General features: G+C 52.2%; 347 protein-coding genes, 1 tRNA gene, 1 rRNA gene, 2 riboswitches and 2 other annotated features. Of the genes, 213 read left to right on the top strand and 136 right to left on the bottom strand.

All coding sequences use genetic code 11. The annotated features are described in order from the left end of the window. The 8 genes from M467_RS29580 to dnaA all read right to left on the bottom strand — a co-directional run. Positions 1–62: ribosomal RNA gene (locus tag M467_RS29580) — 16S ribosomal RNA — on the bottom strand; the annotation flags it as partial. Between the two features lie 225 nt (positions 63–287). Beyond that, on the bottom strand, positions 288–1277 hold the full coding sequence (locus M467_RS29585) for an HD-GYP domain-containing protein (protein WP_021067841.1): 990 nt from the start codon (positions 1275–1277) through the stop codon (positions 288–290). Positions 1278–1339: 62 nt separating this feature from the next. Next, entirely contained in the window at positions 1340–3910 is a 2571-nt protein-coding gene (gene gyrA / locus M467_RS29590) for a DNA gyrase subunit A (protein ID WP_021067842.1), read from the bottom strand. Positions 3911–3932: 22 nt separating this feature from the next. Beyond that, on the bottom strand, positions 3933–5861 hold the full coding sequence (gyrB, locus tag M467_RS29595) for a DNA topoisomerase (ATP-hydrolyzing) subunit B (RefSeq protein WP_021067843.1): 1929 nt from the start codon (positions 5859–5861) through the stop codon (positions 3933–3935). 54 nt (positions 5862–5915) lie between these two features. Continuing rightward, the gene (gene recF / locus M467_RS29600; RefSeq protein WP_021067844.1) at positions 5916–7034 is read right to left on the bottom strand and encodes a DNA replication/repair protein RecF; all 1119 of its coding nucleotides are present in this window, start codon (positions 7032–7034) and stop codon (positions 5916–5918) included. Between the two features lies 1 nt (position 7035). Then, positions 7036–7251 carry a S4 domain-containing protein YaaA gene (gene yaaA, locus M467_RS29605; RefSeq protein ID WP_021067845.1) on the bottom strand — a complete coding sequence of 72 codons (216 nt, stop codon included), beginning with the start codon at positions 7249–7251 and terminating at the stop codon, positions 7036–7038. Positions 7252–7386: 135 nt separating this feature from the next. Continuing rightward, the gene (gene dnaN / locus M467_RS29610; protein WP_021067846.1) at positions 7387–8526 is read right to left on the bottom strand and encodes a DNA polymerase III subunit beta; all 1140 of its coding nucleotides are present in this window, start codon (positions 8524–8526) and stop codon (positions 7387–7389) included. Between the two features lie 197 nt (positions 8527–8723). Then, a complete protein-coding gene (gene dnaA / locus M467_RS29615; RefSeq protein WP_021067847.1) occupies positions 8724–10097 on the bottom strand; it encodes a chromosomal replication initiator protein DnaA in 1374 nt (457 codons plus the stop codon). A gap of 771 nt (positions 10098–10868) precedes the next feature. Here dnaA and rpmH point away from each other — a divergent pair. From rpmH to M467_RS31850, 5 genes are all read left to right on the top strand, one after another. Beyond that, positions 10869–11003: a 50S ribosomal protein L34 gene (gene rpmH, locus M467_RS29620; protein WP_015880216.1), complete on the top strand. Its 135-nt coding sequence runs from the start codon at positions 10869–10871 to the stop codon at positions 11001–11003. Between the two features lie 167 nt (positions 11004–11170). Then, a complete protein-coding gene (gene rnpA / locus M467_RS29625) occupies positions 11171–11524 on the top strand; it encodes a ribonuclease P protein component (protein ID WP_021067848.1) in 354 nt (117 codons plus the stop codon). Positions 11525–11626: 102 nt separating this feature from the next. Next, positions 11627–12487, top strand: coding sequence for a membrane protein insertase YidC (gene yidC, locus M467_RS29630; RefSeq protein WP_021067849.1), 861 nt, complete (start codon positions 11627–11629; stop codon positions 12485–12487). 120 nt (positions 12488–12607) lie between these two features. Further along, on the top strand, positions 12608–12835 hold the full coding sequence (locus M467_RS31845) for a DUF308 domain-containing protein (protein ID WP_021067850.1): 228 nt from the start codon (positions 12608–12610) through the stop codon (positions 12833–12835). Next, positions 12814–13149, top strand: coding sequence for a DUF308 domain-containing protein (locus M467_RS31850; RefSeq protein WP_021067851.1), 336 nt, complete (start codon positions 12814–12816; stop codon positions 13147–13149). Before M467_RS31845 ends, M467_RS31850 begins: the two co-directional genes overlap by 22 nt. Before the next feature lie 16 nt (positions 13150–13165). Here M467_RS31850 and M467_RS29640 read toward each other — a convergent pair whose 3' ends face one another. Then, positions 13166–13918 (bottom strand): nucleotidyltransferase domain-containing protein, encoded by a 753-nt coding sequence (locus M467_RS29640; protein WP_021067852.1) that lies wholly within the window; start codon positions 13916–13918, stop codon positions 13166–13168. Positions 13919–14088: 170 nt separating this feature from the next. Between M467_RS29640 and mnmE the strand changes: the two genes are divergently transcribed. From mnmE to M467_RS29665, 5 genes are all read left to right on the top strand, one after another. Beyond that, positions 14089–15468 carry a tRNA uridine-5-carboxymethylaminomethyl(34) synthesis GTPase MnmE gene (mnmE, locus tag M467_RS29645; RefSeq protein ID WP_021067853.1) on the top strand — a complete coding sequence of 460 codons (1380 nt, stop codon included), beginning with the start codon at positions 14089–14091 and terminating at the stop codon, positions 15466–15468. Between the two features lie 15 nt (positions 15469–15483). Then, the gene (gene mnmG / locus M467_RS29650) at positions 15484–17370 is read left to right on the top strand and encodes a tRNA uridine-5-carboxymethylaminomethyl(34) synthesis enzyme MnmG (protein ID WP_021067854.1); all 1887 of its coding nucleotides are present in this window, start codon (positions 15484–15486) and stop codon (positions 17368–17370) included. Between the two features lie 4 nt (positions 17371–17374). After that, positions 17375–18091 carry a 16S rRNA (guanine(527)-N(7))-methyltransferase RsmG gene (rsmG, locus tag M467_RS29655; protein WP_021067855.1) on the top strand — a complete coding sequence of 239 codons (717 nt, stop codon included), beginning with the start codon at positions 17375–17377 and terminating at the stop codon, positions 18089–18091. Between the two features lie 79 nt (positions 18092–18170). Beyond that, positions 18171–19049 (top strand): nucleoid occlusion protein, encoded by an 879-nt coding sequence (gene noc, locus M467_RS29660; protein ID WP_021067856.1) that lies wholly within the window; start codon positions 18171–18173, stop codon positions 19047–19049. 49 nt (positions 19050–19098) lie between these two features. Beyond that, positions 19099–19881, top strand: coding sequence for a ParB/RepB/Spo0J family partition protein (locus M467_RS29665; protein WP_021067857.1), 783 nt, complete (start codon positions 19099–19101; stop codon positions 19879–19881). Here the strand turns inward: M467_RS29665 and yyaC are convergent. Continuing rightward, complete coding sequence (gene yyaC, locus M467_RS29670) at positions 19854–20480, bottom strand: spore protease YyaC (RefSeq protein ID WP_021067858.1); 627 nt, start codon at positions 20478–20480, stop codon at positions 19854–19856. The two genes, M467_RS29665 and yyaC, sit on opposite strands and share 28 nt — an antisense overlap. Before the next feature lie 169 nt (positions 20481–20649). Between yyaC and M467_RS29675 the strand changes: the two genes are divergently transcribed. The 23 genes from M467_RS29675 to M467_RS29780 all read left to right on the top strand — a co-directional run bounded on the left by M467_RS29675 (position 20650) and on the right by M467_RS29780 (position 43004). Next, positions 20650–21588, top strand: a complete 939-nt coding sequence (locus M467_RS29675; RefSeq protein WP_021067859.1) for a mechanosensitive ion channel family protein — start codon at positions 20650–20652, stop codon at positions 21586–21588. After that, positions 21578–21781, top strand: a complete 204-nt coding sequence (locus tag M467_RS29680) for a DUF951 domain-containing protein (protein ID WP_016509068.1) — start codon at positions 21578–21580, stop codon at positions 21779–21781. Before M467_RS29675 ends, M467_RS29680 begins: the two co-directional genes overlap by 11 nt. Positions 21782–21933: 152 nt before the next feature. Continuing rightward, positions 21934–23034, top strand: coding sequence for a redox-regulated ATPase YchF (ychF, locus tag M467_RS29685; protein ID WP_021067860.1), 1101 nt, complete (start codon positions 21934–21936; stop codon positions 23032–23034). A gap of 130 nt (positions 23035–23164) precedes the next feature. Next, complete coding sequence (rpsF, locus tag M467_RS29690; RefSeq protein ID WP_021067861.1) at positions 23165–23452, top strand: 30S ribosomal protein S6; 288 nt, start codon at positions 23165–23167, stop codon at positions 23450–23452. A 37-nt stretch (positions 23453–23489) separates the two neighbouring features. Next, a complete protein-coding gene (gene ssb, locus M467_RS29695; RefSeq protein WP_021067862.1) occupies positions 23490–23999 on the top strand; it encodes a single-stranded DNA-binding protein in 510 nt (169 codons plus the stop codon). 41 nt (positions 24000–24040) lie between these two features. Further along, on the top strand, positions 24041–24271 hold the full coding sequence (rpsR, locus tag M467_RS29700; protein WP_015880232.1) for a 30S ribosomal protein S18: 231 nt from the start codon (positions 24041–24043) through the stop codon (positions 24269–24271). Positions 24272–24421: 150 nt separating this feature from the next. Next, entirely contained in the window at positions 24422–26413 is a 1992-nt protein-coding gene (locus tag M467_RS29705) for a DHH family phosphoesterase (RefSeq protein WP_021067863.1), read from the top strand. Further along, positions 26410–26853, top strand: a complete 444-nt coding sequence (gene rplI, locus M467_RS29710) for a 50S ribosomal protein L9 (RefSeq protein WP_021067864.1) — start codon at positions 26410–26412, stop codon at positions 26851–26853. The genes M467_RS29705 and rplI overlap by 4 nt, the downstream gene beginning before the upstream one ends. A gap of 18 nt (positions 26854–26871) precedes the next feature. Then, positions 26872–28224, top strand: a complete 1353-nt coding sequence (gene dnaB / locus M467_RS29715) for a replicative DNA helicase (RefSeq protein WP_021067865.1) — start codon at positions 26872–26874, stop codon at positions 28222–28224. Positions 28225–28460: 236 nt separating this feature from the next. Then, entirely contained in the window at positions 28461–29750 is a 1290-nt protein-coding gene (locus M467_RS29720; RefSeq protein ID WP_021067866.1) for an adenylosuccinate synthase, read from the top strand. A gap of 120 nt (positions 29751–29870) precedes the next feature. Continuing rightward, the gene (gene yycF, locus M467_RS29725) at positions 29871–30581 is read left to right on the top strand and encodes a response regulator YycF (RefSeq protein ID WP_021067867.1); all 711 of its coding nucleotides are present in this window, start codon (positions 29871–29873) and stop codon (positions 30579–30581) included. 3 nt (positions 30582–30584) lie between these two features. Further along, the gene (gene walK / locus M467_RS29730; protein ID WP_021067868.1) at positions 30585–32426 is read left to right on the top strand and encodes a cell wall metabolism sensor histidine kinase WalK; all 1842 of its coding nucleotides are present in this window, start codon (positions 30585–30587) and stop codon (positions 32424–32426) included. Then, complete coding sequence (gene yycH / locus M467_RS29735) at positions 32426–33811, top strand: two-component system activity regulator YycH (protein WP_021067869.1); 1386 nt, start codon at positions 32426–32428, stop codon at positions 33809–33811. The genes walK and yycH overlap by 1 nt, the downstream gene beginning before the upstream one ends. After that, positions 33798–34622, top strand: coding sequence for a two-component system regulatory protein YycI (locus M467_RS29740; RefSeq protein WP_021067870.1), 825 nt, complete (start codon positions 33798–33800; stop codon positions 34620–34622). The genes yycH and M467_RS29740 overlap by 14 nt, the downstream gene beginning before the upstream one ends. 13 nt (positions 34623–34635) lie before the next feature. After that, positions 34636–35427 carry an MBL fold metallo-hydrolase gene (locus M467_RS29745; RefSeq protein WP_021067871.1) on the top strand — a complete coding sequence of 264 codons (792 nt, stop codon included), beginning with the start codon at positions 34636–34638 and terminating at the stop codon, positions 35425–35427. 51 nt (positions 35428–35478) lie between these two features. Beyond that, entirely contained in the window at positions 35479–36747 is a 1269-nt protein-coding gene (locus M467_RS29750) for a S1C family serine protease (RefSeq protein ID WP_021067872.1), read from the top strand. A 37-nt stretch (positions 36748–36784) separates the two neighbouring features. Then, entirely contained in the window at positions 36785–36946 is a 162-nt protein-coding gene (locus M467_RS31650; protein ID WP_021067873.1) for a CxxH/CxxC protein, read from the top strand. Between the two features lie 83 nt (positions 36947–37029). Then, a complete protein-coding gene (rlmH, locus tag M467_RS29755) occupies positions 37030–37509 on the top strand; it encodes a 23S rRNA (pseudouridine(1915)-N(3))-methyltransferase RlmH (protein ID WP_021067874.1) in 480 nt (159 codons plus the stop codon). A 224-nt stretch (positions 37510–37733) separates the two neighbouring features. After that, positions 37734–38675, top strand: coding sequence for a hypothetical protein (locus tag M467_RS29760; protein ID WP_021067875.1), 942 nt, complete (start codon positions 37734–37736; stop codon positions 38673–38675). 239 nt (positions 38676–38914) lie between these two features. Then, positions 38915–39157: an acyl carrier protein gene (locus M467_RS29765; protein WP_021067876.1), complete on the top strand. Its 243-nt coding sequence runs from the start codon at positions 38915–38917 to the stop codon at positions 39155–39157. Beyond that, the gene (locus M467_RS29770) at positions 39157–40563 is read left to right on the top strand and encodes an AMP-binding protein (protein WP_021067877.1); all 1407 of its coding nucleotides are present in this window, start codon (positions 39157–39159) and stop codon (positions 40561–40563) included. Before M467_RS29765 ends, M467_RS29770 begins: the two co-directional genes overlap by 1 nt. A gap of 68 nt (positions 40564–40631) precedes the next feature. Next, the gene (locus tag M467_RS29775) at positions 40632–42083 is read left to right on the top strand and encodes an MBOAT family O-acyltransferase (RefSeq protein WP_021067878.1); all 1452 of its coding nucleotides are present in this window, start codon (positions 40632–40634) and stop codon (positions 42081–42083) included. A gap of 30 nt (positions 42084–42113) precedes the next feature. After that, positions 42114–43004 (top strand): hypothetical protein, encoded by an 891-nt coding sequence (locus M467_RS29780; RefSeq protein WP_021067879.1) that lies wholly within the window; start codon positions 42114–42116, stop codon positions 43002–43004. A gap of 49 nt (positions 43005–43053) precedes the next feature. On the opposite strand, the gene M467_RS29785 is transcribed toward M467_RS29780, so the two are convergent. Beyond that, on the bottom strand, positions 43054–43425 hold the full coding sequence (locus M467_RS29785; protein WP_021067880.1) for a VOC family protein: 372 nt from the start codon (positions 43423–43425) through the stop codon (positions 43054–43056). A 53-nt stretch (positions 43426–43478) separates the two neighbouring features. Continuing rightward, positions 43479–43742, bottom strand: coding sequence for a hypothetical protein (locus M467_RS29790; protein ID WP_021067881.1), 264 nt, complete (start codon positions 43740–43742; stop codon positions 43479–43481). A gap of 84 nt (positions 43743–43826) precedes the next feature. On the opposite strand from M467_RS29790, the gene M467_RS29795 reads away from it, so the two are divergent. Next, on the top strand, positions 43827–44300 hold the full coding sequence (locus tag M467_RS29795) for a peptide-methionine (S)-S-oxide reductase (RefSeq protein ID WP_031200405.1): 474 nt from the start codon (positions 43827–43829) through the stop codon (positions 44298–44300). Positions 44301–44329: 29 nt separating this feature from the next. On the opposite strand, the gene M467_RS29800 is transcribed toward M467_RS29795, so the two are convergent. Together M467_RS29800 and M467_RS29805 are read right to left on the bottom strand one after the other, a co-directional pair. Then, positions 44330–44572: a hypothetical protein gene (locus M467_RS29800; protein WP_021067883.1), complete on the bottom strand. Its 243-nt coding sequence runs from the start codon at positions 44570–44572 to the stop codon at positions 44330–44332. An 18-nt stretch (positions 44573–44590) separates the two neighbouring features. After that, positions 44591–45223 (bottom strand): HNH endonuclease family protein, encoded by a 633-nt coding sequence (locus M467_RS29805; RefSeq protein WP_021067884.1) that lies wholly within the window; start codon positions 45221–45223, stop codon positions 44591–44593. 255 nt (positions 45224–45478) lie between these two features. Between M467_RS29805 and M467_RS29810 the strand changes: the two genes are divergently transcribed. Continuing rightward, complete coding sequence (locus M467_RS29810; protein ID WP_021067885.1) at positions 45479–46672, top strand: DUF4317 domain-containing protein; 1194 nt, start codon at positions 45479–45481, stop codon at positions 46670–46672. A 331-nt stretch (positions 46673–47003) separates the two neighbouring features. Here M467_RS29810 and M467_RS29815 read toward each other — a convergent pair whose 3' ends face one another. Both M467_RS29815 and solA read right to left on the bottom strand, forming a co-directional pair. Further along, positions 47004–48449 (bottom strand): DEAD/DEAH box helicase, encoded by a 1446-nt coding sequence (locus M467_RS29815; protein ID WP_021067886.1) that lies wholly within the window; start codon positions 48447–48449, stop codon positions 47004–47006. 99 nt (positions 48450–48548) lie between these two features. Further along, positions 48549–49688 carry an N-methyl-L-tryptophan oxidase gene (solA, locus tag M467_RS29820; protein ID WP_021067887.1) on the bottom strand — a complete coding sequence of 380 codons (1140 nt, stop codon included), beginning with the start codon at positions 49686–49688 and terminating at the stop codon, positions 48549–48551. A gap of 154 nt (positions 49689–49842) precedes the next feature. On the opposite strand from solA, the gene M467_RS29825 reads away from it, so the two are divergent. The 3 genes from M467_RS29825 to M467_RS29835 all read left to right on the top strand — a co-directional run bounded on the left by M467_RS29825 (position 49843) and on the right by M467_RS29835 (position 55214). Next, positions 49843–50922 (top strand): alpha/beta hydrolase, encoded by a 1080-nt coding sequence (locus M467_RS29825; protein ID WP_021067888.1) that lies wholly within the window; start codon positions 49843–49845, stop codon positions 50920–50922. Continuing rightward, positions 50919–53693, top strand: a complete 2775-nt coding sequence (locus M467_RS29830; RefSeq protein WP_021067889.1) for a glycoside hydrolase family 3 C-terminal domain-containing protein — start codon at positions 50919–50921, stop codon at positions 53691–53693. The genes M467_RS29825 and M467_RS29830 overlap by 4 nt, the downstream gene beginning before the upstream one ends. A 153-nt stretch (positions 53694–53846) precedes the next feature. Further along, on the top strand, positions 53847–55214 hold the full coding sequence (locus tag M467_RS29835; RefSeq protein WP_021067890.1) for an alkaline phosphatase: 1368 nt from the start codon (positions 53847–53849) through the stop codon (positions 55212–55214). Positions 55215–55270: 56 nt separating this feature from the next. Here the strand turns inward: M467_RS29835 and M467_RS29840 are convergent, their stop codons facing one another. Continuing rightward, positions 55271–55714, bottom strand: a complete 444-nt coding sequence (locus tag M467_RS29840; RefSeq protein WP_021067891.1) for a hypothetical protein — start codon at positions 55712–55714, stop codon at positions 55271–55273. Between the two features lie 150 nt (positions 55715–55864). Between M467_RS29840 and M467_RS29845 the strand changes: the two genes are divergently transcribed. The 6 genes from M467_RS29845 (at position 55865) to M467_RS29870 (ending at position 61348) form a co-directional block, all read left to right on the top strand. Then, positions 55865–56530: an HAD family hydrolase gene (locus M467_RS29845; protein ID WP_021067892.1), complete on the top strand. Its 666-nt coding sequence runs from the start codon at positions 55865–55867 to the stop codon at positions 56528–56530. A 67-nt stretch (positions 56531–56597) separates the two neighbouring features. Further along, the gene (locus tag M467_RS29850; RefSeq protein WP_021067893.1) at positions 56598–57092 is read left to right on the top strand and encodes an LURP-one-related/scramblase family protein; all 495 of its coding nucleotides are present in this window, start codon (positions 56598–56600) and stop codon (positions 57090–57092) included. Between the two features lie 13 nt (positions 57093–57105). Beyond that, complete coding sequence (locus M467_RS29855) at positions 57106–57651, top strand: NUDIX hydrolase (protein WP_021067894.1); 546 nt, start codon at positions 57106–57108, stop codon at positions 57649–57651. Continuing rightward, complete coding sequence (locus tag M467_RS29860; protein WP_021067895.1) at positions 57644–58219, top strand: NUDIX hydrolase; 576 nt, start codon at positions 57644–57646, stop codon at positions 58217–58219. The genes M467_RS29855 and M467_RS29860 overlap by 8 nt, the downstream gene beginning before the upstream one ends. Beyond that, positions 58194–58766: a DUF1349 domain-containing protein gene (locus M467_RS29865; protein ID WP_021067896.1), complete on the top strand. Its 573-nt coding sequence runs from the start codon at positions 58194–58196 to the stop codon at positions 58764–58766. The genes M467_RS29860 and M467_RS29865 overlap by 26 nt, the downstream gene beginning before the upstream one ends. A 191-nt stretch (positions 58767–58957) precedes the next feature. Then, positions 58958–61348 (top strand): carbohydrate binding domain-containing protein, encoded by a 2391-nt coding sequence (locus tag M467_RS29870; protein ID WP_021067897.1) that lies wholly within the window; start codon positions 58958–58960, stop codon positions 61346–61348. Between the two features lie 43 nt (positions 61349–61391). On the opposite strand, the gene mprF is transcribed toward M467_RS29870, so the two are convergent. Beyond that, positions 61392–63890, bottom strand: coding sequence for a bifunctional lysylphosphatidylglycerol flippase/synthetase MprF (mprF, locus tag M467_RS29875; protein WP_021067898.1), 2499 nt, complete (start codon positions 63888–63890; stop codon positions 61392–61394). A 207-nt stretch (positions 63891–64097) separates the two neighbouring features. On the opposite strand from mprF, the gene M467_RS29880 reads away from it, so the two are divergent. The 4 genes from M467_RS29880 (at position 64098) to M467_RS29895 (ending at position 66994) form a co-directional block, all read left to right on the top strand. Beyond that, positions 64098–64685 carry a bifunctional transcriptional activator/DNA repair enzyme AdaA gene (locus tag M467_RS29880; RefSeq protein WP_021067899.1) on the top strand — a complete coding sequence of 196 codons (588 nt, stop codon included), beginning with the start codon at positions 64098–64100 and terminating at the stop codon, positions 64683–64685. Beyond that, positions 64642–65541, top strand: a complete 900-nt coding sequence (locus M467_RS29885; RefSeq protein ID WP_021067900.1) for a DNA-3-methyladenine glycosylase family protein — start codon at positions 64642–64644, stop codon at positions 65539–65541. Before M467_RS29880 ends, M467_RS29885 begins: the two co-directional genes overlap by 44 nt. Continuing rightward, entirely contained in the window at positions 65528–66040 is a 513-nt protein-coding gene (locus M467_RS29890) for a methylated-DNA--[protein]-cysteine S-methyltransferase (protein WP_021067901.1), read from the top strand. Before M467_RS29885 ends, M467_RS29890 begins: the two co-directional genes overlap by 14 nt. Positions 66041–66130: 90 nt before the next feature. Continuing rightward, positions 66131–66994 (top strand): DegV family protein, encoded by an 864-nt coding sequence (locus M467_RS29895; RefSeq protein WP_021067902.1) that lies wholly within the window; start codon positions 66131–66133, stop codon positions 66992–66994. A gap of 46 nt (positions 66995–67040) precedes the next feature. Here M467_RS29895 and M467_RS29900 read toward each other — a convergent pair whose 3' ends face one another. Beyond that, positions 67041–67592: a histidine phosphatase family protein gene (locus M467_RS29900; RefSeq protein ID WP_021067903.1), complete on the bottom strand. Its 552-nt coding sequence runs from the start codon at positions 67590–67592 to the stop codon at positions 67041–67043. 111 nt (positions 67593–67703) lie between these two features. Between M467_RS29900 and M467_RS29905 the strand changes: the two genes are divergently transcribed. Next, entirely contained in the window at positions 67704–70583 is a 2880-nt protein-coding gene (locus M467_RS29905) for a DEAD/DEAH box helicase (RefSeq protein WP_021067904.1), read from the top strand. A gap of 20 nt (positions 70584–70603) precedes the next feature. On the opposite strand, the gene M467_RS29910 is transcribed toward M467_RS29905, so the two are convergent. Next, a complete protein-coding gene (locus M467_RS29910; protein WP_021067905.1) occupies positions 70604–71017 on the bottom strand; it encodes a (deoxy)nucleoside triphosphate pyrophosphohydrolase in 414 nt (137 codons plus the stop codon). Between the two features lie 223 nt (positions 71018–71240). Here M467_RS29910 and mqo point away from each other — a divergent pair, with 223 nt between their 5' ends. From mqo to M467_RS29925, 3 genes are all read left to right on the top strand, one after another. After that, positions 71241–72740: a malate dehydrogenase (quinone) gene (gene mqo, locus M467_RS29915; protein WP_021067906.1), complete on the top strand. Its 1500-nt coding sequence runs from the start codon at positions 71241–71243 to the stop codon at positions 72738–72740. A 117-nt stretch (positions 72741–72857) separates the two neighbouring features. Next, entirely contained in the window at positions 72858–73346 is a 489-nt protein-coding gene (locus M467_RS29920) for a hypothetical protein (RefSeq protein WP_021067907.1), read from the top strand. Between the two features lie 14 nt (positions 73347–73360). Next, complete coding sequence (locus M467_RS29925) at positions 73361–74056, top strand: hypothetical protein (protein ID WP_021067908.1); 696 nt, start codon at positions 73361–73363, stop codon at positions 74054–74056. Between the two features lie 31 nt (positions 74057–74087). Here M467_RS29925 and M467_RS29930 read toward each other — a convergent pair whose 3' ends face one another. Both M467_RS29930 and M467_RS29935 read right to left on the bottom strand, forming a co-directional pair. Continuing rightward, positions 74088–74612 carry a CarD family transcriptional regulator gene (locus M467_RS29930; RefSeq protein ID WP_029596405.1) on the bottom strand — a complete coding sequence of 175 codons (525 nt, stop codon included), beginning with the start codon at positions 74610–74612 and terminating at the stop codon, positions 74088–74090. A 106-nt stretch (positions 74613–74718) separates the two neighbouring features. After that, positions 74719–75147, bottom strand: coding sequence for a MarR family winged helix-turn-helix transcriptional regulator (locus M467_RS29935; RefSeq protein WP_021067910.1), 429 nt, complete (start codon positions 75145–75147; stop codon positions 74719–74721). Between the two features lie 137 nt (positions 75148–75284). On the opposite strand from M467_RS29935, the gene M467_RS29940 reads away from it, so the two are divergent. The 4 genes from M467_RS29940 (at position 75285) to M467_RS29955 (ending at position 78391) form a co-directional block, all read left to right on the top strand. Continuing rightward, positions 75285–76031, top strand: coding sequence for a hypothetical protein (locus M467_RS29940; RefSeq protein ID WP_021067911.1), 747 nt, complete (start codon positions 75285–75287; stop codon positions 76029–76031). 114 nt (positions 76032–76145) lie between these two features. Beyond that, on the top strand, positions 76146–76892 hold the full coding sequence (locus M467_RS29945) for a methionine ABC transporter ATP-binding protein (RefSeq protein ID WP_021067912.1): 747 nt from the start codon (positions 76146–76148) through the stop codon (positions 76890–76892). Next, a complete protein-coding gene (locus M467_RS29950) occupies positions 76885–77547 on the top strand; it encodes a methionine ABC transporter permease (protein WP_021067913.1) in 663 nt (220 codons plus the stop codon). Before M467_RS29945 ends, M467_RS29950 begins: the two co-directional genes overlap by 8 nt. Before the next feature lie 25 nt (positions 77548–77572). Beyond that, positions 77573–78391, top strand: a complete 819-nt coding sequence (locus M467_RS29955; protein WP_021067914.1) for a MetQ/NlpA family ABC transporter substrate-binding protein — start codon at positions 77573–77575, stop codon at positions 78389–78391. 35 nt (positions 78392–78426) lie between these two features. Here the strand turns inward: M467_RS29955 and M467_RS29960 are convergent, their stop codons facing one another. After that, positions 78427–79263 carry an aldo/keto reductase gene (locus tag M467_RS29960; protein ID WP_021067915.1) on the bottom strand — a complete coding sequence of 279 codons (837 nt, stop codon included), beginning with the start codon at positions 79261–79263 and terminating at the stop codon, positions 78427–78429. 142 nt (positions 79264–79405) lie between these two features. Between M467_RS29960 and M467_RS29965 the strand changes: the two genes are divergently transcribed. Further along, entirely contained in the window at positions 79406–79819 is a 414-nt protein-coding gene (locus tag M467_RS29965; RefSeq protein WP_144060675.1) for a hypothetical protein, read from the top strand. A gap of 14 nt (positions 79820–79833) precedes the next feature. Here M467_RS29965 and ahpF read toward each other — a convergent pair whose 3' ends face one another. The 4 genes from ahpF to htpG form a co-directional block, all read right to left on the bottom strand. Continuing rightward, entirely contained in the window at positions 79834–81357 is a 1524-nt protein-coding gene (gene ahpF / locus M467_RS29970) for an alkyl hydroperoxide reductase subunit F (RefSeq protein WP_021067917.1), read from the bottom strand. Between the two features lie 12 nt (positions 81358–81369). Next, positions 81370–81933, bottom strand: coding sequence for an alkyl hydroperoxide reductase subunit C (gene ahpC, locus M467_RS29975; RefSeq protein ID WP_021067918.1), 564 nt, complete (start codon positions 81931–81933; stop codon positions 81370–81372). A gap of 333 nt (positions 81934–82266) precedes the next feature. Next, positions 82267–83064 carry an SRA domain-containing endonuclease gene (locus M467_RS29980; RefSeq protein ID WP_021067919.1) on the bottom strand — a complete coding sequence of 266 codons (798 nt, stop codon included), beginning with the start codon at positions 83062–83064 and terminating at the stop codon, positions 82267–82269. Positions 83065–83160: 96 nt separating this feature from the next. Further along, a complete protein-coding gene (htpG, locus tag M467_RS29985) occupies positions 83161–85029 on the bottom strand; it encodes a molecular chaperone HtpG (RefSeq protein WP_021067920.1) in 1869 nt (622 codons plus the stop codon). A gap of 279 nt (positions 85030–85308) precedes the next feature. On the opposite strand from htpG, the gene gloA2 reads away from it, so the two are divergent. Then, positions 85309–85689: an SMU1112c/YaeR family gloxylase I-like metalloprotein gene (gloA2, locus tag M467_RS29990; RefSeq protein ID WP_021067921.1), complete on the top strand. Its 381-nt coding sequence runs from the start codon at positions 85309–85311 to the stop codon at positions 85687–85689. Between the two features lie 26 nt (positions 85690–85715). Here the strand turns inward: gloA2 and M467_RS29995 are convergent, their stop codons facing one another. Then, positions 85716–86342: a TetR/AcrR family transcriptional regulator gene (locus M467_RS29995; RefSeq protein ID WP_021067922.1), complete on the bottom strand. Its 627-nt coding sequence runs from the start codon at positions 86340–86342 to the stop codon at positions 85716–85718. A gap of 122 nt (positions 86343–86464) precedes the next feature. Here M467_RS29995 and M467_RS30000 point away from each other — a divergent pair, with 122 nt between their 5' ends. Further along, positions 86465–87214: an SDR family NAD(P)-dependent oxidoreductase gene (locus M467_RS30000; protein ID WP_021067923.1), complete on the top strand. Its 750-nt coding sequence runs from the start codon at positions 86465–86467 to the stop codon at positions 87212–87214. 222 nt (positions 87215–87436) lie between these two features. Continuing rightward, complete coding sequence (locus M467_RS30005) at positions 87437–90058, top strand: S8 family peptidase (protein WP_021067924.1); 2622 nt, start codon at positions 87437–87439, stop codon at positions 90056–90058. Between the two features lie 49 nt (positions 90059–90107). Here the strand turns inward: M467_RS30005 and M467_RS30010 are convergent, their stop codons facing one another. After that, entirely contained in the window at positions 90108–90434 is a 327-nt protein-coding gene (locus tag M467_RS30010; protein WP_021067925.1) for a hypothetical protein, read from the bottom strand. Between the two features lie 279 nt (positions 90435–90713). Beyond that, positions 90714–91424, bottom strand: coding sequence for a 23S rRNA pseudouridine(2604) synthase RluF (gene rluF, locus M467_RS30015; RefSeq protein ID WP_021067926.1), 711 nt, complete (start codon positions 91422–91424; stop codon positions 90714–90716). Positions 91425–91520: 96 nt separating this feature from the next. Between rluF and M467_RS30020 the strand changes: the two genes are divergently transcribed. After that, positions 91521–92330: a hypothetical protein gene (locus tag M467_RS30020; RefSeq protein WP_021067927.1), complete on the top strand. Its 810-nt coding sequence runs from the start codon at positions 91521–91523 to the stop codon at positions 92328–92330. On the opposite strand, the gene M467_RS30025 is transcribed toward M467_RS30020, so the two are convergent. Together M467_RS30025 and M467_RS30030 are read right to left on the bottom strand one after the other, a co-directional pair. Further along, positions 92318–92977 carry a C39 family peptidase gene (locus M467_RS30025; RefSeq protein WP_021067928.1) on the bottom strand — a complete coding sequence of 220 codons (660 nt, stop codon included), beginning with the start codon at positions 92975–92977 and terminating at the stop codon, positions 92318–92320. The genes M467_RS30020 and M467_RS30025 overlap by 13 nt on opposite strands. A gap of 72 nt (positions 92978–93049) precedes the next feature. Next, positions 93050–94426: a YjiH family protein gene (locus M467_RS30030; protein WP_021067929.1), complete on the bottom strand. Its 1377-nt coding sequence runs from the start codon at positions 94424–94426 to the stop codon at positions 93050–93052. 273 nt (positions 94427–94699) lie between these two features. Here M467_RS30030 and M467_RS30035 point away from each other — a divergent pair, with 273 nt between their 5' ends. Continuing rightward, positions 94700–95692 (top strand): LLM class flavin-dependent oxidoreductase, encoded by a 993-nt coding sequence (locus M467_RS30035; protein ID WP_031200414.1) that lies wholly within the window; start codon positions 94700–94702, stop codon positions 95690–95692. Between the two features lie 43 nt (positions 95693–95735). On the opposite strand, the gene M467_RS30040 is transcribed toward M467_RS30035, so the two are convergent. Further along, the gene (locus tag M467_RS30040) at positions 95736–96047 is read right to left on the bottom strand and encodes a hypothetical protein (protein WP_021067931.1); all 312 of its coding nucleotides are present in this window, start codon (positions 96045–96047) and stop codon (positions 95736–95738) included. A 153-nt stretch (positions 96048–96200) separates the two neighbouring features. On the opposite strand from M467_RS30040, the gene M467_RS30045 reads away from it, so the two are divergent. Genes M467_RS30045 through M467_RS30055 form a run of 4 tightly spaced genes read left to right on the top strand, consistent with a single transcriptional unit; the run spans position 96201 to position 101440 of the window. After that, complete coding sequence (locus M467_RS30045; RefSeq protein ID WP_021067932.1) at positions 96201–99383, top strand: bifunctional diguanylate cyclase/phosphodiesterase; 3183 nt, start codon at positions 96201–96203, stop codon at positions 99381–99383. Positions 99384–99397: 14 nt separating this feature from the next. Beyond that, positions 99398–100156: a P-loop NTPase family protein gene (locus M467_RS31520; protein ID WP_021067933.1), complete on the top strand. Its 759-nt coding sequence runs from the start codon at positions 99398–99400 to the stop codon at positions 100154–100156. Further along, a complete protein-coding gene (locus tag M467_RS30050; RefSeq protein WP_021067934.1) occupies positions 100143–101003 on the top strand; it encodes an MBL fold metallo-hydrolase in 861 nt (286 codons plus the stop codon). The genes M467_RS31520 and M467_RS30050 overlap by 14 nt, the downstream gene beginning before the upstream one ends. Next, positions 101003–101440 carry a GNAT family N-acetyltransferase gene (locus M467_RS30055; RefSeq protein WP_021067935.1) on the top strand — a complete coding sequence of 146 codons (438 nt, stop codon included), beginning with the start codon at positions 101003–101005 and terminating at the stop codon, positions 101438–101440. The genes M467_RS30050 and M467_RS30055 overlap by 1 nt, the downstream gene beginning before the upstream one ends. A gap of 30 nt (positions 101441–101470) precedes the next feature. On the opposite strand, the gene guaC is transcribed toward M467_RS30055, so the two are convergent. The 9 genes from guaC to M467_RS30100 form a co-directional block, all read right to left on the bottom strand. Continuing rightward, positions 101471–102454 (bottom strand): GMP reductase, encoded by a 984-nt coding sequence (gene guaC, locus M467_RS30060; protein ID WP_021067936.1) that lies wholly within the window; start codon positions 102452–102454, stop codon positions 101471–101473. A 200-nt stretch (positions 102455–102654) separates the two neighbouring features. Next, complete coding sequence (locus tag M467_RS30065; RefSeq protein ID WP_021067937.1) at positions 102655–104712, bottom strand: PAS domain S-box protein; 2058 nt, start codon at positions 104710–104712, stop codon at positions 102655–102657. Between the two features lie 110 nt (positions 104713–104822). Further along, the gene (locus tag M467_RS30070) at positions 104823–106007 is read right to left on the bottom strand and encodes an MFS transporter (protein WP_021067938.1); all 1185 of its coding nucleotides are present in this window, start codon (positions 106005–106007) and stop codon (positions 104823–104825) included. A 138-nt stretch (positions 106008–106145) separates the two neighbouring features. Continuing rightward, positions 106146–107399, bottom strand: coding sequence for an MFS transporter (locus M467_RS30075; protein WP_021067939.1), 1254 nt, complete (start codon positions 107397–107399; stop codon positions 106146–106148). Between the two features lie 120 nt (positions 107400–107519). After that, entirely contained in the window at positions 107520–109529 is a 2010-nt protein-coding gene (locus M467_RS30080; protein ID WP_021067940.1) for a catalase, read from the bottom strand. A 109-nt stretch (positions 109530–109638) separates the two neighbouring features. Beyond that, a complete protein-coding gene (locus tag M467_RS30085; RefSeq protein ID WP_021067941.1) occupies positions 109639–111723 on the bottom strand; it encodes a heparinase II/III family protein in 2085 nt (694 codons plus the stop codon). Positions 111724–111833: 110 nt separating this feature from the next. After that, a complete protein-coding gene (locus M467_RS30090; protein ID WP_021067942.1) occupies positions 111834–112496 on the bottom strand; it encodes a hypothetical protein in 663 nt (220 codons plus the stop codon). 50 nt (positions 112497–112546) lie between these two features. Further along, positions 112547–113752: an NAD(P)/FAD-dependent oxidoreductase gene (locus M467_RS30095; RefSeq protein WP_021067943.1), complete on the bottom strand. Its 1206-nt coding sequence runs from the start codon at positions 113750–113752 to the stop codon at positions 112547–112549. A gap of 110 nt (positions 113753–113862) precedes the next feature. Continuing rightward, positions 113863–117369 (bottom strand): chitobiase/beta-hexosaminidase C-terminal domain-containing protein, encoded by a 3507-nt coding sequence (locus tag M467_RS30100; RefSeq protein WP_021067944.1) that lies wholly within the window; start codon positions 117367–117369, stop codon positions 113863–113865. A gap of 388 nt (positions 117370–117757) precedes the next feature. On the opposite strand from M467_RS30100, the gene M467_RS30105 reads away from it, so the two are divergent. From M467_RS30105 to M467_RS30125, 6 genes are all read left to right on the top strand, one after another. After that, positions 117758–118513, top strand: coding sequence for an alpha/beta hydrolase (locus tag M467_RS30105; RefSeq protein WP_021067946.1), 756 nt, complete (start codon positions 117758–117760; stop codon positions 118511–118513). A gap of 141 nt (positions 118514–118654) precedes the next feature. Continuing rightward, a complete protein-coding gene (locus M467_RS30110; RefSeq protein ID WP_021067947.1) occupies positions 118655–120352 on the top strand; it encodes a glycoside hydrolase family 13 protein in 1698 nt (565 codons plus the stop codon). 47 nt (positions 120353–120399) lie between these two features. Then, positions 120400–120735, top strand: coding sequence for a hypothetical protein (locus tag M467_RS30115; RefSeq protein WP_021067948.1), 336 nt, complete (start codon positions 120400–120402; stop codon positions 120733–120735). 64 nt (positions 120736–120799) lie between these two features. Next, complete coding sequence (locus M467_RS30120; RefSeq protein WP_021067949.1) at positions 120800–121003, top strand: YwbE family protein; 204 nt, start codon at positions 120800–120802, stop codon at positions 121001–121003. 1 nt (position 121004) lies between these two features. Beyond that, positions 121005–121172, top strand: a complete 168-nt coding sequence (locus M467_RS31820) for a hypothetical protein (RefSeq protein ID WP_021067950.1) — start codon at positions 121005–121007, stop codon at positions 121170–121172. A 351-nt stretch (positions 121173–121523) separates the two neighbouring features. Continuing rightward, complete coding sequence (locus M467_RS30125; RefSeq protein WP_021067951.1) at positions 121524–122987, top strand: alanine/glycine:cation symporter family protein; 1464 nt, start codon at positions 121524–121526, stop codon at positions 122985–122987. A gap of 51 nt (positions 122988–123038) precedes the next feature. Here M467_RS30125 and M467_RS30130 read toward each other — a convergent pair whose 3' ends face one another. Beyond that, positions 123039–123839, bottom strand: coding sequence for a formate/nitrite transporter family protein (locus M467_RS30130; RefSeq protein ID WP_021067952.1), 801 nt, complete (start codon positions 123837–123839; stop codon positions 123039–123041). A 95-nt stretch (positions 123840–123934) separates the two neighbouring features. Further along, entirely contained in the window at positions 123935–124321 is a 387-nt protein-coding gene (locus M467_RS30135) for a VOC family protein (protein WP_021067953.1), read from the bottom strand. Positions 124322–124402: 81 nt separating this feature from the next. On the opposite strand from M467_RS30135, the gene M467_RS30140 reads away from it, so the two are divergent. The 3 genes from M467_RS30140 to M467_RS30150 are packed head-to-tail and all read left to right on the top strand — an operon-like array spanning position 124403 to position 127689. Continuing rightward, the gene (locus M467_RS30140) at positions 124403–125521 is read left to right on the top strand and encodes a GTPase (protein ID WP_021067954.1); all 1119 of its coding nucleotides are present in this window, start codon (positions 124403–124405) and stop codon (positions 125519–125521) included. Between the two features lie 12 nt (positions 125522–125533). Further along, positions 125534–126676 carry a YcjF family protein gene (locus tag M467_RS30145; RefSeq protein ID WP_021067955.1) on the top strand — a complete coding sequence of 381 codons (1143 nt, stop codon included), beginning with the start codon at positions 125534–125536 and terminating at the stop codon, positions 126674–126676. 50 nt (positions 126677–126726) lie between these two features. After that, positions 126727–127689 (top strand): 2-hydroxyacid dehydrogenase, encoded by a 963-nt coding sequence (locus tag M467_RS30150; protein ID WP_021067956.1) that lies wholly within the window; start codon positions 126727–126729, stop codon positions 127687–127689. A 48-nt stretch (positions 127690–127737) separates the two neighbouring features. Here the strand turns inward: M467_RS30150 and M467_RS31715 are convergent, their stop codons facing one another. From M467_RS31715 to mgsA, 4 genes are all read right to left on the bottom strand, one after another. Then, positions 127738–128517, bottom strand: coding sequence for a YflT domain-containing protein (locus tag M467_RS31715; protein WP_021067957.1), 780 nt, complete (start codon positions 128515–128517; stop codon positions 127738–127740). A gap of 13 nt (positions 128518–128530) precedes the next feature. Then, positions 128531–129046: a YflT domain-containing protein gene (locus tag M467_RS30160; RefSeq protein ID WP_021067958.1), complete on the bottom strand. Its 516-nt coding sequence runs from the start codon at positions 129044–129046 to the stop codon at positions 128531–128533. 113 nt (positions 129047–129159) lie between these two features. Then, positions 129160–129969: a hypothetical protein gene (locus tag M467_RS30165; protein WP_021067959.1), complete on the bottom strand. Its 810-nt coding sequence runs from the start codon at positions 129967–129969 to the stop codon at positions 129160–129162. Between the two features lie 90 nt (positions 129970–130059). Beyond that, entirely contained in the window at positions 130060–130473 is a 414-nt protein-coding gene (mgsA, locus tag M467_RS30170; protein ID WP_021067960.1) for a methylglyoxal synthase, read from the bottom strand. A 224-nt stretch (positions 130474–130697) separates the two neighbouring features. Between mgsA and M467_RS30175 the strand changes: the two genes are divergently transcribed. Then, positions 130698–132485, top strand: coding sequence for a mechanosensitive ion channel (locus M467_RS30175; protein ID WP_021067961.1), 1788 nt, complete (start codon positions 130698–130700; stop codon positions 132483–132485). A gap of 112 nt (positions 132486–132597) precedes the next feature. Continuing rightward, positions 132598–134076 (top strand): HD domain-containing phosphohydrolase, encoded by a 1479-nt coding sequence (locus tag M467_RS30180; RefSeq protein ID WP_021067962.1) that lies wholly within the window; start codon positions 132598–132600, stop codon positions 134074–134076. Between the two features lie 36 nt (positions 134077–134112). On the opposite strand, the gene M467_RS30185 is transcribed toward M467_RS30180, so the two are convergent. Together M467_RS30185 and M467_RS30190 are read right to left on the bottom strand one after the other, a co-directional pair. Beyond that, the gene (locus tag M467_RS30185) at positions 134113–134415 is read right to left on the bottom strand and encodes an AzlD domain-containing protein (protein ID WP_021067963.1); all 303 of its coding nucleotides are present in this window, start codon (positions 134413–134415) and stop codon (positions 134113–134115) included. Further along, positions 134412–135140, bottom strand: coding sequence for an AzlC family ABC transporter permease (locus tag M467_RS30190; protein WP_021067964.1), 729 nt, complete (start codon positions 135138–135140; stop codon positions 134412–134414). Before M467_RS30190 ends, M467_RS30185 begins: the two co-directional genes overlap by 4 nt. Before the next feature lie 112 nt (positions 135141–135252). Here M467_RS30190 and M467_RS30195 point away from each other — a divergent pair, with 112 nt between their 5' ends. Further along, a complete protein-coding gene (locus M467_RS30195) occupies positions 135253–135954 on the top strand; it encodes a CBS domain-containing protein (RefSeq protein WP_021067965.1) in 702 nt (233 codons plus the stop codon). Here M467_RS30195 and M467_RS30200 read toward each other — a convergent pair. Beyond that, complete coding sequence (locus tag M467_RS30200; RefSeq protein ID WP_021067966.1) at positions 135937–136272, bottom strand: antibiotic biosynthesis monooxygenase; 336 nt, start codon at positions 136270–136272, stop codon at positions 135937–135939. The two genes, M467_RS30195 and M467_RS30200, sit on opposite strands and share 18 nt — an antisense overlap. 78 nt (positions 136273–136350) lie before the next feature. Further along, entirely contained in the window at positions 136351–137190 is an 840-nt protein-coding gene (locus M467_RS30205; protein WP_021067967.1) for a M15 family metallopeptidase, read from the bottom strand. Positions 137191–137398: 208 nt separating this feature from the next. On the opposite strand from M467_RS30205, the gene M467_RS30210 reads away from it, so the two are divergent. Further along, on the top strand, positions 137399–137617 hold the full coding sequence (locus tag M467_RS30210; RefSeq protein WP_021067968.1) for a hypothetical protein: 219 nt from the start codon (positions 137399–137401) through the stop codon (positions 137615–137617). Positions 137618–137678: 61 nt separating this feature from the next. After that, positions 137679–138149 carry a hypothetical protein gene (locus M467_RS30215; RefSeq protein ID WP_021067969.1) on the top strand — a complete coding sequence of 157 codons (471 nt, stop codon included), beginning with the start codon at positions 137679–137681 and terminating at the stop codon, positions 138147–138149. 19 nt (positions 138150–138168) lie between these two features. Here M467_RS30215 and M467_RS30220 read toward each other — a convergent pair whose 3' ends face one another. Further along, complete coding sequence (locus M467_RS30220) at positions 138169–139275, bottom strand: glycerol dehydrogenase (protein ID WP_021067970.1); 1107 nt, start codon at positions 139273–139275, stop codon at positions 138169–138171. 371 nt (positions 139276–139646) lie between these two features. Here M467_RS30220 and M467_RS30225 point away from each other — a divergent pair, with 371 nt between their 5' ends. From M467_RS30225 to M467_RS30245, 5 genes are all read left to right on the top strand, one after another. Beyond that, on the top strand, positions 139647–140306 hold the full coding sequence (locus tag M467_RS30225) for a type 1 glutamine amidotransferase domain-containing protein (RefSeq protein ID WP_021067971.1): 660 nt from the start codon (positions 139647–139649) through the stop codon (positions 140304–140306). A gap of 114 nt (positions 140307–140420) precedes the next feature. Beyond that, positions 140421–140846 carry a DMT family transporter gene (locus tag M467_RS30230; protein ID WP_021067972.1) on the top strand — a complete coding sequence of 142 codons (426 nt, stop codon included), beginning with the start codon at positions 140421–140423 and terminating at the stop codon, positions 140844–140846. 11 nt (positions 140847–140857) lie between these two features. Beyond that, entirely contained in the window at positions 140858–141529 is a 672-nt protein-coding gene (locus M467_RS30235) for a Crp/Fnr family transcriptional regulator (protein WP_021067973.1), read from the top strand. Between the two features lie 11 nt (positions 141530–141540). Continuing rightward, on the top strand, positions 141541–142017 hold the full coding sequence (locus tag M467_RS30240) for a DMT family transporter (protein WP_021067974.1): 477 nt from the start codon (positions 141541–141543) through the stop codon (positions 142015–142017). Between the two features lie 92 nt (positions 142018–142109). After that, positions 142110–143435 (top strand): hemolysin family protein, encoded by a 1326-nt coding sequence (locus M467_RS30245; RefSeq protein WP_031200421.1) that lies wholly within the window; start codon positions 142110–142112, stop codon positions 143433–143435. Positions 143436–143445: 10 nt separating this feature from the next. On the opposite strand, the gene M467_RS30250 is transcribed toward M467_RS30245, so the two are convergent. After that, entirely contained in the window at positions 143446–144630 is a 1185-nt protein-coding gene (locus M467_RS30250; RefSeq protein WP_021067976.1) for a M20 metallopeptidase family protein, read from the bottom strand. Between the two features lie 14 nt (positions 144631–144644). Next, positions 144645–145073 (bottom strand): NUDIX hydrolase, encoded by a 429-nt coding sequence (locus M467_RS30255; RefSeq protein WP_021067977.1) that lies wholly within the window; start codon positions 145071–145073, stop codon positions 144645–144647. Between the two features lie 137 nt (positions 145074–145210). Here M467_RS30255 and M467_RS30260 point away from each other — a divergent pair, with 137 nt between their 5' ends. Both M467_RS30260 and htpX read left to right on the top strand, forming a co-directional pair. Continuing rightward, positions 145211–145759 (top strand): LemA family protein, encoded by a 549-nt coding sequence (locus M467_RS30260; protein ID WP_021067978.1) that lies wholly within the window; start codon positions 145211–145213, stop codon positions 145757–145759. Positions 145760–145780: 21 nt separating this feature from the next. Further along, entirely contained in the window at positions 145781–146662 is an 882-nt protein-coding gene (htpX, locus tag M467_RS30265) for a zinc metalloprotease HtpX (protein ID WP_031200423.1), read from the top strand. Positions 146663–146964: 302 nt separating this feature from the next. Here the strand turns inward: htpX and nagE are convergent, their stop codons facing one another. The 3 genes from nagE to M467_RS30280 are packed head-to-tail and all read right to left on the bottom strand — an operon-like array spanning position 146965 to position 149805. Continuing rightward, on the bottom strand, positions 146965–148452 hold the full coding sequence (nagE, locus tag M467_RS30270; RefSeq protein ID WP_021067981.1) for an N-acetylglucosamine-specific PTS transporter subunit IIBC: 1488 nt from the start codon (positions 148450–148452) through the stop codon (positions 146965–146967). Beyond that, positions 148449–149297, bottom strand: coding sequence for a PRD domain-containing protein (locus M467_RS30275; RefSeq protein ID WP_021067982.1), 849 nt, complete (start codon positions 149295–149297; stop codon positions 148449–148451). The genes nagE and M467_RS30275 overlap by 4 nt, the downstream gene beginning before the upstream one ends. A gap of 19 nt (positions 149298–149316) precedes the next feature. Then, the gene (locus tag M467_RS30280; RefSeq protein WP_021067983.1) at positions 149317–149805 is read right to left on the bottom strand and encodes a PTS sugar transporter subunit IIA; all 489 of its coding nucleotides are present in this window, start codon (positions 149803–149805) and stop codon (positions 149317–149319) included. Positions 149806–150265: 460 nt separating this feature from the next. Here M467_RS30280 and M467_RS30285 point away from each other — a divergent pair, with 460 nt between their 5' ends. Then, positions 150266–152176 carry an endonuclease MutS2 gene (locus M467_RS30285; RefSeq protein ID WP_021067984.1) on the top strand — a complete coding sequence of 637 codons (1911 nt, stop codon included), beginning with the start codon at positions 150266–150268 and terminating at the stop codon, positions 152174–152176. A gap of 90 nt (positions 152177–152266) precedes the next feature. Further along, on the top strand, positions 152267–152974 hold the full coding sequence (locus tag M467_RS30290; RefSeq protein WP_021067985.1) for a hypothetical protein: 708 nt from the start codon (positions 152267–152269) through the stop codon (positions 152972–152974). A gap of 28 nt (positions 152975–153002) precedes the next feature. Here M467_RS30290 and M467_RS30295 read toward each other — a convergent pair whose 3' ends face one another. Continuing rightward, a complete protein-coding gene (locus M467_RS30295; RefSeq protein ID WP_021067986.1) occupies positions 153003–153572 on the bottom strand; it encodes a hypothetical protein in 570 nt (189 codons plus the stop codon). Between the two features lie 142 nt (positions 153573–153714). On the opposite strand from M467_RS30295, the gene M467_RS30300 reads away from it, so the two are divergent. The 6 genes from M467_RS30300 (at position 153715) to M467_RS30325 (ending at position 160842) form a co-directional block, all read left to right on the top strand. Further along, positions 153715–154362 carry a response regulator transcription factor gene (locus tag M467_RS30300; protein ID WP_021067987.1) on the top strand — a complete coding sequence of 216 codons (648 nt, stop codon included), beginning with the start codon at positions 153715–153717 and terminating at the stop codon, positions 154360–154362. After that, positions 154362–155633: a HAMP domain-containing sensor histidine kinase gene (locus M467_RS30305; RefSeq protein WP_021067988.1), complete on the top strand. Its 1272-nt coding sequence runs from the start codon at positions 154362–154364 to the stop codon at positions 155631–155633. Before M467_RS30300 ends, M467_RS30305 begins: the two co-directional genes overlap by 1 nt. Next, on the top strand, positions 155624–156364 hold the full coding sequence (locus tag M467_RS30310; RefSeq protein ID WP_021067989.1) for an AAA family ATPase: 741 nt from the start codon (positions 155624–155626) through the stop codon (positions 156362–156364). The genes M467_RS30305 and M467_RS30310 overlap by 10 nt, the downstream gene beginning before the upstream one ends. 212 nt (positions 156365–156576) lie before the next feature. Beyond that, positions 156577–157428: a BglG family transcription antiterminator LicT gene (gene licT / locus M467_RS30315; RefSeq protein ID WP_021067990.1), complete on the top strand. Its 852-nt coding sequence runs from the start codon at positions 156577–156579 to the stop codon at positions 157426–157428. Positions 157429–157527: 99 nt separating this feature from the next. After that, a complete protein-coding gene (locus M467_RS30320; RefSeq protein ID WP_021067991.1) occupies positions 157528–159381 on the top strand; it encodes a beta-glucoside-specific PTS transporter subunit IIABC in 1854 nt (617 codons plus the stop codon). Positions 159382–159390: 9 nt separating this feature from the next. Then, positions 159391–160842, top strand: coding sequence for a glycoside hydrolase family 1 protein (locus tag M467_RS30325; RefSeq protein ID WP_031200425.1), 1452 nt, complete (start codon positions 159391–159393; stop codon positions 160840–160842). Between the two features lie 120 nt (positions 160843–160962). Here the strand turns inward: M467_RS30325 and M467_RS30330 are convergent, their stop codons facing one another. After that, positions 160963–161436: a DUF6188 family protein gene (locus M467_RS30330; RefSeq protein ID WP_125318031.1), complete on the bottom strand. Its 474-nt coding sequence runs from the start codon at positions 161434–161436 to the stop codon at positions 160963–160965. A 200-nt stretch (positions 161437–161636) separates the two neighbouring features. Between M467_RS30330 and M467_RS31525 the strand changes: the two genes are divergently transcribed. Together M467_RS31525 and M467_RS30335 are read left to right on the top strand one after the other, a co-directional pair. Continuing rightward, positions 161637–163154 carry a sensor domain-containing diguanylate cyclase gene (locus tag M467_RS31525; RefSeq protein WP_021067995.1) on the top strand — a complete coding sequence of 506 codons (1518 nt, stop codon included), beginning with the start codon at positions 161637–161639 and terminating at the stop codon, positions 163152–163154. Then, positions 163151–163645 carry a hypothetical protein gene (locus tag M467_RS30335; RefSeq protein WP_021067996.1) on the top strand — a complete coding sequence of 165 codons (495 nt, stop codon included), beginning with the start codon at positions 163151–163153 and terminating at the stop codon, positions 163643–163645. Before M467_RS31525 ends, M467_RS30335 begins: the two co-directional genes overlap by 4 nt. Positions 163646–163684: 39 nt before the next feature. On the opposite strand, the gene M467_RS30340 is transcribed toward M467_RS30335, so the two are convergent. Further along, on the bottom strand, positions 163685–164557 hold the full coding sequence (locus M467_RS30340; RefSeq protein WP_021067997.1) for an ROK family protein: 873 nt from the start codon (positions 164555–164557) through the stop codon (positions 163685–163687). Between the two features lie 16 nt (positions 164558–164573). Next, a complete protein-coding gene (locus M467_RS31530; RefSeq protein ID WP_021067998.1) occupies positions 164574–166358 on the bottom strand; it encodes a type I phosphomannose isomerase catalytic subunit in 1785 nt (594 codons plus the stop codon). Between the two features lie 141 nt (positions 166359–166499). Here M467_RS31530 and M467_RS30345 point away from each other — a divergent pair, with 141 nt between their 5' ends. The 9 genes from M467_RS30345 (at position 166500) to M467_RS30385 (ending at position 173751) form a co-directional block, all read left to right on the top strand. Further along, the gene (locus tag M467_RS30345) at positions 166500–166796 is read left to right on the top strand and encodes a PTS sugar transporter subunit IIB (protein ID WP_021067999.1); all 297 of its coding nucleotides are present in this window, start codon (positions 166500–166502) and stop codon (positions 166794–166796) included. A 4-nt stretch (positions 166797–166800) separates the two neighbouring features. Further along, positions 166801–167145 carry a PTS sugar transporter subunit IIA gene (locus M467_RS30350; RefSeq protein ID WP_021068000.1) on the top strand — a complete coding sequence of 115 codons (345 nt, stop codon included), beginning with the start codon at positions 166801–166803 and terminating at the stop codon, positions 167143–167145. A 23-nt stretch (positions 167146–167168) separates the two neighbouring features. Further along, positions 167169–168479, top strand: coding sequence for a PTS cellobiose transporter subunit IIC (gene celB / locus M467_RS30355; RefSeq protein WP_029596337.1), 1311 nt, complete (start codon positions 167169–167171; stop codon positions 168477–168479). A 32-nt stretch (positions 168480–168511) separates the two neighbouring features. Beyond that, positions 168512–169936, top strand: coding sequence for a glycoside hydrolase family 1 protein (locus M467_RS30360; RefSeq protein ID WP_021068002.1), 1425 nt, complete (start codon positions 168512–168514; stop codon positions 169934–169936). Positions 169937–170016: 80 nt separating this feature from the next. Next, positions 170017–170745 (top strand): GntR family transcriptional regulator, encoded by a 729-nt coding sequence (locus M467_RS30365; RefSeq protein WP_021068003.1) that lies wholly within the window; start codon positions 170017–170019, stop codon positions 170743–170745. A gap of 39 nt (positions 170746–170784) precedes the next feature. Next, entirely contained in the window at positions 170785–171459 is a 675-nt protein-coding gene (locus tag M467_RS30370; RefSeq protein ID WP_021068004.1) for an ABC transporter ATP-binding protein, read from the top strand. Then, positions 171456–172463, top strand: coding sequence for an ABC transporter permease (locus tag M467_RS30375; protein ID WP_021068005.1), 1008 nt, complete (start codon positions 171456–171458; stop codon positions 172461–172463). Before M467_RS30370 ends, M467_RS30375 begins: the two co-directional genes overlap by 4 nt. After that, a complete protein-coding gene (locus M467_RS30380; protein WP_021068006.1) occupies positions 172460–173071 on the top strand; it encodes a class I SAM-dependent methyltransferase in 612 nt (203 codons plus the stop codon). The genes M467_RS30375 and M467_RS30380 overlap by 4 nt, the downstream gene beginning before the upstream one ends. Before the next feature lie 17 nt (positions 173072–173088). After that, a complete protein-coding gene (locus M467_RS30385; RefSeq protein ID WP_031200427.1) occupies positions 173089–173751 on the top strand; it encodes an NAD(P)H-dependent oxidoreductase in 663 nt (220 codons plus the stop codon). 36 nt (positions 173752–173787) lie between these two features. Here the strand turns inward: M467_RS30385 and M467_RS30390 are convergent, their stop codons facing one another. Then, a complete protein-coding gene (locus M467_RS30390; RefSeq protein WP_021068008.1) occupies positions 173788–174423 on the bottom strand; it encodes a nitroreductase family protein in 636 nt (211 codons plus the stop codon). Beyond that, positions 174420–174866, bottom strand: coding sequence for a MarR family winged helix-turn-helix transcriptional regulator (locus M467_RS30395; RefSeq protein WP_021068009.1), 447 nt, complete (start codon positions 174864–174866; stop codon positions 174420–174422). Before M467_RS30395 ends, M467_RS30390 begins: the two co-directional genes overlap by 4 nt. Before the next feature lie 181 nt (positions 174867–175047). Here M467_RS30395 and M467_RS30400 point away from each other — a divergent pair, with 181 nt between their 5' ends. From M467_RS30400 to modB, 6 genes are all read left to right on the top strand, one after another. Then, on the top strand, positions 175048–177231 hold the full coding sequence (locus M467_RS30400) for a malate synthase G (RefSeq protein WP_021068010.1): 2184 nt from the start codon (positions 175048–175050) through the stop codon (positions 177229–177231). Then, positions 177228–177524 carry a hypothetical protein gene (locus M467_RS30405; protein WP_021068011.1) on the top strand — a complete coding sequence of 99 codons (297 nt, stop codon included), beginning with the start codon at positions 177228–177230 and terminating at the stop codon, positions 177522–177524. Before M467_RS30400 ends, M467_RS30405 begins: the two co-directional genes overlap by 4 nt. Positions 177525–177590: 66 nt before the next feature. Beyond that, a complete protein-coding gene (aceA, locus tag M467_RS30410; RefSeq protein WP_021068012.1) occupies positions 177591–178871 on the top strand; it encodes an isocitrate lyase in 1281 nt (426 codons plus the stop codon). Positions 178872–179019: 148 nt separating this feature from the next. Then, positions 179020–179727 (top strand): iron-sulfur cluster repair di-iron protein, encoded by a 708-nt coding sequence (gene ric, locus M467_RS30415; protein WP_021068013.1) that lies wholly within the window; start codon positions 179020–179022, stop codon positions 179725–179727. 106 nt (positions 179728–179833) lie between these two features. Continuing rightward, entirely contained in the window at positions 179834–180565 is a 732-nt protein-coding gene (gene modA / locus M467_RS30420) for a molybdate ABC transporter substrate-binding protein (protein WP_021068014.1), read from the top strand. After that, on the top strand, positions 180562–181203 hold the full coding sequence (gene modB / locus M467_RS30425; protein ID WP_021068015.1) for a molybdate ABC transporter permease subunit: 642 nt from the start codon (positions 180562–180564) through the stop codon (positions 181201–181203). Before modA ends, modB begins: the two co-directional genes overlap by 4 nt. On the opposite strand, the gene M467_RS30430 is transcribed toward modB, so the two are convergent. Continuing rightward, positions 181200–181571 (bottom strand): DUF3221 domain-containing protein, encoded by a 372-nt coding sequence (locus M467_RS30430; protein WP_021068016.1) that lies wholly within the window; start codon positions 181569–181571, stop codon positions 181200–181202. The two genes, modB and M467_RS30430, sit on opposite strands and share 4 nt — an antisense overlap. 134 nt (positions 181572–181705) lie before the next feature. Here M467_RS30430 and M467_RS30435 point away from each other — a divergent pair, with 134 nt between their 5' ends. The 7 genes from M467_RS30435 (at position 181706) to M467_RS30465 (ending at position 187403) form a co-directional block, all read left to right on the top strand. Next, a complete protein-coding gene (locus tag M467_RS30435; protein ID WP_021068017.1) occupies positions 181706–182833 on the top strand; it encodes an MFS transporter in 1128 nt (375 codons plus the stop codon). After that, a complete protein-coding gene (locus tag M467_RS30440) occupies positions 182814–183101 on the top strand; it encodes a hypothetical protein (RefSeq protein ID WP_021068018.1) in 288 nt (95 codons plus the stop codon). The genes M467_RS30435 and M467_RS30440 overlap by 20 nt, the downstream gene beginning before the upstream one ends. Next, positions 183094–185340, top strand: a complete 2247-nt coding sequence (locus M467_RS30445; RefSeq protein WP_021068019.1) for a molybdopterin oxidoreductase family protein — start codon at positions 183094–183096, stop codon at positions 185338–185340. Before M467_RS30440 ends, M467_RS30445 begins: the two co-directional genes overlap by 8 nt. Next, positions 185337–185879, top strand: coding sequence for a 4Fe-4S dicluster domain-containing protein (locus M467_RS30450; protein ID WP_021068020.1), 543 nt, complete (start codon positions 185337–185339; stop codon positions 185877–185879). The genes M467_RS30445 and M467_RS30450 overlap by 4 nt, the downstream gene beginning before the upstream one ends. Positions 185880–185899: 20 nt before the next feature. Then, complete coding sequence (locus M467_RS30455) at positions 185900–186406, top strand: QcrA and Rieske domain-containing protein (protein ID WP_021068021.1); 507 nt, start codon at positions 185900–185902, stop codon at positions 186404–186406. After that, positions 186396–186599, top strand: a complete 204-nt coding sequence (locus tag M467_RS30460) for a hypothetical protein (protein ID WP_021068022.1) — start codon at positions 186396–186398, stop codon at positions 186597–186599. Before M467_RS30455 ends, M467_RS30460 begins: the two co-directional genes overlap by 11 nt. A gap of 111 nt (positions 186600–186710) precedes the next feature. Next, complete coding sequence (locus M467_RS30465; RefSeq protein ID WP_021068023.1) at positions 186711–187403, top strand: Crp/Fnr family transcriptional regulator; 693 nt, start codon at positions 186711–186713, stop codon at positions 187401–187403. Here M467_RS30465 and M467_RS30470 read toward each other — a convergent pair whose 3' ends face one another. Then, complete coding sequence (locus M467_RS30470) at positions 187404–187916, bottom strand: hypothetical protein (protein ID WP_021068024.1); 513 nt, start codon at positions 187914–187916, stop codon at positions 187404–187406. A gap of 222 nt (positions 187917–188138) precedes the next feature. Here M467_RS30470 and M467_RS30475 point away from each other — a divergent pair, with 222 nt between their 5' ends. The 10 genes from M467_RS30475 to M467_RS30520 are packed head-to-tail and all read left to right on the top strand — an operon-like array spanning position 188139 to position 195392. Beyond that, on the top strand, positions 188139–189455 hold the full coding sequence (locus tag M467_RS30475) for an MFS transporter (RefSeq protein WP_021068025.1): 1317 nt from the start codon (positions 188139–188141) through the stop codon (positions 189453–189455). Between the two features lie 57 nt (positions 189456–189512). Further along, the gene (gene moaA, locus M467_RS30480; RefSeq protein WP_021068026.1) at positions 189513–190520 is read left to right on the top strand and encodes a GTP 3',8-cyclase MoaA; all 1008 of its coding nucleotides are present in this window, start codon (positions 189513–189515) and stop codon (positions 190518–190520) included. A gap of 5 nt (positions 190521–190525) precedes the next feature. Beyond that, positions 190526–191029, top strand: coding sequence for a MogA/MoaB family molybdenum cofactor biosynthesis protein (locus tag M467_RS30485; RefSeq protein WP_021068027.1), 504 nt, complete (start codon positions 190526–190528; stop codon positions 191027–191029). After that, entirely contained in the window at positions 191026–191568 is a 543-nt protein-coding gene (locus M467_RS30490) for a molybdenum cofactor guanylyltransferase (protein ID WP_021068028.1), read from the top strand. Before M467_RS30485 ends, M467_RS30490 begins: the two co-directional genes overlap by 4 nt. Before the next feature lie 4 nt (positions 191569–191572). After that, positions 191573–192808, top strand: coding sequence for a molybdopterin molybdotransferase MoeA (locus M467_RS30495; protein WP_021068029.1), 1236 nt, complete (start codon positions 191573–191575; stop codon positions 192806–192808). After that, entirely contained in the window at positions 192784–193260 is a 477-nt protein-coding gene (gene mobB, locus M467_RS30500) for a molybdopterin-guanine dinucleotide biosynthesis protein B (RefSeq protein ID WP_021068030.1), read from the top strand. Before M467_RS30495 ends, mobB begins: the two co-directional genes overlap by 25 nt. Beyond that, positions 193238–193693, top strand: a complete 456-nt coding sequence (locus tag M467_RS30505; RefSeq protein ID WP_021068031.1) for a molybdenum cofactor biosynthesis protein MoaE — start codon at positions 193238–193240, stop codon at positions 193691–193693. The genes mobB and M467_RS30505 overlap by 23 nt, the downstream gene beginning before the upstream one ends. Next, entirely contained in the window at positions 193690–193917 is a 228-nt protein-coding gene (locus M467_RS31535) for a MoaD/ThiS family protein (protein ID WP_021068032.1), read from the top strand. Before M467_RS30505 ends, M467_RS31535 begins: the two co-directional genes overlap by 4 nt. A gap of 3 nt (positions 193918–193920) precedes the next feature. Then, positions 193921–194385: a cyclic pyranopterin monophosphate synthase MoaC gene (gene moaC, locus M467_RS30515; RefSeq protein WP_021068033.1), complete on the top strand. Its 465-nt coding sequence runs from the start codon at positions 193921–193923 to the stop codon at positions 194383–194385. Next, a complete protein-coding gene (locus M467_RS30520; RefSeq protein ID WP_021068034.1) occupies positions 194382–195392 on the top strand; it encodes a ThiF family adenylyltransferase in 1011 nt (336 codons plus the stop codon). Before moaC ends, M467_RS30520 begins: the two co-directional genes overlap by 4 nt. Before the next feature lie 41 nt (positions 195393–195433). On the opposite strand, the gene M467_RS30525 is transcribed toward M467_RS30520, so the two are convergent. Then, positions 195434–196450, bottom strand: coding sequence for a LysM peptidoglycan-binding domain-containing protein (locus M467_RS30525; protein WP_021068035.1), 1017 nt, complete (start codon positions 196448–196450; stop codon positions 195434–195436). A 278-nt stretch (positions 196451–196728) separates the two neighbouring features. Here M467_RS30525 and M467_RS30530 point away from each other — a divergent pair, with 278 nt between their 5' ends. After that, positions 196729–197478: a FixH family protein gene (locus M467_RS30530; protein WP_021068036.1), complete on the top strand. Its 750-nt coding sequence runs from the start codon at positions 196729–196731 to the stop codon at positions 197476–197478. A 30-nt stretch (positions 197479–197508) separates the two neighbouring features. Here the strand turns inward: M467_RS30530 and M467_RS30535 are convergent, their stop codons facing one another. After that, complete coding sequence (locus M467_RS30535; RefSeq protein ID WP_021068037.1) at positions 197509–199134, bottom strand: ABC-F family ATP-binding cassette domain-containing protein; 1626 nt, start codon at positions 199132–199134, stop codon at positions 197509–197511. Positions 199135–199267: 133 nt separating this feature from the next. Between M467_RS30535 and M467_RS30540 the strand changes: the two genes are divergently transcribed. Beyond that, on the top strand, positions 199268–199879 hold the full coding sequence (locus tag M467_RS30540) for a stage II sporulation protein M (protein ID WP_021068038.1): 612 nt from the start codon (positions 199268–199270) through the stop codon (positions 199877–199879). Between the two features lie 23 nt (positions 199880–199902). Here the strand turns inward: M467_RS30540 and M467_RS30545 are convergent, their stop codons facing one another. The 7 genes from M467_RS30545 to M467_RS30575 all read right to left on the bottom strand — a co-directional run bounded on the left by M467_RS30545 (position 199903) and on the right by M467_RS30575 (position 207471). Further along, positions 199903–200700, bottom strand: coding sequence for a DNA/RNA nuclease SfsA (locus tag M467_RS30545; RefSeq protein ID WP_158406030.1), 798 nt, complete (start codon positions 200698–200700; stop codon positions 199903–199905). Next, on the bottom strand, positions 200628–201074 hold the full coding sequence (locus M467_RS30550; protein WP_021068040.1) for an SACOL1771 family peroxiredoxin: 447 nt from the start codon (positions 201072–201074) through the stop codon (positions 200628–200630). The genes M467_RS30545 and M467_RS30550 overlap by 73 nt, the downstream gene beginning before the upstream one ends. Before the next feature lie 55 nt (positions 201075–201129). Next, on the bottom strand, positions 201130–202368 hold the full coding sequence (gene pepT / locus M467_RS30555) for a peptidase T (RefSeq protein ID WP_021068041.1): 1239 nt from the start codon (positions 202366–202368) through the stop codon (positions 201130–201132). Between the two features lie 129 nt (positions 202369–202497). After that, positions 202498–203172 (bottom strand): LrgB family protein, encoded by a 675-nt coding sequence (locus M467_RS30560; protein WP_021068042.1) that lies wholly within the window; start codon positions 203170–203172, stop codon positions 202498–202500. Then, complete coding sequence (locus M467_RS30565) at positions 203169–203525, bottom strand: CidA/LrgA family protein (protein WP_021068043.1); 357 nt, start codon at positions 203523–203525, stop codon at positions 203169–203171. Before M467_RS30565 ends, M467_RS30560 begins: the two co-directional genes overlap by 4 nt. 205 nt (positions 203526–203730) lie before the next feature. Beyond that, entirely contained in the window at positions 203731–206874 is a 3144-nt protein-coding gene (locus M467_RS30570; RefSeq protein ID WP_021068044.1) for an efflux RND transporter permease subunit, read from the bottom strand. A gap of 24 nt (positions 206875–206898) precedes the next feature. Then, on the bottom strand, positions 206899–207471 hold the full coding sequence (locus M467_RS30575; protein ID WP_021068045.1) for a TetR/AcrR family transcriptional regulator: 573 nt from the start codon (positions 207469–207471) through the stop codon (positions 206899–206901). Positions 207472–207699: 228 nt separating this feature from the next. On the opposite strand from M467_RS30575, the gene M467_RS30580 reads away from it, so the two are divergent. From M467_RS30580 to M467_RS30590, 3 genes are all read left to right on the top strand, one after another. Beyond that, positions 207700–208770 (top strand): Fe(3+) ABC transporter substrate-binding protein, encoded by a 1071-nt coding sequence (locus M467_RS30580; RefSeq protein ID WP_021068046.1) that lies wholly within the window; start codon positions 207700–207702, stop codon positions 208768–208770. Between the two features lie 134 nt (positions 208771–208904). After that, the gene (locus M467_RS30585; protein ID WP_021068047.1) at positions 208905–210542 is read left to right on the top strand and encodes an ABC transporter permease; all 1638 of its coding nucleotides are present in this window, start codon (positions 208905–208907) and stop codon (positions 210540–210542) included. After that, positions 210542–211249: an ABC transporter ATP-binding protein gene (locus M467_RS30590; protein WP_021068048.1), complete on the top strand. Its 708-nt coding sequence runs from the start codon at positions 210542–210544 to the stop codon at positions 211247–211249. Before M467_RS30585 ends, M467_RS30590 begins: the two co-directional genes overlap by 1 nt. Positions 211250–211295: 46 nt before the next feature. On the opposite strand, the gene M467_RS30595 is transcribed toward M467_RS30590, so the two are convergent. The 3 genes from M467_RS30595 to M467_RS30605 form a co-directional block, all read right to left on the bottom strand. Continuing rightward, positions 211296–212192, bottom strand: coding sequence for a class F sortase (locus M467_RS30595; RefSeq protein WP_021068049.1), 897 nt, complete (start codon positions 212190–212192; stop codon positions 211296–211298). Between the two features lie 20 nt (positions 212193–212212). After that, entirely contained in the window at positions 212213–213553 is a 1341-nt protein-coding gene (locus M467_RS30600) for a globin family protein (RefSeq protein WP_021068050.1), read from the bottom strand. 82 nt (positions 213554–213635) lie between these two features. Further along, positions 213636–214460 carry a helix-turn-helix domain-containing protein gene (locus M467_RS30605; RefSeq protein ID WP_338041860.1) on the bottom strand — a complete coding sequence of 275 codons (825 nt, stop codon included), beginning with the start codon at positions 214458–214460 and terminating at the stop codon, positions 213636–213638. Positions 214461–214529: 69 nt separating this feature from the next. On the opposite strand from M467_RS30605, the gene M467_RS30610 reads away from it, so the two are divergent. After that, positions 214530–216179: a glycoside hydrolase family 13 protein gene (locus tag M467_RS30610; RefSeq protein ID WP_021068052.1), complete on the top strand. Its 1650-nt coding sequence runs from the start codon at positions 214530–214532 to the stop codon at positions 216177–216179. Positions 216180–216282: 103 nt separating this feature from the next. Continuing rightward, on the top strand, positions 216283–216789 hold the full coding sequence (locus tag M467_RS30615; protein WP_021068053.1) for a flavodoxin domain-containing protein: 507 nt from the start codon (positions 216283–216285) through the stop codon (positions 216787–216789). On the opposite strand, the gene M467_RS30620 is transcribed toward M467_RS30615, so the two are convergent. Continuing rightward, complete coding sequence (locus M467_RS30620; protein ID WP_021068054.1) at positions 216753–218351, bottom strand: glycoside hydrolase family 55 protein; 1599 nt, start codon at positions 218349–218351, stop codon at positions 216753–216755. The genes M467_RS30615 and M467_RS30620 overlap by 37 nt on opposite strands. A 267-nt stretch (positions 218352–218618) precedes the next feature. Between M467_RS30620 and M467_RS30625 the strand changes: the two genes are divergently transcribed. The 4 genes from M467_RS30625 to M467_RS30640 all read left to right on the top strand — a co-directional run bounded on the left by M467_RS30625 (position 218619) and on the right by M467_RS30640 (position 220433). Then, positions 218619–218819, top strand: a complete 201-nt coding sequence (locus M467_RS30625) for a cold-shock protein (RefSeq protein WP_016507985.1) — start codon at positions 218619–218621, stop codon at positions 218817–218819. 126 nt (positions 218820–218945) lie between these two features. Next, positions 218946–219359 (top strand): pyridoxamine 5'-phosphate oxidase family protein, encoded by a 414-nt coding sequence (locus tag M467_RS30630; protein WP_021068055.1) that lies wholly within the window; start codon positions 218946–218948, stop codon positions 219357–219359. Positions 219360–219550: 191 nt separating this feature from the next. Next, positions 219551–220054, top strand: coding sequence for a DoxX family protein (locus M467_RS30635; protein ID WP_021068056.1), 504 nt, complete (start codon positions 219551–219553; stop codon positions 220052–220054). An 82-nt stretch (positions 220055–220136) separates the two neighbouring features. Then, positions 220137–220433: a DUF3817 domain-containing protein gene (locus M467_RS30640; RefSeq protein WP_021068057.1), complete on the top strand. Its 297-nt coding sequence runs from the start codon at positions 220137–220139 to the stop codon at positions 220431–220433. 22 nt (positions 220434–220455) lie between these two features. Here the strand turns inward: M467_RS30640 and M467_RS30645 are convergent, their stop codons facing one another. Beyond that, on the bottom strand, positions 220456–221709 hold the full coding sequence (locus M467_RS30645) for an MFS transporter (protein ID WP_021068058.1): 1254 nt from the start codon (positions 221707–221709) through the stop codon (positions 220456–220458). A 110-nt stretch (positions 221710–221819) separates the two neighbouring features. Between M467_RS30645 and M467_RS30650 the strand changes: the two genes are divergently transcribed. Continuing rightward, positions 221820–223010 (top strand): helix-turn-helix domain-containing protein, encoded by a 1191-nt coding sequence (locus M467_RS30650; protein ID WP_021068059.1) that lies wholly within the window; start codon positions 221820–221822, stop codon positions 223008–223010. 4 nt (positions 223011–223014) lie between these two features. Here M467_RS30650 and M467_RS30655 read toward each other — a convergent pair whose 3' ends face one another. Then, positions 223015–224022: a S66 family peptidase gene (locus M467_RS30655; protein ID WP_021068060.1), complete on the bottom strand. Its 1008-nt coding sequence runs from the start codon at positions 224020–224022 to the stop codon at positions 223015–223017. A 63-nt stretch (positions 224023–224085) separates the two neighbouring features. After that, a complete protein-coding gene (locus tag M467_RS30660; protein ID WP_021068061.1) occupies positions 224086–224412 on the bottom strand; it encodes a winged helix-turn-helix transcriptional regulator in 327 nt (108 codons plus the stop codon). A 106-nt stretch (positions 224413–224518) separates the two neighbouring features. Between M467_RS30660 and M467_RS30665 the strand changes: the two genes are divergently transcribed. Further along, on the top strand, positions 224519–225319 hold the full coding sequence (locus tag M467_RS30665) for a VOC family protein (protein WP_031200453.1): 801 nt from the start codon (positions 224519–224521) through the stop codon (positions 225317–225319). 13 nt (positions 225320–225332) lie between these two features. Here M467_RS30665 and M467_RS30670 read toward each other — a convergent pair whose 3' ends face one another. After that, complete coding sequence (locus M467_RS30670) at positions 225333–226325, bottom strand: 5'-3' exonuclease (protein WP_021068063.1); 993 nt, start codon at positions 226323–226325, stop codon at positions 225333–225335. A gap of 192 nt (positions 226326–226517) precedes the next feature. Further along, on the bottom strand, positions 226518–227840 hold the full coding sequence (locus M467_RS30675; RefSeq protein ID WP_034797473.1) for a hemolysin family protein: 1323 nt from the start codon (positions 227838–227840) through the stop codon (positions 226518–226520). A gap of 192 nt (positions 227841–228032) precedes the next feature. Between M467_RS30675 and M467_RS30680 the strand changes: the two genes are divergently transcribed. Next, a complete protein-coding gene (locus M467_RS30680; protein ID WP_021068065.1) occupies positions 228033–228830 on the top strand; it encodes a glucose 1-dehydrogenase in 798 nt (265 codons plus the stop codon). Positions 228831–228872: 42 nt separating this feature from the next. On the opposite strand, the gene M467_RS30685 is transcribed toward M467_RS30680, so the two are convergent. Next, positions 228873–230828 carry an ATP-binding protein gene (locus M467_RS30685; RefSeq protein WP_021068066.1) on the bottom strand — a complete coding sequence of 652 codons (1956 nt, stop codon included), beginning with the start codon at positions 230826–230828 and terminating at the stop codon, positions 228873–228875. 191 nt (positions 230829–231019) lie between these two features. Here M467_RS30685 and M467_RS30690 point away from each other — a divergent pair, with 191 nt between their 5' ends. Together M467_RS30690 and M467_RS30695 are read left to right on the top strand one after the other, a co-directional pair. Beyond that, entirely contained in the window at positions 231020–231340 is a 321-nt protein-coding gene (locus tag M467_RS30690) for a PadR family transcriptional regulator (RefSeq protein WP_021068067.1), read from the top strand. Next, positions 231337–232362: a DUF4097 family beta strand repeat-containing protein gene (locus M467_RS30695; RefSeq protein WP_021068068.1), complete on the top strand. Its 1026-nt coding sequence runs from the start codon at positions 231337–231339 to the stop codon at positions 232360–232362. Before M467_RS30690 ends, M467_RS30695 begins: the two co-directional genes overlap by 4 nt. 48 nt (positions 232363–232410) lie before the next feature. Here the strand turns inward: M467_RS30695 and M467_RS30700 are convergent, their stop codons facing one another. The 4 genes from M467_RS30700 to M467_RS30715 all read right to left on the bottom strand — a co-directional run bounded on the left by M467_RS30700 (position 232411) and on the right by M467_RS30715 (position 236774). Beyond that, on the bottom strand, positions 232411–233106 hold the full coding sequence (locus M467_RS30700; protein ID WP_021068069.1) for a LutC/YkgG family protein: 696 nt from the start codon (positions 233104–233106) through the stop codon (positions 232411–232413). Further along, on the bottom strand, positions 233103–234506 hold the full coding sequence (locus M467_RS30705) for a LutB/LldF family L-lactate oxidation iron-sulfur protein (RefSeq protein ID WP_031200455.1): 1404 nt from the start codon (positions 234504–234506) through the stop codon (positions 233103–233105). Before M467_RS30705 ends, M467_RS30700 begins: the two co-directional genes overlap by 4 nt. A 2-nt stretch (positions 234507–234508) precedes the next feature. Beyond that, a complete protein-coding gene (locus M467_RS30710; RefSeq protein WP_029596292.1) occupies positions 234509–235246 on the bottom strand; it encodes a (Fe-S)-binding protein in 738 nt (245 codons plus the stop codon). A 238-nt stretch (positions 235247–235484) separates the two neighbouring features. After that, positions 235485–236774, bottom strand: coding sequence for an NCS2 family permease (locus tag M467_RS30715; RefSeq protein WP_021068072.1), 1290 nt, complete (start codon positions 236772–236774; stop codon positions 235485–235487). A gap of 236 nt (positions 236775–237010) precedes the next feature. Here M467_RS30715 and M467_RS30720 point away from each other — a divergent pair, with 236 nt between their 5' ends. The 5 genes from M467_RS30720 to M467_RS30735 all read left to right on the top strand — a co-directional run bounded on the left by M467_RS30720 (position 237011) and on the right by M467_RS30735 (position 239821). Continuing rightward, positions 237011–237244, top strand: coding sequence for a hypothetical protein (locus M467_RS30720; RefSeq protein ID WP_021068073.1), 234 nt, complete (start codon positions 237011–237013; stop codon positions 237242–237244). Positions 237245–237255: 11 nt separating this feature from the next. Continuing rightward, positions 237256–238215, top strand: a complete 960-nt coding sequence (locus tag M467_RS30725) for a LacI family DNA-binding transcriptional regulator (protein WP_021068074.1) — start codon at positions 237256–237258, stop codon at positions 238213–238215. A 67-nt stretch (positions 238216–238282) separates the two neighbouring features. Beyond that, entirely contained in the window at positions 238283–238564 is a 282-nt protein-coding gene (locus M467_RS30730; RefSeq protein WP_021068075.1) for a HesB/YadR/YfhF family protein, read from the top strand. A 94-nt stretch (positions 238565–238658) separates the two neighbouring features. Beyond that, positions 238659–238796: a hypothetical protein gene (locus tag M467_RS31825; protein WP_021068076.1), complete on the top strand. Its 138-nt coding sequence runs from the start codon at positions 238659–238661 to the stop codon at positions 238794–238796. A 95-nt stretch (positions 238797–238891) separates the two neighbouring features. Beyond that, a complete protein-coding gene (locus M467_RS30735; protein ID WP_021068077.1) occupies positions 238892–239821 on the top strand; it encodes a manganese-dependent inorganic pyrophosphatase in 930 nt (309 codons plus the stop codon). Between the two features lie 57 nt (positions 239822–239878). On the opposite strand, the gene M467_RS30740 is transcribed toward M467_RS30735, so the two are convergent. From M467_RS30740 to M467_RS30770, 7 genes are all read right to left on the bottom strand, one after another. Beyond that, positions 239879–240304, bottom strand: a complete 426-nt coding sequence (locus M467_RS30740) for a GNAT family N-acetyltransferase (RefSeq protein ID WP_021068078.1) — start codon at positions 240302–240304, stop codon at positions 239879–239881. Between the two features lie 24 nt (positions 240305–240328). Beyond that, the gene (locus tag M467_RS30745) at positions 240329–241120 is read right to left on the bottom strand and encodes an ABC transporter permease (RefSeq protein ID WP_021068079.1); all 792 of its coding nucleotides are present in this window, start codon (positions 241118–241120) and stop codon (positions 240329–240331) included. Beyond that, on the bottom strand, positions 241117–241911 hold the full coding sequence (locus M467_RS30750) for an ABC transporter permease (protein ID WP_021068080.1): 795 nt from the start codon (positions 241909–241911) through the stop codon (positions 241117–241119). The genes M467_RS30745 and M467_RS30750 overlap by 4 nt, the downstream gene beginning before the upstream one ends. Further along, on the bottom strand, positions 241908–242912 hold the full coding sequence (locus M467_RS30755; RefSeq protein ID WP_021068081.1) for an ABC transporter ATP-binding protein: 1005 nt from the start codon (positions 242910–242912) through the stop codon (positions 241908–241910). Before M467_RS30755 ends, M467_RS30750 begins: the two co-directional genes overlap by 4 nt. 108 nt (positions 242913–243020) lie before the next feature. After that, the gene (locus M467_RS30760) at positions 243021–244139 is read right to left on the bottom strand and encodes a DUF418 domain-containing protein (RefSeq protein ID WP_021068082.1); all 1119 of its coding nucleotides are present in this window, start codon (positions 244137–244139) and stop codon (positions 243021–243023) included. A 21-nt stretch (positions 244140–244160) separates the two neighbouring features. Continuing rightward, positions 244161–245714, bottom strand: coding sequence for an ABC-F family ATP-binding cassette domain-containing protein (locus M467_RS30765; protein ID WP_021068083.1), 1554 nt, complete (start codon positions 245712–245714; stop codon positions 244161–244163). Positions 245715–245774: 60 nt separating this feature from the next. Continuing rightward, positions 245775–246383 (bottom strand): NAD(P)-dependent oxidoreductase, encoded by a 609-nt coding sequence (locus M467_RS30770; protein ID WP_021068084.1) that lies wholly within the window; start codon positions 246381–246383, stop codon positions 245775–245777. A gap of 131 nt (positions 246384–246514) precedes the next feature. Then, positions 246515–246616, top strand: a riboswitch (purine riboswitch). A gap of 77 nt (positions 246617–246693) precedes the next feature. On the opposite strand from M467_RS30770, the gene M467_RS30775 reads away from it, so the two are divergent. From M467_RS30775 to M467_RS30790, 4 genes are read left to right on the top strand one after another with little or no spacing between them, the layout of a single operon-like run. Next, on the top strand, positions 246694–247275 hold the full coding sequence (locus M467_RS30775; protein ID WP_021068085.1) for a xanthine phosphoribosyltransferase: 582 nt from the start codon (positions 246694–246696) through the stop codon (positions 247273–247275). Beyond that, positions 247272–248576 (top strand): nucleobase:cation symporter-2 family protein, encoded by a 1305-nt coding sequence (locus M467_RS30780; RefSeq protein ID WP_021068086.1) that lies wholly within the window; start codon positions 247272–247274, stop codon positions 248574–248576. Before M467_RS30775 ends, M467_RS30780 begins: the two co-directional genes overlap by 4 nt. A gap of 34 nt (positions 248577–248610) precedes the next feature. Beyond that, positions 248611–249258 (top strand): NAD(P)H-binding protein, encoded by a 648-nt coding sequence (locus tag M467_RS30785; RefSeq protein WP_021068087.1) that lies wholly within the window; start codon positions 248611–248613, stop codon positions 249256–249258. Continuing rightward, a complete protein-coding gene (locus tag M467_RS30790; RefSeq protein WP_021068088.1) occupies positions 249255–249647 on the top strand; it encodes an RDD family protein in 393 nt (130 codons plus the stop codon). Before M467_RS30785 ends, M467_RS30790 begins: the two co-directional genes overlap by 4 nt. A 21-nt stretch (positions 249648–249668) precedes the next feature. Here the strand turns inward: M467_RS30790 and M467_RS30795 are convergent, their stop codons facing one another. Then, positions 249669–250934 (bottom strand): purine/pyrimidine permease, encoded by a 1266-nt coding sequence (locus M467_RS30795; RefSeq protein WP_021068089.1) that lies wholly within the window; start codon positions 250932–250934, stop codon positions 249669–249671. Between the two features lie 75 nt (positions 250935–251009). Between M467_RS30795 and M467_RS30800 the strand changes: the two genes are divergently transcribed. Next, positions 251010–251714: an alpha/beta family hydrolase gene (locus M467_RS30800; protein ID WP_021068090.1), complete on the top strand. Its 705-nt coding sequence runs from the start codon at positions 251010–251012 to the stop codon at positions 251712–251714. A gap of 34 nt (positions 251715–251748) precedes the next feature. Here M467_RS30800 and M467_RS30805 read toward each other — a convergent pair whose 3' ends face one another. From M467_RS30805 to M467_RS30815, 3 genes are all read right to left on the bottom strand, one after another. Next, a complete protein-coding gene (locus tag M467_RS30805; protein WP_021068091.1) occupies positions 251749–252930 on the bottom strand; it encodes an MFS transporter in 1182 nt (393 codons plus the stop codon). A gap of 116 nt (positions 252931–253046) precedes the next feature. Further along, the gene (locus tag M467_RS30810; protein WP_021068092.1) at positions 253047–253838 is read right to left on the bottom strand and encodes an endonuclease/exonuclease/phosphatase family protein; all 792 of its coding nucleotides are present in this window, start codon (positions 253836–253838) and stop codon (positions 253047–253049) included. A 52-nt stretch (positions 253839–253890) separates the two neighbouring features. Then, positions 253891–255519 carry a PTS transporter subunit IIBC gene (locus M467_RS30815; protein WP_021068093.1) on the bottom strand — a complete coding sequence of 543 codons (1629 nt, stop codon included), beginning with the start codon at positions 255517–255519 and terminating at the stop codon, positions 253891–253893. 221 nt (positions 255520–255740) lie between these two features. On the opposite strand from M467_RS30815, the gene M467_RS30820 reads away from it, so the two are divergent. The 3 genes from M467_RS30820 to M467_RS30830 all read left to right on the top strand — a co-directional run bounded on the left by M467_RS30820 (position 255741) and on the right by M467_RS30830 (position 257588). After that, the gene (locus M467_RS30820) at positions 255741–256505 is read left to right on the top strand and encodes a TrmH family RNA methyltransferase (protein WP_021068094.1); all 765 of its coding nucleotides are present in this window, start codon (positions 255741–255743) and stop codon (positions 256503–256505) included. Between the two features lie 58 nt (positions 256506–256563). After that, positions 256564–257019 (top strand): GNAT family N-acetyltransferase, encoded by a 456-nt coding sequence (locus M467_RS30825; RefSeq protein ID WP_021068095.1) that lies wholly within the window; start codon positions 256564–256566, stop codon positions 257017–257019. 92 nt (positions 257020–257111) lie between these two features. Then, entirely contained in the window at positions 257112–257588 is a 477-nt protein-coding gene (locus M467_RS30830; RefSeq protein ID WP_021068096.1) for a hypothetical protein, read from the top strand. A 32-nt stretch (positions 257589–257620) separates the two neighbouring features. Here M467_RS30830 and M467_RS30835 read toward each other — a convergent pair whose 3' ends face one another. Next, positions 257621–258130, bottom strand: coding sequence for a hypothetical protein (locus M467_RS30835; RefSeq protein WP_021068097.1), 510 nt, complete (start codon positions 258128–258130; stop codon positions 257621–257623). Between the two features lie 115 nt (positions 258131–258245). Between M467_RS30835 and M467_RS30840 the strand changes: the two genes are divergently transcribed. Continuing rightward, positions 258246–258902 carry a TVP38/TMEM64 family protein gene (locus tag M467_RS30840; RefSeq protein ID WP_021068098.1) on the top strand — a complete coding sequence of 219 codons (657 nt, stop codon included), beginning with the start codon at positions 258246–258248 and terminating at the stop codon, positions 258900–258902. Between the two features lie 30 nt (positions 258903–258932). On the opposite strand, the gene queF is transcribed toward M467_RS30840, so the two are convergent. From queF to queC, 4 genes are read right to left on the bottom strand one after another with little or no spacing between them, the layout of a single operon-like run. Next, the gene (queF, locus tag M467_RS30845) at positions 258933–259421 is read right to left on the bottom strand and encodes a preQ(1) synthase (RefSeq protein WP_021068099.1); all 489 of its coding nucleotides are present in this window, start codon (positions 259419–259421) and stop codon (positions 258933–258935) included. An 11-nt stretch (positions 259422–259432) separates the two neighbouring features. Continuing rightward, positions 259433–260128: a 7-carboxy-7-deazaguanine synthase QueE gene (gene queE, locus M467_RS30850; RefSeq protein WP_021068100.1), complete on the bottom strand. Its 696-nt coding sequence runs from the start codon at positions 260126–260128 to the stop codon at positions 259433–259435. Continuing rightward, the gene (gene queD / locus M467_RS30855; protein WP_021068101.1) at positions 260128–260583 is read right to left on the bottom strand and encodes a 6-carboxytetrahydropterin synthase QueD; all 456 of its coding nucleotides are present in this window, start codon (positions 260581–260583) and stop codon (positions 260128–260130) included. Before queD ends, queE begins: the two co-directional genes overlap by 1 nt. Further along, positions 260580–261224, bottom strand: a complete 645-nt coding sequence (gene queC, locus M467_RS30860; RefSeq protein ID WP_021068102.1) for a 7-cyano-7-deazaguanine synthase QueC — start codon at positions 261222–261224, stop codon at positions 260580–260582. The genes queD and queC overlap by 4 nt, the downstream gene beginning before the upstream one ends. 208 nt (positions 261225–261432) lie before the next feature. Here queC and nhaC point away from each other — a divergent pair, with 208 nt between their 5' ends. Further along, complete coding sequence (nhaC, locus tag M467_RS30865) at positions 261433–262809, top strand: Na+/H+ antiporter NhaC (RefSeq protein ID WP_021068103.1); 1377 nt, start codon at positions 261433–261435, stop codon at positions 262807–262809. Positions 262810–262869: 60 nt separating this feature from the next. Here the strand turns inward: nhaC and M467_RS30870 are convergent, their stop codons facing one another. Beyond that, positions 262870–263343 (bottom strand): NUDIX hydrolase, encoded by a 474-nt coding sequence (locus tag M467_RS30870; protein ID WP_031200465.1) that lies wholly within the window; start codon positions 263341–263343, stop codon positions 262870–262872. Between the two features lie 124 nt (positions 263344–263467). On the opposite strand from M467_RS30870, the gene M467_RS30875 reads away from it, so the two are divergent. The 4 genes from M467_RS30875 to M467_RS30890 all read left to right on the top strand — a co-directional run bounded on the left by M467_RS30875 (position 263468) and on the right by M467_RS30890 (position 266823). After that, the gene (locus tag M467_RS30875) at positions 263468–264058 is read left to right on the top strand and encodes a DNA-3-methyladenine glycosylase (protein WP_031200467.1); all 591 of its coding nucleotides are present in this window, start codon (positions 263468–263470) and stop codon (positions 264056–264058) included. Positions 264059–264126: 68 nt separating this feature from the next. Next, positions 264127–264639, top strand: coding sequence for a type 1 glutamine amidotransferase domain-containing protein (locus M467_RS30880; RefSeq protein ID WP_021068106.1), 513 nt, complete (start codon positions 264127–264129; stop codon positions 264637–264639). Between the two features lie 118 nt (positions 264640–264757). Continuing rightward, positions 264758–265900 carry an MFS transporter gene (locus M467_RS30885; RefSeq protein WP_235045195.1) on the top strand — a complete coding sequence of 381 codons (1143 nt, stop codon included), beginning with the start codon at positions 264758–264760 and terminating at the stop codon, positions 265898–265900. Positions 265901–265989: 89 nt separating this feature from the next. Beyond that, complete coding sequence (locus M467_RS30890) at positions 265990–266823, top strand: undecaprenyl-diphosphate phosphatase (RefSeq protein WP_021068108.1); 834 nt, start codon at positions 265990–265992, stop codon at positions 266821–266823. A 165-nt stretch (positions 266824–266988) separates the two neighbouring features. On the opposite strand, the gene bshB2 is transcribed toward M467_RS30890, so the two are convergent. Genes bshB2 through pdxK form a run of 3 tightly spaced genes read right to left on the bottom strand, consistent with a single transcriptional unit; the run spans position 266989 to position 268888 of the window. After that, on the bottom strand, positions 266989–267642 hold the full coding sequence (bshB2, locus tag M467_RS30895) for a bacillithiol biosynthesis deacetylase BshB2 (protein WP_021068109.1): 654 nt from the start codon (positions 267640–267642) through the stop codon (positions 266989–266991). Then, positions 267639–268010: a YojF family protein gene (locus M467_RS30900; protein WP_029596267.1), complete on the bottom strand. Its 372-nt coding sequence runs from the start codon at positions 268008–268010 to the stop codon at positions 267639–267641. The genes bshB2 and M467_RS30900 overlap by 4 nt, the downstream gene beginning before the upstream one ends. Positions 268011–268063: 53 nt before the next feature. Further along, complete coding sequence (gene pdxK, locus M467_RS30905; RefSeq protein ID WP_021068111.1) at positions 268064–268888, bottom strand: pyridoxine/pyridoxal/pyridoxamine kinase; 825 nt, start codon at positions 268886–268888, stop codon at positions 268064–268066. A gap of 188 nt (positions 268889–269076) precedes the next feature. On the opposite strand from pdxK, the gene cbpA reads away from it, so the two are divergent. Next, entirely contained in the window at positions 269077–269712 is a 636-nt protein-coding gene (cbpA, locus tag M467_RS30910) for a cyclic di-AMP binding protein CbpA (protein ID WP_021068112.1), read from the top strand. Between the two features lie 34 nt (positions 269713–269746). Here the strand turns inward: cbpA and M467_RS30915 are convergent, their stop codons facing one another. The 3 genes from M467_RS30915 to M467_RS30925 form a co-directional block, all read right to left on the bottom strand. After that, positions 269747–270271 carry a GNAT family N-acetyltransferase gene (locus M467_RS30915; RefSeq protein ID WP_021068113.1) on the bottom strand — a complete coding sequence of 175 codons (525 nt, stop codon included), beginning with the start codon at positions 270269–270271 and terminating at the stop codon, positions 269747–269749. A 56-nt stretch (positions 270272–270327) separates the two neighbouring features. Continuing rightward, entirely contained in the window at positions 270328–271215 is an 888-nt protein-coding gene (locus M467_RS30920) for a diacylglycerol/lipid kinase family protein (protein ID WP_021068114.1), read from the bottom strand. Between the two features lie 93 nt (positions 271216–271308). After that, entirely contained in the window at positions 271309–271683 is a 375-nt protein-coding gene (locus tag M467_RS30925) for a hypothetical protein (protein WP_021068115.1), read from the bottom strand. A gap of 159 nt (positions 271684–271842) precedes the next feature. On the opposite strand from M467_RS30925, the gene M467_RS30930 reads away from it, so the two are divergent. The 4 genes from M467_RS30930 (at position 271843) to M467_RS30945 (ending at position 275726) form a co-directional block, all read left to right on the top strand. Next, the gene (locus tag M467_RS30930) at positions 271843–272274 is read left to right on the top strand and encodes a MarR family winged helix-turn-helix transcriptional regulator (protein WP_021068116.1); all 432 of its coding nucleotides are present in this window, start codon (positions 271843–271845) and stop codon (positions 272272–272274) included. Positions 272275–272396: 122 nt separating this feature from the next. Continuing rightward, positions 272397–273032, top strand: a complete 636-nt coding sequence (locus tag M467_RS30935; protein ID WP_021068117.1) for an FMN-dependent NADH-azoreductase — start codon at positions 272397–272399, stop codon at positions 273030–273032. A gap of 81 nt (positions 273033–273113) precedes the next feature. Beyond that, positions 273114–273791, top strand: coding sequence for a uracil-DNA glycosylase (locus M467_RS30940; RefSeq protein ID WP_021068118.1), 678 nt, complete (start codon positions 273114–273116; stop codon positions 273789–273791). Between the two features lie 122 nt (positions 273792–273913). Beyond that, positions 273914–274110 (top strand) — a binding site (T-box leader). Between the two features lie 53 nt (positions 274111–274163). Beyond that, the gene (locus tag M467_RS30945; protein WP_021068119.1) at positions 274164–275726 is read left to right on the top strand and encodes an aromatic amino acid hydroxylase; all 1563 of its coding nucleotides are present in this window, start codon (positions 274164–274166) and stop codon (positions 275724–275726) included. A gap of 40 nt (positions 275727–275766) precedes the next feature. Here the strand turns inward: M467_RS30945 and M467_RS30950 are convergent, their stop codons facing one another. Beyond that, positions 275767–276756, bottom strand: coding sequence for an alpha/beta hydrolase (locus M467_RS30950; RefSeq protein ID WP_021068120.1), 990 nt, complete (start codon positions 276754–276756; stop codon positions 275767–275769). 35 nt (positions 276757–276791) lie between these two features. Beyond that, positions 276792–277613, bottom strand: a complete 822-nt coding sequence (locus M467_RS30955; protein WP_021068121.1) for a Cof-type HAD-IIB family hydrolase — start codon at positions 277611–277613, stop codon at positions 276792–276794. A 125-nt stretch (positions 277614–277738) separates the two neighbouring features. On the opposite strand from M467_RS30955, the gene M467_RS30960 reads away from it, so the two are divergent. The 4 genes from M467_RS30960 to M467_RS30975 all read left to right on the top strand — a co-directional run bounded on the left by M467_RS30960 (position 277739) and on the right by M467_RS30975 (position 281658). After that, entirely contained in the window at positions 277739–278431 is a 693-nt protein-coding gene (locus M467_RS30960; protein WP_021068122.1) for a response regulator transcription factor, read from the top strand. Next, positions 278428–279807: a sensor histidine kinase gene (locus M467_RS30965; protein WP_021068123.1), complete on the top strand. Its 1380-nt coding sequence runs from the start codon at positions 278428–278430 to the stop codon at positions 279805–279807. Before M467_RS30960 ends, M467_RS30965 begins: the two co-directional genes overlap by 4 nt. 64 nt (positions 279808–279871) lie before the next feature. Next, complete coding sequence (locus M467_RS30970) at positions 279872–280237, top strand: DUF1499 domain-containing protein (RefSeq protein ID WP_021068124.1); 366 nt, start codon at positions 279872–279874, stop codon at positions 280235–280237. Further along, positions 280234–281658 (top strand): dihydrolipoyl dehydrogenase family protein, encoded by a 1425-nt coding sequence (locus M467_RS30975; protein WP_021068125.1) that lies wholly within the window; start codon positions 280234–280236, stop codon positions 281656–281658. Before M467_RS30970 ends, M467_RS30975 begins: the two co-directional genes overlap by 4 nt. 33 nt (positions 281659–281691) lie before the next feature. On the opposite strand, the gene M467_RS30980 is transcribed toward M467_RS30975, so the two are convergent. Next, positions 281692–282468, bottom strand: a complete 777-nt coding sequence (locus M467_RS30980; protein ID WP_021068126.1) for a flagellar motor protein MotB — start codon at positions 282466–282468, stop codon at positions 281692–281694. Next, positions 282446–283228, bottom strand: a complete 783-nt coding sequence (gene motA / locus M467_RS30985; protein WP_021068127.1) for a flagellar motor stator protein MotA — start codon at positions 283226–283228, stop codon at positions 282446–282448. Before motA ends, M467_RS30980 begins: the two co-directional genes overlap by 23 nt. A gap of 480 nt (positions 283229–283708) precedes the next feature. On the opposite strand from motA, the gene M467_RS30995 reads away from it, so the two are divergent. Further along, positions 283709–285088 carry a TrkH family potassium uptake protein gene (locus M467_RS30995; protein WP_021068129.1) on the top strand — a complete coding sequence of 460 codons (1380 nt, stop codon included), beginning with the start codon at positions 283709–283711 and terminating at the stop codon, positions 285086–285088. A gap of 17 nt (positions 285089–285105) precedes the next feature. On the opposite strand, the gene M467_RS31000 is transcribed toward M467_RS30995, so the two are convergent. Next, positions 285106–286176, bottom strand: coding sequence for an SDR family oxidoreductase (locus M467_RS31000; RefSeq protein WP_021068130.1), 1071 nt, complete (start codon positions 286174–286176; stop codon positions 285106–285108). Continuing rightward, the gene (locus M467_RS31005; protein ID WP_021068131.1) at positions 286173–288347 is read right to left on the bottom strand and encodes a PAS domain-containing sensor histidine kinase; all 2175 of its coding nucleotides are present in this window, start codon (positions 288345–288347) and stop codon (positions 286173–286175) included. The genes M467_RS31000 and M467_RS31005 overlap by 4 nt, the downstream gene beginning before the upstream one ends. A gap of 134 nt (positions 288348–288481) precedes the next feature. On the opposite strand from M467_RS31005, the gene M467_RS31010 reads away from it, so the two are divergent. Continuing rightward, positions 288482–288967, top strand: coding sequence for a restriction endonuclease (locus M467_RS31010; RefSeq protein ID WP_021068132.1), 486 nt, complete (start codon positions 288482–288484; stop codon positions 288965–288967). Positions 288968–289184: 217 nt separating this feature from the next. Then, on the top strand, positions 289185–289664 hold the full coding sequence (locus M467_RS31015) for an LURP-one-related family protein (RefSeq protein ID WP_021068133.1): 480 nt from the start codon (positions 289185–289187) through the stop codon (positions 289662–289664). 69 nt (positions 289665–289733) lie between these two features. On the opposite strand, the gene M467_RS31020 is transcribed toward M467_RS31015, so the two are convergent. Beyond that, positions 289734–290357 carry a DUF1836 domain-containing protein gene (locus M467_RS31020; RefSeq protein ID WP_021068134.1) on the bottom strand — a complete coding sequence of 208 codons (624 nt, stop codon included), beginning with the start codon at positions 290355–290357 and terminating at the stop codon, positions 289734–289736. Between the two features lie 148 nt (positions 290358–290505). Between M467_RS31020 and M467_RS31025 the strand changes: the two genes are divergently transcribed. Together M467_RS31025 and murB are read left to right on the top strand one after the other, a co-directional pair. Beyond that, positions 290506–291156 (top strand): diacylglycerol/polyprenol kinase family protein, encoded by a 651-nt coding sequence (locus tag M467_RS31025; protein ID WP_021068135.1) that lies wholly within the window; start codon positions 290506–290508, stop codon positions 291154–291156. A gap of 155 nt (positions 291157–291311) precedes the next feature. Further along, on the top strand, positions 291312–292232 hold the full coding sequence (murB, locus tag M467_RS31030; RefSeq protein ID WP_021068136.1) for a UDP-N-acetylmuramate dehydrogenase: 921 nt from the start codon (positions 291312–291314) through the stop codon (positions 292230–292232). 93 nt (positions 292233–292325) lie between these two features. On the opposite strand, the gene ald is transcribed toward murB, so the two are convergent. From ald to trhO, 4 genes are all read right to left on the bottom strand, one after another. Beyond that, complete coding sequence (gene ald, locus M467_RS31035; RefSeq protein ID WP_021068137.1) at positions 292326–293456, bottom strand: alanine dehydrogenase; 1131 nt, start codon at positions 293454–293456, stop codon at positions 292326–292328. 129 nt (positions 293457–293585) lie between these two features. Further along, complete coding sequence (locus tag M467_RS31040) at positions 293586–294809, bottom strand: PucR family transcriptional regulator (protein WP_021068138.1); 1224 nt, start codon at positions 294807–294809, stop codon at positions 293586–293588. A gap of 102 nt (positions 294810–294911) precedes the next feature. Further along, on the bottom strand, positions 294912–295337 hold the full coding sequence (locus M467_RS31045; RefSeq protein WP_031200473.1) for a divergent PAP2 family protein: 426 nt from the start codon (positions 295335–295337) through the stop codon (positions 294912–294914). Between the two features lie 116 nt (positions 295338–295453). Continuing rightward, positions 295454–296395: an oxygen-dependent tRNA uridine(34) hydroxylase TrhO gene (gene trhO / locus M467_RS31050; RefSeq protein ID WP_021068140.1), complete on the bottom strand. Its 942-nt coding sequence runs from the start codon at positions 296393–296395 to the stop codon at positions 295454–295456. A gap of 225 nt (positions 296396–296620) precedes the next feature. Between trhO and M467_RS31055 the strand changes: the two genes are divergently transcribed. Beyond that, positions 296621–297265 (top strand): TVP38/TMEM64 family protein, encoded by a 645-nt coding sequence (locus M467_RS31055; RefSeq protein WP_021068141.1) that lies wholly within the window; start codon positions 296621–296623, stop codon positions 297263–297265. A 27-nt stretch (positions 297266–297292) separates the two neighbouring features. Here the strand turns inward: M467_RS31055 and M467_RS31060 are convergent, their stop codons facing one another. Continuing rightward, positions 297293–298594 (bottom strand): Na+/H+ antiporter NhaC family protein, encoded by a 1302-nt coding sequence (locus tag M467_RS31060; RefSeq protein WP_034797487.1) that lies wholly within the window; start codon positions 298592–298594, stop codon positions 297293–297295. A gap of 52 nt (positions 298595–298646) precedes the next feature. Next, positions 298647–298742, bottom strand: a riboswitch (SAM riboswitch). Between the two features lie 96 nt (positions 298743–298838). Then, a complete protein-coding gene (locus M467_RS31065; RefSeq protein ID WP_021068143.1) occupies positions 298839–300518 on the bottom strand; it encodes a GGDEF domain-containing protein in 1680 nt (559 codons plus the stop codon). Positions 300519–300672: 154 nt separating this feature from the next. Continuing rightward, positions 300673–300885, top strand: a binding site (T-box leader). 52 nt (positions 300886–300937) lie between these two features. On the opposite strand from M467_RS31065, the gene argS reads away from it, so the two are divergent. Beyond that, positions 300938–302620 (top strand): arginine--tRNA ligase, encoded by a 1683-nt coding sequence (gene argS / locus M467_RS31070; protein ID WP_021068144.1) that lies wholly within the window; start codon positions 300938–300940, stop codon positions 302618–302620. 38 nt (positions 302621–302658) lie between these two features. Here argS and M467_RS31075 read toward each other — a convergent pair whose 3' ends face one another. Next, positions 302659–303237: a metallophosphoesterase family protein gene (locus tag M467_RS31075; protein ID WP_021068145.1), complete on the bottom strand. Its 579-nt coding sequence runs from the start codon at positions 303235–303237 to the stop codon at positions 302659–302661. Further along, positions 303234–303725 (bottom strand): YajQ family cyclic di-GMP-binding protein, encoded by a 492-nt coding sequence (locus M467_RS31080; protein WP_021068146.1) that lies wholly within the window; start codon positions 303723–303725, stop codon positions 303234–303236. Before M467_RS31080 ends, M467_RS31075 begins: the two co-directional genes overlap by 4 nt. Before the next feature lie 70 nt (positions 303726–303795). Here M467_RS31080 and pulA point away from each other — a divergent pair, with 70 nt between their 5' ends. After that, positions 303796–305790 carry a type I pullulanase gene (gene pulA, locus M467_RS31085; RefSeq protein ID WP_021068147.1) on the top strand — a complete coding sequence of 665 codons (1995 nt, stop codon included), beginning with the start codon at positions 303796–303798 and terminating at the stop codon, positions 305788–305790. A gap of 18 nt (positions 305791–305808) precedes the next feature. On the opposite strand, the gene M467_RS31660 is transcribed toward pulA, so the two are convergent. Continuing rightward, positions 305809–305973, bottom strand: a complete 165-nt coding sequence (locus M467_RS31660) for a YycC family protein (protein WP_021068148.1) — start codon at positions 305971–305973, stop codon at positions 305809–305811. 140 nt (positions 305974–306113) lie between these two features. Here M467_RS31660 and M467_RS31090 point away from each other — a divergent pair, with 140 nt between their 5' ends. The 4 genes from M467_RS31090 to M467_RS31105 all read left to right on the top strand — a co-directional run bounded on the left by M467_RS31090 (position 306114) and on the right by M467_RS31105 (position 310823). Next, entirely contained in the window at positions 306114–306905 is a 792-nt protein-coding gene (locus tag M467_RS31090; RefSeq protein WP_021068149.1) for a hypothetical protein, read from the top strand. 102 nt (positions 306906–307007) lie between these two features. Next, the gene (locus tag M467_RS31095; protein ID WP_021068150.1) at positions 307008–309131 is read left to right on the top strand and encodes an MMPL family transporter; all 2124 of its coding nucleotides are present in this window, start codon (positions 307008–307010) and stop codon (positions 309129–309131) included. Positions 309132–309384: 253 nt separating this feature from the next. Next, on the top strand, positions 309385–310020 hold the full coding sequence (locus tag M467_RS31100; protein ID WP_034797492.1) for a YitT family protein: 636 nt from the start codon (positions 309385–309387) through the stop codon (positions 310018–310020). Positions 310021–310100: 80 nt separating this feature from the next. Beyond that, the gene (locus tag M467_RS31105; protein ID WP_021068152.1) at positions 310101–310823 is read left to right on the top strand and encodes a YwiC-like family protein; all 723 of its coding nucleotides are present in this window, start codon (positions 310101–310103) and stop codon (positions 310821–310823) included. Positions 310824–310843: 20 nt separating this feature from the next. Here the strand turns inward: M467_RS31105 and M467_RS31110 are convergent, their stop codons facing one another. From M467_RS31110 to M467_RS31120, 3 genes are all read right to left on the bottom strand, one after another. Beyond that, positions 310844–311788, bottom strand: coding sequence for a DUF4003 family protein (locus M467_RS31110; protein WP_021068153.1), 945 nt, complete (start codon positions 311786–311788; stop codon positions 310844–310846). 90 nt (positions 311789–311878) lie between these two features. Then, positions 311879–312310 carry a type III secretion system chaperone family protein gene (locus M467_RS31115; RefSeq protein ID WP_016509669.1) on the bottom strand — a complete coding sequence of 144 codons (432 nt, stop codon included), beginning with the start codon at positions 312308–312310 and terminating at the stop codon, positions 311879–311881. Between the two features lie 66 nt (positions 312311–312376). Next, positions 312377–312643: a metal-sensitive transcriptional regulator gene (locus tag M467_RS31120; RefSeq protein ID WP_021068154.1), complete on the bottom strand. Its 267-nt coding sequence runs from the start codon at positions 312641–312643 to the stop codon at positions 312377–312379. A gap of 286 nt (positions 312644–312929) precedes the next feature. Here M467_RS31120 and M467_RS31125 point away from each other — a divergent pair, with 286 nt between their 5' ends. From M467_RS31125 to M467_RS31145, 5 genes are all read left to right on the top strand, one after another. Next, positions 312930–313235, top strand: coding sequence for a rhodanese-like domain-containing protein (locus M467_RS31125; RefSeq protein WP_021068155.1), 306 nt, complete (start codon positions 312930–312932; stop codon positions 313233–313235). Further along, positions 313232–315700, top strand: coding sequence for a CoA-disulfide reductase (locus M467_RS31130; RefSeq protein ID WP_021068156.1), 2469 nt, complete (start codon positions 313232–313234; stop codon positions 315698–315700). The genes M467_RS31125 and M467_RS31130 overlap by 4 nt, the downstream gene beginning before the upstream one ends. 181 nt (positions 315701–315881) lie before the next feature. Further along, positions 315882–317324 carry an alanine/glycine:cation symporter family protein gene (locus tag M467_RS31135; RefSeq protein ID WP_021068157.1) on the top strand — a complete coding sequence of 481 codons (1443 nt, stop codon included), beginning with the start codon at positions 315882–315884 and terminating at the stop codon, positions 317322–317324. 81 nt (positions 317325–317405) lie between these two features. Next, entirely contained in the window at positions 317406–317864 is a 459-nt protein-coding gene (locus M467_RS31140; RefSeq protein ID WP_021068158.1) for a DUF1877 family protein, read from the top strand. Positions 317865–317929: 65 nt separating this feature from the next. Further along, on the top strand, positions 317930–318382 hold the full coding sequence (locus tag M467_RS31145) for a hypothetical protein (protein WP_021068159.1): 453 nt from the start codon (positions 317930–317932) through the stop codon (positions 318380–318382). A gap of 44 nt (positions 318383–318426) precedes the next feature. Here M467_RS31145 and M467_RS31150 read toward each other — a convergent pair whose 3' ends face one another. Beyond that, complete coding sequence (locus M467_RS31150; RefSeq protein WP_021068160.1) at positions 318427–319449, bottom strand: metal ABC transporter solute-binding protein, Zn/Mn family; 1023 nt, start codon at positions 319447–319449, stop codon at positions 318427–318429. Positions 319450–319622: 173 nt separating this feature from the next. Here M467_RS31150 and M467_RS31155 point away from each other — a divergent pair, with 173 nt between their 5' ends. From M467_RS31155 to M467_RS31165, 3 genes are all read left to right on the top strand, one after another. Next, on the top strand, positions 319623–320558 hold the full coding sequence (locus tag M467_RS31155; RefSeq protein ID WP_021068161.1) for an alpha/beta hydrolase: 936 nt from the start codon (positions 319623–319625) through the stop codon (positions 320556–320558). Between the two features lie 66 nt (positions 320559–320624). Continuing rightward, entirely contained in the window at positions 320625–321224 is a 600-nt protein-coding gene (locus tag M467_RS31160) for a histidine phosphatase family protein (protein WP_021068162.1), read from the top strand. 10 nt (positions 321225–321234) lie between these two features. Then, complete coding sequence (locus M467_RS31165; protein WP_021068163.1) at positions 321235–321711, top strand: DUF456 domain-containing protein; 477 nt, start codon at positions 321235–321237, stop codon at positions 321709–321711. 74 nt (positions 321712–321785) lie between these two features. Here the strand turns inward: M467_RS31165 and M467_RS31170 are convergent, their stop codons facing one another. Then, positions 321786–322259, bottom strand: a complete 474-nt coding sequence (locus M467_RS31170) for a YwpF family protein (protein WP_021068164.1) — start codon at positions 322257–322259, stop codon at positions 321786–321788. 113 nt (positions 322260–322372) lie between these two features. On the opposite strand from M467_RS31170, the gene M467_RS31175 reads away from it, so the two are divergent. Then, positions 322373–322675, top strand: a complete 303-nt coding sequence (locus tag M467_RS31175) for a hypothetical protein (protein ID WP_021068165.1) — start codon at positions 322373–322375, stop codon at positions 322673–322675. 39 nt (positions 322676–322714) lie between these two features. Here the strand turns inward: M467_RS31175 and M467_RS31180 are convergent, their stop codons facing one another. Continuing rightward, entirely contained in the window at positions 322715–324160 is a 1446-nt protein-coding gene (locus tag M467_RS31180; protein ID WP_021068166.1) for a nicotinate phosphoribosyltransferase, read from the bottom strand. A 22-nt stretch (positions 324161–324182) separates the two neighbouring features. Then, the gene (locus M467_RS31185) at positions 324183–324716 is read right to left on the bottom strand and encodes a cysteine hydrolase family protein (protein ID WP_021068167.1); all 534 of its coding nucleotides are present in this window, start codon (positions 324714–324716) and stop codon (positions 324183–324185) included. A gap of 142 nt (positions 324717–324858) precedes the next feature. Between M467_RS31185 and M467_RS31190 the strand changes: the two genes are divergently transcribed. The 10 genes from M467_RS31190 (at position 324859) to argF (ending at position 335227) form a co-directional block, all read left to right on the top strand. Continuing rightward, positions 324859–325134 (top strand): 4a-hydroxytetrahydrobiopterin dehydratase, encoded by a 276-nt coding sequence (locus M467_RS31190; RefSeq protein ID WP_021068168.1) that lies wholly within the window; start codon positions 324859–324861, stop codon positions 325132–325134. Then, a complete protein-coding gene (locus M467_RS31195; protein ID WP_235045196.1) occupies positions 325127–325609 on the top strand; it encodes a hypothetical protein in 483 nt (160 codons plus the stop codon). Before M467_RS31190 ends, M467_RS31195 begins: the two co-directional genes overlap by 8 nt. A 33-nt stretch (positions 325610–325642) precedes the next feature. After that, the gene (locus M467_RS31200; RefSeq protein ID WP_021068170.1) at positions 325643–325960 is read left to right on the top strand and encodes a hypothetical protein; all 318 of its coding nucleotides are present in this window, start codon (positions 325643–325645) and stop codon (positions 325958–325960) included. Positions 325961–326107: 147 nt separating this feature from the next. Further along, entirely contained in the window at positions 326108–327133 is a 1026-nt protein-coding gene (argC, locus tag M467_RS31205; protein WP_021068171.1) for an N-acetyl-gamma-glutamyl-phosphate reductase, read from the top strand. A gap of 13 nt (positions 327134–327146) precedes the next feature. Then, positions 327147–328364: a bifunctional glutamate N-acetyltransferase/amino-acid acetyltransferase ArgJ gene (argJ, locus tag M467_RS31210; RefSeq protein ID WP_021068172.1), complete on the top strand. Its 1218-nt coding sequence runs from the start codon at positions 327147–327149 to the stop codon at positions 328362–328364. Beyond that, positions 328361–329140 carry an acetylglutamate kinase gene (gene argB / locus M467_RS31215; protein ID WP_021068173.1) on the top strand — a complete coding sequence of 260 codons (780 nt, stop codon included), beginning with the start codon at positions 328361–328363 and terminating at the stop codon, positions 329138–329140. The genes argJ and argB overlap by 4 nt, the downstream gene beginning before the upstream one ends. Beyond that, on the top strand, positions 329100–330245 hold the full coding sequence (locus tag M467_RS31220) for an aspartate aminotransferase family protein (RefSeq protein WP_021068174.1): 1146 nt from the start codon (positions 329100–329102) through the stop codon (positions 330243–330245). Before argB ends, M467_RS31220 begins: the two co-directional genes overlap by 41 nt. Beyond that, entirely contained in the window at positions 330242–331291 is a 1050-nt protein-coding gene (locus tag M467_RS31225; protein ID WP_021068175.1) for a carbamoyl phosphate synthase small subunit, read from the top strand. The genes M467_RS31220 and M467_RS31225 overlap by 4 nt, the downstream gene beginning before the upstream one ends. Then, entirely contained in the window at positions 331284–334304 is a 3021-nt protein-coding gene (carB, locus tag M467_RS31230) for a carbamoyl-phosphate synthase (glutamine-hydrolyzing) large subunit (RefSeq protein ID WP_021068176.1), read from the top strand. The genes M467_RS31225 and carB overlap by 8 nt, the downstream gene beginning before the upstream one ends. Continuing rightward, positions 334301–335227 carry an ornithine carbamoyltransferase gene (gene argF, locus M467_RS31235; RefSeq protein ID WP_021068177.1) on the top strand — a complete coding sequence of 309 codons (927 nt, stop codon included), beginning with the start codon at positions 334301–334303 and terminating at the stop codon, positions 335225–335227. The genes carB and argF overlap by 4 nt, the downstream gene beginning before the upstream one ends. A 47-nt stretch (positions 335228–335274) precedes the next feature. On the opposite strand, the gene M467_RS31240 is transcribed toward argF, so the two are convergent. Continuing rightward, entirely contained in the window at positions 335275–336000 is a 726-nt protein-coding gene (locus M467_RS31240) for a rhomboid family intramembrane serine protease (RefSeq protein WP_021068178.1), read from the bottom strand. 63 nt (positions 336001–336063) lie between these two features. Here M467_RS31240 and acpS point away from each other — a divergent pair, with 63 nt between their 5' ends. From acpS to M467_RS31285, 9 genes are all read left to right on the top strand, one after another. Next, entirely contained in the window at positions 336064–336441 is a 378-nt protein-coding gene (gene acpS, locus M467_RS31245) for a holo-ACP synthase (protein WP_021068179.1), read from the top strand. After that, the gene (alr, locus tag M467_RS31250; protein WP_021068180.1) at positions 336419–337495 is read left to right on the top strand and encodes an alanine racemase; all 1077 of its coding nucleotides are present in this window, start codon (positions 336419–336421) and stop codon (positions 337493–337495) included. The genes acpS and alr overlap by 23 nt, the downstream gene beginning before the upstream one ends. A 129-nt stretch (positions 337496–337624) precedes the next feature. Next, positions 337625–337903 (top strand): hypothetical protein, encoded by a 279-nt coding sequence (locus tag M467_RS31255; RefSeq protein WP_021068181.1) that lies wholly within the window; start codon positions 337625–337627, stop codon positions 337901–337903. Between the two features lie 5 nt (positions 337904–337908). Then, a complete protein-coding gene (locus tag M467_RS31260; RefSeq protein WP_029596222.1) occupies positions 337909–338259 on the top strand; it encodes a type II toxin-antitoxin system PemK/MazF family toxin in 351 nt (116 codons plus the stop codon). A gap of 140 nt (positions 338260–338399) precedes the next feature. Then, a complete protein-coding gene (locus M467_RS31265; protein ID WP_021068183.1) occupies positions 338400–338726 on the top strand; it encodes an STAS domain-containing protein in 327 nt (108 codons plus the stop codon). Next, positions 338723–339199, top strand: a complete 477-nt coding sequence (rsbW, locus tag M467_RS31270) for an anti-sigma B factor RsbW (protein ID WP_021068184.1) — start codon at positions 338723–338725, stop codon at positions 339197–339199. Before M467_RS31265 ends, rsbW begins: the two co-directional genes overlap by 4 nt. Further along, entirely contained in the window at positions 339165–339965 is an 801-nt protein-coding gene (gene sigB, locus M467_RS31275; RefSeq protein WP_021068185.1) for an RNA polymerase sigma factor SigB, read from the top strand. Before rsbW ends, sigB begins: the two co-directional genes overlap by 35 nt. A gap of 75 nt (positions 339966–340040) precedes the next feature. Next, positions 340041–342167 carry a Tex family protein gene (locus tag M467_RS31280; protein WP_021068186.1) on the top strand — a complete coding sequence of 709 codons (2127 nt, stop codon included), beginning with the start codon at positions 340041–340043 and terminating at the stop codon, positions 342165–342167. A 209-nt stretch (positions 342168–342376) separates the two neighbouring features. Next, a tRNA-Asn gene (locus M467_RS31285) sits at positions 342377–342451 on the top strand.

The following is a 342451-nucleotide window of genomic DNA, read 5'->3' on the forward strand; positions in this document are numbered from 1 at the left end:
ACTTGCATGTATTAGGCACGCCGCCAGCGTTCGTCCTGAGCCAGGATCAAACTCTCCAAAGAATTTGATATAGCTCTTTAAAAATGACGAAGCTTGCGCTTCATTCAAAAATTGTAAAACTTTTTTTGCCTCATCGTTCAGTTTTCAAAGTTCGTCTGCCGCTCTTAGCGACTCATTTATAATAGCACCTGCATTCTCTTTCGTCAACTATAAAAATAAAATATTTTAAAAGAATAAAAAAACAGAGTGCTCCTTCTTTGCACTATATAGAAGGAACACACTTTCTATTATTGAAATGCGATGATTCGTACTTCGTCTAAACGAGTTAAATCATACGTTTCTTGCGTCGGTTCTGATACGACAATCGGTTGTTCGACACTCGGTGTATAGTGATGAATCTTCCCGCGAACCCCACTACTCAACAAAACGGTTCGACCCACTTCATAAAAGCCGAGTAACGTAGCTAACAGTGTGAGCGCCTCTCCATCGTACGCTTCATTTTGCCACATATAGAAGTAAGCTTCTTCCGGAGTGAGTGCAGCTCGGAATGTTCGCGGTGCCGTCAACTGACAAAAACGATCTGCCACGATAAACAGAGGAGAGGCAGGATGAAGCGCTCGCTCTTCAAGACGATTTGGGAAGCCCGATCCATCGAGCCGCTCATGATGTTCGGCCACTAATTTACCGACACGCTGCCGTAATGTCCGATCTTCAGGTAACATCGCCATCGATACGAGTGGATGTTGATACAGAAGCTCACGCTCCATTTTTGTAAAATAGCGCATATGTGACCATTTGCGGATTTTAGCGTAACTGGCATCGGCGAAATAAGATGCGATTCCATAGTCAAACTGAAGCCGATGTTCGTCCCCCCGATATTTCGATAACGTTTTTGCGACGAGCGCCCGATAAATCGCATGATGAATCACATGATTTTTACGTAACGGTTGGTTCGTGAAAAACTTGACGATTGCTGATAAAGGATAATCTTGGCGAAATAACTGATGAATAAATTCAAGAGCCTCATATGGATTCGGTGATATCCGTTCTTCCCATTGATTGTAGTGACGTTCATACTGAAGAATCTTTTCGCATAAGTCGTGTTCTTCCTCATGTGTAAAGGGACGGCGTTCTACCGGAGCAACTTCAATCGCATCAACTTTCAAAAAGCGGAGCAAACGTAAATGTTCGTTCGTCAGTCTAATCCCGGCCTCTAATGAAGAAACAGATGTTAAGAGCGTCATACCTACGTGCACGTTTGAAATAGCGAGTCGCATGCTCATCCCTCCTGATCGTATGAAAACAGGTCGAACGGAAGCTCCGCTCGACCTGTTTCGCCTTATTCGGTCACTTCAGACGATAGGTCGGTTTCTGGTGCTTCACCATCAAATCCATTCTCCATCTCATCTGCTGATTCCTCTTCTAGCTCATCTTTTTTCAATTTAGCAATTGTAGCCAAACGATCGCCGTCTTCGATGTTCATCACTTTCACACCGCGCGTACTGCGACCCATTTGCGAAATCGTCTGTGAATCGATTCGAATGGCGACACCGAGCTCGGTCATGAGCATGATATCGTCGTCCTCATCCACGACTCGCATACCGACGACGGTACCGCGGTCAGTCTTGATTCCGATAATTCCAGAACCGCCTCGACCTTGCGTGCGGAATTGCTCCATCGGTGTTCGTTTGCCATAGCCTTTTTCCGTGATAATCAATACGTCTTGCGTCGGGCGTACGATTTCCATCGAAACGACTTGATCGTCATCCTTCTTCAGACGAATCGCACGGACACCTCGGGCGGTACGGCCCATCGACCGTACTTCACTCGCAAGCGGGAAGCGAATCGACATCCCTTCACGCGTCACAATCAACATTTCGTCATCGCTCTTCGCAAGACGGACAGTAACCAATTCGTCCGTATCATTCAAGCTGATGGCACGAAGTCCGTTTTTATTGATGCGGGCGTAAGCCGAGAGCGGTGAACGTTTGACGAGTCCTTGCTTCGTGATAAACACGAGCGACAACTGCTCGTCTGCCACTTCAGCTTCCGAATCTTCACTTCCATCCTCAACGATGGCTTTGTCTGCCAAGTAACTATTGAAGTCGACCGGAATCATCGTCTCGACTTTTTCGCCTTTATCGACTTGTAGCAAGTTAATAATCGGCATCCCTTTCGCAGTCCGGCTCATCTCTGGGATTTCATACCCTTTCAAGCGGAAGACGCGACCGAAGTTCGTGAAGAACAGGATCGTATCATGCGTCGAAGCTGACAAGAGACGTAACACGAAGTCCTCGTCATTCGTACCCATCCCTTGCTTGCCTCGTCCGCCTCGTCGTTGTGTACGATACGAGTCGCTTGGGATTGATTTGATATAACCTTCGCTCGTGAGCGTGATCATCATGTCGCGAACTGGAATCAAGTCTTCATCTTCAAGCTCGATGATATCCGTACGGATGACTGTCCGACGTGCATCGCCATAACGCTCTTTGATTTCTGTCAACTCGTTGCGAATGATTTGAAGCAAGAGTTCTTCGTCGCCTAAGATGGCACGCAACTCTTCAATCAAGGCGCGAATCTCGCGATACTCGCCTTCGATTTTCTCACGCTCAAGTCCAGTCAAACGTTGAAGACGCATATCGAGAATCGCTTGCGTCTGCTCGGTCGACAACCCGAAACGGGCAATCAATTTCTCACGGGCCTCGTCACCGGTCCGCGTGCTGCGGATGATGGCGATGACTTCATCCAAGTGATCGAGGGCAACGCGCAATCCTTCAAGGATGTGTGCACGGGCCTCGGCCTTGTCGAGATCGAACTGCGTCCGACGGCGGACGACTTCTTTTTGGTGCTCGATGTAGTAATAAATCGCTTGCTTCAAGTTGAGCGTCTTCGGTCGTCCCCCAACGAGGGCGAGCATGTTGACCCCAAACGTCGTTTGCATTGGCGTTTGTTTATACAAGTTGTTCAAAATGACACTGGCATTCGCATCGCGGCGTACTTCAATGACAACACGCATCCCGTTACGATCCGACTCGTCGCGAAGATCAGTGATGCCTTCGATTTTCTTGTCGCGTACCAAATCGGCAATCTTTTCGACGAGGCGCGCTTTGTTCACTTGATATGGGATTTCATGAACGAGAATCCGTTCACGACCATTTTTCAACACTTCGATTTCAGCTTTGGCCCGCATCGTGATTGATCCACGACCCGTCTCATAGGCGCGGCGAATTCCGCTACGTCCTAAAATTTCGCCGGCTGTCGGGAAGTCAGGCCCCGGGATATACTGCATCAACTCGGAGATGGTGATATCCGGGTTATGCGTCAACGCAAGAACGCCGTCAATGACTTCGTTCAAGTTATGCGGCGGTACGTTCGTGGCCATCCCGACCGCGATTCCACTCGTCCCGTTGACCAAGAAGTTCGGGAACCGGGCTGGCATGACGACCGGTTCTTTCTCTTCTCCGTCAAAGTTCGGTTGGTAATCAATCGTGTTTTTGCCGATATCACGGACGAGTTCCATCGCGATTTTCGACATACGTGCTTCTGTATAACGCATCGCTGCGGCTGAGTCTCCATCGACCGATCCGAAGTTTCCGTGACCATCGACGAGTTCATAACGATAACTGAAATCTTGCGCCATCCGAACCATCGTCTCGTAAACGGCAGAGTCACCGTGCGGGTGATACTTACCGATAACGTCACCGACCACACGGGCCGATTTTTTATGGGGCTTGTCAGCACGAATTCCAAGTTCGTTCATCGCATATAGGATACGACGGTGAACCGGTTTCAGACCGTCTCGTACGTCTGGGAGGGCACGTGACACGATAACGCTCATCGCATAGTCCATGAACGAGGTGCGCATCTCTTGGCTAATATTTATATCCTTGATATTTTCTTGTTCTGCCATTCGTTATTGCCTACCCTTCTTTTTAAATATCGAGGTTTTTCACGTAATGCGCATGTGATTGGATGAAATCACGTCGCGGCTCGACATTGTCACCCATGAGCGTCTCAAAGATCTCATCCGCCTCAATGGCGTCTTGAAGGTCGACACGAAGCATCGAGCGTGTCTCTGGATTCATCGTCGTGCTCCACAGCTGTTCAGGGTCCATCTCACCTAGACCTTTGTAACGCTGTACGCTGTAACGAGCATTCTCCGGAAGCTGTTTAATCGCTTCTTGCAATTCACGGTCGTTCTGCACGTAAGTGACGTCTTTCCCGTGCTTCAAGCCGTAAAGTGGTGGTTGCGCGATATAGACATACCCGCTCTCGACGAGCGGACGCATGTAGCGATAGAAGAACGTCAAAAGCAGTGTGCGAATGTGGGCGCCATCGACGTCGGCATCGGTCATGATAATTAACTTATGATAACGAGCCTTCCCGAGATCGAACTCTTCCGCAATCCCTGTCCCGAGCGCTGTAATAATCGTACGTACTTCTTGGTTGGCTAAAATCTTATCAAGTCTCGCTTTTTCGACGTTGATGATTTTACCTCGGATTGGCAAAATCGCTTGGAAGTGACGATCGCGACCTGATTTCGCTGAACCGCCGGCCGAGTCACCCTCAACGATGTACAGCTCAGACTTCGATGCATCTTTCGATGAACAGTCGGCTAGTTTCCCAGGCAATGAACTGACTTCAAGGATCCCTTTACGGCGTGTCATCTCACGAGCACGTTTCGCTGCGAGACGGGCACGGGCCGCCATCAAGCCTTTGTCGACGATCAATCGACCGACAGATGGATTTTCAAGCAAGAATTGCTCGAACGTGTCTGTGAAGAGCGAGTCTGTGGCTGTACGCGCATCGGCGTTACCAAGTTTCGTCTTCGTCTGCCCTTCGAACTGTGGCGACGGGTGTTTGACCGAGACAATCGCCGTCAATCCTTCACGTACGTCATCTCCTGACAGGCTACCATCAGCCTCTTTCATGAGACCGAAGCGTTTTGCATAGTCGTTGATTGAACGCGTGAGCGCCGTTTTAAATCCAGTCTCGTGCGTTCCGCCCTCATGAGTCGGAATATTGTTCGTGAATGAATAGATGTTGCTCGCAAATCCTTCGTTGTACTGAAGCGCAATCTCGACTTCAATTCCATCCTTCGTGCCATGTACGTAGACAGGCTCGTCGTGGATTGAGGCTTTCGAGCGGTTCAAATGTTCAACGTATGACTTGATTCCACCCTCGTAGTGATAATTGCGTTCAATCGTCTCATCGCTGCGCTCGTCTTTGGCGACGATGCGGAGTCCTTTATTCAGGAAGGCAAGTTCGCGCAAACGTGTGGCGAGTAAATCAAAGTCATATTCGAGCGTCTCTTCGAAGATATCCCCATCCGGGAAGAAACGAACAGTTGTACCAGTCGTATCGGTCGTACCGACGATTTCAAGTTCGCCTTGTGGGACACCGCGTTTGAATGACTGATAGTAGACGTTGCCGTTACGACGGACGAACACTTCAAGCTTCGTCGACAACGCGTTGACGACCGAGGCCCCGACACCGTGTAGACCACCTGAAACTTTGTATCCGCCGCCGCCAAACTTACCTCCGGCGTGAAGGACGGTGAAGATGACTTCGACGGCAGGACGGCCCGTTTTCTTTTGAACATCGACTGGAATCCCGCGTCCGTTATCTTCGACAACAATTGAGTTGCCTGGTTCTACTGTCATCGTGATCGTGTCACAGTGGCCGGCGAGCGCTTCATCAATCGAGTTGTCGACGATTTCCCACACCAAGTGGTGGAGTCCTCGTGAACTCGTTGAACCGATATACATCCCCGGGCGTTTACGAACGGCTTCTAACCCTTCAAGCACTTGAATCTGATCAGCACCATAATCTTGCATTTGTTTTTCGTTTTCGTTACTCATCGGTTTTGTTCACCTACTATACATGAATTGGTGTTCATATGGATTGGTCTTACGTTATACAGATTCCGTTTCAACTTCGCCTTGTTTCACGTGAAACACCTTCGCTTGTTGAATCGTTTCGTGAGCGATGCCATCAATGTTGGTCGTCGTGATAATGGTTTGGACTTTTTGGCCCATCGTGTCGAGCAGATGGGTTTGGCGATGGTCGTCTAATTCAGATAACACGTCATCTAACAAAAGCAATGGATATTCCCCGACCTCTTCGTGGATCAGTTCAATCTCCGCTAACTTTAAAGACAAAGCCGCTGTACGTTGCTGGCCTTGTGAACCGAACGTTTGGACGTTGCGATTGTTGACATACAATTCAAAGTCATCTCGATGCGGACCAAATAACGTCACGCCTCGTCTTCGTTCGTTCTCTCTTATTTTATCAAACTTTTGACGATACGTTTCAAACATCGCCTCTTTTGGGTAACGTTCTTTTTGGAATGTATCCGATACGTATTGAATCGTCAGTGTCTCCAAGTCACGTGTGATGCCGGAATGGATGGGTCCCGCCCATTTTTCAAGCTGATCGATAAAATGATGACGTCGCGAAACGATTTTCACGGCAAGCTCAATCATTTGATCGGTGAGCACCTCTAGTAGCGTCTCGTCTCCGCCTTTGATGGACAGTTGCTTCAACAAGGCGTTCCGTTGCTTCAGTGTCTTCAAATACTGATTCAATTCATGTAAATAGACAGGACTCACTTGCCCGATTTCCATATCTAAAAACCGTCGTCGTCCTTGCGGGCTACCTTTGACGATGGCAAGGTCTTCGGGTGCGAACAGCACGACGTTAAAAGCGCCGACATAATCGCTGAGGCGGCGTTGTTCGAGATGGTTCAATTTCGCTTTCTTCCCTTTCGGTGAAAACGTGAGCGACTGGACCGTCTCCCCGGTCCGTTTATGAATCCGTCCCTCGACCATCGCTGCATCCGCCTCCCAGCCGATCAGTTCACGGTCTTGCGTCGTCCGATGTGACTTTGCGAGCGCAAGTACGTAAATCGATTCGAGCAGATTCGTTTTCCCTTGGGCATTCTCACCAATGAGAACGTTCGTCTGTTCTGAAAAATCTAGCTCGAGGGTTTCGTAGTTGCGGTAGTTTTGCAATCGGATCGACTTTAAATGCACGTTAGTTACCCTCGATTTGGAAGTCTCCGAAACCTTCGACCTCAATCGTGTCCCCATCGCGTAGTTTGCGTCCGCGACGTTGATCAACCTCACCGTTCACTTTCACTTGAATGTCCTCTAAGAAGAACTTCGCTTGGCCTCCGCTTGAAATGATATCAGCCAACTTCAAAAATTGTCCGAGCGTTACATACTCGGTTGTAATCGACACTTTTTTCATGTCGTCACTTCCTTTCTTTCATACTTAGTACAAAAAATCGCCATACTTATTAGTTTATCGAAAAACGTCGAATAAGGCAAAAATGGGGATGACAAGGTGAAACACCTCATCATCCCCGAATCTGCTCAGTCTGACTTAAGACGTGCGGACTGGCAAGATCAACTGTAGGACGCTATCTTGCTCGACCGGACGCAAGATGAACGGACGCATCGAACCCGTGAACTGGATTTCGATCTCTGAAGCATCAAGCGCACGAAGCGCATCCATGACAAATTTCGAGTTGAATGAAATTTTTAACTCTTCTCCTTCAAGCGACAGGATGCTGACGCGCTCTGACACTTTCCCGACTTCTGGAGAATGAGAGGAGACTTCGACCGTCGTCGCTTCTTCAGCGACAAACTTGATGACGTTATTGCGATCAGCGCGTGCAAGCAATGACGCACGATCGATAGCTTGGAGGAAGTCCTTCGCGTTCATGCGGACCGCTGTCCGGTATTCTTCCGGAATCAAGCGTGATGTATCTGGGTATGCTCCGTCGAGTAGACGCGAGAAGAACGAGATGTTTTTCAAGCGGAACAAGATTTGTTGGTCCGTCAACACGATTTCGACTGGCAACTCTTCCCGATCAAGCAATTTTGCGAGTTCGTTCAATGAGCGGCCTGGGACGACGACATTTTGGAACGTCAAATCGTTGTCTGTCTCAAACCGTGCCCGGCGAAGTGCCAGACGGTGGCTATCCGTTGCGACACACGTCAAGAATCCTTTTTCGGCAGAGAAGTTGACCCCTGTCAACACAGGACGTGTCTCTTGTCCAGAAACAGCGAAGCTCGTTTGACGGATAATCGTCTTCAACAAATCGGCCGGCAAGTAGAAACGACGCTCGCTTGATAGTTCAGGCAGGCGCGGGTATTCATCTGGATCGAGTCCGTTCAAATGGAACTCGGCTTGTCCCGATTCAATTCGTGTCATAAAGTTCGGAGACACTTCGAGTGTCACTTCATTCGTCGGCAACTTTTTAACGATCTCACCGAGGAAACGTGCATTGAGCACGACGCTACCTGCTCGTTGAATTTGAATGAGTTCGATTCCGCCTTCTTCAATCGGTATTAAGCGTTCGATTGAAATTTCCGTATCGCTACCTGTGAGCGTCAACCCATCGGCATGGGCTTCAAGCTTTAATCCTGTGAGGATTGGAATCGTCGTTCGGGAAGCAACAGCTTTTGATACATCTTGTACGGCTTGCATGAATACATCTCGCTGAATCGTTAAATGCATGTGGATAATTCCTCCTAAGTGAACTGAGTCATATAGTTAATAATAATAGTATTATTTAAGTCATAATAGTAATAAGGGCTGTGGATACTGGGGATAAGTCACTTTAACCACTGGTGTTGAGCCATTACGCCTGTGAATAACTTGTGGATAACTATGTGGGTTTATCCACAGGATATCCACAATGAAATTGAAGCGTTTTATGACAATGCTTTCTTTAACGTCTGAATCGTCTCTTGCATCTCCGGATCGTGCTTGAGCAACGTACTAATTTTCTCATGGGCGTGAATCACTGTCGTGTGATCGCGTCCACCGAACTCTTCCCCGATTTTAGGAAGCGAGCTTTCCGTCATCTCACGTGATAAGTACATCGCGATTTGACGAGGGAATGCGAGCGTCTTCGTCCGTTTCTTCGCCTTCAGTTCATCGACTTCAATATTAAAGTGACGGCCCACGATTTCTTGAATGTCCCGAATGACAATTTTCTTCGCTTCTTGGACCGGCATGATGTTGTGCAACGCTTCAGCAGCGACATCCGGGTCAATCGGACGACCGACGAGCTTGGCATAGGCCACGACGCGCGTCAACGCCCCTTCGAGTTCACGAATGTTCGTGTCGATTTGGTTGGCAATATACAGCATGACGTCGTTTGCGATATCCAGTCCTTCTGCCGTCGCTTTCTTGCGTAAGATGGCAATCCGTGTTTCAAGGTCAGGCGGTGTGATGTCTGTGATAAGACCCCATTCGAACCGCGAACGAAGACGATCTTCGAGCGTCGGAATCTCTTTAGGCGGTCGATCACTCGAAATCACAATCTGTTTCTGATCGTTATGAAGCGCATTGAACGTGTGGAAAAACTCTTCCTGTGTCTGTTCTTTCCCGGCTAGGAACTGAATGTCATCGATTAAGAGAACATCAATGTTCCGATAGCGGTTGCGGAATTCTTCGGTCTTATTGTCACGAATCGAGTTGATAAACTCATTCGTGAACTTTTCAGATGATACGTAAGCGATCCGTGCGCCAGGCTTCTGCCCTTTCACGTAATGACCAATCGCATGCATCAAATGCGTCTTGCCGAGCCCGACTCCTCCATAAATGAAGAGCGGATTATAGGCGCGCGCCGGCGCTTCTGCGACAGCGAGCGAGGCAGCGTGAGCAAATCGGTTACCCGACCCGATGACAAACGTCTCAAAAATGTACTTGTCATTCAGCTGTCCGAGGTTCCCTTCCTCTTTTGGTAGTACCGGAAGCGGCTGTTCTTTCATTTCTGTGGCAGCAATCGTCTCTTTCGATCCATCCGCAGGTGCATACTTGTGTGCTTGTGATTCCTCGATAAAATGAATCTCAAGCTTGTTGTTCGTTACTTCTTCAATCGTATCTTGTAACAATGACAAGTACTGACGCTCAAGCCAAGTCACAATGAAACTGGCTGGCGCGGACACGACGAGTGTCGTCCCCATCAACGAAATTCCTTCTGTTGATTTCAACCACATATCAAAGCTGGCTTTTGGTGTTCGTTCCTCTTCCTCAATCAGAGATAAAACATTTCTCCAAATCTCGCGAGCATTCTTCAATGAAAGACCTCCTTTACTCACATGTTGGCGAAACTTATTCACACGATATACACATACACTATTCTATAGTAGATAATAGGGTTATCCCCAGAGAACAAAAACTGTGGATAACGTTATCCACATGGTGTTGATGTTGGGGATAACAGTTATCCACAGCCTGTGTATATCTTGGAATTGCTAAAAGTTCATCCACAAGTTTGTGCACATTCAGTTTATCAAAATAAAATAGACGTGGCAACGGTTTTTGATATTTATCCACAGACTGCAAAAAGAATCCACAGGCAGTTATCCACATGCTGTGTATAGTGTGGATAAACTGTGGATATGTTGTGGATAATTAGCAGTGAGATAAGATATAGACAGAAAAGTTATACACAAAAGAGGAAGAAGGAATTGTGGAGAATATTTTTTCAAGAGAAGAAAATGAAAAATTAAAAAATGGAATCGTAAAATTGTTGAAAGAAGAGGAGTTATTCACATATAAGTGTGGATAACTCTTGGGATATGTGGATAAAATGGCTTTAGACAGCTATTTGTAAAAAAGTCACTGGCGGATTGTTAATTCTCCATGTGATTCATTACTTCCGTTTCTTCTAGATCATGCCATCCGGAGGTGATTGTCCCCTTCCCGTCCGAAGGATTTCATCCTAATTGAAAACCTAGCGAAAACTCATTGACAATCTAGACAACAGTTTATATAATCTTAAAGACTGCCTTAAATGAAACTATAACTTGCTAATAGAGCGTTAACCTTGAGGAGGTGCTTTAACAATGAAACCAACTTTCAATCCTAACAACCGTAAGCGTAAGAAAGTCCACGGATTCCGTGCACGCATGGCGACTAAAAACGGCCGCAACATTCTTGCAGCTCGCCGTCGTAAAGGCCGCAAAGCCTTGACTGTCTAATACAGATTATGAGATTGCCCGAGGAATCCTCCTTGGGCAATCTTTTTTTGTATCGTCACAGAACTCACACAAACGGACGGAAAAAGCTGATTCACTCTCGTTGAAACGAATGGGATATGGTATGATGTTAGTTGACGATTTTTGAAGCGAAGGATGGAGTGAGAATTTTGAAAAAAGAATACCGCCTGCAAAAGAATGAAGAGTTCCAAGCGGTGTTTCGTGAAGGACGCTCCGTGGCCAATCGTCAGTTTGTCGTCTACACGCAGAAAGCGGATCAAGCGCACTTCCGGGTTGGACTTTCGGTCAGCAAAAAGCTGGGAAATGCCGTGGAACGAAACCGGATGAAACGATTGATGCGTGAATCGCTTCGCTTGCTCGAACCGAACGTGGCTCCGCACAATTATGTCATCATTGCGCGCAAACCAGCGACGTCGCTTACGCAAGATGAAGTGACAGAAAGCTTGAAACACGCATTCAAACGGGCTAAAGTTTGGAAGCAGAGACAAGTCGATCGATCATAACAATCCGAGCTCGTTCTTTCATATATAACGCGAACTAATTAGGATTGACCGATAGACGTGTGATGAAACAAAAGAATCGATAAAGAAAGCGTAGGGGGAACTATGAGCAAAAAGCTAAAATTAGGATTGTTGGCTGTCATGACCGGCGTCATCATGTTGATGGCTGGCTGTGTCGACCCATCGACGATCCAAGGAGAGCCGATTACGGCTGAGACGGAAGGCTTCTGGTCGCAATACTTTGTTTGGCCACTAGCATGGTTGTTGAAAGAAGCGGCTTACTTAATTGGTGGGACGTGGCAGTACGGTTACTCGATCATCGTCGCGACGATTATCGTCCGCCTCTTGATTTTACCGCTTATGATCAAGCAGACGAAGAGTATGGGTGCGATGCAAGTGTTGCAGCCGGAAATGCTCAAGCTGCGTGAGAAGTACAGCTCGAAAGACCAAGAGACGCAACGTAAACTGCAAGAAGAAATGATGAAAATGTATCAAGAGTACCAAATCAACCCGCTCGCGGGCTGCTTGCCAATCTTGATTCAAATGCCGATTTTGTTCGCGTTCTATGATGCGATCCGTCGGACACCTGAAATCTTTGAAGCACAGTTCCTCTGGTTCGACCTCGGGGCACCAGATCCAACGTTCATCTTGCCGATTCTGGCAGCGATTTTGACGTTTGTACAGCAAAAAATCTCAATGGCGGGCCAAGAACAAAACCCACAATTGAAAATGATGCTCTACATCTTCCCAGTGATGATCTTCGTCATGTCGATCACGCTTCCAGCCGCCCTTTCGATGTACTGGGTCGTCGGTTACATCATCTCGATTATCGTGACGATGGCAATCATGCTCCCGATGCGTGAGAAGATGAAAGTTCAAGCTGAAGCGAAAATCGCTGCGAAAGAAGCAGAACGTGCCGTACTCGCAGAAGAAGAAAAAAAGGCAAAAAAGAAAAAACGTAAATAAACGCTAAGGCTGTGGATAACCAATCCACAGCCTTTTTTGTCGTTCGGGATAGATCAACCTTAAATCCGGGAATAAACAAAGCAGTGGTCGAAATCGTCGAATCAGAAAGGGGTCTTTCATATGGAGACGCTCATCAAACGGTTGGAACGGTCGACGTTCATTCAAGCGGCGCTTTACGTGGTAATCGGGTTACTCATCATCTTGTATCCGCGCATCTTTTTTGATGCGATCGTCTATTTGGTTGCGGCTTACTTTGCCATCATCGGTCTCGTCGCCATCATTCAAGGGTTGCGGCACAAACGGGACGGGCTCCCAGCCGGTTTTTTATGGGAATCATCTATTTATTGATCGCGTTAATCGTCTTTTTCTTCGCTGAAACGTTGGCAAGTCTGCTCCCGATTTTTATCGGCGCCTTATTCTTGTTTGGTGGCATCATCCGGTTGATTCAAGCCGTCGGATTTCGCCGGACCATCGCCAATCGGTGGATGTACTTCATGCTCAGCAGTCTATTGTGGATTGGGATTGGCCTACTCATGTTGGCGAACCCGTTTGACAGCCTGCTCGTTTTGTTCCAATTGTTCGGCGGTTTTCTCATCGCCGTCGGGGTGATCGAATGGGTGCTCTATTTCACACTCCGCTCCTCGAGACGCCAGCAAGCATAAACGAAAGCCGCTCACATTAGGAGCGGCTTTTTTCACGGATGACGAGTCGGTCGAAAAACGGACGAATCACTTCGAACGCAACGGTCGTCTCGAAGAAGGGACGCTCGACTTCGAGACGGGAGATATACCATCGAGCGGCTGTCGCATGATGGTCGGGTGTCAACGCTTCATAAAAGGTCCGGATTTCAATCCGCTGTCGGGCGGCCACGTCTTTCAACCCGAGTGCGGCCCGTTCGGGTTCGTAATGAGCGGCGAGCACATAGGCGAAATGACTCATGCCTTGCCGAAGCATCTCGACGGCCCAGACATCGTTGCCGCGGTCACGGGCTTTCATATATTGGAAAAAGAACCAAATCGCATCAAACACGTGTCCGCTTAAGTCTTCATCCGACAAGGTGAGCGAACTCGAGTGATGTTGCAGTCGATGTTCCGGATCATACAGCACCGTGATTGTGTCTTGATGGTTCAACGTGTCCGCCGTCACCGTGAAGAAGTCGAGATGCAAGAAATCATCATAGACGACGATCAGTTGCGGGGCTACGATATCGATTTCGTCCTCGAGTAGAATCGGGCGATATGTGGCCAGATGGTCGCGGCGGCGCGACAAGAACTCATTCAGGCTGTCAGGGGCGACCATGACGTACAAGTCGACATCGGAATGTTCGTCCGCTTCACCACGCCCGAACGATCCTTTCAAGAAAATGGCCTGCACGTCCGTATCGGAGATGAGGCTGGTAGTCAATGTGGCGATGGCATCTTGCTGTCGCATTTTATCACGTCCTCCATGGAAATATATTCCTTTATTGTACTAAAGTAATTCCTTAAAATGCAACCGTTGCTCGAGAGGTCGGACTCTTTCGTTCGAGACAAATATCGTGTATAGTAGGTGCGTTATGCATAAGATAGAGGAAGTAGTAAGAAGTATGGGAGGGAAAGATGATGCTAGAGTTTGACACGATTACGGCGATTTCGACGCCGATGGGTGAAGGGGCAATCGGAATCGTCCGCTTGTCCGGTGACCGCGCCGTCGAGACGGTGGGCCGTGTGTTTTCTGGAAAAGATTTGACGAAAGTGGAGTCACATACGATCCATTACGGAAAATTGAAACGTCCTGGCACGGACGAGGTCGTCGATGAAGTCATGGTGAGCATCATGCGCGCACCGAAGACGTTCACGCGAGAAGACGTCGTCGAAATCAATTGCCATGGAGGAATCGTCGCGGTCAATCGTGTCCTCGAACTGATTCTTGAACAACCGGACATCCGCTTGGCAGAACCGGGCGAGTTCACGAAACGCGCCTTTTTGAATGGACGGATCGATTTGTCGCAAGCCGAGGCCGTCATGGATTTGATTCGTGCCAAAACGGATCGGGCTATGAACGTCGCCATGTCACAAATGGAAGGACGTTTGTCACGGCTCGTCCGCGAGTTGCGTCAATTGTTGCTTGAGACGATTGCGGCGGTCGAGGTCAATATCGACTATCCGGAATACGACGCCGAAGAGATGACCCAGGCCATCGTCGAAGACAAGGCGGGCGAAGTGAAGCGCGTGCTCGAGCAGCTACTTGAGACGGCGCGACAAGGCAAGATTTTACGAGAAGGGCTCGCGACAGCGATTATCGGTCGACCCAACGTCGGCAAGTCATCGCTCATGAACACGCTCGTACAAGAGACGAAAGCGATCGTCACGGAAATCGCAGGAACGACGCGCGATACGATTGAAGAGTATGTGAACGTCAAAGGCGTTCCGCTCAAATTGATTGATACGGCAGGGATTCGGGAGACGGAAGATATCGTCGAGCGGATCGGTGTCGAGAAATCGCGCAAGGCGCTCGCCGGGGCGGACTTGATTTTGCTCGTCTTGAACGGGCACGAAGGTCTGACTGTCGAGGATGAGGCCTTGTTTGAGGCGATTGCTGGTATGAATGCCATCATCATCATCAATAAGACGGACTTGCCACAAAGTATGGATTCTTCTAAGCTGGAGAAACTAGCGGCAGGTCGCCCGATTGTGGCGACGTCTCTCTTATTAGAAGAGGGAATCGATGCATTGGAGAAGGCGATCTCGAACTTGTTCTTCGCCAAAGGCGTCGAATCACAGGATATGACATATATCTCGAACGCACGACACATTCAGCTCATCAAACGGACGATCGAACAAATCGATGAGGCGCTCGGAAGCGCCGCCATGAATTTGCCGATTGATATGGTCCAAATCGATTTACGACGGGCGTGGGATACGCTCGGCGAAATCAACGGGGACACCGTTCAAGAAAGTTTGATTGATCAACTCTTTTCACAGTTTTGTCTTGGGAAATAATAAGGAGGAACAACTATGGCTTACACGGCAGGCGAGTTTGATGTCATCGTCATCGGAGCTGGTCATGCGGGAATCGAGGCCGCGCTGGCTTCGGCGCGCATGGGCGCGAAAACGGCGATGCTCACGATGAATCCGGATATGGTCGGATTCATGTACTGCAACCCATCGATCGGTGGTCCCGCGAAAGGGATCGTCGTTCGCGAAATCGATGCCCTTGGCGGCGAAATGGCGAAGGCGATCGATGCGACGTACATTCAAATGAAGATGCTCAACACATCAAAAGGTCCAGCAGTGCGCGCATTACGGGCGCAAGCGGACAAATTCCAATACCAAAATCATATGAAGAAAGTGCTTGAAGACGAACCGAACCTATTGCTTCGTCAAGCGCTCGTCGAACGACTTCTCATCGAAGACGGAAAAGTCGCCGGCGTCGTCACGAATACTGGTTCGGAGTACCGCTCGAAAGCGGTCATCGTCACAACGGGTACGTTCATGCGCGGTCAAATCATTATCGGCGAATTGTCGTATGAGAGCGGTCCGAACAACCAGATGCCTTCGGTCGAATTGTCGAAGCATTTAGAAGAGCTCGGGCTCGAACTCGTTCGTTTCAAAACGGGGACACCGCCACGCATCGACGGCAAGACGATTGATTACTCGAAGACGGAGATTCAACCAGGGGACGACAATCCGTCGCTCTTCTCCTACACATCGAAAGACCTCGACCCGATCGAGCAAATCCCGTGCTGGCTCACCTACACGAGCGAGCGGACGCACCAATTGATTGATGAGAACTTGCATCGTTCGCCAATGTACTCAGGTGCCATCAAAGGGACGGGCCCGCGTTACTGCCCATCGATTGAAGATAAAGTCGTCCGGTTCAACGATAAACCGCGTCACCAAATCTTCCTCGAGCCAGAAGGTCGCGACACGGAAGAAATTTACGTGCAAGGCTTCTCGACGAGTATGCCGGAAGACGTTCAGCATCAAATGCTCCGGACGATTCCAGGGCTTGAGAACTCAGAGATGATGCGCCCTGGATACGCGATTGAGTACGATGCAGTCGTACCGACGCAACTTTGGCCGACACTCGAGACGAAGACGGTTGGCGGATTGTTCACGGCAGGTCAAATCAATGGGACGAGCGGCTATGAAGAAGCGGCCGGACAAGGCATCATGGCCGGAATCAACGCCGCATGCCAAGTGCTCGGCAAAGAGCCGGTCATCTTGGACCGCTCACAGGCGTATATCGGCGTCTTGATTGATGATCTCGTGACCAAAGGGACGAACGAGCCATACCGTCTGCTCACATCCCGCGCCGAGTATCGGTTGCTTTTGCGCCACGACAATGCGGACCTTCGTTTGAGCGACATCGGCCACGAGGTCGGTCTATTGTCACCAGAGCGTCATGCCCACCTTGAAGACAAACGAGTCGCCATCGCGGCAGAAGTGAAGCGTCTCAACGGACTCGTCATCAAACCGTCCGCTGACGTGAACGCCGTGCTCGAAGAAGTTGGCGCGAACCCGCTCAAAGAAGCGACGCATGCCAGTATTCTTTTGAAGCGGCCAGAAGTGACGTACGCGACGCTCATGCGCTTTGCACCGGCACCGATCGAAGTGCCGTTTGAAGTGGCGGAGCAAGTCGAGATTCAAGTGAAATACGAAGGCTACATCTCGAAGCAGCTTGAGCAAGTCGAGAAGATGCGTCGGATGGAAGAAAAACGGATTCCGGAGAAACTCGATTACGATGCAATCGGTGGTCTTGCGACGGAAGCGAAACAAAAACTAAAACAAGTTCGTCCGCTCTCGATTGGACAAGCGTCACGTATTTCCGGGGTAAACCCGGCGGACGTTTCGATTCTTCTTGTCTATATCGAGCAAGGACAATACGCGACAGTGGAGTGAAACGATGAACCAATCCCAATTTATTGAGGCGCTGCAGGCAGAAGGGTTTGAATTGAGCGAGAAACAACTCGCTCAGTTCGAACTGTATTTCGAGATGCTCGTCGAGTGGAATGAGAAGATGAATTTGACGGCGATCACGGACAAGGAAGAAGTGTATTTGAAGCATTTCTATGACTCGCTCAGTGCGGCGTTCCATTTCGACTTCGCAAACGTGGATACCGTATGTGATGTCGGTGCCGGGGCTGGATTCCCGAGTTTGCCGCTCAAAATTCTATTCCCGCACCTTCACGTGACGATTATCGACTCGCTTAACAAGCGGATCACGTTCTTGAACGAACTCGCGCTCGCGCTCGGGTTAGAAGGTGTGGCGTTCCATCACGGACGCGCCGAAGAGTTTGGAAAAAATAAAAAATTTCGTGAGCAATTTGATGTCGTAACCGCCCGTGCGGTTGCCCGGATGACGGTGCTCGCCGAGTACTGTTTACCGCTCGCAAAAGTCGGCGGAACGTTCGTAGCGCTCAAAGCAGCGAAGGTTTCCGACGAGCTTGTCGATGCGAAAAACGCCTTGGCCGTGCTCGGTGGGAAAGTAAAAACGACACACCAGTTCCTATTGCCAGGAGAGATGAGTGAGCGTAATATCGTAATTGTAGATAAATTACGAAAAACGCCTGGGAAATATCCACGTAAAGCGGGTACCCCAGCGAAAGAGCCGCTAATCTGAGCAATAGTGTTTCACGTGAAACTAAAAGCAGATTCCGGTAGTGGAATCTGCTTATTTTTTACATAGAGGGGTGCCGACGTTGAAGAAAACATTTGCTAAACTGTTCGGAAGTCGTCCAGAAGTGGCGGTTACAGAAATCGCAGAAGTCAAACCGAATGACGCGGTTCAAGACATCGCGTTATCGTTGCTTCTCCCGAACCGTTATCAACCGCGTAAAGTATTCGAGCCGGCTAAAATCGAAGAGCTCGCTGTCACAATCGATGAACATGGTCTCCTGCAGCCAATCGTCGTCCGAAAAGCAGAAGAGGGACGCTACGAGATTATCGCTGGGGAACGCCGCTTCCGCGCCGTTAAATCGCTCGGCTGGTCGGTCATTCCGGCCATCGTCCGGGAGATGGATGACGATACGACTGCCGCTCTGGCATTGATTGAGAACTTGCAGCGCGAACAGCTCAGTCCGATTGAGGAAGCGGAGGCGTACGATCGTCTGCTCGCCATGAAAGGTCTGACACAAGACGCGCTCGCGAAGAGTCTCGGCAAGAGTCAGTCGACGATTGCCAATAAACTACGCCTGTTGAAATTGCCGAACGACGTCAAGCAATGTTTGCGCGACCGCCAAATCAATGAACGTCACGCTCGGGCGCTTTTGCCGCTCAAAGAGGAAGGACTCCAGCTCCAAGTACTCATGGAGATTATAGAGCAGGACTTTAACGTCAAAGAGACGGAAGAACGCGTCGCCTTCTTGACGACACCGATTGAAGAAGAGAAGCGGAAACCGAAAAAGCAACGCCGTCGGACGAAAAGTTTCGCACGTGACACGCGAATCGCCCTCAATACGATCCGGGACTCGGTCAGTTTGATCGGAAAGACCGGGATTGAAGTCCAGACCGAGGAAGTCGAAGAAGACGAATTTGTTGAAATTCGAATTCGAATCCCGAAAGCACGGCCACAAAAGTGAGCCTGTGCTTTTTTTATAGCTATCAGTCAGAAGGAATGGAGGAATCATGATGGAACGGTTACCGGTTAAACACATTCGTCCCAACCCGAACCAGCCCCGTAAGCAGTTCGAACCAGAAAAGCTAGACGAGCTCAGGCAATCGATTGAACGTTATGGTGTGTTGCAACCAATCGTCGTCCGTAAAGCGAGTGGGTTTTATGAAATCATCGCCGGCGAGCGTCGGTTTCAGGCTGCTCAATTGGCCGGCAAGACGGATATCCCGGCATTGATTGTCACGGCCGACTCGGACCGCGTCATGGAACTCGCCTTGATTGAGAATATTCAACGTGCCGACTTGAACGCGATCGAAGAGGCGCTCGCCTACGAACAGTTGATGCAAACGCTCGGATTGACCCAGCAACAACTGGCCGAACGCGTCGGCAAGAGTCGGAGCCATGTGACGAACAGCCTGAGACTGCTTCGGTTACCGAGTGCGGTCCAGCATGCGGTCATGGTCGGTGAGTTGACGATGGGCCACGCCCGGGCCATCACCGGCATGAAATCGGTTCAGGCGATGGAACAGATTGCCCGTCGCGTCATCGCCGAGCAATGGACGGTCCGCCGACTCGAGCGCTATTTACAAAAAGAGCGCATTGAAAAAAAGACGCTCAAACGCTCGGACGCCGACGTGGAAGCCGTCGAGGCGGTGCTAGCGGAACGTCTTCAAATGGATGTATCGATTCGCCCGCGTCGAAAAGGGGGCGTCCTCGAGCTGAAGTATTTCTCGCAAGACGATTTGGAACATCTATTGACGTTGTTATCGCCTCAAGATTTCGATTCGTCACGAGACTGACGAAGTCGGGTGATGGCCGCCTCTTCTTGATGGAGCCGCCCGATGCGTGAGTCGAACTCGACGAACCCGTCGGTGATGAAACGGGCCAGCTCATAGACGAGGTGGAGGCGCGTGTTTTGCAAAATCATCATTTCCATGAAGCCACTTACGTTGACGACGGCTTTAATGTTGTATTCGCCGACCGAAGGGAGTTCTTTTTGAACACCGGCACCTGGGGCGAGCGGTCCTTCTGAGAAGAAGATATAACCGACACTCGACAAGCGACCGAGGCAAGCGTCGATGGCGATGATGAGGGGGCGATGGAACCGTGTCTGAATCTCATGGAGCGTCTCGACAAGGTTCAGCGCATGGACCGGTTTTGTCAACGTGCCGTACACATGGATATTGCGGACAAAGCGCTCCTCAAGGAACGTGCCGACGAGCGGTCCGAGCGAGTCACCGGTGGAACGGTCGGAGCCGATACAAACGAGGACAATCGGACGATGCGTCTCCTTTGCCAACTGATCATGCAGTTGATCGGCAAAGAGCTTGGATCCACTCCGTTCGGTATGTTCGATGAAAAAAGAGTATGGTTTATGAGGTTTTAGGCGAAACGGCATGAATCTCATCCTCTCTTCTAAGCTGCCTGCGTCTAGTTGCAATTGCGGAATGAAACCGTATTATCCCATTCCCGGAACACCAAAACTTATAACGTCCGGATGTAGGGTTTGAGAAAAGTCGTTAATTATGGTTTGATGGGTTAGAATCTATAACGCTAGAGGTGACAACATGGCTTCACAAAATACAGATACAAACTTAAGCACGGTAGCCGACGAAACGATGGATAGTGTCAATCGGTTCGTCGCCTATTTCCAAGACACGGAGATGTGGATCGGTCTCGGTATCAAATTGACCGGTGTCGCACTCATCATCTTGGCACTTTATGTGGCGTCACGTATTTTGACGTCGATGGTCCAACGCGTGTTCGCACTGCGTAAAATTAAAGAGCACGATATTGTGACGCAACGGCAAAATGAGACGCTATCGAAATTGGCCCAAAACACGATTCGCTATGTGCTCGGCCTGATCATGATTTTGACGGTGCTCGGGCAGTTTGGCGTCAATATCGCCGGTTTAATCGCATCGGCCGGGGTTGCCGGTCTGGCCATCTCGTTCGGTGCGCAAAACTTGGTGAAGGACGTCATCACAGGTGCGTTCATCATCTTCGAGAACCAGTATAAGAACGGGGATTACGTCAATTTAAACCAACAAGTCGACGGCACCGTCATCGAAGTCGGGATTCGAACGACGAAGTTGAAAGGGTTGAACGGACAAGTGACGATCATCCCGAACGGACAAATCATGCAAGTGACGAACTATTCACTCGAAAACAGTGTCGCAGTCGTCGATATCGGTGTCGCGTATGAAGAAGACATGGCTAAAGTTGAGAAGGCGTTGAAAGAAATCGCCCATACGGTCGAGGAGAAGTATCACGACTTGTTCATCGAACCAATTACGCTCGCTGGTGTGCAGTCGCTCGGACCATCGGAAGTCGTCTATCGTCTCATGGCCGAAGTTCCACCGACACAACACTTCGCGGCCGGTCGGATTTTGCATAAAGAGTTGAAGGCCGGGCTAGATGAGCGCGGAATCGAAATCCCGTATCCGCGTACCGTCATGATGCCGCCAACCACAACGACTAAAGGAGCGCCGGAAAATGCAGGCTAAATCGTATGAGTTGAACGATTTTGTAGAAATGAAGAAACCGCATGCGTGTCAGACGAACCGCTGGCAGGTGACTCGGGTCGGAATGGATATTCGCATCAAGTGTCAAGGATGCGGGGCGAGCGTGCTCATGCCGCGTCGCGACTTTGATAAGCGATTGAAAAAAGTGCTTAAACAAGAGAACGCCGCTGAATAAGTGGCGTTCTTCTCTATGTTGCAACCGTGAGTTGCGGTTTAATCGAGGACTAACTATAATTGTGAAGGATGTGACGGTGTGGTGTACTGAACGTACCCACTCCACAGACGGATCAACATTTCCCGGGAAAGCCGGATGAGGAGGACATACAAGTGGGATTAACAGCAGGAATCGTCGGATTACCGAACGTCGGGAAATCGACATTATTTAACGCCATCACGCAAGCCGGTGTAGAAGCAGCCAACTATCCGTTCGCGACAATCGACCCGAACGTTGGGGTCGTCGAAGTGCCGGACGCACGTCTCGATCGGTTGACAGAACTCGTCAAACCGAAGAAGACCGTACCGACCGCATTTGAGTTTACAGATATCGCCGGAATCGTGAAAGGTGCGTCAAAAGGAGAAGGTCTTGGAAACAAATTCCTCGCCAACATCCGTGAAGTCGACGCGATTTGCCAAGTCGTCCGTTGCTTTGAAGACGACAACATCACGCACGTAGCAGGAAAAGTCTCACCGATTGATGACATCACGACCATCAACCTCGAATTGATTTTGGCCGACCTTGAGTTGGTCGAGAAACGCATCACGCGCGTTCAAAAAATGGTCAAGTCGAAAGATAAGGGTGCACCTCAAGAACTCGAGGCACTTAAAATCGTTCAAGCCGTCCTCGAATCGGAGCGCCCGGCTCGCGTTGCCGAGTTGACAGAAGACCAGCTTGCGATCGTCAAACACTTCCAATTGCTCACGATGAAGCCGATGCTTTACGTCGCGAACGTCAGTGAAGACGAAGTGGCGGATGCCGATCAAAACCCATACGTCCAAGCAGTTCGTGAACACGCGGCGACAGAAGAGGCGAAAGTAATCGTCATCTGTGCCCGCATCGAAGAAGAAATCTCAGAGCTCGAACCAGAAGAGCGCCTTGAGTTCTTGCAAGACCTCGGCATCGAAGAATCAGGTCTCGATCAATTGATTCGTGCCGCTTACTCGACGCTCGGTCTCGCGACTTACTTCACGGCCGGTGAGAAAGAAGTACGCGCCTGGACGTTCAAGCAAGGCATGAAAGCCCCACAATGTGCGGGCGCCATCCACTCGGACTTCGAGCGTGGATTCATCCGGGCAGAAGTCGTCTCGTATGAAGACTTGTCAGCTGCCGGCAATATGACGACGGTCAAAGAACAAGGGAAACTTCGCTCAGAAGGAAAAGAATATGTCTTCCAAGATGGCGACGTCGTCACGTTCCGTTTCAACGTTTAAGCCATTTTACGGAAACGTATTGTAAAACGAACAGAAGTTTGATAGTATATTATGACGTGAGTAAAACATTTGTTTGCTCCTTGCTCCTACAACCGGTAGGAGCCGTTAGTCCAAGAGGAGGTGAAAGATAATGCGTAAATACGAACTTCTTTACATTATCCGTCCATCAGTTGATGAGGAAGCTAAGAAAGCTTTAATCGAACGCTTCAACAACGTCATCACTGAAAACGGTGGTACTGTTGATAAAACAACAGACATGGGTAAACGTCGTCTCGCTTACGAAATCAACAAGATGCGCGAAGGACACTACGTTCTTCTCAACATCACTGCTGAGCCTAAAGCGATTCAAGAAACAGAGCGTCTCATGAAGATCTCTGATGACGTTGTCCGTCAAATGACAACTAAAGACGAGCGTTAATTCTTAACGCTTCATATTGCGAAAGGGGAGCTTTGAGATGATTAACCGAGTTGTGTTAGTTGGTCGATTGACACGCGATCCAGAAATGCGTTACACGCAGAGCGGGATTGCCGTAACTCGCTTTACTCTCGCTTGCGATCGTCCATTCACTGGACAAGATGGGAAGCGCGAGGCGGACTTTATTGATTGTGTCGTTTGGCGCAAACAAGCAGAGAACGTGGCACAATATTTGAAAAAAGGCAGCATGGCCGGCGTAGACGGTCGCCTTCAAATCAGTAGTTACGAAGGTCAAGATGGCCAACGTCGTTACCGGGCAGAAGTCGTAGCCGATAGCGTACGCTTCCTTGAACCACGCGGTGCCTCAGGGCAACGTGATACAGCACCGGCTGGAGATGTCTTCGGTGGTGGTGAGTCAAGTGGGTCAGGATGGGGCGCAGCCGCTTCTTCGACTTCATCTCAGTCCTCGAACTCAAACAAAGGTTTTGAAGCTGACCCGTTCTCGGGTGGCGGAAAAATCGACTTATCGGATGACGATCTGCCATTTTGATCGCGTCGATTCGAAAACTAAACTAAAAAGGAGGTCTTCACATGGCACGTCGTCCAGGAGGTCGTCGTCGTCGTAAAGTATGTTTCTTTACGTCGAACAACATCACCCATATCGATTATAAAGACGTAGAATTGCTCAAACGCTTCGTTTCGGAGCGTGGTAAAATTCTTCCACGTCGTGTGACTGGTACTTCAGCGAAATACCAACGTCCACTTACTGTCGCTATCAAGCGCTCACGTCAAATGGCTTTGCTTCCATACGTTGCAGAGTAATTTTTGACACACGGCTTATCCCTCGGGATAGGTCGTTTTTTGTTTTCTGAGCCGATGTAGGAGTGTAAGTGAAACGGGCGGATATGGTATGATAGAGCAGAAACCATTTAGACATCATGGGTGGAACACCACTCATTTTAGGAGGCACACATGCACAGTGGTGAAGCAATAACATCAGTGAAGAACCAGTACGCGCGTCACGCCGTTCCATATGTGATTGGAATGTTGGTCGCGTTAGGATTGGCGTTCTACAGCATTGTGGCGGCAATCACCCTGTTCGTGGGCACGCTGATTTTTTTCATCTATCAGCAAGTGACGATTCGACGAGAGCGCAAGGCATGGGAACAATACGTTCATTCCTTGTCGCATCGGATTGAAGATGTTGGGAAAGAAGCGCTCACCGGCATGCCGATCGGGATTCTCGTCTTTGACGAAGCTCGTCGCATCAGCTGGTTCAATGAACAGTCTCGACTCATCTTTGAGCTCGAGATGGAACTCGGAATCTCGATTGACTCGATTCACTCGGCGTTCACCGAATTGATTGAGGAAGAAGAGGACGAGGCGACCATCGAAGTCGGAGACCGCGTTTATCGGGTCCTCTACAATAGGGAGTATCAGACACTTTACTTGTTCGATATGACGGATGAGGCAGAGATTGAACAAAAATACTCGGAAACACAGACGGTAATCGGCGTCTTATACTTAGACAACTATGACGAGATGTCGACCGCTGTGGATGAACAGGTCCGGAGTGAAATCAATCGACGTGTGACTGTCCTCTTGAACCAATGGGCTCAAAAATACCACATCTATATGCGCCGGACGGCAGCCGACCGCTTCTTTCTCGTCATGAACGAACGGACGCTCTCTGAACTCGAGAACAACCGCTTCTCGATTCTCGATGAGGTCCGTGAGGCGACGAAAGAGCATAAGATTCCGCTCACACTCTCCATCGGGATTGGTTGCGGAGAGACGACGTTGACGGAACTCGGCAACTTGTCGCAATCGAGTCTCGATTTAGGGCTCGGACGCGGCGGTGACCAGGTCGTCGTCAAGCGTCATAACGGGAAAGTCCGCTTTTTCGGCGGCAAGACGAACCCGACCGAGAAACGGACCCGGGTTCGAGCCCGCGTCATCTCGAACTCGATGCGCGATTTGATTCGCGAGTCGAGCCGTGTCCTGATTATGGGGCATAAAAACCCCGATATGGATTCACTTGGGGCTTCGATTGGCATCATGAAACTGGCTGAATTTGTCGGTCGCGAGGCGTACGTCGTCATCCCGGCCGGCGAGACGAGTGTCGGCATCCAACGTCTCGTCAATGAAGTCGAAAACGACGAAGACCTATATAGCCGTTTTTTGACAGAGTTCGAGGCTCAACCGCTCATCGACGAACAGACGCTCCTCGTCGTCGTCGATACGCACCGACCGTCGCTCGTCATCTCACGGGACATTTTGGACCGGGCGGAACGGGTCGTCGTTATCGATCACCATCGCCGCGGCGAAGAGTTCATCGAGGATCCGGTCCTCGTCTATATGGAGCCGTACGCGTCATCGACGTGCGAACTCGTGACGGAGTTGATCGAGTATCAGGCCGGGACGCGCAAGCTATCGATTTTAGAGGCGACGTCGCTCCTCGCAGGTATGGTGGTCGACACGAAAGGATTTACTCTGCGGACGGGATCGCGGACGTTCGACGCCGCTTCCTTCCTTCGGATTCAAGGGGCAGACACCGTGCTTGTCCAACACTTCATGCGTCAAGACCTTGAATCGTATATCGAGCAGTCCCATATACTCGAAAACACGGATATTTATTCCGATGGTATGGCGATCGCCGTCGCTTCGGATGATGAAGTGCATCATCAAGTGTTGATTGCCCAATCCGCTGATCAACTCCTCAATATGGAGGGTGTTAAAGCGTCGTTCGTCATCGCCATCTTGCCAGACGGCCGGACCGGCATCAGTGCTCGTTCGCTCGGCGACGTCAACGTCCAAGTCATCATGGAGATGCTGGACGGAGGCGGCCATTTGACGAATGCGGCGACGCAATTGAACGTGAGCCGGGAACAGGCGAAGACATTATTGCAAGAAGCGATTGATCATTACATGACAGACGAAACAGAGGGAGAGGATTCTGAATGAAAGTCATTTTAAAAGTAGATGTTAAAGGTCAAGGTAAAGCTGGTGACGTCAAAGACGTCGCGGACGCTTACGCAAAGAACGTACTCTTTAAAAAGAACTTGGCGGTCGAAGCGACACCGGGTAACTTGAAGGCGTTCGCCGCGAAAGAGCGACGCGCTGAAGAAGCGGCCGAAGAAGAATTGAAGCAAGCCCAACAGTTGAAGGACAAGCTTGAAAAAGAGACGATCGTCGTCAAGACGAAGTCAGGTGAAGGCGGTCGCGTCTTCGGATCGGTCACGAGCAAACAAATCGGTGAGGCGTTGAAAGGAATGGGCTACAAGATCGACAAGCGTAAAATCGAGCTTGAACACCCAATCAAAGCGCTCGGGTTCACGAAAGTGCCGGTGAAGTTGCATCATGACGTCACGGCTTCGTTAAACGTTCATGTTCAAGAAGCGTGAAGGTGAGGTAGACAACGTATGAGTGATGCGATTCAAGTCAACACCCCGCCACATAGCGTCGAAGCGGAACAAGCTGTCCTTGGGGCCGTCATCCTCGATTCTGACCGGCTGATTACGGCCTCGGAACGGGTCGACCCGGACGACTTTTATCGTGTCAGCCATCAACGGATTTTTGAGGCGATGCTGAAGATTAACGACCGCGGCGAACTCGTCGATTTGGTCACGCTCAGTTCGGAGCTTCAAGCCCAAGGCATTCTCGATGAAATCGGTGGGTTGAACTATTTGGCGGAAATCGCCGAAGCAGTTCCGGCCATCGGCAACATCGGTTATTATTTGAACGTCGTCGACCAAAAGGCGGCGCTTCGCCGCTTGATTCGGACTGCGACGAATATCGTCTCGGACGGGTATGAACGCCAAGACGAGGTCGATGCCGTCCTGTCAGACGCCGAGCGGAACATTCTAAAAGTCTCGCAACGTAAAGGGCAGTCAAGCTTCCATCCGATCGGCTCGGTCTTATCGGACGCCTACTCGACGATTGAAAAACTGCACCAATCGAGCGGCGAAATCACCGGTATCGCGACCGGATTCAGCGATCTCGACAAGATGACGGCCGGTTTCCAACGCAACGACCTCATCATCGTCGCAGCCCGTCCTTCCGTCGGGAAGACGGCCTTCGCCTTGAACATCTCGCAAAACGTGGCCGTCCGTACCGGCGAGAACGTCGCCATCTTCAGTTTGGAGATGGGTGCCGAGCAGCTCGTCATGCGGATGCTCTGTGCGGAAGGCAATATCGATGCCCAGCGTCTACGGACGGGACGGCTCGAGGCCGAGGACTGGGGGCGACTCTCGCTCGCCATGTCGTCGCTGTCACAAGCCGGTATCTATATCGATGATACGCCGGGTCTTCGCGTCAACGAGATTCGGGCCAAGTGCCGCCGCTTGAAACAAGAGCACGGCCTCGGCATGATCATGATTGACTACTTGCAGCTCATCGTCGGGAACGGCAAGCCGGGCGAGAACCGACAACAAGAAGTCTCGGAAATCTCGCGTACGCTCAAAGCGATCGCACGTGAGCTTCAAGTGCCGGTCATCGCCTTGTCACAGCTCTCACGTGGTGTTGAGAGCCGTCAAGACAAGCGGCCGATGATGTCGGATATCCGGGAATCCGGGGCGATTGAGCAAGATGCCGATATCGTCGCGTTCTTGTACCGGGATGACTATTACGACAAAGAGAGTGAAGACGCCAACACGATCGAGATCATCATCGCCAAGCAGCGTAACGGTCCGACGGGGACGGTCAAACTCTCGTTCCGAAAAGAATATAACAAGTTCGTCAACATGGAGACGCAAGCCTTTGCGCCACCGATGTAGGACGAATGATTCTGCCAAAGGCGACGTCTCATGACGTCGCCTTTTTGGTCGGTCTTTAGACCTAAACGTATCTTGATTTTGAAGAATTTCATCATTGAACGAGAAATGACACGTCAATAACGAACGAAAGGTTACAACTTAAAAATATCGTTCGGTATTAGGTTGACTTTCAACAAGAGCAAGTGTACACTTACGGATGGTTTGAATAGAACGTTTATCTACAAGGAGGATTCATTATGTCATCAGTAGTCGTAGTGGGAACGCAGTGGGGCGATGAAGGTAAAGGGAAAATCACGGACTTCTTATCGAAGCAGGCCGAGGTCGTCGCGCGTTATCAAGGGGGAGACAACGCTGGTCATACAATCGTCTTCAACGATACGAAGTATAAACTTCACTTGATTCCATCGGGGATCTTCTACTCGGACAAAACATGTGTCATCGGGAACGGGATGGTCGTCAATCCGAAATCACTCGTCACGGAGCTCGCGTATTTGCACGAGCGCGGTGTGAGCACGGATAACCTCCGCATCTCGAACCGGGCCCACGTCATTTTGCCGTATCATCAGTTGCAAGACAAGCTCGAAGAGGACGCGAAAGGCGACGCCAAAGTTGGGACGACGCTCAAAGGGATCGGTCCTTGCTACATGGACAAAGCGGCGCGTATCGGGATTCGCATCGCTGACCTGCTCGACAAAGAAGTGTTCGCCGAGAAGCTCAAGACCGTCCTCGCGATTAAAAACCGCATGTTCGTGAAGATGTACGAAGTCGATGCGATTGAATTCGATGACATCTTCGAAGAATACTACGCGTACGGCCAACAGTTCGCCAAGTACGTATGTGATACATCGGTCGTGTTGAACAACGCGCTCGACGAAGAACAGAAAGTGCTCTTCGAAGGCGCGCAAGGTGTGTTGCTAGACATCGACCACGGAACGTACCCGTTCGTCACATCATCGAACGCGGCTTCAGGCGGCGTATCGAGCGGTGCCGGTATCGGTCCATCGAAGATCCATCACGTCGTCGGCGTCTGTAAAGCGTACACGTCACGTGTCGGAGACGGCCCGTTCCCGACCCAACTTGACGATGAGATCGGTCACACGATCCGTGAAGTCGGAAAAGAGTACGGTACGACGACAGGACGTCCGCGTCGCGTCGGTTGGTTCGACTCGGTTGTCGTCCGCCACTCGCGCCGCGTCAGCGGCATCACAGACCTTTGCCTCAACTCGATTGACGTGTTGACAGGTCTTGAGACGCTCAAGATTTGTACGGCATATGAGTTCGAAGGCAAGCTCCTCGACGAGTACCCACCGAACTTCCGCGTGCTCGAACAGTGCAAGCCGGTGTTCGAAGAGCTCCCAGGCTGGACAGAAGACATCACAGGCATCCGCAAGTTCGAAGACTTGCCGGTGAACGCGCAGAACTACGTCAAGCGCATCGAAGCGTTGACAGGTATCGAATTGTTGACGTTCTCGGTCGGACCGGCACGTGAGCAGACGGTCATCTTGCGTGATATTTACGAAGCATAAGATAGAGAGCCCTCGTGGCTCTCTTTTCATTTCCACGGAAATGGACCACGCTTTCTAACCTATAGAAAAAGAGTTACAATGTAGACATGTACGTTTAACGATAAGAGGAGGACTCACTGAATGGATCGTACGATTTTAGTGGTAGATGACGAACAACCAATCGCAGATATATTGAAGTTTAAGCTTGAAAAAGAGGGATACCAAGTCCACGTCGCGTATGACGGGGAAGAGGCGCTCGTGAAAGTCGAAGAAGTCAAACCGGATTTGATTTTGCTCGACATCATGTTGCCGCTCAAAGACGGCATGGAAGTGTGCCGGGAAGTCCGTAAGAAGTACGACATGCCGATCATCATGTTGACGGCGAAAGACTCTGAAATCGATAAAGTGCTCGGACTTGAGCTCGGTGCCGACGATTACGTCACGAAGCCGTTCAGCTCACGCGAGCTTTTGGCCCGCGTCAAGGCGAACATGCGCCGTCACGCAACGGCTCCGGCCCCAGAGACGAAAGGTGCCAATGACAACGATATCGTGATCGGTGATTTGACGATTCATCCGGATTCGTACATGGTCACGAAACGGGAAGAGAAAATCGAATTGACACACCGTGAGTTCGAGCTCATCCATTACCTCGCCCAAAACATCGGGCAAGTCATGACGCGGGAGCATTTGCTCCAGACGGTATGGGGCTATGACTACTTTGGCGATGTCCGTACGGTCGACGTGACAGTCCGCCGGTTGCGTGAGAAAGTCGAAGACAATCCATCGACGCCGACGTATATCATCACGCGCCGTGGTGTCGGGTACTATTTAAAAGCAGGAGAAGAAGACTGAACGATGAAACGGACGAACTTCTTTAAATCTATCCAGTGGAAGCTCGTCGTCATCTATGCGCTGCTCATTCTTGTTGCGATGCAAGTCATCGGAGTGTACTTCGTACGCTCCCTCGAACGACAATACATCAACAACTTCTCGCAGTCGCTCGTCGATCGGGCCAACCTTCTGAGCTATAACGTCAGTGAAGGGATCGCATCGAACGGTGGTGACTCGACCTCGGACCAGCAGTTGAACCAGGTACTGGATCAACTGCTGTCTGAGTTTACGGAGAGCACGACGCTAGCTGACGACATTCGCGAAGTCCAGATTATCGACACGAACAGTGTCGTCCGGGCGACGTCGAACCCGAACAACCAGAGTCTCGTCGGACAACGGACGGCGAACTCGTTCATTCAAAAATCATTCGCGACGAGCGGGGCGCAAGAGACGCTCGTCTATGAAGACTCGAACGAACGCATGCGCGTCGTTGCCGTTCCGGTCAAATCAGAAGTCGATGGGACGACGACCGGTATGATTTATATCGAGGCGTCGATGCAGTCCATCTACAATCAGATGGAACAAGTGACCCGGATCCTCGCGACCGGGACGCTCATCGCCCTCATCATCACGTCGATTCTTGGGATTTTGCTGTCACGGACGATTACGCGACCGATTGCGGATATGCGTCGTCAAGCCGTCGAGATGCGAAAAGGGAACTTCTCGCGAAAAGTTAAAGTCTATTCCGACGACGAGGTCGGCCAACTCGCCTATTCGTTCAACGAATTGACCGATGAGCTGATGGAGGCGAATGCCACGACCGAGGCTGAGCGACGCCGCTTGACGAGCGTCCTCGAGAATATGTCGGACGGTGTCGTCGCGACGGACCGCTCGCTTCGGGTCATCTTGATGAACGACCAAGCCCGTGACATGATTGGGCTCGCCGAAGAAGAGGCGATGGGTGCGAACCTACAGAACCTGCTCGAGTTTGACGACGAGATCGTCATCCCGGAAGACGGGACGATGCCGCCGAAACTAATCGACCTCAGTACGGACGAAGAGCTGTTCCTCGTCCGCGCCTACTTCTCGCCGATTCAAAAGCATAGCGGACCGATCACCGGTCTGATCGTCGTCTTGCACGACGTGACCGAGCAAGAACAAGTCGAGCAAGACCGCCGTGAGTTCGTCGCGAACGTCAGCCACGAGCTGCGGACGCCGCTCACGACGATGCGGAGTTACCTCGAAGTGCTCGCGGAAGGCGCATATAAGGACGACGAGCTCGCCCCGCGCTTCCTCGAGACGACACAAAACGAGACGGAGCGGATGATTCGCCTCGTCAACGACTTGTTGCAACTGTCGAAGATGGACAGCAAAGAGTATACGATGCAAAAAGTGAAGTTCGATTTTATCCAGTTCTTCAACGATATCATCGAGCGACATGAGATGACGAAAGGCGAGACGATTCAGTTCCGCCGTAAGCTCATGAAGCGTCGCGTGTACGTCCATGCCGATCAAGACAAGATGACGCAGGTCATCGATAACATCATCACGAACGCCGTCAAGTTCTCGCCGGAAGGCGGGACGATCACGTTCCGGACGATGCTCCGTGCCAAGCGGCTCGTCATCGGCATTAAAGATGAAGGAGTCGGTATCCCGAAATCGAACTTGAAAAAAATCTTTGAACGGTTCTATCGGGTCGACAAGGCCCGGGCCCGCAATATCGGCGGGACCGGACTCGGTCTATCAATCGCCAAAGAAGTCGTTTCTGCCCATGGCGGCGACATCTGGGCCGAGAGTGAGTTCGGGCGTGGGACGACGATTTACTTCACCATCCCGTTCGATACGATCGTGGAGGTGAATGACTGATGGAACGACCACGCTTCTTGGCGAAGCCAGAACTAGTGAAATCGCTCGTCTTGCTCACCTTGATCGTCACGTCCATCGTCCAAACGGTCATCCTCTGGGATTACCATCCGAAGTATCAGTCGGTCCAATCGGAGACGCAAGTCGCGACGGTGGATGAGTCGTTGCAGCGCCAGGCGCGTCAAGTCATCGTGCCGGCCCAAACGGTCGTCCATGAGAACAACGCCGTCTTTGCCACGAAGAACACGCCGAAGCAAATCATGCGCGTCATCCGGGAATCGTTCGAAGCGAGCGAGTTCAAACCACTCGCCGTCAAGAACGTCCCGAGTTTGTATGCGGGCGTCGACGAGGCCGTCGAACTGATTTTACCGGAAGCGTATTATGCGGACACGCTCAGCTACATGCTCCCGGGCTCGTACAGCCTATCCGGGAAAGTGCCGCAACGGGCCCTCATCTTCATGAAGGACGACACGTGGCGCATCCGTACCATCATGAGCGACCAGTCGCTCTGGGAAGGCCGCTTGTCGAAAGTCGGCCAAGGGGACGTCAACAGCCTGTTCTTGAAAGATTCGGACCGGTCGATGCGACGTGTCACGTACACGGATGAACGCGTCAACTATATCCCGGTCGTCGGACCGGAGATGAATGAGCTGTTCGCCTATGACGTGTCTCAAATTCAAATCTCGGCGCGCCTCGACTGGATGCGCGATACGTTCTTCCCGGGTGACCCGAACGTGCAGGAAGTCGATCCGGCCAGCTCCGTCGGCGCCCTCACGAACGGGATTAGCGTCGCCGAATACGATGCGAACCTGAACGCGAGCCGCTACCGTAACTTGTCGCGCAATAGCACGGAACAAGAGTCGGTCATCGGGCTCGACACGATCGTCGAGTTCGTCAACTTCCACGGAGGTTGGGTCGATGAGACGTCGGAGAGCCAAGGGTTGTCGCTTCGCTTCGATGCGATTACCCCGGCCAATCAAGGGTTTGAGACGACCGTGTTCCGGTTTCACGTGAACGGTTTCCCGGTGTTCAGTCAACGGGAGGCGTTCATCAACAACGACGCCGTCGATTTGTCGACGCTGCGTGTCGAGAACGACGGGACGCAAGTCCGGTCGATCACCCGGCACCATCTCGAAATCGATCGTTTGATCTCGGTCGGGACGACGCAGCTCGCGGATGGACAAGATGTGGTCGATACGCTCGTCAACGCAGGACGATTTGAAAACGTGACTGAGATTCGTCTCGGCTATGAGATTGAATACAATGAAGACACGAGCCGTTACGTCACGTTCTCCCCGAACTGGTTCGTTCGGGAAGCCGGAAGATGGATTCCATTCGATCAACCGGAGGACTGGACAGAAAGGATGATGTATCGTGGACTGGAGTAAAGCGAAAACGATTCTCCTCTTCGCCTTCCTCGCGCTGAACATCTACCTGTTGTTCCAGCTCTTGACGGAAACGTGGGCGACGGAGGTCGTGACGAACGACAATACGTCAATCGCGCAAATCTTGGACCAACGCAACGTCGATGCGTCGAAGTTGCCACGGATGGGTCGGGACATCGGCTATTTGACGGGATCGTCGGAACAGATGTCGGCCTCGATGATCACGCAGAATCGGGAAGCACAACTGGCGACGACACTCGACAACATGCAACTCGAAGTCGAGCTCAAACAGCCCGTCCCGCTCGATCAAAACGATTTGCGGACGACCGCGGCGACGTTCGTCTCAGAGTACGTCCCGTTCGGTTCCGAATATGCGTACTGGCGATATGACGCCGAGACGCGTCAAGTCGCTTTCGTACAGACGTATGAAAATAATAAAATTTTCTCGAACCCCGAAATCAACGGGGAGACGGAACAGTACATCGGTCCGTCGCTTTTATTGCTTCAACTGAACGAAGCGTTCGAAGTGACCGACTATAAACAACGTCATTTGACGAACTTGTCCTCGAAGTCGCAAGACGATCTCGTTTTGACGGCGAGCGAGGCGATTTCGCAACTCGCGGCCCGGAAATACTTCCAGCCGAATCAAGAGATGCGAGCCATCAATACAGGCTTCTATAGCCTGCCGCTCGACAGTTCCGGCAGCCTGATTATCATGCCGCCGCTCTGGGCAATCACGATTGACGAGGACGCCTACTTCGTCAATGCGATCGACGGGACCGTCGAACGAGTCGAATTTGATTCAGAAGAATGAAAGGAGTGATCGAGTGACTTTACGCTATAGTGTGCTTGCGAGCGGTTCGACCGGGAACGCCCTCTACATTGAGACGGAACGGGCGAAATTGCTCGTCGACGCCGGATTGACCGGGAAGGCGATGCAACAACGCATCACCGAAATCGGCCGATCGTTTGACGGTATCGATGCACTGCTCGTCACGCATGAGCACTCCGACCATATTAAAGGTGTCGGGATTCTCGCTCGAAAATATAACTTACCGATTTATGCGAACGCGAAGACGTGGGACGCGATGGAATCGTTGATTGGAAAAGTCGACCCGGCCTTGAAGTTTCACTTCGAGGTAGGGGAGATTAAACAGTTCGGGGATATCGAGATCGAGTCGTTCAACGTCAGCCATGACGCAGCCGACCCGATGTTCTACCAGTTCGCGCATGACGGCAGACGCCTCGCCCATATCACCGATACGGGCTATGTGTCCGATCGGATGAAAGGCGTCATCCGCGGGGCCGATGATTTTATTTTCGAATCGAACCATGACGTCTCGATGCTCCAAATGGGACGTTACCCGTGGAGCGTCAAGCGCCGGATACTCGGGGACTACGGTCACGTCTCGAACGAAGACGCGGCCATCGCGATGAGCGAGGTCATCGGGGATCAGACGAAACGGATTTATTTGGCTCACCTCAGTAAAGATAACAACATGAAAGAGCTCGCTCAAATGAGCGTCTCGCAAACACTTGGGACGCGTGATGTCGACCTCGGTCGCATCAAATTGTGCGATACCGACCCATCGACCCCCACTTCGCTCGTTTCTTTATAAGCGAACTTGGGAAAAGACAGATAACACACTGTCTTGAAGGGGGGACGCGTCGTGAATGAAGAGAGACACCATGAGTATGAACCTCAAGACGTCGAACCTTTAGAGCACGAAGCAGATACAATGAACGATGTAAAACCGACGTACCCATCTCGTAGCGAGTGGCGCCCGAAGCAAGAAGAACATGTGCGCCATAAGCCGCGAGTGAACTTAAAACCGTTGTTACTCGGAGGGGTTGGCGGATTCTTAGGAGCGGCTTTGTTCTTTTTGGCGATGATGCTCTGGGATTCCCCAACCTCTCGTTTTGTGACGAATGAACTGATTCGGACGGAACAAGCCGTCACTGTCACGGAATCTGACATCACGAGCGCTGTGACGGGCGCTAAGACGTCCGTCGTCAGCATTACGAACATCCAGCGGGCGTTCACCTCGGACTCGCAGTGGGAGGCCGGAGCGGGCTCTGGTGTCATCTATAAGGTCGACGGCGACACGGCGTATATCGTCACGAACTTCCATGTCATCGAAGAAGCGGATGAGATCAACGTCGCGTTTTCTGATGGACAAGTCGCTTCGGCGACGATTCTCGGAGAAGACCCGCTCAATGATTTGGCTGTCGCATCGGTCAAACTACCGGCCAATATCGACGTCGCCCCGATTGCCCTCGGGGACTCGACCGTGCTCCAGGCAGGCGAGACGGTCATGGCGATTGGGAATCCGCTCGGCGTCTTTTCAAACTCGGTCACCCGTGGTATCGTCAGTGGTGTCGAACGCACCGTGCCGGTCGATACGAACAGTGACGGCCTCATGGATTATAACGCCGAGGTCATCCAGACCGATGCAGCCATCAACCCGGGTAACTCCGGCGGGGCACTCATCAACATCCGCGGCGAGCTCGTCGGCATCAACTCGATGAAAATCGCCGAGGCGAGCGTCGAAGGGGTCGGCTTCTCGATTCCCGTCAACGTCGCGTTGCCGGTCATCGATATGCTCGAGCGTGATGGGGAAGTGACGCGGGCCCAGCTCGGTGTCACGATTCAAGAAGTCATCGCCGTACCGGGTAACGTCAGGGAAGAGTATGGGATTAGTTTTGATAACGAAGACGGGGTGTTCGTCGAGGCAATCACGCCCGGCAGTCCAGCCGAAGAGGCGGGCCTCCGCGTCGGTGACGTCATCGTCAAAATCGGCGACCGTGACATCAAACGTTACGTCGATTTGCGAGACGCCCTGTACCGAGACGCCACGGTTGGGGATAAGGTCACGATTGAATATACACGACGCGGCAAGGCAGGCAAAACCGAGGCCACATTAACTGAAGCAACCTAAAGGAGCGGCGACGCTTCTTTTTTAAGGAGGAAACATTGTGGAAAAAAAAGTATGCAAGGAACATGTTGAAATCGCTTTAGATATCATTGTGGATGAGACGGGGGAATACCCGTTGCTCGAAGAACTATCCACAAGTGGACAAGTGACATGTGAGTTCTGCGATGCCGACGCAACATATGTTGTGTCAAGCAAAAAATGATTATCAACATGTGGATTTGTGGATAACTCTGTGGATAACCCTATGGATAACTCCAAAAAAACTGTGGAAAAAGGAAGAATTGGATGAATATTTCAATTATCACGGTCGGCAAACTAAAAGAGAAGTATTTGAAACTAGGGATTGCCGAGTACACGAAACGCTTGTCATCCTATGCGAAAGTGCAGGAAATCGAGGTCGCAGACGAGAAAGCGCCCGAGCATTTGAGTGAAGCCGACATGATTCTAGTAAAACAAAAAGAAGGCGAGCGAATTTTGGCGAAAATCAGTCCGGACACGCATGTGATCGCCTTGGCCATTGACGCCAAACAACGAACGAGCGAAGAGTTCGCCCGTGAGCTCGATCAACTCGCAACGTACGGCAAGAGCAAAATCGCTTTCGTCATCGGCGGCTCGCTCGGCTTATCGGACGATGTCATGAAACGCTCGGATGATACGATCTCATTCTCGAAGATGACGTTCCCGCATCAATTGATGAAGCTCGTCTTGTGCGAACAGATTTATCGGGCGTATCGGATCAACCGGAATGAGCCTTACCATAAATAAATGAAGTCTAATAAAAGGTTGATGAGCTAATGCTTATCAACCTTTTATTTTGTTCTTAAGACACTTTCAAATAGAGATTAAGATCCTAATACAGTCTTATTTCTTGTATACAATTTAAAAAGGATTGTAGATAATTAGTTTCGAATTTACAATATAGATAAAAATCATCAATAAATGGTATTTTTTATAAAAAATCATCTTTAAACGCAGAGGAGCCTTCCATAATGGAATCAAAACGAGAGCGAACGACACGACGAACATCATTTTTTCAAAGATATTTAATCCCAATCACAATCGTTTCGTCTGTAGTTGTATCTGGTACAGTCGGGTACTTTGTCAGCCACTTCAACACGAAAGAATCGTTTGCTCAAGCGGAGATGCAATCTCGTGTCGACGATATGCAAGAAGAGTCTGTCACTATCATTGAAAAAGAGATATCACAAATTATCGAAGATTTAGATGAATACGATCAGGATTTAGCCCAGCTCGTTCAACAAGTCGATTTATTAAATCAAAATATGGTCCCTGTTCGTAAAGGATTGGACTATATCAATGGGGCGACACTTGTTATTTCGGGAGTCAACAGTGTAGTCAGTAACCCGATGTTAGGTAAAATGAGTTCCTCTTTAAGTTCTGCCAACAGCACGTTGAATGAAGTAGACGCCTTTCTATTCCGGTTAGAGCACTTGTCGAGTGTCAAACAAGAGATGGGTGAGACGCGCAAACAGATCAGTGAATTGTATGAGAAATATCAAACTAAGAATGATCCGGCATTACTATTAGAAATGGAGCACGAATTGGATACGGAACTTGTATATCAAATTGAGGATGTTCGAACGGCAACGATTGAAGCGAGGGAAGTACTAGAATCATCTGCTGGTGTAGTAATGGCGACGAACAATACCATCTCTATTTACCAAAAGGTCAAAAATGCGAGCGGGAAAGCCTTCGAGACACTTCAATTCTGGAAAGAAGAAAAAAACGAAAATAAAATTGATCAAGATGAATTTGATCGAATTGAAAAAGAACTTGCGGATTCGAGGGAGCGTCTGAAAGATCTGCCTGAGGAAATGGCCGAGCGATCAAAAGAAACGATTTCATCCATCAATGAAGTGAAAACGGAGCTTCAAGTCATAAGACTAGCTGAAGTGATTCAAGCAGATTAAAAATGATTGAAGTTGCTAACAGGGGATAAAATTGAACGTGACTGCAGGCGTAATTACACTCCATTCTAATCTAGAGATTCTTATAAAAAAGGACCGGCCATCGAATATCGATAGCCGGTTTTTCTCAATGAGTAGCCCCATTCTTTGATGTCGTATTGCCGTCAAAAAACCGATGTGATAAAATCACAGAGCAAATGATTATCATTATCAATTATCGAAAATGGGGAGAATTTAATCCAATGAACAATATCGAATTATATAAAACAGCCTTTATCAACGGACTCGATGTCGAGCCAGACGCGTCATTCGAAGAAATGAAGCTCGGTGTCACGAAAGAGTGGGATTCGATTGGCCATATGACATTAATCGCAGAACTCGAAGACGCCTTTGACGTCGATCTCGATTCCGATGTGATCACAGATTTCAACACGTATCAGTCTGGTATCGACTTATTGAAACGCTTGGGTGTGGACTTCGGTTAATGAAGCGCTTCGATACGATTGGTCAGTATGGAGAACGCACCGCCATTTATGCGGATCGTGCGTATTCATACGACGAGATGATAGAGGCGGCCGACGCGATTGCGCGTGAGGTCGGCGATCGAACGCTCGTCTTTTGTTTATGTGCCAACACCAAAGAATCAATCTTCGGCTACGTCGGATTTCTCCGCGGGCGCATTGTGCCGCTCCTGTTGGATGCAGCGATTCATTCGGAACAGCTGCAGAACTTAATTGACCGCTACCGACCGACGCACATTTGGGCGAATCGGGAGCATAATCAATTAGCGCAGGAGATGGACACGACTTACGGGTATGGAGACTATGCGCTATTTGAATGTCCTCATGTGATTGAGCATGAACTGCATGACGAGCTCGCACTCCTGTTGACGACGTCCGGCAGTACGGGCAGTCCGAAGCTGGTACGGCTCAGCTACGACAACCTGTTCCACAACGCAGCATCGATCGTGTCGTACTTAAATATCAATGAAGACGACCGTCCGATCACGACGTTGCCGATGAACTATTCGTACGGCCTATCGATTATCAACAGCCACCTCGTGTCCGGGGCGACCATCGTCGTGACGGAAGCGTCCGTCATGCAGAAGGAATTTTGGCAGTTATGTCGCAATCAGCATGTGACGACGTTCGGCGGTGTGCCGTTCGTCTACGAGATGCTGCAACGGCTCAAGTTCGAGACGATGGAGCTGCCGAGTTTGACGAAACTGACGCAAGCCGGCGGAAAATTGAATCCGGATTTAGCGAGTGCGTTTACTGGTATCTGCGAACGAAAAGGCATTCAGTTTTTCACGATGTATGGTCAAACGGAAGCGACGGCACGCATGTCGTATTTGCCTCCTGACCAGAATCGGGAGAAGGCGGGTAGCATCGGTATCGCCATACCAGGCGGTGAATTGACGTTACGCAAGGAAACGGGCGAACTGATCACTGCGCCAAACGTTGTCGGTGAGTTGGTGTATCAGGGAGCAAACGTGTCGCTCGGTTATGCCGAAGCGTTGTCCGATCTCGCGAGCGGAGATGAGAACGAGGGCGTCCTCTACACAGGAGATTTGGCGTATATGGATGAAGACGGCTATTTCTTCATCGTCGGCCGCATCAAGCGGATGATTAAGATGCATGGGAACCGGATTAGCCTCGATGAAGTGGAGGACCTGTTACGAGCACACGGACATGAGTGTGTCTGTACAGGGACGGATGACGAGCTGTACGTGTACACGTTGCACGACGACCGTGCCGCCATCAAACAAGTCATCAAGGACATGATGCATACAAGAGGGGTCACGATTCTACAAATCGATGCCATTCCCCGGAACGAATCCGGAAAAATTCTGTATGCCGCATTACCGAAACGAGAGCTCGTCACCACCTGAACCAATAAGCGGGTGCAAGTGAAGCCTTTGTTGAAAGCTGTATAAGTTTAGAATAATCAGGTGAAGCTATGACGTTTATTTCAATCGAATTTTTACTGTTTCTCGCCATTTTAGTGGCGATATATTATGTGGTGCCACATCGCTTCCGATGGGTACTGTTACTGGCGGCCAGTTATTTGTTTTATGCGACGCTCAGTATCCAGTTCATCCCGTTGTTGCTCGTGAGCACAGCCTTTACGTTCGTCACGGGACTCCTGATTGAACGACAAGACGAGAAGCGACAGAAGAAACGCCTCATGATGATCGGTGTCTCTACCCTGGTGTTGTTCCTCGGCTGGTTCAAATACTTTAACTTCGTGAACGACTCGTTGCGCACCATGGCGATATCGATGGGGTGGAACTACGACATCCCGTATCGAGATGTCGTCTTGCCGCTGGCGATTTCGTTTTATACGTTCCAGGCCATCAGTTATCTCGTTGATCTATATCGCGGAAAGCTGAAAGCCGAGCGCCATTATGGCTATTTCTCGATTTACTTTGCCTTCTTCCCGCAGCTCGTGGCGGGACCGATCGAGCGAGCCAAGAAGTTGCTACCTCAATTTAAAGCGGAGCAACGGTTCGACTATGAACATGTCAGCTATGGAATGAAGCGGATTGCCTGGGGCTTCTTCAAGAAGACGCTCATCGCCGACCGGTTGGCGCCGATGGTCGCGAGCGTGTTTAGTCAGCCAGACCCGACCGGCTCCGAAATCGTGCTCGGGACGATGCTGTTCTCGCTTCAATTATATGCCGACTTTTCAGCCTGCAGCGATATCGCCATCGGGACAGCGAGACTATTTGGCATCAAGTTGACGGAGAATTTCCGACAGCCTCATTTCGCGGTATCAATCGCCGACTTTTGGAACCGATGGCACATCTCGCTCTCCATGTGGCTCCGAGATTATATCTTTATCCCGCTATGCAAAGGGAAAAAGAAACGACATCAAATCTATGTCGCCATCATCATCACATTTTTGGTGAGCGGCATCTGGCACGGGGCCGCCTGGAGTTTCGTCTTATGGGGTCTGATTCATGGCCTGTACCGCGTGTTCGGGGACGCGACGAAACATCAGCGGGAACAGATGGCGTCCTTCGTTCGATTGGACCGGACGCCCGAGCTTCATAAATGGCTGAAGATTGCAGTCACGTTCCAGTTGGTCTGTTTCTCGCGCGTCTTTTTCGTATCTGACTCGGTCGCCCAAGCGTTTCACCATGCCCGGTTGTATGTGACACCTTCGTCATGGGCACCGGTCGACATGCTGCAGGCACTTGAATTATTCTCGTTACTCGATTTACTCGTGTTCCTCTTCTTCTTTACGACCGTTCAGGTGTTTCAGTATATCGAACGGACGAAAGGTTCGGCTTGGGACTGGCTGTCCGAACGTTCAGCCTTCACGAACGTGGCGATTCAACTGTTCGTGATTGTGTCGGTCTTGGTGTTCGGCGTGTCGAGTGAAGGGTTCATTTATGGTGGGTTCTAAGTGAAAGGAATGGCTATGAGAAGTGTATGGATGAAAATTTCAGTGGTGTTGATCATCGTTGCGCTCTTGTTGATTCCGCTCAACGACTTTGTCAAACAGTCGTGGGCGTACAATAACAACCGCGGTGTGTTGGCGTTCCAAGATGACCCGTCCGAGCTAGACATTATCAACTTGGGGACATCGCACGCGATGTTCGGCTATGCGTTCAAACCGCTCGGTCTGTCGCATCTCGATTTAGCGTTGCCGAGCCAAACGATTGAATACGACTTGAAGATGTTGAAGCAGTATGATGATCATCTGCGTCCGGGTGGGGTCGTCATCGTCTCGCTCTCGCAAATCACGTTTAGTAATGCGGAGATTGGCCGGAAAGAAAACTATTATCAGGTGTTGGACCGGGAAGACATCGAACCGGTCAGTACGTTTGATTATTATACGTACACGTCGATTCCTGCATTGAACAGTGGGAGCGTGTATACGGCGCTGTCGCGAGAAATTCGCGATTTCAGATGGGAGTCTCATAAACCGTGGGTGAACAATGGCCAGAATTATTCGGAACGAAAATACGAGATGGTCGAAGCGCAGTATAAACAGGCTGTGGAGAATCGTGACATCGAGCAGAATATGGAACGATTGAAAGACATCATCGCGTATTGTCAGGCGAAAGACTATCGCGTCGTGTTGGCGATGGAGCCGGTCCACGCATCCTACAACGCCTATTTTGATCAAGCGGTCATGGACCGACTCGTTTATCAACATCTGGCCTCGCTCGAGTTGGACGTCCCGTTCTTAAACTATATGGATGACGAACGGTTCATCCATCAGCGTGAGTACTTTCATAATCCAGATCATTTGAATGGGAAGGGGAGAACGCTCCTATCTTCTCTCGTCTATGAGGATTTGAAACGACTCGGCTATCTATAAGAAAAGGAAATCTACAGCAGCGTAGATTTCCTTTTTCGTATTGCTCCTATTACGAAACAATCTCGTTCATCAACGCATGCGTGTTACCCTCGGAGTCTTTGAAAAAAGCCATCCATGTCTCGAGGTTCTCCATTTTCGCGACGAGGTGCGGCTGGTCGATAAACTGAACATCTTTCGCCAAAAGCTGTTCATACGCCTCAGTGAGGTTGTTCACTTGGAGATATAGCACGGAGCTCGCTTTTGCAAAATCTTCATTCTCGGGACGCGACAACATGAGCCGAACGCCGTTGCATTCTAGAAAGGCGAGGCTGCCTGTTTGGAATAAGAGCGGAAGTTGAAGCGTGTCCCGGTAGAAACGTACCGCGCGATCCAAGTCGTGCACCGGTACGTAGATTTGTCTGATTTGCTGAATAAGATTCAAACGATATCCCTCCTAAAGTGGCATCTGTGACCGTGTAACGCATGTATTCTTGGTTAACGCGTTTGGCGAATCCGTTGAGCGGTGAACATCCCAAGCGCCAGAAGGACGGCAAGACCAATCCATGTGAAGACGTAGATCAATGGCGACCCAGTCGTCCCGAGGGTCACCTCGTTTTGAAGCATAGTGACGTTATCCGCCTCGGCGATGATGTCGGGTGTATAATTGAGCGTGCGGATGAAGCCGATTCCGAACGTGGCGACAACATAAATCACATGGAGTGCTGCGGATAGAAGAAGAGCGAGTCTGATTGTTTTCAAAATGGTGCTCCTTTTTGGATATAATCATGTATAACGATAGTATAACTAGAATTGCCTAAACCTGACAGACAAGGAGTGAGACTGATCGAAACCGTTTATTTAGCAGGTGGCTGCCTCTGGGGCGTCCAAGCGTTCATCAAGACGTTACCCGGTGTCATCGAAACAGAGGCCGGACGGGCGAACGGAGCGACGGATACGCTTGACGGAGCATATGACGGCTACGCCGAATGCGTCAAAACGACGTTCGATCCGAGCATCGTCACGATGAAGGAGTTGATGAATTACTTATTTGAAATCATCGATCCGTATAGCGTCAATCGCCAAGGCGAAGATGTCGGCGAAAAGTATCGGACCGGCGTCTATAGTGCAGACCCACGCCATTTGGAAGTCGCACGCACATTGATTGACAACCGAAGCGATGCGGACCGAATCGCGGTCGAGGTATTGCCGCTCACGAACTACGTCCGAAGCGCGGATGAGCATCAAGACCGGCTTGAGCGATGTCCGGACGATTACTGCCATATCCCGAAGACATTATTAGAGAAGTACAAACAATGAGCCGACACGATGCCGTGTCGGCTCATTTGTTATGCGCGCTCGAGGACGTTCACGAGCAAGCGATGCACGACCTCGTGGTCGCGCACGTCATGCAATTTGTAGTCTTTCCCGGGCAATGTGTACCACTCGGCCGCACCGACGTACGTGATGGCGAGCTCGAGCGTGCCGTCTTCCTGGCATGTCGTCCGTAATTCAAGATCTCCACTGATGACGCCGACTTCCTCGGTCATGACGCCGTGAGTGGCTTTAAATACTGAAGATTGCTGGTTCATCGTAGACTCCTTTCTGAATCAATAGACGCAAGCATTGATGGCCGTTTGAAGAGCCGTCTTTTCTGTAGATTGGAGGCTGAGACCCCAGCGGCTCTTCGTCTCGACCCACATCTTCGCATAAGCGCAACGTGCACCGGTGCGTGTCGGTTGCCATGTTGACGGGTCTTGGTCCCCTTTTGAACGGTTCGAGCTGGCCGAGACGGCAATCAGCTGTGGTCCGGTCAAATCGTTGGCGAAGCTTTGACGTTTCGTCGTCGTCCAGCTGTTGGCACCTGAACGCCACGCTTCGGCCAACGGTACGACGTGGTCGATATCCAAATCAGATGGTGACGTGAACGTGATACCGTCATAGTAACTGTACCATGACCCTGATGTGACCGGACAGTCACCGACGTACGAATCGGCGTCGCGTTTCAAGACGACTTGACGCGTGTCGCAGCCGTTCCCTTGTCCGCTCCAATGCGGGAACAAGTCACGGCTATAGCCGGTCATCGTTCCTTCAGTTTTAACGGTCAACGCGTTCAACTTCGTGAGCGCACTCGATTTCGATGGAATATTGGGCGGGAGTGCCGAGGCGGTCGGCGTCGTGAAGTGGAGCGACGTGGCGACCAAGATGATGGCGAATAACGAACTGATGCATTTTTTAAGCATGTGTGTGCCTCCTATTATGTATGACGACTGAACGACGCGCATCGTAAACGCACGATGCACATCGACTATACATGGCAAGGAAGTGAGAAATACGCAAATTTACAAAAAATGAATCCAAAGATTATAAAAGTTGAGGTCAGGGACATGATACATGACATCAGACGTCCCGGCTTTAGCACTACCGGCATACGCGCAGGCACTAACTATTGGTATAATGAAGTCGGTTTGTAGTAAAGGACGAAGGAGTTGGGATGAATGAATCAAAAAGACATCGCGGCGATCCGCAAGCATTTCAAATTGAATGCGGAAGCGGTCAAAATCGCTGACATTTATAATATTTATATTCGCCAAGACAGCAACGAGATTTTTTACGAGGAGTTACGCTCGTTCCCGTTTGTCGAGCAGGAGCACCAAGAGTTGTTCCTCGCCAACTTCAAGAAAGTGCTCGGCGGCAAAATCGATGAGAAGCTATTCGAAGTGAAGTTTCAACATCCGGAGCCGGGCCAGACCGACCATACGCAGACGTTGTTGTATGAGGCGCTTCGGACCGATGAGATCGAAGAGTGGGCCGGTATGATGCAGCGGATCGCGCTCAAGATGGTCCAGGAGGCACCGTTTGAGAAAGATATGGTCGTCACGTTCATTCGCTTCAAATACAATAAGCCGACACGCCGTCACTCGGAGGAGACGGAAATCGATATGCGTGACGAGGTATGGACGTCACGATTCATCCTATGTAGCATCAACCAGACCGAGCTCCCGAAACAGTCGCTCGTGTTCGATTATATCGAGCGGGAGTTCAAGTCGAATATCTTCATCAATCCGGTCATCAAACTCGATGCCCCGATTGGTGGTTTCATGTTCCCGTGCTTCACGGACAACGCCGCCGACGTCAACCATATCTTGTATGCCGCGCAAAAGGCGCATCAACCAGACTTTGGCTTTATCGAGAACGTCTTGAACGGGACCGAGATTGTGACGGCGGTCGAGGAGAAGGCGATGTTCGAGGAAGTCGTCAAGACCGTCATCGGTGAAGAAGTGAACGTCGGGACGCTCGCTACCGTTTACGATGAAATCAACCAGATGATTCTCGCAGAAGCGGAACGCGAGGACGAGGAAGAGAGCGTGCCGATGATTGACGCCCGCACCGTCGAAATCGTGTTGAAAGCGAGCGGGGTCGAGGACGTGACGACGGAGAAGGTCGAGCAGGCGTTCCAACAAGTCGTCGACGACCGCCAATATGAGATGAAGGCGAGTAGCGTCGTCCCGAAATACACATCGAAATCGATTAAAATCAATACGAAAGTCGCCAATATCTCAATCAGCCCGCAAGACTTGAAGTACGTTAGACAAGTTAACGTGAAAGGGAAACGTTGCCTGTTGATTGAACTAGAAGAAGACACGGAAATCGAAGGATTCAAGTTGATCTCGGAAGAACTGCTCGACTGACTCTAAGCGGACGGAGGCGAGCGGGTTCACCCGTTAAAAATCGTTGAGCGGATGACCGCCCTTGCTGTCCTCCTGTCGAGACATCGTTCGATTCGAGAGGACAAGATTGATTTTCTTCATTTGGAAGACTGAGGTTCAGACAATCGTCTGAGCCTTTTTTTGTCAATCACGTGAGGATGGTTGAATTTCGGAACGGTTATCGGTATGATGCTCTTGAAAGCGTTCTCTCGATGAGTCTTATTTTTTTAAAGTTTATCGAAAGCGCTTTCGGTAATGTTGATTAAACACAAAAAAGGCCCGGAGAGATCTTCCTCTCCGAAACCTGGATTGTTTATTTATGGGCTTTACTAACTTTTAGTTTTTTACCTTTAATCGGTGTCGATTCCATCGCCTGAAGGACGAGTGAGCCTTTGCCGTTCAAAATGTCGACGTACGTCATCTGATCATTAATTGTGATGATGCCGATGTCGTCTGCTGTCACACCAGGAATTTTGGCAATCGTACCGACGAAGTCGATGGCGCGGAGTTTTTTCTTCTTCCCGCCGCTGAAGTGAAGCTTCATGATGTCTTGGTTGATCCGGGCCGTCTTGTTGTTGCGAACGACACGTCGACCGCTCAACTTCTCTTCGAATGCGGCTTGGTTGCGCGCGACTTCTCTTTCAGTCGGTGCATCCATCTCCGGGATATCGAACTTGATGAATGCTTCGATGGCGCGAACGAACTTGCCTTCATGCGGCGTCGCGAACGTGATCGCTTTTCCGGCGTTGCCAGCACGGCCTGTGCGTCCGGTCCGGTGCACGTAGCTCTCTTTTTCCATCGGCACGTCATAGTTGATGACGAGGTTGACGTTATCGACGTCGATTCCACGTGCTGCGACGTCGGTCGCGACGAGATAACGGAAATTGCCCATCTTGAACCCTTCCATGACGGCGAAACGGTCTTCTTGCTCGAGGCCACCGTGGAGGCGTTCGCACGAGTAACCGGCTTGATCGAGCTCGGTGTAAACCGTGTCGACATGTTCTTTCGTCCGACAGAAGATGAGGCAGCTGTCCGGATTCTCGACGACGGTCACATCTTTCAGCACGGCGAGCTTGTCTTCTCGGCGCACTTCAATCAAGCCGTGTTCGATCGTCGAAGCGGTGACACCGCTCGATTCGATGGCGACGCGGATTGGTTCGTTCATGTGCTTCTGGCACAGGCGCTCGATATCGTTCGGGAACGTTGCCGAGAACACCATCGTCACACGGTCGCGTGGCAATTCTTGGAGGATCGCCTCGACGTCAGCGAGGAAGCCACGGTTCAACATCTCGTCGGCCTCATCGATAATCAAGTAATCGATTTTATCGAGAACGAGTGTCTCACGTTCGATGTGGTCCATGACGCGTCCCGGTGTCCCGACGACGATGTGCGTCTTCTGCTTCAATTCTTCACGTTGTTTCGAGAACGGTTCTTTCCCGTAGACGGCGGTCGCCTTGATACGTTTGAAACGACCGATGTTTGTCATATCCTCACGGACTTGGACGGCGAGTTCGCGCGTCGGTGTGAGAATCAGCACTTGCGGCTTGTTCTCTTCCCATTCGATGAGTTCTGTGACCGGGATACCGAACGCTGCGGTCTTTCCGCTACCGGTTTGGGCTTTGACGACCAAGTCTTGACGCTCGAGTGCGAGCGGGATGACTTTCTGTTGGACTTCAGTCGGTGATTCGTATTTCATGATGCCGAGCGCGCGTTGGATGTCTTCGCTCAGGCGATAGTCTGAAAAGCGTGGTTGATTCATAGGTTTACCTCTTTTTCGTGTAAGAAACTTCTATTCGAGAAATTTTCATTAGCAATTTGGATTACGCTTCATTATACACGAAACGAAGCGGTTCGTCGTTCATGCACGAAAACGGTCAAGACGAAAGCCGCTCAAATCGAACGGTGTCTGTCCGTCTAGCGTGAGCTGGCTCAACACTTCGCCCATGACACTGCCGAACTTGAAGCCGTGACCGGAGAAGCCGCAGGCGATGAGCACGTTAGAGTGCTCGGGATGAAAATCGACGATGAAATCATGATCATCCGACATCGTGTACAGGCACGTCTTCGCTTGATTTAAGTGGCCGTTCGCCTCTGGCATATAGGTCGCGAGAAACTGGCGCAAGTCGCCTTCATCTGACTCGAAGTGCCCAAAGTTTTGCGTATGTAGGTTCGGGTCGATGGCCTGACCGCCGTCGGTCCGTCCGACTTTGAGCCCGGCCCTGTCAAGACTTGGGAAACCGTAGAACATCCGGTCACCGTCCTCGACGAAGAACGACGGGAGCGTCGCGTCTGAATAGAGTGTCTCGTCCGCATCGAACCAGCCGACGACTTTCCGGGTCGGTGCGAGCGGGAGCGATAGGTCGGGGAGCAGTTGTTTCGCCCAGGCGCCGACTGTGACAATCACTTTCTTGGCGTAAAACGTCGCCTCGGACGTGACGAGGGTGACCCCGTCCGAATTGAAATCGAGCGACTTGACGGGCGTGTTCATCACGAGCTCGGCGCCATTCGCGACGGCTCGTTCGCGATACGCTCGAATCGCGTTCTCGCTGTAGAGCAGTCCTGACTCGGTCTCATAGCAACCGATATAGTCGTCTGGAATCGAGAGTCCGGGCCAACGTGTCTCGATGTCTCGTTTAGACAAACGCTGGAGCGGCAAGTCATACTTTTCGGCCGAGGCAATCGTCTCACCGAGAAACGCCGAATCGCGTGGCCCGATACCGAGGACGCCTGTTTTCTTGAAAATCGGATACTGCGACGTACGGTCGAGATCTTCCCATAGCGCTTGGGCCCGTTTGACGAGTGAGACATAGGCGCGACCTTCCCCGTAAGCGTGGCGAATCATCCGGGTGTCCCCGTGATGGCTACCTTTGTTATGAGGCGGGTCGAACGCATCGATGACGAGCGTATGGGCACCGCGTTCCGTTAAAAACGAGGCAGCTGACATGCCCATCGTGCCGGCGCCGATGACGGCGACGTCATATCGTACTGATTGTGACATATGGACATCGATCCTTTCTACTGGAGCATTAGTAGAATGGTATGGAAAAGCTGGATAATTGTCAATTTTTTCTTGTTGAGTAGGACGAATCAGTAAGGAATCAGGGAATTGAATCTACGTGTCAATTTTGCCTATGGAAAGGGGACTACATATCATGTTGAATTCACGTGAGACGTATCGTGTATTGTCAGAACAACTCGAGACAGCTCGACAAGTCCACACAATAGACCGTGTCGAGACAATCATCAAACCGATTCCCGACTCGGATGTCAGCGGGGATTTGGACCCGCGCGTCCTGGCCGTCATCCAAGGCTATGCCGCATCCGAGCCGGAGACGTCATTCGACTTGGCATCGGCCCGTGCCAGCATGGGTTGGCCGAACCAGGACATGACGACGACGGACATCACGACAAATCATGTTATGATTCCGAGCGCTGACGGTGACATCCCGGCGCGTCTCTATCGACCGCGCACCGAAGAGACGTTACCGGCCATCCTGTTCTTTCACGGTGGCGGTTTCTTTGGAGGGACGCTCGATACGGTCGAGAACCCGTGTAAACTGCTCGCGGAGAAAGCGAACGCTCTCGTCGTCTCGGTCGATTACCGGCTCGCGCCGGAGCATCCGTTTCCAGCCGGATTGAACGACTGCTTCCGAGCCGTTGAATGGGTATACGACCAGGCCGACGAGCTGAATGTACGGAACGAACGAATCGCCGTCGCCGGCGACAGTGCCGGCGGCAACTTGGCGACGGCCTGTTGTCTGCTCGACCGCGCCAAACAGCTGAATCGGATTAACTATCAAGCGCTCGTCTATCCGGTCGTCAATCTAGGCTCGATCCCGACAGACGATTACGAATGGAAACTCGACGATTATGAGATCAAGCACCACCACGACTTGATTCGTGGCGTCGTCATGGCGCTCGGTGATTCGGACGGTTTGCTCAACCATGTGTACTTACAGGGCAAGGCCGAACTGACCGACCCGCTCGTCTCCCCGTTGTTCGCGGATGATGTGACCGGCCTTCCGCCAGCGCTCATCATCACGGCCGAATATGATTACCTTCGTCTCGAAGGCGAGGCGTACGCGCATAAACTCGCACGCGACGGTGTACCGACGCGACTGATTCAATACCGCGGGATGGACCACGCCTTTATGGACAAGCTCGGTGACTACCCGCAAGCCGAAGACTGCATGATTGAAATCGCAAATGGAATGAAGGAGATGACACGATGAAGACTTACACATTGAACTGGGATACATATAAACAATTGGCGCGGACAGCCGTCGCAGAAGGGGCCGTCCTCTTGAAGAACGAGCACGCGACGCTTCCGATTCAAGCAGGGACAACCGTTTCTGTGTTCGGACGCAGCCAATTCAACTACTACAAGAGTGGCACGGGGTCAGGCGGGATGGTCAACGTCTCGCATGTGACGAGTCCGCTCGAGGCGCTTCAGGCGACCGAAGGGGTTCAATTGAATGCATCGCTTCTTGAGACGTATGAGACGTGGGTCGAGGCGAACCCGTTCGACCAAGGTGTCGGCTGGGCCGGAGAACCGTGGTCGCAGCCGGAGATGGAAGTGACGGACGAGCTCGTGACAGCGGCGGCTAAGGCTTCCGACGTGGCACTCATCTTTATCGGACGTACAGCGGGGGAAGACCGTGACAATACGGCTGACCCAGGCAGTTACTTGCTGACGGACATCGAGCAGTCGCTGATTGAAAAGGTATCAAAAACATTCACGAAGACGGCTGTCGTCTTGAACGTCGGCAATATCATCGACATGGACTGGGCGCACCAGCCGAGCGCGATTCTTTATACGTGGCAAGGCGGTATGGAAGGCGGAACTGGACTTGTCGACGTCTTGACGGGTGCCGTCACGCCATCTGGAAAGTTGACCGATACGATTGCGAAATCGATTGAGGACTACCCGTCGACGAAAAACTTCGGACATGCGGACAAAGGCATCTACCAAGAAGACATCTATGTCGGCTACCGTTATTTCGAGACGTTCGCCAAGGACGCGGTGCTCTATCCGTTCGGCTTCGGCTTGTCATACACGACGTTCACGACCGACGTCGCGACGACGGGCGAACAGGACGGCATGATCACGGTGACCGTCGATGTGACGAACACGGGCGCCGTTGACGGAAAAGAGGTCGTCCAACTCTACGTCGAGAAGCCGCAAGGCACGCTCGGCAACCCGGCACGTTCACTCGTCGCCTTCGATAAGACGGACACACTCGCACCGGGGGAACGGGCGACGCTCACACTCAGCATCCCGGCCACGGACTTCGCGAGCTATGACGACAACGGCGCGACAGGGCACGTATCAAGCTTCGTTCTCGAGGCCGGGACATACGAGCTTCACCTCGGGACGGACGTCCGTTCGGCGCGACCTGTATTTACGTATAATGTAGATTCGCTTCAAGTCATTGAGACGCTCAGCGAGAACATGGCCCCGGTCACTCCGTTCGACCGGATCAAGCCGGTCGTCGGCGAGCATGGCTATTTGGTCGAGTACGTGCCGACGCCGCTCCGTGCGGTCGATGTCGAGGCACGTTACCTCGTCGAACGTCCGGTCACGCGCGACTACGTCGGTGACAACGGCTTCACACTGAAGGACGTTTATGCGGGCAAGGTCGAGCTCGATGCGTTCCTCGATCAATTGACGGATGAGGATCTCGCCTGCATCGTCCGGGGACAAGGGATGAACTCGCCGCGCGTGACGCCGGGGACGGCCGCCGCGTTCGGTGGCGTATCGGACCGCTTGACCGACCTCGGTATCCCAGCGGCATGTTGCGCGGACGGCCCGTCCGGCATCCGGATGGACATCGGGACGAAGGCGTTCGCCCTTCCGAACGGGACGCTCCTCGCCTCGACGTTCAACGTCGAATTGGTGGAAGACCTGTTCGAGATGACCGGACTCGAGATGCGGAAAAATCGTGTTGATACGCTCCTCGGACCTGGGATGAACATCCACCGCAACCCGCTCAACGGACGGAACTTCGAGTACTTCTCGGAAGATCCGCACGTGACCGGCAAGATGGCGATCGCTCAATTGAACGGGATGCATCGCGTCGGTGTGACGGGAACGCTCAAACACTTCAGCGCCAACAACCAAGAGGCGCACCGTCACGATATCGACTCGATCGTTTCGGAGCGGGCGCTGCGTGAAATTTACTTGAAAGGGTTTGAGATGGCCGTCAAAGAAGGCAAGGCGACATCAATCATGACGACGTATGGCGCCGTCAACGGCGTCTGGACGGCCGGGCTCTATGACCAGAACACACGTATCCTCCGGGACGAGTGGGGCTTTGACGGTATCGTCATGACCGACTGGTGGGCGAAAGTGAACCATCATGAAGACGAGCCGGCGAACCGTCAGAACACGGCGGCGATGGTCCAGTCGCAGAACGACTTGTATATGGTCGTCGACCGTCCGGACACGAACTCGTTCGATGACAACACGGGCGCGGCGCTCGCGGCCGGGTCGCTCACGCGCGGGGAACTGCTCCGGAGTGCGGCGAACATCTGTCGTTTCGTCTTGCAGTCACCGGCGATGGAGCGCGAGCTCGGCATTCATGACGGCACAGTCGAAGTGATCGGACTCGACGAGGAAGCCGGACAAGCCATCGATTTCGATGTGACGTATCGCCACCTCGAAAACGGGGAGAGCGTCAGTTTGAGTGACGCCGACACATCGACGGGGAACACGCACGTCTTTGCCGTCTCGGTCGATGAGACGGGCACATACGACGTGACGATCACGGCGAAGTCGGACGCAGGCGAACTCGCCCAGATGCCGGTCACGCTGTTCGCCAACAACATCCCGGGCCCGACGTTCACGTTCAACGGGACGGACGGGGAATGGGTGACGCAGACGAAGCAAGTATTTTTCCTGAATCAACATAACTACTTGCAGCTCTACTTCGCCCTCGGCGGTCTCGACGTGAAAGACATCACGTTCACGCTCGTCGACTCGTTCAGTATGAAAAATGGATAACGAAAGAATCGCCGTCTCGTTTTTGAGACGGCGTTTTCTTGTCTTTACAAAACCTATACAGGATTGACTCGGTGTTGAAAAAGCTTCTTAACAAATTTCCTTTAGTCTACAAAAGTCTAGAAACGCAATACATATTCGGGAGGGACTAAGGAAATGAAGAAATCCATGAAAAAAGTGATTCCATTGGCGGTCGTGTCGACACTCGCACTTGGTGGACTAATCGGGATGCAACAACAGGAGACCGAGGTACAAGCGAAAGACGGCAAGAATGGCAAAGCAAAAAACGTCATCTTCATGATTGGGGACGGGATGGGCGTACCATATACGACGGCACTCCGTTACATGAACGACACGGAAGGCGTGGACATGCCACAGACGGCATTCGATCCGCATTTGGTCGGCTTGCAGTCAACGTATCCGGAAGATGAAGAGGAGAACGTGACGGACTCAGCGGCAGCGGCCACGGCGATGAGCGCCGGCGTCAAGACGTATAACAACGCCATCGCAGTCGATAACGATAAGACGGACGTGAAGACCGTGCTCGAGCAGGCGAAAGAGAACGGCATGTCGACCGGAATCGTCGCCACATCTGAAATCACACACGCGACACCGGCTTCATATGGTGCCCATGAAGAAGAGCGCAAGAGTGAGAACGCCATCGCCAACGATTATTATGATGAGTTGATTAACGGTGAACATAAAATCGATGTCATGTTGGGCGGCGGGACCGACTTCTTCGAACGCTCGGACCGCAATATCGCGAAACAGTTCCAACAAGATGGATATAGCTATGTAAAATCGGCAGAAGAGATGAAGCAGGACAAGAATAAACAAGTGCTCGGTCTGTTCGCCGAGGTGGGACTCGACAAGATGATCGACCGGGACGATAGCCAGCCGAGCTTGGCCGATATGACGACGTCGGCGCTCGACCGCTTAGAGGACGACGAAGATGGATTCTTCTTAATGGTCGAGGGCAGTCAAATCGACTGGGCCGGTCATGACAACGATGTCGTCGGTGCGATGAGTGAGATGAAAGACTTCGAGAATGCGTTCAAAGAAGTCGAGGAATTCGCAAAAGAGAACGGAGAGACGTTGGTCATCGTCACAGCCGACCACTCGACAGGTGGCTTCTCGATCGGTTCGGACGGGAACTACAACTGGGATGCGGCTCCAATCCAAGCCGCGAAACGAACGCCGGACTTCATGGCGAAACAAATTGAGTCAGGAAAAGACGTCGAAGCTGTCTTGAACGAATGGATTGACCTTGAGCTGACGGATGCTGAAATCAAATCGGTTCAAACAGCGGCCGAGACGAAAGACGTGACGAAGATTGACAATGCGATTGAAAAAATCTTCGACACACGCTCAGGAACGGGTTGGACGACAGACGGTCATACCGGGGACGATGTGCCGGTCTATGCGTACGGTCCTCAAAAAGAGCAATTCACGGGCATGATTGATAACACGGATCAAGCACAGCGTATTTTTGAGTTGTTGGAGAATCGTGGGAAAATCAAATAATAAAATCGGATTTATAGATGACGCGGACAGTTGCCGCGTCGTCTTTTTAGTTATATTTAGCTTGTATGTAGCACTTTGATTGCGTGTCGCAACGTCTCGACGTCCTCGTTTCTCCAGCCGAGTCGATCCACGGCATTGATGAACTGACGTGTCGCTTTGATGAGGGCATCTTTCAATTCCTCAAGCGATACAGTCCCCATAGGCGTCTTAGCATGACCATCATCTACAAAGGTGAGCTCAACTTCTGTGGCGGTCACCCTTTTAGCGGTTATCCGGATCGGGCCTTCCATGAATTGAAACGAGTATGTCTCATACAACGGTGCGAATAAGAGGGCACGGCAACTGTCGACCCACCATTTCAAGACGATGGCGACGAAATCAGACCATCCTTGTCCCGGGAAATAATTATGAAAGTCCAGAACGAAGGCGATATTACCGACGACGTGGTCGGAACAAGTCAACGAGTCGAGGTCGATGTCGATTGAAAGATGTGGGGGCATCTAGTGCTCACCTCCATAAAAATTGGTCATGCCTAGCATACCAAAGAATCTCTCGACCGATTTGACTGGATAAAAAAGTAAGTGTGTGGTGGGCAAAGAATCGTATGATAGAGAGAAACAATAGTTTCGATTCACGAAGGGGGATTCAGAATGCAGAAAGCGATTATTTTTGATATGGATGGAACGTTATTTCGGACGGAGACGATTTTAGAACGAGCACTCGATGAAGCGTTTGAACGGTTACGGAGCGAGGGACAATGGAAAGGTGCGACACCGATTGATACGTATCGCAACATCATGGGGGTGCCGTTGCCTGTCGTTTGGGAGACGTTACTCCCGCACCATGAGACGGCAGTGCGAGAGGCGACAGATGCCTACTTCCTGACGCGTTTGGTCGAGAACATTAAGAGCGGGAACGGAGCTTTGTATCCGGGCGTGACAGAGCTCTTGGAGCAACTGAGCGCCATGGGGTACACAATATTCATCGCGAGCAACGGCCTCATCCCGTACTTGGAGGCGATTGTATCGCACTATGGCCTGCACGACTGGATTACGTCAACGTACAGCATCGAGCACATCAAAACGTTGGATAAAAGTGATTTGGTCGCTCACATCGTGACAACCTATAACATTCAAGACGGTTTCGTCGTCGGTGATCGTCTTTCAGACATTTTGGCGGCCAAAGCGAATGATCTCGTTGCAATCGGGTGTCGGTTCGATTTTTCTCAAGACGACGAGCTGCGACAAGCCGATCATATCATTGATGGATTGGCAGAGATTCCAGACATTCTTGCCACGCGTCACGTATCTCGGTGAACGAATCTGAATCATTTTCGGGTATTGTCTCGTATAGAAGGAACAATACCTAAGTGGAGGGATGACAATGAACACGCTCTACATGAAACAGAAAGTATTTAGCTTGCGCGGGCGCTTCACCATCAAGGACGCGGATGAGAACGATTTGTATTTCGTCGAAGGGAGCTTTATGAAGCTACCGAAGTCGTTCACGATTTCAGACAAAGAAGGTCACGAGATTACGACAATCACGAAAAAGACGTTCAGTTTCTTGCCGAAGTTCTATGTTGATGTCGAAGGCCAAGAGACGGTCACGATTTCGAAAGAGTTTACGTTATTCAAGCCGCGATATACGATTGATGCGGCCGGAATCGATGTGCAAGGCAACTGGTGGGACATGGACTTCCAAGTGATGCAGAACGGTCAAGTCATCGGCAGCGTCCAAAAGAAATGGCTATCATGGGGCGATAGTTACGAGATTCAAGTGATGGACGAGACAATGGAGCACATGCTCATCTCAATCGTCGTCGCAATCGATTGTGCGAAGGCAGACCAAGCTGCAGGTGCTAGCGCGGCAACATAAAGGGGATGGAACGATGGAGTTTTGGGATGTGTATGATGTGGACCGCAAGAAGACAGGGCGGACGTGGCAACGGGGCACCCGCCTCGAGACAGGTGATTATCACCTCGTCATCCACGTCTGCATTTTCAACAAAGACGGACAGATGTTGATTCAGCAACGCCAGCCGTTCAAGGACGGTTGGGCGAACATGTGGGACATCACCGTCGGGGGAAGCGCTACAGTCGGCGATACGAGCCAACAGGCGGCGATGCGCGAACTTGAAGAAGAGATTGGGCTGAAGCTCGACTTAGCCCAAACACGGCCGCATTTGACGGTCAATTTTGACGAAGGATTCGACGATATCTACCTCGTCGAGACAGAAGTCGATTTGAATCGCCTGACGCTTCAGGAATCGGAAGTGCAGGCCGTGCAGTGGGCAGATGAGGCGACGATTCTTGAGCGAATTCAAGAAGGGACGTTCATCCCGTATTATGAATCGATGATTTCGCTATTATTTTCGATGCGCAAACAGTGGGGCGCCATCTATAGCTATGAAAAGAAGGAATCGAGCCGTGCCTGAACAAGTGGAGTTGTGGGACGTATATACGAAACATCGAGAACGGACGGATCGTGTTTGGCGACGCGGTATGCCACCGAACCAAGATGATTGTCATCTGGTGGTACATGTCTGTTTGTTCAATCGACAAGGCGAGATGTTGATTCAACAACGGACATCGGATAAAGAGAACTGGCCGAACGGATGGGATGTCACGGTGGCGGGCAATGCGCTGTCAGGCGAGACGAGTCGACAAGCAGCGATGCGTGAACTGGAAGAAGAAATCGGGTTCGCGATTGACATGACGAACATGCGCCCGCATTTGACGTTCCATTCAGACGGTGTGTTCGATGATATTTATTTAATTGAGACTGAGGTCGACATCCATGCATTGACGTTGCAACCGAGCGAGGTGCAAGCAGTCCGGTGGGCAGATGAGCAGACCATCTTCGCATTGATGGAGCTGGGACATTTCATTCCATACAAACGGGCGATGCTATCTTTATTGTTCGCGATGCGGCATCGGTACGGATCATTTCGGCAAGTAGATCAAGGAGGACAAGTGAATGTGGAGAGCGTATCAGTGGATTAATGAACCCTTTGATGTGAGCGCCGGTGAGCGTCTGACGTTCCAGACGGCACCCGACACCGACTTTTGGCGGAACACCCATTACGGCTTCAACCGGATGACGGCACACGCTTTGGTGACAGACGTGTCGGCCGAGCGGTTCACATGCCGGGCGACGATTGAGATGGAACCGAGCCATACATACGATCAGGCCGGCATCCTGTTGTACGTCAACGACGACCATTGGCTCAAGACGTCCGTCGAGTATATCCCGGACGGACCATCACACCTCGGGGCCGTCGTCACATCCTTTGGTTATTCGGATTGGTCGACGCGGGATTTCCCGAACAAGGACATTCACGGACGGTTGACGTTCGAACTCGTCTATACAGATGGGGATGTGGAGGTGTTCTTCGAATACGAGGATGGTACGCGTGAGCAGTTGCGGATTGCTCATCTCCATGACGTGTCGACGTTACGCGTCGGACCGTACGCTTGCAGTCCGGATACGGAGGCACCTGGGTTCAAAGTCACGATTTCAGATTGGACCGTTACGGAAGCATCGACTTGAGTCATCGGTCGATGCTTTTTTATGTCATTTTCATTTCACTTCAAGAAAATGGTTGAATCGAGGCATGGGAAAAATTTATAATAAGATTACCGAAAGCGCTTTCGGAAAGCGGTTTCAATTTGTACGTCACTAAAAGAGGCAAGGTCGATTGCATCGTCCCTGCCTTCATTCATGCCAGAGGAGGAAATGTAATGAAGAAATGGGTCGCACTTGCACTCGGGACTGGTCTTGTCTTGTCTGCCGCACAAGGCGCATCTGCCGAAAAGCCGGAGAAAAAAGACAACACGAAATGGAAGCTCGTCTGGTCGGATGAGTTTGACCAACCAGAAATCGACCAAACGAAATGGAACTTTGACACGGGGAACTGGTTGAAGGATCAAGACGGTACGCCGGTCACACCGGGGTGGGGAAACAATGAGAAGCAATTTTACACGGACAAAAACGAAAACGCTTTCGTAGAAGACGGAAACCTCGTCATCCGTGCGAAAAAAGAACAAGTGACAGACGAACTTGGGTCATACGATTACACGTCAGCGAAGTTGACGACCAAAGGTAAGTTCAGTCAAACGTACGGCCGTTATGAGATGCGTGCGAAGCTCCCGACCGGCAAAGGGCTATGGCCGGCGTTCTGGATGTTGCCGGAACAGGACCGTTATGGCGCCTGGGCCGCGTCTGGTGAAATCGACATCATGGAAGCATGGGGCAGTCAGCCTGACAAGGTCGCCGGAACAATCCATTACGGCGAGAACTGGCCGAACAATAAATATACCGGCAAAGACTACCACTTTGAAGAAGGCGACGGCATCGACAAATGGCATACATATGCGGTCGAGTGGGAGCCAGGCGAGTTGCGTTGGTATGTTGACGGGAAATTGTATCAGACACAAAACGATTGGTACTCGAAAGGGTTGAACCAAGCGACGAAATACAGCTATCCGGCACCGTTCGATCAAAACTTCTATTTGATTATGAACTTGGCCGTCGGCGGCTGGTTTGATGGAGACGTCGATGCGACGACACCATTCCCGGCTGATATGAAAGTCGATTACGTTCGCGTCTTCGATTTGAAGAACCGCGACTATCGCGAAGCAGTCGAACCGGTGTATACGGATGAAACGATCGTGCTTCCGGATGGAGCGAAACAACCGTCTGAAGACGGCAACCTCGTCTACGATCAAGACTACACAGAGCCAATCACGACCGTGACAAACGGTTCGCAGGCACTTGACCCTGTGAATTGGAACTATGTGGCGCTACCGGACTTCGGTGGAGCTGGATCCATCGACGTGATTGAGCAAACTGGTTCGCGCTTCGCGGATATCTCGATTACGCAAGCGGGCAGTCAGCCTTACTCGCACCAATTGATTCAAAACGTGTCACTCGGCAAAGGCGGTCACTACAAAGTGTCGTTCGATGCGAGTGCCGACTCGGCCCGCTCAATCGCTGTCAAAGTCGGCGGTGGACCAGACCGTGGTTACGCCAAATATTCGGATGAAGGTTCGTTCGATTTGACGACCGACGTCCAGACGTACTCGATGACGTTCGACATGACAGAAGACACGGACCTCGCGGCACGCCTCGAGTTCAACGTCGGCCTCAGCACGGCAGGCGTTCAAATCGGGAACGTGCGCGTCGAACAGACACCGCGTGAAGCGCTCGACCCGAACGCGACGAAACCGGCGCTCGGAGACGGCAACCATGTCTATAACGGCACGTTCGATCAAGGGGCAATGGACCGCTTGACGTACTGGCAGTTTGACCCAGGCGCAACGAAAGGCACAGGCACAGTTGATGAGGAAGCTCGTCACTTCGAGTTCGTGACGAACGCGAAGAAAGGGCAACCGGCAACGCTCGTCCAAAACGGCATTCAATTGACGGAAGGCCGTGAGTACGTGCTTCGGTTCAACGCGAAGTCGGAACGCATCAAATCGCTTCAAGTCGGCTTGAATGGATTGGACGGACAAGCGTATCTCCCGCTCCAAGACGTGGCGTTGACGCGCGACTTCCAATCAATTGAAATCCCGTTCACGATGGAACAAGAGTCGGATTTGTTGAGCCAACTCCAATTCGTGCTTGGTTCGGCTAAAGGTGAAATCACACTCGACGATGTGCAATTACTGGATGTGACACCGGCCGATGTTGATCCATCACCTCTCAAGAACGGTTCATTCACTGAAGGATTGACGCATTGGGGCTCGTACGTCCACTTTGACGCTCAAGCGGCGGTCGAAGCGGTGAACGAGGCGGCTCAATTGTCAATCACGCAAGAAGGACAAGAGCCGTGGAGCGTGCTCATGGAGCAGGGTGGTCTCGAGTTACATGCAGGTCAAACGTACGTCGTGCGCTTCGATGCTTCGTCGACAGTGGCCCGCAACATGGAAGTGACGATCGAGAACGCAGCCTATACGCGTTACTTGAGCGAAATCGTCCAAGTTACTCCTGAGACGAAGTCGTACGAGTTCGAACTCACGATGGGGCAGACAGACATGACAGCTATGAAATTCTTGCTCGGTCGCACGGAAGGCTCGCCGCTCGGCGCGCACGATGTGACGATCGACAACGTCAGCGTGACCGTAAAATAATCGAAAGCAAGAGCGCCTCGCATGCGAGGCGCTCTTTGACGTTTTAAGATTCTCGTTTCCGGCTGATCAACCGTGCCGTCCTGAGCAAGGACGGGAGCAGTTTCCGACGCTTGCGGATGGCCAAATATCTGGCTTCCCACGTCGGTGTGAACTTTCGTTTGAATTGACGGAGCCCGCTGAACGGATAGATGTAACTGATGTTCTCGAAGATGTCGGCCGCAATCCGCTCTGGCCAGTACGCGAATGTGTGCTCACCGACCGAGGCGAGCGGTGCCATGCCGAGGCCGACGTGGGCATAATCGTTGTCCCGTGCCCACTCGATCACGTGCAGAATCAGCACCTCAATCGATCCGGGCAGGGCGTCACCGTGAGAGCGCATCAAATCGATGGAGACAGTATCACTGCCGCGGAGCAACGTGATGAAGGCGACGACTTGTCCCGTCTCGTCACGAAGGAGGGCGACCGGATAGTGGGACAAGGCCTGCTCGTTGAAAAAGCCGAGCGAGAACCCTTTCTCACTTCGATTACCGAGCCAGTCTTCCGAGATGCCGCGCAATGATGCAGTTAGCTCGAAAGACGGATTCATGACGATGTCAGCCGTATAGCCTCGCTTCGTAAATTGGTTGTGGAGCGAGCGCATGTTGGCACGCTTTTTGCCAGTGAGCGAGAACGTGGCGACATCAACCGTCGCCTCTTCACCGAGCTTGAAGAAGGTGAACCCGGCGTCGTGCAGGCGCGGCATCCAGTCCGGGGTGACTTGATAAAAGAGCGGGATATAGCCGAGCCGGTCCGTTTCTTCGATAAAGGCGAGCAATAGGTGTGACGCGGCGTCTCGCGCTCCTTGCACATCCCCGAGGACGATGGCGTGATTGCCAGATACGGCGAACAAGAGACACGCCTCGTCGTCCGGCCCATAATAGACGAGTTTGTCGTTCATATAGGCCAAGTCGAACGCGCTCGTCGTCGCATGCGTGGCTTGAAACGCCGCGAAGCGGGACGGTTCAAACGACGTGCCGAGCTTTGGACGTTTCAACCGGTTGAACAGCGTGAAGATGCCAATCAACAGCAGTCCGGACAAAACGACGGCGGCGATGCTCAACGCGGCGGCAGCTTCCGGATCGAAGAAAATCGTGTCGGTCTGACTGAACGACTGCAGCAGGAACGCATGCGTACCGACATAGAGGCCGACATAGGCGACGTTGCGGACGAAGCGGCTGACGGTCACGATGGAGCGATAGCGTTTGTGCTGGGTCCGGGTCAACCAGACAAACAAGGCGAACCCACCGACGACGAACGCTTCAAACAGATTGAAGCCGCGCGCGATGACACCGATACTGGCAATGAAAACTGCGACCCCGACGAGCCAGAGCACACGCTTCGTCCGAATGTACATCCCGAACGTGGTCAGTAGCGTCAACAGACCGGCCGTGAACAGCGCGAGCGTGCCAACCCACTGTAACCAGAGGGCGGTCGAATAGAGCGGTGACACGCTCGGTAACAGCGTCTGGAACCACAAGACGAGGCTCGTCATCAATGCGATCAGGCTTCCGGCGAGCCGTCCGGTCTTGGCGAGTGTGCGCGACACGATGCGCCAGACGACGGTTCCGATTTCATAAGACGACCCGATGATCGGCTTATACTCGATCTGTTTGACGACCTGGTCCCCGAAGACGAGAGCCGCCAAGAACAGGCCGATCATGAACGGGACGATGAAGTAGACAAAGCGATAGACGATCAAAGAAGACAAAACAATCTCTTGGTCGATGCCGAGCTGGGTCATCCCGACGAGGTATAATAGATCAAACGAACCAACACCACCCGGGACGAGCGAGACGACCCCGACGATAGTCGCGACGATGAAGACACCCATCATGGCTGTGAGCGGTGCTTCGCCTCCGAGCAAATGCAGGGCATACAAGGCGACGAGTCCGGCCGTCACCCATTCGGCGAGCGACGTCGCGATATAGCCGAGCAATGTCGTCCAATCTAAGTTCGAGCGTTTCCGCGTCACGTATATGTAGAGCGGCAGGACGGCGAGTGTCGCGAGGAGCACGGGCCAAATCCATTGTTTCGTTCCGGTGAGCACGCCGGCCGGGAAAAGTCCGATGAGCACTCCTGCGGCAAGCAGCGACAAGCCGCTGATGAGCGTCGGGGTCATCCAACCGATGGCCCGGAGCAAACGCTTCGTATCCGTATACGGTCGATACAGCGACGTCCGGAGCGCGATGCCGATGACGCCGCCAAACCCGATCATGCCGTTCATCGCGTTAGTGATCCATGCCGCGCGAAGCAGCTTCGAGAGCGGGAGCTGGACGTCGAGCGAGCGCAGTAGAAAGTAGTCGTATCCGGTCATCGTCAAAACGGCGACGAGTCCGAGTCCGATCAAGGCAATCTGTTCGAAGCCCGTCAACGCCTCTAACGTTTGAAACGCCGCGGCGAGCGACAGGTTTTGGAGCTCCTGACCGCTCTGATAAAGAATCAATCCAATCAATAGGAATGGAAGCAACCATTTCAGTTGTTTCCAGGAAAATCGCTTTTGCATCGTATGTGCTCCTTCTGACAAACTATCGAAATCTTGATTAGCTAAAGTGTACTCAATTGAGTCGTGTAATCATAGTACGAGTCAGACGGGAAGACGGATTCAAAATAAATGAGATTCGTGAATCGCGGGAATGTAGACTGTAAACGCAAGAAATAGGACGAGTGAACGAAAATCAATCTGATACAGTGGAACAAAGGGGGTGACGAGATGCTGACGTTTGAAGAGAAGTGGGAGAAAGTGCTCGCCTGTGACGCGACATATGACGGACAGTTTTATACCGCAGTCAAGACGACCGGGATTTACTGTCGGCCCTCGTGCCGCTCGCGGAAGCCGAAGCGGGAGAATGTCGATTTTTATGAGACGAAAGCGGAAGCGGAGTCATCTGGCTTTCGGCCGTGCAAACGATGTCAGCCCGAGGTCGACCGTAGTCCGGCGAGCGCGCTCGTCCATGACGTGACGGCGTTCGTGCTCACGCATTACAAATGGCCGCTCAAGCTTGAGGAGATTGCCGAGCACGTCAGCTTGAGCCCGTTCTACGTCGAGCGGACGTTCACGCAAGCGACGGGCGAAACGCCGCGCCGTCTGCTCGAAAAGGTTCGCATCGACAAGGCGGCCCATCTGTTGCGGACGACGGACATGAGCAATCTCGCCATCTGTTATGAGGTCGGCTTTCAAACCCCATCCAACTTTTATCGCGTCTTCCGACGGCTAAAGGGTTGTTCACCGAGCATGTATCGAAAGGGGGGGGCCGATGAGTCGCTCATCGTTCGAGATTCACGTCACCGCTCCGTTTGATTTTCAACAATGTCTGCAGTTTTTGCGACGCTCCGACGATGAAGTGATGCATGTCGCCCGCGAAACGTCCGTCTCCAAGCTGTTCGACGTCGACGGACGGTTGCTGCTAGGGGATATCATGGAGACGGCTCATGGCCTAGTCATCGCGTTCCCGGAAGACGACATCACGAGCTCGGAACAGGAACACGTGGAACGATACGTCCGCGACTGGTTCGACCTCGACCAAGACGTCGCAGCGTTCGTGCGAATGGCCGAGACGGATGAACTGTTGCGTCCGCTCGTCCGAGAGTACGAGGGGCTACGTCTGATCGGCTTCCCAGACTTGTTCGAGGCGCTCACGTGGGCCGTCATCGGTCAACAGATCACACTGTCGTTCGCCTATACGCTGAAACGACGGTTCGTCGAGCAATACGGACCATCTCGGGAAGTGGACGGCGTGACGTACTGGGCTTTCCCGACCCCAGAGACAATCGCGCTGCTCGACCCGAGTGAACTGAGACCGCTCCAATTCAGTACCCGGAAAGCAGAATATATCATCGGCATCGCCCAGGAAATGACGGACGGACGATTGTCGAAACAGCAGTTGCGCAGCGAGCCACCCGACGTGATGCATGAACGGTTGTTAAGCTTACGTGGTGTCGGGGAGTGGACGGCCGCGTATGTCCGGATGAAGTGTTTCCAAGATCCGACGGCGTTCCCGGCTGCGGATGCTGGTCTGCATCAGGCGTTGAAGCATCATCTTGGGCGAAGCGACAAGTTGACGGCAGACGAAGTGAGGCAGTACGGGGAACGCTTTGCCGGGTGGGAAGCGTACGCCACATTCTATTTATGGAGGTCATTGTATGGAGACGTATAGACTGGACTATGTGAGTCCGATTGGGATTCTGGAGATTGTCGGGACAGAGATGGCCATCCGTTCCATCCTGTTCGTCGAACGTACTGACGTCTGCTATGAAGCGGGTGAGACGACACCGGACGTGTTGAATACGTGTTACCGAGAAATCGAGGAGTATTTCAACGGACGTCGCCAATCGTTCACGTTCCCGTATGAGGTGATGGGGACGGTGTTTCAACAGGACGTGTGGCAGGCGCTGGTCATGATTCCATATGGCGAGACGACCTCGTATCGCGAATTGGCCATGACACTCGGCCGGGACCGCGCTGTGCGTGCCGTCGGTAGCGCCAACGGGCGAAACCGATTGAGCATCGTCCTCCCGTGCCATCGCGTCATCGGATCGAACGGGACGTTGACGGGCTATGCGGGCGGACTCTGGCGAAAGGAATGGTTGCTTCGACACGAGCAAACAAACGCATATTCGGGCCTGGCAAAAAAACATCTACCCCTCCATATCTGATACAATGGAGAAGTCCTATCGTGACGTCTGAATCGACGTAGTGGTCTAGGACGATTCTCGTCATTTAAGGGCGATTATTTGGAGGGTACCATGATAAAATTACTAGCAGATTCAACTTGTGATTTATCCGATGAGATTTTAGCAAAATATGAGATTGGCGTCGCACCGCTCATCATCACGATTGACAATAAATCGTATGAGGACCGTGTCGACATCCAGCCCGATGAGTTTTACGGAATGTTGGAAGCGCTACCGGAATTCCCGACGACGGGGATGCCGAGCCCGGCGACATTTATGAAGCTGATGGAAGAGGCCGTCGAGAGCGGACATGACGAGATTCTTTGCATCTGTATGTCGAGCGGGACGAGCGGGTCGTATCAATCGGCCGTGCTCGGAAAAGAATACTTCGAAGAGGCGCATCCCGATTCGACGGTGAAGATTCATATCGTCGACTCACGTTCGATGAGCCACGGGAGCGGCTGGTTGTTGATGAAGAGCGCCCAGATGCGTGAGGCTGGGGCGACGTTCGAGGAGCTCGTCGACTTCAACGAGAAGTACAAGATGAAAGTGAAGCACTTCTTGTCGGTCGACGACTTGGACCATTTGATTAAAAGCGGTCGTATCTCGAACGCGAGTGCGATCATCGGCAAGCTGTTGATGGTCAAACCGATCATGAGCATGAAGAACGGCAAAGGGGCCATCGTCGCGAAAGAACGGGGAACGCGTAAAGTGCTCAAGCACTATACGGACGAGTTCATCAAACGCTGCGACAAGGACATCACCAATTTCGTCATCATCGGCTATACGTCAGATCAAAAGATTGCAGAGAACTTGAAGGCGAAGATTCAAACCGAATCCGACTTCAAAGGTGAGATTTACCTCATGCAGATGGGCGTCTCGGTCGGGACGCACGTCGGCCTCGGAGCCATCTCAATGTTCTTCGTAGAGAAATAAAACGAAAGCCGTCTCATCTGCGAGACGGCTTTTTCTGTGGATAACGTTATCCACAGGTAGGGACGGACCAGACACGTTCCACGGACCAAGAGTTATCCACAATATCGAGGCGATAGACGTCGGGATTGCTGAGATTGCGCCACGTGTCGAAGTCATAGCGGTTATCCACATGTTGAAGAAGCAACGCGAGCAGGTTTCCGTGCGTCACGAGGACGGTCGTGCCGTTTATGTCGTCGAGTGGTTCGATGACGCTCAAAATCCGGTCCGTCGCATCTTGACCCGACTCGGCGCCCGGCAAACGGAACGAGGTGTCGGTGAACGAATGGCGGAGCAGTTCGAACCAATCGTCGCGCGGTTCAAGCGAGAGGATGCGTTCGCGCAACTTCGGATTCGTCTCGATGGTCAGCTGCTTGGATGTGGCGAGCGGTGCGATCGAGGCAGTAGCTCGCGTATAGTCGCTCGAGATGATGCGGTCGACGGGAATGTCTCGAAAGAAGTCAGCGAGTGCGAGTGCTTGTTGTTCGCCGGCTTCGGTGAGTGGGGCGTCCGGCTCTTGGCCAGTCGCCGAGCAATGACGGATGAGATAGAACGTAGACATGGAGTTCCTCCTTGATCATTTTTATGCAGAAGATAATAATGAAATATATGTAAAATAAAATACTGGTATTGAAATTATTTGAATTTAGTATAAATCATGTTGGAGGTACATATGACTCATTTTACAGAACAACTCAAAAATTCGTTAGAAAAGGGGTTCATTGATAAGCATCATCATCACGTGAGTCCATTTAAACCTGAGTTATTAATGAATGAAAAACATAAACGACAAGATGTACTCACTTCGCTTCTAGACGAACTAAAGGGATGCCAATCTTTCTTATTCTCTGTTGCGTTTATTACGGAAGCTGGCTTAGCTACGTTAAAATCTACGCTTTCCGACTTACATGACAAAGGTATCCGTGGAAAAATCATGACCTCAACGTACCAATACTTTAATCAACCTAAAGTCTTTAAAGAACTATTAAAACTGAAGAATGTAGATATTCGCATTTCAGAAGTTGAGGCATTCCACTCTAAGGGATACATTTTTCAACACGAAGAGTACTACTCATTAATTGTTGGAAGCTCTAATTTGACGTCTGGAGCGTTAAAGACAAATTACGAGTGGAATCTGAAGTTGACCTCTCACGAGAATGGAGAAATTGTCGGACACTTCCTCGATCAGTTTGAAGAAATGTGGAGTGTTTCAGTTCCATTGACACTTGAATGGATTTCAGCTTACGAACGTTCGTATCGTCCAGTCTTTGGAGAACGTGTAGCTGAGTTTCCAGACTCGTATGGAGTAAATCGATTAAAAGAAGCGTTACAAGTAGAACCTAATTCGATGCAACTAGCAGCTTTAAGTGGGATTGAGGCCGTTCGTGCGCATGGAAATACAAGAGCGCTCGTCGTATCAGCGACGGGCACGGGAAAAACATATTTAGCCGCTTTTGATGTTCGTCGCTATCGACCGAAGCGAATGCTATTCGTAGTGCATCGCGAACAGATTTTGCAAAAAGCAAAGAATGATTTTCATCGAGTCATTGGTGGTGATGAAAGTGATTTTGGTATCCTGTCAGGTTCGAGCCGAGCAATGGGGGCCAGGTATGTCTTTGCAACGATCCAAACAATTTCTAAACAAGAAACATTAGATCAGTTTGACCGAGACGCATTTGACTACGTATTGATTGATGAGAGTCACCGAGCAGGAGCGGTTACATATCAACGAATTATAGAACATTTCACACCACAATTTTTATTAGGAATGACAGCAACTCCTGAACGTTCAGATGGATATGATTTATTTAAGTTGTTTGATTACAACATTGCATATGAGATTCGGTTACAAGAAGCGCTTGAAGAGGACATGTTGTGTCCTTTCCACTATTTTGGAGTGACAGATCTTGAAGTGAGTGGAAATCAAGTTGAGTTTGATGTATTCACTCAGCTCGTGTCAGAGGAACGTGTAGAACGGATTATCGAGAAGATTGATTACTATGGTTTTTCTGGAGAGCGTTTATGTGGTTTGATGTTCTGTAGTTCAAAACGAGAAGCGAAACGACTTTCTGAGGAATTGAATCATCGAGGTTTTAGAACATGTGCTTTAACGGGAGATGATTCGCAAGAAAAGAGACGAGTTGAAGTGACTAATTTGGAAGAGGGTCGTCTAGATTACATTTTAACAGTTGATATATTCAACGAAGGTATTGATATTCCAAGCATTAATCAAGTCGTCATGTTGCGACAGACAGAATCAAGTATTATTTTTATTCAACAACTAGGACGGGGATTAAGAAAACACAGCTCAAAACAATACGTGACCGTTATCGATTTCATTGCTAACTACAAAAATAACTATTTGATTCCAATCGCTTTATCCGGAGACCGCTCTCAAAATAAAGATTCGATTCGGAGAAAAGTAATCGATCGTAGCTATATTTCTGGCACGTCGACCATTAATTTTGAAGCCATCGCAAAAGAGCGAATTTACGAATCGATTAATCAAGCAAAACTAACGGACTTAAAAGTGTTAAAAGAGGCTTATCACAATTTGAAAAACCGTTTAGGCCGACCTCCGATGCTAAGTGATTTTGTTGAACATTATTCAATGGATCCAATTGTTATTGGAACAAAGAAGGGTCATTACGGTGCCTTTTTGAATATAGTGGAGCCTGATCTCCCTGATCTTCCTTCCATTCATTCGAAAGTTCTGTTGATGGTGACCCAAGAGTTATTATCAGGAAAACGAGTACATGAGGCATTGTTAATGCAACTTCTGTTGGAGCAGGAAAGTTTGAACAAACAAGATTTTATTCATCGCTTGCGTGAGCAGGGCATACGAAGTGATAAAGCTACCATTCACTCTTTAGAAAACGTATTATCACTAAACTTCTTTAAAGATGCTGATCGATTGAAGTATGGAGGACACGCCTTAATTTCTTGGGAAGGTGAGGTGTATAGATTCTCATCTCATATGCACTCTTTATTAAAAGATGAATGGTTCACTCAGCTGTTTAAAGATGTATTAACAGCTTCCTTAGCTAGAGGTCAACGATACGATCAAACAAAACCATTAACCCGACTTGAAAAGTACACGAGGAAAGATGCTTGCCGCCTATTAAATTGGGATAAAGAAGAACAATCGACGATGTATGGCTACAAAATAAAACATCAAACTTGTCCGATTTTTGTCACATACCATAAGGGTGAAGACGTTGAAGCTAGCGTCAATTATGGAGACTCCTTTATTAATCCAGAAGTGTTTCATTGGTATACGAGAAGCAGAAGAACGACAAAATCGGAAGAAGTACGTAAAATCATTGAAGCACAGGAAAGAGAAATCGATATTCATCTCTTTGTGAAAAAGGATGATGATGAAGGCGGAGATTTCTACTATTTAGGTGAAGTCAAACCGGATCGCGAATCTGTTCAAGATACGACAATGCTGAATCAAGACGGACAGGAATTGTCTGTTGTTACGATGAACTTACTCCTCCAAGAACGTGTCGATCAGCAAATTTACGACTACTTACACGAACAAACGCATTAATAAAAGCCGAGACGTGATTGTTACACGTTCTCGGCTTTTGTCGTTTGATTAATGACGTCGTTGACGGCAGGAATATCTGCTGGGGCCCACACAAGGGAATGTAAGTTATCGCGTTTTAACCAAATTAACGCATCGTGTTCTGTCGCGGTAGGCGTTCCTGATTTTAACTCAGCACGCAATGAAATCAATTGAATGATGAACGTTTCATATTCATGTACATGTTCATTAATCACTTCGTGCGCAGTGATTTCGCAAGCTAACTCTTCAGAAATCTCACGTTCAAGTGCTTCTTGCAAATTCTCACCGTCTTCAACTTTTCCACCAGGAAACTCCCACATGTTTGGAATCATCATATTTGTTGAGCGAAGGGCGCAGAGAATTTCTTGATTTTCATTTTCAATCACTGCTGCAACTACTTTTACTTTCTTTTTCATTATAGCTACCTCATTCTCTTAAGTATTGATTGTATTCATCATAACATCTCTAGTTCCGCGAGATGACTTCGTTAGAATCTCTAAAAGTTTTCCGTACTTAACCCTTATCAAACATCACAAAAGCGTTATAATCAATATAACAATTATAAACGGGGCGATTCGGCGAATGGGGATTTACCGAATCGTCTCATACACAAATCCAGGGGAGAAGGATGGGGTTTTCATGAGCAGTGTTCAAAAGAGAACAGACGTCATTTTGATTGGTGCAGGCATCATGAGTGCGACGCTCGGGTCGCTCTTTAAAGAGCTCGTACCAGAGTGGGAAGTCAAAGTGTTTGAGAAGCTCGAAAGTGCAGGGGAAGAGAGTTCGAACGAATGGAACAACGCCGGGACGGGACATGCCGCCCTCTGCGAGTTGAACTATACGACCGAGAAGCCGGATGGTACGCTCGACATCTCGAAAGCGATCAACGTCAATGAGCAGTTCCAAATCTCGCGTCAGTTTTGGGCGCATCTCGTCAACAAAGGCTTGATTCGAAACCCGGAAGCGTTCATCCGTTCGATTCCACATATGAGTATGGTCCAAGGCGAGAATGATGTCCGCTTCTTGAAGAAACGTTTGGAAGCGCTAACAAATAATCCGTTGTTTGAAGGGATGGTTTTATCGGATGACCCGGAACAACTCCGTGACTGGATGCCGATTGTCATGGAAGGACGTTCCGTCGATGAGCCGATCGCGGCGACGAAAATCGATTCAGGTACCGACGTCAACTTCGGTGCGCTTACACGGATGCTGTTTGACCATTTGACCGGCCAAGGCGTCGAGGTCAATTACAAGCATAGCGTCGAGGACGTGAAACGGTTGGCGAACGGTTTGTGGGAAGTGAAAGTGAAAGACATCGAGGCGAACACGATTGAGACGCACACGGCGCCGTTCCTGTTTATCGGCGGCGGTGGCGGTAGCCTACCGCTCCTTCAAAAGACGGGCATCCCGGAGTCCAAGCACATCGGCGGATTCCCGGTGAGTGGTCTGTTCCTCGTCTGTAAGAACCGTGACGTCATCGAACAGCACAACGCGAAAGTATACGGCAAAGCGAAAGTCGGCGCACCGCCGATGTCGGTGCCGCACCTCGACACGCGCTTCATCGAAGGGCGCAAAGAATTGTTGTTCGGACCGTTCGCCGGCTTTACGCCGAAGTTCTTGAAGACGGGCTCGAACCTCGATCTCATCCAATCGGTCAAACCATACAACGTCGTGACGATGCTCGCGGCTGGGGCGAAAGAGATGCCGCTCACGAAATATTTGATTGAGCAGGTGCTCTTGTCGCACAACAAACGGATGGACGAGCTCCGCGAATTCATTCCGACCGCGAAGAATGAGGACTGGGAAATTGTCGTCGCCGGACAACGCGTCCAAGTCATCAAAGACACGCCAGACGGTAAAGGGACACTCCAGTTTGGAACGGAAGTCGTCAGCGCCGAAGATGGATCGGTCGCAGCACTTCTCGGTGCGTCACCGGGCGCATCGACGGCCGTGCACGTCATGTTAAAAGTACTCGAGCAGTGCTTCCCAAGCCGGATGCCGGAATGGGAACCGAAAATCAAAGAGATGGTGCCGTCTTATGGCGTATCACTCTCCGATCACCCGGAACTGTTCAAGACGATTCACGAATCGACAGCGATGGCGCTCGGCTTGAAAGAGAAAGGCGTCGTCCACAATTGAATGATGTACAGGCGAGGATATGAACATATTCTCGCTTTTTCTTTTGAATTGTAAGACAATTAATCCATATATTGGTTAAAAACAAATGTGAGTCTACATAAAATTAGGAGGTGCTGCATGAATAAAATCATTTTATCTGAATGGGAACGTAAGAAGTACGGTGATTATGTCGACAAACTTCGAAAGTACCCGGATTGCTTCGAGTATTGCGTGCTTCCCAACTACGAAGATCATATGGAGACGGAACAGACGGAATGTATCCAATTGGACGATTGTTTCGCAGTATTGATGAGGCATGCAGGCCACTATATCCTTGTTGCTCTCCTGTTCGATGTCGAATGGGAAACGAGACAAGTGCTAGAATGGCTAGACCGTTGGGACGTCCGTTGCATGAGACAGACAAACGAGACACTTCTGATCTCACATGCAAATGATGTGGTTGAACAAATCAAATTCAAAGACCATCCACTTCTCTTGATTGAAAAAGGATCTAAGACATTACTTTTAGATCCAGAAGAGCTTATTGATGTAGCGGATGTCTATGAGCAGTACAAAAAAATCAATAACACAGGGCTAGCGGAAGATGTCATTGTCGAGAGTGATTAAAGGAGGACATGATTATGCAAACAAATGAACAGCTACATACATGGATTGAAGTCCATTCCCATGACATCTATTTTCGTCCATTCGTCAGTAAATCACCTGATTCAAAAGGGAATGTTTTCATAGTGGGTATCAATCCGGCCACACCAATTTCAAAAGATGCGTTTTCAAGTGTCGAGGACTATATTCAAACACTTTGTAATCGTGAACGCTTCATTGAACAAATAAAGATGATTCGACTATCACAAGGAAAGAGTCCTTTATCCCGTACAAGAGTCGGTTTAAATCAATTTGTGAAAGATTTAGAAGAGAGGTCAGGGGAGAAGATTGGCATCATTGAGACGAATATGAACGCGTATCCGACAAAGCGTGCGAAAGACTTGCTTCAAGTGAAAGATGAGTTAATTCAGCACGGTAGCAGAGTATTTCGTGAGCTACTATCTCTCTATCAACCAAAAGTGATTATTGTACACAGTAAGCAGGCGCTCGGGGAATTGCTTAATTTGTTGGAGGCAGAACAGATGAAACCATCTGAGACGTTCAAAAAGAAAATTGCGTTGAAAGACTGGATTTCTAAAGGTCCGATTACATTTACGTACGATAATGGGACAGTCGGGACGATATTCTGTTCCAAGCATTTTATGTACCACGGACATGTGGGGCAAAGTTTCCAGCCGCTTAAAGAACAAGTGTTGGCACAATTCGAGGCATAAAAAAAAGACCTCTTCGCACGGAAGGGGCCAATCAAGTAGTGGCGACAGGTTCTTCGCTCAAATAAGCAGCAATTTGTTGATCGATAATTTCTTCCGATAATTCAAGCGCGAGCGAAAGTTCTTTCACGAGGATCGTTTTAGCGTTCTCTAGAATCTTACGGTCCTGTTCATATAACTTTTTGTTCAACAAGAGAGCTTCGCTTTGGCGGCGAGCAAGCGTGTTGATGACTTGAGCGATCTCGTGACGGTTACCCGAGTGCACGACGTTCAAGAATTCGCGATTGCGGTTGTTCGGATGGGGATTCCATTCGACACCCGGCGAGCGGAACGATTCGAGGATCTCTTTTGCTTCTTTCGCTTCAAGGAGCGTCAACATCATCACTTTATCACTATCGACGGGGATACTGATTTGCAACTTCTGTGCGTTATTGATGGGATGGAGCGTGTAGTACGACTTCGTCTCACCCGCGACCGTCATGTCGGAAATGTCGTCAATGCGGCAAACTCCGTGGGTCGAATAGATGATTAAATCACCAGTTTTGAACAAATCGATCACCTCTTCCTTTCATCAAGTATAGTAGTTCATGACACGAAATGTCAACTCGGTTGACATTTGAGGTGAGATATGACACAAAAAAATCCCTCCCAATCGTTAGGAGAGATTACAAATTCCAGTCGGCTTTCAACAACATTTTCAGTTGTCGGAACGCGTCATCACCGAGTGAATCGGCTATTTTTTGTTCGAGTTCGGCTTTCAGTGACTCGTTCTGTTCGTAGCAACGGACCCCGAGCTCGGTCAGCTCGATACATTTATCTTTTCGACTCGTCGGATGATCGGTCACCGTGACGAGTTCTTTCGCTTTCAAGTTCTTGATGAGCTTATGGATCGCTTGACGGGAGATGTGGACGTTGCGCGTCACTTCGGCAATGGTCGGTTTTGTTTGATAAATCCGGGCGAGCACGTACCATTCGGAGTTGGAGATGTAGATATCGTGTTGCTCGTTCCAAGCCCGCTCGCTAATGCGACGGATTTGGTCATGTCGCTCACTGAGGAGGTCGAGGAGTCGTGTCGTCGGTTCTGTTGGAGTCAAATTGGTCACTCCTATTCGTTTTGTCGTTCCTAACTATACAAAAGCGGATGTGCCGCGTCAATGCGCGAAATGAGTTCGCCATCCTCTGATAGGATTTGGCGGTTTGGGGAAAGAACAGAAACAGAGGAGGGACAATCATGCCGACACGTACCGATTTATTTCAACGCTATAAACAACATATTCTCGAACTGCCCGACCTGGAGGAGACGACACTGAAGAGTGAACCGTTCCTGCTCGAGGAGGACCCGAACAAGCAACTCACGATTTATTATGCGCCGTTCGAATACATCAACCCGAACGCCAAAGTCGTCATCGCAGGGATTACGCCGGGACTGTATCAAATGCGGCAATCGTTCGAGGCGATTCGTGATTTGGCGGACGCACCCGACGAGGAGGCGCTCCGAGCTGTCAAACAACGAGGCAGCTTCTCCGGACCGATTCGCAAGAACTTGGTGACGATGCTCGACGACTTGGAGTTGCATCACCACCTTGGGATTCCGACGACGCTCGACTTGTTCGGCGAGGCGAACCATCTCGTGCAGAATACGGCGGTGCTGCCGTATCCGGTCTTTTATAAAGGGAAGAACTACAACGGGTCGAGTCCAGACATGTTGAAGACGGATTTATTTCGGTCTTATGTCGAAGGAGGGTTCGCCGACGAGATGGCCGTCCTCGAGGACGCACTCATCTTGCCGATGGGGATTAACGTCCGTCGTGCCGTCGAGACGCTCGTCGACAAGGGCATTATCGCGCCAGAACGCGTCGTGAGCGGATTTCCCCATCCATCAGGGGGGAACGGCCATCGACATCGAATCTTTGCCGAGAATCGTGAATCGATGCGGCGCCACATCGCTGAGCATTTCAAACAGCACCCGTTAAAGTGAACCGCCACGTGCGGTTCTTTTTTTGTGAAGCACCTCACCTGACAAGTCTGCTTTAGTTCGCTAAAATGGGTTACGAGGTTGACCCAGTTTTCCCATGAGAGAAAGGAACCATCTATGATCACGTTAACGAATGTCAGCAAACAGTTCGGCCGCGACGCAGCCGTCCGTGACGTCTCGCTTCAAATCGAGCGTGGCGAGGTATATGGCATCATCGGCGCGAGCGGAGCCGGCAAATCGACGTTGCTCCGACTGATGAACCTGCTCGAGACACCGGATACAGGGCAAGTCACGATTGATGGCGATGAGTTGACGGGCCTGTCGAGTCGACAACTACGCGAGAAGCGTCACGTCATCGGCATGATTTTCCAACAGTTTAATCTCGTCGCGAACAAGACCGTCTTTGACAACGTGGCCGCCTCGTTGAAGCTGGCCGGTCGACCACGGGCGACGCATGAGGCCCGGGTGCTCGAGTGCCTGCGTTTCGTCGGGCTCGAGTCGTTCAAAGACAAATACCCGGCACAACTAAGCGGTGGTCAAAAGCAGCGCGTCGCCATCGCGCGGGCGCTCGCGAACGAACCGCACGTCTTGTTATGTGATGAGCCGACGTCGTCGCTCGACCCGAACACGACGGCCGAAGTGCTCGGCGTGTTGAAGTCGATTAACGAGCGGCTCGGCGTTACCATCGTCATCGTGACGCATGAGATGGACGTCATCAAACAAGTGTGCGACCGCGTGACCGTCATGACGGACGGTTCGGTGTATGAGACGATTGACGTCATTCCGAGCGGGGTCGCAGAGATTGACGACAATCCGTCCTGGTTCGTCAATCAACTGAAGAAGGCGGGTGAACCACATGCCTAATGTGCTCCTGCAATATCAGACTGAGATTTGGCAATCGATCGGGGAGACGTTCATCATGGTCGGCGTCTCGATTCTCGCGGCCGTCCTCCTCGGTCTGCCGCTCGGGACGTGGCTCTACTTGTCACGAAAAGGGCAACTGCTCGAAAATCGGGCCGTCTTCTCCGTGCTCAACTTGATCGTCAATATCGTCCGCTCGTTCCCGTTCCTGTTACTCGTCGTGTTTTTGATTCCATTTACGCGGCTCATCATCGGAACGGCCATCGGGACGGCGGCGGCAACCGTGCCGCTCGCCATCATCGCCATCGCCCATTACTCGCGACTCGTCGAGCAGTCACTCCTTGACGTACCGCGCGGCGTCGTCGAGGCGGCCGTGTCGATGGGGGCGTCCATCAAAGACGTCATCTTCAAGTTCTTGTACGTCGAGGCCCGTTCCGGTCTCGTCCTCGGGCTCACGACGTCAATCATCAGCTTCATCTCGTACTCGACTATCATGGGGGTGGTCGGGGGCGGTGGCATCGGTGATTTTGCCATCCGCTACGGCTATCAACAGTTCAAGACGGAGCTGATGATGTACATGATTCTCATCATGCTCGTCTTCGTTCAGATGATTCAGTTCACCGGTACGACGGTGGCTCGGCTCATCGACAAACGCTAATTACCTACAGAAAGAAGGAGAACTTATGAAAAAATTATTGGCGCTTTTCGCCTCACTCACACTCGTCCTCGCGGCGTGTGGGAACGATTCAGAAACGAACACGACGGAAGCCCCGTCAAACGAGCCGCAGACGCTCAAAGTCGCATCGCTCATCCCACCGATGACGGATATGCTTGAAATCGCGAAAGAGCAACTCGCAGAAGACAACATCGAGCTCGAAATCGTCGTCCTCGGTGACAACGTCCAACCGAACACGGCGCTCGCAGCAAAAGAAGTCGACGCGAACTTCTTCCAACACGTCCCGTACATGGAAGAGTTCAACCGCAGCAATGACGCCAACCTCGTCCCAATCGAACCGATTTACTTCGCCAACTACGGTGTCTACTCGAAAGAGTATGACAACATGGACGATATCCCGGAAGGCGCGACGATTGCCATCGCGAATGACGTCTCAAACATCGATCGCTCGCTCTCGTTGCTCGCACAGCACGACGTGATTGAGCTCGGTGAGAAGAACGGTTCGTATTACACGCAAGCCGATATCACCGAAAACCCGAAGAACCTCAAGTTCGAGGAAGTCGATTTGCTCATGCTCGCGCGTGCGTATGATGACGTCGATGCGGTCCTCATGACGCCGGCTTACGCGGCTCCACTCGGTTTGACGCCGAAGAGCGATGCTCTCTTGACGGAAGGTGTCGAGAACGACTTCGCCATCACGCTTGTTGCTCGTGAAGACAACAAAGATGAAGAAGCGATCCAGAAACTCGGCGAAGCACTCACAAGTGACGAAGTCCGCGCGTTCTTGGAAGAAAATTACGAAGAAACGGCGATTCCGGCGTTTTAACGAGAAAAGATTGAGCCCAGACGGCTCAATCTTTTTTAGTATTCCTCGTATTCTCTCGGGTCTTGGTTGTCGATGCGGCCATCTGGCTTTGTCAGCGCGTTGAGTGTCTCCATCTCGTCCTCGGTCAATTCGAAGTTGAAGACGTCGAGGTTCTCTTTTTGGTGCAACTCGCTCGACGAACGGGGGAGCGGGATGACACCGAGTTGGACGTGCCAACGCAGAATGACTTGAGACACGGTCTTGCCTTTTTGTCTTGCTAGTTCCGCAATCGTCTCGTCATGCGTGACAGTCCGGGCTCGGCTCAACGGACTCCATGCCTCAGTGATGATGCCGCGCTCTTTGTCAGCTTGACGCTGTTCCACTTGGGAGAAGTATGGGTGGAGCTCGATTTGGTTGATGACCGGTGTCTCACCCGTCTCCTCAATCAAACGGTCGAGGTGCTCAGGCATAAAGTTCGAGACGCCGATGGAGCGGATCCACCCGTTCTCTTTCGCTTGGATGAGTGCGCGCCACGCCTCCACGTATTTGTCTTGTTTCGGGTTCGGCCAATGCAACAGGAACAAGTCCCAATAGTCGAGGTTCGCCCGATAGAGTGACTCACGAATCATCTCGAGTGCATCATCATAATTAAAATATTGAGCCCGCAGCTTCGACGTCAAAAACAGCTGCTCGCGCGGGATGCCAGATTGGCGGACGGCTTCGCCGACGGCACCTTCATTGTCATAGCGAATCGCCGAATCGATGAGACGATAGCCGTTGCGGATGGCGCTCGTGATGGCGTCGACGCCCGGTTCACCTCGTAAATAGACGGTGCCGAGCCCGATGGCCGGAATCTCGTAGCCATCATGTAGTTTAATGGTTGGGATGTTCATAAAATGCCTCCTCATTCAAAATCCGTTCTCTTGTCCGATATTCCACTTTCCCGGGGAATCAAACGTTTGAATCGGTTGGAGTAAACCAAAATGAAGTTGCTCATTTTCCTGTTTTTGGGATAATCATAGAGAGGTGATGGGGATGAAGTGGTGGTGGATGTTCGGGATATTGGCCATTGGAGGAATGATGGTCGTCAATGAGGCTTGGTATGGAAACTCGGCGGCGTTTGGAACGGCGACCAGTATGATTATCGTGACGTTGATTGGCTTAAGAAATTTAGAAGGCCGGAATCGTATACGAATGGGAATGATTTTTTCACTATTGATTGCTGGAGCGATTTACTTCGGGTTGCCGAGTTATTCGGTCGCCGAGGCAGAATATAACCTGAAACAAGTACATAAGATTGTGAACTATGTGGACGGTGTCGGAGTGGTGAACGAAGGCTGGAATCCGTTTCAACCAAACCGTGTCTATTTATTTGAAATTGATTCAGGGGACCGAGTCTTGTTTTTACCCGATTCGGGAGACATTATAAAAACGCGTCCTCCAATGTGAGGACGCGTTTCTGATTAGTTGCGAATCATATAATCGAAAGCACCGAGTGCGGCAGTCGCACCAGAACCCATCGAGATGATGATCTGTTTGTAGGCGCTGTTCGTGCAGTCGCCTGCTGCGAACACACCTGGGACGTTCGTCGCGCCATGACGGTCGACGACGATCTCACCGAAGTTGTTGCGTTCGACCGAGTCGAGCCAGTCCGTGTTCGGGACGAGACCGATTTGGACGAAGACGCCTTCGAGTTCGATGTGATGCGTTTCGTTCGTCTCACGTGACATATATGAGATGCCGTTCACTTTGTCCGTACCCGTGATTTCTGTCGTCTGTGCGTTCGTTACGACGGTCACGTTCGGGAGGCTGTGTAGACGGTCTTGAAGCACTTGGTCGGCTTTGAGTTCGGCAGCGAACTCGAGCACCGTCACGTGTTTGACGATTCCAGCGAGGTCGATTGCTGCTTCAATTCCAGAGTTACCGCCACCGATGACCGCGACGCGCTTGCCTTCGAAGAGCGGGCCATCACAGTGCGGGCAATAGGCGACACCTTTGTTTTTGAACTCGGCTTCACCTGGGACGTTGACGTTGCGCCAGCGAGCACCCGTCGACAGGATGACACTTTTACTCTTCAAGACGGCGCCGTTCTCAAGTTCGACTTCGACGAGTTCTTTCTTCTCGAGGCGCTTCGCGCGCTGAAGGTTCATGACGTCGATGCCGTACTCTTTCACGTGCTCTTCTAAGCTCGCGACGAGTTTCGGGCCTTCTGTGTAAGATGTGCCGATGAAGTTTTCGATTCCCATCGTGTCCATCACTTGACCACCGAAGCGTTCTGCGACGATGCCGGTCCGGATGCCTTTACGAGCCGCGTAAACCGCTGCGCTCGAACCGGCCGGGCCGCCACCGATGACGAGGACGTCATACGGGTCTTTGTTGTCGAATGCTGAAGCGTCAGGGCCAGTGCCGAGTTTCGCCAAAATCTCTTCAAGTGACATGCGTCCGTTGCCGAACGCCTCACCGTTCAAGAAGACGGTCGGGACAGCCATGATCTCTTTCGCTTCAACTTCTGCCTTGAACGCACCACCGTCAATCATCGTATGCGAGATGTTCGGGTTGAGCACGCTCATGACGTTGAGTGCCTGGACGACGTCCGGGCAGTTGTGGCAGCTGAGGCTGATATACGATTCAAAGTGGTACGTGCCTTGAATGTTTTGAATCTGTTTGATCGCGTCCGCGTCGACTTTCGGCGCCCGGCCGCTCACTTGGAGCAACGCGAGGACGAGTGACGTGAACTCGTGACCGAGCGGAATGCCCGCGAAGACGATCCCTGTCTCTTCAGACGGACGGCTCACGCTGAAGCTCGGTGTGCGAACGAGCGTGACGTTCTCGACCGAGATGCGTGACGACATGCTCGCGAGTTCGTTCACGAGGTCGAGCATCTCTTTTGAGACCGCGTCGTCTCCAGCGCTGACACGGAGGACGACGTCGCCCTCCATGAGCTGGAGATATTGGTCCAACTGTTGTTTAATATCTGCTTCTAACATGAAATCCGCTCCTTACAACTTGCCGACGAGGTCGAGGCTCGGGCGAAGTGTTGCAGATCCTTCTTCCCATTTAGCCGGGCAAACTTCGCCTGGGTTGTTGCGGACGTATTGTGCCGCTTTGACTTTGTTAACGAGTGTGCTCGCGTCACGGCCGATGCCGCCTGCGTTAATTTCAACTGTTTGGATGACGCCGTCTGGGTCGATGATGAACGTACCGCGGTCAGCAAGGCCATCTTCTTCGTTCAAGACGTCGAAGTTACGTGAGATTGTGTGTGATGGGTCACCAATCATGATGTACTCGATTTTACCGATTTTCTCAGACGTTTCGTGCCATGCTTTGTGCGTGAAGTGTGTGTCAGTCGATACTGAGTAAACTTCGACGCCGAGGTTTTTAAGTGTCGCGTATTCGTTTTGAAGATCTTCAAGTTCAGTCGGGCAGACGAATGTGAAGTCAGCTGGGTAGAAGCAAACGACGCTCCATTGACCTTTGAAGTCGTTGTCTGATACTTCGAGGAATTCACCTGTTTGGAATGCTTGTGCTTTGAAAGGTAAGATTTCTTTGCCGATTAATGACATGGGATATGTCCTCCTTGGTTTTTTACTCTAGTGGACTTTCGTCTCTACTAGAATAATTATAATGTAATACTAACTTCATATAACCCGCCAAAAATGTCAAGGCGTTTGCATGTCTGGTAAAATGTTGATATATCAACGTTAAATGGATAAATCGCTTGATGAAAGGAAAGAAAACGATTACAAAATAAATGTGCTTTTGTTTTCAATAACCTATGCAAAAAAAATAAAACCTAATTCAGAGACATAGGTTCGATGAAGAAATGAATCCTTGATTCTCGTCATAAATCACTAGATTATCAATTACAAATAAAAAAACCTTAATCTGAAGGCAGATCAAGGTTGCTGAATCTTATGGATGATGTCTTGATTAAATTCTACTCGATCTATGCCTTTATGGAGGCGAGCGTGACAGTTCGGACAAACTGCTACAACTTGGTCAGGTTGCGACAAGCCATCATCGGATTCTTTGTAGAGCGAGTGGAGCTCGAGATAAGGTCCGTTTTCCGTTTCAAATGGAGCTGGTTGCTCACAAGCTTCGCAACAGTTATTGGCACGAGCCAGCACATAATAATGAAGCGCTGCTGTTTGTTCGCGAACTTGTAACTTTCGAGCGGACATACTTAAACCAGTTGCTCGTTTTGGGTCGCGAGATGCAATTTCCTCTAACTCTTCAATTGATTTATAACGCATCGTCGATGAGAACTGATGGGCTTCTTCCTGAATTACATGCAGTGGTTCAAACGCAAAGACGATCACTTCTCGTTGATTGTGATATTTATCAATTCCAAATTGAATATCAAAACCAATTAAAATGAGTTGATCGACAAAGCGGTAAGTCCCTCGTCCAAGCGATTCGAATAAATAAACGTCTTCGCCATTTTCTACATGGTTGAGTAGAGCTTTATTTCCGAAAGAAAACGATTGATTCCCTTCCTGTCCTTCTCCGCTGTAATAGTAGAGACCGTCATCTTCATTCCAGCCATTTTTATAGCCAAACTCTTCATCCATTCCACTATCGAATATAAAGATGAGTTTATGTTTGTTTGGGGTACTAATCCCTCGTTGTCGACTTCCACCATAACGATCGTGAAGTTCAGAGCGTTTATACAACTTATTTTTTTCGAACAGCATATGACACCTCAATCCCAAGAATTTCTTCTACGTTAAATTGTATCACGTCTTCATACGAATAAATGAAAAAGACAGAGGTCGCCCTCTGCCTTTCAATTATTCTGCCATCAACGCGCACACCGCGTTCGAATAGGCGACCGGGTCTTCAATCGGTAGCCCTTCGATGAGGAGTGCCTGCTGATAGAGCAAGTCCGTATACTGTTTCGCTTTCGCTTCGTCTTCCTTATAGATGCGCTGTAACGTCTGGAAGATGGCGTGATCGGCGTTCACTTCAAGAACTTTCTCGGCTTTCATGCCGCCGCCGTTCGGCATCGTGTTCAAAATCTTCTCCATCTCGATTGAGACGTCGCCGGCGACCGTCAAGCAGACCGGATGTGACTTGAGACGTGTCGAGGCGCGCACTTCTTTGACGCGGTCGCCCAGTTCTTGTTTCATGAAGGCGAACAAGTCCTTGTTGTCCTCATTGAGGGAATGGGCCGCCTCGTCATCAAGCCCGAGGTCACCGCTCGCGATCGACTTAAACTCTTTGTCGTCATACGACTGGAGCATCTTGATGGCGAACTCGTCGATTTCTTCAGTGAAGTAGAGAATCTCGAATCCTTCTTCTTTCAAGCGTTCCGCCTGTGGTAACAGGTCGATGCGGTGAATCGATTCGCCCGTCGCGTAATAGATGTACTTCTGGTCGTCTTTCATGCGCTCGACGTACTCTTTGAGCGTGACGAGCTTCTTCTCGTTCGACGAGTGGAACAAGAGCAAGTCTTTCAACTCGTCCTTGGCGGCACCGAACTGATCGTAGACGCCGAACTTGAGCTGGCGACCGAACGATTCATAAAATTTCTCGTAGTCCTCGCGCTCGTTTTGGAGCATCTTCTCGAGCATGCCTTTGATTTTCGACTTCACGTTTTTGGCGATGACGCGAAGTTGGCGGTCCTGCTGCAGCATCTCCCGGGAAATGTTGAGCGAAAGGTCTTCCGAGTCGACCATCCCTTTGACGAAACTGAAATAGTCCGGAAGCAGGTCAGGCGACTTCTCCATGATCAAGACGCCGTTCGAATACAGCTCGAGCCCTTTCTCGAACTCTTTCGTGTAATAGTCGAACGGGACCGTCGATGGGATGTAGAGAATCGACTGATACCGGATGGAGCCGTCGACGTTCAAGTGAAGGTGTTTGAGCGGCTCATCGAAGCCGTAGCGCTTCTCGTGATAGAACGCCTTGTAGTCCTCCTCCGAGAGCTCGCTCTTCCGTTTGCGCCAAATCGGCACCATGCTGTTGACCGTCTCTTCTTCAATATAGTCCTCGTACTCTTCTGAATCGTCTTTTTGACGGTGCTTCGTCACGTCGAGCTTAATCGGGTAGCGGATGAAGTCCGAATGCTTCTTGATGAGCGAACGGATCTCGTACTCTTGGAGGAATGATGAGTATGTCTCGTCGTCCGTGTCAGCTTTCACGTGCAACGTGATCTCAGTCCCGATGTCGGTCTTATCCGTCGGCTCGATCGTGTAACCGTCTGTGCCTTCCGACTCCCACAAGTAGCCTTGTTCACTGTCGACCGAGCGGGTGCGGACTGTCACACGGTCTGCCACCATGAACGCCGAGTAGAAGCCGACACCGAATTGGCCGATGAGGCTGTGGTCTTCTTCCATCTTCGTCGCCTGCTTCATCGCGAGCGAGCCGCTCTTGGCGATAATCCCGAGGTTCGATTCGAGTTCGTCGGCCGTCATCCCGATTCCGGTGTCACGGATGGTGATTGTGCGGGCGTCTTTGTCGAGCTCGACTTTAATGAAGTAGTCGTCCTTGTTGAAGTCGATTGCCTCATCTGACAAGGCCCGGTAATACATCTTGTCGATGGCGTCACTCGCGTTCGAGATGAGCTCACGGAGGAAGATGTCCTTATGCGTATAGATTGAGTGGACCATCAACTCTAAAATTCGTTTCGATTCGGCTTGAAACTGTTTCTTTGTCATGATCGTTCTCCTTTTTAATTGTTCGTTTTTGGCACTCTGATGATAAGAGTGCTAACACTATTGATTATCCTAATTTTTAGGAAGATGTCAACCCGATTCAAACAAAACGTTGACGCGGGGCTCAGATTCACCTATAGTTGAGTACATGCGATGAGCTGGTCTATGTAAGACGGCGGACATTCCTTCGGGAGCACGTTGTGGAGCGTGGTTCGACGCGGTAGACTTTTCGAGAGCACCTCTAGTGAGAGGTGCTCATTTTTTTGTATATGGGGGATTATGATGCAACTACATACCATCCATCACGTGGCGATTATCGCTTCAAATTATGACGAGGCGAAACGGTTCTACATCGATATCCTCGGTTTCGACGTCATCCGCGAGCATCAGCGTCCGGACAAAGGCGATCACAAGATCGACCTGCGGCTCGGTGCGTACGAGCTCGAGCTGTTCATCAAACCGGACAGTCCGAAACGGCCGAGCTTCCCGGAGGCGTGTGGACTCCGTCATCTCGCCTTTAAAGTCGACGACATCGAGGCGGTCGTCGCTGAACTGAATACGCACGGTGTCACGACGGAACCAATTCGGTTTGACACGTTCACGGGCGAGAAGATGACGTTCTTCTTCGACCCGGACGGTCTGCCGCTCGAACTGCACGAATAAAGCCCCTTCACGCGAAGGGGCTTTCGTTATGGGCGCACGTAAGACAAGAGCATCTCTCGCAACACCCGCTGTTGGATGAGGGGCTCGATGTCGTCCTCTAAATAACTGATGTGAGACTTCAAAATGATGTTGTTGCCGAACGTACCGAACGCGTTGATGATGGTGACGACGGTTGCTTTCACGTCGAGATTGCTCCGGAGCGAACCGTCCGTCTTCCCGTCCGCGATGAGCGGTTCGAGCGTCTCCATGATTTCGCGCTGCAATTCGATATAGTCGTCAATCCCGGGAAGGGGACTTGCGACGGACGAGGCATAACTCTCGAACGCCTCACGGAAACGAGAGTGGCTTGTACGCTTCACTTGTTGGTCGAGTAAATAGTCGAGAATCGCTTCGAGTCGCGAATAGGCATTTCCCGGCCGGCTCGTCAGTTCTTTGAACGCATCGAGCGTCGGTGCCAAATTGCGCACGGCCGCGGCAACGATCAACTGGTCTTTTTTCGGAAAGTACCGGAACAACGTCGCGACCCCGAGCTCGGACGCGTCAGCGATATCCTGCATTTGCACCCGTTCAAATCCGTCTTGTAAAAAGAGCACCTCGGCTTGCTCGATGATGCGATTCATTCGTTCTTCTTTATTTTGTTGTCGTTTACTCATGAAATCACCTCTTTGTATCTCGTTATTATACCGTGTCGAAGCAGTTTCGTTGAGAATCGAATGTGCATCGACTACTATAATGATAGTTAGACTATCATATTTAAAGAAATGGAGTTGGGATTATGCGGTTAACGGGGAAAGTAGCGGTCATTACGGGGGCAGGCAGTGGTATGGGAGAAGAGACGGCCAAGTTGTTCGCACGAGAAGGGGCGACCGTCGTCGCGACAGACATCAATTTTGAAGCGGTGACGCGCGTCGTGGAAATGATCCGGTCAAACGGAGGAGAAGCGATCGCGCTTCAACACGACGTCACGTCACGCAACGATTGGGAAAACATTTATAACGAAGTCCAGTCCGTGTGCGGCAAGCTCGACGTGCTCGTCAACAATGCGGGCATCGCGCTCGCAAAACCGTTCTTGGATCAGACGGAGGAAGACTGGGCGCGCACGTATCGAATCAATATCGATGGCGTCATGCTCGGAACGCAATATGCGATTCCACTCATGGAGCAAAACGGCGGCGGGTCGATCGTCAACATCTCGTCCATCTCAGCGCTCACAGGTATGGCCGGTGCCGGTGCCTATACGGCCTCGAAAGGAGCCGTCCGGTCGCTCACGAAAGCGGCAGCCGTCGATTACGGCAAGCACAACATTCGCGTCAACTCGGTCCATCCGGGCTATATCGTGACACCGATGAGTGCGCCGCATATGGAGCACCCGGACTATAAACAACATTTCCTGAATCAAATCGCTTTGCCGAATCTCGGTCGGGCTGAAGAAGTGGCGACGGCCGTCCTCTTCCTCGCGTCGGATGAAGCAAATCACATCACGGGAATCGAACTTCCGGTCGATGGGGGCGTCACAGCAAAATAAGCAATACAACACATGCAGGTCGGAGGAATTTTCCTCTGACCCTTTTTTAATTATTTTTCGAAAAAACCATATTAGAGATAGACAAATCGAGAGTTTCCTAAAATAATGAAATTAAGTGATTTTTTGTAGTTAATTGTTGGAACCTTCAAGCCATTATCACGTATACATGAATTGACGGATCCGTCGGTTGAAGCTTTGGACATATAGAAATGAGGAGAACAGATGAAAGCAACATGGAAACAAGTTTTATCATTCGTCACGGTGCTCATGCTCGTATTGGCATTGATTCCACCACAAGCGAGTGCGGACGCTGGAGCGGGGATGCAAGAGGCGAAGACGCTCAGCCCAGGAGTAGAAGTCACATTCGAAACCGGGACAGACGCCACGAATACATACTGGTTCAAAATGGAACGGGGGACTCCATCGGCGATGACGCATATGGAAGTTCAGTTCGATTCGACGAAGCTCGCGAACATCTCGGTCTATCCGAGTGCCGATTTGGCAGCGAAGGACGAAACGTTCGAACAGTATCGTTCGAGCGCGACACAAGAAGACGGACAGCAATCGGCGACGATTCGTTTCCCATATGCATGGGAAGGTCCATACTACATCAAAGTGGAGTATCTCCCGATGATGGAAGAAGAGACGGTGTCGCCTTCAGACATCAAACTCGTCTACAACCCGGTTAAATTGCCGGTCAAGTATGAAAACATCGAGACGGAGGCGGGCATGTGTGCCGTCGAATCGATTTTAAATCCGGCACCAGAGCGCGACTCGATGTTGAAACTCATCCGTCGCATTCAGACGGAAGTGTTGGCACAATCGGAGTCAGGCAACGATTTGGCCGCCTTGTACTATCGGACGTCGCCATACCTCATCAAAGCGATGGTGAAAGACGGCGCGAAACGCCAACAAGCGTACAATGATTTGAAGGCGTTACAGCCACTCATGAACGCGCTCGTTGATCGGAAATCATACACGCTCACGCAAGCGGATGAAGCGGCCATCGAACGGTTACAGACGCTCGTGACGTCAAGTGTGCCGACAGCATTGCAAGCAGAAGTCGACAAGGTAGCAGCTAAGCTTGGAACGGGTACGCTTGCCGGAACACCGCTCCAAGATGTAATGGGTAAATTCGGGGTATCGATTGAAGTCGATGATGCGCCGCGTTATATCGTCAAATACAAATCGTCACCGAGCAAGTCGCTCGGTAAGATGAACGCTTTATCGAACGTCTCAGCAGAGAAAGTCGATCTTGGTCGCCCAGGTGACCACTTCGCGGTCGTCGACGTTGAAGCGGCGAGCACGAAAACGCAAGCGACGGCCAAGTCGACGCTCGAGCGTGACGCGAACGTCGAGTTCATCGAGCCGGTCCAGACGTATCAAGCGTTCATGGCCGACACGAGTTACGACTATCAATGGTCACTCAATTCAAAATCGGTATTGGCGCCGTTCCAAGATGCTGGAATCGGTATTGACGCTTACGAGGCACTCAACTTACCGGCTCGATCGGTCAAAGTGGCCGTGCTCGATACGGGTGTCGATTATCGCCTCCTGGACTTTAAAGGACGTGTCGATATCGCCAACGAGAAGAACTTTGTCGACCCGAACGGGGAAGGCAGTGCCATCGATGACCACGGCCACGGGACACATGTCGCCGGCGTCATTGGTGCGATTCAAAACAACGGGACATCGATGCGCGGCATGATGCCGGCCGTTTCGATTCTCCCGGTCAAAGTGCTTGACGCGAGCGGTTCTGGAGACACAGAACAAATCGCGCTCGGCATCAAGTATGCGGTCGATGCGGGTGCCAAAGTCATCAACATGAGCCTCGGCGGCAGCGAAAGTCGGACAATCGGCTACATGTTGAAGTACGCATATGACCGTGGTGTCGTCGTCGTGGCGGCAACCGGGAACGACGGCGATTCAAGCCTGTCATACCCAGCTTCATCGAAATACACGATCTCGGTCGGTGCGACGAACACGTTCGGCATCGTCTCGGATTACTCGAACCACGGATACGGCGTCGACGTCGTGGCACCGGGAACGAAAGTCGCGAGCCTCGTGCCAAACGGTAACGTCGTCTATATGGACGGAACGAGCATGGCGACACCGCACGTCTCGGCCGTCGTTGGTTTGTTGTTATCGACACGTCCGACACTCAAAGTGGAAGAAGTACGTCAATTGCTCCATCGCACAGCGGAACCAGTCGCCTTCTCAGGCGGCGATGCGACCGAAGGTATGAGCTATGAAGACGGACTTGACTATTTCATGGAAGATTCGGAAGAAGAACTTCCGTTCAACTATGATTACATCAGCGGCTATGGCAAAGTGAACGTGCATTATGCGGCTTCGATGCTGCGTCTCTATGCCAAGCCAGGAATCGTCCGTGACAATTCGACCGTATTTGCCGCTAGCGTGCAAAGCGGGACGACAGTGACGGTCTATAACGGCGAGAAACGTCTTGCGACAGGAACGTCGAAACAGGCTCGGGTCGCCTTGAACATCGGAGCACAAAAAGCAGGCACGACACTCCGTGTCGTCTATAGCAACGGCAAGCTCGTTTCGAGCGAACGTCTCCTTGTCACAACAGGAGCTCGTCCGAAACAGCCGGTCGTCACGACACCGCGTGCGAACGCGAAACAAGTGACGGGTCGCGCCGACGCTGGAATGACGGTCATCGTGCGTGATGCGAAGCGCCGTGTCATCGGGAAAGGGACGACTGGACTCACAGGATCGTTCGTCACGAAGACACGCACGCTCAAAAAAGGAGAGCGTCTCTCGGTTCATATCGAAGATGCGAAAGGCCGCGCCAGCCAGATGAAGCAAGTCATCGTCAAATAAGTGCGCAATCAACAAGGAGTTCGCCGCGGCGAACTCCTTGTTTTGTCTTCTATTCGAGGATGCCGAGGAGCTCCATGACGAGTAGGACGAACAGTCCGGAGCCGAGGACGGCCGCGAAGAAGACGAGCACGGCGTACTCTTTTTGTTTCAAGATGGCCCACCATCCGGTCACGAATGCTCCGAGGCCGAGGACGGAGAACGTGGTCATATAGCTGAGCCGAAGCATGTTCGCGGCGTTGTCGCTCCAAAGCGTCGAATGAAAGGTCGTATCGAAGTTATCGAGCAGGAGGAACGGCACGTACATGGCCAGGAACAAGCCGATGAGGATGATCGACCACTTGCCGACCGAGGTGCGAGGAAACAAGGCGCCATTCATGACGATTCACCTCTTTTCGTTGCGAGATCATCTGTATAGAACTATTCCCGTTTTGGCGAAAAGTTGACGGATTTCGTGGAAACGACATGATATAGTCGAAATGAGAGAGCGAGGGATGGCGATGGTCAAGGCGGGAACGCAGCTTTCAAGTTCAAGACGACGATGGGGCAACTCGATGACTTATGCGCCCAACTCAAATGCTTTATCCGACGAGAGACCGACCATGTCGCATCGCTCTATGAACGATGACAAGCCCAGACAAAAGCGTCTGGGCTTGTTTTAATACCATTCTTTCGGTTCGTAATTCAATTCGCGGAACAACTGCTCGCGCTCTTTCTTCGACAGGTCGCGCCATTGTCCGGGCGGGAGCTTGCCGAGCGTGATGTTCATGACACGTACGCGCTGAAGACGGTACACCTCGTAGCCGAGCGCTTCACACATGCGACGGATTTGGCGGTTGAGTCCTTGCGTCAGCGTGATGTTGAAATCGAACTTCGACAGTTGGTGGACTTTACACGGCAACGTCTTCTGGCCGAGGATTTTGACGCCGGCTTCCATCTGTTCGACGAACTCCGGGGTAATTGGCTTATCGACCGAGACGATGTATTCTTTCTCGTGCTCGCCCTCGGCGCGAAGGATTTCGTTGACGATATCACCGTCGTTCGTCATCAAGATGAGCCCTTCCGAGTCTTTATCGAGACGGCCGATATTGAAGATGCGTAGCGGGTGGTTGACGAGGTCGACCAAGTTGCCCTTGACCTTCTTCTCGGTCGTGCTCGTGATCCCGACCGGTTTATGGACGGCGATATAGACGTTGTTTCGTGCGACGCGGGCGGCCGAACCGTTGACGAGCACTTCGTCTCCTGGGTTCACTTGGTCGCCGATTTTCGCTTTCTTCCCGTTGATGGTGACCCGTCCTTCTTCGACGAGACGGTCGGCTTGGCGGCGGGACGCCTTGCCGGATTCACTGATGAATTTGTTGATACGCATAGATCCACGTCCTTTTTTTGGCTTCGTCCTCTCACTATAACGTATTTTACATGTGCCTGAAAGCGGGAAACGACCGAGTAGAGAGGATGTGGCACGATGGATCAGGCACGTGTGCTATTGCAAGACGCAATTCGATTTCAACAAGCGCTCATGACGTCGTCGTTTCAGGCGGAACTGATTGATGGCGCCTCGCCGGTCTTATGGTATGGACGCCCGACGCAGCAACAGTGGCTCACCGTCGGGACGAACCCGTCGCGCGGCGAATTTTATGAACAGGACGGCACCGTCAGAAGTGGGGAATCGCAAAAGTTCTATTGGCGTGACGAATCACTCGATACCTACTTGCAAGATGAAAGTGCGCTCGAAGCGACGCTTGACTATGCTGCGACTTACTTTGAGGGCGGACGGGCGACGACGAGTTGGTTCGGCAAACCGGGCGGGGCGAAGCTCGAGGCTCTGCTTGAAGGCATGGGACGCTCATTCTACGATGGGTCGGCGCTCCATATCGACTTCTTCAAATATGCGACGTCGCGTCAGATGGGCCAATTGCGGACGGGACGCCAGTGGATGGAGCACCCAACATCGCTCGATTTGCTCGAACGGACGATTCGTTATGTGACCCCGTCCCGTTTGATCGTCCTGGGGCGGGATAACTGTGCGGCATTTACTGGGTTCACGCACAGTGAACGGCTCGACGCGTATCCAAGTGCCTGGTTCGAGCTCGGTTATCATGCGACGCTCCATGTCCCGATGGTCGGACTGCATTTCAAACCATCCGAAGTGTTCGTCGGTCTCGGGAACGGTCGAGACGCGTTCGGGCTCCACCATGGCTCGTATGCGAAACGGGAGCATCTGATGCAAATCGGGGCGGCCATCGAAGCGAGCGCTCGTCGTTATTTTGGCTGAACGTCAAGCTTTGGCGGCTGAACGCGTGTGATACTGCCCCAAAAGTTGAACTCGTTGAAATCGATATAGCGGATGTCGCGGGAGCGGTTATCGAGCACCTCGAGCAAGATGACGTCGGGAAAGCCTGGCTTGTGGAAGATGATGTACCCGATTCCGGTCACGGAGTGATTTTTATAAAATCCGTTCGCCATATTCAAGATGAAGGGGCGGTCGGCCGCGAGTTCGCGCTCGAATGTCGACCATTTCCATAAATAACGTGAGCTGCTGTTCCCTTTGTAGCCGTAATGGGCCCATAGTTTCGTGACGATCGTGCTGATTCGAGTCGGCGGTGTGCCTTTCTCGTCTTTGAACTGATGAGTGAGCGCAATCTCACGCGCGTCTCGTTGAATCTCGATTACGTCCTCTGGGATGCGCTCATAGCCAAGGTCATGGTAATAGCGGAAAATGGCCGTCATCGAGGTGAGTGTACAATTGTTCTTGCCCCCGTTGAACGCTTTTTGAAGCAACACTGGAACCCCGCTGATGCGCTTCTCGCTCTTGACCGTCCAATGGCCGTGATAGCGGTCGTTCACGTAGGCCTCAGGGTCGATGATTCCAGCGTAGCCTTTCTTCGCTACTTCGAGCTGTCCGGCATAATGTTCGTCCATGACGCACCTCCCTTTTTCTTTATTATACAAACAACGCCCGTCCTCTGGAATGAGAGAACGGGCGTGTCGTCGTCAAAAGATGAGATGGGCGATCCCGACGATAATCGGTAACGTGATGATCGTCCGCAACAAGAAGATGAGAACGAGATCGAAGAACGAGATTGGCAATTTTGAGCCGAGCAACAATCCACCGACCTCAGACATGAAGATGAGCTGGGTGACGGACACACAGGCGATGACGAATCGCGTCAACTCGCTCTCGATACCGCTACCGAGCACGGCCGGCAAGAACATATCGGCGAACCCGACGACCATCGTCTGGGCCGCGGCCTCTGCTTCGGGCACTTGCAACAGCATGAGAATCGGTTCGAACGGTTTGCCGAGAATCGTGAACAATGACGTGTGCTCGGCGATGACGAGCGCAATCGTTCCGACGGCCATGACGACCGGCAAAATGCCGAGCCACATGTCGAGCACGTTTTGGAACCCGTCTTTGAACGTGGCGCCGGCGCCTTTACTCGATTTTGATTTGAGCAACGCTTGACGCAGTGCCCAGACGCGCATCGGGACGTTCGCCGGTACCGGCTCTTCCGGTTTCAATTCCGTCTTTTCATATGCCGTGTCGGGCTTACGGGACAACGGATAGATGCGCGGCATGATGAGCGCGGCGACGATACCAGACAAGATAATAGTTCCGTAATAATGCGGGAAGTAGGCGTCGAGTTTCATGTACGACAAGATGACGATTGTGAACGTGATCGAGACGACAGAGAACGTCGTGGCGATAATCGAGGCTTCCCGTTTCGTGTAGTAGCCTTCTTCATATTGTCTTGTCGTTAATAAAATTCCGATTGTGGCGTCCCCGACCCAAGACGCGAGCGCGTCAAGCGAGGCCCGACCCGGTAGACGGAACAGCGGGCGCATCACTTTGATGAGCATCGTACCGACGAACTCGAGCAATCCGAAGTTCAACAGGAGCGGCAATAACATCCCGGCGAACAAGAACGTCGCGAATAAAATCGGAATCAATTGATAAAGCAACAGGCCGCCCGTGAACTCGGACGTGATCGCCTCGGGCCCGATGACGAGTAACGTCATAAAGCCGGCGATGAAGCCGATGACGCGCATCACAAACCAAAACGGTGTGACGTTGAACAACGTGTTCAAATGAGGGCGCTCTAAGATGAACGCCGGTTTGACCGCATACGCGATGAGTGAGCCGACGACCGAGATGCCCATCATGATGACGGCAATCGTCGGTACGATGCCGCCGATCAAATCAATCAGCCAGTTCGATAAAAAGGCGACGGGAATGGTGAACCCGTCACCAGACGGGATTGGGACGATGAAGAATAGAATCCCGATTAACGATGGAATGATGAATTTCATGTAATCTGCTGACGTGAATCTGGGCCCGTCATGACCGGACCGGTTTGGTGTGTGATTCATTCAATTTACCCCTTTTCCCCGAAAGTGTAGTGTGCGCTTCACTGGCACGTCCCCATCGTGCGTTACGTGAATTGCTATGAAGGAATAGCTTCTTCTCGTTCATTATAGAGAAGTGAACATCCAGCAGGCAACAACCCGTTGTAATTTTCTGAAAAAAGAAAGCGTTCTCAAGAGCGAACTATTCGTATTCTCCGGCTCACTTTAGTATGATGACGGCGAGTCTTACAAAATCGAGATATTCACCATATATACTTTAGGAACGGAGCGATACAGATGAGATTAAGTGTATTGGATCAAGCGCCGGTGACATCCGGACATACGTCAGAACATGCGTTACAAAGTGCGGTCGAACTGGCCCAATTGGCAGAAGAGCTCGGCTATTACCGGATGTGGATGGCCGAACATCACGGCGGCATGTCGTTCGCCAGCTCGGCACCGGAAGTCGTCGCGGCTTATATTGCGGCCAAGACAGAACGAATTCGTCTTGGGTCAGGTGGCATCATGATGATGCACTATTCACCGCTCAAAATGGCCGAAGTATTCAAGACGCTCAGTGCGCTCGCACCGGGCCGCATCGACTTTGGAGTCGGGCGGGCACCGGGTGGAGACGCCAACGCCATTTACGCGATGTCGCAAGGGCAAAAACCGATGATGGACGGCCTGTATGAAAAACTCGGGACGACACTCCAACTCATCAACGATGAGGCGCCGGAAGAACGATGGTATAAGAATACGCCGGCAGCGCCGACGGGGGTGAAGCTCCCTGAGGCATGGCTCCTCGGGTCGAGCGGGAACAGCGCCATCCAAGCAGGACGGATGGGGCTCGGCTATTCCTTCGCTCAATTCTTCAATGGGGAACTGAGTGTCGCGGCGCTTGACGCGTATCGTCAGCACTTCACCCCGTCCACTTTCATGGAGAAGCCGGACATCAGCGTCACGTATCTCGTCACGACGGCCGAGACGGAAGAAGAGGCCGAGTATTTGGCACGTCCATCCGATCTATCGCGCCTGTTCTTGATGAAAGGCCAGCTCCGCCAATTGATGAGTCCGGAGGCAGCACACGACTATCCGCTCACCGAAATCGACAAGATTCAAATCGCCAACAACCGAAAAATCCATCTCGTCGGGACACCGAAGCAGATTGCGACGCAACTGCAGGAAGAATCAGCCCATTATGGATTTGATGAGGCGATGATTTGCAGCATCCAGCATACACAAGAGAGCCGCTTGAACGTCTATCGGTTGCTCGCCAAAGAACTTCTATGACGAACACTGCACCGGTCCTAACGGGGACCGGTGCAGTTTTTGATTAGAGGAACAGTTGCATGAGCACGAACAAAGCGACAAGCCCGCCAAGCGAGACGGTAAAGAAAACGGCGACCGAACGTTCGTGATTGCGTAAGATCGTATACACCCCCACGACGAACGCACCGAGTGCGGCGGCGATGGCCAACATCGATACGATAGCCGCCCACGTGTTGTCGAATAACGTGTCGAAGTTGAACGGTTGAGCGGATTGGACGATGAGAGCAGACACGAGTAAGAGCACGAACACCGCAAGCAACAAGAGGACCGACCATTTTCCGGGCCGTGTCTGTGGATAGACGTTTCGACTGAGCATGATGGTTCACCTCACTTTTGCGACTTTTACTTATCTATACCCGATTATTACCCGCTCGTTAAAAACGTCTTCCCCTTTTTTTAAACGGTTTCGTGAACAAGACCGGCTAAAACCACTAAACTAGAAGAAACGGAGATTGCCTGGAGGTACAGTATGCAGCAGATGAAGATCAATCCGCACTATTTGTTTGACGTATTCGTTCAATTATACCGGATGGTGTTTTTGATGGAAGTGACGCCTGAGGGATATCGGTACGCACGCGTCAGTGAACAGGGGAAACTGGCGTCCTCGCTCCCGGACGATGTGAGTGGCTTGTATTTACATGATATGTATGCGGTCGATGTCGCCAACGAGTTAATCGTGCATTATGACGAAGTCGTCGCGACGCGCGCACCGGTCTATTTCATGTCACAAATGAATATCGAGACCAATACGGCCCGTTTCGCGTCCTCCGTTCTCATGCCGCTCGAAGATGAGGCGGGTAACGTGCGCTATGTATTAGGGCTGACGACCGATTTGTCGGAAGAGGCAGAAATGAAGTTATTGAGTAGCATCGAGAACATCGATTATTTGACCGGGATGCCAAACTTGATGAAAGTGAAGCTCGAGCTTGAGAAGCTGTTCACGAAACAAGAAGGAGCGGAAGCGACGAGTGTCATGCGCTTGCACATCAATCGCTTTAAAATCATCTTATCTCTTCAAGGCGTGGAACAGTCCCATCGCCTGATTAAAGAAATGACGCGGCACTTATCGGACCTGTTGCCGAAAGGATCGATTATCGGACGCGTAGACGGGGAAGATTTTATCGCTGTGCTGCCCTACACCTCAATCGAGACGGCGACGATACATGGGGAACGATTGCTTGCGGCCATCGCAGCGTACACGTACCAAGTGGCCGAGACCGAGTTCGCTTTATCCGGTTGTCTCGGAATCAGCGCGGGGAGCGAGGACGCCGACCGGGTCATCATGAATGCGTCAACGGCGCTCCTCGAAGCAAGACAAGCGGGCAAGCAAATCATCAAAGTGTACGAAAAGGACGATTACGTCCAACATTATATCGATGAGATGACGATTGAGATGGAACTCATCAAGGGACTGAAAGCAGGTGAACTGAGCGTCGTCTATCAGCCGAAAGTTGGCTGTCAGGACGGGATGGTTCATTTTGAGGCGCTTGTGCGGTGGCATAGCGCGGCGCTCGGTAACGTCTCACCGGAAACGTTTATTAAGATTGCCGAGACGTCGCTCTTGATTGAAGACATTACCGGGTTCGTTTTCGACCGTGTCTGTCGTGACATGATGGAGCAACCGGAGCTGTTTGCAGGGCGACGTGTCGCGGTCAACGTATCCCCGGTGTTGTTTCGACAAGACTATATCAAACAGTTATTACAGGTGCTCGCGACATACGGGTTGAGACCAGAACAGTTCGAGTTTGAGATCACGGAACATACGCTCATGCAAGAACCGCTCCTTGGCATTCAGACGGTCGACTATTTGAAAACGAAAGGCTTTCGCGTGTTGATTGACGACTTCGGCGTCAGCTACTCTTCCCTCAATTACTTGAAGATGTTTGAGATTGACGGCATTAAAATCGACCGCTCATTCATCAGTCAATTAGATAAAGACAACGGCCTGAAAGAATATGAAATCGTCAAATTGATTGTCTCACTCGCTAAAAAATTGAATTTAGAGGTCACGGCCGAGGGGGTCGAGACGGAAGCACAGTATCGGGTGATGGAACAGCTCGGGTGTGATGAGATTCAGGGGTATTTCTTCAGTCGTCCGCTCCCGCTGAATGATCTCCAACAGGCACTCGATGCGCTCGTCTATCAACATGCGGCGCTACGGCAACTCGAGTTGGCCACGACTTCTCCGTCGACGGTACTTGATGAACAAGAAGCTGAGCGATTGAAGACGATTCTGCGCCTTGAGATTTTAAACACTCCGCGAGAGGAGCGCTATGATCGGATTACGCGACTTGTCGCGCGCACGCTGAACATGCCGGTCGCGCTCATCTCGATTTTGACGACAGACCAACAATGGTTCAAGTCCTGTGCGGGTCCCTTGCTTGAGAGCCCACACGTGGACCGGGAATGGACGCTGTGTGATCGAGTCGTGACTGGCCAATCGTCGGTTGTCATCGAGGATGTGCAGACGTCTGAGGCCGGGACAAACAATCCGTTGCTTGAAAACCTCGGTTTTTATGCCGGTGTTCCGCTCAGGACGCGAAGCGGACATGTCATCGGCACGCTTTGTGTGACGGACGAACGAGCTCGCACGTTTGACGAGGCAGCGTTGCAGTCGCTTGAAGATTTCGCGCGTTGGATCATGGCTGAAATCGAATTGACGGAACAGACACGGGCCCAGGCCCAACGTCAACAGACGCTCGAGTCACTTTATGAGGTGACGGCACTTCATGAACCGTTCGGCAATAAACTAAAACGGATTCAGACGGTGCTCCGCGGCTGGATCGGCTATTCCCATGCCGTCGTCTTCTCGACGGAGTCGAAACATCGCGTCTTATCCGAGGACGGGGAAGGCAAGCTCGACTGGACGAGTGATGCCCTGCAACAACTTCATGCTTTGACGACAATCGGGCACCAAAAATTAGGTCGTGCCGAACTTGTGATCGATGGAATCGAGTTTAGCTCGATGATCAGTCTGCCGTTGTCCAATGATGGCAAGACGTTCGGTTGGGTCGTGTTCTTGGCCGAACAGGGCAGCTTGAACGACGTCGTCGACGCAGCGACGATCAACGAGATGACGGATACGATATTGCTCGTGACCCGGTGGATGGAGAACGAGATTCGGCGCGAACGTAAGCATCAGGAAGTCATCGAACTCATCACCCAAGACAGTTTGACGAAACTGGCGAACCGGCACTCGTTCATGACCGACATGAGACAAAAGATGAATCGGAAGCAGTCGGTCGTGCTGTTGTTCATCGATTTGGATGATTTTAAACAAGTAAACGATTCCTACGGTCATCTGATCGGGGACGAAGTGCTCATCGAGACGGCACGACGGATTCGCTCGTTCAGTCAAACGTATGACGGGAAGGCGTATCGCTTCGCAGGCGACGAGTTTTTAATCGTCATCGATGCGGAACGAGAAATAGTTGGAGCAGACCGATTTGAGGAGTTGAATCTTATCATTTCCCAGGAAATGAACGTCGGAGATGGCTTGTCCTTGCGGTTGTCGGCCAGCATAGGCGTCGCTTGTTCGAAAGACCACGCTTCGCTCGATGCGATGATTCATCACTCGGATGCGGCGATGTACGTCGCTAAAAATTGCGGTGGGGATGGGTATTACGTGTACGACTCCCATCAAGAAAATTGATACGGAGGTATCATATGAGCAAATTATGGCTGATTGAAGGATTACCAGGGAGCGGGAAGACGACGTTCGCGAAAACACTCGCTGCGACACCAGGCTATACGTTTTATTCGGAAATCGATGCGTCACATCCGGTCGATGTTCATGACGTCTATTGGGTCGAAGCAGACGGTATGACGGAAGGCGAGGTCATCGATCAAGATGGGACAGGTCGATTCATACGATACCGTCCGAACGAACGTCGTTCTGGAGTCGACGTCTATGAGCTGCCGTTCGATATACATGTTGAACTGATGGTCGGCCGTTGGCGTCGTTTCGTGGAGCGGGTCAAAGGAGAGGACGGTACGTACGTATTCGAATGTGCCTTCCTGCAAAATCCGTACACAATCGGCATGGTGGCCCAAGACGTCCCGAACGAGCAGATTGAAGCCTACATCGAGACGGTGGCAGATTTACTGGCCCCGCTCGACCCGACCGTCGTCTATTTAGAGACGGTCGACGTTCCGACCGTGTTTCGCGATGTCTATGCGGAACGGCCGACAGAGTGGCAACGTGGTTTCGTCGAGTATTACACGACTCGCGCTTACGCTCAGGCAAACGGATTGGGCGGGATTGAAGGGACGATTCAACTGTTGAAAGACCGGCAACGGCGTGAATTGAGCTTGTTAGAGCGTTTGCCGGTCCGGACGATTCGCCTCGTCAATGACGAACGGGGGGCGTTCGAAGCGTTCGACGCATTACGGAGTAGAGAGGAGGCCGATCATGCAGACACTTAAGCAGCATTCGGACAGATTTTGGTATATGGACCCGGTCGCGGAGACCGACCGTCCCATCTTAGGGGCCGTCGTCGGCGACACCCATACGCTCATGATTGATGCGGGGAACTCTGAGGCGCACACGAATTTGTTTCTAGACGCCTTGACCGAGCGGGGCATCAAACGACCGTCAATCGTCACGTTGACGCATTGGCATTGGGATCATATCTTTGGATTGTCGGCGCTGACCGACATTGTCTCCGTCGCAAGCACGGCGACAAAAGCCGGGATGGAACGGTTGCTGCCCTATGCGTGGGACGATGCTTCCTTAGCCGACCGGGTCGAAGACGGACGCGAGATTGCGTTTTGTGCGGAAGCAATCAAACTCGAATATGGTGCGGAGCGGTCGATGCGCGTCGTCTTACCGACGCTGACGTTCGATGATACGCTCACCCTCGACCTCGGCGGGGTACACGTCATTCTGAAGCACGTTGGTGGAGATCACGCTGCTGATGCGGTCGTAGCTTACGTGCCAGAGGAAAAGGTGCTGTTTTTAGGGGATGCCCTCTATGCGAACTTGTACGCGCCGTCTTGGAGGATGACCCCGACCCGGACATTGCGTCTTTTAGATGTACTCGATCAGTTCGAGGCCGAGGCGTACGTCTGGTCGCATGGCCAAGTCGTGACCCGTCCCGAATATGAGAAAGACCGAGACATTTTACGCCATTTGGCCCGAATCACTCTCGATTTCCCAGGAAATAAAGAGGCGATAACCGCTCAATACGAACGTCTGACAGGTCGGACCGTCGACGAAGAAGCACAAGAGCTGATTTCGTTCTTCGTGAACGGTTCGAGCGAGGAAGCGTGATGGACATCAAACGAATTCATGATGAGGACGAAGCGTTTCAACAATTTTTGACGAGTCGATTGCGGATATTCAATGACGCTCATTCGGTACACCATCGCGAGATCCGCAACGCCGACGTCCCGGTCGTTCAGTTGAAAGTGGAACAGGACGGGGACGTGATCGCTGGGTTGTTCGGGAGCGTCTATTGGGGCTGGTTCGACTTGGACCGACTCTGGGTCGCGTCAGAACATGCGGGGACCGGCCTAGGGAGCCGTCTGCTCGAGGAAGGGGAACGGTTGGCCCACGAACTCGGGGCGACGCGCGTCAAGTTGACGACGTTCTCGTTTCAAGCGAAAACGTTTTACGAGCGCTTCGGCTATCAAGTCGCCGGCGTGCTCCATGATTATCCGCCGGGATCGGACTACTATATGATGACGAAGCAACTGACAACTGATTGAAAAAAGGCGACTCGCGCGAGTCGCCTTTTTTCAATATACTTTATCCCCGTTAAAGATTGAGTTTTTCACCATGACGTAATCGACGGTGCGCAATGCATCGAGATTGTCCCCACCCGAGTAAGAGATGGCCGATTGGAGGTCTTGCTCCATCTCGGTCAACGTGTCCTGGAGCGCCCCTTTATGCTCAACGAACACTTTCTTGCCTTCGACGTTTTTCCGTTCCCCTTTTTGGAATTCAGAAGCCGACCCGAAGTATTCTTTGAGCAACTTCCCGTCCTGTTCGAACGTCTCACCCGGAGACTCGTCGTGTCCGGCAAACAGCGAACCGATCATGACCATCGATGCCCCGAAGCGAATCGATTTGGCGATGTCGCCATGTGTCCGGATGCCCCCATCCGCGATAATCGGTTTTGTCGCCGCCTTGGCACACCAACGGAGCGCGGCGAGTTGCCACCCGCCCGTGCCGAAGCCCGTCTTGATTTTTGTGATACATACTTTCCCTGGCCCGATGCCGACCTTCGTCGCATCTGCCCCGGCATGTTCGAGTTCTCGGACCGCTTCTGGTGTCCCGACGTTACCAGCGATCACGAACGAGCTTGGAAGATGGTGTTTGATATGTTGAATCATCCGGATGACCGCATTCGAGTGGCCATGCGCGATATCAATCGTAATGAATTCCGGCGTATGTCCGGCTTCCGCGAGCATCTCGACGAAACGATATTCGTCCTCTTTCACACCGACGCTAATCGATGCATACAAGCCACGCCCATGCATGTCCTCGATGAATTGGAGTCGCGTCTCTGGGTTGAAGCGATGCATGATATAGAAATAGCCGTTCTCGGCAAGCGACCGAGCGACGTTCTCATCGATGATGGTCTGCATATTGGCTGGAACGACCGGCAGACGGAACGTGAAGCCGCCGAGCGTCACGCTCGCATCACATTCAGATCTGCTGTCGACGACACATTTTGCGGGAATTAATTGAATATCTTCATAATCAAATACTTTATCCATGTTGTCACACCCCTATTTACGAACAATTTGGTTTGTTGAATGATAAATACTTCGCCCATTCGGTAATGTAACGTAAATTAGAGCATATGTCAAAGGGATATGGCGATAAAAGGCAAAAATTCTGGATGATTGCTGGTTAATCATCTCTAATGTTCGTGTTTAGGTGCTTTTTCTATGTTTCACGTGAAAAAAAAGACCGCTTAGGAGCGGTCTTCAAACAAAGCGTATTGATTGCGGCCGTTAGCTTTCGCCTGATATAAGGCCAAGTCGGCTCGTTTGAGCAACAGTTTTGTCGACATGCCCGGTCGGTACGGGGCCACGCCGACGCTAGAGGTCGTAACGAACGAATGGTCTTCAATCTGCCACGGGCGCTGAAGAGCGGTCACGAGTTTTTCGGCCACGCGTTTTGGCGCGTCAGCTTCCGTGTAGCGGATGAGTACCGAGAATTCGTCACCGCCAAAGCGGGCGACCACATCTTGATTTCGCAATACGTCGGTCAAACGAGTGGAGAATTGGCGCAACAACTCGTCGCCAATGTCATGGCCGAGCGTGTCGTTGATTTGTTTGAAACAATCGATATCGAGCGACAGGATGGCGAGTGACTCGTCTTCTTCCTCGAACCGGGCCAACGTCTCTTCTAAATAGGCGAGGAAATAGCGCCGATTCGGTAAGTCGGTCAACGTATCATGGTAAGCCAAATGCTTGAGCTGTTTTTCAAGCACTTTTCGCTTCATGATTTCACGCGTGACGGTCAAATAGTGAAGCAGTTGCCCCGTATCGTCATAAATCGCTTGAATCTTCGTTTCGAGCCAAATCCAACGACCATCTTGATGCAGATGACGGAATTCGAGGGTGAGCGGCTCGCTCGTCGCTGTCATCGTCCGGAGTTGTTGTCTCGCCGGTTCGACGTCATTCGGATGGATGAAGTCGAGCGTGTTCTTGCCCTCGTAGAACGACGGGGCATATCCGAGCACGGTTTGATGGGACGGCGAAGCGTAGCGGACTTGACCGTCACGCTCGAGGATACAGACAAGGTCGCTCATATTCTCTGTGATCAGACGATATTGCGTCTCGCTCTGGTGCAGGGCACGCTCCATCTCACGTTTCTCGGTCACGTCACGCAATAAGGTCATGACGGCGGTCGTTCCTTCGTAATCAATTAACAGGCTGCCGATGTCCATATGCAGTTTTCGACCGGCCGGCGTGACGAGCACGATCTCTGTATCTTGGACCGGATCGCCTTGGCGCAACGCCTGAAGGCGTGCCTTGGTCGTCTCATGATATTCCGTGGCGACGAACGTGAAAATCGATTCGCTCTCGATGTACGTCTCGCCAATCGTTTCTAGCGCCAAGGCGTTGGCGTATAGAATCACGCCGTCTTTATGAACGATGATCCCTTCAGGAATCGTCTCAATCAATTGGCGATACCTTCGCTCGCTCTCCTGAGTCGCCCGTTCGGCATTCTTCTCCGGGGTGTGGTCGATAATGATGGCGAACAGTCCCGTGATATGCCCCCCGACTTCAATCGGAATATTCAAGATGGCCAAATCGAGCCAGTTGCCCGTCTTTTGCGGAGCGGTCATGCCGTATTTGTGCGGCGTGCCAGACAAGGCAGAGCGGAGACCCTCATCGACAAGGGCCCGTTCTGACTCGGGCAACCATGACAAAAAAGACTCCCCCAACAAATCGGCTTCCTCGTAACCGGTAATCTGTGTGACGGCAGGATTGACCGATTGGACGCGAAACGCATCGTCGAGAACGAAGATTCCGTGCGGTGAATAGCGTTGGAGCGATTCGTGCTGATCTTTCAAGATAGACAACTCGAGTTCACGACGTTTCCGTTCCGTCACTTCCCGGACGACCGAGATGACGTGCGTGCAGGCACCCGCCTCATCGAAGACCGGCGTCACCTCGGACTCGTAGTAATAAACGGGTAAGTGAATCTCGTGTGAGACGACTGCTGTCGTATAAGATGGTTCGGCCAGGCGATAGTCCTCGAAGACGAGACTCTTTCGTTCTCGTACCGCCTCGTCATAATGGCGCGTGACGAGAGCGGCCGTCTCGGGTGGTACCATGTCCTCGACACGTTTCCCGATATCGGCCTCTGTCCAGCCGATCGCCTGTCTTCCCGGTTCGTTTACAAATACGTAGCGATAAGTTGAACCGTCCACTTCCATGAAGAAGACAAAATCAGAGATTTTGTCGAACGTACGGAGCAGGACGGAGGAATAGTGTTGGATGGTCTGGTCGGCGTGCATCATGTCCCTCATTTCAATCAAAAACTTTTCGGCGCGTCATTCTCATATTACCGTAAGTTGTGACAAAATGTGTGAACATTCAAAAAAAGACAGGACGATGAAAAGTCCTGTCAGGCAGCTTGTTTCATTTCGGTCCGCTCGCGGCGGCCGTTCATCAAGTAATAGAGGAACACGGTAAAGAAGACGACACCGGCAAGTAACAGATACAGTGTCGAGAAACCGGTCAACGGAATGAGCAAGCCGATAAAGTAAGGGCCGAACCCGAGTCCTGCGTCGAGGGCGATAAAGAACGTCGACGTGGCCATGCCCATCCGATGAGGGTCCGCCGCTTTCACGGCGATTGCCTGCGTACCGGACTGGATATTCCCGAAGCCGAGACCAATCAGCGCCCCGGCGAGTAACAGCATGACGGCGTTGTTCGCCTGGCTCAAGACGAGCATCCCGACGGCAAAGAGAACGATGGCCGGGTACATGACGATATTGGCGCCGCGCGCGTCCATCAGACGACCGGTGATCGGCCGTGAGATGAGGACGGCGATGGAGTAGACGAGGAAGAAAATACTCGCCGCTTCGACGAGGTCAAGCTCGCTTGCGTAAAAATTGATATAGGACAACACGCTCGAGTAGCTGAGAGCGGCGACGCCGATGATGAGCGCGATTGGTAACGCCTTCGGCTCGACGAATGCACTGAGCGAAAGCCCCCGGACGACTTGCGGGTTGTCAGATTCGGGCACCGTCACGAATAAGGCGCTACCGAGACTGATGAGACCGATGACGAAACAGGCGAGAAAGATGACCGAGAAGCTCGTGTATTGGCTCATCATCAAGCCGACGAACGGTCCGATGGCAGTGGCGAGCGTCGAACTCATGCTGTAGTAGCCGATGCCTTCGCCTTTTCGAGAGCCGGGAATGACTTGGGCGACAATCGTTCCGGTCGCCGTGCTCGACAGTCCCATCCCGAGACCGTGGACAAAGCGCGTAAACAGTAAGAAGCCGATGCCAAAGTCGAGGAAATAGAGCAAAATCGTAGCCGTGAAGAACGTCAGGCCGATCAGGAGCGTCTTGCGACGTCCAATCGAGTCGATCAAGCGCCCGATAAAGAGTCTCCCGACGAGGGTCCCGATAATGAAAATACCGGTAACAAGGCCGGCCTCGCTCGTCGAAGCCCCATATGCTGAGACGGCGTGGACGCCAATCGTCACCATCAATAAGAAAAAGATGAGTGTTAAGAAGAAGTTGACGAGAGAGATGATGAGGAAATCTTTCGTCCATAGTTTTTGTGCGGTCAGTTGCATCTGCAGCCCGCCTCCTTATCCGTTTGATTCTAAATAGTTAATAAACATAACTAAAGGAGTATATCAAACGAGAGAAAGTTTGTCAGAGTCAACGCATTTCCAGCAAAAAACCGATGCGCGTGCGCGCATCGGCAATCGTTAAGCGAGCTGACGTCGGTACCAGAGGACGAGAGGGACGAGAATGAGGGAGACGACCCCACCGAGGAGCGACAAGGTCAAATAACTCGACTGGGCAGCGATGACACCGGAAAGCATCCCGCCGGAAGCGCCGGATAGGGCAATCCATACATCGACTGAACCTTGCGTCTTCGCCCGTGTCTCGGTCGTCGTCGCATCGACGAGGATGGCCGTCCCGCTGATGAGCCCGAAATTCCAACCGATCCCGAGTAGGACGAGCCCGACGATTAAGAAGAACAAGGAATCCGCTGGGGCAAAAGCGGCGACGACACCGGCGAGAAACAATGTCACGCCCGAAGCAATCGCCATCACTTCACGGCCAATCCGATCGACGAGAATCCCGGTCACGAGAGAAGGCAAATACATGGCTCCAATGTGAAAGCCAATGACGAGACCGACCGCACCGAGTTCATGGCCGTGGTGGCGTATATGGACAGGAGTCATCGTCATGATGGCGACCATCACGATTTGGCTGAGGACCATGACGAACGCACCGACATACACGCCGCGGTGACTATGCGCAGCTTCGACCGGTTGTGCCGTCGAAGTGGCCTCCTTCCGTTTCGCCTCGATTGCGCGGGCGACGAGGAGCGGGTCAGGATTCAAAAAGACGAGTAAGATGAGACCTGCAAAGAGATAGGCCACACCTGCAAGCAAGAATGGTCCAGAGAGTGTCGGCAACCCGAGTCCGGCGGCAACACGTCCCATCGGTTCGACCAAGTTCGGACCGGCGACGGCCCCGAGCGTCGTTGAGACCATCGCGATGCTGACGGCCGTCGCCCGCTCGGTCGCATTCGCCAAATCTGTGCCGGCATAACGGGCCTGAAGGTTCGTCGCCGTGCCGGCCCCGTAAATCAGGAGCGAGAGAAATAAGAGCGGTACGCTCTCGAACGTCGCGGCAACAATGACACCGAATGCGCCGACCGCACCGGTCAAAAATCCTGTCGCCAGTCCGAAACGGCGTCCGACTCGTTGTGACATCAATCCAATCAAAAACGCAGCGGCAGCAGAGCCGAGCGTGAACAGGGCCGTCGGGACGCCTGCATAGGCATCGGTTCCGAGTAAATCACGTGCCAATAAAGCACCAACCGTAATCCCGGCGGCGAGACCGGCACCACCGAACACTTGCGAGAGCACGACGATGACTAAGGTTCGTTTATATAACTGTCTTTGGTGCTCGAGGCTTTCCACATATGTAGCCATCTCTTTTCGCATCCAGTCATTCCTCCTTTACGCTATATACCCCACCAAGTATATCGCTAGAGAGGAGGAGAGGGGAAGCACGTAAAAAGGATTCGACCCGTCGATTTGGGTCGAATCCTTGAACTGTTCACGTTAGGCGCGGTCCCAGAACCGGCCTTTCGCGATACCGTCGATAAACGTATCGAAGCCATCGAGACTATGTTGTTTGAACGTGTAGACGCCAGGCTGATCTGTCTTCACGCGGCAACGGTCGAGCACTTCATCATGATGCAGATGCAACGCGAGCGGTTTGAAGTGTTTATACGTGTTCTCGATGAACTCGAGCACGTCGTCTTCGACCGAGGTCGCGGTGCTGACGAGGAAAGCCGCATCGAACAGGCTCGAGTCGACCGTGTCGTACGTCTCTTTCACTTTAAGATCGCCGAGCGTATATGATTTCTTGCCGACGAGGCTGTAATTGACCTTATGATCGGCGAGCGCTTGCACCCACGCCTTCACTTGCGCGGCATCGACGTCTCCGGCCAAGAGGACGGCGACGCTCTTCGTGTCCGGCTTCGCAATCGTATTGGCCATGCTGAGCGCCGGTGAGGCCTTGTCCGAGACGACTTCATTGTTCTCGGCCGGGAGGTCGACACCAAGATTGTCGGCGACGACCGAGGCGAGATGACGGTCGATGCGATTCAACAAATCGACGGCGTTCGCTTTGACCATGTCCGATTCACATTTGCCGAGCTCGAAGCTGCAGGCGTCTTGGATGTGCTCTTTTTCAACGTCGGTCATGCTGTTATAAAACATCTTCGCTTGCGAATAGAAGTCGAGGAAGCTATCACTCCGGCCTCGAATCTTATGACCGTCGACTTTTTCTTGATAGTGCTCGAACCCGCCTTGATCGGCCGGGACGGGCTCGGGTTGATTGTTGTTGAGCGCATTTTTATGGTAGCTCGTCTGTCCTTTGTGGACGGCCATCTGATGCATGCCGTCGCGTTGGTTGTTATGGAACGGACAGACCGGCTTGTTGATCGGGATTTGATGGAAGTTCGGTCCCCCGAGACGTGACAGTTGTGTATCCGTGTACGAGAACAGACGACCTTGAAGGAGCGGGTCGTTCGAGAAGTCGATGCCCGGCACGAGGTGACCCGGGTGGAACGCGACTTGCTCGGTCTCGGCGAAGAAGTTGTCGACGTTGCGGTTGAGCATCATCTTCCCTACAAGTTTGACGGGCACATCTTCTTCCGGCCAAAGTTTCGTCGGATCGAGAATGTCGAAGTCGAACTTGAACTCGTCTTCTTCCGCGATGATTTGAAGCCCGAGCTCCCATTCTGGATAATCGCCTTTATCGATGGCCTCGTACAAGTCGACGCGGTGGAAGTCGGCGTTCTTACCGAGCGCTTTCTGCGCCTCGTCCCAAACTTGCGAATGGACGCCGAGTTTTGGTTTCCAATGGAACTTGACGAAATGCGCCTTGCCTTCCTTGTTGACGAGGCGGAACGTGTGTACACCGAACCCTTCCATCATGCGAAGGCTGCGCGGGATGCCCCGGTCGCTCATCGCCCACATGATCATATGGGCCGTCTCATGGTTCTGGCCGACGAAGTCCCAGAACGTGTCGTGGGCACTGCCGCCTTGAGGCACTTCCGTGTGCGGCTCCGGTTTCACGGCGTGGACGAGGTCAGGGAACTTGATGGCGTCTTGAATGAAGAAGACCGGCATGTTGTTCCCGACAAGGTCATAGTTGCCTTCGTCGGTATAGAACTTGGTCGCGAACCCGCGGACGTCGCGCACGGTGTCCCCAGACCCACGCGAACCTTGCACCGTCGAGAAACGAACGAACACCGGCGTCACTTTCGACGGGTCGTTCAAGAAGTCGGCTTTCGTATAGTCGGCGAGCGACTCATACACTTGAAACTCCCCGTGAGCCCCGACGCCGCGTGCGTGCACGATGCGCTCAGGAATCCGCTCGTGGTCGAAGTGCGTCATCTTCTCGCGGAAATGGAAATCCTCGATCAATGTCGGTCCCCGACGTCCGGCTTTGAGCGAGAACTCGTCCTCGGCCATCTTCAGCCCTTGGTTCGTCGTGAGCCCGGCTTGCTGCTCGTTATCAATCGTATGTTGTTTTAACTGCTCTTCTTTCTTGTTCCCCATGTTGTTGCCTCCCCTTTAAGTATGCGCACACGTCGTAAGCCACATTTTGGCCTACTTTACGAATGTTCCCTAACACTTCAAGAAAAAACCCCCATTTTTGAAATGGAGGTTAGCGTAACATCGATAAGGTTTTCGTCTTGCCGTCCGACAGTTTGTAGCGCACGACATAGTGGCGTGACGTCGTCTGGACCGTGACGGACGTGATTTTGGTTGTCTTCTCGCCGATATGAATCAGCGTCAAATACTCGACTTGCTTGCCACGCTTTGTCGTCACGACTTGATTGCGGCGTTGCCAGTCGTAGTCCCGATACGACACATAACTCGCACCGACGGCGACTTTCGGCGTCGTGCCGACCTCGAGTTGTAACAAATGGATCGAGCGGTTCTCGTTGTCTTTATACATGGCATGACGGCTGCCGCTCGAGACGCGATTCAAACCGGTCCCGAGATGGAATCGCTGGACGAACGAGGTCGTGGTCGGGCTGGTGATGTCATCGTATACGAGCACCGTCCCGTCGCGGTCGTAGGCGATACGACGCGTGTGCGTCATCCCGTTACCGAGCAGCCCGCTCGTTCCCGCGGCCGTCCATTGCGTCGACGCGGCACCGACCGATGTGATTTGGCTTCTCTGTAAGTTGTTCGTCGTCAAGTTAAAGCTCTTACCTGCCACATGGACGGTGTTGTGGGCCGCGGCCTGCATGACGACGCTGCGCTCGGGACGGTTCGTATAGGCGTAGCGTCCGCTCTCGACGAGGAAGTCGCGGCCATAGCCGTACAGGTCAATCGACAAATCGTCGGCGTGCTTATGGATGTTGCTATGATAGCCGGCCGTCATCATCACTTGGACTGCGTCCCGGAATGGACCAGAAGCCCCGCCCCAATGTTGACGGAAGAAGGCGTACTGGTTCGATAGCTTACCGACCCGTGTCGACGGTTGGGTTCCCGATTTCCCTTGTGTCATCGCGTAATTCAAGTGCGGATAGCGATTGATATACGGAATCGCGTCCGTGCGGTGCGTGATGGACGGGGTGTCGCCAAACATCGGCAGGGTCCCGTTCGGTTTCAACATATACGTCAGCGCGCTCGGCATATCTTTGACGTCACGCATCCGGCTCGATAGGGCGAAGCGGTTGGCGGCCGCCCAGTCGTTGAACCGGGCGAGCGTGTCGTACAGATAAATTTGATAGAACGGCGAGTGCTCGAGATGGACGCCGTCCGTGCTCAAGCTGTGGTTCAACTGCTGGGTGAGCCGGTTCATCGCGAGAGAGCGCCAGGCCGAGGAACGATAAAAGCTCCGATGTGTCTCTGCGACGGCGGTTAAGGCCATATCTTGGAACATGCCGTGATTGTTGTTCGGTTTATAAAAGCTTGGCGTCGCCAGCAGTGCCGCGTGTTCATACAGTGTCTTGGCGAACAGCTGCGAGAACGCCGGATCGGTGTTCACTGCGGACGAGCGGAATTCATTCCAGAAGTTGAGCAAATGGAACGTCCGGATGGCGGTGCCATGGTCGTGATACGGCCAACGGTAGCGTGTATAGTTCGCAGCCGGGTATTGCTTGGTCCAACTCGTGACGATTCGCTTCCCGTAGCGGAGATAATCGTCTCGTCCGGTGGCGGCATACGCTTGCGTCAACTGGTTCAACGTCGTGAAGTAATGGATTTGAAACTTGAATGACGTCGAATCGACCGCAGGGACGCTGACATCAAAACGGTATGTATCGATGTTCGGGACACGCAACTGATAGGGCGGGGACGGGATATACCAGTTCCCCTTCATGGCGGCGTCGGCCCGGGCGATGGCCGTCTTGGCGGTCAACTCATCGTAATAGTAAGGCGTCTGTCCCCGGGTGAGCGAGCGCATATACTCGTGCGTCAGCCGTGAGTAGGTCGAACCGGAAAACGTCGTCAGCGACAAGTTCGTCGCCACTAGTGTGACGGCTTGCTTTTTTACGTAGTAGATGGTTCTTCCGTCTTGAATCTTATAATAGTGACCGGACGTACTGAGCGCCTTGAACCGCTTTGCCGCGCGCAACGTTCCTTTCGGCTTGAGCGTCTTTCCGACAAATTGATAAAGCGTCGTGCCGGTAGGCGCACTCACCTCATAAGGTGAAATTGATGCGGCGTCGACCTGTCGCGGCGTCAAAGTGGCACCGATCATAACCAGAAGTAGGCATAAAAGCATCCATCGTTTCATAACGTCTTCCTTTCTCCGACCGTTCAACGGTTACATGTATACAATTAGTATACAATTATATATTTAGCCAAAGAAAGGAAAATTCGTACTATCTTTTTGGATGAATCAGGTTATAACGCGGCCCAGACACTCTGCTTCAAGACGATACGTTGGACCGTTTCGGGATTGAGATCATATTTCGTTGAAACGGTTCGGGTCACTTTCGCTTTCAAGTCAGGGTCGTCCGATTGCTCGGCCTCGTAGACGCGATTCCAGACTTGCCAGACGCGCGCTTCCTTGTCCGACAGTTGCGTGTCCCATTCTTTCTCTTTCAATTGCCAGCCGAACGACATCTCCTCATAGGCGCCGGGTTGGACCGTACTCGCCAGGCTCCAATCGCCTTCAGGGGCAAATACGGCTTCGCCGAGTGGTGATTCGGTACCGATATAGGCTTCGTGATCATAAAAACGGAGGAGGGCGGCTTGGAACGTATCACGCGCCGTCACCTCGTCCATGACATCCTGACTGATGGACTGGAGCGTCTCGACGTCAGGTTGTCCGTGGACCACGATGTCATACGTATAGCGGACGGCCTCGTCTTCTGTCACAGCTTGTCTCGTTTCAATCGTGTAGCGTTGCTCGTCGTCTGTTGCCTCTGCTTGCGTGACGGTTTCCTCTGGCGTTTCTTCGGCCGGCTCATGCGGCCAGACGTAGACGGTCAAGGCGATGGCAGGGATGAAGAGAAGACCGCGCCTCAGGCGATACACCCATTTTGGTTTTTGTTTTGTTGTCATTTCACTCACTCCAATGCGTATGTATAAAAAAATCCCCTGATGTCAGGGGATTAACGTGTCCGATCTAATCGTACGATTCGAGCATCTGGATTGTCGATGCCGCGGACCAACTCGCTCAAAATTTTAGAACCTAACATGCTGTAGACCGTGCCGTTGCCCCCATATCCGAGTAAATAGTAGAGGTTCGGACGGTCCGGATGTTCCCCGATAAAGGGTAGCTGGTCGATTGACTCACCGAACAGGGCCACCCAGGCGTATTCAACTGTCAAATCATACATCGGGAACAGAGCTTCGACTTCTTGGCGCAACCGCTCGGCCCGTTTTTGAATGAGTGCCTCGCTATGCGGGGTCTCTGCTTTTTCTTCATCGAGTCCGCCGGCGATGATGCGGCCGTCGACGGTCGTCCGTAAATAGAGGTACGGCCGTTTCGTTTCCCAAATGAGCGCCTGACCTTCCCACTCGTCGAAATCAGGGACGGGATTCGTCGCAATCGCATAAGAACGGTTGAGTTCGATCCGATGCGTGTCGAGGAGCGGGGCCGGACGATAGCCGGTCGCGAAGATGACGTGGCCCGCTTTGAACGTTCCTGTGGGAGTCAAGACGAGCCAGTCGTCTCCGTCGGCGACGACTTCTGTGACGTCCGTCTCTTCGAAGATGGGGACGTTTTGGGTCGACAAGTAGCGGACGACCTGACGGCTGAGCGTGAGCGGATTGACCTCGGCATCGCCGTTCGTAATCAAGCCGGCCGGTTTATCGAACGGATAGCGTTCTTGTAACGCCTCCCGGTCGAGCCATTCGGCCGCGAGTCCGTGTTTCGTCAGCATCTCATACTCTCGTTCCAATTTGGAGACATCCGCTTCGCTGCTGGCGAAGCAAAGACTGTCACGCCGGATATAGACGTCCTTGGCGTCGACTGTCCCGGCGACCTCGTCGAGCGCATCCACCGCCTCGGCACACAGTTGATAGAAGCGGACCGCGTCCTCTTCACCGATTTGTTCGGCCAGTTCGTGCAACATGATGTCGTTCGAGTATTGAATGAGCCCTGTGTTCGCGGCCGTACTCCCGGCTCCGACTTTCCCTTGGTCGATGACGGCGAAATCGACACCGTCCTTGTAAAGCGTATAGGCTGTCAGCGTTCCTGACATTCCCGCGCCGATGACGAGTACGTCGTAGCGCTCTTTCTTGATTGGTTTTTGTAAGACGATCTGTTCCGATTCTGTGGTCGGCCAATATAAGTTCCCGTTGTGCATCTCCATGACGTCATCCTCCGATAATCAGCATCTTCTACTTAATCCCCGAATTTCACGAATGAAAACGCAAAAGGCCGCAGACAATCTGTCTGCGGCTTGCGTATTCGATTCAATCGTTATTTTTTGATGACGACCGTGTTCGCGGATGCGCCTTTCGTGTAGCTGATCTGTTTCACATTCTCTGCGCCACGGATTTCAGCCAAGTTCGTTCCATCAACAATTACTTCTTTGACAGTTGCGCCGTCGAAGTCGATGATGGCACCGGCTTCTTTCGGTTTCACTTGAACGACGATGTTTTTGAGCGGGTCACCTGTCAATTCCGTGTAGGCGCCGCGTACGAAGATGCCGTTCTTGAAGTTTGTGCCTTTGCCGATCGTCACGCCGATGAAGTCATCTTGGAGGACGAGGCGTGCAGCCTTGTTGTTCTCGACCGTGTAACGCGTCAATTCCACTTCTGGCTCCGGAGTGAGGTCGATTTGTGCGAGGACCGGATCGTGGTCACTGGCGCGACCCGACATTTCCGTGAAGTCAGCGTTGACGTGAATCATATCGATTTCGGTCGTCGCCGCTAAACGGTTTGACACGAGGATATGGTCGAGCACTTGCGAGTTCCCTTGATAGACGTACGAGTAACGGTCGACAGCTGGGACTTTCTCGACCATGTTCGTCATCAAGTCGCCTTTGAAGATTTGCATCGCATCCGAGAATTCGAAGTCGTTGAAGTCACCGAGGGCGACGACGTTCGCGTCAGGGTTGTCCGTTTTCACGTCAGCGACGAAGTCATGGACGATTTGAGCGATTTGTTTACGTTGGACTTCACTGCCGAGCACGACCGGCTGTTTCGAGCCGAAGAAACCAGTGTCGCCACCTTTCGAGTTCCAGTGGTTGGCGATGACGACGACGTTCTCGCCTTGGAAGTCGAACTGGGCCGCGAGCGGTTTACGTGAGCTGTTGAACGCCGGGTTGAGCGGGTCGATGCGGCCCGGGTTGTGCGTCAACTTGCCGTTTTCATAACCGACAGCTGTCGTTGCGTCACCGGCAGGGATGCCTTCTGTGAGCGAGACACGTTCCGGGTCATACAAGAAGCCGACACGGATGTTGGCATTTGGTGCGCCGCCGTCTTTATTGTACTCAGGATCGATATTGACGTACTTGTACGATTTGCCGCCAATCGAGACGATATTGTCAATCAAACGTTGGTAGCTTTGGTCGGCCGCAGAATCGCCTGTGCCTTCCCCGTTGTTATCTTGGACTTCGGTCACACCGATGATGTCCGGGCTGTTCAACTCCTCGACGAACGCTTTCGCGAGTTTGAGGGCTTTCTCGTCCGACGTCTCTTTGACGTTGTTCGAGAAGTTCTCGAGGTTGTAAGAGGCGATCGTCAATTTGTCCTCTTCAGCTTCGATGAACGTCGCCTCACGCTTGGCATCACCTTTGACGAAGGCAGCCTTCATCTCATCAAGACCTGCTTGAATCTTATAGTTGCCGTACGAGTATCCAACGACACCGACGATCGGGCCATTGAAGCGGTCACCGGTCGCGACATCGAAATCACGAGCGTCGGCATTCGGTTCGAGACGGAATTGAATCCGTTCCGGGTTGGCATCATCTTTTTTCAACAGAATACCACCGTTGAACGTCTCGGTCGGTGTTGCTTCGAGCACGGTCACGAGGTCGCCGTTCTGTTGCGGTGACACCGATTTGAGGTTGCCCGTCTCGACGCGCATCCCTTCAAGGCTCTCCCAGAAGTCGATGGCGTCTTTGTCCGGGTTGAAGACGGCGAGGGCATCGCTGTCGATGAACTCGGTCGGCAAGTTCGACGCGTCGATTTTCAGCGGCGTCGGGAGTGTGACACCGCTCTTGACGACGTTGACACTTCCGTTGCGTGTATCGATTTGCGTCATCTTCATATCCGTCTGTTGACGGTCGCTGTAGCCTTCGATGGCGTACTCGCTGACGAGACCTTTCACGTTGACAAGGTCACCGACTTGGATGCCCGCGATCGAACGGCCACCATACAAGATGATTCCTTCTGACGTGCGTGCATCTTGGTCGGCTTCCATGTCAGGCGTTTGGATATAGTAATACGTCGTACCCATCGAGACGAACGAGTACGTGACGACGCCTTCGACGCCTTCAACAGTCTGTCCGTTCATCGGTGACGTGTGGCTTGCGCCTTGGATGTCATGGATGCGGATTTTGTCCGTGATTTTATAGTCGAACGTCGTCACGGCGCTGAACGCATCACCCGATTTGACGGCAACTTTGAGCGTTTTCGTCTCCTCGATGCGGACTGGTGACGTATAAAGGGTACCGTTCACTTTCGGGTCCGACCCGTCGAGCGTGTAATAGATGTCAGCGCCCGCTGTCGTCGTCGAAAGTGTCACGTCTTGTGGACCGACGAACGTGCCCGCACCTGGCTTCGCTGTCGCCGGACGGAGTACCGATGCGTCGATGACTGTGTCAGATACGTCGCGCGGAATGATTTGATACGTATTATCGAACTGTTGCACGATACCCGTGATTGACGAGTAGTTGACGTCTGTCTGTAAATCGAGAATGCCGCGCTCATCACGCACGACGAACTCTTTCGTTCCATCCGTCGCCGTCAAGTTTTGCCCGCTACCTGAGAGGGTGACGTTATTGACGGTGACGAGTTCAGACTCGACGTCCTCATTGATTTGTTCGCCAGTGAGGACTTGCGCAGCTGGGACGCTCGCCGCTTGTTTTGACACGACGACGGCGCTGTTCAATTGAAGCAATTCACGATACGAACCGATGGCACCCGTGACGACGACTTCATCACCGACGTTGACGGCAAGTGACGTCGGACGGACCGAGAGTCCGCCTGTCGCATCTTGAATCGAAATCGTGTTGGCCAGTTTCGCCGTGACGACTCCTTTAATCGTGACCGTTTCACCTTCGGCTTTCGTACGGGCGTCACTGATTGAAATCGGAGTGACCGGCGCCGGTGGTTCTACCGTACCGCCATCGCCGTAGTCGACGCCTTGGAACGTGTGTGATCCGAGGTTCGTGAACGTATCGATTGGTTGTGTGTTCCATTCAGTGGCCGGGTCGAACGCATCCGCGCCGTTCGCATCCCCTGTCGTGACCGTATCTTTCCGAACCAACGACTGGTCAGCCGTGGCTACCGTCGTTCCCCATTTCGTACCCGGATCGAATCCGACTTGACCGAAGACGTCGAGCACCGTGTCCCCTTTTTTCAAGACGAGCGTGTCGTCGCCGTTAAAGTTCGTCACACCGCTTGTCGTGTTCGACTTCGCTTTCAAGGCATCACTTGCGCTGGCGTTGACGATGACATACGTGCCACCTGGCTCGAGCGTACCTGTCAAGTTGAGGGTCGTGCCTGGAGCCGTACCGCCGTTTGAATACAGTTCAAGTTTATAGGCCGAGAGGTCGATGGCCGCATTCGTTCCATTGAACAGTTCAATCGCTTTATTGTTGCTCGAGCCTTCAACGTATTCCGAGATGAATAGGTCTGAAGCGTTCAGCGTCTCTGCGTGTACGTTTGCCGCGATCGGCGTCATGCTGCTGACGATGAGTCCGGCTGATAAGGCGAGGCCGGTCATTTGTTTGAATGAACGTGCTTGTGGTTTCCCCATGTGTTAGTCTCCCTTTGATTATGTAGATGGCCGATACGATGTCCCAGTTCGTGTGGTCACTTGCTTGAGCGGATGCCCCCTTTAGGCCAAAACGAAATGATAGCGCTTACATTACTCGACTTAACGTAAGGAAGTTGCGTTCGTACTCCCTCCATCGATTGACGGATTTCACTATCATTTACCAACTTTTCAACTACATGTTAAACATAACCAAGCAGACGTCAGAACTCAATCCACTTATTGCGAAGTTCATATTACAGTTTGATTACAGACTTGAAGAGAACTGAGCAAGTAGGCAATCGGGTTGACGGGACGTCCCCCAACTCTTACAATTCATTAATACAATTAAGTGTATCGGTTAACTGTGGATTAAATGGGGAGGAAACGAATGACGACAATTACTTATCCGGTCATCCCGGGAGCGGGCGCGTTTTATTATGAAGGAAATGATATCGGCATCTTGTTATGCCATGGCTTTAACGGGACGCCTCAAAGTGTGCGTGACGTCGGAATCGCCTTGATGGAGAAAGGATTCACCGTCTTCGCACCACGGCTCAAAGGACATGGGACGGATCCGGAAGAGTTTCGGCAATCGACACGCCGCTGCTGGTATGAGTCGATGGAAGCCGGTATCCGTCTCTTGCGTGAGCGATGTCGACACGTCATCGTTGTCGGGCAGTCAATGGGCGGGACGCTGGCGATGAAGGCCGCTTTGGCCGGGCAGGCCGATGCAATCGTCACCATCAATGCGGCGTTGTCCGTGCCAGGCTATGCCTGTCACGCCACGGACGATGTCTGTCGTTTCATTGATGAAGACGAACCGGATATCTGTGCACCGGGCGTGTACGAGATCGTCTACGACAAAGTGCCGACGTCAGCCATTCGGGAATTACTCGCGCTCATCGAGGAAGTGCGACCGATGGCGGCCGAGGTGACCGTGCCGACGTGCGTCATCCATTCGGCCATCGATAACGTCGTGCCGCCCGAGGACTCGATGTGGTTGTACGAGACCGTTCAAGCCCCAAAACAACGAGAGGTGCTCGAACAGTCGTATCATGTGGCGACGATGGACCATGACCGGGAGCGGTTAGCGGACGTCATCGGCGCATTCTGTGAACAAGTTGCGACAGCCCCAAAAATGTAGTCTCCGGACTACATTTTTTTATATCTCATTATTTGCAAACGCTTGCACAAGTGCTATTGTAGGATTAGATTCAGCCTAAAACAGGTATTGCTGTTCAAGAATATAAAATATAAATGATGAGATGTAGGAGGCAAGCGGCGTATGGAGTCAATGGTCAGCAGAGAACAAGTGGCGAAAAAAACGGTTACCCGCACGTGGTGGAAAGAAGCGATCGCGTATCAGATTTACCCGCGTAGCTTTAAAGATTCGAACGGAGACGGGATTGGTGATCTCCGCGGTATTATCGAGAAGCTCGATTATTTAGAAGACCTTGGCATCGATGTGATTTGGCTATGTCCGATGTACAAATCTCCGAACGATGACAACGGCTATGATATCTCGGACTATCAAGACATCATGCAAGAATTTGGGACGATGGAAGACTTTGACGCCTTGCTCAAGGCCGTCCATGCACGCGGCATGAAGCTGCTCTTGGACCTCGTCGTCAACCACACGTCCGATGAGCACCCGTGGTTCGTCGAATCGAAACGCTCGAAAGACGACCCGAAACGCGACTGGTATATCTGGCGCGATGGGACGGATGGGGGACCCCCGAACAACTGGGCGAGCATCTTTGGTGGTTCGGCGTGGGAGTACGATGAGACGACCGAGCAATACTATTTGCACGTCTTCTCCAAAAAACAGCCGGACTTGAACTGGGAAAATGAAGACGTGCGTGGTGCCGTCTACGATATGATCAACTGGTGGCTCGACAAAGGCATCGACGGATTCCGGGTCGATGCGATCAGCCACATCAAGAAGATGCCAACCGAGACGATGTTGCCGTCTCCAGACGGAAAACCGCACGTCACGGCGTTCTCGATGTATTCGAACATCGATGGCATCCACGACTATCTCCAAGAGATGAAACAAGCGACGTTCGCCAATTACGATATTATGACGGTCGGCGAGACGAACGGGATTGAACCGCAAGCCGCCGATCTATGGATGGGACCGGAAAACGGGGCGATGAACATGGCGTTCCATTTCGATCATGTTGACATCATGCGTCAATCACGTCTAGCGCCGCTCGATGTCGTCGAGCTGAAGCGCATCTTTGACAAGTGGCAACAAGGCTTGCTCGAGACGGGATGGAACGCCCTCTATATCGAGAACCATGACATGGTCCGTGCCGTCTCGCTCGTCGGGGATGAGAACCACTATTGGCGTGAGAGCGCGACCGCCCTCGGCATGATGTATTTCTTCATGCATGGGACACCATTCATCTATCAAGGGCAGGAAATCGGCATGAAGAACGTGCCGCTTCCGTCCATCCATGACTATGACGATGTGGCGACGAAAAATGAATACTTCGAACGGATTGCCAACGGGATGAGCGAAATCGATTCGATGCAGCACGTATGGGGCACATCACGCGACAACGTCCGCACCCCGATTCAATGGGACGCGTCACCGAACGCTGGTTTCTCGACAGCGTCGCCATGGATGCCGATTCATGAAGAGTATGAGACGCTCAACGTCGACGCCCAATCGAAGGATGCCCATTCGATTCTTTCGTTCTATAAGGCGATGATTCGTCTTCGTCGTACGGAAGACACGTTCACGTACGGCAGTTACCGCGATTTGTTGCCGGAACATCTGCAAGTGTTCGCCTATGAGCGCACGTTCGAACAACAGACGTTTTATATCATCGTCAACTTGACGGCAAACCCTGCCGAGACGACGCTGCCTGGTCTCGACAAAGCGACGCTCGTGTTAACGAATGAGATGGATCCTGAGACAATCGAGACGGACACGTTTATGCTGCGTCCGTTCGAAGCAAGACTGTACCGCTTATAATGAGAAGACACCTTCCCGGCGAAGGTGTCTTTTTAGGAGGTAGGAAGATGCAGCATCAAATAGAGATGGGAAACGATGAGACGACATTCGAGTTCGTCATCGCGGAAGCGTCACGCGACACGTTACGACTCGTCCATGCACAAGTCATCGAGACGATCCGGACGGAGGAATATGTCCAATTCGCACGAGACTTGACCCATGCCTTTCATACGCTACAAGGAGTCGCCCGATTACAAAATGAGGCAGGACGAGTGATTTTGACAATCTCGTTCGAACGAGGCCGCGTCGAGGTCGAGACGGCTTGGGGACAGGGGACGAACCGATTCGAGACCGATCAAAGTTATTTGACGAGGACGGTCGGACAAATCGGCATCGTGGAATAGATTGTGACAAACGCGGGAAAAGAGCATATGATAGAGGTTGACTATACGGAAAGGGGTGTCGGGTATGGATGGCACGAAACGCGCGGACATTCGCCCAGGGCTCCACGTCCAGATTGTCCTAAAACAAGATCAGCGGAGTGGGAAGTTGACGTCAGGCGTCGTCAAAGACATTTTGACGAACTCGCCGCGTCACCCGCACGGCATTAAAGTACGCTTAAGCGATGGACAGGTCGGTCGGGTGAAAGTGATCGAAGCTGGAGGTGAATAACATGACTGAAAAGAAATTAAGTTTTCAAGAGGCGATGAAGCAAAAACTCGCTGAAAAGAAACAAAACGAGACGAAAGTGCCGACAGGACTTCGTGGGACGAAGCAGAAACCGTTGACGAACCAGTTGACGAAGAAGCCGAACAACCAGAAGAAACGGACAGGCGTTTAACAAGCAGCCGCTCAATGAGCGTCTGCTTTTTTTATTTCCCAAATGAATAGTGAAAGGAAGCGGTATGTTCTATACATACAAATCTATTCACAAAGCGAATAGTTTGAAACAAGTTGAATGAGGACGTCAAAAAACAGCAGGGAAATAAAGATTTATTATTTCTTTCAAATAACTTTGTAAGCGCTTTAAATAAAGCTATAACTCAACTTTTGTTATATAACATATGAAATAAGTGTGAACTGACCTATAAAAAAATTATTGATAATTGTCAGAATCTTTGTATAATTCAAAACAAGACATTATAAAAAATCTTAACAACTTTAGATTCACACAACAGGGAGGAACTTATTTATGGAAGCCGTGCAAAGCATGTTACAAGGAAGCGTCGATTACATGAACAACATCTTATGGACGTATGTTCTCATCGTCGCGCTCGTCGGAGCAGGGATTTACTTTACAGTGAGGACGCGCTTTATGCAGTTCCGTTACTTAAAAGAGATGTTCCGGGTCGTTACTGAAAAACCAGAAGTCACAGACAGCAAGAGCATCAGTTCGATGAAATCATTCTTCATCGGTGCGGCCACACGCATCGGGACTGGTAACTTGGCCGGTGTCACTGTCGCCGTGACGGTCGGTGGACCAGGAGCGGTATTCTGGATGTGGATCGTCGCGCTTCTCGGTGGAGCGACAGCGATGATTGAGAGCACGCTCGCTCAAGTATATAAAGTAAAAGATGACGTCGCTTACCGTGGCGGTCCAGCATACTACATTGAAAAAGGACTCAACAACCGGGCCCTTGGTATCGTCTTCGCCGTCTTAATCGCGGTGACGTTCGGTCTCATCTTCAACTCAGTGCAATCGAACACGATCGCGGCCGCGTTTGATAACGCGTTCGGCATCGATGCCGTCGTCGGTGGAGCCATCCTCGTCGTCTTGACTGGATTGGTCATCTTCGGTGGTGTACACCGTGTCGCCAACTTCTCGGCAATCGTTGTACCGATTATGGCTGGATTGTACTTGGCAATCGCAGCTTATGTCGTCGTCGTCAACATCACAGAAATCCCAGGCGTGTTCGCGATGATCTTCCAGAGCGCATTCGGTCTTGAGCAAGCGTTCGGTGGATCGGTCGGAGCAGCCATCTCGATGGGTGTACGTCGCGGTCTCTTCTCGAACGAAGCAGGTATGGGTTCGGCACCAAACGCGGCAGCAGCTGCTGAAGTTTCACACCCAGCGAAACAAGGTTTCCTTCAAGCGCTCGGCGTCTTCTTGGACACGTTGATCGTCTGTACGGCAACAGCGGCCATCATCCTCCTCTCAGACAGCTATGCTGCCGGTAACGGAGAAGGAATCGTCATGCTTCAAAATGCATTGAGCGAACAAATCGGATCGTGGGCGCCAGCGTTCGTAGCTGTCAGTGTCTTCTTGTTCGCCTTCAGTTCAATCGCAGGTAGCTACTACTACGGTGAAACAAACATCGAGTTCATCAAGAAGAGCAAAAACGCAGTTCTTGGTTTCCGCCTTGCGACAATGGCGTTCGTCTTCATCGGAGCGGTCGCAAGCCTCGGCTTCGTCTGGAGCTTGGCTGACTTGTTCATGGCAGGGATGACGTTAATCAACATTGCAGCCATCACATTGCTTGGTGGCGTCGCCTTCAAAGTCCTTCGCGACTACGAAGAGCAGCGTGCCCAAGGGCTCAACCCACGCTTCTCGGCCCGTAAACTCGGCATCGAGAACACGGAATGTTGGGACGTCGAAGAAGAAGAAGTCGCACAAGGTGCAGTCCAAGCGGCTGCTGCCGATACGACAAAAGGTTAATTCGTTCAATATGCAACAACAGGGGCCCTGCGCATCGGGGCCCCTGTCTTTTTATGCTTGTTGACGGATGGATTCGATTTTCGTATCGGCTGGCTTGGCGTTCAAATGGACGTACGTCCCGGCGACGAACAAGGCACCGCCCACGATATTGCCGAGCGTGGCGAAGACGAGGTTATGCAACGCTAGACTGACGTTAATCGCCTCGGACGGGACATAATAGAGCACGAGCCCGAAGATGCCCATATTGGCAATCGAGTGCTCGAAGCCGGCGGCGAAAAAGACGACGACCGGTAGCATCGTCAGCATGATTTTGGCGACATCATTCTTCGTTTTCAGTGGCATGAAGATAGCGATACAGACGAGGATGTTACACAAAATCCCTTTTAAGAAAATCGCGAGCGCCTCGCCGCCCATCTTTTTCGCAGCGACGACGGACAAGAGATGATCCGTGTCGACGTCACCCATGCTGTGGGCACCGATGACGAGCCCGACGAGGATCAGTGCACCGACGAGGTTACCGAACCAGCTGATACCCCAGACGGCCGTCAAATCGCACCAGTCGACACGTCCGCGTTTCGCACCCGTATACAGATACATCGTGTTGCTCGTGAACAGCTCGCCGCCCATCCAGACGATGAAGACGAGCGCGACCGAGAAACTCATCCCGGCGAACAACATCGTCCCGGGCACATCGATGAACATGTTACCGACCGAAAAGGCAAAGACGACCCCAATCCCGATTAGAAAACCAGCGACGATGGAGCGGAGTGCGTAGTGACCGAACGCATGACGCAACAGCGTCGCTTTTTTATAGGCGGCTTCTTCCATATACTCGACAGCTTGTTTTTCCATTTGAACACGGCCTCCTTTAGACAACTTAAGTCTAGGAGGTCCAACAAAAGTTTGCAATTGTTTTCACAAACTTTTTTGAAAGCCGTTTCAACTGTTCACATCGTTGCCACGAGTTCGACTTTCATGCGGTCGGGATCCTCGAAATAAAGAGCGATATAGTTCGGACCACCGGCATAAGGGAATCGGTCGGCATAGAGCTCCGTGAATCCGTGCTGAGGCAATTCCGAGCGCAGTCGCTCGAGTTGCTCCAATGAGGCGGCATGAAAGGCGAGGTGGTTCAACCCTGTCTTTTTACGATGATACGGCGGTTCGAGGTGGTCGGCCTCAGTTTGGACGAAGACGAGATACGTGGCGCCGAATCGATAACTTCGCCCTTCGTCCCATTGTTGATAGACGGTATAGCCGAGTTCGGTGAGAAGCCAGTCCCAAGCGTTCAGGCTCTTCGTTAAATCGGAAACGTACAGTTCGACATGGTGCAGCATCGGTCTCATCCTTCCGTCGGACGTTTCAAATGTGTCCGTTTAGTATAATGGTTATTATATAACGAATGCAGGGGGAACCATATGGACAACACGGGGCTTGTCTCGAACATATTGATCGCGGGGAAGACCGGGGTCGGGAAGAGCGCTTTTTTAAATTACATTTATGGGCGTGACGTTGCCGAGTCACGTGCCGGCAGCCCGGTGACAGCCGAAGGACTTCACGAATACGAGTACTACGATCTCGAGCGCGGTATCCTGTTCCGTTTCTTCGATACGTGGGGACTCGAGGCGGACCGATCCGACGAATGGCATGAAGCGGTCCTCTCCATCGTCAACAAGCGAGAAGGTGCGCTCGATATCGCCGACTGGTTCCATACCATCTATTATTTACTCTCGATCAACTCGGGGCGCGTCGAGGCGTACGAACTCGAATCGATTCTCAAACCGCTCTACGCGAAGCGAAGCAATGTCACAATCATCTTGACGAACTATAACCCAGACAGTGCGATGAACGTCGAGAAGGCGGAAGCGATGGAGGACGTGCTCATACGCGAACTCGGAATTTCACGAGATGCGATGATTCGCGTCAACAGTGTCGAAAAGAAATTGCTCGGCGGACAAGTCGTGCCGCATATCGGCTATGAGGCGGTGTGGCAACGTAATCGGACCAACCTCTGGAAAGACGTCGAACGAAAACTACCGCATAACTTGACGCGTCATTTATTGACCGAGTTAGAGGCGTGGCGCGCCCGGAGCTATCGTTCGGCTGAGACGATTCGCATGATCACCCCGCAAGTGATGATCAGCTGGAAAGCCCGCCAAATCGAAAAAGACTTGGAACGAACGCTCGAAGCGGCCGCTGAGACGACAGAGGCGGCGATGGCCCAAGGCGTTCGGCATTATATTCAATTGATGGAACGCTACCCGCTCGTCGGTGCCCCGTCCGACCTTGTCTTTAAAGCGCGTCGGGTCGAGCTCGGGTTTGATTATTCGTTTAACCGGACCGTCCGAAAGATGGTGCTCGGCATGATTCCGGGCGTCCATTTCATTTATTGGGCATTCAAACGGCGAACGGCGGAGCGCGGCATCAAGAAAGCCGTCAATCAACAATACGAGCTGGTCAAACAGACGATTGAACTGGACGTGCACCGCGGATTCGAGGAAGAGATGCGACGGCTCGGCCGGACGCTCAATCAATGAGGAGGAACGGACATGGATAAACAGACCCCATTCAATTTTGATACGTACGATTTGAAGGAAGAGCTCGACCGCTTACGCGGAAAAGTCAAAAAGCCGAATATTTTCATCGCAGGGGCGACCGGATCGGGCAAGAGTTCGGTCGTCAACCACGTGTTCGGTCGCGACTTGACGAAAGTGGCCGCCGGTGAACCGGTGACGCGGGGGATTCATCAGTTCATGAGCGATGAGATTTCCATCGTGCTCTATGACAGTGAAGGGTATGAGATTGGGAGCGACCGGCAGCAAGCGTATGCCGATGAAGTCATCGGTTTCGTTGAGCGGGCCCAGACGAAAGGCGCTGCCGAACAGATTCATCTCGTTTGGTACGTCATCAACGCCTCGATGAAACGGGTCACCCCGCTCGACCGTGCGCTCATCAAGCAGTTAAACGAAGCGACATCGGTCGCCGTCCTGTTGACACAAATCGACCAAGTCGATGTAGATGAGCTCACGGCCCTCCGACAGGAATTAATGGATGTGGTACCGGAAGAGGCCGTGTTCCAAGTCAGCGTCGCCGCCGAGCTGTTGAATGACCCGGAATTACGGGCCCATCTCGATTGGGAACGTCTTGTCACGTGGTCGGTCGAACAGCTCGACCACTCGCTCCAAGAAGGGTTGCTCATGGAGATTCATGCCGAGAGTGAGGCGATGCTCAAATTGAAGCGGAAGAAGGCGAACCGCATCATCTCGGGTTATGTCGCCAGTGCCGGAACGGCGGCCGCCGTGCCGCTTCCGTTCGCTGATGCGATCGCGCTCACACCGATTCAAGTGACGATGAGCGTTCACTTGTTCCGCTACTGGGGCGTGAAAGCGAACGACGATATGCTGAAGACGCTGATCGGCAGCACCATCATCCCGCAAATCGGACGGGCGCTCTCGAAGACGATTTTACTGAACGTCATGAAATTCTTCCCGGGGGCGAACGCGGCGGCGAGCGTCATCAATGCGACTGTCGCATCAGGCATCACGTGGGCGATCGGCCTCGCCATCAACGAAGTCGCGTACCGGAACGCGATGGACTCATCGAAGACGATTGAGCAACTGCTTGACAGTGACTTTGGCTCGTTGTTCGAAAAGTTCATGGAACAAAATCCAGTGACGAAAAAGAAGTCTTGATCGAACCGGTTTGATACACTGGTCGAGACGAGACAAAAGGGGGAAACGATATGAAGAAACGAATTTACATCACGAGACGATTACCGGAAGAGGCTGTGGCACCGCTACGGGACAAGTACGAGGTCCGCATGTGGGAAGAAGAAGCGAAGAGTGTCCCGCGTGACGTGTTAGTGGAAGAAGCGGCGTCGGCACATGCGCTTTGGACGATGCTCAGTGACACGATCGACCGGGAACTGATTGAGCAAGCCCCACAGCTCGAAGTCATATCGAACTTGGCGGTCGGCTATAACAATATCGATATCGAGGCGGCGAAAGAACGTGGCATCATCGTGACGAACACGCCAGACGTGTTGACCGAGACGACGGCCGACCTCGCCTTCGGATTGATGATGATGACGGCACGCCGGCTTGGGGAAGCGGAACGTGATTTACGGGCCGGGGAGTGGAAGTCGTGGACGCCGATGGGGTACGTCGGCATGGACTTGTATCGGGCCAAGCTCGGGATTATTGGAATGGGACGTATCGGCGAGGCGGTCGCACGCCGGGCCCGTGGCTTCGACATGGACGTGTTGTATCATAATCGGACGCGACGGCATGAATCGGAATCGATGTATGGGTTCGTCTACGCGGAACTCGATGAACTGCTCGAACAATCCGATTTCGTCGTCGTCCTTGCGCCCCTCACCGAGGAAACACGTGGGATGTTAGGGGCGGAACAGTTCGCCAAAATGAAACAGACGGCCAGCTTCATCAATGTCGCCCGTGGCGAGATTATCGATGAGGCGGCGTTGTACGAGGCGTTAAAAGAACAGCGGATTTGGGCGGCAGGACTTGATGTGTTCGCCAAAGAGCCGGTGGCGATGGACCATCCGCTCTTGACGCTCCCGAACGTGACGACGCTCCCGCACATCGGCAGCGCATCGATTCAGACCCGACTCGCGATGATGGCGCTCAACCGAGAAGCCATCATGAACGTGCTCGATGGGGAAGAACCGAAGAACCGCTTGACGTAAAACAAGGACCTGACCGGGTTGCGGTCAGGTCCTTGTTGCATCCGTGGATTAGAAACGGCGAATATTATCCGGATCTTCATAGTCGTTACGGAGTGCCCGATCATCGAGTCCGCGCAACTTGTTCTCGCGGTCATTCAAATCGGATTCTTTGTCCAATCGATCCTGTTCAGGGTCGACGGCTCGGTTCGGGTCATCACCGACCGATTCATTGAACGGTTTCGAATCGACCTCTAAGCCATCAGATGACGGGCGGTCAGAACGGCTCGCATCATGTGTGGCATGTTTCGGTTCATTGTATGGAGTCGAATCGATTTCTAAGCCGTCAGACGACGGGCGGTCAGAACGACTCGCATCATGTGTGACATGTTTCGGTTCATTATATGGAGTCGAATCGATTTCAAGACCATCAGCCGTATGGTGGCCTTGATGGCTCGAGTCGTGTCTCGAGTCGTTATAAGGCGTCGAATCGACCGTCAGTCCTTCATTGTGGCGACGTTCGAAATCTTCGTCCACATAAATCAAGATTTTTCCGGCCTCGACATCGCTATAGTGGCGATTTACCTCTTCTTCGCTCAATCCCATATTTCGAAGTCCCGCGTGGACATCCTCATGCCCGCTCAAGAACGCCCGAACTTTATCGAACCATCCGGTATGGTGTGACGCTTCGGTATGGACGTCTGTCTGACGACGCAAAATCGAGACATTGTCCTCATGCTTGGCGACGACATAGATATCTGAATCTTTGTAGCCTTTCGCACGCAACTCCTCGACTTTGCCGAGTGCCGCGTCTTGCGTGTCATACATGCTGATGAATCGTTTCTCACTCATAGTGTCTTCCTCCTTATAATCGGCGATGGTCTTCTAAACCAGAATGTCCGCGGACGATCGGGTCCTCTTTCGTGCCACGTGGTTCTTCGTCGTGATCATTGAACGGTTTCGCATCGAAAGCGATGCCATCCGCTTCTTCCCCTTTATCATGGTCGAGCGCACTATCTTTTTTGTACATGTTCGGATAGCGTTCGTACGAATGCTTATCGACGTAAAGCAGTAATTTGCCGGCGTCGATGGACGTGTAATATTCTTCCGCCTCCGCGTCACTAAGCCCCATATTCCGCAACTCATCGCGAATGCGGTCGCTTCCGTGAAGGAACGCTTTCACACGGTCCAACCAGTTGACATCACGAATCCCCGATTCGGCATTCACATCGGTGTGGTAACGCAAGGCAGAAATTTCCCCGTCCCGCTTGGCTACGACGTGCATGTTTTTCTCTGCTTCCCCAGCTTGCTTGAGTTCATTCACCTTATCCATGACTTCTTGCTCATTATGGAATAACCCAATGATTTTGCGATCCGACATGTTGTGCCTCCTTCGTAATCGTTTATTTGTTAAATTGACGTCACGCTATTAGTAATTTCCGTTCTAACAAAGGTTCAAACAAAAAACGCCATCTCAAGGCGAGAATGGCGTCATCAATAATAAATCATTAATGTTTCGTTTCCGAGATGGCATCGCGTGTTCTTCCAAACGAACTCGACGAGTGTCCACATGGCCATGAACCCACTGATCGCGAGCAGAATGAGCGCATACACAGGCGTCAATTGAATCAAGAATGACCATCCGAGCGAGAACAGGATGGGCTGGGTCAATAAAACGAACCCGACGTATACGGCAATGATGAGCAAGGCGAATAGAATCCGTCGTCCTAACGTCTGAAAGTGATGGCGAAACCGCGTCAAAAGTCCAAACACGGCACCAGTCAACAACACGGGGAGCACGAATCCGAAGTAGTCGAGCGGGTAAGGCGTGGCCGGTGCCGTGAACAAGCGCAAACTGAACACGTCATCCATGACGAGCAACAGATTCGCATAGGCGAACGCTAAAATCATGCCGAGCAACCAACCGAATTGATTCCAGACGCGACGCGATGATTTGATGGCCTCGATTTTTGTATAGGCCAAAAAGGAGACGTCACGCATCTCGACATCTTGAAGCTTGACCTGGACGTCGTTGAGCCGATCGATGGCCCAGTCGAATTCCCGATTGGCTTGAGTTTTCTCATGCGATTTCAATTCTTCTGACGCCTCGATCATCGTATGGTAGCGGCGGCGATACTCTTCGTTCGTCGTCGGTTGTTCGATTAAGAATAAGGCATAATCCTTCGGGTTTTGCTTGGTCAGCCCCTCTAGCGACTGTCCATTCTTTTCCGCCTGTCGAATATAGCCCGCTAAACTGTCGAGCAACCGATCGGCTTTCGTCTCATCATTGAGCAGGTCGTGCAAGTGCGTTCGGACTTGATCGTAAAACTGTTGAACGATTGGATCGTTCGATACGTGTGATTTCAGAAAAATTCCTCTCTTCTCATAGTTGGATTATTCCGGGGGTGGGTCGTTATGCGATAGCGTCAATGATTCGAAGTCACCTTGTTCGATGCTGCGGATGAGAATCTCACTGCCTCCCATATTCGTCGCTAGCGGGATCGAATACACGTCACAGAGACGCATCAAGGCGCTCACATCGGGTTCGTGCGGCTGGGCCGTCAACGGGTCACGGAAGAAAATAATCATGTCCATCTCGCCTCGAGCGACGGCGGCACCGATTTCTTGGTCCCCGCCAAGCGGTCCGGATTGAAAACAATGGACCGGTAAACCGGTCGCCTCAGCGACGCGCTTTCCAGTCGTACCGGTCGCGAATAATTGATGTTGTTTCAAGACGTGGGCATAGGCTTTTACGAGCACAATCAAATCATCTTTTTTCTTATCGTGGGCAATCAGGGCGATGTTCATCTTGATTCCTCCTCAAAAGACTTCTTCTTTTAATTCGTATCACATTTACTGGAGAAAGACACGACTTCTTTCTTATAAGAGCACTTTCTAAAAAACATTTTTCCGAGAATCATTTTATAGAGGAATAGGAAATGGCAAGGTTTAGGCAAATGCAAATGTTGGTATTTATACAAAGAGTCAAATAAAAGAAATCATTTCAAAAAGAGATTGGAGGAAGATGTTAAATGAACGATACTACTTACAACTTCAACACGTTCATGTCATGGCTGCCTGAGCTTTTGCTTGCATTGGTCATTCTTGTCGTCGGATTCATTTTGGCGAAAGTTCTTGAAAACGTGACGCGCAAAGCGCTTCGCAAAGCACGTCTTGACGATCGTGTAGGTGTGAAACAAGAAGGTGAACCTGGAAAACCTGGAAGAGAGGAAAAGCGGTGGACACCTGAACGCATCATCGCGAAAGTCGTCTTCTTTGGCGTACTGCTTCTCGCATTCTTAATTATCTTTGAATTCTTGAACGTACCGGCTGTCGCTCAACCGTTCAGCCAAATCTATACCGGCTTCTCTGGCTTGATCACAGGCGTCATCAAAGCGGGTCTCATCCTGCTCGTCGCATGGATTATCGCCACGCTCTTGAAGAAAGGTATTCAAATGGCAGGTCATCGCCTCAACTTGAACAAGTTGATGGAGAAGACAGGCCAAGAGTCGACAAGCGTCAATCAGACGAAATGGGTCGACACGGTCGCCAATATCGTCTTCTACCTTGTACTATTGTTAGCTCTTCCGGCTGTACTTGATGCACTTGGATTGCAAGGCATCAGTGGACCATTTGAAGACTTGTTGAACAGTTTCCTTGCTTTCATTCCGAAACTTGTCGCTGCGGCTCTCATCTTCGCGATTGGTTATATCGTTGCGAAAATCGTCCGTGACATCTTGACGAAGTTCTTGGAAGCAGCAGGTCTTAACCGCTTCGCCGAGAAACTTCACTTAGCTGACTACGTGAAAGGCTCTAGTCTTGCGAAAGCGGTTGGAACAATCGTCTTCATCTTGATTATGATCCCGGTCACGATTTCAGCGCTTGAAGCACTTGATATTCGTGGAATTTCGGACCCGGCCATCTCAATGCTCAATGACGTCTTGGCGATGATTCCGAACATCATCGTAGCAATCGTCTTGATTCTCGCCGGTGTGTTCATTGCCAAGTGGTTGAAAGGTGTCGTCGTGTCTCTCCTTGAGAACTTGGGCGTCAACTCACTCGCTAGCAAAATGGGTCTCGGTGGCCGCTCAACGTCATCGACATCGATTGCACAAGTCATCGGAACCATCGTTCAAATCATCATCATCTTGTTGTTCGTATCAGAGGCACTTCAAGTCGCGAACCTCGACTTTATGGCTTCGCTCGCAACAGCAATCTTCGCATACTTGCCAATGGTCATCGCAGCCATCGTCATCTTGGCGGTCGGTTTCTGGCTCGCGAACATGGCAGAGCGTCTCGTCGGTAGCGTGCTCGTAGATGGAGCTGGCCAACCGAGCGTCTTGCGCCACGTCGCGAAATACGCGATTCTTGGAATCGCCTTCTTCATGGCAATCAGCCAACTTGGCATCGCGCCAATGATCGTCAATACGGCATTCTTGCTCATCCTTGGTGCAGTTGCTCTCGCCTTCGGCCTTGCCTTCGGTCTTGGTGGACGTGAGACAGCAGCTCGCTACTTGAAGAAAGCTGAGAAGCGAATCGATGAAACAGAAGTATCGAAAGAAGGTCTCGAGCAAGAAAAAGCACAGATGAATCAAGAAGCCGAAGCTGCGAAGCAACAGGCGAAACAAGGTGTGGAACAGTCGAAACGTGAAGCGAATCAAACGAAACAAGAGTTGAAGCGTGAAACGAATCGTCCCCAAGCCCCACAATCTGATGTGACGAACGTAGACGGTCCAGAACCGAACCCGTTCCACGACAACATCACACCAGATCAAGATAACCGTTCACTTGATGACAACGAAGGTCCACTTCGTCCATAACAGTGAATGACGGGTCCCTGTATAGGGGCCCGTTTTGTTTTGCTGTAAAATAGTGTCACTTTTGTCGATATAATAAGAAACAGGTCGGTAAGAAGGCAGGAGTGACATGCATATGTTCAAACAGTTTCAACGTACGCTCATTATGAACTACATATGGGGATCAGGCATCGCCGTGTTCGGGGTCGGGGGACTGTTTATTTTTCAGACGCTCAGTCTGTCCCAGACCGAGATGCTCATCTTGGCCGTCATCATGGGGATGTCGGGCATGACGATGATCGGGCTTGAATTACTCCTCTATCGGCGTCACATTCGTCCTATCTATCACGTGTTCCATACGGATGCACCGACCTATGAGGCGTTACAACAGGCGTTCAATCAGACGAGTCACTTTCCCACGTTGACGGTAAAGCGGATTCTGGGTCCACACTTATTCGGGTTATCCGTTCCGGCGATGAGTTTGACGGCGTTTGCCATTCACCAAGGCTGGATCGACCTCCCGTATCGGTTGATTGGTTTGGCGGCGTTCGGCGCCATCTTGATTGCCATCTTACACGCGCTTATCGAATTCTTTTTGACGTACCGGTCGGTGGAACCGCTCTTGCTCCAATTGCAAGAGATGAGCCATCGTCTACATCAACGTCCGCTGCAAGCGACGTATCGGTCCATCAGCGTCCGAACGAAGTTGTTGATTAGCATGCTCGTCATCGGGGTCTTCCCGGTCGCATTGTTCATTTTAGCGTCAGGAGTGCAGCTGTCGACGGTAGAACAAGCCGATGCGTATTGGCAGTGGGCGGCTTTGATTTTGGTCGTCATCATCGGAGTTGCGACGTTCAGTAGTTTTTTGTTGTATGACAACATCAAGCGTCCAATCGGGGCCTTGACCGAAGGGGTCGCCGCATTGGATGCCGGGCGGTTGAACACAATCGACAACCCTTACTCCGATGAGTTCGCCCAACTCGTCACGGGCTTCAACCAGATGGTGACGAACGTCACGTACCGTGATCAGGAAAACGAGCAACTGTTAAATAGCCTGTTTGTGTTGTTTGCCGCGACACTCGATGCCCGCGATTCGTATACGGCCGGACATTCTGAGCGGGTGGCCGCCTATTCCGTCGAATTGGCGCAGGCGCTTCAATTGCCGAATGAACAGATTGAGCTGCTCCGCAAATCGGCGTTGCTGCACGATATCGGAAAAATCGGGATTCGCGATGATGTGCTGTTGAAAGAAGGGAAGCTGACGGACCACGAGTTCGCTCAGATTCAAGAGCATCCGACGATCGGCATTCATATATTGAATCAAATCGCCTTGCCCGAGTCACTGCAACCGATTATGGCCGGGGTCCGGTCTCACCATGAGCGGATTGACGGGCGCGGATATCCGGACGGATTGGTCGGGGAAGGGATCCCGCTCTTCGGTCGCATCATGGCGATTGCCGATGCGTATGACGCCATGACATCGGACCGTCCGTATCGGAAAGGGATGCCTGTCGAAAAAGCACTCTCGATTCTCGAGAGTGGACGTGGTACCCAGTGGGATGCCGCATTCGTCGACGTGTTCGTTCAATTACGACGTCAGGCCGTCTCTGCCTAAACAAACAAGTCCGCCCGATTTGGGCGGACTTGTTTGTTAGAGGAGCGCATCCACGAGATACACCCCGGCAATGCCACCGATGACGACGAGCATCAAGTTGGCCCGGAGTAATGCGAGCGCTGCGGCGACGACCCCACCCGCTAAAGCGGACGTGAGACTGTTCGTCGCCTGTAGGATGCCCGGAAAAATCAGGCTGGCGAGCACCGCATAAGGCGTGAACAGTAAAAATCGCTTCAAGAACGGCGGCAACTTGACGTCCCTGAGCCAAAGCAACGGAACGAGCCGCGGGATGTATGTGACGAACGCCATTGCCAGGACGAGCAAGAACAGACTGATCATGCCTCATCCTCCTTGTATACCAAAGCGCCGATGCCGGCTGCGACCATCGTGGCCAAGATGATGCTCAAACCGGACGACAGCGGGATGAATGGAGAGACGCCGAAGTAGAGAATGGCTTGAGTCAAGACGGCGATTGCAGCCACGACGATGACCGGTTTGCGGGTAAGGGATGGGACGAGTAGGCCGATGAACATGGCGTACAAGGCGATGCCCATACTCGTTTGGACCGAGGCGGGCAAGCCGAAGGCGAGAAAGACGCCAATCCATGTCCCGACGTTCCAAGCCAAAAAGGCGATTAGGTTTAGTCCGAGCACGAAGTGGCCGCGCGTCGACTCGTCACGCGTCGAGGCGACACTGAACGTCTCATCGGTCACACCGAACGCGATGGCGGCCAGAAATCGATTCGAGGTCGTCTCGAGCCGCTGGGACAACGACGCCGACATCAGGAAATGCCGTAAATTCAGGATGAACGTCGTCAAGATGATTTCCCAATACATCGACCCGGCCATAATCAACTGGACACCGATGAACTGACTGGCGCCGGCAAAGATGAATAATGACATGGCGAGCGTGATGACGTTCGGCATGTCGAATGATTTCGCAAGCAGGCCGAAGGCGATGGCAATCGGGATGTAGCCGACGGCGACGGGAATACCGGCACGCATGCCGGAACGGAAGGCGTCCTTGTTCGGGATCGGTGTCATTTGCGAGACCGGAGTTGCCATGAGACCTCCTCCATTTCATAGATGATTTAATGTGGATTCGAGATTGGGTCACGCTTTCCTGCTCGAAGCTAAAAAAAATAGGGTATATATAGGCGATAAGGAGCGTGAATGTATGAGTCGAGCTGAAGAGTTTATCGCATCGTATCATCGAATTGAGGATTATTTGAGTCGAGAGATGGGAGACGGCCAGCATTTCAGTTTCAGCAACATGGTCAACCGTCTCGCCAAACACAATCCGATTATCGAACGGTATAAGGAAGATTTACATCAAATGAGTCAGTTGCGGAACGCCATCGTCCACGAGCGGCGGGAGCCGGACTTCATCATCGCCGAACCGCATGAATCAATCGTCAATTTGATTCTCGAGGTGGAGAAAGAACTGCTCCATCCACGTCAAGTCATCCCGCTGTTCCGAAAAATCGTGACGACGTTCGACGCCGATGACTCGTTGGTCGCCGTGCTCGGCGAGATTCGAGACAAGAACTATTCGCAGTTCCCCGTCTATAACCAAGACGGGTCGTGGCGTGGGTTGTTGACGAAAAAAGGAGTGACCAGTTGGCTCGCCGAAACGGTCGACGGGCCGCATGTGTCACTCGAAGGCGTTCAAGTCAAGGACGTGCTCCATCACGACCCGCACTTGCGGCGGTACCGGTTTATCGCGCAAGAGACGTCGGTCATCGAGGCGCACCATCACTTCATCAGTATGAAAGGCGGCGTCCGTCTCGATGCCTTGCTGATTACCGAGACGGGTCAAGACGATGAGCCGTTGCTCGGGATCATCCGACCACAAGATATTTTATACGTCATCGGTTGAAGCGCCGTGCTCGATGGCGACCTCATATTGGGTGACCGTGTTTCCGAGGACGATGGGCTTCACTTCAGAAGTGCCGTCGTCCCGTTTTTTATGGGCATGCTTATACGCACCGCTATCGCGCCAATTCTCAAAGCTCGCCGCGTCGCGCCATGTCGTCATGATGACGACTTGATCTTTCGTCTCATCCGATGTATCCGTCAACACCTGCATCCGGACGAACCCGTCCATCGACTCGATGCCTTTCGTCGTCTGGAAACGGGCGGTGACCGCGTCGACCTTTCCTTTTTCAACGTCTAGTTTGTTCATGACAATCCACATGCACATGTCCTCCTCTGCGATATCGTACGCATCCATTATACATGGAACGACAACGATGCTTCGCTCGAGATGCTCGCGTCAACGTGTGGCCCACCACTCCTCGAACGTCCAATTTTTTTGTTTCATCGTCGTCGCTTCTTTCACGCCGACGTAGCGAAGGTGCCACGGCTCGTAGTTGTAGCCGGTGATTTTTTCTTTTCCTTTTGGATAACGAAGGATAAACCCATAACGGTGTGCGTTCTGTAGCATCCATCTGCCTTCCGGGGTCTGGTCGAACGAGGCATAGAGTCCCATCTGCATGCGTGCACTCGTCATATCGACGGCGAGGCCGGTTTGATGCTCACTATATCCAGGACGGGCGACATATTTTGAGGCGTACGCCGTGCCGCGGGCATTGACCCAATACGTGTAGAGTGATTTCTGGCTGGCGTAGGAACGATAGGCACTGAGCGCATAAAGTGTGTGTCCTTCTTTTCGACCGGCGTAATAGAGGCGGGCTAGCGCGTGAGCGGCTTCAGCGGCCATGAGGGTTCGCTCGCTTCCTTTCGTGTAGACGGTCGGAATGGTCAACGTGACGAGTTGCCGCGAACGATATGTGCTCGAGAGGCCGTGTTGTTTATTGACGAGTCGAATCCGTTCCGCAGGCGCAAGTTTCGGGATGCCAGCTTTCAAGTTGCTCGATGGGGTATAGTAGCGCGTGCCATTGAGGTAAACGTTCGACCAGCTGCGATTGTACGTGTTGTATTGGACAGGTGTGTTCGTGGACAGCGTCTTGGCGACCGGAGACGCTTGCATCGCCCGCCAGTACAGTTTCGTCGTTTTAATCGTGTAGCCTGGCTGGGGTGACGGGGTTGCGGCGGAAGTGGACATGACAGGAAAAATGAGCATCAAGACGAGGAGTACGCGGATTAGTTTCATAAGGATGACCTCCTTTTGAGTCGGTGCTCTTCTTTTCCCTTTTTTTCAAATGATGAAAAGATAACGAATCAGGGAATAAGAGAGAAATCGTCTCCGTCTCTTGACCTGAAGCGTGTACTGCCTGAGCCCGATGTGCCGACAGCCCAAAAACGATACACTTATCGTGTAGGGAAGAGATGGATCGAAGTATCGAAAGGAGTGAGCACATATGGAACTCATTTTTGGTTTACCATTGTTATTGCTTGTCCTATTCTTTGCCTTTTTGTATTTCAACATCAAAGGGCTATCGAGTATGTGGAAAGATTACAATCGGACGAAATCGATGATTCCTCTCGGATTTTTCATCATCGGGATTATCGGGATCTTCACCGGCGTCTGGACGTGGCTCGTCATCTTGATTTACTATGCCGTCCGTCCGAAAGCCTGACCGGACACCGTGTGCGAAAGCGCATGGTGTTTTTTTGTTATACTGAGGACGAGGTGTTGTCATGGATAAATTGATTAAAGCGTGGTTCATCATCACGCTCATTACGTTTGTACTCTTTAAGCTCGGTGAGACGATGACCGCCGCCTATACGGAATCGGCGGGCGAGGGGAATCCATACGTGCTCGTCTTGCTGGTCGGTTGGCCGTTCATCCTATTGTTCATTTGGATCACGATTCGGCTCGCGCAGCGCACCGTCGCGTCGGTAAACCGTTTGGCGCGAATCGGTCTCTTGGTGGGGAGTCTCGTCATGGCGGGAGTCGGTTTCTATATTAACGCCGAGCAGGCCGCTTCGCTCCGCGCTGGCATCCGTGCTTCTGAGAACGCGGCCTATGCGTCAGGATGGAATCAGTTCACGAACATCATTTATGCGAACCAATTGACGTTTTTCGTCCTGACGGTCAGTTGTATGGCGCTTGGAGTGGCGTTTTCCTTCGTCACCCGCAAACAAACAAACGAGGAACGGCTCAACTAGCCGTTCCTCGTTTGTTTGTTTAGCGGAGTTTACTTTGATACAGGCGGGCGTAGCGGTCGGCCGCGATGATGGCATCGGCGACTTGTTCTGGGGTGACATCGAATCCGCTATGAATCGTCTCGCCTTCGGCGGTCGCGGCTTGGCCGACTTTTAAGATGTCCTCGCGAGAAGCATCTTTCAATTTCACGTCTTCAAGCGTGACGGGTAACTCGAGCGCCATATACAAGGCGATGTAGCGGTCAAACTCTGCCTGGGTCCGGCCTTCGAGTGCGAGTTGGACGAGTGTGCCGAAGGCGACTTTTTCGCCGTGCGTCAAATGGTGAATGTCGCCATGCAAGGCCGTGAATCCATTATGGATGGCGTGCGCAGCGGCTAATCCACCACTCTCGAACCCGAGACCGCTCAAGAGCGTGTTCGCTTCGACGACGGACTCGAGTGCCGGCGTGACGACTTTGGCTTTTACGGATTCGTAAGCTAGAATCCCGTAATCGAACAGCACTTCTTCACAGCGTTTGGCAATTGCCTCTGCGGCAATGGTCGGGACACCGCCCGCCATCGTTTTTCCGCCAAACGCAAGGACACTTCGAACCTCGACCCATGTCGCGAGCGCGTCGGCAATTCCTGAGGCGAGGAACCGAGCCGGGGCCTCAGCAATCAGTTTCGTGTCGACGAGAACCAAATCTGGATTCTTTTTATAGAACCGATACGTCTCAAAGTTTCCTTCATCCGTATAGATGACAGAGAGGGCACTCGTCGGCGCATCCGTCGAAGCGATGGTCGGCACGATCACGATGCGGGCGTCCAGTTCGTCAGCGACGGCTTTGGCCGTATCGAGCGTTTTCCCGCCGCCCATCCCGATGACGACTGCGGTATGGCTCTCTGCGGCCGCTTTAGCAATCCGTTCAATCTCGTGACGGGAGGCCTCACCGACGAAATCGGCCTTCTCAGCGTTGACGCCGCTCGCTTTAAGTGAATCGGTCACCCGTTCCCCAATCAAGCGCCAGACGATGTCATCGGCGATGAGCAACGCCTGTGACCCGAAGTGACCGACATGGTCCCCGATTCGATCGATTGTATTCTTGCCTTGCACGTACTTGGCTGGACTGATAAATACGCGTTCTGACATATTCAACATCCTTTCTGAAGTAGCGATCACGACAGGACAACAGTAGATTTGTTCCCGATTCAACCCTAGCTTCAAACAGACATCCTTGTGACAGCTCGGTGAATCCGAACCGAACTTCTTTCACAGCCCACTCATCATCACGAGTAATACAATCAAGACGGCGACGGCAAGAAATCCCCAATCGAGTACGTATCTCATCACAATCGTTCCTTTCTGCCAGCATGTAATGAGTATAGACGGTCGGCAAGCGAAAGCCATTTCCAAAATCGGACCAGGTCAAAAAAATAACGACGTCGCAGGTCCGGAGGTTTGAATGGAACCAGAGCGGGAACAACTCTTTCGTATGCTTAATTTAGAAGGAGGAGTTTTCAATGTCTAAACATGTACTGATTGTCACGACGTCTGCCGATCAATTAGAGAACGGTCACGCGACAGGGCTTTGGCTCGAGGAATTCGCTGCACCGTATCTTCAATTCGAGAAGCAAGGTTATAAAGTCACGGTGGCGAGCATCGAAGGTGGAGACGTGCCAATCGATGCGAACAGCTTAGAGGGCGAATTGCCGCAAGAGGTGTTGGATACGCAACATCTATTGAAAGACACGGCCCGACTTGACCAAGTGGCGGATGACACGTATGACGCGGTCTTCCTTCCGGGTGGGCATGGGACGGTCGTCGACTTCCCGAACAGTGAGACGTTACAGCGTGTCATTCGTGACACGTATGAAGGTGGAAACGTCGTCGCAGCCGTCTGTCATGGTCCGATCGGTCTCGTCAACGTCAAGTTGAGCAACGGAGAACCGCTCGTCAAAGACAAGCGCGTGACAGGATTCACGGACGCAGAAGAGCGCGAGATGCAGCTCGACTCAGCGGTGCCGTTCCTACTTGAATCGGCGATGCGCGAGCGTGGCGGGAAGTTCGATAACGCCGACAACTGGGCCGTCAATGTAGCCGTGGACGAGCGCCTTGTCACGGGTCAGAACCCGCAGTCGTCAGAACAAGTTGGCGCTGAAATCGTCAAATTGCTCGGATAATCGTAAAGACAGCTTAGGAATGATTCCTAAGCTGTCTTTTTTTTCGGACATATGTCCTTTTCAAAGCGTTCCATCTCACGTACAGTCAGACGAGGAGATAGGAGGGGAACTTGTTTGGGAATTTTATTTGCCGTGCTCTCGGGCACGTTCATCGCGTTGCAAGGTATTTTTAACGCTAAGCTCGGTTACGCGGTCGGCGCCTGGTTGTCGGTCACAGTCGTCCATCTCGTCGGTCTCGTGCTCGCACTCCTCATTTATGCGTTCAAACGGGATGCAGATTTGACGGCGTTTCGGCGCGTGCCTTGGTATTACAGCCTCGGCGGTTTGTTCGGAGTCTTCGTCGTCTTCGGGGAATTGACAGCCATTCAACAGCTCGGTGTCACATGGGCCATTTGCGTTTTGCTCGTCGCCCAATTGATTGGAGCGTTTTTGATTGATGTGAACGGATGGTTCGGGGTGAAACAGAAACCCGTCAATCAAGGTCAGCTTTTGGGGCTCGCTTTAATGATCATCGGGATTGGGATTTACACGTTCACGTAAGGAGGAGCCAGATGAGAGTAGAAACAGCGTTAGCACGGCTCGGGTGGGCCCATCTGTTTTCAGGACAAACGTTAGAGGCGTCGACAATCATGACCTATCCGTCCGGGGCGATGCTCTGCACGAATGGTAACCCGATTGAGTCACTCTTCGTCGTGTTGTCGGGACGTGTCAAAATCTATACGTTAAGTGAGGAAGGCAAGTTGCGCTTACTGCGTTTAAAGATGGCCCCGACGTTGATTGGAGATATCGAATATGCGAGTGGACGCAACGTGCTCCACACGGTCGAGACGGTCGGCCCGGTGACGTGTTTGCGCATCCCGTTCGATGTGTTGCGCACACATAACCGGACAATCGAATTTACGGAGCACCTTCTCCGTGGCGTGTCTGAGAAGTTGTTTATCGAGGCGAACGCCTCATCGAACCATCTCATGTCGACGCTCGAAGAACGGTTGGCGGGTTATCTCGTCTCGCTCAGCGAGTCAGGGAATGAGTTGTTCCAAGATGAGATGAGCCAGTTGAAGCGAAAAGAAGTCGCGGAATGGCTCGGGACGAGCTATCGCCATTTGAACCGGACGTTACAGGCGTTCGCGGATGAGGGACTCGTCGAGAAAACACGGACGCAAGTGACGATTTTAGATGCGACTCGATTAAAAGAACGTGCCAATGGCATGTTGTACGAATAAGGAGGAAATTCATGATAGTAGGAATCATCTGTTCGGCAGTGGCCGGCGCATTCATAAGTGTCCAAGCGGCGGTCAATGCAAAAATGAACGTCTATTTAGGAGCCTGGGCGACGACGGTGCTCGTCTTTATCGTCGGGTTGCTCGGTTCGCTCGTTCCACTTGTTCTATTTGGCGGTAATCTGCAAGGGCTGTTTGACATCTCGCCGATTTATGCGCTCGGCGGTCTGCTCGGTGTCGGTGTCGTCTTCTGTGTCATGCGAAGCATTCAATTGCTCGGGCCGACTTTATCGGTGTCGATTATCCTCGTCTCTCAATTGATTTGGGCACTCGGTGTCGATTTGACGGGTGCGTTCGGGATGCCTCAGTTGTCACTGTCCCCAGGTCAGGTCATCGGACTGATGGTGTTGCTTCTCGGTGTCATCGTCTTCAAGCAGTCACAAGCAACGGCTCTTCAGCAAGAAAGCTCAAAGGAAGCGACTTCACGTTGAAGTGGCTTTTTTCTTGAGCAAAACGGGTACAGATGGATAACGAATCTCTGATAGGATAGAGAGGGAAGCAGTACGAAATATACGCAGAGGTGATGAAAACGGTGGATTCTTCCATAGTAATCGATTTACTAATTGTTTTATTCTTGATTGTGTTGAACGGGATTTTCGCGATGACGGAGATCGCGCTCATCTCGTCTAAACCGGCCAAACTTGAAGTCGAGGCGAACCGCGGTAAGCGCAGTGCTGAAATCGCACTCAAGTATTCAAAAGATCCGACCGACCTGTTATCGACGGTCCAAGTCGGAATCACGTTAATCGGGATTATTAACGGGGCCTACGGGGGTGCGCGTTTTTCGGCACCGCTCGGCGAATTGTTCGCACAGCTCGGAATGAGTGCCCAATACGCACCGACCGTCGGTTACGTCGTCGTGGTCACGATTATCACATACTTGTCGCTCATCATCGGTGAACTCGTGCCGAAACGGATTGCCCTCGTAGCACCGGAGAAAGTCACGATGGCCATCATTCCAGCGTTGGATGTATTCAGCAAAGTGATGCGACCGTTCATTTGGATTTTATCGAAATCGACGTTGTTCCTCTTCAAACTGCTCGGCTTGAAAGCGGAACAATCGAGTGGCGAGACGGAGCTCGAGATTAAGCAACTCTTATTCGAAGGGGCCCAACAAGGGGCGTTCGCCCACGAAGAAGTGCAACAGGTCGAGCGCGTGTTTGCGTTTCATGACCAGTTGATTTATGAGTTGATGCAGCCGCGGACGACGCTCGAATGGGTCGACCTCGAAGATGATATGGACGATATCAAGAAATCGATTTATGAGAGTAAACACAATAAACTCCCGGTCGGTCGCGATACACTCGATGAGTTTGTAGGTTATATCGATGTCCGTGATATTTTGACGTTACCGACGCTTCGGGAGCCATCGCAAATCTTGAAACGAATCAAACAACCGCTCGTCGTGCCAAAACAGCGAGAAGCGAGCCAAGTTTTGCAGATGATGCAAAAGAATGGCGTCGAGATCGCCTTCGTGCTCGATGAGTATGGTGGGTTCCTTGGAATGGTCACGTTGTTCGATATTTTGGAAGAAATCGTCGGCGAAGTGATGATTGAAGAAGAGACACCGGAAGTCGTGCGCCGTGAAGACGGTTCGTATTTAGCCGACGGTTTGCTCGGCATCGAAGATTTGAAGCGGACGTTTGGGATTCGAGACAATCGTTTCGATGAAGGACGCAATTCCTATCATACGCTTGCCGGTCTCGTCATTTATTCGCTCGGGGACTTCCCGAAACGGGGAGATGTCGTCGAGGCGTACGGACTCCGGTTCGAAGTCGTCGATATGGACGGAAAACGTGTCGACCAAGTGCTCGTGTCGATGCTATCTGATCAAACAGAAGAAGACTGACGCCGCGGCGTCAGTCTTCTTTTTTGTGCATGTTCCACGTCTCGAACGCCGCCTGCATGAGGATGCGGGCGGTATGCAGCATCGCCCGTTCATCCACATCGAACCGAGGGTGATGGTGCGGGAAGACGGCTCCGACTTCCGGGTTGCCGGCCCCTGTGAAAAAGAAACTACCGGGGACGTGTTGCATATAGTAGGCGAAATCTTCTCCGACCATGAGCGGTGCCATCTCGATGACGCCATCCGTCCCGACGACACGCGCGGCACTGCGACGCACATGGTCGGTCTCGGTCGCATGGTTGATGACAGCGGGATAGCCGCGAATGTAATCGAGCTCATAATGTGCCTCACTCGCCGAACAGATGTGGGCGATGGTGCGCTCCATCTCGGTAATGATGCGCGTCTGTGTCTCCGGGGTGAACGTCCGTACCGTGCCGGACAGTTTCGCCTCGTCGGCGATGACGTTGAACGCTTGACCGGCGACGAACGTCCCGACGGTCAAGACGGCCGGTTCGAGCGGGTCGATGCGGCGGCTGATGACTTGTTGCAACTGGCTGACGATATTGGTTCCGACCATGACGGCATCGACCGTGTGTTGCGGGATGGCCCCGTGACCTCCCTTGCCTTTGACGGTCAGTTCGAACCGGTCGGCCGCCGCCATGATCGGTCCGGTCTTCACACCAACCGTGCCGAATGGAAGCGGCGTCCAAATATGAGAACCGTAAATGTAGTCGACCCCGTCGAGGCAGCCATCTTCGATCATCGGTTTGGCCCCGCCTGGTGCGAGCTCTTCCGCGAACTGATGGATGAGGACGACATCTCCGGGAAGATCGATTTCCGTAAGGGCTTTCGCCAAGACGAGCAGCGTCGCCGTATGGGCATCATGGCCGCAGGCGTGCATCGAGCCGTTCACTTTTGAACGATACGGGACATCTTTTAAATCTTGAATCGGTAACGCATCGAAGTCGGCACGAAACGCGATGGTTGGACCGTCACCGCCATGAATCCGTCCGACGACACCGTTGCCGCCGACGTGTTCGCGCACGTCGAGCCCGAGCTCACGTAAATAGGCCGCAATCGTCCGCGGTGTCTCCCGTTCTTCAAAGGAGAGTTCGGGATGTTGGTGGAAGTGGCGTCGAAGCGACACCATCTCTTCGTATAACTCAGTCAATCGGGAATCGAGGTCAGTCACAAGCATAGCAAGCACTCCTGTCAGTTGATTGTTTTTGTTTGAATCAAGGTCCATACGTCATGTGAATCTAAATCATCGAGAATCGGTTGAAGTAACATCTGTCGTACTTCATCAGCCGTCACCCATCTGGCATCGCTATGCTCTTCAGAGAGAGTGATGGTTGTTGCGACGGGATGAGCCCAGTACGTCATCAGGACGACTTGACGATTCGAGTCGGTCAAAAATGTCGTGGCGTACAGTAAGTGTTGAACCGTTACGCGTAGCCCGGTTTCTTCGAATACTTCCCGTTCTAGGGCCTGTTCGAGCGTCTCGCCAAAATCGAGCTTGCCGCCGACAAGCTCCCACGTGCCAGGATAGATTTCATCATCGGTTGCCCGTTTGATGATGAGGAGCCGATCGTCTTGCACAATCACTGCCTTCACAGCGACGACGATGGATGGAATAGACATCGTGACACTCCTTTGTATGAAATCGTGAGAAAGCTCACTGTAGATATGAATCATTTACTATATTTTCCTAAGTTATGCTTATGGTATACGACGAGAGGGAATTAATACAGGAGAAAATCATGAAATGAGGTGTCGAAATGGGTTGGATTATCGCAATTGGGATTATCGTTGTCTTGGCGTTCGTCTATTTCTCGATGTACAACGGACTTGTCAAATATCGAAACTGGGTCGACGAGGCGTGGGCACAGATTGATGTACAGTTGAAACGGCGTTACGATTTGATTCCGAACTTGGTCGAGACGGTGAAGGGCTATGCCAAGCACGAGCAAGAGACGCTGGCGAAAGTCGTCGAGCTCCGGAATCAGCTCGGGTCGAAGACGAGCCGTCAAGAACAGATGGAAGTGAACGATCAATTGAGCGGCGCGCTGAAAAACTTGTTCGCGCTCCGTGAGGCATATCCAGATTTGAAAGCGAACGAGAACTTCAAGATGCTCCAAGAAGAACTGACGCAAACCGAAAATAAGGTCGCCTACTCACGACAGTTGTATAACAATACGGTTATGAAATATAACACGAAAGTCGAATCGGTCCCTACGAACATCATCGCCTCCGTTCACAACTTCGAAAAACGCGACATGCTCGAAGCTCGTGAAGAAGAACGCGAAAACGTGCGTGTTTCATTCTAATGGATTGGAGTGGCGACGATGATTTTATATGAACAGATTCGGAAAAATAAAATCAAGACCGTGTTCATCGTGGCCGGATTCGTCCTTCTCGTCTTAGGGGTCGGAGTGGTCATCTCGTATTTGAATTATGGTGACCCGCTACCGGGCCTCATCTTCACGCCCGTGTTCTCTCTGTTTTATATCGGAATCGTCATCATGTCGAGCACGAATATCGTCATGAAGATGAACCATGCCCAAGAAATCACGTCGGTCGACCAGCACCGGTTTCTTTGGCACACCGTCGAGAATATGGCGATGGTCGCGCGCGTCCCGATGCCGCGCATCTTCATCATCAACGATGCGTCGCCGAACGCGTTCGCGACCGGCCTGAAACCAGAAAAGGCGGCCGTCGCCGTGACGACCGGACTGCTCGACCAGTTGACGCGAGAAGAAATCGAAGGTGTTATCGCCCATGAAGTCGCCCATATTAAAAATTACGATGTGCGACTGGCGACAGTGACGCTCGCCCTCGTCTCGGTGATCGCCATCATGAGCGATATCGGGTCGAGGATGCTGTTCTTCCGGAGCGTCGGCGGCCGCCGTGACAACAACCAAAACCCGATCTTCATGATTGTCGGGCTCGTGTTGTTGATTCTCGCACCGCTCATTGCCACGCTCGTCAATTTGGCCATCTCACGGAATCGTGAGTTTTTGGCGGACGCGAGCGGGGCCGAATTGACGCGTAATCCGGATGCCCTCGCGTCGGCGCTCGAGAAAATCGCCAATATCCAGACACCAGTGAAGGAAGCCTCACGTGCCTCGGCGTCGCTCTACTTTTCAGACCCGCTCAAGAAAAAGCTAAGTGGCCTGTTCTCGACGCACCCCAATCCGGCCGAACGGATTGCGAGACTTCGCAGTATGTAACAACATCGCGAGAGTCCTCTTTTTAGAAAGAGGGCTTTTTCATGTGAGTAGAACTAGATTCATATACACATCCCGTTTGAATCGATTGCGAATGGGAATAATAGGAAGAAGAGAGAATGGAGGGGTCTCATGTTTGAATCGGCACTTGAGTTAGGCATTGTCATCTTCTTATTGATTTACTCGATCACGGTTTCGCTAATGTTGATGTCAGTCAAAAAGAAGAGCTGAGTGAACGACAATTTTATTAACATATGAGCCAAGACAGCAAAAAGCCACCTCGCGCATGAGGTGGCTTTCGTCAGTTACCCGGCGCGGTGGCTCCGGAGTTTTTCAATCTCTTCGAGGACGAATTGGACGTTCGTTCCGACGATGACTTGAATGTGGTTCGGGCTGACAACCTTGATACCAGGGATGCCTGCTTTCTTGATTTGGGCTTGGTCGACCGTATCCATGTCTTTCACATCGACACGGAGACGCGTGACACACGATTCGATGCCCGTGACGTTTTGATCGCCGCCGAGACCATCGTAAATCATCGCTGCCATGGCAGAGTACTGTCCGCCGGCTGCGACTGGAGCCGTGCGTGTTTCACCTTCAGGCGCTGTTTCCGTTGCAACCGCGTCAACCGTTTCGTCTGATTCACGACCTGGTGTCGCCAAGTTGAGCTTGACGATCATGAAGCGGAAGATGACGTAGTAGATGGCACCGAAGACGAGACCTTGAACGAGCAACATGTAAGGCTGGTTCGCAAGTGGTAGACGCGAGCTGAGGACGAAGTCGACGAGACCGGCACTGAAGCCGAACCCGGCCGTCCATTGGAACGTCGCCGCGATGAAGAGGGAAATCCCTGTCAAGACCGCGTGCACGAGGTAAAGAACTGGTGCGAGGAACATGAACGAGAATTCGAGTGGTTCCGTGACACCTGTGAAGAACGATGCGAACGCTGCGGCGAGAAGAAGCGAGGCCGCTTGTTTCTTACGTTTCGTTTTTGCTGTATGGTACATCGCAAGAGCTGCTGCCGGAAGACCGAACATCATGATCGGGAAGAATCCGGCTTGATAGCGACCAGTGATTCCTTTCACGCCTTCGCCTGACCAGAAGTTACCGATATCATTGATGCCGGCAACATCGAACCAGAACACCGAGTTCAAGGCATGGTGAAGACCTGTCGGGATCAACAAGCGGTTGAAGAATCCATAAAGTCCAGCACCGATCGCGCCCATTTTCGAGATTGTTTCTCCGAATCCGACGAGTCCTGTGTAAACGACCGGCCAGACGAAGTAGAGGGCGACCGAGACGAGAATCATCGAGAACGCTGTCATGATTGGGACGAGACGCTTGCCGCTGAAGAAAGCGAGCGCGTCTGGAAGTTTCACATGGCTAAAGCGGTTGTACATTTGAGCGGCGACGATACCTGACAAGATACCGACGAACGCGTTGGCAATCTTACCGAACGCTGGGTTGACGGCTTCGACGTCGACACCTTGGAACAAGGCGACCGTTGCCGAAGACAAGAGTGTCGTGACCGTGAGGAAGGCGACAAGTCCGCTTAGAGCGGCTGAGCCGTCACGGTTTTTCGCCATCCCGAGGGCAACCCCGACTGCGAAGAGAATTGGAATGTTATCGATAATGGCTGCACCGGCTTTGATCAAGAATGCGGCGGCGATGTTTTCAGAACCCCAGCCGACGGGATCAATCCAGTAACCAATCCCCATGAGAATGGCAGCTGCAGGAAGTACGGCAACTGGCAACATGAGGGAACGTCCGAGACGTTGTAAAAAGTTCATCATTGTGAATTTCCTCCTTTTTGATGGTGTTGATCTTGCAGGCGTTGAATGTGGAGCGTAATATAACCAAGCTCTGATTCGGGCAAGACGATGCCGTATAAGTCTTCCATTTCGTTTGCGACGTCAGACGCACATGCATAGGCCGACGAGAACTTCGTTTGAATCATGAGAAGCATATCTTCGTCGATCGTATGGTGATCGTAATGGTTGACCCGATCCATGACGAATCGTAAATGAGTTAATAAGCGTTGATAGGATAAGTCATCTTCTTCTATAGATAGATCGAGTCGTCTCGAAATCGATTGAATCATGTCACGTACGATTGTCGTCTGTTTGACCGTCTTGCGTAAATCACCTCCCTTCACTTTTAGTGTATGGATGTGCAGCGCGATGAAGGCTGCCTCATCTTTCGGCATCTTGACGCCGAGTTTGTCCTCGATGAGGTGAAGCGCCCATAGTCCAATCTCGTACTCGTTTCGATATAAAATCTTAATCTCGTTCAACAGTTTATTTCGGAGCGAAATGCCTTCTTGCTCGCGCTCGATGGCGAACGAGATGTGATCGGTGAGGACGATATGGATGTGTTCGTTGAACGTCGTCTCGAGCCGTTTTTCCGCATGCGAAATGATTTCTTCTGAAATCGTGAAGTGCTCGATTGGAATCCGCGTCAGCAGTTGTTGAAATTTATCGTTCTCCGACATGACGAACAACTTTTCAACTTTATGCGGATTGACGATATCGTTGCGTGCCTTCTTGAATGCGACGCCCGGTCCGATGGCGATTTTCTCTTCACCCTCGTCTGAGACGATGACCGCGTTGTTGTTTAGAATCTTTTTGATTTTTAACATGTGTCCTCCTATCGAGGAGTCATTGTTCCGCTTGAGCGACGACGGTCTTCCCAGGAAGCGATGGGCCGCCTGCATGGAACGAGTATGGCTGTTCCAAAGCGCCTCCGTTCGTGATGACCATTGGGGTGACCGTGTCTTTTCCGGCTTGCCGGATTTGTTCCAAGTCGGCTGTCAACAGTGGCTGTCCGGTCGTGACCGTGTCACCGACTTTGACGTGGACATCGAACGGGCTTCCCGCAAGCTCGACCGTATCGAGTCCGACATGAATCAAAATTTCAGCTCCGTCTCCCGAACGGAGTCCGATGGCATGCTTCGTCGGTGCGACTTGGACGATGGTCCCATCAGCCGGGGCGACGACGGTTCCGTCCGTCGGCATGATGGCGATCCCGTCGCCCATCATCTTCTCGCTGAAGACAGGGTCGGTCACTTCCTCAAGTGGAATGATGTCTCCTTCCATGGGTGCATAAAGTGTGAGTGTATGTCTCTTCATCCACTTATTCAATAACATAATCAAATCATCCTTTCGCTTGAAAAATGATTGTGAAAAAACAAAACAGGCATGGAGTATAGACGGGTGGCCTGAGCCTTTCGTCTTACCCCATGCCTGATCGAATCAGTCACATGTGATCATTATTCGTTTCGTCACCCTCAAGATAGCACGCCGATGTATAGATATCAAGACCTAATTTGAAAGCGTTCTCTAGAAATTTTACTTCTTCGAAAATCTGTTGTATAGTTAGGGCGAAACTGAATGAGAAAGGTGTTGCATGTTAATGAGTGAGGTTGTATCTGCCTAACGAACTGAAAAATGTTGGATGACACGTCTTTTTGTCATGCCTTCATGTTCTGTTACAGATACCGCCCTTCATAAACTGCCAGACACCGGTCTGTCTTTTTGCGTTGGTCGTCATCGGCCGACGCTTTTTGTTTGCGCGGTATCTCCATCCCATTTTTAAGGAGACTCCATCATGAATGAACAAACTTTAGACAAACTACAATATAACGACTTGATTCAACACGTCGAACGCTACTGCATCAGCGGATTCGGACGCAACTTGTTACGAAACCAGCGTCCGACGAGCCATTTGCAAACGGTGAAAAAACGGCTCCAAGAGACATCGGAAGCACGCGCGATTCTCGACGCGACGTCACACGTCCCCTTTATCGGGGTATCCGATATGGAACCACTCATCGGTAAAATCAGCCGGGGCATCCAGCTCGAGGCAAGCGAACTCGAAGCCGTCGCCGAATTTTTCCGGGGTGCCCGGAAACTGAAGCGGTTCATGGCCGAGCAGGCGTTCTTTGCACCGCTCTTGTCCCTTTACGCGGGAGAGATGAGCGAGTGGCGCAGTATCGAGGAAGACATTATCCAGTCGATTCGCGGGGGACGTGTCGTCGACGAGGCGTCCAAAGAATTGAAACGGGTTCGCAAACAAATCGACATTCTCGAAGGACGAATCGAGGAGCGGTTGAGCAAGTTCTTGAAGAGCGCTGCGAACCGGGAAGCGATTCAAGACGGCTTTGTGACGAAGAAACAAGACCGATTCACGATTCCGATCAAAGCGTCGTATAAACATAAAGTCGCTGGGGCGATCATCGACACCTCGAGCCGCGGCACGACTGTGTTCATCGAACCGGAAGCGGTGGCGAAGCTGAACGCGGAACTCGTCGTCAAACGAACGGAGGAAGCGGTCGAAATCTATCAAGTGCTCGCCACGCTCACCGGCATGGTGGCGGAAGCGTTGCCGACCATCGAAGCGACGCTCGACGTCATCGCCCAATACGATATGGTGTTCGCGAAAGGGAAGTATAGCCAAGCCATCGATGGTATCGCTCCGCGTGTGAACGGTGTCGGGAACATTCGATTGAAACAAGTCCGCCACCCACTCCTCGAACGGGCGGTCCCGCTCGACTTCTCGCTCGGGGACACGTACCGCGGTCTGATTATCACCGGACCGAACGCCGGCGGGAAGACGGTCGTCTTGAAGACGATCGGTCTGCTCAGTTTGATGACGATGAGCGGACTTCATATCCCGGCCCATCCGGACACGGACATCTCGACGTTTGACGACGTATTCGTCGACATCGGGGACAACCAGGACATGGGTTCGGCGCTCAGCACGTTCTCGGCCCATATGCATAACGTGGCGAACATCATGCAGAAGGCGGGGAAACGGTCGTTACTGTTATTCGATGAGATCGGAAGCGGAACTGAGCCGAACGAGGGAGCGGCCCTCGCCATCGCGATTTTGGAAGAGGCATACAAACGGGGCTGTCTCGTCGTCGCCTCGACCCATTACGGCGAAATCAAAGCGTACTCCGAGACGCATCCTGACTTCATGAACGCGGCCATGCAGTTCGACCCGGACACGCTCGAACCGAAGTATCGGCTGTTGATTGGGCAGTCCGGCGACAGCAACGCCTTATTCATTGCCCGGAAAATGAAATTGCCCGAATCGATTTTGAGGCAGGCGGCCCGCTATATGCACGACAAGACGTACGACCAGTCGCTCCTTGATGCGACGCGACTGACACAAGAAGTCGTCCGCCCTGTCGTCGAACCTGACCAAATGCTAGTGAAAGGTGACCGGGTCCGCCTGCTCGAGACGGATCAAGTCGGTCTTGTCTATGCGATGGACGAATCGTTGCGCCAAGTCACCGTGTATGTCGATGGTGTCTTCAGTGAGCAACCGCTCCGCCGCGTCCGACGCGAGGCGAAAGCGCTCGACCTGTATCCAGCTGGTTATGACCTGGAAACGTTATTCATCGATTACCGGGACCGGAAAGAAGCCCATGACTTTGCTCGCGGTTCGAAGAAGGCGCTCCGTCGCGTCGAGAAAGAGATTCGGGCGCGGCAACGTGCCGAACGAGGCGAATGAGTGTATCCGGGAGGACACTCGGGTAAGGAACAAGGACCGGGAGTCATCACGTACAGTTCGGCTTTCGGGTAACGTGTCGGAGGTGACTGGATGTTTTGGTTAAGCTTGTTGTTCGCCATCGGATTTGCCTTGATTCACTACTTTTCAGGACAGTTGATTCACGTGCGCGAGACGCCGCGGAGCCGGTTTCTGTCACTCGCCGGCGGAGTCGCCGTCGCCTATGTGTTTCTTCATCTCTTGCCTGAACTGAACGAATATCAACAAGAACTCGAAGGACATCTCGAGAGCGGACTGTTCGCTTCAATCGAGAATCATATCCTCGTCGTCAGCATGCTCGGTCTGGCCGTGTTTTATGGCTTGGAACGGTTGGCCACGCAAATGAAACGGCGTGGCAACGGCAGCGTTTTTTGGATTCACATGGCGTTGTTCATCGTCTACAACTTCAGCATCGGCTACGTGCTCGCGGAGAGCGAGTTCGATACGGCATGGGCGATGACACTCTACTTTGTCGCATTAGGGATTCATTTCATCACGGTCGACCAGGGTCTGAGGCATCACCATCAGGAGTCGTACGACAGGCGAGGCCGATTGTGGTTGTCGTTGGCTGTGCTTGCCGGGTGGGGCGTCGGCGCATTTTCAGTGCTCCATGAAGTGACGCTGTCGATGATTGTCGCGTTCTTGGCCGGGGGGATTATTTTGAACGTCATGAAAGAAGAGCTGCCGGAAGAGCGAGACAGCAGCTTTCGTGCGTTTGCTGTCGGGCTCATCGGATACGCTTTACTGTTATTGGCCATATGAAAAGGCAACCGCGAGGTTGCCTTTTTGCTTACAGTGAATTGGTGCTCTGATTGTCTACGTTATCATTGGCCGCAGGTGTGTCCTCATCTTGGTTCGGTCCACCGAATTGACCACCGTGATGAGGGCCATGCCCACCTCCGTGACGTCCACCGCCAAAGCCGCGCATGTCGCCTAAGTCGTCGTAACTCGTGACGTCAGCAAAACGTTCTTCGTGGTTGGCAAGAATCGCGTCGGCCTCATCTTGCGTCAAGTCACCGGATTCGACGGCTGCCTCAAGTTTCGCTTCATGAGAAGTGATGATCGCCTCGATGAACTGTTCGATGGTGATCCCTTTTTCTTCCGCGAGTTCAGGAAGCGATTGTCCTTCTTCTCGCGCTGCCTCCACCTCGGCTTCGGTCAAACCGAGCGCCTCGAGCAAAGCGGCCTGCCCGGCGGCCCGGTCACCGAACATACCCCGCTCGCCGTGTTCTCCGCGTTCGCATTGGGTCGTCGTTTCCGTTCCGTCGGTTGTTGTCGTATCGTTCGTGGCGGCATAGACGCCGGTTCCTGAGACGGCAAGTAGGCCGGCCAGGGCGATGGCTAATTTAGATGAATTCATGTCAATCTCCTCCTTTACTACTTCAAGTGTAGGACGTGAACGTTCAAAAGTTGTGAGGGAGTTGCAAGGTTTCTGCAAATTGTCTTTGGGAAATGATGGGTTCGTTTCGCGATGCGATATAATGGGGGTGGAGGCGATAAAGATGAACGTACTCGTAGTCGAAGATGAACCGAAATTAGCGGACGGGCTCGCCCGCTTTTTAACGTACGCGGGGTTTCATGTCAGTGTGGCCGGCACGCTCGCCGAGGCGAAACGACAGCTCGAGCAACCGTTCGATGCAGTCTTGCTCGACGTTCGTCTGCCGGACGGGGAAGGATGGACGCTCATTCCAAAACTGAAGGCGCTTAAGCCACGGCCGGCCATCATCTTGGCGACGGCACGAGGAGAGGCAGATGACCGTGTGTTCGGTCTCGAGCTCGGGGCCGACGATTATTTGGTCAAACCGATTGTGTTAAAAGAACTCGAAATTCGTCTGAAGCGTCTCGTCAAACAGACGGACGAGATTTCGTTCGGCGACATGACGGTGGACGCACGTTCGCGCACGGTGACCGACGCCGGGCAAGCGATTCGAATGACCAATAAAGAATATGAGTTGTTACTTTTCTTTTTGAAGCATAGCGGAGAAGCGCTCGATCGCAACCGTCTACTCGACGAGGTGTGGGATTACACGTTCGCCGGGGACACGCGGACGGTCGATACGCACGTCAAACAGTTGCGGGATAAGTCACCGACGATGAAACAGCAATTGAAGACGGTGCACCGCGTCGGTTATCGATTGGAGGAAGTCTGATGAGCCGTTTGATGAAAAAATTGCTTTGGACGGCAATCCTTCCGCTCGTCGTCATGGCGTTGCTCACGTTCGGCCTGACGTCGCTATTGATTGGACGTTTCGCTGAGACAGAGAGCTATGACCAATTAGCGCGTGAGGCGGATATCGTCTACGAGGCTCTCGTGGATGGGCGCGGCATACCCGGACAGCTCGATGTCCTCGTGTTTCAAGGCGGGGAGGCGGTCAATCTTGAACGGGGAGGTAGGATGCGTCGACAGATGACGCCGATGCTCGACCCGGACGGATTGTCCGAACGAGACGAGGTCAGCGTGAACGGGATGCGGCTATTGACGTTCCTTCGGGAAGAAGGAGATGTTCAAATCGTGACGTATGCACCTATCCCGCTGTCGAACCCTCAGTTTCGCCAAATTTATGTCATTCTTGGCAGCGGTTTTTTGCTCGCACTCCTCGTCGCCGTCGGTGTCACGTATTGGATGGGTCGGCGTTTGACGTCCCCGCTCATCGAGCTGAAGCAGGCGACCGCGTCCATCATGTCGGGTCGGCATGATCTCACGTTGCCACCGGTCACCGACGACGAGATTGGGGATTTGACGGAAGCGGTCCGTCAAATGAACACGTCGCTCGAAGAGAAAGAGCGACTGCAAAACACGTTCATCTCCGGAATCACGCACGACGTCCGCACCCCGCTCGCCATCGTCCGAAACGAGGCGGAGATGCTCGAACTCGGTGTCGTTAAACAAGAAGACGTGGCCGCGACGGGACGTAGCATGACCGAAGAAGTCGATCGCATCGACCGGCTCGTCACCCAGATGCTCGAATACTCGAAGCTATCGGCAGGCAAGCTGGCGCTCACGATTGAGACTGTTCACATGAATGAATTGATTGAAGCGACGGTCGCGCGGATGGAGGAATGGTTCCGTCACAAGCAAGTGACGGTCACACTTGAACTCGTCGAGGACGCGGTCGTTCAGGCGGACCGGTTGGCGATGGAGCGCATCCTGTCAAACTTTCTTCAGAACGCGTATCATGCGAGTCCGATTGGCGGAATGATTACAATCAGGCTCACCGAGCGACGGCTTGAAATCGAGGATGACGGTCCGGGCATCACAGCATCGATGCGTGCCAACATCTGGGACATGTATGTGAAAGGCGACCGCTCGAACGGGCACGGGCTTGGTCTGGCTATCAATAAGCTGTTACTCGAGGCACAAGGGCTGTCGTACGGGATTGAGTCGAGAGAGGGGGCACTGTTTTGGATCGAATGGGAATAAACTTATTTTTGCGGGGTGTGCGCTTGGAACGGGACCGGATTGAGACACCTGGCTATCCGTTCTCGCTACCGATTTTTGAGGGGTTTGATGAACTGACGATGACGAAGTCGGTCACGTTCTTGGTCGGCGAGAATGGGAGTGGAAAATCGACGTTGGTCGAAGGGATGGCCATCGCCGCCGGATTCAATCCGGAAGGTGGGGCGACGACGTTCCGTTTTGAGACCGAGGCAACACATAGCCCGTTGTTCGAGGCGCTCCGTCCGATTCGGGGTGCCTATCGACCGAAGGACGGATTTTTCCTCCGGGCCGAGACGGCATATCAATTGTCGAGTTATGTGGATGAGATTGCCCGGACGTCGCCCGACCCGGAACGGTTCTATGCGTCTTACGGCGGTCGATCGCTCCATGAGCAATCGCACGGGGAGGCGTTCTTGTCGCTCATGCTCCATCGTTTCCGGGATGGCGGGCTCTATATATTGGACGAGCCTGAGGCCGCCTTGTCCCCGATGCGGCAGTTGACGATGCTCGCGCGGATGCATGAACTCGTCCAATCGGGCAGTCAATTCATCATCGCGACCCATTCACCAATCCTCATGTCGTATCCTGACGCCGACATACTCCAAGTCGAGACGGGACTCCGGCCGACGACGTTCGACGAACTCGAGCACGTCCGTGTCATGCGTGATTTTCTAGCGGCACCAGAACGGATGCAACGCATCCTGTTCGAGTGAAAACGGTCACGGTGTAAGCGTTTTATTTTTATGTTGACGTCAAGATTTCAAGGGAGTATGCTAGTAGCGAGAAGAAGAAAATCCATTTTGGGATTGTTACTGGTCAAGCAGGCAAAACCTAAATTGATGCCGATCATCCAAATTTGGGCGGACCGGTGTGAATTTAGGTTTTTTTCTTTTCACTCGAACTTGAGCGGAGGTGAATTGATTCCATGCAGATTTCAAAAGTGTTCAACAATAACGTCGTGGCCATTCAAGCGAACGGTCAAGAACAAGTCGTCATGGGACGGGGGATTGCGTTTCAAAAACGTCCGGGTGATGCGATTGATCAAGCGCGGATCGAAAAAGTCTTTACGCTCGAGAGTAAAGAGAGCCACGAACGGTTCGTTCATTTTTTGAATGAGATGCCAGCGGCGGAGATGGATACGGTCAAAGAAATCGTCAAGTTGGCGGAGACGCGGCTTGAGAAGTCGGTCCATGATTCGCTATATGTGACCCTCGCCGACCACATCCATTTCGCCCTCAGTCGGTATCGGGATGGAATCATCATTCGGAACCCGCTCGTTTGGGAAGTGAAACGATTTTACGGACCCGAGTTCACCATCGGGAAAGAAGCGGTCGCCCTCATCAATGAACGGCACGACGTCAAATTAGACGAAGACGAGGCGGTCGCCATCGCGCTCCATCTCGTCAACGCGACGATGTCGGGCGCCAAAGGTGAAAATTTGCATCTCGTCACCGAGATGACACGCGCCACACAAGCAATCCTCACCATCATCACGTACCACTTTCAAATTGATTTGGATGAAGAATCATACGCCTATTCACGATTCTTGACCCACTTGAAGTATTTCGTCCAACGGCTTGCCTCAGGTGAGAAGATTAAGCAGGGGGGCGACGAGACACTGTTCGAGATGGTGAAGCTGCGCTATCCGGATGCTTACGAATGTGTCGAGAAAATCGCCGGTCTAATCGCCACGAAGTACAATTACGAGGTTTCGACCGATGAGCGGTTGTATATGATGATTCATATCGAAAACTTAATGAAAGAACGACGATCCTAAGGATGGTTACTGATGATGCAGGCCAAACCTAAATGACGGCACCTCCCGTGTGCGTTCATTTAGGTTTTTCTTTTTACCCAAATTGAAGGAGTGAACAGTATGAGCCAAACAAAAACGCTCGCCGCGGACATCATTCGTCACGTCGGCGGGAAAGATAACGTCAAAAGCGTGTTCCATTGTGCAACACGGCTACGTTTTAAATTGAAAGATGAACAGAAAGCCAATCCTGAAGCGTTAAAAAATCATGACGGCGTCATCACGGTCGTCCAAAGCGGCGGTCAATTCCAAGTCGTCATCGGCAACAACGTCCCATACGTCTATCAAGACGTGGTCGAGGCGGGTGGATTCCAGACGTCATCGAACGACGATACGGAAAAAACGGGCGTCTTTAACCGTTTGATTGATGTGATTGCGGGGATTTTCACCCCGATTCTCGGTCCGATGGCCGGTAGTGGTCTATTGAAAGGGTTGCTCGCCATTCTCGTCGCCCTCGGCTTACTGACACAAGACATGGGCACATACATCGTCTTGAACGCAGCGGCCGACGCGCTCTTCTACTTCTTACCGGTCATCCTCGGCCATTCGGCAGCGAAGAAGTTTGGCGGCAATCCGTATATTGGGATGATTATCGGGGGTGCGCTCGTCTATCCGGCTATCGTCGCGATACAAGGTGCGGGCGAGTCACTCTCATTCCTCACGGTGCCAGTCGTCTTGATGAGCTACGCGTCCTCGGTCATCCCGATTATCTTGGCGGCGTACGTGTCATCGAAAGTCGAAACGTTCTTCAACAAACACACGCATGAGGCGGTCCGTAACTTCACGACCCCGATGATGGCACTCTTGATTGTCGTCCCGCTCACGTTCCTCGCCATCGGTCCGGTCGCAACATACGCGAGTCAAGGTCTCGCCGGCGGCTACTCGTTCTTATATGAACTCAGTCCAGTCGTCGCCATCGCTTTCATCGGTGCATTTTGGCAAGTGCTCGTCATGTTCGGTCTCCATTGGGGGCTCGTGCCGATTATCATCAACAACTTGGCAGTCGTCGGCATGGACACGATCGTCGTCGGAGTCCTCATGGCGACATTCGGTCAAGTCGGGGCAACGCTCGCCATCACATTGAAGGCGCGTGACCCGAAGACGAAAGGACTTGGTACCTCGTCGACGATCGCTGGTGTGTTCGGTATCACCGAGCCGGCGATTTACGGATTGACGCTCCCGCGTAAAAAACCGTTCGTCTTTGGGATGGTTGGCGGCGCGGCCGGCGGTGTCGTCGGCGGTATGCTCGGGACGGCCGCTTATGCGATGGGTGGTCTCGGCGTGTTCAGTATCCCGGTCATGATTCCGGCAACGGGCCTTGATATGACATTCTATGGTGCGTTGATTGGGATGGCAGTTGCGACGCTCGTCTCGTTCGGACTCACGTTCGCATTCCATAAAGAAGTAGCATCGGAAGAAACGTCGCCGCGTGTCGAATCAGCACCTGTCTTGACTGATCACGTCGGTACACCGGTCTCCTCACCGGTCAAAGGGGAAGTCGTCGCACTTGAGACCGTTCGCGATGAAGTGTTCTCGAGTGGCGCGATGGGGAAAGGAATTGCCATCATGCCAACGGAAGGCGTCGTCTATGCGCCGTTCGACGGGGAAGTCGTCACGGTCTATCAATCGAAGCACGCAATCGGACTCCGGTCGCATAGCGGTGTCGAAGTATTGATTCACGTCGGGCTCGACACGGTCCAGCTCGGGGGACAACATTTCGAATCGTTCGTCACAGACGGACAACAAGTGACCGAAGGCGACGTGTTGGTGAAATTTGATTTAGAAGCCATCGCTCAAGCCGGTTACGACACGATAACTCCGGTAATTGTCACCAATACAGGGAACTACTTAGATGTCTTGCCGACACATAGCGGCATCGTCGAACCAAACCACGGCGTCTTGCGCGTCTTAGCCTAAAAGGAGGAAATGGATATGAAACAAGTAGCGAAAAACTTTTTATGGGGTGGCGCCACAGCGGCGAACCAATTTGAAGGCGGATATCAAGAAGGTGGCAAAGGACTGTCGATCGCGGATGTGATGCCGGGCGGCAAGGACCGGATGAAAATCATCCATGACCCGACGTTCGATTTCGAGCTACATGACGAGTATACGTACCCGAACCACGAAGGCATTGACTTCTATCATCACTACAAGGAAGACATCGCTCTCTTCAAAGAGATGGGCTTCAAGACGTTCCGCATGTCAATCGCTTGGTCGCGCATCTTCCCGAACGGTGACGAACTCGAGCCGAACGAGGAAGGTCTTCAATTCTATGACCGCGTCATCGACGAGCTCGTCGCGCAGGGGATTGAGCCGCTCGTCACAATCTCGCACTATGAGTTGCCGCTCCACTTGGCGACAGCATACGGTGGTTGGCGTGACCGCCGCCTCGTGACATTTTTCGAGCGGTACAGCCGTGTCTTGTTCGAACGTTACCAAGGCAAGGTCAAATATTGGCTCACGTTCAATGAAATCAACGGGGCCCAATTCATGCCGATGCTCAGTCTCGGGATGGCGATCCGTGAAGGGGACGACCAGTTGCAATTGACATATCAAGGGTTGCACCATCAACTCGTGGCAAGTGCGCTCGCGACAAAAGCGGCACGCGAAATCGACCCGTCGATGCAAATCGGCTGCATGCTCATCGCGGCGCCGGTCTATCCGTACAGCTCGAACCCGGAAGACATTTGGTACGCGCATGACGCCGAGCGCATGATGAACTTCTTCTGCGGCGACGTTCACGTTCGCGGTGAATATCCGTCGTTCGCGAAACGATTCTTCCGTGAGAACGGGATTGAACTCGTGATGGAAGATGGCGATCTCGAGACGCTAAAAGCACACACGGTCGACTTCTTCTCACTCAGCTACTATATGTCGCGTACCGAGAAAGCGGAGAAGACAGAAGACGAAGCAGCAGGGAACATCATGAGCGGTGTGAAAAACCCTTACTTGAAAGCAAGCGACTGGGGCTGGGAAATCGATCCGATGGGACTTCGCGTCATTTTGAACAAACTGTATGAGCGTTATGAATTGCCGCTCTTCATCGTCGAGAACGGTCTCGGGGCTTATGATAAGGTCGAAGCGGACGGTTCGGTCCATGACGATTATCGGATTGAGTACTTGCGTGACCATTTGAAAGCGATGGTGGAGGCGATTGAAGACGGTGTCGACGTCATCGGTTATACGAGCTGGGGCTGTATCGACCTTGTCAGCGCATCGACCGGGGAGTACAGCAAACGTTACGGTTTCATCTACGTCGATAAGCACGACGATGGGTCAGGGACACTCGAGCGTTCACGGAAAGACTCGTTCTTCTGGTATCAAGACGTCATCCAGACGAACGGGGCAAGCTTGTTCGAGGACGAGACGGTGAAATAATAAAAGAGCGGCCGCGGCCGCTCTTTTATTATGCTTTCGTGATTTTTCGCAAAACGATTATGGCGAGACTGACGCCGCCGGCAATCAACATATACGTGAGAATCTCCGTCCAGGCTGCCATCAGACGTCATCTTCCGCGAAGACGGCCAAGTCTCCTTGAGGCATGGCGACGAGTAAAAAGTGCTCGCCTCCGAGCGGGCGGGCGTCCCCGGCCTGCCAACTCTCGTACTGCTCATGATAACCGTTCACGAACAGGACTGATCCGGATTCAAATGTAAGTTCAAGGTTGGGGTTGTCTTCTGTTAAACGGACGGAGCGGACGCGTTCACGTCGCAGTCCGACGAGGTGATGGAGTTGTTCGTCTTCGTTGAACGACGGACCCGATGAGTGGACGTACCAGGGTCCTTCGATTGAGAGCCAAGACTCGTTGCCGTCTCGTTTAAAGTAAAGTAGGTGATGGTTTGGGCCGGAACCGAAGTCGATTCCGACGAAGGAAGACGCGTTAAATAGATGTTGTAAAATCCGTGTAGCTTCTAGATGTTCGGTACGGGTCACGCTTCCACCTCGCTTAAATAGGTTAGTTAATTCCATCATTCCACGTTACTCCACTAAAGTAAACGAAAGGATTATGTGAAATCACTCATACGAGAGGTAGATAAAGACGTTCGACATCTTATGGAAAATACTTCAAGGAAGTTAAAAGTTTGGTCAGTGATTGGGCGAATTCGGTCCCGCCTTCAAGGATTCGATTTATAATCAAATGTATAGATGAATCGATGAAACGAGGGGTAACCATGGTTTATGGCTTATTGATTGGCGGCACTGTCCTAATCACCATCGTCCTCAACATCCTCCGGTTGATGACGACCCCCGCCCTGAATCGCTGGCTGCTCGCCGGGACGAGCAGTCTCGTCGTGATTTGGCACGGGGTGTTGTTCGACTTTTATGATTTGCATTGGTCCGTGCTGTTGTTGATTATGACGGGACTCGTCTGTTTTCACTGGAAAGGCATGACTGTTGCAATTATGGTCAGCTGGCTTTTAGTATACAGTCAATCCGGGATACTATCCTTTCCACTGTTGCTCAGTTATGTCTTCTTTGGATTAGGCGCGGCGTTGCTCTTCGGCTACGTCAAACAGTTGAAGCGTGAGCGGTCGGGACGGTTACGGATGTTGACGGCAAGTTCTCGTCAATTGAACGTGTTTCGGGAAGTCAGTTTTACAATGCAAGACACGCTCGATCCGGACCGGTTGCTGCAAACGATTTTGACATCGGTGACGGCGGGGCATGGGCTCGGGTTTAACCGTTCAATCATCTTTTTTGCGGATTTGGAAAAAGATAGCATTTACGGAGTCATGGGGACAGGACCGATGAATCCAGAAGACGGCTTTCAAATTTGGGAAGAAATCACGAGACAACACATTGATCTTCAAGGACTGATTGATGAGAAGGAGACGGACTCGACGCACGATGAACAGTTGAACGAACGAATTCAGAAGATGACGATCCCGTTTCATGGCAACCACCTGTTCAAACAGACGCTCGATTCAGGACGACCGCTCCATGTCTACGCGAGCATCGCCGATGACCCGGTGCTGCGGATGCTACATACCGATTTACAAATGGATGAGTGTACGATTTTCCCACTTCACCATCAAGGAATCCCTTACGGACTCCTCGTCATCGATAACGTTGTCAACAAAAAGCCGATCACCCCTCAAAAGATTGATAGTGTCCGTCCGATTGCGGAACAAGCCTCGCTCGCGCTCCATCAAACGATGCTGTATCAACGTATCGAGACATTGGCGCTTCGTGACGGCTTGACGCGTCTTAAAAACCATCGCTCGTTCGAACAAGATTTGGACGTCTTGTTCCGGGAGTGCGAAACGGACGAGCTGTCACTGATTGTCATGGATATCGATCATTTCAAGCACTTCAACGACACGAATGGGCACTTGGCTGGAAACGAGTTGTTGACGCGACTCGCGAGTGTCATTCGACGAAGCGTGCCGGATGAACAGATGGCTTATCGGTTCGGTGGCGAAGAGTTCGTCGTGCTATTGCCGCAGTATGACGAGGTCGAGGCGGCACAGGTGGCGGAAACGATCCGCAGCGCCGTGCTCGGAACGAACTTTATGAACGGAGAGCGACAACCGGGTGGGCAGTTGACGCTCAGCTTCGGCGTCGCTTCAAAGCATACCCTTCATGAACAGTCCCTCGAACAGTTGATTGAGTGTGCCGATCAAGCCCTCTATGCAGCCAAATCAAAAGGGAAAAACCAAGTTTGTCGTTGGGAAGGGGTAACGTTATGACCGAATTCAGTGTCATGATTATGACCGTCGCCTTTATCGGTTCGATTTTATTGACGAGTCAGCCGTGTTATCGTTTCGTGACAGGCAACCTGGCGCGACGCCACGCTACGGCACTCGGTGTCTCATTGAAAGATGTCTCATTCTCGTTCGATCAAATGGTATATTTCATCGCGTTGCCGACGACGATTCCGGAAGTCCGGGATGCGGCGAAAGCAGAACTGGTCGTCGAACCGTATTATGAATCTTATTTCTTTCCAGAAGTGAACGGCGTGCAAGTCTCTGTGAAATCGGGATCCGCCGTGACTCCTATCGCCTATTTGCCGATTGACGACTTCAGCCTTCCTGTGTTGGATCGATACTTAGAGGCCGGAAAGATTAATGAACGCGTCAACCGGACGATTCGGGAGCATATGATTGTCCATGACCGTACGCTCGAAGCGATTCGAGACGAGGTATATCATCACCTCCATGAAGATCGCCTGGCACAATAAAAGGGTTTCCATCACAGACTCGTGGTGGAAACCCTTTTTTCACTGCGCTAACATGTGAAACCGTGCGGCCCCGATCAAGTTGGCCTCGTTGAAGTGGGCACACGTCTCGAGATCGATGTGGAACGTCCCGAACGCGTCACAGAGCGCATCCAAGTGTCGTTTGATGCCGTCTCGGACTTCCGGACGGCGACTGATGCCGCCACCGATTAAAATCCGCTCCGGGTCGAGTCCGAATTGAAGATTGTACATGCCGATTGCGTTCCAGCGATAGAAGCGCTCTAATTCCGTTTGGATGACCGGATCGGTTTGAAGCGCGAACACGTCTTTTCCGGTGAGCGGGCGACCGAGCTGTTCGCTGCAACGCTTGACGAGGACGGCCGTCGACCCGATGGCGCTCCATGTTCCATCTGGATGCGGCAAGTTCGGGTCCAAAATCCAGTACCCGTACTCACCGCCGTGGAAGTGTGACCCGACCATGAGGACGTCCGAATCGACGAAGGCACCACCGATGCCTGTACCGATGACCACGGTCGCATAACGTTTCACGGATGCGGCCGCACCGTTCCATCCTTCTGCGAGTGCTGCCGCATTGGCATCATTCAAGACGGTGACCGGTAAGTCGTAACGGTCTTCGAACGCCTGTAGAAACGGACGATTGTGGATATACGGCAATGCGCTGATGCCATGAATCACACCGGTCATCGAGTCGACGGAGCCGGGCGCACTGAAGGCGATTCCGTCGAGCGGGGCCTCGAGGGTAGCTTCGTTAAAAATCACATCGACTTGATCAAGCAGGCCGTCCCACGTCGCTGGGGTTGGGACGTGTTTGTTCGACAGGAGGTTGCCGTCGGCTTGGACGACTCCGTATTTGATACTCGTACCACCGATATCGATGGCTAAATAATGTTGCATGTCTTGTTTCCACTCCTTATGGCAAGAACGCGGCCCCGATGACGCCAGCGTCGCCATGCAGTTGCTGCAGGACGAGGGGGGTCGCTCCTCTCAAATGAGGGTATACTCGCATCGCGACCGCGTCTTGTAACTGATTCCAGTATAACGGAGCCGAAGCCGTCACGCCTCCTCCAAGAATAATGACGTCAGGATCGACCGTGTGGATGATATTGGCGAGACCGGTCGCTAAATCCTCGACGAACGTGCTGCGTTCGATTTCGTCTGTCAAAAGCGTCATCGAATCAGTCATTCCTTTAGTGCGGGCACGTTCGTGAAGTGCCGTTCCACTCGCATGCGTCTCAAGCGCTCCGACGTTCAGCGTCGGATGTGCTGGTCCGTCCGTACGAATGATCATATTGCCGACTTCTCCGGCGCTACCATGAGCCCCGCTAATCAAATTTTGCTTATAGACGAAACCGCCGCCAATACCTGTGCTGACCGTGACGTAAAAGACGGAGTCGACATGACGACCAGCCCCGAATTTCGCTTCGGCGAGCGCTGCCGCGTTGGCATCATTCTCTAACGTGACAGGTAGACCGAGCAGAGTGCATAGCGGCTCCACGATCGTCTGATGGTGCCAGTTCGGGAGGTTCGGCGGGGTCAAGAACGCACCTCGTTTTAAGTCGAGCGGACCAGGTGCCGCGATGCCGACGTGCGTGATGTCATATTCGAGTTGGAATCGTTCGACGGCAAGCTTGATTTGGTTCAACAAGGTGTCGAGCGCAAGGTGCGGCTGTGTCTTCAATTTATATTGTTTCTCGAGACGCCCTTCTGTCGACACGACGGCGATTCGTGTGTTTGTGCCGCCCAAATCGATGCCGATGCGGGCTTTTTGTTTCGTTGGAGAGGATACACCGGTGACGAGGCACGTGGCCGTTCCGTCTAACTGAAATGACTGACCCGCTGGCAAAAGCAACGTCGCACCAATATCGAAGGACGAACCGTCAATCTCAAGTGTCCCTTCGACGACCGAGAGCAAACGGAACGTGTCCGTCGAGACGGATTCTTCGCGTTCGATCGTCCATTTTTCGACGAAGAAATACGGATTGCGCGTCAACTGCGTCCGGAAATGATTCAGTGACAGGGCAGGTTCCACATAGTCGAGATGGGGTGCGAAGGAGGCAAGGGTACCTTGATTGACGTGGAGATCACGTGTGCGGCCCGTCGTCGGTTCAGTGCGTCCGTAATCATAGAGACGGTACGTCGTATCCGAACTTTGTTGAATCTCGAGAACAGATACGTCTTTCGTCAAAGCGTGGACAGTCCCGGCCGGCACGTATAAAAAATCGCCGCGGCTAACAGGTCTTCGAATTAAACCGGACATGACATCACCGGCTTCAAGCGCCTGTTGTAACGTCTCTTTCGACTCGAACGTATGCCCGTAGATGATTTCTCCCCCTTCTGGCGCGTCGAGGATGTACCAGCATTCATTCTTTCCATACGGTTGACCCTCGAGCGACTGCGCGAGCTCGTCATCAGGATGCACTTGAATCGATAAATCATCGTTCGGGTCAATCCACTTGATCAATAACGGAAATACAGGTGAGTTAATGCCGAACAGTTCTGGATGCGTGGCATAAAGGTCGTCTAGCGTTGTCCCGATATGCAATCCGGCAGACACGACGGAACTGCCTTGCGGCAACGCCGAGGCGGTCCATGCTTCGCCGATCGAGACTTCATCAAAACAAAAACCAAAACGCTTTAAGCGGTCGCCTCCCCAAAGACGATATTGATAATGCGGCTGTAACGGGATGATTTTCATCGTCAATTCCCTCACTCTCATTTATTATCGTATACACTTTTAAATTTAAAAACTAAACAAACTTTAAATCAAGTATAGACATGAAATAAATCATGTGTATAATAAAACTTGTAAACGATTTCAAAAAAGGAGTGGTCGAACATGAAGAAGGTATTACTTGCTTGTAGTTCAGGAATGTCGACGAGCCTGCTCGTCACGAAAATGCAACAGCACGCGGCGTCAATCGGGGACGAAGCGAAAATTTGGGCAGTCGGTCAAGACCAGGTCGGTAAGGAGATGGAAGAAGCGGACGTCATCCTCATCGGACCGCAAATGCGCTTTTTGCTCGACAAATTGAAAGCGCAAACATCGAAACCGGTCGAAGTCATCGACATGATGGCCTACGGAACGGCGAATGGGAAAGCAGCGTATGAGCAAGCAATCAAATTGATGGGGTGAAGTCATGGAAGGAACGGAAGAGTTAACGTTAGAACAGATGGCGTTCATGATGATTTTGCATAGCGGGAACGCTCGGAGCACGATTCAAGAAGCAATCCAAACGTATAAGAACGGTTCCTACGAAGCGTTTGAAGCGCAGCTAGCGACAGCACGTGAACAGTTAAAAGAAGCGCATCAGACGCACTTCGGTCAAATTCAAAAAGAGGCGAACGGGGAGAAGACGGACATGTCACTGTTGCTCCTTCACGCCGAAGACCATCTCATGTCGACTCAGACGATGCTCGATTTGACGGCAAGCCTGATCGAGATGATGGAGCAAAAGATTGTAAATCCTAATCAAGAAGGGTGAATCCTATGTCACAGGACAACAAAATGTTCTTATTGATCAGCAAGTTGCTCATGCCGATGGCGACTTACTTGAATAACAGTCGGTATTTGCAAGTATTACGGGATGCGTTCATGCTCGCGTTCCCGATTACCATGTTCGGTTCAATCGTCGTCGTTATTGCCAACTTGCCGTTCTTAGACAAGTTCATGTCGGAAGGGACGCTGAATGCGTTCAAATCGTCACTCGGTAACGCCCCATCGGCCACGATGGGAATCATGTCAATCTTCGTCGTTTTCGGTATTGGCTATTATCTTTCGAAAAGTTACAACGTCGAAGCCGTCTTCGGTGGGGCGATTTCGCTCGTATCGTTCCTCTTGTTGACACCGTTCCTCATTGAAGTCGAAGGAATGACAGAAGCGGTCGGTAACGTCCTCCCGCTCGATCGTCTTGGCGCCAAAGGAATGTTCCTCGCCATGATTACAGGTTTCCTCTCAGGTGAGATTTATCGATTCGTCGTTCAAAAGAACTGGACGATCAAAATGCCGGACGGCGTACCGCCGGCGGTTGCGAAGTCGTTCTCGGCGCTCGTACCGGCCTTGTTGACGCTCACGGTCTTCTTGCTCCTCAACATCGGTGTGACGAGCTTGTTCAATACGAACTTACATGACGTCATCTTCAACGTCGTGCAACAGCCGCTCGTCAAATTGGGTAACGGTCTCGTCCCAACGTTGATCGCCATCTTCTTCGTCCAATTGTTCTGGTTCTTCGGGCTGCACGGACAAGTCATCGTCAACTCGGTCATGGATCCGATTTGGAATACGTTGTCGCTTGAAAACTTGAACGCGTACACGGCGACCGGAGAAGTACCGAACATCATCAGTAAGCAGTTCGTCGAAATCTATACGGTCGGCCTTGGTGGATCCGGCTCGACGCTTGCCGTCATCGTAGCGATTTTGTTGTTCTTGAAATCGAAGCAGTTGAAACAAATCGGGAAACTGTCACTCGGACCTGGGATCTTTAACGTCAACGAACCGGTCATTTTCGGTCTGCCGATCGTCATGAACCCGCTCATCATGATTCCGTGGATTGTCGCTCCACTCATCACGGTCACAGTCACTTACTTTGCAATGTCGACAGGGCTCGTCCCGCCGCCGACAGGGGTCGCGGTACCTTGGACCGTCCCGATGTTCATCAGCGGGATGATGGCGACGAACTCACTTGCCGGCGGATTGCTACAACTCGTCAACTTCTTGATCATCTTGGCGGTCTGGTTCCCATTCCTTAAATTTATTGACCGTTTGAACTTGAAGAAAGAACAGGAAGAAGCCGCTAACCATAAAGACGAAGCGGTATGAATGAGAAATAGAGAATAAGGGAGAGAAAGTTTATGACGAACCCGACAGAAACGAAAACATCAGCAGCAGTGACATATCAATTCCCGACCGATTTTTGGTGGGGGACGGCCTCTTCGGCGACGCAAATGGAAGGTGCGGCGTTTGAGGGCGGCAAAGGCTTAAATATTTGGGATTATTGGTATATGCAACAACCGAACCGATTCTTCAATGGCGTCAGCGCGACGGAGGCGTCTAACTTCTATCATTTGTACGAGCAAGATATCACACTCATGAAGGAGCTCGGACATAACACGTTTCGTTTCTCAATCTCGTGGTCACGTCTATTCCCAGACGGCGTCGGTGAGGTGAATGAAGAGGCGATCACGTTCTATAACAATGTGATCAATTGCCTCATCGATCATGACGTCGAGCCGTTCATCAACTTGTATCACTTCGACATGCCGATGGCGCTTCAAGACCAAGGCGGTTGGGAGTCACGTGACGTCGTCAACGCTTACGTACAGTTCGCGAAGACGTGTTTCGAACTTTTCGGAGACCGTGTGACGACATGGTTCACCCATAACGAACCAATCGTACCGGTCGAAGGCGGCTACTTGTACGATTTCCACTATCCGAACGTCGTCGATTTCAAGCGTGCCGTTCAAGTCGCTTACCATTCGATTTTATCGAGCGCGCTCGCTATCCAGGCGTATCGGGAGCAGGGACAATCCGGTCAAATCGGAATCATCCTGAATTTGACACCGTCGTATCCGCGCAGCCAACATCCGGCCGATCTGAAGGCATCGCGCTTGGCCGACGCCATCTTCAACCGCTCGTTCTTGGACCCGTCCGTGCTCGGGACGTTCCCTGAAGAACTCATCGACGTGTTACAGGAACAAGGCGCGATGCCGGAGATGCAGCCGGGCGACTTGGAACTCATTCGGGCGAATACGATCGACCTCCTCGGCATCAATTACTATCAACCGCGTCGGGTCAAGGCAAAGGCGTCGCTACCGAATCCTGATGCGCCGTTCCTGCCCGAGAATCTGTTCGACTTCTATGAGATGCCGGGTCGCAAGATGAACCCGTATCGTGGTTGGGAAATTTATGAGCAGGGCGTCTATGACATCTTGATCAACTTGAAAGACAACTACGGCAACATCCCGTGTTTCATTTCTGAGAACGGGATGGGCGTCGAAGGAGAAGAGCGTTACCGTGACGCCGACGGCAGCGTCCAAGACGACTACCGGATCGACTTCATTCGTGAACATTTGAAATGGACGCATCGGGCGCTCGAAGAAGGTGCGAACGTGAAAGGGTACCATTTATGGACGTTCATGGACAACTGGTCATGGAGCAACGCCTATAAGAACCGCTATGGGTTCGTCGGTGTCGACTTAGCGACCCAAGAGCGGACCGTTAAAAAGTCTGGTCACTGGTTCAAACAAGTGATTACCAATCATGGATTTACAGAATAATAGGAAAAGCTGACAAGGACCTACTCTTTGTCAGCTTTTTTTGATATATTATTTGTATATGTCTATACATGAGGTGGAATATGTCTACAAAGAAAAAACCAAAATATGAATCGATTGCGGATGAGATTCGGCATCGGATCAATGAACAGGCTTATGAACTCGAAACACCGCTCCCAGATGAGATTCAATTGGCAGAAGAATTTGGTGTCAGCCGTATGACGATGAAGCGCGCTCTCGAAATTCTCGTGATGGAAGGCTTGATTTATCGGAAGCGTGGCAAAGGGACGTTCATCTTGCCGGCCAGTTTCCAAAAAGAACGCATCAATATCATCAGTAAAGAGACGAGAGGATTGACGCAAGTCATCGGCGACCGCAGTTTGCGCAGTGAAGTGCTCGATTTTGAAGTGAAGTTCCCGACCCAGGAAGTCGCTGACCATTTGATGATTGAGCTGACGGAACCGGTCTATGAGATTCGTCGTGTCCGCTATGTGGACGAAGAGCCGTACGTCATCGAATTGACGTACATGGTCGCCAATCTAATTACAGGACTGTCGCGTAAAATTTTAGAGAAGTCGGTCTATAGCTACATCCAACAGGAGCTCGGTTACACGATCACGAGTTCACACAAGATGATTCGAGCCGACAAACCTGACGAGTACGATCAACGCTACTTGAAGAATGACATTACCGACCCAATCATCGAAGTCGAACAAGTCGTTTACTTGAGTAACGGGAAGCCGTTCGAATATTCATTCGCCCGGCACCGCTATGACAAGTTCGTTTTCTCTTCGGTCAATATCGTTCGATGATGTCGCCTGAAAAGGCGACTTTTTGCGAAGGAGGTTCGAATGGACGTTCACATTGAACAAGCCGGGTATGAACGCGGTGAGTCGGTCATTGAGAACATCGAATTTGAGGTCCGACCGGGCGAAATCGTTGGGATGATTGGGTCGAACGGGGCCGGGAAGAGCACGACGCTCGCCTGTCTCACCGGAACAATCCCGTGGATGCGTGGAACGGTGAAAATCGACCGCTACGCCTATATCCCCGAGCAACCGGTTTACTATGATTATTTGACGCTCGAGGAACATATCGCTCTCGTATTGGAATTGACGAGTGTTCACACTCGCGAGCGGACAGACGAATTGCTGCGTCTGTTTCGGCTCGAGACGGTCCGGTACGACTATATCGCCTCGTTCTCAAAAGGGATGAAGCAAAAAGCGATGATTCTGTTGGCGCTCATTCAAGAGGCGAAGTTTCTCCTTGTCGATGAGCCGTTCGTCGGACTCGACGCGACGACGACGATTCAGTTGCTTCGTTTACTTGAAGCGGAACGCCGTCAAGGCACCGGGGTGCTTCTCGTCACCCACGTCCTCGACACGGCAGAGCGGTTATGCGACCGCTTCGTCTGGATCGATGACGGACGCATGCTCGCAAGTGGGACGAAAGATGAATTGCGTCTCAGCCTGCAAACCGAAGGCGAGTCGCTGTTCGATATGATGGAAGATGTGGTTATGCGATGAATGAACATCAGCTGTTTGCTAGACGTGTCCGCACCCATGTGACCAAGCAGTGGAAGACGTGGCGGCTCATCTTGGATTGGACAGTCGTTCTGTACGGCGTCATTCCGTTCGCCATCTTTCTCGGGTATCAATACCGATTGCTTTGGCAAGGCGAAATCGAGGGGGTGAGTCAGGTGCCGACGCTCGTTTGGGCGCTTGGAATTGGAATCGTACTCCTTAGAAATCAGTTTTTCGTCTGGGTCGAACGGGCGGACGTGACGCTGGTGGCCAAACGTTCTTTGGTTCGCAGGTTGAAGCACGATTCGTTGCTTTATCACGCCATCAAACTAGGTTCAACGCTCCTCTTTGTCCTATTGATGTTCATCCCCGTGCTTTGGCTTGACGGTTGGCCCGTTGTCTCCATATCCGCATTTGGGATCAGCCTCCTGTTTTTGACCGGGCTTCATACGTGGATCCGTTATCAATTGACGGTCCGGCGCAGCCATTGGATGTTACGAGTTACGGTCACGTGTGTGACGTTCGTTTGTATGTATGCGCTCCTCAGCGATTCGCCTTTAGGGGCGGTCGTTCTCGGCAGCGGCCTCGTGGCGGTTGCGATATATGTGGGAGAGGGGTGGATGACGCGTCATCCATTTCTTAGCCAAGAACTCGAACGTAGTGAGGCGCTGCGTACCGCTTTTGACCGGGCATTATTATCCACGTCGGGCGCAATCGAGAAGCCGAGCCGGCGCAAGCGTCCGCTCTATCGACCGAGACCGAATCGGTTTGGGACCGCCCGGCGTACGTCGGCCATCTTACTCTATATACGGACGCCGCGTCATCGGAACTTATGGCTACGTCTCATCCCGCTTGCCGTCACAGGGATGCTCCTCGTGCCGAGCTGGTTCAAGTTGCTCATCCCGCTCTATGTCGGCTACGTGATGTGGCAAGAACGACAGGCGTTCAAACAAGAGATGGAGCGTCATCCATTTTTCCGCGCCATCCAAGAAAGGACAGATTTATGACTGAACAAGACTATGAACGATTGCTTCAAATCGAGACGGCGAAACCGCAACAAGGGTTCCCGGCCTCGGCCGAATACCACCGCTATGAACCGACTCCTTATGAGGCGCTCGACTTGTTGCGTGACGCCTATCCGCTCGCGGCCACGGACACGGTCGTCGATTTCGGTTCGGGGAAAGGGCGCCTCCCGTTTTATCTCGCCTATACGTTCCGAGTTCGGGCCATTGGCATCGAGATGGATGGCGGCTTCCACGAAGCGGCACTTGAGAATTGGATGAACTACGCCAAGAAACACCGGACGCGTGGCAGTGTTCAGCTCGTCCGCGGCTACGCCGAACAGTTTGAGGTGCCGGCTGAGGCGAACCGCTTTTATTTCTTCAACCCGTTCTCGGTGAACGTGTTCCGGCAGGTCGTCGCGAATATCATCGACTCGGTCGAGCGAACGCCGCGTCCGGTCGATCTCATCCTCTATTATCCGGCCGATGAGTACTTACATTTTCTGAACGATGAGACGCCGTTTCGCTACGTGCAGGACGTCCGATTGCCCTTGAAGAATCTTCATGAGCGCTTTCTCATTTATCGTTTTGATATGATGGAGTCATCTTGGTGAATGGGGAGTGGATCATCGTGAAAAAAGAAGAGATTTTAGACGCGTATCGTTGGCGTCAAGCGACGAAGGAGTTCGACGCGGACCGCAAAATCGATGAGGAAGATTTCGAATTCATCTTGGAGACAGGCCGCCTGTCACCAAGTTCGTTCGGTTTCGAGCCTTGGCAGTTCGTCGTCGTTCGTCGCGAAGACTTGCTCCAAAAGATTAAAGACCATGCTTGGGGAGCGCAAGGACAGGCGTTGACGGCAAGCCATTTCGTGTTGATTTTGGCACGGACGCCTGAAGCGATGCGGCATGACTCGGACTATATCCGTCATATCGTCACGGACGTCCAAGGACGGACGGAAGACGAATACGCCCTTCGGGTAAAACGTGTCCGTGAGTTCCAAGAACAAGATTATCAACTGTTGGACGACGAGCGTGTGTTCCAAGAATGGATTAAACGCCAAACTTATATCCCGCTCGGCAACATGATGACGGCCGCTGCCCAAATCGGCGTCGACTCATGCCCGATCGAAGGATTCAATCAAGCGGAGATTGACGAATTATTGATTTCAGAAGGCGTCATGGAACGAGGCGCCTGGTCGCTCTCGGTCATGGTCGCGTTCGGACATCGGGCCCGTGATTTCGCGCCGAAGACACGCCGTGACTTCAATGAGGTCGTCAAATACATCGGATGAAAAAAAGCTCAAGCGCCTCGGCGCTTGAGCTTTTGCTTATTTCCAGTCTGTGATGCGGTCGATTGGGAAGCGGACCGATTGGTAACCGTCTTCCGCGGCTTTTCCGATTGAGAGGAGCATGACCGGAAGGTAGCGCTCTTTCTCGAGGCCGAACGCTTCCGCGATGTTCGCTTTGTCATAACCACCGATCGGGTTTGTGTCGTAGCCGTGAGCACGGGCGACGAGCATGAGTTGCATCGCGACGAGACCTGAGTCGAGCAAGATGCTGTCTTTGATCGATTCTTTCGGAGCGTCTTTGAAGATGCCTGTAATCATGTCGACTTGGCGGTCACGGACGTCTGGAGGCATGAGGCCACGTTCAACGGCCGTATCGAAAATCTCTTCTGTGTAATCGGCCATTTGATAATCGGCGAAGATGGCGATGACGGCAGATGACGTCTCGACTTGGCGTTTGTTGAAGCTTGCGAGCGGGAGGAGCGTGTCTTTCCCTTCCGCGCTATCGATGACGACGAAGCGCCATGGTTGCAGGTTAAGTGAAGACGGAGCCGTCGTCGCTTCCTCCAAGATTTGTGTCATCTCTTCTTTCGAGATTTTGACGTTCTCATCGTATACGCGAATCGAGCGGCGTCCTTTGACGATCTCCATAAAGTCTTTTTGTGTAGTCGTGTTCATATAAGGGTCTTCCTTTCGTGTTGAATGTTGGTTTGTAATGTATTTAACAATTCGAGTAGCTGTTGTTGATCCTCTACCTTCATGTTTACAAAAAGTCGGTCCGATAAGCACTTCTTTTGCTCGGTCCAATGTGCAATCCGCTCGCGACCGTCATCCGTCAAATCGACAAAGATGACCCGATTGTCTTGAAGACATCGTTCGCGCGTGATTAAGCCTTGTGTCTCGAGTTGTTTTAAGTGACGCGTAATGGCGGCATGGTCGACTCCGACCCGTTGTTGCAGTTCACGTTGACGTAACGGTCCGACGTGATGCAAGTTGCTCAAAATATCGAAGCGGGTCGAACTGAGTCCGTCCATTTCCGTATCGAACAGTTGGGCGAGTTCTTTTTGTACGGTGATGACGTGGTAAAGGATTTCGTCGCTGAGCGAACAGGCGTCGCGCATGAGACATCCTCCTTAAAACTAATTGATAAATCAATCATTGATAGGTCACACAATTCATCCTAATCGGTTTGAAGAGAGAAGGCAAATAAAAAGATTCAAAAAAACTGTTGTCAAACTGTTATATAATAGTCTATATTATATTCAACTGATATATAACAATTATTCGGGAGGATGTGATGGTTTGGAACAATACGTAAGAATCGGCACATACCGTGTCCATCGTACGCTGGTCGACTTGATTGCCGAGCGGGTGTTGCCCGAAGAGGCTTCACGGCAACAGTTTTGGGTTGGGGTCGGTCAAATTTTAGACGACTTCACAGAACGGAACGAGGCATTGTTGCGAGAACGAGAAGCATACGAACGACTGTTACAGAACTGGTACAAGGAACATGGACCAACCTTCGATCAGCACCAATACAAACAATTTTTGCAAGACATCAATTACATCGAGCCAATCGTTCCAGACTTTACGATCGACGTCACGAACGTCGACGCAGAAATCGTCCAGGCCGGTCCGCAACTCGTCGTCCCGCTCGATAATGCGCGCTATGCGTTGAACGCAGCAAATGCTCGCTGGGGCAGCCTATACGATGCTTTGTACGGAACGGACGTCATCGACACGGACGAGGAGCCGACGGCTGGATATAATCCGGAACGGGGGGCGAAGGTCATCGCCTATGCCAAACAGTTTCTCGACGATACGTTTCCGCTCGGGGAAGGCTCACATGAGGAAACGGACGGCTATCTCGTGTCACAGGGCAGGCCGTACGCCATCATCGCAGGGAACCGCATCGCGTTCCAAGACGATTGTCTCGTCGGTTATGTCGGGGAGGCGAGTGATCCGAAGAAGCTCCTGCTCGTCCACAACGGGATTCACGTCGAGCTGAAGTTTGACCGGAACCATCCTATCGGAAAAACAGATCGAGCGGGACTTGTCGATATCGAGCTCGAATCAGCGTTATCGGCCATCATCGACTGTGAGGACTCGGTCGCGGCCGTGTGCGCCGAAGAGAAAGTCCAGCTCTACTCGAACTGGCTCGGTCTCATGGACGGAACACTCGAGGCGACATTCACGAAAGGCGGGAGACGACTCACACGGAAGTTGAACCCGGACCGGCACTATATCGGACCGGAAGGACGTGAAGTCACGCTACCGGGACGGTCGCTCTTGTTCATTCGCAACGTCGGACACTTGATGACGACGGATTTGATGCTTGATGAGGCAGGGCGTGAAGTGCCAGAGGGCATCCTGGACGGGATTTTCACAGCGCTCATCTCGAGCCGTCATCTCGACGCTAGACAAAATTCTCGCGAACGTTCGATCTATATCGTCAAACCGAAAATGCATGGCTCGAAAGAAGTCGCCTTCACGAACGATTTGTTCGACGCGATTGAAGACGCGCTCGAGCTGCCGCGTCACACGATTAAAGTTGGTGTGATGGACGAGGAGCGTCGGACGTCGCTCAATCTAAAGAACTGCATTGAACGAGTGAAAGAGCGCATCGTCTTTATCAACACAGGCTTCCTTGACCGGACCGGGGATGAGATTCATTCCTCGCTCACGCTCGGACCGATGCGCCGAAAAGGTGAGATGAAAGCCTCGGCTTGGCTCGACGCGTATGAACGGTCGAACGTCCGGGTAGGACTCGACGCCGGATTCCACCGAAGCGGACAAATCGGGAAAGGAATGTGGGCCATGCCGGACCGTATGGGCGAGATGATGCGCGAAAAAATCAATCATGTCCGATCCGGGGCGACGACGGCCTGGGTCCCATCACCGACGGCGGCCACGCTTCATGCGCTCCATTACCATCAAGTCGACGCCTTTGACGTCCAACGCGAAGTGGCCGCTCGTTCGTTCGATCATGTGATGGAACGAAGTCGGTTGCTTGAGATTCCACTTGCCACGCGTGACTACACGGACGAAGACGTGAACGAGGAGCTCGAGAATAACTTGCAAGGCTTGCTCGGATATGTCGTACGTTGGGTCGAACAAGGTGTCGGCTGCTCGAAAGTGCCCGATATTCATCATGTCGGCTTAATGGAAGACCGGGCGACGCTCCGCATCTCGAGTCAGCACGTGGCCAACTGGTTGTATCATGGCGTCTGTAGTCGAGAGCAAGTGGAAGCGACGCTCGTCCGGATGGCCGGTGTCGTCGACGCGCAGAACGCGTCGGACCCGCATTATCGTCCGATGACGCCTGACGTGGAGCGTTCGATCGCCTATCAAGCGGCGAAAGATTTAGTGTTCGAAGGCGACGAGTCGCCGAACGGATATACGGAACCGATTTTGCACCGGCGCCGTCGACAGTTTTTACAACAAGTGACATTAGAACCGAATTTAAAAGGAGGAGCATCATTATGACAACGAAAAAAATTGAAAGCGAACAGTTAATTGAACGTTGGGTCGTCCGTCGAATCATCTCAGGGGAATCGACAGCGACGCTCGCGAACACGGCGTTCGTCTATGGGAACGATTTGATGCGTCTCGTCCTCGATCGGGCCGACGGATCGCTCCAAATCATGAGAGAGCCAGTCGAAGAAGTTGTCGTGTTCCGCAAACCGGAAGAACGTGATGAAGAAAACGTCTGTCGCTGCTGCGGCATGGAACACTCGTCCTTCAAGTCGGCGCTTGAGTGCTGCGCATACTTGGATTAAGCACGCACCATCTGTTATATAACAAATAATTAAAATGTGGATTAATATAATACAGGAGGAATGGTTATGAACGAACAACGCGCACAAGTTGAGGAAATGATACAGTCGGAACGATTTACTGGGGTCGAACGTCCATACGGAGTTGAAGACGTGATGCGACTTCGGGGATCGGTGTTGATTGAACATACGCTCGCGACAAAAGGAGCGGAACGGTTATGGGAGTTACTCCACGAGCGGGACTACGTCCACGCGCTCGGGGCGTTGACGGGGAACCAGGCCATCCAGCAAGTAAAGGCTGGTCTTGAGGCCATCTATTTGAGCGGTTGGCAAGTTGCCGCCGACGCGAACTTGTCGGGACATATGTATCCGGATCAAAGCCTATATCCGGCCAATTCGGTGCCGAGCGTCGTCAAACGAATCAATCAGGCGCTTCAACGCGCCGACCAAATCCAAACGGCGGAAGGAAAAGGCGATACGCATTGGTTCGCCCCGATTGTCGCTGACATGGAGGCCGGTTTCGGCGGTGTGCTCAACGTGTTCGAACTGACGAAGGCGATGATTGAGGCGGGGGCAGCCGGTGTCCATCTTGAGGATCAACTGTCGTCGGAGAAGAAGTGCGGACATCTCGGCGGAAAAGTGTTGCTACCGACACAGACGGCCGTGAAAAACTTGATTGCCGCTCGGCTCGCGGCAGACGTCATGGGAGTGTCGACGATTATCGTCGCCCGGACGGATGCTCACGCGGCGAATTTGATTACGAGCGACATCGACCCAATCGACCATCCGTTCATCGTCGGTGACCGGACACCGGAAGGGTTTTACCGCACCGAGGCAGGCATCGAGCAGGCAATCGCGCGTGGTCTTGCCTATGCACCGTACGCCGACCTCGTCTGGTGCGAGACGTCCGAGCCCGATTTGGATGAGGCACGCCAATTCGCAAATGCGATTCACGCGAAATATCCGGGCAAACTGCTTGCTTACAACTGCTCACCTTCGTTCAACTGGAAGAAGAAGCTGTCAGACGAGGAAATCGCAACGTTCCAACAAGAGATCGGTGCGATGGGGTACAAGTTCCAATTCGTCACGCTCGCTGGCTTCCACTCGCTCAACTTCGGAATGTTCGAACTCGCCCGCGGATACAAAGACCGCGGGATGGCTGCCTATTCCGAGTTGCAGCAAGCTGAATTCTCGGCGGAGCAGCATGGTTATACGGCGACACGTCACCAGCGCGAAGTCGGGACCGGGTACTTTGATGAAGTGTCACTTGTCATTTCTGGAGGCCAGTCGTCAACGACGGCACTGGCCGGATCGACAGAGGCGGAGCAGTTTGAAACGCCTTCCCATTAATCGATGCCCCTCACAAAATGAGGGGCTTTTTTGTGTCCAAATTTGGAACGAGGCAATCCCGTTCACCTAAATGTGACGTATTTCACATTTTTGTCGTCAAACTCTTGCTACGCTAAACATGTCAAAACGAATATGGAGGTTATGACAGATGACACAGACATTCACGGGCGATACGCACGTATCTGAAATCGTCAAACAGTGCCCGCAAGCAGCAGACATCTTCAAACGGAACCGAATCGATTTTTGTTGTGGCGGCAACCGACCACTCGCTGAAGCGACTGACAAATCGAAACGGTCGACAGAAGATATTTTAGAAGAAGTCAATGCGCTCTATCAACGCAAGCAAGAGATGAACGAGAAGAGCATCGATTGGGATGCCGCTTCTTCTTCGGAATTGATTGAGCACATCATTTATAAGCACCACCAGTTTTTGACGGACGAATTGCCTCAGCTCACACCATATGTGACAAAAGTGTTCCGGGTTCACGGACAAAATCATCCGCACCTCGGTCGCATTCACCAATTGTTCAATCAATTGAAAGTGGAACTTGAACAACATATCGTCAAAGAAGAGACGGAAGACTTCCCGACGTTGCTTCGTCATGAGACGGCACCGACAGCTGAAACGAGACGGGAGCTTGATGACATTTTGGCTTCGCTCGAGTCAGAACATGCAGCAGCGGGTGACATCTTGAAAGAGCTTCGGCACATCACGAACGACTATACGCCGCCTGAAGGTGCGTGTGGGACGTATCGTCTTGTCTATCAACGGTTAGAAGCGCTCGAATCGGATACGTTCGAACATATTCATCTCGAGAACAACATTTTATTCCCGCGGGCGCGCACGTTCGCTTAATAAGGGCACACCTCTACTGACGTAGGGGTGTATTTTTGTGACGTTTGATACAGATGGGAGGCGAAGCAATCGCTACGATAAAAGAGAAGCAAAGGAGTGATCAATCATGAAACGGGTGAGTGGAGTCATCGTAGGGATGGCAGTCGCCTTATTACTAAGTCAAGTCTGGTCGAGTTCAGATTCGGAGGACACCGTTACCATCCTAGCAGCGGCGAGCTTAGGACCGGCTTTGGAAGAGGTCGAGCGACAACTTGAAGCGGAATTCGATGGGATTGATGTTCGGGTCGTGACGAACGGGAGCGGCGCTTTGCGAGCACAAATCAATCACGGGTCTCCGGCAGATATCTTTTTAGCCGCGAGCGTTGACGATGTCGACCGATTACAAATCCCGATTCTAGAGCGGGATATGTTCTTGCATAACGAATTGTGGCTCGTAACACCGAAAGGGAAACCGTGTGCGGAGACGTGGGACGACTTAAATACATGTGCTCGCATCGTCATCGGTGATCCGATCAATGTCCCGGCCGGTCGTTACGCAAAAGTGGCGCTCGAAGGGGAAGATGTGTGGGAGGAAGTGGAGCCGCGAGTCATGTTCGCCCAAAACGTGAGACAAGTGCTGACGCTCATCGAACAAGGTGACGCCAATGCGGGATTCGTTTATAAAACGGAACTCACGACGGACATCGAGTCGATTCAGTCGGTCCCATTTGAAGCGACGGGTGCGATTTCGTATCCGGCAGTTCGCTTAACGCATGATCCATACGTCCGCGATATCTATGCGCGTTTGTTTGATGATGAGATCCAAGCTCACTTTTTGGCGAAAGGATTTTCCAAATGATGCAATCTCCACTTCAACTCACATTCGAAGTCGGGATGGTGGCGACGGTGAGCGCCTTCGTCCTCGCCTTCGGAGCGGCCTATTTCATGCATCACCGTCAATTTAAAGGAAAGCGGCTGCTGGAGACAGTGTTTTTACTGCCGCTCATCTTGCCACCGACAGTGATCGGACTATACGCCTTGATGGTCCTCGGGAACAACGGGATCGGTGGGCTCTTGCCCGTCACCATCTTGTTCACCAAACAGGCGAACGTCATCGCGTCCGCCTTGGCCGCGTTTCCGCTCATCTACCAAACGATTCGTCTCGGGCTCAAACAACTCGATGCGGAATGGTATGAGGCCGGACGCGTGCTCGGTGGGTCAGAGCGTCAACTGTTCACTTACGTGACGATTCCACTGCTGCTACCTGCGTTGACGAGCGGTTTCGTCCTTGGTTTCGCACGGTCAATCGGCGAGTTCGGGATCACGATGATGATTGCCGGGAACATTCCGGGCGAGACGATGACACTTGCCACTGCGATTTATATGGCGACAATCAACGGCGATATGAAGCAAGCGCTCATCTGGAGTGGATGGTTGGTTGGCCTGGCGTTTTTAGTCCTATGGCTGAGCGAACGTTACGGCAAACGTCAATATTAGTCGATCACAGCGACTTTTTTCACATAAGACCGGTTCGGAGTATTCAAAATACTTGGGCCGGTCTTTTTCCAAATGTGGACGTGGTCCCCGACAGCGATTTGTTCGAACGTCGCCTTCACTTGAAACTTGAACCAACTTACGTCTTCCGGTTCACTTTGCGCGAAAAGAGTGTCAGGAGAGAGAGCGGCTTCTTCTGCAGTGATGCCGCTGATGACGAGAGCGGTGCGGTCAGACTCATTTATTTCAATCACATATCCTTCGACGTCTGGCTCGGTCGTCGCCCGGTTAGCGAAGACAAACCCGATGGAAAAGACGACGAGCATGGCCGCGATGGTGAGGAATAACATGATTTTGAATGATGATTTCATAAGGGAACGCCTCCTTCGTTCATTATTCTGTCACGTCTCGAATCGCTTATCTGTGAAAAAAGTAACAGTTAAGTCGAGATGTCATCTTTATGATGAAACTATGAAGTCGCTCGGAAAGAGAAGGGGGAACACATATGTCCGATCGTTATTTTTATTCGACCGCTGCAAAGCGGTCGTTCGTAGGATTCACCGCCTTGGTGCTCTCGACGTGGGTCGCGTCGGCAGGATTTGAGCACGTGGACATGGCGTTGTTCGGCTACTATATCGCCGCCGTCATTTGCATGATTGGGATGGTCGTTCGTTTGACGTTATTCTTTGCACGGCCGGCCACTTCGCAAGTATTGAAGAGGAGCTTTAAACAAATGAAGGCAGAAAAGAAACGGGCCGGTAAAGCCGTCGCCACGACAACTGTCAATAACATCGTCTTACAGAAGTTCATCTGGGAACGTGGCTGGTACCGCTGGACCCAACATATGTTGATCGCCTGGGGATGCCTCGGGTCGTTCGCCATCACGTTCGGCTTGACGTTCCAATGGATGCGCTTTGATTTGATTGATATTGAGACGTATCAAATCGTCGTCTTCAACATCCCGACCATCAAAATGGCCGCGCATGGGTTGTTCGCCGAGCTTGTCTACAACGGCTTGAACATCACCGCGCTCATGTTGCTCGTCGGCGTGCTCATGGCACTCTATCGCCGGATTAACGACCAGGACGTGAAAGTGACACAGCGGTTCGAATTTGATATTTTACCGCTCCTCATGTTGCTCATCGTCACCGTATCAGGTCTCTTGTTGACCGTGTCGTACGTATTCTTCGGCGGCTTCATTCATCATGAACTCGCCTTGTTCCATCAATTGACCGTCATCATCTTTTTATGCTACTTCCCGTTCGGTAAACTGTTCCACTTGCCAGTCCGACCGATGGCAGCCAGCGTACCGATGAACTACCGGGAAGTCGAAGCGGATGAGACGCGTGTCTGCGCTGGGTGTGGCACACGCTATGCAACGGACAATCAAGTCGAGGACGTCCAAGCGATTTTACAAGCACAGACGATTCAGCTCGGACTCAGTGACGGGACCCAGCTGTCGGATTACTGCCAACCGTGTCGACGTTCGATGCGTGTGAAGATGCAGTTGAACTTGATGAATGGACAGTTGTCGACGCACCCGGTCGATACGAATACCGGCATGTCGATGCCAGGGTTCGGCCGGCCGAAGGAGACGAAAGATGAGGCAAAAGATGAGACACCTGTGCGTTAAATGCGGAGAACCGACCGGGACGCTTGAAGAAATCGAGCAAGTAAAACAAATGCTCGAAGGGTCGGACCAACTCGTGAAAGTCGATGCGGCACATACGGTCCAAGATCTCTGTCACGCCTGTCGTCGTCGGGCCCGGCTCGATTCGGCGCTCGGGCGGCCAGGAAGTGACGGGATGCATTATCCGCTTCAAACGATTAACGGCTATCACGTCAGTGGATTTTCAAAACGAAGAGCGGAGACGTTCTATGGAGGGGAAGACGATGAGTGACTTTTTAACGTCGCCAGAAGTACAGAACTTAATCAAACCTGGTGAGAAACTGATTACGACCCATTGTTGCTACTGCGGGATGCAGTGCGGCATGCATATCCGGGTCGATGAGAAGACCGGGGCCGTCAAAGGCGTCGAACCACGCTACGATTTCCCGGTGAATAAAGGCAAGCTTTGTCCGAAAGGCGTCACGGCCTATCAAACGATTGAGCATCCGGACCGTATCCTCACACCGCTCATCAAGCGGAATGGCAAGTTTGAGAAAGCGACATGGGACGAAGCGCTCGACGTGATCGAAGCGAACTTTAAACGGATTCAACGAGAGCACGGAAAGGATGCGGTGTCTGTCTTCGGCGGCGTCTCGATGACGAATGAGAAATGTTACCTCGTCGGTAAGTATGCGCGGGTCGCACTCGGCACACGATTCATCGACTATAACGGCCGCTTCTGTATGTCATCTGCTGCCGGCGGTTTCTTAAAGACACTCGGGATTGACCGCGGGGCGACGCTCCCGTGGACGGAGTTCGAGCATGTCGACACGTTCTTTGTCGCCGGTTCGAATATCGCCGAATGTCATCCGACGACGACGCAGCATATTTGGAAAGCGAAGGACAAAGGCGCGAAAATCATCGTCGCCGATCCGCGTGAGATTCCGATGGCGCGTGTCGCCGATGTCCACCTCGATTTGAAACCGGGGACGGATGCGGCGCTTGCGATGGGACTGCTCAACTTTTTAGTCGAACACGATTATGTCGATCAAGCGTATGTGGATGAGCGTTGCGATAACTACGAAGAGTTGAAGGCGTCGGTCCGTGACTGGACGCTCGAACGGACGAGTGACGTGACGGGGATTGCTATCGAAAAACTTGAAAAGGCAGGCCACATTTACGGAAAGAGCCCACGGTCGGTCATGTTGTTTGCCCGTGGTGTCGAACAACAGTCAAAAGGCGTCGACAACGTCTCGCTCTACACGTCGATGGCACTTCTGCGCGGCATGGTCGGAAAATTCGCCTCGGGTGTCGCTACGATGACCGGGCAAGGGAATGGCCAAGGCGGACGGGAACATGGACAAAAAGCCGATTTGTTACCGGGCTACCGGAAGTTAACTGACCCGAAAGCCGTCGAATATGTGAGCGGTGTCTGGGGGATTGATCCTTCTGAGATGCCAAAACCAGGTGTGTCTGCATTCGAAATGTTCGATGAGATTCAAGCGGGAACGATTCGGGCGATGCACCTCATGTGTTCGAATCCAGCCGTCTCGGCACCGAACCTACCGTATGTGTGGGACAGTTTCAATAAGCTCGATTTCTTCGTCGTCAGCGACTTCTTCATGTCAGAATCTTGCGAGTTCGCGGACGTCGTTTTGCCGGCTTGTTCGTGGGCCGAAGATGAAGGGACGACGACGAACCTAGAAGGACGCGTCATTCGGATCCGGAAAGTGCGCGAACCGCTCGGAGACTCGCTCCCAGACTGGGAAATCATGAAGCGAATTGCTGAACGGATGGGGCGCGGACGGTACTTCCCGTACGAGACGGCGCGTGACATTTGGGAGGAGTTCCGCATCGCGACAAAAGGTGGAGCGGCCGACTACTCTGGGATCACGTGGGAGCGAATCGACGACGAATATGGTGTCTTCTGGCCGTGTCCGTCTGAAGACCATCCGGGCACACCGACGATGTTCAAAGAACGGTTTGGGACAGCAAACGGGAAAGCGAATTTGCCCGTCGTCACGTATCGACCGGCCGGCGAATATGCGAATGAAGAATATCCGGTCACGCTCACGACGGGCCGTGTCGTCTTCCATTACTTGTCGGGCAACCAGACGCGTCGTGTCGATTTCTTGAGCACGATGTCAAAATTGCCGTTCGTGGAGATTCATCCCGAGCTCGCCTCAAGTTATGGCCTACAAACGGGTGACAAAGTCGAACTGCGGACACGCCGCGGAGCGATGGTCGTCGAGGCGCGTTTGACGAAGGCGATTCGAAACGATACCGTCTTTGTCCCTTACCATTGGGGCAAAGAGCTCGCCATCAATCAATTGACGAATCCGTGTCTCGATCCGATGTCACGCATGCCTGAGTTCAAAGTATGTGCGGTTCAATTGAAGAAGTTACCGGCGAATACGCCGCTGCACATTAACCCGTTGACGGTGCCACTCGGTTCGAGCGTACCGTTCATGGCGGACCATGCGATTGCGACGAGCTGTCACGTCATGGATGAGGAGGTTCATACGAAATGAATAAAGTCATGTATTTAGAATTTGAACGCTGTATCGGCTGTCGAGCTTGCCAGGCCGCTTGCCGGGAATGTGGCGATCATGACGGACTTGAGCGCAACTACGTGGACTATATCGATTTCTCGGAGAATCGTCAGACGTTCCCGATGATCTGTATGCAATGTAAAAATCCAGCTTGTGCTCAAGTGTGTCCGGCCAATGCGATTCAAATCACGCCAGAAGGTGTCGTCTTATCGGCTTCCGAAGAAAAATGTATCGGCTGCCGGAACTGTACGTTCGCCTGTCCTTTCGGAATTCCGAAGTTCGATTTTGAGAAGAACAAGATGTATAAATGCGACATGTGTTACGACCGCTCCAAACATGATATCGCGCCGATGTGTGCGTCAGTTTGTCCGTCAGATGCGATTCGTTTCATTGACCATGACGAGATGATGCAACTGCGTCGTCAGCGCGTCCAAATGAACATGATTGAAGGGAAAAAACCTTCACAAGACGATAAATGGAATTACGTCCCTGAATTCTTTGGCGTCTATTCCGACTGAGACAGAAAGGAAGATGACTTATGTCGAAAGATTCAAAAGAGCGGGAACGGTTATCCGCACTTGTCGATAACTTGAGTCGGGCCGATGATGTGAAACTGAATCGACGGGCCTTCATCAAATCGACGTTTGGGGCCGGCATCGCGCTCGGTCTCGCGACGGTCCCGTTTAATATCGCGACTTTCGTCCGCAGTGCACCGAGAACCGATCGTCAGTTCATCACGACGGTCGCGGCGCTTGAGCGCGGGAAATCACTCGAATTCGAATATCCGGGCACGGAACCATCGTTGCTTGTTCATTTAAAGACCGGTGAGTTCGTCGCCTATAACAACAAATGTACACATCTGCAGTGTCCTGTGTTTTATGTAGAGGAAGAAGATGTGCTCCTCTGCCCATGCCACCGCGGCTACTTCGGTCTGGATGGACAGCCGCAAGCGGGTCCGCCACAACGGGAGCTTCCTAAAATCCTACTGGAGATTGAGAATGGGAAAATCTTTGCGGTCGGAAGAGAGATTCATCATGGGGCGTAACGGTTGGAGTTTAATCGGACTGGTCGTGTTGCTCGCGACGAACATGGTGCTGTTGCAATATACAATTGAGAGCTATATGGTGTATGATCATGCCTCGATGCGACTATATATGGCCATCGCCATCATCAATGTCGGATTGATCGCCTTATTATATCGATATTGGAAAAAAATTGAATATCGTACGAAAGAATAGTCGTCCCCTTGAAACGCTTCCAAATGTTGATTGCGTTTCGAGGGGGTTTGTGTTTAGAATGAAGGCAAGCTTTCATATGGTGCAACGTGTTTTTAAGGAAGGTCGGTGGAAATGGCTCATTCAAGTAAATCGATGGTGCTCGAGGAAACAAAAAAATTGGCACATCGAATCATTCATGTCCCAAAAGGCGGGTTTCTGTTCCGGGAACAAGAAGACGCATCCGAATTTTATATTGTAAAGAGTGGACTAATCCAAATTTCGAAATTGACGGAAAATGGAAAAGAATTGACGTTACGTTGTTTAAGCGCTGAGGCTTGTTGCGGAGAATTGACGTTGTTCGCAATCGATCCGAAATATCTGTTTAACGCGAAAGCGTTAGAAGACAGTGAAATTTATGCGGTCAAAATCGAACGGATTGAAACGATGATTTTGTCATCGAATCCCGAGTTCGTCCGCGAGTTCATGATTATGATTAACGAACATATGCGGAAGCAGCATACGAAATTTAGAGACTTGGTGTTGAACGGGAAGAAAGGGGCGCTTTATTCGACGCTCATTCGCATGGCGAACAGCTATGGGGTGGAAGTCGAAGGTGGCATTCTCATCGACTTGAAACTGAAAAATCAAGAGCTCGCCAACTATTGCGGAACGTCGCGCGAACGCGTGAACCGCATGTTGAACGAGCTCGCCCAAGAGGGGATTTTGTCGCTCCCGTCTCGTCAAATCATCATTCATGACCTCGACCGCTTGAAACAGCTCAACCATTGTGAGGACTGTCCCATTTCAGTCTGTGTCATCGATTGATCACATCACGGCGGCAAGTGATAGCTCGCCCTCGAAATGTTCTAACCCATCGGCCTCGATTGTACAGGCCGATACATAAAAATCGCCATCTTCCATCAACTCGTAAGACCGAAGTACTCCTTCGGCTAGCTTGACCCCGTTAGCACGGACTTCGACGACGACACCTTCCATCGAGCGAACGCGCGCTGCGGACAAAAAGTCCAGCCAACGTTTGAAGTGGCGATAGACGGTGACCACCGTCCCGTCCCCTAGGTAGCCGATGACCGCCTGGGTATCATCGATCGTCACGTCGTGGTTTGTATCGATTCGGACAAGCAAGTCATGCAGGGCTTGCAGTTCTTCCATCGGACTTTCCAGTGGGAACGTGACGGTGATGCCCGTCTCCGTGAACGCCGCTTCGGCAATCGAGACACCGAAGACGCGGAACACATGGGCCCCATCTTGACTGAAGAAATATGGCTGCAGCGCCAAACGAGCCTCGGATGCGCAATGAATTTGAATAAGATGTGACACAGTTATCCCTCCTCTATTCCTTACGATAAGGAATCGGGGAGGGTTTTTCTGTGTTCAATGTCACAGAACCGAAAGAAAGGCGATTTTGTCACAGATTGATGACAAGCCGATAAAAAAACTCAACATGCGAAATAAGTGTGAAAGAAGGCACACTTTTTTAAGGGAGGGGTCGATAGGATGGGATTAGGATACGAATTGAACCGTTTAGAGGAGGAATAGACAATGCAACAATTAGACAAAGGGTCGCATGCACTCGCCGAGTGGAAGCCAGAGGACGTGGGGTTCTGGGAAGGGACGGGGAAACAAGTCGCCAATCGCAACCTACTTGTCTCAGTCCCGGCCCTGACGCTTGCGTTCATCGTTTGGCAGATGTGGTCGGTCGCGGCCGTCCAATTGAATTCGATTGGATTCAGCTTTACTCAAGGCCAATTATTCACGTTGGCCGCACTGCCTGGACTTGTCGGGGCGTCGTTGCGCTTTTTCTACACGTTTGCGAACAGTATATTCGGCGGGCGGAACTGGACGATCTTCTCGACGTCGATTTTGTTGTTGCCGCTCCTTGGTATCGCCTACGCCGTGCAAAACGTCAACACACCGTATTGGGTGTTCATGATTTTGGCCGCTCTTTGCGGACTAGGTGGGGGGAACTTCTCGTCGTCAAACGCCAATATCGGTGCGTTTTATCCGAAAGCGAAAAAAGGGACGGCGCTTGGGATTAACGGAGGCATCGGGAACTTGGGCGTCTCGCTCGTTCAATTGATCACACCGCTTGTCATCACGACGAGTATATTCGGATTCATTGGCGGCAACGCCCTCGTGACTGAGACCGGGCAACAGATTTGGCTCCAAAACGCGGCGCTGCTTTGGGTCGTGCCGACCATCATATTGACAGTCTGTGCCTACTTGTTCATGGATAACTTACCGACGGCACGCCAATCGATTCGAGAACAGGCGAGCGTGTTCAAAGACAAGCACTTTTGGATTCAAACGTTGCTCTACACGGCGGCCTTCGGTTCGTTCATCGGATATGCCGCTGCGTTCCCGATGATTTTGAAATTAAAGTTCCCTGAATCGGACTTGTTGGCACTCGCCTTCCTTGGTGCGTTCCTCGGCGCTTCCTCACGTCCATTCGGAGGTTGGATTAGTGATAAGGTCGGAGCGGCCAAAGTGACATTGGTCGTGTTCGGTGTCATGGCGCTCGGGACGATGAGTGTCATCCTGGCCATCACGAACGACAACTTGACGATGTTTTTCATCTCGTTCGTCGTTCTGTTCATCGCGACCGGACTCAACTCCGGTGCGACGTTTGCGATGATTCCCCACGTGTTTGTGGCAACGAAGACACCGGCCGTCGTCGGATTCTCGGCAGCGTTTGCCGCTTACGGCGCCTTCTTCATTCCGAAAATGTTCGGCTGGTCGCTCGAACTCGTCGGTTCGTTCAATGGCGCGTTGTTCGTCATGCTCGGACTCTACGCGATTTCAATCGTCACTACAATTTATTACTATTTGCGGAACGGTGCTGAAAAGCCGATTCGCTGACTTTTGGGAAGGGACTTAGGAGGTCCCTTCTGTCGTTGATAGAAAGGATGAACCCACATGACACCATGGACCGATCGTCGGAGACGACCGTTGGAAGATTTGCGTATCTCGGTGATTGATAAATGTAACTTCCGATGCCGGTACTGCATGCCTGAAGAAGCGTTTCGCCACCACCAATTTTTAAAGCGAGATGAGTTGTTATCATTCGATGAGATTGAGCGATTCGTTCGGATTATCGCTCCGCATGGCGTGAAAAAAGTACGCTTGACCGGAGGCGAACCGCTACTTCGAGCGAATCTCGATGAGTTGATTCGCCGCCTGCGGGCGGTCACGACCATCGAGACGATCGGGTTGACGACGAACGGCGTCTATTTAGAACGGATGGCGAAGGCGTTGAAGCAAGCCGGGCTTGACCGGGTCAATGTGAGTCTAGACGCTTTATCAGCCGAGACGTTTGGGATGATGAACGGGCGCGGGACGTCGCCCGAGACGGTGTTACGAGGCATCGATGAGGCGAAACGACAAGGGCTCGAGGTGAAAGTGAACATGGTCGTCCGGAAAGGTTGGAACGATCATGAAGTCGCCCCGATGGCCGCTTATTTTAAAGAACGGAACATCACGCTCCGTTATATCGAGTTCATGGACGTCGGCACAGCGAACGAGTGGAACGTTGAACATGTCGTATCGTCTGAATCGATTCTCGGCGTGTTGCGCCAACAGAACGGCTTGCTCGAACCACTTGCTCCCGAGGCGCTCGGGGAGGTGGCCAAACGTTACCGCTACGATGATGGAGCAGAAGTTGGTTTTATCTCTTCGGTCAGTCAACCGTTCTGCGGGACGTGCACACGAGGCCGGCTATCGAGCGATGGCAAATGGTATACGTGCCTGTTCGCGGAAGAAGGGACAGATATTCGCGAGCTGCTTCGCAGCGGAGCGAGTGACGACCTCATCGCGATGACGTTAAAAATGGTATGGGAAGTGCGCGACGATCGCTATTCGGAAGAACGATCACGAAATGGGAACCGGACACGCAACCGGATTGAAATGAGTTACATCGGAGGGTGAAGACCATGCAGACACACAATCACGTACATGAAAATACAAAGCGTGTCCGGGCCGCGATTTTAACAATCTCGGATACACGCACGCTCGATACGGACGTTTCGGGAGAACATATTTGCTCATTGTTAAAAGCAGAGGCCCACACAGTCACATACCGTGAAATCACGAAAGATGATCCGATAGAAATTGAGGCGGCCGTCAGACGAATGGTTGATGAGAAGATGGATGTCATCTTGACGACCGGTGGGACGGGAATTACGAAGCGCGATGTCACCATCGAGACGATTCGACCACTGCTCGACCGGGAGATGGTCGGCTTTGGCGAGTTGTTCCGTCACGTCAGCTTCACGGACGACATCGGACCGGCCGCGATGTTGTCGCGCGCTCTCGCCGGACGTATCGGGGATACAATCATCTTCTCGATGCCAGGGTCACGGGGCGCCGTCGACTTGGCGATGACCCGTTTGATTCTCCCCGAGCTCTCGCACATCGTCTGGGAAGCGACGCGATGATCGGCATCGTTTTGGCGGGCGGCCAATCGCGTCGGTTCGGCTCCCCTAAATGGCAAGCTCGCTACAAAGACGCCTCGTTTGAAGAACGAGCAAGGAACATCCTTGCCACGACGACGGCGACCCAGTGGAGCGTCGTTCCGGCCGGACAGTCGACGACCCCATATCAACTCGAAGACGACACGGAATGGCGAGGCATGGGCCCGATCGCAGGCATCGTCACCGTCATGCGGCACGTTACGAGTGATTGGTACGCCGTCTGTGCGTGCGATACGCCCTTGGTGCCAGCAAGTGTTTATGAACGCCTAGCGATGGAGCGAAGAGATCAACCGGTCGTCGTCTACGCCGACAATCGAATTCATCCGCTCATCGCCCTCTATCCACGGGCGATGGAATCGCAGTTTGTGGCTGCCTTACATCGAGGTGAACGGGCGGTCATGCCTCATTTGACCGAGGCGACCATCGTCTCGTTCGAAGAACGGGATTGGTTTAAAAATGTGAATACGCCAAATGATTATGAAGCACTGCTCGGAAGGAAGTGAAGTGATGGAGAAGGGATCGACCCTATTTCGAAAGCCGCTCGCCGTCGACGAGGCGATTGCACTCGTCGAAGAAACGTCGGGACGAGCCAAGACGGAAACGGTGCCATTGTATCGAGCGCACGGAAGAATTTTAGCGATGGACCTCGTCGCGACGCATGACGTTCCAGCGTTCGATAAATCACCGTATGACGGCTTTGCCGTCCAGTCCGCGGACTTGTTGACTGCGAGTCGCGACGAACCGGTGACCTTGCCTGTTCAATACGTGCAGGGAGCTGGACACGTCGGAGAACCGCTATGTGCTGGCCAAGCGATTCGCATCATGACCGGAGCTAAAATCCCAGACGGGGCGGATGCGATTGTCATGCTCGAGCTCGTGCAAGCAGATGAACGAGTCGTGACGTTCAAACGACCGGCCCGTGATGCCAATATCTCCTATCGCGGAGAAGATGTGGCGATGGGGACGAATATCGTTGACCGAGGTACCCGCATCAATCCGGGCGTGATCGCCTTGCTCGCGACGTTCGGCTACGAACAAGTTGACGTGTACGTGAAACCGCACATCACCGTGTTCGCGACCGGAGACGAGCTCGTCGAACCGGGACGCAAGAAAGGCGACGGTCAAATTTATAATTCGAATGCGTATATGATTCTTGCTCAGATCGAGGAGCTCGGTGGCACAGCGACATATGGCGGCATCTTGCCGGATACGTTCACTTCGACGAAGCGGGCGGTCGAAGAAGCGCTTCAGTCGAGTGATGCCATCGTCACGACAGGCGGGGTATCGGTCGGCGATTTCGATTATTTGCCCGATGTGTACGATGCGCTCGGAGCGACAGTACTGTTCAATAAAGTCGGGATGCGGCCAGGGTCCGTCACGACAGTCGCGCACCTCGAAGGTCGGCTGTTATTCGGATTATCTGGCAATCCGTCGGCCTGCTTCGTCGGCACGGAACTATTTGTCGGGACGTATATGAAGACGTTATTCGGGCAAGCAGAGCGTCCGGTCGTCGAAGCGACGCTTGGTGCTGATTTCCCGAAAGCAAATCCGTTTGACCGATTTGTACGTGGACATATAACAATCGACGCGGTCGGACAGGCGGTCGTTCATCCGAGTGGTAAAGATAAATCGGGAATCGTCTCTTCGCTCGCGACGTGCAATGCATTGATTCATTTGCCGGGCGGGACGAGAGGGTTTCAGAAGGGGGACACGGTGCGATGTCGAATCATCGATCAGCTTTGATTTTACAAGTGGTCGGCTATCAAAATAGCGGCAAGACATCGCTCGTTTCTGATTTGACAGCGCGGTTGTCGGCGAAGGGTCTCCGTGTCGGCGTCATCAAACATCACGGTCATGGAGGAGCAATCGACGTACCGATGTCGGACTCGCATCGTCACGCCTTGGCGGGTGCGGTGTTATCGAGTGTGATTGGTGAAGACAGCACGTTCATCGAATGGCAAGCTGGTGACACGTTCGAACTACTCTTGAACTTGTATGAGGCTCATGTCGACATCTTACTCATTGAAGGTTATAAGCAAAAAGATTATCCGAAAGTGGTGCTCGTGCGAGACGGACAGGAACAACCGATTGGTTTGACGAACGTCATTGCACGCGGAGATGCCATGGCAGACCGGGCACGCTTGCTGGATATGGTAGAAAGGTGGATGGCAGATGAAGTGGTATCAAGTAAATGAACATCCGCTCGAGCCGATGGCACTTTACGAAACGGTCCGACATCGAAATGTCGGGGCGGTCGTGCTCTTTATCGGAACGGTGCGGGAAATGACCGGTTCTAAACAGACTGAGCTTCTCGAGTACGAATCGTACGTACCGATGGCGGAGAAGATGCTCGAGCAAATCGGGCATGAAGTCTCAGAACGATGGCCTGGTGCGTTGACAGCCATCCATCACCGAATTGGACGTCTCGATATCCTAGATGAAGCAGTCGTCATCGCGACGAGCTCTTCCCATCGAGCCGACGCGTATGAAGCAAATCGCTATGCTATCGAACGGATCAAAGAGATTGTCCCGATTTGGAAACGGGAGCACTGGACCGACGGCACGAAATGGATTGGTGACCAAAAAGAACAATTACCCGGACGCCCGGAAGGAGTGACGTACTCATGATAGAAGTATTATGTTTTGCCCATGTGGCAGAGGAGCTCGCGATGCGGTCTTACACGGTATCGGCACCGACGACAATCGCTTCGTTGCGGGAAGGGTTGATGGAACGTGGCGTATCGGGAGCGGAACGTCTCATGTTCGCGGTCAATGAACGTTATGAGACAGATGATTACATGATTGAAGACGGAGACACGGTCGCCGTCATTCCGATGGTGAGCGGAGGGTAAACGATGGAATTAACACATATGAACAATCAAGGACGGGCGCAGATGGTCGATGTATCCGGGAAAGTAGAGACGACACGGACGGCTCGGGCCCGTACGTCGGTTGAACTGAGTCGTGAACTCAAACAGCTCATCACAGACGGCAGTCTTGCAAAAGGAGATGTGCTCGCCGTCGCCCAAGTGGCTGGCATCATGGCCGCTAAAGAGACGAGCCGCATCATCCCAATGTGTCACCCGCTCGCCTTGAAAAAAGTCGACTTGACGTTCGAGTGGGACGGGACGCAGCTCATCATCGAGGCGTTCGTGAAGACGAAAGGTGATACCGGTGTCGAGATGGAGGCGTTGACGGCCGCGTCCGTCGCCGCCTTGACCGTGTACGACATGACAAAAGCCGTCGATAAAGGGATCGTCATCGGACCGACGTATCTGCTCGAGAAACAAGGTGGGAAGTCAGGGGATTACGTCCGATGACACACGTCTCGAAGCGCTATGCGCGGCAGGCCCGGTTCCACGGCATCGGAGCGGAGGGCCAAGAACGTCTGATGGAGAAACGGGTGCTCGTCGTCGGTCTCGGTGCGCTCGGTGCGGCCGTAAGTGATCAGCTTGTGCGGGCCGGTGTCTCGCTTGTCCTCGTCGACCGGGATTATGTCGAGGTGACAAACTTACAGCGACAAACGCTTTACGTAGAACAGGATGCGCTCAGTGAGACGCCAAAAGCGATTGCCGCGCTCGAACGTCTACGGGCCATCAACTCGGACATCGAGTTAGACGCGCAAATCGTCGACGTCTCGTGGGATTGGCTTCGCGCCTTGCCTCACGTCGATCTCGTCTTGGACGCAACAGATAATGTCGAGACACGGCTGTTGTTAAACGATTTCGCACTCGATCGCGGCATTCCGTTCTTGTTCGCCTCGTGCGTCGGGGCGTACGGCATGAACTACACGGTGATGCCGGGAGAGGCCCCATGTCTTCGCTGCCTCATGCGTCACTTACCACTAGCTGGACAGACGTGTGCGACAGCGGGAGTGGTGGCACCGATTGTACAACACGTGGCAAGTCGTCAAGTCGTCGAGGCGTTGAAGTTTTTGACGGGTCGTCCTGAAAAGATGGAACGTCGGCTCTTGATTGAAGACATGTGGGAAAATCAGTCGCAGCGACTCGATGTCGCGCGGCTCATCGACGTGTCTTGCCCGTCTTGTCAGACGCATGACTATCCGAGCCTTGTGTCAAATCGACAGCAGACGTCGCTTCTATGCGGACGTGACGTCGTTCAAGTCCGTCGGTCCATCGAAGGACTGGCCCCAATCGCCAATCTGCTCGAACGTGCTGACATTGCGGTGAAGCGAACACCGTTCACGTTAGAATGGCGCTGGCGGAATCATCGGATGCTCTTATTCAAAGACGGCCGTGTACTCGTCCACGGGGTCAATGACGCGCATGTCGCGGTCGCGATGGTCGATGAATGTCTTGGCACATAAAAGAAGTGTCCGCGGAATGTATGGCGGACACTTCTTTTTGGTTAGCGCGGAATTGTAAGCACTTGTCCGACGTAAATCAAGCTCGTGTTCGTAATATTGTTGGCTGCGGCAATCTTGGCGACGGTCGTGTTATACAGCGTTGCAATCTTATAAAGCGTGTCGCCCGATTTGACGGTGTACTTCACTGTGGTCGGAGTTGTTGTCGTACCAGGGATGACGAGCACTTGTCCGACATAAATCAAATTGTAGTTTGTGATTTTATTGGCGGCGGCGAGGGCAGAGACGGTGACGCCATAGGCGCGAGCGATGCTATAGAGGGTATCACCTGATTTGACGGTATACGTTTTGGCAGTCGAAGTAGAACGATAAGCAAGGAGTTGGGAGACGGTGACGAATTTATAGCCCTTCGCTTTCAATTGCGAAATCATCGTCGGCAAGGCGAGCGGTGTGCCCGGAGCGCCAGCACCGGTGTGCATCAAGACGATTGAGCCAGGTTTGATATTCGCTTGAACTTTCGTATTGATTTGGCTTGCAGTGACGCCTTTCCAGTCTACTGTGTCGATGTTCCATTGAATCGTGTAGCCGTAGCCTGCTGCACCGACCCCGCTCAACACGGCGCTGTTAACGGCGCCGAATGGGGCCCGGAAAATTGGTTTTGTTGTTTTACCGGTAATCGATTTGACTTTTGCTTCTGTCCGATCGAGTTCTGATTTCATTTGCGTGGCGGTCAACTTCGTGAAGTCTGGATGGGTATACGAGTGGTTACCGAGTTGGTGACCTTTAGCGGCGATGTTTTTGATGTATTGAGGATGGTTATTGGCGCCCGATCCAGTCAAAAAGAAAGTGGCTTTGACATTGTTCTTGGCAAGTATGTCCAAAATCTTATTCGTATTCGCACCATCCGCTCCGTCATCGAACGTCAACGCGACGACTTTACTCGTCGTGCTCACGCTCGTAATGAATTTCGAAGCAGCGGCATCGGCCGATTTTGGATAAGCGACTAACGGTGCCAACATGATCAACAAGGCCATCAATACACGTACAAACTTGCTCTTCATTTTGGTTTCGCCTCCATTCTGGGGTGTATGTATCTTGATGTTAAGGCTTTCCATATATTGAGCTGTGTATATATTTTATATACCCCCTTTTGATGGCAAACACCGTCCAATCCTAAAAATAGGCAAAGGATTTTTTGGATAATATCTCTCAAAATTTGTGTTCAATTTATGAGTGACAAACGTGGCAAATCTCACACAATCCTCACACATTTCCTAAAAAAGGGTGCTATCATGAACAATGTGTGAAGAATGTAAGCGATTGAATAGGGGGATTCAACATGAACAACATGATAAAACGGTTTGGCGTGACGTTTGGGCTTGTCGGTCTATTCGTTCTCGGGGCATGCGGGACAGATGAGGCAACAAAAAGTGCCGAGACCGCACCGTCGATGGAGCCAGTAGAGGCAGAATTGAACGTACCGGCGACAGCCGACAAAGACGAGGCAGTCACGTTGGCGGTTCGCGTCACGCAAGACGGGAAAGCGGTCGATGACGCCGACGAGATTAAGTTCGAAGTCTGGAAAAATGGTGCCAAGGAAGCGAGCGAGACGACCGAAGCGGCGCTCACAGAAGACGGAGTGTATGAGGCGGAGACAACGTTCTCCGATGAAGCGGTCTACACGGTACAAGTGCACGTGACTGCTCGATCGATGCACACGATGCCGACGACGAACGTGACGGTCGGTCATCCGGAGACAGCGGCTGAAGCCGAGGCCGAGGAAGATCATCATAACCATGCCGGAGCGGACATCGTCCTTGATCCGACGCAAGCTGTCGCCAAGGAAGTCCAATCGTTTACAGTCAACGTCGAGATTGAGCATGAGGCGTTGACGGGTGCGGACGTTCAGCTCGAAGTGTTCAAAGACGGAGCGGACAAGCACGACTGGGTCAAGCTTGATGAAACGGAAGGCGGAAGCTATGCAGGTGAGCATACGTTCCCTGAGGCCGGTACGTACAATGTCCAAGTCCATGTGACAAAAGGCCACGACATCCATGAACACATCATGGAGACCGTCGAGGTCAAATAAAAAACGATCGGCCGCGGCCGATCGTTTTTCTTATGCGTTCTGGTAGAGTGATTCGACTTGTTGTTGAAGCGATTCGTTCTCGAGGAACTCGTCATACGTCGCTTCTTTGTCGACGATCCCGTTCGGCGTCACTTCGATGATGCGCGTGGCAATCGTCGAGATGAGCTGATGGTCATGCGAGCTGAAGAGGAGTACGCCTTTAAACGTCTCGAGACCGTTGTTGAGCGCCGTAATCGACTCGAGGTCCAAGTGGTTCGTCGGATCGTCAAGAACGAGGACGTTCGAGTTCGAGAGCATCATTTTCGAGAGCATGCAACGCACTTTCTCGCCCCCTGAGAGGACAGACGCTTTCTTCATGACTTCTTCGCCTGAGAAGAGCATACGACCGAGGAAGCCGCGAAGGAACGTATCCGACTCGTCTGCTGGTGAGAACTGGCGTAACCAATCCAAGATGCTCTTATCCGAGCCTTCGAAGTATTCTGAGTTGTCTTTCGGGAAGTAAGACTGTGTCGTCGTGACGCCCCATTTGATTGTACCTGTGTCAGGCTCCATCTCACCCATGATGATTTTGAAGAGTGTCGTGATGGCGACGTCCGAACGGCCGACGAATGCGACTTTGTCCGTCTTGTTCAGTGAGAACGTGACGTTGTCGAGTACTTTGACGCCATCGATTGTTTTCGAGACGTTGTCGACGTAGAGTACGTCATTCCCGATTTCGCGCTCCATCGAGAAGCCGACGAACGGATAACGGCGTGATGATGGACGGATATCGTCGAGCGTGATTTTATCGAGCAACTTCTTACGCGACGTCGCTTGACGCGCCTTCGAGGCGTTCGAGCTGAAACGGGCGATGAAGTTTTGAAGTTCTTTGATTTTCTCTTCTTTTTTCTTGTTCTGGTCGTTGGCCATACGTGAAGCAAGTTGGCTCGACTCGTACCAGAAGTCGTAGTTCCCGACGTACAATTGAATCTTACCGAAGTCGAGATCGGCCATGTGCGTACATACTTTGTTCAAGAAGTGACGGTCATGGGATACGACGATGACGGTGTTCTCGAAGTTGATTAAGAACTCTTCGAGCCATTGAATCGCTTTAAGGTCAAGACCGTTCGTCGGCTCATCGAGGAGAAGAATGTCAGGTTTGCCAAACAATGCTTGCGCAAGGAGAACTTTAACTTTCTCGCCACCTGTGAGCTCACTCATGAGCTTGTGGTGTGACGCGTCCGTGATGCCGAGTCCTTGAAGGACCATGGCAGCTTCTGATTCGGCTTCCCAACCGTTCATCTCAGCGAATTCGCCTTCGAGTTCAGCAGCGCGCATACCATCTTCGTCAGAGAAATCTTCCTTCATATAGATGGCGTCTTTTTCTTTCATGACTTGATACAAGCGCTCGTGGCCCATGATGACCGTCTCGAGTACCGCTTGATCTTCGTACGCATAATGGTCCTGTTTAAGGACAGCGAGGCGTTCGCCAGGCGAGAAGCTGACGTCACCTGTCGTCGTGTCTTGCTCACCGGCAAGAATTTTTAAGAATGTTGACTTCCCGGCGCCGTTCGCACCGATCAAGCCGTAACAGTTGCCTGGTGTGAACTTGATGTTCACGTCTTCGAACAACTTGCGTCCACCGAATTGGAGACTTACGTTATTTACTGTAATCATGTATAGGATCCCTCGTTTTTCTGATTAGTTTACGACGTGTATTGTATCACGTTTTTTGAAAACGCGCAGTCGTGGGTAAAAATGAAACAAACAGCAACCTGATTCGTATAGAGAATAAAAGGGGGAATCAGTCATGAAAACAACGCTCCCGCTGAAAGAAGCGTGGTCGAACTATTATCGTAGAGATTTCTTCCGTCTATGGGTCATTTTCCTCGTGACGGGTATCGGGTCGTATTTCTTGTTTCGATCGTTCATCGCACCCGATCAAATAGACGAGATTTTAGCGCAGCTCGGAGATACGTTTGAATCGAGGGGCTTGACGTTCGATTCGAGCGCCCATGAGACGATGATTGCCTTGTTCGTGAACAATACGCGTGTCACGCTGTTCGCCTTCCTGCTCGGGATGATTCCACTCTTCATCCCGTACGTGTTCGTCGTCATCAACGCCGCGGTCATCGGGCTGGTCGCCATGCTCGTTGGGTTTGCCGGCGAATCCGTGATTCGGGTCATCGTGCTCGGCATTTTACCCCACGGTGTCACGGAGATATCGGCCATCTTACTCGGAGCGGCGATGGGATTATCGCTCAACCGTTACGTGTGGAAGAAACTGCGCGGGAAAGAGACGGACGTCACGTTCAAGGCGCTATTTGTGGCAGGCGTGAAGATGTTTCTCTTCATCGCGGTGCCGCTCCTCGCCATTTCGGCCGTCATCGAGGCATACGTGACCCCACTGTTATTACAGTAAAAAAGCCATCAGCGATGGCTTTTTTACTTGAAATGATTCGTTGTCTCAACACATCGGATCAAACGAATCCCTTCTCTGGACAGTTCGCCGTTCACTTGCCAAATTTCTAATCCATTCGTGATCGCATCGCGAATCAGCTGACGAATCCGCGCGTCTTGTTTCCGGTTCGGGTTGCCGGTGAAGACGGGCGCATCATATAAAAAGACATACAGCAGGACGGCCCGTTTGGTTGCAGGCAACGTCGCAATCAACGTCTCGAGATGGCGAATTAATCGATCGGTCTCGATCGGTCTCGTCACCGCACGGCGTTCAAAGCGGGGGAGAGGCGTCACGAACAACTCGGTGAGTGGTGCCTTCACTTCCATATAGACACCATCAACTTTGAAATCGAGTCGTGACGTGCCAATGACTTGCTCGCGTTCCACATGTTTCGAGTAAGGAAAGACCGGTAATGCGTCCGTGTTCAAACAATACGCGACGAAATCGTTGGCGCGACCTTGATGAATCCCAATCCATTGTCGGTCTGTATCAATCGAGATGGCTTCTACTGTGAAGGCGGTGTTCCGTCGCGGATCGTTCGTTGTCGAGATGAGGCAAGGCACCCCGTCAAAGACGAGGTCACCGATGCGGCCTGTGACCGGACAGTGGCAGGCGACGACGGTGTCGCCGATCAATACATCCATCACGAACCGATTGCGTCGTTTCAATATGATGCCTTCTTGCAGGTCTAGTGCGAAGCGATACATCGTCAGTCGACGCGTGTGACCGTCGTGCTGAGCTCGAACGTGACGTTGCCGGCCAAGGCGCGTGAAATCATGCAACCGTCCTTGGCTTTCTTGGCGATCCGTTCGACGAGCGTGATATCACGGTCTGTGGCATCTGTCGGCACGTTGATGCGGGTCGTGTAGCGAATCGTCTCATACGTGAAGACACCGTTCGTCACGTCGACGATGCCTTCGGCGTCAATCGTGATTCCGCTATGTGGCAGTTCGCTTCGCCCGAGCATAGCCGCGAGCGTGATGATATAGCAGGTCGCCGCAGCACCGAGCAACATCTCATCGGGGTTCGTCCCGATGCCCGGACCATCCATTTCCGGGGGAATCGAGATTTGTGTCTTTAACCGTTCGGCCTCAATCGTTCCGACGTCGTTGCGTCCGCCGGTCCAGTCGAGGTTCATTTGAAACGTATGCTTCATAAAAAATCGCCTCCAATGTCTCTATTCTAGAAGAGAACGATTGGAGGCGCATGTGTTATGCTCGCGCGCGTTCAGCGAACGTGCGGAGCGTCTGGATGATGACGTGGGTCGCTTTTTCCATGTTGTTGACGGAGACGTACTCGAACTTGCCGTGATAGTTCTCGCCGCCCGTGAAGATGTTCGGGGTCGGGAGTCCCATATACGACAGTTGCGAACCGTCCGTCCCACCGCGAATCGGTTCGATTTTCGGTTCGATTCCAAGTTCGCGCATGACGTCGGCGACCGTATCGACAATGTGTTTCACTGGCTCGATTTTCTCGGCCATGTTGTAGTATTGGTCGTCCATTTTTAAGTCAACGCGCGCTTCGCCGTACTTCTGTTTCCATTCGACGACGAGCTTTTCAAGCAACGCTTTGCGCGCCTCGAACTTCGTGCGATCGTGATCGCGGATGATATATTGCAGCGTCGTCGTCTCCACGTCGCCAGAGAAGCCGTTCAGATGGAAGAAGCCTTCGTAGTCGCTCGTATGCTCTGGGGCCTCATCAGCCGGAAGGCGGTTGTGGAATGCCATCGCCAATTTCATCGAGTTGACCATCTTGTTTTTGGCACTGCCCGGGTGCACGTTCGTCCCATGGAACGTGACCGTGGCACCAGCGGCGTTGAAGCTCTCATATTGGAGTTCGCCGAGGGGACCGCCGTCCATCGTATAGGCGAAGTCGGCGTTGAAGCGAGCGACGTCGAACTTGTGAGGGCCGCGTCCGATTTCTTCGTCCGGTGTGAAGGCGATTCGGACCGGTCCGTGCGGAATCTCCGGATGGGCCAATAAGTATTCGACCGCAGTGACGATTTCGGCCATACCGGCTTTGTCATCGGCACCGAGCAAGGTCGTGCCGTCTGTCGTGATGAGCGTATGTCCGACGTAGCCGTCGAGCTCCGGGAAGTCACGCGGCGACAAGATGACTTGGAGCGCCTCGTTCAAGACTATATCGCCACCCTCGTAATGTGCGACGAGTTGCGGGTTGACGTTCGTCCCGGTGAAGTCGGTCGCCGTATCGACGTGGGCAAGTAAGCCGATCGTCGGTACATCATGGTCGACGTTACTCGGAAGTGTCGCGAACAAGTAACCGTACTCATCCGTCTCGACGTCCTCGAGCCCGATTGCTTTCAATTCGGTCTCGAGATGGCGAATCAAATCCCATTGTTTCGCCGTCGACGGAGTCGTCTCACTCGTGAAGTCGGACTGTGTATCAATTTTTGTATACGTGATTAAACGTTCAATCAATTTCGATTGCATGGTCTGCCTCCTCTGATGAATCTGTGCTCATTTAGTTTAGCATGAGAGCCGTTTTGAAAAGTATCGAAATTGTTTGAAAATAAAAAGAGAGGCACGATGGCCTCTCTTCGTGCCCGATTTCTTCCCGAATCAAAACAGAAGAGGAAGTAGAAATGGCAACACAAATGACGTAAAGATGGCAGACAGACCCATCGCGGCCCCACCTGTCGCACCGGATAATGGGTGTTCCGTCGCGGCTTGAGCCGTCCCGATGCCGTGGCTGAGCGTCCCGAGCGCAAGTCCGCGCGTGAACGGGTCGGTCACGTTGAAGCGCGTGAGAATTATCGGACCGAGCATGGCCCCGAGGATCCCACAAGCGACGGCGACCGACGCGGCGAGTGCGGCGTCACCTTGTAGTTGCCGCGCCAATTCTAAGGCAATCGGTGACGTCACTGATTTGACGGACAAGGCGAGCAAGACGTGATCCGTCAATTTGAGCGCGGTCCCTAACCCGACAGCGACGAAAATCGTCGACAGCGTCCCGAGTATAATGGCCCCGAGCGCCCGTTTCGCACGCGCGAGCAAAATGGGCAAGTTGCGATAGAGTGGTAATCCGAGTGCGACCGTTGCTGGTCCAAGCAGCGTCGTGATGGCGTCTCGAGCCGGGACGTACGTGTCGTACGTCTGTCCGGACAAGAGCAAGATGACAATCAATGTCGCTGTACTCAAGAAGACGACGTTTGTGAAGGGGGACGCCCATTTGAACGATAGTTTGCGGCTCAACATGTAGACGCCGATGGTGACGAGCACCCAAAATAATGTCATGATGCCTCACCTCGTCTTCCAGAGATGAGTGCGGTGACGATGAGGCCAACGAATAGACTGATGATCAAGGCGGCAAACAGTGGCACACCTTCCGCCTTCAATAAATCACTGTAAGACATGAGTCCGACCGCAATCGGGATAAAGAAGAAAGCGAGATGCTTTGTCAAAAAACCAGCGCTGTCTTCAATCCATTCGACACGGATCAGTTTGGTCATCAATAAGAGCAGTAAGAGGACCATTCCGATGACGCTTCCAGGAACTTTTAAATCAAGCGCAGCGACGATCCAATTGCCGAGTGCGCTCAAGCCAAACAAGAGCGAAAGGCCGATGATCCATTTGATGAGACGTTGCATATGTGACATCCTTTCGCGAATAAGTTCAAAACGTAAGAATCTTCTCAGACTTTGTGGGACAGGTCAAGGCAGAGCCTACTTCCCAACCGTGTGAGTCTCTTTTAAAGAGATTCGACAAAAGACCAATCATTCATGTTCGATGAAGAAATTTTATAGAATGCAAAAAAAGAGAGTTGACCCCAAATCGGGTCAACTCTCTTTTCCGTTACACTTCTTTATTTTTACGGAACCGTGCGAAGAACTCATACACGATTGGGACGATGAGGAGCGTCAACAGCGTCGAACTTGTCAGTCCGCCGATGACGGTCACACCGAGACCTTTCGAGATCAAGGCGCCGCCTTCAAGGCCGAGGGCGAGCGGTGCGAGGGCACCAATCGTCGCGAGAGCCGTCATGAGGATCGGACGGAGACGCGTACCGGCTGCTTCGAGCAAGGCATCGCGTGTCGAGAGACCGGCCGCTTCTTTATGAATGACGCGGTCAATCAAGACGATGGCGTTCGTGACAACGATCCCGATCAACATGAGCGCACCGATTAAGGCAGATACCGAAATCGTTTCGCCTGTGATGAGGAGAGCGACAAGTCCCCCGATAATCGCGTAAGGGAGCGAGAATAGGACGACGAACGGCGTGACGGCACCACCGAACGTGATGACGAGCACCAAGTAGACGATGGCGACGGCCGCGAGCATGGCGAGACCGAGCTGGGTGAACGATTCTTGAATCTGTTCAGTGACCCCACCGACGTCATACGAGACACCAGTCGGGAGTTCGATGTCAGACACACGTTCCTCGATGGCAGCCGAAGCTTCCGTCGCTTTGTCGGTGCTGAGCTCGACGTTGACGCGAGCAAGGAGCTTCCCGTCACGTTGGACGAGCGTATCCGGTGTCGTGCCTTCCTCGACTTCGATGAAGTCCGAGATTGGGCGAGGGCCGAACGGTGTCGTCACTTCTTGTTCCTGCAAGTCTTCAATGCTGTCGTACGTGACTTGTTCCGTCGGAATGATGACGTCGAGCTGCTTGTCATCGATCGTCACGGTCGAAAGCGGACTTTCTTGCGCTTGGAACTGTCCAATCGTCTGGGCGAGCTGAGCGGCCGAGACACCTGCCTCAGCAGCAGCTTGCTGGTCGACGTTGAACGTGTATTGAACGTACGATTCGCGAAGGTCAGACGTTGCTTGACGGACGTAATCCGTCTCTTCTTCAATCGTCTCAATGAATGTCGGGACGATTGCTTCAAGCTCTTCAAGTGAGTTGGCATAGACGTTATACGTCACACCGCTCGTTCCGGCGCCGCCGGCGAAGTCTTGTTCTTTCCACTCACCGCCTGAGGCGAGTTCATTCAAGCGTTCGACGTCGGCGATTTTGACATCGGCGAAATCTTCCGTGTCCGGATCGTACTGGACGATGAAAATTCCTTGTTTGTTGTTCCCGGGGTTAAGCGGGTTCTCGCCACCGACCGTGAATTGAACGTCGGTCGCGTTCGCTTGCTCTTCCATGAAATACGTCTCGGCGATTTCGGCCGCCGCAATCGAATCATCAAGCGTTTGGCCCGGTTCTGGGTCGAACGTGACGTAAAGCGTCTTCTCAGACTCTTGGTTCAAGAAGTTGACCCCAATGGCTGGGACGAGGGCGAAACTTCCGATTAAGAGAAGCGTCGCTAATCCAAAGACGACGAGTTTATGGTTGAGCGACCAGTTGAGGACGCCGCGATACCATTCGGCGAGCTTCCCTGGTCCTTCTTCCGGTTTCAATTTGTCGCGGTTCTTAAAGAACGAGTCGGCCATCATCGGTACGACCGTGATCGCGACGAGTAGCGACGCGAGCAAGGCGAAGACGACGGTCAAGGCGAACGGTAAGAACAGCTCGCCGACGAATCCTGTGACGAAACCGAGCGGCAAGAAGACGGCGATCGTGACGATTGTCGACGACGCGATCGGAATGAACACTTCCTTCGTCGCAGCGATAATCAGTTCTTTGCCGCGCAATGTCTCGTTCGGACGTGTGAGGCGACGGTAAATGTTCTCAATGACGACGATGGAGTCATCGACGACCCGCCCGATGGCGACGGTCATCGCGCCGAGCGTCATGATGTTGAGCGTGATGTCGAGCTGTTTCAAGACGATCAACGCCATCAAGAGCGAGAGCGGGATGGAGATGACCGCAATAATCGTCGAGCGGAAGTTACGAAGGAACACGAGAATAATCAAGATGGCGAACAGACCACCGAGTAACGCTTTCGACACCATCGTCTCGACCGATTCTTCAATCGGTTGGCCTTGGTCGAGCGTGACTGTGACGTTGGCCGTGTCATAGTCGGCTTCGAAGTCGGCGAGCACATCTTTGACGGCGTTGACGACATCGACGGTGTTCGCGTCTTGCGTTTTCGTCACTTGAATCCCGATGGAACGTTCCCCGTTCGACCGTGAAATCGATTCCTCGACGCCGCGGTCTTCAATCGTCGCGAGTTCGCTCAAGGCGACGGTCGGTACGGTTGTCGGGACGTTGGCAGGTGGGACGGCACCTGGCACTTCAGTCGGGACTTGTGGGGTCTCGCCAGTCGGAAGTTCCGTTGGCGCACCTGGCACCGGCTGTTCCGTTTGTGCGGGTGAATACGGAATTTGGAGGTCGCGGAACGCTTCGAGCGTCTCCGACTTCCCGTCGATGACGACGGCTTGTTCCGTATCACCGAGTTCATATAGGCCGAGCGCGATGCGGGCATCGTTCGCTTGAATCAACTGTTTGACCGTGTCTTCCGTCAAGTTGTATTCGGCGAGTGCCTCCTCATCGAACTGAAGTTCGACACGACGAATCTCTTGTCCGGCGATTTGGACGGTCTGAGCGCCTTCGACCCCTTCAAGGGCCGGTTGCAACTCATCTTCGACCAATTTCGTCAATTCGGCCAAATCGAGACTCTCATCTGAGACGGCTGCCCCGATGACCGGGAATGCGTCAAAGCTGAGACGCGACACTTGCGGGTCTTGGACGGATTCCGGCAACTCGACGTTGCTGAGCGCGTCTTTGACGAGTTGTTCAGCTTCTTCCATATCGGTGCTGAAATCGTAATCGATTTGAATGTTTGAAGCGTTCTGGAACGAAGACGATCGAACTTGTTCGACGCCGTTCAAGCTCTTCAAGCGCTCTTCGAGCACGGTGCTCACTTCATCGAGCACTTGTTCAGGTGAAGCACCTGGGTAAATCGTCGTCACCGAGACGGTCGGTGTCGTGATGTCAGGCAACGTTTCTAGTTTCATCGTCAAGCCGGCGAAAATTCCGGCGGCCGTCAAGATGATCGTCATCAACCAGACTGCGAACTTGTTGTTGACGGAGAAGGACGTGATTTTCTGCATGGGGTTCATTTCTCCTCTGATGGGTTAGTCTGTTTTACCCGAATCGATGTTCCGGGCTCGCTCGATCAAGCGAGCGATAATGTCTTGTTTTAGGGCGGGAGGGGCGATGCCGACGTTAAAGTGCTCGGACATCATCATCCCTTCGAGTGCATAACGGATAATCATCGTCTCGACGGGATCGCTCGTCTGTTGAAACGCTGCGAAGAACGTGTCGAGGTCGTGCTTCCACCGTTCGGCGTATTCCTGGTCGACAGCGAATAGCGTCAAGAAGGCAATCATTTTCTCGGCGTCGATGTGAATCGGTGAACGCTCGGGATGGAGTTTCGTCTCGTCAAACAGGCGAACGAACGCTTCGACAGGACCGTTGCCGTCGGCTTGAAGCGACTCGTACAACTCGTTTTGCTCGGTTTGGAGCCGTTCGACGATTGCGGTCAACAGCGCTTCTTTGGATGGATAATGATATAGGAGACCACCTTTCGAGACGCCAGCCGTCTTGGCGACTTCATCTAATGTAAGATGATGTACACCATGCTCCATGATGATATCCGTCGCGGCATCCAACAATTTCTGTTTCGTGATCATTGATCGGTTTGTCATGTCACGCCTCCTTTCTGTACCGACCAGACGGTTTGTTCTCTTTCACTATAGGGGGCTAGTCATTTTGAAGTCAAGACATGATGATGTTAAAACTGTTAAGTTATGTGTTTATAACTATGGTAAACGATTTCAAAAAAAGGTTGACGTGAGAATGATTATCAGTGATGATAGTAACTGAGAGTAATTATCATTACCAATATTAGAGACGAATAAGTGGGGGATTATGAAATGAACAAAAAGTACATGGCACTTGGCCTTTCGGCTGCGCTCACGACATCACTTCTTGCGGCTTGCGCCAGCACAGAAGAAACGACAACTTCAAGCGACAACGAGACAGCAGAAGAGTCAAAAGTCGTCAATGTTTACTCGAGCCGTCACTATGATGTAGATAAAGAGCTTTACAAGCAGTTCGAAGAAGAGACAGGCGTGAAAGTCAACGTCGTCGAAGGGAAAAGCGATGAGTTGCTCGAGCGTTTGAACACAGAAGGCGACAACACGGAAGCCGATCTCTTCATCACAGCGGATGCAGGGAACTTGTATCAAGCCAAAGAAGCGGGACATCTGCAAGCGGTCGATAGCGATGTGCTTGAGTCAAACGTCCCTGAGAAATACCGTGACACAGACAAAGAATGGTTCGGTCTCACGAAGCGGGCCCGTGTCATCGTCTACGCCAAAGACCGCGTGAAACCAGAAGACTTGTCAACGTATGAAGCACTCACAGAAGAACAGTGGAACGGCAAAGTTCTCGTCCGTCCGTCTGAGAACATGTACAACATCTCGCTCCTCGCCTCGTTCATCGAAGTGAACGGTGTCGACCAGGCAAAAGAGTGGGCGAAAGGTATGGTCAATAACTTTGCACGCGACCCACAAGGAAACGACCGTGACCAAGCGAAAGCAGTCGTGGCCGGTGAAGGTGATGTCGCCATCATGAACACATACTATATGGGTCTCATGTTGAACTCGGAAGACGCGGAAGAGAAGAAAGTGGCTGAGCAACTCGGCGTCTTCTTCCCGAACCAAGACACGACGGGGACACACGTGAACATCTCAGGAATCGCGATGACAAAAGCATCGAAGAACTCAGATAACGCGAAGAAACTCATGGAATTCATGTCTGATCCGTCAGCACAAGAACAGTTCGCTAGCGCGAACTATGAGTATCCGGTCAACGAATCGGTTGAACCGAACGAACTCCTCCAATCATGGGGTGAGTTCAAAGAGCAAGACATCAACCTCTCGGCACTTGGAGAACATCAACAAGAAGCCATCCGTCTCTTCAACGAAGCGGGCTGGAAATAAGAAGACTTCGGCTTGAACAAACGTTCAGGCCGAAGATTTTTGCGTTTCTCGACACGCTAGCGGTACAACGAGAGCGTTGAACCTGATATGATGGGACAGGAAGTGACTGAACGAAAGAACGGGAGTTGTACGACATGAACTGGTACGCGCTGAAACGACAACTGAATGGATGGGCCATCCTCAGCTTTATCGCGCTGGTGTTCATCGTCCTGCCAGGCGTCGTCGTCTTGGTCGAACTGTTCGCACCGGTCAACGACAACTGGCAACACATCCGCGAGTACTTGTTACCGACTTATGTGCGCAATACGCTGTTCATCATGCTCGCGACCGGATTGTTGACGACCATCATCGGGACGAGCTTGGCTTGGTTCGTCACCGTCTATGATTTTCCGTTCCGTCGGTTCTTCAAATGGGCGCTCATCTTACCGCTCGCTATCCCGCCTTATATCGGGGGATACACGTATCACGGAATCTTGAACTATACGGGCGTCATCCAGACGACGCTGCGCAATGAGTTCGGCATCACCGTCGACCAGACGTACTTCAACATCATGACGATTCAAGGGACGGTGTTCATCTTCACGCTGTTCTTGTATCCATACATTTATACGATCACGCGGGCCTTCCTGCACAATCAATCGTCCTCGATGATTGAGAACGCCCGCATCCTCGGCCGCGGCTCATGGGACATCTTCTTCACCGTCGTCATCCCGATCTCGCGCGTCGCCATCATCGGTGGGGTCAGCCTCGTCTTGATGGAAGTATTGAACGACTATGGGGTCGTCAAATACTTCGGGATTCAGACGTTCAGCACGGCCATCTTCAGTACATGGTTCGGGATGAAAGATACGTCCTCGGCGCTCAAACTCGCCGGGACGCTCATGATTCTTGTTATCGCCATCTTGACGATGGAACGGCTCGTCCGGGGGCGGAAGCAGTTCAGCTATGCGACGACAAAAGTGAAGCCGCTCAAACCGAGACAATTGACCGGATGGCACCGCTACGCCGTGTTCGGCTATGTGGCGACCATCTTCGCCGTCGCGTTTCTCATCCCGTTCGTACAACTCGTCGCTTGGACGGTATTGACGTTCGAGCAAGTGTTCACGGCCGAGTTTTTCCGCCTCGTCTGGAACACGGTGAGCGTGGCGTTCATTGCGACCGTGATCATTCTCGTGTTCGCGCTCATCATCGCGAACTACACGCGCCTGTTCCCGTCGAACATGACACGCATCATCTCGAAAGTGACGACGCTCGGCTATTCGATTCCGGGAGCGGCCATCGCCATCGCCGTCATCACGTTGTTCTTGTTGCTCGATGAGTGGGTGCTGAACGTGGCGCTCGCCTTGGACTTAGGCCAGACATTCGTATTCAGAACGACACTCATCATGCTCATCTTCGCCTACGTCATCCGCTTCCTCGCCATCGGCTATAACTCGATCGAGAGTGGATTTGAGAAAGTTGGGAAATCATTCACGGAAGCGTCGCGCATGCTCGGGTGGGGGACGGTACAGACGTTCTTCCGGGTCGATATCCCGATGATTAAAGGGGCGATCATGAGCGCGTTCATCCTCGTCTTTATCGATATTATGAAAGAATTGCCGCTGACGCTGTTTTTACAGCCATTCAATTTTTCGACGCTCGCCACACAGGCGTTCAAATATGTCAGTGACGAGAAGATACATGAGGCCGCGCTCGCCTCAATCGTCATCGTGCTCATGAGCGGACTGTTGATCTTTGTGTTCCATAAGGTGCTTGATAAGGAGGCCGACTAATGTTTGTTCAAATCAACGATTTACACTTCAGCTATAAAGGTGCGCAAGCCGAGACGATTAAAGGATTCTCCATCTCGATCACGAAAGGTGAAATCGTCTCGCTTCTCGGTGACAGTGGTTCTGGGAAGAGTACGATTTTACGTCTCATCGCAGGGCTTGAGATGCCGAATCAAGGCGTCGTCGTCGTCAACGACTGTGTCTGTTGCGACGATTGCCAGTTCATGCCGCCTGAACAGCGTGGTGTCGGGATGGTGTTCCAAGACTATGCGCTCTTCCCACATATGACCGTTGAGAAGAACATCCGCTTCGGTCTGCATAAATTGAGCCGGAAGGAGCGGAACGAGCGTGTCGAAGAGATGCTGACGCTCGTAAACCTGTCCGAGTTCCGTCACCGCTATCCGTATGAGCTCAGTGGTGGTCAGCAACAGCGTGTCGCGCTCGCGCGTGCGTTGGCACCGAAACCATCGCTCCTCATCTTAGATGAGCCGTTCAGCAACTTGGACACGTCGCTCCAACATCGCATTCGGGACGATTTGCGCCGCCTCCTCAAACAGACGGGGACGACGACGATCTTCGTCACCCACGATGAAGAGGACGCGGAGGCGCTCGCTGACCGTATCGTCTATCTCGGAGAAGGCAAAATCAAAAAACAAATCATGACGGAGAACAATAAGACGTTCAACCCGCAGATTCCATGCTTCGTGTAAAACGTAAGAACCCGCAGACATAAATCGTCTGCGGGTTCTTTTGTAGTTACTTCGTCTCTTGAGAAGGACTCGACTCGTTCCCGAGTTGATCGATCGCTGTCACATAATAAGTTGCCTGCTCGTTCGTGACTTCGATGCTCTTCCGGGCGTGCGACGGGATACTTTCGATATGTGTCGCTTCACCGTCGACCATTTCGTAGACACGATAGCCGATGACGGCGTCGTCACGGACGGCGTGCCACGTCAATAAGTTCCCGCGGAGTTCGACGCTCGTTGGTGCGTCGAGTTCGACTTCGGTATTGATTTCGGTATCGACAAGTTCGGTATAGACGACGAACCGCTCGTCGTAACCGCCGTCACCGAACGTACCGGAACACGTGATCAAGTTCAAATGTCGACTCGAGGTCGCTCCGAAGATGTCTTCAATTGGTGCGTTTTTCGTATCATAACTCTCTGTTTTTGTGACACGAAACGTCAACGTGTTGCCGTTCTCGTCGATAATCGTCACGGCATCGCCTTTCTTCAATTGATCAAGGTCATAGAAGACGGCAGGGCCAGTCTTGCTGTCGACGTGTCCTGCGATGACGGCATTTCCTTTACTACCAGGTTTGACGCCCGGCTCGAACCAACCGACTTGGTTCTCGTCTTTTGGGACGCCCATCTGTCCGTTGTCGAGCACACCGACTTGTTCGATTGCGGTGTCGACCTTGATTTTGGGAATTTGAAGTTGGACGGGTGTCGCGGCCTTGGCACTTTCCTCTTCCTCGGCTAATCGGAGCTTCTTCACCTCTTCCTGTAGAAGTGAGAATTCAGCCGATAAATCTGGGCTCTCCTCTATTTGTTTTTCTTCTACAGGTGGTGACGACGATTCTTGGGCGCTCGTCCACGTCCAGAAGCCAAAACAAAAGAGAGAGAGCGCCAGAAACAAATGGCGCTTGTTCATGGGGCTCCCTCCTTATTGAATTATTGTTCAGACACTTTACGGTTGCGAAGCGTTACAAAGGCGAGCAAGATTCCGCCAAGTACAGCAAGGCCAGCGTAGAGCGTGTTCATTGATTGTTCTTGTGCACCACCGAGACCTGTTTCAGGCATCTCTTCAGGCATTGTTGTTTCAGCGAACTTGTCAGGCATTTGTGTCACGATCGCGTTACCGAGTGTCTCACCAACACCGAACATGAACGCGTATCCTTCACGGAATGACATCCAAGCGGCATCCGCGTCACCAGCTACATACTGATCGAACGTTTGAAGCACGAGGGCCTCATGTTGTTTGATGGCTTCTTGGCCAGCTTCTTGTGGCAAGTTACCTTCTGTCGCTGCATCGAGGAATGTGCTGAAATCGACAGCGAACTGGTCGAGCTTCATGCGTGCTTCTTCAATTTTAGCTTCATCGCCTTCGAGTGTAGCGGCAACGATGTCACCTTGGGCTGTGATGTGGTTCCCGTTCCATACTTTTTCGAATTGGGCCGCACCTTCGTCACCGTAGACTGAACCGATGGCTGCTTTGAAATCGAGTGTGTTCTGATCTTCAGCCCAGCTCACGTAGTCGAAGTCTTCTGCTTGATCGTAGCCTTTTTGCATGCCGATTGCTGCGAGGGCGAAGTGTTCACCAGCAAGGCTGTTCAATGTTGAACGAAGCTCGACGGCTGGTGTGTCAGCAGCAGTTTCAAACTTGTCAGGCATCTGTGTGACGATTGCGCCTGAGAGGGCTTTACTGATGTCGAACATGAGCTTGTACCCTTCACGGTACGTCATGTATGCCGACTCGTAGTCACCTGCGACATAGTTGTCGAATACTGAGAGAACTTGGTCTTCGTGAAGCTCAAGTACGTCAGCAGCAGCGTCTTTCGGTAAGTTACCTTCTGTTGCTGCATCAAGGAATGTTGAGAACTCTTCGACGAATTCATCGACTTCAGCTTCTGCGTCAGCGCGAAGCTCTTTGTCTTCTGATTTAGCCGCTTCAACGAAGTCAGCTGAGTAGTCGTTGTGACCAGCGAAGATTTCTTCGAACTGGGCTGCGCCCTCATCTCCATAAATTGAAGCGATGGCCGGTGTCATGTCGAGTGCGTTTTGATCGAGTGCCTTCATCGCGACTTCAGCGTCTGGTGCTCCATCGTAAGCTTTCATCATCGATGTGACAGCTAAGACGTAATGCTCAGACAGTAATTGGTCGAGCGTGGCTCGTAAGTCACCTGCTGGTGTGCTTGCTGTCGGCGCGTGATCCGCTGCCTGTGCATTCAATGGTACGAGTAAGCCGAGTGCGAGTGCCGGTGCTACAATCTTGTTCATTGTTTTCTTCTTCATGGGTAATCGCTCCTTTTTTTGAGTGGTTGTCGTTGTTTACACCCATCTAACGGAGCGGTTCAAAAAATGGATCACTCTTTTTTTATTTTTTTTCGTTTTTTTGTTGAAGTGTGCGATAGACCCCTGGTGCGACGCCATATTTTCGTTTAAAGATACGATGAAAATATGGATAGGAGCGGAATCCGGACAGCTCGGCAATCCGTTCGAGAGAGTGTTGGGTATACTGCATCTGTTCTTCGGCGAGCTGGAGTCGAATCGATTGAGCATAGGCGACAATCGTCATACCGGTCACTTCTTTAAATAAGTGGACGGTCCGCGATACACTGAGCCCGACCGCGTCGGCGACGTCCGCCACTTTGAAGTCGCTTGTAACATTTCCTTCTATATAACGCATCATGCGTGACACGACAGGTGGTCGCACGTTTGCTTGCACTTCTTGGACTGAACGGTCGAGCATGAGGAGCAAGGCTTCAATCAGTGTTTCAATCAAGTCCGGACTTTGTTCAGTCGTCGGGCGTCGCGCCTCTTCGGTGATATGCTGCCAGAGTGACAACAAACGAGGGTCGATCGAGATGGACGTGATGCGAGAACGATCGACCGCCATCCACCATGCATCGAGGGTCGGACCGTCACAGAAAAGATGATAATCCCCGCTTGCCGGGGTATCGACATGCAGTTCGTACTCGTCACCAGGTTTAACGAGCAACAGGTCGCCAGGCCGTGCCGTATACGTCTTCCCATTGACGACGATGCGCGCCGTGCCTTCTGTCTGCAAGCGAATCAAATACGTCTCCAATCGATTGGGAAAAGGAAAAGTATAGGTCGTTGTATGATACGAATAGCCACAAAAGCCAATTTCCATCGAATCATCCTTTCTTAATAGCAAAATCGTGCATATTTTCATCATATCATGGATAGAAATCAAGGCGACGAGCGGGTACGATGAAATCGACAGAACGTATGAGGAGGATGAAACATGAAACAATGGTGGAAAGAAGCGATCGTCTATCAAATTTACCCGCGTAGCTTTAATGACTCGAACGGTGACGGGATTGGGGACATCCCTGGAATCACCGAGAAGATGTCGTATTTGGCGGAACTCGGCATCGATGTCATCTGGCTATCGCCGGTGTACGATTCACCGAACGACGACAACGGATACGACATCCGCGATTACCGGGCCATCATGGATGAGTTCGGAACGATGGACGATTTCGATGCGATGCTCGAAGAAGCACATCGTCACGGCATCAAAATCATGATGGACCTCGTCGTCAACCATTCGTCGGACGAACACCAATGGTTCATGGAGTCGCGCTCCTCAAAAGACAGCCCGTACCGGGACTACTACATTTGGAAAAAAGGCGAGAACGGTCAGCCGCCAACGAACTGGGGCGCTTTCTTCGGAGGGAGTGCGTGGCAATACGATGAGGCAAGCGACGAATACTACTTGCATCTGTTCAGCAAAAAGCAACCAGACTTGAACTGGGAGTCAGAGACGTTGCGCCGTGAAGTATACGATTTGATGACGTACTGGCTCGATAAAGGAGTCGACGGTTTCCGAATGGACGTCATCAACATGATCTCGAAAGATCCGAGCTATCCAGACGGCGAGACGCGTGGGACGGGTTATGGGGACGGCACACCGTTCTTCTTCAACGGGCCGCGCATTCACGAGTTCATGCAGGAGATGAATCGTGAGGTCTTGTCGAAATACGATACGATCACGGTCGGTGAGATGCCGGGCGTCAGCGTCGACGAGGCGAAGCTTTATACGGGAACAGACCGTGACGAGTTGAACATGGTGTTCCATTTCGAACACGTCGACGTCGGCAACGGCAGTTTCGGCAAATGGAATCCGACGGACTGGAAGTTGACGGACTTGAAGACAATCTTCTCGCGTTGGCAAGAAGGTCTTGAAGAAGATGGCTGGAACAGTCTCTACTGGAGCAACCATGATCAACCGCGAGCCATCTCACGGTTCGGGAACGACTCGGACGAATATCGTGTCGTCTCCGGTAAGATGCTGGCGACGCTCCTGCACATGTTGAAAGGGACGCCTTACATTTATCAAGGTGAAGAGTTCGGGATGACGAACGTGGCGTTCGACTCGATCGATGAGTACCGCGATATCGAGACGCTCAACGCGTATCGTGATTACACGACGAACGGACTGTTGACGCATGATGAGATTTTCCGCGGCATTCACGCACGTGGGCGCGACAACTCACGGACGCCGGTCCAGTGGTCGGCCGAGGCGCAAGGCGGATTCACGTCCGGCACGCCTTGGATCGGGGTCAACCCGAACTATGTGACCGTCAACGCGGAAGCGGCACGACGCGATCCGGACTCGCTCTTCCATTACTATCGCCAATTGATTCAGCTCCGGAAACAACATCCGATTGTCGTTTACGGGAAGTATGAGTTGTTGCTGCCGGACGATGAAGCGGTATACGCCTTCACACGTATGTTCGAAGGCGAGACGTGGCTCGTGCTCTGCAACTTCTCAGCTGAAACGGTGACGCGGGAGCTGCCGTATGACGTGACAGAACGCGTCATCGGCAACATGGAACCGATCGAGCCGTTCACGCTTCGTCCGTACGAAGCGCAAGTGTATAAAGTGTGACGAAAAAAACTCGCCTCCGTGGCGAGTTTTTGTTGTGTCGTTAGTAAAGATGACCCGTTTCGGGAATAGGGATAGTAGAGTCTGACCGAAAGGGGGAAACACGATGAATACGTTAATTGCTTATTCGACCCGCTACGGGACGAGTGAGAAAGTCGCCCATCTGTTGGCGGAGCGGCTTCCGGGAGACGTCCACATTCAAAACGTGGTTGAAGCACCGGACGTCGAGTGGGGGACGGTCGACCATGTGATTGTCGGCAGCTCAATCCGGATGGGTAAAATTCAAGACGAGATGACGGCTTGGCTGCACATCAACGAAGCTCAATTGCTCAAACGACCGCTCGGCCTTTATTTATGTGCCGGTACGCCGACCCCAGCCGAACGACAACGGGAGCTCGAGGACGCGTATCGAGAAGTGTTGCGTGCACACGCTTATTTTGTCGAGGTCGTCGGCAACGGCTATGATTTCGAGCGGATGGGCTTTCTCGACAAAGCCATCGTCCGCATGATGGCAAAACAGACGGTGAGTTCGCTCAATTTAGACGAGACGATGCTCGATGAACTCGTCGAGGCGGCTCAAACCTCGTTGCGTACGCGATCTGAGAACCCGTAAGCAAACAAGTCGTGAGCCGCGATTGGACTACTCGTGGAGATGAGCACATCTCCACTTTTTTGTTCGCCTTCGATTCGCTGGAGCGTAATATTCGTCAACTGGCCACCAATTTTCAATGCGACCGGGGCCGAGTTGCGACAGATAACGTCCTCGATCGTGACGTGGTCGGTCCGGTTATCGCCGCCGAACAGTTCAATGTCGGCCCGACCCGATGCAAATCCGCTCGTCGCAATCCGTTTCAAACGTACGTTGCGAGATTTATATTGGACGGCGAGGGCTGGATTGGCGCGATAATCGTAATCCGGATTGCCGATGGCCGTAAATCCATGAATCAATACGTCCTGATACGCCGACACGACGAGGCTGCGTGCCGAAGATTTCGTATACAGCTTTGAGCGGACCGGTTCCATCGACACGAGATTCGTGCCCGACAGGAAGCGGGCCGTCTTCGACTGCGGGTCATCGGCCAAGTGATGGCTGATGTGCCGGAAGTTAAACGAGCGATTGTCGTGATACGAGAAGTGTCCGAATATGTGGACGTCGTGAGCGGCTGAAGACGTCCCATGCGCTTTCACTTCGACGCCCCCGAAACAACCTTCGCTCATATTATTGACGAGTGTGACGTGGCGCGACCCGTCATCAATCTCGATTCCGTTCGAGTTCGAGAAGCCATGGGCGTGGGTCCGTCCGTGTGGATGATGGCAGTAACAGTTCGTGATATAGAGGGCGTCGCTATGATGGGTCGTAATGCCGTCGTCTCCGTAATTCGTTGCTTCGCAATGGTCGAGCCACACGTACCGGCTCCCTTTTTTGGCGCGAAGCCCGTCCCCTAAATAATGATAATGAGGAGATGTGATGTCGAAGGCATGCAGTCCCGCGTTTTTCGCCGTGACATGGTGAATCCAACCGAATTTGACGTGCGCGAACGTCAACGCGCTCGAAGCGGTATCGCCACTCGAGGTCCGGTCGACGTCACCGAGGCGCTCCACGTTCCAGTCGAGCGTCAAATGTGCGACTTCGATATGGTGGTTTCCGGCGAACGGAGTTGCATTTCGAAGCAACCGCCGATGTTTCGGAGCTCGGTCCGAGAGCTTGATGATCGTTTCCTGCTGGCTTGCCCCTTCAAGCACACAGTTCGACGGGATGCGGATGCCGCGGACGACATACACGCCGGCCGGCACGTGGACGTGGCGGTTCGACCGGAGGGCGAGCCGGAAAGCGAGCGTGCAATCCGTCAAACCATCCCCGACGGCCCCGTAGTCGGTGACGTCGACATGTTGGCGTGTCGCTTGTCTCAAGTTCAAGTGCTCGGCATCGAGCCGGCGCATCCACACCGGGCGGACGATTCCATCGACCGTCTCGAGCGGCAAGGAACTTGTCACTGGAACGATGCGTTCAGTCATCGGCAGGTGAGAGAGATAGGTTTTCGCTTGGTCGGGATAGTGGGCCTGTCGTGTCGTCTCATGCCAATCAAGTGTTTCTTTCAATAGATCACCGAGCGCCCAGTTCGAATGGTGGGCGATGGTGGCAGCGATATTCGAGCGATCAATGTATGCGGTCATATGGTTCATCCTCCTAGCGTTCACTACAATTGAATGTACCCGTTTTAAAAGTATTTTTAGCAAACCGAAGTATTTAGTAGACAGAAGCATTTATCCATGGTATATTCTATATGTGCTTAATTAAGAATAGCTGGAAACATAATTCACAAAACGCTTTGGATTATTTTTCGTTTAAGATAATCCTAGAGGTTTGTGATTTTTTATTGGTCAGTTTTTTCTAGTAAGGCACTACTAGAACGCACAGCGTTTATTTCAGGAGGGTTCATTATGAACACAGGTAAAGTAAAATGGTTTAACTCAGAAAAAGGTTACGGCTTCATCGAAATGGAAGGCGGAGACGACGTATTCGTACACTTCTCAGCAATCCAAGGCGACGGCTTCAAGACACTTGAAGAAGGCCAAGCAGTAACTTTCGAAATCACTGACGGAGCTCGTGGACCACAAGCTTCTAACGTTGAAAAAATCTAATCTTCCTTTCTAAGGAATTTTATAACCTGCTCGCTTCGGCGAGCAGGTTTTTTGTTGTCCGCGTGTTTAATCACTTGTCCCAGGGGAATCAATATACGAGTGACTACCACAAGGAGGTTTTTCAGAATGGATGCAATGCAAACGGCAAGACAGATTTTAGATCATAGTAACGTGGGCACGATGGCGACGGTCTATAAAGGCAAGCCGCATAGCCGTTATATGACTTTTTTCCATGATGAGCTGACACTCTACACGGCAACATCGAAAGACACGGATAAAGTCGATGAACTGAAGAACAATCCGTATACGCATATTCTGATTGGCTATGACGGCGATGGCGTCGGGGACACGTATCTCGAGATTTTGGGGGAGACGACGGTATCCGATGACGAATCGATGAAAGAAAAAGTATGGAACGAGAAACTAGAAGGCTGGTTCGACGGTCCAGATGATCCAAAACTCGTCATCTTAAAAATCTCGCCGCAATCGATGCGCGTGATGAATAAAAAAGGACAGCCGCCTCAAGAAGTGAACCTGTAATTCAAACAAAGACGTCCCGAGTGGGCGTCTTTTGTAATTGACCAATTTCCAAAAAGTGACTGACCTGTGACACACATATGAACGAAACGTGAACTGTTGTCCTAACCTATGTGAAAAGATGAACATGGATGGTATATTGTGAATGTAATCACATATAAGTCATCATTCACTCATTCTAAGGAGGAATTATCATGTTCACAAAATTTTGGCAGAACCACAACGTCGCCACCGGTATTTTGACAGTCCTTCGCGTCTGGCTCGGCTATCACTGGCTCACAGCAGGTTGGGGCAAGATCACAGGCGGATTCGGTTCAGAAGGTTTCCTCAATAACGCACTGACACTGGCGACAGGCGATCACCCAGCTGTAGCCGGTTGGTGGGCAGCATTCCTTGAAAACTTCGCCATCCCGAACGCAGCCTTGTTCGATGTGTTGATCCCATACGGGGAGTTCCTAGTCGGTCTTGGACTCTTGGTTGGTGCCCTCACACGTAGCGCAGCCTTCTTCGGTCTCGTCATGAACATGGCGTTCTTGCTCTCAGGTACGGTCAGCACGAACCCGACGATGTTGATTGTCTCAGTCCTTATTCTCGTCGCGGGCTACAATGCTGGGAAACTTGGGGTCGATGGGTTGTTCCTTCGCAAGTTCGTGGAAACAAAAGTCATGCATCGTTCACCAAATCGTCAAATAGCGTAACGACTTTATGACGTTCTCCTGTGACAAACATCACCTCTTTCGGCTACGATGGACGTAGCATCGATTGAAAAGGAGAACGAATATGAACGCGACACGTTTTAAATGGCTCGGATACACAGAGGGGATGTCTTTCTTACTCTTGTTGCTCATCGCGATGCCGCTCAAGTACTTGGCGGGCATGCCGCTTGCCGTCAGCATCGTCGGCGCGGCCCACGGTTTCTTGTTCGTCGCTTATGTGGCGGCAGCCGTCTATATGGCATGGCGTTTCAACTGGGGCTTCAAAGTGTTGGTCCTCGCTGTCATGGCATCCGTTATCCCGTTCGGACCGTTCTTGTTAGAGAAACGAGTCCTTCCATCTACAGAAAAGACATCGAACTGAATCGTTCGATGTCTTTTTGCGTTCACGCACTTTCTGCTTTCGCTGACACAGCGGCTTTTTCGGCAGTTATGTCGTGCCGGATCCGATACATCGCGAACAACGTGATGGTGAGCAGGCAGAGCATGCAAATCGTATAGAGTGAAGCGACCGGCATCCATTCGCTCAATAGGCCAAACACGATGAATCCGAATGGTGTGATGCCCATGGCGAGGGATTCGAGAACACCGATCACGCGACCGAGATAACTTGGTTCCGTGTTCGTCTGTAAATAGAGCTGAATGGGGATATTGATGCGGATGATGAAGAATCCGCTTAATAAGGCGAAACCAGCGAAGAAGACGATAGCTGGTGTGACTGAGAAGTCAAAATAGAGCGGGACGGCCGGTCCGATAAAGAGGCAACTCATAATGATCAGCGCGGTTCGGGTCGTGGCTAGCCGATGCTTGATTTGAAAGACCGGCAACGCATGGGCGAGCGAGGCGACTAAAAATCCGACGGCGAACATGCTTTCTAAAAAGCCGAACTGGAGCGGACTGACGCCGATTTCTTGTAGGGCGGCAATCGGGAATAGTACTTCTGCCGCAACGAAGAAGAAGTTGAGCAATGCTGCTAAAAGGGTCAACGTCCAAAGTACGTGCTGGCGTTTCAAATAGTGGAAGCCAGATCGGACCTCGTTCCAAGTCGATTGGTCGGAAGAAACGCGTTCATGTGTTTGGAATGTGAGGCGCGAGGCGACAAGGGCGGCGATGATAAACAAGAGCGACGAACTGAACAAAAATGCCGAGACGGGCAGCAAAGTGAACAGAGCCCCGGCGAGCAGCGGCGTGCCGATGCTTGAGATGGAAATGGTGCTTTGAATAAGCGAGTTTGCGCGTTGGAGCCCGTCTTCGTCAAACAAGAGCGGAATCGAACTCGACAACGTGACCGATAAGAAAGTCGAGACGACAGAGAGCAGACATGTGATAATCAAGAAAGCAGGGACGCCGAACGTCCAGACGAGACTGGCGATTCCAGCAGCTAAAAATAATAAGGCATTCACCGACTCCATCGTGATAATCACACGTTTGCGATCCAGTTTGTCGGCGAATGCTCCGGCAAACGGTGATAAAAGCACACGCGGCACTGTACCGGCGAGTAAGACGAGGGCGAACTGTAGTCCTGAGCCGGATGTTGTCAGGACGGTCAATCCCGCGACGAACGTGAAAAGACTGGATGCAAACAACGACATGAATTTTCCGAGCAACAATACATACAAGTTTGATGAGGTGGTCGTCATATCGATTCTCCTTTACAGTTAAGTTCAACCTGATTTAACTTTATAATAAGTGATGACGACCGATTTGTACACAATAAGTTCAATTAAATTTAACTTTTAAGAGGTGGCCTATGATTGGACAACGGATTAAAGCGTTACGAAAAGAAAAAAAGTTGACGCAAAGTCAACTCGCAGAAGGCATCATCACAAAATCGATGCTCAGTATGATTGAGAACGGCAAAGCAGAGGCGTCGATGCGCAGCCTTCGTGAAATCGCGAAACGACTGGACGTGTCGGTGCAGTCATTGCTCGTCGATCCGCGCGAGGTGGAACTACAGAAAATTGTTGAGGAGATTGAATATGCGCAATTGACGCTTGATCAGTGGACTGAGAAAGCTACGCATGAAGCACTCACTCCGTACCTAGAGCCTGAGATGAACTCAGTATGGCAAGGTCGTGCCTATATCATTATGGGAGACCAATTGAGATATAGCGACAAACGGGCCGAATTGTTAACGTTTTATGAGCGTGCCATTACCTTATTTGAGCGACTTGGGGAAAGAGATGAGCTAGCGATGGCGCTTGTTGGGAAAGCATTTTATCACATTTTATGGAATGAGTTTGAGGAAGCTAGCGCGCAAATCGATCGGATGGAATGGTTAGATGTGCGAAATATGTCTTCGAGAACCCGAATCGAATATGCGATGCTACTCGTTATGAAAGAGCTGACGTATGAAGGCGATTTGTCAGGAGCAATTCGTCATTTAGATGCTGCCCTCGTTCATATGCACCAGACGAGAACATATTATCGAGCGGACGATGTATATCGGACCATCGCGTTATGTTCGCTGTATTTGAAGGACGAACAACGAATCGATGAAGCATTTGTGAAAGCGAGACAATACATTCAGTTCACTGACGATCACGTCGCAAAAGTAAGACTCGCATTGTCAGAAGCTCTCTATGCCATCCATTATCGTCGTGTCGAACACCTAGGGCGACACATCGAAGAAATGGAACGACTGCTAGCTGAAGATTACCCATTCATCGCCGCGATTGAAATGTCAAAAGGCGTCTACTATGCGATGAAAGGGGACAAAGAAGCAGGGGACAAGGCGTTCGACCGTCTATGGGAAGGAATGGATGATTGGAAGGCACATAGTTTGATTGACCAGGCCGTGTATTTCGAAGGTGTGCTGATTGGGGCGAGCTATGGATGTGGGGAGAAGTTAATCCCGTTTATACGTGAAGCCGTCGAAAAGCTCCCAGAAGGATTCTACCGGACGCATTTGACTGAACTATTACAAAAAATCAAGGGCTGACGCGTCAGCCCTTGAACGTTTGAATAAGTGTCCCTTTGCCGTCCTCAACTTGAATCGAGGCGTGGGCACCGTTGACGAGTGTCATTTGCGGCGGGACGTGCCCGCAATCGATATCGTAAATGACAGGTACGTCGAGCAATTCCTGTAGTTCCGCATACACGTCTTCTGCCGTGTAGCCTTGGACGGGCTGTTGGGCCGCACTGCGCCCGAACAGAATGCCAGACGTATGATCGAACCAACCGGCCCACTTCATTTGAAGCAGGGTCCGTTTGAGTGCGGGAACATCGAGCTCGGCGTTCTCGAAATACCAAAGAATCGGCTCCCCGTCCAAATGGTTCTGTTGGAACGTCGCGACATCTCCATACGGTGTGCCGATCGTATGCAACAAGACATCGATACAGCCGCCGAGCAGTCGCCCGGTCGCCTCTGTCCCGCCGAGTGATTTCCACTCCGTCGGTTCGGTCAAATGATAGACGTGCGGGCTCGGGTTCTCATGCTGCCACTCTTTTTGGAACTGTTCCGAGGCGAGCTGGATGACCGTCTCGCCTTCTTTTGCGGATACGACATCGAGCCAACGCGAGCTTGTCGCGTCCCATTCTTCGCCGCGCAGGTCGACGAGGTTCGTCCCGTGGGCCGAGGCGATGCCGGTCTTGAGCGTATACACGAATAGGAATAAGCTGACGTCCGAATAGCCGAGCACCCATTTCGGTGGGAGCGTGTCCCACTCGATAGCGTCTAGCAACTCAATCAAGAGGACGCCGCCCCATGGCGGGATAATCAAATCGATGGCGTCATCGTGGAACAACCGCGTCAATTCATCGGCCCGCACTTCTGCTGGTGCCGATTTTGCTTTGTCTTGTGTCCAGACCGATGGCTCGAATTGGAGCGTGAACCCGTGGCGGGTGAACGTCGCCTCGGCCTCATGGAGTAGTCCATGTAATTCAGCGGGAACGCCAGACGAAGGGGCCGTCACACCGAAGTGATGTCCGGTCAATTGTGGATAACGAATCATGTGAGCCTCCTGTGGATAAGTGATAGATGGGAATGCGGAAACGGGTTATCCACATGTGGACAATTATTTTTGACGCATACGTTCTGCGTGTTGGATGCCCCAAGCGTTCATCGTCTCGAGCACCGGAATCAACGTCTTCCCATACTCGCTCAAGCGATAGTCCACACGAGGCGGAACTTCGGGATAGACGGTGCGGATGATGATGTCTTGCTCCTCTAAATCGCGAAGCTGTGCCGTCAAAATCTTTTGACTGATATTTGGGAGCGAGCGTTTCAATTCGCTGAACCGTAACGTGTCTCCATTAATGAGCGCGAGTAAAATCGACGGTTTCCATTTCCCCGTGATCAACTCGAGCGCGGTATCGACTTCGCAACTTGAAATCAATGGCATCAGTCTCACTCCTCTCTACAGTATCCTTGAGGTAACTATACCACCTTTTTGTGCCGTCTTCTGTCGATTCTACTTAGCGGGTATACTGAGAAAGAGGTGATCAATGATGAACTTAACAAACATTAAACTCGGCGCCGTCACATTGCGCGTCAACGATTTAGAAACGATGAAAGCATATTATGAGCGCGTCATCGGAATGGATGTACTCGAGACGTCAGAACATCGCGTCACACTCGGAACGAAGGAAATGGCGCTCGTCGTCTTACATGAAGTGAGCGGCGTGCGTCCAAATCCACGAACAGCTGGCTTGTTCCATATGGCGATTCTATTGCCAAACCGCGTCGAACTCGGACGGATTCTCCGTCATTTGATTGAACAACGGATTGAAGTCGGACAAGGAGATCATTTGGTCAGTGAGGCGTTCTATTTGAGCGACCCGGAAGGTAACGGCATCGAGCTCTACGCCGATCGTCCCCGCGAGCAGTGGGAATATGAAGCGAACGGTCATGTGAAGATGTCGACGGACCCAGTTGAATATGAATCGATGCTCGAGGCGGCGGCCGACCGTCCGTTCACGGGCCTTCCGAATGGGACGACGATGGGGCATGTCCACTTCAAAGTACGTTCCCTAGAAGCGGCAAAATTATTCTATCAAAATCGTCTCGGTTTCAAGGTGACGACCGATTCGTATCCGGGCGCCTTATTTTTAGCGGCCGACGGGTATCATCACCACATCGGCGCGAACGTCTGGGCCCGACCAAGCCAGCCGATGGGACAAGAGGCCGGTCTGGAGGCGTGGACGCTCTTGGTCGATACGGCCACGAATCGCGAACTCGGCGGGACGACATCGGAATGGTCGCTCACCGATGACGACGGCATCACGGTCAATATAAAAAGCGTGGACTAATGTCCGCGCTTTTTTAGCGTGCTGAAATTTTCTTTTGACTTGAATCAAACGAGAGGCGAATGCCGCGCTTTTGATACGCTTGTTCGACACGTTTTGAATTGATACTGAGCTCAAGATGAGCGAGTTTCAAGTGTTCAAGTTCTGGCACCGTGACATCGAGACGGACGAGCTCCATGTTGCGCTCGGCCTTTTTACGTGTGCGTCTCAAGTTACGGGGCACTTCTTCTGACGTCAGTGCCGCGATCGTTTCATTGATCAATTGTCGTTTGTCGCCTTTGACGCTGAGCGCCGTATAGAGCTTATCGAGCGAACCGAAGCGTTTGATTAACTGGACCGATTGACTTTCGTCTAATCCGGCCACAGGTGGAATCCCGTCTGAACGGTCTCCTGTCAATGCTTTGACTGCTGAGAGCTGTTTTGGCTTCAATCCCTCGTACAATGCCGCAATCTCCTCAGGGCGAATCTCGAGATGTCGCTTGAGCGGGAGTGGGCGATTGTCTTTGATGTCGCAACGAGCCTGCATTTGTTGCAGCTCTTGCGTTTGAAGCCAGACGGTGATGCGTGGGCTCACGAGCTGAAGCAAGTCCTTGTCTTTCGTCATAATGACGACAGGGGCGCTACAGCTGAACTTCCGAGCGATATGAGCAATCAAATCTTCACCTTCATAGCCTTCGACTTGATATTGCGGAATGCCGCTCTCTTCAAGCAATTGGCGCATGAGTTCCATTTGTGCTTTCAACTCGGGTGGTGTCTGGCGGCGACGGCGTTTATAGCCTGGATAGAGCTCGCGGCGCCATAATGTTTCACGTGAGACGTCCCACACGACGACGAAATGAGTCGGACGATGTCTGCGTAGAATCGTCCGGATGAGGCCGGTCATACCGATGACGGCACTCCGATCGTTTTTAGATACCTCGCGTCCTTTTTTCGTTCGGCTCGCGGCGGCACCATAGTAGGCACTGGCCAGCATGGAGTTTCCGTCAATTAAAAATAGTTTACGTTCCATGCGTAACCTTCTTTCTGTAGTTGTTGGACCGAACATTGATGAACTGTTCGGTGATGTTGTGTCAATGAGTGACACGCACTCAAATTAGCAACATATGTGCAGTATATCACGACAAGACATGAAAATATAGCGACAGTTCGACCGCTCCACGAAAAGCCCTCCCCGAAAAATCGGGGAGGGCGGTCCATTGAGTCAGTCGAGTTCAGGTTGAATCTCGTCTTTATGGGCTAAAATCAAATCGACGAAAACGACGCGGTGATTGTCGATTTCACGGACGATCAGTTCATGTTCGCCCGGTAAGACGAACCGTTCACCGGTGCGGGCATTCGCTTTTTGCGATAAGACGAAGCCGCCGATTGTATCGACGTCATCTTCGATTTCGATGCCGAACCGTTCTTCAATCTCTTGCGTCAAGACGAGACCGGACAAGCGGTAATGACCGGGTGTGACCTCGGTGATTTCAGCCTGTTCGTCACGGTCGAACTCGTCACGAATCTCTCCGACGATTTCCTCGAGGATGTCCTCGATCGTGAGAAGACCGGCCGTACCGCCGTACTCATCGATGACGAGACACATCATCGTCCGCGCGTTCTGCATTTTCACCATCGCTTCTTGGAGCGGTGTGAATTCCGTCACGAGCGGCAGTTGATGAATGAACGTCTCGAACGGGGCGTCACTTTTGACGAGTTGAGCGGTGAATAATTGTTTGGCGTTGATGAAGCCAAGCACGTCATCGCGGTCGCCATCACGTGTGACCGGATAGCGGGTGTATTGATGTTCTTGGACGGTAGCGATAATCGTCTCAATCGAGTCTTCTTCGTCGATGGTCACCATGTTCATTCGTGGGACCATCGCGTCCTTGGCGATTCGTTCGTCAAAGGAGAAGATATTTTGAACGTAGGCGAGCTCATTCTCGTTGATTTCTCCGCTGCGGAAGCTCTCGGTCATGATGATTTTAAGTTCTTCTTCCGAGTGCGCCGTCTCTTGCGCGGTCGTCTGCACGCCGAACAAGCGCAACGTCAACCGGGCTGTCCCGTTCAACACATGGATAAACGGATACAGTAATTTCGTGAAGAAATAGAGCGGTCGGGCGACGAGTAACGTCAAGCGCTCGGCTTCATGCACAGCAAGCGTTTTCGGGACGAGTTCCCCGATGACGACGTGTAAGAAGGCAATCAGCAAGAAGGCAATCAAGAAAGATAGGATGGTCGCGAGCGACGATGAGACGTTCAAGCGGTCGACGAGCGGTTGAATCATCCCTTCGATTTGGTCCGCGCCAATCCAGCCTAGCCCGAGGGCGGCGAGTGTGATGCCAAACTGTGAGGCCGATAGCGAGTCATCGAGATTCTCAATCACTTTCTTGGCGACAGAGGCCCGTCGGTTCCCTTCGAGCACAAGTTGGTCGAGTCGGGCACCGCGCACTTTGACGATGGAGAATTCGGCCGCCACGAAAAAGGCGGTCATAAAAATGAGCAAGGCGACGATCAATAAGCTGAGTAACATGGGACTGTCCAAAAATTCCCCCAAAAATCGGGGAGTCACCTCCATTAACGTTAAGTCGTATGTCGTTCAGAAGAAATCCTGAAAACGAATAGTTTGTTTCAGTATAGTAGATTTACCAAAAATATTCAAAAAACAGTCGGAAAGGTTTCACCAAGAGGGGAATGAGGGAACTACAAATCGAGAAGAGACGAAGGAGGAATTGATATGGCTAACTATCCAGAACTAAAAGGAAAAGTCGCGGTCATTACCGGAAGTTCGAAAGGACTCGGGCGAGCCATCGCGGAACGGTATGCGAAAGAAGGTGTCCATGTCGTCCTGAACTATCGCAGTAGCGAGGACGAGATGAACAAGGTCATTCAAGGCATCGAGGCCGCTGGCGGGAAAGCGGTCGCGGTCAAAGGGGACGTCGCGGAAGAGGATCTCGCCGAGAAGATGATTGAAACGGCCGTGTCTGAGTTCGGGAAGATGGACATCTTCGTCAACAACGCTGGCGTGCAGGTCGAGGCGAAGACGCACGAGATGGAGCTCGATAACTGGAAGAAAATCATCGATACGAATTTGACGGGTACGTTCCTCGGTGTGCGTGCCGCCCTCAAATACTTTGTCGACCACGAGATTCAAGGAAACATCATCAACATGTCATCGGTGCATGAAGTGATTCCACGTTCAGGCTATACGCATTATGCGGCGAGTAAAGGTGGCGTGAAGATGTTCACGAAATCGGTCGCCCTCGAGTACGCACCGAACAAGATTCGTGTCAACGGCATCGCGCCAGGTGCCATCGATACACCAATCAACGAAGAGACGATGCAAGACCCTGAAGAGAAGAAAGGGCTAGAGGCACTTATCCCGACCCATGAAATCGGACGTCCGGAACAGATTGCGGCCGTTGCGGCATGGCTTGCTTCAGATGAGTCATCGTACGTTACCGGTGCAACGATTTTCGCGGACGGGGGCTTGTCGCTCTATCCATCCTTTGGTCCTGAAAATAAAGTGCAATGACAACAGGGAGGCTCCGCGTCAAGCGAAGCCTCCCTTTGTCTATTAACTGCTTAGTTGATTTTCCATACTATATTTCGGCAAGAGGATGGTAAACGTCGAACCATGGCCGATGCTCGAATCGACACGAATCGTTCCGCCGTGCCCTTCGGCAATCTCTTTACAGATGGCGAGGCCGAGGCCCGTGCCACCGATTTTACGACTGGCCGAATTGTCGACGCGATAAAACTTGTCGAACAGTTTCGGCAACGCCGACATCGGGATGCCGATGCCAGTGTCCTGAATCGAAATCTCGATGACGTCTGACTTGTCATTCGTGACACAGACGGCGACTTTGCCGCCTTCCGGTGAATATTTGATCGCATTGTGGAGCAAGTTCGTGAACAGTTGACTCAGGCGATCCCGATCACCGTATACATACAGATTCGTATCACATTCGAGGGAGAGCTGATGATGTTCGCTCGCACCTTGATGGATGGCGATCGTTTCTTTTAAAATCGTATGCAAGCTCTCGGGTCGGCTATGGTACGTCTGTTTGCCGGACTCCATCCGTTGCACGTCGAGCAAGTTGGAAATCAAGTCCTCGAGACGGAGCGTCTCTTGGTGAATCATCCCTAAATATTGATCGATGCGCTCTGCAGGCATCGTCCGATAGCGAAGCAGCTCGGTGAAGCCGATGATGCTCGTGAGCGGTGTGCGCAGTTCGTGCGACACGGTCGACACGAGTTCCGTTTTCAAGCGGTCGACTTCGGTCTCTTGCGTCACATCCCGGAAAACGAGCATCGTGCCATGACGGGTGCCACGCAAGTGGATTTTCTCGGCATACATCTGGATGAAGCGTTCTTCTTGATTCATCGAGAACGTCACGCTTTCTTCCATGCTCTCGCCATCAAACGCACGGCGCATGAATGAGAAGAACGAGTCTTTCTGATCGACTTGAAGACCGAGTTCCTCTAAATCAGCATCCAAGCGGTACAAGTCCATCTCGTTCCGTTTCGTGGCGGCTTGATTGAACATGATGAAGAGGGCCTGGTTGGCGAACTTCTCATGTGTCGTATGCTCGACATAAATGACCGCATCACGAATCGAGTGCAGGAGGCGCGCCGTCTTCTCACGTTCTTCCTCGACTTGGTTGCGTTGTGTCGCGAGCGAAGAGGCCATTTGACGGAATGAGTTCGTCAATTGTCCGACCTCATTTCGCGAAGAGACAGCCGCTGGAATCGGAATGATCCGTTCATCCGCCAGTCGATCACTGTTGATAATCAAGTTCTGCAGTTGACCGGTCAATCGTTTCACATAAGGGCGAGCAGCGATAAAGAGGACGAGCAACACGGCGAGGAGGGAGAGGAGCCAGAGCACTTGCGCCCACTTTGTATGAGTGGCGAGTTGCTCCCGCAACTGATTCTCTTCTTCATTCAACGAGTTGCGGTATTCGGTGAACACCGTCTCCATATCGACGATGCTCGCGCTCATATCTGCGGCACTTTTTGAGTTGATTTTGAATTTGCGGTCGGCAGGCGGTTCCGCTTGCGGCGTCACTTTGCCAAGTGTCGGCATTTTCAAAAACGGTTCGGTGACCGTCCCTTCGCGTTTGGCGATGACATATCGCTCTAGGCTCGGCATGACGCGTTGTTGATAAGCCGAGAATAGCGTCCGTGCGTCGCTGGCATACGTCTTCTCTTTTTCAGTGACCGCGTTCGTCTCGAACCATGCGGTCTGAATCTCAATTAAGTCTTGTTTTTCTTTCACGCGGGCGAGCATCGCCTCGTCGCCGAGGATGACATAGCCACGCATTTCATATTGCATCGACTGCCACGTCTCGAATAGTTCGGTCGCGTTCGTGCGACGTTCACTAATGTTCTCGAGCGATGACGTCGTCTGTTCGATTCGGTTTTCCGTATACATGTACACGGCGAGTGAGGTCAGGAGGATCAGTCCGATGAATAAATAGAAGACGAATAAAAACTGTCTTCCGATCCGCTGGTCAATCCATGCTTTCATAAAGACCGTTCCTTCCTGGAACTGCGTACATTCCTGCTGTGACAAATATCCTACGAGTATCGTTCCTTCATTGTACAGATTTAAACCAGTTGTTTCCACCAATCAAGAAATAAGCGGAAATTTAACTATTATCTATTGAATAATAGTGAATGATGAGCTATTGTTTAATATATAGTAGAGGAGGCGAGGAAATGAATCCTCAGTTCAAGAAAGGTGTGCTCAATTTGTGCGTGCTCGCGCTCGTCGAGACGCATGACCGTTACGGATACGAGCTCGTGCAAGCCATCTCGGCAAAAGTCGCCATCTCGGAAGGGGCCGTCTATCCGCTCCTGCGGCGACTCACCTCGGACGGGTATTTCACAACGTACTTAAAGGAGTCGGCAGAAGGACCACCGCGAAAGTACTACACGATCACAGAGCAGGGGAAAGCTCATTTGGCAGAACTACGTGCGGAATGGGAAGCGTTCACGACCGGTGTCAACGAATTGATTGAAGGGGGAACGGACAAATGACAGAAGAACAGTATTTATTGGAACTCGAACGGTTACTGATGGGCATGAGCGTCATCGAGCGGGTCGATATTTTACGGGATGTGTCGGAATACTTTGCGAGCGGACGGGTTGACGGGAAGACAGATGCGGCGATGATTGAAGAACTCGGGGCGCCAAGCGCGCTCGCGAGCGAGTTGCTCGAATCAAACGAGCTCTCGTCTGAGGTACGCAAAGAACCGGCCGTTGTCAAAAGCCAGAACGTGGCGTTTCGCAACGTCTCGATTAACGTCCTGCAAGCGCACGTCCAAGTCGTGCCGTCTCATGACGGCTTTGCCTACGCCACGCTCGAGACGGAACGAGACCACGGGGTGACGATGGAGATTGTCGGGGACACCCTGGAGATTCGAATCGAATCAGAGCGCCGGTTTGGTCTGTCGAACTTGTTCGCCTGGGCGGTGACCAAGGCACCGGTGTTACACGTCGAGTTACCACGCCATGCATATGAGCAAGTCGTCTTGAAAAATCGTCTCGGCTCCTGTGACGTGCGCAATCTCGAGGCCGCATCGGTCGAAGTTGAGAGTGAGAACGGGAGCATCACGGCCCATACTGTTAGCGCCAAGCGAGGCTCGTTCCGCTCTTCGAACGGGAAAGTCAGTCTCACGTCGATGACAGGGCAGGACCTTGACGCGCAATCGTCGAACGGACGCGTGGAAGTGCTTGGCTCGACTGTGGATCGTCTCGAGGTTCAGTCGTCGAACGGCCGTCTCGATATCCATGACGTGACAGGGGCAGTCGAGGCGAAGACATCGAACGGACGCATCGACTGTGTCATAGATGTGCTCGAGCATCCGGTCCGTCTGAAAACGAACAACGGACGCATCGATGTGCGTCTGAAGCGAGATCCGCGTGACGCCGTCATCCGGGCCAAGACGAGAAACGGCAAAGTCGAACTGTTCGGCGACCGGGCGAACGAGCGGACGTTCGGGGACGGGACGGTCGAACTCAAACTGACGAGCTCGAACGGGAGCATCACCGTCGAATAAGCATGAAAAAGACTCGCGCGTGAGCTATTCACGCGCGAGTCTTTTTGTTTACAGATCGTGGACAAGCAAGTAGGCGACACGGACCGGTCCGTGCACCCCAACAATCAAATTCATCTCGATATCGGCCGAGTTCGATGGACCTGAGATGAAGTTGACCCCGTTCGGCGAGTTGAGCTCACCGGAGCGGTCGAGGTCGGCTAGTTGTTTGGCCGCCTGCGTCATCCGCGGGACGAGCACCGATTTCGGGATGATGGCGATATGGTCGCGCGGCAATAGGCTGATTGTACGTGACTTGCCGGGTGCTGCGTATTGAACGATGGTTGCACTCTCGGCGAGGGCCTGGTCGGCAATCGTGATGCCGATATCGGCTTTTATGGCGAGGGAACGGCTGTCTTCCGGTCGCTCCACATCCCACCAGTCAAACGATTCGCTCGTGTTTGGGGCCCACGCCTGAATCCGGTCGTCATGTTCAGCGATGATGGCTTTCCCTTCATACCGATCAATTAACAGACGGAGCGTATCATCGAGGTTGGCCGACTCGCATTCGACGACGTCGGTGTGGATGCGTGTCGCGACCATCCGGAATGTCTCGAGCAGTTCCTCGTCGGACGCATCTTTCAACACCTCGTCTTGCGGTCGATGCTTATACACTCGTTTCGGCGGCGTCAAATCGACGTCACGTCCGAGTTGCCCTGCGATTCGTTTTAGAAAATCCTCGCGATTGGTGATCGTGCCTGGATTCATTCTGCATTCCCCCGTTTCTTGAACCAATCCCGCACCGTCTGCTTGGCCGGTTGCGGTAAGTCTTTCGAATCCGTCCATGCCGGTAACCCTTTATCGATTTGTCCCGCTTTCGTGAACGGGGACGATGCGAACGGCGCGATGTGTTCGGCCGCTTCAAATAAGAACGGACTCGAGGACGTGACGGCGAAGCCTTTCATGGCGATGCGCTCGACGAACGGTGATTGTTTCTTCTCTTCGACGATGACCCGGCGATGCTCAATCAACAGCTCGTGAAGCGGGATTTTGACCGGACAGGCTTCCGTACAGGCACCGCATAGGCTCGAGGCGTATGGTAATTCTTTGTAATTCTCGTATCCGTCGAGGAGCGGGGCGAGCACGGCACCGATCGGGCCCGGATAAATCGAGCCGTAGGCGTGACCACCAATATGGCGGTAGACTGGGCAGACATTGATACAGGCCGCACAGCGGATGCATTGGAGCACAGACTGGAACTGTGTGCCGAGGATACCAGAGCGTTTGTTGTCGACGATGACGAGATGGAACTCCTCTGGTCCATCGACTTCGCCGTGACCGCGCGTGCCAGCGAACGTCGTGATGTACGAGGTGAGTCGTTGACCGACGGCGCTCCGACATAGCATATTGACGAGCACCTCGAACTCTTCATACGATGGCACGATCCGTTCCATGCCCATGACCGAGATGACCGTGTCCGGAAGCGACGTCACCATGCGACCGTTCCCTTCGTTCGTCACGAGCCCGACGGCACCGCTCTCGGCGATGGCGAAGTTACAGCCCGTGATGCCGACTTCTGCTTTCAAAAAGTCTTTCCGCAACTCACGGCGAGCATAACGCCCGAGCTCGGTCGGGTCGTTCGATCCTTCATAGCCGTGGGCCGTGAACGTCTCGTGGACGGCGTTTCGGTCTTTGTGCAAGGCCGGGGCGACGATGTGCGACGGTGGATCGTTGTCGAGCTGCAGAATCCATTCCCCGAGATCGGACTCGACGACCGTGCATCCTTCCTCATGGAGCGCCTCATTCAACCCGATTTCTTCTGTTACCATCGATTTCGATTTGACGATGTGCTTGGCATTCTTGGCGCGAACGACTTCCCGGATGTAACGGTTCGCTTCTTCCGGCGTCTCGGCGAAAAAGACGTTGCCGCCCCGTTTGGAGATATTCTCGCTCAATTGATACAAGTAATAGTCAAGATGTTCGAGCACATGTTGGCGAATCTCTTCCGAATGGTCCCGAAACGCTTCCCAATCCCCAAGCTCACCTGCCGCGTTCAGCCTTCCGTCACGTAATCGGTTCTGGGCCGAACTTACGGCTTGGCGCATGAATGGATTATCAATCCCGTCTTTGCGTCGATCTTGAAACTTCTCATCTAACCGAATCCCCATGCTCATGCTTGTTTCACCCCTTCGTTCAACACTTCCGCGATATGCATCACTTTGATCGGATGACCTTGTTTATGCAGGCGTCCCCCGATATTCATCAAACACGAGGCGTCCGCCCCGATGAGCACCTCGGCCCCCGAGTTCAAGATCGATTCAACTTTCTCATCGACCATCTGCACCGAGACGTCTGGCATCTTGACGGAGAATGTCCCCCCGAAGCCGCAACAGTTGTGGACATTGTCGAGCGGGAGCATCGTCAAGCCGTCGACATTTTTGAGCAACTGCCCCGGTGCCGCCTCGATGCCGAGCAGGCGCGTCATGTGGCACGAGGCGTGGTACGTCGCCTTGGCGGAGAACTTGGCCCCGACGTCCGTCACTTCGAGCACGTCGACGATGAACTGCGTCAATTCGAACGTCTTCGCCGCATGGGCCTCGGCCCGCATCTTCCAAGCCAGGTCATCTTTGAACAAGTGCGGATAGTCGCGCATCATCATGACACATGAACCGGACGGGCCGACGATATAATCGGCATCGGCCTTCTCGAACGTCTCAATCATATGCTTCGCAATCTTCTTCGTCTCTTCATGGTAGCCGCTGTTATAGGCGGGCTGACCGCAACACGTCTGCTCAAACGGGAAACTGACGTCACAACCTAGATGTTCTAATAGTTCGACCGTCGCTTGTCCTACCGATGGGAACAACGTATCAGAGAGACAAGTGACGAACAGTGCCACTTTAGGCATGTCCATTCCTTCTTTCCTGTTCATAGTTTTATTCGTAAACGGTTTCACAGTTATTATTCCATAACAAATAGCCACAAAACAGAAAAATGGGACGAATCTCTCAAATAAATGTAAAATCCTACCTAATTGAGAACTAAATGATAATGAATCAAGATTCAGGATGGAACTGATATACGACAGTGTTCCCGTGCTGAATAACAGAAAAACCCTCGTCGGTCGACGAGGGTTCGAATCTAACTTATAAGAAAAACATTTCCAAGATGAATAGCGCGCCGAACAAGTAGATGAGCGGGTGGACCGTCTCTTTGTTCATCGCTTTAAAGATTGGGTACAGGATGAATCCGAAGGCGATCCCGCGTTCGATACTGCCTGAGAGCGGCATGATGAGAATCGTCATGAACGCCGGGAAGTATTCGCTGAAGTCCGTCCAGTCGATATAGCGGACGTTCGTCAACATGAGTGCTCCGACGATGATGAGCGCCGGCGCCGTGATGGCGGCGACACCAGAGATGGCACCGATGAGCGGGCTGAAGAACAACGTCAGTCCGAACAAACCGGCTACGACCGCTGTCGTGAGACCGGTCCGTCCGCCTTGGGCGACACCGGCAGCTGATTCAATGTAGGCCGTCGACGGGCTCGTCCCGACGAGCGAGCCACCCATTGTCGCGAGCGAGTCGGCGAACAAAGCGCGGTGACCGTTCTCAATCGTCCCATCCTCTTTCAACAGGTTGGCCTGTTTTCCGACACCGACGAGTGTTCCCGTCGTATCGAATAACGTGACGAGGAAGAATGACAAGACGGCACCGAACAAGCCGTATTGGATGACGTCTGAGAACGCCGTGAGCGGATTGACCATCAGTCCTTCCGGCAATGTCGGCATCGCCGTCACGCCTTCAATCTTCAAGAGACCCATGAAATAGGCGGCGATTCCGGTAAGTACCATCCCGATGAGGAGCGAGCCTGGGACGTTCCGAGAGAACAAGAGCGCCGAGACAATCAAGCCACCGAGGACGAGCAAGACACTCGGCGATGACAAGTCCCCGAGCCGGACAAGGTTCGCCTCATCCGCAACGATGAGACCTGACAACTTCAATCCGAGCGAGGCAATGAACAAACCGATACCGGTCGTGATGGCATGCTTGAGCGACGCCGGGATCGCTTGAATCAGTTTCGTCCGAATCGGTGACAGCGACAAAATCAAGAAGAAGACCGACGAGACGAACACGACGCCGAGCGCGGCTGACGGAGCAATCTGTTGCTGGGCGACGAGTGTATACGCGAAGAATGCGTTCAGTCCCATCCCTGGTGCAACGGCGATTGGGAGGTTGGCGTAGAACGCCATGAGTCCGGTACCAATCAAGATGGCGATGATGGTCGCCGTGAACGCTTGTGCGAACGGGATGCCGGCATCTGACAGAATCGCAGGGTTAACGACGGAGATGTATGCCATCGTCACGAACGTTGTGATGCCGGCCATCACTTCTTGTTTAACGTTCGTCTCATGTTGTTTCAATTGAAAAAAGTTCATGAATAAAACTCCCTATCATTAGTAATTTCCGAACAATAATGTTCGTTAATCTTCGAATTAACGTTATCAACTTGATGACTATACAAAATGAGCTGGCTGTCGTCAATGATTTTGAGTGAAAATACCTAAAATATTCTCATGTAAGCGCTGAATGTTCGGAAATAGACAAAATAAAAATAGTACTTGCTCTGAAACGCGTTTCAGACTGTACGGTTAAGTCAAAGGAGGGAAAACTCATGAATCCGACAACGTGGAAGACATGGTGTAGTGGGATCGTCTACGAACTCGTCATCAATCAGTTGTATACGCCGCTCGGAAGAATGTTGTGCGCCCGTTTCCAAGACGAGTTTCTTCATCTACCCGTCGAAGAACGGTTTCGTCTCGTCCAAGCCATCCGGAAACAAGTGATTGCGAAAGGTGACAGTCAGGAGTCAGAGTGGGTACACTATATGCAAAGACTGACAAATTGAGGTGAGACAGGATGGCGAACATTCGAGATATCGCAAAATATGCGGACGTATCCGTGACGACGGTATCGCGCGTGCTCAATGAGCATCCGTACGTGTCGAAAGAGAAGCGGGAACGGGTGCGACGGGCGATGGCCGAACTTGGCTATTTACGGAATCAGCAGGCGCTGACGTTATCGACCGGTCGCACACAGCGTTTCGTCGTCGTGTTGCCGTATTTGGATCATCCGTATTATGGACTGTTCGTCAACGGGCTCGCGAAAGCTGCCCTCCAAAGAGATTATCGACTCGTCATGTGGCAGACAGAATATCAACTCGACCAAGAGCGGCAAGCGCTTGATCTATTGAAGCACCGTGAAGTCGATGGGGCGATTCTGTTATCCCATACGATGACATTCGATGAGATGGAAACGTATCGACAGTTTGGTCCGATCGCGGTCGCGACCGTCGGAGCGCCGCAGACGATTTCTTCGGTCCACGTCGATCATTACACCGCGTTCGTCGCCGGGTTGCGCGTGTTGGCGCAAGCGGGATATGCCGAAATCGGCATCGTGTTGTCAAGACAAGATAGTCCAAGCTCGATCGCGCGTCAGCAAGCGTACTTCGATGAAGTCGAACTTGCGCGTGAGCGGTGGGTCTGGACCGGTTACTTGACGAGCGAGGACGGAATCGGACTGGCCGATTCGTTTCTGCGTCAACAAGAGCGTCCTCGAGCGCTCTTTTTCTCGTCGGATTATGTGGCGCTCGGTTTTTTAGGGGAATTACGCCGTCGCGGTGTCAGCATCCCCGATGAAATCGCCATCCTGGGCTTCGATGGTCATCCGATCGGTCAGGCATTCGGTCTGTCGACGATGCACTCGCCAAATGAAGACATCGGCCGGACGTTGTTCGACGTGACGTTCGAGGAAATGAACGGTGCAGCTTCGGTCACAAACAGTTTAACGGTCACGTATTTGCCGGGGACGACACTCTAGGCAACTTCCTCGCTCGTCTTTTCTGAAACGATTAGAATGGAGACAGAAGTCGAGAGGAGGATGACAGATGAAGATTAACGTGACAGAAGAAGCACTCCAATTTTTTAAAGATGAGATGGAGGTCGAGGCAGGCCAGACGGTGCGTTTATTCGCTAAATATGGGGGTTCGACCGATTTGACGCACGGTTTCTCAGTGGGGGTCATCACAGAAGATATCGACAACGCGGCGGTCGAAACGGAAGCGGACGGGATTCGCTTCGTCGTGGCTGAACAGGATGAATGGTTGTTCCAAGGACAAGACGTTAACGTCGAGATCCGTGGCGACGAGGTCGTCTTCGTTCAAGCGTGACATCACAGTTTGTTAACAGTAAGAATACATCCGTTTGAAGCCATCCAGCTCGGGGAACAGTCTACGACATGACAAAACCGAAAGGATGAGACAGATGTCAGAACAAGATAAAAAGCGTGAACAAGAAGAACAAGAGAAGTTGAAACGAGACCAACCGGATATTTCGCACGAAGAAGATTCAAAAGGGGATCATTCGGACCTCGAAGAGACGGACGAAGACGAACAAGCGTAAAGAGCCCTAGTGGCTCTTTTTGTTTGGGAATTGAAAGAATGAGTATAGACGTTATAATGGATAAGGGAAAACTATCATAGTGAGGAGAATGTATGATGAGTACAGTACTAGTCTTTGGACATAAAAATCCAGACACAGATACGATTTGTTCGGCGCTCGCTTACGCGGAGCTCAAGAAAAAGTTAGGGATGGACGCTGAGGCAATCCGTCTCGGTGAAGTGAACGGGGAGACGCAATATGCGCTCGACCACTTCCGTGTCAAGGCACCACGCCTCGTGGAACGCGTCTCAGACGAAGTGAACTCGGTCATCTTGGTCGACCATAATGAGTTCCAACAAAGTGCGGAAGACATCGCAGACGTGCGCATCCTTGAAGTCGTCGATCACCACCGTATCGCCAACTTCCAAACAGCAGATGCCCTCTACTATCGGGCAGAGCCGGTCGGATGCACGGCGACGATTTTGCTCAAACTCTATAAAGAGCACGGTGTCGAAATCGCGCCTGACATGGCAGGATTGATGCTATCGGCGATCATCTCGGACTCGCTCTTGTTCAAGTCACCGACATGCACGGACGAGGATATCAAAGCGGCAAAAGAACTCGCAGCTATCTCAGGTACAGACATCGAGACATACGGTCTTGAGATGTTGAAAGCTGGAGCTGACCTTAGCCAAAAAACGATCCCAGAACTCATCTCGCTCGACGCGAAAGAGTTTGCGATGGGTGACTACCGCATTGAGATTGCTCAAGTGAACACGGTCGACGCGAACGATGTGTTGAGCCGTAAAGCTGAAGTCGAAGCGGCAATGGCCGTGAAGATGTTAGACAAAGAACTCGATTTGTTTGTCTTCGCCATCACGAACATCTTGACGAACGATTCAGAAGCACTCGTTGTCGGTAAGAAGACGGATCTATTCGAGCAGGCGTTCAACGTCAAATTGGTCGATGGTCTTGCGACACTCCCTGGTGTCGTCTCACGTAAAAAGCAAATCGTACCGGTGCTCACAGCAGCGGCGACGAACTAAGAAACGAGAAAGGCTCGAAGCAGATCAATCTGCTCCGAGCCTTTTTTTGATAATCGATTAGACAGTTAGCGATTTTTTCAAGTAATACTGCTGGTGCTCCGGTGTCGGATGGCCGTGAATCACACCGACGACCTCATAGCCGAGGGCGATGTAAAATTTCGGTGCCTGAAAACTGAACGTATCGAGTTGAATCAGTCTGCAGGCTTGGTCGATGGCCAATTGTTCGATGTCACGCATCAATTGTTTTCCGTATCCTAACCCGCGAACGCTCGCATCGAGCCATAAAAAGTTGACGTGCAGCGTCTGCCAAAAGATGGTTCCCGTCACACCACCGACGATGTCTTCATCCTCATTTCTCATAATGAAGCTGACTTGTTGGACGGGGTGTTTGATTTCTTCGGGAAGTTGAGCTGAATTGTATTCGATTAATCGCTGCCGAATCCATTCACTATCTTCCTGATTCCACTGTTTCGTGATGTTCATGTCATGATTCCTTTCTCCATGGAGTTATGACCCTGTACTGGCGAACGACCGAAGCCCGAACAGCCAAAATCGATAGGCGAGGATGAGACTGAACGCAGCCACGAACGGTGTTGCCAGTGCGAACAGTGTGAAGCCGCGACCCTCGAAAAAGTACATGGCCGGATAGAACGCGGTGAATCCAAACGGAATCACATACGTCAACACGAACATGATGACTTTCGAGTAAATCGTCATGGGATAGCGGGCGAAATCACTCAAGCTGAAGACAGCGAAGACGACAGGCAAACTGTCAATCATCCAAAACGAGAACGTCGCGAAGAACAGATTGACGGCGATATAAATCATGCCGCTCGCGAGCACCATGACAAGCAAAACGAGATAATCAATGACATTCCACACCATGCCGAGCTCGTTCGAGGCGAGCCAGAGGACGCTTCCGCCAATCAACAGCTGACCAAAGCCGTCTTGTTGCACACGCTCGGCGATGATTTGAAAGAGCGGATTGACCGGGCGCATGAGAATCCGGTCCAAGTTTCCCGTCCGAATGTACTGCCAGCCAATCGTCCATAAGTTATCGAAGAAGATGTGGTGGATGGCCCGGCCTAGAAAGGCGATGCCGTAGATGAATAAGATTTCATAAAAGCCCCAGCCATTCAGTGACTCGATATGACGAAACACGATCGATAAAAAGAAGAGGGCGGCGAACTGTTGACCAAAGACGGACAAGACCCCAATCAAGAAGTCCATCCGATATTCCATCATCACTTTGAAATGATTTTTGGCATATAACCAATATAGTTTTGCGTATCGTTTCATCCTCCGAACACCGTCACTTTCCGAACCGCATAGGCGAACAACAGACGCACGAAGATGAAGAACGCCGCGACCCATCCGAGTTGGATGAGGATGGATGGCCAAATGCCGGATGCAGCGATTTCACCCGTATAGATGGCGACCGGGACATAGACGAGCGATGCGAACGGCAAGTAGAGGCTGACCGTTTGAAACCAGTCCGGGAAGAGCGTCAACGGCACGAGTGCGCCCGACATGATAGTGATGACGGCTTCCTGTAGGACGGACAGCCCCCAAACGTTGACCGTGTAAAATGATAACACCCCGACAAGCAGATCGATTAACGTCGCGAGCAGGACGGCGAGCACGACACTGACGGCGAAAGCGGACGCGGCCTCCATCGATGTCGGCGAATCGACACCGATGAACACCATCGCGATGACGAGGAGCGGCAACGTCGCCCGAAAGAACGTCGATGTCTTGGCACCGAGGTCTTGGGCGAGCAATTTATCGAGCAAGTGATACGGACGCAACAACTCGATGGCGACACCACCATGTTTAATCAGATGGGCGAGCTCACGGCCGGCACTGCCGCGAAATTGGTCTAGCATCGTCGCGAGGATGGCATACGTCAACATCGTCGAGAGCGCAATCCCCGAGACGTCTGTCTTATTCTCATAGACGGCCTGCCAAAAGAAATAAAGGATGAACAAGCGCATCGTCACTGAGAACATACTGGCCCAATACCAAGCGGCATACGCCATGTCGACTTTGATTTGTGATACGGCGAGCGCGATATATTTTCGTAGTCTCATGCGCTCACCCCGGTCTTATACAAGTTCCGGATGAGCGCCTCCATTTTCGGCACGACGACGGACAGGTCTTTCACTTGATTGCAGTTGACGATTTCACGAATCAGTTGTCCGCTCGAGATCTCGTGGTGGTTGAAGGCGAGCTGAATCGTCTCATCCTCTGTCTCGAGTCGCATGACGCTTCCTGTCACAGCCGGAGGCAACTCGAACGTGCTTCCTTCGTCGAGTGTGATTTCGAGCGTACGCTCGTTATTGAACGTCTGCTTGAGGGTCTCGATGCGGTCGTCATAGATGATTCGCCCCTCATCGAGCACGATGACCCGGTCACACACTTCCTCGATGTCTTGCATGTCATGCGTCGTTAAGATGACGGTCGTTCCCCAAGCATCGCTAATCTCACGGATGAACGCCCGAATCGTCTCTTTGATGTCGATATCGAGACCGATTGTCAGTTCGTCCAAATAGACGACGCGCGGGCGATGTAAGAAGGCGGCGGCGAGCTCGCAGCGCATCTTTTGTCCGAGCGATAACTGGCGGACCGGGACGTCGAGCAATGGTTCAAGTTGCAACCGTTCGATGAACCAGGCGACCGTCTCTTGAAATTCGTCACGCGGTACTTCATAAATCTCGCAAAGCAAGTCGAAGGATTCGCGGACCGGGATGTCCCAGAACAGCTGCGTCCGCTGACCGAACACGGCCCCGATTTGCCGAGCGTTTTTGACCCGTTCTTCATGCGGGTCGATTCCATAGACGTGGACCGAGCCGGCATCAGGCCGCAATACACCCGCTAACATTTTAATCGTCGTCGATTTACCGGCGCCGTTGAAGCCGATATAGCCGACGCGTTCACCAGGCGCAATCGAGAGGTCGATGCCTTTGACGGCCTCTTTGATGCGATATTTCCGCGTGAAGAGCGCCTTGATTGCGCCTTTTAGCCCGGCATCGCGTTCCATGATTTTGTATTGTTTGACGAGGCCTTTCACCTCGATGGCTAACTGTGACATACGTTCCTCCTTGTTTATGCAAGCGTTTTCCTCAATTAGGATAGCATGAGTTTCTGGGATTTCCTACCTGCATAAAAAAAGACCGGACAAGAAAGTCCGGTCTGATGATTATTTAGCCTGTGTACCATACGTTCCAATGCGCCATAGTTTCTCGAACGGGCCGTATCGATGCGATTTGAGCCACCACATCGAGAAGAACGCCTGGGCAATCAAAATCGCGATACTTAAGAACAATCCTTCCGTCAACGACAGGCGACCGTAGTAGCCGAGAGCGATGACCGGCAGGACGACGACGAGCGTGTGCGTCAAATAGTTCGTCAGCGCCATACGGCCGAGCGCCTGCAGCGGACGGAATGCACGTCCGTTGCGAACGGCGATCGTGAACAGACAGACGTACACAGTCGCAAGCAGTTTGCCCGAGATGAGGACGGCGGCTGAGTTTGTCGAACCGTATGCCGCGCCGCCTCCGTAGTGATGCCAAATAATGACTGCGAAGAACGGTAGGGCTGCTATCGTACAGATGATGGCCGTCCGTGTCAATCCTCGGATGCTCCACGTGAGGAGTTTCCGTTCCCGTCCGATATAAAGTCCGAACAAGAACAGGCTGAAGATTTCAAAACCGGCGAACAACGAGTTGACGAACATATCGAAGATTTCAGTTTCCAAGCGATAGTCGAACCAAGGTCCGAATCCGGAATTGAATGCAGTCGGGAATGGTCCTGCAATAGACGTATACCCTAATGCCCATTCCAGATAGATTGATGAGCCATAAAACAATACAAAGCTTGTGATCAACAAACCCCATGCCCACGTTAAAATCGCCCGGTTGCTTAATCCATAAAACAACGGGAGCAACAAGCCCCACATCGCATACGTATGTAAGATGTCACCCGACCAAATGGCCAGGTGAGCGAGTCCGAATAGAAACAAGATGACGATGCGGCGGATATAACGGCCGACCGAATCCCCGCGCGCATACGAGCGCTCGAGGAAAATCGAGAAGCCGATTCCGAATAAGAGCGAGAAAATCGTGTAAAACTTCGTCTGGATGAACAAATCGAACAGCGTCCGGACGAAGAGGTCGCTTCCCTCATACATCGGATTACCGAAAATCCAGTCGCTCCCGAGCATGCTTGGGATGTTGACGAGGAAGATGCCGCATAGGGCAAACCCTCGAATGATATCATACAGAACGATGCGTTCGTTTACTTGAATCGGGCCAGCCATACGCCACTTCCTCTACACGGATTAGAATACTTTTGTCGTCCACGATTCACAGTTCCAGACGTCGGTGACGATGTCTTGATAGAACTCCGGTTCGTGACTGATGAGTAGGATACTGCCTTTATATTCTTTCAACGCGCGCTTCAACTCTTCCTTCGCGTCGACGTCCAAGTGATTCGTCGGCTCATCGAGGAGGAGCAAGTTCGATTCGTTGTTTTGGAGCTTACAGAGACGGACTTTCGCCTTCTCTCCACCACTGAGGACCGCGATTTTACTCTCGATATGCTTCGTCATGAGACCGCATTTCGCGAGCATGGCACGGACTTGTTGCTGGTTGAGTGATGGGAACTCGCTCCAAATCTCTTCGATACATGTGTTGTTGCTGACGGCCGCTTCTTGTTCGAAGTACCCGATCTCCAAGAACTCACCGCGTTCGACGGTTCCTTCAAGCGGGTTGATCATGCCGAGAAGACTCTTCAACAGCGTCGTTTTCCCGATCCCGTTCGCACCGACGAGGGCGATCTTCTGACCGCGCTCCATTTGGAGGTCGAGCGGGCGTGAGAGCGGCTCGTCATAACCGATGACGAGATTTTTGGCGTCAAAGATGAGACGACCTGACGTGCGTGCCTGCAAGAACCGGAACTCTGGTTTTGGACGTTCCGCACTCAATTCGATGACGTCCATCTTATCGAGTTTCTTCTGGCGCGACATCGCCATGTTCCGTGTCGAGACGCGTGCCTTGTTGCGGGCGACGAAGTCTTTCAAGTCGGCGATTTCTGCCTGCTGGCGTTTATAAGCCGATTCAAGCTGCGAGCGTTTCATCTCGTACACTTCCATGAACTTGTCGTAGTCCCCGACATAGCGTGACAAGTCTTGATTCTCCATATGGTAGACCAAGTTGATGACGCTGTTTAAGAACGGGATATCGTGCGAAATCAAGATGAAGGCGTTGTCGTAGTTCTGGAGATAACGCTTCAACCACTCGATGTGGGCCTCGTCCAAATAGTTGGTCGGCTCATCGAGGAGAAGGATGTCCGGCTTCTCAAGAAGCAATTTCGCGAGCAATACTTTCGTCCGCTGACCACCTGAGAGGTCCGTGACGTCACGGTCGAGTCCGACATCTAAAATACCGAGACCGCGTGCGACTTCTTCGACTTTCGCGTCGATGATATAGAAGTCGTTCGAATCGAGCATTTCCTGCAGTTCGCCGACTTCGGCGAGCATGTCGTCCATCTGTTCAGGCGTCGCATCGCCCATTTCCATGTAGAGCTCACCGATTCGTGTTTCGGTGTCAATCAAGTATTGGAATGCGCTCTTTAACACGTCCCGAATCGTCATCCCACGCTCGAGGACAGCGTGCTGGTCGAGGTAACCGACACGGACGTTTTTCGCCCACTCGATTTTGCCTTCGTCTGGTTGGAGCTTACGTGTGATGATGTTCATGAACGTTGATTTTCCTTCACCGTTCGCTCCGATGAGGCCGATGTGTTCGCCTTTCAATAGACGGAAAGACACGTCGTTCAAAATGGCGCGGTCACCGAAACCGTGGCTCAAGTTTTGTACTGTTAATATACTCATATTTCTTATTCGTTCCCTTCAAAGTTGACTATCCGATATTGTAGCATGGATTCAAAAAAATTAGTACGCCAGCCCGACTGATTGGCGGACGAAGAGTTGGTCTTCAACGGCGTTCAGCATGAACTGGGCGACATCGGCCCGTGAAATCTGTTTTCCGTTGTCTGGAATGCTGTCGATAGACGTTCGATACACCGAGGTCCGGGGACCGTCCGTCAGTTGCATCGGCCGCACGATCGTGTAATCGAACGACGAGTTGCGCCACAAATCGACCGCGGCCCGGTGATCACGGAGCGGCTTCCGGAGCATGAACGTCACGACCGTACCAGCGATTCCGGGAATCTCTTTGTCGATTCCGGCTGAGGCGAGATAGACGACCCGAGTGACGTCATTTGCTTTCAGCGCCGGGACGAGTGCGTCGGTGACGCGGGCCAAGAAGTCCGAATCGCTCAAGTCGGTCCCGAGACAGCTGATGACGGCGTCATGACCAGCGAGGGCATCTGTCAAAGCGGCGCTGTCTGTGACGTCGCCTTCGATGATTTCAAGTTGCGGGGTCGGAATCAATTTTTTCTGTTCCCGCACGAAGGCGGTCACATGGTGGCCATGCTCGATGGCCTGGTCGACAAACTGATGACCGGTCCGGCCGGTGGCACCTAAAACGAATAGCTTCATAATGGATGTGGCTCCTCTCGTTTTTCCAGTATCTTTAGTATACAGCAGTTTCAGAAAAATCGAACTTTTAGCCGTCTTTTCCAAAACGGGTTGCAATTTATTAAATATCGTCTAGAATAAGTCCTATCTTATATAAATAAAAGATTCGCACTCGTATATCAGCGGGAATATGGCCCGCAAGTCTCTACCGAACCACCGTAAATGGTTCGACTACGGGTGACGCTTGTCGTGTGCATTCGTTTTGTTTCCATGCGGTTCGTCGTCCCCGGGTTGGGGTGACGAATCGCATTTTTTTATTGGAGGGAAAACAATGAAGCAATTAGAAGACAAAATCAGAGATGAAGGACAAGCGTTGTCCGAACACGTATTGAAAGTCGATGCCTTCTTGAACCATCAAGTCGATCCTGTCTTAATGCAAGCCATCGGACGCGAGTTCGCAGACCGGTTCCGTGACGCGGGAATTGACCGCATCGTCACATTGGAATCGAGTGGAATCGCTCCGGCCATGATGACGGCGCTTGAGATGAACATCCCGTTCGTTTTCGCACGTAAACGTAAATCACTCACGCTCCAAGACGATCTCGTTGAAGCGGACGTCTATTCGTTCACGAAACAAGAGACGAACCGCATCAGTTTGAGCCGACGCTTCGTCCAACCCGGGGAGCGCGTGCTCGTCATCGATGACTTCCTTGCCAACGGGGAAGCCGCTCTCGGTTTGACGCAACTCGTCGAATCCGCCGGGGCGGTCGTCGCCGGTGTCGGCATCGTCATCGAGAAGTCGTTCCAACCGGGACGGGACAAGTTGCTCGAACGAGGCTATCAAGTCGAGTCACTCGCCCGGATCGCAAAGCTTGAAGCGGGTGAGATTTCCTTCGTGGAGGTGGTCCGATGAATACGTTTAAAACAGCCAGCCTTGGTTTCCAACACTTACTCGCCATGTACACGGGCGCGGCCATTGTCCCGCTCATCGTCGGTGGCGCCATCGGACTCGGTCCGACGGAACTCGCGTATCTCGTCGCAATCGATTTGTTCATGTGTGGTGTCGCGACGCTGTTACAAGTATGGACGACTTGTTTTACCGGCGTTGGTCTGCCGGTCGTGCTCGGTTGTACGTTCACCGCGGTCGGTCCGATGATTGCCATCGGTAGCTCAAGCGGCATCACCGCCATCTATGGGGCGCTCATCGCGAGCGGGATCATCGTCATCTTAATTTCAGGTTTTGTCGGAAAACTGGCCCGCTTCTTCCCGCCGGTCGTGCTCGGCTCAGTCGTGACGATTATCGGTCTCTCGCTCATCCCGGTCGCCATCAATGACATCGGCGGCGGGATGCCGGGTGAGCCTGGCTTCGCTTCGATGCAAAACTTGGCGCTCGGTGGCTTGACCATCGGCTTGATTCTCGTCTTGAACCGAATCGGTACCGTGTTCACACGGGCGGCCGCCGTCTTGTTTGCGGTCTTGATCGGCACAGGTGTCGCCGCATTCCTCGGTCTCGTCGATTTCAGCCCGGTCCGTGAGGCCGGTTGGTTCCAAATGGTACAACCGTTCTACTTCGGGATGCCGACGTTTGATGTCTCGGCCATCCTCGTCATGACGCTCGTGGCCATCATCTCGATGATTGAATCGACGGGTGTCTTCTTGGCACTGAGCGATATCACGAAAAAACCGATTGGCTCGAACGAGTTGACGAAAGGATATCGGGCCGAGGGTGTGGCAACGATTCTCGGAGGGATTTTCAACAGCTTCCCGTACACGACGTTCAGTCAAAACGTTGGACTCGTCCAATTGTCAGGCGTCAAATCGCGTCGCGTCATCTTCTGGACGAGCGGTCTGTTGATTTTACTGGGCTTCTTGCCGAAAGTCGCGACGTTCACGACATTGATTCCGAAACCGGTTCTCGGTGGGGCGATGCTCGTCATGTTCGGCACGGTCGCCGCGTCAGGGATTCGGATTTTGAGCCAAGTTGATTTTGCGAAAAATGAGAACTTGATTACAATCGCCTTGTCGATCGGTGTCGGGCTTGGCATCACGGCCAACCCGGCCATCGTCGCAAATATGCCGGAAGCGGTGCAGTTGTTCACGGACAGTGCCATCGTCGCCGGATCGTTCACTGCCTTGTTATTGAACGGGTTCTTCCGACTCGTCGACCGGTTCCGTCCGGCCGAGGTCGTTGCCGATAACCGGCAAGTCAGCTAGACTGAAAGGAACTACGTAACTAGGGGGAACAAGCATGGGGAAAACTGCACTTGTCGTTGGCGCTACCGGATTGATTGGACGCGAACTCGTCGAACAGTTGCTCGAACAAGAACGGTATGATCAAGTCTGGATAATCGTCCGCCGCTCGAAACGATGGAGTCATCCGAAACTGCATGAAGTCGTCGGGTTCGAAGGAATGGACGAGGCGTTGCCGCACATTGATGATGTCTACTGCGCACTTGGGACGACGATTGCCGTCGCCGGTTCACGTCAGGCGTTCAAACATGTCGATCTCGACTTGCCGCTTGAAGTGGCACGTGTCGCGAAACGACACGGGGCGACACGTTACGCCGTCGTCTCGGCGCAAGGCGCGTCACTTCGGTCACCTTTCTTCTACAACCGCGTGAAAGGGGAGCTCGAGAACGGGCTCAAAGTGTTTGGCTTCGAACACTTGATTATCGCCCGTCCGTCGCTCTTGCTCGGAGATCGCGAGGAGTTCCGTCTCGGCGAGAAAGCAGCCGAGGTCGTCAGCCGTCCGCTCCAACCGTTATTGCTCGATAAATTACCAGATGCTGCACCGATTCAAGCGCTCCATGTGGCGCGCGCGTTGATTATGGCCGCGGAAGAAGGACAAGGCATCGAAGTATTGACGTCTGGCATGATGCAGAGGATGAGCCAATGAACCCATTAACGAAGAAACGGACCAAAGCCGTCTTGATTGACGGTGTCATTGCCGGATTGCTAAGTTTTGGTGTCGAGCAGCTCATCCGCAAGAAAGTGAAGAGCGAGTTCGTCCATACCGTCATCACGCCGACACTCATCGCCTACGCGCTCGAGGCATGTCAGATGCGCCGTGGCGGACAGACGCTCGGGTATAAGCTGATGGGTCTCGAGTTGAAAAATGACGATGGGACACCGGTGACGGCCGAGCAAGCGTTCAAACGGGCGCTTCACCGCGACACGATCTCGATTGCCGCCTACGTCAAGGACCGCGCACACTTCGAGGCCGAAGACGGTGCCGTCTTGCCGCACGACGCTGCGTTCCATATGCACGTAACCGAAAAAAACTGACCTCACGCGAGGTCAGTTTTTTTAGTCTTTGATACGGCTGAGGATGGCTGTCGTCAAGGCGACGATTGTTCCGAGGACGAGTCCGTTCGAGAACACGGTCGCCAAGAGCGGCGGCAAATCGTTCATCGCCCCAGGTGGGAGCAACATCGCGCCGGCCCCAATCACAAGTGGAAGACCGACAGTGAGTGACGCCGTCTTTTGGTTCAATTCGAACGCTGCCTCGTTAATCCCGATGATAATCATCGTCGCGATGAGCGGGGTGACGATGGCGTATCCGACGGCGGCCGGGATGCTCGCGATGAGCGAGACGAACGGACCGATGAGGGCGAGCAACATCATCACAGCATGGGCCACGAGATGTGGTGAGCGATGAACGCTCTCCGTCGAGGATAAGAAACCAGCCGTTCCAGAGATGGCGACCGGTCCCGGTGTCCCAAACATGCCCGCCACCATTTGACTGATCCCACTGACGACACCAGATGCCGGGACGTTGCCTTCGATTTGACGCTTCTCACGCGAGCTGACGATGCGTTCAATCAATTTGATATTGGCAAGGACGTTCGTCATGAGAAGGAGCGTGATGACGAACGCAGTCGGAAGCAAGTTCCAATCCCACACCCACGTTCCGAACGGGAACAGTTCAGGAACAAGGAAGAATGACTCGGAACGGACAATCGGGTTGCCGAGTCCGAGCAAGTTGAACAACCAAAATCCGGCGATGAGCGTCATGACGAGTCCATACTGTTTGAACCGGCTACGCTCGAGTGTGAGCGCGAACAACACGAGACCGGCCGTCGCGACGGCTTGAACGATGTTAATGCCGTCCTCGGTCACGCCAAAGCCGCCTTTGATGACGGCACCCGACAGTTGCAGGACGAGCAGAATCATATAGACCCCGAGCACTTGTGGGGTGAACAACGACAGCATCCGTCGCAACAGGCCGGTGACAGTCATGACGACACCGAGCACACCACTTAAGAACAACATGAAACCGAGCGCTTGGAGCGTCTCTTGTCCGCTCCCATAAAGTGCTGGACCGATGGAGGCATAGAGTGTGAACACGCCCCACCAAATCCCGGCTGGTCCTTCTAAGATTGGCAGGCGGTGGCCGAGAAGCGTCTGGATGATGCTGAAGAGTGCGAAGACGAACAGTGAACGTGAGATGAACGTCATCGTCTCGCCTGGCGACAGTTCAAATAAGGCAGCGATCGAGAGCGGTGGTACAATGTTTGTAGCTAAAATAAAAATAAACCACTGAATCGTCGTGGTTACAGAACTTTTGGTCATGGTGTCCCCCTGGTATTTCCCTTTTTTAATACTAGTGTACCGTGACGGGGAAGTGGATGCAAATGGAGGTATATAATGAAGAAAAAACTGAAGTGGATTGGCCTTGGTCTATTAGGAGTCATCTTGGTCGCCATCATCGGCTTCCTCGTGTGGACACAACTGACGTACGGACCGACGGAAGAAGCGCGCGGTTACGTGGCTGAGGCGAGGGAAGTGGACAATCGTCTCGAGTTCGGGCAGACGGACAGCGAGGTTGGTTTCATCCTGTATCCTGGAGCGAAAGTCGAGAAAGAGGCGTACGCTTACTATGGCACCAGACTGGCAGAAGAAGGTGTCTTCGTCGCCATCCCATCGTTGCGCTTAAATCTCGGGATAGCAGATATTGATGCTGCGGAGACGATTATCGCCGCCCATCCAGACATCGAACGTTGGGTCGTCGGCGGTCATTCACTCGGCGGTTCGGCGGCGTCCGGTTTTGCGCTCGAACACGAGGAGCAAGTCGAGGGGGTGATCTTCCTTGCCTCGTATCCGATCAGTACGATGGCGGATAGCAATCTGCGTGTTTTGTCCGTCTCCGGGGAGATTGACGGTCTGGCCACACCGGCTGATATCGAGGCGAGCCGTGACAACGTCCCGGATGAAGTCGTCTTCCATCAAATCAAAGACGGCAATCACGCCAACTTCGGGATGTATGGCCCACAGGACGGAGATAACGATAGCCCGCTCAGCGCCAAAGAGCAACTCGACGAGACGATTGACCAAATTATCGAGTGGCTCTAAAAAACAGCGTGCCCACATCATGGGGCACGCTGTTTTAACGTTGGTCGAGCTGATGACTGACCGCGGTCAGTAAGGCTGTCACGAGCGCGACGGCGCCGGCGACGAGGGCGAGCGTCATCACGGGTGCGTTGGCATAGACAAGACCACCGAGCGCCGAACCCATCCCGATGCCGACATTACTTGCGACCGGCATGAGCGATGACGCCAGTCCTTTAGCGTCCGGATTGAACTTCTCGGCCAAGTCGATCAAGTAGATTTGCGTCGATGTCGTCAGTAGAATCGCCATGAACGACATGAGCGCGATATTGATTAGACCGAGAGTCACGTTCGACGTCGTCACATACAAGGCCGCCAAGACGAGCGCTTGGATGAGAAAGACGAACCGGAGACGTCCAATCGGATTATGGCTGGCGATTTTCCCGGCCGCCATATTGCTGAAGATGGAGATGAACCCGTAAGCAAACAGGATTGGGCTAATCCAGGCGACCGGGACGCCGAGTACACCTTTCAAAATCGGGACGAGATACGTATAGACGACGTACGTCGCGCCGAAGCCGAACGCCGGGATGAAGAATGCGATTAAAATCCGCGGGTTCGTCAAGAGGCGCAATTGATCGGCAATCGACGTTTTAACGCTCGTTAATTGACTTGGTACGACGCGGTAGACGGCGAAGAACGCGATGACACCCAAGGTGGTCGTCAACAGGAACGTCGTCTCCCATCCGGTCCGTTGGCCGATGAACGTGCCGAGCGGAACACCGAATACGTTCGCCATCGTAAAGCCACCGAAAATGAACGAGACGGCAATCCCGCGCTTCCCGGTCGGCACCGATTCACTGGCGACGAGCATGGCGAGCGAGATGAGCACACCCGTCACGACGGCGGTCATCATCCGGAGGACGAGCAATATCCCGTACGTTGGAGCGAGGCTACTAAACAAATTGAAGACGATGAACGCAGCGGTGAGTGTGAGCATCAGTTTTCGTTTCGGCAAATGGCTTGTGAACGACATCGTTAGTGGTGTTCCAATAGCGAAGGTGATCGCGAACGCCGAGACGAGCGTTCCGGCCGTGGCAATCGAAATCGATAGGCCATCGGCGATATCGGGTAAAATCCCGACGATGACAAATTCACTCGTCCCCAGCACGAACGTGAGCAAGGCGAGCGATAAGATAAGCGTCCAGTCGGTCCGACTGAGCGATGGGGTAGTCGTCAAAATAAAATCACTTCTTTCGTTCAAGGTTGTTAGACTTCAGTCGTTTTCAACCATACAGGATTTCCACGCAAAGCAAAACCCTTTTCCCTTCCGTGAGGAAAAGAAAAGGGTGCCATTTACCGCCAAAATGCCGTTGCTTCGACACCGGCATGATCCGAGACAATCGGACCGTTCTCGCCGTCAAAGACGACGGCATGGCGTGAGACGTGGATTGGGGCGTTCGTCAGCATCAAGTCGATGCGAAGCGCCTGCTTGTTCTCGTCCCAGCCGGCAATCTTGCCTTGGACGGTCGCATCGCCTTCACGCTCGGTCGCCAAATGGAACAAATCCTGGAGACCGTGCTCAATCAAGTAATCGTACCCTTCGCCACGGATGAAGGCGTCGTTATTGAAGTCACCGAGCAACAAGGCGCGGTCGTCGTCCTCGACGCGGCGCAACAGTTCATCGAGCTGATGGCGCACCGGTTCATCGGCATCATGCCACCAACCGAGGTGACAGGAGTAAATCGCCGTCGGCGCGTCCATGCCGTCCACGACCGCCTTGACGATTTTCCGAGATTTGTAATCGTTCGGGTCGATCGTCTGGGAGACGAAGAACGATTCGGTCGACACGAACGGAGTGCGCGATAAAATCGCGACGCCCTCCTCGTAGATGTCGTATCCATAATGGGCGAAGTCCCACGTCATGTAGTAATCGACGCCTTGCTCTTTCAAACGCTCGACGAGCACATAGGCGAAGTTGTTCTCTCGAATCAAGCCGTCGATGAGTGGGGCCTCTTTATGTTGATTCACTTCTTGGAGTGCGATGATGTCATATTCCTCGCTCGCGATCCGTTCGACGATCGAGTCGATTTTCTCTTGTTGACGGTCCTCTAACCAGGCGTGACAGTTCAGCGTTAAAATATTCACGATAGTCCTCCTTTAGAAAAAACAGGCCAACTCGAGCGAGCTGGCCTGTTAATTATGCACCGATGACGTCTTGAATATCAGACTTCAATACGTCGGCTTTCGGGCCGTAGATTGCTTGAACACCGCGGTCTTTCAAGATAAGACCCATGGCGCCGTTCTTTTTCCATTCGCTCTCTTCTGAAACAAGCGACATGTCTTTGACTGTGACACGGAGACGCGTCATGCAGGCATCGACGTCCTCGATGTTCTCTTCCCCACCGAGTAAAGCGATAATCCCCATGACCTGTTCGTTGCCTGTCACGTTCGATTTCTCTGTCACTTCTTCCATATAGTTCCCGTTACGACCTGGCGTCGGAAGGTTCATCTTCTTGATGAAGAAGTTGAACACACCGAAGTTCAAGAAGAAGAAGGCAGCCGAGACGAGGAAGAAGTTAATCAAGTCTTGCAAGAGTCCCGCTTTGACAATCATCGGGATGCGTGTGAGCAATTCAATCGCACCGAACGCGTGGACACGAAGGTCGATGACATCTGCTAAAGCGAAGGCGGCACCGGCCATGAGCGCGTAGACGACGTAAAGGACTGGAGCGACGAACATGAACATGAATTCGATTGGTTCTGTGACACCCGTCAAGAAGACGGCGAGACCAGCCGACAAGAACATCGGTTTGTATTGTGCTTTCTTGTCTTCGTCGACGTTGCGGTACATCGCGTAAGCAGCACCGATCAAGGCAGCGAATGACAAGATGACTTGACCGACTTTGAAGCGGGCCGGTACGACGTCAGCAAGCAAGGCGTTGTAAGCGGCTGTATCACCAGCGGCGCGAAGGTTAACGAGGTCAGTGACCCAAGCCAACCAGAGCGGATCTTGACCCGCAACGACCGAACCAGCTGTCGCACCTGTCAAAATCGTGTACGTGCCACCGAGCTCCGTGTAGTTCATCGGCACAGTGAGCATGTGGTGAAGACCGAACGGCAAGAGGAGACGCTCGAGCGCACCGTAGATGAACGGCGCAAGGACTGGTGCCGTGTTGCGTGACGTGGCGATCCATTCACCGAAGCTGTTGAGCGCGCCTTGAATCGTCGGCCAAATGATTGACAACGCGATGGCGGCAACGACCGAACCGAGGATGACGACGAAGGGCACGAAGCGCTTCCCGTTGAAGAACGAGAGTGCGTTCGGCAATTTGTTGAAGTTATAGAACTTGTTATAAAGGGCTCCACCAAGGAAACCGGCGATGATCCCGACGAACACACCCATATTGAGTGCTGGTGAACCGAGTACAGATGTGAAGTAGTCGGCGACGACAAGGTCAGCCCCGAAGAGAGACTGGACTGTCGCTTCTGGGTCTTGGAGCATCGCTCCGTTAACGGCAAAGATGGCGCCTGTGACACGGTTGATCAAGATAAAGGCAATCAGTGCAGCGAAGGCACCGCCGGCTTTATCTTTCGCCCATGAGCCACCGATGGCGACTGCGAACAAGATATGTAAGTTGACGATGATTCCCCAACCGAGGTCTTCAATGATGCGGGCCGTCGTGAGCAAGATGCTGACGTCTCCGGCTGACATACCAATCAATTTACCGATCGAGATCATGAGACCTGCGGCCGGCATGACGGCGATGACGACCATTAAGGCCTTGCCGAGTTTCTGCCAAAAGTCGAACGAGATAAGTTGTTTCATGTGATACGCTTCCTTCCTATACGGAACTTTTTATCTGTCTATGGCGACTGTCAATGCAATCGCTTGCATAGATGATTGTAATCGATTGCATAACTTTGTGCAACCGTTTTCCTGATTTTCATAGATTTTCATAATCGAACCCAATTTGACTCGTTCCTCCATTAGCTTGTCAGTCGGAACGAATCTCGCTACAATACTAGAGGTTGAAAGGGGCGAGAACGATGGGATGGAGACAGACGACATCGGCATTATCAAAAGAAGAGCAGACGGCCATGCTTGAGGAGTTGTTGCAGTCGGGCCTGTTATTAGAAGAAGACCGACTGCTATATAGCATGTTGATGCCAGACCGGGTCAAACGGATGCAAGAAGTGTTGGAGTTACGGACGAACCATATCACGATTTTGACAGAAGGGGTCGATGATCCGCACAATCAGTCGGCCGTGCTCCGTTCGGCGGACGCGTTCGGTGTCCAGACGTTGCACGTCGTCGAGGGCCGGGCCAAGTTCAAGCCGAATTCGATTATCGCCAAAAGCGCCGATCGTTGGGTCGACGTGGTCGAACATCCTTCGATCGAGGATGCGATTGATCGGTTGAAGGCGGATGGTTATCAAGTGCTCGCGACGGCACTCAGTGAAGAGGCGGTCCCGCTCGAGGATATCGACGTGTCAAAACCGACCGTGCTCTTGTTCGGGAACGAACATCACGGCGTATCGGAACGAGCGCTCGCCAAGGCGGACGGCAATTACTTGATTCCGATGCAAGGATACGTTCAAAGCTTGAATATCTCGGTCGCTGCTGCCATCTCGTTGTACGATGTGACGACGCGGGCGCGTCATGTCGTGACGGACGGCTATGGACTGAAGGCGAAAGACAAGCAACGCATCTTAAAAAATTGGATGGTGAAGAGCCTTCCGAAGCGGTCGCTCGGCGTGTATAAGCAAAAAGGTTTGACCGCTTTTGCGCGCGAGACAGGAAAAACGGAGTAAACGGCGAAAGGTACAGGCGTACGAACAACTTGTCCATATTCGGAAAGGGGATGGAAAGATGAGTACGACCAGTTCATTTATCGTGAAAGATGTGACGACGAATTTCAAAGACTATGAAGAGGAATTCTTTAACCTGTACCGCACGCTTTACGGGGACATCGATCAACTTCGTTTTAAAGAACGGCTGTATCGCCATGCGAACCCGCTCGTGTTGCTCGCGTTTTCAGACGAGCGTCTCGTCGGGTTCAAAATCGGTTACGAGGCCGAGCCATATCGCTTCTATAGCTGGGCCGGCGGCGTCCACCCTGAGTTTCAAAAGCATGGCATCGGCCGCAAGCTGATGGACACGCAACTCGAGTGGGTGAAAGCGCAAGGGTTCCATTCGATTCGAACGAAAGCCCGTAACACGAACAAAGGGGTCATCATCTTGAACCTGTTGTGTGGCTACGACATCATGGGGGCGTATACAGAGGATAACGAGCCTCGCATCATGATGGAGAAACAATTGAACTGACAGCTGAAGCCGTGGCTTATGCCACGGTTTTTTTGTGGGCATGAAACCAAATGGGGCCGCATCCGTATTATAGAAAAAAAGGGGGATACATCATGGTCCATGCGTTTGCATTTGGAGAAGAAGTATACATCGATTCGACGGGGATGGGGGATTCGTTTTTCGAAGGGATGTTCGGTATCTTCCCGATTGTAATCATTAGTATCATCGGATTGATTGTGTTCGCCGTGATGGCAGGCATCCGTAATCAAGTGAAGACGAATAGTCTCTTGAAAGACATGCAACAGTTCGCGTCAGACTTGGCCGACCATCCGAGTGACGAGTCGGCGAACCGTCTAGCTGACTACTTGCGAGACGTGACGTCGTTCCCGGTCGAGCGGACACAGATGGAGCCGTTCCGGGTCGCGCTCGGCAGTTACCATTTGGTCATGGAGTCGCCGCACGTACACGACGAGACGAAAGAGCGGATTGACCGCCAATATAAACGGCTCGGTATTTTGGATGGGGAGAAGTTCGCCGACGAGCCGGCTCCGCGACGTAGTTCGAGCACGCATCATAATCACCACATGTAAAACGCGTCGGGAACGTTCCCGACGCGTTTTTCTTACATATAGCGGCTTGCATCAAAGTCGATCTCGGTCCGATGGTTGGCCGTCTCGATGGCGCTGGCGATGCGGTTGGCCCGCTTCTCGACGTCACGGGCTTTCAACCGATACAGCTCAGGGTCATAGAGAGCGTGTTTGATGATGCTCGTCCCTTCTCCGTAACCGGTTCGGAATTCGCGCTTCGGACGTTCGGCCAAATCCTGATACATCCGAGCCTGAGCCCGCAATTGAATGGCGAACTCCATCGCTTCGACGAGCGGGAGCGGTCCGTCATTCGTCTCGACGACGGTACGCAAGTTCGCCTCACAGACGAGACGATCGAGGCGGCGCATGTCACAACGAATCGACTCGAGCTCGACTTCGATATCCTCGAGCGACCGGGACTGAATCGTCGGGAGCGGTTCATCTTTCTCGAGTTCGATGAACGCGACGCGTTCGACTTCTTCGAGCAACTTATCAATCTGCTTCAGCAGCAGTTGTTTCAGTTTAATGGCGTCTGCCAAATACATAGGGATTCCTCCTTCTGCTTTTTCTAACCGTACCATAATGTGATTCCTAAAAAAAGGAAGGCGTTACTTTTTTGAGACGAGGCGATATGATGAAAGAAAGAGAGGAGGGCGACCGATGGATAAATGGAAAACCCAATGGATCATTGCCGTCGTCTTGCTCGTATTCGGTACTGTGACGTTCCTTTATCAGTGGATCGACTTGCGTCCGAGTGAGATTCGAGATTATATCGTTCAATTCGGTTGGCTCGCCCCGCTCGTATATATTTTATTGTTCACCGTTCGTCCGTTGATTTTATTTCCGACGTCCGTCTTGTCCGTCGCCGGTGGGTTGGCGTTCGGGACGTTGCCCGGTGTCGTCTATACGGTCATCGGGGCCACGCTCAGTGCGCTCGTCGCCTACTATATCGCGATTCGCTTTGGTGACCGCTTTCTCCATCATTTCGAGACGAGCAGCTATGAGAAGGTGCAGCATAAGATTGAAGAGGACGGGTTCTTCTATGTATTGATTTTACGCTTGATTCCGCTCGTCAACTTTGACTTGGTCAGTTACGCCTCAGGACTCGCGAAAGTGCGCCTCCCAGGTTATATCTTCGCGACCACGGTCGGGATGATTCCAGGAGCGTTCGCCAACAACTTCCTCGGCAGCAGTATCGCGAGTGGAGACTTTAAGATGATCATCCTCGCCCTCGTCGTCTTAGTCGTTCTGACGCTCGTTGCAACCGTGTTCCGCGAACCGATCAAACGACAAATTAATCGCTATAAAAAGAAGTAGGCGCTCAACGGGAGCGCCTACTTCTTCAATTTATCGGTTGTCGACTGTCTCAGGATACAAGTCGTGATTGAACAAACGATGTTCAGCCATTCTTTCGTATTTCGTGCCCGGTTTTCCGTAGTTGTAGTACGGGTCGATCGAGATACCGCCGCGGGGCGTGAACTTGCCCCACACTTCGAGGTAGCGCGGCTCCATCAACTTGACGAGGTCTTTCCCGATGACGTTGATGCAGTTCTCGTGGAAATCGCCGTGGTTACGGAAGCTGAACAAGTACAGCTTGAGCGATTTCGACTCGACGAGCTTCTCGTCCGGGATGTATGAGATGTAAATCGTCGCGAAGTCCGGTTGGTTCGTGATCGGGCAGAGTGACGTGAACTCCGGGGCGTTGAACTTCACGAAGTAGTCGTTCTCCGGGTGACGGTTCGGGAACGCCTCGAGGACGTCCGGTGCGTATTCAAAAATGTATGGGACGCTCTTCTGTCCGAGGAGCGACAAGTCTTGTAAGTCTTCTGGTCTCATAGTTATTCTCCTTAGACGCCACGTTCGTTGGCGTACAGTAATGTGTGCAGCTGCGGCAGGACACGGACGCTTTGCCATGACGGGTCACGGGCGACGTCTTCCCACAGTTCTTTTAAGCGACGGAGCTGGGCGTCGGTGATGTCGCCGTCCGCACCGGGCTCAGGATTGCCGGCCGATAAGTACATGACGTCCGGGGTGTAGCGCATCTGGACCGATTTCGCATAGGCGAGGTCAATCTCGTCGAAGACGGCGACTTTGAACGTTGTTTGTTCGGGGCGCAGCCGTTCGACGATGGCGTCTAGTTTCTCCCAGTCGGTTGTCATGCCGGAAGACGGTGGTTTCGGGCTGAGCGTCACGTCGTCGATGTCAGCGAGCCAATCCTGATAGCGACTGCCTTGCGTCTCGACGGCGAGTTTGACGTCACGCGCCTTCAGTTTCGTCACCAAGTCTTTCATCGCGGCGATGAGGAGCGGGTTGCCGCCCGAGATGGTGACATAGTCGTACACGCCGAGCGCGTCGAGCCGTTCGATCACCTCGTCGGCTGTGAGCATGTCAGGTTTTTCCGAGCCGTCCCAAGTGAAGGCGGAGTCGCACCACGAACAGCGATAATCGCAACCGGCGGTCCGGACGAACATCGTCTTTTGCCCGATGGCGCGGCCTTCCCCTTGAAACGTCGGGCCGAACACTTCGAGGACAGGGATTTTCATCAGTCCACCAACCATTCGCGGCGGAACTCGGCGTACGAGGTCGGCGTCTCGTACAGTTTGACGAATTCGACGCGGACGTCGCGCTCGTCAGGCAAGTGCTTGGCGAGCTGCTCGAAAATCCAGTAGCACATGTTTTCGGCAGTCGTATTCATATAAGGTAACGACTCATTCAAATAACGATGGTCGAGGTATGGTTCGAGTTCTTCTTTAAAGATGGCTTTTAAATCACCAAAGTCGAGCGTCATGCCACGGTTATCGAGAAAACCGCTGATGCCCATTTGCAATTTATACGTATGTCCGTGCAGCGCGCGGCATTTGCCGTCGTAATCGAACAAATGATGGGCGGCATCGAATGTCACTTCTTTGACGATTTGGACGCGGTGCGGACAGTAGATGAGCGAGCCGTCTTGTTTAGCTTCAACACTCGTCGGGGCGAGGAATGGAGCGTTCTTCATACGCGCACCTCCTCATAAGCGGCGAGGCCGTTTTGACGGAGTACGCAAGCCGGGCATTCGCCACAACCTGATCCAAGGATGCCGTTATAGCACGTGAGCGTCCGTTCTTTGACGTAATCGAACGCACCGAGCTGATCCGCGAGTTCCCACGTCTGTTTTTTGTCGAGCCACATGAGCGGTGTATCGATGACGAACGGATAGTCCATCGCCAAGTTGAGCGTCACGTTCAAGGATTTGACGAACTGGTCCCGGCAATCCGGATAACCTGAGAAGTCGGTCTCACATACGCCGGTGACGATGTGATGCATACCGAGCTGTTTGGCCATGACGGCCGCAAAGGATAAGAATAAGTGATTGCGTCCATCGACGAACGTGTTTGGGACGTCCGCATTGTCGATGTCGAGATCATGTCTCGTCAACGCGTTAGAGGTGAGTTGTCCGAGTAAGGACAAGTCGAGGATGTGGTGCGGGACATCGAGTTCGGCCGCAATCTCTTTTGCGACCTCGATTTCCGCGTCATGGCGTTGCCCGTAGGCGAACGTCACCGCTTCCACATGAGAGAATTGTTGTTTTGCCCAAAATAGGCAGGTGGTTGAATCTTGACCGCCACTAAAGACGACCAATGCTTTTTCGTGTTGCAACGTGCACACTTCCTTTTTCGCTAGTTTTGATGTCGGAGGAGGTTACGAACTCCGGAGGTCACCCTCGAGCGTTTACTTTACCATAAAAAGACGTTTGACAGGGAAAAGAGAAGCAGGTATAGTAAAGAACATCACTGAAACACTTTCGCGCATAAAAGCGTTTAAGCGGTTAGGTAGAAAATAATGGAACTGAAAGGAGGGGACGTCGATGCAGATGAAAGGAAAAGAGGCTGTATTCGTCGTGCTGATGAGCGGTATTTCCCTGCTCGCACTGATGTTTTTGGCCAAAGCGACGCCACATATGGCGATCTTTGGCACAATGGTATTAATAGGGGGTTACGCGTATTATCGGACGCGTGATTTCAAACGAATTGAAGCGGCGATGATTAGCGGGATTCGTGAAGCCATCATGCCGGTCTTGATTTTACTGTTGATCGGGATGTTGATTGGCGTATGGCAAATGTCTGGTACGGTGGCGACAATCCTCTCCATCGGTTTAGATACAATTTCAGCACAATGGTTCTTGCCGAGCGTCCTGCTCATCACGATGATCGTCTCGTCGTTCACGGGTAGTGCCTTCACGACAGTCGGTACGGTCGGGGTCGCCTTGTTCGGAATCGGGATGGCGCTCGGGATCTCTCCGGCGCTCGCGGCCGGGGCCATCGTTTCGGGTGCACTCTTCGGTGACAAGATGAGTCCGCTATCGGATACGACGAACTTCGCACCGGCCGTGGCTGGTGTCAAACTGTTCGACCATATCCGCTTTATGATGGGGACGACCGTACCGGCCATCCTCATCACCCTCGTCTTGTTCACGCTTCTCGGTCGGAGCGGTCAAGCGGCGGATACGACGCAAATCGCTGAAGCGCAGGCGGCACTCGCTGGACGATTCAACTTGTCATGGTTGACACTGCTCGCGCCGGTTCTCGTCGCGGTGCTTGCGTTCCGTCGCATGCCGGTCTTGCCGACGATGCTCGTCGGGATGTTCGCCGGAGTGTTGACGGCTGGTTTCGTTCAAGGCAACTGGAACGTCACAAACTGGTTCGGTGTCATGCAGGCCGGGTTCAAGTCGGGTGTCGAGAACGAGACGATTGCAGCTGTGCTCGATCGTGGCGGACTCGAGTCGATGCTCTGGTCGGTCAGTCTCGTCTTGATTGCGCTCGCGTTCGGTGGCTTGCTCCGTGAGCTCGGCGTATTCCAAGCGATTGTCGATGCGTTGCTCGAACGATTGAAATCACCAGGCAGCTCGGTGTTGTCGGTCGTCCTCAGCTCGATTGGCGTCAACTTGCTCGCTGGCGAACAGTACTTGTCAATCTTGCTCCCAGGTCAAGCGTTCAAGCAAGGGTTCATCGATCGCGGCATCGATCCGCGCTACTTGTCACGTGCCCTCGAAGACGGTGGGACGGTCATCAACCCGCTCATCCCATGGGGCGTGTCGGGTGCGTTCTTCGCGGCCACGCTCGGGGTGCCGGTGCTTGAATACGCACCATTCGCCTTCTTCCTCTGGCTCAGCCCGATTTTCTCGATTATTCTCGGATACGTGAAGTTGGGAAAGCAGCGTGAGACGATGCGAATCGCATCTTAATCGAATCACTCAAAAAAACCATCCAGGACAATTAGCTGTCCTGGATGGTTTTTGAGTGTCTCAGATAAAAGAGTTCTCGAGTTGCCATAACGCATCCCCGAACTGGTCGATGAGCGCCTGAGCCCTCGATTCGATGTCCGATGGCAAGTCAGCTCTTGAGAAATACTGCAAGTCCAGACTTTCTCCGTCGTTCATGGCCAACGTCCCTTGCACTCGTTTGGCATGGAAGAGGTTGATGACACTGTGCGTCTCATCCCCGTTCGGATACTTGAAGTAAAACTTCGGCCCCGAACAGACACCGATGAGTTCAAATTGATTCGTTTCAAGCCCAGTCTCTTCATTCAATTCACGAGCGGCCACTTCTTCTAACGTCTCATTCAACTCCATCGATCCCCCGGGCAATCCCCAATCATTCGTATCGGACCGGTGTTGGAACAACAGCTCCCCGTATTCATTCAACACGAGGATGGTCGCCCCGACACTGATGAGCGGCCTGCTCCCGACTGTCTGTCTTAACTCTAATAGATACCCCACCTTGTTTCGCCTCACTTTCTCGTATGTCATATAGTTCGGCTCTCATCATGAAATCCCTTTGATCAGAAAAGGCATCTTCTTTGTGTCACCCCGTCTTCATTTGAGAAAATAAACCGAAGGAGGGATGACGATGAAACGACTCGATCCATCATTTTACGAGCAACCGACGATTGAATTGGCACGCTCATTGCTCGGTCACTATCTCGTCCACGATCATCTAGACGGACAAATCGTCGGAAAGATTGTCGAGACCGAAGCGTATCTTGGTGCCGTCGACCGGGCGGCCCATAGCTTCGGGGGCAGACGGACGAATCGGACCGAGGTCATGTTCGGATTGCCGGGACACGTCTATACGTATCAGATGCACACGCATACGCTCTTGAACGTCGTGAGCGGTCCGGTCGGCACGCCGGAAGCCGTACTCATCCGAGCCATCGAGCCGATTGAAGGACAAACCATCATCGACATGAATCGTCCTGGCATCAAACGGTTCGATCAGACGAACGGTCCCGGCAAGCTGACGAAAGCGCTCGGGATCACGATGGACCTGTATGGGCATTCGCTCCAACATGAACCGCTCTATATCGTCGAAGGGGACGTCATTCCAGACATCGAGGCCGGTCCGCGCATCGGCATTCCTAACACGGGTGAAGCGCGTGACTATCCGTATCGTTTCTTTGAACGCTCGAATCCGTACGTCTCCAAGTTTCGCTGAATGTTTATGCTCCGGTTAGGTGTGGAACACTCCCTATGTGCATAAAAATAATGAGGGAGTGTTTCAATATGGCAAAAGTAGCAACGCTAATCACAGACATGTTTGAAGACGTAGAGTTCACGGGTCCACGCGACGCATTGGTGGAAGCGGGGCACGAAGTTGTCACGATTGAAAAAAAATCTGGGAATACAGTCGAAGGCAAACAAGGGGAGTCGAAGGTCACAATCGACAAAGCCATCGACGACGTCTCACCAGAAGACTTTGACGCACTGCTCTTACCGGGCGGATTCTCACCTGACTTGTTACGCGAAGATGACCGTTTCGTCCAGTTCGCCAAGGCGTTCATGGACGCGAAAAAGCCGGTATTCGCCATCTGCCATGGACCACAGCTGTTGATTACGGCGAAGACGCTCGAAGGCCGCGATGCGACCGGCTACAAGTCGATTAAAGTCGACATGGAATACGCTGGAGCGAAGTATGCGGACAAAGAAGTCGTCGTCTGCCAAGAACAGCTCGTGACGAGCCGACAACCGGATGACATCCCGGCGTTCAATCGCGAGATGCTCAATCTGCTTAAATAATGTGCAGGCCACGGAATTTTTCCGTGGCTTTTTTTGTGCCAGCGGGAATAGACAAATAAGGAGGAGATGCATGATGAAACGAGCACGTTCACCTAGTTAAGTCGGTCGAAACGTTGTGTTGCTCGGCTGGATCCGTTGGTTCGATGCGCTTATCCCAGCCTACACGATTGAACGTCTGTTTTGGGAGTCACGGACGATCACGATTCAAGAGGTCGTCTATCTCGAAATACTTTACGCCGTCCTCGTCGTGATGCTTGAAGTGCCGACAGGTGTGTTGGCCGATCGCTTCGAACATCGACGTCTGATGCAGATCGGGGTCGGGTTGGAATGTCTATCGTTTATCGTTCTACTGTTGTCGTTCTCGTTTGTCGGGTTTGCTGTCGCCATCGCCTTGTCGGGCATTGGAGCGGCGTTTCGAAGCGGGGCCGAGAATGCGTTGCTGTATGAGACGCTTGAACAAACGGGCAAGACAGAGACGTTTGAACGCACGGTCGGTCGATTGAATGTCATTGGAATCGTCGCAGCCGTTCTCGCTGCCATCAGTGGTAGTCTGCTGGCGACACGCTTCCCGTTCGAGCTGAACTACATGCTGTCGATTGTCAGTTTGTTCATCGCGACAGCATGTAGTTTTGGCCTTGTCGAACCGAGACGAGTCGTGTCGGACGAGCGCTTGACGTGGGCGGACATCGCGGCCGGTTTCCGCTTCATCCGGCAGCATCGGCAACTGTTCATCGTGACGTCGTTGTTTGTCGTGACCATTAGTGCGTTCAATTTTATCGATGAGTTCTGGCAACTGTATGCGCGCGACGTCGCGCTTCCGATTTATTGGTTCGGGATGATGTCAACGATCCTACTGCTCATCCAAATACCGGGACAGTTGGTCGCACCGGTGCTGCTACGCTTCGCCACGGCCGAGTGTTGGCTACGCTGGATCGGTTGGGGAATCGGCGTTGGTTTTGTCGTTCTCGGGCTCTATCCGGGGCCGATTGGTCTCGTGATTATGGTCGGAATGGCCTGTCTCATCGGTATTGTTGAACCGCTCTATCTCGGTGTGTTGCATCATCGGGTCCCATCCGGAATCAGGGCGACGACGGAATCGTCCGTCTCGATGTTGTTGCATGGCGGGATCATCCTGTTCGGTCTGTTGTTCACCGCCGGGGCAGGTATGACGCTCTTTGCCGCCTTTTTGTTCATCGGGATCATCGTTTGTCTGCATCAATCGATTGTCACGGTCATAGCGCGGAGAGAGGATGCTTCATGAAGCGTCCTCTTTTTTACGCCTCAAGACCTAGGGCGGGTGAGGTTAAAGTTGTGTATGATAAGAAACAATACTGGAGTAGGAGATAAACAATGGAATGGTATGAATTATTTATTGGCTTTTTGTTAGGCGTCGTCGAAGGACTGACCGAGTTTGCTCCGGTATCGTCAACGGGACATATGATTCTCGTGGACGACCTGTGGCTCAACTCGAGCAGCTTCCTCGGCCAAGAGGTGGCGAACACGTTTAAGATCGTGATTCAGCTCGGTTCGATTTTAGCGGTCATCGTCGTATTTCGAAATCGGTTCAAGGAGTTGTTGAATCCGAAGGAATTGCTCGCGATTCGTAGCAGCGGGCCGACAAAGAAACTGAACTTGCTACATATCTTCATCGGGCTGCTCCCGGCAGGCGTGCTCGGGCTATTGTTTGAAGACTATATCGATGAGAACTTGTTCTCGATTAAGACCGTCTTAATCGGACTCGTCATCGGAGCATTCTTCATGATTGCCGCGGATTTGTCAGGCGTGAAGCGTCAAACGACAGCAACGCTCGATGAGATTTCGTATAAACAAGCGCTCGGTGTCGGCTTGATTCAATGTTTCTCGCTCTGGCCAGGTTTTTCACGCTCAGGGTCGACCATCTCGGGCGGTGTCCTCTTAGGGATGAGTCACCGGGCCGCGGCAGATTTTACATTCATCATGGCCGTACCGATTATGTTCGGTGCTAGTGCGCTGTCGCTCTACAGCAAATGGGAGTACTTTACGATGGCGACCCTCCCGGTCTTCGTTGTCGGATTCATTAGCGCGTTCTTGTTTGCGCTCTTGTCGATTAAGTTCTTCTTGAAGTTGATCAACAAAGTGAAGTTGACGCCGTTCGCGATTTATCGCATCGTGTTGGCGGCTGTGATTTACTTCTTGTACTTCTAAGAAAAAAAGCGCGTGTCAGCACATGCGCTTTGAAACCAATGATCCATCAAGTTCGTATAACCAAGTAGAGGTGAGAACATGGAACATATCGTTGTCGTATTGGGAACGTTAATCGGCTTAGGAGCTGTCGGTACATTATTGTACGTGACATGCCTTGCCTATGAATCATGAGAACGGATAGTGATAGAAGCGCTCACGTTGGAGTAACTCCATGACGTGGGCGTTTTCTGCGTTGTCGATGGCGCGTAACAGGCCTTCCGTCTGTGAACGGTGGGCGAGCAACGCTTCACGCTTCGCCGCGCTCTCTTGACCGACTTCGATGACGACGTGCGGGTTTCCGAGTTCGGCGTCGGTGCGATGGTCGAACGCGACTCCTAAAAATTCAGGACGCTTCGAGGCATCGATGTCTTGCAACGCTCGGACGACCGCACGTGCCGTCGCCTCGTGATCAGGGTGGACGGCGTAACCCGGATAGAAGGAGATAACGCGTGCCGGCTGTACTTCCTCGATTAAGGCGCTGAAACGTGCCGCGAGTTCCGCTTCGTCTTCGAATTCGACGGTTTTGTCGCGAAGGCCCCACATGCGGAGGTCGTCGATGCCCATGACGGCACACGCTTCCTCGAGCTCATGTTTACGAATTTTCGGCAACTCTTCACGTGTCGTGAAAATCGGCGAGCCCATATTGCGGCCCATCTCACCGAGCGTCAGGCAGACGTACGTGACCGGGAATCCGTGTTTATGGTGTTGGATAATCGTCCCGGCCGAGCTGAACGCTTCATCATCGGGATGCGGAAAAATAACGAGTAATGGTCCATTCATTGGCTTTCCACCTCCGAGGCTCCTTGTGGGAGCGGTTTGATGTCTAAGTGTAAGGCGCAGGCGAGACGTCCGAGACGGTCATGGCCGGCGAGCAGGAGCTGGTCTCCGTGCTGTTCGTAGTCGGTCAAACCTTCGACGTAAAGCCAACCGTGATCGAGCTTCAAGCCGACCCGGTATGGTCCATCGCCCTTGATTTGGCCGATGCTATATTCGATGACGACGTTGCGGATAAACATACCGGCGTTATGAAAATCAGGGTCGTTATGCGTCGCATACGCCCCGTTCGTCGTCTCGACATGGACATAGAGCGGCATGGATACATGCGCGTCCAAATAAGTCTGGATGGTTGTAGGTTGTATTGATTTCACGCGGTTCCCTCCAATGGAAACGATGACCCGAGACATGCGTCCCGGGCCACCCGTTATGATTGTGTTGCTAGTTTTTTGCGGTAACCGGTATGGTTCGTTGGCCCAACATATTGGTTGAGGCGGAACGAGTGACGAACCGCTTCCGTGATGAACTCTTTTCCGATTTCGATGGCTTCATCGACTGAATGACCGTTCGCGAGTGACGCCGCGATAGCTGACGAGAACGTGCAGCCGCCGCCGTGTGTGAAGGCAGGATCGATTTTCTCGCTCTCGAGGAGGCGATACTCGTTGCCGTCGTAAAGCACGTCAAATGCTGTGTCGAAGCCGAGCTTGCCACCGACTTTGACGATGACGATTTCAGCGCCGAGCTCATGGATCAAGCGAGCAGCCTCTTTGATTTCTTCCATCGTTGAAGGTGTCTTATCGAGGCCAGCGAGCATACGCGCCTCGAACAAGTTTGGTGTGATGATTTTAGCGACCGGTACGAGGTGCTTGCGCATCGCGACCGCGACGTCCGGGTTGAGAATCTCGTCGGCCCCTTTACATGCCATGACCGGATCGACGACGGCGTTTTGAATGCCGTACTCTTTGATTTTACGGGCAGCGAGTTCGATAATCTCTGGAGTCGGGAGCATCCCTGTCTTGACGGCATCGACACCGATCCCAGCGAGGACCGTATCAATCTGTTTCTCGATCAACGTCGTGTCAATTGGGAACACTTCGTGGTGCCACGCGTTATGTGGGTCTTGAGCCACGATGACCGTGAGGGCGGTCATGCCGTAAACACCGAGCTCTTCCATCGTTTTCAAGTCAGCTTGGATGCCTGCACCGCCACTCGTGTCCGAGCCAGCGATTGTTAAAGCTTTTTTCATCGTCATAGTCGTTCAATCCCCTTTGTCTGTTTGGATAGTTTCACTATAACGACTTTTTGGCGTTACGACAAATCCCGAGGTCGCATCCAGACCGGAATAAGTTTTGAAAATTGATGGCAGGATTTCAATCGTATTTGGGGAATAGTAATGAATAGGGTGTAGACCACTTTCAATTTGGCTAGGAGGAAAACCGCATGTTAGTGCATAGCTTATGCATTCCGAAGAAAGATGTCGTCACAATCAGTGAAAAGGCGACATTGCGCGAGGCGCTCGACACGCTCGAAAAGACAGGCTACCGTTGTGTCCCTGTGCTCGATGAGACGGGAACGTTTTTCCGCGGTAATATTTATAAAATGCATATTTATCGCCACGGGATGAGTGGGGCGAGCCTAGACGATAACGTCATGGAACTCATCAAGAACACGCAAAAGTACGTTCACGAGTCAGACGGCTTTTTCAAAGTCTTCTTCTCAATCAAAGAACTTCCGTATATCGCGGTCTTGAAAGACGAGAGCAACGAATTTTACGGGATTTTGCCACACGGGAAGATGCTCGGCATGCTCGAAGAGGCATGGAGCCGTGACACGGGGAGCTATGTCGTCACGATTGCACTCAGTGAGCAGGCAGGGGCGCTCGAGAAAATCACGAAAGTCATCAGCAAATATTCATCAATCGCCAGCCTCATGACGCTTGATGCCAAGAGCAAGGTGTTGCGTCGCGTGTTAATCACGTTGCCGCCGGACTGTGACGAGAAGACAAAAGACAAGATTGTCGCCAAACTCGAACAAAAAGGGTTCCGCGTCGTCGAAGTCGAGAATTTAAATAACTGACGAAAGGCCTTCCTCGATGCGAGGAAGGCCTTATTCAATCCAATCGTTTTTCCATCCGGATATCCGGCCAAAATTGACCGTCCCAGTACGTGAACGCTTCGATACGGGCAATTTCGTGATAACCGAGCTTTTGATAGAGGCGATGCGCCGCTTCGTTGAATCCGAACACACCGAGCTCGATGCGTGGCACACCTTGGGCACGAAGTCGATCTGCCAGTAACGTGAGGGCTGCGGTGCCGACGCCTTTCCCGCGACCGGTCTGTTCACCGATGACCAGACCAAGCCAAGCGCTGCCGCGTTCTTTGTCATACAAGTGCGGGGCGTCATAGATGACGTTCACCTCGCCGACGAGCCGGTCATCGTCGTAAATCAAGAAAATATCGTGCGTGTCCAGACGTTCCGTCAAGTCTGCGACCGTCATCTGATGCTCCGCAACGAGTTCGGCTTCGGATCGGGCCGGACGAATCAAATGGACGATGGCGGGATCATTATTCCAACGATTGAACGTCTCGACGATGGCGTCGGACGCTTCTCTCAATGGGACGAGAGAGATGGGCATCGAGTCCCCCTCCTTTCAGGCATACTTCTTCGCCCTCGAACTGAAAAGTCCCCATTTTACTGAATCGGCTTCAAGACGTTGAGGTGGCTCGGAAGCACTTCGAACGTGAGCGGGAGTTTACCGCCCGTATCTCCGTCGGCATTGACCGGAAGTGATTCTGGCGAGTCGACATGGACCCGTTTCGTCGTGAACGACGTGACGCTGTCCGTCTCTTTCAACTTGCCGGTGAAGAGGGCCGGCGCGAGTTGGATGGCGTCTTTAAAGCCGAGGTTCTCAAACAGATAGACGTGAAGTAACCCGTCGTTCAGTTCGGCGTCCGGTTCAAAGTTTTCAAACCCGCCGACCGAGTTCGTGAGGGCGATGACGACCAAATAGGCGTCTCCATCGAACGTATGCTCTTCGGCTTGGACCGACAAGGCGTATGGACTATGCTCACGGAACGCTTTGATGCCTTCAATCAAGTAGGCGAACGGGCCCCATTTTGTCTTCTCTTCAACACTGACCTCGTCGACAGCCTCGGCGATGAGGCCGATCGCGATGACGTTCATGAAGTAGCCGTTCTCGTATTTGCCGATATCCATCGGTGTCGGTTGCGCCGTCTTGAGTGCCTCGATGGCATCTGCAGGGTCGCTCGGGACGCCGAGCGCGCGTGCGAGATCGTTGACGGTACCGAGCGGGATGATGCCGAAATCAGGACGATGATCCGCTTCGGCGAGCCCCGTTACGGCCTCGTTCAGTGTTCCGTCGCCACCCATCGCGATGACAGCTTTATATTGTTTCGATGCCGCTTCTTTCGCAAAATGTGTGGCATCGTCTGCTTTCTCCGTGAACCGGACATCGACGTTTCCGTAACGCTCTCGCAAGACTTCCTCTGCTGCCGCGGCGTGTTCTTTCCCTAACTCTTTCCCCGACGACGGGTTGACGATTAACATGACTGTATCCATCAAAGCACATTCCCCTTTTCACATTCAGATATTGTCATCTATTCCCGTCCTGTGGCGAGGCTAGTCATAAAAAAAACAACACAGACGTGTTGTTTAATAATGGCGGAATGCCGACATATCGAGGTGGCTTGCATCTGATTCGTCGACGGCGAGTTCAATCTTCAAATGTTCATGGAACGGCGAGTCGAATGCACCCATGCAGGCGACCGGCTCATGGTCCGGGACGGGGGACTTACGTTTCGTTTTGACGAACAAATAGTCCTCACGCGACAACGTCAATAAAAAGCGTTCGACCGCATGGGGTTCGCGCGTGACGTTCGGCCATGGCAAGTGGTTGAATAGTAAAAAGACCGCGCCTTCTTTTTCGAGCGCATAGTCTGGGGCGATCCCTTCCCGGTTCAACAACTCGATGACCGTACTCAAATAGGCTTGTTTAATCGTCAATGATATCTCGTAATACTCACGCATACCGTCCACCCTTTCTAAAAATCGCAATAATTCCATTCTATACGTTTCAGACAGGGGCGACAACGAAGAAGTTTCTTGACGAAGCGTTTTTCCCACCGTATACTGCTCATGTCCTGCTATACTAAAGGTAAATGATGAACGAATTGAGGTGAAACCGACATGATTGAATCACTCGAATTGAAGGCATGGATCGTCTTGGCACGAGCGATGGACGCGATCAGTGACCGTGTGAAGGACGATTTACGACGCCACCAATTGAATTCAACAGAGTTCGGTGTTTTATCCGTCTTGTATAAACGAGGGGATACCCCGCTCCAGCAAATCGGAGACCAAATTTTGATTACGAGCGGAAGCGTCACGTACGTGATTGATAAGCTTGAAAAACGTGGCTTAATCGAGCGTGTGGCTTGTCCGTCTGACCGACGCGTCACATACGCCTCGTTGACAGAGGAAGGCAAGCGCTTGATGGACGTCGTCTATCCAGAGCACATCGAGATTTTTAAAGACATCTATGGTCCCCTTAGCGACCAAGAGACTGAACAGTTAATCGATTTATTGAAACGAGTCGGTTATAACGCGGCAGGCAAATAACGCCTGCCTGTTTTTTTTGACTATTTATCTTGAAGTTAAACTAATTGACTGCGAGATATACAGATGATATAGTTCTAACTGTTGTTACAAAATAGAGATCACACTTATGGAGGAACCCATTTATGAAAAAGGTATTATACGTATCGGCTAACCCGAAACCAACAGAATTGTCATACAGCAAACAAGTCGCAGAAACGTTCATGACGACACTCACGAATGAGAATGCGTCACTCGAAGTCGAAGCAATCGAATTATACGATGTCGATGTTCAAGAAATCGACGGCGACGTCCTCAGCGCATGGGGTAAATTCGCTTCAGGCGAAGCCCTCACTGACGTCGAAGCGGCTAAAGTCGCGACGATGAACGGCATGCTTGAGAAATTCATGGAAGCTGACATGTACGTGTTCGCAACACCGATGTGGAACTTCTTCTTCCCAGCTCGCATGAAAATGTTCCTCGACAGCGTATTGACTGCTGGTAAAACGTTCCGTTATACAGAACAAGGCCCAGTCGGCCTTCTCGAGAACAAACAAGCGATCCACATCCAAGGTACGGGTGGAATCTACACAGGTACAGCCCTCAACTTCGCAGACGCATACCTTCGTCAAGCACTCGCATTCGTAGGCGTGACAGAAGTGACGACACTTCCAGTTGAAGGAATGAACCAATACCCAGACAAAATCGAAGAAATCGTTGCTGACGCAAAAGCGAAAGCCGAAGCACTTGCGAAAGAAGTCGCAGGCGCGGTCACAGTATAATGATCAAGGGCGAGTCCAATCGGGCTCGCCTTTTTGTGTGCCATCGATTCGGGTATGATAAGACGGAAAGGGGAGAAACACATGGGAGAACAGTTATCAGATCGCCTGCTCGGGGATTGGAGCGACATCATCGCATCCGAGATGGCCGAGCCTTATTTTACTAACTTGAAAGCGTTCGTTGATGAGGCGTATGCGTCATCGACCGTATATCCGGCCCGAGAAGACATTTGGAATGCGTTCGTCTATACGAAGTTCAAGGACGTCAAATGCGTCATTCTCGGACAAGATCCATACCATGGGCCAAACCAAGCGCATGGACTGAGCTTCTCGGTCCAAGACGGTGTACGTTTCCCACCGTCGCTTCGAAATATCTTTCAAGAATTGCATGACGATATCGGCTGTCCCGTACCGACCAGCGGGAATTTAGAAGCATGGGCCCGCCAAGGCGTGTTGCTGCTCAACACCGCGCTCACGGTCGAAGCAGGCAAAGCCGGTTCGCATCGGGGACAGGGATGGGAGCAGTTCACCGACTCCATCATCGAGCGACTTGGGCAGCGGGAAGAGCCGCTCGTGTTCATCTTATGGGGGAACGACGCGAAGAAGAAACAGAAATTTATTGGCCCGCAACACGCCGTCTTGACCTCTGTCCACCCGAGTCCGCTCTCGTCGCATCGCGGCTTTTTCGGATCGAAGCCGTTCTCGCAAGTGAATGCGAAGTTGAGTGAGTGGGGTCAACCTGAAATCGATTGGTGTTTGTGACAGTCTGCAGATGCGGACTGTTTTTTTGTTGACGGCGTCCAAATCGTCTGTTATCGTTACTAGCAACAAGATACTTTAGTACTTAAAAGCGAATGTGCATAGAAGCATAACTGTATAACAGTATAAAAGCGATGACCGAACCGAAGTAGAGACATCTTCCCTGGCCCAGAGAGCGTGTGGTGCTGTGAACACGCCCATAGGATGAATCGAATTACAGTTCGCGAGCTCTCACGTGTTGAGCGGTCCCCCGTTATCGGAGTAGAGTGACTAGACGTCCGTCTAGTAATCAGGGTGGTACCGCGGCATCGTCGTCCCTATCGAGTGAATCGATAGGGATTTTTTTACGTTCAGTCAACTAAAGGAGGAAACATCATGCTCACACAAATCATTCCACGCCATTTGGCCCCTCATATTTCGCCACAGTTCTACGACGAGTACACGCCGACCGATCATGCTGTCTGGCGCTTCGTCTTACGACTGAACTTGCACACGCTTGAAGGGAAGGCCCACCCGTTCTACATCGAAGGGTTGAAAAAGACGGGGATGGGACCGGAGCGTCTCCCGAACGTCGAACAGATGACCGAAGAGATGCGGTCGGCCGGTTGGTCGACGGTCGCAGTCGATGGTCTCATTCCAGGCGTCGCTTTCTTTGATTTCCAAGGCAACGGGATGTTGCCGGTCGCGACCGATATCCGAAAAGTCGAGAATATTTTATACAGTCCGGCACCGGATATCATCCACGAGGCGGCCGGCCATGCACCGATGTTGATGGATCCTGAATTTTCACAGATTGTGAAGCGGTTCGGTCAGCTCGGGGCGAGGGCATTCATGAATCGAGAAGAACATGCCTCGTTCGCAGCACTTAAACGATTGACCGTCGTGAAGGAGAATGCGAACTCGACGGACGAGGAGATTGCAGCCGCCGAAGCGGCTGTTCATGCGGCCAAAGCCCAAGTGACCGGCTTCTCTGAAGCACAACAAGTCGCCCGCATCTTTTGGTGGACGGTTGAGTTCGGTCTCATCGGTGATGTAGACAATCCGCTCATCTACGGGGCAGGCCTGTTATCTTCGGTCGGAGAGAGCCGTCACTGTTTGACAGACGCCGTCACGAAGCATCCATTCAATTTGGAGCACGCCCTTGAGACGAAACAAGACGTGACGAATATGCAACGCGAGTTATTCGTCATTCCAGACTTTGAAGCGTTGAAGGATGCGCTAGACGAACTCGAGTCACGGATGGCGGTCAACCAAGGTGGGATCGCTTCGCTCGAGAAGGCGCTTGCGTCGGGCAGTCAATCGACCGTCCGACTGGAAGACGGGACGGACCGCGTCGGTGTGATTCGTCACGTGACACGCTCCGGGGCCCATGCCCTCATCCAATGGGACGACTGTGTGAACGTCAATCACGGTCAATTGACGAACTTGCATAATCATGGCCTGCTCGTGCTCGATGGACCGCTTCAAGACGTGTTGGCGACAGCGGACATTCGGTTAGACGGTCAAGTCGTCAGCGAGACGACAGAGGCGTTGCATCTCGAAGACGTCGTCGTCACCATCGAAGGACGACAGATTACACTGGAGACACTCGAAGTGAGACAAGATACGCTGCCGTCGATTTTCCCGGGTACCGAGATTGAAGAACTCGTCATCTTGGAGAAGCCGGTCCAGATCGAACGTGACGCCCGAGTATGGACGAACGATGACCCGATGTTCAATCAGGTCCGCAATATGCGGGAGCAAGGCGAGTCGATTGATGAGCTCGTGCCGACGATTCTTACCGATCATCCCGATGCTTGGTTGCTCCACATCGAATGTTTGGAGCTCGTCGAGTCTGATGCGCTTCGACAGGCGTTGACGGAACGGTTGCACGCGTTACGTGAGACGTCACCGTCGCGGCATGAGTTGATTGGCCGCGCGCTCGCATTGCTCAACTGACAAAAATAATCCCCGCCCAATGATGGGCGGGGATTATTTGTTAACGCGTCGTTTCACGCAAGAACGTGATTAAACGGCGATACGTTGCACTGGCTGCCGGCTTATCCATCTCAAAATGGTAGTCGTGGCCGAGTGTGTGCTCGTTTCGGTCATAAAAGACGCTCGTGACGTCCGCACGACCTGAGAGGATCGTCGCAAATTCTTTCGCTTGCGTTTCGAACGAACCGGTGTTGCCATCGGTGATAAACGTCGGAACGAACGTGGCCGGGATATTCACGAGCGGCGACGCTTCCGCGACGACCGGCAAGTCTTCCCAATTGTACGTTCCGAAGTAAGCCCAACCGATCCGTTTGAACAAGAAGCGGTTGACCGCCTTCGATGACTCGATGATGCTTCGTTTCAAGTCATAAGGACCTGACATGAGAATCGTGCCGAGGATCGACGTTTTCGGAACGACTTGATTCACTTCGGCCGATGGTGCGTAGTCGTCGTTCAATTGAATACCGACGAACTGAGCGACGAGTTGGGCCCCGTTCGAATCGCCCGCAAAAAAGACGCGGTCGAGGTCGAGACGGAAGCGGTCATTGTTTTCCGCGATATACGTGTATGCTTCTTCAAGCTGCTGGAGCGGGACGGGATACGTGACGTCAGGGGCAAGGGCGTAGTTGACGCTAACGACGTTATAGCCGTTGCTCGCGATTGACGTCGCATATTTGAAGACGTCGGCCTTGTCGCCACCGACGAACGAACCGCCGTGCACCCAAAAGATGGTCGGAACAATTTGTTTCTCGCCTTCATAGCGAATCAAGTCGAACGTCCCGTTCTCATAGGCTGAATGATAGTCGATATCTTTCCGGACCGATGTTTTTTGAACGACTTCGTCAAACCCTTTGATGGCCACTTCGTTCCCGCCGGCAAATGAGGTCTTAACGAGACGTGAGGTCGGTTTCGGGGACAAAAATACATAGGCGGCACCGGCGACAGCCGTACCGACCAGTCCAAGTCCTGCTCGTTTCAATCCTTTATTCATCGTAATTCCTCCTTGATTCAATCCAGTTTGTTCACTTACCGATCGACGAGGACCGTTCCCATGAACGTCTCAATGACGTGGGCAATCCCGTCTTCGTTGTTTGATTTCGTGATGAAGTCGGCTTTGCCTTTGACCGTCGTGTTGGCGTTGCCCATGGCGACTCCGAGGCCGGCCCATTCAATCATCGTGAGGTCATTGTTCCCGTCGCCACAAGCGATGACGTGGGCTTGCTCAATTCCGACGTGTTCGGCGAGGAAGGCGAGGCTCGTCCCTTTCGTCACACCCGCTTCTGTGAACTCAAGGAAAAACGGTTTTGAACGCGCGACAGCAAGTTTTCCTTCAAGTTCGACTTGCAGTTTCGTTTCGATTGGAGCGAGCGTGTCGCCGTCACCGAGCATGAGACATTTGACGACAGGCGTCGTGACCGCTTCTTTGAAGTCGGCGACATGGATAACCGGCATCCCCGTCAATTCACCTTCGATATCAGTATACGGGTTCGGTTGATCGGTTACGATTTCGTTACCGATGTACGTATGAATCGCGATTTCTTCCCGGACACTGATATCATGGAGATGGGCGACCGTTTCTGGAAGCAACGTACTCGAGAAGATTTCTTCATTCGTCTCACAATTGATGATTGAGGCACCGTTGAATGAGAGAATATAGCTACCATATTTGGCAAGTTCGAGTTCACGGGCGGCATCCCACATCGCGTATGTCGGGCGACCGCTCGCGAGCACGACTTTATGTCCGCGTTCTTGTACATCTAGCAAGGCTGCTTTCGTCTTGGCGGAAATTGTATGGTCGCTCGTGAGGAGCGTATCGTCCATATCTAAAACAATCATCTTGTAACTCATAATGGTAAGGAGTCCTCCTTCAGAATCTAATGACTCCATCCTAATACGATTTGAGGTCAATTGACAACCTTGTCGCAAAAACGTAACTATAATGTAGAGTAGTGAACTTCAGAAGAGGTGGATATATGAATCGAATATTAGTAGCCGAAGATGAGCATGCGATTCGCAGCTTTATCATCGTTAATTTAAAACGAGCCGGATTTGACGTCTTTGAGGCGACGAACGGTCGCGAAGCGGTCACAGCGTTCGACCGTGAGCCGTTCGATGTCGTCTTGCTCGACGTGATGATGCCTGAGATGGATGGATTCGAGGCATGCGCCGCCATCCGCGACTTAGATGAGAACGTCGGCATCATCATGCTGACGGCACGCACGCTTGAAGAAGATAAGATTGAAGGGCTCGGCAGAGGGGCGGACGATTATATCGCCAAGCCGTTTAGCCCAGGTGAGCTTGTGGCACGGATTCAAGCACTCCTGCGCCGTGTCGAGAAAGTGAAGCGTAAAGAAAAGAAACGGTTGAAGTCCGGACCGTTCGCCATCGATTTGGCGGCGAAGCAAGTGACGAAGTATGGGCAGGCGATTGATTTGACCCCGACCGAATACGATTTGATTTGTCACCTCGTCCAAAACGAGGAAGTCGTCTTATCGCGTGACGCGCTGTTAGATGCCGTCTGGGGCATCAATTACTTCGGGGACAGAAAGACGGTCGACGTCAACATCCGTCGTCTACGTCAAAAGATTGAAGACGACCCGAGTCACCCGGCTTATATCGAGACGCTATGGGGGCATGGGTACAAGTGGCGGAGACATGACGGATGAAGCAACAGCTCGTCATTCGGATTATGCTCGTCATGACGCTCGTGCTCGTCTTGCTCGTGAGCGTCCTGTCGTACGGAACGTACCGCTATTACTATGAATATGAATCAGAGGCACTACTCAGCCATGCGACGACGAGCGCCTATCTGTATCCACAGGCGCAAGTCGGATTCGAGACACCGAGCGCGTTCTCGGTGCTCGTTCGGACGTTCGGCTATCCCGGTACCGATTTGACGATTGTCGACCGGACCGGTCAAATCATCAAAACGACGGGACAGCGGGCGCAACAGGCGGCCTTTTCGACCGAACAGTTGCAAGATCTCGCTCGAGGCGAGTCCGTCGTCCAAGACTACGATGCCGATGGGAATCACTATTTGTCGGTGACGAGTCCAATCATCACGGAAGAGACGAGTGAATTCGCCATCAGCTTCACGCGGCCGCTCGCCGACCTTGACACGTTGATTCGCGAGATTTGGATGGCTGTCGTCATGATTGGCGTCTTGATTTGGTTGGTCGCGCTCTATGCTGTCATTCGGATTGCAGACCGCTTCGTGCGACCGATTCGAGACATCATTGAGACGGCCGATGAGATGGCGCAAGGTGATTTCGATGTTGAAGTCTATTCCAATGAAAAACATGAGCTCGGGGCACTGGCCCGGACGCTCACATATTTAGGTGCGAAAGTCCAGCAGCACCAGTCGACGCGGAATGAATTTCTATCCAACGTGTCGCACGAATTGCGGACACCGCTCACTTCGATTAAAGGGTGGACGGAGACGATTCGAGGCGGGGACGAGAAAGTGTCGGACGAGACTGAGCTCGGTTTGAGCATCATCCATTCGGAGACGGAGCGGATGATCGGGCTCGTCGAGCAGCTGCTCGATTACACGAAGATTGAAGAGAGCCGGCTCGTCTTGTATCGGCAAGAACTTGATCTCGTGTCGTTGTTACGGAAAGTGACGATTCAATTGAAACAGTCGCTCGAAGACAAACAGATTACGCTCATTGAGCGATATCCGCAAAAGTCGATCGGATTGTTCGATGAGAACCGGCTGAAGCAAGTGTTTTTAAACTTGCTCGAGAACGCCATCCGCTTCTCGCCAGAAGGTGGGACGTTGACGGTACGGTTCGTGCAATCGGAGCGAGTCGCGTTCATCTCAATTATTGACGAGGGACCTGGTATTTCACGGGAACACTTGCAACGCATCACTGAAATGTTCTATCAGGCGCAAGTGACGAAAGGGAGCAGCGGGCTCGGCCTGGCGATTGCTAAGGAGTTAATCGAGGCCCACGAAGGAAAGCTCGTCATCGAAAGTGAGATCGGTCATGGGACGACGGTGACCGTTCTCTTACCGCTCGACCCGAGCGAACTGCATTAAAAGGGTTAAACCTTCCGAATTCAGGATACATGTAATTGTATGTAGAATGAGGGAGGTTTTTTTCATGGCAACGAAATCATTGAAGCCATTGTCAGGTAGTCCGAACGCCGTCTCGACCGAAACGACAATCGAAGCGCTACGCATGGAGCCGCTCTCATACGGGCGAGACCGCGCCGAGAGCAGCGAGACAATCAAGATGGTGATGGGGCAACTGCCTCGGACCGAGCTCGTCAAGGAGACGGAGGACACGCTCCATTATGTCGTCACGACGAAACTGATGCGCTTTAAGGATGACGTCGAATTTCGATTCGACGATGAGACGAAACAAATTCACTTCCGCTCGGCATCACGACTCGGTCACTCTGACTTTGGGGTGAACCGGAAACGGATGCAAGACGTGAGTGAACGCTATCGGAGGTTGATGAGATGAAGGATTATCAATTGATTGTGATTGGTGGGGGTGCGGCCGGAATGACGGTCGCGGCCGGTGCCGCAAATTTAGGGGCGAAAGTCGCTTTAATCGAAAAGAAAAAACACCTGGGTGGAGACTGTCTTCACGTCGGCTGTGTCCCGTCGAAAGCGCTGATCGCCGCCTCGAAAGAAGCGAGCAGCATGATGCAAGCTGCCCGAGTACTCGGAGCCGAGTTTGACGGCCGCGACCATTACCAGACGACGAAAGCACGCGTCGACCGTGCCCGTGCCATCATTCAAGATCATGATGGGACGGAACGTTTCGAAAAACTTGGGGTCGACGTGTATATCGGCGAGGCCTCGTTCCAAAGCCCATACGAACTCAAAGTCGGTGACGATTTACTGATTGGGAAGAAATTCGTCATCGCGACCGGCTCGCAACCGACCATACCGCCGATTGACGGCTTGGACGACGTGCCATACTTAACGAATGAGCAAGTGTTTGAAGAAGAGACGTTGCCGGAGAGCATCATCGTCATCGGGGCCGGGACGATCGGTCTCGAACTCGCCCAGTCGTTCGCTCGTCTCGGTAGCCAAGTGACCGTGCTCGAGGCACAGGATACGTTTTTACCGCGAGAAGACGAGTCGGTGAGCAAGTTGCTCCGTTCGCAGCTCGAGATGGCGATGCGCCTTAAAATCGGCATCAACATCAATCAAGTCTCGGAAGTCGAGGGACGCGTTCACGTCACCGGCGAAATCGATGGCGAAACGGTCACGTACGAGGCGGACAAGCTGCTCGTGGCGACAGGACGGAAACCGAGAATCGATGAGCTTCGACTCGACCGGGCTCACGTCCACGTCAAAGACGGATTCGTCGACGTCACGTCGACGTACCGCACGTCACAACCTCATATCTTTGCGATTGGCGATACGATTAAGACGTTACCGTTCACGCACGCAGCTGGCGAGGAAGGAAAAGCGGTCGTGGCCAACGCCTTGTTCGGACTTTGGAACAAGGTCGACTACACGAAGATGCCGTGGATCACGTTCACGGAACCGGAAGTGTTCCACGTCGGCATGACCGAAGCTGAGGCACGGGAGCGTCATGGTGACGATGTCGAGGTGTTTGAAGCGAAACTGTCCGAGGTCGACCGCTTCGTCGCCGACCGACAAGAGACAGGTTTCGTCAAAATTATCACGCGCAAGAACGGCAAAATCATCGGCGGTCACGCCATCGGTATGACGGCCGGGGATTGGATGCAAATCGTCGTCTATGCGATGCAACGAGGCGATAAAATCGGCAAGCTGTCCCGCATGATTTATCCGTACCCGTCGCGAAGCGAGGCCGTGAAAAAAGTGGCCGACCTTTACTGGCGGAAACGCTTGTTCAACAGCCCGCTCACGGATTTGTCACGCAAGTACTTCGAATGGACCCGATAACGAAAAATCCCACTCTCAACAGAGTGGGATTTTTTATGGCAAGACGATTGTTTCGAGCATCTTCGGTGAGCCTTCTGATAAATCGACGAGTGGTTTAATCAACACTTCGACGCGGCGGTTTTTCGAGCGCCCTGCTTCGGTGTCGTTCGTCGCAATCGGTTTGTATTCTCCGTAACTGGCAAGCGTGAATTGTCCGGGATTCAAAGCATCGTTCGTCAACAGGCCGCGCATGAAAGCCGTGGCCCGGGCTGAACTGAGTTCCCAGTTCGACGGGAACCGGGCCGTGTTGATCGGGATGTTATCGGTGTGACCCGATACGACAATCTCACGGTTACCGGCTTTTTCCAGGATACCGCTAATCGAGCCGGCCACCGTTCTAGCCTCGGCGTCAAGCGTCGCTTCCCCCATACTGAACAAGGCTCGGTCTTGAATCGTCAAAACGAGACCGCTCGAGTTGATGGTCGCTTCAATCTCTTGTTCGAGCCCGTTCTTTTTGATGTATTGATTGACCTCTTCTTTTAACTCATCCAGTTTGGCGAGCTCATATGTCCGAGGATTCGCTGTCGTATCTGTCTTGTTCGTACGGCTGATGTCACTGTTCGAGGCGGTCGACGCTTGGAACACGCTCGTCCCGCCAGAGAACACTTGATTAAAGGATTGAGACATTTTCTCGAGCTTCGTCTGGTCGATGTTACTCGAGGCGAACAAGACGATGAAGAGGGCGAGTAAGAGCGTCAATAAATCGGCGTAAGGGATTAACCAACCTTCCGGGATATGTTCCTCATGATCATGCTTCTTTTTGCGCTTCATAGTCGGCTCGCTCCTTTGGAGACAAATACACAGACAATTTATCTTCTAACGTCTTCGGAGACTCCCCACTTTGAATCGAGAGAATCCCTTCAATCATCATCTCTTTGATGATGACCTCGCTCTTCGAATACTGCTTTAATTTATTGGCGAACGGGAACCAGAGGACGTATCCTGTGAAAATCCCGAACAACGTCGCGACGAACGCGGCTGAAATCGCGTGACCGAGCTTTTCGATATCAGACAAATCTTTTAGGGCCGCAATCAAACCGATAACGGCTCCAAGAACGCCGAGTGTCGGCGCGTACGTGCCGGCTTGTGTAAAGATGTCCGAGTTCGCTTTATGGCGTTGCTCCATGTTCTCGATATCGCGCGACATGACCTCGGCGATATATTCGGATGGTTGGCCGTCGATGACCATCATCATCCCTTGTTTCAAGAACGGCTCTTCAACTTGTTCGAGCGCTGTCTCAAGCGACAGGAGTCCTTCTTTACGCGCTTGCGTCGACAAGTCGACGAACTGTGTCAACAGCCCGGATTTACTTGGTAACTCCTGCTTTTTGAAGAGAATTCCGAACAACTTCGGTACGTTTTGCAGCTGTTCTTTGGAAACGGCGATACTGACCGCGGCCGCTGTCCCGACAAAAATAATGACGAGTGCTGCCGGGTTGATGAGCGGGGCAATCCCGGCTCCTTTCAATACCATCCCTCCGACGAGGGTGAGGAACCCAAGTATGAGTCCTACTAACGTGACGACATCCATGTCTATGTTTTCCACCTTTCTAAAAAAAATCAGGAGACAAAAAAAGCGAGAGACTTAACTCGTCTCCCGCAAATGCGTTCCCGATGGTTAAGCGCCGTTTTCGTCAATCAGCATTTGGATGCTGATATTTCGTTCTTCACGCTCTATATCGGTTAACACGTCGTATTTTTTTAATAATGCGTACAATTGATTCACAACTTCTTGATCAAGTGACCAATGTAGCAGTTCTTCGAGCTGGAAATAAAGATGGGCGGGCATGCATTGTGACTGACGCTCCAACCTTCGCGAGACATCCGTTAGCGAATGATCTACCGTACTAGGGTCCACGGTTTCATTCAACCTCCTCAACATTCATAAAGTCTATCTCTCATATTACCAAAAAATCTGGCAAACAGTTAGCGATACATTTTTCTAGTTGGCAATTTTATAAGTGAGGAGTAATATGAGCCTTAGAAAACTTGATTTGAAGGAGATAGCGAGATGCGACATCGATTGACCGTACGGGAATTGCGCATAAAACGAATTGAGGCGCTTTACCGGCTCGTGTTTGAAAAGCCGGCCCGTTTTATCGCGACAGGCTTTTTGCTCGCCATTTTTTTAGGGGCGACGTTACTCTATATGCCGTTCGCACAGACACAGCCCGTGTCCTGGATTGATTGTCTGTTTATCGCGACGTCGGCCGGAACGGTGACCGGATTATCGACAATTGATATTGGGACTTCCTTTAATACGTTCGGTGAGCTCGTCATCGTCGCCTTGATTCAAATCGGCGGTTTAGGTTTTATGACGGTCGCGCTCATGCTGCTTAGTGTGCTCGGAAAGAAAATCGGTTTAAAGCAGCGCATCTTGCTCCAAGAATCACTCAACTTGTCGGGACCCGGCGGCACGGTCCGTCTCGTCCGCAACATCGTCTTCACGACGCTCATCGTCCAGTTTCTCGGCATGTTGTTTTTGACGGTCGAACTGTACAGCACCGGTGAGTATCGCTTTGGTGAGGCGCTGTATTATGGCTTTTTCCACGCGGTCTCAGCGTTTAACAACGCCGGGTTCGCCCTATGGCCGGACAATTTGATGCAGTTCGAGCAGAACACGGCCATCGTCATCACGATCGCTGTGCTGCTCATGATTGGGGGTCTCGGCTTCACGACTATCGCGGATGCGACCGAGGTGAAACGTTGGAAACGCCTCGCCCTCCATTCGAAAATCATGATTGCCTCGCTCGTCATCGTCAACGGGATTGCCTGGTTCTCGCTCATGTTGTTTGAGTGGGTATCGAATGAGGGCGGACTGTATGGCCGTCCGTTCGGAGAAGCGATGCACGTCACCTTCTTCCAGGCTGTGACGACACGGACCGCAGGCTTCAATACAATCGACCTCACGACGATGGCGCCGATTTCAATCGGGGTCGTCTTGATTCTCATGTATATCGGTGCTGGAGCCGCCTCGACTGGGTCTGGGATTAAAGTGACGACCGTAGCCGTCATCTTGGCCGATATGTGGGCGTTCATCGTCGGGAAAAAAGAGACGGTCATCCTCGAGCGGACGATTGACGCGTTCCAAATTAAAAAAGCGTACATCGTGGCTATTACGAGTTTCTTCTTCATCTTATTGATTACCGCACTGACTATCTTGACAAACGGTCACATTCCGGCGACGGCACTCTTGTTTGAGACAGTCTCGGCCTTCGGGACGGTCGGGTTATCACTCGGGATCACGGCAGAACTGAACGATGCAGGTAAGAGTTTTATCATGTTCATGATGTTGCTCGGTCGTGTCGGCTCGTTGACGATCCTCTTCACGGTCGCACGCCAGATGGACCGGAAGATTCGCTATCCAAAAGAGAAGTTGTTAATCGGATGACACACAAAAAGCCCTGATCAGGGCTTTTTGTGTGTCTCGTAATAGGCAACGACTTTTGGCAGATAGTCCTTTAAATCCGGACAGACGATCTCAGTGCCGCTCAGTGCGCGGAGCGTCTGTGTCGTATCGAAATGGACTTGATGCTTAAAGTAGGCGAGCAGCTCGCGCGGAACGCCGTAACGTTCCGACAGGTGTAGCGCCGAGAATCCGGTCTCCGCGATCGCATGAGGAATCGTCCCGCGTGGAGGGCGACCGAACATCTCTTCATGAATCATGCGGTACACTTCGCGGGCCCCGTGTGGAAACGGGTCGGTCAAATGGAACGTCCGCTTCAAACCGACCGGAGCGTGGGCGAGGTAAGCAGTCGCCTCGACGACGTAATCATACGGGACGAGGTTCACCTCGATATTCTGTCGTCCAATGTAAGGCAGCGGGGCGCCTTGACGAAGTTGGTCCATCAGCTTCAAGACGAAATAGACCCCGTCAAACTTCTTCGTCTCGCCGGTCTCGCTATGGCCGATGACGATGCCGGGACGAATGATGGTCACCGGCATCGAGCCGAGCTCGCGCGAGACGATGGCCTCGGCCTCATACTTCGTCGCCTCGTAATGGTTTTTAAAACGGACGCGGTGCCATAACTCGTTCTCATAAACGGTCCCTTGACGGCGTCCAGACACATAGGCGGTGCTGAAGTAGACGTACCGCTTTAAATAGGGTGCCCGTTTCGCCAATGAGGTGATGTGTTTCGTCCCGAGCAAGTTGATGCGATACCCGACGTCATACGGGATGCTCAAGTCATAGGCGGCCGCCAAATGGAAGACGTAATTCACTTCGCGCTCGATGACGGAGCGCATGATCGGGTCGAGCACGACTTCAGGTAGCGTGATATCGGCCTCGACGAGCACGAGCTGATCATCTCGTAACGACGTCGCTTCCAACAGCTCTTGTTTTAAAGCGAATGCCCCGGAACGTTCGGTCGGGAGGTGGAGTGCGTAAATCGTCCCGATCTGATTCGGCAATGACGCGAGGTGCGTGATCATCTTTCCGGCTAAAAAGCCGGGGAAACCGGTGAAAGCGTAATGGTTCATAGTGTCTCCTCCGCTAAGTCCAACGTGAACGTGAATGTCGAGCCAACGCCAACGCTCGATTCGACCTCGATACTTCCGCCGTGCGATTCGATGATTTCCTTACAGATAGATAGCCCGAGACCCGTCCCGCCGATTTGGCGTGTATCCGAGTTGTCGACTCGATAAAACTTCTTGAACAGTTCTTCGAACGCATGCTCCGGAATCCCGATACCAAAGTCTTGAATCGAGACGTGGGCTTGATTTCGTTCTTTTCGCACCCGTACCTCGATTTCGTGATGGTTCGGCGAATACTTGATGGCGTTCGATAACAAGTTGATGATGACCTGCTCGATGCGGTCCTGATCGGCGATGAGGTGGAGCACTTCATCGGCATCATCGAAATGGATGGAGTGGTTGCTCGTCTCGCGGAAGCGTTCGACGACGTCACGGACGAGTTCGTTCAAGACGAAATGGTCTTTCTTATACTCTTGATTGCCGTCTTCCATGCGTTGAATGTCGAGAAAATCGTTTAACAGGTCGGTCAAACGCTTCGCTTCTTTCGCCATCGTCTTTAAGTAACGCTCGCGCTTCTCGGGATTCAAGTCGCGGGTAAGCATCAGCTCGATATATCCCGACAGTGACGAGAGCGGGGTGCGAAGTTCGTGTGAGACGGTGCTGACCAGTTCGTTTTTGATTTGGTCCATCCGCTCTTCCTCGGTTCGGTTGCGGAACACGAATAAGAAGCCGCTGTCCATTCCGATTTGGCGTTTTGTATCCATACCGGTCCCGTACATCTCGTAATACTGTTCATCCCGGTCGTTCGGTTGCGGGATGGAGAAACGCATCGACACTTCGCGGGCAGAGCCGTCGAGTAATAAGTCGATTTTTTTCAACATCTCGGTGCGGTCGCGCGTGCGGAACGTCGACAGGAGCGGGATCCGCTCTTGCATCTTGTTCGGGGCGATTCCTGGCAAATCGAGCAGGCGACGGGCGTGCACGTTCATGAACAGGACGCTGCCGTTCGATTCGGTCAAGACGAACGCTTCATTGGAGGCCTGTAAAATCGATTGGATGATATCTCGTTGCCGGGCGATGGCATTCTTCTCCCGCTCGAGCATCCGCTCGACTTTCTTCCGATCGCTAATGTCGCGCATGACGGCGACCCGGAGCGTCTGGCCTTGGAACGTCACTTCTTTTGGATACACTTCCATCTCGAGGAACGTCCCGTCCTCACGACGGCCGATGACCTCGTAAGGTGTCTGGATATGGTTCCGGATCCGGCGCAACACGTCGGCCCGATAGCCTTCTGCGATAAATTCAATCGTTTGGCGACCGACCATCTGTTCGGCCGGGATTCGGAAAATCGATTCGGCCGCCTTGTTCGCATCTAAGATGGTCCCGCCCTCGTGAAACAGGACGGCTTCGATGACCGATTCGGCGAACATGCGATACCGTTGTTCTTTATGCAGCAACTCGCCTTTCAAGGCGATTTCAGGACTGACATCGAAGACGAAAAAGAAAAAGCCGATGACGCGAGCTTGTTCGTAGACCGGATGCATGAACAGTTTTCCAACGAAATGGGTCCGGTCTTTTCGTTGGAACTTCCATTCACGGTCGCCACGGTCTAGTGCCACACGCAGCATCTGTTCGAATGACAACAACCGCTCTGTCTCGTCTTGATAATGGGTCCGTTTCTCGCTCAGCTCGCGCGACTCGAATAGACCGAACGGGGTCATTTCGTAGAGTACTTCATGCGGCTCGTAACCGAACAGCTCGGTCGCTCCTTTATTGAAGCGATTGATTAACAGATTGGCATCGGTCATAACCATCGCCATGTCGAGTTCGGTGTGCATCATCGCTTCGAACGCGTTATGTTGGACGGTCACCCGCGTATCGAGCGGGAGAGGTTCAATCGATAAGATATAGACGTCACCGTTCGGGATGGCGTGGATGCGAATTGTCGGCATCTCGTACGTCCAAGGCAAGCCTTGCTCCATTCGTCTCGATAGCTCCATCGTAATCGGTGATTGGTTGACCATATGAAAGATGTTTGTTCTCGTTTGTAAGTCTTCAGGGAATTGCTCTAAAAACGGCCGGTTCGCTTGGACGATTGTCCCGTCCGTCATGATTAACGCTACACCGTAAGGCAAGGCGTGCAGCAATTCGTTTTGGAGATGTCCTCGGTTCTCCATTAACGATGATCCCTCCTTCTGTATGTCACACGGGTACATCTTCAATACATTCGACAGCTCCCCCTTTGTTTTCCTGCCTCCAAACGGTAAAGTGAAGACAAGAACAGATAGAGAGGACGATAGATGTGAAGGGAATGGGGCTCAGCTTGTTGATCGCCATCGGATTATGGTGGGGAGATGCGCCGATATGGAGTATCGTCGCGTGTTTAGGAATCGGCCTGCTCTGGCTCATCTGGCGCATGCGTCTGTCGACGATTCACCGCATCGATCGGATGGACGGTCGTGAATTTGAATTGTTTTTAGAAGAAGTGTTCACCGCACTCGGTTACACGGTGACGGTGACGCCGGCGTCGCGTGACTTCGGGGCGGATCTGCTCCTTGAAGCGGAGGACGGATGGTCAATCGCGGTCCAAGCGAAGCGCTATGAAAAAGCGGTCGGGCTTGAGGCAGTCCAACAAGTCGCAGCCTCCGTTCCATACTATGGGGTGAACGAAGGTTGGGTCGTGACGAACTCCTCTTATACCGATAGTGCATACGAATTGGCGGAGCCAAATCAAGTTCGTCTGATTGCAAGAACGGAGCTCGAAGAGATGTTGAAACAGGCCGGTTTCAAGCGATAATATCAGGCGTGTTCACAAGTTTGACAGAATGGCGGATTGTGTCGAAGAAAAAGGGGTTGTCTTTTTCACGAATAGGTGCAATAATCATCTTCGTCATATGAAATATGTAGTCGCTGAAACGAGAAAAAGCGACGCGCAGTACCAATTTGGGGGTTTCATAGAAATACCAACCAAACACACACAAATCAACGGTTGGAACGTATTAGGAGGAAAAGCGGTGCGCAAATTAATTTATGTAAAAGGTTGCGTCTTTACGCAAGGAGAAGCGACCATTTATGACGAGACAAATGATGCGATCGGATCTGTTCACCGCGACGCGGAGGGCAGTGTTCAAGTGCACAACTTGTCAGGCCGTCAAATCGCTCACGGGAAGTATATCCCGAACTGTCAGAAGTGGGTCGTCATGAACCACGATGGACAAGCGATTGGTCAGTTGAAGGACAAATTCTCGTTATTCGGGAAAAAGTGTGAGTACAACGTCTACGAACGCGGTCTCTATACGATTCAATACGATGTCGAGCGTTACAAGTTCAGCGTTCGAGACAAAGCAGGTAAGCTTGTGGCGGAACTCCGCAAACAAGACGATGATTGCTTCTGCCTGACGAAAGAGGCCGACCAACTCTCGATGTTCGAGTTGTTGTCTGTCCTTAAAACGCTGACAGTCAAATCACGGATGCCAATCGCGGTATCGGTGTAACGAATATGACGAACACCAGTCACTGCGACTGGTGTTTTTTTCTAAAAAAAAAGCCTCATTCGACGAAGGTCAAATGAAGCGGTTCAAGTAATGTTTCGCCTCGATCTCGAGTGTCGTCACGCGATGGGCGTATAGACAGAGTTTGAGGACGTGCAAGATGTTCGGGTGGGTGACCCCCATCTTTTCGATCGAGCGCTTCGCACGCGTGTCTAGGAGCTCGATCGGGCTCGTCGACTTGGCGTACTCGGCGTAGAGGCGATAAAAGTCGATGGGCGAGATGAGGTCGTCCTCGTCGCGGTCAGGATTGTTGAAGATGAGTGCGAGGAGAGAACTCGTCTCTTCAAGTGAGAACAAGTGCTTCAAATCATCCAGCAAATAAATGATGGCCGCTTGTTGGAGCGAGTATTTCTTTCCGACCCGGGGAACCCCGATGATTTTACGGACTTCTCGCTTCGTCCAGTTCTGAATCGTGGTAGCGGATAAATGCTCTCCGGTCAACGTGTTCGCCAAAGCGACGATTTGATTGATTGACAGTCCGTTCTTTTCAATATGAAACAAGTGGATTTTGCGAAGTTCTTTCGGGAAATGCTCGCGTACGTCCTCAGGGAAGAGTGAGATGGCCCGGTCAACGTCGCCAACCCCCATATAGTGAAGGCAATCAGCCAAAGTTTGAATCGAAATTGCGTCGCGCATACAGGCATCCTTTCTATAGCCGCCTTCGTTCGTTGGCTATACAGTCATTTGACCTCATTCTACCAAATGTTTGAAAAGGAAGCTAGGCTATCGCTTGATTAAGGTATAATGAAAACGTACAAAAAATGTAGATAAAGGTGGTTCAAAGATGAATGAATGGGTCAGTTCCATCCTGTCCATCGTCATTGTCCTGGTGTTTCTCGTCGGTCTTGAACAGATTGGCAAACGCCTCGGCTGGACGGATGAGACAATTCGTAAAAGTGTACATATCGCGGTCGGCCATTGGTCGCTGCTTGCAGTTTGGTTAATGGAAACTTGGTACGTCGCCGCCGTGCCGCTCGTCTTTTTCACGTTCGCGAACGCGTTCCTTCTTTATAAGAGTCCGTCACCGGTTCATCAGACGGAACGTAAATCGCTCGGCACCGTCTATTATCCGATCGCCTTGCTTGTCATCCTGTTCTTCTTCTTTGAATCAGAGCCGCTCGCCTTTTTGGCAGGATCGCTCGTCTTGGCGTGGGGCGATGGCCTGGCCGCGCTCATTGGTCGGAAGTACGGGACAGTGACCTATGATTTATACGGACAGAAGCGCTCGTTTCAAGGTAGCATGGCCATGTTCCTCAGCTCGTATGCCGTCCTCTTTTTATTATTTTTGTGGGATGATATTCCACTTTGGCAAGTGGTAACATATGGATTCATTATTTCAATCGTTGCCACACTCACAGAAGCAATTTCGTATCGAGATTGGGATAACTTTACAATTCCTATCGTCGTGGCCGTTGCTACATCATTATTGTTATAAACCAATTCCTTCATTGTAAAGAAAACGTTGCTTGTCACCCCTGTCAAAGATTTGTATACTGTGTTTCGTACTGAAATCATTCAGTGACGTGCCTGCTTCTCTCTTGACGAACCGAGGCATGCTTTAAAATTGAACGTAAAGGATTGAGGCAACGCATGAGCTTTTTAAATCAACTACTCACTATCATTCCGGCCGATCGCGTGAAGCAAGATGAGCCGCTGTCGGCACACACGTATACAAAATTAGGTGGGCAGGCCGATTATTTCGTGGCCCCGCACACGTATGAAGAAGTTCAAGCCGTGCTTGAGCTCGCCCATCGCGAGAGCGTCCCATTCATGATTCTCGGGTTCGGGTCGAACTTGATTGTCCGTGACGGAGGCCTTCGTGGCATCGTCTTAAACTTGAACGAACTGAAAACGATTCGTCGAGACGGGAATCAACTGATCGCCCAAGCCGGTGCGGCCATCATCGACGTCTCACGTCAAGCGTTGACCGAAGAGTTATCTGGCTTAGAATTCGCCTGTGGCATCCCGGGAACGGTCGGTGGCGCGGTGTATATGAACGCAGGCGCCTACGGTGGAGAAACGAAAGACGTCATCACGAGTGCGGTCGTGTTGTCGCCTGAAGGGCAGCTCATGACACTTACGAAAGACGAGCTCGATCTCGACTACCGGACGAGCCGGATTTCGAAAGACGGGTTGATTGTGCTCGAAGCGACGTTTGAACTCGAGCCGCTCGGCTATGAAGCGATCAAAGACGTCATGGACGACTTGACGTACAAGCGCGAGTCGAAGCAACCGCTCGAGTACCCATCATGCGGTAGCGTCTTCAAACGACCACCGGGCTACTTCGCCGGCAAATTGATTCAAGACTGTGGCCTGCAAGGGAAGCGGATCGGTGGAGCGGAAGTCTCACTCAAACATGCCGGATTCATCGTCAATATCGATGAAGCGACAGCGACTGAGTACATCTCGCTCATCCGTCACGTCCAGGCGACGGTAAAGGAGAAGTTCGAGATTGAGCTTGAACCAGAAGTGAAAATCATCGGTGAGGACATCGCCGTCGAGAACGCATAAGCACACAAACGCTCGAACCGATCGGTTCGAGCGTTTTTTTATAGAGTGCCGACATCAAAAAAGCCGCCAGCAACAATGCCGGCGGCTTTACGTTTACGCTTGTAGTTGCTTCGTGATGGCTTCGGCTGGAGCGACAAACGTGTAGCCGAGGTCGCGGGCGACGGCTTCATACGTGACCGTCCCGTCGATGACGTTCAATCCTTTAAGCAAGGCTGCGTTCTCGCGGAGTGCTGGGAAAATCCCTTTTTGTGCGCACTCGACGATATACGGCATCGTCGCGTTCGTCAAACCGAGTGTCGACGTGCGTGGGACGGCACCTGGCATGTTGGCGACGGCATAGTGTTGAACCCCGTAACGCTCGTACGTCGGCGCGTCATGCGTCGTGATATGGTCGATGGTTTCGCAGATTCCGCCTTGGTCGATGGCGACATCGACGATGACCGAACCTGGTGACATCTGTTGGACCATTTCTTTCGTGACGAGCTTCGGTGCTTTCGCGCCTGGAATGAGGACGGCACCGATGACAAGGTCACTTTCAGCGACTTGTTTGGCGATGTTATAGCTGTTTGAGATGAGTGTGTTGATTGTGTTGCCGAACTGATCATCGATTTGGCGCAGGCGAGCCGGGCTGATATCCATAATCGTGACGTTGGCACCAAGACCAATCGCGATGCGGGCGGCATTCATCCCGACGACACCGCCCCCGATGACGGTGACGTTCGCACGTGGTACGCCTGGCAGGCCAGACAAGAGAATCCCTTTTCCACCGTGCGGTTTTTCAAGGATTTGGGCGCCGATTTGAGCAGCCATCCGTCCGGCCACTTCGCTCATCGGTGTGAGGAGCGGCAATGTGCGGTCAATCTCGACCGTCTCATAGGCGATAGCCGTCACACCAGAATCGACAAGTGCTTTCGTGAGTTCTGGTTCGGCCGCCAAGTGCAAGTAAGTGAAGAGGGTCAAGTCAGGACGGAAATAACGATATTCCGATGGTTGCGGTTCCTTTACTTTCAACGCCAATTCCACGTTTCCCCAAACGTCCGCAGCGGTGTCGACGATGGTTGCCCCCGCATCGACATACTCCATATTTGTGAAGCCGCTACCGACGCCCGCTTCCGTCTCGACGAGGACCTCGTGTCCAAGTTCAGTTAATACGGCTGCACCCATCGGCGTCAAGGCGACGCGGTTTTCGTTGTTTTTAATCTCTTTCAATACCCCGATTTTCATGTAAAGTTCCCCTTTCTCTACTGACACAATTTGTTCACACCTCTAGTATAGACCCATCCGAAAACGCTGTCTTTAGCATGGATTCTAAAAGTGATAACGCCCACTTTGTGAAAAAACACAAAGTAGGCGTCAATCGTCTTGGCGGTATTGACCGGCCTTAATGGCAAGATAAACGGCGGCCCGTTCAGGGAGCGAGACTTGGGTGATGTTCGTCAGTTCTTCAATCCGCCGAATCCGGTAGAGCACGGTATTCGGATGGATGTGAAGATGAGCGGCGACACGCTTGACGTTCCCATCAAAGTAGAAATACCATTCGAGCGTCGTGACGAGCTCGGTATGATGTGTGACATCATACGCCTGTAGGCGCTCGATGGTCGGATGCGTCTCGAGACGAAGCCCGATGCGTCGGGCCAAATCGGGTACGAGCTGATAAATTCCGATCTGTTCGAACGTGCGCGATGTCGCAAGCTCATACGGGAACTTTCGGCGAAGCGACGTGACGCGTCGTGCTTCTTCCATCGCCGCATAGAGCATGTCGCTCTCAAAAAAGCGTCGACTGATGCCAAGGCGCGGCTCCGCTTCAATGAACTTGTCTCGGAGCTGCGTTTCAAAGCGGTCTGCCCACTGCAAGAGCGCCGTTTCTTCCTCGGCCAAGTCCGATTTCATATAATGCCAGACAAGTAACTGCTGGCCATCGATCGCGTGCAGAACGACTTCAATCGCTTGCTGGGTCGCCAATACATAAAACAGTCGTTCCGCCAGTTGCGGGGTGACCGGCTGGGCACATTCAATCACGGTGAGGCGGCTGGCGACGGCAATCGGTGCGAGCTCATTCAAGCGATCGCGGTGGGATGGCGATAAGACGGGAGTGGCCAGCACTTCTAAAAAGAAGCGTTCCAATTCGGCGTCGATGCGCCGTTCGTGCATCGCGATGGTCATCAGCAATTTTTTGGCGATGTTCGCCCCTTCTTGTAGGACGGTGAGTTCTTGTTCTGAGAACGGCGTCGTTCGGGCCAGGCTCCAAATGTAACCGAGCACGTCACCTTGTTGCTTGATGACGACGGCCGCCCGCTCACCGAGACCGACGGCCATTCGGGCCGGGATGACGACCGGTTCGTCGCGGTCGATCACTTCTTGAAGGATTCCACTTTCCCACAAGTCCTCGATGACCGCTTCCGGGACACGGCGGCCGATAATCGTCGCGATTCGTGCCGGGTCGGTCGAGTCGGGGTGGGTGCTATAGGCCAGTAACTGATGGTGTCGATTCTCAATCGTGATGGGGGCCCGAATCGCTTGCCCGATTGCTTCGGCGAGCGTATCGAGCGACTCATAAGATTTCTGCAAAAAAGGCATGTCGATTCCTCCTCTCTTTCACTATACCGTCTCTGTTGTGAAAGTTCACAAAAAGATGGTGAGTTTTTAGAAGGGGGGAACGACATGCCTGCATCATTCACATTAAATTGGGAAAAACAGTCCGACCACGAAACCGAGTAAAGCCCCGACGATGACTTGGAACGGGGTATGACCGACCAGCTCATTTAAGATGGGCGTCTCGTGCTTGATTCCTTTGAAGTAGTCGTTCAACAAGCGGGCCTGGAATCCGACCGCCTGACGAACGCCGGTCGCATCGTACATGACGATCGTCGCAAAAATCAAGGCGAGCGCGAACATGCTGGAATCGAGCCCTTCGATTCGACCGATGACGGTCGCTAAGGCGACGACGGTCGAAGAGTGGGAACTTGGCATCCCACCCGAGGCAAACATGATTTCTAATTCAAAATCTCGTGTTTTAATGAGTTCGGTTACGAGCTTGGCTGCTTGTGCGATGAACCAAGCGAGCAAGGCGGCGAGTAAAGGTTCGTTAAAGAGCAATCGATTCACTTCCTGTCTGACAATGGTATCTACACTATACCCGATTCTGTCATCGGCTAGACGTAAAGTTTCTGTCAAAAAAACACCCCGAGCGTAGGCTCGAAGTGCTTTCTGGTCGATTTTTGTTACCCGACGACGCCTTCAGTCTGCTGAAGTTTGTCCGCGATATTCTCGATGATATAGCGGTTGCGTGGATGCTCCTGGCACTCTTTCGAGCATGAACGCATTTGTTTCGGTTCACACTCTTCACAACAGAAGTGTTGGGCATTACACACCGGGTTGGCACAATTAACGTAGCGGACCGTCTTCGTTCCGCAGTGCATGCACTCCGAAACCACGGACGGGTTGACCGTGTTGACCGGGACGTTGATGCGCTCGTCAAAGACGTAAAGCTCACCTTCCCAGTCTTCGCCTTTCGTGGCTTCGTCTTTGCCGTACATGGCGACGCCGCCTTTAAGGTGGAAAATGTTGTCGTGACCTTGGTCACGCATATATGCGGTAAATTTCTCGCAACGGACGCCTCCGGTACAGTACGTGAGTAACGTTTTCCCTTCGTAGAGGTCCTTGTTCTCTTCGAGCCAATCTGGCATGTAACGAGAAGCCTCTACATCGATTTTGATCGCGTTTTTAAAGTGACCAAGATCGTACTCGTAGTTGTTACGAACGTCGAGGATGACGACATCGTCGCGATTCATCATCTCTTTCCATTCTGCCGGTTCGAGGTATGCACCGTGCTGTTTAGGCACGTCGAACTCACCATCAAAGCGCCACGTCACAAGCTCTTTCTTATGACGGACAAAAATTTTCGAGAACGCATGCTCTTCGACTTCATCGATTTTGAACTCGATGTCGCTGAATAGCGGGTTCGCTTTCAAGTCGTTCATGTACTGCTCGGTCTGTTCCCAAGTTCCAGAGCACGTCCCGTTGATTCCTTCGGAAGAAATCAAGATGCGTCCTTTGATACCGAGGTCCTTGCAATACTTGAGGTGCTCTTGTGTGAGCGTTTCTGGGTCTTCGATATTGACGTACTTATAGTACAGCAAGACCCGCATTGGTTTTGTTTCCATGTGTGTTACTCCCCTGTGTTCAGTTTTTTGCAGGAAAACGAACGTTGGGTTGTGTCGTTCGACGAACGGACTTGCCTGCAACCACAAGTCCATATTATATGATAGATATCACAGCGGAATTTCGCAAATACTTTTTATTTTTTTACGGCGGTGGGCAGGGGGATGCGTCTTCCTGAGCGAAATCGGGTAAAAAGGGAATAACGAAAGTTGAAGGTGGAAACTGATATGCTGACATCACTCCAACAATATATTTTAAACTTGATTGAATGGCTACAAGGACTTCCGGGCGGACCTTGGGCAGGACTCGGGGCACCTTTCCTGGAAGCCATCTTTCCATTTCTCCCGCTCGTCCTCATCATCTCGGCGAACGCAGCAACGTACGGTTTTTGGCTCGGGACGTTATTGTCGTGGGTCGGAAGCTTGCTCGGGACGATTCTTGTGTTTGCAGCTGTTCGCTACGTGTTTCGAAAGCCGATGACGCGATGGCTCGAGAGGCATAAACAAGGCGTCTATTGGCTCGAACGCATCAATCATATGAGTCCGGTCTCGCTCGGGTTTCTTTACTCGCTCCCGTTCATTCCGGTCAGTTTGATTACGTATTTACTCGCCCTCATCCAAATGCCGCTCCGGACGTTCATTATGGCGGCCGGGTTTGGGAAGTTGCTCGTCGTCTTGATTTTCTCAGTCATCGGTGACCAGTGGGAAGAGTTTATTCAAAGCCCGTTCCGATTATCGATGCTCGTCCTGTTGCTGTTCGTCCTATGGGTAATCAGCCGCGGACTTGAAGAACTGCTCAAACGGCGTGCCTTCAGAAAACGTAACGAGCAGCTGAAACGTGAACTTGAAGCGAAACGACAAACGACCTTGTGAAGCGACTGCTTCACAAGGTCGTTTTCGTTAAGCGCGTTTTTTGAAACGCGGGAAGTTAAAGGCGATGGCCAATCCTCCGCAAATGAACAACAAGAACGGATAGAACATATACGGCACGAGCGCCGGCGACGCTGTGTTCGTCAGTTCGGCCGCAATGAGAAGCTGTGCCCCGTAAGGCAACAGACCTTGGACCCCACACGAGAAGATATCGAGTACACTCGCAGACTTTTTACGTTCGATGTCATAATCGTCGGCGATGTTCGCAGCGAGCGGACCAGCCACGAGAATCGAAATCGTGTTGTTCGCCGTCGCGACGTTTGTCGCACTGACGAGCCCGGCGATGCTCCACTCCGCGCCGGCCCGTCTTTTAATTCGGGACGTGAGCGCGTCACGCAAGTACGTGAGTCCGCCGTTATGCGAGATGAGTCCGACGAGCCCACCCATGAGCAATGTCAGGAGTGAAATCTCGGCCATGCCCATCATGCCGTCCGCCATGGCGGTGACGTACGTGGTAACGGCTAGACTGCCATCCAATAGACCGATGATGCCGGTCAGGGCGATGCCGCCGAGCAAGACAAGGATGACGTTCATTCCCGTCAAAGCGAGCACGATAACCGCTAGATACGGAATCAACTTATACCATTCAAACGCCGCCGGCTCGATGGTCGATTCTCCGCTCGATAGGGCAGCGAGTAAAATCGTTGTGATGACGGCTGCCGGCAAGACGATCCAAAAGTTGGTCCGGAACTTGTCGCGCATGTTCGTCCGCTGGGTGCGGACGGCTGCAATCGTCGTGTCCGAAATGAACGACAAGTTATCCCCGAACATGGCACCCCCGACGACGGCTGCCGCCGCGATAGCGATATTGACGCCGCTCTCCTCATGGATGCCGAGAGCGATCGGCGCCAGTGCGGCGATCGTCCCGGTCGACGTACCCATCGCCATCGAGATGAAGGCTGCGATGACGAATAGGCCGCTCAATAGGAGCGAGGGCGGTAGTAACGTCAATGCCGCATTGACGGTCGCGTCAATCGCACCGATTGCTTCGGCGACGCTTGAAAACGCACCGGCGAGCAAGAAGATGAACACCATGATGAGGATGCTCGGGTTCCCGGCACCTTGGGCGACGCGTTCGACCGTCTGGGTGACGCTCCCTTTCGTCATCATCGCCGCGACAATGACGGCAATCAAGGCCGCGATCAAGACGGGAAATTTATAAAAGTCGTCATAATAGATGCCTGCCCCGATAAAGAAGACGAGGAAGACGAGTAAGGGCAAGAGCGCCCATTTGTTAGCTGTTGGTTGTTCCAATCGATTCACCTCATTCATTAAAATAAAAAGAGAGCCTTCTGAAAAAAGGCTCTCTCGACAAGAAACACTTTTTTCATCTTTCGAGCAGACCGCTCGCTGGATTTGGCACAGGTTACCCGCTGCCGAGACGTCATCGGGCCAGTCCCTCAGTCTCTCTTGATAAAAAAGTTGTGATATTTAGTTATAAGACACGTTCCCTAACGTACCTGTTTCAAATCTGCTTGTCAATAGCAAACCCCCACGCGATGAACGTGGGGGCGAGTCAGGTCGTTAAGAAATTATAATGGGCGACGCGGTTGCGACCGGCGTATTTCCCGCCGACGTAGAGCGCGCGGTCGGCGTTACGAATCGTATCGTCAAGACGTTTGTCGCCGAACGACTGAATCGTATCGACACCGATTGAAGCGGTGACGGGTATATCGATTCCGTCGACGTGGAACGGTTTGTTCTCGATTTGTTGGCGGATGCGCTCGGCGATCTCGACGGCGGCCTCAACATCACAACGGTTTAAGAGCAAGATGAACTCTTCACCGCCGTAACGGGCGGCAAAGTCTTCGGTGCGGAGCACTTGACGAATGCGGCGACCGAATTCTTGGAGCACACTGTCTCCGACTTGGTGACCGTGCGTGTCATTGATTTTTTTGAAGAAGTCGATATCGAGCATCGCGACGGAAATCGGATACATCGAGCCGTCCGAGATCTGTTGAATCCCGTATTCATAAAAAGCCCGCGCATTGGCAAGCAGCGTCAAGCTGTCCGTCCGGCTCTCGGTATAGAGGCGGTCGCGTTCATGACAACGACTGATCGTCCGATTGAACGACTTGAGCAGTTTGACAATCTCGCGTTGAATGATGGGCGGATAGCCATAGACGTGCTCGCCCGTCATCACAATCCACGTGCGGATTCCTTCGATTTCCTCGGAACGGACCGAGATGAAGCTATGATAGTCTTCATTAAATTCGTTCGACAGCGGGGCGTCCCATTCGAAGCGCATCTCGTACTCGACCGAGGCTTCGTTCGGATAGGTTGCATCGAGTAATTCAAAGACGACATGGCGATCGATCGGCTGGCGCGTCTTCAAATCAAAGTAAAGTGTGCGATCAAACAGTTTGAACTCGACGTACCCTTCATCGTACTCGTTGAGTCGCTCACATTGACTGAGGAACACTTCGATGGCTTGTGCCTCGCTTTGCGATAGCGATACGGCTTCTTTTGCTTCATCATATTGTTCAATCAACGATTTGAAGGCGTCTTGTCGACCTTTTTGAATGATGAGTCGCTTAATAAAGAACGTGAGTGCGGCGGCGATACTGCTGACGACGAGCAAGTTCGTCTCTCGGAAGAGCGAGGCCGCCAAAATGAAGACGAGACTGACGATATACGTGTAAAACGCGATGCTTAAAAAGTCGCGGACCGGGATGTCGACGCGGAACCACCAGCCGACTTGATACTTTTGGACGACCGTGTTTAAAATGATGGCAATAATCAAACCGGCAAGCGGAAGGAACGAGTCTTGGGAATAGAATCCGAGACCGGTCACACCACCAAGTGCCAAGTAGACACTGGCCGGGATGGCGATTTCCAAAAATGATGTGATGGCATTCCACGGATACGTAAAACGGAACCGTCGAAGCGCGACGCGCGGTTTCAAGTTGACGAACTGGAAGACGAGTAGTCCAATCTGATTGACGAACAGCGCTGTCTCAAAATCAAAGAATAAAAAAATAATTAAGACGATACTTTCTGAAAAGGTAAAGTAGACGCCTTTCCGTTCAATGGAGTCCATTTGAAAAATAATGACGAGCAACGCGATCAAGATGAACGGTAACGGCTCGATGGCCGGCATGTTCAATACGCCTGTAGCGAACAAGATGAGCGTCAAACCGAATAGCATACTCCAAATACTCCAACCAAGGACGGACATCTTGCGGAAATGGTTCATGGTTCCCTCCTATGTGGGAAAAATTCAATTATGTATGGTAGGAGATTCGGCACAATCACGCCTGAGTCCTGCCTATCCATCATAATGGCGGAATTCTAGCATTGAGTCTATATGAAATATCCTCTATAATGAAATTGCTTTTCAACCACATAGACGAAAGTCGATGAAAAAGAGAGTAACGATCGTTCCGTCAACAAAGCGACCTAGGGATTGGTGAGAGCCTAGGCTGACAAACATCGCGAAACGCACTTTTGAGATGCTATCCGAACTTGAGTAGGCGTAGCCGGGGGACCCCCGTTATCACCGATAAAGCGGTCTGCGTCAAGCAGGCAAGAAGAGTGGTACCGCGGGCCATCCCGTCTCTTTGCATCTGTGCAAAGGGCGTTTTTTTTATGAACAAATGATAAGGAGGAATTAGAATGAGTTATGAACGCAAATATGCGGAAGCCTTGTCCCGTGTCATCGGGGACGAGTTGACGCTCGACCAGATTGAAGCATTGATTGAAAAACCGAAACATGAGGCACACGGGGACCTTGCTTTCCCGTGTTTCCAACTTGCGAAAGCCTATCGTAAAGCACCGGTCATGATCGCGACGGATATCGCGAACGACTTGAACGACGAGTTGTTCACGAAAGTCGAGGCGGCCGGCCCGTATGTGAACGTCTTCTTGAGCCGTGACGTCGTCTCACAAGAAATCATCAACACGGTGCTCGATGAACAAGCGGACTATGCGACGCATGCGACACGCAACGAGACAATCGTCACCGATTTCTCGTCACCGAACATCGCCAAACCGTTCTCGATGGGACACCTTCGTTCAACGGTGATCGGGAATGCCATCAACCAAATCGCCCGTAAAAACGGCTATGACGTCGTCGGCATCAACCACCTCGGGGATTGGGGCACACAGTTCGGTAAACTGATGGTCGCCTATAAAAAATGGGGCGACGAGGAAGCGGTCCGGGCACATCCGATTGCTGAGCTCTTGAAGCTTTACGTCCATTTCCACGAAGAAGCGAAGACACAACCGGAACTTGAGGACGAAGGCCGTGCGTGGTTCAAGAAACTCGAAGACGGCAACGAGGAAGCGACTGAGCTTTGGACGTGGTTCCGCGAAGAATCACTCAAAGAGTTCCAAAAAGTATATGACCTCCTCGGTGTCGAATTCGACAGCTTTAACGGGGAAGCGTTCTATAACGACAAGATGGACCGCGTCGTCGCCATGCTCGAAGAGAAAAACCTTCTCGTCGAAAGTGAAGGGGCGATGGTCGTCTCACTCGAGGACGAGAACTTGCCACCATGCTTGATTAAAAAGAAAGACGGCGCGACGCTTTATGCGACACGCGACTTGGCAGCTGCCGTCTATCGTCATGAGACGTACAACTTCGTCCAGGCGAACTACGTCGTCGGCGGCGAGCAGGCGCTTCACTTCAAACAACTGTTCTCAGTCCTGCGCAAGCTCGGCTATGACTTCGTCGATGGCATGCATCACGTGCCGTTCGGCTTGATTTTGCAAGAAGGGAAGAAGATGTCGACACGTAAAGGTCGCATCGTCTTGCTCGAGGAAGTGCTCAAAGAAGCAATCGAGAAAGCACAAGCGAACATCGCTCAGAAGAACCCGGAACTTGCGAACGCGGACGACGTGGCACGCATGGTCGGTGTCGGCGCGGTCATCTTCCACGATTTGAAGAATGAACGCATCAACAACATCGAGTTCGACCTCGATAGCATGCTCAAATTCGAAGGCGAGACGGGCCCGTACGTGCAGTACACGAACGCGCGTGCGAACTCGCTCCTTCGTAAAGGCAACTATGACGGCTCGACGTTCACTGGCGCAAACGACGACCACACGTGGGGCGTCGTGACGATGCTCAACGCGTTCCCACACGTCATCACACGTGCCCACGAACGCCGCGAACCATCGATCATTAGCCGTTACGTGCTCGATTTGGCGCAAGCGTTCAACAAGTATTACGGTCATGTCCGTGTCCTTGAAGAAGATGCAGGCAAACAATCACGTCTCGCCCTCGTCAAAGCGGTGACGATCGTATTGACGGAAGGACTCCGTTTGATCGGTGTTCAAGCTCCAGAAGAAATGTAAGGACGACAAAAGGGACCCGTTTCGTGGGGTCCCTTCTCTTATGCTTTCATCCGCGTGACGGTCCGAGTTTTCGTGTCATACAGACACCACTCCCGGTCGAAGATGACGGCGCCGACGTTGATGACGTAACGTTTTTTCTTTAGGACGAACGGCTGTCCGATTTCCCAGGGAATCGAGCGGCCTTTCCGGTAAATCCCCGGAATATGGCTGTGTCCGATAAAGACGAGCGGATACTTCCCTTTCTCGACAAGCGGTTCCCAGTCCGGACTCCATTTTACTTGGTGTCCATGCAAGAATAGCGCCTCATCGAGCGTCGTCTGCTCCGGTAATAAGGCGATTCGTGTCTTGACCGGATGCGACACCACGAGCACTTCGTCAATCCGCTCTTCTTGATTGCCGCGCAGACTTGGGAAGGTGAGGAGCGCCTCGTAGTCAGGGTCGTACGTCACGACATCGGACACTTCATGGAAGCGCTCGTTGCGCCGTTTCTTACCGATATGACACTCGTACAGATCGCCGAGGCAAAGGATGTGCTCCGTCTCGCGGCGGACCGACTCGAGCACGGCTTTCAAATCATCAAACGAACCATGTGGGTCACTGATGATGGCGAGTTTCATCGGTAGTTTGTGAATTGGGCATCGACGGACAATTCGAGCTCACGGACGAGCTGCATGACGGCTTGAAGGTCATCGCGCGACTTGGCTGTCACACGGATTTGATCGTCTTGAATTTGTGACTTCACTTTCAGTTTTGATTCTTTGATGGCGTTGTTAATTTTTTTCGCATCGTCTTTATCGATACCGCTCTTCAATTTGACGCGTTGACGCACTGTGCCGCCGAGCGCACGTTCCACTTTTTGATAATCAAGGTTTTTCGTCGGTACGCCACGTTTAATCAATTTCGTGATCATGACGTCTTTCAATTGCTCGAGTTTATAGTCGTCATCTGAGACGAGGACGAGGTCGCCGTTATCAAGTGACATCTCACTCTTCGAACCTTTAAAGTCGTAACGGTTCAAAATTTCTTTCTCGGCGATTTGAATCGCGTTCTTCACTTCTTCGAGGTTCATTTCTGACACAATATCAAAAGAATTGTCTTTTGCCATGTTTCATCCATCCTTTACAAGGGTTTTGTTATAATGATAGCAGATTTGAAGTAGTGAAGGAGTGAAAGAGATGGAACATACTATCGATCAACAGACAAATGTAGATTTAGACCATATGGCATATCACGGCAAAGACCTCGGGGTGACGTTTAAAAGTGACCTCATCCGGTTGCGGGTCTGGTCACCGGTTGCCGAAGAGATGACGGTAAAACTATACCGGACACCGCGAGCGCGGAAGTTCGAACGGTTGTCGTTAGAACGGGCCGAGAAAGGGACGTGGGTCATCGAACTCGATCGTGCTTTGTTTGAAGGTCAGTTTTATGTGTTCGAGGCGGTCGTAGCTGGGAAGCGTATCGAATCGCTCGACCCGTATGCAAAAGTCGTCGGGGTCAATGGGAAGCGCGGGTGTCTGCTCGACCCATCTACGCTCAACCCAGACCATTGGGTCAAAGAACGTCCGCTCTTCCACTCGTCACAAGAAGCGGTCATCTATGAAGCGCACGTCCGTGATTTGACGAGTCATCCGGACAGTGGTGTCATGCATCGCGGGAAATTCCTCGGGATGACCGAAGTCGGAACGAAGACACCGACGGGTTATCCGACGGGTCTCGACTATATTACCGGGCTCGGCGTCACGCATCTCCAACTCATGCCGTTCTTCGATTACGGTTCAGTGAATGAGTCACGCGAGAGTGAGGCGAATTATAATTGGGGCTATGACCCGGTCCACTATTTTGCCGTCGAAGGCTCATACGCCTCCTCAGCGGATGATCCGGCCGCTCGCATCATCGAGTTGAAAGCGATGATTCAAGCACTTCACGATCGTGGCATGCGTGTCATCATGGACGTCGTGTTCAACCATACGTATGATGCATTGACGACGCCGCTCGGACAGTTCGTACCGGACTACTATTACCGCTTGAACGAGGACGGTACGCTCGCCGACGGTTCGGCGTGCGGGAACGATACGGCGTCCGAACGGGCGATGATGCGCAAATTGATCGTCGAATGTGTGTCGTATTGGGCGAAAGAGTTCATGATTGATGGCTTCCGCTTCGATTTGATGGGACTCCATGACGTCAAGACGATGAACCAGGTCCGCAGGGCGCTCGATCGCGTCGACCCATCGATTCTCGTGACCGGAGAAGGCTGGGATCTCGACACGCCGCTTCCGGTCCGGAAAAAAGCGAACCAACATAACGCCCACAAGATGCCGCGCATCGCCCAGTTCAACGACGCGATTCGCGACGGTGTCCGTGGGGATGTGTTCATCGAAGACTTGCCAGGTTGGATCAGCGGCAACGCGGATATGACGGCGGACGTCAAACGTGGGATTGCCGGTGCAGTCACGAGCCAAAGCTTTGCTGACGAACCGAACCAAGTCGTGAACTATGTCGAGTGCCATGACAACTTGACGCTTTGGGACAAACTGGCCGTTACGAATCCGGACGACGATGAGACGACACGCCGCCGCCGGCATCGTCTCGCGACATCGATTGTGTTGCTCAGTCAAGGCATCCCGTTCCTGCATAGCGGTCAAGAGTTCTTCCGCACGAAAGATGGGGACGAGAACAGCTTCAATTCGGGGGAGGTCGTCAACCGTTTGGATTGGACGCGGGCCGAGCAAGAGACGCCGAGCGTCGAATATGTGAAGGGCTTGATCAGCCTGCGCAAACAATATCCGTTGTTCCGTCTTGAGAACGCGGAACAGATTCGTAAACATTTACGTTTCTTCGATGAAGAAGAGGGCGTCATCGCCTTTGAACTGAGTCGCCACGTCGAAGGTTACGTCGAACGCCATCTCGTATACCATAACGGACTCGAAGAAGCGGTCGAGGTGAAACTACCGTCCGGCAAGTTCGAGGTCCATGTCGAAGATCACACCGTCAATTTGACGGCACCACGTCTCCTCGAGGAGCGGCATGTCACGGTCGCGCCGTTATCGACACTCGTCGTGACGGAACGCCGTCCGGATTACAGCAAATATGCGGTCGCCGGTGGAGCTGCCTTGGCTATCCTCGGTCTCTGGTATGTTGCGAAAAAACGGAAACCGAAACAAAAGTAAGCGCGAAAAAAGGAGACGTCATTCCGTCTCCTTTTCCTCGTTCGTTTCAGTTTTGGCTGCCTCGAGCTCCATCATCTTTTTGACGATGATGTGTTTTGGCATATGCATGAGTTCCTCGAGTGGGACGTTTAGCTTTTTGGCAAGCTCAACCGCCGTCTCGGGAGAGAGTTGAAGTGGGCGCATGAGGGTTCCTCCTTTCCAATTACGGGTATGCTACTGCCAGTATACAGGAAAAGCGGACAGATGGAGAATGTGTTCTGTGAACACATTCAAAATCGAAAAATGCGTCGTGCGTTGCTAAGCTGAAACTAGGAAGTGATCAAATGTACAAACAAGTAGCAGACTATCAATTTCATCAAACGGTTGAATGGTTAGAGCGCGTTGGTGGAGGATGGATGTTGTATTTGGCGCAAACCGGGTTTCTGTTTTTTGACGAGACGTTCCAAATCCGATGGGAACTCGAGTGGAAATGGGCACCTTGCGCACTATATATTGAACCACATGGTAGAAGAGCCGTCGCGCTATTTCGAGATTTGCAGACATACGGAGTCATGGATTTGACGAACGGGACGATGGAACGTCACCCAATTCCACGGACGTTCCATGACGATTGGTTCAGTAACCTGCACTACTGGTCAGGGGACGATTTGTATTTGTACTCGGCCGAATCAGATATCGTCGCCTTGAACTTGAACGATCACACGTTTCGGTATAGCCGTTACGAGGAGATCCCGGAGTTCGGGAACATCATCGAACTCGCATATCAATCGACCTATGATTTCGAACGATTCACGGCACCTGGCCTCGTGACCTTGTACGATGAACGGAATCAACAGTTCATGGTCGAGGACGTCGAAGCGGGCGCGCGTTGGAAGATTCCATACGGGGGTGACCGTGACTTGGTCATCGTCGATCAAATGGGTGTGACGACCGCCATCACCTCGATGACATCGTTCCAACTGTTTGAGCGCGATTGTGAAGTGTTCTCATCAGAAGTATGTGCCGAGACCGAATTGTTGAAAGTCGTCTTATTGGACGAGCCGGGCGACAGACTTGTCGTCCTATCGACGCCGCGTCGCTTCTGCCATAGTTGGCTGCAAGTGTTCGAGCGTTGACAATCCTGGACCAGGGCATGGTTCAGGATTTTTTTACGAAGGCTTACAGAATCTCGTCTAAAAACGGGAACAGTCTTCTTAGATGGAGAGGAGTGGACAGGGATGGAACGATTAGGACAAGCGTTAGTCCGATGGCGCTACGCTGTCGTGTTGATTTGGACGGTATTGCTCGCGGTATCGGTATATTTCGGATTACAGTTGCCAAGTGAACTGCGCGGCAATGGATTTGCGATTCAAGACGGGCGCTTCGCCCAAGTGGAAGATACGTTGAACGACCGGTTCGACCGGGCCGGGGCCTCGATGATCGTCTTGTTAGAAGGTGGCGACCTTGATACGGTCATCGAGCAGCAACGGGATCGACTGATTGACGTCGATGGGGTCGACGGCGTGATCACGCCAGCCGAGAATCCCGATGCCCGCTCAGGGGACGCAGCTTACTTATTGCTCGAGTTCGAGGATTACGATACGGCCGAGGCGTCAATCGATGACGTTCGCAACGCCTTGATTCGAGATACGGATACAGACGTGCGATTGACCGGAGAGCCGGTCTTCGCGGATGACTTGAATGAAGCGTCGAAGAATGACTTGATTCGGGCCGAGTTGATTGGAATCCCGGTCGCGTTGCTCGTCCTCTTGCTCGTCTTCGGGACGCCGCTCGCCGCGGTCATGCCGTTATTCGTTGGATTGATTACATTCATCGTGGCTGCCGGCTCGTTGTTCTTCTTTGCCCAAACGATGGAACTGTCTATTTTCGTCTTGAATGCGGTCGCGATGATCGCCATCGCGCTCGGCATCGATTTTTCCCTATTGCTCGTCAACCGTTACCGGGAAGAGCTCGCACATGGGAAGTCGCGAGAGGCAGCCATCGTCCGAACGGTCGCGACGGCCGGACGTTCGATTCTGTTCTCAGGGCTTTGCGTGTTCGTCGGACTGGCCGGGTTGTTATTCATCCAAGTCGACGTGTTCCAAGCCATCGCGCTCGGTGCGCTGATTGCGGTGGCGGGCGCGGTCTTATCAGCGCTCACGCTGTTGCCGTCCGCCTTATATATCGTCGGAGATGCGATCAATAAAGGGCGTCTTATCAAAACGAATGAGACGCGTTCTGAAGTACGGTGGCAGAAGTTGGCCCGTTTCGTCATGAGATGCCCCGTCACGATGACGCTCGTCGCACTCTTGCTGCTACTGCCAAGCCTCTGGTTCGTTCGTGACCTCGAACTGAACATCCCGGACGCCGATGCACTCCCGACCTCGTACGAGTCACGGGCCGCCCTTGAGCGGTGGGACGACGTGTTCGGGGAGACGTCGACCGATGCGGTGCTCTTGTTTGAGACGAATGACTTGACCGATTCGATGATTCTCGATGAATTGACTGCACTCACCGATGAGCTATCCGAGGATCCGATTGTCGACAACGTCACGACGTTCTTGACGGCATCCGGTCTCGAACCAGCCGAATTCCAACAACTCGCTGAAGCGGCACCAGAGCAACTCGAGGCGTTCGAACGTCTCGTCACGCTTGAAGGGAATACAGACCTTGCCCTCGTCAACGTTAGTTTCAACGTCCCGCCGAGTGATAAAGACGCGCAAGCATTCGTCCGAGATTGGCGCGAGAGCGGTTTTGACGTCGGGGGACCAGCCGCGTTCAACGAAGAAATTTATGAAGAGATTTATGACAGCATCCCGTATGCGGTCGTGACTGTCATCTTGGCGACGATGGTCATTCTCATGTGGGCGTTCCGCTCAGTCTTGATTCCAATTAAGGCGATCATCATGAACGTGCTCGGTCTCGGGGCGACGTTCGGTCTGCTCGTCATCATCTTCGAATCAGGCTATGTGTACGATGCCGAGACGATCAGTATCTTGACCCCGGTGTTCATCTTCTCGCTCGTGTTCGGCCTATCGATGGACTACGAGGTGTTTCTCGTCTCGCGGATTGAGGAATATTATCGGGAGACCGGGGATAACGATTACGCGACGGAGATGGGACTCGCCAAGACGAGTAAAATCATCACGTCGGCCGCAGTCATCATGATTGTCGTCACGGGGGCGTTCGCTTTTACCGGTGTTAGTCCGATCAAACAGCTCGGTGTCGGCATCGCGCTCGCGATCTTTATCGATGCGACAATCATCCGGATTTTACTTGTCCCGTCCTTGATGAAACTGCTTGGGGACTGGAACTGGTGGTGGTTCGGTAAGAAAGATTTACCGAAACGTAATCTACACTAAATATACATTTAATGAAATAGTCGTGAAAATGTGTTAAAATAGTTTCATTATTACGCGCAATTTGGGAAAGGAAGGTCTTTATGGATACCGAGAGGACATGGCCTCTGTTTCAATTACCGGACTTCTAGCGTTGAGTTTTTACAAGCGACATCAATGTAAAAATCAACAAACGGAAGATCGGAGATGGAACAGATGGAACCGCGGCTACGACTGAGGATCCTCCTCTCCGTTGAAAACGGGGAGGACAATCGGAATGAAACGAGTTGCTACCATAGTGCTCGGAACGCTGATCATGGCGTTCGGTTATTATTATTTGAATGAACAGTTTGGTTTGGCAGAAGGGGGCTTCGTCGGGCTAGCATTGCTCGGCCGCTATTTATTTGATATCGATCCGGCGATCTCGATGATCGTACTCGATATCCCCTTCTTTTTAATCGCCCTTTGGTGGAAAGGCTGGCGCTTCGTCGGGCAAGCCGTGCTTGCCGCGGCGTCACTGTCGCTCAGCTACGCCATGTGGGATCGGTTGGATTTACTCACGTTCGATATTCAAGTGTGGCCGGCGACGTTGTTCGCCGCCATCGCGAGCGGGATTGTGACTGGTTACGGTCTCGGTCTCGTCTTGAAATCGGGCGGGGCGACCGGGGGCGACGATTTATTCGCACTCGGCCTATCAAAATGGACCGGCGTATCGGTCGGGACGATTCTCATCATATTTGATGTCATCGTTTTGGCGATCTCGCTCATCTATTTGCCATTGTCGAATGCGCTTTATACGCTTCTCGCGGTCTCGATTGCAGGTCGTGTCGTCACGAAGATGTTGACGGACGATGTGGTCGAAATCACCGTGCCAAGTGTGACCAAACTAAAAACAAAAAACGATCTCGCGTGAGATCGTTTTTTGTTTTGTAAAATTTATCACAGTTTTACAGTCATCTTTCTTCTACACTACACATAGAAGGAGGGAGTCACATGAAATGGATGATTCCAAAACAGCACGGCGCGTGGTCGATGCTAATCTTACCGTTCTTACTCGGCGGCATTGTCGGAGGGTGGACGCTCGCGCACATCCCGTTCGCCATCGCCTGGTTGTTCGTTTATATGGGTACATTTTTCTTGTTCCAATACATTAAGCAACGGAAGAAGTCACAAGAGCTGTTGCGCACGGTCGTGACGTATTTGACGATTGCGATTGTAGCCGCCATCCCGGTATTTTTGTCCGAGTGGCGTCTTGTCTGGTTTGTCCTTGCTATGATTCCATTCGGTCTCACCAACGCCTACTTCGCCAAAATTAAGGATGAGCGCAACGTCTGGAACGACGTCAGCGCCGTCACCTCATTTTGCATCGGCGGGATGGCGAGCTATTATCTCGGGTCACATGCTTTGGACGGGACGATAGTGTGGATGTTCGCTTTGCCGTACTTATATTTCCTCGGAAGTATCTTTTTCGTCAAAACGATGATTCGGGAGAAGAAGAGCTTGTTTTATCGGAACGTATCATGGGGATATCACTTTTTGCTCGTCGCCATCTTCATCGCGTTTGGCTATCCGGTCTTGGCACTCGCTTACGTGCCGAGTCTCGTCCGGGCGGTCGCATTCTACGGCAAAAAGATCCCCATCATGAAGATCGGGATCGTCGAAATCGCCAACTCGGTGTTCGTGCTCGGTTGTCTCAGTTGGTATTTATTTAGTTGAGAAGGGGAAACCCTTCTTTTTTAGTCGCTCGAAGATGTGCTCGAAATGATAGCCACGGTCGCCGCTGCCGTGGCCGCCTGTTGCATGGCGAGCAGATGGGCGAACGTCCCGTGCAACAGTAAATCGCTCGCATCTTCCTTGATGTTGTTTGCCGCGACGAGTTGCAGGGCGACCGTCAACGCGTGGGTGTGGAACCAGCGATGCTTTTCCTTCTCAGCGTTCGTAATGTCGATCAGGTCGCGCTCGTCGTTGTCGTTCGGAGCCGCGACGATGGCCAAGAGGGCGAGCGCTGGCAGATGCTCATTTTTGACGGCGATTGCTTGTCCTTGGAGCCGCGCGCGCCACTCGAGCAGGCGGTTGATGACCTCGTCTGAAGGCAAGTCGCTAAAAGCAAGCAGATGGGAGACGAGTTGGAGCTCGTTTGAGCGGGGCAACTCGGCTTTCAACGCTTCGTAATACGTCTCAATCCGTTGACTCAACGTATCGTGGTCATCGAACGCTTGAACGAGGACGAGGGCAGACAGAAGGTCTTCTTCGCTCGTCAGCCAAGGATGGTTTCGTTTGAACGTTTGATAGAGTGCGCTCGCCTCGTCAAGCCGGCGCTCGGGCTCATCGACGTTAATCAGTTGGCTCGCGATGAAGGGACGCAACATACTGAAGCGGAAGTGTTTCCGGTCGAGCAACGTATCGAGCCGGAGTGCCTCGTCGATGGCCGGTTCGATGTCTTCATACTTGGCATCGAGAAACGACAGCCAGACGAAATTATTGCTGCCGCGAAACTTGGAGAAGGCTTTCGTTTTCCGTTTGACGGCCGCTTGAGCCTGCTCGAACCGCGTTTCATCGAACGGGGTGTCGTGTATGGCATAATTGATGGCCATCAAGCGTCGGAAATCATCGGTGAACCACTTTGTCGCTCCTCTGATTGCCTCGAGCGCTTCGAGGTAATGCGTATAGCGTGTCATCATCAGCAATTCCTCCTTTTTCTCCTTATACGTGCCCAATCGAAAGAATGATTCAAAAAAAGCCGCCCTGGATTCGTCCGGGGCGGCTGCTTGTTATTGGACTTGCGTATACAACTTCTGCATATACTCGTTCACTTCATCGGCCGCTTGGAACATCATGAATGAATGTTGCAAGATGATCTCTGGCGAGAAGCCGAGGTCGAGGTCGAGCGTCGAGGCGAGCGTGACATCACGGTCGCTGTCGAGCACGCAGCGGAAGTATTTGAACTCTTGGTTGAACTCGTTCAAGGCGTTCAGAATCGGTAGGTCTTCGACGTAATCCGGTACGTGTGTGACCGTCGCGGCATACAGTTCCGCATCTGTCGTCTTTTTATTGAAGGCGATAATCATAACGGGCTGAGCCCCGGATTTAGTCGTTTCACGCGTCAAAAATGTGACATGCGTTTCAGTTTCGCTCTCTTTGAACGTCATATTGCGTTCAGCGACGAGCGCTTTAAATGATTCTACTTTTTCTTCGAAGTTCACAAACAAGTCCCCCTTAAAAGTCGTTACTCTAACTTTCGCCCATTTGCGGAGGGAAAGCAAGGGGAACTAGCGTTTCATCAACATTTTGATGGCTTCTTCGACGGTTTCTGACGTATCTTCGCCATCTTGTTGGGCGGTGATGATGCACTGCTCCAAGTTCTTCGCGACGATGATGGTCGAGGCGCGGTCAAGCGCTGATCGAGCCGCACTCAACTGTGTCACGACGTCACGGCACTCTTTCCCTTCTTCCATCATGCGGATGATGGCCCGGATTTGTCCTTCGACCCGTTTCATCCGGTTCAACACTTTTGCATCGTATTGATACTGTTCCATTAGATTCACCTCTATATTCAAATCGTTCAGTAACCCAACTATTTATTGTGTAGTCTCATCTTAATACGTGGGGGAGTATGTGTCGAGCAACAACGTTTGATGTGAAAATTTTTCAAACGTTTACCGATTCGACAAACAAATCCCTTGCAATCAAATACCACAGGGGGTATATTAATGACGTGGAAGCGATATGTTCAACGAATCACAAACTTTCGTCGAACGCCCGCTACCAAGCTGACGAATAAATAAGTGAAATATTATAGATCAAAAGGATGGGTAAACAAACATGAAAGCATCTGCCTTGAAACGTCAAATGGATTTTGAAGTACCAGTCAACATCGTCGACGTTCGTGAACGTGACGAGTTCCAAGAAGCGCACATTGCTGGCGCGACAAATTATCCGCTCTCCGAAATGTCGGAATGGATTGAGACGCTCAATCCTGAAGAAGAGTACATCGTCCTTTGTCGCTCAGGTGCTCGCAGCACGCAGGCGACTTGGCAAATGGAAGCGAAAGGTTATAAAGTGGTCAATATAGAAGATGGCTTGATGAGCTGGCCAGGTGAAGTCGTCAAAGGAGGAAATGCGCAATGAGTAAAAAAATCGTAATCGTCGGTGGGGTCGCCGGTGGTGCTTCGGCAGCCGCCCGCCTTCGTCGCTTAAATGAAGAGAATCATATCGTCATGTTCGATCGGGGCGAGTATATCTCGTTCGCGAACTGTGGTCTTCCCTATTACATCGGTGACGTGATTCAAGACCGTCAAAAATTGCTCGTTCAAACCGTCGAAGGGATGAACAAGCGTTTCCAACTCGACATCCGTAACTTGACGGAAGTGACGAAAATCAACCGTGCCGAGAAGACGGTGTCGGTGAAAAACGTCAAGACAGGTGAGACGTACGATGAGTCATATGATGTGCTCGTCTTGTCACCAGGGGCGAAACCGATTCGTCCGAACATCCCTGGGATTGAAGAAGCAGAAGACATCTTCACGCTCCGTAACATCCCAGATACGGATAAAATCCGTAGCTACGTCGATGATAAAGCGCCAAAACACGCGACGGTCATCGGTGGCGGCTTCATTGGAATCGAAATGGCTGAAAACTTACGGGAGCGTGGCGTCGACGTCACGCTCGTCGAGATGGCCGATCAAGTCATGACACCGCTCGACCGCGAGATGGTCTCACCGGTTCACGAGCACATGCGCCTTCACGGCGTCGATCTTCAGCTTTCTGACGGTGTCGACTCGTTCTCTGAGAAAGGGAAACGTGTCCACTTGAAGAGCGGTCGCGTCATCGAGACCGATATGGTCGTCTTATCAATCGGTGTCGTGCCCGAATCGTCGATTGCAACGGAAGCAGGTCTTGAGACAGGTATTCGTGGCGCCATCCGCGTCAACGAGAAGATGCTCACGTCAGACCCGAACATCTACGCGATTGGTGACGCCGTCGAAGTGCTCGATTATATCTTTAAAGAGCCGACGGTTGTTCCACTTGCATGGCCGGCCAACCGCCAAGGTCGTCTTGTCGCCGATATCATCAACGGTCGTGACGTTAAATACAACGGAACGATGGGGACTGGGATTGCCAAAGTATTCGATATGACCGTCGCCTCGACAGGTTGGAACGAGAAGCGTTTGACAGCGGCCGGTAAAGAGTTCGAAGCCGTCCACGTGCACCCGGGTTCACATGCGGGTTATTACCCAGGATCGACACCCGTATCACTCAAACTCTTGTTCCATCCGACGACAGGTGAAATCTACGGCGCGCAAGGCGTGGGGATGAACGGCGTCGATAAACGGATCGATGTGATTGCGACAGCGATGAAAGGTGGCTTGACGGTCCTTGACCTTCCAGACCTTGAACTCAGCTACGCACCACCGTTCAGCTCAGCGAAAGATCCGGTCAACATGATCGGTTACGTCGCGTCGAACGTCGTCCTCGGCGATAACGAAGTCGTGCACTGGAACGAGATTGACGAGTTGGTCCAAAACGGCGCGACATTGCTCGACGTCCGTGACGAGTCAGAACATGAACTTGGCAAAATTCCTGGTTCAATCAACGTTCCGCTCAACTCGCTACGCGATCACTTGGACAACTACAGCAAAGACGAAACGATTTATGTGACATGCCAAGTCGGACTTCGCGGATATCTCGCATCCCGCATCTTGCGTCAAAACGGATTCAAGGTTAAAAACTTGAGCGGTGGCTACAAGACGTGGTCACAAGTAAAACGCGATTTCGATGCCATCGAGGCAGACGCATCGGCAGCAAATGAGACTGCCGCAACAGCAACGGAGGAGGCACCACCAGTAATGATGAATGAACCAATCGGGGAACCGATTTTCCTAGATACGTGCGGTCTGCAATGCCCGGGACCAATCTTAGAAGTCAATAAAAAAGTAGCCGAACTCGGCGAAGGCGAGACGCTCCGCGTCCTCGCAAGTGATCCTGGCTTCTTTGCGGACATCGAAGCATGGGCGAAGAAAACGGGCAACAAGCTCGTCTCGAAACAATTTGTGAACGGTCGCGTCGAAGCCGTCCTTCAAAAAGGCCAAGGCCCTGCAGCCGTCCAAGCGGGCGCACCGGCAGGCGACGGCGCATCGATGGTCGTGTTCAGTGGAGACCTCGACCGTGCACTCGCATCGTTCATCATCGCGCAAGGTGCAGCGGCAATGGGTAAAGACGTCACGATGTTCTTCACGTTCTGGGGACTCAACGTCATCCGTAAACCAGATGCACCAGAAGTGAAAAAGCAAGGCCTCGAGAAGATGTTCGGCATGATGATGCCATCTCATGCAGGTGAGCTTCCGCTCTCGAACATGAACTTCGGTGGCGTTGGTCAGAAGATGATGAAGAAAGTGATGAGCGACAAAAATGTCCCGTCACTCGATCAAATGATTAAATCGGCTCAAGAGGCAGGCGTCAAAATGGTCGCTTGTACGATGTCGATGGACGTCATGGGAATTAAAGAAGAAGAGTTAATCGACGGCATCGATCTCGGTGGTGTGGCAGCATACCTCGGGGCAGCCGAAGGTGGTAACTTGAACCTCTTTATCTAATCAAATGAGATAATCTAGTCGACCGGTCACGTGACCGGTCGCTTTTTTGTTGTTCGACACCGAAAATGAAAATTGTCGAAAAAGATTGCATTTTTTTAACGTTTTTCCTATAATTCTACTCATGTAAAGAAAGTTGACATAACTTTTTCTTATAACTTACACATACACGGAGGATTTAAAGATGGAGAAATTCGTAGAAGATCTCGTTACAAACGCCAACGACCTGCTCTGGTCGTCAGTGCTAATCGTTGTCCTTGTCGCCTTAGGTTTGTATTTCACCGTTCGCATGGGGTTCGTCCAGTTCCGGATGTTGCCTGAAATGTTCCGCCTCTTGTTCAAAGACGGCATGAAGCGTGAAAAAGGCCAAGTCTCGTCATTCCAAGCGTTCGCCATCGGGACGGCTGCACGCGTCGGGACCGGGAACATTGCCGGTGTCGCGACTGCCATCGCGCTCGGAGGCCCGGGAGCCGTCTTTTGGATGTGGCTGATCGCGCTCATCGGATCGGCTTCGGCATTCGTCGAAAGTACGCTCGCGCAAGTATATAAAATTCGCGACGGTCGCACATGGCGCGGTGGTCCGGCTTACTATATGGAACGTGCGCTCGGTCAGCGCTGGCTCGGGATTTTATTCGCCATCTTGATCACGTTCTCGTTCGGCTTCGCCTTCAACTCGGTTCAATCGAACACGATTTCGTTGTCAGTCAGCAACCAGTTCGGGATTAGCACGACGACAGTCGGTCTCGTCTTGGCTGTCGTGACAGCCATCGTCATCTTCGGCGGGATTCAATCAATCGCCGTGCTCTCGAGTATCATCGTGCCGATTATGGCTGGCGGTTACATCTTGCTCGCCGGGTGGGTCATGATTTCGAACGCCTCATTGTTGCCGGAAGTCTTCGGCTTGATTTTCTCAGAAGGAATCTTTGGACTTCAACAATTGTTCGGTGGTGCCATCGGAGCGATGGTGCTCCAAGGAATCCGACGCGGTCTCTTCTCGAACGAAGCGGGGATGGGTTCAGCCCCGAACGCAGCGGCGACTGCTGAAGTATCGCATCCGGTCAAACAAGGATTGATTCAATCGTTCAGCGTCTTCGTCGACACGCTTCTCGTCTGTACGTCGACAGCGATGATTATCCTGTTGTCAGGTGTCGCTGGTTCAGAGTCGTTCGCAGGTGTCGAATTGACACAAGCAGCGCTCACAGCAGAGATTGGTCCGATGGCGACATCGTTCCTCACGATCGCGATTTTCTTATTCGCGTTCAGCTCGATTCTTGGAAACTACTACTATGGTGAGACGAACATCCAGTTCATCTCGGATAAAAAGATTTACGTCACACTCTACCGCATCGGTGTCGTCGGCATGGTCCTCTTTGGAGCCGTCCGTTCGGCCGGTCTCGTCTGGTCAATCGCGGACGTGTTCATGGGTCTCATGGCACTCGTCAACTTGTATGCGATTTTCCGTCTCGCAAAAGTTGCCCGTCTCGTCCTCGACGATTACTTGGAGCAACGCCGTCAAGGTGAAGATCCGGTCTTCTACGCCGATTCGATTGAAGATCTGCCAGGTCGCGAGTACATCGAAGCTTGGGAATCAGAAGAAGAAGTCAAAACAGGCACGATCCGTTCATAAACGACAAACCGTCTACGAAAGCGCGTAGACGGTTTTTTTGCGCCCGAAAGATGGGTAAACTGAAGAAAAGGGGGGCGTTCAATGATGGAGACGACACACTATATACGCATTTCCCCGGAAGTATGGGTCTCGTTCGGCCAAGACCCGGAAATGATTTTAGATTGGCTGCTGCACGTGCACAGTCAACAACGTGACACGTATGAGACGTTGACGCTCCCTAGGATTGAACGCTTCCAAAAGATTCTCGGACAAATCGAGATTTATATCGATGGGGATGACACGTATAACTTAGAGATGGCCGTCATCGGGGAAGAGTTGATCGTCAATGAGAAGCAGGCGGTCGTTGTCGGGATTTTGACGCCGCAGCTCCTCCATATCGTCAAAGATGCGATGAACGCGTTCACGAAAGAGGATGTGGCCGATATGGCGTTCGTCGACCATGACGGGTTCGATGACGTTTGGCTCAAATGGACGCTGTTGAAACGATTCTGTGAAGAGGCGAGTGAGCGGGATGAGCTCGTGTTGATTTACTATGAATGAACAGGCTATGAAAACATCTTGAAAATTGGTAAACTATTACAAATGGTTTATCAAGGAGTGGACCTATGCTTGATTTCTTTGCCCAAATGACGTTTGTCATCGGTATCTTAAGCCCAATCTTCGCGTATCGGGCAGATCAGAAAAATGTAGGTCGAATCAATCTCGTCACCGTGTTTGCATTTTTGATTATATGGTTTTACGTCATCTCGACGGGTCCAGCCTATAATCATCCGATTTCGATGCTCTTCTACGCTTTGATTGTAGTGAACTGTGGCTTCGCCATAGGGAATAGTGTGCTCTTCCTACGCGAACGCAATCCATTGCTGAGTTTGAAGAAGCTGCTCGCGACGCTTCTCTGTTTGACGGTGCTCTGTTTCGTGTTCATTGAACTGATGTACCCGACGAACGTGATGAGCGATACGCTTCTTCAAACAGTGATGCTGACGGTGCCGATTTTCGTATGCGGCGTCATTTGGGCGAGGCTTCGACAAATCGACCGGGAACCAGAACACACATAAACAGCTCGACGCCAACGCGCCGAGCTGTTTTTTTTTTGAGACTCTTATTTCAATGCCGTCTCAAGCGCTTTGACGTTCTCGCGCATGAGGTCGAAGTAAGTCTTATCCATTTGCTCTTTCGTGACCGATTCCAAGTTGTAAATCGTCACCGTCTCCGCACCGATCTCGTTTTGAACGACCTGGGCGACTTTTGGTGTCACCGTGTCTTCGAAAGCGATGTGCGTCAAGTCGTGGAGTTGCGCCTCTTCGATGACGCGCTTCAACGCTTGTTGCGACGGTTCTTCTGAAGGTGTGAGACCCGTGATCGGGAGTTGGTCAAAGCCGTAGCGCTCCGCCAAGTAGCCGTAAGCCGCATGTGTCACGAGCAACTCAGACTTCGAGCCGCCATCGACTGCTGCTTGTAGTTCGCCATCTAACGTCGTAGCTTCTTCTTTGAAGGCGCTTAAACGATCCGCGAACTCATCTTTATAGTCCGGTGCCTGTTCGCTGAAGGCTGCTTCGACAGCTTCCGCCATCGAGACGGCATTCATTGGGTCGAGCCAGACGTGTGGGTCGTATTGGCCGTGGTTATGCCCGTCATCTTCGCTATGCCCGGCTTCTTCCTCGGCATGAGCGTCTTCCTCATGTCCGTGCTCGTCTTCACTATGCTCGTCTTCACTATGCTCATCCTCGCCATGGACGTGGACCGTGTCTTCTGCCGAAAGGAGCGTGGCATCTTCGGCCGTTTTCACGAACGTGACGTTCTCATTGGCCAAGCTCTTTTCCATCGACTCGACATATGGCTCGAGATCATGGCCGACCGTCAAGAACAAGTCCGCCTCGGCGATATCGGTCATCTGTTTCGAGGTCGGCTCGTACGTATGAGGATCAGCGCCAGGCGGGATGACCATCTCGACGCGGACACGGTCGCCTCCAATTTCCTCGGCGAACGATTTCAAGGCGAACGTTGACGCATAGACGGTCAACTGGTCACTCGTTTCCTCCGTCGCACCGCTCTCTTGATTACTGGCACATCCACCTAATAAAAGTGTGCCGGCAGCGGCAACACCCAATAACTTCTTATTCATGAACTCTTCCACCTGTCCTCTCTATGTGAATCCTTTAAATCGTAACCGTTACGTTCTGTGACTGCGAGTTATATTATAGGTGGCGAATCCGTGCACGTCAAGTCCGACTTCAGATGGATGGTTTTTCGAGAAAAAGGGAATATGATTAAAAAAAGAACGAGGAGTGGATGTATATGAGAAAGGAGACCGCCTGGTTCGTTGGTGGGGCGGCACTCGCGGCCGCCACGGCAGCTGGAGCCAGCGTATGGAACCAGTATGGATCGCTCGTGCGTTGGCAAGAGCCCGAGTTACCGGTGCGTCCTTCGACCCGGAAACGCCGGACGCACACGTACAAGATTGTCGACGACCGTCCGCTCCAGTTTGACGTGTATTATCCACCAGGGGATGGACCGTTCCCGGTCGCGGTGTATGCCCATGGGGGAGCTTTCGTGCGCGGGAATCGAGGAATGGTGACGTTGTTCCATCCGTTGCTCGACCATTTTCTCGCCAAAGGATTCGCGGTCATCAGCATCGACTATCGGTTGTTCGAGGACGGGGTCTATTTCCCGGACAACATCATCGACGTCTCCGATGCGCTTTGTTATCTGAAACAGCATGACGGTCTGCTCAACTTGGACATCAACCGGTTAATCGTCTGGGGCGACTCGGCGGGTGCGGCCCTCGTTTTAGCGACGGCGCTCGATCGAAGCAAACAGTTCACCGGTGAACTAGGTGATGACGTCCCGCCGATCAAAGGGGTCATCGCCCTCTATCCTCCGACGAATTTCTTGTTGTTCAAGTTCATCCAGACGTGGCTCGCGCATTTGAAATTTTATGAGGGGAGCCGGGAGGCGTGGCGCGAGCTGATGGTGAAGTGTTCCCCGGTCACACATCTTTACGATGATGCGCCGCCGATACTCCTCTTGCACGGAAAGAAAGATCCGATCGTCCCGTTCGGACAGGCGCTCCATTTCGTGGAACATGCGAGCGAAGTCGGTGCGAACGTGCAACTGATTTCCTTCCCGAACGGCACACATTCGTTAGCGAGCTTTCTCCAATCCGACAACCCGATCAAAGAAACGCAACTCATGGCCCGAATCGATCGTTTCATCGATGACGCGATGATGTGACGTTGCGCTTTTTCGCAAAGATGGTACGATGGGGTAGGATTTAGGAATCAAAAAGGAGTGACTCGCGTGACAGAACTTTGCTTGGTCCGACATGGTCAGACCGATTGGAACTTTCAAGAAATCATTCAAGGACGGGAAGACATCCCGCTCAACGCACTCGGACATCGGCAGGCCGAAGAGAGTGCGGCCTTTTTAAGTCAAGAATCATGGGACGTCATTGTGGCGAGCCCGTTGTCGCGGGCCGTCGATACGGCACGTTACATCGCGGAGGCGTGCGGCATCGACGAATCACATATCATTCAAGACGAACGTTTCATCGAGCGTGAATTCGGGGCCGCGTCGGGGAAACCGGTGCCGGGCATCTATGAAGCCGTCCAAGCCGATGACCAAGACCGTGTACCCGGTCTCGAGTCAGAAGACGAGATGCGCGTTCGCGTCTTGAACGGTATGCACGATCTCGTTGAGACGCATGCCGGCAAACGTGTCATCGTCGTCTGTCATTCACATGCGATTAAAGCCGCGCTATCGGCGATTGACGACACGTATACGTTCCGTCATGCCATGCGCAACGCCTGCTCGAACTATATCGAACATCAAGACGGTCAGTTCGTGGTCAAGGCGGTCAATGTCGCCGACCATATTACGAATGTGATCGTCGCAAAGTGAGGAGAAACTCATGACGACATTGCTCTGGATTTTCATCATCGCATCATTTATTGTCGCGTTCGCGGGATTGATTTATCCGGTCATCCCGAGCGTCTTGTTCTTATTCATCGGTTATGTGATTTACGGCTTCGGCTTCTCGTTCGAGCCGCTCACATGGACATTTTGGCTCTGGCAGATTTTGTTCTTGATCTTCCTGTTCGTGGTCGACTATATCGTCACCCGGGCTACGGTCGATAAACGGGGCGGTTCTGAACGGGCGAAATGGGGAGCGACGATCGGTTTGATTGCAGGACCGTTCATTTTCCCGCTCGTCGGGGTGCTCATCTTCCCGTTCATCTTCGCGTTTTTAGCGGAACTCACGCTCGGGAAGTCGACGCGTGAAGCGTGGAGTATCGGTGTCGGGACCGTACTCGCTTTCCTCGGCAGCACGGTGCTCAAAGTTGTGGGGATGACGATGATGGTCATCTTGTTTTTCATCTACATTTGAGGCGAAGAAATTTCTTCGCCTTTTTGGGTTGAGTTATTTATAAAAACGGGGAAAGAAAAACAAGACCGTTCGACTTATTCGAACGATCCTGTCTTGACGAGCTGTGTGAAGGCGGAACGGCTGAACGACTGCTGCTGTTCGACTTGTTTTTCGAAGAAGGACGGTTTGAGTTCGGCGTTCGCCACGCCTTCGGAAATCAACGAATCGAGTACTTGCTTGGTCGGGTCTTGTTTCGGCATCAGCATGAGCCCTTCCGCGACGAACGTGTGGTGGTCGCTGAGCGACCGTTCGCTCGTGAACGTCAGCGCGAGGGCGGCCGGGCGGTTCGCCGGTGACGTGATGACGGCTTCGGCAAGGAGCAGGATTCGCTTATTCAAATAGTGATGAAGCGTGACGGCAAATTCGGTCGGAACGAGCATCTCGAGGAGCCATTCGTTGTCATGCTCTTTCGAGATAATCAACCCATCGAGTAGTTCGACAGGGAGGTTCAACTCGTTACCATACTCGTCTTGGACGAGGCGAACTTGGACTAGGCGGAACGTTTTCATCGTATCGATCCCTTCCACATTTTCTTTAATCCATCTTAACATAGTCTGGTTCGAAGATTGTGTTACGATAGCGGGGAAGCGACGTAAAAAATAGAGGACAAGGAGGCATCAAGATGAGTTGGGTTGTTGGCATAATCGGGTATATCGCGATTCTAGCAATCGGTTATTATGGTGTCCTTTTCTTCAAAGTAAAGCAGGAGCGGAGTCGGGCCGGATATCGAATCTTTCTCTTGCTCGCGGGATTGTTTTTCGTGAGCGGGAGTGATTATATCATCGCGTTGTTCCAAGGGGATACGGAAGCGACGTTTTGGCAACGGACCGTTTACTTCATATTGATTTTGATCTCTCTTTCAATCGCACTTTACTTTCGGAGAAAAGAAGATAAAATCCATGCGAATGAGATGACGACGGCATAAAACAAGAGGCTACGGAAAAAAATCCGCAGCCTCTTGTTTTTATTTTGGAATTCGTGTTTGACGAATCATTTCGAGTTTCAAGTCCCAGAGCGGTTTGCTGAAGGTGACCGAATATACTTCCGGCAAGCGGAGGCGTTTATACTCTTCCCATAAACCGTTCATTTGCTCATGATGATACGCGCGAATGTCTGTCGCGTTCGGTAAGTCATAGACGCGTTCGCCGTCTTGGAAAATCGGGACGAGCAAACGTTTGACACTAAAGTTGCGTGTCTTGATGCGGAACGCTGGGTCACGCACGTCAATCAAGTCGATTTCGTTATACGTCTCGACCGGCTCGTCAGCTAGGGCGATATAATCCCCTTTGAATTTCCCGGTCTCGTTATCGATGATGCGATACAATTCTTTCTTGTGTGGTGTCGTCGTCTTCACTTTCGAAGACGAGACTTTGATGACCGGCTTCAGCTTCCCGTCGGCACCTTCGCGGGCGACGAGCTTGTACACCATGCCGAGCGCGGGTTGTTCGTAGGCCGTGATGCCGCGCGTCCCGACGAGGAATGTGTCGGCTTCAGCGCCCTGCATCCGCAAGTCTTGAATGACGTACTCATCAAGATCGCCCGAGACGACGATTTTGACGTAGTCGAGTCCGGCCGCATTCAATGCTTTTCGGGCCCGTTTCGATAAGTAGGCCAAGTCACCCGAGTCAAGTCGGACGGACTTCAAGCGATAACCTTTCGCCTCGAGTTCCTTGGCGACCGTGATCGCGTTCGGAAGACCGGACTTGAGCGTATCGTACGTGTCAATCAACAGGCTCGTGTTGTCTGGATACATCTCGGCGAACGAGCGGAACGCCTCAAGCTCCTCATCATGGAACTGGATGTCGGCGTGTTCCATCGTTCCGCCGGTAGGGACATCGAAATCGCGTCCGGCCGAAACCAAACTCGTGACGTCGAAACCGGCGATATAGGCGGCCCGAGTCCCGTAATACGCAGCATCGACGCCTTGGGCGCGGCGGGCGCCGCCTTCAAGTAGCGTCTCATTCGGCGCGGCTTGACGGATGCGCGCGTATTTCGTTGCGATGAGTGACTCATGGTTGGCGATGTTCAAGAGCGCCGTCTGGAACAGCTTCGCCTCAAAAATTGTCGATTCGATGCGGACGACTTGTTCATTCGGGAAGATGACTTCTCCTTCACGGACGCTATAGAGCGAGCCGGTGAACTTGAAGTTGCGGAGTACGTCCGCAAACTCGTCCTCGAAGTCGAGTTGTTGTTTCAAGTAACGGATGTCCTCTTCCGTGAACGAGACGTTCTCTAAGTAGTGGACGATGTTTTGCAGGCCGGCGAAGACGACATATCCTCCGCTGAACGGGTTCGAGCGATAATAGAGGTCGAACACGACTCGTTCGTTGTGACGGCCTTGTTTCCAATAGATATACATCCAACGTGGGAGGTATAGGTCGGTGTGAAGCGCTAAGTTGCGATGTAACATAATCGTTCCTTTCTGTTTTACGTCACTTCCCGGTCACAGTGGCCCCGAGTGTCGTGACAAAATGTTCGAGCGCCCAATCGTGGCCGACTGGGTTGAAGCTTTGGACGGCGTCGGCGTGGACGACGATTGTATAGCCGAGGTTGTACGCGTCGACTGCCGTATGGAGCACACAAATATCCGTGCATACACCGACGAGATGGATTTCCGTGATGGCCCGTTCGCGTAAACGCAAATCAAGGTCGGTCCCGGCGAAGGCACTGTAGCGTGTCTTATCGATCCAATGGTCGGCCCGCGCTGCTGCCGCTTTGACGGTTCCATACAGTTCACGGCCTTCCGTGCCGCGGATGTTGTGGGGCGGGAAGAGCGTCGTCTCAGGATGATACGTGTCGCCGGCGTCGTGGACATCGTTCGCGATGACGACATAATCCTCGTCCGCAAACTCCTCGATTAACTGGACGATTCGTTCTTCTATGTCTTGCCCTGGTTTTCCACAAGTCAAACGACCCGTATCTGCGATAAAATCAAACGTGTAGTCGATCACAATCAATGCTCGCATGGCGAGATCTCCTCTCTCATGTGAAGAATAGTTGGCTATCCTTTTTATTCTAAATCATTTTGCGTAAAGCGAAAAAGATTATTTTTGATTGCGGTCGGGTACTAGGTGTAAGAAGAACTGTTTGCGAAAGGGGAATCAGCACATGCTGCTGTCATCAACCGAACTGTCAGAGCAACTGTCCCGCTTAAACGGCTGGGACGTTGTCGAAGGGGAATTGCAAAAGACGTATCGTCTCGAGACGTTTCCAGAGGCGATTCAATTCGTCCATCTCGTCGCCGATTTGGCGGAGTCGCTCGATCACCATCCGAACATCTTAATCGAGTATCGGAACGTCACGTTGACCGTGTCGACGCATGACGAAGGTGGAATCACGGAGAAAGACATCATGCTCGCGAAAGGTTGTGAGGAGCTTGTCTAAGCTATTCATGACATTTGCCTCAGGTACGGTCGCTGAACGATTGCGTCAACAACCGGGTGTGCTCGTCGCAAACGGGACGGAAACGATTTTACTCGCCGAAGGGGACAAGTCTCCGTTCCAGAGCGGAAAGACGTTTCAAATCGAAGAAGCAGAAGGACAATTCGCCCCGAAAGGGAATATTGTCTATGCGAACATTCCGGTCGATTCGAACGCCCGGTCGCTCTTGTTCCATCGTTTGTTGAAAGACAAATCACGTCTTGGGTCTGGCCATAGCGGTTTTGCCGCCTATCGGCTCGGTGTCGACCCAGAAGACAACCACGGGGTTGTTTTCATCCAATTCACCGAAGGCGGGAATCGTTTTCGTGATTCGACCGACTACATCTTGTTCCAAGAATGGCTGAAAGAAGCCGTCGAACAAAAAGGAGCAGGTCCGATCATAAAACACTATGTCGTCGATGCAACAGATGACCTATAATAAACATAACGTCACGTTAGGGGAGGATTTTTTATGAACAAGAACTATTTCTGGTTAGGTATGGCCGCAGGTGCCGTCATCGGAGCCGGGGCATCGCTTCTCCACAGAGAGACGCGCGAGCAACAAGTTAGCCAGCTCAAGCATATGAAATCACGACTCAAGTCACACGATACGTCTACACAAGCTCATTCGGTCGGCCTTCAAGCCTCTTCGAAAGCGAGTTTGAAAGATCGCGTCATGGATTTGAAGGCGCTCTACGAAGAGAACCAAGATACGATTCAAAATCTCGTCGAGGACGTGAAAGACTTGGTCGATGCGCTTCAAGACGCTCGTCATAAAAATCAAATCTAAGTCATCTCCACGGTCCGGTGCTGTTGCACCGGGCCGTTTTTTCATGTTCTGGAAAGACTCTCTTTGTTTATTTTGTATAAAAATACAATTGACAGTATAAATATACGTATGTTTTAATCAATTTATTCTTTTAAGGAGGTTCGGCAGATGATCACTTGTGGAATCGTCGGCGTCACGGGGTACGCCGGGATGGAGCTATTGAAGCTCATCGGGAAACATCCCGAATTCACGCTCGTCCGGGCGATGAGCGATTCGAGCACCGGGTTGACGCTCGCGCAACTGTATCCGTGGTTAGAGATTGAGGATTTGACGCTCGAGCCGTTCCGGGTGGACGCATTGGACGACATCGACGTCATCTTTTTAGCAACGCCAAGCGGAGTGTCGGCGCATTACGTGACGCAGTTGACGGAATATGAAGGGGTCGTCATCGATTTGAGTGGAGACTTACGTCTGCCGGCATCGAGCTACGAGACGTGGTATGGCAAACCGGCCGTACCGGCATCGCTTCAAGCACAGGCGGTATATGGATTGACGGAATGGAATCGAGACGCTGTAAGGTCGGCCAATTGGATTGCCAATCCCGGGTGTTACGCCACGGCGGTCGCGCTCGGCTTATTGCCGTTCGTGAACGGAGGCTGGATCGACCCGAACGAAATCATCGTCTCGGCCTGCTCCGGAATTACGGGAGCCGGGAAGGGACTCAGCGCCAAGACGCACCACGCCCGCTCCAACGAAAACGTGCAACTGTATAAAATCCATACGCATCAACACATCCCGGAGATTGAACAGACGCTTTATGCAGTGAGCGGGACGCAAGCGACCGTGTCACTCTCGACACACCTGTTGCCCATCAATCGAGGCATCATGGCGACGATGAGCGTCGTCCCGACGCTTGAGCAGAGCGAAGCGGATTGGGTGGACGCATTGCGACAGGCTTACGCGGATGAACCATTTATCCGGGTGCAACAAGGCGAACCGGAGATTCGAACTGCCGTCGGGTCGAACTACTGCGACTTGTGGGTGTATCTCGACCAACGAACGAATCGACTGACCATCATCTCGGTCATCGACAATATGCAAAAAGGTGCGGCCGGACAAGCGATTCAAAACGCCAATGTCCGCTTTGGATTAAACGAAACAGCCGGGTTGAATGAACAACCCCAGTACATATAAGGAGGTAGAACGAATGATTGAAACAACGATCAGCCCTGTCGTCCACGTCGTCACGCCGAAAGGGTTTCAAGCGTGCGGGGTTCACGCCGGACTGAAACGAAAGCGTAAGGATTTAGCCCTGCTCGTCTGCGAACAGTTGGCTAGTGCCGCCGCGGTGTATACGACGAACCAATTTCAAGCGGCTCCGATTCAAGTGACGAAAGAAACGCTACATGCGTCGAGCGGGAAGATTCGTGCCGTCTTGATTAACAGTGGAAACGCCAACGCCTGCACCGGTCCGCAAGGGCTCGAGGACGCGTATACGATGCGCGATAAGGCGGCCGAACATATCGGGGTCAAACCGGAAGAAGTGGCGATTGCCTCGACAGGTGTCATCGGTCAACTGTTGCCGATGGAGACGCTCTTGAACGGGATCGATTTGCTTGAACCGATCCATGAGGAGACGGGGGCGGAGTCGTTCGCGGAAGCGATTTTGACGACCGATACGGGAACAAAATGTACGGGCGTCGAGTACACCGAAGGAGGCGCGACCGTGACAATCGCAGGTGTGGCCAAAGGCTCGGGAATGATTCATCCGAACATGGCGACGATGCTCGGCTTCATCACGACCGATGCCGTCATCGCGCCCGACGTGTTACAACGGGCGCTGAAACAGAGCGTGGACGCCTCGTTTAACAGCATCACCGTCGACGGGGACAGTTCGACGAACGATATGGTGCTCGCTTTGGCGAGCGGACTGACCGAGATGGATGAAATCATCGAAGGGACACCAGCCTATGACTGCTTCTGCCAAGCGTTGACGGACGTGTGCACAGATCTCGCCAAGGCGATTGCTCGTGACGGGGAAGGGGCGACGAAATTGATTGAGGTCGAGGTCGTCGGGGCGAAGACGGATGAGGCGGCTCGGATGATTGCGAAACAAGTCGTCGGCTCGTCGCTCGTGAAGACGGCCGTCTATGGACAAGATGCGAACTGGGGACGCATCATCGCCGCCATCGGTGCATCGGAGCAACCGATTGACGTGAACCACGTCGACATCCGCATCGGGTCACAGCATGTGCTGATGGAAAGTGCGCCGGTCTGGTTCGATGAGGCGCTCGCGACAGAAGAGATGGGACAAGACGTCGTCTCGATCCAAATCCGATTGCAGGACGGCACCGGACAAGGTCAGGCGTACGGCTGCGATTTGACTTACGATTACGTCAAAATCAACGCGAGTTACCGGACATGAAACAACGGAAAATCGTCAAACTCGGCGGGAGCGTTTGGGACACGCTCCATCCGGACTATTTCAAAGAATGGCAGGCATGGCTCGAGGCGGGACATGAACTTGTGATCGTTCATGGGGGTGGACCTGCGTTGTCCGCTTATTGCGAGCACCAACAAATCGAACCGGTGTTTCAAGACGGACGTCGTGTCACGACCGCAGACGTGTTAACGGGAGCCGAGCGTGTGCTCGCGGGGGAGATGCAGACCGAAATCGTCGCTGCCCTCGGACGTCATCAGATTCAAGCGGTCGGTCTCTCGGGTGTGGACGGACAGACGCTGACAGGAAAGCAGTTGGTGGAGCTCGGGGCGGTCGGCGAAGTTGACCATGTCGAGACAGACTTGTTCGAGCTGTTGCTCGCGAGTCGGTACGTGCCTGTCGTGACATCACTCTTACAAGGACCGGACGGCACGTTGAACTGTAACGGAGACGATTGTGCGATCGCAGTCGCGATCGCGTTGCAGGCCGACCGTTTTGAAATGATCACTGACGTCCCAGGTATTCGGATTGATGGGACGTTCCGTCAAACGCTGACACGTGAAGACATCCAAACGGCCATCGCCACAGGGGATATCTATGGGGGGATGATCCCGAAAACCGAGGCGCTCTTAGCAGCTCTAGCAGGAGGTATTGCAGTCGCCGTCATCCGTGACGGCAAGGACCCGGTTCATCCCGGGACAACACTACAGGAGGTGCACCATGTATTCACTACTACCGACATACGGACAACGACATATTGAGATTGAGCAGGCGAGCGGGTCCTACGTGACCGATACGGCGGGGAAGCGGTATCTCGATTTCGTCATGGGCATCGCCGTCTGCGGGACGGGTCATCGTCATCCGCACGTGAGCCAAACGCTAGAGGCGCAGCTTCAAAAAGTGTGGCACACCTCGAACCTTTACAACATCAGCGGGCAAGCGCGCGTCGCCGAGACGCTCATGTCAGGGACGCATTTGACGCATGCGTTCTTCTGTAACAGCGGAACCGAGGCGAACGAAGGGGCATTCAAATTGATTCGGAAATGGACGAACAAGACAAAAATCGTGACGTTCACGAAATCGTTCCACGGTCGCTCGTTCGCCATGCTCGGGGCGACCGGACAAGACAAAGTCAAAGCCGGATTCGGCCCGATGGTGTCTGATTTTGTACACGCGCCGTTCAACGACATGGACGCACTCGACATAATCGATGACGAGACGGCTGCGGTCTGGCTCGAAATCGTCCAAGGCGAGGGTGGGGTCGTCGTCGCTGACTCGGCATGGCTCGAAGCGCTTCAAGCGAAAGCGACTGAGCATGGTGTCAAAATCGTCGTCGATGAGGTGCAGACCGGGATTGCCCGCACAGGTACCCGTTTCGCGTTCGAACAGACACCGCTTAAACCGGACGTCGTCACGCTCGCGAAAGGGCTCGGTAGTGGTTTTCCTGTCGGAGCGATTTTGACAGCAGCAGGTGCGGAACACGTCTTCACGGCTGGCAGTCACGGTTCGACGTTCGGCGGCAATCCGCTCGCGATGGCCGCGGCGGAAGCGACGCTCGACATTTTGTTCGAGGCGGACGCACTTGCCCACGTCAATGCGATGGGCGCGCGATTACGAGCGGGCTTGGAACAATTTGTCGACGGAGAGACGTTCACCGAGGTACGTGGACTCGGTTTGATGCTCGGGCTCGTCGCGACGCAATCGGTCGCGGCATGGATCGAACAGTTGCGAGACGCTGGCCTCTTGGTCGTTGCGGCAGGTCCTGACGTGATTCGCTTCTTGCCGTCTTTGTTGCTTACAGAAGCCGAAGTGGATGAGGCGCTCGCAATCATTGGACATGTGATTACAAAGGAGATGGTGTCATGACGGGGACAGTGACGTTACAAAGCGGTCAACAGTTCAATGGGACGTGGGAGACGAGTGCGCGCTCGGCGAAAGGGGAGGTCGTCTTCTTCACAGGGATGACCGGTTATCAAGAAGTGTTGACCGATCCTTCGTACGCCGGTCAAATCGTCGCGTTCACATATCCGCTCATCGGACAATATGGGTTGACCGACGCAGCATCTGAAAGTGCGGACATTCAAGTGGCGGGCGTGCTCGTCCAGACGTTAGCTGGCAACGGGGCGGCGACCGACTTGAAGGATTGGTTGGAGCAGTCCGGAGTGCCGGTACTGTCTGATGTCGACACGCGCTCGCTCGTCCATGCCCTTCGTGAACATGGGGATCAGTGGGGCGTGATGACGTCTGAATCGGATGTGTCGTTCGATGGGGATCTACATCAGATTACGGAGACCGTTTCGACGCCACGTCATGTGCGTCACGGCAACGGGGCGAGCGGACATATCGTCTGTCTTGATTTCGGCGTGAAGGCGTCGATGGTTCAAGCGATGGTGGAGCGAGGGTACGCGGTGACAGTCGTTCCGTTCGATACGACGGCTGTCCAAGTCCATGCGCTCGCGCCGACCGGGATTCTCGTGTCGAACGGTCCGGGAGATCCACGTGATTTGGTCGACTACCTCGATCATGTGCGTGAAGTGGCATTGGCGTATCCGACACTCGGCATTTGTATGGGCCATCAACTGCTCGCGCTCGCGTTCGGGTGTGGAATTGAAAAACAGACGTACGGACACCGCGGATCCAATCATCCGGTCCGGAACGTCCAGACGGGTGAAGTGTGGATGACATCGCAAAATCACGGGTACGTCGTCAAACGGGACAGTTTGGAAGCGACGCCGCTCGAGCTACTATTTGAAAATGTTAACGATTTATCGGTCGAAGGGACGTTGCACCGGACGGCTCCAATCCTCTCGGCCCAGTTCCATCCGGAGGCCAGTCCGGGACCGAAGGAAGCACAAGCCATCTTTGACCGCTTCGACGAAATGATTCAGCAAGGGGTGAACGTCTATGCATAAGAAAGTACTCGTCATCGGTTCAGGTCCGATTATCATCGGACAGGCGGCCGAGTTTGACTATTCGGGCACACAGGCGTGCCAAGCGCTTCGGGAAGCAGGCTGTGAGGTCGTGCTCTTCAACTCGAACCCGGCCACGATCATGACCGATCCCGGTTTGGCCGATCACACGTACATCGAGGCGATGACGTTAGAGAAGGCCGAGTTGATTATCGAGACAGAACGTCCGACCCACTTGCTCGCCACGGTCGGCGGGCAGACCGCCCTCAATTTGGCGCTCGCCTTGGACGAGGCCGGCGTGCTCGAACGATACGGCATCGCTCTCCTTGGGACGTCGCTCGAGACGATTCGCGACGGGGAGGACCGCGAACGGTTCAAACAGAAGATGAACGAACTCGGGGAACCGCTCCCGGTCAGCACGACCATCGAATCGATCGAGGCCCTTGAAGGCTTTATCGCCGAGACAGGCGTCCCGCTCATCGTCCGTCCGGCGTTCACGCTCGGCGGTACCGGCGGCGGGATTGCGGAGACGATTGATGCCGCCTACACGCTTGCGCAACGTGGTCTCGAGGCGAGTCCCATCTCGCAGTGTTTAATCGAGCAGAGTATCGCCGGGTATAAAGAGTTCGAATATGAGGTCATGCGCGACGCCAACGGGACGTGTATCATCGTCTGCAACATGGAAAACATCGACCCGGTCGGCGTCCATACGGGCGATTCGGTCGTGTTCGCCCCGGCCCAGACGCTATCGGATGTCATGCATCAGACGTTACGGAGCGCCGCGTTCCGAATCGTCTCGGCACTTGGTGTCGTCGGCGGGTGTAACATCCAGTTCGCCGTTCATCCGACGGAAGACGCCTATTACGTGATTGAAGTGAACCCGCGTGTCTCACGTAGCTCGGCGCTCGCCTCGAAGGCGACCGGTTATCCGATTGCGAAGATTGCCACCCGTCTTGCCCTCGGGGAACGACTCGACGATTGCATCAATCCCGTCACGAACGGGACGATGGCGAGCTTCGAGCCGGCCCTCGATTATGTGACGGCGAAAGTGCCGACGTTCCCGTTCGATTTGTTCAATGGGACGGACCGGACGCTCGGACCGCAGATGAAAGCGACCGGGGAGAGCATGGCGATGGGCAAAACACTCGAAGAAGCGCTACAGAAAGCGTGGCGCGGTGCCGGTGTTGAGCAGAGTCCGCTCTATCCGAGTTGGATGGCGACAGCTGATCCTGACGCGCTCTACGCTGAAATTTCGGCACCGACCGATCGTCGTCTCCTGGCGTGCCTCGCGTTACTCGATCGGGGAATCGCCACGGCGTCACAGCTTGAAGCGCTGACGGGTATCGCCCCGCACTTCATGATGACGTTCGAGCGACTCGTGACGACAATCCGTCTGGACCTGTCTATGAAAGAAAACTTGTTGCGAGCGAAACGGTTCGGTTTCACTGACGCCCAGATTGCGCAACAGATGAACGTCACGGCCGACGCAGTCGCAGCGATGCGGCTCGAACACGACATCCATCCGGTCTATCAGATGATTGATACGTGTGCCGCCGAGTTCGAGAGCCACACACCGTACTTTTACGGGTCGTGGCACGGGACGTCTGAAGTCGTGCCGAGCGAGCGCCCGAAAGTCGCCATCATCGGGTCAGGGCCGATTCGCATCGGGCAAGGTATCGAGTTCGATTACAGTTCGGTGCACGCTGTCTGGGCCCTTCAAAAGCTCGGGGTCGAGACGATTATGATCAACAACAATCCGGAGACGGTGTCAACCGACTTCACGGTCGCAGACAAACTGTACGTCGAACCGTTGACGTTTGAAGATGTCGTCCACGTATTGGAGGCAGAAGGCTGTCAGGACGTCCTCATCCAGTTCGGCGGCCAGACCGGCATCTCACTCGCCCGTGCGCTAGAAACCAAAGGCTACCACTTGCTCGGGGCGACGGCAGACGTCATCGATCAAATGGAGGACCGGGATCGGTTCTATCAATTCCTTGACGAAATCGGGGTGGCCCACATCCCTGGAGAAGAGGTCGGATCAGTTGACGAGTTGACGTCCGCGATCGATCGTCTCGGGTATCCATGTGTCGTCCGTCCCTCCTACGTCATCGGTGGAAAAGGCATGTATATCATCCGGACTGCGGCGGAGTTGGCTCAAGTCGAACCGCACTTGACTTATCCGCTCCTCGTCGATGCGTATGTCGATGGACGTGAACTCGAAGTCGACTGTGTCACTGACGGGAAAACCGTCTACGTTCCGGCCTTGCTCGAACAGATTGAGGCAGCCGGTGTCCATTCGGGCGATTCGACGATGATTCTGCCGCCGATCAAGACGTCACTCGCGCAACAAGCCGAGATTGAAGCCATCGTTCAAACAATCGGGCGAGCACTCACGTACCGGGGCGCGCTCAATATCCAATTCGTTTTGAAGGGCGACGTCATTTACGTGCTCGAAATCAATCCGCGTGCATCTCGGACGGTCCCAATCGTCAGTAAAGTGACCGGGGAACCACTCATCGAATGGGCGACGCTCGCGGCGTTCGGCCATGAGTTGGCAACCGTCGTCCCAGAGGCACGTCCGGTATGGAGCGGCTATGCCATCAAGACACCGGTGTTCTCGAGTTTGAAATTGCCAGGCGTCGACCCGCTCACCGGACCCGTCATGCGCTCGACCGGAGAGACACTCCAATTCAGCATGACCCCTTACGTGTCCGAACGGTTCTGTTACGATGCGACGACGACGCGCGTCATGAATCGGACTGAGACCGTAGCCGGCCAAGGCTGGTCGTCATATAGTGATCAAACGCTTGATGAGACGACCGAGTTCCAAAACGTGTCGGTCCTATTCTCGAACGCACCAGAAGAGCAAGCGGCACGTGAGACGGCGGTCCGAAATGGCGTCCACGTCATCTCGGAGACACATCTTGCCGAATACTATCAACAAGCGATGCAAGCGGAACCGATGCGGGTCCGTTCACTTCAAACGATGCAGACAGGAGAGGGACTACCATTATGACGACGAAAACCATCAATCATCTACTGACACTCGAGGAACTGACTCCGTCCGCCCTCGACGACTTGCTTGGACTCGCGGCCGAAGTGAAACGACAGCCGGAAGCGTTCCAGTCGGCGCTCGCCGGCAAGAAAGTGGCGCTCTTGTTCGAGAAGGCCTCGACCCGGACCCGGATGTCGTTCGAGGTCGGTGTCGTCGAACTCGGCGGTTATCCGCTGTTCTTGAGCAGCAGTGATTTACAAATCGGGCGTGGGGAACCGCTGACGGATACGATACAAGTCATGAGCCGTTATGTCGATGCGCTCATGATTCGGACGTACGCCCACGCGACGGTCGAGACGCTCGCTTCGGCAGGTTCGATTCCAATCATCAACGGATTGACCGATTCCCATCACCCGTGCCAAGTACTCGCCGACTTGTTGACGGTCGAGGAAGTGTTCGGCACGAGAACAGGGAAGACGTTGACGTACATCGGCGACGGGAACAATATGGCCCACTCGCTCATGATCGGGGGCGCGCTCAGTGGGATGCACATCCGCATCGCCTCGCCAGAAGCATATACGGTCGAGACCGAGATATTCGAACGGGCGAACGAACTCGCAGCGACTACTGGAGGCAGCATCACGCTTTGGCAAGACCCGGTTGCTGCCGCCACGGGTGCGGATGTCATTTACACGGATGTGTTCGCGAGCATGGGGCAAGAAGCGGAAGCGGCGGAACGGTTGACGCAGTTTGCGACGTTCCAAGTCGATGCTTCGCTCATGCAGCAAGCGAAGTCAGAGGCGATTTTCCTACACTGCCTCCCGGCCCATCGCGGCGAAGAAGTGACGGCCGACGTCATCGATGGTCCGCAGTCGGTCGTGTTCAATCAAGCCGAGAATCGCTTACACGCGCAAAAGGCGCTCATGCTCACTTTGCTCGCCTAAACAAAAGAGAGGATTCGCCGCTCGGGCGAATCCTCTCTTTATTACTGTCATAAGAAGCGGGCGAACAAACCGAACACGGCCAGTCCGACGATCACGTAGAAAATCCATTTGCCTTCACCCGTATGAATGATGGGCGGGGAATACTTGCGTGGCTTGTACTTTCCGTAGCGGAGCGGGCGCGAGTATGGGACCGCGAACCGGGAGAGCGGGATTGCGAGCACAAATCCGGCGAGGAAACCATACACATGTCCCCACAGTGATACGTTCGCCCCGATGAGCGTGAACACGGCGCTGATGGCGACGAAGATATAGACGAGTCGCGCGTCCTGGCTATAGATGAGCGTTCGGCGGAACCGACCGATGTACACGTAGAAGCCAAGAATCGCTAAAATCGCACCGGACGCACCGGCTTGCAGATAAAACAGTTCACTCACTGTGAAGAACGTGAGCAGGTTGGCAAGCACACCGGCGACGATATAGAACACGGCGAATTTGATATGGCCGACCATGCGTTCCATGGCAGGTCCGAAGATAATCAAAGCGAACGAGTTGAACAGCAAATGACCGAGCCCTAAGTGGATGAAGTTGGCCGTCAAGAGACGGTACCATTCCCCTTGGGCGAGCGCGAGATGGAACGACCCACCGAGTGCGACGATTCGGAGGTCAGGTACCAAAGAATCGATGACAAACACGAGCAGTTGGATTACAATGAACAGCGTTACGAGCGGATACGCTCGGACGAACGTTTGAACATTCTCAGTACGACTAAACATAGCATCACCTCTTTCCTTAATTGTATAAGGAAACGAGTGAAAAAGGAAAGGAGCGAGTGTCCTGTGATTGTGGGAATCGGAATCGATATCGTCGAGCTCGAGCGGATTGCTCGCTCGCTCAAAAATGACCGTTTCGTCGCGCGTCTGTTGACCGAAGCTGAGCGGGCGCTCGCCGACGCCTATCCAGAACAACGCCGCATCGAATTCGTCGCTGGACGGTTCGCGGCGAAGGAAGCGTATGCCAAAGCGGTCGGGACCGGGATTGCCCGGGGCCTGTCGTGGCAACAAATCGAAATCTTACCGGATGAGGCCGGGCGACCACATATGACGGCGCCTTACTCAGGCCGGATTCATATGAGTATCAGCCACAGCGAGCAATACGCCGTGGCACAAGTCATCATTGAAGAGGGGGATCACGATGTTTCGTCCAAGTTGGATTGAAATTGATCGGGCGGCGATCAAGCATAACGTAATCGAAATCAAAAAACGGATCCCGCAAGCGCTCATGGCCGTCGTCAAAGCGAACGCTTACGGACATGGAGCCGTCGAAGTCGCGAAAATCGCACTCGAGAACGGGGCAACGATGCTCGGAGTGGCCTTGCTTGAAGAAGCCATCGAGCTCCGAGAGGCTGGGATTGAAGCACCGATTCTCGTCATGGAGGCCCAGTTCCCAGAAACTGCGGGCGTCGCGGCCGATCATGATGTGACGTTGTCGGTCTTTTCGGCCGACTGGTTACGTGAGGCGCGCACGCATCTATCTGACCGTCCGCTGACCGTTCATGTGAAAGTCGACACCGGGATGGGACGCCTCGGTTTGCGGACCAGCGCTGAACTTGATGCACTTCTCGAGGCGGCCGATGACCGTTTTATCGTCGAAGGGATCTATACGCACTTTGCGACAGCGGATGAGCCGGACAGTGAGCTTTACTATGAGCAGCAGGAGCGGTTCACTCAGTTGATGGATGGACTCCACTCGCGATTCCGTTACATCCATACATCGAACTCGGCCGGGGCGATCCGCATGGCCGGACAAGATGTGCCGTATAACTTGGTCCGGGTCGGCATCGCGCTCTATGGATTGTATCCGTCGGCTGAGATGGCTTCCTTCTATTCATTTTTACGTCCGGCCTTCACGTTGAAGAGCAAGCTCATGCAAGTGAAGCAACTCGAAGCTGGACAGACGATCAGCTACGGGGCGACGTATACGACGACTGAAGATGAGTGGATTGGTACCGTGCCGGTCGGATATGCCGACGGCTGGATTCGTAAAGCGAGCGGATTCGAAGTCGACGTAAACGGTCACCGTTGTCCGATTGTCGGTCGTGTCTGTATGGACCGCTTCATGGTGAGGCTTCCCGAGTCAGTTCCGGTCGGGACGGTCGTCACGCTCATCGGTGGACCGGTCGCGATTGATGAACTGGCCACGCATCTCGAGACAATCAACTACGAGGTCGTCTGTCAATTGACGAGCCGCCTCCCACGACGTTATGTGTAAAGCGGAAAACGTGTGAAATTATCTGAATTCTTTCGGGAATCCTCTATATTTTCCCAAACTCGCGTGTTATATTGGTAAAGAACGCGGGAAGATTTCCGCCAGTCATTGAAACGATTCTGGAGGTGTAAGATGTTGAAACAGCGAACTGCGGGTGCTTTAGCGTCCGTTCCAGATCGGTTCTCGCAACATGTGGGTCCGATTTCGATGAAAGATCGTGAATCATTGTCATTGAACGATGTAGTGACGTACTTGTCTAAAGAAATTGCTGATCGACAACAAACACTGCGCGAAGAATTGGCGAGGGGCTATCAAGAGATGGCCGCGTTTAATTTGAATATGGCAGAAGAGATGCTGATGATTGAGACGGAAGCCGAACATGCTCTCTTACGTCAAGTAAGCGGGGTGTGAGCGGAGTGATCGTAAAGCGTGGTGACGTGTTTTATGCGAATCTGTCGCCCGTAGTCGGTTCAGAGCAAGGTGGAGTTCGTCCGGTTCTCGTCATTCAAAACGATATCGGCAATCGCTTTAGCCCGACCGTCATTGTCGCTGCGATTACGGCTCAGATCCAGAAAGCAAAACTGCCGACTCATGTAGAGGTATATCAAGTCAAACATGGTCTCGAACGAGATTCCGTGATTTTGCTTGAACAGATTCGAACGATTGATAAGCGTCGTCTGACAGATAAAGTCACTCATCTCGATGATGAGACGATGCACAAAGTTGACCGAGCGCTAGAGATTAGTCTGGGATTAATCCCTCTCTAGCTTACATATAAAGAAACCGATACATGGGTATCGGTTTTTTTTCAAAAAAATCTTCAAAAAATAGTTTAGAATTCTGTAAAACGGGAATTTAGTTTAATCGTACTCAATTTTTCTGTACGCACATTAGGAGGGAATATACGATGGATTTAGCGATTCGCGAGCAAGTCATTGGAGAACAATTACACCTTTACGTATCCGGAGAAGTGGATACATATACCGCACCAAAATTGAAGGAAGTCTTGCACCCGGCTATTACGGAGCAGGATGTTACCGTTCATTTGGATGAAGTGGACTATATGGATTCAACTGGTCTTGGCGTATTTGTCGGTGCCCTTAAAATAGCCAAACGTAACGAGAAAGAGTTGTCGCTCGTCGGCGTCACCGACCGCGTCAACCGTCTCTTTGAATTGACAGGGCTGCACAAGTTGCTTTCGATCAATACAAACGTAAGAGGTGGCACGCAATGAGTAACATCGAACAGACGGTGATGACGTTCCCGGCCAAACCGGAGTATGTCGGTGTGGTCCGTTTAGTCGTCTCAGGAATCGCTAACCGTATGGGATATACGTACGACGAGATCGAGGATATTAAAATCGCGGTCTCGGAAGCCTGTGGCAATGCTGTTCAACATGCCTATGAAGATCAAGAAGGTGAAGTGAAGCTTACGTGTGGCGTCCATCAAGATCGTCTCGAAATGACGATCGAGGACTCGGGCAAAACATTTGCCGACGACGTGAAACGCCAAGCGGCACCAGTCGAAGAGACGGCTGAAATCGAATCGCTTCACGAAGGGGGACTCGGTCTTTTCCTCATTGAAGCCTTAATGGATGACGTCTCGATCAACAAGGACAATGGTGTCAAGGTGACGATGACGAAACTCCTTAACAGGGACGAGGTGGATCAGAGTGCCAGCAAAATCTCAACAACGCCATCACAGTGATGATGAAGTATTAGAGTGGATCGAGCGTTATCAACAGGACGATCAAAATGAAGAAGTCCAAATGCTCCTCATCAACCGATACTCGGACCTCGTTGAGGCGCTTGCACGAAAGTTTTCGCGAGGCCGGGCCATTCATGACGACCTCGTTCAAGTCGGCATGATCGGACTTCTCGCTGCCCTTCGTCGTTTCGACCCTGAGTTTGGACGCAGCTTCGAGTCGTTTGCCGTTCCGACGATTATCGGTGAAATCAAGCGTTTCATCCGTGACAAAACGTGGAGCGTCCACGTTCCGCGCCGGATTAAAGAGCTCGGACCGAAAATCAAGAAGACGGTCGAAGAGTTAACGACCGAATTGCAACGTTCACCACGCATCGATGAGATCGCCGATCACCTTGGTGTTTCCGATGAAGAGATTCTCGAAACGCTCGAGATGGGTAAGAGCTACCAAGCCCTTTCCGTCGACAGCTCAATCGAAGCGGACAACGAAGGTTCGACCGTCACGCTCCTCGACCTCGTCGGGAGTCAAGAACGTGGTTACGAATCGGTTGACCAGCGCCTCATCCTTGAAAAAGCGTTCAGCGTGTTGAATGAACGGGAACAGGCGATTCTGGAATGTGCTTATTATAAAAACATGAGCCAAAAAGAGACGGGTGAGCTCCTTGGGATTTCACAGATGCACGTATCGCGCTTACAGCGTCGTGCGCTCGAGAAATTACGCGAGGCCATCAAAGTCCCGCTCAATGAAGTATTCTCAAACGATGACTAAACGGTCATCGTTTTTTTGTAGTCCACGCGTGAGTTTGCTACACTTCAAGAGAGAAGAGAAAAGGAAGTGATTCGATTGATTACGAAAGTCGCAAAAGATTTGAAGTTGAAGACGAGTCAAGTCGAGACGGTGCAACAACTTGCCGCGGACGGAGCGACGATTCCGTTCATGGCCCGGTACCGTAAAGAAATGACCGGTAATCTCGATGAAGTGGAAATCAAAGCCATTCTCGATGCCTTACAATATGAAGAGAGTTTGCACAAACGTAAGACGGACGTCCTCGCCAAACTCGAGGAACTCGAGAAGGCGACACCAGAGTTGACCCGTGCGCTTGAAACGGCGACGAGCCTGCAACAAGTCGATGACATCTACCTTCCGTATCGTCCGAAGCGACGGACGAAAGCCGAACAAGGTCGAGAGAAAGGGCTCCAACCGCTCGCTGACTGGTATCGTCAACCAACACCATATTCAGTGACCGAAGCGCAGTCGTTAGCAGGGGACCTCTCGCTTGAAGAAGCACTTCCGTTCGTCCAATCGATTATCGGGGAGGAGTGGGGCGAAGTGGCGACGCTTCGACAATCACTCCGTACACGAGTCCGGAAAGAGGCGCTCCTTCGTTCACAGAAGAAAAAGCAGGCGGAAGATGAGAAAGAAGTGTTCGCCCAGTATTATGAATATGAAGAGAAAATCGCAGGAATCGTCCCACACCGAATCCTCGCCTTGAACCGTGGAGAGCGCACGGATGTGTTGCAAGTGAAGATCGTCTTCGACGAGACGGGTTTCATGCGACAAGCGCTCGGTAAGTTTGACCGCTTGCCAACGGAGAAACGCGAACTCGTTACGCTCGCCGTGAAGGATGCCTTCAAGAAGTCGGTGTTCCCGGCCATCGAACGCGAAGTCCGGAGTGAGTTGACCGAGACGGCTGAAGAACAGGCAATCGATGTGTTCTCAAAAAACTTGAAACAGCTCTACATGCAACCACCGCTTCGTGAGGTCGTCGTCCTAGGAATTGACCCGGCCTATCGTACAGGTTGTAAATGGGCCGTCGTCAATGAAATTGGAAAAGTCGAAGAGGTCGGTGTCTTCTATCCGACGGCACCGAAACACGATGTCGCGGGCTCAGAGAAAGTGTTGGCGTCGCTCGTGAAACGTTATCCAATCTCGGTTATCGTCATCGGGAATGGGACCGCATCCCGTGAAACGGAGCAATTCGTATCGAACTGGCTAAAGAAGGCGGAACGCGAGATAGCATATGCCATCGTCAACGAGGCGGGGGCGAGTGTCTATTCGGCTTCAGAAATTGCCCGATCAGAGTTCCCGGAATTGAAAGTGGAAGAACGTTCGGCCGTCTCAATTGCTCGACGCATTCAAGACGCGATGGCGGAACTCGTCAAAGTCGATCCGCAGTCTGTCGGGGTCGGGCAATATCAGCATGACGTCAGTCAGAACAAGTTGAAAGGATCGCTCGAGTTCGTTGTCGAGAGTGTCGTCAACATGGTCGGCGTCGATGTGAACCGGGCTTCGGAGTCACTGCTCACGTATGTATCCGGATTGAATAAGACGACGGCTAAAAACATTGTCGCGTATCGTGACGAGTTCGGCCGCTTTGACACACGGAAAGAAATCAAGAAAGTACCACGTCTTGGAGCGAAGGCGTATGAACAAGCAGCCGGCTTTTTACGGATCACGAACGGGAGTGATGTGCTCGACCAGACGGAGATTCATCCAGAGAGCTATAAACTGACACTCTCTCTATTGAAGGAACTCGGTGTTTCAAAGCAAGCGGTAGGCACGGCCGAACTGCGGGAACGATTAAAGACGGTCGATGCCAAAGTGCTAAGTGAGAAGCTAGATGCCGGATTACCGACAGTCGAAGATATCTTGAAGTCGCTCGCGAAGCCTGGACGTGACCCGCGCGAAGATATTCAGAAACCATTGCTTCGGACCGACGTTATGAACTTGGAGGACCTTCAAGTGGGGATGGAGTTCCAAGGGACGGTGCGAAACGTCATCGACTTTGGGGCGTTCGTTGATATCGGGGTGAAGCAAGATGGACTCGTCCATATTTCGAAATTGTCGAATCGCTACGTCAAGCATCCGCTTGATGTCGTTGCAGTCGGTGATATCGTCACCGTATGGATTGAACAAGTGGACGCCAATCGTGGACGGATCAGTCTCACGATGTTGGAGCCGAAGCGTTAAATAAGAAGGAACTAGTACCGGGCAAAATGTTTTTCATTTTGCTCGGGTTTTTTTATAAAAAAGTGTTGACGGTCTTTTCTGCCCGTGCTATCTTATAGAAGTCGCCGAGAGACGACATGGAATATTAAAGCTTTTCTAAAAAAGTGATTGACAGGTTTCTGGTTTGCGGTTACAATTTAAATCGTTACTTCGATAAATTCAAGCAACGTTCCGCAATAGCTCAGTGGTAGAGCAACCGGCTGTTAACCGGTAGGTCGTAGGTTCAAATCCTACTTGCGGAGCCA

It is taken from the genome of Exiguobacterium chiriqhucha RW-2, from assembly GCF_000416965.1.
GTDB lineage: Bacteria > Bacillota > Bacilli > Exiguobacteriales > Exiguobacteriaceae > Exiguobacterium > Exiguobacterium chiriqhucha.

Excerpts from the sequence above, each read along its gene's own strand:
- M467_RS29585 (WP_021067841.1), bottom strand. The coding sequence starts at position 1,277 with ATGCGACTCGCTATTTCAAACGTGCACGTAGGTATGACGCTCTTAACA.
- gyrA (WP_021067842.1), bottom strand. The coding sequence starts at position 3,910 with ATGGCAGAACAAGAAAATATCAAGGATATAAATATTAGCCAAGAGATG.
- gyrB (WP_021067843.1), bottom strand. The coding sequence starts at position 5,861 with ATGAGTAACGAAAACGAAAAACAAATGCAAGATTATGGTGCTGATCAG.
- yaaA (WP_021067845.1), bottom strand. The coding sequence starts at position 7,251 with ATGAAAAAAGTGTCGATTACAACCGAGTATGTAACGCTCGGACAATTT.
- dnaN (WP_021067846.1), bottom strand. The coding sequence starts at position 8,526 with ATGCATTTAACGATTCAGCGAGATGTATTCATGCAAGCCGTACAAGAT.
- rpmH (WP_015880216.1), top strand. The coding sequence starts at position 10,869 with ATGAAACCAACTTTCAATCCTAACAACCGTAAGCGTAAGAAAGTCCAC.
- yidC (WP_021067849.1), top strand. The coding sequence starts at position 11,627 with ATGAGCAAAAAGCTAAAATTAGGATTGTTGGCTGTCATGACCGGCGTC.
- M467_RS31845 (WP_021067850.1), top strand. The coding sequence starts at position 12,608 with ATGGAGACGCTCATCAAACGGTTGGAACGGTCGACGTTCATTCAAGCG.
- M467_RS31850 (WP_021067851.1), top strand. The coding sequence starts at position 12,814 with ATGGGAATCATCTATTTATTGATCGCGTTAATCGTCTTTTTCTTCGCT.
- M467_RS29640 (WP_021067852.1), bottom strand. The coding sequence starts at position 13,918 with ATGCGACAGCAAGATGCCATCGCCACATTGACTACCAGCCTCATCTCC.
- mnmE (WP_021067853.1), top strand. The coding sequence starts at position 14,089 with ATGCTAGAGTTTGACACGATTACGGCGATTTCGACGCCGATGGGTGAA.
- mnmG (WP_021067854.1), top strand. The coding sequence starts at position 15,484 with ATGGCTTACACGGCAGGCGAGTTTGATGTCATCGTCATCGGAGCTGGT.
- rsmG (WP_021067855.1), top strand. The coding sequence starts at position 17,375 with ATGAACCAATCCCAATTTATTGAGGCGCTGCAGGCAGAAGGGTTTGAA.
- M467_RS29665 (WP_021067857.1), top strand. The coding sequence starts at position 19,099 with ATGGAACGGTTACCGGTTAAACACATTCGTCCCAACCCGAACCAGCCC.
- yyaC (WP_021067858.1), bottom strand. The coding sequence starts at position 20,480 with ATGCCGTTTCGCCTAAAACCTCATAAACCATACTCTTTTTTCATCGAA.
- M467_RS29675 (WP_021067859.1), top strand. The coding sequence starts at position 20,650 with ATGGCTTCACAAAATACAGATACAAACTTAAGCACGGTAGCCGACGAA.
- M467_RS29680 (WP_016509068.1), top strand. The coding sequence starts at position 21,578 with ATGCAGGCTAAATCGTATGAGTTGAACGATTTTGTAGAAATGAAGAAA.
- rpsF (WP_021067861.1), top strand. The coding sequence starts at position 23,165 with ATGCGTAAATACGAACTTCTTTACATTATCCGTCCATCAGTTGATGAG.
- ssb (WP_021067862.1), top strand. The coding sequence starts at position 23,490 with ATGATTAACCGAGTTGTGTTAGTTGGTCGATTGACACGCGATCCAGAA.
- rpsR (WP_015880232.1), top strand. The coding sequence starts at position 24,041 with ATGGCACGTCGTCCAGGAGGTCGTCGTCGTCGTAAAGTATGTTTCTTT.
- M467_RS29705 (WP_021067863.1), top strand. The coding sequence starts at position 24,422 with ATGCACAGTGGTGAAGCAATAACATCAGTGAAGAACCAGTACGCGCGT.
- rplI (WP_021067864.1), top strand. The coding sequence starts at position 26,410 with ATGAAAGTCATTTTAAAAGTAGATGTTAAAGGTCAAGGTAAAGCTGGT.
- dnaB (WP_021067865.1), top strand. The coding sequence starts at position 26,872 with ATGAGTGATGCGATTCAAGTCAACACCCCGCCACATAGCGTCGAAGCG.
- M467_RS29720 (WP_021067866.1), top strand. The coding sequence starts at position 28,461 with ATGTCATCAGTAGTCGTAGTGGGAACGCAGTGGGGCGATGAAGGTAAA.
- yycF (WP_021067867.1), top strand. The coding sequence starts at position 29,871 with ATGGATCGTACGATTTTAGTGGTAGATGACGAACAACCAATCGCAGAT.
- walK (WP_021067868.1), top strand. The coding sequence starts at position 30,585 with ATGAAACGGACGAACTTCTTTAAATCTATCCAGTGGAAGCTCGTCGTC.
- yycH (WP_021067869.1), top strand. The coding sequence starts at position 32,426 with ATGGAACGACCACGCTTCTTGGCGAAGCCAGAACTAGTGAAATCGCTC.
- rlmH (WP_021067874.1), top strand. The coding sequence starts at position 37,030 with ATGAATATTTCAATTATCACGGTCGGCAAACTAAAAGAGAAGTATTTG.
- M467_RS29760 (WP_021067875.1), top strand. The coding sequence starts at position 37,734 with ATGGAATCAAAACGAGAGCGAACGACACGACGAACATCATTTTTTCAA.
- M467_RS29765 (WP_021067876.1), top strand. The coding sequence starts at position 38,915 with ATGAACAATATCGAATTATATAAAACAGCCTTTATCAACGGACTCGAT.
- M467_RS29770 (WP_021067877.1), top strand. The coding sequence starts at position 39,157 with ATGAAGCGCTTCGATACGATTGGTCAGTATGGAGAACGCACCGCCATT.
- M467_RS29775 (WP_021067878.1), top strand. The coding sequence starts at position 40,632 with ATGACGTTTATTTCAATCGAATTTTTACTGTTTCTCGCCATTTTAGTG.
- M467_RS29780 (WP_021067879.1), top strand. The coding sequence starts at position 42,114 with ATGAAAATTTCAGTGGTGTTGATCATCGTTGCGCTCTTGTTGATTCCG.
- M467_RS29800 (WP_021067883.1), bottom strand. The coding sequence starts at position 44,572 with ATGAACCAGCAATCTTCAGTATTTAAAGCCACTCACGGCGTCATGACC.
- M467_RS29805 (WP_021067884.1), bottom strand. The coding sequence starts at position 45,223 with ATGCTTAAAAAATGCATCAGTTCGTTATTCGCCATCATCTTGGTCGCC.
- M467_RS29810 (WP_021067885.1), top strand. The coding sequence starts at position 45,479 with ATGAATCAAAAAGACATCGCGGCGATCCGCAAGCATTTCAAATTGAAT.
- M467_RS29815 (WP_021067886.1), bottom strand. The coding sequence starts at position 48,449 with ATGAATCAACCACGCTTTTCAGACTATCGCCTGAGCGAAGACATCCAA.
- solA (WP_021067887.1), bottom strand. The coding sequence starts at position 49,688 with ATGTCACAATCAGTACGATATGACGTCGCCGTCATCGGCGCCGGCACG.
- M467_RS29825 (WP_021067888.1), top strand. The coding sequence starts at position 49,843 with ATGTTGAATTCACGTGAGACGTATCGTGTATTGTCAGAACAACTCGAG.
- M467_RS29830 (WP_021067889.1), top strand. The coding sequence starts at position 50,919 with ATGAAGACTTACACATTGAACTGGGATACATATAAACAATTGGCGCGG.
- M467_RS29835 (WP_021067890.1), top strand. The coding sequence starts at position 53,847 with ATGAAGAAATCCATGAAAAAAGTGATTCCATTGGCGGTCGTGTCGACA.
- M467_RS29840 (WP_021067891.1), bottom strand. The coding sequence starts at position 55,714 with ATGCCCCCACATCTTTCAATCGACATCGACCTCGACTCGTTGACTTGT.
- M467_RS29845 (WP_021067892.1), top strand. The coding sequence starts at position 55,865 with ATGCAGAAAGCGATTATTTTTGATATGGATGGAACGTTATTTCGGACG.
- M467_RS29850 (WP_021067893.1), top strand. The coding sequence starts at position 56,598 with ATGAACACGCTCTACATGAAACAGAAAGTATTTAGCTTGCGCGGGCGC.
- M467_RS29855 (WP_021067894.1), top strand. The coding sequence starts at position 57,106 with ATGGAGTTTTGGGATGTGTATGATGTGGACCGCAAGAAGACAGGGCGG.
- M467_RS29865 (WP_021067896.1), top strand. The coding sequence starts at position 58,194 with ATGTGGAGAGCGTATCAGTGGATTAATGAACCCTTTGATGTGAGCGCC.
- M467_RS29870 (WP_021067897.1), top strand. The coding sequence starts at position 58,958 with ATGAAGAAATGGGTCGCACTTGCACTCGGGACTGGTCTTGTCTTGTCT.
- mprF (WP_021067898.1), bottom strand. The coding sequence starts at position 63,890 with ATGCAAAAGCGATTTTCCTGGAAACAACTGAAATGGTTGCTTCCATTC.
- M467_RS29880 (WP_021067899.1), top strand. The coding sequence starts at position 64,098 with ATGCTGACGTTTGAAGAGAAGTGGGAGAAAGTGCTCGCCTGTGACGCG.
- M467_RS29885 (WP_021067900.1), top strand. The coding sequence starts at position 64,642 with ATGAGTCGCTCATCGTTCGAGATTCACGTCACCGCTCCGTTTGATTTT.
- M467_RS29890 (WP_021067901.1), top strand. The coding sequence starts at position 65,528 with ATGGAGACGTATAGACTGGACTATGTGAGTCCGATTGGGATTCTGGAG.
- M467_RS29895 (WP_021067902.1), top strand. The coding sequence starts at position 66,131 with ATGATAAAATTACTAGCAGATTCAACTTGTGATTTATCCGATGAGATT.
- M467_RS29900 (WP_021067903.1), bottom strand. The coding sequence starts at position 67,592 with ATGTCTACGTTCTATCTCATCCGTCATTGCTCGGCGACTGGCCAAGAG.
- M467_RS29905 (WP_021067904.1), top strand. The coding sequence starts at position 67,704 with ATGACTCATTTTACAGAACAACTCAAAAATTCGTTAGAAAAGGGGTTC.
- M467_RS29910 (WP_021067905.1), bottom strand. The coding sequence starts at position 71,017 with ATGAAAAAGAAAGTAAAAGTAGTTGCAGCAGTGATTGAAAATGAAAAT.
- mqo (WP_021067906.1), top strand. The coding sequence starts at position 71,241 with ATGAGCAGTGTTCAAAAGAGAACAGACGTCATTTTGATTGGTGCAGGC.
- M467_RS29920 (WP_021067907.1), top strand. The coding sequence starts at position 72,858 with ATGAATAAAATCATTTTATCTGAATGGGAACGTAAGAAGTACGGTGAT.
- M467_RS29925 (WP_021067908.1), top strand. The coding sequence starts at position 73,361 with ATGCAAACAAATGAACAGCTACATACATGGATTGAAGTCCATTCCCAT.
- M467_RS29940 (WP_021067911.1), top strand. The coding sequence starts at position 75,285 with ATGCCGACACGTACCGATTTATTTCAACGCTATAAACAACATATTCTC.
- M467_RS29945 (WP_021067912.1), top strand. The coding sequence starts at position 76,146 with ATGATCACGTTAACGAATGTCAGCAAACAGTTCGGCCGCGACGCAGCC.
- M467_RS29950 (WP_021067913.1), top strand. The coding sequence starts at position 76,885 with ATGCCTAATGTGCTCCTGCAATATCAGACTGAGATTTGGCAATCGATC.
- M467_RS29955 (WP_021067914.1), top strand. The coding sequence starts at position 77,573 with ATGAAAAAATTATTGGCGCTTTTCGCCTCACTCACACTCGTCCTCGCG.
- M467_RS29960 (WP_021067915.1), bottom strand. The coding sequence starts at position 79,263 with ATGAACATCCCAACCATTAAACTACATGATGGCTACGAGATTCCGGCC.
- M467_RS29965 (WP_144060675.1), top strand. The coding sequence starts at position 79,406 with ATGAAGTGGTGGTGGATGTTCGGGATATTGGCCATTGGAGGAATGATG.
- ahpF (WP_021067917.1), bottom strand. The coding sequence starts at position 81,357 with ATGTTAGAAGCAGATATTAAACAACAGTTGGACCAATATCTCCAGCTC.
- ahpC (WP_021067918.1), bottom strand. The coding sequence starts at position 81,933 with ATGTCATTAATCGGCAAAGAAATCTTACCTTTCAAAGCACAAGCATTC.
- M467_RS29980 (WP_021067919.1), bottom strand. The coding sequence starts at position 83,064 with ATGCTGTTCGAAAAAAATAAGTTGTATAAACGCTCTGAACTTCACGAT.
- htpG (WP_021067920.1), bottom strand. The coding sequence starts at position 85,029 with ATGACAAAGAAACAGTTTCAAGCCGAATCGAAACGAATTTTAGAGTTG.
- gloA2 (WP_021067921.1), top strand. The coding sequence starts at position 85,309 with ATGCAACTACATACCATCCATCACGTGGCGATTATCGCTTCAAATTAT.
- M467_RS29995 (WP_021067922.1), bottom strand. The coding sequence starts at position 86,342 with ATGAGTAAACGACAACAAAATAAAGAAGAACGAATGAATCGCATCATC.
- M467_RS30000 (WP_021067923.1), top strand. The coding sequence starts at position 86,465 with ATGCGGTTAACGGGGAAAGTAGCGGTCATTACGGGGGCAGGCAGTGGT.
- M467_RS30005 (WP_021067924.1), top strand. The coding sequence starts at position 87,437 with ATGAAAGCAACATGGAAACAAGTTTTATCATTCGTCACGGTGCTCATG.
- M467_RS30010 (WP_021067925.1), bottom strand. The coding sequence starts at position 90,434 with ATGAATGGCGCCTTGTTTCCTCGCACCTCGGTCGGCAAGTGGTCGATC.
- rluF (WP_021067926.1), bottom strand. The coding sequence starts at position 91,424 with ATGCGTATCAACAAATTCATCAGTGAATCCGGCAAGGCGTCCCGCCGC.
- M467_RS30020 (WP_021067927.1), top strand. The coding sequence starts at position 91,521 with ATGGATCAGGCACGTGTGCTATTGCAAGACGCAATTCGATTTCAACAA.
- M467_RS30025 (WP_021067928.1), bottom strand. The coding sequence starts at position 92,977 with ATGGACGAACATTATGCCGGACAGCTCGAAGTAGCGAAGAAAGGCTAC.
- M467_RS30030 (WP_021067929.1), bottom strand. The coding sequence starts at position 94,426 with ATGAATCACACACCAAACCGGTCCGGTCATGACGGGCCCAGATTCACG.
- M467_RS30035 (WP_031200414.1), top strand. The coding sequence starts at position 94,700 with ATGAGATTAAGTGTATTGGATCAAGCGCCGGTGACATCCGGACATACG.
- M467_RS30040 (WP_021067931.1), bottom strand. The coding sequence starts at position 96,047 with ATGCTCAGTCGAAACGTCTATCCACAGACACGGCCCGGAAAATGGTCG.
- M467_RS30045 (WP_021067932.1), top strand. The coding sequence starts at position 96,201 with ATGCAGCAGATGAAGATCAATCCGCACTATTTGTTTGACGTATTCGTT.
- M467_RS31520 (WP_021067933.1), top strand. The coding sequence starts at position 99,398 with ATGAGCAAATTATGGCTGATTGAAGGATTACCAGGGAGCGGGAAGACG.
- M467_RS30050 (WP_021067934.1), top strand. The coding sequence starts at position 100,143 with ATGCAGACACTTAAGCAGCATTCGGACAGATTTTGGTATATGGACCCG.
- M467_RS30055 (WP_021067935.1), top strand. The coding sequence starts at position 101,003 with ATGGACATCAAACGAATTCATGATGAGGACGAAGCGTTTCAACAATTT.
- guaC (WP_021067936.1), bottom strand. The coding sequence starts at position 102,454 with ATGGATAAAGTATTTGATTATGAAGATATTCAATTAATTCCCGCAAAA.
- M467_RS30065 (WP_021067937.1), bottom strand. The coding sequence starts at position 104,712 with ATGCACGCCGACCAGACCATCCAACACTATTCCTCCGTCCTGCTCCGT.
- M467_RS30070 (WP_021067938.1), bottom strand. The coding sequence starts at position 106,007 with ATGCAACTGACCGCACAAAAACTATGGACGAAAGATTTCCTCATCATC.
- M467_RS30075 (WP_021067939.1), bottom strand. The coding sequence starts at position 107,399 with ATGCGAAAAGAGATGGCTACATATGTGGAAAGCCTCGAGCACCAAAGA.
- M467_RS30080 (WP_021067940.1), bottom strand. The coding sequence starts at position 109,529 with ATGGGGAACAAGAAAGAAGAGCAGTTAAAACAACATACGATTGATAAC.
- M467_RS30085 (WP_021067941.1), bottom strand. The coding sequence starts at position 111,723 with ATGAAACGATGGATGCTTTTATGCCTACTTCTGGTTATGATCGGTGCC.
- M467_RS30090 (WP_021067942.1), bottom strand. The coding sequence starts at position 112,496 with ATGACAACAAAACAAAAACCAAAATGGGTGTATCGCCTGAGGCGCGGT.
- M467_RS30095 (WP_021067943.1), bottom strand. The coding sequence starts at position 113,752 with ATGGAGATGCACAACGGGAACTTATATTGGCCGACCACAGAATCGGAA.
- M467_RS30100 (WP_021067944.1), bottom strand. The coding sequence starts at position 117,369 with ATGGGGAAACCACAAGCACGTTCATTCAAACAAATGACCGGCCTCGCC.
- M467_RS30105 (WP_021067946.1), top strand. The coding sequence starts at position 117,758 with ATGACGACAATTACTTATCCGGTCATCCCGGGAGCGGGCGCGTTTTAT.
- M467_RS30110 (WP_021067947.1), top strand. The coding sequence starts at position 118,655 with ATGGAGTCAATGGTCAGCAGAGAACAAGTGGCGAAAAAAACGGTTACC.
- M467_RS30115 (WP_021067948.1), top strand. The coding sequence starts at position 120,400 with ATGCAGCATCAAATAGAGATGGGAAACGATGAGACGACATTCGAGTTC.
- M467_RS30120 (WP_021067949.1), top strand. The coding sequence starts at position 120,800 with ATGGATGGCACGAAACGCGCGGACATTCGCCCAGGGCTCCACGTCCAG.
- M467_RS31820 (WP_021067950.1), top strand. The coding sequence starts at position 121,005 with ATGACTGAAAAGAAATTAAGTTTTCAAGAGGCGATGAAGCAAAAACTC.
- M467_RS30125 (WP_021067951.1), top strand. The coding sequence starts at position 121,524 with ATGGAAGCCGTGCAAAGCATGTTACAAGGAAGCGTCGATTACATGAAC.
- M467_RS30130 (WP_021067952.1), bottom strand. The coding sequence starts at position 123,839 with ATGGAAAAACAAGCTGTCGAGTATATGGAAGAAGCCGCCTATAAAAAA.
- M467_RS30135 (WP_021067953.1), bottom strand. The coding sequence starts at position 124,321 with ATGCTGCACCATGTCGAACTGTACGTTTCCGATTTAACGAAGAGCCTG.
- M467_RS30140 (WP_021067954.1), top strand. The coding sequence starts at position 124,403 with ATGGACAACACGGGGCTTGTCTCGAACATATTGATCGCGGGGAAGACC.
- M467_RS30145 (WP_021067955.1), top strand. The coding sequence starts at position 125,534 with ATGGATAAACAGACCCCATTCAATTTTGATACGTACGATTTGAAGGAA.
- M467_RS30150 (WP_021067956.1), top strand. The coding sequence starts at position 126,727 with ATGAAGAAACGAATTTACATCACGAGACGATTACCGGAAGAGGCTGTG.
- M467_RS31715 (WP_021067957.1), bottom strand. The coding sequence starts at position 128,517 with ATGAGTGAGAAACGATTCATCAGCATGTATGACACGCAAGACGCGGCA.
- M467_RS30160 (WP_021067958.1), bottom strand. The coding sequence starts at position 129,046 with ATGTCGGATCGCAAAATCATTGGGTTATTCCATAATGAGCAAGAAGTC.
- mgsA (WP_021067960.1), bottom strand. The coding sequence starts at position 130,473 with ATGAACATCGCCCTGATTGCCCACGATAAGAAAAAAGATGATTTGATT.
- M467_RS30175 (WP_021067961.1), top strand. The coding sequence starts at position 130,698 with ATGAACGATACTACTTACAACTTCAACACGTTCATGTCATGGCTGCCT.
- M467_RS30180 (WP_021067962.1), top strand. The coding sequence starts at position 132,598 with ATGTTCAAACAGTTTCAACGTACGCTCATTATGAACTACATATGGGGA.
- M467_RS30185 (WP_021067963.1), bottom strand. The coding sequence starts at position 134,415 with ATGATCAGTCTGTTCTTGCTCGTCCTGGCAATGGCGTTCGTCACATAC.
- M467_RS30190 (WP_021067964.1), bottom strand. The coding sequence starts at position 135,140 with ATGGCAACTCCGGTCTCGCAAATGACACCGATCCCGAACAAGGACGCC.
- M467_RS30195 (WP_021067965.1), top strand. The coding sequence starts at position 135,253 with ATGAGTCGAGCTGAAGAGTTTATCGCATCGTATCATCGAATTGAGGAT.
- M467_RS30200 (WP_021067966.1), bottom strand. The coding sequence starts at position 136,272 with ATGTGGATTGTCATGAACAAACTAGACGTTGAAAAAGGAAAGGTCGAC.
- M467_RS30205 (WP_021067967.1), bottom strand. The coding sequence starts at position 137,190 with ATGAAACTAATCCGCGTACTCCTCGTCTTGATGCTCATTTTTCCTGTC.
- M467_RS30210 (WP_021067968.1), top strand. The coding sequence starts at position 137,399 with ATGGAACTCATTTTTGGTTTACCATTGTTATTGCTTGTCCTATTCTTT.
- M467_RS30215 (WP_021067969.1), top strand. The coding sequence starts at position 137,679 with ATGGATAAATTGATTAAAGCGTGGTTCATCATCACGCTCATTACGTTT.
- M467_RS30220 (WP_021067970.1), bottom strand. The coding sequence starts at position 139,275 with ATGTCAGAACGCGTATTTATCAGTCCAGCCAAGTACGTGCAAGGCAAG.
- M467_RS30225 (WP_021067971.1), top strand. The coding sequence starts at position 139,647 with ATGTCTAAACATGTACTGATTGTCACGACGTCTGCCGATCAATTAGAG.
- M467_RS30235 (WP_021067973.1), top strand. The coding sequence starts at position 140,858 with ATGAGAGTAGAAACAGCGTTAGCACGGCTCGGGTGGGCCCATCTGTTT.
- M467_RS30240 (WP_021067974.1), top strand. The coding sequence starts at position 141,541 with ATGATAGTAGGAATCATCTGTTCGGCAGTGGCCGGCGCATTCATAAGT.
- M467_RS30245 (WP_031200421.1), top strand. The coding sequence starts at position 142,110 with ATGAAAACGGTGGATTCTTCCATAGTAATCGATTTACTAATTGTTTTA.
- M467_RS30250 (WP_021067976.1), bottom strand. The coding sequence starts at position 144,630 with ATGCTTGTGACTGACCTCGATTCCCGATTGACTGAGTTATACGAAGAG.
- M467_RS30255 (WP_021067977.1), bottom strand. The coding sequence starts at position 145,073 with ATGTCTATTCCATCCATCGTCGTCGCTGTGAAGGCAGTGATTGTGCAA.
- M467_RS30260 (WP_021067978.1), top strand. The coding sequence starts at position 145,211 with ATGGGTTGGATTATCGCAATTGGGATTATCGTTGTCTTGGCGTTCGTC.
- nagE (WP_021067981.1), bottom strand. The coding sequence starts at position 148,452 with ATGATGAACTTTTTACAACGTCTCGGACGTTCCCTCATGTTGCCAGTT.
- M467_RS30275 (WP_021067982.1), bottom strand. The coding sequence starts at position 149,297 with ATGTTAAAAATCAAAAAGATTCTAAACAACAACGCGGTCATCGTCTCA.
- M467_RS30280 (WP_021067983.1), bottom strand. The coding sequence starts at position 149,805 with ATGTTATTGAATAAGTGGATGAAGAGACATACACTCACACTTTATGCA.
- M467_RS30285 (WP_021067984.1), top strand. The coding sequence starts at position 150,266 with ATGAATGAACAAACTTTAGACAAACTACAATATAACGACTTGATTCAA.
- M467_RS30290 (WP_021067985.1), top strand. The coding sequence starts at position 152,267 with ATGTTTTGGTTAAGCTTGTTGTTCGCCATCGGATTTGCCTTGATTCAC.
- M467_RS30295 (WP_021067986.1), bottom strand. The coding sequence starts at position 153,572 with ATGAATTCATCTAAATTAGCCATCGCCCTGGCCGGCCTACTTGCCGTC.
- M467_RS30300 (WP_021067987.1), top strand. The coding sequence starts at position 153,715 with ATGAACGTACTCGTAGTCGAAGATGAACCGAAATTAGCGGACGGGCTC.
- M467_RS30305 (WP_021067988.1), top strand. The coding sequence starts at position 154,362 with ATGAGCCGTTTGATGAAAAAATTGCTTTGGACGGCAATCCTTCCGCTC.
- M467_RS30310 (WP_021067989.1), top strand. The coding sequence starts at position 155,624 with ATGGGAATAAACTTATTTTTGCGGGGTGTGCGCTTGGAACGGGACCGG.
- licT (WP_021067990.1), top strand. The coding sequence starts at position 156,577 with ATGCAGATTTCAAAAGTGTTCAACAATAACGTCGTGGCCATTCAAGCG.
- M467_RS30320 (WP_021067991.1), top strand. The coding sequence starts at position 157,528 with ATGAGCCAAACAAAAACGCTCGCCGCGGACATCATTCGTCACGTCGGC.
- M467_RS30325 (WP_031200425.1), top strand. The coding sequence starts at position 159,391 with ATGGATATGAAACAAGTAGCGAAAAACTTTTTATGGGGTGGCGCCACA.
- M467_RS30330 (WP_125318031.1), bottom strand. The coding sequence starts at position 161,436 with ATGATGGAATTAACTAACCTATTTAAGCGAGGTGGAAGCGTGACCCGT.
- M467_RS31525 (WP_021067995.1), top strand. The coding sequence starts at position 161,637 with ATGGTTTATGGCTTATTGATTGGCGGCACTGTCCTAATCACCATCGTC.
- M467_RS30335 (WP_021067996.1), top strand. The coding sequence starts at position 163,151 with ATGACCGAATTCAGTGTCATGATTATGACCGTCGCCTTTATCGGTTCG.
- M467_RS30340 (WP_021067997.1), bottom strand. The coding sequence starts at position 164,557 with ATGCAACATTATTTAGCCATCGATATCGGTGGTACGAGTATCAAATAC.
- M467_RS31530 (WP_021067998.1), bottom strand. The coding sequence starts at position 166,358 with ATGAAAATCATCCCGTTACAGCCGCATTATCAATATCGTCTTTGGGGA.
- M467_RS30345 (WP_021067999.1), top strand. The coding sequence starts at position 166,500 with ATGAAGAAGGTATTACTTGCTTGTAGTTCAGGAATGTCGACGAGCCTG.
- M467_RS30350 (WP_021068000.1), top strand. The coding sequence starts at position 166,801 with ATGGAAGGAACGGAAGAGTTAACGTTAGAACAGATGGCGTTCATGATG.
- celB (WP_029596337.1), top strand. The coding sequence starts at position 167,169 with ATGTTCTTATTGATCAGCAAGTTGCTCATGCCGATGGCGACTTACTTG.
- M467_RS30360 (WP_021068002.1), top strand. The coding sequence starts at position 168,512 with ATGACGAACCCGACAGAAACGAAAACATCAGCAGCAGTGACATATCAA.
- M467_RS30365 (WP_021068003.1), top strand. The coding sequence starts at position 170,017 with ATGTCTACAAAGAAAAAACCAAAATATGAATCGATTGCGGATGAGATT.
- M467_RS30370 (WP_021068004.1), top strand. The coding sequence starts at position 170,785 with ATGGACGTTCACATTGAACAAGCCGGGTATGAACGCGGTGAGTCGGTC.
- M467_RS30375 (WP_021068005.1), top strand. The coding sequence starts at position 171,456 with ATGAATGAACATCAGCTGTTTGCTAGACGTGTCCGCACCCATGTGACC.
- M467_RS30380 (WP_021068006.1), top strand. The coding sequence starts at position 172,460 with ATGACTGAACAAGACTATGAACGATTGCTTCAAATCGAGACGGCGAAA.
- M467_RS30390 (WP_021068008.1), bottom strand. The coding sequence starts at position 174,423 with ATGAACACGACTACACAAAAAGACTTTATGGAGATCGTCAAAGGACGC.
- M467_RS30395 (WP_021068009.1), bottom strand. The coding sequence starts at position 174,866 with ATGCGCGACGCCTGTTCGCTCAGCGACGAAATCCTTTACCACGTCATC.
- M467_RS30405 (WP_021068011.1), top strand. The coding sequence starts at position 177,228 with ATGACAACGAAAAAAATTGAAAGCGAACAGTTAATTGAACGTTGGGTC.
- aceA (WP_021068012.1), top strand. The coding sequence starts at position 177,591 with ATGAACGAACAACGCGCACAAGTTGAGGAAATGATACAGTCGGAACGA.
- ric (WP_021068013.1), top strand. The coding sequence starts at position 179,020 with ATGACACAGACATTCACGGGCGATACGCACGTATCTGAAATCGTCAAA.
- modA (WP_021068014.1), top strand. The coding sequence starts at position 179,834 with ATGAAACGGGTGAGTGGAGTCATCGTAGGGATGGCAGTCGCCTTATTA.
- modB (WP_021068015.1), top strand. The coding sequence starts at position 180,562 with ATGATGCAATCTCCACTTCAACTCACATTCGAAGTCGGGATGGTGGCG.
- M467_RS30430 (WP_021068016.1), bottom strand. The coding sequence starts at position 181,571 with ATGAAATCATCATTCAAAATCATGTTATTCCTCACCATCGCGGCCATG.
- M467_RS30435 (WP_021068017.1), top strand. The coding sequence starts at position 181,706 with ATGTCCGATCGTTATTTTTATTCGACCGCTGCAAAGCGGTCGTTCGTA.
- M467_RS30440 (WP_021068018.1), top strand. The coding sequence starts at position 182,814 with ATGAGACACCTGTGCGTTAAATGCGGAGAACCGACCGGGACGCTTGAA.
- M467_RS30445 (WP_021068019.1), top strand. The coding sequence starts at position 183,094 with ATGAGTGACTTTTTAACGTCGCCAGAAGTACAGAACTTAATCAAACCT.
- M467_RS30450 (WP_021068020.1), top strand. The coding sequence starts at position 185,337 with ATGAATAAAGTCATGTATTTAGAATTTGAACGCTGTATCGGCTGTCGA.
- M467_RS30455 (WP_021068021.1), top strand. The coding sequence starts at position 185,900 with ATGTCGAAAGATTCAAAAGAGCGGGAACGGTTATCCGCACTTGTCGAT.
- M467_RS30460 (WP_021068022.1), top strand. The coding sequence starts at position 186,396 with ATGGGGCGTAACGGTTGGAGTTTAATCGGACTGGTCGTGTTGCTCGCG.
- M467_RS30465 (WP_021068023.1), top strand. The coding sequence starts at position 186,711 with ATGGCTCATTCAAGTAAATCGATGGTGCTCGAGGAAACAAAAAAATTG.
- M467_RS30475 (WP_021068025.1), top strand. The coding sequence starts at position 188,139 with ATGCAACAATTAGACAAAGGGTCGCATGCACTCGCCGAGTGGAAGCCA.
- moaA (WP_021068026.1), top strand. The coding sequence starts at position 189,513 with ATGACACCATGGACCGATCGTCGGAGACGACCGTTGGAAGATTTGCGT.
- M467_RS30485 (WP_021068027.1), top strand. The coding sequence starts at position 190,526 with ATGCAGACACACAATCACGTACATGAAAATACAAAGCGTGTCCGGGCC.
- M467_RS30490 (WP_021068028.1), top strand. The coding sequence starts at position 191,026 with ATGATCGGCATCGTTTTGGCGGGCGGCCAATCGCGTCGGTTCGGCTCC.
- M467_RS30495 (WP_021068029.1), top strand. The coding sequence starts at position 191,573 with ATGGAGAAGGGATCGACCCTATTTCGAAAGCCGCTCGCCGTCGACGAG.
- mobB (WP_021068030.1), top strand. The coding sequence starts at position 192,784 with ATGTCGAATCATCGATCAGCTTTGATTTTACAAGTGGTCGGCTATCAA.
- M467_RS30505 (WP_021068031.1), top strand. The coding sequence starts at position 193,238 with ATGAAGTGGTATCAAGTAAATGAACATCCGCTCGAGCCGATGGCACTT.
- M467_RS31535 (WP_021068032.1), top strand. The coding sequence starts at position 193,690 with ATGATAGAAGTATTATGTTTTGCCCATGTGGCAGAGGAGCTCGCGATG.
- moaC (WP_021068033.1), top strand. The coding sequence starts at position 193,921 with ATGGAATTAACACATATGAACAATCAAGGACGGGCGCAGATGGTCGAT.
- M467_RS30520 (WP_021068034.1), top strand. The coding sequence starts at position 194,382 with ATGACACACGTCTCGAAGCGCTATGCGCGGCAGGCCCGGTTCCACGGC.
- M467_RS30525 (WP_021068035.1), bottom strand. The coding sequence starts at position 196,450 with ATGAAGAGCAAGTTTGTACGTGTATTGATGGCCTTGTTGATCATGTTG.
- M467_RS30530 (WP_021068036.1), top strand. The coding sequence starts at position 196,729 with ATGAACAACATGATAAAACGGTTTGGCGTGACGTTTGGGCTTGTCGGT.
- M467_RS30535 (WP_021068037.1), bottom strand. The coding sequence starts at position 199,134 with ATGATTACAGTAAATAACGTAAGTCTCCAATTCGGTGGACGCAAGTTG.
- M467_RS30540 (WP_021068038.1), top strand. The coding sequence starts at position 199,268 with ATGAAAACAACGCTCCCGCTGAAAGAAGCGTGGTCGAACTATTATCGT.
- M467_RS30550 (WP_021068040.1), bottom strand. The coding sequence starts at position 201,074 with ATGAAGCATACGTTTCAAATGAACCTCGACTGGACCGGCGGACGCAAC.
- pepT (WP_021068041.1), bottom strand. The coding sequence starts at position 202,368 with ATGCAATCGAAATTGATTGAACGTTTAATCACGTATACAAAAATTGAT.
- M467_RS30560 (WP_021068042.1), bottom strand. The coding sequence starts at position 203,172 with ATGACATTATTTTGGGTGCTCGTCACCATCGGCGTCTACATGTTGAGC.
- M467_RS30565 (WP_021068043.1), bottom strand. The coding sequence starts at position 203,525 with ATGCAACGTCTCATCAAATGGATCATCGGCCTTTCGCTCTTGTTTGGC.
- M467_RS30570 (WP_021068044.1), bottom strand. The coding sequence starts at position 206,874 with ATGCAGAAAATCACGTCCTTCTCCGTCAACAACAAGTTCGCAGTCTGG.
- M467_RS30575 (WP_021068045.1), bottom strand. The coding sequence starts at position 207,471 with ATGACAAACCGATCAATGATCACGAAACAGAAATTGTTGGATGCCGCG.
- M467_RS30580 (WP_021068046.1), top strand. The coding sequence starts at position 207,700 with ATGAACAAAAAGTACATGGCACTTGGCCTTTCGGCTGCGCTCACGACA.
- M467_RS30585 (WP_021068047.1), top strand. The coding sequence starts at position 208,905 with ATGAACTGGTACGCGCTGAAACGACAACTGAATGGATGGGCCATCCTC.
- M467_RS30590 (WP_021068048.1), top strand. The coding sequence starts at position 210,542 with ATGTTTGTTCAAATCAACGATTTACACTTCAGCTATAAAGGTGCGCAA.
- M467_RS30595 (WP_021068049.1), bottom strand. The coding sequence starts at position 212,192 with ATGAACAAGCGCCATTTGTTTCTGGCGCTCTCTCTCTTTTGTTTTGGC.
- M467_RS30600 (WP_021068050.1), bottom strand. The coding sequence starts at position 213,553 with ATGAAGAAGAAAACAATGAACAAGATTGTAGCACCGGCACTCGCACTC.
- M467_RS30605 (WP_338041860.1), bottom strand. The coding sequence starts at position 214,460 with ATGATGAAAATATGCACGATTTTGCTATTAAGAAAGGATGATTCGATG.
- M467_RS30610 (WP_021068052.1), top strand. The coding sequence starts at position 214,530 with ATGAAACAATGGTGGAAAGAAGCGATCGTCTATCAAATTTACCCGCGT.
- M467_RS30615 (WP_021068053.1), top strand. The coding sequence starts at position 216,283 with ATGAATACGTTAATTGCTTATTCGACCCGCTACGGGACGAGTGAGAAA.
- M467_RS30620 (WP_021068054.1), bottom strand. The coding sequence starts at position 218,351 with ATGACCGCATACATTGATCGCTCGAATATCGCTGCCACCATCGCCCAC.
- M467_RS30625 (WP_016507985.1), top strand. The coding sequence starts at position 218,619 with ATGAACACAGGTAAAGTAAAATGGTTTAACTCAGAAAAAGGTTACGGC.
- M467_RS30630 (WP_021068055.1), top strand. The coding sequence starts at position 218,946 with ATGGATGCAATGCAAACGGCAAGACAGATTTTAGATCATAGTAACGTG.
- M467_RS30635 (WP_021068056.1), top strand. The coding sequence starts at position 219,551 with ATGTTCACAAAATTTTGGCAGAACCACAACGTCGCCACCGGTATTTTG.
- M467_RS30640 (WP_021068057.1), top strand. The coding sequence starts at position 220,137 with ATGAACGCGACACGTTTTAAATGGCTCGGATACACAGAGGGGATGTCT.
- M467_RS30645 (WP_021068058.1), bottom strand. The coding sequence starts at position 221,709 with ATGACGACCACCTCATCAAACTTGTATGTATTGTTGCTCGGAAAATTC.
- M467_RS30650 (WP_021068059.1), top strand. The coding sequence starts at position 221,820 with ATGATTGGACAACGGATTAAAGCGTTACGAAAAGAAAAAAAGTTGACG.
- M467_RS30655 (WP_021068060.1), bottom strand. The coding sequence starts at position 224,022 with ATGATTCGTTATCCACAATTGACCGGACATCACTTCGGTGTGACGGCC.
- M467_RS30660 (WP_021068061.1), bottom strand. The coding sequence starts at position 224,412 with ATGCCATTGATTTCAAGTTGCGAAGTCGATACCGCGCTCGAGTTGATC.
- M467_RS30665 (WP_031200453.1), top strand. The coding sequence starts at position 224,519 with ATGAACTTAACAAACATTAAACTCGGCGCCGTCACATTGCGCGTCAAC.
- M467_RS30670 (WP_021068063.1), bottom strand. The coding sequence starts at position 226,325 with ATGGAACGTAAACTATTTTTAATTGACGGAAACTCCATGCTGGCCAGT.
- M467_RS30680 (WP_021068065.1), top strand. The coding sequence starts at position 228,033 with ATGGCTAACTATCCAGAACTAAAAGGAAAAGTCGCGGTCATTACCGGA.
- M467_RS30685 (WP_021068066.1), bottom strand. The coding sequence starts at position 230,828 with ATGAAAGCATGGATTGACCAGCGGATCGGAAGACAGTTTTTATTCGTC.
- M467_RS30690 (WP_021068067.1), top strand. The coding sequence starts at position 231,020 with ATGAATCCTCAGTTCAAGAAAGGTGTGCTCAATTTGTGCGTGCTCGCG.
- M467_RS30695 (WP_021068068.1), top strand. The coding sequence starts at position 231,337 with ATGACAGAAGAACAGTATTTATTGGAACTCGAACGGTTACTGATGGGC.
- M467_RS30700 (WP_021068069.1), bottom strand. The coding sequence starts at position 233,106 with ATGAATCCAGGCACGATCACCAATCGCGAGGATTTTCTAAAACGAATC.
- M467_RS30705 (WP_031200455.1), bottom strand. The coding sequence starts at position 234,506 with ATGGGGATTCGGTTAGATGAGAAGTTTCAAGATCGACGCAAAGACGGG.
- M467_RS30710 (WP_029596292.1), bottom strand. The coding sequence starts at position 235,246 with ATGCCTAAAGTGGCACTGTTCGTCACTTGTCTCTCTGATACGTTGTTC.
- M467_RS30715 (WP_021068072.1), bottom strand. The coding sequence starts at position 236,774 with ATGAACTTTTTTCAATTGAAACAACATGAGACGAACGTTAAACAAGAA.
- M467_RS30720 (WP_021068073.1), top strand. The coding sequence starts at position 237,011 with ATGAATCCGACAACGTGGAAGACATGGTGTAGTGGGATCGTCTACGAA.
- M467_RS30725 (WP_021068074.1), top strand. The coding sequence starts at position 237,256 with ATGGCGAACATTCGAGATATCGCAAAATATGCGGACGTATCCGTGACG.
- M467_RS30730 (WP_021068075.1), top strand. The coding sequence starts at position 238,283 with ATGAAGATTAACGTGACAGAAGAAGCACTCCAATTTTTTAAAGATGAG.
- M467_RS31825 (WP_021068076.1), top strand. The coding sequence starts at position 238,659 with ATGTCAGAACAAGATAAAAAGCGTGAACAAGAAGAACAAGAGAAGTTG.
- M467_RS30735 (WP_021068077.1), top strand. The coding sequence starts at position 238,892 with ATGAGTACAGTACTAGTCTTTGGACATAAAAATCCAGACACAGATACG.
- M467_RS30740 (WP_021068078.1), bottom strand. The coding sequence starts at position 240,304 with ATGAACATCACGAAACAGTGGAATCAGGAAGATAGTGAATGGATTCGG.
- M467_RS30745 (WP_021068079.1), bottom strand. The coding sequence starts at position 241,120 with ATGAAACGATACGCAAAACTATATTGGTTATATGCCAAAAATCATTTC.
- M467_RS30750 (WP_021068080.1), bottom strand. The coding sequence starts at position 241,911 with ATGAGACTACGAAAATATATCGCGCTCGCCGTATCACAAATCAAAGTC.
- M467_RS30755 (WP_021068081.1), bottom strand. The coding sequence starts at position 242,912 with ATGTCACAGTTAGCCATCGAGGTGAAAGGCCTCGTCAAACAATACAAA.
- M467_RS30760 (WP_021068082.1), bottom strand. The coding sequence starts at position 244,139 with ATGGCTGGCCCGATTCAAGTAAACGAACGCATCGTTCTGTATGATATC.
- M467_RS30765 (WP_021068083.1), bottom strand. The coding sequence starts at position 245,714 with ATGAGTATATTAACAGTACAAAACTTGAGCCACGGTTTCGGTGACCGC.
- M467_RS30770 (WP_021068084.1), bottom strand. The coding sequence starts at position 246,383 with ATGAAGCTATTCGTTTTAGGTGCCACCGGCCGGACCGGTCATCAGTTT.
- M467_RS30775 (WP_021068085.1), top strand. The coding sequence starts at position 246,694 with ATGAAGCAATTAGAAGACAAAATCAGAGATGAAGGACAAGCGTTGTCC.
- M467_RS30780 (WP_021068086.1), top strand. The coding sequence starts at position 247,272 with ATGAATACGTTTAAAACAGCCAGCCTTGGTTTCCAACACTTACTCGCC.
- M467_RS30785 (WP_021068087.1), top strand. The coding sequence starts at position 248,611 with ATGGGGAAAACTGCACTTGTCGTTGGCGCTACCGGATTGATTGGACGC.
- M467_RS30790 (WP_021068088.1), top strand. The coding sequence starts at position 249,255 with ATGAACCCATTAACGAAGAAACGGACCAAAGCCGTCTTGATTGACGGT.
- M467_RS30795 (WP_021068089.1), bottom strand. The coding sequence starts at position 250,934 with ATGACCAAAAGTTCTGTAACCACGACGATTCAGTGGTTTATTTTTATT.
- M467_RS30800 (WP_021068090.1), top strand. The coding sequence starts at position 251,010 with ATGAAGAAAAAACTGAAGTGGATTGGCCTTGGTCTATTAGGAGTCATC.
- M467_RS30815 (WP_021068093.1), bottom strand. The coding sequence starts at position 255,519 with ATGAAACAACTTATCTCGTTCGACTTTTGGCAGAAACTCGGCAAGGCC.
- M467_RS30820 (WP_021068094.1), top strand. The coding sequence starts at position 255,741 with ATGGGATGGAGACAGACGACATCGGCATTATCAAAAGAAGAGCAGACG.
- M467_RS30825 (WP_021068095.1), top strand. The coding sequence starts at position 256,564 with ATGAGTACGACCAGTTCATTTATCGTGAAAGATGTGACGACGAATTTC.
- M467_RS30830 (WP_021068096.1), top strand. The coding sequence starts at position 257,112 with ATGGTCCATGCGTTTGCATTTGGAGAAGAAGTATACATCGATTCGACG.
- M467_RS30835 (WP_021068097.1), bottom strand. The coding sequence starts at position 258,130 with ATGTATTTGGCAGACGCCATTAAACTGAAACAACTGCTGCTGAAGCAG.
- M467_RS30840 (WP_021068098.1), top strand. The coding sequence starts at position 258,246 with ATGGATAAATGGAAAACCCAATGGATCATTGCCGTCGTCTTGCTCGTA.
- queF (WP_021068099.1), bottom strand. The coding sequence starts at position 259,421 with ATGAGACCAGAAGACTTACAAGACTTGTCGCTCCTCGGACAGAAGAGC.
- queE (WP_021068100.1), bottom strand. The coding sequence starts at position 260,128 with ATGAAAATCCCTGTCCTCGAAGTGTTCGGCCCGACGTTTCAAGGGGAA.
- queD (WP_021068101.1), bottom strand. The coding sequence starts at position 260,583 with ATGAAGAACGCTCCATTCCTCGCCCCGACGAGTGTTGAAGCTAAACAA.
- nhaC (WP_021068103.1), top strand. The coding sequence starts at position 261,433 with ATGCAGATGAAAGGAAAAGAGGCTGTATTCGTCGTGCTGATGAGCGGT.
- M467_RS30875 (WP_031200467.1), top strand. The coding sequence starts at position 263,468 with ATGACGATGAAACGACTCGATCCATCATTTTACGAGCAACCGACGATT.
- M467_RS30880 (WP_021068106.1), top strand. The coding sequence starts at position 264,127 with ATGGCAAAAGTAGCAACGCTAATCACAGACATGTTTGAAGACGTAGAG.
- M467_RS30890 (WP_021068108.1), top strand. The coding sequence starts at position 265,990 with ATGGAATGGTATGAATTATTTATTGGCTTTTTGTTAGGCGTCGTCGAA.
- bshB2 (WP_021068109.1), bottom strand. The coding sequence starts at position 267,642 with ATGAATGGACCATTACTCGTTATTTTTCCGCATCCCGATGATGAAGCG.
- pdxK (WP_021068111.1), bottom strand. The coding sequence starts at position 268,888 with ATGACGATGAAAAAAGCTTTAACAATCGCTGGCTCGGACACGAGTGGC.
- cbpA (WP_021068112.1), top strand. The coding sequence starts at position 269,077 with ATGTTAGTGCATAGCTTATGCATTCCGAAGAAAGATGTCGTCACAATC.
- M467_RS30915 (WP_021068113.1), bottom strand. The coding sequence starts at position 270,271 with ATGCCCATCTCTCTCGTCCCATTGAGAGAAGCGTCCGACGCCATCGTC.
- M467_RS30920 (WP_021068114.1), bottom strand. The coding sequence starts at position 271,215 with ATGGATACAGTCATGTTAATCGTCAACCCGTCGTCGGGGAAAGAGTTA.
- M467_RS30925 (WP_021068115.1), bottom strand. The coding sequence starts at position 271,683 with ATGCGTGAGTATTACGAGATATCATTGACGATTAAACAAGCCTATTTG.
- M467_RS30930 (WP_021068116.1), top strand. The coding sequence starts at position 271,843 with ATGATTGAATCACTCGAATTGAAGGCATGGATCGTCTTGGCACGAGCG.
- M467_RS30935 (WP_021068117.1), top strand. The coding sequence starts at position 272,397 with ATGAAAAAGGTATTATACGTATCGGCTAACCCGAAACCAACAGAATTG.
- M467_RS30940 (WP_021068118.1), top strand. The coding sequence starts at position 273,114 with ATGGGAGAACAGTTATCAGATCGCCTGCTCGGGGATTGGAGCGACATC.
- M467_RS30945 (WP_021068119.1), top strand. The coding sequence starts at position 274,164 with ATGCTCACACAAATCATTCCACGCCATTTGGCCCCTCATATTTCGCCA.
- M467_RS30950 (WP_021068120.1), bottom strand. The coding sequence starts at position 276,756 with ATGAATAAAGGATTGAAACGAGCAGGACTTGGACTGGTCGGTACGGCT.
- M467_RS30955 (WP_021068121.1), bottom strand. The coding sequence starts at position 277,613 with ATGAGTTACAAGATGATTGTTTTAGATATGGACGATACGCTCCTCACG.
- M467_RS30960 (WP_021068122.1), top strand. The coding sequence starts at position 277,739 with ATGAATCGAATATTAGTAGCCGAAGATGAGCATGCGATTCGCAGCTTT.
- M467_RS30965 (WP_021068123.1), top strand. The coding sequence starts at position 278,428 with ATGAAGCAACAGCTCGTCATTCGGATTATGCTCGTCATGACGCTCGTG.
- M467_RS30970 (WP_021068124.1), top strand. The coding sequence starts at position 279,872 with ATGGCAACGAAATCATTGAAGCCATTGTCAGGTAGTCCGAACGCCGTC.
- M467_RS30975 (WP_021068125.1), top strand. The coding sequence starts at position 280,234 with ATGAAGGATTATCAATTGATTGTGATTGGTGGGGGTGCGGCCGGAATG.
- M467_RS30980 (WP_021068126.1), bottom strand. The coding sequence starts at position 282,468 with ATGAAGCGCAAAAAGAAGCATGATCATGAGGAACATATCCCGGAAGGT.
- motA (WP_021068127.1), bottom strand. The coding sequence starts at position 283,228 with ATGGATGTCGTCACGTTAGTAGGACTCATACTTGGGTTCCTCACCCTC.
- M467_RS30995 (WP_021068129.1), top strand. The coding sequence starts at position 283,709 with ATGCGACATCGATTGACCGTACGGGAATTGCGCATAAAACGAATTGAG.
- M467_RS31000 (WP_021068130.1), bottom strand. The coding sequence starts at position 286,176 with ATGAACCATTACGCTTTCACCGGTTTCCCCGGCTTTTTAGCCGGAAAG.
- M467_RS31005 (WP_021068131.1), bottom strand. The coding sequence starts at position 288,347 with ATGGAGAACCGAGGACATCTCCAAAACGAATTGCTGCACGCCTTGCCT.
- M467_RS31010 (WP_021068132.1), top strand. The coding sequence starts at position 288,482 with ATGGGGCTCAGCTTGTTGATCGCCATCGGATTATGGTGGGGAGATGCG.
- M467_RS31020 (WP_021068134.1), bottom strand. The coding sequence starts at position 290,357 with ATGCGCGACGCAATTTCGATTCAAACTTTGGCTGATTGCCTTCACTAT.
- M467_RS31025 (WP_021068135.1), top strand. The coding sequence starts at position 290,506 with ATGAATGAATGGGTCAGTTCCATCCTGTCCATCGTCATTGTCCTGGTG.
- murB (WP_021068136.1), top strand. The coding sequence starts at position 291,312 with ATGAGCTTTTTAAATCAACTACTCACTATCATTCCGGCCGATCGCGTG.
- ald (WP_021068137.1), bottom strand. The coding sequence starts at position 293,456 with ATGAAAATCGGGGTATTGAAAGAGATTAAAAACAACGAAAACCGCGTC.
- M467_RS31040 (WP_021068138.1), bottom strand. The coding sequence starts at position 294,809 with ATGCCTTTTTTGCAGAAATCTTATGAGTCGCTCGATACGCTCGCCGAA.
- trhO (WP_021068140.1), bottom strand. The coding sequence starts at position 296,395 with ATGGAAACAAAACCAATGCGGGTCTTGCTGTACTATAAGTACGTCAAT.
- M467_RS31055 (WP_021068141.1), top strand. The coding sequence starts at position 296,621 with ATGCTGACATCACTCCAACAATATATTTTAAACTTGATTGAATGGCTA.
- M467_RS31060 (WP_034797487.1), bottom strand. The coding sequence starts at position 298,594 with ATGAATGAGGTGAATCGATTGGAACAACCAACAGCTAACAAATGGGCG.
- M467_RS31065 (WP_021068143.1), bottom strand. The coding sequence starts at position 300,518 with ATGAACCATTTCCGCAAGATGTCCGTCCTTGGTTGGAGTATTTGGAGT.
- argS (WP_021068144.1), top strand. The coding sequence starts at position 300,938 with ATGAGTTATGAACGCAAATATGCGGAAGCCTTGTCCCGTGTCATCGGG.
- M467_RS31075 (WP_021068145.1), bottom strand. The coding sequence starts at position 303,237 with ATGAAACTCGCCATCATCAGTGACCCACATGGTTCGTTTGATGATTTG.
- M467_RS31080 (WP_021068146.1), bottom strand. The coding sequence starts at position 303,725 with ATGGCAAAAGACAATTCTTTTGATATTGTGTCAGAAATGAACCTCGAA.
- pulA (WP_021068147.1), top strand. The coding sequence starts at position 303,796 with ATGGAACATACTATCGATCAACAGACAAATGTAGATTTAGACCATATG.
- M467_RS31660 (WP_021068148.1), bottom strand. The coding sequence starts at position 305,973 with ATGCGCCCACTTCAACTCTCTCCCGAGACGGCGGTTGAGCTTGCCAAA.
- M467_RS31090 (WP_021068149.1), top strand. The coding sequence starts at position 306,114 with ATGTACAAACAAGTAGCAGACTATCAATTTCATCAAACGGTTGAATGG.
- M467_RS31095 (WP_021068150.1), top strand. The coding sequence starts at position 307,008 with ATGGAACGATTAGGACAAGCGTTAGTCCGATGGCGCTACGCTGTCGTG.
- M467_RS31100 (WP_034797492.1), top strand. The coding sequence starts at position 309,385 with ATGAAACGAGTTGCTACCATAGTGCTCGGAACGCTGATCATGGCGTTC.
- M467_RS31105 (WP_021068152.1), top strand. The coding sequence starts at position 310,101 with ATGAAATGGATGATTCCAAAACAGCACGGCGCGTGGTCGATGCTAATC.
- M467_RS31110 (WP_021068153.1), bottom strand. The coding sequence starts at position 311,788 with ATGATGACACGCTATACGCATTACCTCGAAGCGCTCGAGGCAATCAGA.
- M467_RS31120 (WP_021068154.1), bottom strand. The coding sequence starts at position 312,643 with ATGGAACAGTATCAATACGATGCAAAAGTGTTGAACCGGATGAAACGG.
- M467_RS31125 (WP_021068155.1), top strand. The coding sequence starts at position 312,930 with ATGAAAGCATCTGCCTTGAAACGTCAAATGGATTTTGAAGTACCAGTC.
- M467_RS31130 (WP_021068156.1), top strand. The coding sequence starts at position 313,232 with ATGAGTAAAAAAATCGTAATCGTCGGTGGGGTCGCCGGTGGTGCTTCG.
- M467_RS31135 (WP_021068157.1), top strand. The coding sequence starts at position 315,882 with ATGGAGAAATTCGTAGAAGATCTCGTTACAAACGCCAACGACCTGCTC.
- M467_RS31140 (WP_021068158.1), top strand. The coding sequence starts at position 317,406 with ATGATGGAGACGACACACTATATACGCATTTCCCCGGAAGTATGGGTC.
- M467_RS31145 (WP_021068159.1), top strand. The coding sequence starts at position 317,930 with ATGCTTGATTTCTTTGCCCAAATGACGTTTGTCATCGGTATCTTAAGC.
- M467_RS31150 (WP_021068160.1), bottom strand. The coding sequence starts at position 319,449 with ATGAATAAGAAGTTATTGGGTGTTGCCGCTGCCGGCACACTTTTATTA.
- M467_RS31155 (WP_021068161.1), top strand. The coding sequence starts at position 319,623 with ATGAGAAAGGAGACCGCCTGGTTCGTTGGTGGGGCGGCACTCGCGGCC.
- M467_RS31165 (WP_021068163.1), top strand. The coding sequence starts at position 321,235 with ATGACGACATTGCTCTGGATTTTCATCATCGCATCATTTATTGTCGCG.
- M467_RS31170 (WP_021068164.1), bottom strand. The coding sequence starts at position 322,259 with ATGAAAACGTTCCGCCTAGTCCAAGTTCGCCTCGTCCAAGACGAGTAT.
- M467_RS31175 (WP_021068165.1), top strand. The coding sequence starts at position 322,373 with ATGAGTTGGGTTGTTGGCATAATCGGGTATATCGCGATTCTAGCAATC.
- M467_RS31180 (WP_021068166.1), bottom strand. The coding sequence starts at position 324,160 with ATGTTACATCGCAACTTAGCGCTTCACACCGACCTATACCTCCCACGT.
- M467_RS31185 (WP_021068167.1), bottom strand. The coding sequence starts at position 324,716 with ATGCGAGCATTGATTGTGATCGACTACACGTTTGATTTTATCGCAGAT.
- M467_RS31190 (WP_021068168.1), top strand. The coding sequence starts at position 324,859 with ATGCTGCTGTCATCAACCGAACTGTCAGAGCAACTGTCCCGCTTAAAC.
- M467_RS31200 (WP_021068170.1), top strand. The coding sequence starts at position 325,643 with ATGAACAAGAACTATTTCTGGTTAGGTATGGCCGCAGGTGCCGTCATC.
- argC (WP_021068171.1), top strand. The coding sequence starts at position 326,108 with ATGATCACTTGTGGAATCGTCGGCGTCACGGGGTACGCCGGGATGGAG.
- argJ (WP_021068172.1), top strand. The coding sequence starts at position 327,147 with ATGATTGAAACAACGATCAGCCCTGTCGTCCACGTCGTCACGCCGAAA.
- argB (WP_021068173.1), top strand. The coding sequence starts at position 328,361 with ATGAAACAACGGAAAATCGTCAAACTCGGCGGGAGCGTTTGGGACACG.
- M467_RS31220 (WP_021068174.1), top strand. The coding sequence starts at position 329,100 with ATGTATTCACTACTACCGACATACGGACAACGACATATTGAGATTGAG.
- M467_RS31225 (WP_021068175.1), top strand. The coding sequence starts at position 330,242 with ATGACGGGGACAGTGACGTTACAAAGCGGTCAACAGTTCAATGGGACG.
- carB (WP_021068176.1), top strand. The coding sequence starts at position 331,284 with ATGCATAAGAAAGTACTCGTCATCGGTTCAGGTCCGATTATCATCGGA.
- argF (WP_021068177.1), top strand. The coding sequence starts at position 334,301 with ATGACGACGAAAACCATCAATCATCTACTGACACTCGAGGAACTGACT.
- M467_RS31240 (WP_021068178.1), bottom strand. The coding sequence starts at position 336,000 with ATGTTTAGTCGTACTGAGAATGTTCAAACGTTCGTCCGAGCGTATCCG.
- alr (WP_021068180.1), top strand. The coding sequence starts at position 336,419 with ATGTTTCGTCCAAGTTGGATTGAAATTGATCGGGCGGCGATCAAGCAT.
- M467_RS31255 (WP_021068181.1), top strand. The coding sequence starts at position 337,625 with ATGTTGAAACAGCGAACTGCGGGTGCTTTAGCGTCCGTTCCAGATCGG.
- M467_RS31265 (WP_021068183.1), top strand. The coding sequence starts at position 338,400 with ATGGATTTAGCGATTCGCGAGCAAGTCATTGGAGAACAATTACACCTT.
- rsbW (WP_021068184.1), top strand. The coding sequence starts at position 338,723 with ATGAGTAACATCGAACAGACGGTGATGACGTTCCCGGCCAAACCGGAG.